The sequence below is a fragment of the Ferdinandcohnia sp. QZ13 genome (assembly GCF_031324165.1).
In the GTDB taxonomy this organism is placed as follows: Bacteria; Bacillota; Bacilli; order Bacillales; family Bacillaceae_L; genus Ferdinandcohnia.
Window position 1 is genome coordinate 403,701 of sequence record NZ_JAVIVW010000001.1, and the last position, 461,373, is coordinate 865,073.

The window sequence follows — 461,373 nt, forward strand, 5'->3', positions numbered from 1 at the left end:
AGTTCATATTTCTTTTTAAGAATCCATGGAGCTTTTTTATGTAAAATATCTTGTAGTTTTTCATGATTTAATCCTTCTGGAGCTACAAGCTGAACCCCATCATTTAAGCAGACCGAAAGTGAAACGTCTTTCTTGTCCTTTTTGTATGCAACAGAGTAATTTATAGTTGTTGTGCCGTATTGAAAGCTATGCAAGGTGTTGTCCTCCTCTGTTGTTAATAATAATTAATATTATAAGTTTTAGATGGTTTGGTCAAACAGATAGAATATTAAAGAAAAGTATTTATAAGTTTTGTTATTTTGTATAAATAAAATAGCCTAAAATATGCACTCTTACATATTTTAGGCTTTCTTAAATAACAGATTTTCTAAGTGATAAAAATACGTGTTTAGTTTTATTAAAAAAGTAATTATATATTGGCATATACTTACCACATCTCATTAAAAAATTCAAAATTAATGGTCACATACTTTGGTCACAATATTGGTCACACACTATAGTAAACTAATGAATATTAGAGGTCATGTAAAAATTAAAAACTTCTTCTAATCATTGATATAAAGCCATTATGGGATACATTAGGAAATTATAGTGAAATTCTTTCTCCACCTTGACAGGGTAGAGGTCACATTAAAGTGATGTAATAGACTTTGGAGTGGGCATGTGAAAAGTCTTAGACAAGATTAACTAATATTATATTTTTCGCGATTTAAGAATACTGATAACAGGGAAGAGGACTCAAAGAAGTCTACATAATTATCATTATGTCTTGTTTAAAATTAATATAATCTACCTTTATATAAATAGATAAAGTGAAGGGGAGAGGGAGTTGTAAACTAATGGTCTAAAACTATGCTTAAAGTCGTGAAGTGAAAGGAACTCGAAAAAGCTATTGCTCGTCGGGTCCCTTATACTTGTTGTTGTTAATAACTTGCGTAAATATACTTTCGACATTACAAATAATTCCTTCTTATTTTATCTCTGTATCTATTAATATTTTTGCTAAATCTTCAAGTGGTGGTACGTACCTTAGTGTTGTAGAAAGTATTTTATGGCCAAGTTGTCGCTGGATTTCAACTATATTCATTCCGCTGGACTGCATCAGGTATCCCGCAGTACGCCTAAGATCGTGTGGGGTCACAGTACGTGATATGCCAGCTTCAATACATAAATCATTAATTTTCTTCCGCAATTGTTTATCTGACAGAGATTTGTTTTTATGGAAGAATAAAGTTGCATTTTCATCACTGGCCCTAGAAACATAATATGGATGTCCAATATAACGTTGCAATTCAGTTGCTAAAGCCTTTGTAATAGCAGTAGATCGCACTTCCCCTTTCTGTTCCTGGTTTAAGATAACCATGCCTGTATTTAAATCGATGTTTTTGTACGGAAGATGCCTAACTTCAGAATTTCTCAAGCCGGTTACAAGCATAAACCAAATCAATACAAAATCATGTCGAAAGAAAGGATCTCTTTTCATGGCAGCATGCAACAAATCAAGGCATTCATCTTTAGACAATGCAGTGTTTTTTATCGGTCGATGATAATAAGGATTTTTGTAATATGCCATTGGATGCGTTTCGATAAGTTCCATTTCATAAAGAAATCTAAAAAAATTTTTTAAGGAACTAATCGCGTTATATAAAACATAATTTGAAGCGTTTTTCTCATGTTTCAGATACTCGACAAATTTATCTATAAAACTTTCTTGAATTGGTCTGTATTTATCAGGGTAGCGCAAACTCCCATGGAATCGATCAAAGTCCAGCTCACCTTCGTAGCCCATTACATGTATGAATTCATCGAACTTTTTGAGTTCTTGAATAACATGATTTTTCGATTTCAATGGACTGTGTTGAAACCAGAATTGAAAATACTTCGAATTCAGTAAGATTCCTTTCACATTATATACCTCCCTTTAAAAAAAGTTATTAGGATTCAGATTTCCTAGTGGATGTTGATTAATAGCATTCACTAGTATGTTGTCAAAAAGTTTCAGATACACATTAGTGGAGCTTATCCATTCATGTCCTAGCAAATCTTTTATAGTATGAATATTTACTCCGGACTGTAACAAAAATAATGCAAATGAATGGCGTAGAGAATGAACTGATAACTGGTAGGTCCTCTTATCATCCTCTGAAATAGTTCTTGCTTCCTTCATAATATTCCCTAACATTTTTTGTACTGTACTATCGTGAAGTGGAGTTATACCTTTATCATCTGAAAAGATGTACCTCTCATTATAATCGTTTAGATTTTGCAAAGGACTGTATCTAAATTTGATATATTTTAGTAAAATTTCCAGTGAAAAAGTAGTTATTTTGCGTTTAACTTTAAACTCTTTACTTCCTTTAGCACAAACTAATAATTCTTGTAACTGAGGTTTTACATCTCCAATTTGAAGCAAACATAGTTCGTTTAAACGTATGCCTGTCCCCAAGAAGACCCATAGGATTGTAAAATTTCGTAGGGGTTCTCGACCTAACCTAGATAAATCGATAATTTCCTCAATTTGCTCTTCTGTAAATGCACGGGGCAGGTGGTTTTTATCAACCTTCACAGAAAGAGTACTTTTTAAAGAATCAATTTTCTGATCAAAAAATTCTGCATACGTTACTTTCAAAAAACTACGTAGAAAGGCACTTTTTTTACTTCTTGTAGCTGGTTTTTTTACAGGATCTAAATATTTTTGTAAAAATAGTGCGGAAGAAGCTTCCTTTAAAGTGGGTTCTTTTCCCAATTTTTTTTTGCTGTATTTCCAATAAAGATCCATCTCGTAGCGATATACATCTTGTGACGATTCTTTAAGACGATTAAAGTCATCACTGTTGAAATAATAAGTAATGGCTTCACTTAGCGTGACGTTCTTTCTCACCTTTTTTTGTTCCGCTTCAGTTAATAATTCCATACGTTTAAGCGCTCTATGAAATTCAATAAATCCGTGTTTCTCCATTAATAATTCTAACTCCTCATCAAGGCAGTCAAAATCCCATTCCTCACTATAGTGAGCCATATCAGTCTTCCTCCATTCCATAGTTAAGTTTGTTTATTTGCTCATTTAACCATGTGTTTTTTTGATTGATATGTGTATACAGACTAACTGTATCCGGTTTTTCCACACGCGCCAATTTCTGTATTGCCTGTGTGAGAATTCCCTTCTTTGCAAGGTTGGTTACAAATAGATGTCGGAATAAATGGAGTCCCCCTGTAAACTTCCAACCAGCGATTAAAGAATATAATTTATAGTTATTTTTAAGAATTTTTAAATTGCTATTAATATTGTTTCCTAGTAGATACTTAGAAGTGACTTGTGATCGTTCTATCGATTGAAGATCTTCATAAAGCTTTCCAACTAGCGGCAACAAATCATAACGATCCCCTTTGCCATGAATACGAACGGTTTTCGTTGCGAAATTAATGTCATCCCAGGATAAACGAGCGACTTCTATGGATCGAAGCCCGAGAGAATACATAAATCGAAAAGCAACTCGCTCTATAGCGGGATGGTCAGAGTACTGATTAATAGTCTTTAAAAAAGTAGAGATTTCCTCGTCTGTGGGGACATCCCTATATTTATAGCGCGGTGCTTTAATAGACTTCAACCTTCTTGCGGGGTTAGGAAATCCATATTTTTGTTGCAAGAATTGAAAAAATTGCCTTAATGCATATAGGCATTCTGCGACGGTTACTTTTGCATATTCACCGAGTCTCTCCTTTTTTAATAGATACGACCGAAACTCGTTAACGTGCATTTGTTTTATTTTTAAAATTGGGATTTCATGTGGTTCAAAGGATTTGAAATCCTGCATATTATTTGACAGCCAAGGAAGGAACATATTCATATGACGAATAAAGTTTCTTTTTGTACCTTCAGTTTTCCCTTCTTTAACCATTTGTTTTAAGAATTCAACCACTCTAGGATGCAATGTACTGTTTTTTTCTTTTTTCTCAGTTTTATTGATAGGGAGAATATTAACCATCAGATTGTTAGGGAGGGCTTGTTTCCCTTTTTTATAGATGGATGTAATCAATTGTTTCTTTTGTATAGTTTGGGGAAAGTTTTCCACCAAAAAATGCATTATTTGTTCATTAAAAAAATCCGAATCACTTACTTGTTCAATAGGTATTTGTTTAAAAATCGCTACTTGTTGTGACAGTTCAAGAACGAGTTTATAATAATTATAGAAGCTCATAGCATCTATTTTTTTCTTGTCTTGAAGGTAGGATTTTAGGAAGGTAGTTGGAATATCGACTAGTACTTTGTTTTTCCATATCCATTCTACAATACCTTTTCTGCCTAAGTTTTTATAAACTGGCGGTGTTTCTTTAGATTGAACTTCAACCAATTCAAGCATATTCTCAACCTTCTTTCGGTTCATTTTTCTAATATCATGTTCGTCATTAAAGGGTGAGAATATACTTTCTTTTTGAAGATTCTTTTCGGCAAAAGAAGCATTCTGCGGAAAAGAATCTTTTGTATCTTCTTCGTTGTTTAGTCCCGTTTCATAAGATTGATTGTTTTTTTCGGATTTTCGATTAGTCATTGTATTAACCTCCTTTATAACTTTGATTACAGCATTTCCTATACTTATTGAGGTTGTTCACGAATACATTTTTTTGTATTAAAATCTAAATAAATTAAGGGAAATTGCTAACTAAAATACAAAAAAACGGAATAAACACAAATAGAAGCCTTGCCACTTAATAGTGAAAGGCCTCTTTATTAATAATTAAGCAATCCGAGAAGTTATGCAAAAACTCCGGATTTTATGCATCATCTTAATAAAGATAGTTAATTCATACAGCGAATACTAGCTATTATGGAGGTACTAGTATTTTGTACAATATATTGGAGTTGTGAGTAGATGATGTAGAGCTCCTATCGCCTAAAATGACGCAGAACGTCAACTTCATGAATGAAACATATATTGTGTTTGATGTTGGAACTACTTTTTTATCGGCGGTTAATGACGTGATTATTAAACTTGATGCTGTTAAGATAGTCGGGGGCAGATAGTTAATAGCTTTGGATCGTTTGGTATCCAAATAAACCATTAACCTCAACTATCACTGAATCAACTGGGGTTCTAGATGAAATTGTTAAATTGTTAAAGATGCTCTTGAGGCTGATGAAGTAATGACGAACTTCGTAGAATGGATGGGGGATGGGGGATGAAGTTTCTACAAAAAAAGGCTGTTTTATGCGGTATTGGAAATAGCATTTCAATCTAAATCACCCCTATATGATTATTTGTATTCTTGAGGTTATGGAACATTACCTTCATTATAGTAAAAATATTTCGGGATGATGTACTAACTATAAAGCGTCCTAATTTAATAATTATTTGCCCAGCTTTATTTTTCAATTAAATAGAAGGGTGGGTTATCGCAAATAAATGCCTTTCTAGATTACAATAATAATATTTGATGGTTTTTAAGGGGTATCTAGTTCTAAGTAATTCCAGCAGGGTAGATAATAAACTCAATAGAGAATTGAGAAAAAGAAAGAACTAAACAAGCTAGAGTTCGCAAATTTCCCGATATGCTATTAACATATTCTTAAACGATATTTTTTAGTAAAATATCCAACTAAAATACATAAATAGAAGCCTTGCCACAAAATGTGTGACAAGACTTCATTACTAATAAATATGTAATTCGAGAAGTTATACGAAAAACCTAAATTTTATGAATCATTTTAATGAAGTTAGTTAATTCATATAGGGAATACTGGCTATCTGGGAGGTACCAATATTTTGTACAATAACGTGGAGTTATTTCTATGTGATGTTTTAATAGTAGTTTTTTGGTCAAAGTTGTGAATGGATAAAAATCCCCTTTCCATAATAACATAGGCTTCTTGTAGGGAATAATAATTTCCGCAAATTCAAAATCGGATGGATCCTTCTCATTTTTAAATATAATTCGGTCACCGTCTTCAATGAAACCACTTTTCAATAAGAATTCCAGTGTATTGTATATTCGAGAAGAGCCGTCAAAAGTTGGATTTCCACTTGATTTATCAGCTTCAAACGATGTATCCAGTTCAAACTCATTGTAGTAGAATTGTTCATTCATTAAAAAGGTTGTGTAAACTGATAATGAGTTAAGATATCTCATTCGCTTACAAAAGTTGGATGCAAGATCAGGAATAGATATCACCTTTTCTTCGAAATTAGAGTTCCAACTGAATAGCATTTCATCATCGTTTTCTGTATTTATGCTGATATTAGGCTGTTTACATGAAAATATTTCTGTTGAGATGTCATCAACAATTGATAAAATTAAACGTGGTTTATTAGCTGATGGAATCATTTTTTTTATAAAAAACCAAGAAGTTATGAAACTATCTTTTATTTTTGATGGTTTATAAGATAAATGTGTTAGTGATTTTTTATAAAATCTAAGCGTACCACGATAAACGATTTCATTATTATAAGTAAACAGTAGGTTGCAAATCCACTCATAATCATTACTTTTTTTTATTTGGTTTTGATTCAAAGAGAATAGGACCCCCCATGTCTCAGACCATCTTTCATGTCGATACAAAATTCTCTTTAATGTGTCCACAATAAGTGCCACATGTGTTTTATCATTATTACTCAACGTAAGACCTTCTGTTTGAACAGAAATATAATTTAATATATCTTCTAAGTCAGTAATGCGGTAGGGGGGTATATTTCGATCTAATTCATTCTTCACGCTTGGCATCACTTCTTTGGTAGTGTCTTCCGTCATTAGTGCCCACACTGGAAGTCCAAAAATATCACTATACTCACGTAACCGCCCATATTTTTGCTTAATTATTTTTCGATTTAAAATTCCGTGATCATTTAACACTATTTTTTTAATATCATTTTGATTAAAAGGTAATTCCCTTATTAGATGATTTACAAGATTTTTATCCCAACTGGTCTTTATTTCTTGTAGATTTTGAGTTTGTTCATTTTTCTGTTTCAAAACATCCTCCTATAAAGTTGCACTTAAATTAAATAGGTATTTCTCACACTTTTTATAACCAAAAAGTGTGAAAAGTCCTATGTATATTTTTAAATCTAAAATAAATATAGCACAGCCAATTAGTACAAGGAAGAGAGTAGTAATACAAAAAATTGTATTTACAACACGAAGATTATTAGTTGTGCTACTTTTTAGGTGGGTGATGGTTGTGAATCAGGAACATTATAAGAATGTAAGAATGGTTTTTCGAATGTGTTTCGCTCTGTGGAAATATATTTATTGGGCTAAAAATCAATACCATAGTTTAAATTTGAAATTACAACATCCTCCTATAAAGTTGCACTAAAACAGGCATTTATCGCACTTTTATTAACCGAAAAGTGTGATAAGTTCTAGGTATATATTTAAAACTAAGATAAATATTGCACAGCCAATTAGTGCTAGGAGAAAGTAGTAATACAAAAAAATGTATTTACAACAGGAAGTTTATTAGTTGTGCTACTTTTAAGGTGGGTGATGATACGTGAATAAAGAACATGACGAGAAGGTAAGAATGAGTTTTAAAATGTGGCTTGCCCAGTGGAATGATATTCCATGGGCTAACAATCAATACCATAGTTTATATTTGAATGTGTTTAGTGTATATAAATTTGCTAACAATTACATAAGTTTAGAAAGTTTTCTAAAAAACCACGGTTGGCAAATAGAGGATTGGGAAGAGGTAGATTATCTGATTCGAGATATTGAACTTACCGACAAGCTACTTAAACGTTTACCTTTTAAAATTAGAAGAAATCTTTTAGCAGCTATCCAACACTATAGTAGATACAAAATAGCCTCATATTTGAATTGTTTTCCAAGCAAACTTACTAACATATTCAACTATAACGAGGAAAGCGATACTAAGGATTTATTTCTTTTGCAATTAGCAAGGTTATTGGATGCTCCTTATTGGTATTTAAGGCTAGATTCTTATGATATGACTACAGATGCATTCGATGAATATAATGATGTTAAAACTATATATTTAAAGGATCTTATTTCGGAAATAAATATCAAACCAAATGATATTAAATTTTTGAAGATTTATATAAACAAGGGGTATTTTATTAGTCAAGGTTATATATATGTTAAAGTAACATCTTATACCAATTTTAAAGTGATTGAAACATTGGGACTCAATTTCGAAAGTGACGAAATATATGACTTTATTAATTATTTTATTCGTGATAAAGTTCAATGCATAATTGTCACACCAGCGATACTTCGCCAACCTAAAAAAAAGGTAATATATGTTTTAAAATCTTGTAACGAAGAAAACTCTGAAGAAATGAATACTTATATTTCTACTATGAAAAAAAGGAAATTCACACGTATCTTAAAGTTAAATAGCGAGAATTTTTAATACAAAAAATTGTATTGTTGAATATGAATTTATTAAATTAGAAAACCTTCTAGCGTAAAAAAATATACCTAGGAGGTTTTTTCTTGTGAAGAGAATTTCTGCTTTTAATACTTACCATTTTGTTAGAGTGCCTCCTATATAAAAAGGAGGGCACTTTCATTATTAAAAGGAGAGATATATGTCAACCAAGTTAATAAAAAGATGGAGGGAAGAGGTATGCAATATGAAGATTTAAAGGATGTATTATCAGTAAAAGATATTGAAGAATTTTTATGTATAGGTAGAGGGCAAGCTTATGAGTTAGTTAATTCTGGTGTGTTTCATACAGTACGAGTTGGAAGCAGAATTCTAATTCCTAAAGGATCTTTCCTCTTATGGTTTGAAGGAAAAAGTAATCTTTAATTAAACGGACATCAAATTTAACTTTTTTAAGTTTAAAGCAACGTTATAAATCTAATACTGAAAATAGTCGAGTTTGGTGTCCAGTCAATTAAGATAGGAGGAAATAGAAAATGACTGGATCCGTACGAAAGGATAAAAAAACAAACAAGTATATGTATGTGATTGAAATCGGTTCGAAAGGAAACAGGAAGCGAAAAGTAGGAAAAAACTTTAAAACTCAAAGAGAAGCTAAAAATGCAATGGCAAATGCAATCGCTGAGCTTCAAAAGAAAGAAATCAAGTTATTGCCTAAAAACGACTTAACTTTAGGTGATTATTTAGATTACTGGCTAAAAACGTATGCAATGCCAAACACATCTCCAAATACCTTTAATACATATGAAAGGATTGTACGGGTTCATCTAAAACCTGAATTAGGCAAAATAAAACTTCAAGAGTTAACCACACGGCAAATTCAGGATTACTATACAGATAAGTTAAGTATAGGAATTGAGAAAGATGGAGTTTTTAGCGGACTTTCTGCTCAAACAGTTAAACATCATCATCGTTTGTTATGTAAAGCATTAAATGATGCTGTAGATTGGGTATTTTTAGAAATAAATGTAGCCAAAAAAGCAAAACCACCAAAGCCTGAAAGGTACAAAATTACAACCTATACAGCAGATGAATTAAAACAACTCTTTGAAACTGCGAAAGCTAGTAAAGCACATTATCCAATCATATTTACAGGAGCTGAAACCGGTGCGCGATTAGGAGAACTAAGAGCATTAACTTGGGATGATATAGACTATTCTAACAAAAGGATTTATATCACAAAGACAGCATACGATGCAAAAAGTGGCGGTGTGAAAATACGGGATCTGACAAAGAATGGTAGGGATAGATATATCACGATGGGAAAAAGTTTACTAGCCTTTCTTGTAGAACACCAGAAAAGTCATGATGAGGCTAAAAAAGGGTTAGGCAATTCTTTCAATCCGTTAAATCTTGTTTTTAACAATCAAAACGGAAATTTCTTTGATCCTCGTGAAGTGTTAAAAACACTTAAGAAAGCCATAAAAAGAGCCAACCTGAAAAATGCTCGGTTCCATGACCTGAGGCATACACACGCCACATTATTGTTACAAAAAAATGTCCATCCAAAGGTTGTAAGTGAACGATTAGGTCATACAAAAATTGGAATTACGTTAGACACCTATAGTCATGTGATTCCATCTTTGCAGGAAAATGCAGTAGAGGTGTTTGATGAATTACTCGAATAAAAATTAAGCTTCGGCACCTTTAAGGCACCTAAATTGTAAAATTAGATTTCTTCCCCAAAAACTATTAAGGGGAAGAAACCCCTTAAAGCGCTGGCAAATATGTATTTGGCGGGACTGTGTGGGAATCGAACCCACCGGAGACGACACGCGCCTCCCTCAGGGTTTTGAAGACCCAGGGGGACACCAGTCACCCAGCCAACCCCATATAGATACAGCTATTTCAACGTTTTAACAGATACCCACAGGGTTTTACACATTAGCCACTAGGTTTTAATTATGAATTATAAATTTTTTTTAATCAAGTAATAAGTGCACCCTAATGTGCTTGAAATTCATAAATAAAAAAACTTAGTACGGTAGGGGGCAGTTACACCTACATTTTGAAACATACTTAGCTACAAACATATCCATCCATTGAAGATAAATAATTACACAGAGAATAGAATTACCTCTGCATCCCTTTACTATAATGATTTAATAATTTCTAAAATAATAAGTTAAATTGATTTTGTGTTTTTTCGGAATATTTCGTACGTTTATTGATTTCTTTGATATAATAGTTGGTAAAATTTAGATATAGGGAGTGAGTTACATGGAAGAATTCAAGCAGCAGATTAGATCGTTAGCGAATAGAATTGAGAGAATAAAAGGAAATATACAAACTGAAGAAGCTACTAAAACATCATTAATAATGCCATTGATTCAAGCTTTAGGTTACGATATTTTTAACCCCGAAGAACTGATTCCGGAATTTGTTGCTGATGTTGGGATAAAAAAAGGTGAAAAAATTGACTATGCTATCATGCAAGGCGAAGAGCCTGTTATTTTGATTGAAGCAAAAAGCATTAATGAACAACTAGCTAAGCACGATTCACAACTTTTTAGATATTTTGGTACCACAAAAGCCAAATTTGCAATTCTTACAAATGGAATTGAATACAAGTTCTTTACGGATTTGGAAGAACAAAATAGGATGGACCAGAAACCATTCTTTGTGATTGATATGTTAGACCTTAAGGATGTTGACATTATTGAACTTGCTAAGTTCCGTAAAGCGGACTTCGATGTAAATAATGTATTGACAACAGCATCGGAACTAAAATATACAGGTGAAATTAAACAGTATCTTACGACTCAATGGGAAGAACCTTCGGATGACTTTATCAGAGTTGTTTTAAACGATATTTATCAGGGTGTGAAAACAAAAAAGGTTATAGATAACTTTAGGGACTTAGTTAAGAAGTCCTTAAATCAATACGTAAATGATAAAGTAAATGATAAACTGCAAAAGGCATTAAACTCATCTACCGAAAATATTGTAAATACTCCACCGATTGTATCCATTGAAGCTCAAGAGGAAAAAGAGGAAACACAGGTAGAGGTGAAAAGAGATGATGAAATACATACAACTGAAGAAGAAATCGAAGGTTATGTCTTAGTTAAGTTAATTCTTAAAGACGAGATTGATCCTTCGAGGGTTTTTTATCGAGATAACAAAAGCTATTTTAATGTTTTGTTAGACAACACAATCAGAAAATGGATATGCAGATTGGGGTTAAACAGTTCAAATAAATATATTCAATTAAACGATGTAAACAGAACAAGTATTAAGATAAATACTATAAATGACATCTTAGACTACAAGAATGAGATTTTGGAAGTTGCTAGACAATTTGACCAAGTTTCGGTTAAATAGCTTCTTAAAAATCAAAGGTGCTACCTAATGCGGTAACACCTTTTTTTATTATTATCCAACCTTTTTCAAATGATAGGAAACACTTGTCTGATTATGCCTATTTTTATTGAAAAGACAAATAAAAAACAACATACTTGAATTCGCCTCATGCTTCTTAGTAAAGTAGAAGATAGATTATACGGAAAAAAGAGAGGAGGGAGAAAGTGGCTGATGTTTATTACACAATCGGTATGGCAGGTCATATTGACCACGGAAAAACAACACTTACAAAAGCACTAACAGGTGTAGACACTGACCGATTAAAAGAAGAAAAAGAACGCCATATCTCGATTGAACCTGGCTACGCACCTCTCAAATTAGAAAACGGAATACATGTATCCATTGTTGATGTACCCGGACACGAACGTTTCATTAGACAAATGATAGCTGGAGTTGCAGGAATTGACCTGGTATTACTCGTTATAGCTGCTGATGAAGGTGTCATGCCACAAACAAAGGAACACCTCCAAATATTGAAATTTTTAGGGATTAAAAAATGTATGGTCGTTGTTTCAAAAATGGACAGAGTGGAAGAGGAATTGCTCGAACTCGCTGCAGAAGAAATAAAAGAATTACTTGAAGAAACAGATTATAAAAATGCTCCAATTCTTTATGTTGATAGTTTATCAGGAAAAGGAATTTCCGAGCTAAAACAGGCCATCCAAAAGGAAATCGCTAAACTTGAACAAAGAGATAGCAACGGCTCGTTCCGTTTACCGATTGATCAAACTTTTACGGTTCAAGGACACGGTACTGTTGTACGAGGGACCGTATTTGAAGGGATTGTGACAAAAGACAGTCCACTGACATTATTGCCTTCAGGTAAAACAATAAAAATTCGCCAAATCCAAGTGCATAACAAAGAGACTGAAAAAGCACAAGCAGGACAACGAGTTGCTCTAAACATTACCGGTACGACTAAGGATGAAATAAAACGCGGTGATGTACTTGTCGATTCAGAAAACTTCCATGTGACAAGGACGATTGATATTTCACTACAGCTTGTTTCGACACTTGCGATCCCACTTAAACAACGCACGCCTGTCAAGCTGCATGTTGGAACGACTGAAGCTTACGGAAAAATAGTCTTTTTTGACCGAAATGAGGTTAAGGATTCTACGGAAGAAATACTTTGCCAGGTTCGGTTAGAAGAAGAAATCGTCGTTCGACGCGGTGATCGATTCATATTACGAAGACCGACCCCAATTGAAACCCTTGGTGGAGGATGGATTATTCAACCACAAGGAGGAAAATATCGTTTCGGTGAAGAAACAATTACTATGCTTAAAAAACAAATAGAAAGCTCGCCTACTGAGATCTTGGATGAATACCTTCGGAAAAATCAACTATTATCTAAATCTCAACTCATCCAGCTTTCCTCATTGCAAGAGGATGAGGTAGACGAAATTGTTTCTAATGCTGTTCATTCTGGAAATTACATCGAAATCACTCAACATGTCTATAGTTTAAAAAGAACGATTTCCAAAATTAATGAAATGATCGTAAATAAATTGTTAGAATATCACGAAGAATTCCCATTACGAATAGGTATGAGTAATGCTGAGCTTATTCAAGTGCTTGGACAAAACAAAAAGGTAATCGAGTACTGTATTAAGGATCAGATAGAAAGCAATGTCATAAAGAAGGAAGATCAATATTTAGCCGTATCTCGTTTTAAACCAAGCCTTCCAAACGGGGAGATGGAAAATATTGTTTCATCACTTATAAATGACGGTATCCAACCTAAGAAATGGGCAGATTATATAAAACAGGGTAGTCTCTCCAATCAAGAGGCAAATGAACTAAAGGTATTTCTACTTAAAACAAATCAAGCACTCACACTCAATGAGGAAACATTGATTTACAAAATCGCTTTTGATAAAGCTGTTAACGAGTTAAAAGCAGGAACCGATGCATCTTTTAGTTTGGCAGAAGCAAAAGAGATTCTATCCCTTTCTCGTAAATATCTCATTCCTTTCTTAGAATTATTGGATCAAAATCAATACACAAAAAGAGATGAAGTGAATCGAGTATGGATAAATAAATAGGATGTTTTCAAGATGTACAAGATATCTATTGAATTTTGCATGCAGTGAAACTATGCACCAAAAGCCGCAAGTCTTGCGGAAAAACTATTAACACATTTTAGACAGAAAATATCAAGCTTAGAGCTTGTCCCTTCATCGGGTGGGGTATTTGAAGTTACCGTGGATGGTGAGAAAGTTTTTTCAAAAAAAGAAATAGGACGATTCCCACTATCAGAAGAAATCATTTCAACGATGGAACAAGCATAAGATGCCTTTTTACGAGGCATCTTTTTTTCACTTATACTGCAATAGTTCAATGGGAATACTATTAGGAAAACTCTTTTTAATAGGTGGAAAACATGAAAATCCTTTGTATTGATGGGGGCGGAATCCGCGGTGTATACGCGGTTACCATTTTACGTGCAATAGAAAAAGTATATAAGAGACCCATTTCAGATATGTTTGATATGATTGCCGGCACTAGTACCGGTGCGATTGTCGCTGCTTCTGCAACTCTTGAACTAGACATGGGGGAAGTTCAAGAAAGCTATATCAAATTTGGTGAAAAAATTTTTACGAAACAATCGAGAGTTGGGTTTCTAAAAAGTTTTTACAGTGATCGGTATTTACGTCGCTATATCCAAGATACATTTGGTGAAACAACCTTATTTGATATTAAGAAACCACTGCTAATCCCAACAGTTGATATTACACACGGCAATCCATTTGTCCATCGATCGAATTATGGGAATGCCGAACAGGACGATCACTCCATAAAGCTTTGGGATGTTGTTCTTTCTTCTTGTTCAGCGCCTGTCTTTTTCCCACCCAACAATATAAATAATCACTATTTAGCCATAGATGGGGGACTGTGGGCTAATAATCCTTCACTCGTTTGTATAACGGAAGCCCAGCATTTTTTTAAAAAGACCATACACGACATACATATTATGTCAATTGGTACTGGTCTGCAAAAAATTGATTTCTCAATTGAAACGCAAAAAGAGTGGGGCGTAACCAAATGGCTCCCATTTCATCTCCCATCAATGAGAATGACACCAAAGTTACTGGACCTTGCCCTACATCTATCATCGGAATCTGTAACCTATCACTGTCAGCATTTACTTGGAGACCACTATTTTCGGATTAATGAAAATCTCGGTCGAGAGGTTCCGTTTGACGCTCCGGAATTTGTTGATTTTTTGATTGAATTAGGGGAGAAATCCTATCAAAAGCATGAGGAAGAAATCGCAGCCTTTTTGAGCAAAGATTTACGACTTGATTGACAGAGAAAAAAATATATGATATTTAAAAAATGGGTGTTAGCACTCCGGAATCAAGAGTGCTAATATGAATAATAGAAGAATTATCGATTTTATTGGAAAGGGGAATTTTCATGGCGAAAAAGCAGTTTAAAGCAGAATCTAAAAGATTATTAGAAATGATGATTAACTCTATTTATTCGCAACGTGAAGTATTTTTACGCGAATTAATTTCAAACGCCAGCGATGCAATTGATAAGATTTATTATAAGGCGTTAACGGATGACAGGTATCAATTTGATAAGGACAGCTATTACATCAAAGTCTTGCCTGATAAAGAAAACAGAACTCTTACCATTTCTGATACTGGTATTGGTATGACAAAGGAAGAACTTGAAACAAACCTTGGAACTATTGCAAAAAGTGGTTCATTAGCTTTTAAAAAGGAAACTGAAATCAAAGATGGACATGATATCATCGGACAATTTGGTGTCGGATTTTATGCCGCTTTTATGGTAGCTGATGTAGTAACCGTTATTAGTAAAGCACTTGGCAGTGAAGAAGCATACAAATGGGAATCCAAAGGTGCAGATGGTTATACCATTGAAACAGTTGAGAAGGATTCAGTAGGAACTGAAATCATCTTAAAAATAAAAGAAAATACAGAAGATGAATCCTATGATGAGTTTTTAGAAGAATACCGCTTAAAATCAATCATTAAAAAGTATTCTGATTTCATTCGCTATCCAATTAAAATGGATATCACAACAAGTAAACTTAAAGAAGGTAGTGAATCTGAATACGAGCAGTTGACAGAAGAACAAGTCATCAACAGCATGGTCCCAATTTGGAGAAAGAACAAAAATGAACTAACTGATGAAGACTATGAAAAATTCTATAATGAAAAGCATTATGGATTTGATAAGCCATTAAAACATATTCATATAAGTGTTGATGGTACAATCCGCTACAATGCCATTTTATATATTCCTGAAAATATTCCATTTGATTACTACTCAAAGGAGTATGAAAAAGGACTAGAGCTATACTCAAACGGCGTTCTAATTATGAACAAATGTGCAGACCTGCTTCCAGATTATTTTAGTTTTGTAAAAGGGTTAGTAGACTCTGAAGATTTATCGCTTAATATTTCACGTGAAATGCTACAACAAGACCGTCAATTAAAGCTGATCGCGAAAAATATCAATAAGAAAATCAAAAGTGAATTACAGAGCATGTTAAAAAATGAACGTGAACAGTACGAAAAGTTCTATGATAGCTTTGGCCGTCAATTAAAATTTGGTGTGTATAGTGATTTTGGAAGCAATAAAGATACCTTACAAGATTTGTTGCTTTTCTATTCTTCCAAAGAGAAAAAGCTAGTTACCTTAGATGAATATGTTTCAAGAATGCCAGAGGATCAAAAATACATTTACTATGCAACTGGTGATTCTGTAGAACGTATCGATAAACTACCACAAACTGAATTAGTTGCGGATAAGGGGTATGAAATCCTATATTTCACTGAGGATATTGATGAGTTTGCCATTAAAATGCTGATGAAATACAAGGAAAAAGAATTCAAATCTGTATCAAGCAGTGATCTAGGCTTCGAGCCAAATGAAAGCGACAAAGCAACGGAAGAAGAACAAAACGAAAATAAAGAACTCTTTGAGTACATGAAAAATGCATTAGCTGGAAAAGTAACCGATGTAAGAATCTCTAAGCGTCTAAAAACACATCCAGTTTGTCTATCTACCGATGGAGAAATCTCGATTGAAATGGAGAAAATTTTGAACGCGATGCCTGACAATCAAAATATTAAGGCTGATAAAGTATTAGAGATTAACGTACATCATGAGGTGTTTCAGTCATTAAAAACTGCGTTTGAACAGGATAAAACAAAACTCGATTTGTACACACATTTATTGTACAACCAAGCACTTCTTATCGAAGGTTTACCAATTCAAGATCCAGTTGAATTTACAAATGACATTTGTAAGATTATGGTTTGATTTTTGAGTGATGTTGGGTAGATTGGTTTCGCACCCTCACTCTGGATTTTTTTAATGGGTGAAGGGACGAATACGCTGTTTTCGTACCATCACTTGGGCTTCGTTCAACATGTGAGGGTACGATTAGGGTGTTTTCGTACCATAACTTAAGCTTTTTCAACCTGTGAGGGTATGATTACACCATTTTCATACCATCACATAGGCTTCATTCGAGTCCTGATGGTACGATTAGTCGAATAACATACCATCACCAAGTTGAGTTTGCACTGCGAAGGTACGATTAGCCTAAAACCAGCCATTTTCGACCTGCAAAATATAGAAAAGCAACAGCCTTCACGAGGCTGTTGCTTTTCTAATTTTACTGATCACTAAATAGAATATTCGCTTCATGTAATGCTTCACAGGCTGCATCAAGTTTTTCAATGGAATCCGCTTCAATCGTATGTAAATGCACGCCATTTGTTAGTAAAGATAGGAGGGAGGCATTTGTTTCAGATAATTTTTCTATAAACCGTTTTACTTCAAATCGATTCTTAATCATTAAAGATCCAGTAATTTCCCCATATACAGGATGCTCGACAATCACATCCCTAACAGTTACACCATGATCGACCAATGTATTAAGCTCATCCGCAGTTTGCTCAGATGTATGTTTCACTGCAATAATTCTTGAAATGGTATCTTGTTTTGGATGTTCCTGTAAATAGATATAACCCTGACTAGTAGCAACAATGGGTTCATTTTTCGCTTTCAATAACGAGATATCCTGAACGATTACCTGGCGGCTCACATTAGCTCGTTTTGAAAGTTCCTCACCAATGATGGGAGTAGGGCTTTCCTTTAACCATTTGATAATCGATTCTCTTCGTTTTTCCCCTAGTAGTTTTTTATCTGCAGTCATTTTTTTCACTCCAATTAAAGCTGTAAGAGCTTTCGCTTACCATTTATTTTATCAGCAAGTACATTCGGATACAATTTTTTGAACCATAAAAAAACAGCCTCATTCAAAAGAATAAGGCTGTTTAATAGGTAATAGGATTAGATTTTCATAACTCCACCAGTACTGGCATTGGTTACCAGTTTAGAATAACGAGCTAGGTATCCTTTTTTCACTTTTGGTTCAAAGCCTTTCCATTCAGCTTTACGTCTTTCGAATTCTTCATCGGAAATTTCTAAAGTGATTGAACGATTATTTAAATCTAGCTCAATCATATCGCCATCTTGAACGAATGCGATAGGTCCGCCTTCAGCAGCTTCCGGTGAGATGTGTCCGATTGAGATACCTCTAGATGCACCAGAGAATCTTCCGTCTGTAATTAAGCCAACTTTTGCACCAAGGCCTCTACCAACGATTTGAGATGTTGGGGCAAGCATTTCTGGCATTCCGGGACCACCTTTTGGACCTTCATAACGGATGACAACAACGTCGCCTTCTTTTACTTTCCCAACGATGATAGCAGATAGTGCATCTTCTTGTGAATCATAGCAAACCGCAGGGCCTCTATGGTATCCACCAACCTCCGGATCAACCGCACCAACCTTAACGACAGCACCCTCAGGAGCTAAGTTACCAAATAGGATAGCCAATCCTCCTGTTTCTGAATGAGGATTCTCAAGTGGACGAATGACGTTGTGATCGGTAATTTCACAGCCTTCTACATTTTCTCTTAACGTCTTACCTGAAACAGTCAAACAATCTCCATTAATTGCACCGGGCTTTTTAAGCAATTCATTAATAATGGCACTAACGCCACCCGCATTATGAACATCTTCAATATGATGGTCAGAGGCAGGAGCAATTTTCGCTAAGTGTGGGACACGAGCTGCGATATCATTAATTCGTTCTAATGAATATTCAATTTCTGCTTCATTTGCTAATGCAAGAGTATGAAGAACTGTGTTCGTAGATCCACCCATTGCCATATCTAATGCAAATGCGTTATCAATTGTATCAACAGTTACGATATCACGTGGCTTAATATCTTTTTCGATTAAATACATTAATTGTTTTGCTGATTTTTTAACAAATTCTTTTCTTTCTTCGGAAACAGCCAGGATTGTACCGTTACCTGGTAGAGCCAGACCAAGTCCTTCAGCTAAACAGTTCATGGAGTTTGCTGTAAACATACCAGAACAAGAACCACATGTAGGACAAGCAAATTGTTCGATTTCTGTTAACCTTGCTTCATCAATTTTACCAGATTGATAGGCACCCACACCTTCAAATACGGAATTCAGGTTAAGTGGATTTCCAGCTGCATCACGACCAGCCTTCATCGGTCCACCACTAACAAAGATAGTAGGGATGTTTAGACGCATGGCAGCCATCATCATACCTGGAGTAATTTTGTCACAGTTTGGGATACATACCATTCCATCAAACCAGTGTGCAGAAACAACTGTTTCAACTGAGTCAGCAATGATTTCACGGCTTGGTAGGGAATACCTCATTCCGATATGACCCATCGCAATTCCATCATCAACACCAATTGTGTTCATTTCAAATGGAACACCACCAGCCTCACGAATGGCTTCCTTAACGATTTTTCCAAACTCTTGTAAATGAACATGCCCAGGAACAATATCAATATACGAATTGACAACTGCTATAAAAGGTTTGTTAAAATCTTCATCTTTAACTCCAGCTGCACGAAGTAAACTTCTATGTGGAGCTCGATCGATTCCTGATTTAATCATATTACTACGTAAATCTGACATAATTACTACCTCCAAATCTTTAAGTCGACAAAATCTAAAAATTTAAATTATTACTCATTGTAACACTATTTTTAAGATAATCAATTAATAAATTTTATAGTTTTTATGAGAATTTTGAAAAATATAGTTTAAAATCTTCATAGATTCTACAAATTTCAACAGTTGACTGATTGATTAAAAGAGTATATTCTTCTATAATATAAATAGTTAGTTTAGGAAACAAATTAATTATTTGATGAAGACACCATCTTTTAAAATTAAATGTTATAATCACTTTAAAAGAAACACAATATAACATTATGATTTGTTTTCTATCTTTATTACATAAGTAGAAAGGTTTGATTTTAAATGTCTAAGCAACAAATAGGTGTAGTTGGTTTAGCAGTAATGGGTAAAAACTTAGCGTTAAATATAGAAAGTAGAGGATACTCTGTTGCAGTTTTTAACCGTTCATATGAAAAAACAGAAGAGTTCCTTCAAAATGAAGCAGTAGGCAAAAACTTTGTTGGTGCAAAGACAATTGAGGAATTTGTTAATTCCCTAGAAAAGCCACGCAAAATCTTATTAATGGTTAAAGCTGGTCCAGCAACTGATGCAACAATCGATTCCTTAAAGCCTTATCTTGAAGAAAATGATATTCTAATTGATGGTGGTAATACATTCTTCCAAGATACAATTCGACGTAACAAAGAATTAGAATCTACTGGCATCCACTTTATCGGAACAGGCGTTTCTGGTGGTGAAGAGGGAGCTTTAAAGGGTCCTTCAATCATGCCTGGTGGACAAAAAGAAGCTTACGAGCTTGTTGAACCAATCTTAACTGCAATCTCTGCAAAAGTTTCAGGTGACCCTTGCTGTACATATATTGGACCAAATGGTGCTGGTCATTACGTAAAAATGGTTCACAATGGTATCGAATATGGCGATATGCAATTAATCTGTGAAGCATATTTCATCCTTAAAAATGTTCTAGGTTTAAGCACGGATGAACTTCATGAAGTATTTGCTGAATGGAATAAAGGTGAACTTGATAGTTACTTAATTGAAATCACTGCAGATATTTTCAAGAAAAAAGACGAAGAGACAGGTAAGCCACTTGTTGATGTAATCCTTGATACTGCAGGTCAAAAAGGAACTGGTAAATGGACTAGTCAAAACGCTCTTGATTTAGGTGTTCCACTACCAATTATTACTGAATCTGTTTTTGCTCGCTTTATCTCAGCAATGAAGGATGAGCGTGTGAAAGCAAGCAAAGTTCTTTCTGGCCCATCAGCAAGCGGATTTGATGGAGACAAGCAAGAACTTATTGAAGCAGTACGTAAAGCTTTATACTTAAGCAAAATTATTTCTTATGCACAAGGTTTCGCACAAATGCGTGTAGCATCTGAAGAATATAATTGGAATTTAAATTACGGCGAAATTGCAATGATTTTCCGTGGCGGATGTATCATTCGTGCACAATTCCTACAAAAAATCAAAGATGCATATGACCGTGATGAGCAATTAGCTAACCTATTATTAGATCCTTACTTTAAGGAAATTGCAGAAGGTTACCAAACATCATTACGTAAGGTTATTTCAGTAGCAGTAGAAAAAGGAATTCCTGTTCCATGTTTCTCTAGTGCAATTGCATACTATGATAGCTACCGTACTGAAACATTACCTGCAAACCTTCTTCAAGCACAACGTGATTACTTTGGTGCGCACACATACCAACGTGTGGACAAAGATGGAGTCTTCCATACAAACTGGATGGAATAAAAACATTGTTGGGGTTTCAACATTGAAACCCCGGCTTTTGTTGTAGATAAATCTCATATTAGATGTAAGGGATTACACCTGCATTATTTTGGCTTCCATTTTTCAGTGCGAAATAAGAGACATCGCTTTCAAAAATGCGTAAACTGTTCTTAGGTATTAGTTTTTATAGAAGGGAGTCTTATCATGGGTATTCTCCAAGAGTTATTAAAGGATATTCCAGTTCCAAAAATGCTCAAAGTCAAACAGCATTTTGATGATTCAAAAGTTGAAAATCTTGTAGAAGAATTAACAAATAAATTACATCGAGAAGAAGTAAAGCAAACCATTAAACCAGGCATGGAAATAGCAATTGCAGTAGGAAGTCGTGGTATTGACGCTTTAGTTGACATTACGAAAACAACTGTTCAATTCATTAAAGACATGGGCGGCAAACCTTTTATCGTACCTAGCATGGGTAGTCATGGTGGTGCCACTGGTGAAGGACAACGTGATGTTTTAAAACATCTTGGAGTAACAGAAGAAAGTGTAGGTTGTGAAATACGCTCTTCTATGGAAGTTATTAAGCTAGGTGAACTACCAAATGGCTTACCAGTTTATATTGATAAATATGCTTCTCAAGCTGACGGAATCGTTGTAATTAATCGAGTAAAACCTCATACAGCTTTCCGTGGCTCTGTAGAAAGTGGCATTCAAAAAATGATCAGTATAGGTCTTGGAAAGCAAAAAGGTGCCGAAGCTTGTCATCAATTAGGCTTTAAATATATGGCCGAAAATGTTCCTGCAATGGCACAAATGATTATGGAAAAAACACCGTTTCTTTTTGGTGTTGCAACCGTAGAAAATGCGTTTGATAGAGTGGCAAGAATTGAAGTTATGCTAACCAATGAAATCATTGAGAAAGAGCCTGAACTTCAAGCACAAGCAAAGCAATTACTTCCAAAGCTTTTCTTTGACCAAATCGATGTTCTTGTCATTGATCAAATTGGTAAAAATATAAGTGGAGACGGAATGGACCCAAATATCACAGGTCGCTACCCAACTCCATATGCACACGGTGGTCCTGAAGTGAACAAAATGGTTGTGCTAAACCTAACGCCAGAAACAGAAGGTAATGCGAATGGTGTTGGTACAGCGGATTTTACAACTCAACGACTAGTAGACAAAATGGACCTTGAATTCACATATGCAAACGGATTGACTTCAACAGTGGTTGCTCCGACAAAAATTGCAACAACACTTCCAAATGATAAAGAAGCAATACAAGCGGCCATTAAAACTTGTAATATCTTAGATTTTACAAAGGTAAAAATGGTACGTATCAAAGATACACTGCATGTGAGTGAAATCGAAGTTTCGGAAGCCTTATTAGATTACATTAAGCAACATCCAAACATTGAACAGGCATCAGACCTTTACGAATTTGACTTCGATGAAAACGGAAACCTATTTTAAAATATTCAGTAGGGGGACAAACCTCGACTGAATTATTACCTTGACTAAATAAGACCTAATTCATAGTAAAAGTGGGGAATAGACATGACTAAATTATTTGACTTAACTGGAAAAACAGCTGTTGCTATTGGTGGAAATAGTGTTCTAGGCTCTTCTATTTGTAAAGGATTCGCCGAACATGGCGCAAAAGTTGCTATTGTTGGACGAAACCTTGAAAAAACAGAAGCTGTTGTAAAAGAAATCGAAGCAGAAGGTGGAATAGCGAAAGCTTTCACAGCGGATGTTCTTTCACGTGAATCACTTGAAAATGCAGCAAAAGAAATCGAAGCATGGTCTGGTGGAATTGACATCCTTCTTAATGCACCAGGTATGAACAGCCCAACTCCATTCTTCGAGCTTGAAATGGATGAGTATGATAAAATCATGGATGTAAACCTTAAAGGTTATGTTGTAGCTACTCAAATTTTCGCAAAGAAAATGATTGATCAAGGACGCAAAGGAAGCATCATCAATATTTCTTCTGTGTCATCAACAACACCACTATCTAAAGTGTTTACATACTCGGTTTCAAAAGCTGGTGTGAACAGCATGACTCAGTTCTTAGCAAGAGAATTTGCACCAAATGGAATTCGTATAAATGCAATTATTCCAGGATTCTTCCCAGCTGAACAAAACCGTAAAATCTTAAGCGAAGAGCGTGTAGCATCCATCATGGGTCACACTCCAATGAATCGTTTCGGTAACCCTGATGAACTAAAAGGAGCAGCTGTATTCTTAGCTTCAGAAAATGCTTCAAGCTTCGTAACTGGTACTTTCATTCGCGTTGATGGCGGATTTGGAAGCATGACCATCTAATAAAGTACTTCTTTAACGCAATATAAATGATATAAATAGAAAGAGAACAATTAAACCGGGAGAGAAGGGGAGAAGACAATGATTGAGGAAAAGTATCAAAAGCTTGTGTCAATTCTCCGCGAGATGGAATCAGTTGTCGTTGCTTTTTCCGGTGGTGTTGACAGTACCTTTTTACTCAAGGTTGCTGTCGACACACTTGGAAAGGACAATGTGTTAGCGGTAACTGCTGATTCAGAAACATATCCTTCAACTGAGCTAAAGGAAGCTCAAGTCCTTGCAAAACAAATTGGGGCTAACCATCGTGTGATTGAAACTTCGGAGTTAGCCATTCCTGGATATACAGAAAATGATCGAAATCGTTGTTATTTCTGTAAGAGCAGTCTTTTTGATCATCTCATTCCAGTTATGGAACGTGAAGGGTATCACAATGTTGTGTATGGTGTCATCGCTGATGATATGAATGAATTCCGTCCCGGTATGAAGGCTGCAAAGGAAAAAGGTATTCGTGGACCATTGCAAGAGGCAAATCTGTTTAAAGACGAAATTAGGGAATTATCCCGTGAATTCGATTTGCCAACTTGGAACAAACCATCATTTGCATGTCTGTCCTCACGGATTGCTTATGGGGAAAAAATCACGATTGAAAAACTAACAAAGGTTGAACGAGCAGAGGCATACCTTAAATCTCTTCAAATTCGTCAGGTTCGTGTTCGTACCCATCAAGAAATTGCAAGGATTGAAGTTGAACCTAACGATATGAAAATAGTCTTAGAACATCATGAAGCCATCACAAAAGAACTAAATTCAATTGGCTATAAATATATAACACTAGATTTAGTAGGATACAAGAGTGGAAGTATGAATAAAGTACTTTCTTAAGGAGAATGCTTTGGAATCTTTCCAAAGCTTTTTCTTTGTTAAGAATAATATGATAACATGAAGTCACAAACTACTTAGTATTAACGATAGAACGTGTAAAGGAAGATGTAGGTATGTCACACGAATATGTCATTGGTCTCGATCTAGGGACAACCAGTGCAAAAGCAGTTATTTTCACCTTAAATGGTAAGGTAGTTGCAGAAGCAGAGGATCTTGTTACCTCTTACTACCCTAAGCAAGGATGGGTTGAACAAGACCCTGATGAAATTGAGCGATCCGCTGTAAAAGCAATCAATATGGCCATTCAACAAGCGAAAGTAAATAAAGAAGATATCATTAGCTTGGGGATTTCAGCTGCCATGCATTCCATCATATGTATGGCGGATAATGGAGAGGCTCTCTCCCAAGCATTAATTTGGGCTGACGGTAGAAGTACAAAACAAGCAAATGAACTTATGGAATCAGATGGTCTTGAAATTTTTTCAAGAACAGGTATGCCGATTCATCCAATGTCACCTTTAGCAAAGCTCATTTGGATGAAGGAAATTGAGTATATTCCTTATACCCAATCAAGCTATTTCTTATCTATTAAAGAATATTTACTTTTAAAATGGTTTAATCAACGAGTAATTGATTATTCAATGGCATCTGCAACTGGTATGTTTAACGGAAAAACATTTCAATGGGATCCTGAAGTACTTTCTAAAGCAGGAATCACAGAGGAAATGCTTTCAAAAATTGTCCCTCCAACTTATCGATTAACCGACATTAACCCAAAAATTGCAGATGAAATGGGCATCTCAAGTGAAATGCCATTTATCATCGGTGCAGCCGATGGTCAGTTTGCAAATTTAGGAATTGGAGCTATTTCTCCAGGCGAAGTGGCTGTAACAGCAGGCACAAGTGGAGCCATCCGCCAATTTACAAAAGGATTCCAATCAAATACAAAGCATGAAACTTTTTGTTATGCTTTTACTGATGAACATTTTATTGTTGGTGGGCCAACTAATAACGGTGGAATAGCCCTTCAATGGTTAAAAGAACTACTTAATTACCAAGAAAGCTTTGATCATTTTACTGCTGAAGCTAAAAAAGTGGGCCCTGGTGCTGAAGGCTTATTTTTCCATCCATATATAAATGGGGAACGTGCTCCATTATGGAACCAACAAGCTCGTGGTAACTTCTTTGGAATGTCTGTTACCCATAAAACTGAGCACTTTGTTCGTGCCGTATTAGAGGGGATTACTTTTAATCTATACCAAATTGGACAAGCGCTAGAAAAACAAGCCGGAGAAACTGAAAAGCTTTATGTGAACGGTGGATTGGCACGTTCACCATTGTGGCTTCAAATGCTTGCTGATGTGTTTGGTAAGGAAGTTTATGTCCCAGAGACTCATCATAGCGCAGCATGGGGTGCAGCTTGGACAGCATTGGTAGGCATCGGCAAAGTGAATTCCTTTGAAGAGATCAAGAACAATATCCCAATGGGAGAGCCCGTTGTACCAAATCAAGAAAACCATGAGAAATACAAGGCTATATACGCAAAATATGAAGCAATTGGAAAAGATATTATCAAACATTTTTAAAAAATTGAGCGTCAGTTTTTACTGACGCTGTGGCTATTCATCGATTCTAAAGTCGATTAAGGTGTGTGAAACATGGTAGAAGAAATTTTAAAGCAAGTAAAACAAGGAACATTAAGTATAGAGGATGCAAAAAAAGAATTAGCAACCTACGAAAATTTAGGATTTGCCAAAATCGATCATCATCGAAAAAACAGACAAGGATTCCCGGAAATTGTTTTTGGTGAGGGCAAGACGAAGGAACAAATTCTATCAATTGTTAATGTAATAAAGGAACGCGGAGACAATGTTCTTGTGACACGAATTTCAATGGAAAAAGCAGACTTTATTTTACAATCGAACTCTGAGTTTGTGTACAATGAAACAGCTCAAATTCTGTATTGGAAAGACGTTACACGAGAAAACAAACAAAGGAACGGCTACATTGCAATTGTGTGTGCCGGTACCTCAGATTTACGGGTCGCTGAAGAAGCAGCTATTACAGCTGAAGTGTTAGGTAGTAACATTCGTCGCTTCTACGATGTCGGGGTGGCTGGCATCCATCGTTTATTAGATAATATAGAAGAAATCCGAAATGCGAATGTTTCAGTAGTTGTCGCAGGCATGGAGGGTGCTTTGCCAAGTGTGGTTGGTGGTCTTGTATCCCATCCAATTATTGCAGTACCAACAAGTATTGGATATGGGGCCAATTTTCAAGGATTATCGGCTTTATTAACGATGCTTAATTCCTGTGCGTCTGGAATCAGTGTAGTGAACATCGACAACGGTTTCGGCGGTGCTTATAATGCGGTCTTAATTGATCAACTCGCACAAAAAGGAGAACTAGATTAAATGAGAACACTATATTTTGATTGTTTTTCAGGAATTAGTGGGGATATGGTAATTGGGGCATTACTTGATGCAGGTGGAGACCCACAAAATCTTGTTGAGGAATTAAAGAAACTTCATTTTGAGGATGAATACGAATTAGCATGGAAAAAGGTCGTAAAAAACGGAATTACATCTACGAAATTTGATGTCATTTTAAAAAATGATAGCAATATGCACACACATCATCATGACCATGAACATACCCACCACCATGAGCATCATCATGATCACGAACATACTCATGACCATGTACATGAACATATACATACACATGAACACAGCCATGATCATCACCACGGTCATGGACACGATCATCACAGCCACGATCATGACCATCATCACCATCATTCACATCGTGCCTATAAAGATATTGTGAAGATGATTGAGGAATCTGAATTGGCTCTTGAAGTAAAAGAAATAGCATTAAAGATTTTTAAGAAAATCGGGGAAGCAGAAGGCCTAATCCATGGACTTCCGTTAGAAAAAGTGCATTTTCATGAAGTAGGTGCCGTTGATTCAATAATTGATATTGTAGGAACAGCCATTTTACTACAACAATTAGAAATCACTACGATTAAATCGTCATCTGTACCAGTTGGAACAGGAAAAATCCATATTGATCATGGAATTTATCCTGTTCCAGCACCTGCGACACTTGAAATTTTAAAAGGGGTACCGATTGAGCAAAGTGATATCCGTTTTGAACTCACGACTCCGACTGGAGCCGGAATTATCTCCGTACTTACAGATGAATTTTGCAGTTTTCCTTCAATGAAGGTAAGGGCCATAGGTTACGGAGCTGGTACAAAAACGTTCAAAGATCGTCCAAATGTCCTCCGTGTTATTATAGGAGAATAAATATTTATTTTGTCCTCACAAAAAGTGGGGACTCTTCTTTTTAAAAACCTTTTATTGACACAGGTTTTATTACGCAGTATAATTATCTTGAATTAAAGATATATTAATTTAAGATATTTTGTATATAGTAATTTAACATCTCTTGGAAAAACTAAAAAACATGTAACTATATTGGAGGCAGAAATGATGAACGGATTAAAAGGAATACACCATGTTACTGCGATCACAAGTAGCGCAGAAAAAAACTATGAATTTTTCACCTATGTACTAGGAATGCGTCTCGTTAAGAAAACAGTAAACCAAGATGATATTCAAACATATCACTTATTTTTCGCAGACGATACAGGTAGTCCAGGTACAGACATGACCTTCTTTGATTTTCCTGGAATCCCGAAAGGTATCCATGGGACAAATGAAATCTCAAAAACATCTTTCCGTGTACCAACCAATGCTGCGATTGATTATTGGGAAAAACGTTTTGACCGACTAAATGTTAAGCATTTTGGTGCGAAAGAACAATTCGGGGTAAAAACATTATCATTCGTTGATTTTGATGATCAACAGTATCAATTAGTTTCTGACGAAAATAACAAAGGTGTTCCTGGAGGAACTCCATGGCAGAAAGGACCTATCCCATTAGAATATGCAATCACTGGCTTAGGACCATTATTTGTACGAACTGCTCATTTTGATTTCTTTAAGGAAATGCTTGAAAAAGTATTACAATTTAAAGAAATTGCAGCGGAAGGCTCTTTTCACTTATTTGAAGTAGGTGAGGGGGGGAATGGAGCTCAGGTTGTCGTCGAAAATAACACTGTTCTCCCACAAGCACAACAAGGCTTTGGAACAGTCCACCACGCCGCATTTCGTGTAGAGGACAAATCAGTCCTTGACGAGTGGGATAAGCATTTACGCGGATTCGGTTTCCAAACGTCTGGATTTGTTGATCGTTTCTTCTTCGGTTCACTTTATTCAAGAGTGGCACCTGGAATTCTATTTGAGTTTGCTACAGATGGTCCTGGGTTTATGGGGGATGAACCATACGAAACACTTGGTGAAAAGCTATCTTTACCACCATTCTTAGAGTCTAAACGTGAAGCCATTGAAAGCTATGTTCGACCAATTGATACCGTTAGAAGTACGAAAGAGTTTGTAAAAGAATAATCTGATTTACAGGATGTCCCATTTTAACATGGGACTTTTTTTATTAGTAAGTAATTGGTTACTCATAATATGAAGCATTTACCAATTGCCTATTGTATATAGGCCAAAAGGCGTAAAACCAACCTTTTTCCACGTTAATTTTTTCCATCATTAATGACCATGGAAGTATTTTATCGAATTCAATCGAAATTTGTCTTATTTCATTGTATAATTATCTGTTGTAAGATATAAAGTTTGGAAAGGATGATGTCCAATGATGGAATGGGCGTTAGTCATATTATTTGGGGTAGCAGCGGTATTGCTTATTTTATCCTATACACTTACGAAAAAAGCAAAAAAGGCCGAACAGCGAGAGCTTGAATTATATTCAGTAAGTTTTATGGAGGAAATAAATAAGCTACAACAGCAAATGAGAAACCTTGAATTAGATAATGAAATACTTGCAAACCAGGCAGGGATTGACACAACTAATAAGGAACAACGTGAGTTACTTCGTGATGCGCTTGATTTATATAAAAGAGGATATTCCGTAACAAGCATTGCGAATGAGAAAGAGTTAAGTGAAATCGAAGTCCAAGGTTTGCTATCTCCTTTTATGAAACAAACAGAAGGGAGAAAAATAGCTAATGACCGCTAAAACATTAACTAGCTTCGCTTCTGGACTTTTACTTGCGGCAGTGGTTTGCGCGGTTGTTTACTTTTTCGGACCGGAACAAGCAACAACTACAAAGGCAGGAGAAAAACCAACTGTTGAAGAACTCAAAAGTCTTCTAACAGACGAAGGTTATGTTGTCCATACTGAAGAAGAATGGAATCAAGCAATTGCTGAAGCGAAGAATCCAGTTGAAAAACCTCAAGAACAGCCTAAAGAGGAAGTAAAAGAAGAGCCAGCAGAAGAACCTAAAGAGGAACCTTCCGAACCAGAGGTCAAGAAAACGGTGATCAATGTCACCGAAGGTATGACCAGCTATGAAGTCGGAAAAGCACTTATTTCAGCTCAAATCATTAGTGGAAATGCTTGGGATTTTGCAAACCTAGTTGAGAAAAAAGGTGTGGCAAAATATTTAAAGCTTGGCACATATGAAATTAACAGTAATATGACAACAGACGAAATCATTTCAACTATTTTTAATAAAAAATAAACCTAGAAAAAGACCAAAACCAGCAAAAAGGGATTTGGTCTTTTTCATTATCTGTGAAACAAATTTGTGAAACAAGAAAAATCGGGCTGTGACATGCACAAAAAGGTAGGCGTTTCTCACAAAATGGAGACATTTGTTATCATTTTGGCGTTGCTTACATATTATAAAATATAAATTAATAATTCATATTAATTTATTTAATGACCTAAAATGACGTTGTTGTGTTTTATAAATATGATTTCTGTCAAGAATGAATGTGTAGTAAATAAGCTAATGGGGTGATACGAAATGTATACCAATAAAGCAATTCAGGTTCTTGACCGTATGCGTTTATCAAATGGTGCTTATACAGCAAGTTTATCAAATGATTACAGCTATGTGTGGATTCGAGATATCGTATATACTGTTCTACCATTTATCAATGAACCGTCCGATAGATATGTAAAGGCATATCATGCATTATTTGATATGTTTAAGGCGTATGAGTGGAAAATTGATATTCATCGGAAAAAGAAACCAATCTATTTGTTTGAATACATCCATTCAAGATACTCTACCGACTTAAAGGAAATGCCAGTCGAATGGGGGCATGCCCAAAATGACGCAATTGGAGCATTTTTATGGGGCGTTGGTGAAGGATACCGCTTAGGACAAAAAGTTATTCGAGATAGAAAGGATATTGAAATCGTCCAAAAGCTTGTTGATTATTTGGAATGCCTTCAATATTGGCAAGCAAAGGATAATGGTATGTGGGAAGAAAATATGGAAGTTCATGCTTCAAGTATAGGTGCTTGCGTAGCTGGACTTAATGCCGTCAAAATCCTTGTAAATGTCAAAGAAGATTTAATCAAAAAGGGAGAAAAGGCCCTCCGAGATCTTTTACCTCGTGAAAGCGAAACAAAGGATACTGATTTAGCATTGCTTTCCCTTGTATTCCCATACCGGATCGTTGACCGCGACCATGCTCTTAAGATTGTTGAAACCGTTTCCTCGAAGTTAGAGCGCACATATGGTGTGATTCGCTATGAAAATGATCAGTATTATAATGAAGGAAGTGAGGCTGAATGGTGCTTCGGTTTTCCTTGGCTGGGCCTTTGCTACCTTGAACTAGGACAATTTCAAAAAGCAAGTGAGTATATAGAAAAAACAAAAAGGATTGTGCCAGATAATTGGGAGGTTCCTGAGCTCTATGTAGGTGGAACCAATAAACCAAATGGAAACACTCCATTAGCATGGTCAGTTGCGATGTCCTATATTTTTCTCACGAAAATGGAGGATCTCGCACAACAAAAAATATCTTAAAAAGCTGCTTAGGCAGCTTTTTTTGTTTGAACCTTTAAATACCGATACAGATAACAACAGAAAGTATTCCAATATAACAAATATACCAAACACCTAACCCTCGTTTATATTATTTCACAATATCAAAATTCTACATAAAAAAGCAAAAATCCCACACATATCAACCATAAATTGTAAACGGTTTCAAAGTTATTTTTAAAAATATTCTCTTTAAAATAATAATTTTCTATCCATTCTATCTTATTTGACAATAAAAAACATTATTCGCTAAAGGAATAAATCTCACACTCCACGAATTAATATAATAAAGTGAGAAAGTAATAACCAACTTCAGTTTTATTATTTTTATACAAAAGTCATAAATTTTTGGTATTACTAACATTCTACTCACATATATCAAAAGGAGGATATGGTAGTGAATTCTACGCTAGAAAATGAGGCTGAACTTTTACCAAGTGAGTTCGATTTGTATTTATTTCACGAAGGAACATTATTAGAAGGCTATAACATGCTTGGTGCACATGTGATGTCCTATAAAGGGATAGACGGTGTACGTTTTTCTGTATGGGCACCCCATGCCAAGGCCGTGTCCGTCGTTGGAGATTTTAATAACTGGGCTGGTAATGCGAATAGCCTTGAATTGATTCCAAACTCTGGTGTATGGATTGGATTTATTCCAGGGTTAAAAGAGGGTGAACTTTATAAATACGAAATCACAAATGCAAACGGCGAAAAGAAACTGAAAGCTGATCCATATGCCTTCTTCTCTGAAGTAAGACCCAATACTGCATCTGTGATAACGAGACTCGACCAATATAAATGGAATGATAAAAAATGGCTAAACAATCGTGACAAAGCAGATTCTTACAATAATCCAATGATGATTTACGAATTACATACGGGTTCTTGGAAAAAGAAAGAAGATGGAAGCTTTTATACATACCGTGAATTAGCGGATGAAGTCATTGATTATGTAGTGGAACATGGTTTTACACATATTGAATTAATGCCGATTATGGAACATCCATTTGACTTATCATGGGGCTATCAAATAACTGGCTTTTATTCCGTAACTAGCAGACATGGTAGTCCTATCGATTTCATGTATTTTGTGGACCAATGCCATCAAAAAGGAATTGGCGTCATACTTGATTGGGTTCCCGTTCATTTCTGCCGTGATGTTCACGGACTTGGAAGATTTGATGGAACTCCCCTTTACGAGCACACCGAATCAAAACGTGCTGACAGACCATTATGGGGGACGTACAGCTTTGATTTTACAAAACCAGAGATTCATAGTTTCTTACTTTCCAATCTTACTTTTTGGATGGATATATACCATATTGATGGCTTTCGAATCGACGCCGTATCATCACTAATTTACCTCAATCACGACAATCCGCAGCAAGAAAAGCTATTCAATCAATTTGGTGGCGAAGAAAATCTGGAAGCAATTGATTTTATTAAAAAGGCAAATGAAGCCATATTTAAACGATATCCGGGGGTATTGATGATTGCCGAAGAGGCAACTGATTATCCTCTTGTAACCGCACCAACCTCTGTAGGTGGATTAGGCTTTAATTATAAATGGAATATGGGATGGGTAAATGATGTTCTTAAATACATGCGACTGCATCCGTCCGACAGACGTTATCACCATAATTTATTAACTTTTTCCTTCTTCTATGCGTTTTCAGAAAACTTTATTTTACCTTTTTCACATGATGATGTTGTTCACGGCAAGAAATCACTTTTAGATAAAATGCCGGGCGATTACTGGCAAAAGTTTGCGAATTTGCGATTGTTATACGGATATTTAATGACCCATCCCGGAAAAAAGCTTCTCTTCATGGGTGGGGAGTTCGGTCAATTTTCCGAGTGGAAGGAACTTGAGGAGCTAGATTGGATGCTTCTAGACTATGATTCCCACGCTAACCTTCAAGCCTATTTTAAAGAATTACAACATTTTTATCGAATGAATTCAAGTCTATGGAGACTTGATCATGAACAAGAGGGCTTCGAATGGATTGACCCTGATAACCATGCACACTCTGTGATTACATTTATGAGGCATGGGAAGCGCAAGGGTGATTACTCGATCATCGTTTGCAACTTCTCTACAGAAGTCTATGAAAATTATCGTATTGGCGTCCCGTCAACAGGGAGTTATATAGAAATGTTTAATAGTGATTCAGTGGAATTTGGAGGTTCTGGTCAGATAAACGCAGCTGCTATAACCGTTGATAAAACGCCAGCACATAATCAGCCATACAGCATGACCATTAAAGTTCCACCATTAGCAATTAGTATCTTTAGAAAAGAGACAAAAAAGAGAAAAAGAGGTGTCGTCAAAAAATGAGATCAAAGAAGTGGATTGCAGTTGTTTTAGCAGGTGGTCAAGGGTCAAGATTGGGGGAATTAACAACAACCCTTGCCAAACCCGCTGTTCCATTTGGTGGAAAATACCGAATTATTGATTTTCCTTTAAGTAATTGTACTCATTCTGGTATTGATACTGTTGGTGTCATTACTCAATATCGCCCACATGTGCTCAATAATTATGTAAGCAATGGGCGTCCTTGGGATTTAGACCGGAACAATGGAGGAGTAACCGTCCTTCCGCCGTATCTTGGAAAGAATGGTGGGGATTGGTATAAAGGAACAGCTAATGCAGTCTACCAAAATATCCATTATATCGAGCAATATGATCCAGAATATGTGCTTATCTTATCTGGTGACCATATTTACAAAATGGATTATAGTAAGATGCTTCGCTTCCACCTTGAAAAAGATGCAGCTGCTACAATTGCTGTCATTGAAGTGCCTTGGGCAGAAGCAAGTCGCTTTGGAATCATGAATACAAACGATGAAAAGAAAATTGTTGAATTTGATGAAAAACCAGCCAATCCAAAAAGCAATCTCGCGTCAATGGGGATTTACTTGTTCAAATGGAAGTTATTAAAACAATATTTAATCGAAGATGAAGGAAATATTCATTCTTCCAACGACTTTGGGAAAGACATCATCCCTAAATTACTTAAAGAGGATAATCAGTTATATGCCTATCAGTTTGATAGCTATTGGAAAGATGTAGGTACAATCGAAAGCCTCTGGGAAGCCCATATGGACTTATTAGATGATGATGCTCCTGGCTTTGATTTACATGATCCTAGTTGGCCATTCTTTACTGGAATCGCAACCCATCCACCACAATATATATCACCGACCGCGGAAATATCCCAGTCATTAATCAACGAAGGTTGTATTGTGCAAGGATCGGTTGACCACTCGGTTCTTTCATACAATGTACTGGTTGGAGAGAATTCGCTTATTCGAGACTCAGTTATCATGCCGAATGTTCAAATTGGCAAAAATGTGACCATTCACAAAGCGATTATCGCTAGTGATTTATGTATTCCAGATGGAGCACATATTGGGTCAGATGTCCCGAACGCAACCATTACATTAGTTGGAGATGAAAGCACAGTTAGACCCTTAACCGTAAGTAAATAAATATCACATGAGGAGCGATTGGGATTGGAACGAGTAATTGGTGTTATTAACTTAGTGAATGATAAACAATATTTAAAAGAGTTAACCCAGCATCGTTGTTTGGCGGCTGTACCATTCGGTGGAAGATACCGACTGATTGATTTTACCATGTCCAATTTTATTAACGCCCAAATCAAGAAGGTTGGCGTATTCACAAAGGATAAATATCGTTCCATTATGGATCATCTCGGAAATGGAAAAGAGTGGGATCTCGATAGAAGAAATGGAGGATTGTTTATTTTACCTCCAATTCACCCGGATAAAAGCATAGTTGGTGATGTCCAGCAATTTTATGATCACCTTGAATTTTTCAAGCGATCCCATGAGGACACCGTGATTTTATCTCCTGGTCATCATGTTTATAAAATTAATTTTAATGATGTCATCAAAAGTCATAGAGAAAGTGGTGCAGACATTACAGTCGTTTATAAGGATTTTGATGGAGAGCCTGTCGATAAACCCATCTATCATAAATGCATTCTGAATGCTGAAGACAACGTGAAAAACCTAGAACTTTATACAACTCCAAAACAGGGAGATCCTGTTTGTACGGAAACCTTTGTTTTTTCAAAGAAAATGTTAATTGAACTTATTACGAAGTGCTATGAAAATGGGGAATACGATTTTATTCGAGATGTGGTTAAAGCGAATTTACAACGTCTTAAAGTAAACAGCTATCATTTTAAAGGTTATATGCCATTTATTCATTCAATTTCAAGCTATTATAAAACGAATATGGAATTCTTAAACCCACAGGTAACTAAGGAATTTTTCTTTGATAATTGGGAGATCTATACGAAAACAAAGCATGAGCCACCTGTTAAATATGCCACCACTTCAAATGTCAGCAATTCGTTAATTGCGAACGGTAGTGATATTGAAGGAACGGTTGAAAATAGTATTATTTTCCGAGGGGTAAAAATTCGTAAAGGTGCCACTGTCAAAAACAGCATTATCATGCAAAAATGCGTCATTGACGAAGGTACCTACCTTGAAAATGTGATAACAGATAAACAAGTGAATGTCACACCTGAAAAGGTAATTATTGGAGAATTTACTCCAACTGTTATAAAAAAAGCGGAGATTATTTAATGGGGGAAGGTCATGAACATATTATTCGCAGCATCAGAGTGTGCTCCATTTATTAAAACAGGCGGACTAGGGGATGTAATAGGGGCTTTACCGAACGCTCTACAACAGGAAGGAATTCATGTAAATGTGATTCTGCCGAAATATGGTGATTTAGCCGATAAATACAAGGAGCAGCTTGTATTAGAACGAATTATTGAGGTGCCATTAGGATGGCGGAAACAATATTGTGGTATTGAAAAATTAGTCCATAATGGCATTAGCTATTATTTTTTAGATAATGAGTATTATTTTAAGCGGTATGGAAGTTATGGCTTTTATGATGATGGAGAGCGTTTTGCATTTTTCTCTAGAGCGGTTTTGGAAGCAATCCCATATATAGATAGAAAGCCAGATATCATTCATTGTCATGATTGGCAAGCAGGACCTATTCCACTCTTGTTAAACGCACATTATTCCAACCATCCTGACTATCGGGGGATTAAAACAGTATTTACCATACACAATTTACGCTATCAAGGAGTTTTTCCAAAATCGGTTTTAGGTGAACTACTTGATGTAAGTGAACGCTACTTCCATATCGATGGTGTTGAGTTTTTTGGGAATGTCAGTTATATGAAGGCTGGATTAGCCTTTGCTGACGCACTTACAACCGTAAGTCCAACCTATGCGAATGAAATTCAAACAACTTATTACGGGGAGCAATTGGATGGCTTTTTACGAAAACGAAACGCTAACTTGCAAGGTATTGTAAATGGGATTGATCATGAAAATTATAATCCCGCTTTTGACAAAGCATTGTTTCACTTTTATGATTCGTATGATGGAAAAATGGAAAATAAACGAGCATTACAGGAGCATCTTGGGCTTCCCGTAAATGAAGAAGTCCCTGTAATCTCCATGATTACTCGTCTTGTTGAACAAAAGGGTATTGATCTTGTTTTGCATGTATTTGAAGAAATCCTTAATCAAAATGTACAGTTTGTTCTACTCGGGACAGGGGAAAGCCATTATGAGGATGCCTTTCGTGAATTAGCATACCGATATCCAACAAAAATATCAGCAAATATCTTTTTTGATGAAGAACTTTCTAGGAAAGTTTATGCAGGTTCCGATTTGTTTTTAATGCCCTCACAATTCGAGCCTTGTGGAATCGGTCAATTGCTCGCCTTTCGCTACGGGACACTGCCACTTGTCAGAGAAACAGGAGGACTTAAGGATACGGTTCAACCATACAATGAATTTACCGGCCAAGGTAATGGCTTTAGCTTCACCAATTACAACGCACATGACATGTTATATACAATCGAGCGCGCAATATGGTTATATCGTTTCCAGCCAAAGAAATGGAAAGAGTTATCAGAAAAGGCATTAAAACTAGATTTTAGTTGGAAAGCATCATCAAAGGAATATATAAAACTGTATGAAGAACTACAATTTGCAATCGTATAAGTTAAAAACGTTAGGGATTATTTACCCTAACGTTTTTTAGCGTTTTCTACTCAATTGAGTAAGTGCAATTCTTCTTAGCGAAGAACTACTAAAATCAGTGGCATTTCTTTTCTTCATTCGTTCACGTAGGGGATTGTCATTCATTATAGGATGCTTGTAATCATCGTTATTTTCCATCAGGGACTCCTCCTTATAGGATTACTGTCCCCGATTAAGGAATTTTTAAATCAACGGATAGTGATGCTCATAACGAGGGTTATAGTAATAGGGCGGTCTGACTCCAATTTGAGGAAGTTCAAAGCTCTGATTTAAATAATGAACTTGAACACGTTCCTTGGATTCATTCATGAGTGAAAATTTCACTTCCGGACTGTAATAATAGCGCATCGATTTAACCTCCTTGATGATTCGTTGTTAGTCTATTCAGGTTTTCTAAGAATTGAGCCCGTCTCTTTTTATCACTGTTCCGCCCGACCTTCATAGACTAAAGCAAATTGAGTTTACAGGAGGTATACCTATGTCTAACTATAGAGAAAATCAACATTACCCCATGCATCCGAATTATGGAAAAATTACAGAGTACAAGGATGTTGCCCTAACTGTACCCGAGCAGCGGCAATATCGTCAGCCGGGTGTTGAAGGACTAATGGTACCACAGCCTATTGTTGAAAATCCACAGTATAAAGGAAGTGGAAAGCTAAAAGGGAAAGTGGCGTTACTTACTGGTGGAGATAGCGGAATTGGCGCAGCTTGCGCAATTGCTTTTGCAAAAGAAGGAGCAGAAGTGGCAATTTCTTATTTAGATGAGCATGAGGATGCGAATCGAACAAAAGCAAGGATTGAGCAGATTGGTCAGCGTTGTTTGCTTTTACCTGGAGACTTGCGAGAAAAGCAAAAATGTGTAGACATTGTTGAAAAAACAGTTCAATTCTTTGGAAAGCTTGACATTCTTGTGAACCATGTTGGCATTCAATTCCAACAACTTAGTCTGCTTGATATTTCGGATGAGCAGTTTGATGATACGTTTAAAGTCAATGTGTATTCCCATTTTTATACAACAAGAGCTGCATTAAAGCATTTAAAAGCGGGAAGCTCGATCGTTAATACAGCTTCTGTTGTGGCCTACTATGGAAATGATCAACTGATTGATTATTCGATGACGAAAGCAGCAAATGTTGGTTTTACTCGAGCACTTGCTAATAATCTTGTGAAAAAGGGGATACGAGTCAACGCTGTTGCACCTGGTCGCGTTTGGACACCACTCATTCCATCGAGTTTCTCTGCAGATCAAGTTACGCTTGCAGGAAATCCAATGGATAGGCAAGGACAGCCTTTTGAGTTAGCTCCAGCCTATGTGTATCTTGCTTCTGATGATTCCCGCTTTGTTACTGGGCAAACGATTCATGTGAATGGAGGGCAAATTACTTCATCCTAAAAAAAGTGATTCTCATCGAATCACTTTTTTGACATTATTTTTCTTTATTTATCGGAACATTTTGCGGACGTTTTGGATGTCCAACTTTGTGTTCATCATCAGGACCTGTTAAAGTATTCCGTTTATCTAATACCTTACCTGTAAATTCAACCGGGTTACGATTTGCCATGTTTTTCACCTCCATCTTTTAGGATGGTTGAAAAACAAAATAACATGACATCTATTTTACTTCTTCAATGTATAATAGTTCTTTATACGTGTAGCTGCTATAGACTCATATAGTGAATTGGTTAAACTGTTTCCACCCTTTGCATCAAGACCAAGTTCCCATATCATCATGCCGCCAAAACCATGATTTAAGGCAAGCTCTGTTTTTCTAGTCATCATTGTTTGGCCATTATAATAATAGGTTGTACCATTCATATTGACGGTATCTTTTACGGCATTTTCAGGGTTGTTTTCAATAATTGCTTCATACGATACTGGCTTGATAGATGAATCAGCGGGTTGCCCATAAAATGGAACACCTAAAACAAGTTTACTCTTAGGGAGTTTGTGGGAATCAAACAACGTTGACCAGTAGTTCACAATACTCTCGGTAAATGGGTAGGGAGATAAATTCTCGGCATGATAACCGCCATCCCATTGGCCATCATAAGCCATAATGTTGACATGGTCGACATATTGAAACATGGCCGGCTCATATTTTACATAACCAAGCTCTGTTAATGTTTGTCCATGAATTTTTGAGTGTACAGCAATTGATAATTCCTTGTTATTTGCATGTAGCTTATCACCTAGAGTTTTAATAAATTGATAAAGATTCTTCGCATCTGCATCAGTACGTGGATGTTCAAAATCAATATCAATTCCATCCAGATTTTCTCGTTCAACTACTCCAATTAACTCATTGACGAGCTTTTCTTGGGAATTAGCATTTGCAAGAGCTTCTGAAAAATAATCATATGATTCGCCGCCATTCATATGGAACCAACCACCAACAGCAAGCATAGCCTTCGTATGATGCTTATGTGCATTTGTTACCATATTTCTTAGATTATCTGCGGCGTGATCGCCTGTAAAGAGGATCTGACCATCCTTTGTTGGATGAACAAAGGAGAAGATGATATGCGTTAATTTCGAATAATCGATTTGATTTGGATCGCGAAAATCCTGGATATACCCGACTAAAACCTTTGTCTGCGTTTTATCTAGTTTAGGCATTTCTTTAGGAACAGGTGTTTTGGAAGATTGCGGTGCATTCTTTGTTATTTTATTTTCAGGTTGACTTTCATTCGATCGTATCGTACCTGTTAAAAATCCACCAATAAATATCACAACCAACAAAATAGGTAGGATGATATATCGTATTTTCAAGATGCTGTCCTCCTGTTGCTTTATCCTTAAAATTGTATCAGACTGTTTATGCTTGTGGATGTGGTAATATCATCCTATATAAAGAAGTTCAAAAAGTCACCAAATGATAAGCTGCGAACCTCGGCGAATTTTGAAATAAAGTAAAAAAATAACCGAGTATATGTGCTTACGTCTACTAGATAACTCAAGGGGTAAATTCCTCAGCACAACGCTGCAAGGAGGTAGATTCTATGCAGTTGCCTCGCTTCGGTCCTCAATCCGCGAGTTCCTTGAACTTCTTGCTTTGCGATTCATCGACTTTTTGAACACATATTATATACATAATATTTTTTGGCAGTCCTATATAAACTAATAACAATACGTCTTGTTGGCAAGGAGCAAATAAATGAGCATTCAACTTGAGCAGTACTATAATCAAGCAGTTGAACGAGCAAAACAGATGATAATCGATGATATCCACCATTATTTAGAACAACTAGAAACAATGCCTACTTATGAACAATATGTACGTGAACGCGGGTCCTTTATCGAACAACTTTGGCTAAATGCTTGGCTAAATACCGCGGTGCAGGCACCTATTTCAGAAAAAAAAGCCTATTTAGAGGAACGAGGTTTTGATGTAGATGGCGTTGCAAAAAAACTGCTAAATAAATTATTTCGAACAGAGATTCGCGATGTCGAGCCTTATGACTTTATCTCCTGGCTTGAGGAAAAATTTGCAAATCAACCGAATGAATGGGAGAAAAAATATCAATCTGCAAGAGAAAATTTTGAATCTCGAATGAAGCAACAACAGGAGAGAGAGAAAAAAAGAAAATTCATTCTTAAGCTCAATTTTTATCTTAACGAGATTTTAAGTGAAAACTACGAGGAACTATACCTAAGAATTCGATATTTACTAGGTAGCCATTTAACCATTGAAATTGATCAAAAAGGAATGGTTTTATCCTCAAAAGATATAACCTTTGCTTCTTATTTATATAAAGAAACAGAACTCGCTCATAACCGTTATTTCTACCAAGAAAACTTGATCGAGCAATACGAAGATCTCATTTTACATCAACTCATGGATTTCGGTCCTAATTGGTTAAAATCTCACTTACCAGAACACTTGTTTAAAGAATGCGAAATGAGCTTCCAAGAACCATTATCTGATGCATTTTTACAGGAAGTGGCATATGAGTACTTCCTAGATGTTCGAGATGATTTATTTGAGGATATATTAGAGGAATATGTCGCTGATCTTGTTAAGTTGATTGATATTCCTTTTGATTTGGACACTCATAAAGAAATATTTGAACGAAATATTACTGAGCGGAAAGAACGAGTTGAAAAGGAAAAAGAGGAGCTTAGACGTCAGAAAGAAGAAGAACAAAGGATGATTGAAAATATTTTCGGACAGGCCTATCATTTATCTCCTGGACGAAATATCCAATATATTCTACATGTTGGAGAAACAAACACGGGTAAGACCTTTCAAGCAATTCAAAGAATGAAGGAAGAAAATAGCGGAATCTATTTAGCCCCATTACGATTATTAGCACTTGAAATCTTTGAGAAATTGAACAATGAAGGTGTACCTTGTAATTTAAAAACAGGTGAGGAAGAAAAGGTTGTAGAAGGTGCCAATCATCTATCAGCAACTGTTGAAATGCTAAGAGAAAAAGACTTTTATGAAATTGTTGTAATTGATGAGGCACAAATGATTTCCGATAAAGACCGTGGCTTCTCGTGGTATAAAGCTATAACAAATGCAAATGCAAAAGAGGTTCATATTATTTGTAGCTTTCATGCAAAATGGATGATCCTTCAGTTGCTTGGAAACTCAAATGTAGAAGTGCACGAATATCATCGGGATATTCCACTAGAAGTAGAAACTCAGCTCTTTCGTTTAAATCAAACACGAAAAGGTGACGCACTTGTTTGCTTTTCAAGAAGAAGAGTGCTTGAAACGGCTTCTGAGTTACAAAGAAATGGACGCCGAGTGAGTATGATCTACGGTAGTATGCCTCCAGAAACGAGGAAAAAGCAAATTGAACGTTTCAATAACGGCGAAACAACTGTGATAGTAGCTACTGATGCAATCGGAATGGGATTAAATTTACCGATTCGACGGATTGTTTTTTTAGAAAATGATAAATTTGATGGAACAAGAAGAAGATTATTAACCTCTCAGGAAGTGAAGCAAATTGCAGGACGAGCAGGGCGAAGAGGAATTTACGATATTGGGAAAGTGGCGTTTACAAGTGATATTAAGACAATGACACGTCTATTAGAGCACGAAGATGAACCACTTAGAGGCTTTGCAATTGCACCAACGAATGCGGTTCTGGAACGTTTCCAAAAATACTCGCGAAAAATGAGAATGTTCTTCTATCTTTGGGATCAATTTAAAAGTCCAGAGGGTACAAAAAAGGCAAGTCTTTACGAAGAACGAATGCTATATGAATTGGTTGAAGACACGATCATTGAGGCAAAGCTTTCATTACCAGACCTTTACGGCTTTTTGCATTTGCCTTTTTCATCAAATGAACCTTCACTAAGAGCACAGTGGAAGAAAACGCTCGAGGCGATTGTCGATGGAACACCCTTACCTGATCCAATTTTAAAAGAATCTGGACTTGAAGAGCTCGAACTCTCTTATAAAGCGGTGGGTCTTCATTTGTTATTCCTTTATAAATTAGGAAAGCACACAGAAACACTTTATTGGGAAAGAGTCCGGGAAGAAATTAGTGATAAAATCCATGAACAATTAAAGTCAGGAATCCAGACAACTAAAAGAGTCTGTAAACGTTGCGGTAAAAACCTTCCAATCGGATTCTCATTTGCTATATGTAATGAATGCTATTTCGAACGACCAAGAAGAAGTGGATAAAACAAACGCATATTTTCAAAAAGTAGCTTAACGGCTACTTTTTTTGTGCCTTTATCCCCATAAAGTCTTGATACCCTTATAGGCAAAATAACCCCCGAAGGCAACTAAAGATAAACCAGATAAAACGGAAATCCAAATGAGAACTATACTATTAAGAAACTTACGAAATACGGTTGTATGTGATGCCACAAAAAGATCCCACAGGGTCAAGCCAAGAAAAATCATAGAGCTATAAATTAACAAATTACTGGTTCCGTTTTCTTGTGCTGTTTTAGCTAAAACAGATCCATAAATTCCGAGCCAAAATAAAATCGATAACGGACTTGTAATTGACATTATAAACCCCGTTAGAAAGCACTTTATTAGAGACTCTTTGTCGCGGTTATATTCAAGTTCAAGTGAATTAGCCCCAAGCATACTTTCTATTCCCGAATAAAGCAGAATAAAACCGCCAAACAACCACAAAAACACTTGTACCGGTGGTATTTCAAGAAAATGAACTAAACCTAGGTATACGATTAACATAAAGATAGCATCTGCAATCATTGAGCCGAAGCCCACCACCCATGCATGCAAAAATCCATTTTTAATTCCTTTATCTAAGCGTGCTGAATTAACCGGACCGATTGGAGCAGCTAGTGTCAAGCCTAAAAGAATATAGCTAAATAAAATCGTTACATTCAAATGCATTCACTCCATCTACAAAGAAATACAACTTGTACATTTTATGAAAAACACTTGAACGTATTACTGTTTGTCCAAAAAAATAAGGATTTGTTCATAAACCAATAGTTCTTATCAATCAACTTGTTCTATCAAAGTGGGTCTTTTTATGTAAAAAAGTAATAAGATTTGTAAAAAAATGAAACCTTTTGGCAATCTTTGCCGTCTTACTATTTAGGGATAAATTTGATATTTTTAATCACATTCAGCTTTGTTAAACAAAAATTTGGTAGATAGAGAGATTCAGAATTTACCCGAAGAAATGAAAACAATAGGGGGAAATATGGTGAAGAAAAAGAAGGTTTTAATTTGGGTCTTGTCGATTGTGGGTATCTTGGCAATCGCGGGTGGAGCAGCTGCCTTCTTGCTTAAAGAGCGAAGCGTTGCATCGGTTGGAAATCAAATGGAAGAAGTGAATGTAACCGTACAAAAAGCAAAAGAGCAAGAATTAATTGAAACAATTCTAGTAACAGGTGAAATCGTGCCTGAAGGCGAGCAGAAGGTTTTCTTAAATCCAGAACATGGGGAAATCAACGAATATAAAGTAGAGGAGAATCAAACTGTAAAAGCTGGTGACCCGCTGTTTGTCTATGATTCTTCAAAGTTAGATACAGAGTTAGCTCGAGCAACGAGAGAAAGAGACTTAATCCAGACAAGAGCAAAAACGGAACAAAACCAAATTGCGGCATTAAATAAACGGATTGAAGGAGCGAGAAAAGCTCTTGCCGCTCAAAAAAATAAACCAAAAACTGAAACTGAAGAAGGCACAGAACCACAAACAGCAGAAGAAGTTCCAGTTGAAGATGTGAACCAACTTACAAGCGAAAAGGTACAAATGGAGCTTCAATATGAAAATACGAAATCAGAAATTACAGCAGCGAGTGAACGAATCACAGAAATTACGAATCAGAAAAAAGAAATGACCGTTGTCAGTAAAATTGACGGCATCATTGTTAAAGTCAATAAAAATGTAGCTGCTACCGAAGCGGGTGCTAATGAGCCTGTTATACATATCATTTCTAATAAACCTTATAAAGTTATTGGGACAATGAGTGAGTTTGATGCAGTTAAAATCCAACAAGGACAAGAAGTCATTGTCCGTCCAAAGGTTTATAAGGATCGCGAATGGAAAGGTGTTGTCGAATCCGTTTCCCATTTTCCAAATGATAATGGCGGTGGAGGAGAAGGTGAGTTTTATGGAATGGGTGGCGGCGGAAATGTCACAATGTACCCTTTCAAGGTGGGAATAACAGACGACACATCTGAACTACGTCAAGGGTTTCACGTTTCTCTTGAGGTACGAATTCCCGGAACTGAAATTCTTCCTGTTATCCCACATACTGCTATTTTAGATGAAGGTGGAGTAGCAGTTGTATATGTGTTAGCCGACGGACTCTTACAAAGACGAGAAGTTCAAACTGGATCAATGAATGATGAATTTATCCAAGTTACAGAAGGTGTTACAAAGGATGAACTTGTTGTTTTAACACCATACGAAGGAATGTACGATGGAATGGAAGTGACCTCCTTTGATGAAGTTGAGTAAGATTACAAAGATATATGGAAATGGTGCACTTGAAGTACCAGTTTTACATGGAATTGATTTAACAATTGAAGATGGGGAATTCATTGCCATTATGGGTCCATCTGGTTCAGGAAAATCCACTTTAATGAATATTATTGGATTTTTAGACTCGCCTACTTCAGGTACGTTTGAATTAAATGAGGAGAAAATTGGTTTGGTCAAGGATAACAAGCTTGCAAAATTACGTAACGAGCATGTCGGTTTCGTTTTTCAGCAATTCTTTCTGCTGCCAAGACATAATGCACTAAAAAATGTCGAATCTCCACTTATATATGCAGGCGTGCCGAAGCGGGAACGTACTGAAAGAGCTAAACAAATGTTGGACAAGGTTGGACTCGGGGACCGGGTCAAACATTTACCGAACCAGCTTTCAGGTGGACAAAAACAAAGGGTGGCGATTGCAAGAGCTCTTGTAAATAATCCTTCGATTGTATTAGCAGACGAACCAACCGGTGCTCTTGACTCTAAAACGAGTGAACAAATCATGGAACTAATGGTTCAACTAAACAAAGAAGGTAGAACCGTCATTATCGTCACACACGAGGAAGAAGTGGCAGCATATGCAAATAGGGTTATCACCTTAAAAGACGGGCTGATAACGGATGATCAGAGGAGAAGTCAATGAGTCTATTGGAAAGCTTCAAAGTAGCATTATCCTCGATATGGAATCATAAGGTTCGGTCAATTTTAACGATGCTCGGGATTATCATTGGCGTAGCCGCTGTTATTATAATTGTAGCAATTGGACAAGGCGCCAAAACGAAAATGACGGAGGAACTATTTAGCCTAGAAAAAAATGCGGTCGATATTTGGTATCAGCCTATGCCTAAAGAGGGAGAAGAGGAATCAGAAATGTTCTGGGTAGAACCTGAATTATCCTCTGAAGATGTTGATACTCTTTCCCAAGTTCCTGGTGTAAAAGCTGTAATCGCGACAAACCAAGGCTGGGGACCCATGACTTACAATGATAAACAGGGTGAAATGGAAATTACCGGGGTTGGACCTGAATTCTTTACAGCTCGTGATATTCAAATTGTCGAGGGTCGACCTATCAATGCTCGTGACAACGATGGAAGAAATCGTGTCGTAATGATTGATACTGTAGCAAGAGAAAAATTCTTTAAAGACAAGGAAGATGTAATCGGTGAAATTGTCGACCTTAATGGGAACCCCTATAAGTTGGTCGGTGTCTATGAATCGCCGATTCCTGAACAATATCGTTACAATGAATCAGGCGAAATGCTCATGCCGCGAGGAGTTATTTCGATGATGTTTGGAAATCGAGAAATCGAGCGCTTAGCTATTATTGCTGATGATCCAGAACGAATATCTGAAATCGGTCGCTCTGCCGCTGATACATTAACAAGAGCAAAAAAGCTCGAAGACGGAATGTACACAGTAAACGATTTCTCACAATATGAACAAGAAGTGGATACTGTTCTTACCATTATGACCTTGGTAATCGGAAGTATTGCAGGCATATCTTTATTAGTAGGTGGAATCGGTGTAATGAACATTATGCTCGTTTCCGTTACTGAAAGAACGAGAGAAATTGGTTTACGAAAAGCACTTGGTGCAACACGTGGACGAATTTTACTCCAGTTTTTAATTGAATCGATGACATTAACCTCATTAGGAGGTCTACTTGGAATTGGACTTGCAGCACTAGGAACCATTATCGTTTCGATTTATTCTCCAATCTCTGCGAGTGTGAGTCCTCTTGTCGTGATTATTGGCGTTGGATTTTCCGCATTCATTGGGATTATTTTTGGTATCTTACCGGCAAACAAAGCTTCAAAGCTTAGTCCAATTGATGCATTACGTTATGAATAAGGCTGGATTTCCAGCCTTTTTTTATTTTAAAATAAAAATGAATATATCTGGTAAACTAAGATTGGATTAAGGTACCCAGAGGAGGATTCATTTGCAGGCTCAACATATTATGAAACGGGATGTAATCACCGTAAAGAATACGGACACGGTCAAAACTGTCGTCGAGAAATTTATACAATACGGTATAAGTGGGCTTCCTGTAATCGATGATAATGACCATATAATCGGATATATAAGTGATGGAGACATCATGCGTTTTATCGGAAAACATAAAGACATTATGATAAACACATTTGACTATATGGCAGTCATTAAGGATCAGGATGAATATGAGGTACGGGCCCAGAAATTACTTGAACTCAACGTTATGGAGGTTGCCAAAACATCCGTTTTAAAGATAGCTTATAGAGAAAAAGTGGAAAATATTGCAGCCATACTTGGAAAAAAGCATATCAAGAAACTGCCTGTTGAAAGAGATGGAAAGTTAGTTGGAATTATTAGCCGTGGTGACGTCATACGAGAATCATTTAGAAGTTTGTTGTAAAATAGGAGACCTCTTCTTTTTTTATTTTTCCTAAAGGAAGTTGCCAAAAAATGTCGAAATTTTATAGATAGACATTCGTAAAGGTGGGAGAAGAATGATTCATCAAAAGTATGAATTGCAACATAACGATGAAAAAGCTGAGCTATACACGTATATCTTAGATAATTCACCAAGTATTGACCCAGACCGGAGAAGGCCAATGATTGTCATCTGCCCCGGTGGCGGCTATGTACATACATCTGACCGTGAAGCAGAACCCGTTGCCATACAAATGCTCAGTAAAGGATTTCACGCAAGTATTCTAAGGTATAGTGTGGAACCAGCTGTTTTTCCAACATCCTTGGGCCAATTAGCAAGTGCAATTGGCTTAATTCGTGACCATGCTGAAAGCTGGAATGTAGATCCCGATAAAATCATTGTTATGGGTTTTTCGGCTGGTGGCCATTTATCAGCAAGTTTAGGCGTTTTCTGGAATCGGGAGTTTCTAACAAAACAACTCACATATTCAAAAGAGCAAATTAAACCAAATGGATTAATTTTAAGCTATCCGGTTATTTCTTCAGGCGCTTATGCACACGAAGGGAGCTTCAAAGCATTATTGGGAGATAAGTTCGAAGATCAACATAGTCGTGACTTTTTATCATTGGAAAACCAAGTATCAAATGAAACTCCACCGACATTTTTATGGCATACGGTTTCAGACACTGCTGTCCCAGTGGAAAACAGTATGCTATTTGCGCAAAGCTTATTAAAACTCAACGTCCCGCTCGAAATGCATATCTATCCTAATGGTGTCCATGGATTATCTCTTGGAACAGAGGAAACACAATCAAACGGACGATCTGATCATATTCAACCAGAGATAGAAAATTGGATTGAGATGGCAGCTAGATGGATAAAGGGATTATAAAAAACTGGCTGGGTTTCCATCCAGTTTTTCTTGTGAATTTTTTCCACCTTCACAAATTGCCTAACAAAATGAAACCATTTGCCTATTAAATCCGTATTACAATAGTAACTGGTACAATACAGTAGAACTATAAACTGATATCATGAGTATATATCGTTGTAAGACTTTAGCTTTATGCAGGAGGGGTTTTAAATGGGAATTATTAAAGCTGCAGTTGGTGCGGTTACAGGAAACTTAGCGGATCAATGGCTTGAGGTAATTGAGCCTCAGGAAATGAGTGATACAACCGTTATGTCGGTTGGTGTAAAAGTTCGCGCTAAAGATCGTCGAAATCAAAACTTTAAAGGGACAGATTCAACAATTACCAATGGTTCAATCATTCACGTGTACCCTAATCAATTTATGATTTTAGTTGATAGTGGAAAAATTATTGATTATACAGCAGAAGAAGGTTATTACCAAGTTGTAAACTCTTCACAACCGTCCTTATTCAATGGTCAATTTGAAGAAGCATTGCACGAAACCTTCAATCGTTTTAAATTTGGCGGTGTGCCATCTACATCGCAAAAAGTGTATTTTATCAATCTTCAAGAAATCAAGGGAATCAAATTCGGTACGCGAAACCCAATCAATTACTTTGATAATTTTTATAATGCGGAACTATTTTTACGTGCACATGGGACTTATTCAATTAAAATTGTTGACCCCATTAAATTTTACATGGAAGCCATTCCACGAAATAAATCAAACGTCGATATCAATGACATAAATAGTCAATACTTATCTGAATATATGAATGCATTACAGACTGCTATCAATAAAATGTCCGCAGATGGCATTCGGATTTCACATGTCACTTCGAAAGGGATGGAGCTTGCAAAATACATGGCAGAAGTCCTTGATGAAGATTGGACCCGAATGCGCGGGATGCAGATTGAATCTGTTGGAATCAACAGTATTACGTACGATCAGGAATCACAAAAGCTCATAAACATGAGAAACCAAGGGGCTATGCTTCAGGACGCATCCGTTCGTGAAGGGTATGTTCAAGGTGCGATTGCAAGAGGTTTGGAAGCCGCTGGATCCAATGAAGGTGGTTCTATGCAAGGTTTTTTAGGCATGGGGATGGGAATGCAAGGTAGTAGCGGTTTTATGGGTACTGCTTCTGAAACCAATCGTCAGCAAATGCAGCAACAGATGCAACGCCAGGAAAGCCAACAGTCGACTAACCCAAATCAATGGAAATGCTCATGTGGGCATACGAATACGGGTAACTTCTGTTCAGAATGTGGTTCACCAAAACAGGAAGCTAAAAAAGACACATGGAAATGCCAATGTGGCCAAGAGAATAACGGGAAGTTTTGTTCAAACTGTGGCAGTAAAAAGCCTGAGGAACTTACATGCAAAAAATGCGGGTTTAAACCGTCTAATCAAAACGCAAAATTCTGTCCAGAATGTGGAACCCGTTTTGAGAATTAATCAACCATATACAAAAAAAGAAGAGGTGATAGTGGTTGGGGGTTGTAGTATATAAATGTATAAACTGTGGCGGACCATTAGCATTTAAAGCAGACACCCAAAACTGGACCTGTGATTATTGCTTAAGTGAATTCACGGAAGAAGATGTCAAGAATTTTATTGATAACGAAAAGGCTAATGAAGAAGCGGATACAAGTGAAGATGCATTACATCAAGCAAAGGAATTGGATCAAGAATTCAACGAGAAAGCAACAGGGTATACATGTAGCAGTTGTGGCGCAGAAATCGTAACCGATGACACCACTGCTGCAACCTTTTGTTATTATTGCCATAATCCAACGATTATCCCTAGGCAGTTAGAAGGAGAATTTCGTCCTGAAAAGGTCATTCCTTTTAAAATTGATCGTAAAAAAGCGGAAGAATTATTTGTAAAATGGTGTAAAGGGAAACCACTACTCCCTAAATTTTTCACTTCAAATTCACAGCTAGAAAAATTATCAGGGATCTATGTACCATTTTGGTTGTTTGATAGTAACACTTCCGGAAAAATCGAAGGTGAAGCTAGAAGAGTCAGAACGTACACTAGAGGAGATACAAGGTATACCGAAACAAAGTATTATAAGGTCATGCGGGAAGGAATAGCAAAATTCCACGATGTACCCGCTGACGGTTCAAAGAAAATGGATGATGAACTGATGACCATTCTTGAACCCTATGATTATAAGGACTTAACCGATTTTTCAATGTCCTATTTGTCTGGTTTCTTTGCAGAAAAGTATGATATGAACCAAAATGACGTTTACGGAAGAATTTCTAGTCTACTTCGTGAAAATTTAGGAACGTTACTCCAAGGGACCATTCATGGGTACAGCTCGGTTTCCATCCATAATACAAATGTAAGGCTATCAGGAGTTAAAGCTAGATACGTATTATTACCAGTTTGGATGTTTACGTATCAATTTAAAGGCAAGACCTATGTCTTTGCGATGAATGGTCAAACCGGAAAAATCGCCGGGAACTTGCCCATTAGTATCGGAAGAGCAAGTAAGTGGTTTGGTATGATCTCAGCAAGTGTTTTTGCAGTCTTGTCGTTAGGAGGGTTATTTTTATGGTAAAGAAAAAAGTTATCATTCTACAATTCTTCCTCCTGATCATGTTAGCTTTTGCAACTGCTACATTTGCTAACTCTGAGTATGTTTTTGACCAAGCGAATTTATTTTCAGAAACAGAGATCGTAGAATTACAGGAACAAGCTAGTAATTTAACCGAACAATTCCAAATGGATATCCGAATTGTCACCACCAATGATAGTGAAGGAAAAACAGCAAGACAATATGCAAGTGATTTTTATGACAGTCATGGATTCGGCTACGGTGAGACGGAGGATGGAATTTTATACTTAATTGATATGGATAATCGTGAAGTGTACATCTTTACAAGAGACCGGATTGTTGATTACTTTCCGGACTATACCGTTGAGGAAATTCTTGACCACGTCTATCCATATCTAACTGAGGATGCATTTGGTGAAAGTGCGAAAACCTTCTTGTCCGATTTAGAAGCAACGATGAACGCTGGGATTCCAGAGGGATCAACCTCCGATAGAGATGGAGGTTACGCACAAACAGATCCATCTTATTCATCTTCTTCAGGTACCTCACAAGGAGAATTAGTTCAAGAGCTCTTAATCTATTTTGCAATTGCAATTGGGGTTGGGGTGATTTCGGTTGGAGTGATGGCAATGTATAACAAAGGACGCTCCACGACAACTGCCAGTACTTATTTAGAGTCCAATTCTTTTAATGTAACGAATAAAATGGACCGACATTACAATACACGAGTAACACAGCAAAAAATTCAGCAGAACACAAATAGTGGGGGAGGCTCTTTTTCCGGCGGCGGTGGTGGCAGATCTGGCGGCGGGGGAAGAGGATTCTAGGAAGCATGAGGAGATATGTCCTCATGTTTTTTTATTTGTCAAAGGGGAGGAATCGTCATTGTTATTTCACGATAACACCCAAATTAGTGAGGGATAATTTATTTCCCAAAGTTATTCAACATATACTTAAGCAAGGGTTATTAAAAGGGCTCAAATTGGGTTTTAGAGCAAAAAATATTTGCGCTTCGTTATTTAGAAAAGGAACCGCAAAGAATTTTTTCTATGACCAATGTAGATTTGCACATTTTTAAACTGTTGATAGGGGATTATGCTGATTTTTATCTGGTTTTATATTTTAATAAAAGGTTATTTTTTATTATTAATTTTCTAAATTTTTATTTATAATAGGTGATATAGACTATACAGTCGATTTTATTTTCGAGATAAATCTCGAAAAGGGGGAGTAATATGTCTGATCAACAAGTATTAAATACTGAACTACAAGAAAAGGTAAGTCAATTTAAAAAATTAGACGAAAAAATTACGCATCTAAATAGCGTATTAGCTCTTGCAGATTGGGATCAAAAAGTAATGGCCCCTAAAAAAGGGCGTTCCTTGTTTGCAAATTCAATTGGTACGCTATCAACCGAGATATTTAAGTTATCGATCTCGAAAGAAATGGGAGAGCTATTAGAGGTATTAACAGCTGAAGATTTATATGAGCAACTGGATGACGTTACCAAAGCAATTGTACGTGAAAGACATAACTTTTATAAACAATCAAAAAGCATTCCAACGGAACTTTACAATGAATATATCGTGTTGACTTCAAACGCGAATGACGCATGGGAGGAAGCTAGAGAAACGAATAATTTTGAAGTCTTTCTACCTTTTCTTGAACGAATAGTCGAAATCAAAAAGCAATTTACTGAGTATTACGGGTATGAAGGGCATCCATACAATGCCTTATTAAATGAATATGAGCCTGGATTAACAGTTGAAAAGCTGGATCCACTTTTTGAGGAATTACGAAGAAGCAGTATCGATTTGTTAAATCGGATCAAATTATCCTCTTCTAAACCAAATGGCGACATTTTCGAAAAACTTTACAACCCAGATGTACAGAAAAAGTTTAATAAATTCCTACTTCCGCTAATTGGATTTGACATGAATGCTGGACGACTTGATGAAACTGTTCATCCATTTGCCCAAACCATTAATACAGGCGATGTCCGAATCACAACTCGTTATTTGGAACATAATGTTCGTTCAGCAATCTTTGGTACAATCCATGAAGCAGGACATGGTATTTATGAGCAAAATATTAATCCTGAATTAGAAGGTACATCAATCTGCAATGGAGCATCATTCGGTATTCATGAATCACAATCAAGATTTTTAGAGAATATGGTTGGTCGTAGTGAAGAATTCTGGAATTTCTTCTATCAAGATCTACAGGATCACTTCCCTGACCAATTAGGAAAACTAGATGTAAAAGATTTTTATCGAGCCATTAATATTGTGGAGCCATCTTATATTCGAGTTGAGGCAGACGAATTAACATACAACCTACATATCATGCTTCGTTACGAAATCGAAAAAGGACTTATCAGTGGAGAAATTGCAGTAAAGGACCTTCCAAAGGTATGGAATGAGAAGATGAATGAGTATTTGGGGATCGTTCCTCCAACTGACACATTAGGTGTGCTTCAAGATGTTCACTGGTCATTTGGTGGTCTAGGATACTTTCCATCCTACTCACTTGGAAATTTATATGCTGCCCAAATTTTGAATACCATCAGGAAGGAGCTCCCTGACTTCTACGGTCATATTGAAAGAGGAGAATTTAGTGCCATTCAATCTTGGCTTAAGGAGAAAATCCACCAATACGGTGGTATTTATACTCCTGATGAATTAATAAAGAAGGTCACTGGTGAAAGCTTGAATGCTACATATCTGGTGAACTATTTAGAAGATAAATATTCGAAGGTTTACCAGCTATAAAAGAAATTACTTTTAAAATTGTAAAAACAGAAAGTAAAACCCCGTTCCTATATTGGGACGGGGTTAGTTGTATTAAATCAGGGTATGCTAACCGAATATAATTTTTTAAGGTGAAATGGTATAATCCTTAATGGAAAATACAGTTAAGGAAGCAGTAGGAGTGAAGAAAACTGAACAACGATAGATTTACAATTAGTCAAATATGTAATCTCCTAGCTATTACACTTACAGGAGTACTATTGTCTGTAGGCTTTCATATACCATTATTTATTGGATTTTTACCTGGATTTATTTTTCTCGTTTCTTTAATATCAAAGAAAGGAACGCCTGTTCGGAAGATGTGGAAAGTATGTAAAAGGGGAGTAAGCAAAACACAAACAGTCATTCTCATTCTATTTCTAGTTAGTTTTATCCTTCCTTCGTGGTACGAAGCAGGTACAGTTAACCTATTAGTTTCGATTGCATTACAAATTATTACACCTGATCATTTCTTTTTGTTCTCCTTTATGGTTGCTATGCTTTTTTCAATGATGTTATTTTGTGGATTTGGACTACTTGTTGATGTTTCCTTAACCGAGAAACTGCATCAGACCGATTTTCGACACATTGCAATGTCTCATTGCTCAAAGGAACAACCAAAGTTGACGCTCTATTTTCTCTAGTTGAAAATAAGTGATATCATCATACTATAAGGAGGGCTATGAGAATGGATACGATAATTTTTGATGTCGATGATACACTATATGATCAAGCACAATCTTTTTATAAAACGGTGAGGAAGCTTTTTCAAGAGCCATTTTCAGACGAAGAAATCGATCAATTATATAAAGCTAGTCGTAAGTATAGCGAGATTTTATTTGACCAGAGTGAAGCAGGTGAAATATCTCAATTTGAATGGCAAACCGGACGAATCATGGCTGCTTGTAAGGATTTTAACATCCCTATAGATACGGAAAAAGCGACTATTTTTCATGAATCGTATGTGACCGAACAAAAACACATTACCTTATTTCCGGAAGTCGAAGAACTACTGAATATACTTTACAAAGAAGGGAATCAGATTGGAATTCTTACAAATGGTGAAGAAAAACATCAAGCAATGAAAATTAAACAGCTCGGCCTTAGTCGGTGGATTCCGGCAGAGATGACGTTTATTTCTGGTACGATTGGTCATGCAAAACCGAAAAGAGAAGTATTTGATTTTATAGAACAGAAACTGGACCTTGACCAAACCAAAACCGTGTATATCGGGGATAATTTTGAAAAAGATATTATCGGAGCAAAACAAGCAGGCTGGCAAGCGATCTGGATGAATCATCGTAAGAAAGATTTACCCACTAACGCTACCTATAAACCAGATAAAGAAGTACATAGTGCCAAGGAGTTATTAGAATTATTTGTGAAAAAGGCTTAGGTCTTTATGGTAGGAATCAGCGATTGTCATCCTGGTTCCTATTTAGGTTTCATTGAAAACTTATTATATGAATTGCATTGAGCGGGTTTTTAAACAAAACGAAAGCATTAGTTTTACAAGAACTGTCATCTAAAAAAGGCTCTTTGATGCGCAGTACAATGAAACTACTATTGATGGTGAAAATATTCACTTTCCAAAAATAGGACATTTAACGACCCAAATAATCAAAATGATAAGATTTTTGGTAACAATATGGATAGGGTTATTGTGACCGTTCAAGATATGAATAGTATCGAATAAGGTTGATGAAATGAAACTGAACAAAATATGACAGCCCTGAAAAGTCCGTCACAGAGCCTTTAAATAAATCTCCTTGTCAGATTCCCTTTATGATAAAATTTAGATAGTTCTAACTATAAGGGGTGGATGGTGTGAGATTTGAAAATCAAGTGGCGCTTATTACCGGGGGGACTTCTGGAATTGGGCTAGCAGTAGCAGAACAATTACTTCATGAGGGGGGAAAAGTTGTCATAGTAGGTCGTAATAGGGAACGCGGAAACTCAGCCCTAGAAAAACTGAAACAGATTAGTCCACATGTTCTTTTTCTATCAGTTGATGTAAGCAAAGGAATAGAAGTAGAACAGATGGTAAAAGAAACAGTGGACACATTTGGAAGAATCGACTTTGCCTTTAATAATGCGGGAAATGCAGAAGGTACGCCCGCATTGACACATGAATTCAGTGAAGAAGACTTTGATCATATGATGGGCTCTACAATCAAAGGAGTTTGGTTGTGTATGAAGTATGAGCTGCAAGCTATGATTGAAAATGGTAGTGGTTCAATCGTTAATACATCATCCCTGGATGCCTTAATTTGTACGGCATACACGACAGCTTATGCAGCTGGGAAAAGTGGAATTCTGGCATTAACCCGCGGAGTAGCCCAAGAATATGGAAATAAAGGAATTCGAGTTAATGCCATTACACCAGGTGCAATCAGGACTCCGATGATGGAACGAAAATTTGAAAACTTGACTGAAGAGCAATCAGAATGGTTAGAAGAAAAGTACAACAGCCTGAATGCCTTAGGAAGAATGGGGACCTCTTCCGAAGCGGCAGATGTGGTAACCTGGTTATTTTCTAAAGAATCTTCCTTTGTAACAGGTCAAAATATCATTGTTGATGGTGGAGTTTCCATCGTGACAAAATAAAGCTGTTGGGACCTAGAACCAAGGATGGTCAATAAGTGAAGTAATTAATAAGCTAATCCGTTTTTCTTTAACGATACTCGCATAAGAAAAGTATATATAAAATCACTTATAGAAAGAGAAGCAGTGGATTCCACATCAGAAACCACACTGCTTTTAACCATATATTAACCTAACGATTATGTGTAGTACTATCTTGGGATACCTGTTACTGCTTATTTGCCTTTTGCCATATTTTTATAGAGTTTACCTTTTATTACGATAGTAGCGTCTATCTTCAAACAACTTAAACGTAACAAGAGAAAGACTGGACACATATAAAAGTCTTCCTAGCAGCATACATTCATATTTTGTGGACTTAGACCAATTGTTAAAGTTACCTTGTTACTTGTATTATAAAACCAACAAGCAAAACTCTCAGAAGTCTAATACAAATTTCTAACTAAACCAACGTCGATTGAAAGACGTTGGTTTTTATGTTTATAAAGATTTGTTCTACTATAATCAACCTGAGCATGTAAAAAACGCGATTATTTTCTTGTGTGAGATACAGAGACATGAGAAAAACTTACGATAGTCATTTCATTCACCTGTAATCATATCCTCATTCGGGACTTTTTGGGCAGGAAAATATAACGATAACAGTCTAAAAATTCAATAAAATGATTATATACGTACTTGTATTAAGGGGCTTACCATTGTTTTGATATATAGACCTTTTTGTGTGAAAGCAGCGTTAAATAGGTTTATATATATTTTCTAGAAAGGAGGATATACGAATTATTATTTTTGCCCATTACTAGGAAAAGGTGGTAAGCGAATTTGAAGAGATTTAAAGTGAATTGCTCTCTGTTTTTAATTTTACTATTAGTTTTCAGTAGCTTTAGTGGAGTAGCCTCAGCTAAAACGGAAGTATCTCCAAAATCACCAGCATCACCTGTTCATTTACAGATTCCAAACCTTGCTTACGATGAAGCAAGCATAACACTTGTTTGGGAAAAGCCGGAGAATTATAAAGACATCGTTGATTTTAACATCTATATGAACAAAAAGAAAATTGGAAGCGCTTTAGAAAATAATAGTGGACCAGCAAAAGCTTATATTGATAATTTTTATAAAAATATTGATAAAGATAATTTCCATGAGAAGATCCTAATCCATAATTTTAAAGTAAATAACCTTAAACCTAATAAAGCCTATGAATTTTATGTAACATCAGTAAATGCTGAAGGGGTTGAATCAGGACCTTCTAATAAAATTGTAGGTAAAACGACAAAAGTACCTGAAGTTTTTAATATTGTAGATTTTGGAGCAACACCTGATGACGGAACAAAAGACACTGAGGCCATACAAGCAGCCATTGACGCCGCTACTCCAGGATCCAAAGTCGTAATTCCAGAAGGAAAATTTATTTCCGGAGAATTGTGGCTTAAATCAGATATGACACTACAAGTGGATGGTTATTTACTCGGATCTCCAGATGCTGAAGACTACAGCATGAATTTCTGGCTGTACGATTATTCAACGGATGAGCGTTCCTATTCACTCATCAATGCCCATACATACGATTATGGAAGTTTAAAAAATATACGTATTGTTGGCAACGGGATCATTGATGGAAATGGGTGGAAATATGATAAGAATCATCCTACCATCGATGAGCTTGGGAACGAATTACCACGTTACGTTGCAGGCAATAACTCAAAAGTAACCGGGAATGTAAAAGTAGAGAACGGGAAGATGAGTCCATTAAATCTCAATTCCGAAAATACATTAGGGATCTTAGCAGCAAATCAATCATATGCGGCACAAGAAATGGGCATGGATGTGAAATCCGCTTATTCGACTCGTTCAAATCTGATTACTGTTCGTGGTGTAGACGGAATGTATTACGAAGGTATCACACAGCTTAATCCAGCAAATCACGGGATTGTAAACCTTCATAGTAAAAACATTGTTATAAATGGAACCATTTCCAAAACATATGATGGTAATAACGCAGATGGATACGAGTTTGGTGACTCTCAAAATATCATGGTATTTAATAACTTTGTGGATACAGGCGATGATGCTATTAATTTCGCATCTGGTATGGGACAAGCAGCATCTAAGAGTGAACCAACAGGAAATGCTTGGATCTTCAATAACTATATTCGTGAGGGACACGGTGGGGTAGTTACCGGTAGTCATACAGGTGGCTGGATCCAGGACTTTTTAATAGAAGATAATATCATGTATAAAACGGATGTTGGTTTACGCAGTAAGACAAATACACCTATGGGTGGTGGAGCTAAAAATATCCTATTTAGAAACAATGCATTAGAGGGTATAGACGGAGATGGCCCATTTGTCTTCACTTCCTCCTATACAGATGCGAATGCTTCAATCTTATACGAGCCTGCAGAGATCATCTCTCAATTCAGAGATATGGAGATCGTTGATACAACGGTTCGTAATCAAGGTGGCAGTAATAAACAAGCGATACTAGTGAATGGTAATAATAGTGCAGGTGAAGTTTATCACGAAAATATTACCTTTAAAAATGTTAAATTTGATAATGTATATTCTGTAAAAATGGATTATGCAAAAGACTTTAAATTTATTAATGTATCTTTCACAAACGTAAAAGATAATGGAGGAAATCCATGGAGAATAACAAATTCGACTGGACTTGTGTTTGAGAATACAACAGCAGCTCCTACTGATGCTACACAAAAACCTGAATGGCCAGAGGATACTTTTATTGATGCCCAATCATCACCAGATGGAAAAAGTGTAACTTTAACATGGGGTGAAGCAACAGATAATGTGGGTGTTACGGGTTATACAATCTATAAAGATGGTGAAAAACTTAGCGAAGACTATACATCTACAAACCTCACAGGTTTTACGGTAGATGGGCTGACTCCGGCCAAGGAATATTCATTTAAAGTGGAAGCTTCTGATGCGACTGGAAACCGAACTTCGAATGGTCCGGAAATCAAGGTTACAACAAGTGGGGAAGCGGACCAAACAGCTCCTGTTTTACCTAAGAACACAAAGATTTCAGAGTCAACTACTAAGATTCCTTCTAGTGATACTTTTAGCGGCAAAGAAGTTAATGTTGTCTATACTGGTTTTACATGGACTTCTATAAACTGGAATGCAGCTAATGACGACACGGGAATCGCTGGTTATAATGTTTATGCAAATGGAGAACTACATGGATTTGCAACATCTACTAAATACACATTAACACGATTACAACCTGGTACAAAATATAATATTGAAGTAGAAGCAGTGGATCTTGCTGGTAATAAGGCACCTTATAATAGTGTACTAGAATTTGAAACGGCTAAACCTTACCCAATTGGGGCTCCGTCTTTTGATGGCGACTTAGAAGCAAAAATAAATACAGATGGTACAAGTGTATCTCTTTCATGGAACGCTGCAAATGCGCTCAATCAAGATGTAATCGGATACCGAGTATATGTGAACAGTCAACCGATCAAACCTGAAGGAGTCACATTCACACCGATAAATTCAGAAATGACAACATCTGATACAAACTATACGGTAACAGGTCTAAAACAAGGAAAACGATACACCTTTAAAGTAGAAGCAGTCGGTCATGCCATCAAATACTCCAAGAGAGAAAGACTTTCAGATGTACTTCCAAACGGTCTCTTTGAGGTTTCAGGATACAGATGGAGTGGATTTGGACCAAGTGTCGATGTTCATTTAATACCTGGCAAGGCAAAAAGTTAACAAGCAAAATCGAATTAATTTTGCTATGATTTATTGGTAATACTTACCCAGCGTCGTTTTGATGCTGGGTATTATGTTTATCAAAGTTTTTATATATAGTTCTCGAGGATTCTGGATTGTGAAATAGGTGTAAGGGGAGGTGACAATAGATAGTTCCTTATAATGAATCTTATCAGACTCAAAGAGCATGAGTTATTAGTACGTTAAGATTGTTTCAAGTTAACATAGTATACGCAAGAGTAAAATAGGGATCATCGAATTGACAGTCTTTTTTTCTCTGATATTATATGGATCGCTTTAACATCAAAATATTAAGATGTTGTACTAACAAGGCAGGTTAAACGTAAGTAGGATTGCAGGAAATTATACACAATAAATAAAAATGTATAAATTAAAAATAAGTGAGGTAATAATACTATTTTTAACATTTTAGCTCTGATTTTAAGTTATTTAATAGGTTCATTCTCATTTGCTTTAGTAATCGGTAAAATATTTTATAAGAAGGATATTCGTTATTACGGTACTGGTAATCTTGGTGCTACTAATTCTATCCGGTACTGTAATAGCTACAGCCCTCAAAAAGGATATACTTGCCTATAAGGAAAGTACGTTCTCTCCGTTCCGCACCCAGCCAGTGATATTTCTCTTCTTTATATCCAGGATCCGAAGCACAACCTGGACACCCAATCCTAACCCATTAAGTACTACAAGCATATTTTTTCGAAGAAGAGCTTGTGCATTTAACCAATAACCTACAATAATGTTAAAAACTTCTGGTCAGGTTAATAAAAAACATACAAAGAGTTAATATTCCATTTACAATTATTTGGTTTAATTGGACCGTAAGCTATTAATCTATTAGGAGGAATTATTTATGATTAATAAGAAACTTGTGAAAAAAGGGGCTACATTAGCACTTGCTTTAGCTATTACTATTCCAGCCGTAACACCGACATTTGCTGCTGCTCAGAATAACAATAAAATAGAATCTGTTAGATTTAATGGTATGGAAGCACCTGCTACTATTGATGATATGGTAAAAACATATACAAATGCAACCGTTGATGTGAAATATATCAATGGAAAAGTAAAAACATTTCCACTGACTTACAACTACCTATTCAAATCAGAAGATAAGGTAGCAACAGTAAAAAACGAAAAAATTCCTGCAGGTACACCAATTGATGTAGATGGAAATCCAATTAAGGATCCTAGTGGCACAAACGGAGAATACTTTGTATCTGACGCTCCAGATTCAAACAGCTTATTAATGCCTATTAACGGTAAACTGTATATGGTTACACACTATGAATATCAAACTATTGATGCTGCTGGTAAATCAGCATACGGTTTAGTTCCAGCTTCCATGTCTTTAACTGAATTGGAACAAGACAAAAAAACAGGTGAACTTAAACCAGTAAATGTACAAAAAATTGATTTTTCAGCTGTAAATGGACTTTGGATTCCATGTAACGGATCATTATCTCCATGGAATACACATTTAGGTTCTGAAGAGTATGAACCAGATGCACGTCTTTTCTTAAACCCAACTTCAAAAGTAAGAAGTCAAGTTGAAACATTCGCTCAATTCTATTTCGGAGATAAAACAAAGGCTAATCCTTATTTCTATGGCTACACTCCTGAAATTACAGTAAGTAAGAATGGTAAAACATCAGTTGTAAAACATTACAGTACAGGACGTTTCTCTCATGAGTTAGCTAAAGTAATGCCTGATAACAAAACTGTTTTTTACGGTGATGATGGCGGCAATACAGGAATGTTTATGTATGTAGCTGACAAGGAAAAAGATTTATCATCAGGCACACTCTATGCAGCGACATTTAAACAAACAGGTACTGAAAACGGTGGTTCAGGAAATTTACAATGGATTAATTTAGGGCATGCAACGGATAAAGAAGTGAAAGATATTATTGATAGCGGCATTACCTTTAATGATATTTTTGAAACTTCAGATGTTCCTAAAGAAGGTTTTACAGCTATTAAAACATACTCAAATGAAGGAAAAGTTGAGTACCTAAAACTTAAACCTGGCAAAGAAAAAGCAGCAGCCTTCCTTGAAACTCGCCGTTACGCTGCCATGCTTGGTGCGACTACAGAATTTAATAAAATGGAAGGTTTAGCACTAAACGAAAAGGATAAAAAAGTATATATTGCAATTTCCGATCAAAGTAAGGCTATGGAAAAAGATTCAACAGGAAAAGATCCTGCAGACCATATTCAGCTACCAAAAATTAAAGCTGGCGTAACCTACCAATTAGACTTGCGAGGCGGCCAAAAAGATAGCAATGGAAATGCTATTAATAGCTCGTATGTAGCACCATCCATGTCTGGATTGGTAGTAGGGGAAGACCTTCCTGCAGCTGACGCATATGGAAACACTGCCAATGTAGATAAAGTAGCTAATCCAGATAACTTAAGTTACTCTGAAGCAATGAGAACACTCTTTATTGGTGAAGATAGTGGTGCTCACACAAATAACTTCGTTTGGGCTTATAATGTTGATACGAAAGAATTAGATCGTATTTTATCTGTTCCAGCTGGGGCGGAAGCAACTGGATTATTTGCTGCTGATGACCGCAATGGATTCTCATATATTTTCAGTAACTTCCAGCATCCTGGTGATGAAGTAGATGGTAAGTCGATTACAGCTGTTAATAAAGAAGAACTACTTAAAGCTATTGACGAACAAATTGGTATTAATAAAACAGGCGGTATTGGTTATATCTCTGGAATACCATCCGTAACAAAAATGCCCAAAAATAAATAAGGTGACTGATTCTTCAACTTCACTTTTTTGGAAAAACAGAAGCTAATTCAGTGTTGAAATTGTATATGAATGAAAAAGACATGCAGCAGACAAAAGATGATAAAAATAAAAATTAAATAAACAAATTCACTTAGAAATAAGTGCCTGTCAACACTCGCTTTTTGTCGAATTCATCGACATTATTCAGTGAGTAGCAGGCACTTTTTTATTAGTTTCCAGAGAAGAAACTGAACATCAAAAAATACACTTAATATTTATATCATTTATTTAACGATAAAATTGAGTTAAGCAGTTAAATATAATCAAATGAAAAAACTGGCGTTTAAAAAATACACTAATTTTTTCATTTTTTAAAGCACATTATTTTTTTCTATTAAATTATTTTAAATAACAACATATACTTGTTAAAGGGGAAGTACTCTAGATTATGTATCAACTTTTGCTTCAACGAATGAGAGGTAGCTAACCAATCTACCTAACTATTTAACTTTTATTCTAGTTAACATAATATCTATTCTCAGAACTTAGTTAAAAATAACCAAAATACAGCAAAACAATGCTATAATTAACTTAATTACAGTTAACTAATCTATTTTTAAAAATCTTAACTCATGGTTACATATATCTAACTATTTAATTGTATTTATACCACGTCTAAATTTTAATTTAAATCAGGAGTTGTTGTACATATGCCTTACGAAAGCAAAATTAGACCGCATAATGCTGATCGTGTAACTAAAAATACAACCATTAGTCGGGATTTGCTCAATCAAATTAAAGAAATTGCAAATAACATGCAAGTTCCGTTTAATCAATTGCTAGCTGAAGGAATTGATTATGTATTAGATACTTATAAGAAACCTAAAGAATTCAAAGCTCCAGTTAGACCTAAGGATCGAATTCAAATGGGTACAACATTTAGTCATGTTCAATATGAATTGCTAAAAGATCGTGCACGAAGACTTCATACTCATACAAATACACTAATCGAAATTGGGATGGAATTTATCATAGATAAATATCGGAATGTGTAATTCCAACCCTCCCTTTGTTTTTCTTTATTTTAGTTTACATAACATAATTATAATAAACTAAAACTCTTTTTGAACGGAATTTAACTTAACTTCCCACGAATATCTATCAATTCTTGCAACAGCTCCTCCATCTCGGAATGATTGATCCTAACTGGCATCTGATCATTTAACGTGATGAAATGCTCCTGTTCCCCACTTTCTACCTTTTTCATTAAATAATCGCAAATCGCCTCAAGCCTTTCCCTACTTATGACAGACTGTGTTTTCATATGCTTAAATTTTGTTAAAACAAATGCATTTTCTTCAATATCTCCACTAATTAGACTGTTCTCTTCCATATCATTTACCTCCTTTTCTACTCTTAAATTGCTCCTCCTCCCTTCTATTTATTACAACTCATAATTGAATCTTTTTTACTTTTCTAGTATGTTTTTAATATCTGATGTCGAAAGGATCGAATACTAGATGACAAAAAAGCTATATTATGAAAATCCATACTTAACAAACTGGACAACGGAAGTTACCAATATGATCAAAAAAGATGATTACTGCCTTATTACTCTTAAGGAAACTGCATTTTATCCTGAAGGCGGCGGACAACCTTCAGATACTGGCTTGATTGGCAACATTAAAGTGTTGGATGTTTATCAGGATGCTGGAGAAGTATACCATAAACTCCCCCATCCCCCAGAAAACAAGGTAGTCGAATGTCAGATTGATTGGGACCTAAGATATGATCATATGCAGCAGCATACAGGGCAGCATTTGCTGTCAGCAATTTGTATCGAAGAATATGATGCGCACACATCAAGCTTCCATTTAGGTAAAGACACAGTATCAATTGATTTGAGTGTACCGGAATTTAGTGAAGATCAGCTATTACATATTGAAAACAAGGTGAATAAAGCTATCTATGAAAACCAGCAAATCAAAACATATTTTGTTACTAAGCAACAAGCTAGTAGCCTTCCGCTTCGAAAAATGCCTGATGTTGAAGGAAATGAAATGCGGATTGTTGAAATTGAAGGATATGATACATCAGCATGTGCGGGTACACATGTCTCTAGAACTGGCGAATTAGGATTAATGAAGCTATTAAAAACGGAAAAAAGTAAAGGAAATACACGAGTTTATTTTATTTTCGGTAGTAGAGCCCTTCATGATTATCAAGCAACGCATTCGGTTTTAACGACCTTAAACAACAAATACAGTACTAATAGTGAGGGTCTCATTGAGAAAATCAGCAAAATCGAAATGGAAAACAAACAATATCAACGAGAAATTGAGGAGTTAAAAGGAAAATTAAATCAATTTTTAGCTCAGGAACTGATTCAAACTCATACCGAGCCCATCATTATTCAGAACTTTGAAGATAAATCGTTAAAAGAACTTCAAGGCATTGCAAAACAGATCAATGAAGCCTCAAATCAATGTGTGATTTTTACTTCTACACTTGAAAATAAGTTGCTTATCTCACACAATGGCTCAGTCCCGGTCCAGTGTGGTCAATTATTCAAACTAGAATTAAAAAATTACCACGGAAAGGGTGGCGGCAACAATACCACTGCCCAAGCAGCTTTTGATAATGAAAGAGACCTAGAAGTATTTAAAACCTTTTTAGAAACAAAAATATTAGAAGCAATATAAGTGAAAAAGCTACCTTTTTAGGTAGCTTTCTTATATTTTATCCGATTTGAAGCTGAGGTTGATTACGCCAGCTTTTGTTAATGAATCGTAAAGGATGACGAGAAGCGGTCCAAGTAATAAACCAACTATCCCTATTATTTTAAATCCTAAATACATGCTGACTAATGCTGCTAAAGCGCTAATTCCAAAACTTTGTGAATATATCTTTGGTTCGATAATTTTTCGAATCACGGTAATGAGTACAAATAGAATTAATAATCCTACTCCAAGTTTGGTGTTGCCGTTAATTAACACAAAAATAGCCCAAGGTACAATAAAGGATCCAGTTCCTAGGATCGGTAGTAAATCGACAAGAACAATGAGCAATGAAAGGATTAAAAGATACTTAACATCTAATATCCAAAGCCCAATATAAGTGATGATAAATGTGACACCACTAAGTACGATTTGCGCTTTTAAAAAGCCGACAAATATCTTTTTCAATTGGGTGGTTACAATTTTAACCTTTTCAATTGTACTCTCCTGCAACATTTCCTTAAGCCTGTTTTTAATTCCTGGTAGATCGTTCATGAAAAGGAAAGCTGCAACTAAATACACAATTAGCTCTAACAAAAGTTGTGGAAGACTTGAAACAAAACCAAACGTACCCTCAGTAATATTCCTCGCTACAACAATCAATAAATCCTTGAAGGAATATAAAGTATTCATAATGGAATCCAAGACTTCCTTTGGTAAATCTTCAAAATAGGTTTCAAATTTTTGAAAGGTTGCAATGATTTGGTTCGTATCAATACTTGAGACATAGAACGGAATATTTTTTACAATCGTAATCAATTGATTAATAATGACATTGACTAATAAATATCCCAAAAATAGTACGAATAACATGAAGACAACAAAGGTTATTGTTACAGAATAGATTCGTTTGATTCGGTAATTTGTGATTAATACATTAACAACTGGCTCCAGTAAAAGAGCCGTTAAAAAGGCTAATATTAATGAAATTGACATTGGTAATAAATACAATAACGCAATTAATGCGATGACAAGGAGGATATTTCTTTTATTAATATATTTTTTAACCATTTTCTCAATATTACCTACTCTCTACCTGATCGATCCGACATCTTATAAAATTATTGTACAGTAAAGTAGAGATATTTAAAATATAAATTTTTTTCGAAATTAAGACTTTGGGTTTGACAAGTTCACATCATCAAAAAACAGCTACCAGTTAGTAGCTGTTTTTCATATGATTATTTTGTTTCGTCATTGGTTTCTTCGTGCGTGACAATCCATGTATCGATCACTTCTCCCGCTTCATCTGAATCAACTACAAACGAACCATTGCTATAGCGATCATTTGGACGTAATGAATTTGGATCGACTGACTCAATTTTACCGTTATGGGTTTTAAGGAAAATTTGATCTAAGTCTGTAATAAAATGTGCTCCTGCAATGCGGTGTGGATGATTCTTTAACTCACGAAGCATGACTAATCCACGTTTTGCACGGGTTGCTTTTTCAAATTCTGTGATTTTCATTTTCTTCACTGCACCACGTTGTGTAACAATCGTTAATTCAGCTGGTGTGGATGGTGGTACAACATATCCAGCGACAACATAATCGTCGTCTTTTAGGTTAATCCCTTTAACGCCTGCAGCTCTTTGTCCTACAACATTTACTTCTTCTTCCCCGAACCATAGTCCATAACCTAGATGTGTAACTAAGAAGACGTCCATATTTCCATTTGTTATGTGAACATTTACAACTTCATCATCATTTTTCAAGTTAACTGCAACAAGTGGTTTTGAATATCTCTGTGCTTTATATAAGGATAGCTCTGATTTTTTAACCATTCCATTTTTCGTGATGAAAAGAAGGTATTCCGGCAGGTCAAAGTTTGTAACCGGGAATGCTTCAATGATAGACTCATCGCGGTCAATACTTATAATATTAGCAACGTGCTGGCCTAGGTCTTTCCATCTAATATCAGGAAGCTCATGTACTGGAACATATAGATAGTTCCCTTTATTTGTAAAGAGTAGTAAGGTGTCCGTTGTATTGATTTCGAATTTCCGCAATAATCGATCCGTATCCTTCATGCCAAAATCAAGACCATTTGATGCGGCATAGGATCGAGGGCTTGTTCGTTTTACATAGCCATCCTGGGTCACTGTTACAATGACATCCTCAGACGGAATCATAACCTCAAGATTAATTTTAATCTCTTCAATCTCATCTTCAATTTTTGAACGGCGATTATCGGCATATGTCTTTTTCACACGTTTTAGATCTGTCTTAATTACTTGTAACAGCTTGCGTTCATTTTGAAGAATTTCAACTAATTCACTAATTTTTTTGTTTAGTTCATCAAATTCATGCTGTAGTGCTGTGATGTCTGTATTTGTTAAACGATATAGTTGCAAAGATACAATCGCTTCTGCCTGAGGTTCTGTAAAATCAAATTTAGCGATTAAGTTGTTTTTAGCGTCCTTTTTATCTTTTGAAGCACGAATTGTTGCAATGACCTCATCTAAAATGGATAAAGCCTTAATAAGTCCTTCTACAACATGTTGACGGTCACGCGCTTTTTCTAACTCATATTGAGAACGATTGGTAATAACCTCTTTTTGATGGTTAATATACGCATCCAAAATTCTCGGTAAACTCATTAATACTGGTCTTCTATCTAAGATTGCAACCATATTAAAGTTATAGGTTATTTGAAGATCAGTATTTTTATAGAGGAAGTGTAACACTCCCTGTGCATCCGCGTCTTTTTTTAGTTCAATGACAATTCTCAAGCCTGTTCGGTCTGTTTCATCTCGGACTTCGCTTATCCCTTCTACTTTTCGGTCTAAACGAATCTCGTCAATCTTTTTAACCATATTCGCTTTATTCACTTCATATGGAATTTCCGTTACGACAATTTGCTGCTTTCCTCCGCGAAGATCCTCGATGTCCGCTTTCCCGCGCACAATGATTTTTCCTTTTCCGGTTTCATAGGCTTTTTTAATTCCTTCAATGCCTTGAATAATACCACCTGTTGGAAAATCAGGGCCCTTGATCACCTGCATAAGCTCATCGACGGTTGAATTTGGATTTTCAATTCTTTTAATGACGCCATCAATGACCTCTCCAAGATTATGTGGAGGAATATCTGTTGCATATCCCGCTGAGATTCCAGTCGAACCATTTACGAGCAAATTAGGAAAACTGGCTGGTAATACAACTGGTTCTTTACTTGTATCATCAAAGTTTGGAATGAATTCAACTGTATTTTTCTCAATATCACGTAAAAGCTCGGAAGCAATACTTGACAGACGAGCTTCGGTATAACGCATTGCTGCTGGTGGGTCACCATCATTACTACCGTTATTTCCGTGCATTTCAACTAAAACATTGCGAACCTTCCAGTCCTGACTCAAACGAACCATCGCATCATATACGGAAGTGTCACCATGTGGATGGTAGTTACCAATTACATTACCAACTGTCTTGGCCGATTTACGGAAACCTTTTTCACTAGTGTTTCCTTCAACATGCATCGCGTATAGAATCCGTCTTTGAACTGGCTTTAGGCCATCCCTTGCATCAGGTAATGCACGATCTTGAATTATATACTTACTGTATCTACCGAAGCGATCACCTATTACCTCCTCAAGAGGCAGATCGCGAAATTTTTCTGCTTGTACCATCTATCTGTTACTCCCCTTCTACGACCGATAAATTTTCATTGTCCAAAATATTCGAATCATCCTCAAGACCAAAGGCAACATTTGATTCAATCCACTTACGACGTGGCTCTACTTTATCGCCCATAAGTGTTGTTACTCTACGCTCGGCTCTTGCTCCATCATCGATTCGGACTCGAATTAGCGTTCTCGTTTCAGGGTTCATGGTTGTATCCCAAAGTTGGTCAGCATTCATTTCTCCTAAACCTTTATAGCGCTGAATGATATAACCTTTTCCTACTTTGCTAATTGCATCCTTTAACTCGTCATCACTCCATGCGTATTCAATGACTTCCTTTTTACCTGTACCTTTGCTCACCTTATAAAGTGGTGGAAGGGCAATATAGACCTTACCCGCTTCAATTAAAGGCTTCATATAACGATAAAAGAACGTTAAGAGCAAGACTTGAATATGTGCCCCATCGGTGTCAGCATCTGTCATAATGACAACTTTGTCATAATTGATGTCCTCAACAGTAAAGTCTGCACCAACTCCACCACCGATTGTATGAATGATCGTATTAATTTCTTCATTTTTAAAAATATCAGCAAGCTTTGCCTTTTCCGTGTTGATAACCTTACCCCTTAATGGAAGAACTGCTTGGAAACGACGATCGCGTCCTTGTTTGGCTGAACCTCCAGCAGAATCACCCTCAACTAAGTAAAGTTCATTTTTTTCAGGGTTTCGGGATTGAGCAGGAGTTAGCTTACCACTTAATAGTGTTTCGGATTTTTTTCGTTTTTTTCCACTTCTAGCTTCTTCTCTTGCTTTTCTTGCAGCCTCTCTTGCCTGGGAAGCTTTAATTGCTTTTTTTACAAGAAGAGTACTCACATCCGGATTTTCCTCAAGGAAATAAGCAAGGTTTTCAGATACAACTGAATCTACGGCTGAACGAGCTTCACTTGTTCCAAGCTTACCTTTTGTTTGACCTTCAAATTGTAAAAGTTCTTCAGGAATACGAACAGACACAATCGCCGTTAACCCTTCACGAATATCAGAGCCATCAAGATTTTTATCTTTCTCTTTTAATTGGCCGATTTTCCGAGCATATTCATTGAAAGCACGAGTTAATGCCGTCTTTGATCCAACTTCATGTGTCCCTCCATCCTTTGTTCTAACATTGTTTACAAAGGATAAGATATTTTCTGAATACCCATCATTAAATTGGAAAGCAAAGTCTACTTCAATTCGGTTCTGAATACCCTCAAAAGATACAACAGGATGTAAAGTATCTTTTTCCTCGTTCAAGTAGTCTACAAACGCTTCTAGACCATTTTCATAATGATAAACTTCCTGAAAATCATTTCGCTCATCAATGATCTCTATTTTTAACCCTTTCAATAAAAAGGCTGATTCTCTCAAGCGTTCACTAAGTATTTCAAAATTAAAAGTAGTTGTACTAAAAATCGTTGGGTCTGGTTTGAAATGAATCGTTGTACCTGATTGATTCGTCTTCCCAATGTTTTCAAGCGTGGTAGCAGGTATTCCACCGTTTTCAAAGCGCTGCTCATATATAAATCCATTACGCTTGATCGTAACAGTTAGCCATTCTGATAATGCATTAACAACAGAAGCTCCAACCCCGTGGAGACCTCCACTTGCTTTGTACCCACCTTGACCAAATTTTCCACCTGCGTGTAATACTGTGAAAATTACTTCCGGTGTTGGCTTACCCATTTTATGCATTCCCGTTGGCATACCACGTCCTTTATCCTGGACACTAATACTATTGTCTTTATGGATTTTAACAATGATGTGATTACCATAACCAGATAGTGCCTCATCCACAGAGTTGTCTACAATTTCATAAACAAGGTGGTGAAGACCTTTGCTATCTGTACTTCCTATATACATACCAGGTCTTTTTCTTACAGCTTCAAGTCCCTCTAGTACCTGAATCGCATCATCATTGTAATCAAATTGTTGCTTTACCAAAAAACATACCCCTTTCATATACAAAACACTTGGGAGTTTACCCAAGCACATAGCTAAAAATTAGCCTCTCTCTATATAAGTAGTACTATTAGAAGTATTTCTTACTTAACAGAACAAATGTTTTGTTTTTTGATGCCCTACCTTTTATTTTATATCTTTATCTAGATTTGGCAAACCGTTTCTCGAAAAAAGGCGAAAATCCTTGTGTAATAACAAGGATTTTTGTCTCGTGATTTGTTATTTTGTCAGCGCATGCTCAACCTTGATACAGCGATCCATGACAACGGTATATCCACGATCCTTTAAGAAATTGTATGCTTCCTCACTCACACAACCAAGCTGTGACCAAAATACATCTGCATCAATTTCAACAAAATCTTTCGCAACATCCATTAAATACTCAGAACGGCGAAAAACATTGACAATATCAATATGTCCTTTAATTTCTTTAAGTGATTTAACAGCTTTTACACCTAGAGTCTCATCAATTGTTGGATTTACAGGAATAATTTCATATCCAGCGTCCTGCATTGCCTTACTCACCATATTGGAAGTTCTTTCAGGGTTATCAGATAAACCTACAACAGCAATCCTTTTACTTTTCTTTAATATCTCACCAAGTTCAGCACGAGTTGGAATTTCCATTGTCATATTTGAATCCCCTTTTTTAAATAGTAGACAATTTGATATCTCTCATAGTATTTCGGTCCCAAGCATAGATATTCCTTCATATATTTTGATTTTTAACCGCTAATGATGGTTTCCTATATGATATTTACCTATTTTTTGTTGAAATTTATAAAAAAAATCATTGTAAAGAAAAATTTCTAGTATAATGAGATTACTTGTACAAGCATGGTATTATAAGAACAGAACAATTTGCCAAAACTAGAAATGGTAATTTTGGTTCAAATTGTACAATGTTGCACACAAGCACTTATCTATATTTTATTAAAGGAGTTATGTGTATGGTAGTAGAACTTATTATTATTCTCCTGGCTTATCTTCTTGGATCAATCCCATCTGGGTTAATCGTTGGGAAGGTTGGCTACGGTATTGATATAAGGGAGCATGGCAGCGGAAATTTAGGTGGGACCAATACATTCCGGACACTTGGTAAAAAAGCCGGGTTAATTGTAACAAGTGCTGATATCTTAAAAGGAACCTTGGCAACTGCACTTCCGTTTCTATTATCGAGTGATTTACATCCGTTATTAGTTGGAATTGTAGCAGTCGTTGGTCATATGTATCCTATTTTCGCAGGATTTAAAGGTGGAAAAGCAGTTGCCACTTCTGGTGGAGTACTTTTAGCTTATAATCCAATTCTGTTCCTAACGACCTTATTATGCTTTTTCATTTTCTTAAAATTGACGAAAATGGTTTCCTTATCTTCTATGCTAGTTGCCCTTTATTGTATCACATTCAGCATTGTGTATAGTATTTTTATTAAAACAGATTATCCTTTAATCATCGTTGTTTCATTACTTGCGGCGTTTGTATTTTATCGTCACCGTGCAAACATTTCTCGGATTAAAAACAAAACAGAACCGAAGATTAAATGGTTATAAGAAAAGTGTTAGGCGCCCAGTCTTAGTCGACATGCATAAAACGAGCACTGACAAACTTCCGAAACGATTAGCTAGGCTAGAAAGTTGATAACGCCTGGAACTGGACAATAAAAATTGACGTGTGAGCCTTTTAGGTCACACGTCTTTCATTTCTTTAGATAATTCGATCAAAAAATTCGAGGATTTTACGGTTTACCTTGATTTCATTTTCCTTCTTCGAAAAACCATGCCCTTCATCCTCCAGTACAAGATATTCGACTTCCCTACCTTTATCTTGCAAAGCCTGTACGATTTTATCAGATTCTGCCTTTACAACACGTGGATCATTAGCCCCTTGGATTACTAACATCGGCTTTACCATGCCATCTAAATGAGTAATCGGTGAATACTCGATTAACTTTTCACGGTCCTTCACAGGATCACCTACCCACTGATTCATGACCGGTTTCCAATGCTCAGGAACGGAATCAATAAAGGAAAAAAGATCACTTGGGCCAAAAATATCAATCACAGCTTTGAAGTATTCAGAATGCTTGCCATGGAGTAGAAGTGCCATATATCCACCATAGCTGCCGCCTAATAGTAGAATTTTGTCACGATCTGCATAGCCATTTTTGATTAACCATTCCAATCCTTCGATATTATCTAGGCGAGGTCCATGCCCCCAGTCACCCTCTACCATTTTCGTAAATTCCAAACCGTAACCGGTTGAACCACGGAAATTCGGTGCAAAAATGCTATAACCACGATTCACTAAAAACTGAAACATCGCTCGAAAAGACTTTCTTTCCGCAGACTGCGGACCACCATGCGGCCATAGAATGACATGCCCATTCGAAACATCCTCATTGGCCTTAAAAAAGAGCGCTTCAACTTCTAGACCATCAAATGATGGATACGTAATCACATTAGGATGAACAAGCTCCTCTTCTTTTACCCCGGGAACCCCATAATTAGTACATGCTGCCCATGTATGGTCATTAGCCGAGCGCTTATAAATATTAAATGGACTTGTAGCAGAACGCCCCAATACATATAGGTTATTGCTTTCTGTCACAACTAATTTTTCAATAACAGATGCCGGAGTCTCCAGCTTCTTCAATTCACCAGATTGGATGTCAAAGGCATATAGAAAATCCTCCACGCCCTTCTCACTCACAATATATATTGTTTGAGATTGCTCATGATATTTTATAGATTTAAAATCCTCCATTTGAAGTGAAACAACCTTTGAAAATTGCTTTGAATTCACATCATATTTGGCCAGATACGAAAAATCATCATCATAATCCGTTAATAAGTAAACCGTTGTTTCAGATGTAAACAATACATCCGAAACAGTATGCTGTTTATCCGTTTCTGGTGTTAAGCGATATTCCTTATCGTCTTTATGTAAAAAGGCTAACGAATATGTATTTGCAAAATGTTTTAAATAGATTTGACTGCTTTCATTCGGACTTAGAGCGGTTAAATAAGTCGCCGCATCAATACCTTCGTTCATAATCCACTCTTCTTCCGTTTCTAAGTCAAAACAATATGAATTCAAACACATTGCATTATCCTTCGTTGAAGTGTAATATAGTTTCTTTCCGTCCTTTGATAGTATTGCTATCATGTGACGATGCCCTTCATATATTCTTACAGGCCTTAACTCCCCACCTTGTGGCTGTAATGCATATAATTGAGTATTTTCATCCCCATCTTTATCAAAGCCCGCAATCAAAAATTGACCATTTTTATCAAAGATAAGCTCTTGACAGCTTTGATCAATGAATGTGAGTGGATAAGGAAATTGATTTGGTAAATCCATTCCCCAAAGATTATATGTCCCACTCAAATTCGTGCTAAATACTAACTGTTTTTCGTTAGGACTAACCGTAAAATTTTGAATACCAAAGGTTCTAAAAAACTGTTCTACATCTGGCTTTTGGAATTTCATTACTGAACACCTACTTCAACATAGTTTGATTTTCTCTTTATTTCATTCGACAGACTTCCAAATTGTCCTTCCTACTTATTTCGACTTAAGAAATACATTGAAGATTATAGACAATATTCGATAAATTTCTAACATTTTTCATAGTTTTGTATTATAGTAGAATTATCATACATTACGGGGTGCAATGTCATATGAGAACAAGTAGAAGGAAACGAAAAAAAATCAATATCACGAAATATCTTATTAGTCTACTTATTTTATTGCTTATTCCATTAGGTGTTTATTTTACACTAAATAATGTTAAAGCTGATTCTGTTACTAAAGACTACATTGCCCATAATCACGATTATAAAAAGACAGAGCCGGAATTTAAGCCATTTACAACTTCAATGACACTTGCAGCAATTGGGGACATTTTAATTCATTCAATTGTTTATGATGATGCGAAGACAAGCAATGGTTATGATTTCAAACCAATGATTGCAAATGTAAAGGGATTACTAGAAAATGCAGACCTTACGATTGCCAATCAGGAAACAATCGTTGGTGGAACTGAAATTGGACTATCGACCTATCCGAGCTTTAATAGCCCTTTTGAGGTTGCTGATGCATTTAAGGATGCTGGTGTCGATATTGTTTCTATCGCAAATAATCATACGCTTGACCGAGGCGAAAAGGCCATTTTAAGTGCAACAAATTATTTAAATAAGATTGGTATGGAATATACAGGAGGTTATCAGAGTCCAGAAGATAAAAGTAAAATACGTGTGTTAAATCGAAATGGAATCAGCATAGCATTCCTATCTTACACCTATGGGACAAATGGCATTCCTGTGCCACAAGGAAAAGACTACCTCGTTAACTTAATTGATATGGAATCCATAAAAAAAGACATCAAAGCAGCCAAAGAAGAAGCTGATGTCGTATCAGTTAGTATGCACTGGGGAAATGAATATCAACTATACCCGAATGATTATCAAAAACAACTAGCTCAACAGCTTGCAGATGAGGGTGTTGATATCATTATTGGTCATCATCCCCACGTATTACAGCCAATGGATTGGTTAACAGGTAAAAATGGTAATCAAACATTTGTTGTCTACTCACTAGGAAATTTCTTATCTGGACAGATGTGGGATTATAAAGATATTGGCGGGGTTTTACAGGTTGAAATTGTCAAAGAGGTAAAATCAAAGGATGAAACCATCATACATGTTCAAAATCCAAAATTCGCACCAACATTTGTGTCAAATAGTCACTATAAAAACTTTAAAGTCGTACCACTCCAAGACGCAAACGATTTTGGGTTAAGCAATGCGTCTAGTAAATATGAAGAAATGACTCATCACATGAATCAATGGCTGGATTCGAAAGAATAGATTAAACATACAAAAGGCATATCCTCCGATATGCCTTCAGAGTAGACAAAGTCAGTTCTGACTTTGTCTACACGTTTTTTTAAGGATATCTTGATGTAATTTCTTTCCCCAGACTGTCTTGAAAACGCTTGTCAGACATGGCGCGCAGCCGATCGAAGATGCGAATAGAAGTTGACTTCATGAGCGGACGAGAGAGGCAAGCAACGAAGTATGCGAGCGTTTGTCAACAGTCTGCAGGCATATCCTTCGATATGCCTTGTTATCTTTATTCCTCTTTCTTTTTAGCATCTTCATATGCCTCATGCCAGTCAGGATAGTGTTTTCTAATCGATATTGGCCGGAATGAGTCTTTTTTTACACAAACATGGGATGAGGTTGCATTCACTGATACCTCTCCATCTGGTCTTTCAATTCGATATCCATAAATAACACGAAGGCCATCATAATGTTCAATCCATGTCTTCACTAGTGCTGTTTCTCCATATCTTAATGGTTTTTTGTAAGAAACCTGCAAATCAATTACAGGAGATAAAATACCATCGTTTTCCATAGCTGCATAACTAAAACCTAAATCCTTAATTAACTGGGTTCTTCCTAGCTCCATCCAAACTAAATAATTTGCATGGTAAACGACACCCATTTGGTCTGTTTCTGCGTAGCGTACTTCGACTTCCTTCTTTGAAATGAGCAATTTGGTCCTCTCCCTACTCTTGTTTTAAAAGTTTTATTAATACAAATATAGTATCATAAATGGAAAAACACTCATAAAAGAAACGAAAACAAAATAGAGTATGCCATCAATCTGGCATACTCTTTCATGTTATTGGTACCCATTTTCACGATCTGCTGCTTCGTCTTTAATCTCTTCTCTCATAGCCGCTATTGATTCTTCACGACGTTCATTCTTCGCTTGAATTCGTTGGCGTTCTTCTGCATTTGAGAACTCCATAGATTCTTGAGCTTCCTCGATGTTTTCGATTGTGTTCTGAACCATGTCTTGTAGTTTTTCTACATTATCACTTCGATCGTCTGGTTTCGGTTTGTTGTGTGTCATGCTTATTCCTCCTATGTAATGTCGTACACCTCTATTTTGCTTCATATATAAAAAATTTATTTCTAAAAGGTAGAGGAATTCTCATGTAAAAAAAGGAATATTTCGCAAAACAAAAGGACGTTGCTATAACGTCCTTTTATCCAGTGAATACGTAATTATTCACCTTTTGTTTGCATAACCTGAGCGTGCTTCCCAGATTTGTCCTGCATCTTTTTACCTTTATTTCCACCAAATCCACGTGGTTGTGTACCAATATGGTTAGGTTTGAATTGTTCATGGTCTTTTTGCGGCATTATTTATTTCCCCTCCTCCTTTTCATTATCACCCGGAAAGGTGATTCTCATGTAAAAAGAAGAGTGGAGATTATATTCAGTAAAGGATTTTGATGGAAATTTACTCAGCTTTTTCTAATCTTTTTTGTTCTAGTCTTGCCTCAATTCGATCCATTGCTTCTTGGTCTTTTAACAATTGTTGTTTGTTTTCTTTGACCAAGTCTGCAAACGATACCTTTCTAACTTTTCTCAATTTTCTCACCTTCCTCTAATTACTATTGTAATAGTAATAATCTCCAAAAACGGATGAAATTATTACAAATTTTCGAAAATTTATTTAAAAATTTTTAAAAGGTCGGTTTTTGTTAAAAAATACGCAAAAAAAGGTTCTAAGTCAAATGTTGGGGTTTTAGGCTACCGCGCTTCGCTTGGTGGCCTCAATAAAAAATGATGGATGGTACCATTCATCATTTTTTATTGAGGAGAATGCCCCCAACTTGGTTAACCAATATGTACCCCTATTCTTTTATACTTGTGTGTTAATAAAATTTTAGCCCTAAAGCGTTCAAACACTCTAAATCCATAAGCATTTCGCTTTAAAACTTTGGTGGAATTATTAATTCCCTCTAGAAATCCATTTGAATATTCATAGGCAAAGCTATTTAATACTTCAACTTGCCAATTTTGTATGGTCTTTATGGCTTTAATCATCTCAGGTATCTTTGAATCCTCAATAAACTTATATAATTCTTCTAATTCTTTTTTAACCAAACTAATCTGGCTTTTTCCATTTACTTTGGCCCGTAAAAACCAAGAACGATAAGCCTCTTTGATTTCATATGCTCTTCTGAGTTCATTAGACATTTCCAAGTATCGCTCTAAATGCCAACGTTCATCCTTAGTTAAGCGCTGGCTATCTTTATGAAATACATGTTTCATACGTTTACACTTTTTTCGGTCGTATCCATGAAACTCATTTTGTATTCGGCGTCTTACTCCATCAAGCCCCCAATAAATGTAACGACAAAAATGAAACCTATCAGCTACAATAACGGGTTTACCCAATGCCTCTTGAACGGCTGCTTTAAAGGAATGATTCATATCCATTATGACTATTTGAACCCCAGATCCATGCTTTCTCAAGTAGTCCTTAATCGTACGTTTATAGCGATTTGGTAAAATATCAATCGGTTCTTTTGTAATCCCATCCGCAATGATTAACTGATATTTCCCTTCCCGGGTATCACCTTTGTATTCATCAATGGCTATAACATTTGGTAGCTCTTCCACAGGACGAATTTCGCTTCGGGATATTTGATCGAATCTACGTATGATGGTTGAAGGAGAACATCCATAGATCTCGGCCGTTTCCTTGAACGTTTTTCCTTTAATCGCTTTTATCGATATTGCTTGATTCCACTCTATTGAAGTACGCTGATAACGCATGACAAAAGGGTTTTTCTCCGAAAAACGTTTTCCACACTCACAGACATAACGTCTACGCTTATAAAAGATTTGAGTTTTTCTTTCAAACCACTTTAAGTGTTGAATTTTTTGTACACGATAGTCATGAACCCTATTCGTTCTTTGATTACATTTGGGGCACCGGTTTACTTTTCGTTCCATTTCAACATACAGTCGCACTACTTCACCGACTTCTTCAACATTGGTTAGGATAGACCCTTTTAATCCAGGAATAATCATGGTAAAATCCATATTGCACGCAACTCCATTCTTTACACTTGTTTCTAGTCAATTCAAGTATAAAAGAATGAAGAGTTTGCGTGTTTTTTTATGCACACAAATTTTTTCTAAACCCCAACAAATATTATAGAGCCAAAAAAAAGAACCAATCTACTATTGGTTCCTTTTGTTACTTTAATTTTTTAACTTTGCTTTCAAGCATTTCTAAGTTCATTTGACCTTTTATAAAATCATTTATCGTCCCATCAGAGTTAATGAAAAACGTTTCTGGTAAACCCAAAACCTTATAATCACTACTGGCTTGGTTTTTAGGATCTACTAAAAGTGGAAATGTGTAACCCTTACCTTCCACAAATTTATGTGCATTTTCTGCCTTGACTTCGGAAGCTGTCATATTGATGGCTAGCACTTCAACATCATTACTTTTATTTTCATAAAATGTTTGAATTTCTGGCATTTCTTCACGACATGGTTTACACCATGAAGCCCAAAAATTTACAACAACCTTTTTCCCTTTTAAATCGGATAAACGAATTGTCTCGTTTTCATCATTTAACAATTGAAGTTCGAAATCAGGTGCTGTATTTCCAATCTCGATCCCGGTTACGCCTCTTCTTTGATCTTGAACAAATTCAAAAACAGCATATCCTACTAGTCCTATTAAAACGAGTGCAATCACTATTTTTTTCACGATTTCAATCCTCCGTAAAATTTCCGCAAATGTCATGTATAATTTCAATTCCCATAATATCTATTTAACCATACAAAAGAATAAAATTAAAAGGCAGTTTTGTGAACTCCACAAAACTGCCCTAGTATTAACAGATATTAACCCTTCATTTTCTCACGAAGAACCATTTGAAGGATACCACCGTGACGGTAGTAATCAATTTCAACTTCACTATCGAAACGAACTAATACTTCAAATTCTTTCTTATTACCTTCTTCGTCAGTAGCCGTAACTTTCACATAGTCACGTGGTTTTACATTTTCGTCGATTTGAACTTCAATTTCTTCTTTACCAGTTAAGCCGAGAGTTTCTGCATTTTCACCTTGTTTGAATTGTAATGGTAATACACCCATTAATACAAGGTTACTACGGTGAATACGCTCGAAGCTTTCAGCAATAACTGTTTTAATGCCAAGTAGGTTTGTACCTTTCGCAGCCCAGTCACGTGATGAACCCATACCGTAATCGTTACCAGCGATAACAGCTAGGCCAGTTCCATCTTGCTTGTATTTCATACATGCATCGTAGATAGACATAACTTCACCAGTTGGCCAGTAAGTAGTCCATCCACCTTCTGTACCAGGAGCGATTTGGTTGCGAATACGGATATTCGCGAAAGTTCCTCTTGTCATGACACGGTCATTACCACGACGTGAACCATAAGAGTTAAAGTCACGAGGTGTTACACCTTTTTCTTGTAGGTATTTACCTGCTGGCGTATCTTTACCAATCGAACCTGCTGGTGAAATGTGGTCAGTCGTTACGGAGTCACCGAATTTACCAACTACACGTAAGCCATTAAGCGGCTGAACTTCACCTGGCTCTTTAGATAACCCTTCAAAGAATGGTGGGTTTTGAATATATGTGGAGTCTTCATCCCACACATAAAGTGCTTCATCCGTACTTTCAATTGCGTTCCAACGCTCGTTATCGTCAAATACACGCTCGTATTCTTTTCTGAATAGCTCAGGTGTAACAGTCTTTTTAACTTCAGCTTTAACCTCTTCTGCAGTTGGCCAAATGTCATTAAAGAATACATCATTGCCGTCTTTATCTTTACCGATAGGTTCTTTTTGAAGATCGATATCAACAGTACCAGCTAATGCATATGCCACTACAAGTGGTGGGGATGCAAGGTAGTTACCTTTCACTAGCGGGTGAATACGTCCTTCAAAGTTACGGTTACCAGAAAGTACAGAAGTAATAACTAGATCATTTTCAGCAACTGCTTTTTCAATTTCTGGTGCTAATGGACCTGAGTTACCGATACAAGTTGTACATCCATAACCAACTGTACTAAAGCCAAGCTTTTCAAGGTATGGTAGTAGACCAGAATCTTCTAAATAACCTGTTACTACCTTAGAACCTGGTGCTAAAGATGTTTTAACATATTTAGGTACTTCTAGGCCTTTATCAACCGCTTTCTTTGCAACAAGACCCGCACCTAACATTACATATGGGTTTGAAGTATTTGTACAGCTTGTGATCGCAGCAATTGCGATATCACCTGTCTTCATTTGTACTTCTTCGCCATCATTGAATTTAACAGTAATCTCCTTATTAATTTCTTCAGGAGTTAAACCGTATCCTTGGTTACCATTCGCAGTTAATGCAGTGTGGTAAGCTTCTTTCATTTTTGAAAGTGGAATTAAATCTTGTGGACGCTTAGGACCAGAAAGATTTGCTTCAATTTCAGATAGATTAACCTCAACCACATCTGTGAAAATTGGATCTACTGCATCAGCTGTATAGAATAAGCCGTTTGCTTTGCAGTATTCTTCTACAACTTTAACTTGCTCTTCTTCACGACCAGTTAAACGAAGATATTCTAATGCTTCCTCGTCAACAGGGAAGAATCCACAAGTTGCACCATATTCTGGAGCCATGTTAGAAATTGTTGCACGGTCAGCAAGTGGAAGTTGAGAAACACCAGGACCGAAGAATTCAACAAATTTACCAACTACGCCTTTTTGACGTAATACTTGAGTTACTTTGAGTGCTAAGTCAGTAGCTGTTGTACCATTTGGTAACGTACCAACTAGTTTAACCCCAATTACTTCTGGTACTGGGAAATAGGATGGCTGTCCAAGCATTCCAGCTTCAGCTTCAATTCCTCCAACACCCCAACCAAGTACACCGATACCGTTAATCATTGTTGTATGAGAATCAGTACCTACAAGGGTATCTGGGAATGCTTCGAACTCACCGTTTTCACCTTCAACTGCATGGACAACGTTCGCTAAATATTCAAGGTTTACTTGGTGAACAATACCTGTTGCAGGTGGTACTGCACGGTAGTTATCAAATGCTTTTTGAGCCCAGCTTAAGAACTTATAACGCTCAGCGTTACGCTCGAATTCTAGCTCCATATTGTATTTTAGTGCATCTAATGTACCTGCTCTGTCAACTTGTACAGAGTGGTCAATAACTAAGTCAACTGGAATTTCAGGGTTGATTTTTTGTGGATCTCCACCCATGTCAGCCATTGCCTTACGTAGTGAAGCTAAATCAACTACAGCAGGTACCCCAGTAAAGTCTTGAAGAATAACACGTGATGGTTTGAATGGCACATCAACCTCTTTTAATTCATCAGTTCCCCATTTTGCTAAGTTTTCAACATGTTCCTTTGTAATTACTCTTCCATCAACTTGACGTAATACAGATTCTAAAAGAACCTTAATGGAATATGGCAATTTTGAAACGTTACCAATTTTAGCATCTTCTAATGCTTGTAAGCTATAATAGTTATACTTTTTGCCGTTTGCTTCGAAAGAAGAACGTGCATTAAATACATCATGCTTTGCCATATGTATACCCCCTTTGTTATAATAATAACGCAATTTTACACAATTGTCGAAATTTAAGAGGAATTTTAAACTCTCCAATTAAATCCCCCGCATAACATATATTAATATAACTATATACATAAGTAAATAACAAGATTGTTATTATACTTTATAAGTTTTACTTATCATCCTGAAGAATAAAATGTTGAAAAAAGTATAAAATAAGGTCGGAGGTGAATAGAATGTCGAAACGTAAAGCAAATCATGTTCGACCTGGAATGAATGATGCAAGCGCACAAGGTGTTGGAGCGGGGTATAATGAAGAATTCGCAAATGAGCCATTAACAGCAGAACAACGTCAAAACAATAAAAAGCGAAAGAAAAATCAATAATTTTTTTATAAATTAAAGCCCGCTAATGCGGGCTTACTTTTTTATTCGTTCACTTCATTCATAATAGATTGTAGATCCTGGTGAAATTGCTGAAGTTGAGATTTTTGGTGCTCTGATGCCACTTCCAACGCATTTTCAATTTGTTGATAGGCTTCATTAACCTCATTTTTCAATCGTTTTAAATGAGTACCATAGTCAGGATCATTGCTAACGATATTTGCATAAACATCCTTCGCTTGTTCTGTTCCTTGCTGTGCAGCTTGGAATGCTTGTTGTTGATTTTTATGATACGGCATTTTTTCAACTCCCTTAAGGTAATTCGTGCAATTATAGCTTACCTTTTTTCCAAAAAATCATTCGGAACACAATCGCATAAAAAAGTGGAAAAATACTATCCTAATACTTAAGGGAGGGATAAAATATGGGTGAAAAAAATACATTCAAGGATATTAGAGCAAATGGTGGACAAAGCACCGGAAGTCAACCACAACCACTGAGTGGTTCGAAAAAAGTAAAAAACCGCAACCATTCAAGACAAAATAATAACCCTGGACACGATATGTAAAGATACATCATGATAAAAAGCCGCACTACTAGCGGCTTTTTATTCTATAAGTGTACAAGCTTTTACAATTTCATTAATTTCCTCTTTTTCAATGGTTCGAAAGTCAAGAACGACTTCGTTATTTTTAATCCGAACAATGATTGGTGTGGAGTGCTGACGTAACTTTACTGCAACATCCTCTGCTGACATTTTAGTATGTGTTAAACAAACTACATGGGTTGGTACCTCAACTCCAGGCATTGTTCCGCCTCCGATAGGCGACCCTTCCTCTTTTAATTGAATGGTAAATTGATTTGTTTGTTCTAATAAACATTTCCTAAAAAGCTGACAGCGTTCCATGATCTTCTCTTTTGTAACAATGATGTCCCTTATTGTTGGAATATCCGAATATCTTCCTTTCAGGTAGGAAAATAAAGTTGCTTCAAGAGCTGCATATGTCATCTTATCAACACGTAAAACCCGAGCAAGTTGATGTTTTTTTAGTTGACTAATTAATTCTTTTTTTCCAACAATAATACCTGCCTGTGGGCCACCAAGAAGCTTATCCCCACTGAATGATACAAGATCAACACCTTGTTGAAGGACTTCTTTTATGACAGGCTCATCCCCAATTCCACGCTGTTTAAAATCGTATAGGACGCCACTTCCAAGATCTTCATAAATAACAAGATTGTCTTTTTCATTTTTCAGTGTGACCAATTCTGAAACCTCAATTGTTTTTGTAAAACCTATTGTCTTAAAATTACTCGTGTGTACCTTAAGAATCATGGCTGTTTCCTCAGTTATCGCATTCTCATAATCTTCTAGATGTGTTTTATTGGTTGTACCGACCTCAACTAGCCTTGCTCCACTTTCCTCCATAATCGCAGATATGCGAAATGAGCCACCTATTTCCACTAATTGTCCTCGCGAAACAATTACCTCTTGGTTTTTAGCTAATGCACGCAAAACAATAAAGACAGCTGCCGCATTATTGTTTACCACCATCGCACTCTCGGCACCTGTTAACTCCTTAAGGAGGGATTCCACAATTGAATGGCGTGAGCCCCGCTTCCCCTCGCTTATGTCATACTCTAAATTGGAATAGCCTTTTGAGATATCTACAACATGTTGAATCGCTTGGTCACTAAGCCTAGCTCGTCCTAAATTCGTATGTAAAACTGTTCCAGTAGCATTGATTGTTTTGGTTAAGTAGTATTTTGTTCTGTTTACTAGCTCATCTTCTCCTTCTTGGAAGATAAATGCCATCATTTCTTCTCTTGATGAAATCTGTTTATCCCACTTTCCATGAACGATATCATTTCGAATCTTGGCGACTACCTCCCGTAGCACGCTCGTCAAATATTCCTTTTCCACTTGATGCAGAGTCTGAAATTGTTCAAAGGATGAATGGGTTTGTAGATCATGTATTGCCGGGAGTAGTTTTACTTTATTTTTCATGCCGATTCCTCCACATAAACTTACATATGTATGTCTATTCTTACATAATTTTAGTTGACATTCCAACAGTTTGTACCTTTTCTACGTTTTCATTATCACGAACAGCCTTCCTCTTGAATACCTTAAATATAGAATGACATGGAGGTTCATAACATGAATAATTTCGATGATTCAAATCCTCTCTCCATAAATGGATTAGAGGACTGGATGAAACAATTCCTCGAAGACCCATACCTTTTAGACGATTATCAATTTCGAATTGATTTGTTTGAAACACAAAATGAATACATTATTGAGGCTGAATTATCAGGATATCAGCCCGAGCAAATCCAGCTACATGTCAAAAACGACTCCATCCTTATCAAGGTGACAGATTACGAAAGACCTCCAAATGATACACTTTTAACCGAAAGAATTGTTACCCTTCCTTTCGAATTAGAAAAAAAGAAAATAGAAGCGCTATTTCGAAATGAAATTCTTGAAATATACATCAAAAAAAATAGCAAACGTAAAAAGAAGAAGAGCAAAATTAAAATAAAAGTCCTGTAAAAAGCTACAGGACTCTTTCTAATTTGGTACTTTTTCAAAATTTATGATCGTTGTTCCTGGAAAATAAAATTGGATAATTTCTACATACTTTTTCCCTTTATCCCCCATAATACTTGCTCCCCATTGACTCATCCCAACTCCATGTCCATACCCTCTCCCCTTCATCACATATTTAGTATCACCAGAATCAAGTGAATCAATATAATAGCTTTTAAAAATGGTACCGCCTATCATTGGTCGAATTCGATTTAAATTCACATCTTCAAGCGTAACATTTCCTAAAAGAACGGTTCCATCAATTAATCTTTGTAAAAATTCAACTTCAATTGATCCTGTCATAGAGCGGTTCGATTGATAGGTTTCTGGATTTATTTCGAATTTGGGAATCGAAAGAATCTTAATATCTCCCGGAAAGCCTTGTCGATTTATAGATCTTTTCATGACACTTGTTATTTCTTTATCCTTTTCCTGGAGTTCATCCCATGCATCCACAGACTCCCAATCGATTTCTTCAAGATTAATTTGCGTTTTTGATAGTGTAAATTCCCAAGGATGAATTGGGTCAAACGGATCTTCTTTGATTGGATAAAATGACCTACTGTCTCCTCCCCATACATTTTTATTATTCTCTGTCATTCCGCCATTACTAGCCGAATAAAAGGCATCAATCAGCTTATTTTTAAATGTAATCACTTGACCCTTTGTAGCCTCAACTGCTTTTGTTGTTCGTACATTCCATGCATATCCACCATACACCTGATAGAAAGTTGTGTCGTCCATTTCTTCTTTTAAATGGGATACGGCATACGTTCTTGCAGCCAGTGCCTGCGCCTTTAGAGCCTCGATATTCCAAGAGGGAAACACCTCTAGTGGAACGACTCCTTTTAAATAATCTTCTAATGGAAGTTGATTAACTGGACGTACAAAACGGTTATTCTCTACTTGAAACTCCATTGCACCTAGGTATGGGCGTTCATCGATATAAACACGATGATCTTCGTTATAGCTGCGAGGGATTAAAACAAAGCTGCTATCTACCTGTTGGTTAATTTCTCCTCCTTTTAGATGAAGATTACCATCTTTTATATATAACCGATAGTTCACTCCTTCTTGCAATGATAAGGTAGGATCCAACGTGAAATATTCTCCCATAAATTTCATCTGAACCTCTTGAACATTCCCTACAAAATTTTCAAGTCGAACACGCACTAGTTCTTCGGTATCACCATGTGATAAATCAAATGTAAAAATAAGTATACACGTAAAAAACAGAATCTTTTTCATATCCGTATCATGCCCATTCACTCAAAAAATATATGATGTTCTATTTTTGATATAATTTTACCTTTTCCTGTTACCAAACTATTGAGGAATAATGTATAATGAACCAATGAGGTGAACAATTTCATGCAGCAATTATCTGGATGGTTTTTATGGTTTATTTTAATATGGGTAATCTTTTTTATTACAATTCTTGCAATTGGCGGCTTTTTTATGTTTCGAAAGTTTTTAAAGAAACTTCCAAAAGAAGATGGAATGTCAGATTTAGATTGGCAGGATTATTACATAGAACAAACGCTTCATATGTGGTCAAGCGAGCAGAAGGCATTATTAGAAGATTTAGTAAAGCCCGTTCCAGAGCTCTTTCGTGATGTAGCTAGACAAAAAATCGCTGGGAAGATAGGCGAACTTGCATTAACCGAAAAAGCAAAACAAATTACACAGGATTTAGTTGTTCGAGGATATATCATAGCCACACCAAAACGTGACCATAAGTTCTTATTAAAAACATTAAAAGAAAAGCAAATAGATGTGACACCATATAATGATCTATTTTAAAAAAACTCGGCATATAAATGCCGAGTTTTTTAAAGCTCTGAAGCAAGTCTTTTATACTTTACATACATTGCAATTCGCCATGGGACAATCATCGAAAATGCTAGAATCCAGAACATCCCACTTAATGCCCCAAAATCAATCGTTGTACTTAATACAGATTTTAAAACAATCCGAACTACTAATAAACCTACTAAAATATAAACAAATGCTTTAGAACGTTTCATATAGATATCATTGTCTCTAATTTCGAACGATGATGTTTTTATTAAAAGGATAGAAAAAAGCATCCCAACGACAACAGCCTCTAAAATTTCAAGTGGTGTGACACGAAACATCGGAACGATAAACATAAGTGCTCCAGTGCTCATAAAAACAGGTGGCAAAATAATTTTTTTCACAGACGCAGGTTTTTGAGAAGATTTTGTTCTTAAAAAGGTTACGAAGATTGCCATCATAATCGCGACAATTGAAGATGCAATAACCAAATAAATCAGTCCTTTTAGTAATCGTAAATTGTTTGGTATAGCCAAATGAAACCCATTTAAGACAACATTCTTAAATGGGTTTACACTTAATTTAACACTCTATTAATGGCTTCTACAACTCTGCTTTCATCGAAAGGTTTTACAATATAATCCTTCGCTCCAGCTGAGATGGCATCCACCACCATTTTTTGCTGTCCCATAGCAGAGCACATGATAATTCGAGCCTTTGGGTCAAATTCTTTAATCATTTTAACAGCTTCAATGCCATTCAGTTCAGGCATTGTAATGTCCATAGTCACAAGATCAGGTTTTGTCTCTTTGTATTTTTCAACAGCTTCAAGACCGTTCTCAGCCTCCGAAACCACTTCATGATCCGCTTTAACTAATATGTCTGTGAGCGTGAGTCTCATAAATTTCGCATCATCAACTACTAAGATTCTAGCCACTTTACTGGTCCTCCTTGAAAACACTTATCTGGTAACTTATTCGACTAAAAACCCGTAAATCCTCCAAAGAGTGCAGTCGCATATGCAATTATTTTTGTCATCCAGTCAAAATACAGTATAACTCCCATAATAATCATTGCATATCCACCAATTTTTACTATCTTTAAACTGTTTCTTCGAATCCATTGTAAGCGACCAATAAAAAATGAAAGGATAAGAAATGGAATTGAGAATCCTAATGAATACATGACCATATAAAGCATTGCAGAATCTGGATTTGTTCCCGCAAGTGCGATAACTGACATTAAAATAGGTCCCATACATGGTGTCCAGCCTGCAGCAAATGCCATTCCGATAAACACGGACCCGACATATCCAGCTGGTCGATGTTTGAATTCAATTTTGCGATCCTTCATTAAAAACTTTGGTTTAATAATACCAAGTACAAAAAGACCAAAGAAAATAATGAAAATCGCTCCAATTTGACGAATTAAGTCTTTATAATCACTAAATATTTGACCAACGAAAGATGTTCCAAAGCCAAGCATCACAAAAATAATCGAAAAACCAACTAAAAAGAAAATTGTATGTAAAATACTTCGTTTTTGCAGCATTGCATTTTCAGATTTTAATTCGCTAACAGATGCTCCTGTTATATACGATAAAAATGCTGGATATAACGGTAAACAACAAGGTGAGATAAAGGATAAAAATCCGGCACCAATAGCAAGGAACACATTAACATCTGCCATTTTAACAACCCCCATAATCAAATGCGCCTTGGCGTATTTGCGCCCGATTTTTAGGCCCAAAGGAAGTGGGTCATAAAGACGTTGCCGCAGGATGTGGCGGTTTTAGTCTCTTAATCTTACTGCTCTAAAAGTTTCCTTTGAAAAATCGTAGCTTCCGCCGGAGGCTTTAACTTTATTCATTCTTTGTTTGAACTCCAATACAAAGTGATTAATCTTTTTGCATCATTATCCCACTTAAGAAAATAGAGACCTCAACTGAATAAAGTTATGTTCATTACCATTCTAGCAAAAATACATTCGTATTCATAATTTTTAATATGAACGTTTTGTGTCATTGCACTATTCGTAAGTTGAATATATTTCCAAAAAAGTTTTATTACCTAATTACCATTATATGTTATACTATAATATAACTTGTCCATAACGAACCTTAAAAACAAAAGAAGGGGTTTTACCTTGTGTCTAAAGAACAACTTCTCCTAAAAATTGAACAAAAGAGAACCGAATTGGTTGAAATTGTCTTGAAGCACGGTTTTACCGCTACGGTCACCATTAAAGTAAGTCAAGATTTAGATCATCTATTAAATCAATATAATACAGGAAGAAAAAAGAAAAGCCTCTCTAATTCATGAGAGGCTTTTTACATGACTGCTTTTTCAACATGATCTACACTACCATTCTGTAGCAAAAACATTTTGTAATATAATCCTTTTAGTGCTAATAACTCCTGATGTGTTCCTCTTTCAACGATTTCCCCTTGATGCAATACTAAAATTAAATTAGCATCTTGAATCGTAGACAAACGATGGGCAATTGCAATTGTCGTTCTTCCCTGTCTCATTTTTTCGAGAGCCTTTTGAATTTCTTCCTCTGTTTCTGTATCGATATTTGCAGTAGCTTCATCAAGCACCAAAATCTTTGGATTATTTACGATTGTTCGTGCAAATGCCAATAGCTGCCTTTGACCACTTGAGAAGGTTGAACCGCGTTCAACAACCTGATAATCATATCCATCTTCTAGTTTTCTAATAAATTGATCAGCTTGAACGAATTTAGCGGCCCCCTCAATATCCTGGTCCGAAATATCCGGATTATTTAAACGAAGATTTTCCCTAATGGTACCAACAAATAAAAATGGATCCTGAAGAACGAGACCTATTTTTTGACGAAGTTCATTATTTTCATAGGATGTAATGAAATTCCCATCTATTAATATATCTCCACGTTCAATCTCATAAAATCTCATTAATAAATTGATAATTGAACTTTTTCCACTTCCCGTATGGCCAACAAGAGCAACCGTTTCTCCTTTTTTTGCCGTAAAGGAGATATTTTTTAATACATCTCGCTTTCCATCATATGAAAAGCTAACATTTTTAAATTCAATTTCACCTTTTACAATCGATGGATTCTCATTTCCAATCGTTTGAGGTGCTAACTCATCATGATCAAGAAGTTCGAATACCCGCTGTGAAGCAACCACTGCTTGCTGCAGGAGCGATAAACGCATCATCATATGGTTAACTGGCTCGAAAAATCGTTCAAGATAATTCACAAACGCATAAAGGACACCTATCTCAATCGGACTCTCCAGCGCAGAGATTCCAAAAAAGCTTAATACCAAAATAATCGTCACGATATAAATAAAATCAACTGCTGGTCTTAGTAGAAGCCCATCAAGCTTTATATTTTTAATTCCCGCTTGATAATGTGCATCATTGATTTCAGCGAATTCACGTCGCAATCGTTTTTCCTGACGGAATACCTGAATGATTGCCATACCTTGAAGGGACTCATTGAGCTTAGCATTCAGTTGGCTGAGTCGTTCCCTCATATCATGGTAATATTTTGAACTGAATTTACGATACGTTTGCATCAACATAAATAAAATCGGTAGTATTACCAAACAAAACAGTGCAAGTTGGACATTTAGATAAAACATTGCTATAAAAACCCCAACTAAAAACACACCATTTTGGACAAACGTGGCAACAACCTCGACAAACATATCCTTGATTGCCTCTGTGTCATTTGTAACCCTTGATACAATACTTCCTCCTGGCGTTTTGTCAAAATATTTCAACCCTAGCTTGTGAACCTTTGAAAATACCTCTATTCTCATTTCACGAATAATTTTCAAAGCGATTTCTTGAAATTTGACAAGTTGAAAATACTGAAGGATCACTTTTGAAAAATGAATAAAAAGGTAAATAGCCCCTAAATATACTAACGGCTTAACGGGAAGATGACGTGGTGTTAAATAGTCATCAATAAAAATTTTTATTAAAATTGGACCAACAATGTCCAAAAGTGTAGCAAATAATAGCAAAGCAAATGCGAAAACAAATTCCTTCGTATGTGATTTTGTGTAAGAAAGGAGCCGAATTAACGTCCGCCTTTGTTCTTTTTTTGTGATTTTGTTCATGCTTTACCCTCCATGCTCAACAAGTGATTCAAGCTGTTGGCGTTGATACATATCACGATACCATCCTTCTTCCCCCATTAACCCCTCATGCGTACCTCGCTGAGCAATTTTGCCATTATCTATGACGAGAATTTGATTTGCATGCTGAATTGCGCTTAAGCGATGTGATGTAATGAAGGTTGTTTTTCCTTCTCGATTTTCTCGTAAGGCACGTAAGATTTCCTCTTCCGTCTTAGCATCAACTGCTGATAAAGAATCATCAAGAATCAAAATTTCTGGGTTCATTAAGAGTGCCCTTGCAATTGAAATCCGTTGCTTTTGTCCCCCTGATAAAGATACACCTCGTTCACCAACAACTGTCTCATATCCATCTACAAACTGTAAAATATCTTCATGAATATTAGCTAGCTTTGCAGCCTCGATAATTTCTGACATGGATGCACCAGGTTTAGCAAACGCAATATTATCAGCAACTGTTGCAGAAAAGAGAAAGTGATCTTGTGGAACATAACCAATTCCCTTACGCAACGCATCTAATGTAAAAGCTTTAATTTCTTTTTCGCCAATCATAATTTCGCCTGTATAGCCTTCTATTTCACGAATGAAAAGTTTTAACAATGTTGTTTTACCAGCACCAGTCTTCCCAACTATTCCGAGTGTATGGCCACGGTTTAGGCTAAAATGAATCTCTTGAAGCGTTTGCTTAGACTCTCCCGAAAAGGAAAATCGGGAAATGGAATACGTAATATCACCAGATAGTGTCATTTCACTAGCATTCTCATAATCTGTAATTTCCATTGGTTCAGCAAGGAGACTTGTGACACGGTCATAGGATGCTCTTCCCCGCTCTACTATATTAAACAGCCAACCAAAAGCGAGCAATGGCCATATAAGCAACCCTAAATAAGTCGTAAAAGTAACCAATTCCCCTAGCGTCATTTCCCCTGAAAGTACATACCTAGAACCAAACACAATAGCAAGGAAGAAGGAAATTCCGACTATCAATGAAATAGTTGGATCATATAGAGCATCAACCTTTGCTACAGAAAGATTTTTTTGAACAACATCATCGGACTGTTTTCGAAAAGATTCGATATCCTCTTCCTCCTGCCCAAATGTCTTAATGACTTTAATGCCACTCACACTTTCCTGGACTTTATCATTTAGGCTTGAGAATGCTTCCTGTGCTTTATGAAAATGTCTATGTAATAGTGTTCCATAATAATTCGTAGATAGAGCCATAAACGGCAATGGAATTAGACAGATTAATGTTAGCTTCCAATTTATTGTTATGGCCATTGTTAATAGAACAAATCCGCCTGTAGCGAGTGAGTCGACTAAAGTTAAAACACCTGAACCAGCCGTTTGCTGTATCGCCTGTAAATCATTTGTCGAATGAGCCATCAAGTCGCCTATTCTTCTCTTCTGGAAAAAGCTTTGTGACATCTTCGTAAAATGCTCATATAAACGATTCCTTAATAACCTTGCTAGTTTTACAGATGAACCAAATATCATGATTCGCCAAAAGAACCGAACGATATAAACGGTACATGCCGTTACCAATAAAATAGCCAGCCATTTAAATAAGATTTCTTTTGTTAGAATTCCTTGTGAAATATAATCAACGATTAAGCCAATTACTTTGGGAGGAACAAGTTCCAGCAAAGCAACTATCAGCAATAAAAAAATACCCGTAATATATGATTTTTTCTCCTGCTTAAAAAACCACATTAAATCCTTAAAGATTTTCATCTAATAATCCTCCGAAAGACGAAATAAGTGCCATAATAGTTTACCAAATTTTTATAATTGTAGGAAGATGGTAACCAAGCTTTTCAAAATGTTTAAGTGAAAAGAATTATATTTATTTAAAATATCTACTATAATTGGGTTTAGATGATAAAGTGAAATATCATTTAGTGAGGGTTTCCTTAATCCCCACTTATACATTTTGCTTTATCTGCATTCTTGAAGTGGGGTCTTACTGCCAATTAATGCGAGATAAATCTGAGGTGATTGATGATGATTAACTACAAGGAGCTTCACCATGTGAGTTTAACGGTAACGAATCTAGAAAAAGCGAAGGATTTTTACAGCAATATTCTTTGTTTACAAGAAATTGAACGTCCAAATTTCGACTTCCCCGGTGCTTGGTATTCGGTTGGGAATCAACAACTCCATTTAATTGTCCTACCTGAATCCCAAACAATTCGAAAGGATAAAAGCTTAAGCAGCCGTGAAGGTCATTTTGCATTAAGAGTGGAAAACTATTATGACACGCTAAATTGGCTCTCCATGCACAATGTAACCGTGCTTGAAAAGCCTGATAGTATCAGTGGTTTTGCGCAAATCTTTTGTGCGGACCCGGATGGGAATTTAATCGAATTAAATGTGGATCAACGGGATTTATAATCATGAATACGTTGAAAGGACCCTTTTATATTCGGGTCCTTTATTCTGGATAGTATTTTAATTATCTGTTCCTGGCTCATAGTAATAAGGATCATTTTTATGATTTTGTAGTTCATTATTGTCTATAAATAATTCTCCATTTTCAGAATAGGTGGCTAACATAATGTTTTCAACATTTTCACCCGCTTTTCCTACCTCATTAATGAGCCAGCTTTGCTTTAATTGTAAATATTTTAAATTATGGTAAATGATTTGACCATCCATTATCAGAGGAATAGGAACATATTCTTTTCTTATCCTTAAATTTAAATCATTGGGCTGAACTGGACGATATTCCGACTTGGGGATCACACTAATACTTCCCGTTTCCTCCATAGTCGCCATGGCAATATATTGCGTATCCGTAAATCCTTTCACCCTTAAATGTGATAAAAATTCATTCATTGGCATTCGCACTTTTTTAAGCCCTTTTCGGTCAATATCCCCATTACGAATTAACACTGTAGGTCTTTCATATAGAATCCATCTTAATTTATTATGTAAGGATAAACGAATTAAAACTTTGTAAAAAACCACAATTATAACTGCATATGTTAAAGCTTTTCCGATGTGGTCATCTTCTACGGGCATACTAATAATATTTGTTAACACAAATATATACAATAAATCGAAAGAATGCATTTGGGATACAGCCTTTTTTCCCGTTATTCTTAACAATAGATATCCTGCTGTAAAAACAATAAATGCACGAAATATTATTTCCAAATCGGTATCTCCCCTAATAATACATTGGTTGTTAAGAGGTATTTTATCCAAAAATAGAAGATACAACTAGTAATTACCTATACAAGGCTAATTACTAGTTAAGACCGTTTTTACTTTTATATCACATTAATCCTTTTCTAATATCCTGTCTTCGAAAATACCCCGACATAACAATTGCTAAAAACACAAAAAGACCACCTTTTTACTGAATCTTTCTCCAGTAAAAACGCGGTCTTTGCGAACTCTAGAAAGTAAAACCAAATGTTTATCAAAATGAACGTTTTAGGTTACACCATTTTAACTATTATCCTTAATTTACCGGTGTCAACAAAAAACCTTTTTTGTAAATGGGTTCTATGATTATTGCTTGTCCATTTGACCGTTCATTGCTTTTAGCATTTGATTGATTTTCTTCTGAGATGGTTTCATACCCATTTGCATCATCATTACTTTTAGCATTTGCTCATTGATTGGTGGATTTTTCTTTAAGTAATTCATCATGTATTTACGTGCAATAAAAAATCCTAATGCAACGCCACCAAGTAAAGCTACCACGATTAGTAAGATAGCTAACCATATTTGCATCATACAAAAACTTCCTCCTTCATGTTGTCTCATTACAGTGTACTAAACCAATAGCAATTATACAATATTTGTTTTATGTTTTCCTAGTCCTTAGACAAACTTTCTTTCCTTTATTGGATTTAACCACCCATATTTATTGGCAGAAAAATCCATTGCTAAAAAACATCGGTCATATTTACGGAGGATTTCAAAAAAAGCCGTTTCTGCCTCAAAGCTTCCAGTTGATTGAAGATGGATGTAATCATTATGTATGGTTAGTTTTGCATAGCTATTAAATTCATTCCATTCTATAGTGTGCATATGACTTTGGCGTTGATAATAGGAATAATGAGCAAGGCTTGATTCAATTTTTTGTTGGATGCGTATTGTTGGAATTGACCTTGTAATGAACTCTATTTGTTTATATAAGATTTGTTTCCGCTCTTGTTTGGATTGGTTATATTCTAAAAACAAATGATAGATTAGTGATTCACGCCCAAAGTAATGAGTGGCAAATTCTTCTTCTATTAAATAGATGTAATACTCTCTCATACTCTTTCCTCCCAATACTATCGATATTGAATAGTATATTCGAAAGAGTCTGTGTTTTTTGTCTGAAACTGGAGTAAGAATCGTCTAGTTTTGTCGAATTTGTTGTTTTATAAGAAAAGGGGTCGGATTCGACCCCTTTCTTACGTTATTGAAGTAATTGCTTCACTCGATTTACAACATTTTCAACTGAGAACCCATATTCTTTCATCACAATTTCACCTGGCGCAGAAGCACCGAATTCGTGGATACCGAGGATTTCTCCCTCATCTCCAGTGTATCTCTCCCACCCAAGAGGTGTTGCCATTTCAATGGCCAATCGTTTTTTTACGTTTTTAGGAATAACGGATTCCTTATACTCAGTTGATTGTGCCTCGAAACGATCCCATGATGGCATACTTACTACGGATACCTCAATATTTTCCTCAGCGAGTTGTTTTTGTGCTTCTACTGCAAGACTTACTTCAGATCCTGTTGCTAAAATTAAAGCTGCCGGTTGTCCAGATTTTGCAGGTGATACTACATATGCGCCTTTTGATACACCTTCATACGCATTTTCAGCTGTTCCTTCTAGAGTAGGTAGGTTTTGCCTTGTTAAAATAAGTGCAGTAGGAACATCTTTTGATTCAATGGCTATTCTCCACGCTGCCGCTGTTTCATTTCCATCAGCTGGTCGTATCACCGATAATTTGGGCATCGCTCTTAATGCTGGTAGTTGTTCAACAGGCTCATGTGTTGGTCCATCTTCACCAACTGCAATGCTGTCATGTGTAAACACATAGGTGACTGGTACTTTCATTAATGCAGCAAGTCTTATCGCTGGACGCAAATAATCAGAAAACACGAAGAATGTTCCACCAAATACTTTTAGTCCGCCATGGAGAGCCATTCCGTTCAAGGCCGCACCCATTGCAAATTCGCGAACTCCAAACCAAATATTGCGCCCACTATAATCATTAGGCATAAAATCAGCAGCATCTTTTATCATTGTTTTATTAGAACCAGCTAAATCAGCAGAACCACCAAAGAATTGTGGCACACTATTTGCGATTGCATTTAATGCCTCACCAGATGACGCACGTGTTGCAAGCTTCTTACCTACTTCATAGACTGGTAACGTCTTTTCCCAACCCTCAGGTAGCCTACAATCTATCGCCATTTCTAGTTGTTTTCCAAGCTCAGTATTGCTTTCTTTATAATTGTTAAACAATTGATTCCATTCTTGCTCACTTTGTTCGCCAGCCTTTTTCACGGTTTCTTCAAAATGTTTATAGACCTCGCTTGGTACATGGAAGTCATTTTCAAATGTCCAATTATATGCTTCTTTTGTTAATTTTAATTCATCAGCACCTAATGGCTCACCATGTGCTTTTGATTTACCAGCACGATTAGGAGAACCATAGCCAATTGTTGTTCGAACCTCGATGAGTGTCGGACGGGTTAACTCTCCCTTTGCTTCCTCAATTGCCTTATCAATCGCATCAACATCATTACCATCTTCCACACGAAGATACTGCCAACCATAGGCCTTATAGCGTTGTTCAATGGATTCAGAAAAAGCCTGATCTAGGTCACCATCTAAAGAAATATCATTTGAATCATATAAAACAATTAAACGACCTAATTTTAAGTGACCTGCTAGTGATGAAGCTTCTCCTGAAACACCCTCCATTAAGTCACCATCTCCACAGATGGCATATGTAAAATGGTTTACAATTTCAAATGTGTCTTTATTGTAAACACCTGCTAAATGACGCTCGGCCATCGCCATCCCAACAGCCATAGCGATACCTTGCCCAAGCGGACCTGTAGTTGCATCAACCCCCGCTGTATGACCATATTCAGGATGCCCCGGTGTTTTGCTTCCCCATTGACGAAATTGCTTTAAGTCATCGATTGTTAAATCATAGCCTGATAAGTGAAGCATACTGTACAATAGTGCCGACCCATGTCCCGCTGAGAGAACAAAGCGGTCACGATTAAACCATTTTGGATTATTCGGATTGTGCTTCATATGTCTGGTCCATAGAGTATATGTCATTGGAGCTGCCCCCATTGGCATCCCTGGGTGACCTGAATTTGCTTTTTCAACAGCATCGATCGAAAGTGTTCGAATCGACGCAATCGACAAGTCAGTAATTGAATTCGTCATAAAACAAACATCCTTTCAAATAATTAATCGGTTCCTATGTAGTATGCACCAAAAGAAAAGAATACATAGAAATCTATGTATTCTTTGTTAATGCAATCTTTTCCGTTTGCTCTCTTTTAATTTTTCTGGAGTTACATCATTTCCCTCTGGGTCTACGACCGTTACCGAATGTAAGGTATTTGTCATTGAATTTCTAAAAACACGTAAATACTCTTGTCTAAGCTCTTGTTGTTCTTCTTTTTCTTTATCCGAAAGACCAACTGACTTTGCTTTTTTTGCAAGAGCATTGATCCGATTAAGTTTATCTTTTGAAAGCATCCGTATTTCTCCTTGTTTCATCTTTTCTAAATCATAGTTCATAGTACTAAATGAAAAGATTTTTTACAAGTATTCCACTTTGCTTAACTTAGCTAGCAGTGATAAAAACCATTCCCATACTTAATAAAACAAATAAGACATAATAGATAAATCCACTTTGTAATTTTTTCAACATGTTCATTTCCACTCCTACAGAATGTTTGTTCGTATTTTATGTTTTTATTATATACCGAACAAATGTTTTGTGTCAACAAAAATTCGAACTTATGTTTGTATAATCAAATAAAACATGCTATACTCTACTTAAGAATTTAGGTTTTTGTCGGACAGACACATGCTTAAAAACCGAACATAATAAAGAGCGAGAATTGAATACATATAAAAAAATATATAAGGGGATGAGTGTAGATGACGACAAAGCTTTCAAAAAGACAGCAGGACATATTGAACTACATTAAACAGGAAGTAAAAGATAAGGGCTACCCACCTTCAGTAAGGGAAATTGGAGAGGCAGTTGGGTTAGCATCGAGTTCAACAGTTCATGGCCATTTGTCCAGACTTGAAAGTAAAGGTTTGATAAGAAGAGACCCAACAAAGCCTCGTGCTATTGAAATATTACAGGCTGATACAAATGATACAATTCCAACTGCAAATGTTGTGAATGTCCCTGTCATTGGTAAGGTTACAGCGGGTCAACCAATCACAGCCATTGAAAATATTGAAGAGTATTTTCCACTACCTGATCGATTTGCTGCGCACGATGATCAAATCTTTATGCTTGAAATTATGGGTGACAGTATGATTGAAGCGGGTATTCTAGATGGAGACTACGTAATTGTTAAACAACAGCATTCAGCAAACAATGGGGATATTGTTGTTGCAATGACAGAAGAAGATGAAGCAACTGTAAAACGCTTCTTTAAAGAAAAAGACCATATTCGACTCCAGCCAGAAAACTCAATGCTCGAACCGATTATTTTAAAAAATGTAACCATTCTCGGAAAAGTTATCGGTGTATACCGTACAATCCATTAAATATGCAAAGGAACATTTCTTCATTGAAATGTTCCTTTTTAATTTTGAATATTTTATTTTCCCCAACGAAGTGCAATGCTTCCCCAACCAAGCCCAGCACCATACCCTGCAAGGATAACTAAATCTCCGTCTTTTATATTTTTATTTTTGACTTCTTCATATAAACCAATGCCTATTGTTGGAGCGGATGAATTTCCATAATGTTGTATCGTTTTAGTATGTACTTTTTCTATAGGAAACCCCAAAGTTTCAATTCCCTTTTCGATGATACGAAGGTTAGATTGATGTGGAATTATAAAATCAACATCAGATATGGCAAGGTTTGAAACTTCAAGAGCTTTATTGACTGCATAAGGAAATTTTTCAACCGCGAATTCAAAAACGGCCCTTCCATCCATGAAAATGGTTTTCTTTTCGGTTAGATGTAGGTATTTTCCACCACTTCCGTCCATTTGCATATTAATGCCGAGAATACCTTTTCCATCAGACACTCTTCCTAGAACAACTGCGGATGCTCCGTCCGCAAAAATCAAAGCAGTTTTTTTATCCATTGGATCAAGCAAAGTGGAACATTTATCCACAGCAACTACCAGCACATTTTGATAAAGTCCTGTTTGAACGAATTGCGCCCCTGTTGATAATGCAGTGATAAAACTTGAACATCCTGAATGGAGATCAAGACCCGCGCAAACTTTAGCTCCAATTTGGTCTTGTACGAGTGCTGCTGTGATGTGTGTATCGTGTGTATTTGTTCCGATAATGACTAAATCAATAATACTTGGATCGATACCAGCATCTTCAATCGCCCTTTTCCCTGCAATTACACACATTTCTGTAAGTGATGTTTCAGTTTTTTCGTATCGTCTTTCCAAAATTCCTGTTTTTCTTACAATTTCTTCTTCTGTGATCCCAAAACGTTGTGCAATTTCCTTATTGGTAATAATTTTTTCTGGAATATTGACTCCAATTCCTAAAATACCTGCATTGTAATTCATTTAATTATCCTCCTAAAACAATGGTATAAAGACAAATGCAAACATATAAGAGATTCTCGTTTATTACCTGTAATACCTTCTTACACTAAAACCTTATTCATCTTAAATTCTATAATCAAATGTATCATCCTCTTCCGTTAGCAATATTACTATTTTCATTTATAAACGGTTGAATGAAAGTGTTCTAAAAAGGGGAAGTTGCTGCTCTACGACGGAGTAACGTGGACTCGATTAAAGGTAGGAATATTTTTGTGCAATTTCTCTAATCCCAACAGGATGAGGTTGATGTATTATTTGGCGACACAAAAAACATAGTACTTCAAAATTTGAGTGAACGGAAACTCATCAATTCAGTTCCTTCCATTTTTCCGCAAAAAAGAACCCTCAACACAATAATGTCAAGGGTTCATTCTTATTAATACATCGTCATATACTGCTCACGTTCCCAAGGGTGTACTTGCGTTCTAAACATATCCCATTCGATCTCTTTAGCTTCGATAAAGTGTTCGAACAAATGTTCACCTAAGGCATTAATTAACACTTCATCCTCTTTTAATTTTTCTAAGGCAATTGCCAAAGTAGATGGTAAATCAACAATTCCTGCTTCATTACGCTCTTCTTTGTTCATAACATAAATATTTCTGTCAACAGGTGCTGGTGGTGTAAGTTTGTTCTTAATACCATCTAAGCCTGCAGCCAGTAATACAGCCATTGCCATATAAGGATTTGCTGCTGGGTCGACTGAACGAACCTCAACACGTGTGCTTAAACCACGTGAAGCAGGGATACGAACAAGCGGACTTCTATTTTGAGCAGACCAAGCCACATAACAAGGGGCTTCATATCCAGGCACTAAACGTTTATAAGAGTTTACAGTTGGGTTTGTAACAGCTGTAAAGTTAGGCGCATGTTTTAAAATACCGGCAATGAAATGTCTAGCATTATCACTTAATTGAAGATCAGCGTTTTGATCGAAAAATGCATTTTCTCCACCTTTAAATAATGAAAGGTTGCAGTGCATTCCGGAACCAGCTACACCAAACAATGGTTTTGGCATAAATGTAGCATGTAAACCGTGTTTGCGGGCAATTGTTTTTACAACAAGTTTAAACGTTTGAATTTCATCACAAGCTGTAAGTGCATCTTCATATTTAAAATCAATTTCATGTTGACCAGGTGCTACCTCATGATGAGAGGCCTCAATTTCAAAGCCCATTTCCTCAAGTTCTAACACGATATCTCGTCGGCAGTTTTCTCCAAGGTCTGTCGGCGCTAAGTCAAAGTATCCACCATTATCATTTAACTCAAGGGTGGGTTCACCTTTTTGATCTAATTTAAATAAGAAAAATTCAGGTTCAGGTCCAAGGTTGAAATTTGTAAATCCTAACTCTTCCATTTCTCTCAAGACTCTCTTTAAATTATTACGAGGATCTCCTTCAAATGGGGTACCATCTGCATTATGAATGTCACAAATTAAACGTGCAACCTTTCCCTTTTCAGCAGTCCATGGGAATACTACCCATGTATTTAGGTCAGGGTAAAGGTACATATCTGATTCTTCGATACGCACAAAGCCTTCGATTGAAGAACCATCAAACATCATTTTATTACTTAATGCTTTTTCTAATTGACTTACAGGAATTTCAACATTTTTAATAGTTCCAAGAATGTCTGTAAATTGTAAACGAATAAATTTTACATTCTCTTCATTTGCTAAACGAAAAATATCATCTTTCGTATATTTGGACATTAAGTTTTCCTCCCCAAACCTTGTTGTAAGTATAGTTTTTTACATGTTCATAATTAATGAAAAAATCTCGACATATCACTATGATGAGGACCGGATTGCTTTTTAAACCTACCTGCTTGAAGCAATTCATTCCTCAATAATTTTCTAAGCTCTGAATTAGATATTTCATGTTTCACAGGCTCGACCGGTTTTTCTTCGACTTCTAATCCGTGGTTTTGAACTGCGAATATTTGTTTAATTCCAGCTAGGTTGACTTTTTGTTCGATCAAGCTTTTGATTTCAAGTAATCGATCAACGTCTTTAAAAGAATATAGTCTTCGATTTGTTTCAGTTCTTGCAGGAGAAATCAGACCATTTTCCTCATAATACCGGATTTGCCGGGCAGATAATTCAGTTAATTGCATGACAATTCCAATCGGAAAGAGTGGCATGGAACGTCGAATTTCGTCACTCATATGGGCTCCTCCTTTGCAATGAATAGTTTGATTTTAATTGATGTTAGATTATCTGTCAAGTTCATGTTAGATAACCTAACATGAACTTTTCTAAAAACAGAGATGGTTTTCTAACAGGTTCAAATTGATCGGTTATAAGATGTGAAATCTCAAATGTTGCGTAAATTTTCTAGTAACATTTCCGAAGTAACTTATTAAAATATGACTGAGGACTTAAAAAATAATTAGACTATAGCAGGTTAACCTATTAAAGACGATCTTGTATGATTATGTTTGTATATAAAGCAATTAAAAACCCACACAATTTTATTGGAGGAAAATTATTTGAATACAATCGTAAACACGATGAATTATAGAAAATCACATCCAAAAAACGCTCAGACTACTCTGAGCGTTTTTGCTTACATTTGTTTATTTATCTACTAATTTTCTCTTTTAAAACAGAACCCGTTGGATCATTCCTCTGTTTTTATGGATATTAGTTGTTTTACTAGTAAACGATTTAAAGCTAAACATATGGCAATTTTCACATGCGAATAAGTAAGGCCACCCTGAACATATGCAACATATGGTGGACGAGTTGGACCGTCAGCTGTTAGTTCTATGCTGGCACCTTGAATAAATGTACCTGCTGCCATGATCACATCGTCCTCGTACCCCGGCATATAACTTGGATATGGAGTTACATGGGAATTAATTGGTGAAGCGAACTGGATAGCCTGACAAAAGGCCACCATCATGTCTTTGTTATTAAATTGAACAGATTGAATTAAATCAGTACGTTCACTATCCCAGCTCGGCTCGGTCTTTAGTCCAATTTTTTCTAAAATAGCAGACGTAAAGACAGCCCCTTTTAATGCTTGTCCTACAATATGTGGAGCTAGGAACAATCCTTGATACATTTCCTGTAAAGTATAAAGAGATGCTCCCGCTTCTGCTCCAATCCCAGGAGATGTCATACGGTATGAGCAAGCTTCAACGAATTCTTTTTTTCCTACTAAATATCCACCGGTTTTTGCTAGTCCTCCACCCGGATTTTTAATAAGTGAGCCGGCAATTAAATCAGCCCCGACATGACAAGGCTCTTCGCGCTCGACAAATTCACCATAGCAATTATCTACAAACACGACCACATCCGGCTTGATTTCCTTCACAAATTCAACCATTTCTTTAATTTCTGCAATTGTAAAAGATGGTCTTGTCGCATATCCTTTTGAACGCTGGATCCCAATCATTTTTGTATTTTCATGTATGGCATTTTTAATCGCAGCAAAATCAGGTCTTCCTTCTGCAGTTAAGTCGACAGTGTTGTAGCCGATATTAAATTCCTTTAATGACCCATTTCCAGAACCACGAATACCAACAATTTCTTCCAAAGTATCATATGGATTCCCTGTAATATAAAGCAATTCATCATTTGGACGTAAAACCCCAAAAAGTGCGATTGAGATAGCATGTGTCCCTGATATAATTTGTTGGCGAACAAGGGCTGCCTCCCCGCCGAAAAGATCAGCGTACACCGCCTCAAGTGTATCTCGGCCGATGTCATCATATCCGTACCCTGTTGACGGAATAAAATGTGAATCACTCACTCGATTGTTTTGAAAGCTTTTAAGTACACGATACTGATTATAATCAATATTTTTTTCTATTTTTTTATGAACTTCTTTAATTTGTTGTTCTGTCTCATCTACTAATTCTGAAATTAGTTTACCATAATCTAATTCTGTAAACATGTTGTGTTCCCCTTTTTATGAATAAAAATCCCTAAGTTGTCCCATTAAAGAATGATTTGAAAAAATAAAACCTGTGCAATCGTATTTTTCGGAATCCTCATTATAACGTAGTTCTTTTAAAATCGTTTCTTGTTTTAAATATGCCAATATTCTACCTTCCGAACTAGGTAGAGACACCTTGTATTCTTCCATATTCTCAATCATGGAATCCTCCACTTTTGTCTTAATCGCCACTAAATCACTTTTATCAAACGCACTAACCAAAGCAGATTTAGATGTTGATGACGGAACAAAATCGGGATGGACTTTATCTTTTTTATTATACAGTGTTAAGACTGGAATTGATTCTACACCTAATTCATCCAAAAGTTTTAATACTGTTTTTTCATGATTAAAATAATCTGGATTTGACGAATCAACTACATGGATAATTAAATCTGCTTCCTTCACTTCCTCTAATGTAGAGCGAAATGCTGCGATAAGTGATGTTGGCAAATCCTGAATAAACCCAACAGTATCCGTTAAAAGGGTTGTTAACCCACATGGTAGAATCATTTTTCGAGTCATTGGATCTAATGTTGCAAACAATAAATTTTCCTCAAATGAATCTGCCTCAGTTAGTCGATTAAATAATGTTGATTTTCCCGCATTTGTATAACCTACCAATGCGATTTGATATGTATTGTTTTTCTTTCTCCGTTCACGATATCGTTCACGGTGCTGCACGATGACCGATAATTGATTTTTAATATCATCAATCCGCTTATGAATATGGCGTCTGTCCGTCTCTAGTTTCGTTTCACCGGGCCCTCTTGTCCCAATTCCTCCACCAAGTCTCGATAATTCAATCCCTTTACCGGTTAATCGAGGAAGGAGGTACTGAAGCTGAGCTAGTTCTACCTGTAACTTACCCTCTTTGGAATTTGCTCTAGAGGCAAAGATATCAAGGATTAGCTGGGTTCGGTCAATTACTCTAGCTTCGAGCTTGGAGGATAAATTCCTAACCTGGCTTGGTGATAATTCGTCATTAAAAATAATGACGTCTGGTTCTAATTCTGCTTCAAGATTAATAAGTTCCTCCACTTTTCCTTTACCAATATATGTTGCTGAATGAACTCGTTCCCGCTTCTGGGTTACAGTCATTAAAACTTGACCCTTAGCTGTTTTCGTTAATGATTGTAATTCTTCAAGGGAATATTGAAACCTATCTTCGTCTTCGGTTTGAGTCTGACACCCTACTAGTATGGCTTTTTCTAATTCTTTCTTTTGTTCGTTTGCCATTCAATTTACCTACTTTCTACAATCAAATGCGCCTTGGCGTATTTGCGACTGACTTTTTCAGGTCCACACGAGGTGGGTCACAAAGACGTTGCCACTGGACGTGGCGTTCTTAGTCTTCATTCACTTTATCAGGTCTTTACTGGCAATTGCCCTCTATAAGGGCTTAATGTCAGTTTTTTGCTGAAAACTACCTTTGAAAAAACCGTGGCATCCGCCTTTTCCTTAAGCTATCATATCAAATTTATTGAAACTACACCAATTCGAAATGAAAAAATCCGCCTAGTTAGTTAGGCGGTAAGTTTATTCCTTGAAAACTAAATCTTGTGTTCTGATTGTTTGAAGTTCCTGTTTACTGTATGAGTCATCGATTAGTAATCTCATCGCTTGTGAGCGTATCGATTTTTCAATCACGTTCCGTACATAGCGGCCATTGCTGAATTTACCAGGAAAAGAATCCATTTTTACAGCTATTAAATGATCACGTAATTTCCTCTCTGCTTCAGGACTGAACATATATTCCCGCTCCACCATCATTTTTGATGCGATTTCCATTAACTGATCCACCGAATAATCCGGAAAATCAATGACTAATGGAAAACGGGAATACAATCCTGGATTTAAAGAGAGAAAGTGGTCCATTTCTTTTGAATACCCAGCTAATATTAAAACAAATTCATGTTGTTTATCTTCCATATGCTTTACAAGTGTATCAATAGCTTCCTTTCCAAAATCCTTCTCCCCACCTCTAGCTAGAGAATAAGCCTCGTCAATAAATAAAATGCCACCAATAGCTTTCTTTACTAAATCTCTTGTCTTTTGTGCAGTATGCCCAATGTATTCTCCAACTAAATCGGCTCTTTCCGCTTCAATCAAATGACCCTTTGAGAGGACATTCATTTGTAGAAATAACTTCCCTAGCAAGCGAGCAACCGTAGTCTTACCTGTTCCAGGATTTCCTTTAAACATCATGTGTAATGCTTGCTTACCTACCTTTAATCCCTGTTCTTCACGTTTTTTGTTAATGTATATCCATGCATATATTTCTTTTACCATTTTTTTCATTTCATCCATACCAACAAGAGTGCTCATTTCTTCCTCTATTTCCACAAGAGCCGCATGCTTCGTTTGGATTTTTGTTAAAACTGCTTCTTTAGAAGTTGAATGCAAGACCTTTAATTTCTTTTTTTCTCCATTTAAAACAACATTTATTTGTCCATTGTTCTTCATTGTAATTGGTTGATCCAAGAGCTCTCACCTCTCATTTTGTAGTACATTATACGCTGCTGGGTTCAATTCGTGACAAAAGCCCAAGGAAAAAACAGAGCGCAAGCACCTTTCCAGCCCTCACAAGCACAAGTCGGTCCGGCTAGAAGATTGTTCTTTATGCTTCATACGGAACGAATTGTGACTTCAAGCTGCTCAAAGCAAAGCTTTTCGCAAGATACTAGCAGATGGCCATTCACGGTGAAAACTGGCTAGGCGCTAGAGCTAGACTATGGGAAGTTAGCCTTTTCCCTTTTTATTTCAACATTTTTTTCACTTTTATGACAAAAGACCCTTGTTTTTTGTCAAAGATTGCGCTTTCCCAGAAAATAATATTCCATAACACTATATGTATATGAGGCACTTTTCAAATCTTGAAGAAAAATTAGACAAGATGAAAAAAAACAACCCTACTTTAAAAATAAGGTTGTTTTTCGTTAGCTATTCAAGCTCAAGCTTAATATTTTTTTGTGGGGCAAAAGTGGAGATCGCATGCTTATAGATAAGCTGTTGCTTTCCTTCTGTTTCTAATAAAACTGTAAAATTATCAAACCCTTTTACTAATCCTCGTAATTGGTATCCATTTAATAAGAATACAGTTACAAATGTCCCATCCTTACGCAGTTGGTTTAAAATCTGATCTTGAATATTAATAGCTTGTTTCATGAACTGTCCTCCTCTAAATCTTCCCGCAATATGCTGGAGCTGTCATTGCCCTTTTTATTTGGACAAAACGAATAATCATATTATAATCTATTCTCCTAAATTCCCAGCTTTCCTGCTATATATTTATAAATTTCATTAAATTTTTCTTCAAACCCATTTTTCCCTGTCATATCAAACCACTTTACATTCATTTTATTTCGAAACCACGTTAATTGACGTTTCGCATATCTCCGGGTATTTTGCTTTAACTCATTAATTGCCTCTTCTAAGGATAATGTGCCATCTAAATAACGATAAAGTTCTTTATAACCAATAGCCTGAATAGATTGGCAATCACGTAAACCTTGAGAATGAAATGTGGAGACTTCTTCAAGCAGCCCTGATTCTATCATCAAGTCAACTCTATCGTTAATTCGGTCATACAATTTGTCTCGGTCCATTGTTAATCCAACAAGGGCAACGTCATATATGAGCTCTTGCTTCTGTTCTTCCATATATTCTGTCATCGTTTTTCCTGTTGTTTTAAAAATTTCCAAAGCACGAATGACTCTTCTGACATTATTAGGATGAATTCGCTCGGCACTTTCTGGGTCAATCTCTTTTAGTTCCTCATAAAGAGAATCCACACCATTTTCATTAGCTTGTTGTTCGAGCGTTTTGCGGTACTCGGGATTTGATGCATCATCTGTAAACTGATAATCATAAATAACAGATTGAATATAAAGCCCAGTCCCGCCAACTATCATCGGTAATTTACCACGACTATGTATGTCTGAAATTAATTTTCTTACCTCGGCTTGAAACTCGGCAACCGAAAAACTTTCATGGGGTTCCTTTATATTAATGAGATGGTGTGGAATCCCCTCCATTTCATCAATTGAAATTTTCGCCGTGCCGATATCCATTCCTTTGTAAATTTGCATGGAATCTCCGCTAATGATTTCGGCATTTAGCTTCTTCGCAAGCTCTATACTTAATTTTGTCTTACCAACAGCGGTTGGACCAATTAGAACGACTAGTTTCTCTTTTTTCGATTCTTCCAATCAATCACTACCTTTACTTCAATTCATACTATTATCGTAACATAGATAATTAGACGAATACTAAATTATTATAACCAAATCAGCAAAGAAAATAACATTTTTTTCTAACCTTAACTAAACTTTATACAACTTTTGACTTATATGGTAAAAACTCGCCAATTCAGCGAGTTTTCAACCCTTATCATCCTATCGTTACATAACACGTTTGAACATCTTCTCCATTTCATAGGTCGAATGGTGTATGATGATTGGTCGACCGTGTGGGCATGTAAATGGATCACTTGTTTTACGAAGAGTTTCGAGTAAAGCAAATATTTCATCGTTCCGTAAGTGATGATTTGCCTTAATCGATGCTTTACAGCTCATCATAATCGCCGCTGCCTCTCTCAATTTCTTAATCTCTATTTTTTTATCATTTAACACTTGCTCAATTATTTCTTCAATAACCTCTTTTTCTTCCCCTTTCGGAAACCATTGTGGGTGTGACCGAACAATGTAACTGTTATGTCCGAATGGTTCTAGGAATATCCCGACTTTTTCCAAGTCCTGCATGTGTGCATTTATATTTATACATTCATCAGTCGAGTACTCAAGAGTAATCGGGATAAGCAATTCCTGTAAATCGGAAATATTTTCGCCAACCTTTTCTCTGAAGTATTCATATTTGATTCGTTCTTGGGCAGCATGCTGGTCAATGATATATAATCCTTTCTCATTTTGAGCTAGGATATAGGTTCCATGCATTTGGCCAATTGGGTACATGACCGGAACACGTTCATCTAGATTTACGGTTACTTCAGAACTTTCGATTTCCGTTTCTTCACTTTTTTCCGTTACAACATTGGTCGCATCCTCATTTTCAGCAATCACTACGTTTTCCATTTCAACCGATTTATTCTCATATGAAGGTTGGGTTACATGTGTTACTGTCTCGACTATCGTTTCTTCTTTCCTAGGAACCTCTTCTACCGTCTCCGTAAATCTAGGGAGAGATGGGTACTGCTCCTGAGGTTCCGTTTTTATAGAATGTTGAAACACAAATTCTTGTTGCTCAGATTTCTGAACTTCTTTCTTCTTAGGATATGCTGCATCTGGGATTAATTGCTTATGTTTAAAAACTTCTTTGATTCCTTCGTCAATTAATTGATTAAGTTCAGATTCTTTACTAATCCGTACTTCTAGTTTTGCTGGATGAACGTTGACATCCACTAATAATGGGTCCATCTTAATATCAAGTAAAACAATTGGAAATCTTCCTATTGGTAAAAGAGTATGATAGCCTTGTTGAATGGCTTTTACAAGCGCATAGTTTCTTATATATCTACCATTAATAATAGTTGAGATATAGTTTCTCGAAGCTCTTGTTACCTCTGGCATAGATACAAAACCTTCGACTGTAAAGTCTAAGGATTCTAGATGGATAGGCACCATTTGCTTTGCAATACTTAAACCATAGATTGCTGCGAGTACCTGCCTCACATCCCCATTACCACTTGTATATAAAAGTCGTTTCCCATTATGAAGTAAACGAAATGAAATTTCCGGATGGGCAAGCGCGATTCGATTTACAGCATCGGTAATATTCCCCAACTCGGTATGAATTGTTTTCACATACTTTAAGCGTGCTGGAGTGTTAAAAAAGAGATTTGAAACTGTAAGATCCGTTCCCTTGCGGCTATTCGTTGCCTTTTTCCATGCAAGCTGTCCGCCTTTAATTAAAATATGAGTACCAGAATTGTCCCCGGTGCTCGTCTTCATTTCCAGCTCAGAAACGGAGGCGATACTCGGGAGCGCCTCTCCTCTAAAGCCCAGCGTACGGATTCGAAATAAATCATTTTCGTCCTTTATTTTACTTGTGGCATGGCGATGAAATGCATTTACGCAATCCTCACTGTCCATCCCGTCTCCATTATCAATAATTCGAATTTTGGAAAGTCCTGCTTCTTCTATTTCAATTTCGATTATTGTGCTATTTGCGTCAATAGCATTCTCGACTAATTCCTTCACAACAGAGGCTGGGCGTTCGACTACCTCCCCTGCTGCTATTTTATTTGAAAGAAGGTCATCTAATTGGATGATTTTCCCCATGCCATCACCTCATTGTTTTAACTTACTTTTATGCTTTTAATTGTTTTTGAATTTCATATAAACGATTGATGGCTTCTAATGGCGTAAGACCTATAATGTCCATCTCTTTAATGGATTTCAAAATATCCTTTTCTTTTGAAGATAGTGACTTTTCTTCTTTTTGATAGCTAGCCTTTGATTCCTCAAAAAACGAAAGCTGCAGATTATCAGAAAGATCACTTGAATCTTCCTTTGTTGCTGCGATTTGCTTTTCACCTTGTTCAAGCTGGTTTAAAATTTCATTTGCACGTTCAATCAAGTTATCTGGAAGCTCCGCAAGCTTAGCGACATGAATCCCATAACTTTTATCTGCAGCTCCTTCTTTAATCTTATGAAGGAAAACAACATTATCATTTTCCTCAATTGCACTTACATGAACATTTACTAAATTTTTAAGTGCTGTTTCCAAATCTGTCAACTCATGATAATGTGTGGAAAATAGAGTATGAGCTCCGATATTTTCATGAATATACTCAATAATTGCCTGAGCTAATGCCATCCCATCATAAGTGGATGTCCCGCGACCAATTTCATCAAACAATAATAAGCTCCTAGATGTTGCATTCACAATCGCATTTTTGGCCTCAAGCATTTCCACCATGAATGTACTTTGACCAGAGATCAAATCATCCGCTGCTCCTATTCTTGTAAACACTTGATCATAGATCGGCAGGGTCGCTTCACTTGCCGGAACAAAACAGCCTATTTGAGCCAAAATCGAAGTAAGGGCAATTTGTCTCATGTACGTACTCTTACCTGACATATTTGGACCTGTGATCAGTAGTAATGAACGCCCCTGTTCCATTACACAATCATTAGGAACATATTCCTGAGCTTGCATTACTTTTTCAACAACAGGATGACGTCCATCTTTAATGATGAGCTTGTCCTCTGAAAAATGAGGCATACAATAGTGGCGCTCCTCGCTAATCGTTGCGAAGCATTGTAGAACATCCAGTTCACTAATGACCTTAGCTAAAGACTGAAGTCTTGGAATATATTCTTTCACTTGTTCACGAATATTGAGGAAAATATCATATTCCAACTGGACAATCTTTTCCTCCGCTTCAAGAATTAATGTTTCTTTTTCTTTAAGCTCAGGGGTAATAAAACGTTCTGCATTTGTTAATGTTTGTTTTCTTTCGTACATACCTTCCGGCAAAAGCTGCAAGTTTGCCTTCGTAACTTCAATATAATAGCCAAATACACGGTTATATCCAATTTTTAAAGACTTGATTCCAGTCTTTTCGCGTTCCTGTTTTTCTAAGGCTGCGATCCATGTTTTTCCATTCCGACTAGCATCACGATATTGGTCAAGAGTGGCGTTGAAACCATCCTTAATAATATCTCCTTCTTTAATCGTCATTGGAGGAGATTCCTTAATAGACCGCTGTAAAAGGTCAGTGAGTGACTCACAAAGATCCATTTGATTTCCTAGATTGTCTGCATATGGATGCTGTAGCTTGGTCACAAGATTATAAATACCTGGTACTTGTTCGAGCGATTTTTTCAACTGTAACAGGTCCCTTGCGTTGACATTCCCATAGGCTACTCGCCCAGCAAGACGTTCTAAATCATAGACTTCCTTTAATAAATCTCTTAATTCTAACCTCTCAAAATATTGATCAATAAAGGTTTGGACCATTTTTAGACGAGCTTCAATCTCGTTTTTATTTAATAGTGGTCGGTCAATCCATTGCTTTAACAGACGTCCCCCCATCGCAGTAACTGTTTGATCTAGAAGCCACAATAAAGAACCTTTCTTCCCTTTACTTCGAATTGTTTCTGTTAATTCTAAGTTACGCTTAGAATAAAGGTCAATTTTCATAAATTGATTTGTATAGTAGACCTGAACCTGCTGTAAATGATCCAGTGATCGTTTTTGTGTTTTCATTAGATAATTTAATAATCTTCCAAATGTAAGGACTAACTTTTCATCATCAAGACGATTGGTTAGTTGTTGCAAATGTTCTGCTACCGCATAATTATCTTCATGTGAAATTGTAACCTGACAACGTTCCATCATCGCTTTTTTATACAATTCCTCAAAATCAGATGGAACAACCACCTCTTTTACACCATTTGCATAAATTTCTCCGATCACATCTTCAAAATCTGAAGACAATAACGATACCCTATTTTCACCAGTTGATAAGTCGGTTAATGCAAATCCAAAACCATCTGAAAAATTGGTTACAGAAGCTAAAAAATTATTCTCTTTATCTAAAAGATTCTTTCCTTCCATCACAGTTCCAGGTGTAATTAATTGAATAACCTCTCGTTTAACGACACCTTTTGCTTGCCTTGGATCTTCCGTTTGCTCACAAATTGCCACTTTATATCCTTGATTCACTAATTGTTCAATATATCCAGCAGCTGAGTGATAAGGAACCCCACACATGGGGATTTTTTCATCCATTCCACCATCTCTAGCCGTTAAGGTTATTTCTAAAATCTGGGATGCATTTATTGCATCTTCAAAAAACATTTCATAAAAATCACCAAGTCGAAAAAATAAAAAGGCATCTTGATAATCTGCCTTTATCGCTAAGTATTGCTTTATCATCGGCGTATATTCTGCCATTTATTAATCCCCCAACAACTATAGTTCTGTTCATATTATAACATAATTTAAAAATGGGATGGGGCAGACTTGTCTTCCATTAAATGAAAAAAAACTAGGAAGTCGTGCCTCCTAGTTTCAATTATTCTTCTAAATCCCCTACTAAGAAGTCAGGATTTAAATCTTCAAATTCTTCGTCATCTACATCCCAATCTTTTATGTCGTCATAGCAACCATCTGGATTTACGTGGACGCATACCTTTGTTTCACCAATCACTTCTGCAAGAAGCTCTCTTTCTACCTCAACAAGAATTTTGTTCCCATTAGGTGAAATTGTGCATTCTAAGCAATTTGGCTGTTGCAACACTTCAACAATCACATCACAGTCATCACCTAAGAAATTCTCATCTCTATACTTGAGTTTGATGGAATCTTTGTATGAAAGTGTTTCTGTAACAACCTCTGTTTTTGTATTGTTACCAAAAGAATACCATGTATTGACATCGAATCTGCCACTTACTTCTACCGTATTCCCTTTTTTCTCCGCTTCATACTGATGGTTAATGATCCAGCATCCTAAAATGTTGGATGGGTGGTGTGGTGGTGAAATTGTATAAGTAGACTGCGAAAACTTACGTCCTTTTCCTACAACAGCTTTTGTAATAATCTCTCTGTATTCAGACATTCGAACATACCCTCCTCAATCAATCTTCAATTCATCCTATGCGGGACATTTGACTAGTGTGATAAAGACTGATTTCTTTTTCAAAACTTTTTGCAGTACCTCGATATCTTACTTGTAAGTACATGAAAAAAAGTTGAATTAACCATTCAAAATAAGTACTAAAAAAACGCAATGTCCTTCTCTTTATAAATCAACCTTACGATTACCGTATAGTTCATTGTATGCGCGTTCGCCCATTTATGTACCTTTTTTTAAAAGCGGTACAAGCAAAAATATAACCTCTGCATAACCAAGCAAAAAAAATAAGGCAAAAGCTTTACGCTTTTGCCTTTTCTCCTTAGTGACAGCCACAGCCACTTTTGTTATTTATTTTTGAACCAGTTTCACCTGCTAATAAGTCTCCGCCAGTAGACGTAATGATTTCATTTGTTACATTGTTTGAAATCGTATGTGCTACAAGCTGTAGAAGATCATTCACTTCAAGTTGTGAGTTTTTGAATTCTTCTACAACTGGGATGCTATCAAGTTCTGCTTGTAAATTATCAATTTTTTCTTCAACTTGCTTTAATGCTTCAGACTTACCGTAGTGCTGGAAATTAACTGCTTGTTTTTGCAAGCTTTTAATTGTTTCTATAATCTCTTGAACCTTTTTGTTCTCGTTGATTTGTGCTTCTGCACGTTTAAAGAAATCAACTTCTTCTGTTTCTGCAATCATTTTTGCAAGCTCTGTTGCACGCTCAACGATTTGCTCTTTTGTGTATTGTGCCATCTTAGTTCACCTCTACCGCTTCTTCGATCATTTCCCCATCTAATGACCAAGTTTTTGCTTGTATAATTTTTACTTTTACAATTTTACCAATTGCTGATTTTGGGCCTTTGAAGTTGACCAATTTATTCTTACTTGTATATCCAGCTAAAACATCCGGATTGTTTTTACTCTCACCTTCAACAAGAACTTCCACAACTTGATCTTGGTATGCAAGATTTTTCTTTGCAGAAATCTCATTTACAAGTGCATTAAGACGCTGAAGTCTTTCCTTCTTCACTTCCATTGAAATGTTATCTTCCATTTTTGCTGCTGGTGTTCCTTCACGTGGTGAATAAATGAAGGTATAGGCAGAATCAAATTCTACTTCTCTATATAAAGAAAGTGTTTCTTCAAATTGTTCATCCGTTTCATTAGGGAAACCAACTATAATATCTGTCGTAAAGGAAGCATTCGGAATTTGTTCCTTCATTTTACGAACTAACTCTAAATAGGATTCTCTAGTATATTTACGAGACATTAGTTTTAATACTTGAGAGCTCCCAGATTGTACAGGTAGGTGGATGTGTTCCATCAGGTTTCCACCTTTAGCAAGTACTTCAATTAAATGATCATCAAAATCACGTGGATGACTTGTCGTGAAACGAATACGTGGGATATCAATCTTACGTAACTCGTCCATTAAGTCCCCTAAACCATATTTGATATCTGTAAAATCCTTACCATAAGCATTTACGTTTTGACCAAGTAAGGTAATTTCTTTATATCCTTGTCTAGCTAAATGTCGTACCTCTTCAATAATATCCTCTGGGCGACGGCTCCGTTCCTTACCACGCGTATAAGGCACGATACAGTAGGTACAGAATTTGTCACAACCATACATAATATTGACCCAACCCTTGATATTTCCTTTACGTACTTTTGGAAGGTTTTCAATAATGTCACCTTCCTTAGACCATACTTCAACAACCATCTCTTTACTGAACATCGCTTCTTTTACAATATGAGGAAGGCGGTGAATATTATGAGTACCAAAAATCATATCAATAAATTGATGTTTTTCAAGAATTTTATTAACCACTGATTCTTCTTGGGACATACATCCACAAACTCCAATTAAAAGATCTGGATTTTCAAGTTTTAATGGTTTAAGGTGTCCGATTTCACCAAATACTTTGTTTTCTGCGTTTTCACGAATCGCACAAGTATTAAGTAAAATAATGTCTGCGTCTTCGGTACTTTCAGTTGGCTCATAGCCCATTTCCATAAAAATACCAGCCATTACTTCCGTATCATGCTCGTTCATTTGGCAACCATACGTACGGATTAAAAAGCGTTTTCCTTTTCCTGCATCTTTCATATCCTCAGGGATTGAAAACTCTTTTAAGTAATTAACTTGTTCTTTACCACGTTTTTTCGCATCTTTTAATGAAGGTGGTTGATAAACGGATTGAAAATACTTACTGTAATCCTTTTCGGATTTTTTGTCCGCAGGTTTTACTTGAGTACTTTCAAGACGTTGTTTTTCGTTCATGTGGTATCTCCTTCCTTTTTACAAAAACGATCTGTTGTAAAGTTTTTAAATTCTTAAACACTACAAACCTACACATTTAACTAGTATAAGGTTTAACAAGTTTTAATACAATAAAACCATAGAAAATGTAGAAATTTGTACATTTTTCATAGCCAAGACATACATGCCTATTTTATCATTCAAAAAACAGTGAGTAAAGGTTAAAACAAAAACCCTACTAAGACAAAAATCCTTAGTAGGGTTAGTGTATTACATAAATTCTGCAACTAGCTTATTGAATTTTTCTTCATCCAGATTCAAATCAGCATGCACAAGTGGGGTTTCATTATATCCATGCACAAGTTCTTGATAGGAAGGCTTTTCTGTATTCTGATAGATAAGCCCTGATACGAGACTATTATGCTTCATCAATGTCTGCATAGCCATAGAACGATCAGATGGATCATATCCTTCTACAACCGCTAGTTTTGTTAGGTTTTCTTTAAACCAATCATATGTGTTCACCTTGTTATACGTAACACATGGGCTAAATACGTTAATTAATGAGAAACCTTTATGCTTAATGCCAGCCTCAATTAGTGCTGTCAAATCTTTAAGGTCCGTAGAGAAACTTTGCGCAACAAAAGTTGCCCCGGCAGTTAACGCCATTTCCATAACGGAAAGCGCAGACTCAATTGAGCCTTGTGGCGTACTCTTTGTTTTAAAGCCCATTTCACTTCTTGGTGAAGTTTGACCTTTTGTTAACCCATAAATTTGGTTATCCATAACAATATATGTGATGTCGATATTACGACGAATCGCATGAATTGTATGGCTCATCCCAATTGCATAACCATCACCGTCTCCACCTGAAGCAATAACGGTTAAATCACGGTTAGCCATTTTTACCCCTTGAGCAATTGGTAGTGAACGTCCATGAATACCGTGCAATCCATAGGCATTGATATATCCCGAAATACGTCCTGAGCATCCAATCCCCGAGATAACAGCTAACTGTTCAGGCTCAAGTCCAACATTTGCGGCCGCACGCTGAATTGCCGCTTGTACGGAGAAGTCACCACATCCTGGACACCAGTTAGGTTTTACATTATTACGAAAGTCTTTAAATGTTGCCATATTAGAACAACTCCTTACACTTTGTGTGAACTTCATGAGGTAGGAACGGATTACCGTCATACTTTAAGAAATTAGTAATCTTGTCCGCATGTCCTACATTCATCTTCATAATGTTTGCGAGCTGACCTGTAGCGTTATTCTCAACTACTAATACTTTCTTAGCTGATTGAACTAAAGGTAACATTTCGTCAGTTGGGAATGGATGAATTAAACGAACCTGAGCATGGTTTACTTTAATACCATCATTCTCAAGGCGAGTCATGGCTTCTTCAATCGCACCTCGAGTTGAGTTAAAACCTACAACTAAAAGGTCTGCCTCTTCATGTTTCACATTTTTATGGACAGGAGTCTTGAATTGAATGTTTTTAACCTTTCTAAGGCGTTTTTCCATTTGATCCTTACGGTTGCTTGCAACCTCGGATGGTTTACCTTGTTCATTATGTTCAACACCCGTTACATGGTGGATTCCATTTTTCACGCCTGGAACTACACGTGGAGATACTCCACTATCTGTCACTTCATACCGCTTAAAATATTCCTTATTCTCTAATTCTGGTAATTCATCATCAAGAATTAGATTTCCGCGTCTGATTTCAATCTGAGAATAATCAAGTGGTTCAACGGTTTGCTTACCAAGAGAAAGTTGTAAGTCTGTTAGAAAAATAACCGGACATTGATATTCCTCAGCAAGGTTAAATGCTTCGATGATGTCGTAAAAAGCTTCCTGTACGGTACTAGGTGCCATTACAATCTTAGGAATTTCTCCGTGCGTACCGTAAATCATTGCCATTAAATCAGATTGTTCCTGCTTTGTTGGCAAACCAGTACTAGGTCCTCCACGTTGTGTATCAATAATAACAAGTGGTGTTTCAGTGATACCTGATAATCCGATTGATTCCATCATTAATGATAAACCTGGTCCAGCAGAAGCAGTAAATGCACGAACACCGGCATAGTTAGAGCCAATTGCCATTGTACACGCTGCAATTTCATCCTCCGTTTGGATCACTGTTCCACCAAATTCAGGTAGTTTGCTAATTAAGTATTCCATAATTTCAGAAGCGGGGGTAATTGGGTATGCAGGCATAAATCTTGCTCCACCAGCTAGAGCACCCAAAGCAATTGCGTCATTACCAATCATGAACATGCGCTGCTTTCCGTCCGCTTTTTCTAGCTTCATTTTTACGTCTTCGCTAAGTTGATCCTGTAGGAATTTAGCACCTGCTTTGATTGCTTCCATATTCTTTTCGACAACCTGCTGACCTTTACGACCAAAGATTTCTTCTACAACATTTAAATACACATTCAAATCGAGGTCTAATAAGGAAGTAGTTGCACCAATAGCAACCATGTTTTTCATAAGGGACGTTCCAAGTTCAGTTGCAATTTGAGTAAAAGGAACAGAAAATAAATGAACATTGGTGTTTTCGGGAATGGTTGGTCCGAATTTAGCATCCGCCAACACAACTCCGCCATCTCGTAACTCATGAAAATTAAAATCAATTGTCTCTTGGTCAAAAGCTACTAAAATATCAAGATCGTCTGAAATTGAACGAACTTGAGTTGTACTTACTCGAATTTTGTTATTCGTGTGACCACCTTTAATACGTGATGAAAAATGGCGATAACCGTATAAATAGTAGCCTAAACGATTTAAAGCTATGGAAAAGATTTCCCCAGTACTTTCGATTCCTTCCCCTTGTTGTCCGCCAACTTTCCATGAAAGTTGATTGATCATGACTTACACCCCTTTGGAATACGTTCTATATAAGATTTTTTTTAGGTTTGAGTGTATAGCACTTTCCAACTCTGCAGTAATAGATTTTTTATGTAATTCTAGTGATTAGATACAGGACCTTTTCCAACAACAAAGTTGGGATTAATTCACCAAAAATGAAGTGCAAAAAGCTGTCCGAATTTATCCTGTTGGATATGTACTAAACGCTTTCATTCTAGACCTATCAACGAAAAAAAGCAACCCTTAGTAAGCAAATTATGAAGAAAAATGTATATTTTTTTATTTTTCAATTAATTTAATTTCATTCAGTTAGAACAAGAGCCACTTTTACACAGGTAGATTCTCTATAAAATTATCATATAAGAATTTTCTCACCTGACTCTCTGTGTAATGTTTTAACAAGTTATTTACAAGAATTTCGTACCCTAGGAAGCACTCAAGTCCAGTGGTTGTTTCTGTTATACCATCAAAATCAGATCCAAATCCAACATGGTTTTCTCCGCCTAATGAACAAATATAGTCAAGATGTTTCAATACATCATTTATAGTTGCAGTGCCCCGATTACTTAAAAATTGCGGGACAAACGTGACTCCAATCATGCCATTCTTTTGTATGAGTGCGCGTATTTGATCGTCTTGAAGATTGCGTCGGTGATTGCAAATTGAGATTGCATTTGAATGAGAAGCAATCGGATAATCCGCTATTTCCATGACATCCCAAAACCCTTTGATCGATAAATGGGATACATCTGTCCAAATGAATGACCTATTATGCTCCTTCACAACCTCTTTACCGAAGCTTGATAGCCCCGCTCCACGAGGTTCTCCTATGCCATCCGCAACAAAATTAGCATAATTCCAAGTTAGCCCAACAGACGACACACCAAGCCTTATTAGCGTTTGAAGTTTTACTATACTTTGATCAATTGCGTCACAGCCTTCTAACGTTAAGAAAGCACCTATCTCATTCTCCTTCAAAGCCAAAATGTCCTCTCTTGTTCGTACCGCTTTTAATAACGGCGAAGGGGCAATTACTCTCTTATAAAAAATTTCTACCATTTCTAACGCTGTTTCAAACCGGCTTTCCGGTCTTACTTCTTCAGGAATATATATCGCAAAGCATTGCACTTTGCTACCTGCTGCTTTTAATTGATTATATGTAATATGTAATTTCGGTGAGTCGGCAAAATCAATGGTAGGGTCCATCCACATTTTATATAAAACATCGGAATGCGCATCAAATATTTTCAAATTAATCAACTCCCTTTTCTTTCTATTTTACACAAAAATACCTGTTTGTCTTATAAGACAAACAGGCTACTATCCGTCACTTGACCACTTTATATAAAAGGACATACATTCATCGTGGTTCAACGATTAATTTTATAGCAGTTCTTTCTTCACCATCAATTTGAATATCTGTAAATGCCGGAATACAAATTAGGTCCACTCCACTCGGTGCCACAAACCCTCTAGCTATCGCTACTGCTTTCACTGCCTGATTTAATGCACCTGCACCAATCGCCTGGATTTCTGCAGCTCCTCTTTCACGCAATACACCTGCAAGAGCTCCAGCTACAGAGTTTGGATTAGATTTTGCTGAAACTTTTAATATTTCCATTTCTACTTTCCTCCTTGTTCTTTACAATGTTTCCCTGAGTGATCGGTAGAACCATACAAACCAACACCAACTGATAAATTACGATCTATCACTATTTTTCTAAGATCATAACACGATCGCAAGACATACCAGTGGCTATCTTTATTCAACCAGGGATTCCCAAGTCCTGTTGAACAACGAATAATGATCCCATAACTACTATATTCACTAGAAACTACCAGTATTCCTGCTTGTTTCTAAGTTTTTTCTAAAAATTCAAAAACTTGTTCGAAACATGAAAAAACCAAGATATTGGAATGAATATCTTGGTTGAAAAGTTCAGTCAAAAAATGGGTGATCGTCATTAATGAGAATTCGCTGAATCCCTTTTGCCTTTCCACTCTTTGGGTCTACATCTATAAGAACACCATTTAATTGGGTTCTTCCTTGAACCACTTCAAATCGTGTAGGTAAAGTCGTTTTAAATTTATGAATAACAGCTTCTTTATCCATACCTAAAATCCCATCGTATGGCCCTGTCATACCAACATCTGTTATAAAGGCAGTGCCTTGTGGTAAAACACGATTGTCCGCTGTTTGGACATGTGTATGTGTTCCAACGACAGCAGTTACCCGTCCATCAAGATACCAGCCCATCGCAATTTTTTCACTTGTAGCTTCCGCATGAAAGTCAACGAAAATGATGGAAGTTCGCTTTTTTGCTTGTCCAATTAATTCATCACATTTTTTAAACGGGTCGTCAATGGCAGGGAGAAATGTCCGCCCTTGCAAATTAATAATTGCAACCTCTTGTCCATTCACTTTACTATACATGATTCCTTGACCAGGTGTTCCTTCGGGGAAATTGGCAGGACGGATCATGTTTTTAGCAGTATCAATAAACTCGAAAATGTCTTTGTTGTCCCATGTATGATTACCTAGAGTGATTGCTTGGGCACCGTTCTCGAGAATTTGGTTGTATATTTTTTTAGTAATCCCTCGTCCCGATGCTGCATTTTCACCATTCACGATGGTAAGTGTAGGATGGAATTTTGCCTTTAGTTTCGGGAGATATTCACGGATCATATCTCTTCCTGGTGAGCCGACAACATCACCAATAAATAAAATCTTCATGTAAAAGCCCCTTTCATAACAAGTGAAGCACAAAAAGCGAAAAATCTCAATGTCAAAGGCCATTTTTTAGAGTATTTGCCAGTTGTAACTTTTCTAATAATTTTGAGCAAAAAAATAAAGTGGTCTAAACGACCACTTTATTTTGCATATTCAACCGCTCTTGTTTCACGAATAACGGTTACCTTGATATGACCCGGATAATCCAACTCTTCTTCGATTCGTTTACGGATATCGCGGGCTAATCGATGGGCATTTAAATCATCGATTGCATCAGGTTTTACGATAATTCGAACTTCACGTCCGGCTTGTATAGCAAAGGATTTTTCAACACCATCATAGGATTCTGAAATCTCCTCTAGCTTTTCAAGGCGGCGGATATAGTTTTCAAGTGTCTCACTTCTAGCACCAGGTCTTGCGGCAGATAAAGCATCAGCTGCTGCAACTAAGACAGCAATGATAGATGTTGGTTCCGTATCACCATGGTGGGAAGCAATACTATTGATAACAATTGGATGCTCTTTATATTTCGTTGCTAATTCTACACCAATTTCAACGTGGCTACCTTCCACTTCATGGTCAATAGCTTTACCGATATCGTGTAATAGTCCAGCACGACGAGCAAGTGTTTCATCTTCACCTAACTCAGCAGCCATTAAACCTGCCAAGAATGATACTTCCATTGAGTGCTTTAAGACATTTTGGCCATAGCTTGTACGATACTTCAAGCGACCTAAAATCTTAATTAAATCAGGATGGAGTCCATGAACACCAACCTCAAAGGTTGTTTGTTCACCCACTTCACGAATATATTCGTCAACTTCACGCCTTGATTTATCAACCATCTCTTCAATACGTGCTGGATGAATACGTCCGTCTTGAACAAGTTTTTCAAGTGCGATTCTCGCTGTTTCACGGCGAATTGGATCAAAGCCAGATAAAATAACTGCCTCTGGAGTATCATCAATAATGAGGTCAATACCCGTTAATGTTTCAAGTGTACGGATGTTTCGTCCTTCTCTACCAATAATACGACCTTTCATCTCATCATTAGGCAAGTTAACTACAGATACTGTAGTTTCTGCGACATGATCAGCGGCACATCTTTGAATAGCTAGCGAAAGTATTTCTTTAGCCTTTTTATCAGATTCTTCCTTTGCACGAATTTCTGCCTCTTTCACCATCATCGCAATATCATGGGAAAGTTCGTTTTCAATACGTTCAAGGATGATTTGCTTTGCTTCTTCACGTGTTAAGCTAGAAATGCGCTCAAGTTCAACTTGTTGCTTGTGTACCATCTCTTCCACTTTGCTTTCCATCTCTTCAATATGCTGTTGTCTTTGAGCGAGAGAATCCTCTTTCTTTTCTAACATGGATTCACGTTTATCTAAGGTTTCATCCTTGCGATCAAGGTTCTCTTCTTTTTGCAATAAACGATTTTCTTGTTTTTGTAGTTCGTTTCTTCGATCACGGACTTCTTTTTCTGCCTCTGTGCGAAGTTTGTGAATTTCATCTTTTGCCTCTAACAGTGCTTCCTTCTTTAATGAATCTGCTTCTCTATTGGCATCTTCAATAATTTGTTCGGCAACACTTTTTGCACCTGCAATTTTTGTTTCGGCAATTGATTTACGAACATAAAAGCCAACAATCGCACCGACGATTAGGCCAGACAAAGTGGAGATGATTATAGAAATGGGATCCATCTTCTTCACCTCCTCTTGCTATGAACTTTTTCTTGCTAGATCAAAATGTCGGCATGTACATTAATCAATTGCGCCCTTGCGTATTTGCATCCAAATTTCTTGAGGTAACTCAAAAAAATTCTGTAAACAATTGCATATATACGCCGGAGCCTTTAACTTTATTAAGCACGATTAAACGTTACTGAATAAAGTTAGATAGATAACATACAGCGCAAAGGCTTTTTAAGCTAATCAGAGTCTTAGGTTACGATCCGAAAGCAGCTTGAACTACTCCGGGTCTGAATAGCAAAAGCTCAAACCGAGTTTTGCTTCTAACGTTTTAATTCTAACAAAATGTAAAATATACATTTTAATTGTAAATGTGTGAATTTTTATTGTCAAGAGCTGTCAAAAATACTGTTTCATGAAAATGGAAATTTTGTGTAGCGGAATTGTCTATATTCGTGTGTCTACGAAGCTAAGAGGTGGTTTCTTTCGCGTTCAAATTTGAGTGAGTGGATGGAGAAATTAAAGAAGAGACACAAATGCTGTGTCTCCATCTTCATTAGTCTTGTAAATCAAACTCTTCCTGTTCCTCATCAGCTGGTGCTACTTTAACACCGTCAAGCCCATAATGATTTCTAATTTGCTGAAGGATTTCATTACGAACATCAGGGTTTTCTTTTAAGAATTGTTTTGCATTTTCGCGTCCCTGACCAACTCTTTCTTCATTATAAGAATACCAAGAGCCACTCTTTTGGACGATATCAAGTTCCGAACCGATATCAATGATTTCGCCCTCAATTGAAATTCCTTCTCCGTACATAATGTCTACTTCAGCTGTTTTAAATGGTGGTGCTACTTTATTCTTAACAACCTTCACTTTTGTTCTATTACCAACAAGTTCGTTGCCTTGTTTTAATTGTTCCGCACGACGAACCTCTAGTCTTACAGAAGAATAGAATTTAAGCGCACGTCCACCTGGGGTTGTTTCTGGGTTTCCGAACATTACCCCAATTTTCTCACGGACCTGGTTAATGAAAATTGCAATTGTATTTGATTTATTGATTGCACCTGAAAGCTTACGTAATGCTTGTGACATTAAGCGGGCTTGTAGACCCATATGGGAATCTCCCATTTCACCTTCAATTTCTGCTTTTGGAACAAGTGCTGCAACAGAGTCAACTACTAAAATATCGACTGCACCACTACGTACTAATGCTTCAGCTATTTCTAATGCTTGTTCACCAGTATCAGGCTGAGATAATAATAGTTCATCAATGTTTACACCTAATTTTTGTGCATATGCTGGATCAAGCGCATGTTCCGCGTCAATAAACGCTGCTTGTCCACCAGTCTTTTGTACTTCAGCAATTGCATGAAGTGCTACAGTTGTTTTACCAGAGCTTTCTGGTCCATATATTTCAATTATCCGTCCTCTTGGATATCCTCCAACACCTAATGCTACGTCTACCGCTAGTGAACCACTAGATATAGTAGAAATTCGACGATCAGTTTGTTCTCCAAGCTTCATGATTGAGCCCTTACCAAACTGTTTCTCTATCTGCTTCAATGCCATTTCTAAGGCCGCTTGACGATCACTCACTAATTTTTCCTCCTTTATTCGTGAAACTACTATTACTATACAATGTTTTGTTCGATTTGCCAAGCAAAAAGTCGAACATTTATTCGCTTATTTTTATTAATAGTTTTTTCCCATAAATCCAATTATTAATGGTTGAAAATTGTATTTTCAAAGTTATAAAGAACATTAAATTTTAATTTTAGTCTTTCAAATAAAATTATAATAATCATAAAAAAACGTAAGCATATGCAACTTACGCCCATTATCTATTTATTTCATCCAATCGGTAAAAGGACTATTTTTTATCTTCTTTCTTCGGTTTTATCGGACCACATATCCCTGTGTTGACATCGCAGACAAATCCTGAGGAACTGTCAATGTCCAAGCTTTTTAATTTTTTCACACCATTTAGTTCTTTCAACGCTCCATAGCCATCTGTTGAAGATGTTGTTGATTTAGTTTGCTTGTCATCTAACATCGATTTTCCTCCTCATTGTTTCATTATGATCATTTTATATGATATTCCCCTTGATTTCTAATAATTGAACTTCGACCGTATTGGCATTATCCCTTGTATAGTCTCTGTAGTTCGGCCAGATCTAACTTTTTCATTTTTAGAACAGCCTTATTAACACGTTCAATTTGTTCTGGAGTGCTATTTTTCATCATCTCATCCATTTCGCGTGGCACAATCTGCCAAGACACTCCATACATATCTTTCAGCCATCCACATTGTTCGGCTTCAGGAACAGCTGACAACTTTCCCCAATAGAAATCAATCTCTTCTTGTGTGTCGCAATATACCATAAATGAAATGGCCTCGTTAAAATTGAATTCATGATCTCCGGCACTATCCATTGCTACAAACCAATGATTTTCTAGTCTAAAATCAGAAAACATAATTGTTCCTTCTTTGTTTGGTTCCATCCCCTTAGGGTAACGGACCAAATTGCCCTGCTTTGAGTTCTTGAATACAGATAAATAAAATTTTAGAGCTTCCTCTGTTTTACCGCATTTATCTCCAGTAAACATGAATGACGGTATAATCGTTGGCCGCTCTTCACCTTCTGGATTTGTAAGGATTAACTGCCAAGACAAGCCATACTTATCTTGAATCCAACCATACCTCTCACTAAATGGATATTTATCAAGTGGCATAAGTACTGCGCCACCTTCAGCTAATTTTTTCCAAACCTCATTCATTTTGTCCCTCGCATCTTTTTCTCTTGAAGGGTCAAAATTTACGAAGAAAGAAATGGATGGATTAAATTTAAAATAAGGACCTGCACTAATTGCCATGAACTTTTGTCCCCACAATTCAAATGAGACTAAATCGGCATCTCCTGATGGCGTATCGTAGAGTGTAGTTACATTCGTAATGCTCGAGTTCGGAAAAACAGAAGTATAAAACTCTGCTGCTTCTTTCGCCTCCTTGTCATACCATAAATGCGGAACGATGTTTTGATTCGTTTTTGTCATTTTATTGCACCCCTTATGTATCGATTTTTAAGCTCTTTTCTAAAAGATTGTTGATTTAGAAAATGCTGGCATTTTCGAGGATCTCATACTATCCGCTGAAATCACTGGAAGAACAATAATTACTATTCCCTTCGCACAATCAAATCCAAAAACAACAATGTTTACGAAAACAGCCATTTTTTATTTTACCCATATCACTTTGATTTTGAGTATTTTGATAAAAACTAAAACATTATTACCTATGTCCATCTATTCGTGCTTGTTTGTATCCATAAAATGCACAGGTACCATTCATACTAGGGTCTTTAACTTCGAATCCACATTTTTGATAGAAACTAAAATTATTTGCTGAAGTGTGAGCAAACCAATCACCATGTGGGAGCTTTTGAACACAAAGCTCTACCAGCTTCTTACCTATTCCCCTTCCACGATAATCCGATAAGACAACTAAATCCATAATTGTAGCTGCCATTATCTTGTCTGAGATGACACGAACCATACCAATCATTTGTTCCTGATCCCAGACTGTATATGCCCATGTTGAGTTTTGAAATATCAACGAAAATTTTTCTTTTTGCCAATTTGGAATATTTTTCACCCCTCCGGCATCTTTAAAAAGGCCCTCGACATTGTCTGCAGGAACACCTTCTGTGCCTTCCCTAATAATGAAACCATTAAAATACTGATACACCTCAAACACCCCCATTTAAAAAATCTAAAATCTTGAACACTATGGTATAAATACTTTCAACTAAATTGAGTATTTTCCTTCTAACTCCATAAAAAAAGACGATCTATCAAGATCGCCTTTGGTAAAAATTTCAGTTTCCTTATTTGTTTAATAATAGGAGCAAATAATAGAACCCATATTTAATGGTTCTAGTTCTGATTCCTTGGCGGGAACCCGCTAATTGTAATGGATATACCTTTGTAGGTTGATCTAAATAGGAAATCCCGATATACACCGTACCTACCGGTTTCCCTTCCGATTCACTTGGTCCCGCTACTCCAGTAAAACTTATCCCTATATCCGAATTTAAGAGCTTCCTCACGTTCTCGGCAAGCTGTAGGGCTGTTGAACGACTTACAGCCCCTTCCGTATCAAGAGTTTCCTTCTTCACCTGTAGCACATGTTCCTTCACTTCATTTGTATAACAAACAACTCCACCCTTCACAACTGCTGAAGAGCCAGCTAGATTCGTTAATTCTTCTGCGAACAAGCCACCTGTTAAACTTTCAGCACTCGCTATCGTTAGCTGAGACGCTTTTAGTTTATTCATAAGTTCATTAACTAACGAAGTCGAGTTATAGCCATATAAGAACTTTCCTACTCTCTTTAAGATTTGTGTCTCTGTATCATTTAATAATCTATTTGCAACGTCAAGAGAACTGTGCTTTGCTGTTAAACGAAGTGTAACTTCACCATCACTCGCCAATGGCGCAATGGTGGGGTTTGTTTGATTATCGATTAAATCTTCAATCTCTGTTTCAAGCTGTGACTCCCCAATACCAAAGAAACGCAATACTCTAGATTCAATTCGTTCAACAACACCTAATGCTTTTAATAAGAATGGTGCACCGTATGAAAGAAACATTGGATTAAGCTCTTTAGGAGGACCTGGGAAAAGCATATATGTGATTTTATCGACTTCTAGTCCCATTCCAGGTGCCATTCCATGATCGTTATGAAGGATTTCAGAGCCCTTAAGGACAAGAGCTTGCTTTTTATTATTCTCAGTCATATGGCGATTTGTTTTCTTAAAGAAATCTTCAATACTACGTAGGGCTGTTTCATCAAATACAAGTTGCGTTCCTAAAACCCTTGCAATCGTTTCTTTTGTTAAATCATCCTTTGTTGGACCCAATCCACCCGTAAAAATAATTAGATCGGAACGTGATTGTGCGATATTAATCACTTCCTCTAAACGTTCGGAATTGTCGCCAACGACTGTATGGAAGTAAACATTGATTCCAAGCTCGGCAAGTTGTTTGGAAAGAAATTGTGCATTGGTATTTGCAATTTGACCCAAAAGGAGTTCAGAGCCTACAGCAATTATTTCAGCATTCATTTAAGAATCTCACCATCCTATTTGGAGTTTGCAAAAACCCCTTTATTTTTCGCGAAGTAATCCCATCCTGAAACAATCGTAAATATAACAGCAACCCAAAGTGCAATCATATCAAAAGGGATTGAAAGAAATTCAAACGGCCAATTATGTAATAATAATGCAGACACAGCTACAACTTGAGCCCACATTTTTATCTTTCCTAGCATTTTCGCAGCAGAAACCTCTCCACCCTCTGCTAATAAGAGACGTAAGCCAGTAACCGCGAACTCTCTACTTATGATTATAACAACCATCCATGCCGGCGCTAAGCCGAACTCGACTAAACTGACCAACGCTGCTGATACTAGAAGCTTGTCTGCAAGTGGATCTAAAAATTTTCCAAGGTTCGTTACTAAATTATGCTTCCTTGCTAAGTGACCATCAATCCAATCTGTACTAGAAGCCACAATAAAAATAATCGCACCGACTAAATGGGCAACGGGTAAAGACATTGAGCCAATCGAAACATCGCCCCATCCAAACGGAACAAACATAATAATTAAAAATAGTGGAATTAGGCAAATCCTTGCCACTGTAATCTTATTTGGTAAATTCAAAATTCATACCTCCAACATATTCTAAAATATCTATAATAGTGATAATACCACTTATACGAAACAAAAAGCCATCATAATGATGACTTTTCGTTTATTCCTCGGTTCCTGGAGTGTACTTTAACGTAATGATTTGACGAACAATTTGTCCGGTATCAAATGGATACGTAAAAGGCTCACCATTGATTTCTACTGTGAGATCCGAAGACCTGCCAACTGTTAAAATCACTTCTGATTGATTTGTTAAATCAACCTCTTTTGTTGTGCCATTTGCAATTGTTTCGTAAATAAATCTTTCATTTTGACGATTTTGAAGCGTTACCCATGATTGACCAGCTTCGGAAGCGGTAACTTTCACTTTAAAAGTATCAGTATTCTTTAACTCATAGGTGGCGGTGCTTGTTTCTTTTGCAATTTCGACTAGCTCCTGAGCTGGAGTTTCTTCCACAGGTTCTTCTTCAGCAGGTGTATTATCTGTTTCACCGGCTACCTGTTCCTCGTCTTTTGGCTCCTCTTTAACAGGAGGTGGCTCATTTGATTCGTCATATTCAGTTTCCTGACTCTCAAGTTTTGTCTCCGGTTCTTGGGCAACATCTTTTTTGGATACAAACCAATAAATCGTCATCGCACCACCAAGAAGGAAGAGTGCTAATATAATGATTGGTACTTTATCTATGACTTTCGAACTTGTCGTAGAAATTTGCTTTCTCGATTGTACTCTAGAAATTTGTTCGGGAATGTCATCGTTATATGTACCTGGAATTTCTGACTTAAATTCCTCAAATAATCCCTCAGGATTTAGCCCAACAGCTTCAGCATATTGTTTAATGAATGCACGGACGTAGAATTTGCCTGGCATTACAGAATAATTTCCTTCTTCAATACCAACCAAATATCTTTTTTGGATTTTCGTTATTTGCTGTAAATCATCCAAACTTAAGCCTTTTTGTTCTCTCGCTTCTTTAAGTCTAGATCCTAATTCAGTCATTTTTTTCACCTACCAACTCTCAGATACCTATTCACATATTTGCGTTCATAATACTAGCATTTTTATCCTTCACAGTAAAGGTTTAACGATAATATTTACATAAAAATTAAAAATCAAAACCTGAAAAATTAGACTCAGAAAACTCTTGGTATTCCATATCATATGTAATTTCTTCTTCAGGTTCATTTCGAAGTTCAATAATGTAATCAAAATCCTTTAATGTATACTCGGTATTACGTACAAATATATCAGGATGCTCTACTAATTTAACCGCAGGAAGTCTCATGATCTCCCTAACTAACTGTAAATGTTTTTCAGTTGCGCGCTTTGTAGATACTATGCCATCGATTATAAAAAGATTATTGACGTTGTACTCATCATGAATTAACTCATTTCGCATTGTTTGCTTTAATAAAGTCGACGATACAAACAACCATTTTTTATGCGCACAAACACTTGCAGCTACAACTGATTCAGTTTTACCCACCCTTGGCATTCCCCGTATTCCTATCAGCTTATGCCCCTCCTGTTTAAAGAGCTCAGCCATGAAATCAACAAGAAGCCCCAATTCATCGCGAGTAAACCGGAATGTTTTTTTATCATCTGCATCCCGCTGTATATATCTCCCATGTCTTACTGCAAGCTTATCACGAAGCTTTGGTTCTCTAAGCTTTGTAACGGTTATCGTATCCATTGTATGTAAGATTGATTCTAGTCTTTCAATTTGTTCACTACTATCACTTAATAAAAGCATTCCTCTTCTACGATCGTCTACACCATTTATTGTGACAATATTTATCGAAAGCATTCCTAATAATGAAGATATATCCCCAAGTAGTCCTGGGCGATTTTTTGCAATTTCATATTCCAAATACCACTCTTTTTTCTCCAAAATTCCCAGCCCCTCGCTTGGTGATTATCATTTTCCAATTGTGAAACTGTGCATCATTTTTATTATAAACTAAACCATTCACATTTTATAGAGGGTAGAAAAATAATGGAAAAACTAAATGAAAAAAGAGAGGAAAGTCCTCTCTCATTTTAAAACACTGACTAACCTATTGAACAAGCTTTACCATTAAGTTGGCAATCGCTTGTTGCTCCTCTTCAGAAGCAACATTCCAAAGGTCACGTAAAACTTTTTCTTGAGCATTTTTCGGCTCTACTTCACTAGCCAGGTAATCACCTAGTTGATGAGCCATATCATTGATCACGTTTTGATCCATTCCTTCAGATTTAGCATGCTGCAAGCGATCACCTAAAAAATTTTTCCAATCCTCGAAATTGTCTAGTACTGACATAAGTGACCCTCCTTATAAGGTAATTACAATGTTAGTTTGTCGAATGTTAAATAATTTATTCGTAAAATAATCAAAGCACAAATAAAGTTAGCAATGCCAACCACCATTGACAGACAACACTTGACCCGTAATATAAGAAGCTTTATTTGAAAGTAGAAATGCAACCGCATTTGCAACCTCAATTGGCTCTCCAATTCTTCCCATCGGAATCTCTTCACTAATGCCTTCGATATCTTCAAGGGTAAATTCCTTAAGCATGTTTGTATCAATCGCGCCGGGTGCAACAGCGTTAACTCTAATTCCACTAAGCGCAACTTCCTTTGCTAAAGCTTTTACAAACGAAATTTGTCCACCCTTTACCATTGAATAAAGTACTTCACAGGAAGCTCCTGTGATTCCCCAAATCGAGGAGATAACGATAATATTTCCACTTTTTTTTGTGATCATGTTTGGAAGCAATGCTTTTGTTAACATATATGGTGTACTCACATGAAGTTGTACCATTTGTTCAACTGTCTTTTCATCAAAATCAGTCATAAGTCCAAACACACCCTTACCGGAATTATGGATAACTGCGTCAATTGGATGTACAATTTGGTTAACTAATTGGTTTACACCGTTCGCAAAGCTTAAATCTGCCTTAATCAGATATGTTTCCACACCTTTAGAAGCTAACTCTTCTGCAATCTTTTTTATAGATTGTTCATTTTCATGGTAGTGGAGGTATAACGAATAGCCCTGACTGGCAATTTCTTTAGCAATGGCACTTCCAATTCCTCCACTCGCCCCTGTCACTAATGCATATTTTTTCATTACTCATTTCCCCTTAAAAAAGCATCCTTCACAAAAGGATGCTTTTTTTACATCAAAATGCGCCTTGGTGTAATTGCGCCCGATTTTTTTAGGCCAACACGAGGTGGGGCACAAAGACGTTGGATGTGGCGTTCTTAGTCTTTGCTCCTACTCCTCGAAAAATTTTCCTTTGAAAAATCGTGGCATCTTCCGGAGGCTTTAATTTTATTTAACCAAGGTTAGTACCCTTCAAATATTATACTCATATTACGATTATCTCACCACTTAAAAAGTTACGAGGCCTTCTTAAATAAAGTTATCTATTTTTTAGGTATTACCTGGCACTCGGTCATTCGAACTTCATCAAAGAATTCATTTACCGTATTTGTTATATCATCTACGGTTAGACTTTCCATAATGGGGACGACATCGAATAAATTCATTTCATTAAATGCATATCTTGTAAATTGATTTGCAATATAATCTGGTGAATTTAAAGAGCGTAAAAACGCACCAATCTTTTTCTTTTTGACACGTTCTAATTCTTCAGAAGTGATTCCTTGGTTTTTACTTGAAAGCATAATATGTCTAATTTTTGATGATAATTCATCAGGGTTAGGTGTATCACCGCCAACGACCGCAAAACCAAACCCTTGTTCTTCCGTATAATCAAAGGTAAACGTCTCATCGATTAAGCCCTCATCATATAATTCCTGATAGTACTTAGAGCTTTTTCCAAACAGCCAATCCAGAATAATCGTTAAAGACAATTCTTGTTTTAGCAATTGATCGCCCTTACGTGACGGATTTAAGGCTTTTACGCCCACCATACATTTTGAGGATTGAACATTCATTTTAAGAACTTTCTTCTTTTCATTTACTTCAATTGGCTCATCTTCAAAATGGCGTTTAATTTCTGGCTGATCCTTGTAATCTTTTTGTGCTTGGTTAGAACGAATTTGGTCCATTATTTTTTCCGGTTCAATAGGACCAACAACAAATAAAACCATATTACTCGGATGATAGAAGGTTTCATAGCATTCATAAAGCATATCTTTTGTTATTTTGGCAATGGAATCAATTGTTCCTGCAATGTCAATTCGTACTGGGTGGTTTTTATACATATTTTCAATGACACCAAAATATAGTCTCCAATCAGGATTGTCATCGTACATTGTAATTTCTTGCCCAATGATTCCCTTTTCTTTTTCTACTGTTTTTTCCGTAAAATAAGGACTTTGAACAAAGTCAATCAACGTCTTTAAATTCAATTCTACATTGGATGTAGATGAAAAAAGATAAGCAGTTCTTGTAAATGATGTAAACGCATTGGCTGATGCACCCTGTTTACTAAAATCTTGGAAAACATCGCCATCCTCTTTTTCAAACAGCTTATGCTCTAAAAAATGTGCAATTCCATCTGGTACATGAACGAAATCATCTTTCCCTAATGGTATAAATTGATTATCCACAGAACCATAATTTGTCGTGAACGTAGCATAGGTTTTGTTAAATCCCTTTTTAGGAAGGATATAGACATTTAGTCCGTTATCAAGTTTTTCATGAAAAAGAACCTCTTGAAGTTGATCAAATGTGATTTTTTCCATTACTTTCCTCCCTCCAATCCAGTAAGGAAGTAGATGGTATCAAGTTCAATTTTTTTTGCCACATTGACTACTTCCTCCTTTGTTACAGCTTCTATTCCAGAAATCCAATCTTCAAGCTTCCTTGGTTTTGGGGAAACAACATTATGATACAGGACCTCTGCAATTCCTCGAGATGTATCAATGGTTTCAAGTAGTTGATTCCGGATTACAGCTTTTGTTTGAGTCATGATCTCATCTGTAAAATCACCATCGATCATCGCTTGCATTTGTTCCTTTATAATGGTTACAGCACGATCATAATTAGAAACATCGATTCCAGACATCACCATTAATAATCCCTTATGACTTTCTACCCTTGATGCTGCATAATAGGCCAAGCTTTCTTTTTCACGTACATTAATAAATAATTTTGAATGCGAAAACCCACCAAATATCCCGTTGAATACCTGAAGAGCATCATAATCAGGATCACTATAGGTTGTATTTGTACGATATCCAATATTTAGCTTACCTTGTTTAACATCCTGTTTTTCAATCACTTCATTGACTTTTACGACCTGTTTTGTTTTCGTTTCTGTTAATGGCCGCTTGTTTCGATCAGTAAATACAAACGTGGATGAAACAACTTCCTTTACCTTTTCTGGTTCGATATTCCCAATAATATATAAGTCAATCTCGTCTTCTTCGATTACTTTTTGATAATAATCGTATAAAGATTGTGCCGAAATAGTATCAATGTCTTCAATTCTTCCATTTACGTGAAGATGATATGGCTCATCTTTACACATTTCTTCAACTAAGCGTAGATTTGAATACCTCATTTTATCATCATTAACGGCTTGAATTCGTTGCTTAAGGCTACGTTTCTCTTTTTCAACGATCGTATTCTTAAAAGCTCCATTTTCAGTAATAGGAGAAAGTACCATCTCCTGTAACAAAGCAATGGCTTTATCAAGAAGTGGTGTTTGATCTTTTAAAAATAATTCATTCGCAATTTCAACGAAAAATGTAATAATGTGATTTTCACCTTTTTTAGCTAAATCCACATATAACGCAGCTCCATATAATTCGTCTAGATAAGAGCGTAAACTTGTTGTTGAGGGATAGCTAGCTGTTTCACTTTGCAGAACGTATGGTAACAATGCTCTCTGTGTTACGTATTCCTCCTGAAGCGGTGCTTTCATTCGTAATACAATCGTATTTGTTTTAAATTTATCTGTTTTAATCGTGTGAAGAGTCAAGCCACTTAATTTATGCTCAGTTTCATTCAGTAAAAACATGTAAACATAGCCTCCTTTTTTCGTCATAACTTAAAACCATATATGGCTATTTTTCAACCAAAACCGTTTAATTAGTCTTAAAATCACTATAACCTCAAATTAGCAATAATTTCAAGTTTTGGCCCATAAATTTCCTAACAACAAATCGCAAGCGCCTGAAATAGAACATCGACTAACTACTGCCACGTCCTGTGGCAAAACGATGTCAGCACTTCCTCGAAAATGCAAGGCATTTTCTTCGTGCGATTATTGCTCTCGAAGTTTTCCTTGTCCTGTGCAAGTCCAACAAGCATAAGTTTATCGCTATCAAAAGGCGCTTTTTGCTTTCCGAAGCAATTGCCTTATGCCCTCGAGGGGCTAGGCGATGGAGCTGGACTAGGATACAACCAATAAAAGTTATTCACAATGATAAATTTTATAATTTCCTAGAACACAAAAAAGGAATGGCATTTTGCCATTCCTTTAAAAATTGATAATTATCGTTTCCCTGAATCAAAAGGTTCACCAGCAGCCTTAGGTGCTTGTGATGATTTAGAGAATATAACCAATGCAATTAAAGTGACCACATAAGGGAAAATCTTCAAGATAATTGGTGGAAAAACTGCAAGCTCAGGGATAACCTGTGAAACGTTGGCAACTGTACTTGCAAAACCAAAGAACAAGGTAGCGCCCAATATTCCCAGTGGCTTCCATTGTCCGAAGATTAATGACGCAAGAGCTAAGAATCCTAAGCCAGAAACGTTTCCAGTAAATTCACCCGCATATGTCACAATAATTAGAGCACCACCTAAACCTGAAAATGCACCTGATAGTATGACTCCTAGGTAGCGTACTCGTTTTACATTAACTCCTGCGGCTTCTGCAGCTTGTGGATATTCACCACAAGAACGTAAACGAAGTCCTATTTTGGTTTTGTATAATACAAATGCACTAATTAACAAAACAACCAAGATAAACCACGTTGTAGGATATGTTTTTGTGAAAAACAAATCCCCGATAACAGGAATTGAAGCTAGTCCAGGAATATCAGTCGGTGTAAAACCACTCGTAATTCGGATATTTCCACTACCTGTAATATTTCTTGCTAAGAATACTGTTAATGCACCGGCTATCATATTAATGGCAGTACCACTAATAATTTGGTTAGCATTTAAGTTAATGCTAGCAAACGCATGTAATAATGAAAAGATGATCCCAACAACGGCCGCTGCTATCAGGCCAAGCCATAGAACTGCATTATGATTTGAAATTGTATCCTGAAGATAATAAATTGTTAGGGCGCCAGCAAATGCACCAAAAATCATTAGCCCGTCTAAACCGATATTGACAACACCACTTCGTTCACTAAATAATCCTCCAAGTGCTGTAATAAGAAGGGGGATTGTAAATACGATTGCATATGGAAAAATCTGTTCAATGATTGACCACATATTACGCTTCCTCCTTTTTTACAGCATTGCTTTTTGAATTATTTCGTCGTTTGATGAATTTATTTATTAAACGTTCAATCAAAATACTTGTTGCAGCAAAATATATAATGATTGCAATGATTGTATTTGCAAGTTCTGGTGGAATTTCTGTCATCGCATTCATAAATCCAGTTCCTGAATAAAGGATTCCAAAGAATACAGCTGCAAAGAATACTCCGATTGGATTGTTAGCTCCTAATAAAGCTACGGCAATTCCATCAAAGCCTTGTGCTGGCAAAATTCCAATTTGCATGCTCGTCGCATTTCCTGTGTACATTGCAACACCAGCAAGACCTGCTAATCCACCAGAAATGAGCATGGATAATACAATATTTGAATTCACTCGCATACCTGCATACTCTGCAGCATCACGGTTAAACCCAACCGCTTTCAATTCAAAACCTAAAGTTGTTTTATTAATGATAAAACCAACTATAATAACCGCAATAATACCTAAGAACAAACCAAGATTGATATAGGAGCCTTGGAACATTTCCGTTAAAAATGGCACACGTAATGTTGCTTCATCCGCTAATTTTCTTGATTCTGTTTCAAGAAACTCACCCTTGAAATATCCAGGAACAACGTAATATACAGTCCAATATGCAACCCAGTTCATCATGATTGTAGAAACAACCTCATGCACATTAAATCTTGCTTTAAGCAATCCTGGAATAAACGCCCAAAGAGCTCCTCCAAGAAAACCGAGTAATATCATAACGAGCAGGAGAATGGGTCTGGACCAGTCAAAAGTTAAACCAACAGCAGTCGCAACTAGACCACCAATTAGCATTTGACCAGAAGCTCCGATATTAAATAAACCTGTACGGAATGCAAAAGCAACCGATAAACCAGTAAAGATTAATGGTGATGCAGTCGCTAATGTATCCCCAATTCTAGGGATGTTTTTTAACCCTCCTTGGAACAAGTAACTATACCCTTCGAAGGGATTGCTTCCAATGAAAAGCATTAAAATTCCACCTGCGATCAGACCTAAAAGCACTGCAATTAATGAAACAATTGTGGTTCTCATACACTTCTCTCCTTACCTACACCAGCCATCATGAGACCTACCTCATTTTCATTTGTTTCAGAGGCATTTACAATCCCAATAAGTTCACCGTTGTTAACTATGGCAATACGATCAGATAGCTGTAATACTTCATCGAGTTCCAGAGAAATTAAAAGTACTGCCTTACCTTTGTCACGGTGCTCGACCAACCGTTTATGAATATATTCTATTGACCCAACATCGAGACCACGAGTTGGTTGAACCGCAACAAGCAAGTCAGGATCTAATTCGAGTTCACGTCCAATAATTGCTTTTTGTTGGTTACCACCGGATAAGGTTCTTGCTATGGAAACTTCCCCTTCTCCTGAACGCACATCAAAATTTTCCAAGATCTTTTTCGCATATTCTTTCATTGCAGAAACTTTTAGTAGGCCGTGCTTTGAAAATGGTGGTTTATTATAAACTTCAAGTACCATATTGGATTGGAGCGTGTAGTCCAATACGAGTCCACGTTTTTGTCTATCTTCAGGAATATGAGCAATCCCCTTATCAATTCTTTTACGAACCGATAGACTTGTGATATCCTCTCCATTTAATAATATTTTACCCGACTCTGCCTTACGAAGACCTGTTATTGCTTCGACTAACTCAGATTGACCATTACCCTCAACGCCTGCAATTCCGAGAATTTCTCCTTTGCGTACGGATATAGAAAAGTTTTTCAAACCTAAAACCTTTCTATTATTTTTTACGGAGAGAGAATCTATTTCTAAAACCACTTCACCTGGTTTACTTTCTTCTTTATCTACATTAAAGGAAACATGTCGACCTACCATCATTTCCGCTAAGTTTGCTTCACTTGTTTCTGCCACATTAACAGTACCAATATATTTGCCGCGACGAATTACCGTACAGCGGTCTGCGACAGCTTTAATTTCCTTTAATTTATGTGTAATGATGATGATTGATTTTCCTTCTTTAATCAAATTACGCATAATTTTCATTAATTCATCTATCTCATTTGGAGTTAATACAGCTGTTGGCTCATCGAATATTAGCACATCAGCTTCACGGAAAAGCATCTTCATAATCTCAACCCGCTGCTGCATTCCAACAGAAATGTCTTCTATTTTAGCATGAGGGTCTACATTTAGTCCGTAATATTTAGACAGTTCTTCAATCCGTTTTGCGGCACTATTAATATCTAGGACAACCCCATTCTTTATTGGTTCGCTACCTAAAATGATATTTTCAGTAACCGTAAAATTATCTACTAGTTTAAAGTGTTGATGCACCATTCCAATTCCAAGACGGTTTGCCACATTAGGGTTGGAGATATGCACTTGTTCCCCATTAACTTTAATCATCCCTTGCTCAGGCTGATACATACCAAATAAAACACCCATAAGCGTGGACTTTCCTGCCCCATTTTCACCAAGCAGGGCATGTATCTCTCCCTTTTTTAAAGTAAGAGTGATATTATCATTTGCTACAATCCCAGGAAATTCCTTCCTAATATTCAGCATTTCTACAACATATTCCATAGTAGCACTCACCTTTTTCTAGACTCATATCCTTTTTTATTAGGAGTCCCCTATCCACATCTAAAAATGTAGAAAGATGTGTTACGTTCACCTTTTTAGGTTATATACAAAAGAGACGGATGAAAACCGTCTCTTTTTAAACTAAACTTACTTGATTAAATCACCTTGTTCACCTGAGACTTTAATTTCACCTGATTTAACCTTTTCAAAGATTTCTTTCACTTGCTTAACTGTTTCCTCGCTTAAGTTAGGGTTTTCATCTGGAATACCTACACCATCATTTTTAACATCATAGGTTAACGTTTCGCCACCAGGGAATTCTCCATTTAACTCTTTTTCAATTAGTTCTTGAGTTGCGTGAGCAAGTTTCTTCATTGCAGAAGTTAAAGTAACTGATTTTTCACCTTCATAAGTTCCTTCAGAATATTGGTCTACGTCAACACCAACCATCCACACTTCTTCTCCTGCTTTGGCACGGTTTTTAGCTTCTGTAAAAGCACCTACACCAACACCACCAGCAGCAGCAAAGATTACGTTTACACCACGATCATACATTTGTGCAGCAATTTGTTGACCAGCAGCTGAGTTATCAAATGATCCTTGATATACTACGTTGTCTGCTTTAATAGTTAAATTTGTTCCTAAGTTTTCATTCGCATATGCTAGACCTTGTTGGAAGCCCCAGTTAAACTTTTGAACAGCTGGAATTTCCATACCACCGATAAATCCTGCTTCTCCTTCTTGTAACTCGAGTGCAGTAGCAACACCAGCCAAGAAACCGGATTCATGTTCAGCAAAAAATATAGCAACAGTGTTGTCAGCGACTGCAGGAACAAAGTCACCCTTATGTGGGTTACCGTCTAAAATAACAAATTTTGCGTCTTCGTATTTAGATTGTGCTTGGAAAATAGCGGTTTCAAATTTGAACCCAGGTGCTACAATAAATTTATAGCCTGCATCGTAAAGGTTACCCATTTCCTTTAGGTATTCTGCTTCAGTAGTACCAGCTGGCTTAAGATATTTTGTTTGAATGCCAAGCTCATCTTCTGCAGCCAAGATTCCTTCCCAAGTACCTTGGTTAAAGGATTTATCGTCAATTGTACCAGCATCAGTAACCATACCTACTTTCAGGTCAGCACCTTTGCCATTTCCTTTACTTGTACCTTCGTCATCTGCGCTTCCACATGCTCCTAGTAATGTTCCAGCTGCAAGTAGAAATGCAAGACCGAAACCAGCTTTCTTTTTAAACATAATTTAACCCCCTAAAAAATTTTTAATAAAACAAAGCCTTACTTTAGAATATTTGTTAGTAACGGACTACTTATTCACCTCCTTAAAAAGTGCATTTTTATCACCTTTATAATACACGCTTTCTAACAACATGGAAGGAAAATTTGTCAGCTCTAAAATAATTTTGTGAAAATAATACAGGTTTATCATTTTCGTCGTAATGCATTTGTTTTAATAACAAAAGGGCTGTTTCCGGATCACAATTTAAAATAGGAGAAATGGTCTCATGGTACCCAATCGGTTCAATATGAGTCACAGCATATGTGATTTTTCTTCCTGCTTTTTTCTCTAATAAATCAAAGATAGATTCTTCATGTGAATAGCTAGAAGGTAAATTCTTACTTAGTATTTTATCAATACAATACACAACAGGCTCGTTGTTTGCGGTACGGACCCGTTCAATCACAGTTATTTCTTCATTTTCTAAACAACTAAATCCTTTAATATCACCGTCAGTTGGTCCCTTCACTGTTTTTGACAAAAAGATGGTACCTGGTGACATTCCAGCTTGAATAATCATATCTGTAATACTACTAATCTGCTCAATTCCGGAATTAAAAAGAGGTTTTGCATTAACAAAGGTCCCAACGCCATGCCTTCTAATAATGACATTCTCTTCTTCAAGAATTCGTAATGCTTCTCTCAATGTTGCTCTGCTAACACCTAATTGCTTTGCTAGGAGAAATTCGGATGGTAGCTTTTCCTTTTCTTTGTAGACTCCGTTATCGATATCAAGTCTAATCTGATCTATCACTTGCAAATACAATGGTCGATTATCTAACTTGATAGTCATCTGCAGTTCCCCCAGTTTTTGTAAAGTCATCAGACCTCTGATGTTAGACCGATATTAATCCGAGATAACTATATCATTTTTTTTGAAAGAAATAAATAACAATTGCCAAATTTGTCGAAAAAAAAAGAAGAGCAATTGCCCTTCTTTGTTCAATATTAACTTTCGAATTAACTTCCAACATCTTCATTTTTGGCTGTAACAAGAACTGCTCTTGGTTTGCTACCCTCATATGGGCCCACAATACCTCTAAGTTCCATTGCATCGATCAGTCTAGCAGCCCTCGTATATCCAATTCTAAACCTTCTTTGAAGCATCGATACTGACGCTGTTTGCATTTCAATTACAAGTTGTACAGCATCGTCATATAATTCATCATCGACTTCCTCAGTTGTCTCAACTGTGTCTGTCGGAATCATCTCTTCTTGATACTGAGCCTTTTGTTGAGATATAACAAAATTAACCACCTCTTCTACCTCATCATCTGATAAGAACGCACCTTGTACGCGAACAGGTTTTGAGGCTCCTACAGGTAAAAATAACATATCTCCTCTTCCTAATAGTTTTTCTGCACCACCCATATCTAGAATGGTTCTAGAATCGGTTGAGGAAGAAACACTAAAGGCAATACGTGAAGGTATATTGGCTTTAATAACCCCTGTGATTACGTCAACTGAAGGTCGTTGAGTTGCTATAATTAAGTGTATTCCGGCAGCACGAGCCATTTGCGCTAAGCGTGTGATAGAATCCTCAACATCTGATGAGGCTACCATCATTAAATCAGCTAACTCATCTACGATCACAATAATGTATGGAAGAGTTGGTTGTTTCGCTTCTTCTTCCATATTGTGACGTCGGATATATTCATTATAGCCCTCAATATTTCGCGTATGGGTATGCGCAAATAACTCATATCTACGTTCCATTTCATTTACTACTTTTTTAAGGGCTTGTGATGCCTTTTTGGGATCTGTCACAACTGGTGCTAGTAAATGTGGGATTCCGTTGTACACATTTAATTCAACCATTTTCGGATCAATCATCATCATTTTCACTTCATGAGGTTTAGCCCTCATAAGTACACTTGTTATAATGCCATTAATACATACACTTTTACCACTACCTGTAGCACCAGCAACTAATAAGTGAGGCATTTTATTAAGTTCAGCAAATTTAGCCTCACCTGAGATATCACGGCCAAGCCCAATTAATAATTTAGAGTCTGAACGCTGAGGTTCAATATCCTCTAGGACCTCTCGCAGTGATACAACTGCAATTTCGGAATTGGGTACCTCTATTCCTACAGCTGATTTACCAGGGATTGGGGCTTCAATTCGAATGTCTTTGGCAGCTAATGCTAGTGCTAAGTCATCACTTAAATTAACAATTTTACTTACTTTTACCCCAACATCAGGGTATACTTCATATTTTGTTACGGCGGGGCCGAGGTGAACCTTTGTCACCTTTGCTTTTACACCAAAGCTATGAAATGTTTTTTCTAGCTTTCTAGCATTTTCATATATATTTTCATGCTCCGCACTTTGATTTGTTTGTTTTGGTGGATGAAGAAGTTCAATTGGTGGCAATTCATAATCTACATTCTCTAGTTCACCTTCTGTAAAGGTAATAGGCATTTTCTCATCATGGTCATCTTCATTTGTATGATGTTTTTGTTCATGTTTGTCGTGATGAGTCTCGTGTTCTTTTGTATATGCCTTATCTGCAAAGTTCGAGATAATCGGCTCGACTGGAATCTCAACAGGTTCATCTTCCACCTGTTCATTTTGTGCAGCATGAACATCTTGTTTTTGAGTCTCTTTTTTCTTCTTTCGTTTTTCTCTTTTTGGCTGATTTTTTCGTTGCTGTGACCAATTTTTAATATCATCTACGAAAGCAATCCATTGATTCTTAAAAAATGTAAAAACAGGACCAAACATTTTCGCAATGGTATCGTGGAGCGATTTACCGGTAACAAGCACACCACCAATTACAATCAAAAAGACGGAAATAATTTTTGTACCCGCTTCATCAAATAGAAAATACGAAGCAGCAAATAGGATGGAACCAATCATACCTCCGCCCAAATCAGTAGTGCTTGTATTGCCATTTACCACTGCCCAAAACATACTCCATGTATTTTTAATAACACTTGGGTCAGTGAGTTTACCCTCATTTGTTTGCAAATTAAATAATGGAATATGACTTAATAAGAGCAATGCGCAAATGATTAAATAGACTCCAATCAATTGCCTAGTTATCATTCTCGGCCATGTACGGTTCCAAATGATATAAAGTGAAACGAGCAAAAGTCCAATTAATCCAAGAATGTCCCAATTGCCAAGGAAAAATCGAAATAAATAGACTAACCCCGTCCCGACTGTTCCAAGTCTAGCTAATCCAATACATGCTAGAGCTAGCAATAATAAGCCTAGCAATTCATATTTAAGTGTTTTTTTCCACTCATCTTTTCGCTTCGACTGTCTACGTTTTCGTTTTGCCATACTACACCTACTCTACCTATCAATAAAGGAAAGCAGCCAAATTATGGCTGCCTATGTAATGAAAATCTACTTAAATTATAGCACAATCAAATGCGCCTTGGCGTATTTGCGCCCAGATTTTTTCGAGCTTGCTCGAAAAGTTTCCTTTGAAAATCTGTGGCATCCGCCGGAGGCTTTAACTTTATTCAGTGGGGGTTACCCCCAGTGAATAAAGTTATACCAATCTGTCTCAAAGTCTTATTTTCTGCCCTGGTGAATATCTTACATCAAGATAATGCTGAGGATCTGTGCTCATTACTCTCTCAATCGTGTATTCGCCGTTTTGGGCTGGACTTACAGCTAAAGAAACTCCATGTAGATCGACATACTTTAAATGATTATTTTCTATATCAGTTTGTGGATAAATTAATTCCTGTGGCATCATCGTGTATAAAATCATTGGATCATCTGCCCACTTTCATCTGAAAGATTTTTCTCTTCAATTAACTCATTTAATTTCTTCAATGCCTGACCAATTCCACCAATCCCATCAATGAGCCCATATTCGACTGCATCGGAACCAATTACATTTGTCCCAATATCTCTTGTTAAATTGCCTTTTGAAAACATCAATTCCTTGAATTTCTCTTCTTTAATGTTTGAATGACTAATTACAAAATTGACAACACGCTCTTGCATTTTATCGAGATATTCAAACGTCTGTGGCACTCCTATAACGAGACCTGTCAGTCTAACCGGATGAATTGTCATTGTCGCCGTTTCGGCAATATAGGAATAATCGCAAGCCACAGCAATTGGCACACCAATTGAATGCCCTCCTCCTAAAACAAGAGAAACAGTCGGCTTAGAGAGTGAGGCTAGCATTTCAGAAATGGCAAGTCCTGCTTCTACATCTCCTCCAACAGTATTTAAAATAACAAGTAAACCTTCGATTTTAGGATTTTGTTCAATGGCAACAATTTGAGGGATAACATGTTCATATTTTGTTGTCTTATTTTGCGGTGGCAGTTGAATATGACCCTCGATTTGACCAACAATTGTAAGGCAATGGATCTTGCTGTCATTTGACAATTGAGGGACATTCGTTTGTCCTAATTGCTGTATCTTATCTACTAATGAGGAACCCTTCGATTCATTTTTATCTTGATCCCCTTGTGGTTGTTCTTCATTTATGAATTGATTATTATTCATTGTAATCTCCTTTCAACCCATTTACCATTTAGTATAAACACATGACCCTATTTCATTCTGTAAATGGTTGAAAGAAAAGGTTATTTTCACAAACTATGTTATTTTTGGATAAGATTGTGCGAAGGAAGTTAGAAATTATTGAGCTTCCTGTGATTTCTGCGGATGGTACGAGATCCTCGAAAATGCCAGCATTTTCTTCGTGCGGTGTGGTTACAAGGAAGCAAACTCAAGGTCCTGCGGGAATAGCGAGCCAAGCGAGACCAATTAATGTTCGAAGCCTAAGAGCGCCACGTCCTGTGGCAACGGCTTCGTGACCTACATCGTGTAGGCCTGAGGAGGCTTGCGGATCGCCCGTGGAAAGCGAGTAACAGGAGCGGAAATCACCCTATGTTTTAAAAGCAACAATCTTTTAGAAATGAGCCAAAGAAAAAAAGTCAATCCAAATGATGATTGACTTTTTCCTATTTTTTATGAGTCTTGAAGTAAATTTGATAATTGAATACGTTCTTGCTCATTTAAAGGAACAAGGGGCAAACGAACCGATCCAACATCCAATCCTTTTATCTGAAGAGCTGTTTTAACAGGCACTGGATTTGGAGCTGTAAATAGTCCCTTCATGATTGGTAATAGCTTTTGATGGTAGTTTGCAGCTACCGTTATATTACCAGATAAAAATGCATTTACCATTTGTTGCATCTCATTGCCAATAACATGGGAAGCAACTGACACGACACCTTTTGCACCGATTGAAAGAGCTGGTAAAGTAATACCATCATCTCCACTATATACAGCAAAATCTTCATCGGTATTTGCTATTATTTCAGTCATAGCCTCTAAGCTTCCGTTCGCTTCTTTTACCGCAACGATATTTGGAATCTTAGATAATTTAATAATCGTTTCAACTGACATATTTATAACCGATCTACCTGGGATATTGTATACCATAACAGGTAAATTTGTACTTTCAGCAATCGTTTTAAAGTGCTGATAAAGACCTTCCTGATTTGGCTTGTTATAATACGGTACGACTAGCATAATAGCGTCAACACCGGCTTCTTGTGCTTTTTTACTTAATTCCATTGATGCATACGTATTATTACTGCCTGTGCCAGCAATGACCGGAACCCGACCGTCAACAATTTTTACAACATGACGGAAAAGCGCCACTTTTTCCTCAGAAGATAATGTGGGAGATTCACCTGTTGTACCTGCTACAACTAGTGATTCTGTACCATTATTTAATAAATAATTAATTAACTGAGTTGTTTTTCCAAAATCGATGTTACCTTTATTATCAAATGGTGTCACCATCGCCGTTGAGATTCTTCCAAAATCAATCATGCTTTTACACCTACTCCCATCAATTATGCCTAGTGTATCAAATAAACAGTTAGGCTTGATCAAAAATTAAAAAACATACCTCTATTGAATAAGAAAGGGACACCTCACAACTGCAAGGCTCCCTACCTCTTCAATTTAATAGTCTACCACTTCTGCTCCAACAGGTCCATCGGATAAATGGAATGCCTTGTGTAAAGCATTAATCGCTTCCTTCATTTCAGTTTCTTTTACAAGAACCCAAATTGTGGACAGGCTATCTGCAGACTGTAGAATTTGGATTCCTTTTTCTGAAAGAGCCGTTACAATACGGGCAGTTACTCCAGGTACACCGGACATACCCGCTCCAACTGTTGCTACCTTCGCACATTTCTCAGTCACTTGGGGCTCATATCCCATTTCCTTTAGTTTATTAACAGCACGGGCTGTCATTGCGCCTGCAACAGTATAAACAACTCCATTAGGCGTAATATTAAAGAAATCTACGCTAATTTTTTCATTTGCCATAGCCTTAAACACTTCTGTTTGAAGATTGTATTGGCCTTTTTTGGCTTGAACCTTTAATTGCGTAACATTTGTTACATGAGCAATACCCGTGATCAATCTTTCTTTGACTTCAACGCCTCTGCGCTTTTCTATTGTTGTTACAAGTGTACCTGGTGCATCACTGTATGTTGAACGCACCCTTATTGGTACCTTTGCTTCCATCGCAATTTCAACAGCACGAGGGTGAATGACTTTCGCACCCTGGTATGCCATATTTACAATTTCGTTGTATGTGACAACAGATAAAGGCTTTGCATCACCAACGATACGTGGATCAGCGGTCATGACACCTTCTACATCAGTAAAAATATCAATCCATTCTGCTTGTAGTGAAACACCAAGAGCCGCTGCAGAAGTATCACTTCCACCTCTACCTAAAGTCGTAATATCGCCTAATTTAGAGATGCCTTGAAAGCCTGTGACTACAACCACGTCATGGTCTTCAAGCGTTTGAAGTAATCTATCACACTTCATTTCGGTAATGCGCGCATTTGTATGATCACTATTTGTACGGAAGCCCGCCTGACCACCGTTTAAGGCAGCCGCAGAGATTCCGGATTGATTTAACATATTTGTAAAAACAACACTTGAAATAATTTCACCACAGGATACTAACATATCCATTTCCCTACTGCTTATTCTGGAGTTTTGATCCCCTACTAAGCTTAACAGTGTATCTGTAGCATATGGATCCCCCATGCGTCCCATAGCAGATACAACAACTACTACTTTATATCCATCTGAAACAGCACTTGCAATATGATTTTTTGCTCTTTCACGAGATTCCTCATCTCGAACTGAGGTTCCGCCAAATTTTTGTACAACGATATTCATGAAACCACCTCATGTTTGGTTGAACGGATTATTTTGCAACTAAACCTAGCTTTAATAGACTGCCCGCAATTTGAACTGAGTTCCATGCAGCACCTTTTAATAGGTTGTCAGATACTACCCACATGTGGAAGCCATTATCTTGGTCTAGGTCTTTTCTAATTCTTCCTACGAATACATCTTTTTTACCAACTGCATGAATTGGCATCGGATATACTTGCTCAGCAGGATTATCCTCTAATACAACACCCGGTGAAGATGCTAATAAATCTTTTACGTCCTGTGCAGAAACCCCATTTTGAGCTGTTTCAAAATAAACAGATTCAGAATGTCCAGTTTCAACCGGTAAACGAACGCAAGTTGCTGCTACAGGTAGTTCTGGTAAATGCATAATCTTCTTCGTTTCGTTAATCATTTTCATTTCTTCAAAAGTAAAGCCATTCTCTTCAAATTTATCAATTTGTGGAATTGCATTAAAGGCGATTTGATAATGTTTTTTGTCCCCTTTTACAGGTAATACCTGTGGAGTAAATTCATTTCCTTCAATGATATCCTTTGTCTGCTCTTTCATTTCTGAGATGGCAGCTACACCAGAACCTGAAACTGCTTGATAAGTTGAAACAATAACCTTTGATAAACCATAGGTTTTACGAATTGGCTCTAAGGCTACAACCATTTGAATGGTTGAACAGTTTGGATTTGCAATAATACCATTATGATTAAGGAGGTCATTTTCGTTAACCTCTGGAACAACAAGGGGCACATTTTCATCCATTCTAAATGCACTTGTGTTATCTACAACAATTGCACCACGTTTAACAGCTTCAGGAGCTAGCTCTTTGGAAACGCCACCACCCGCACTAAATAATGCAATATCAACACCTTCAAATTTTTCTGGTGTTGCGACCTCCACTGTTACTTCTTTACCCTTATACGTAATCTTTTTACCAGCAGAACGCTCTGATGATAATAAAGTTAATTTTGTTAATGGAAAATTCGTTTCTTCAAGTGTTTTGATTATTTGCATTCCTACTGCACCTGTAGCACCTACAACTGCAACATGTAATTCCTTTTCTACTGTCATTTGATATTCCCCTTCCTAGAATTACTAGAACGTCTAATTTACGTTTAATGATTTATATTTTACCACATACAAGTACTAAAGGAGAGAAGAATTTTCATTCTTTCCCCTTTATTATGAATAATTTTATTATTTTTCATCGTCACGGTATCGTTCAACAAGTACGGGCTGTAACTGTTTTCCCTCAATTGCTGCTGCAACTGTATCCCTAAGCATGGTCATACGTGCAACCATCGAATTAGGTTTCTTTGTCGGATCATCCTGCCCATATGGAATAAAATAAATATTTTTTGTTGCCATTAGTCTCATAAGATTAACACCATTTAAACCTAAAGCATCATTCGTTGAAATTCCTAAAACAACGGGACGTTGATTACGTAATGTTGCCTTCGCAGCCATTAAGACAGGAGAATCTGTTAAAGCATTGGCGAATTTACTCATTGAATTCCCTGTAAGCGGTGCAATGACCATGCAATCCAATGGCATTTTAGGACCTAATGGTTCTGCTTTTACGATTGAATCAATAACTTGATTACCTGTCGCTTTTTCAATTCTTTCAATCCACTCTGCGCCTTCTCCAAAACGGGTATTTGTCGATTGAACAGTCCACGATACGACAGGAATTACATCAGCACCCTCATCGACAAGTCTAATAATTTCAGGCATTACAGCATCATACGTACAATGGGATCCCGTAACACCAAATCCGATTCTTTTACCTTTTAATGAAGTCATATTATTCGTTCTCCTCTCTTTGTTGTAATAACTCAAGAAGTAGTTGTGATAAGACATTCGCAACAATTTGCCCAGCAGTCTTTGGAGCGACAATACCTGGTAATCCTGGTGCTAATAATGCTTTTATTCCTCTCTTTTCTGCATATCTAAAATCAGTTCCCCCAGGTTTTGATGCTAAATCAACAATCAACGTATGGGCTGGCATTTTTGAAATAACACTTGCGGTTACGATTAATTTAGGAACGGTATTAATACAAACATCGATATCCTTAACCTCTTCAGCTAGGTTAGAGAGATGAAAAGGTGTTAATCCCATTTCTGTAATTCTTGCAATATGCTCTGTTTTTCTGGCACCTACTTTTACATGTGCTCCTAATGCAGCAAAACTTCTTGCCACACTCATTCCTACCCTTCCTAGTCCAAGTACCGCAACGTTCGAATTATGAATCGTAATATCCGTATGTTGGATAACCATCATAATAGTACCTTCAACAGTAGGAATTGAATTATAGATCGCAACATCATCTCTTTCGAATAAACGCACTAATTTTCGATTAGTTGCATTCGTAATACCATCTAAATATGAGTTGCTTATCCCCGAAAAAACAACACAGTGTTTAGGTGTTTGTGATAGGATTTCTTCTGTTAAGACGACCGTTTCATTTGAAAAAATCGTTTCAACCTCACCTTCACTGTTTGTGCCGGATACTGGCAAAATAATCGCATCTATATCTGTAAAGTCGATTTCGTCTAATCGTTCCTTTGAAGCACCTGTAAATCCATGATCTAATTGATCAAATCCAATTAAAGATAACCTTGCATCTAATTCAATTAGTTTACGAATTACTTCTAACTGTCGTGCATCTCCACCAATGATTGCTACATGCATATCGGTTAACATACGCTTTATCACCTTCTTTTACCTAAAATGAAATCGAATGAAAGTGAGAATTGTTTAATGGCTCACATTAAGATACTTCGACTTCTTCTTTCTCTAATTTTTGAAAGATACCCCTCAAAGGCTTTTGATAAAATCACCATAACTTTATCTACTCCACCATACTATGAGGCATTGTTAAAATAGGTGAATGAACAAGATAAAATTTTCTCAGAATAACATTTTTTCGAAGAATAGAAAAAACCCACGGAATTCCGTGGGTTTAACTTATTCTCTATTCAATTTCCTCTGGATCCTTTTCTTCTGGAATATCAATGATAATCATATCTGTTCCGATTTTACGAATATGTTGCCACGACACACGAACTTCATTGCCTTGTTTTTTGAAACCAAACCATTTTAATGAAGGAATAATAAGCGCCTTAATTTGACCTGTTCTTTCATCAATTTCTAAATCGGTTTGACCTAAAACACCTAGTCTTTCAGCACGTTTGACATCCACAATTTCTTTTCCACTTAATTCGCTTAACCTCAAAAGAGACCACCCCTTCAATGTCCTTTGTACATTCTATGGAGTAGTCCACTTTTTTAGAAGTAAATTCAGTTTGAAAGCTTAATTGGTAAATCATCAGAAGGACTAACTAACGCTAGTGAAAAATCGTCTGTAAATATTTTATTTGCCATTTCATTTACACTATTTTCATTTACAGCATTAATTTCGTCTATAATCTCATCGAGACTTTTATGTTTTTTTAATAATAATTCATTTTTTCCGTTACGGCTCATCCGGCTATTTGTACTTTCAAGGCTAAGCATGAGGCTGCCTTTCATTTGTTCCTTGCTATTCTTTAATTCTTTTTCAGTAATACCCTCTGCTTTCAGCTTGGCCAACGTATCCTGAATCGTTTCAAATAAGAGATTTAATTGATTGCTACCTGTCCCTCCGTAGATTGTTACCATCCCTGTGTCCTTATAAGAAGAGTGGTAGGAGAAAACAGAATAAGCAAGGCCTCTTTGCTCACGAACTTCTTGGAATAATCGACTGCTCATGCTTCCACCAAGAATATTATTTAATACAATCAAGTCATATACATCTTTATCACCGATTTGCAAGCCATTAAAGCCTAAGCAGAGATGGGCTTGTTCGGTTTCTTTTTTACGTGTGATTTTATTTGTATGGAATGATGGCTTTTGTAAGTCTTGATTTGTTTGGTTCCCTGAATAATTCCCAAAATATGCTTCAACCTCAGAAATAAAGGCTTCATCAATATTCCCAGCAATGGATACGACCACTTTATCAGGTGTATACATATCATTCATATATTGACGTAGCTTATCTCCATTAAAGCTTTCCAACGTCTTTTCAGTGCCCAGTATCGGATAACCTAATGGATGGTTCTCATAGCTTGCTTTACTTAATATGTCATGGACGATATCATCGGGTGTATCTTCGTACATTTTGATTTCTTCGAAGACTACATTTTTTTCTTTTTTCAATTCTTCTTCATCAAAAGTTGAATTAAAAAACATATCAGCTAGGACATCTAATGCATATTTTGCATGTTCATCTAACACCTTCGCATAGTAACAAGTATATTCCTTAGATGTGAACGCATTTACCTGTCCACCTATGCTATCAAAAGATTCTGCAATTTCTCTAGCAGACCTTGTTTTCGTTCCTTTGAAAAACATGTGCTCTAGAAAATGTGAAATCCCGTTGTTTTCCGGGTTTTCATAACGTGACCCTGTCCCAATCCAGACACCTATTGCAACTGATCGAACAGTTGGGATGTTTTCTAATACGATTCTTACACCATTTTGACAAGTATATTTTTTGATCAAGGCTGTATTCCTCCTGTTCTAAAACAACGGATTACTTTTTCTTTAGTATTATACGTTCTTCGTTTAATAATGTAGATACATTGTCGATTGCAAGATCTTTTTGTTTAATTGATAGAATTAATCGTTCAAGGCTTTGAGCAGTTGGTGATGTCGGATGCATTAAAACCATGGCTCCAGGATGAATTTTACCCATTACTCTTTGGACCAATACATGTGGTTGCGGACGCTGCCAATCAATTGTATCCACACTCCACATAATTGTTTTCATACCGAGCTCATCAGCAATTGTAACAACTTCATCACGGTAACTTCCACTTGGAGGAGCGAAAAGGGTCGGCTTTTTACCTGTTGCTGCCTCAATCACTTGATTTGTTTTGATTAATTGTTCCCTAACTAGATCGGATGATAACTTTTTCATATCTGGATGTGTATACGAATGATTTCCTACTTCATGACCAGCATCAACAATCATTTTTGCTAAATCCGGATTTTCCTTAACCCATCTACCTTCTAAGAAGAAAGTTGCCTTTACATTATGTTTTTTTAGGGTTTCAAGCATATCAGGAATATATTCATTCCCCCATGCTACATTGATTAAAAACGAAACGATCGGTTTATTCGGATTTCCACGATAAATCGCGGATGCAGGTAAATCCTCTAAATGAACCTTTGGTGAAATCTGCTTATACACGAGCTTGTTCTCATCAAAAGTTCCATTTTTTTTCATCTTTTCATATGAAGCCTGAATATCCACCTCTAGCCCATTTAAGCCAGGAGTTGCTTTCCAAACAGGGTCTATTTTAGCATCTTCAGCTGGAATGCTATACTCAAACGCCCTTTTTTCAATTTCATTTAAAAGCTGATTACCTTTACTTACAGGGATTGCGTCTGCACTCTCTTTCAATCCCTGAACGTAATTATTCGTATATGGATTATGTAGTGAACCAATCGAAATCAATAAAATACATATAAAAACAAAAATTTGTATGTACTGTTTTTTCATAGCTATCCCCCTCTTTACTAGAAAATATGTAAAGGAGGGACAAGGTAGAACTCAAATCATAAATTTAAAGAAACTGTTTAAAAACCTAAAAAGCCCGGTTTACCAGGCTTTAGAATGGAATATTATTGTTGTTGTTCTTCTTTTTCCTTTTGTTCACGTAGAACGGCTTTTCTAGATAGGTTTACACGGCCTTGCTTATCAATTTCTGTTACTTTTACTAGGATTTCATCCCCAATAGAGACAACATCCTCAACTTTTCCAACTCGTTCTTCAGCAAGTTCAGAAATATGAACAAGTCCATCCTTACCACTAAAAATTTCAACAAAAGCACCGAATTTTTCAATACGTTTTACTTTACCAAGGTACATTTGTCCAACTTCTACCTCACGAACGATATCTTCGATGATTTTCTTAGCTTTTTGATTCATCGCTTCGTCGACAGAAGAGATAAAGATTGTTCCATCTTGTTCAATATCGATTTTAACGCCAGTTTCATCAATGATCTTATTGATTTGTTTACCACTTGGTCCAATAACATCACGGATCTTGTCTGGATTAATTGCCATTGTTAAAATCTTAGGTGCATATTTAGATAGCTCAGTTCTAGGTGTTGTTAATGTTGCTAACATAGAATCAAGAATCTGCATACGACCTTTTTTCGCTTGCTGTAATGCTTCTTCAAGAATTTCACGAGAAAGACCTTCGATTTTAATATCCATTTGTAAGGCTGTAACACCTTTTGATGTCCCTGCAACCTTAAAGTCCATATCTCCTAAATGGTCTTCCATTCCTTGAATATCTGTTAGCACGGTATAATGCTCGCCTGATTTAACAAGTCCCATTGCAATACCAGCTACAGGAGCTTTTATCGGAACACCCGCGTCCATCATGGCAAGTGTACTTGCACAAATACTAGCTTGTGAAGTAGAACCATTCGATTCTAACACCTCAGAAACAAGACGGATTGTATATGGAAAATCCTTTTCAGAAGGAACAACTGGCTCTAAGGCACGTTCTCCTAATGCACCATGTCCAATTTCACGACGACCTGGACCTCTCATTGGACCAGTTTCACCTACACTAAATTGTGGGAAATTATAGTGATGCATAAATCGTTTTGTTTCTTCAATTCCTAATCCATCAAGGATTTGAACATCCCCTAATGCACCTAATGTACAGATACTTAATGCCTGGGTTTGTCCACGTGTAAATAAACCTGAACCATGTGTACGAGCTAATACGCCAACTTCTGATGAAAGAGGACGAATTTCATCGATTTGTCTTCCGTCCGGACGGACCTTTTCAACCGTAATTAAGCGTCGAACCTCTTCTTTTACAAGTTTATTTAGAATTTCCTTTACTTGTTTAATGGTAGCTTCTTCAGCTTCTTGTTCCACGTATTCAGAAACAACTGCTGCTTTTACTTCATTAATTGCAGCTTCTCTAGCATGCTTTTCGGGAACTTGTACTGCCTTATTAATGTCCTCTTCTGCTTTCGCTCGAATTTGAGCTTCTAGCTCTGCATCGAGCTCATAAAGAGGAATTTCCATTTTTTCTTTACCGATTTCAGCAACGATCTTTTCTTGGAATGCGATTAAACGCTTGATTTCCTCATGTCCAAACATAATTGCTTCAAGCATCACTTCTTCAGGAACCTCATCAGCACCAGCTTCAACCATGTTAATTGCATCTTTTGTACCAGCAACAACTAAATGGATATCGCTTTTTTCTTGGTCTGCTACTGAAGGGTTAATGATAAATTGATTGTCTACTCGACCAACCGTTACACCTGCAATTGGACCTTCAAATGGAATATCTGAAACAGATAGTGCCAATGATGAACCGAACATTGCAGCCATTTCAGAAGAACAGTCCTGATCTACGCTCATGACGATGCTAATTACTTGTACTTCATTTCTGAATCCATCAGCAAATAAAGGTCGTATTGGACGGTCTATTAAACGACTTGCTAGAATTGCTTTTTCACTTGGTCTACCTTCTCGTTTAATAAATCCTCCAGGGATTTTTCCAACTGCATATAATCGTTCTTCATAGTTTACAGTAAGTGGAAAGAAATCTAATGGTTTTGGCTCTTTTGATGCGGTTGCTGTACTTAAGACAGCTGTTTCTCCATAGCGAACTAATGCGGCTCCGTTAGCTTGCTTCGCTAATTGACCAATTTCTACGGTCAGTTGTCTGCCAGCCCATTCCATGGAAAAAACTTGCTTTCCTTGTTCCATATAATAGTACCCCTCTCTAAATCACATTCAAATGTATATTATGTATTGATAGTATGAACTAATTTATTCGAACATATCAATACTCGTTCAATATGTAAAGTGAAATTTGTTTAAATTTGCTAGAATGGAAAGGAAAAAAATCCCTCCATTTTTAACCTAATAAAAAAGCGGGAATGCTCCCGCTTTTTCGTAGATTATCGACGTAGTCCAAGCTTGTTGATTAATTCACGGTAACGAGTTACGTCTTTATTACGAAGATATGTTAATAAATTACGACGTTTACCAACCATCTTTAATAGACCACGACGTGAATGATGATCTTTCTTGTGTGTACGTAAATGATCATTTAACTTATTGATTTGCTCAGTTAGGACAGCGATTTGAACTTCTGGTGAACCAGTATCATTCTCGTGAGTTTTGTACTCGCTGATAATTTCATTCTTACGCTCTTGTGTGATAGCCATCCTATTCACCTCCTATAATAGTATCCCCGATTACCTAGCAGACGTTGGTGATTCGATCTGCCACGCAATGGTTCTTTTTCATACTTAGATAGAATACATCTTTTTATGGTAAAAAGCAAGTATGTTCGTCTATTTTCTCAAAATACTGCTTTGCTTGTTCCTTATCTCGTCCAATTTGCTTGATTAATTCATCGATGGACGAAAACTTTTTCTCGGAACGGATTCTTTTATGCCATTCAACAATAACATCTTTTTTATAAATGTCTTCATTAAAATCAAACAGATGGACTTCAATCGAAGGTACAGTCTCGTTTTCATGAAAGGTAGGTTTAACACCAAGGTTACAAACACCATTATGCCATGTTGAACCGATCTTTAAACGAACTGCATAGACTCCCATTTTAGGAATAATATAATCCTCACTTGTTTTTACATTTGCTGTTGGAAAGCCAATCGTTCTTCCTCGTTTTTCCCCATCAACTACGATCCCTTTTACTGTATAGAATCTACCTAAAAGCGGTGCAAGTTGGTCCACTTCTCCATTTTGGATCAAACCTCGGATAACAGTCGAACTCACCTTTTCATTCTTAAACGTAAATTTCTCAACAGTAGTTTGAGTAAATCGTCCATTTGCAAGTTCAGGAAGAGCTTCCATCGTTCCTTTTCCAAATCGTCCAAACGTAAAATCAAATCCCGCGACAACATGATTCACATTCAGACCAATGATATATTGATCCACAAATTGTTGTGGTGATAAACTTGCAAACTCAGATGAGAAATTCACAATGTATAAATAATCAATATCCATCTCTTCAAATAACTCTTGTTTATGATGTAATGGCGTTATATATTCAACATTTGTAACATCTTTTTTAAGGACAATTGATGGATGGGGATCGAAGGTCATGACAGAGCACGCAATTCCTTGTGTCTCTGCTTCCTTCTTTGCCGTTTCAACAACCTTTCGATGTCCAAGATGAACACCATCAAAATATCCCAAAGCTAAAACAGTTGGGGGTAAATCTGTTTGATTAAAAGAATGTGGGTGTGTGATATGAATCGTTTTCACTTCTATTTCACCTTTTCTACTTCTAAATCAAATACGTTTAGGCGTATTTGCGTGCGATTTTTAGGCCCACAGGAAGTGGGTCATAAAGACGTTGCCACAGGAAGTGGCGTACTTAGTCTTTGTTCTTACTGCTCGAAAAATTTCCATTTAAAAATTGTGGCATCCGCCGGAGGCATTAACTTTATTCAGACAGGGTTTGGTATCAAATTGGAATTTTTAATTGTATATGAATTCATTCCATCACCCTAATAGAGGTACTCTGCTGAATAAAGTTAGCTATTTTAACTCTTGGTTATTAACTAATACCTTAATAGGTTTTATCAATTGAGTTTTTTCTGGATGTCTTTGATATATTGCTAGGATTTCTCCATTATGTAGGATAGCAATAGGCTCCTCGGATGAAATCTCATTTAACTCTTTTGGTACCGGAAAAACAGACCCATTTTTTACTTTCTCTGCTACTTTATCATTAATTAAAATTTTGCGCAAATGGGAAAGGGCGTCTTCAATTGTTAGAAGATGTTCTCCAATTGTTTCATTCTGAATATGCTGTTCTAATTCTTCTAGTGTCATACATTGATTAAGAGTAAAATCACCAGAAGAGGTCCTTTTTAAATCAGACATATGTGATGGATATCCTAGTTTTTCACCCATTTGTACAGCTAAGGTTCGAACATAAGTGCCCTTACTGCATGTTACACGGAAACGGAAGGAGACAGTTCCTTCCTTTTGAACGATATCACTGAGTAGCTCTAAGTGATGGATGGTTATTTTACGAGAAGGTCTTTCAATTACCAATCCTTGTCTGGCGTACTCATAAAGGCGCTTTCCATTAACTTTAACCGCAGAATACATAGGTGGTGTTTGAATGATTTCACCTGTTAATGAATGAAGTACATCTTGGACTTCATCTTTTGTAATTGGTCGGTCCACTTTTTTTTCTTCGACGATCTCACCAGATGCATCTTCTGTCGTCGTTGAAACCCCTATGGTCGCTTCCCCTTCATAGGTTTTATTTGCCGCTGTGACATATTCAACGATTTTCGTTGCTCTTCCTAGACAAATAGGCAGTACTCCTGAAACATCGGGGTCTAGCGTACCAGTATGACCTACCTTTTTCATTTTTACTAACTTTCGTACTTTAAAAACACAATCATGGGAAGTCATCCCTTTTGGTTTATTGAGAAGTAAAATTCCATCCACTTAGAGCCACACTCCCCTATCCTTTTTTAAAATATACTTTCGTACATTACTATCTAAAATCAACTGAAAAAAAGGGATAGACTTTATAAAAAAGTCTATCCTCTCCCTTATTCTCGGTTTGATTCTTGATTTGATTGCTTATTTATTTCATGAAGGATCGATTCAATTCGATTCCCATAATCAATTGATTCGTCAAATTCAAATAGAATCTCAGGTGTTTTCCGTAAGCGAATACGCTGGCCGATTTCTGACCGGATAAAGCCTTTCGCTTTCGCGAGACCTTTTAACGTATTCTGCCTTTGTTCTTCATCACCTAGAACCGAAATAAAAACTTTCGCTTGCTGTAGGTCTCCAGTAACTTGGACGTCGGTTACTGTAACAAATCCAATTCTAGGATCCTTAATCTTCCGTCCAATGATGTCACTTAATTCCTTTTTCATTTGTTCTCCAACACGATTAGGTCGTAAACTCATCTAGCCTTCACCTCTTATAACCACTCAAAGTCGGTTATTGTTCGATCTAATTCTGGGAAAGAATCAATAAACTTCAGGGCATTGTTTAATTCGAGTTCAGAATGCTTACGACTAGAAGATACAGTGACAATTGCAAGCTTAGTGCGTTGCCATGTATCTTGATAGTCTACCTCCGCAACTGAAACATTAAACTTTTGTTTAAGTCGAGTTATGACACTCTGCAATACTGCTCGTTTTGCTTTTAAAGAGTTTGCATCATAAATGACACATTCGCACTCCACATAGCCGATCAATGACGATCAACTTCTTCCATCACGAATGCTTCAATGATGTCTCCTTCTTTAATATCGTTATATTTCGTAATTGTTATACCACACTCGTAACCTTGCGCAACTTCCTTGGCATCATCCTTGAAGCGTTTCAATGTATCGATTTCACCTTCAAAGATAACAACACCATTACGGATTAGGCGCACTCCACTATCGCGTGTGATTTTACCATCGGTAACATAAGAACCAGCAATTGTACCGATCTTAGATACTTTAAAGGTAGTACGAACTTCTGCTTGACCGATTACTTTCTCTTCAAATTCAGGGTCAAGCATACCCTTCATTGCAGATTCAATTTCTTCGATTGCTTTATAGATAATACGGTGAAGACGGATATCAACTTCCTCTGCTTCAGCAGTGCGCTTTGCATTCACATCTGGTCGTACATTAAATCCGATTACAATCGCATTTGATGCAGATGCGAGGGTAATATCTGATTCATTAATTGCCCCGACACCAGTATGAATAATCTTAACTTTAACACCTTCTACATCAATTTTTTGGAGAGATGCTGCCAAAGCTTCTACAGAACCTTGAACATCGGCTTTAACAATAAGATTGATTTCCTTCATTTCACCTTGTTTAATATGTTCAAATAAATCTTCAAGGCTTACTTTTACTTTATCTCCACGTTGCTCAACTAATTGCTTTTGCGCTCTAGCTTCCCCAACCTGACGTGCTTTCTTCTCATCCTCAAAGACTACAAACTGATCACCAGCTTGTGGCACATCATTTAATCCTGTAACTTCAACTGGAGTTGAAGGTCCTGCTTCCTTAACGCGGCGACCAATATCATTAACCATTGCACGAACACGACCAAATGTGTTTCCAACAACAATTGGGTCACCAATGCGTAATGTTCCGTTTTGAACTAATAGAGTCGCAACTGAACCTCTTCCTTTGTCAAGTTTGGCTTCAATTACTGTACCTGTAGCTCTTCTCTTTGGATTGGCCTTATATTCTTCGACCTCACTAACGAGAAGAATCATTTCAAGCAGGTTGTCGATGCCTTCTCCTGTTAACGCAGAAATTGGTACGAAAATGGTTTCTCCACCCCAAGCCTCTGGAATTAGACCATGCTCTGTTAATTCCTGCATAACACGATCTGGATTTGCTGTCGGCTTATCCATTTTATTCACAGCTACGATGATTGGTACCTCAGCAGCCTTAGCATGGTTAATTGCTTCAACTGTTTGAGGCATTACACCATCATCTGCCGCAACAACTAATACTGTGATATCTGTGATTTGAGCACCTCTTGCACGCATAGTTGTAAACGCAGCATGTCCTGGAGTATCCAAGAAAGTAATTTTCTTACCATTAACAACTACTTGATAGGCACCAATATGTTGCGTAATACCACCAGCTTCGCCAGCTGTTACTTTAGTATTTCGGATTGAATCAAGGGTAGTTGTTTTACCATGGTCAACATGTCCCATGATTGTTACGATAGAAGGTCTTTCGATTAGATCTTCATTATTATCTTCTTCAACATACTGTTCGAATTCTGTAACATCAAAAACAATTTCTTCTTCTACTTCTACACCATAATCGGATGCAATTAATTCGATTGAATCTTTATCAAGGTCTTGGTTAATTGTAGCCATAACACCTAGCATGAAAAGCTTCTTAATAATTTCTGATGGTTCTTTGCCAAGTTTTTTAGCTAATTCTCCAACCGTTAATGAACCAACAAACGTAATTTTTTCAGGCAATTTCTTTTCTGGCTTCGGTTGAACTGGCTGGTGATTGTTAGTTGGACGATGATTGCCTTTTTGTTTGTTTTTATTTCTCTTATTATCCTTTGGTTGAAATGCCTTTTTCTGACCTTGGTTCTCCGTTTTTTTACCATCGCGATTTTTAGGAGGTACAGGCTTTTTCTTCGTTTCTTTTTTATCAACCACTGCTTCACCATTAGCAGGTGATACTGGTTTACTATTATTAGTTTGTTCCTTTGCAGGCTTAACCTGTTCTGACTTCTTTCCAAACGATTGATCTAGTTTTTTCAAAATATCTCCCTCAATTGTTGCCATATGATTTTTAACCTCAATGTCCATCTCTTTAAGCTTTGTAATAACTTCTTTGCTTGAGATATTTTGTTTTTTTGCATATTCGTATACACGCATTCTACTCATATGTTCACCCCCAAATATGTTAATCGAGCAAGTGACTCATCTTTTTTGCAAACCCACTTTCTGTTATCGCGACAACCACTCTGGCATCTTTGCCTATCGCATGACCCAATGTATAACGGTCGCTAACAGTACGAAGTTGAACCTGATAATACGTGCTTTTATCCGTAATTTTCTTTGTAGTGTTTGCTGACGCATCTTCAGATAATAGAACTAATTTTGCGTTTCCATTGCGAATTTCCTTCACAACAAGTTCTTCACCTGAAATGACTTTTCTCGCTCGATTGGCAAGACCCAATAACGACATCCATTCCTTGTTTTCCATCGATAAAGGCTACTCCTTATCTACCAACTGAAGTAATTCTTCATAAATAGAATCATCAATCGTAGCTTTCAGTTGACTTGCAAGAATGTTCTTTTTCTTTGCTAGTAAAATACATTCTTTATCTTTACTGAGGTACGCACCACGTCCCGACTTTTTTCCGGTCAGGTCAATTGTAACTTCGCCTTCTTTGGATCGTACAATTCTTACAAGTTCCTTTTTCGGCTTCATTTCACCACTAGCTATGCATTTACGTAATGGTATTTTTTTATTACCTACCAATTTCTTTCACCTCACTCGATTTCTTCAGATTGCAAATCGAATGCTTCAACCTCTAGTTCATCTTCATCATTTTCTTCAAATAAACCAAAGCCGTCTCTAGGATATATTCCCGCTTGCTCCGCCTCTGTTTGACTCTTAATGTCAATTTTCCATCCTGTTAATTTTGCCGCTAAACGTGCATTTTGCCCACGTTTTCCAATTGCTAATGATAATTGATAGTCAGGAACAATAACAGTTGTTGCTTTTTCTTCTTCATTAACAATGACATCAAGCACTTTTGATGGACTTAAGGCATTCGCCACAAAAACAACTGGATCATCAGACCATTTGACAATGTCTATTTTTTCACCTTTTAATTCATTCACAATTGCTTGAACACGCTGCCCCTTAGGACCAACACATGAGCCAACTGGGTCTACCTCAGAATTATCAGAGTGAACAGATATCTTTGAACGATCACCTGCTTCTCTCGCAACCGATTTAATTTCAACTGTTCCATCATAGATTTCAGGAACTTCAATTTCAAAAAGGCGTTTTAATAATCCAGGATGTGTTCTAGAAACAAAGATTTGTGGTCCTTTTGTAGTTCTTTCAACCTTTGTTATGTAGACTTTAATTCGGTCATGTGGTTTATAATGTTCATTTGGCATTTGTTCATTTACCGGTAGCAATGCTTCGATTTTCCCTAAGCTAACATAGATAAACTTTGAATCTAAACGCTGAACAATTCCCGTCATGATATCTTCTTCACGGTCAATAAACTCGGAATAGATAACTCCTCTTTCTGCTTCACGAACACGTTGAGTTACAACCTGCTTTGCAGTTTGAGCAGCAATTCTACCAAAGTCTTTTGGTGTTACTTCGATTTCCACAACGTCTTCTACTTGGTAATTTGGATTAATAGTTCTAGCTTCTTCTAAGGAAATCTCTAATCGTGGGTCAAACACTTCATCTACTACATCTTTTCTAGCAAACACACGCATTGAACCGTTTGCTAAGTTTAAATCTACTCTTACATTTTGAGCCTGATTAAAATTCCGCTTGTATGCAGAAATAAGTGCTGCCTCAATTGCTTCAATAATTACATCTTTACTAATGCCTTTTTCTTTCTCGAGCAATGTTAAGGCATCTAATAATTCACTACTCATTTGTCTTCTAATCCCCCTTATGAATTCTAACTATTAATGAAAAGTAACAGCAAGTCTTGCATTTGCAATTTTTTCATACGGAATTTCTACAGATTTTTTGCGTGTTTTGACCATAATGTTGATTATAATTATACTTCCATCAAAGGATGCAAGCTCTCCTTCAAAGACCTTTTCGCCATCGATTGGTTCATATGTCTTCACATATACCTGTTTTCCAATTGCCTTTTCGAAGTCGCTCATTTTTTTCAACGGGCGTTCAGCACCTGGACTTGAAACCTCGAGAAAATAGTTATAAGGAATCGGATCAATTTCATCAAGCTTTTCGCTTAACTTTTCACTAACTGTTCCACAATCTTCTATATCAACGCCCTTTTCAGAGTCGATGAAGACCCGAAGAAACCAGTCTTTTCCTTCCTTTACATACTCAACATCTACAAGTTCCATCTGTAATTCAGTTAATATAGGTATCACCAATTCTTCCACTATTTGTGTTACCTTTTTACTCATGTTTTTCCTCCTAAGCTGAAAAGGAATTTTCGTTTTTGTTCTTTAGTATTTCCTAAGTAGTGTAAAAACACCCTGCTATAGTAGCAGGGAGGCAGTTGGAAAATATAGAGAAGTTCCATCTTTAGAGTAAGTTGTTACACAATTTAGCCTCAGCCAAAGAATAAAGAGTGGGAAGCCCCACTCTTTCATCAGTAATTATACATAGCATTTCCATAAAAACTATAACATAATCGCTGTTTATATGCAAATAAATTTAAAAGCGCAAGCGCCTTGCTTAGCCCCGACAAGCACAAGACAGGCCGGCTAGAAGGTTGCCCATTAACCTTCTCGACGGAATGACTTGTGACCTCGAGGGGCTAGGCGCTGGAGCTAGATATCGATAATAACTAGAACAATGATAGTTGATTTTGTTCTGGCATATCTTCTAGGCAACCATGGTTATCAAGGTATTCCATGATTGTCTTCGATACTTTACCACGCTTTTGTAAATCTTCTTTTGATAAAAATTCACCTTGTTCTCTTGCTTTTACAATATTAATAGCAGCGTTGGTACCAAGTCCAGGAATCGAATTGAACGGAGGAATTAAAGCATCCCCGTCGATGATAAATTCTGTTGCACTTGAGCGATACAAATCAATCTTATTAAAGGCAAATCCACGCTCACACATTTCAAGTGCTAACTCAAGAACTGTAAGTAGGTTCTTTTCTTTAGGTGAAGCATCAAGCCCTTTAGCATTGATTTCTTCCATACGCGCACGAATTGTACTGGAACCACGTACCATTGCCTCGACATCGAAATCGTCTGCACGAACAGTGAAGTATGCTGCATAATAGAGTAATGGCAAATGAACCTTAAAATAAGCAATCCTTACTGCCATTAGTACATAAGCGGCAGCATGGGCTTTTGGGAACATATATTTTATTTTCAAACACGAATCGATATACCAATCAGGGACTTCATTTTTCTTCATTTCTTCGATAAATTCATCGGTTAGTCCCTTCCCTTTACGGACTGATTCCATGATTTTAAATGCCATCGAAGGATCTAATCCTTTATAGATAAGATATACCATTATATCGTCACGACAACCAATAACTTCACTAAGCGTACAAATATTGTTTTGGATAAGCTCCTGTGCGTTTCCTAGCCAAACATCTGTACCATGTGATAGACCTGAAATCTGTACGAGTTCGGAGAAAGTAGTCGGCTTTGTATCCTCAAGCATTTGGCGTACAAATCGTGTACCGAATTCCGGAATCCCGAGGGTACCCGTTTTACACATGATCTGCTCTTCGGTTACACCAAGAGATTCTGTCCCACTGAAAATTTTCATGACCTCAGGGTCATCTGTTGGAATCGTTTTTGGGTCAATCCCACTTAAATCCTGGAGCATCCGGATAACTGTCGGATCATCGTGCCCAAGAATATCCAGTTTTAACACATTATCATGGATAGAATGGAAATCGAAATGGGTAGTTCGCCATTCAGAATTAATATCATCGGCAGGAAATTGAATTGGTGAAAAATCATAAATATCCATGTAGTCTGGTACAACGATAATACCACCAGGATGCTGTCCAGTTGTTCGTTTAACACCGGTACAACCCGCAACTAACCGATCTGTTTCGGCACCGCGCATAGTTAAGTTATGATCATTCGCATACCCTTTTACATACCCATAGGCTGTTTTTTCAGCAACGGTACCAATGGTTCCAGCACGATATACATACTCCTCACCAAATAGCACCTTTGTATAGTTATGAGCACGTGGCTGGTATTCACCAGAGAAGTTTAAGTCGATATCCGGTACCTTGTCTCCTTTGAATCCTAAAAACGTTTCGAAAGGAATATCATGACCGTCCTTTTTATAATTAGCCCCGCAATTTGGGCATTCCTTATCTGGTAGGTCAAAACCAGAACCGACTGAACCATCGTTAAAGAACTCTGAATGCTTACAGTCCGGACAAACATAATGTGGAGGTAATGGATTAACCTCTGTAATCTCTGTCATCGTAGCGACTAACGATGAACCAACCGAACCACGAGAACCTACTAGATACCCATCATCCAGTGATTTTTTCACAAGTTTATGGGAAATCAAGTAAATAACTGCGAATCCATGCCCTATGATACTTTTAAGTTCTTTTTCCAATCGCTTTTCTACGATTTCAGGTAATTCTTCACCATAGATACTTCTTGCCATGCTATAGCTCATATCCCTAATTTCATCTTCCGCACCTTCGATTTTAGGCGTATATAGATCATCTTTTATCGGCTTCACTTCACCGATCATGTCTGCGACTTTTTGTGTATTTGTCACGACAATTTCCTTCGCTTTCTCTTTATCAAGAAAAGAGAAACAGTCTAACATTTCGTTCGTTGTTCGGAAATGAACCTCTGGTAGCGAGTGTCGATTTAACGGATTGGCTCCACCCTGAGACCTTACTAAAATTTTTCGGTAGATATGATCCTCTGGGTTAAGATAATGCACATTCCCAGTTGCAACTACCGGTATATTCAGCTTTTCACCAAGGCTGACAATATTCTTTAAAATATCTTTAAGTTCCCGCTCATTTTGAATCAAATCTAATTCTAATAAATGTTTATAGTTTGATGGTGGCTGAACCTCAAGATAATCATAAAATTGAGCAATAGACTCTACTTCCTCAGGTGACTTCTGCATCATGCCTTCAAATACTTCCCCTTTATCACAAGCAGAGCCTACTAAAATACCTTCTCGAAATTTTTGTAACTGTGATCTTGGGATACGAGGTACACGATAATAATAATTTATATGTGATAACGAAACTAATTTAAATAAATTCTTAAGACCTACATCGTTTTGGGCAAGTAATGTCGCATGATATGGTCTCGAACGTTGGTAGGATTTACCTTGACCCATGTAATCATTTAATTGATCATGGTACATAATTTCTTTTTCAGCGGCGTCCTTTAACAATTTTACTGCTAAAAATCCGGTTGCCTCCGCATCATATATCGCACGGTGATGCTGGGTTAATTCAATATCAAACTTTTTACACAATGTATTTAAACGGTGGTTTTTTAAATCCGGATATAAAAATCTAGCAAGCTCTAGTGTGTCAATGACAGGATTGGTTGCTTGCTCAAGACCCGCTTTTTTATAACCTACATTCAGGAACCCCATATCAAAGCTTGCATTATGGGCTACTAATATAGAATCCCCAGTCCATTCCTTGAATTTTACTAAGACTTCACTAACTTCAGGCGCTGAACTCACCATGTCATCTGTGATTCCAGTAAGATCAATTGTCGTTGCACTTAAGCGATGATGTGGGTTAGCAAATGATTCAAATCGATCTATGATTTCACCATTTTTCAATTTAACAGCGGCTAACTCAATAATTGTGTTATAGACCGCAGATAAACCTGTTGTTTCAACGTCAAAAACGACATACGTATCTTCCTCTAAATTACGATGTTGTGAATTATATGCAATTGGGACACCATCATCAACTAAATTAACTTCCACACCATAAATCATCTTAATCCCATTTTTCTTTGCAGCGGAATATGCTTCTGGAAATGATTGAGCACCAGCATGGTCTGTTAATGCAATAGCAGTGTGGCCCCATTTTTTAGCTTGTCCAACTAATTGGCTAATTGAAGTGACAGCATCCATCTGACTCATTGGTGTGTGCAAGTGGAGCTCGACACGTTTTTCTCCTTCAGGAGCAGTGTCTTTTCTTTCATTCAGTGGCTGGATTTCATTAATATCATTAGCAATCATTACTAAGTCTCTAACAAAAGTATCATTCTGAATACTTCCGCGTACTCGAACCCACATACCTTTTTTAATCGATTGCAATAGTTGAACATCTTCTTTATCACGTGAGAATACTTTTACTAAAATCGAATCCGTATAATCGGTAATTTTGAAGGTTAGAAGTGTTCTGCCACTGCGTAACTCCCTTGTCTCTGCAAAGAAGATATAGCCTTGAACCGCAATTCTCCGTTCCTCGTCAAGGATTGAACTAATTTCTTTAAAGTCTTCATCCTCTTTAATTGTATAACCAATCGTAATCGGTCCAGAAACGGCGTTAGCTTGTTCTTTATCCTTTTCTTTCTTCTGCATATCAGCAACGGCTAACAATGCTCTTTCTTGGTCTTCTTGTTGTTTTTTCTCTAAAAATAGTTCATACTCCTTATTCGAAACCTCTACCTCTGTTTCAAGCGTGAACATGGGAAAACCATAGGATTGATAAACATTTCCTATCAATTGACCGTATTTTTTCTTAATCGCAATAGATTCAGTATCATTTCTTGTTTTGATATGAAGTTTAAGACCCTGCTGGGTAGGTAATTGATTATGCAATAACGATAGAATTGGTGGTGCGATTCCATCTAATTCTTGTAAACATAGGGGCCAATAGGCTTGGACCATTTCTTCAGTCACGTGCTGAGACCCGACATGTAAAGAGAAGGTTACAGATGCAATATGGGCGAATTTTGTTTGTAATTGTGCAGAAAAAATTCTCATGACATCAGCAGGTATCACATTTTCAAGTGAAAATATAAAATGCCATGCTTTGTTTTCTTTGTCAATCATCAGTTTTACAATACCTGCATTTTCAAAGTGTGTAACCAATGCATCGTCAGTTAACTCAAGTTGTTGCAGCAATACTTTAAATCGTTCTTTTTGCTGTGGCGATAATTCCATCCTCGTTCCCCCTCTTCAGACAGAATAATGAAGGTACCTCAAATGATCGAGGTACCCTCTTCTTTTCTATTATTTATTTTACTACATATTTCTTAATTGTCTCGATAAGATTTTCAATATTTATTTCCAATGTTTCCCCTGTCTTACGAACCTTTACCTCGACGATGCCTTCACTAGCACGTTTTCCAACAGTGATTCGTAGTGGCAGTCCGATTAAATCTGAATCTGCAAATTTTACACCTGGGCGTTCAATACGATCATCGAATAAAACGTCATAGCCGCTTTCCTGTAGGGCGACATATAAAGATTCAGAGAGAGCTTTTTGTTCTTCATTCTTTATATTTACAGGAATTAAGTGAAGATCATATGGCGCTAAATTTTCAGGCCAGATTAATCCATTTTCATCATTCGATTGCTCTGCAACAGCAGAAAGAGTTCTAGATACACCGATACCATAGCAGCCCATAATCATTGGCTGTGATCTTCCATTTTCATCAAGGAAGGTTGCACCCATCGCTTCACTATAACGTGTACCGAGTTTAAAGATATGGCCAACTTCGATACCTTCTGCAAACACAATCGTACCTTGCCCATCAGGTGATGGATCCCCTTCTTGAATAAATCGAAGGTCAGCAAATTGAATTCCTGCAAAATCACGGTCTGGGTTCACATTTATAAAATGATAATTCTCTTCGTTTGCACCACAAACACCATTAACAACTGATGCCACTGCATGATCCGCAATTACAGTAATTTCTTTCGTTACATTAATTGGTCCTAAAGAACCAACTGTACAGCCCATAATCCGTTCAGTGTTTTCAGTACTTGCTAATTCAACAGTTGTAGCTTCTAACAGGTTTTTCACTTTTATATCATTTACTTCATGGTCACCACGAGCTAACACAAGAACAAATTTTTCGTCCACCTCAAAAAGAAGTGATTTAATACATTTTTCTTTTGAAACGTCAAGGAAAGCAGCCACATCATCAATTGTTTTCTTCCCAATTGTTTCTACTTTTTCTAGCTCTTTTGCTGGCTCATCGCTTTTTGGATATTCCATGACAACTGGTGCCATTTCAATATTTGCCGCAAATGAAGAAGTATCAGAATACGCTATTGTGTCCTCTCCAACTTTCGATAGAACCATGAATTCGTGGGTATCTTTACCACCCATTGCACCAGAGTCTGCAATAACGGCACGGAAGTTAAGTCCACAACGTGCAAAAACATTTGAATAGGCGGTATACATTTTTTCATATACCTCATCTAGGCTTTCTTGATCAGCATGGAATGAATATGCATCCTTCATAATGAATTCTCGACCACGTAGGAGCCCGAAACGAGGTCTTTTTTCATCACGGAATTTTGTTTGAATTTGATAAAGTGTAATCGGCAGTCTTTTATATGATTTAATTTCATCACGAACAAGACTAGTAATGACTTCTTCATGTGTTGGACCTAATACGAAATCACGCTGATGGCGATCATGAAGACGCATGAGTTCCGGACCGTACGAATACCAGCGTCCAGATTCCTGCCAGAGTTCTGCAGCTGTTAAAGCTGGCATAAGGAGTTCAGCAGCACCCGCCCGCTCCATTTCTTCACGGACAATGGTTTCGATTTTTTGTAAAACTCGTCTTGCTAATGGAAGATAACTATAAACTCCACTTGCATTTTGTCTAATAAAACCTGCACGAATTAGAAGCTTGTGACTTTTGATTTCGGCATCAGCAGGTACTTCTCGTAGTGTAGGTATAAGCGTCATACTTTGTTTCATATCTTGCACCTCGTTTTATTGAACTTCAATTTATAAAAAGAATCGTTGAATATCATTCCAGGTAACAACCAACATTAGAAGCATTAGTAAGGCAAATCCAATAAAATGAACCATACCTTCTTTTTGCTTATCAATCGGTTTTCCACGTACAGCTTCCAACGCAAAGAATACTAATCGTCCGCCATCAAGCGCTGGTAGTGGTAAAAGGTTCACAATTCCTAAGTTAATGCTGAGGATAGCAGCCCATTTCATTACATAGAAGATTCCTGATTGAACAACTGTATCGGTCGAAACATATATTCCAACTGGCCCAGATAACATGTCAATCGAAAATTGACCTGTAATAAGCTTTCCTAGGCCGAGTAAAATTTCCTTTGTCCACATAAAGGTTTCCAAGACACCATATTTCAAGGATGGTAAAACGGATTTCTCAACTGGACCATAAACACCTATGACCCCAATTGTTTCATTCTCAAGCTGCTGGGCTTTAGGGGTTATGGAAATTTCATGAAGGCTACCGTTACGTTCGACCACAAAGCCGATTTCTTCTTCGGGATGAGAGCGAATGATATTTACAATATCATTCCAGGTTGATACTTGTTCATTATCAATCTCGCGAACAAGATCACCTTCATGGAGCCCGGCTTGAAGTGCTGCTCCATCTTCAGTTAATTTTCCAAGGATTGGTTTATCAACCGGAGTTCCTTGTAATAAGCCGATTACAATTAAAATAATAAAAGCTAGTACAAAATTCATTGCGGGACCAGCAGCAATTGCCAATGTACGTTGCATTAATGTTTTAGAAGCAAATTGGCGATTATAAGGAGCGATTTGCGTTTCTTGTCCATCCATAACAAAAAAAGCAGTCTCACTAACCTCAAATCTTTTTAGAACCTCATCTTCTCCGTCTTCATATCCGGTAATAAATAAGTGATGCTCTAAGTCGGCTTCCTCAACCTCAATTACCTTTAAATCAGGATATTTATCCTTATTATTTAAAACAATTTTATCGACTTTCCCATCTTTATTTAATAACAACCCAATGTTATGACCTGGTTTAATTTCAACCATTTCCGGGTCTTCGCCAGCCATTCTAACATATCCGCCAATCGGAAGGAGACGAATGGTATAAAGTGTTTCATTTTTTCTAAAGGTAAATACTTTTGGCCCCATCCCAATTGCAAATTCACGACAAAGAATACCTGCTCGCTTAGCTAATACGAGATGTCCCCACTCATGAAAAAATACAAGTGCACCAAATATAATGATAAAGGCTATCACAGTCTCCACATATTTAACCACCTTTTGTTAGATTAAGCCAAAAGCGCTAAGCGTGCCCGCTAATGGGCGAAAAGCACAAGACGAGAGCTGACGGAAGGCACTTTTTGCCTTCAGAAGCTATTGACTTGTGACCTCGAGCCGATGGCGCCTGAAGCTAGACGTAAAGAACTATTTCCTATCTACCAAGTCACGAACAAATACTCGTGTTTGTTGATCAATTTGTTGGATGATATCCAAACTTGGATTTTGGATGGTATCGTGTTTTTCCAATGCTTCTTCTATGATTTCCTCAATTTCTAAGAATGAGATTTTACCATTTAAAAATCCTGACACCGCCTCTTCATTTGCAGCATTTAATACAGTTGGAAGAGTCCCACCTGTTTTACCCGCATGAAAAGCAAATCCAAGGCATCTAAATCTGTCAAAATCCGGTTTTGAAAAATGTAGTTTTCCGATTTCCCAAAGTCGTAATCTCTCCTTAGATGCAGGCATTGGATAACGATCTGGATATGAAAAGGCATATTGAATGGGAACCCTCATATCTGGTGTGCCAAGCTGTGCGATAACACTGCTATCATGAAACTCAACCATGGAATGAATAATGCTTTCTTTATGAAGAAGAACATCAATTTGTTCATATGGAAGGTTAAACAGCCAATGAGCTTCAATCACTTCTAACCCTTTGTTCATCATGGTTGCTGAATCAATTGTAATTTTAGCACCCATTGACCAGTTCGGATGATTAAGTGCATCTTCAATCGTAACATCTTTAAGCTCATCACGAGTTCGATCACGGAAACTACCGCCTGAAGCAGTCAAAATGAGTTTCTCCACATTCTTTTCATTTTCACCCTGTAGGCATTGAAAGATAGCAGAGTGCTCACTATCTACTGGTATTATGTCAACGCCATGTCTCTTTGCGGCATCCATAACAAGGTGCCCTGCAGTAACGAGAGTTTCCTTGTTGGCAAGCGCAATTGTTTTTTTGGCTTCAATTGCTTTTAAAGTTGGTAATAATCCTACGCTCCCAACTACAGCATTGAGTAAGATTGTTGCTTCATCGTATGTTGCAACCTCAATTAAACCTTCATCACCATATACAAACTGAATATCACTAGAAAACTCACTTTTCAATAATTCACATATTTCTTTTGTTTTTACAGAAACAAGTTTCGGTGAAAACTTATGTATAATTTCACGCCCTAAGGTCACATTACCCCCTAAAGACATAGCAACAAGCTTTAACTTTTCCGGATGCTGCTCGATCACATCCAATGTTTGTTGCCCAATGGAGCCCGTAGCCCCTAATAAACTAATTTTCTTCACAAACTCACTCCCAATACAAAACCACTACTGAATAATAGCACTTAAAAAATATAGAATCGGTAGGATGAAAATCATGCTATCAAAACGGTCTAAGATTCCGCCATGACCTGGTAGCAATGTCCCCGAATCTTTCACATTATAATGTCTCTTTAACGCGGATTCTACTAAATCCCCTATTTGTCCAAAAACAGACACAAACAAAGTCACAATTATAAGTGAGAAAAAGGAATCAAATAAATCCGTGATTAAGTTAAATACAAACGCAAAAACGATAGCCGTAACTATTCCGCCTAAAAAGCCCTCAATTGTCTTATTTGGGCTAATTTCTGGCCAGAGTTTCTTGTTACCCAGCTTTCTCCCAACAAAATAAGCCCCAGAATCAGTAGTCCAAATAACAACGAATGCATAAAATATATATGCTAATCCCATCGCTCTTATTTCAATCATATAATAAAAACCAAAACCTATATAGAGTGCTGCAAGGATAACTAGTCCAGCATCGTCAAAATTGAAGCTGTTTTTAGATATTACCGTATACGTTAAGATCAATAAAACGATCAGAAGGACTATTTCGATTTTCGTAAATTGAAGAGTTGTAAATAAATCATTATATTGATTTGGTATTAAAATAACCCATAACAATATGATAGAAATTAAGCCTGGGATAGATGCAATTTTAATTTGCTTCATCCGTAAAAGCTCAAAAATAGCTATAGCACCCATTAAATAAACTAAAATGGTAAACGGGATGCCACCAATAATCACAATCGGTAGAAAGATTGCTGCTGCAATTATTGCGGTAATAATTCTTTGTTTCATCGTATCATTCCTTTTTCAAATGCGATTGGGTCTTATACGCCCCCAAATCGCCGACCTCTCTTTTGATATGCGTGGATGGCCTCTAATAAATGCTGCTCTTTAAAATCAGGCCATAATACATCTGTAAACCAAAATTCAGTATATGCAAGCTGCCAGAGCATAAAATTACTTAATCGTATTTCCCCGCTAGTACGGATTAATAAATCCGGATCTTGTAATCCAGCACTCATTAAATATTGGTCAAATACATCCTCGTCTATTTTTTTATGTAGGTTTCCCTCTTGATAGTCCAAAAGAATGTGATTTACAGCATCTAAAATTTCTGCACGACCACCATAATTAAGTGCGAAGTTTAATACTAAGCCGGTATTGTGCTTCGTATCATTTACAGCTTTATCTACCGCTTTTTGAGTATGCACAGGAATTGCTTCTTTATTCCCCATAATACGAACCTGAACGTTTTCCTCAATCAACTCAGGCAGAAAGGTTCCCAAAAACTCTTGGGGAAGTCTTAATAAATAATTAACCTCATCCTCTGGACGCTTCCAGTTCTCTGTTGAAAACGCGTAAACCGTTAAAGTCTTTACTCCAAGTCTACTGGCAAGCTTGGTCACTCTTTTAACTACTTTCATTCCTTCATGGTGACCAGCAGTTCGGGGCAATGAACGTTTTTTGGCCCATCTCCCGTTACCATCCATTATAATCGCTATGTGATTAGGAATTGACCCTTTTACTATTTCTTCTTCTGAAATAGAAACTGGCTTTTTTTTCGTTTTCTTAAATTTTTCAAACATTCACAAGTCCTCCAACACCCGAATCAAATACGCCTTGGTGTTTTTGCACCCAGACCAGTTTCATTTTACCATTTTTGTATCGGTCAAGGTAACTAATTAGTAGTCAGTATTAACAAAAAAACCCCCTGTAAACGTTAGAGGGTCTTTTTACAATATATTGTACATTGAAATGGATTAGACTTCCATGATTTCTTTTTCTTTTTCTTTTGCAATGGAGTCAATCTTATTAATAGATTCGTCCGTGATTTTTTGAACATCATCGGTTAGGGTGCGTAATTCGTCTTCAGTAATTTCCCCATTTTTCTCAAGCTTTTTCAATTCATCGTTCCCATCACGACGAACGTTACGAACGGCAACTTTAGATTCTTCCGCATATTTCTTAACAACCTTCACCAACTCACGACGTCTTTCCTCTGTTAGTGGTGGGATTGAAATACGAATAATAGAGCCATCATTAGTTGGATTTAAGCCTAGATCAGCCTTTTGAATCGCTTTTTCCATATCCCCTAAAACAGACTTGTCATATGGTTGGATAACAAGCATTCTTGCTTCCGGTACATTGATAGATGCAAGCTGATTTAAAGGCGTTGGTGCACCATAGTAATCAACTGAAACCTTGTCAAGGATTGCTGGGTTCGCTCTACCAGCTCTAACAGTTGCTAGTTCACGAGACAATGCTTGGACTGCTTTAGACATTTTATCTTTCACTTGATTTAATGTGTTATTTGCCATAAAGTTATTTCCCCCTTACAATTGTTCCGATATTTTCTCCTTGTACGGCACGTTTAATATTGCCTTCTTCCATAATTGAAAAAACAATTAACGGAATATCATTGTCCATGCAAAGTGAAGATGCAGTGGAATCCATGACAGCTAATCCTTCTTTTATAACATCGAGATAGGATAATGTGTCATATTTCACAGCTGTTTTATCTTTTGATGGATCTGCATTATAGACACCGTCTACATTGTTTTTAGCCATTAAGATAACCTCTGCTTCGATTTCAGCAGCACGTAGAGCGGCAGTTGTATCTGTTGAGAAGTAAGGATTTCCTGTACCTGCTGCAAAAATAACAACTCGTTTCTTTTCAAGATGACGAATTGCCTTTCTTCTTATGTATGGTTCAGCGACTTGACGCATTTCAATAGATGTTTGGACGCGAGTTTGAATCCCTTGATTCTCTAGGCTATCTTGTAAAGCTAAGGAATTCATTACCGTTGCAAGCATTCCCATATAGTCAGCATTCGCACGGTCCATCCCCATCTCACTGCCAATCTTACCTCTCCAAATATTTCCGCCACCGACAACTACAGCAACTTCGACGCCAAGTTCAGCGACTTCCTTCACTTGTTTTGCTACAGACTGGATTACAGATGGATTTATGCCAAATCCCTGCTCACCCGCTAATGCTTCTCCACTTAATTTTAACACTACACGTTTATATTTGGCACCACTCATCGAATAAAAAACCTCCATCTTTTAAGAAAAGTACAAGGCGCTCAGCCATAGGCAACAAGCATAAGACGCGCGCTGACAGAAGGTGCATTTTACCTTCAGAAGCGATTGGCTTATGACCAGAGAGCCGATGGCGCCTTGTGCTAGACACAAAAAAGTACTAGCACCTTTTAATGGCGCAATACTAAACATTTCAAAAAGAGGGAACACATAACGTGTTCCCTGTTTTCTTTTTACTTCTTCACTTGGCTCATTACTTCTTCAGCAAAGTTATCTTGACGTTTCTCGATTCCTTCACCAACTTCGTAACGAACGAAGCTCTTCACTGTAGCACCTTTAGATTCAACAAACTTACGAACTTTTTGATCTGGGTCTTTAACGAAGCTTTGGTCAAGAAGACAGATATCTTCGAAGAACTTACCAAGACGTCCTTCAACCATTTTCGCTACGATATTTTCTGGTTTACCTTCGTTTAATGCTTGTTGTTTTAACACTTCACGCTCATGTTCAACTTCTTCAGAAGAAACTTGATCGCGTGATACATATTTAGGATTTACAGCTGCTACGTGCATTGCTACATCCTTTGCAACATCAGCGTCTGTTGTACCACCTAAAACAGCTAGAACGCCAATACGTCCACCCATGTGAAGGTAAGCACCAAATACATCACCGTCTTCTTTTGTAGCAACTTCGAAACGACGAAGTGAAAGCTTTTCTCCGATTTTTGCGATTGCTGCATTAATATATTCAGAAACAGTTGAACCGTTGTCCATCTTTTGTTCTAATGCTTCTTCAACATTAGCTGGCTTTTTCGCTAAAAGATGAGCAGCTAATTCTTTTACTAACGTTTGGAAACCTTCGTTTTTTGCAACGAAATCAGTTTCAGAGTTTACTTCTAAAATAACTGCTTCATTACCTGAAACTTCAATAGAAGTTAAACCTTCTGCAGCGATACGGTCACCTTTTTTCGCAGCTTTTGCAATACCTTTTTCACGAAGGTAGTCAATTGCTTTGTCCATATCACCATCAGTTTCTGTAAGAGCCTTTTTACAGTCCATCATACCTGCTCCAGTTTTTTCACGGAGCTCTTTTACCATTTGTGCAGTAACTGCCATTATGTTTTCCTCCTTATTTGCCACTATGTACTTGAACGAATTTAAATTCTTTAGACATTCTGTTTCTATTATGACTTAAAAACGGCAAAAATATATAGTTCTTAAAAAAGGTGATAAAAGGCATAACCCTCTTATCACCTTTCGCTCATTAAGCAGATGTTTCTTCACCTTGTTTAGCTTCTAGGATAGCGTCTGCCATTTTTCCTGTTAAAAGCTTAACCGCGCGAATTGCATCATCGTTTGCAGGGATTACATAATCAATTTCATCTGGATCACAGTTTGTATCAACGATACCTACGATTGGGATGTTTAATTTATGAGCTTCTGCAACCGCAATGCGCTCTTTACGAGGGTCGATGATGAATAAAGCATCTGGTAATTGCTTCATATCTTTAATACCGCCTAAGAACTTTTCAAGACGTTCTAACTCTTTTTTAAGTTGAACAACTTCTTTCTTAGGTAACACATCAAAAGTACCGTCTTCTTGCATTTTTTCAATATCTTTAAGACGTTTGATACGCTTTTGAATTGTTTCGAAGTTTGTTAAAGTACCACCTAACCAACGTTGGTTAACAAAGTACATTCCAGAACGCTCAGCTTCTTCTTTAACAGAATCTTGAGCTTGCTTTTTTGTACCAACAAAAAGCATTGTTCCACCGTTGCCTGCTAATTCCTTAACGAAATTATAAGCTTCTTCAACCTTCTTAACAGTTTTTTGAAGGTCAATGATATAGATTCCGTTACGCTCTGTAAAGATGTAACGCTTCATTTTTGGGTTCCAACGGCGTGTTTGGTGACCGAAGTGAACACCAGCTTCAAGCAATTGCTTCATAGAAATTACTGACATGGATAAATCCTCCTAATGGTTTTTTTTCCTCCGTTCATATCATCTTTAAGCAAAACTGTATTGAACAGCACCAATGCTTAAATCTATGAACGTGTGTGATAACACCAAAAATTAATATAACACAATCAAAATCCGCGGGTCAAGAAAAATTAGTGGTTTTGACGAAATTTGTGTAAAAGTTCAATCTCAGTCTTCCCTTTATTAAGTTTTTTTGCAATCTCTTCATAAGAAAGACCTAGGTTAATAAGATGTTCGATGTCTCTAACAATGTTGTCTTTATTATTATCATCTTTTTCTTGTGTTTCTTGTTTTTTTTCATTTTCTAAAATAGTAACCTGTCCCACGTCCTCCTTATTTGAAAATGAAGGTAGAAGGTCATGAAGGTCATCCGTGGTCAATTCCGGCTCTCTAATATGGATTGATTTCTTATCGTTTTCTTCTGCTTGTTCATGTTTCATATCTTTGATTCTATTTAAAAAAACTTCATTTTCTTCTTTGATTTCCATCACATATGATGTGATCACACTTTCAAATTCCTTGAGTAAGCGTTCCTGTTTCATTTCAACATCTTTTAGTTGCGTTATCTTAAGATATAAAAGAATGATTAAAAAAAAGGCAACTGCAAGTAACGCAAAGCTAAGAATAAATAATATGGTTGTCATTCAGTTCCCTCTATCCTACAATATCAATAAAATTTCCCTTGTATGGATGTTGCTCTTTCTCTTCTTGCTCAGCATGTTTTGTTTTATCTGAAGGCTGTTTTGAAAAAGCGTTTGATGATGCATCCTTATGTATGTGTGCGTTTTCAGATTTGTTGTTTTCGTTGACTTTTGTTCGGTTTCTTTTCTCCATTTTCTCATTTTCTGCAGTGATGTGGTCTTGCATATGCTGTCCACGGTTTATTACTTGTTCCTGGATCTTTCCTGCATCTTGAGTTCTTGGAATCGCAACTTGTAATTCAACTAATTTTAGACTCAATGATGATCACTTCTTCCAATTTTTATTTTTCAGAATAGATGTCTATTGAAATCTCTTTATTAACTAGTTGCGCTTTTACATGGTGAAAGAGTTGGTTTATGATTCTTTTATATTTACCAAATTGGATATAGACATTCGGATACAGATTACCGGTAGCTATTATATATGTAGATTCTTCCTTCTGTTTTGAAGAAAGTTCTGCAAATTCTAATTCAAGTAACGCTAGTTTTTTTGTTAGCTCCGTTTGTGTGAGTTTGTCTCTCTTGAGAAGTAAAACTTCATCCTCTGTTAGATTGGATGTCCTTTTGTATTTTTCCGATAATTTCTGCAGTATTAGTAAAACTTTTTGAAGTTGGGCTTTTGTTGCGTCGATTTCTGTACGAATCCTTTTATCTTCTTCACTATAACGATTAGTTGCTCCAATTTGTATCTCAGTTTTTGTATGTAAAGCGTTTCCGATGTCCTTCGCTGCTACATGATTCCCTGCTGATATTAGACCACCAATGATACTCCCAGTTATGGCATGAACATTTTCTTTCGCAAAACAGACACTATGTAAAATTGAACCTGTTGTTTCGATATTATTCCCTGCATATACCTGACATTGATTCAAATAGGCTGCAATAATATCCCCCTGGGCACGAATGGATGCTTTGGCAAATCCAACTATCCCGCCAGATATAAAAATGGACCCTCCAGCCTCTATTTGTGCGCCTTCAACAATTCCATATATAGAGATGTCACCACCAGCTTTTACGACATAATCGCTAGGTACATCCCCTCTAATGGTCACATTCCCAACGAAGTCAATATTTCCGGTTTTTAGATTTAAATCTCCATCTACTTCAAAAACAGGTAGAACGTTGACCTTTTTATCAGATAGGCTAATTTGTCCGTCTATTGAGGCATAAAGCTTTCCATTTGTCTCCACAATGTTTTTACCAACCATGGGTGGATTTGGTTTTCCATTTGCGGTTGCAATGGAATGTCCTAATACATTTCTTCCTGGAATCCCGGGCTTACTTGGAAAAATGGTTGCAACTAACTGTCCCGCTCTAACGGACGGTATTTGCCTTACATTTCGAAAATTTAATACCTCGTTAGTTTGAATATCGTGTTTGTTTTCGACAATTTCAAGCTTTAAAAAACCATCTTCACCTTTTTTAGGAGCCTCGCCCTCTGCAATTAATAGGGGGAAAAACATGTCATTCATATTCGAAATCATATTCGAAATGACATCTCGTTTTATTCCAAACGAAATCCCATGTTTAGACAGTAAAGAATAGACGTCAGACTCTTCAATTTGAAGAGGTGTAGAATCTCTAATGACATTTACATGTACAGTTAATTTATCCTTGGATACTAATAATTCTAATTCTGACACAATCCTCCCGCCTTTTTGATGATCTATTTTTAATGGATGTGTTTTTGTAAGATATCCCTTAGTTTAAAGAGGGCCTTTGAGTGAATTTGTGATATTCTTGATGTCGATAACCCCATAACTTGTCCAATTTCAGTTAATGTAAGCTCTTCTTTATAAAATAAACTTATAATCAACTGCTCTTTTTCATTTAACTGTTGGATAACATTCATTAATTGGCCTAGTATTTCTTTTTTAACAACATGCTCTTCTGGTGTTAAGGTCCCATAATCCTTTATCGTAAAGGCTGATTTTTCACTACCCTCATCATCATGTTGATGATCGTCCATGGAAAGTACATTTGCAAAGAAGCCTTCATTCATTGTGTGATAAACATCTTCTTCACTCATCTCGACCTCAGCAGCGATTTCTGGAATTGTTACATTCCGCATCAGCTTTTGTTCTAGCTTTTCGATAGCAGCCTCGACCTTTTTTGCTTTTTCTCTTGAACTCCTAGGTAACCAATCTTCCTTTCTGAGCCCATCTAATATGGCTCCTCGAATTCGAAAGGAAGCATATGTATCAAATTTTAAGTCACGAGAAGGATCGAATTTTTCCAGAGCATCATATAACCCAATCATCCCAAGACTTTTTAAATCATCTTTATTCACACTTTTCGGTAGTGTGACTGAAATTCGCTGTACATGGTATGAGACGAGCGGCATGTATTTTCTAACAAGCGCATCCCCTGCATTTGGGTCTCGTGAGTCGGTCCATTTCTGCCAATATTCCCCTTGATCAGTTGATGATAAACTGGACATTCTACTCCTCCTTTTCGTTCATTTTAGAAACTTTATTTTAACCTACTTAAATTTCCTTAATCCCTTTGTTGACTGTGCGGATTTTTAAAATGGTAGTTACTGGATCAAATTCAATCGTTCGACCATTGCTCCCACCAACATCTGATGCAACAAGAGTAATATTTAAGCGCTTTAGCTCTGCCTCCACTGCTTCAATGTTGCGCGGACCAATTCTCATAATATCACTGCCCGTTTGAAATTGAAACATTTGGGCTCCACCAGCAATTTTGGCTTTTAGGCTCTTTTCTCGACCGCCGATTCCAGTAATTTTATAAATTAGCTCCTCAATTGCAGTATCTGCATATTTGGCAATGTTGATGTTTCCAGCTTTTGTCGATGCCGAACTTGGTAACATGATATGGGCTAGTCCTGCTACCTTTTTTGCTTGATCATAAATGACAATACCCACACAGGAACCTAATCCAGAGGTGCGGATTAAGTCAGGTGCAGTAATAACATTCATGTCAGCTATCCCTACTTTAATGACTTGAGAAGAGTCAATCATGAATTTGAACTCCCAAGGCAGTAAAGATTTTTTCGAATGAATCAGGATCTGGCAACAGCAAAAAATGCCCATTTATATTGTTGTTATCCGGATTTTCATTTTCTTTAATTTCTGTTTCAATGACAATCGCAAAATCACTTACCTGAGAAAGTTCCAATAAGCCATAGCCAATAATGGCACCTACCATATCTATCGAAAAACCTGGAACGGACGGATACAAATTCAACCCGGTAAAATCTGATAAAGATGTAAGATACGAGCCTGACAGAATATTTCCAACCTCTTGAAACGCTGATATCCCCATTTCATTTTGGGAGTCACTTGCAAAAGAGAAGTTTTTATCACCGATTACATCCTGAATTAGAGTAGTTGCTTGTGGAAGCTGTAAAATAAAAAACATATTTCCGGTTAAATCCCCTTCGATACGCAGGAAAATACCCGCAACAATATTTTCAGCCCCACCTGCAAACTCCATCATTTCATCAAACGAAACGATCCTGACATTAGGCACTTGCATATCAATTTTTCGATGTAATAGCTTCGACAAAGCAGTAGCAGAGTGTCCTGCCCCAATATTACCAATCTCTTTTAAAATATCTAAATGTGTGGAATTAATACGTTGGAAAAATGACATATCGATTACCCTTCCATCTTTTCCCTTACGATATCTGGATTAAGCACCTTGTCTAGATTTAATAAAATAAGCAGCCTTTTCTCTAGTTTTGCTACTCCTTCTAAGTATTCCACCTCAACACTACCTACAATCTCTGGCGGGGGCTCAATAGTGTCAACTGGAATATCCATTACGTCATTTGCCGTATCAACAATTAATCCAACTTCAACTTCATCCGTCGCAACAATTATAATCCTTGTACTGTCCGTATACTCGGTTTCTGCCATTCCAAAGCGTGTTCTTAAATCAATTATGGGAGTTACAACCCCTCTTAAATTAATTACCCCCTTTACAAAAGGTGCTGTTCTAGGAACACGGGTAATGTGCTGCACCTTTTCAATAGAACGCACCTGGGAAACCGGGATTCCGTATTCCTCATCATGGAGTGAAAATACAATTACTTTTAACACAGCTGCTTGTTCAGTCATGTTTCCTCCTCCTATAACCTACAAAAAATTTATTTAATTAATGCATTACAATCGACTATTAGAGCTACTTGGCCATCACCTAGGATGGTTCCTCCAGAAATCGCAAACACACTTGATAAGTAATTTCCTAGCGACTTCAATACAATCTCTTGTTGGCCAATGAACGAATCAACAATGAGTCCTGCTGATTTATCAGCTTTTTTAACAATGACAACAGAAAGGTACTCATCCTCATCTGTAGTAGCAGGTACTTCAAAGATATCCTTCAAGTTCACTAACGGCACAACCTTGCCTCTAAAATCTATTACTTTTTGATTATGGGCATGAAGAATCTCACTTCTTTTGATAATTGCCGTTTCGATAATAGAAGAAAGTGGTATTGCATATTTTTCATTTTGAACTTCAACGAGCATGACAGATATGATAGATAATGTTAATGGTAACTGAATTGAAAAAACAGATCCTTTTCCCATCGCAGATCGAATCGTAATTGAGCCGCCAAGCGATTCGATTGTATTCTTTACAACATCTAGCCCAACCCCACGACCAGACACATCCGATATTTTTTCAGCAGTTGAAAAACCGGAAGAGAAAATAAAATCAAATACTTGGCTATCGGTTAAGGTCTCTGCTGATTTCGCTGTAATAAGCCCTTTGTTTATCGCTTTTTGAAGGATTTTATCGCGACTAATACCAGCACCATCATCCTCAATTTCAATAAAGACATGATTTCCACTGTGATAGGCACGTAAAATAACAGTGCCTTCTTCTTGTTTTCCTTTTTGTAGCCGGATTTCCGGTGTTTCGATCCCATGATCTAGTGCATTACGTAAAAGATGTACAAGTGGGTCACCGATTTCATCAATTACTGTCCGATCTAATTCCGTTTCCGCGCCAATAATTTGAAGGTCTATTTTTTTATGCAAATCCTTCGCTAATTGGCGTACCATACGTGGGAAACGATTAAAAACTGTTTCAACAGGAACCATTCGCATTGTAAGGATAATGTTTTGTAAATCTCCTGAAATTCTAGACATTCTTTCTACCGTTTCATTTAACTCAGAATGATTTAGGTCACGTGAGATTTGCTCTAAACGCCCTCTATCAATGACTAGTTCTTCAAATAAATTCATAAGAATATCAAGCCGTTCAATATTGACCCTTATAGTCTTATGATTACCACCATGCTTATTACTTGATTTAGCAGGATGTTGGTCTTCTTTTTCAGATTTCGGCTGTTCATCCCGATCAGCTAGAGTAGGGGCAACTTCTGCCTGAGCCTGAATTTGTTCTTGAGCAACAGCCTTCAATGAATCAAGTTGGACATCTAGCACTGTTACTCTATCAATTTCAGATACTTTCATAATACGTTTTTCAATATTTTCGGCTAATTCGGTTGATACTAGGGTTACAGTAAACTCACTTTGAAATTGCTCTTCCTCCAACTGATCTACTGAAGGAATGGATTTAATAATTTCACCGACCTGTTCAAGGACCTCAAAAACCATAAATACACGAGCCGCCTTTAATAAACAATCCTCTCTAAGAACAATTGAGATTTCATAACAATTAAATCCTTGTTCTTTTGATTGTTGGATGACTGTTAATTCAAAATCATCATAGTTAGACTTTACCGCCGCATCTTCGGTTTTTGGATTTACAGTGACAGGAGTTTCATTATCCTTAACTTCTTCTCCACTTTCGATTTTCTTCAATAAAAACACAACATCTGAAACATCCTTTTTTCCGTCGCCTCCGTCAGCAATCGAAAAAATCATTTCTTCCAGATAATCTACTGCTTTGAAAACAATATCTAACAGTGAAGGTGTTACGGTAATTTTCATATTTCGAATGCCATCCAGCACATTTTCCATTTGGTGAGTAAGGCTAGCTAAATCATCATATCCCATTGTCGCTGACATTCCCTTTAATGTATGGGCCGAGCGGAAAATTTCATTGACAATTGAAATATTTTCAGGTTCTTTTTCCAATTCTAATAAATGCTCATTGCAAGCCTGAAGATGCTCTTTACTTTCTTCAATAAAGACTTCTAAATATTGATCCATTTCCATCAAACAACACCCCTTTACTTATGTAAGGCTAATTATGGTATCCGTTATATCCTCTAATTTTTCAACTTTATCGACTAAATGTGTCTCGATTGCCGACTTCGGCATTCCAAAAACAATTGAAGTTTCTTGCGATTCTGCAATGGCAACAGCTTGTCCAGTTTCTTTTAATTTCTTCAGACCATAGGACCCATCTGTTCCCATTCCAGTCATAATAACGGATATCTTTTGAATACCTTTGATTTCACTTATTGATTCAAATAGAACATCAACAGATGGTCTATGTCCATTTCTAATTTCGCTCTCATCAATATTCACAGCTAGTGAAGTACCAATCTTTTTTATTTTCATGTGATGACCACCAGGTGCGATATAAGCTATTCCAGGCTTCAGAACCTCTCCATTCTCAGCTTCTTTAACGGTAATTTCACATAAACTATTAAGTCTAGTAGCTAAGGATTTCGTAAAACCCGCCGGCATATGTTGAACAATAACAATTGGTGCAGGATAATTTTTGGGAAATCTAGGGAGAACCTGCTGTAAGGCTCTTGGTCCCCCAGTAGAAGTACCGATACAAACGATTTTTTTAATACTTCTATTTGAGTCTAGTTCTATTTTACTATATTCTACGTTTCTACTTGTATTATTTTCTTGTATTTTCAATGGCTTTTTTAACAAAGCCATATTTACTCTTCCTGCTTGTAGTACTTTTGTCACAATTTCGTTCTTAATAATATGAAGATCAATGGATATTGGACCTGATGGTTTTTGAATAAAATCGACAGCGCCATTTTGAATCGCTAGTAATGTGTTCTCTGCTCCTTCTTTTGTTGTGCTTGAGAGCATCACAACTGGTCGTGGACTTTCATTCATAATCCGCTGTAAGGCTTCAATTCCATTCATTTCAGGCATCTCAATATCTAAAGTTACAACATCTGGATTGAGTTTTTTAATTTTATCCAATGCATCCAATCCGTTTCTTGCAGTCCCAACAACATGAATCCTTGAATCTTCCTGAAGAAAATGGGTAATGAGTTTCCTCATGAATGCCGAATCGTCTACAATAAGAACATTAATTTTTTCCATTTTAAAGCTCCTATCTACCACGTACGAAAAAACGCTGTAACTTTGATATGAAGGAAGTATCTTGATTCTTTTCTTTACTTTGTTCATTATTTTCATCAAGATATTTTTTGCAAATATCAAGCAAGTTTTTGCTTATTAAAGCTTTTGGTGCATATAGCAAAAATGGTTCTTGGCGACTCACAGCTTTTTGAACTGCTTTATCATCAAGTAAAACTCCTAATAGGTTGACTTCCTTTACTAAAAACTGCAACACTACTTGCTTTAGTCTTTTAAGGGTTTGCATCCCCTCTGACTCATTTTCAGCACGATTAACAATAAGGTACAAAGGAATAAATTGGTCAAACAAACAGATATATTTCATTGCTGAATAAGCATCTGTAATTGCGGTTGGTTCTGAAGTTGTTATCACAAAAATTTCATCCATTGCCAAAAGGAATTTTACATTTTCCTCTGTCATTCCTGCACCCATATCAAAAATAACGTAGTCATAATCATTGAGTATGAATTGCAATTGCTCAATTAAATATTCTGATTTGTCTTCATCAAGCTTAAACATATTCGGCAACCCATTCCCACCTGCAATATAATCAATGCCTTCCGGTCCCTTGATGAGCAATTCTTTCATGGTAAGATTCTTTTCAAATAAATCAACAATTGAATGATGGGCGGTAATCCCCATCAAAATGTCAATATTACCCATTCCGATATCCATGTCAAAAAGCAACACCTTCTTACCAAATCTAGAAAGGGCAATAGAAAAGTTCAGGGAGAGGTTAGATTTTCCAACGCCACCTTTTCCACTGATTACAGCTATTGTCTTCGGTTGTTCTTGTTCATTATTCATAGATGCTAGTTTTTTACGAAGAGCTGTAGCCTGGTCTATCATGATTCATCGACTCCAAGGATAGTATTAGCGATTAAAGAAGGAGATGCAATGTCAATGTCATCGGGTACATTTTGTCCATTCGTTAAATAGGCAACACCAATGCCAGAATTAACTATTAAATTCACCATTGCTCCATAGTTTGCCGTTTCATCCACTTTTGTAAAAATAAATTTAGATATCTTTATTTTGGAAAATTGTTCATAAATCACGTTCATATCCGTTATTTTCGATGTTAAAGAGAGAACTAAAAACGTCTCCATATCATTTGAAAAATGAATTAATTGATTTAAATCATCAATATATTTTTCGTTACGGAAGTTTCTACCTGCTGTATCAATGAAAACAACATCATACTCTTTATAGGCTTCCTTTGCTTTTTTAAAATCCTCAAAAGAATAACAAACTTCAACAGGTGCCCCTAAAATTTTTGCATATGTTTTCAATTGTTCAATGGCTGCAATCCGAAACGTATCGGTTGTAATAAATGCAATTTTCTTTTTATCTTTTAACATACAGTCGGCTGCAATTTTAGCAATGGTTGTCGTTTTTCCAACCCCAGTAGGGCCGACTACATTAATATATTTTTTTTGATAGGTTAAACCACCGTAATCAACGTTCGATATTTTTGAAATGATATATTTTTTTGTCCAATTTTGAACTTCGCCGAATGAAGCATTCTCAGACGCCAGATACCATTTTTCAAGAAGACTAGACATGATTTCTTTTCGAATCGATGGATCAATTTCTTGATGAATTAACAATTGATTCATTTTCTGAAGATGTCCAGTATATGGGCTAATATCAGAGGTTAAGTCCTTCATAGCTGCTTTTAATTCTTGAATTTCTTTTAGAAGATCTGGAGCAGGGCTATGAGTTTCCTTTGCGTCGTATTTAGTAAATGGTTCACGAACAATAGGTTGTTGTGATTCAATTCGTTTGCTGTTAACCGGTACTTTTCGTTCCTTTTCTTTAGGTTGCACCATTTGTTTTCTAGGTGCCTCAGGGTCTACAGCTGCAATTACTTCAAAATTCTTTTTCCGAAAAAGGCCGAAAAAACCTTGTGTTTGAACAGTCTTTGAGTTTAAAATGACCGCTTCACTACCTAATTCTGCACGAATCATTTTCATCGCTTCCGGCATAGAAGGCGCAATATATTTTTTTACCTTCAATCTATATTCACCACCCCAACACTTTGAACTTCCACATTAGCTTCTAGCTCATTATAGGAAAGGACAGGAACCTGTGGAAAATATCGTTCTATTAATTGCCTTACATACATTCTAACTGCAGGAGAACATAATAAAATTGGTGTCTGCTCTTGAATACTAACAGTTTCAATTTGCTTAGCAATCGATTCAATGATTGATTGTGAAACACTTGGGTCAATGGATAAATAATTTCCATGCTCTGTTTGTTGAACACCATCTGCGACGAATTTTTCAACTCTTCCGGATAGAGTTACAACCTTCATTGTCTCTCCTTGTACGATGTATTGGTTTGTAATCTGTCTAGCAAGAGATTGTCTTACATATTCAGTTAATAAATCCGTATCGGTTGTCATCCGGCCAAAATCAGCTAACGTTTCAAAAATAATCGGCAGGTTTCGAATTGAAACATTTTCTTTTAATAATTTTGCCAGTACCTTCTGTACATCTCCAACAGATAGTGGATTTGGTGTTACTTCATCCACTAATATTGGGTATGATTCCTTTAAATGATCAATTAACTGCTTCGTTTCTTGTCTACCGAGTAATTCATGAGCATTTCTTCTGATGACCTCCGTAATATGTGTAGATACAACTGATGGTGGGTCAACTACTGTAAACCCGAGCATTTCAGCTTGGTCCTTCATATCCTCGGAAATCCATTTAGCCGGAAGACCAAATGATGGCTCAATCGTATCAATCCCTTCAATCGAATCATCTTCATAGCCCGGGCTCATCGCCAAGTAATGGTCAAGCAATAGTTCCCCTCTTGCCATTTCACTTCCCTTTATTTTCAAGCGGTACTCATTGGGTTGCAATTGTATATTATCCCTAATTCTAACGACCGGTATTACTAAACCTAACTCGATTGCCAATTGTCTACGGATCATAACAATTCGATCTAAAATATCCCCACCTTGGTTTGTGTCGGCTAAAGGAATTAAGCCATAACCAAACTCAAACTCAATTGGATCTACATTTAACAAATTCACAACACTTTCAGGACTTTTTAAGTCCTCAACCTGTACTTCTTCTTCCGTATCTGGCTCTAGCTGAATCTCTTGATCCTTATTTTTAGAAATCATAAAGCCACCAATCGCTAAAAAGCTTGATATGGATATGGTTAATAAATCATGAATCGGTGTAAACAATCCTAATAGGAAGATGGTACCGGCTGTTACATACAGCATTTTAGGATAAGCAAATAATTGCTTTGTAATATCTGTTCCTAAATTTCCTTCTGATGCAGCACGTGTAACGACAATCCCTGTTGCAGTAGAAATTAATAAGGCTGGAATCTGACTAACGAGTCCATCCCCTATTGTTAATAGTGTAAATTTAGAAAGAGATTCTTGGAAGCCTAACCCATGTTGCGTCATTCCAATGATAAAACCAAATAATAAGTTAATAAGGACAATAATGATACCAGCAATGGCATCCCCTTTTACGAACTTACTCGCTCCGTCCATCGCCCCATAAAAGTCAGCCTCTCTGCTTACCTTATCACGACGTTCTCGGGCTTGGGTTTCAGAAATCATCCCTGCATTTAAATCAGCATCAATACTCATTTGCTTACCTGGCATTGCATCTAAAGTAAAACGTGCAGCCACTTCTGAAACACGTTCTGACCCTTTTGTAATAACAATAAATTGAATAACAACGAGGATTAAGAAAACGACGAATCCAACGACAATATTTCCCCCAACAACGAAGGTACCAAAGGTATGAACAACTCCCCCAGCATCCCCAGTTGAAAGAATCGATCTTGTTGTTGAAACATTTAACCCTAATCGAAATAGGGTTAGAAGAAGTAATAATGATGGAAAGATTGAAAATTGAAGTGGTTCTTGCATATTCATTGAAGTTAAGAGGACCAAGAGTGCAAGAGAAATATTAATGATAATAAGGACACTCAACATCCAAGATGGGAATGGAATAATAAGCATCGCAACTATTAAGATTACACTTAGTAAAACGGATAAATCTCTTGCTTTCATTGTTTTTCTCTCCTTTAAGTCAAAAAGCACAAGTGATGATGAGAAGGTTTAACAACTTTCAAAGGGTTTAAACCTTCTCTTTTAAGCGGTACACATAGGCAAGAATTTCAGCTACCGCTTTAAAATAATCTTCAGGAATCGCATCCCCGATATCTGTCCCTGCGTAAAGAGCCCTTGCAAGTGGTCTGTTTTCAATGGTTGTAATTTCATGTTCTTTAGCAATTTCCTTAATTCGCTGAGCTACAAAATCAACACCCTTAGCAACCACGAACGGTGCATCCATTTTTGCCTCGTCATATTTCAGAGCGACAGCATAATGTGTTGGGTTTGTAATGATAACATCAGCCTTTGGCACTTCCTGCATCATACGGCTCATTGCCATTTCACGCTGTTTTTGCTTTATTTTGGATTTGATTAGTGGATCCCCTTCAGTCTTCTTAAATTCGTCTTTAATATCTTGCTTTGACATCCTTATGTTTTTTTCATAATCAAAGCGTTGATAAAGATAATCTAAAAAAGACAAAAATAAAAGTGCCCCACCAGCAAACAGACCCATTTGGACGGTCAGTTTTGCCAGAACTATGAGTGCAGCCCCGACGTTTTTTTGTGATAAGGACAAGATATCCTCCAAACGAAACCAAAGAATTGAAAAAGTCACGCCACCGACAATGACAATTTTTAAGATAGATTTAATCATTTCAACAAGCGCACGAATCGAATAAATACGTTTAAATCCTTGGATTGGATCAAGCTTATTTAGCTTCATCTGAATGGCTTCTGGTGAAAATAAAAAACCAACCTGCATAAGGTTTGCTGCTATTCCAGCAATCAGCGCTACTACCATGATTGGTGCTAAAATAATCGCAGCTTCCAGAGTTAACTCGATAAAAATTTCTTGTACGCTCTGTTCAGTTGGTGTAATTGATAAATAATAACTAAATGAATGTTTTAAAAACGTCATTATCCGATTGAAAATAAATCCTCCAAAAACAAGGAGCGTAAAAAAGATGGATAGCAATAAGATGGCAGTATTTACATCCGCACTTTTTGCAACTTGTCCTTTTTTCCTTGTTTCTTGACGTTTTTTAGGAGTGGCTTTTTCTGTTTTTTCACCTGCAAAAAATTGTAGGTTTAGACGAACAAAATACATCTAGCTTCCTCCTAAAAGTTCCATTAATCCTCGCATCGTGTACAGCATATTGTCTACTAGTTTTCCGACAAGCATGAAGATCATCGACATCGCGATTAACATGACAACAAAACTAACTCCAATTTTTAATGGCAGTCCCACGACAAAAACATTTAACTGTGGAACGGTTCTTGCGACAATTCCTAAGGCAACATCCACTAAAAACAATGCGCCAACGACTGGCATGGACATTTGAAATGCAATTATAAACATGGTGCTAAAAGCCCTTAAAACAAACTCCACCACATTTTCATTTCCAAAAGGAAGTGTCGCTTGTTCCATTGGAATAAATGAATAGCTATAAAAAATTCCGTCTAATAAAAGATGGTGACCATTAATAGCTAGTAAAAAGAGAAGTGAAAAAGTATATAAGTATTGACCCATTAACGGACTTTGTGCTCCAGTTTGGGGATCGATTACATTGGCAATGGCAAACCCCATCTGAAAATCAATAAAACCTCCTGCAATTTGGATTGCAGCAAAAATCATATAGGCAACTATACCAATTAAAAGTCCGACCATGGCCTCTTTAAAAATCAGCATGATAAAATTACCATCAATTTGAAGAATCGGCTTTTCCATGGATAAGAACATAATCCAAGAAATAAAAAATGCAATGCCGACCCGATGAGTAGCAGGCAGAGTTCGATACGAAAACAACGGCATCGTCACAAAAAAGCTGGTTACTCTAACTAAAACCAGCAAAAACGCAGGAAAATAGGTATAAACCTCTGTCATTTTTTCAACCTACAAATCTCGTCAAATTACTAAAAATATCATGGGTATACGCAAGCATCTTAGAAAGCATCCAAGGTCCAAAGAATACCAAGCCAACAAGTACAGCAATGATTTTTGGAATAAAAGCCAAGGTTTGTTCCTGAATTTGTGTTGTTGCCTGGAACACACTCACAATAAGTCCGACGACAAGTGCAACCAATAATAGTGGGCCACAAATCATCAATGTCGTATATACACCTTTTTCTGCCAATGAAATGACTACTTCAGGATTCAACACGGTTCACCTACTTCTAGAAGGTCTGTAATAAGGATTTAACGATCAAATACCATCCATCCACAAGAACAAATAAGAGTATTTTGAATGGCAAGGAAATCATAACAGGCGGAAGCATCATCATCCCCATTGACATGAGGATACTGGCAACAACCATATCAATCACAAGAAATGGAATGAAAATCATAAATCCGATTTGAAATGCTGTTTTAAGTTCACTTATTGCAAAGGCTGGAACTAAAGCAGTTAAAGGAATATCCTGAATCGTCTCAGGTCTGTCTGCTCCAGAGTAACTTAAAAATAAATCCAAGTCCTTTTGTCGGGTATGTACACTCATAAATTCCTTAAACGGTACAGCAGCCCGAGTATAGGCTTCCTCTAAATTAATTTCTTCATTAAATAAAGGGGTTAATGCTTGTTCATTGACTTCACTAAATGTTGGTGCCATCACAAAAAATGTTAAAAACAAGGCTAGTCCAATTAAAACCTGATTAGGAGGCATTTGCTGTGTACCCAATGATGTCCTAACAAATGAAAGCACAACAATAATTCTTGTAAAGCTCGTCATTAAAATTAAAATACCAGGTCCAATCGAAAGAACAGTTAGAAGGAGAAGCAACCTAACTGATGTCGAAACATTTTCAGGGGCACTAGTATTAAAAAATTCCATAAATTCGTTCATTCTTTGCTAGACTCCTTATTTTCAAGTTGCTCGACAATCTTCTTTCTCCCTTGTTTTAGCTCGGTTAATTGTTTTTGCAGAATCGATGAAAACAGAGCCTGATCCTTGTCCTTTGCTGCTTTTCTTTTTTCAAGAAAACGATTAATAAAATCTTGTGGTTGAATCATGGATTCTAATGACGAATTATGCTGTTCAAGTATTTCATTTATTTCATCTGTATCTTCGATTTCCTTTAGAAGTTGAATGGAATCTCCAACTCCCACAACTAAGATCCGCTCCCCAACCTTAACAATTTGAATCGAGCGGTTCGTTCCAAGACTGGTTCCACCAAGGTTTTCAATGAACTTATGCTGGTTAAACATGCGATTTCTTTTATTTACAAATTTTAACAAAAAATAAATAAGTGCAAGAACAAATAAAGTCGTAAAAATCATTTTTAAAAAATCGCCGATTGTTAGTTCATTGGCAGGTTGCGCATTTTCAATTGGATTTGTTTCCTTTTGTTCAGCTTGATCATTGTTTTGCTCAGTTTGATTACCAATTACGTCATTAACACTTTTATCGATGTGACCTTCTTCAGCTTGTACAGGGAAAGTGACAAGCAAGACATGAAAGAAAATCAGTGCTAATGCAATTATTTTTATGTGTTTCACTTTGTTGCCACTCTCCTGGATTCTTAGCTTAATGTTTTACTGATTGCTTCAATTACTCGGTCTGCTTGAAATGGCTTTACAATAAAATCCTTTGCTCCCGCTTGGATTGCATCAATGACCATCGCCTGTTGTCCCATTGCTGAACACATTATTACCTTTGCATTTGGATTCATTTTTTTGATTTCTTTCAGTGCTGTGATCCCATCCATTTCAGGCATTGTAATGTCCATTGTTACAAGGTCTGGTTGGTGTTCTTTATATTTTTCAACCGCCTGCGCTCCATCTGCTGCCTCTGCAACAACCTCATATCCATTTTTAGTTAGGATATCCTTTATCATCATTCTCATAAATGCTGCATCATCTACAATTAGAATTTTATGTGCCATTTGAATTGCCCCCTACATTAATTCAGTTTTTTAATTCGATCACTTTGGCTAATGATATCGGTAATTCTGACACCAAAGTTTTCTTCAATTACAACTACCTCACCTTGTGCGATGAGTTTTCCATTTACTAAAACATCTACAGGCTCGCCTGCAAGCTTGTCTAACTCAATAATTGAGCCAGTTGATAATTCAAGAATTTCTTTAATAGAACGTTTTGTCCTTCCTAATTCAACTGTAACTTGGAGTGGAATATCTAATAACATATTTAGGTTTCTTGATTCAGCTTCCTGTAAATGAACAGATTCAAACTCTGAAAATACGGCTGGTTGAATCTCAGGATGCTTCGCATGAGTACCACCTAAATGCTGTGGACCACTATTTGTCACTGGTTGATTAAAATCAGGTTGATGATATGGCTGTGTCGGTTGCGACGGTATTTCCATTTGCTGTTCAACATTAGGCAAAGAATAGTTCGATTGCTGGATTGGCATTTCAACATCAACAGGTTGAGTTGATTGCTCCATTGCCGAAGCTGTATTTTCCACCTGAGGGGAAAGAAGTTCTCCAACAAGACCTTTCGCAAATTCAACTGGAACCAACTGCATAATCGTTGAATCAATTAATTCCCCTATTGTTAAACGAAAAGATATTTTCACTAGAATATCATCAGCTGGAAGCTTTTCAGCCCCTTCACCTTGTTTAATGTCAAGAATATCAATACTCGGTGGGGATATATCGATTTTCTTACTGAAAACAGTTGACATAGAGGTTGCGGCAGAACCCATCATTTGGTTCATTGCTTCCTGAACAGCACTCAAATGTAGTTCGCCTAAGCTTTCTGGTGCCGCAAGCCCATTTCCACCAAGCATCAAATCAGCAATGATTGCTGCGTCACTTTGTTTTATTACTAATAAATTTGTCCCTGTAAAACCAGCTGTGTAATCAACATAGATTGCTACATATGGGTGCGGAAACTCATCAGCTAGCTCAGATCTTAGAACAAGCGAGACATTCGGTGTCGTAATTTCAACCTTTTGATTGAGTAATGTGGAAAGCGCAGTTGCTGAACTTCCAAAAGAGATGTTTCCAATCTCCCCAAGCGCATCCTGTTCAATTAAAGATAAAAAATCTTCTACAAGGGGTTTATTCTCATTCGCTACCGGTTCATCGTTGTCTAAGTCAGCGGTACCTCTTAATAGTGCATCAATTTCATCTTGTGATAGCATATTTCCATTATTCATTTTCACGGTCCCCCCCTTTAATCTCCTCTAAGATTTGTACGGCTTGTTTTTTATTTACTTTACCAACCTGTGCATAAAATTTAGGTATACCCTCAACTTTCAACTCAATTGGTTGTTGAATCGTTTTTTCGAGTTGAATAGTATCCCCAACACCCAATAATAAGAATTCCTGAATGGCGATATTAGTAGTCCCTAATTCTGCAACAATTGGTAATTTTGTATCCTTAAGATTGTTTTGAATATAAGTAAGTTCTTCATGATTTCGTTCTTTTTTCGGAGTTGATTGCATCCAATAATGTGCTGATAATTTCGGAATAATTGGTTCAAGGAATACATGAGGAATACAAATATTAATCATTCCACTTGTTTCTCCAATTTGAGTATTCAGTGAGATAACTACCACAGTTTCATTTGGTGATACCATTTGAAGGAACTGTGGATTCACCTCAAATTCAGTTAAAATTGGATCGATTTCAACTAAATTAGCCCAAGCTTCCCTTGCTTGCTCAAAAGCTTTTTCAAACATATTGCTCATGATTTTTGTTTCAATTTCAGTTAAATTTTCGATTTTATTTAAACCTGTTCCTCGTCCCCCAAGCATTCGATCAAGCATGGCATAGGCAATATTTGGATTTACCTCTAAAATAATACGGCCTTCTAAAGGGGGCATTTCAAATACGTTTAAAATCGTCATATTTGGAATTGAACGTATAAATTCCTCATATGGCACTTGGTCGGCTGTCCCCACTGTAATTTGCACATAAGTCCGAAGTTGAGCCGAGAAAAAGGTTGTTAATAATCGTGCAAAGTTTTCATGAATACGGGTGATACTCCGAATTTGATCTTTCGAAAAACGAAGTGCCCTCTTAAAATCGTAAACTTTTACACGGCGTTCACTTTCTTCCCTTTTTAATTCTTCTGGATTCATTTCACCAGTCGAAAGAGCTGAAAGTAATGCATCTATTTCACTTTGGGATAATATTTCTCCAGGCAAGGTTCCACCTCCGCTCATTACATACTTAATTCTAATATTATTGGTTATTGCGGAAGAAAGGATGTCGCATAAACTTTAATAATAGTTCCATCTTGCATTAATTCATTAATTCGATCTTTTAATCTATTTTCAAGATTGACAATTCCTTCTTCACCTTTAAATTCATCAGATGTCATGTTGGAAAGCTCTTTTATAATGATATTGCTTACCTGGAATTGTCGTTTTTCTAATTCCTCTTTTCCCTTTTTACCATCTGTCTGAATGTTAAAGGATATACGAATATAATCATCACTAAGTAATTTAGTTGTGATTTCTGGAATTTCGACGGTCGATTTTAGTACCTGGTCGATTGACGGTTCCTTTTGATTTTCACTTGCAGTCACCTTCGTTAAAATGACAAATGCAGTGGTACCGACTAAAGTTATCGTACTTAAAATGATGACCATTATTATAAGCAGCTTATTTTTCATAGCACCTTTTCCCCCCAAGCATTAACGAAGGCCAAGTACATTTATTTTTTGATAAAATTCAAGAACCTTCACTTGTACATCCTCTTCCGTTTCCTTTACAACAAATTTTTTGCCATTTGTTAATGTAATTGTTGTATCTGGAAAGGATTCAACCTGCTCAATATAAATTGCATTTAATGTGAATTCTTTGTCATTTAATTTTGTCAATGTAATCAAGATTTATCGGGGTTTTAGTAAATTACTAAAACCCCTGCCCCCTTAACGTTTTAAGTTTACGAGTTCTTGTAGGATTTCATCAGATGTTGTGATGATTCGAGTATTTGCTTGGAACCCACGCTGTGCTACGATCATTTCTGTAAATTCCTCCGAAAGGTCAACGTTTGACATTTCAAGTGCACCAGATTCGATTGATCCTAGACCAGATTCTCCCGCGAAGTTAACGAATGGAATACCCGAGTTCGATGATTGTTGGAAGAGATTCCCTCCCACTTTCTCTAAACCACCTGTATTTGGGAATTTCGCTAACACAAGCTGACCTGCCCAACGCAATGTTCCAGCTGCATCTACATAAGTGACCGAACCATCTTTACCGATGCTCATGCTTTTTGCATCAGTTGGGATTTGGATTGGTTTATAACTAATAGCTGGTTCACCAGCAATACCAGCAGGATTATAAAGAGGTGGGGATGCATTGAAATCAAATAACCCTGAATCTACGTCGGTTGGTTCAATTACTCCATTTGGTGAAAAACCTTGAACATACATACCAGCACTTGTTACTAGATAGCCTTCCTGATCCATATAAAAATTACCAGCTCTTGTGTATACTGCGTCTTGCGAAAATCCAGTTGCAGGTGTAGCTGTTGGTGCTACCTGAAAAAAACCATCGCCAGCAATTGCTAAATCTAAAATTCTAGCAGTCGTTTGTGTACTTCCACTGTTGTGGATTGTATCAATAGCTGCTAAAGATGAACCTAAGCCAACCTGTTTCGGGTTTACACCACCGAGCGATTGACCAGGGGCTGTTGCACCGTTGATTGTTTGACTCATGATGTCATTAAAGATGGTTCTACCTTTCTTAAAGCCATACGTATTTACGTTTGCAATATTATTACCAATCACATCTAGTTTGGTTTGAAAGTTTTTCATTCCACTGATTCCTGAGTACATTGAACGTAACATTTCATTTTCCCCTTTCGAATGTAGGTGGCTTCTGTCAGTCCGCACACCTCGGCTTCCTGTTAAGGTCCAGCCTAATTAATCTAAAATAATCGTTCCATTTATGTTCGTAAATATCTGTGAGTTTGCCTCATCTCGATTCATTGCTGTAATGACCGTGTTATTTGGGACATTTACGATTAATGCTGCATTATTTGTAACAACCAATGAATCTCGGATTCCTTTTGTTTTAGCTTCCGTTATTTTCATTTGGATTTCTTTCCATTTTGAATCTTGTATATTAATATTCCTTTCGTCTAACCGCTTTTGGGCATGCTTACTTATAACCAAGCTTGTCTCATTTTCAAGTGTTTCTTTAAATGATATTTTGGGTGGTTCAGTATGCTGCACCTTTTTACGAGTTTGTAAGGATAAAGGATGATTTTGTATTTGATAAATTCGATGGTCCATGTGTTCACCTCCTATTCTTCTTCGTTAGAAGGTTGCTTCACTTTCAAAATTTCATCACTATAAATCTTCGTTCCATCCTTCAACTCTAGCTCAATATAACCGGATTTTTGTGAAACGGATGTGACAATTCCTTGTCCATTTTTAATGATTTCTTTTCCGTCCTCATCTTCCGTTTTAAAGCTGTATTCTACTTCTTTACCAATCATATTGCTGTATTTTAAGAGTTGCTCACCCTGATTGCCATTCACAAATTTTTCTAAAGTACTATTCATATTTGTCATTTGCTCTAATGAAGTAAAGGTCGCCATTTGCGCGATAAAATCTTTATCTTCCATTGGATTCATCGGGTCTTGATTTTGGAGCTGAGTCATTAAAATTTTCAAGAAATCATCTTTACCTAAAATGTCATTACCCGTTTTTCTTTCAGGTTTTAAATTCGATAGATAAAGATTTGAATCAATTTTAGTAGCCACTTCATTCACCACCTATACTTTAAAATTGACAAGTTCATCAAGTAGAACAGATGTAAAAGAGTGATCTTCATTGGTTTCTTGTTGGTCATTCTCTTTTGGTTGTCTTCCTGATTGTTGGCCTTGCTGCTGTTCACTTTCTCTTTGTAAACTTCTTTCAGTTTGATACTGAAGTTGTGTTGAGACCTCAATTTTTTCCACTGAAATATTTTGTGCTAAGAAAGTATGTTTTAGGTTCGTTAGTTGTGATTCAACTAACTCCTTTGCTTGAGTTGTAGAAGCCATAATTCTAGCAATCATTCCTGACTCACTTTGAAGAAGTTCAATTCGTAATGAACCAAGATGTTCAGGATATAAATTGATTAATAGTTTTTGCTGCCCACCACTATTAAAAAAGTTGCTTCGTGCTAGGATGTTTTGAAATTGTTTAATAAATTGTTGCTGATTTGGCATCTGCTTTCCATTTTGTTCTACAAACAATGAAAATTGTTGCACTTTAGATAGTTGATTTGAACCTACATCACTTAATGGTGTTCCCTCTGACGTTGATGTCATAACCTTAGTCATATTGCTTGTCTTTTGCATAAGTTTATCCGTTATAACTGTTTGTGGCGTTTCTATCCCTTTAGGTGTTGAGAAATACCTTGCATGGACTACTTGCAAATATTGATGCTTATTTTGTGATTCTGTTAAAGGCTTATCTGAAAGCTTATTTTCTAGTGTTTGCATCATATCCTTTACAATCTTGTTAAACTTTATATCAGTCGGTTCTTTATCACCTAGCCCATTAGATGATGCTGGTAAGCTCTCGTTAAAAGTCATTTTCAATTGTTTAAGTAATGCGATAAGCCCTTCTTTATTTGTGTTTGAAGGTTCCTCTACATATTGTGCTGTTACTATAAGTAGTCCTATAAGTTCGGCCTTACCGTACCCCTTGTCAGCTTCCAACTTTTTATCACCATTTTGAATATCGGTAATAAATGCTTTTATTTGTTCAATCAAATCAGGTGGAATGGTTAGAAATACATCTTCATAATCTGATAGGTCGATAGACTCCTTCGTAAACGTTTCAAGGTCAGCTAATATATACTGGATTGATTCAGTTGATTCGCCTTCTCCTACTTCATCAGTTAAGCTTTGCGAACCCATTGTATGAGTCTTTCCGTTGGGTTGCTGCTCTTTTACTAATACTTCTAAACTTTCCCGAAAAGACATTTGTGTTGAACCAATTCCTTGTAAAGCTCTATTACCTACTGTTCCGGTTTCGACAGTATTACGAATGGAACTCATTGAGGAATCAAAGTTTGCAACCATGTTCACGTCATTTCACCTCCCTTCAAGTGCTTAAAATACTTTATTGGGTAATCAATTGGGTAAATCTTGCAGCATCTTCAGGTGACATTTTTTCAAAGATAGCAGCAAGTTTTTCAGTATTAATACTAGTAAGGATCTCTCTTGCTTCGTCATCTTTTAAATTCGGAATAATCTTTGCCGCATTTTTGGCAGACATTTGTTCATACATTTTGGTTAAATCATTTAATGATTTGCTTTTCGCTAAACGTTCTTCCTGAAGCCTGACAATCTCATCTGATAGATTTTCGATTTCAATTTCTAATGACTGGATTTCGCCGTCTTTTGTTTCCAATTCACTTTCAAGTTGTGTAATTTTTGATTCCTTAGCCTGAATTTCTGCCTCTAAATCTGAAACCGATACTTCATCCTCTTTTTGGACCTTTGAATCTTCTTCATCATTAAAAAGGGAAGAAATACCTGGAACCTTAGCCGCAAAATCCTTAACAGTTCCAATTGGATTAAATCCAGCAACAGATAATAGAACAAAAATGACAACCACTGTAAAGAAGGATGGAATTAGTACGACAAACAGAAACCATTGGAATTTGCTGTATTCTTTTTCATTGGGCTCCATTTGATCACCTATCTTCCTTTTGAAATGTATTGTTGGATTGAAATTTCATCCATCATTTGGCTTTCCTGCATTTTTATTTGTCCTTCATAAATAGCGAAATCCTTTTCATGCATGACCTCATATTTCTTAACTTCAATATTTTTTTCGGTTAACATTGCTTGCAACTGCTGCATTTTACTTCTAGCTTTAATGACAAGATGTTGGTAATACATAATTGTTTTTTCCAGGGCGGTAATGAAAGACTGCTGATGCCTAATGTTCTGAATAGATAATCCACTTTGTAGCTGCTGTCTTTGATCTTCTTCTAATGTTTCTTTTTTCTTTAATGACTCATATAAAGCTTCTGCCGCTTCTTCAAATTCCTTAACGGAAGATTTATAATCTGCCAGAACTTGATTCTTCTCATTTTCTTTTATCGACATCACTTTTTGAAATTTGAACTTGTAGCTCATTTGATTCATTCACCTTTTTCAGCTAATTGTGCCAATAAGTGTAAACTTTCTTCAAACGTAAATTTCTCATCCGTTTGTTGTTTTATAAACGATATAATCTTTGGATAATACCTAATGGCTTCATCAACTTCTATGGAGGATCCTCTTTTATAGGCACCAATATTAATTAAGTCCTCTGAATTAAGATAAGTTGCCATAATCCCCCTGAGTTTTTCAGCATAAGCCTTATGTTCACTTGTTGTAATTTGGTTCATAACTCGACTGATTGATTTTAAAACATTAATGGCTGGATATTGTCCTTTATTTGCAAGACTTCGATCAAGCACGAAATGTCCATCTAGAATCCCTCGGACCGTATCTGCTATCGGCTCATTCATGTCGTCTCCATCCACTAGAACTGTGTAAAAGGCAGTTATCGAACCTAAATGATTCGTCCCTGTTCTTTCCAACAGTCTCGGGAGTGTTGTAAAAACGCTTGGTGTATAACCTTTTGTTGTCGGTGGCTCACCAATAGCTAAGCCAATTTCGCGGCTCGCCATTGCAACACGAGTGACGGAATCCATCATTAACATGACATCAAGACCCTTGTCTCTGAAATATTCAGCTATTGCTGTCGCAGTCATTGCTGCTTTGATACGAAGTAGCGCTGGTTGATCGGAAGTTGCCACAACTAAAATGGATCTTTTTAGACCTTCCTCACCTAAATCTTTTTCTATAAATTCTCGCACCTCGCGTCCACGTTCCCCGACAAGTGCAATCACATTAATATCCGCGGTCGTATTACGAGCAATCATTCCTAAAAGAGTACTTTTCCCGACACCACTACCTGCGAAAATACCGACACGCTGTCCTTTCCCAACAGTTAACAAGGTGTCTATCATTTTAACTCCAACTTCAATCGGCTCATCAATAGGAGGGCGAGATAGTGGATTTGGAGGATCTTGTTCAGTTGGTACAGAAGATAACCCTCTAGGTAGCCCACTTCCATCCAGCGGATGACCAAGTGGATCTAATACTTTTCCGACTAATCCAGCTCCAACCTTTATATCGAGTGGTTTGCCAGTAGCTTCAACAATGCTACCTGGTGAAATGTCCTTTACATTAGAAAATGGCATCAAGATGACATGTTCCTCACGAAAACCGACTACTTCAGCTTGGATACATCTTTTATGATTTGAGCCAACATATATATAGCACAAATCTCCAATCGAACATTCTGGTCCGCGCGATTCAATCATTAAGCCCACGACTCTTGTTACTTTACCGTACCGTTTATAAGAATCGATTGAATGAATTTCATTTAGAAGCTCGATTGCCTTCACAACCTATTCCTCCAATAACAAAGAAAGTAATTTTTCTTTAATCTCAGAAAGCTGGGTATCAACACTGGCATTAATCTTTCCAAAGGAAGATTCAATTTCACAATCAGCTTCACCTAAATCTTCATTCGGATATATAAATAGATTGGTTTCACGGTTAAGAATAGCGGTCAAATCCTCTTTTTGCTCAATCACAATTGGGTAAAAACGTGGGTGGACTTGAATCGTTATATCTGAATGTTCCTTTACTTCTTTAATGGCCTTTTTTACAAGGTGAGTAAAGTCTTCTGGTTGCTGTGATAGATGAATCCCGATAACCTTTTCTGCTACCTTCATCGAAAGCTTTAAAATAACTTCTTCTGAAGAATCCAGATATTGATTGTAATCATGCTTTGATGCATCAATAATTTTACGAGCTTCGGTTAGTAAATCCGAATATTCTTGATAGCCTTGTTCTCTACCTTCAATCATCCCGGATTGAAAGCCCTCTTCCGATGTCTTACGGTACAATTCTTCTTGCTCTTCTTCCCAATTGCGTTTTTCAACTAATACTTGTTGTCTCACTGAATTGGAATAAGCAATCGCATCTTTGACAATTTTATCAGCCTGTTCTTTCGCATCATCTAGCATTTTTTTGGAAACAATCTGTATATCTTGTTGCTCTAGCTCTATTTGATTGTTTTCAATGGTTTGTAAGACTTTAAGCCCGATGACTCTCTTTGGAATATCCTTAGAGAGAGTCGAATTTGACTTTATAACGTTAGACAATAATATCATCTCCTCCACCACGAGCGATGACTATTTCTCCAGCTTCCTCAAGCCTTCTTATAACCGCTACAATACGTGATTGAGCTTCCTCAACATCACGTAAGCGAACTGGTCCCATATATTCCATTTCCTCTTTAAATGTTTCAACCATCCGTTTGGACATATTTTTAAAGACAATTTCCTTCACTTCTTCACTTGCAACACGAAGTGATAACATGAGGTCCTCATTCTCTATATCCCGAATGACTCGCTGAATGGCTCGGTTATCAAGAGTAACAATGTCTTCAAAGACAAACATTCTCTTTTTGATTTCTTCTGCAAGCTCTGGATCTTGAATCTCAAGCGCATCTAAAATCGTTCTTTCTGTTGAACGATCGACTCCATTTAACACTTCCACAACAGCTTCAATCCCACCGGTTTGGGTATAATCATGTGTTACCGTCGCTGAAAGCTTGCGTTCAAGGATTTGCTCAACCTCATTAATAATTTCAGGTGAAGTACGATCCATTATTGCGATTCTTCTTGCGATATCTGCTTGAACCTCTTGAGGCAGCTCCGATAAAATTTGTGCCGCTTGTCTTGAATCTAAATAAGATAGTATTAAAGCAATCGTCTGTGGATGCTCATTTTGGATAAAGTTCAAAATTTGTCCAGGATCTGCTTTTCTTGCAAAATCAAACGGTTTAACCTGAAGAGAAGACGTTAATCGATTAATAATAACTCCTGCTTGTTCTTCCCCCAGTGCTTTTTCAAGAACTGTCTTTGCATAGCCAATTCCACCTTGGGTAATATAATCCTGGGCAATGGCAATTTGGTGGAACTCTTCCATAATTTGTTCCTTTGTATTTGCTTCGACCTTTCGAACACCAGAAATTTCTAAGGTTAATTTTTCAATTTCTTCCTCTGACAGATGCTTATACACTGAAGCTGAAACATCTGGACCTAGTGAAATAAGGAGAATGGCTGCTTTTTGTTTGCCAGTAAGACCACTATGAATATCTCTTTTTGCCATTTCGCCACCTCCTATTCATCTGCTAACCATGAACGTAATAATTTTGCAAAATCCTCCGGCTTATCCTTCGCAAGCTTCTCCAATTGTTTTTTTCGAACGGTTGCTTCTGATTCTTTTTCCTCATTAACATCAGGAATATGGTCAAAGAATACTGGTTCTGTTTGAGGATCTTCCTCCTCGATAATTGTTTCTTTCTTTTTGCGTAAAAATAAGAATAATAGAATGATAAGTCCAAGTACTAAAAGACCACCTACAATATAAATCCATAAAGGAATTGTTGAAATTACTGGCGTTTCAGTAACTGTAGTTGACTTTCCATTAAATTCTTGAACAGAAACAACAATCTTATCTTGAATTTCTTGTTGTGTTAATTGATTACTCGCGTCCTGATTAATGCTAGTACTCACGATGGTACTTAGTATTTTTTCAATATCATCGACACGTTCTTGTGGCATCGATGCAGGATCCTTAGGGTCTGGCGCTTCAACCATAACCTGAATCCCTAAATCTCTTATTTTATAAGGAGCTTCAACAATATCCTTGGTGATTCGATTCACATCTTTATTAACACGTTCTTCAATGCGTTCGTAATCGCCATTACCAGTTTGTCCACCAGTATTATAAGCCGGGACTTCATTTTCTCCAGTTCCGCTTATTCCACCTACTTGGGCACCATCACCAGTAAAGGTTTCGGTTATTCTTTCAACACTGATATCAATACCTTCCATATTTTCTGGATCAACTGGTGTTACAAGGTTTTCCTGACGGTTTTCTTGTGTAAAATCAATATCTGTTGTAACCGACACGACGATTTTATCTGGTCCCATCATTGTTCCAAGCATTTTTTGGACCTGTCTTTGTAAATCTTTTTCAATTTCACGTTTTAATTCAAGCTGTGATGCCACATTTCCAACAACCGCTAATTTTTCTTCAGTTTCCAAGTCAAAATACTCAAAATTTTGGTTGGTTATGACGATATTATCAGTAGGTAGATTTGGAATACTTTTTGAAACAAGGTGATATAAAGATTTGATCTGTTCTTGTTCAAATCTATACCCAGGTTTCGTGTTTAGAACGATAGAAGCGGATGCCTCTGCCTGGCTATCCTTAACAAAAATCCCATCGTTCGGCATGCTAATCATAACCTTCGCATCATTTATCCCATCGATGCCCTTGATTAGATTAGCTAATTCAGTTTGAGTGGATTCGAGTTTAAGCATATTAAATTCATTATCGGTCATCCCAAAACCCGCATTTTGACCAAAAAATGAATAATCGATATTCCCACTATCTGGTATTCCTTCTGCCGCAAGTTCAACCATTAAGGTTTCTACCACTTCTTCTGGTACCTTAATGGTTGATCCATTATCCGCTATTTCTGATTGAATTCCCCGAGAGTCTAAAGTTGCTTTTATTTGCCCTGTTTCCTGTGGTGTAAGGTTGCTATACAAAGGAACAAGGGTTGATTTTGTTGTAAAAAACACGGTAAGCGAAATAACGAAAATTAAAAGTACAGGCAATCCAATTATTGTGGTCTTTTGAAGACCGGATTGTTTCTTCCAATATTCACTTATCTTCGTTTTATATAAAAGAAGTTTCTCTTTCATTTACATACCCCTATCAAGCTGTATTATTTCGGATTAAACCTGCATCCTCATGATTTCTTGGTATGCTTCTACTACTTTATTTCGAATTTGAAGTGTCGCCTGCAAGGAAACACTCGCTTTCTGAGAAGCAATCATAACTTGGTGCAAATCAACGTTTTCGCCTTTAATCAGCTTTTCGGTCATGATATCCGATGTCTTTTGTGAATCATTCACATTATTGATTGCGTCTTTTAAAAAATGGCTAAATTCCTTCTGAACAGCACTTGCTGTTTTTTGTTGTACCCCGGGCTTCGAAAAAACCTGCGGTGTTGCAATATTTATCTTTTCAATCACAGTTCATCACCTATTTTCCAATTTCTAAAGCCTTCATTAACATTCCTTTTGAGGCATTAAGGACTGTCACATTCGCCTCATACGATCTTGTGGCGCTAATCAAATCGACCATTTCCTTTAGAGGGTCTACATTCGGAAGTGCGACATAGCCATCTTCATTTGCATCAGGATGATCCGGGTTATATACAAGCTGGAATGGAGTGTTATCTTCAACAATTCCTGTCACCTTAACTCCGTTTCCAACTTTCGATTGGTTCATCGCTTTTGATAGATGTGAGGAAAAACTATTTCCTTGTGGCTGCTGAACTACCATTTTTCGTTTATACGGCTGCCACTGACCATCAACAAGTTTTCCCCTTGTTGTATCTACATTTGCCATATTTGAAGAAATAACGTCCATTCTAAGTCGTCCAGCAGTAAGTGCAGAAGCACTTGTATTAAGGCTATGAAAAATCGACACTCTTAGTTCCCTCCTTTAATGACGGTTTTTAAGGTATTGAACTTCCCACTAATTCTTTCGGTTACGGCATTATAGTAAATTTGGTTTTCCGCTAATAGTGCCATTTCTTTATCTATATCAACGTTATTACCGTTATGGTTATACGCTGTATCCATCTTTGTAGCCAGTGGGCTGTTTAGGCGTTTGCTACTAGTAAATTCGAAATGTTTTTCATTCGTACGATTTGCTCTCAACTGACTATTCATTTCATTCGATAGAAGGTTTTTAAAGCTAACGTCCTGTGCTTTGTAATTTGGCGTATCAACATTTGCAATATTATTTGAGATTACCTTCTGTCGTAGAGCTGAATAATCTAATGCTTTTTCTAGTGAATGAATCGTATTAGAAAAAAGTTTCATCTTATCCCCTCACAAAAAATATAGTTGCTTCGAATAAATATAACGTATTGTGTTAACTCTTTATTATTGTAATGAAATTAAATCTATCTGTCTATGAAGCTTGTGATAAAAAGTGATGTTTTTCGACAATATAGGACTTTGTCCCTATGAATCCCACCCTTAATTATAGGATTAAAGTTCTGGATTTTCATTTGTTTTTTTACAAAAAAAGACATGAACTTATTTCCACTACAAAAAATCGACAATTTATGATGGATATGTGATTCGTTTTTTTGAACATTACATCGTTTGTCATTTGATAAAATCATAAAAAAAAACGAAGATGGAGAAATCCATCTTCGTTTTTTGTTCTTAATGTGATTTTAGTTTTTCTAATTCCACTAAGAACTTATCGTTTAATACTTTAATGTAAGTACCTTTCATTCCTAGTGAACGGGATTCAATTACACCAGCACTTTCAAGTTTTCTTAATGCATTAACGATAACTGATCTTGTGATTCCAACGCGGTCTGCAATTTTACTTGCAACTAATAAACCTTCATTGCCGTTTAATTCTTCAAAAATATGCTCAATAGCTTCAAATTCACTATATGATAATGAACTAATCGCCATTTGAACAACTGCTTTACTTCTAGCTTCTTCTTCAATTTCCTCTGCTTTTTCACGAAGGATTTCCATACCAACAACCGTTGCACCATACTCAGCTAAGATTAAATCATCATCTTCAAAACGTTGATCAAGTCTTGAAAGAATAAGTGTACCTAAGCGCTCACCGCCACCGATAATTGGTACAATTGTTGTTAGACCACTTTTAAACAAATCTTTGTTTTCGATTGGGAAAGCTGTATACGCACTTTCAATATCAAGGTTAGATGAAGTTTCGTGAATATTGAATAGGCTCTGTGTGTACTCTTCAGGGAAATGACGATCCTCGATCATTTTCTTCATTCTTTCATTTTCAATCTGTTGATTAATCGCAAATCCTAGAAGCTTTCCACGGCGACTTAATAAGAAAATATTTGCTCCAATTACATCGCGTAGAGTTTCTGACATTTCCTTAAAGTTAACTGGTTTACCTGCTGCATTTTGCAGCATAGCATTAATTTTTCGTGTTCTTTCTAATAATGGCATTTTACTTGTTCCTCCTGATAATCTTACAAAATAAACTGACTTAAATCTTTGTTCTTCACAATCGTACTTAATTTCTCATCCACATATTGTGGTGTAATCGTGATTTTTTCCATCGTAATATCGGGTGCTTCAAACGATAAATCCTCTAAAAGTCTCTCCAAAATCGTATGTAGTCGACGAGCTCCGATATTATCCGTGTCCTGATTCACTTGGAAGGCAACTTCAGCTATCTTACGAATAGCATCGTCAGAAAATTCAAGTTGTATACCTTCTGTTTCTAATAATGCTGAATATTGTTTCAATAGGGCATTATCAGGTTCAACTAAGATTCGATAAAAATCATCGACCGTTAGTTTAGTAAGCTCAACACGAATCGGAAAACGACCCTGTAATTCAGGGATTAAATCCGAAGGCTTTGACATATGGAATGCTCCAGCTGCAATAAATAACATATGATCTGTTTTAACGGATCCATATTTAGTTACAACGGTTGAACCTTCCACAATCGGTAAAATATCTCGTTGAACTCCTTCTCTGGAAACATCTGCCGAAGAAGAATTATGACTTTTACCTGCTACTTTGTCAATCTCATCTATAAAAATAATACCTGATTGTTCAGCACGATTTACAGCTTCTTGAGTAACCTCATCCATATCAATTAACTTTGCTGCTTCCTCATTTGTCAAGACTTTTCGAGCTTCTTTAACCGTTAATTTACGCTTTTTGCGTTTTTTCGGCATTAAACTACTTAGCGCATCCTGCATATTCATTCCCATGCTCTCCATACCGGAGCCTTGAAAAAGATCAAACATAGACGGCTGCTGTTCTTCTACTTCCACTGTAACATAATAATCTTCTAGTTCTCCAAGTGCAAGCTTGTGAGCCATTCGCTTTCTTCTTTCGCTTACACTTTCTTCTTCTGTAGACTTTTCTGTTTCTTGCTCATTAGTATTCCCACCAAATAACATTTCAAGTGGGTTTTTATAAGTTGTTTGCTTTTTTGAACCTGGGACAAGCAATTCGACAATACGTTTATTGGCATTTTCACCAGCTCGTTCAGAAACTTCCGCCATTTTTTCCTCTTTCACTAGGCGAACAGCCGTTTCGATTAAATCACGAACCATTGATTCTACATCTCGACCAACATAACCTACTTCAGTAAACTTAGTAGCCTCAACCTTAACAAACGGAGCTCCTACCAGCTTTGCTAGCCGTCTAGCAATTTCTGTCTTTCCAACACCGGTTGGTCCAATCATCAGTATATTCTTTGGAACGATTTCATCCTTCAGCTTTTCGTTAAGTAAACTGCGGCGGTATCTATTTCTTAATGCCACTGATACGGCTCGTTTAGCTTCGTTTTGGCCAATAATGTATTGATCTAGTTTTTCAACAATCTGTCTTGGGGTTAAATTCGTTTTCAAAGTAATCCCCTCCTTATAGTTCTTCAACTATAATATTTTCATTAGTATACACACAAATCTCACTTGCAATTTCCAATGAAGCTTTTGCTATCTCTCTTGCCGTTAAATGGTCACCTGAGTATTTTTTTAAGGCACGACCTGCAGAAAGAGCGTAGTTTCCGCCAGAACCAATGGCAAGAATTCCATCATCTGGTTCAATCACTTCACCTGTTCCCGAAATGAGAAGCAAATCCTTATCATCCATCACAATTAGCATAGCCTCTAATTTACGAAGAACTTTGTCACTTCTCCATTCTTTTGCAAGTTCAACCGCTGCCCTTTGTAAATTCCCATTAAACTCCTCAAGGCGTCCTTCAAACATTTCAAAAAGGGTAAATGCATCTGCAACAGAACCAGCAAACCCTGCAATTACTCGTCCTTGAAACAGCTTACGTACTTTTCTTGCTGTATGTTTCATTACAACAGCATTACCAAAGGTTACTTGACCATCTCCTGCCATCGCTGATTTACCATTATGTTTGACAGCAAATATTGTTGTTGCATGAAAATTCGACATTTTTTAGAACAACCTCCTTATGCACGTGGATGTGAGGATAGATAAATATTCCGCAAATGATCCTTTGTAACATGTGTGTAAACTTGTGTTGACGACAGATTTTCGTGCCCGAGCAGTTCTTGTACAGACCTCATATCAGCGCCCTCGTTTAAAAGGTGTGTAGCAAATGTATGTCTTAATACGTGTGGACTAATATGTATCGTAGATGAAGTCTTTTTAATCATATTATTTAGGATTAACCGGACTCCCCTCGTTGTTAAAGGTCCACCACGAAAATTAAGGAAAAGACTGTTTGTATGTACTGATGCCTTTTCGAGCAATTCCTTACGACTTTTTTGTATATAGTTTAAAAGTGCTTGTTCGGCATAGCTCCCAAAAGGAACATAGCGTTGTTTATTTCCTTTTCCATGAACAAACACAGTTCCTACAGAAAAATCGAGATCCTGAAGAGTAAGCTTACAGCATTCACTTACACGGATTCCTGTTGCATAAAGCAACTCAAGTAGAGCTTGATCCCGCTGCCCTAAACTTGTAGAAACATCTGAAACCTTGAAAAGTTTTTCCAATTCTTCTTCATATAAAAAATGTGGAAGCTTTTGTTCCCTTTTAGGCAACGAAACCAATGAAAACGGATTTTGAGAAATAAGCTTTTCCCTGAGAAGAAAATTAAAAAAACTGCGCAATGTTGAGATTTTTTTTGCAACAGTACGTCTTGCATATTGTTTCTTGTAGAGCTCTGTAAGATACAGTCGTACATCCGAATATGTCACATCAGATAACTCTGATATGGATTCTTGATTCAGAAATAAGAAAAAATGTTCGATTGATTGCTCATAATGGACAATTGTATATTCTGAATAATTTTTCTCGATTTGTAAATATTCTTTGAACAACTGTAACGATTTGTTCACATTTTCCATTATTTTCACCTCACAAGGGCTACTAAATATTATCACAATTTAGTAGCCCTTGCAAATAAAAACTCTGATTTTTTTACAAAATTCTGAATTGCGCAAGAAATCCCGTCTATTTCCACATACTTTAACAAGGAAAGTGGTGAGTCATAATTATAACCCACCACACAAGTTATTTTTGAGGTTCTTCTTTGTAGTCACACTCAACACACTGTACTTGAATGCCTTTTTTGAGTTTTTTCTCCACTAGCAAGTTCTCGCACTTTGGACATTTCCTCGGTAGTGGTTTATCCCAAGAAAGAAAATCACATTCAGGGTATTGATCGCAGCCATAAAAAATTCGTTTCTTCTTACTTTTTCTTTCGACAATGTTTCCTTTACCACATTTCGGACAAGGAACACCGATTTCTTTAACAATTGGTTTTGTATTACGACAATCAGGGAAATTGGAGCAAGCCATGAACTTTCCATAACGTCCCATCTTATAAACCATGGGATGTCCGCAATTTTCACAATCCACACCTGCAGGTTCATCCTTAATCTCAACTTCCTGCATCTCTGCTTCCGCAATTTCTAATCTTTTTTCAAAATCCTTATAGAAATCATCTATAATTTGAATCCATTCTGTTTTTCCTTCTTCAACTTCATCAAGGTCATTCTCCATTTTTGCAGTAAACTCAACATCCAAAATTTTCGGGAAAAACTCGAGCATTAATTCATCAACGATTTCTCCAAGTTCCGTTGGTACGAATCGTTTGTTATCTAATGACACATATCCTCTCTTTTGAATGGTATCTAGAGTTGGTGCATACGTAGAAGGTCGGCCAATTCCTAATTCTTCAAGGGTCTTAACAAGTCTTGCTTCCGTATAACGTGGAGGTGGCTGAGTAAAATGTTGCTTCGGATCAACATCTTTCGAAAATACCTGGTCTCCTTCCACTAGCTCAGGAAGCATATTTTCTTTTTCTTCAACATTATCATCATTACCCTCAACATATACCTTCATAAAACCAGGGAATTTAACTTTGGAGCCAGTTGCTCGAAAGACAACATCACCATTATTTAGGTCCACACTCATTGTATCCATAATCGCAGATGCCATTTGACTTGCAACAAAACGCTCCCAAATAAGTTTATACAATCTAAATTGGTCTCTGCCTAAATATTGTTTCACACTATTTGGCTCTCTAAAGACAGAGGTCGGTCGAATCCCTTCGTGAGCATCTTGGGTATTCTTTCCGTTTTTCCCTGTTCTTTTTGTATCTGTTAAAAATTGTTTGCCAAATGTTTTTTCAATATATTGTGAACCTTCCTCAATGGCTGTCTCTGAAATTCGTGTTGAATCGGTACGCATATATGTGATTAAACCAACCGTTCCCTCTTTACCAAGGTCAATCCCTTCATATAATTGTTGTGCCAACATCATGGTTTTCTTTGCACGAAAATTCAATTTACGAGCAGCTTCTTGCTGTAAAGAAGAAGTAATAAATGGTGGTGCCGGGTTTCTTTTTCGTTCTTTTTTTGTGACAGAAGCAATTGTAAATGAGTTGCCTTCAATTGTTGAGAGAATATCTTTTACCTCTGCTTCATTTGTTAACTCAAGTTTTTTTCCCTTTACACCGTAAAATTGTCCTTCAAATTGTTCATTTCCTTTTAAAAAGTCAGCTTTAATTGTCCAGTATTCTTCAGGCTCGAAAGCTTGAATCTCTTTTTCTCTATCAATGATAAGTCTGACTGCAACGGATTGTACTCGACCGGCACTTAAGCCCTTTTTTACTTTTTTCCAAAGCAGTGGACTAATATTATAGCCTACTAATCTGTCAAGAACACGTCTTGCTTGCTGTGCATCTACTAAATCCTGATTAATCGGGCGCGGATGCTTAAAAGACTCTTTAATAGCATCTTTCGTAATCTCGTTAAAAACCACTCGACAGTCTGAATGAATATCTAAATCTAATGAATGGGCAAGATGCCATGCAATTGCCTCACCTTCACGATCGGGGTCAGCTGCCAGATAAACTTTTTTTGCCTTTTTTGCGGCCGTTTTTAAATCCTTTAATACTGGACCCTTACCGCGGATTGTTATATATTTCACTTCGAAATGATTTTTTGGATCTACACCCATTTGACTTCTTGGGAGGTCCCTGATATGACCCATTGAAGCCTTTACCTTATATTTTTTTCCCAAATATCTTTCAATTGTTTTTGCTTTTGCTGGTGATTCAACTATGACTAAATAGTCCGACATGTATCGCTTCCTCCTTAGAGGTTAAATTCTGAATTAAAATAAATCCTCCATATTATTAAATATTCATGGACAGTTTGTCAAACTGTTATGATAATTTTTATACATTTTTCATTTATATTTTTATGATAAAGTGTGAATTTCTGATAAAACATCCTCGCTGGTACGCACCAATTTTGCTCCAGACTGAATTAATTTATTCGTTCCAACACATGAAGGTTCTAAAATAGAACCTGGGATGGCAAAAACCTCTCTACCCTGGTTTAGTGCTTGATCTGCTGTGATTAACGAACCACTTCTTTCCTTCGCTTCTACAACTAATGTGCCCTGTGTCAAACCACTAATTATTCGATTCCGCATCGGAAACTGCCATTTTTCTGGCTTTGTGAAAGGGGGATATTCAGATATAAGTATATGATTTTGAGTGATAGTAGTTGCCAACTCTTTGTTTTCAAGGGGATAAATATGTTGAAGGCCACCAGCAATGACCGCAATGGTTTTCCCATTATGAGCGATTGCTAGCCTATGAGCCATTGTATCTATTCCACGCGCCAAACCACTAACCAATACCCAATTCTGCTTAATTAAGGGCACCAACACCTTTTCCATACTTTGCCCGCATGTTATTGTAGGTGTTCGAGAGCCTACTACACTTAATAATTTTTCCCTGTTTAATAGTGCTTTGTCTCCAGCAGTATATAACACCCACGGTGGGTCATAAATTTGTTTGAGAAGACGAGGATATTCTTGATCAAATATGGTAATAATGCCCACACTTTTATTGCTATATTGTTTTAGCATACTTTGGATTGATAAAGAATGCAAATCTTTTAAAAAAATATTGATTTGGATTTTCGTCAATGGAAGGATTTTTTCATAAAATGATGAGGGGTAATTATAGATGGAAGATAGTGTTGGATCATGCTGTAAAATTCGAAAAATAGATTTCCAGCCTATTCCCCGACAATGGTGTAGATGTATTAAATTTTCGCGAGTTTTTTCCATATGGACTCCTTTTTTTCATCAGAAAGAGACAGTTCCTTAAACAGAACTGCCTCATTTCAATATTTTTTTAGTGAGTTTTACACTTTTCGTATAAACCTTTTTCTTTCAGAACGGAAATTAACGTTTCGCCCATTACTGATGGTGTTTCAGCAACCTTAATTCCGCATTCATTCATTGTTTTAATCTTTTCAGCAGCTGTACCCTTACCACCAGAAATAATCGCGCCAGCATGACCCATACGCTTTCCTGGAGGTGCAGTTTGTCCACCGATGAATCCTACAACCGGCTTTGTCATGTTTGCTTTAACCCATTCCGCAGCTTCTTCTTCTGCTGTTCCACCGATCTCACCAATCATGATAACCGCATATGTTTCATCATCTTCGTTAAATGCTTTTAGTACATCGATGAAGTTTGTACCGTTAACAGGATCTCCACCAATACCGACTGCTGTTGTTTGACCAATACCAGCTTGTGTTAATTGGTGTACAGCCTCATATGTTAACGTACCAGAACGTGATACAACACCTACATGACCTTTTTTATGAATATATCCAGGCATGATACCAATTTTACATTCATCAGCAGTGATAACACCAGGGCAGTTAGGACCGACTAAACGAGTCTTCTTCCCTTCCATATAGCGTTTCACTTTTACCATGTCTAATACTGGAATATGCTCTGTAATACAGATTGCCAGATCTAGTTCTGCGTCAACTGCTTCCATAATTGCATCCGCAGCAAATGGAGCAGGAACATAAATGACAGAAGCTGTTGCACCTGTTTGATCTACTGCCTCTTTTACAGTATTGAATACAGGAACACCTTCTACCTCGGTTCCACCTTTACCAGGTGAAGTACCACCAACAATTTTAGTACCATATTCAAGCATTTGTTTTGTATGGAAAAGGGCCGTAGCACCTGTTATCCCTTGAACAATTACTTTTGTATCTTTATTAACAAAAACACTCATGTTTGTCCCCTGCCTTTCTTACCCTACTAGTGATACGATTTTTTGTGCACCGTCAGCCATTGACTCAGCAGCCGTAATGTTTAGACCGGATTCTTGTAAAATCTTTTTACCTAAATCTACATTTGTTCCTTCAAGACGTACTACTAGAGGAATTTCCAAGCCTACTTCTTTAGTTGCAGCTACAACACCTTCTGCAATAACATCACATTTCATAATGCCACCAAAAATGTTTACAAAAATACCTTTTACGTTCTCATCAGATAGAATAATTTTGAATGCTTCAGTTACTTTCTCAGCTGTTGCGCCGCCCCCAACATCAAGGAAGTTCGCAGGATCTCCACCGTAATGTTTAATGATATCCATTGTTGACATCGCAAGTCCCGCACCATTAACCATACAGCCGATGTTTCCATCAAGTGAAATATAGCTTAAATCATATTTGGATGCTTCAATTTCTTTTGCATCCTCTTCGTCTAAGTCACGATATTCTAATACGTCTTTTTGACGGTATAATGCGTTAGAATCGAAGTTTAATTTCGCATCAAGAGCCATTACTTTACCATCGCCAGTCACAACTAGAGGGTTGATTTCAGCAATTGAGCAATCTTTTTCAACGAATGCAGTGTATAAAGCTGTCATGAATTTAACGGCTTGATTCACTAACTCTTTTGGAATGTTAATATTAAATGCAATTCGACGTGCTTGGAATGGCAATAATCCAACAACCGGATCGATTTCTTCTTTGAAAATCTTCTCAGGAGTTTTTTCAGCAACCTCCTCGATTTCTGTTCCACCTTCTTCAGAAGCCATTAAAACAACGCGAGAAGTTGCACGATCAAGTACAAGTCCAATATAGTATTCTTTTTTAATATCGCAGCCTTCTTCAATAAGAAGACGCTTTACTTCTTTACCCTCTGGACCTGTTTGGTGTGTTACAAGAGTTTTACCTAGAATTTCATTAGCATATGTACGAACCTCATCTAGGTTCTTCGCTACTTTAACTCCACCAGCTTTACCACGACCCCCTGCATGAATTTGTGCTTTAACAACACAAACTTGTGTTCCAAGTTCTTTTGCAGCTTCAACAGCCTCATCAACCGTGAATGCAACCTTACCATTAGGAACAGCTACCCCATATTTTCTGAGGATCTCTTTTCCTTGATACTCATGGATATTCATTTCCCATCCTCCATTCTTATGTAAAAAAATCAAAGAATTTTTTGTCAGTCCAAATGTTATTATACATTTTCTTTTTAAAACTTTCTATGACAATTATAATTTTTCAGAAAAATCATATATGCATAGAAAAGTACATCATTTAAATGACTAGGAATGCTCCCAAATCATAATGACGCAAACTAGACAAAAATTAGACTGCGCTTTCATTTTATAACTGAAAATACTACTTGTCTACCATTTCGCATGAATTTGTTCTTTTTTCTGCTTATTATAAAAATACTATATCAAAAAACTATTCATCTTGATTTTCAATACGTTTATCCATTTTATAAATAAAAGCAAAGATTTCCGCGATTACCTGGTACAAATCCTCTGGAATACCCTCATTTAATTTTAGTTCCCCTAATAGTTCTACTAATGCGGTATCCTCTTGGATTGGTATACCATGAGCCTCTGCCATCTCAATTATATTTTGAGCAATGATACCTTTCCCTTTTGCAACAACCTTAGGCTCAGAATCTAGCTTTTTATCATATGACAGAGCAACTGCCTTTAGCTTATTTTCTTCCGGTGTCTTTTTCATATTTTCACATCCACTCTTTCATGAACTTCTTCAAATTTTGTTTTATCAAATTGATTATCTCGTTCAGTTGGATTCACAATTTTAATCGATGAAAGCAAATACCCTTGCTTTTCTAAATTTGTTTGAAGAGTGGGTTTTAGTTCTTCTACTAGCAATCCGATTCCTTCTGTGTCGTTAAAGATGGAAATGGAAAGAATACGGTTCTGAGCTTTAACATCAATGATTACCTCTTTTAAATAATTCAGTTCTAAAGAAAAAAGGAGATGACAAAAATCAGGATCGATTTGCCCATTTTTCTTCCTACCATCCATTCGAATCATAATACTTTGATTAGCTGAGTTTTGAAAGGTAATTTGTTGCTGGAGAAATTGGTTTGATTCATTAGATGTTAATTCAACAGTGTCTGATTGAAGTAAACGGCTTTGATTGACTACATTGTCTACTTTTTCTCCCTCTAATACTGGTAATAACTTAGATAGATGAGTGGTAGTATCTTGTGTCTTTTGTTCGCTCGAATTTGTATTTGATAAAGAGTGAAGCCTTAGAAAAGCTTCACCCTTCATTAATATTTGAAGTAAATGGACAGGTATCATTCTTTTACCTCTATTAAATCTCGTACTGGAGCAAATGAACGACGATGTTCACTTGTAACACCATATTTTTTTAGTGCTTCTAGATGGTGTGCCGTTCCATATCCCATGTGCTTCTCAAATCCGTATTGTGGATACTCATGGCTTAAGCGTACCATCAGGCGATCTCTTGTTACCTTTGCAATGATGGAGCTTGCAGCGATGGATACGCTTTTCGCATCACCTTTTATGATAGATGTTTGCGGGACATCAATTGGTATTTCCATTGCATCGACTAAAAGATGATCAGGCTTTACTGACAAACCAGATATAGCCTTTTTCATTGCCTGCTTAGTAGCTTGATATATATTAACATCATCAATAACATCTGCCGGTATAATCCCGATTCCAACGGAGATGGCACGCTCTGTTATTAATTGATATAATTCTTCTCTTTTTTGTTCAGATAGCTTCTTTGAATCATTTAAGCCAGGTAAATAGGCATCTTCAGGCAAAATAACGGCTGCAGCCACAACTGGTCCTGCTAATGGACCACGACCAACTTCATCAACACCTGCAATATAAGAAATACCTTTTTTATAAAGAGCCTGTTCGTATTGGATCATTTCTTTATAATGTTGCTCTAACACCTTTTCCTCTGCCTTTTTCTTTTTCCAACGTTGCAACAGAACTTGAACACCTTTTCGGCTATCTTGCTCGCAATCTTTTAGAAACACATCCTGTTCATCATATATCGTGGCTAGCTTCTTTTCGATATCTTTGATTGTTAATTGTGACATTCCTTCACCTTCTATTTCTCGAGCTCTATGTAGTTAATATCGTCATTTTCCCCAAAAAATGAAGGCCCGCATTATGCGAACCTTTACGGTCTTTCAAATGTGAGCCTGCCAAGTTTTTCAGTTCGGATTTCTCTTATGATTAATTCAGCTGTTTTATCGTAATCGGTAACTCCACCTGATATTCTAGTACCACGACGCTTTGCAATTTCATCAAATAGCAGTACAATATCGTCCGGAATTTCTTCAAGAGCATAACGTTGCTTTAGATTTTCCGGATAATTCTCCTCTAAAAATCGAAGAGCGTATACTGCAATATCTTGTAAGTTTAAAATTGTATCTTTAATCGCACCAGTTGTGGCGAGTTTCAGACCCACTTCTTGATCCTCAAATTTCGGCCATAAAATACCCGGTGTATCAAGGAGCTCTAGTTCTTTTCCAACCTTGATCCACTGCTGCGCCTTTGTTATACCGGGGCGATCACCGGTTTGTGCAATATTTTTCTTGGCTAACCGATTAATTAAAGTCGACTTTCCTACATTAGGGATTCCGACGATTAACGCACGAATTGCACGTGGTCGAATCCCCTTGGCAGCCATTTTGTCGAATTTTTCTTTTAAAATTTCCCTTGCTTCACTCACGATTTGTTTCATGCCATTTCCCGCTTGTGAATTTATAGCTAAGGCATGTATACCATTTTCTTTAAAGTATTCAATCCATTCCTTTGTTACCTTTGGATCAGCCATGTCAGCTTTGTTTAAAAGGAGTAGTCTCGGCTTATTTTTAATGATTTCATCGATCATAGGATTTCTTGATGATGCTGGGATTCTAGCATCCACAAGTTCGAATACGATGTCGATGAGTGAAAGTTTTTCTGTTACTTGTCTCCTTGCTTTTGCCATGTGGCCTGGAAACCATTGAATTGTCAAAATGCTTCACCAACTTATATGGTTTAATTTATGAATATTTTTTGTTTTGGGGTTATTTTACAATACCAAAGTCAGATAGCGGCCAGTAGATTAGGCTTGTTTCTCCGAGTACTTCGCTTATAGGAACTGGACCTATATGGCGTGAATCTTTACTATAGCGACGATTGTCCCCCATAACAAACAGATGCCCTTCTGGAACTTCTTCAAATACAAACGGGTCTGTAAGTGGACCATCTATTAGATTTTTCTTATAATCCTCTAGATACGGTTCATCATACGGTTTACCATTGATGTAGAGAATATCGTCTTTGTATTCAATTCGATCACCAGGTAATCCAATTATGCGCTTGATGTAATCTTTTTCAACTGTTGCATGGAAAACAACAATGTCAAAGCGTTCCGGTTTACCGACCTTATAGCCAATTTTATTGACGATCATTCGGTCTTGGTGATGAAGAGTTGGCATCATTGATAGCCCGTCCACTACAATCGGTGCAAAGAAAAAATAACGGATTACAGCTGCCAAAATCACAGCTATCGCTAACGCTTTAATCCATTCCCAAAGTTCATTTTTTTGTTTGGCCATCATTGCTCCTCCACCTGTTCTTTTCTCAACTTCTAATTAGAACTTATCTAAATCATTATGTATTATTCTCTTATTATAATAATTACCCACGCAAATGTAAAAGGAGCTTGTTATTTTTATACAAGCTCCTTTCTTTTTTATTATCGAATTTCTTTAATACGTGCTTTTTTACCACGAAGTTCGCGTAAGTAGTATAATTTCGCACGGCGTACTTTACCACGGCGTACTACTTCAAGCTTCGCAATTTTTGGTGTATGCACTGGGAATGTACGTTCAACACCTACTCCGTAAGATACCTTACGAACAGTGAATGTTTCGCTAACTCCACCACCACGACGCTTAATCACAACACCTTCGTATACCTGAATACGCTCACGAGTACCCTCGATAACTTTCACGTGTACACGTACAGTATCTCCAGGACGGAATACAGGAAGGTCAGTTCTTAATTGTTCTTTTGTGATTTCTTCAATAATGTTTTGCATCGTCTTTTCAACTCCTTCCAACAGATGCTCTTACCAATATCCATTCATTGCAGCGGAACATCTTAATAAGACAACGGACAAAAAGTCCTAAGTCACAAAGAGTATATTACCATAATCCTGCTGTTGTTGCAATAGCTACTCTTCATCTATTTTAAATTCTTCGACCCACTTTTCTTGCTTAGGTGATAACTGGTAGTTTTCGAGTAAATCTGGCCTTCTTTTAAAGGTACGGCGAAGTGATTCTTTTTCTCGCCATTCTTCAATATGCATATGATTTCCGGACAATAACACTTCCGGCACACTCATTCCTCTAAAATTTGCTGGTCTAGTATAGTGGGGATGCTCTAATAATCCAGTACTGTGGGAATCTTGTACTGGTGAATCCTCATTTCCCAGCACACCTGGTAAAAGCCTTACGACACTATCTGAGATCACCATTGCAGCAAGCTCGCCACCAGTTAAGACAAAATCTCCAATTGAAATTTCTTCTGTACTTAAATGTTCACGTATTCTTTCATCATAGCCCTCATAATGGCCACAGATAAAAATGAGATGCTCTTCTTTTGCCAGTTCTTCCGCTTTTTGCTGGTTAAATCTTTTACCCTGAGGGCAGAGAAGAATCACTTTCGGCTTAGATTCGTTTTGTTTCGTTAAATCCTCAACCGCATCAAAAATCGGCTGTGGCATTAATACCATTCCAGCCCCGCCACCATATGGATAATCGTCAACTTTTTGATGTTTGTTTTCCGCGTATTCACGGAAATTAACAACTCGGAACGAAACCTTTTCTTTTTCTTGAGCCTTTTTTAAAATAGATTCACCTAGTACACCATTAAACATGTTAGGGAACAAAGTTAAGATATCAATTTTCATGTTAAATTAATCCTTCCATGAGGTGAATGGTAATTCTTTTATCCTCCACATCAATTTCCTTAACAATCTCATCAATATACGGAATTAAAATGTCTTTACCTTTTGCTCCCTTAACAACCCAAACATCGTTTGCACCTGGTGTTAAGATTTCTTTGATTGCACCTAATTCTTCGCCTTCCTCTGTTACAACCATACAGCCAATTATTTCATGAAAGTAGTATTCTCCGTCATCTAATTCCCCTAACTGACTCTCATGAACTTTGACTAGTGCACCCTTAAAACGTTCTACCTCATTTACGTTCTCATAGCCCTCAAAGGTAACTAAATCAAAATTTTTATGAGTTCGGTATGATTGGACTTTAACCTCAATCGGGTCTTTATCTTCCATAAAGATATATAATGTGTTTCCTATCTTGTATCGTTCCTCAGGAAAATCCGTCCTTGAGATAATGCGAACCTCACCTTTGATTCCATGTGTATTCACAATTTTTCCGACGTTATACCATTTATCCATTTCTGTTCACCCCTAACGAATTTCTTCAACTATACCTTCTTTGATTACGATTGTTCGTGCAGATGTTACTTCGTCCCAGTTGTCTCCTACATTTATGTCAATAAGGGATTGGACTTCCTTTTCTTTTATTTCACTACCTAATGGTAGCATATGTATTTGTTCGATTTGAAACTCGAGATGTTTGATTTTTTCCTGTCTGAGGTCAATTTCATTGGTAAAATATCGTTTGATTTTAGCCGTATCGAATTTCTTCTGTTTTTCCATCTTTTTTTGTTCAAATTTAAGCTGGTCACACTCTTTGAGAAGCTGGTCTTTGTTTGTTTGTAAAGAACCAATGAGCTTTGCTTTACTATTTTCTGTTAAAATTTGTTTGACTTCAACTGTCTGGATGATTTTCACACACCACACAACCCTCACCATATAATTCATAGGACTTTGCAAAAGGTGTTGATCATTTATACAGAAAAAAAGGGGAGGTTACCCTCTCCCTTTTCCTCATATCATTCGTTAATTTCTAGATGAATTCGTTTATTATGGCCTGTTCCTGCTGCATAGACAACAGTTCTAATCGCCTTAATGACACGGCCTTGTTTCCCGATTACTTTACCCATATCGTCTTTATTTACACTTAGCAAATAGGTGATATTACGGTTGTCAGAAGTCTCAGTGACTTCGACGTCATCAGGATGATCAACAAGCGGCTGTACAATTGTTTCAATCAACTCTTTCATCTGTGAGTTACCCATTACTTACCGTTTTTTGCGTTATGGAATTTTTCCATAATACCTTGTTTTGAGAACAAGTTACGGACAGTATCAGATGGTTTTGCACCATTTTGTAACCATTTTAATGCTAATTCTTCATCAATTTTAACCTCTGCAGGTTGAACAACTGGATTATAAGTTCCAACTGTTTCGATTTGACGTCCATCACGTGGTGAACGAGAATCAGCTACAACGATACGATAGAAAGGAGATTTTTTTGCTCCGATACGTTTTAAACGAATTTTTACTGCCATTTTAAATAGCACCTCCGAAAATATTTCAACAAGATATAATATTAACTGTTCCACATCTGTTTGTAAAGTGTTTTTTCTTTACATCTGTGAAATGGTTATTATTACTACATTTATTCAAGTAAAAGCATGGCTTTCCTTGAGTTTTCATTTTACATAAAAGGAAACTTAAATCCTTTTTTCTTTCCTTTTGACATGTTTGTCATTTGCTTCATCATCTTTTTCATGTCTTCAAATTGTTTTAATAGACGGTTGACCTCTTGAACAGTTCGACCGCTACCTTTTGCAATTCGCTTTTTACGACTTGAATTGATAATTTCAGGTTGTTCTCTTTCAACTTTTGTCATGGAACGAATGATTGCTTCAACATGGCCAATTTGTTTATCATCAACCTGAACATTCTTAAGACCCTTCATTTTGTTAGCGCCTGGTAGCATACCTAGGATCTCATCAAGAGGACCCATTTTACGCACCTGTGCTAACTGTTCGAGGAAATCATCAAGTGTGAAAGACATTGACTTAAATTTCTGTTCTAGCTCTTTTGCTTTATCCTCATCAACAGAAGCTTGGGCTTTTTCGATGAGTGAAAGAACATCCCCCATCCCTAAAATACGTGAAGCCATACGTTCTGGATGGAATGCTTCTAGCGCATCTAGCTTTTCACCAAGTCCCACAAATTTAATTGGTGTATTTGTAACAGCCTTAACAGATAATGCTGCACCACCACGGGTATCTCCATCAAGCTTTGTTAAAACAACGCCAGTTAAGCCTAATAAATCATTAAAGCTTTGTGCCACATTGACTGCATCCTGTCCCGTCATTGCATCCACAACAAGGAAAATCTCATCAGGCTTAGCCACTTCTTTGACTTGCTTGAGCTCGTCCATCAGTTCTTCATCGATGTGCAAGCGACCGGCTGTATCGATTAATACATAGTCATGATGATCTTCTTTTGCTTTTTCAATTGCCTGCTTTGCAATTTCAACAGGACTAACTTTGTCACCAAGAGAAAAGACCGGCATATTAAGTTGTTTTCCTAAAGTTTGCAATTGATCAATCGCAGCTGGACGATAGATGTCTGCGGCTACAAGAAGTGGTTTACGGTTATGTTTTTTTCGTAATAGATTTGCAAGCTTGCCAGTAGTGGTTGTTTTACCTGCACCTTGTAAACCAACCATCATAATAACAGTTGGCGGTCTTTTGGCAACCGCAATTTTACTTTGCTCGCCACCCATTAATGCAGTAAGTTCCTCCTGAACGACTTTGATAACTTGCTGTCCCGGAGTTAAACTTTTCATTACTTCTTGTCCAACAGCTCTTTCGCTTACACGCTTTACAAAATCCTTGACAACTTTGAAGTTAACGTCTGCTTCAAGTAGGGCAAGACGAACCTCACGCATCATTTCTTTTACATCGGATTCTGATACTTTTCCTTTACCGCGAATTTTCTGAAGTGTTCCTTGCAGTCGGTCGGCTAATCCTTCAAATGCCATTCTTGCCGCCTCCTATTCTAATTTCTCAAGCAACTGTATCACATTTTGAAACTCTACGCTATCATCATATTTTTGTGAAAGTCGTTTTAGCTCAGTAAACAGTTTTCTGCGCTCTTGAAATTTCTGAAATAGTAACAGTTTTTCTTCATACTCTTCAAGCATTGTCTCTGTACGCTTGATATTGTCATAGACCGCTTGACGACTAATCTCATATTCCTCTGCTATTTCACCAAGGGAAAAGTCATCTAAATAATATAAAGACATATAGTTTCGTTGCTTTGGTGTCAACAACGATTGATAGAAATCGAAGAGATAGTTCATTCTCATTGTTTTTTCAATCATAGTATCTCCCCCTTGTTAAGTGAAATACCTTTACAATTAACTAGTTTACCTACTTTACAACGCGTTGTCAAGTTAATTTACTTTACTTAAAAGAGAGCCTGGGCGACAGGCTCTCTTTTAGATGTTTTATTCTTCTGTTTTTTCGACCAAATCTGCAAATAGACCATATACGTAGTTTTGAGCATCGAATTCTTGGAGGTCGTCAACTTTTTCTCCTAATCCAACAAGTTTAACAGGAATGTTGAGTTCATTTCGAATCGCAAGGACAATACCGCCCTTAGCTGTTCCGTCTAACTTAGTTAACACAATACCTGTTACATTTGTAGCAGCAGAGAATGTTTTCGCCTGTGTTAAAGCGTTTTGTCCAGTTGTCGCATCGAGAACAAGCAATACTTCATGGGGAGCACCTGGTAATTCACGTTCGATTACTCGTTTTACCTTTTCAAGCTCTTTCATTAGGTTCACTTTGTTTTGAAGACGTCCTGCTGTATCACAGATTAACACATCTACATTACGAGATTTTGCCGCTTGAACTGCATCATACATAACCGCTGCGGGATCTGAGCCTTCTGATTGTTTGATCACATCTACACCCACTCGATCGCCCCAAACTTCAAGTTGCTGAATCGCACCGGCACGGAATGTATCACCTGCTGCTAATAGGACTGATTTCCCTTCATTTTTCAAGCGATTTGCAATTTTTCCTATAGATGTTGTTTTACCAACACCATTTACACCGACTACTAAAATGACTGTGAGTCCTTCATCCTGAATATTAAGCTTCGGTGATTTTTCTTCACCGCCTTGATAAATTTCGACGAGTTTTTCTGAAATAACACCTTGAACCTCTTTTGTATCCTGAATGTTTCTTTTCTTTACTTCCATTTTCAATTCATCGATTAGTTCCATAACAGTTGAAACACCGACGTCTGCAGCAATTAAAATTTCTTCAAGTTCTTCGAAAAAGTCCTCATCAACTTTACGATAACGGGCAACTAAATCATTCACTCGTTCGGAAAAGGAATTACGAGTTTTGGATAAGCCATCCCTAAATTTTTCAGTAACCGCATCAGTTTGATTTGTAATCTTTTCTTTTAATTTCTTAAAAAAACTCATGTAAATCCCCTTTCAATCTAGTTTTGGGTAACTAATTCTTTCGATTCTTCAAGACGAACTGAAACAAGTTTGGATACGCCTGATTCTTGCATGGTCACACCATATAATACATCTGCTTCTTCCATCGTACCCTTTCGATGGGTGATCACAATAAATTGAGTTTCATTGCTAAATTTCTTTAAATATTGTGCAAATCGGAAGACATTTGCTTCATCAAGCGCTGCTTCAACCTCATCCAGTACACAGAATGGGACAGGACGAACTTTAAGGATTGAAAATAATAACGCAATTGCCGTCAATGCCCTTTCTCCACCCGATAAAAGACCTAGGTTTTGCAATTTTTTCCCTGGTGGTTGAGCGACAATTTCAACCCCTGTATTTAAAAGATCATCGGGGTCTGTTAGTCGAAGGTCGGCTCGTCCACCACCAAAAAGTGCTTGAAAGACAGTTTCAAAATGCGATCGAATACTTGTAAAAGTAGATTCAAATCTCTTTTTCATTTCGTCATCCATTTCGTCTATAACCTGGAACAATGTATCCTTTGCTTCCTGCAAGTCATTTTGCTGTTCAGTTAAGAAAGTATAACGCTCAGAAACTCTGTCATACTCGTCAATTGCGCCAAGGTTTACTGTACCAAGTTCTTCAATTGCAAGCTTTATTAGCTTTACCTTCTTTCTAGCTTCAGAAACTTCAATTTGAAGTGGAAATTGTTCTTTTGCAGCTTCGTAGGTTAATAAATATTCCTCGCGCAGATGGGTTAAACAATTTTCCAATTCAACATCCAAGCGGTTCACCTTCACTTCTTCATCCTGTAAAATATCTACAAGTTGCTTATGTTGACGTCTTGATTCCTTCAATTCACGTTCAAGATCTTCAAGTGTTGTTTGTAGTTTCAGGCGATGATCCCTTTTATTGCTAATCGTTTGAATGGTATTATTTTTATCATTTGATTTTTGCTTTGCAGCTTCTTCGAGTTCTATTTCTCCAGAATTACTTGAGTTCATTTCATTATCAAGAAGCGATAAATCCTCTTTCAAATCAGTTAGTTTAGCAAGTCCTTCATTCATTTCTTCTTCTACGCGATTCATTTTCTCTTGTTGATGTTCAAGCGCTTGTTTTTTTCTTGCTAAAATAACCTTTTGATCTGTAATTTCTGTTTGCACCGTTTCTCGTGATGTCTGTTGGTCAGACTTTTGTGAATTAAGCTGATTGATGGTCTCATTTAATGAGTGAAGTTCTTCTTCTAGGCTAGCTAATTCAGATTTCAGCTCTTCTAGTCGACCAGTCATTCTTTCCTTATCTACTTGATACTGTTGCTTTTCATCATCATACAATTCCAAATGCTCGTTCACATTTTGCTCTTTTAAAGCCACTTCTCGGTATTCACCTTTAATCGTTTGCTCTTTTAAGCGCAATGTTTCACCAGCTTGACGAAGCTTCTCAAGCAGATCTTCTTGTTCTGTGATTTGCTTTTTCTTATCCTTGACTTTTTTTTCAAGATCAGCCGTTTTCGCTTCCATATCAGCAAGCTTTTCTGTAATGCTCTCAAGCTCCCTACCACGGCTGAGTAAAGAATTTGATTTCTGTTTAACAGCTCCCCCTGTCATCGAACCACCCGGATTGACAACATCACCTTCAAGGGTAACCACTCGATACCTGTGTCCTACAAGGGATGCAAGTTCATTCGCACCTTTTAAATCTGTCGTAATCAAAATGGTTCCTAACAGATTTGCGATAATGGAGTGATATCTTTCTTCAAAGGTAACTAATTCAGAAGCTACACCAATAAAAGCAGAATGTCCCTTGATAGCAACAAGCTGTGTTGCCGAAATCGAACGTTCCTTAATCACATTCATTGGTAAAAATGTTGCGCGACCAAAAGAGTTTTTCTTTAAATACTGGATCGCTGTTCTTGCATTTTTTTCGTTATCCACGACAATATGCTGTGTTGCTGCACCTAATGCAATTTCAATGGCGGTTTCATATTCTTTTGGAACATGAATAAGTTCAGCAATTGCGCCTTCAATTCCTTCAAGCTGGTCGTTTCTTGCTTTTAAAACTTCCTTAACACCCTGGAAGAATCCAGAATAATCATCCTGCATTTCTTCTAGCATTTCTTTTCTTGATTTCGTTTGTTGTAGGTATTGATAAGCTTGGTAAAGCATACTCTCTTGCTTCTGATAGTTTTTCTTATTATTTTCTAGCTTAGTCTGTAAGTCTCTAAATGAAACAATTTGATGATTAATTTCTTGCTCAATAACAGAAAGCTTTGTTTGCAGTCGTACCTTTTCATCGAGGATTTCCTTGCGTTCTGTTAAATATTTTTGATTTGATTCATTTAAACGATTTTCTTTCGCTTCTTGCTGTGCTAGCTGTTCCTTAATATAACCCATTTCATTACGATAGGAAGCTTGCTTATTTAACAACTCAAAATAATCACTTTTTAAATTCTCGATTTTTTCTTCGATGTTTTGATCATACGATGCAAGTAAAATTTGTTTATCTTTTAGTTGTTGTTCAAGCTCTTTTACTTCTTCACTAAGCTTTGATAATTCATGTTGCTCTGTTTGTTTTTTCTCGTTCAGGCTCTCTAGCCTATGTGATAACTCAAGAATTGAGTTTTCAAGCTGACCTTTATTTTGTGTCGCATTTTTTTTGCGTTCTTTTAAGACTTCTTTTCGCCCTTCTAATTTTTCTAGTTCCTCACTAGTACGTAGAAGAAGCTGTTGAAGCTCATGAATCGATGAATCTGTCGCCTCAATTCCGGTTCTTAGCTCCTCGATTTTCGCTTCCTTGCTTTGGAGTTTTGTGTTTAATGCTAGTTCCTGCTTTTTATGCTCTTCAACAAGCTTAGATAGCTTCTCCCATTTGTCGTGAAGATCTTCAATTTCAAATACTGTTAAGCCGACTTCAATTTTTTCCAGTTCTTCTTTCTTCTCCAAATAGTCTTTTGCAATGGAAGACTGGATTTGCAATGGTTCAATTTGCGATTCAAGCTCATGAATAATGTCGTTTACTCGATTTAAATTTTCCTGTGTTTCAGCAAGCTTATATTCTGCTTTCTTTTTACGGGTTTTATATTTCAAAACGCCCGCAGCCTCTTCAAATATACTTCTTCGTTCTTCAGCTTTACTGCTTAAAATTTCTTCTACTTTCCCCTGACTGATGATCGAAAAAGCTTCACGACCAAGTCCGGAATCCATAAATAAATCAACGATATCTTTTAGTCGACATGCTTGTTTATTTATAAAAAATTCACTTTCACCAGACCGATAGACGCGGCGTGTCACACTCACTTCATGATAATCGATAGGTAAAAAGTGGTCTTCGTTATCCAATGTTAATGTTACCTCAGCCACATTCAATGCTTTCCGGCTGTCACTTCCCGCGAAAATGATATCTTCCATTTTCGAGCCGCGCAATGATTTTGCAGACTGTTCTCCAAGAACCCAACGGATTCCGTCTGTAATATTACTTTTTCCACTACCATTTGGTCCAACGACAGCCGTTACACCAGGTACAAAATCTACCGCAATTCTTTCAGCAAACGATTTAAATCCTACTATATCTAAACGTTTGAGGAACATAAACTTCCCCCTCAATTCGAAATTCAAGTCCTACATATTTTAACACAAACTAATGTTTTATTGGATTACTTTTTGAAGCAACCTTTAATGGCAATGCTCTTTTCTAAAAGATTGTTGCTATTTCACTGGAGGTGGACGCTTTCCGCAGGCGTTGCTTAAGCCTCCTCAAGGCCTACACGATATAGGGCACGAAGCTGTTGCCACAGGACGTGGCGCTTTTAGGCTACGTTCTACTGTTCGCTCCTGTGAGGTCTCAAGTCTCATGCTTTTTCCACTGGAGTCGCCACTTTCCGCTTAACTCAATATCAATTGTGTAAAAGACAACAAAGATTGCGAAAAACAGCCGATGGCAAAAATATAACCCCACGAAATCGTGGGGTGCACTACCTTATTGTTGTTTGCTTTTCAGCTTTTTCAAAGCAATTTCTGCTGCATGCTGTTCAGCTTCTTTTTTCGATCTACCTGTACCTATTCCAAGTTCCTCACCATTTAGGGATACCCTAGAAATGAATTCACGACTATGGGCTGGTCCTTTTTCTTGGAGCACCTTATATTCGATAATTCCAGTACCATCTCGTTGCACAAGCTCTTGAAGCTGACTCTTATAATCCATCACATGAGAAAAAGCACCCGCATTAATTTTAGGAATCACTGTTTGATCTAAAAACTGGTTTACTACCTCTAAGCCTTTATCAAGGTATAATGCCCCGATAAATGCTTCAAACACATCAGCAAGCAGGGCAGGTCGCTCTCTTCCACCAGTCATTTCCTCACCTTTTCCAAGTAAAACAAGTTCCCCAAATTTTAGCTCATTTGCAAATGTAACTAAAGACGGTTCACAAACAATGGCTGCCCGCATCTTCGTTAATTCACCTTCGCTCATAATTGGAAATTTTTTAAATAAAAACTGGGAAATGGTTAGCTCTAAAACAGCATCTCCTAAAAATTCAAGCCGTTCATTGTCTTCATGCGGCTTTTTTCGATGCTCATTCACATAAGATGAATGTGTAAATGCTTGAATAAGTAGACTTTCATTGTGAAAATGAATCCCTAGTCGCTCCTGAAAAGCTTTAAATTTCGGAGTGAACTTATTGCCTTTGTCTTTATTTATCCGCTTCACCTTACGTAACCTCCAAGGAGAAAGCCCCGTTATATAACGGGACTTTTGCATTTTAAGAATTATAGCTGGCTTTTTATGTAATTAACAGCGTCACCAACTGTAGAAATTTTTTCAGCCTCATCGTCTGAAATTTCCATGTCAAACTCGTCTTCAAGTTCCATAACTAGTTCAACAACGTCTAGTGAATCCGCTCCAAGATCATCTTTAAAAGAAGCCTCTAAAGTAACTGCTGATTCTTCAACACCTAAGCGGTCAACCACGATTTTTGTAATTCTCTCAAAAACATCTGCCATTTCCATTCACCTCCCCTCAAGGTATTATATTTGGTTTTACTAGAAAAGCGCAAGCGCGTTTTATCACGAAAGCCGATTTGATCTTCTGATGTTCAGATATCCTACCAGGTGAATGGTCTTTCTACGTCCAGCTCCAGCGCCTAGCCCCTCGAGGTCACAAGTCGTTCCGCCAAGAAGGTCAAAGTACAACCTTCTGGTCGGCTCGTCTTGTGCTTGTCGGGGCTGTACAAGGCGCTTGCGCTTTTGTTATTACATAACCATTCCGCCGTCAATATGAAGGGTCTGACCTGTCATATAGTTGCTTTGGTCTGATGCTAGGAATAAAACAGCTCCAGAAATATCGGTTGTGTCACCGAATCTTGCAAGAGGAATTAATTTAAGCATTTCGTTTCTTACATCTTCAGGAAGTTTATCCGTCATATCTGTCGTAATGAACCCTGGTGCAACAGCGTTAACGTTAATATTACGACTCGCTAATTCTTTAGCAGCTGTCTTTGTTAAGCCAATCACACCCGCTTTTGCTGCAACATAATTAGCTTGTCCAGGATTACCACTAACCCCTACGATAGAGGCGATATTGATAATTTTACCAGAACGCTGCTTCATCATTTGTCTTGTAACAGCTTTTGTGCAAAGAAACACACCTTTTAGGTTAATGTTAATAACATCGTCCCATTCTTCTTCTTTCATTCTCATTAATAAATTATCTCGTGTAATTCCTGCATTATTAACTAGAATATCAAGACTACCAAATGTTGCAATAACCTCTTTTACCATAGAAGTAACAGAATCTGCATCAGATACATTTGCTTGAATCGCAAATGCTTCTTGTCCTAATGCTTTAATTTCATCGACTACCTCATTCGCTTTTTGCTCACTTCCGGAATAGTTTACCGCAACCTTCGCACCTGCTTTTGCAAGTTCAATTACAATCGTACGGCCGATTCCACGTGAAGCGCCAGTTACCAATGCTACTTTTCCACTTAACATCTTAATTTCCCTCCTTTAACGCACGAATGGTTGATTCAAGTGTTTCTAGATCGCTAATTGCATATGTTGCAACTCTGCGATTTACTTTCTTTATTAATCCAGAGAGAACCTTACCAGGTCCAATTTCGATAAAAGTGTCTACACCTTGTTCAAGCATGTATTGAACTGAATTTTCCCATAATACTGGAGAATACAATTGCTTTACTAGATTTTCTTTAATTTGGTCAGCGGATGTCATTTCCATAGCATTCACATTTGCTACGACAGGAACAGCTGCATCATTAATTTCAATTTGATCTAGTACTGAACGTAGCTTTTCAGCTGCTGGTTCCATTAATGAAGAATGGAAAGGTCCACTAACCTCGAGTGGAATAGCACGTTTCGCACCTTTTTCTTTTGCTAATTCACAAGCCTGCCTCACACCTTCGGCAGCCCCTGAAATCACAATTTGCCCTGGACAGTTGATATTCGCAAGCTGGACTGGATGACCTGCTGCAGAAATTTCATCTGTTACCGCTTGTAGGTCCTCGCTACCCATTCCAAGAATTGCTGCCATTGTTCCTTGTCCTGCAGGAACGGCTTCCTCCATGAACTCACCGCGTTTACGAACCGTACGCACAGCATCTTCAAAGCTTAATGCACCAGAAGCGACCAAAGCCGTGTACTCACCGAGACTATGACCGGCAACATAATGAGGTGTTATACCTGCTTCATTGAATTTTTCTAGAATTGCAATACTTGTTGTTAATAGAGACGGCTGTGCGTTCACTGTTAATGTGAGTGTGTCCTGTGGTCCGTTAAAAATCAGAGAAGACAGCTCCTCATCTAATGCTTTGTCAGCTCTTGTAAAAATCGCATGAACGACTTCTGAAGAATCAGCTAATTCCTTCCCCATTCCTACAACTTGAGATCCTTGTCCTGGAAAAACGAATGCAATTTTACTCATTCTACATTCCCCCTATTCATCTACTTTCGGATTGATATCCTCTAGTGTTTTACGTATTGTTCCTGAAACATCTTTTTCAACCATCTCGTATGTTTGTCTTACTGCACTAAATATACCATTGGCATCTGAAGAACCATGTGCTTTAATTACAGGTGCATTTAAGCCGAATAGTCCTGCCCCACCATATTCTGAGTAATCGAGCGTCTTTTTCAATACCTTTAATTCTGGCATTAAAAGTCCTGCCGCTATTTTACTCTTTAGATTGCTTGTAAAAGCTGTTTTTAGCATTTTAAACATAGAAAGAGCAGTACCCTCAATTGTTTTTAAAGCTACATTTCCTGTAAATCCATCTGTAACAACAACATCTGCTACTCCGTCTAGTAAATCTCTGGCCTCTACATTTCCAACGAAATTGAGATTTGTAGCTTTGATTAATTCAAATGCATGTTTGGTAAGATCATTTCCTTTTTTATCTTCCGTACCGACATTTAATAAACCCACTCGTGGATTCACCACTCCTCGAACCTTTTCCGAGTAGATTGATCCCATGATGGCATATTGAAGCAAGTGCTCAGGCTTGGCATCAACATTTGCGCCTACATCTAACATAAGAAAACCTTTTTTATCTAAAGTAGGGAGTGTAGGAGCTAATGCTGGACGATCAATTCCTTCAATTCTACCAACGATAAAAAGTCCTGCCGTCATGAGAGCGCCCGTATTCCCAGCTGAAATACATGCATCAGCCCGGCCCTCACTAACTTCTTTCGCCATTAACACCATGGATGCATTCTTTTTCCGTCTAACAGCTCGAACCGGTTCATCCGTACCTTCAATTACATCGGTTGTATGTATAATTGTAATCCTATCTTCTTCAGTTATGTATTGACGAATTTTTGCTTCATCACCAATTAGAGTTACTTCAAGGTCTTTAAAATGCTTTAATGCAGTCATTGTACCCTTAACAATTTCTTCTGGGGCATGATCTCCACCCATTGCATCTATCGCAAGTTTCATCTTGTATCATTCCTTTGTTTGCTATTAGGTAGTTGGCTACACGTATTGTTCTCTATTATAAATCAGTTTTTACTTGTTTATTAGAACGATACATTGTAAATTCACCAGAAAATACAAGTTCGTTTCCAACATAGCTATTTACATCTACAATTGTTCTATCTTTTTCCTGAGCACCCTTCACTTTTGCTTTCGCGACGACACGTTCCCCTACTTTTACCTGTCTCGTAAACCGAATGTTAGCTTTAGCAGTAAGCGCAAGTTCATCATTAATTACAGCTACCGCCAGTGAATTTGCTTGGGCAAAGAGATGGTGCCCACGAGCAATTTGGTTTCGTTTAAACACATGCTCATTTGTTACATCAAAGATTGAAATTGCACTTTGGTCTAGTTCAATATCTATAATTTCTCCAATTACTTCTTCAATTGGCAAAGCTTTCACTTCATCATCTAGTTTTTTCTCAGCTACATTTTTGATTCGTTCACGAAGTTCAGGAATCGATAATTCCAATCGGTCCAAACGAATCGTTTGAACACTCACCTTAAATTTTTCAGCTAACTCTTCATCCGTAATAAAAGGATTTATTTCAATCGTTTCTTGAAGCAATCGCTGCCGTTCTTTTTTATTTCTTCTCATTAAAAATACACCGTCCGCACTCTTATGACTAGGTACTAATAGTAAGTATATAATTAAAAAAAGCAGATTGCAAGAAAAAATATCCTTACAATCCACCCCTAAAAACAAATGGTTTAATCCAATTTTTCTCCATCTAAAATACCGGATTGTAACAAATCGTCCCGTAGGTGTTTGTATGAGGAATCCTCCCAAAACGCCTTCGAATTAATTAATTTCGCCGCATCATTTCGCGCCACCTCTAATGTGCGGTAATCATGAACCATATCTGCTACCTTAAATTCAGGAACACCACTTTGTTTCCGACCGAAGAAGTCCCCAGGTCCACGAAGCTCCAAATCTTTTTCTGAAAGAACAAAACCATCATTAGTTTCTGTCATGATCCGCATTCTTTCTTTCCCAACCTCAGATTTTGGATCCGCAAGAAGAATACAATAGGACTGTTCTTTACCTCTTCCGACACGTCCCCGCAATTGGTGTAGCTGCGAAAGACCGAAACGTTCAGCATCATAAATCACCATCAATGTCGCATTTGGAACGTTCACACCTACCTCAACTACTGTTGTGGATACGAGAATTTGAACTTCATTTTCACTAAATTGTCTCATTATATCTTCTTTTTCATCTGCTGCCAATCGACCATGCATTAAGCCAACTTTTGCCTTGTCTTGAAAATGAAAGGAGAGCATCGTATGAACATCTATCGCATTTTGAACATCCAACTTATCAGATTCCTCGATCAGCGGACAAATGACATATGCTTGTCTACCTTTAGCTAACTCTTTTTCAATAAATACCAAAATCCGCTCAAGCATCTCATGCTTCACCCAATACGTTTCAATCTTCTTCCGTCCTGCTGGCATTTCGTCGATTACCGAAACATCCATCTCACCAAATACTGTAATGGCAAGTGTTCTTGGGATTGGGGTTGCAGTCATAAAAAGGACATCGGGATTTTCGCCTTTTTCCCTTAAAATCCTCCGTTGTTCAACACCAAAGCGGTGCTGTTCATCTGTTATGACGAGCCCAAGCTTATGGAAATTGACTTCATCCTGGATAAGCGCATGTGTACCTACTAATATATGAATATCACCTGATTCAAGCTGTTCAAGGATTTCTCTTCTTCGTTTACCTTTAACAGAACTTGTTAACAGTTGAATATTTAACCCGTAATCTGAGAATAGCTCAACAAGTGACTGGGCATGCTGTTCAGCTAAAATTTCCGTTGGCACCATTAATGCTCCCTGATAACCCGAAAGAATGGCAGCATATAAGGAGATGGCTGCTACAACCGTTTTTCCTGAACCAACATCACCTTGAAGTAATCGATTCATTCGATACGGGGAGCGCAGGTCATTCATAATCTCAGTAACAACTCGATTTTGGGCATTTGTTAATGGGAATGGCAACCTATTCATAAAATCTTCTAGTTTATCGGTTTGAAACTCCATAGCTGAACCGGCCGTTTGTTCTCGCTCAAACTTCCTTAATGCTTGCATTTTCAGTTGAAAAAGCAGAAATTCTTCGTACACAAAACGACGTCTCGCTTGTTTTAAATCCTGATGACTAGTTGGATGATGCATAATTTTAATTGCATCCTTCTTTGGTAAAAGCCGATATGTCGTTAATAATTGTTCAGGGAGATTATCCTCAATTTGGTCGCCAAACTGCTCGAGGGCAATCGCAATAAAACGCTTCATTCCTTTTATCGTGATTTTTCCTTTAATTGAATACACAGGCTCTATGCGGTTATCTTTTATCATCGGACCAAAAACAATCTCACTGACAGTTATGGTTTGCCGATGCTGATCCCATTTTCCTGTAATCGTTACAGTATCGTTTAACGAGATTTTGTTTTTATAATACGGGCGATTGAAACAGGTCGCTGTTATTAAATAGCGACCTACTAAGACCCTGAAGGTTAAGCGAGATCGTTTACGATTATAATAGGTTAACAGCGGTTCACTATGAACCTTACCCTCAATCGTAATTTTCTCCTCATGCTTGACCTCGGCAAGGTCTCGCAAACTATAATCTTCAAATCGATATGGAAAGTATAAAAGTAGGTCAAAAATAGTGAAAATGTGCATCTCATTAAGCTGTAAACCTGTCTCTTCACCGATTCCTTTAATTTCAGTGACAGGCTGCTGTAAATGACTATTCACTTTTGTTTAGCGAAATCCCAAAGATCTTTGCCTCAAGTGCACGACCTGTTGGGGTTGCCGCTAGCCCTCCCCGCGCTGTTTCTTTTAACGCCGTCGGCATTGTTTGACCTATTCTATACATTGCATCGATTACTTCATCACATGGGATACGACTTGTAACACCTGCTAATGCCATATCTGCAGCGACCATCGCATTTGCTGCTCCCATTGCATTACGCTTTACACAAGGCACTTCGACAAGCCCAGCAACTGGGTCACAGACAAGTCCAAGCATGTTTTTTAACGTAATTGCCATTGCTTCAGCAGATTGTTGTGGAGTTCCTCCTGCCATTTCAACGATTGCCGCTGCAGCCATTCCAGCAGCAGAACCAACTTCCGCTTGGCATCCACCTGCAGCACCTGAAATCGAAGCGTTGTTTGCAACAACAAATCCAAAAGCCCCAGCAGTAAATAAAAACTGAACCATTTGCTCTTTTGTCGGATTCAATTTATCCTTTACAGCAAATAAAGTCCCTGGCACAACACCAGCAGAACCAGCTGTGGGTGTTGCACAAATCGTTCCCATTGCAGCATTGACTTCGTTTGTTGCAACAGCCTTACTGACAGCATCTAAAACTGTTTTACCAGTTAAGAAGTTTCCTTTTTTTATATAATCTTGTAAGAGAACCGCATCTCCACCAGTTAAACCAGAATGGGATGAAACGCCGGCTAACCCTCTTTCAACAGCTTTTTCCATTACTTCTAAATTACGTTCCATTTGAGCAATGATTTCTTCACGAGTTTTTCCTGTTACTTCAACCTCTTGTTCAATCATCACATCTGCTATTTTCATATTTTTAGTAGTAGCAAGTTCTACTAACTCAGCAACATTACGAAACATATAAAAACCTCCTGTCAGAAAAGTGCAAGGTGCGCAGTTAGGCGACAAGCATAAGACGAGCGCTGACAGAAGGTGCATTTTACCTTCCGAAGCGATTGACTTAAACCCGTGAGCCGTTGGCGCTTGGAGCTAGACATGAATAACGTGTAAACGTTTAATAAATGATGCTTATTCGACAATTTTAGTTACCTTTAAGATATTGGGTAAGGTAGAAAGTTCATCTAAAACATGCTCGTCGATGTTTTGATCCACTTCAATTGTCATAAGAGCTTGCATTCCTTTTTCTTTCCGTGCCACTTCCATATGTCCAATATTGATGGCATGTTTCGCAAGCACATTCGCAACACCAGCAATTGCACCATAACGGTCATTGTGAACAACAAGTATAGCAGGATGATTTCCAGATAAACGAAGCTGAAACCCGTTCAACTCAGTAATTTCAATTTTTCCTCCACCTATAGAAATACCAACAAGCTCCAATTCCCCTTCATCATCACCGATTGAAACTCGTGCGGTATTAGGGTGTTCTGGTATAGCTTCCTCTTCAACGAACTTTATCTGAATACCTGCCTCTTTTGCAATTTCCAATGAGGTTTTAATTCTTTCGTCGAATGTGTCAAAATCAAGCAAACCACCAATGATTGCAACATCTGTTCCGTGACCTTTATAGGTTTCGGCAAATGATCCATAGAAGGAAATGTTCGCCCATTTTGGTTCACGACCAAACAAGCTTCTAGCAACCCTCCCGATACGAGCTGCCCCTGCTGTATGTGAGCTTGAAGGACCAATCATAACCGGACCAATAATATCAAAAACACTTCTAAACTTCATCTACTCTCCCCCTTACATACTTAATCAAATACGCCTCGGCGTATTTGCGCCCAGATTTTTAGGGCCACAGGAAGTGGGTCATAAAGACGTTGCCACAGGAAGTGGCGTACTTAGTCTTTGAACTTACTGCTCGAAAAACTTCCTTTAAAAAATCTGTGGCATCCGCCGGAGGCTTAACAATATACAGTCAGATTTTTATCTGACTGTATATTGTAATATGGAGTAAGGCAAAACTATGTTCCTACATATTACTCTATTTGTCTCTGACTTTTTTATCTACAGGAAATTGTCCCCAGACATTGAAATAGAAGGGATAAATCCCTTCTATTTTGTACTGTCTAGGAAATTATAAAATTTATCATTGCGGATACCTTTAATTGGGTGTATCCAAGTCCAGCTCCAGCGCCTAGCCCCTCAAGGTCATAAGCCAATCGCTTCTGAAGGCAAGAAGCGCCTTCTGCCAGCGCTCGTCTTATGCTTGTCGGGGCTGAACAAGGCGCTTACGCTTTTGTCCCTTTATTCAACTGAGAATATAAATGCGTATAGTGGTTGTTCACCATTATGTGCTTCAACTTCTATGTCCTCATATTCTTCTTCAAGATATTGGACAATTGCATTTACCTCATCCTCTGAAGCGTCCTGACCATAAATAATTGTTACAATTTCATCGTCGTCAGCAGAAATAATCTTTGCTAAAAGGTCTTTTGCAGCTATTAATTTATCCTTGTCGGTAACAACAATTTTTCCATCTGCGATTCCCATGAAATCATCTTTAGCAATGTCGATTCCATCAATATTGGTATCACGTACTGCGTATGTGATTTGACCAGTCTTTACATTGCTTAATGCACTTGACATAGTTTCTTTATTTGCATCTAAATCACCAGATGGGTTAAATGCAAGTAATGCAGACATCCCTTGAGGCACAGTGCGTGAAGGAACAACGATTACATTACCTTCTACGACAGAAGCTGCCTGTTCAGCTGCCATAATGATATTTTTGTTATTCGGCAGAAGGATAAAGTTTTCCGCATGTACTGATTCCATTGCTTTTACAAAATCCTCAGTACTTGGATTCATCGTTTGGCCACCCTCAATTACAACATGTGCACCGATACTCTTAAATAACTCAGTAATTCCCGTACCCATGGCAACAGTGATGATCGCAAATTTCTCTTTTTCTTTCTTACGTTTCTCCTGTACTGGAGCATGTGCTTCGTCTTCATTTAGAATTGCTGTATGCTGCTCGCGCATATTTTCTATCTTCATTTTGATTAAGCTTCCATAACGTTGGCCATATGATAAAACCTCACCAGGCTGCTCGGAATGGATATGTACTTTCACAATATCATCGTCAGAGATTACTAATAATGAATCACCAAGACGACTTAAATCATTTCGGAACTGTTCTTCAGAAAATGGATGTTTGCTCGTTTTTTCCTGTTCAAACTTCACCATAAATTCTGTACAGTAACCAAATACGATATCCTCAGTATTCATATGACTTTGAACACTTTTATGATGTTCTGCATTGACAAGTTCATTCATTGATGGTGCTGCAATTGACATGTTCTCAATTGTTTCACCTTTTAGCTCTGATAGGAATCCTTCGTAAACAAGTACTAATCCTTGCCCACCACTATCAACAACCCCAACTTCCTTCAATACAGGTAATAGATCAGGTGTACGATTTAATGACGCCTTTGCTTCTTTTAACAGTTCGTCCATTACAACAAGGATATCAGACTCGTTATCTGCAACAGCAACCGCACGTTTAGCAGCATCTTTTGCAACTGTTAATATCGTTCCTTCAACAGGCTTCATTACAGCCTTATATGCTGTTTCCACACCCATCTCAAATGCGTGGGCAAATTCAGCAGCATTTAACGTTTCCTTTTGTTCTATAGCCTTTGAAAAGCCTCTGAAAAGCTGAGATAGAATAACCCCAGAGTTACCACGGGCACCCATTAATAATCCTCGTGCTAATGATGCACCGACTTTACCAATATGTGGGGTAACATTATTTTTTACTTCTTTTGCACCAGATGTCATGGAAAGATTCATATTCGTTCCGGTATCACCATCTGGAACAGGGAAAACGTTAAGGGCATCTACCATTTTTGCGTTATTAGATAAATGAGTAGCTCCTAATAACACCATTTTTGCAAAACGTTTTCCATCTAATGTAGTAATTGACACTCAATTTTCCTCCTCTTTATGGGTTCGTTACACGAACTCCTTGCACGTAAATATTAACCGAGCTTACAGCAAGTCCTACTGTTTGGTCTAATGTATATTTCACCTTAGATTGAACATTGTGGGCAACCTCAGAAATTTTCGTGCCATAACTTACAATTATGTACATGTCGATATGCACTTCATCATTTTCTTGACGAACAACAATACCACGGGCAAAATTTTCTTTTCGTAAAAGCTCAGAGATACCATCTTTAATTTGCTTTCTAGAAGCCATTCCGACGATCCCGTAACAATCGATAGCAGCTCCACCAGCAACCGTTGCGATTACATCGTTTGATATATCAATTTGTCCGTACTTTGTTTTTAATTCGATGGACATGAGAGACTCCCCCTTTATAATTGTTCACCTTGGCTACAGTCATTTTACTATAATATCGCATATTTTAAAAGTAATTCATCAGGTTCTTCTTTAGATTCATTATCATTTAGTATATAACTTTTAATAATTTCTATGTCTTGACAAGTATTTTTCCTTTAAACCCTGGTTTTGAAGTATTGCAATATCCCATTAGTTATGATAAATTATATAAGTATTTCTATGAAGAAAGCGATATGTTTGATTGTTGCTGTGCAAGTTAGGAGGGAAATAGAATGGCACGTAAATGTGTAATCACTGGTAGAAAAACTACTACTGGTAATGCTCGTTCCCATGCAATGAACGCTTCAAAACGTAAATGGGGAGCTAACCTACAAAAAGTTCGTATTTTAGTTGATGGTAAACCAAAACGCGTATATGTTTCTGCAAGAGCATTAAAATCTGGTAAAGTAGAACGCGTGTAATAAACGAAATGCGTAAGGGGCCGCTTAACGGCGACAAGCACAAGAAAAGCGCTTCAAAAGGCGCTTTTTGCCTTTTGAAGCGATTGGCTTGTGACCTCAAGCCGTTGGCACCTGAAGCTAGACAATAAGAAACGCATTAGCTCTTACAATATGTAAGAGCTAAAAATATGCACAAAAAAAGCACCTATGGACGGTGCTTTTTTTATCCTTTTTTAAAAGATCCTAACATCGCACGGACGATACCGCCTAAGAACTTTGGTAACTTAATTGTATAAAATTTCATACTTTCCCTCCTCAATGCAATATCCACGTACTTTCTTTGAATTCACACGGTCTACCTTATTATTAATATTCAAATGAAAAAAAATAGTACCATAGTACATATAAATAAAAGCAATTTCATGGAAACCTCTTAAAACATTCTTATGCCTTATAGATGAAAAAAAGTACAATTCAATTGAAGTTTATTACTAAAACATCGTTCTCACTTAGAATCAATGTACAAGCAAGCATAAGAAAAAAGAGCAGAAATTTCTGCTCTTTTTACAAACTACGAATTTTTTCAATTGCTGCCTTCCGATCTTCTTGATTATAAATAGCTGATCCGGCAACCAGTACATTTGCACCAGCATTCACACAAAGTCTTGCCGTTTCTTGATTGACTCCTCCGTCAACTTCGATTTCAACATTCAAATTCTTTTCTTTTACCATCTGTGCAACTTCCTCAATTTTAGGAAGGACAGAATGGATGAATTTTTGCCCACCAAATCCAGGATTCACTGTCATTAACAACACTAAATCAATATCATCAATCACATGCTTAATCGAATCGACTGGAGTGGCTGGGTTTAAAACGACACCAGCCTTTACACCATGAGATTTGATTAGCTGGATGGTACGATGTAGATGTGGACATGCCTCAACATGAACCGTTAAAAAGTCGGCCCCTGCTTTTGCAAAAGCAGGAATATATTGGTCAGGATTTTCAATCATCAAATGAACATCTAATGGCAATTTTGTAATAGGTCTAATCGCTTCTACGATGAGTGGACCGATTGTAATATTTGGAACAAAATGACCATCCATGACATCTACATGAATATAGTCTGCTCCTCCATTTTCAACATCCCTGATCTCTTCTCCAAGCTTTGAAAAATCTGCTGAAAGAATGGATGGTGCAATTTTAATCATGATTAATACCTCGGCTTTCTTTCCTTTATTTCTTCATAAAAACTTGCATAGTGGTCATAACGAAATTGTTCTATACTTCCGTCCTCCACTCTTTGTCTTACAGCACACTTCGGCTCAGAAATATGTGTGCAACCACGAAATTTACAATTTGCACCTGCTTCATATATTTCTGGGAAGCAATATGGAAGTTCTTCTGCTTCAATTGTAAGAAATTCCAACGAACTAAATCCTGGGGTATCTGCTACAAGCCCATTGCCAATTTTAATTAATTCAACATGTCTTGTCGTATGCTTTCCCCTGCCCAATGACATTGAAATTTCATTTGTTTCTAATTCTAAGTCTGGTCGAAGCGAATTTAACAAGGAGGATTTCCCTACTCCGGATTGACCAGCAAATACTGAAATTCGATTTTCCAATAATGGTAACAGCTGGTCAAGCCCTTCTTTTTCCTTCGTCGACGTTAACAAGACATGGTAGCCAATTTCTCGATAGTTTCTTGCATATTCCTTTATTTCTTGAACCGCATCATCCGAAATTAAATCCGTTTTACTAATACAAATAATAGGTTCTATATCGTTTGATTCAACTAAAACAAGAAAGCGATCTAACAACAATGGACTGAAATCGGGTTTAATCGCTGAAAAAACTAAAATAGCTTGATCAACATTTGCAATTGGCGGACGAACCAATTCATTTTTACGTTCCAATACTTCTAGAATATATCCATCCGTATTATTTTCTGCCTGATATAAAACATGGTCGCCTACCAATGGAGTGACTTTATTTTTCCGAAAAACGCCCCTACCACGACATTGAATCAGTTCTCCATTTTCGTCTTGAACATAATAAAAACCGCTTAGTGCTTTAATAATTTTGCCTTCTGGCATAGTTTCACTCCTTGTTTCATTTCATTCGTCACGACATATAAGGTAACTAATATATACACTACCTATTTTCACCTATTCCTCTGGATACTGAATTTCTTCTTTCAGAGAAGGTTCATTGTCAATATACACCAGGTATTCTGCAGTTTCGCCTGGATTAATGACAAAATTAATATCCATTTTTTGTGTTTCCTTGATTTCCATCTGTTTATACACGTCCGTTATTTTATGATCTGCATCCTCAATAAAAATTTTCACCAATTGTGGATTGCCTTCTTCATCAGGTGTGTATTCAATTGTTAAAGTACGTTTCACTGTTACTGGCTTTTTAGGTTCAGGTCCTTTTGACATAATTACTTTGACCTTGTCACCTTTGGTTAACTTAGCCCCTATTTCTGGTGATTGAGAAATCGCTTGGCCTGCTGGTATATCATCTGAAAACTGTTCTTCTTTGTAGTCGATATTGAGCCCCGTTGTCCTTGAATATTCATCAAGTGCATTTGCTGGATATTTTGTTAAATCAGCAAGTTTAATAGTTTCGAGTCCTTTACTTACCGTAAAGGTAACTTCCGTTTCTTCTGGAACAACCTCTTCGCCTTCTTCAATTGACTGTTTAAGGATGGTTCCAGGAGCACTATCATCAAATACATCTTCCTTTTTTACATAAAAATAATTTTCTTTATCTAATTTGGCCTTAACTTCGTCGAAATCTTTACCAATATAGTCCTTAAAGGCCACTTTCTTTTTACCGGTACTTTCATATAAATCAATCTTGGCGCCTTCCTTTACTGAAGCACCTGCTTCAGGGTCTGTGCGGACGATATATCCTTCTTGGATTTCTTGATCACTGATTTCAATTGTGTCCCCAATCGTAAAACCAGCTTCCTTCAATTTGGAAACTGCTCGATCATAATCCATATTTGAAACATTAGGTACCTCAACATCCTTCGGTAAAAATAAAGCCGGAAAAACCGTAACTGCTGCTACACCAGCTCCAATGATAAAGAAAAAGATGATGGCAAGTGTTACTAAAAGCCTATTTTTCTTCTTTTTCTTTGGTTTTGGCTCGTCCTTCTCAGTCTGATTCGTGTTCTTCTGAGAGTCTCTAACCAGAGTTTCAGTTGATAATGGGCTATTATCTTTGATAATCGGTATGGCTTTTGTCACTTCATCATCCATATCTGGTATAACAAATTTTTCTTCGTTTAAACGATTTGGAAAAAGTGCTGTCTGCAAATCCTCTTCCATTTCTTCAGCGGTATCGTAACGATGGAATGGGTCTTTTGCAGTCGCTTTTAAAATAATATTTTCAACACTCTGTGGTATTGTAGCGTTCCATCTTTTTGGTGACGGAGTATCTGTTTGCAAATGCTTGAGTGCAATTGATACTGCAGATTCACCTTCAAATGGAACACGACCTGTTAAGAGCTCAAACATTACAATCCCAAGAGAATAGATGTCAGACTTTCGTGTTGACATGCCACCTCTCGCTTGTTCTGGTGATAAATAATGAACTGAACCTAACACAGAGTTTGTTTGCGTTATAGTTGTTGAACTAAGTGCAACTGCAATTCCAAAATCAGTTACCTTTACTGTCCCGTCATGATCGATTAGGATATTCTGTGGTTTAATATCACGGTGAACAATCTGATTTTGATGTGCATGTGTGATTGCAGACGTGAGCTGCAACATAATGTTAATTGCTTCTTTTGGATGAAGTGGTGCGTTTCGTTGTATGTATTGTTTTAAGGTTTGGCCAGGAACATACTCCATTACGATATAATAAATATCCTCTTCTTCACCCACATCGTAAATACTCACAATATTTGGATGAGCCAAACTTGTAGCCGCATGGGCTTCTCGTCTAAAACGCTTGATAAATTCTTCATCATTTGAAAAATCTAACCGGAGAACTTTAATGGCAACATCTCGTTCGAGAATTACGTCACGTGCAAGATATACATTCGCCATTCCGCCCCCACCAATGACCTCGAGAATTTTATAACGACCACTTAACCGTCTTCCAATAAGCATAGGATTATTCTCCCTCACTTTCAGACGTGTAATCGACGATTACGAGTGTAATATTATCTTCTCCGCCATTGTCATTGGCCAATTGAATAAGTTTTTCACCCTTATTTTCGATAGAATCGTCACTTTCTAGAATGCTTTTTAATTCAACTTCCGAAACCTTGTTAGACAAGCCGTCAGAACATATTAAAAGCATATCGCCTTCTTCTAAAATTAATGTTTTTAAGTCCATTTGGACATTTGCTTCCGTACCTAATGCACGTAAAACCACATTCTTCCGTGGATGATGCTCTGCATCTTCCTTAGAAATATGCCCCGAACGGACAAGTTCATTGACAAGTGAATGATCTTCCGTAATTTGTTGGAACCCATGGCTATTCAGACAATAGCAACGACTATCCCCGATATGAGCTACCGTTGTATAAAGGTCCGTACATATTGCGGCAACAACAGTCGTTCCCATACCCTTGCATTCATCATTTTCTTGAGAATGTGTGAATAGGTTTGAATTTATTTTTAATATATGCTCTTTTAGCCAACTTTCAGCTGAATCAGATGTGGAGAGTTTTTCACTTGCTTCCCAGTAGGACTGGAGCTGTGATGTTGTCATATGACTTGCAACATCACCAGCTAAATGCCCGCCCATACCATCAGCTACGACAGCTAATATTTGTCCATCCTTATTTTGATAAACACCACAGCTATCTTCATTGATTTGCCTTATTTTTCCCCGGTTTGTCAAAAAGAACGACTTCATTTGTTTCACCTCGTCTCCTCTTTACGCTCCTTTGCTCGTAATTGACCACAGGCAGCATCGATATCATGACCTTGTTCACGTCGAATTGTTACATTTACACCATGCTTCTTTAATGTCTTTTCAAATTCAAAGATCTGCTCTTTTGGTGTTCTCACATAATCGCGTTCAGGAACATAATTCACTGGAATTAAGTTAACATGACACTTAATTCCTTTTAATAGCTCCGCAAGTTCTTCAGCATGTTCAACTTGATCGTTTACACCGCCAAACAACCCGTATTCAAAGCTAATTCTTCTCCCTGTCTTGTCAATATAATAGCGTACAGCTTCCATTAGATCTGGCAGTTTATATGCACGATTAATCGGCATTAATCTGCTTCTAATTTCTGTATTAGGTGCATGTAAAGAGATTGCAAAATTTATTTGTAATTTTTCATCTGCAAACTTATAGATTTTCGGGATGATTCCACTTGTTGAAACAGTAATGTGACGTGCCCCAATATTTAGTCCCTTATCATGATTAATAATTTTTAGGAATGAAAGCATTTGATCGTAATTATCAAATGGTTCACCAATTCCCATAATAACGAGATGACTTACCCGTTCACCAAGTTCATCTAATGCTTTTTGAACCTTTACCACTTGGGCAACAATTTCTCCAGCTTCAAGATTCCGCTTTAGTCCTCCTAATGTTGACGCACAGAAGGTACAGCCGATACGGCAACCAACCTGTGTTGTCACACAAATCGAGTTCCCATAGCTATGTCTCATAAGCACTGTTTCAATGGAATAACCATCATGTAGTTCAAATAAAAACTTCATCGTTCCATCAGCTGATGTTTGTTGAATGATCGTTTTAAGTGTTGTAATTGTAAAGTGTTCAGCAAGTTTTTGTCTTAGTGCATTTGATAAGTTAGTCATTTCATCAAAAGTTGTTACCCGCTTCGTGTAGAGCCATTCAAAAATCTGATTTCCTCGAAATTTCTTCTCTCCGTTTTCAATGAGCCAGTTTTCGAGTTCTTCTATTTGAAGAGAATAAATGGATGGTTTCGAATTTGGTAAGTTTTGTTTTTTTCTTCTAGTTGTTTGTACTTCTTCCAATACTTTACACCCGCTTTCTTAATCTTGCAATATAAAATCCATCCGTACCAAAATAATGTGGATAAAGCTGAAGTTGTCCGTTTTTAATATATGGCTTCACTATTTCAGGCAGGTAATTTTCTATTGAATCATCTAACATAAAATCTTCATGTTGTTCAAGGAAGGCTTTAATGACACCTTCATTTTCTTCGTACTCTATTGTACATGTGCTATACACGAGTATACCATCTTTTTTTAATAAAGTTGAAACCTCATTTAAAATGGCTAATTGTATTCTTGCAAGGTTTCCATTGTCTGATTCTGATTTTGAATATTTTATGTCTGGCTTTCTTCTAATAACCCCAAATCCTGAACAAGGGGCATCTACGAGAATTTTATCAAAGCTTTCTGCTTTGAAGTTTTCGCTTGCTTTTCTACTATCAAGGGCTTTTGTCTCCACGTTTTCAAGCCCCAATCGGTTTACTGCTTCATTAATTAATTTAATTTTGTGTTCATGGAGATCTAGCGAAAAAACCTTACCTGTATGTTCCAGCAATTCTGCAATATGTGTTGTTTTACCACCTGGTGCAGCGCAACTGTCAAGAATTTGATCTCCTTTTTCAACACCAAGCGCACGGGCTACAAGCATGGAACTTTCATCCTGGATGGTAATATAGCCTTCCTTAAAAGCTTTTGCATGGGCTAGATTTCCACGAACAGCTTTAATGGCATCTACAGAAACGCTACCCTCTTTTGCTTCAATTCCATCCTCTTTTAACATTTGTATGAGCTCGTCTCGAGTTGTCAATGCTTGATTGACACGTGCAGTTTGTTCTGGAGGAGTACAATTGACCTCACACATTTTTCGAGTTTCTTCCATTCCCATTTGCTTAATCCATCGCCTAACAAGCCATACAGGGTGACTTGTTTCAATTGCGAGACGTTCCACTTCATCTTTTATTTGTTCTAATGATGGTAAGCCCTCGCGTTGGATGGAACGAAGCACTCCATTTACAAGTGAAGCAGTACCTTTATGTCCTCTTTTTTTAGCAATTTCGACCGCTTCAAAAAAGATTGCTCGTTCTGGAACTCGGTCTAAAAAGACCATCTGGTAGAGGGAGAGCCTTAATAGAATCCTCACCCATTGATCAAGCTTTTTATTCTTTTTTAAAAACGGCGCTAAATAAAAATCTAGAGTATCGCGGCGCTGGATCGTACCATAAACAATCTCAGTGAGTAGCCCTACATCTTTCCCTTTTACCTCATGCTTTTTAATCATTTGGTTTAAGAGGATATTGCTATATGCCTGGTTTTTTTCAATTTGTAATAGTATTTCAAGTGCTACATTTCGAACATTAGTTTTCGTCATGGTTGTCTCCTAACTGAGTCCCTACCTGTAAATCTGCCCCCATTAAGAATTGCGCTGCACTCATCTTTTTCTTTCCGGCAGGCTGGAGTTGAGTGATTTTTATAAAAGTAGTATTCCCAGTCGAAACAATAAACCCATCTTTTTCAATTGAAACAACAGTACCGCAGATTTTTGAAGTAGGGGAAGATATCTTTTCACCCCACCAGATTTTCATGACCTCTCCGTTTAATGTGGTATATGCAACAGGCCAAGGGTGGAGCCCACGAATATGGTTATAAATATCCTCTCCATCTTTTGTCCAATCTATCTTTTCCTGTTCGCGTTTAATGTTTGAAGCGAACGTTGCCCTGGCATCATCCTGTTTTATCGGTGTTATTTTATTGTCTAAAAGTAAAGGAATGGTTTCCGATAAAAGCTTTGAACCAGCCACACTTAATTTGTCATGTAATGAACCAACATGGTCCGTTTCTAAAATGGGGATTTCCACTTGTGTTAAGATATCCCCTGCATCAAGCTTTTCAACCATGTACATAATAGTAACACCTGTTTTATTCTTTCCTTGAAGAATGGAATAATGAATTGGTGCTCCCCCTCTTAGCTCAGGTAGTAATGATGCATGTACATTAATACATCCATACTTAGGAGCTTCAAGTAGTTCTTTTGGAAGGATTTGCCCAAATGCCGCGGTTATGATTAAATCAGGCTTATAGCTTAACACTTGTTCTATTTCTTGTTTTTCTCTTATTTTATTAGGTTGTAGGACTGGGATATTATGTTTTAATGCCTCAACTTTAACAGGTGGTGGCGTTAAAACTCTTTTTCTTCCTACTGGTCTATCCGGTTGTGTCACAACAGCTACAACCTCATATCCATCTTCTATTATTTGACGTAAAACAGGTACTGAAAAGTCTGGGGTACCCATAAATACAATACGTTCCATATCATTACCTACCCTTCAATTTCTCCTTCTTCATAAAAACGGTTCACCTTTGAGGTAAATAATATACCATGAAGATGATCGATTTCATGTTGAATCGCACGAGCCAAGAAATCTCTTGCCTCAAATATGTATATTTTTCCTCTTCGGTTTTGCGCTCTGACCTTTACGTAATCATAACGAGTTACTTCCCCAAAAAGGTCCGGAAAACTTAGACAGCCTTCTGGACCTACCTGTTCCCCTTTTTGCTCAAGGATCACGGGATTTATCAATTCAATGAGTCCACTCTCGTCTCCTATATCAACGATCGCGATTTGTTTTGCAATTCCTACTTGTGGAGCGGCTAAGCCAACACCGTCTGCCTCAAGCATTGTATCATACATATCTTTGATTAATTTCGATAATTTCCTGTCAAAGGTTGTTACCTTTTCACATTCAACTTCAAGTATTTCATTTGGATATTTAACAATTGGTAATAAAGACAAGCGATTTCCTCCAACATTCTACTTTTTTACATATCTAGCTCCATGCGCCATCGGCTCACGGGTCTTAGCCAATCACTTCGGAAGGTAAAAAGCACCATCTGTCAGCGCTCGTCTTATGCTTGACTTGCACAGGACAAGGAAGGCTTCGGCAGCATTATCATCGCACGAAGGAAATGCATGGCATTTTCGAGGAAGTGCTGACATCGACGTTCGCCACAGGACGTGGCGCTAGTTAGTCGATGTTCTGCTACCAGAGCGCTTAGCGCTTTTCTATCAGTCTCTCTCTTTTTTCTCAACTTTAAACTACATCATAATATATGGGTTTAAGTCGATTGATAATGTAAGTGAGTTTTGTGCAATTTCTCTTTGATAACGATCCAAAATCCCTTTTAAAAGCTTATTCAAATTGGGCTCATTTTTGTATTTTATCATGCATTGATATCGATATCTATTATTAATACGGGCAATCGGTGATGTCACCGGGCCTAAGATGATGGATTGATTGGATAAAGACTTTCGTAAATAGATTGCAATTTTCTCAGCAACATCCACCGTTTTCGTAAGCTCGGGATGAGTTACTGTGACTAATGCCAAATAGTAAAAGGGTGGATAAGCATGAGCCTTCCTGATCCGCATTTCATTTTGATAGAATCCATCATAATTATGATGACTTGCAAGCTCAATGCTATAATGCTCAGGTGTATAGCTTTGAATCACTACCTCACCAGGTAATTCATGACGTCCCGCTCTTCCGCTAACCTGTGTGAGAAGCTGAAATGTTTTTTCCGAGGAACGAAAATCCGGTAGATTGAGCATCGTATCTGCAGTGAGTACACCAACTAATGTCACATTCGGAAAATCTAATCCCTTTGCAATCATTTGTGTTCCTAATAAAATATCCGCTCTACCTTCACCGAATTCCTTCAATAATTTCTCATGGGCACCCTTTCGACTCGTTGTATCTACGTCCATTCGGATTACCCTTGCTTCAGGTAATACTTTTGCAAGTTCTTCTTCGACCTTCTGCGTACCCGTTCCAAAAAAACGGATATGTTCACTACCACACTCATTACATGTATTAGGCATGAATGTTTCATATCCACAATAATGGCATTTTAAGCGGTGATGTGGTCTGTGATAGGTTAATGAAATATCACAATGTGGGCAATTTGCGACATAGCCACAATCTCTACACATGACAAAAGAGGAGTGCCCACGTTTATTTAAAAATAAAACCGACTGTTCATTTCGTTCAAGTCTTGTTGTTAATTTTTCAAAAAGGGGTGCAGAGAACATTGAACGATTCCCATTACGCAACTCCTCGCGCATATCGACGATTTCAACAGTCGGCAGCGGCCTGTGATTAACACGCTCCCTTAATGTTATAAGTTCATAGACATTTTTTGAAGCACGTGCAAAGGATTCAAGAGTTGGTGTTGCACTGCCTAAAATGACAGGAGCATTATGAAGCTGACCACGAAAAATCGCGACATCTCTCGCATGGTATCTCGGATTATCTTCTTGCTTATAGCTGGACTCATGTTCTTCATCGATGATAATAATCCCGATATTTTCAAACGGTGCAAATATCGCAGACCTTGCTCCAACTACGACACTTACTTCCTTACGATAAATTTTTCGCCACTCATCATATTTCTCGCCAATACCAAGTCCACTGTGCATCACAGCAACTCGAGAACCAAAGCGACCCTTGAATCGACTCACCATCTGCGGGGTAAGGGCGATTTCAGGGACAAGCACAATGGCTTCTTTTCCCTTTTTTAAAACAGCGTCAATAGCCTGCATATACACCTCGGTCTTACCACTTCCGGTAACACCATACATTAAAAATACCTTATGAAGCACATCTTCGATTGAGGCTAGAACCGGTGAAATAGCCTTTTGCTGTTCCGTTGTCAAGGGCATTGGTGTTGTTTGTTCAAAATGCCTGTCCGCATATGGATCTCGGTAAACCTCAACATTTTGTTCAGAGATATACCCTTTCTTTACCATTGTTCGAATTGTGCTATCAGTAACACCAACCTCCTGTAATAGTTCCTTTAAAAAGATTGGCTTATTATTTTTCAGAAAAAACTCAAGTACTTGTTTTTGTTTTTTTGCAGTAGAAGTAAGCTCTTGAACTACAATTTCCGCTTCTTCTATCGAAAGTGACAACTGCACCTGTTTCATCGTTTTCTTGTTGCTGCGATTTTTAACCTTGTAGACAACCTCGAGAAGGCCTTTTTTAATTTCCTTTTGGTAAATATGCAATAAATCATTTTTTTCAGCATCTTCCCAATGAACCTCATCATGTTCTTCAAAAGAAGCTTGAATTTGTGGATCCAATTCCATTCTTCTTGATGGGTCAAGAAGTCTTATTTCCTTCTCATATTTCGCCCGCATGGCGGATGGAAGCATTGCTTGAAGAGCAGATATCGTAAAGCATAGTGTTTTTTCCGTTAACCATTTGCCAATATGAAGAAGCTCTTCATTCAAAGCAGGTGTGAGGTCTAGCAAAGATTGAATTTCCTTCAGCTTACTTACTTCTGCCTCGTTTGATAGACTCATCACAAACCCCTGTACTTTACGTGGACCAAAAGGTACGACGACCCTCATTCCTGGTACAATTACGTCACTCCATTTGTCAGGAACGATATAATCATATGGTTTATCTGTTTGCATGGCAGGAACGTCGACAATAATGCTAGCAATTTTCATTTTATTCGCCATCCATCGTCAGCTTCACTTCACGAAGTAATTCTCTCGCAACATCAAGCTTTGTCATCATCGGCAGTTCTTTTAAGGTTCCATCTTTTTTGTAGATGGTTACTAGATTGGTATCCGAACCGAATCCCGCTCCTTGTGTGGTCACATTATTAGCAACAATCATATCAAGATTTTTCGATACTAGTTTCCGTTTTGCATATTCTTCAATATTGTCTGTCTCCGCTGCAAAGCCGACTAAAAATTGGTGCTCCTTTTGATCACCCAATGTTTTTAAAATATCAGTGGTTCTTTCAAGTTCTAAGACAAGATCCCCAGCCTTCTTTTTCATTTTCCCATCATAGACTTGTTTTGGCCGATAATCTGCAACCGCTGCAGATTTGACGACAATATCACTTTGTTTATAAAAACCCATGACTTGTGTAAACATTTCTTCTGCCGATTCAACAGGAATGACTCTTACATTTGGAGGTGCCGGAAGATTAGTCGGACCAGAAATTAAGGTTACTTCTGCACCCATTTTATTTGCTGCTTCAGCTATTGCATAACCCATTTTTCCAGTTGAACGATTTGTTAAGAAACGAACGGGGTCAAACCTTTCGCGAGTCGGTCCTGCCGTAATTAAGATTTTTTTACCTTGAAGTAACGGTTGCTCCGAAAAATGAGCAGATATGAGTTTGACTATTTTTTCTGGCTCTTCAAGTCGCCCTTTTCCAACATATCCACAGGCTAAATAACCTTCTGATGGTTCAATAAATTGATACCCATCCTTAGCTAAAATTTCGATATTTCGTTTTACTGCAGGATGGTCATACATATGGACATTCATCGCCGGGGCAATCCAAACAGGAGCCGTTGTTGCAAGTAATGTGGTAGTAATCATATTATCTGCGATTCCATTTGCAAGTTTACCGATTGAATTGGCTGTTGCTGGTGCGAGGACTACAAGATCAGCCCAATCAGCAAGATCAATATGAGCAATTACTGCAGAATTTTTTTCATCGAAGGTATCAAAGTACACATCACTTCTAGATAGTGCTTGGAATGTTAGCGGAGTGACAAATTTCATTGCAGATTCACTCATGATCACTTTTACATTTGCCCCAGATTGGGTTAGCTTGCTTGTTAATGCCGCAGCTTTATATACAGCAATCCCGCCACTAACACAAAGCAGTATATTTTTATTGAGCATTTGAATCCCCCTTAATAGAAAAGCTAAAATAATTTTGATGAACATCTACTAAAAGTCGCCATGTCCTGTGGCAATCGTAGACGACAGCACATCATGTGCAAGTCTGACAAGCATAATCCAAATCACGCAGGAAATCCCAGATTTCTGGAGTGATTTGGATTATGACCTAGAGGGGCAAGGCGTTTTAGCTAGACATCAAAACACATTACCTATTTAAAAAAATAACAACCTACAAGAGAGGTTGTTATTTTCGGTTATTCATTAATTGTTGGTGTTGTATCAACAGCCGTCTTCTTATCAGTTGTATAAGAAAGAAGACCTGCATCGATTTCTTCTAGTGCTTTACCAACTGACTTAAAGGATACAGGATTCTGTACCATTCCATCATTTTTTTCTTGCATGACTCTTGCCCTTTTAGCAGCAACAGTCACAAGAGTATATTTAGAATTTAATTTATTTAATAATGAGTCAATAGATGGATTTAACATTAAAAATCAACCTCCAGCATTTTTTTATAGCGTCTTGCCACACGGTCACGACGACAATGCTCAGCAGTAACAATCGCATTAATTCGATCGCAGGCAAGCTCAACCTGATCATTTTCAACCACATAATCATAGGCGTCCATCATTTCAATTTCTTCTTTTGCCACCTTCATTCTGTTAAGAATTAATTCATCAGTTTCAGTACCCCTCGTAACGATTCTGTTTTTTAATTCTTTCAGACTCGGTGGTGCTAAGAATATGAATAAACCTTCTGGAAATGCTTTCCTTACTTGAAGTGCGCCTTGAACTTCAATTTCTAGAAAAACATCCTTCCCTTCTTGTAGGGTGGATTCGACATAATCAATTGGGGTTCCATAATAGTTCCCCACATACTCTGCCCATTCAAGAAGCTTGTTATTTTTAATTAATTCTTCAAATTCCTCTTTCGACTTAAAGAAGTAATCGACACCATCGACTTCACCTTCTCGAGGCTTTCTTGTTGTCGCTGAAATGGAGTATTGAAATTTTGTATCAGGCTGTGAAAAAATGGCTTTTCGAACAGTTCCTTTTCCCACACCAGATGGACCTGATAAAACAATTAGTAAACCTCTTTCTTTCATTCGTCCTTAACCCTACCCTTCGTCTGTTAGCTCTTCTTCTTTTGTTAGTCTTTGTGCAACTGTCTCTGGCTGAACTGCAGATAGTATAATGTGGTCACTGTCCATAATCATGACAGCGCGTGTCCTTCTTCCATATGTAGCATCAATGAGCATTCCTCGATCCCTAGCATCTTGAATAATTCGTTTAATCGGAGCAGATTCAGGACTAACAATAGAAATAATTCTGTTGGCCGAGACAATATTCCCGAATCCGATATTTATTAATTTGATTTGCACTTAATCTCCCCCATTATGTACCCCTCTATTTTTGCCGCGAAAATGGCTTACTAATCAAGCTTATTCTATATTTTGAACTTGCTCTTTTATTTTCTCTAATAAGCTTTTCAAATCCACCACATGTTTTGCAATTAAAGAATCGTTTGCTTTTGAACCAATTGTATTGATTTCCCTGTTCATTTCTTGCACGATAAAATCAAGCTTTCTACCAATAGGCTCATTTGTTTGGACGGTTTCCCTGAACTGACTTATATGACTTTCAAGTCGTGTTAATTCTTCACTGATATCCGCTTTTTCCGCAAATAATGCAACTTCTGTAAGAATTCGATTTTCATCAAATTCATTTCCGATATATTCTTTAATTCTTTTTTCAATACGGTCACGATAATGAGAAACTACTCTTGGTGCATATACTTTGATCGTATGTATGTTCTCTTCGATTTGCCCAAGAAATAAAAAAATATCTTCGATTAACGCCTTACCTTCAACTTCTCTCATTTGTCTCAACTGCAGTGCAGCACTTTCAATTACTTCTAGTATTAGAGTTTCCAGTTCTTGGTTTTCCATTTCTTTTTCTTCAATGGAAAGAATATTTTCATTTGAAAGCAGCTGGCCGGTTGTGATTTGCTCAGTAAGCTGATATTTATCTTGGATTTGCTTCGTTGACGTAACAAGGGCATCTAATAAGTTCCAGTCAATGGAGATTGTTTTCGTAACAAGTCCTTCACCTTCAATTGTAAGAAAGACCTCGACACGCCCTCTTTTCACATGCTCTCCTATTGCTTTTTTTATTTTATCCTCAAGGAACAGTAGTTGTCTAGGTAATCTTACATTGATTTCACAGAATCGATGGTTTACAGATTTCAACTCTGCCTGAACGTAAAATGTATTTGATTCTTTCTTAGCACGGCCAAAACCTGTCATACTTGCAATCATCATACCACATCCAATCCTTCATAACAGGTATTTCATTATATGTACACGTTCATAATAACCCTTTTTATTTTACCATTGTTTTCTAAAATCGAATAGTTTTTAACCAATGAAAAAAGGTAATAGAGTATGAACTCCATTACCTCATGAATTATAACATAGTTTTATATCTAAATTCCAAGTCCTGCTCTATTTTATGAACGAGCTTCGGACCTTTTGCTTGTTAATAACGATCCTGCGAGTAGGAATGTTGGAATTGCAGACATTCCAATTACTAGGAGCCAGTCTCTTGGTTCGATTGCATATGTCTTGAAAACTGGTTGTAGTGGCGGATAGTAAATAACAATTAACATTAAAACAATAGATGAGATAACCGCCCATACTAAATACATATTTTGAAATGGGTTACGATGGAAAATCGAACGCTCACTTCGACAATCAAATACATGGATTAACTGAGCCAAAACAAGTGTTGCAAAAGCGATTGTTTGCGCATACCCTAGATTGTTTGGATCTCTATGATACACCACCATAAAGGCAGCTAGTGTCGCAATACCGATTAAAAAACCACGGCTTATGATTTTCCAACCTAGTCCTCTGGCAAAAACACCTTCTTTTGGATGTCGTGGCCCATGTTTCATTAAATTACCCTCTGGTTGGTCAAGCCCAAGAGCCATCGCTGGTAATCCGTCTGTTACGAGGTTGACCCAAAGGATTTGAATCGGTACGAGTGGCAACGGAAGTGCCATTAGCATTGCAAACAACATCACAAGTATTTCCCCAACATTCGAAGCTAACAAATATCGGATGAACTTTCTAATATTTTCATAGATATTTCTACCTTCCTTAATCGCTGCACGTATTGTTGCGAAGTTATCATCTAGCAATACTAGTGATGAAGCTTCTTTCGCAACATCTGTTCCGGTAATCCCCATCGCAATTCCGATATCAGATGCTTTAATTGCAGGAGCATCATTTACCCCGTCACCCGTCATTGCAACAATATGTCCCCTGCTTTGAAGTGCTTTAACAATTTTTAGTTTATGTTCAGGAGATACCCTTGCATATACATAAACATCATCAACAATGTTCTCTAGCTCCTCAACATCCATTTTCGAAAGAGCATTTCCATCTAACACTTTACCACCTGCTGGTAGAATCCCGAGCTGTGTAGCAATTGCTTTAGCTGTAATAAGATGGTCACCTGTGATCATGATTGTCTTTATACCAGCATCCTTACACTCTTTAACAGCTGCTTTTACTTCTGGACGTGGTGGGTCTATCATTCCTTGTATTCCAATAAAGGTTAAATCATTTTCTGCCTCACGTTCAGATACTACCTGTTGATTAGGTCGTAACGGTTTAAAGCCTACCGCAATTGTACGAAGTGCATTTGAAGCTAGTCCTTCAATCGCATGTTTAATCTTATTCTCGTATTCTCCTGATAATGGTTGTTGTTTATAATCCCAAAGGACCGATTTACTTACACCAAGTAATACGTCTGGTGCACCTTTCGTCACTACAAACTGATTGCCTGAACGATCCTTGACAATGACACTCATCATTTTCCTTGCAGAATCGAAAGGGAACTCTTCAACTATTTCAAATTGGTTTGCTAAAAAATCATTCGAAAGACCAGCCTTAATACCCGCTACAAGAAGAGCACCTTCAGTTGGATCACCATCAACGATTATGTCATCATCTGTTCGCTTTAATGAAGCGTTGTTACATAGTACCCCAAAGGTTAATAATTGTTGAAGCGTTTTATGATCGGAAGGTTTGATTTCGGTTTCTCCTGCAAAAAAATACCCATTTACATCATAGCCTGTACCTGAAACAGTCCACGTTTTCCCGCCAGACCATAAATGTGTAACCGTCATTTTATTTTGTGTCATTGTTCCCGTCTTATCGGAGCATATGACGGATGCACAACCTAATGTTTCAACAGCTGGCAAACGACGGACGATTGCATTCTTCTTAATCATCCGTTGAACACCTAATGAAAGAGCAACCGTAACAATTGCAGGAAGTCCTTCTGGTATTGCAGCAACAGCCAATGAAACTCCCGCTAAGAACATTTCATAGACTTCATGTCCATTTATAACGCCTACAATGACGACTAAAAGAGTTAAAATTAATGCAACTGTTATTAAAATTTTCCCTAATTGCTCTAATCTTCTTTGTAATGGTGTGATCATCGCTTGCGCTGTTTGAAGAAGCTCTGCAATTTGGCCCATTGCGGTATTCATACCTGTCCCAACTACAATTCCGACACCACTACCACGTGTTACCATCGTTCCCATAAAGGCCATATTTTCTTGGTCACCAAGTGAAACGTCATCATTTTCACGAATTGGTTCAACATGCTTTGTAACCGGAACTGATTCCCCTGTTAATGCAGATTCTTCAATTTCTAAGCTTTTTACATTCACTAATCGTATATCTGCACCAATCCGGTCGCCACTAGTGAATTTGATAATATCCCCTACCACAAGTTCTTTAGAAGGAGTTCGAACCCACTCATTATTTCGGAATACATTCACTTGAGGTGCTGAAAGCTCTTTTAACGCTTGAAGCGATTTTTCTGCTTTTCGTTCCTGAAAAAAACCTAAAAACCCATTGATTAAGACAATTGCCATAATGGCGATGGCATCGATGTATTCCCCTAGCAACCCGGACACCAGGGTTGCAGCAAGTAATACAAGAACCATGAAATCCTTAAACTGCGCTAAAAAAAGCAAGAGTGCTGAAGGGCGTTCTGCTTCCTTCAATTCATTATATCCAAATTGCTTTTGTCGCTGTTTCACTTCTTGGTCGGTAAGACCACTGGAAAGGCTTGTATTAACTTTTTTTTCGACTTCTTCTGACATAAGTTCATACCACTTCATCCGTCTTTTACACACCCCTCGCTAAATCTGTATCTATGAAAGCTTATTCAGTCTCGTCCAAAAAAATGCTATACTTTTTCTTAGTTACCGTTTTGCTGGTACAATTGTTGGAGAGATGTAGAAGTTCTGGCTTCTATTGAAATAGAAAAGAGGATATTGATATGACATTCGATGGGATATTCACGAATCAAATCGTAAATGAATTACAACAAACACTTGAAAACGGAAGAATTTCAAAAATTTATCAACCGTATAAGAATGAATTAATTTTTCAGGTTCGTTCAAATGGCAGGAATCATAAGCTATTGCTTTCTGCTCACCCTAGCTACGCCCGCATTCATGTAACAAATGAATTATATGATAATCCACATGAACCACCGATGTTCTGTATGCTGCTTCGCAAACATCTTGAAGGTAGCATCATTGAAAATATCCGTCAGGTAGAAATGGACAGAATTATCATCTTTGATATCAAGGGGCGAAATGAACTTGGTGATGTTTCATTAAAACAACTTATCATTGAAATTATGGGTAGACATAGTAATATCATTCTTGTTGATGCCCAAAAGCAGACCATTTTAGATAGCATCAAGCATGTTTCACCAGCGGTCAATCGACACCGTACTGTGTTACCAGGCTATACATATGTTGCACCTCCGGCACAAGAGAAGACGGATCCTTTTACAGTCGACGAAGAATTATTTTTGAAAAAAATCGACTTTAATGCTGGTAAATTAGAACAGCAAATCGTGAATAAGTTTTCTGGCATTTCGCCGCTATTTGCCAAGGAAGTTGTATTTCGAGCTGGGATCGCCAATCGCAAAACATTGCCTGGACCATTTTTAGCGATGATCGATGCCTTAAAGCAACATCAAATTACTCCACAAATTATTACAAAAGGGCAGAAGGACTTTTTCTATATCCTTCCTCTACATCATATTGGTGGTGAGGCTAAAGAATTCGCTTCAATTAGCGAAATGATTGATCGGTATTATTTCGGGAAAGCCGAACGAGATAGGGTTAAGCAACAAGGAAACGATTTGGAACGCTTTATCGTGAATGAAAAATCGAAAAATGAAAAGAAAATCAAAAAGCTTGAAGCAACCTTAGTGGAATCTGAGAAAGCTGAAAAATACAAACTATATGGTGAGCTATTGACCGCAAATATGTATGCAATATCCCGTGGTGATAAGGAGGCGCAAGTGTTAAATTACTATTCCGACGACAATGAGATGGTCATCATTCCTCTAAATCCACAAAAAACGCCGTCTGAAAATGCACAAAGCTATTTTTCAAAATACCAGAAGGCAAAAAATGCTGTTGCATATGTAGAGCACGAAATAGATAAAGCCAATGAAGAAATTGCTTATTTTGACTCCCTGTTACAACAAATCGAATCTGCTGCACCAAAGGACTTACAGGAAATTCGTGAGGAACTAATGGAGGAAGGCTATCTTAAGAACAAACAACAAAAAGGGCATAAAAAAGTAAAGCCGACCAAACCGTCTATTGAGCATTATCAAGCGAGTGATGGAACCGAAATTCTTGTTGGTAAAAATAATAAACAAAATGATTATTTAACCAATAAATTAGCGGCAAGAGATGATATTTGGCTTCATACGAAAGACATTCCAGGATCGCATGTCATTATAAGAAGTAAGCAACCAACAAACGAAACGATCCTTGAGGCTGCAACCATTGCAGCGTATTTCAGTAAAGCCAAAAACTCATCCTCCGTACCGGTAGATTACACATTGGTTCGTCATGTCAAAAAACCAAATGGTTCAAAGCCAGGTTATGTAATCTATGACAATCAACAAACTGTATATGTAACTCCAGAAGAGGATGTCATATTAAAACTCAGAAAACCCTAGGAACGAAGTGTGTAGACAAAGTCAATACTGACTTTGTCTACACATTTTTTTCAGATATCTAAATGTAATTACTTTCCCCAGACTGTCTTGAAAACGATTGTCAGACAAGGCGCGCAGCCGATCGACGACGCGAATAGAAGTTGCCTTCATGAGCGGACGAGAGAGGCAAGTAACGAAGTATGCGAGCGTTTGTCAACAGTATGAGCCCTAGGAACGAATTCCTAGGGTTCTTATTAGGCTTTACTTGTATTCCATTCAGCTGGATTTTCTCTCCAGCTTTGAAGACTATCAATATCATCTTCAGTTACAACCTTTTTTTCTAAAGCTACTTCGAGTAATGTTGGATAATCAGTTAATGTATGTGCGGATAGTTTTGCTGCTTGTAAACGTTCTGCAGCTGTTGGAAGCTGATAGGAAAATATTGCCACAATACCTACTACTTCACATCCTGCTTCACGAAGGGCTTCAGCTGCTGTAATCGCACTACCACCGGTTGAAATAAGGTCTTCAATCACAACTACTTTCTGCCCCTTCATTACCTTACCCTCAATTTGATTTCCTTTGCCATGTGCTTTCGCTTTGCTGCGAACATAGCACATCGGTAAATGTAACACATCACTTACCCAGGCTGCATGCGGAATTCCTGCTGTTGCTGTGCCAGCTATTACTTCCACATCTGGGTAGTGAGTTTGAATCAATTCAGATAATCCTTTCGCTATTTCTCTACGAACAAGTGGGAATGAAAGGGTCATACGATTGTCGCAATAAATAGGAGATTTCAATCCTGAAGACCACGTAAATGGTTCATTTGGCTGTAAAAATACCGCACCAATATCTAATAAATGTCCAGCTATTTCTTTATTCATACTTATACCCCTTCCCATGCTGCTTTCATTTGTTTATATGCTTGTAATGGGTTATTCGCTCTTGTGATCGAACGACCGACAACAATTGCAGAAGATCCTAATTCTCGTGCCTTTTCAGGTGTAACCACCCGCACTTGATCACCAACTTCATCAGATGCCTGACGAATTCCTGGTGTAACTGTCATAAAATCGTTTCCTAGCTGGTTGTTAATGACTGGAACTTCAAGTGACGAACAGACAACTCCATCTAATCCGCTTCTTTTCGTTAATGTGGCATATTCAACAACTACATCTAGTAGATTACGTTCTATTAGTAATTCTTTTCTCATTACGTCTTCTGTTGTACTTGTAAGTTGAGTGACGGCAATACACTTAGGTCTTGATTGCCCGATGGCTGTTCCAGCTTCAAGTCCTTCTTGAGCTGCTTCCATCATCTTCCGGCCTCCTGAAGCATGCACGTTGACTAGGTCAACACCAAGTCCAGCAAGACGCTTCATGCTTGAATAAACCGTGTTTGGAATATCATGAAGCTTTAAATCTAGGAAGACAGAATGGCCTTGCTCTTTTAAAAAATGAATCACTGGCGGGCCTTCCTGATAATATAATTCCATTCCAACCTTTACGAAAAGCTGTTCCTCTTGAAAGTCTGCTAGAAAATCTTTTGCAACTGATAGACTTGGAAAATCAAGAGCGATTATGAGGGGACGATTCATTATTTCCAGCTCCTTCCCTGACATTCAGATATATGATTAAATCCATATTTATCTAGTAAACTTGGAAGCTCCTCAATGATTGTTGGGCAGACGTATGGGTCAACAAAGTTCGCGGTACCGACTGCAACAGCACTTGCACCAGCATATAAATATTCTAGTACATCTTCAGCTGATTGAACTCCTCCCATTCCAATAATCGGAATAGACACGGCCTGACTAACCTCATGAATCATTCGAATGGCAACAGGTTTGATTGCCGGACCTGATAATCCGCCTGTTTTATTCGCTAAAATCGGATGTCCTGTTTTAAGGTCAATGCGCATTCCGATTAATGTATTGATCATCGTTAAACCATCTGCACCCGCTTCTTCTATCGCTTTTGCCATTTCCACGATGTTTGAAACATTTGGAGATAATTTTACATAAACCGGGACACTGGATGCTTCTTTCACATATCTCGTCAGCTCTGCGGCAACCTCTGGAATCGTCCCGAAGGCGATTCCTCCTGTTTTAACATTCGGACACGAAATATTTAATTCAAGTGCATGAACATTTGGTGCTTTTGAAATTTCTTTTGCTACTTCGACATAGTCTTCAATTTGTGAACCCGCAACATTGGCGATAATTGGTACATCAAACTGCTCAAGCCATGGTAGCTCTTCAGACAAAACCTTCTCAAGCCCTGGATTTTGTAATCCGATTGCATTCAACATTCCTGCACTCGTTTCTGCTACTCGTGGCGTTGCGTTTCCGAATCTTGGTTCAACGGTTGTTGCTTTGATCATAATCGCACCTAGCTCGCTTAAATCATAAAACTTCGAGTATTCTTTTCCGAATCCAAAACAACCAGATGCTGGCATAATGGGATTTTTTAATGATAAACCTGGTAGTTCAACTTGAAGTCTGTTCATAGTACCACCTCTCCAACCTTAAAGACAGGACCATCGCTGCAAACCTTCTTATAGGAAAATCCGTCGGGATCGCTTTGAAGATGACATACACATGCAAAACACGCCCCAATTCCGCAGCCCATTCGTTCTTCTAAAGAGATATATGCGTTTCGTTCTGGATATTTATTTTCAAGTGCCTTAAGCATCGGTGTCGGACCACAGGAATAAAGGGTATCAAATGTGATTCCATACTGATTTATGACATCTGTCACAAACCCTTTAGTCCCGACAGACCCATCGACGGTGGCAATATGAGTTTTTCCTAACTCATTAAATTTTTCTTCATAAAAGATAGCAGCCCTTGATTGAAATCCAAGTACATGGATAACATTTATACCTTTTGCAACTAATTGCTTTGATAATTCATAAAGAGGTGGAACACCAATTCCTCCACCAACAAGCAAAGCGGTCTCACCTTTTCTGACTTCATCTACCGGAAAACCATGTCCAAGGGGACCAAGGACGTCAACCGATTGGTCGATCTTTTTATCAGAAAGGACTCTTGTTCCGAGTCCTTCCTTTCGGTAAATAAGTGTGCATTCTAAAGCTTCATGGTTAATATTTGCAATACTAATGGGTCTTCTTAACAATGGATCAATTCCATCCCTTACCTTTACATGGACAAATTGCCCGGGTTCGCCCATTTCCTGCACTAAATCCCCTGCTAAGATAAGCTCAAAAATATCGTCTGCAATTTGAGTGTGGCTGACAACCTTCATTTGTTCCTTTTTCATCATGAGTGTACCACCTCACACTTTTGCACGTGAGAACCCATTGATTCACTTGAAAATGTCATTGATTCTAGCACTTTCACAATTGCTTTCGCTGTATCTAATGAAGTTAAGCATGCAACTCCATTTTCAACGGTTTCACGGCGAATTCTAAAGCCATCTCTTGCAGGCTGCTTTCCTTTTGTCAATGTGTTAATGACGAATTGTGCTTTTCCTTGTCGGATAACATCAATTAGATTTGGTTTTTCTGAACCAATTTTATTAACAACTGTTACTGGGATATTTGCCTTTTGTATATAGCTAGCAGTACCACTTGTTGCAAGAAGTTGATAGCCAATCGTATGGAATCGTTTCGCGATTTCAAGGGCTTCTTCCTTGTCTTTATCTGCTACAGTTAATAACACAGACCCGTATGTTGGAATTGTGATGCCTGAAGCTACCAATCCTTTATATAAAGCTTTTTCTAGCGTATAATCTTTACCCATTACTTCCCCCGTCGATTTCATTTCAGGACCGAGGGAAATGTCCACATTGCGAAGCTTCGCAAATGAGAAGACTGGAACCTTTACGTACACTCCTTCACTTTCAGGGTGTAATCCTGTTCTGTATCCTAATGAAGGTAAGGAATTTCCGAGAATAACCTTTGTTGCAATATTTGCCATTGGTACACCCGTAATTTTACTTAAAAACGGGACTGTACGGCTGGATCTTGGGTTTACCTCGATTACAAATACTTCTTCGTTATAGACAACAAATTGAATGTTTAATAGCCCGATAATCTTTAAACCTCTTGCAAGTGCGATTGTATGGTCAATGATTTGTTGTCTTACATGCTCTGATAATGTTTGAGGAGGATATACGGCAATTGAGTCGCCAGAGTGGACCCCAGCACGTTCGATATGCTCCATGATTCCCGGAATATAAACTGTTTCCCCATCAGAAATTGCATCTACTTCAATTTCTTTACCCGTTAAATAGCGGTCAATAAGGACCGGATGCTGCGGATTAATCTTCACCGCGTTTTCCATATAGTGAAGGAGCTCTTCTGTTTGATATACGATCTCCATTGCTCTTCCACCTAATACGTATGATGGTCTTACAAGTACTGGGTAGCCGATTGCTTCAGCAATTACCACTGCTTCTTCTACAGATGTTGCGGTTTTTCCTTTTGGCTGTGGAATGCCAAGTGAAATAACCGTTTGTTCAAATTTATCTCTGTTCTCTGCACGGTCTAAGTCTTCCAATGATGTACCTAAAATTTTAACGCCACGTTCTGCTAAAGCACTTGCTAGATTGATAGCTGTTTGACCACCAAACTGGACAACCACTCCTTCAGGTTGTTCAAGGTCAACGATGTGCATGACATCTTCGATTGTAAGTGGCTCAAAATAAAGCTTATCTGAAATACTGAAGTCCGTTGATACTGTTTCAGGGTTGTTGTTAATAATGATTGCTTCATAACCAGCTTGTTTAATTGCCCAGACTGAGTGAACTGTTGCATAATCAAACTCCACACCTTGGCCAATTCGGATAGGTCCAGAACCAAGAACGATGACACTTTTACGTTCCGTAACAATTGACTCATTTTCTTCTGCATACGTTCCGTAGTAATAAGGTGTTGCAGATTCAAATTCAGCTGCACATGTATCTACCATTTTATAAACCGGGAGGATCCCTGCTTGTTTACGGTTTTCATAAATTTCTATTTCTGTTGCATTCCAAAGCTTTGCAATTATTGCATCAGCAAAGCCTCTCTTTTTCGCAAGTTTTAATGTTTCGAGGTCACCAACATTTTGACATAATGTGTCTTCAAGCTTAATAATATTTTCAAACTTTTTCAGGAAGAATAAATCAATTTCACACCATTCATGAATTTGCTGGATCGTGATGCCTCGTCTAATAGCCTCTGCAAGATAGAATAGACGTTCATCTCCTGCTTTGCGAATTCTTTTTTCAATTGTTGCAATATCAGCATTGGTTGCATCTTCAAGTTCTACATGGTATACTCCCGCTTCAAGGGAACGCACGGCTTTCAAAATGGATTCTTCGAAATTTCTTCCAATCGCCATGACTTCACCAGTAGCCTTCATTTGTGTTCCTAGTCTTCGATTCGCAGACTCGAACTTATCAAATGGCCATCGTGGAATCTTTGTAACGATATAATCTAATGCAGGTTCAAAAGATGCATATGTTTTTCCTGTAACTGGGTTAATCATTTCATCAAGTGTTAACCCTACTGCAATTTTTGCCGCAAGCTTCGCAATCGGATAACCAGTAGCTTTCGATGCTAAAGCCGAAGAACGACTTACTCGAGGATTTACCTCAATAATATAGTAATTGAAACTTTTTGGATCAAGGGCTAGTTGTACATTACAGCCCCCTTCAATACCTAATGCACGAATGATTTTTAAAGACGTATTTCGCAAGAGCTGATACTCACGGTCACTTAATGTTTGACTTGGCGCAACAACAATTGAATCACCAGTATGAATACCAACCGGGTCGATGTTTTCCATATTACAAACCACAATTGCAGTATCAGCAGAATCACGCATTACTTCATATTCAATCTCTTTATAGCCAGCAATACTTTTTTCTAAAAGACATTGGGTTACAGGACTATTTTTTAAACCACTTGATACAATTTCAATCAATTCTTCTTCGTTGTTACAAATACCGCCACCAGTACCTCCTAATGTGAAGGCTGGTCTTACAATTACAGGGTAGCCAACTTGTTCAACAAACCCATATGCCTCTTCTAAATTATGAATGATTTCACTATCTGGGACTGGCTCATTAAGCTCATTCATTAAACTACGGAATAAGTCACGATCTTCAGCTTGTTCAATTGCTGATAATGTCGTGCCTAATATTTCTACCCCACATTCTTCTAGTACGCCTGACTTTGAAAGCTCTACAGCCATATTTAAACCCGTTTGCCCTCCGAGTGTTGGCAGGATTGCATCTGGTCTTTCTTTTCGAATAATTTTACTTACAAATTCTACTGTTAATGGCTCTATATAAACCTTATCTGCAATTTCAACATCTGTCATAATGGTTGCAGGGTTTGAGTTGACTAAAATAACCTTATAGCCTTCTTCCCTAAGTGCTAAGCAGGCTTGTGTTCCTGCATAATCAAATTCTGCTGCTTGCCCAATGATGATTGGACCTGAACCGATTACTAATATAGAGTTAATGTCTAAACGTTTTGGCATAGCACTTCGCCCTCTTTCTTGAAGTTTTCAATCATCTGTATAAAGTCGTTAAATAAGCTATTTGCATCCTCTGGTCCTGGCGAAGCCTCAGGGTGATACTGAACCGTAAAAGCTGGATAATCCAAATGGCGCAGACCTTCTACAGTTCCATCATTAAGTGCTAAATGTGTTACTTCAAGTCTAGTAGATGCTAATGATTCTTCTTTTACTGTATACCCATGGTTCTGAGAGGTAATGGCAACCTTGCCCGAAGCCAGGTGCTTAACTGGATGGTTAGAGCCTCTATGTCCAAACTTCATCTTTTCAGTGTCCGCTCCACATGCTAAAGCGAATAATTGATGTCCTAAACAAATCCCAAAGAGTGGAACCTTTCCTAAAACCCCATTAATCATCGTAATTGCTTCAGGTACATCTTTTGGATCCCCAGGTCCGTTACTTAACATGATTCCATCGGGATTTAAGCGAAGAATCTCTTCTGCTGTCACATTATATGGAACTACAATTACATCACAGTCGCGATTGTTTAATTCTCGTAAAATTCCATGCTTCATTCCGAAATCAACTAATACCACTCGCTGTCCTCTACCTGGACTAGGATAAGAGCCCTTTGTTGAAACCTGTTTCACCTGGTCAGTAGGTAATGCTTTATCTTTTAATTGGCTGATCACTTCATTCACATCGACATCCATTCCACAAATAGATCCCTTTAATGTCCCATATTGACGGATGATTCTTGTCAGTTTTCTTGTATCAATTCCTGAAAGACCTGGAATGTTTTTTAATTTAAAATAATCGTCTAGACTAAATTGACTCCTAAAATTTGAAGGGTGGTCACACACTTCATTTACGATAAAACCGTTTATAGCTGGGGTGATGGATTCAAAATCATCCCGATTTATGCCGTAGTTTCCAATCAAGGGATAGGTTAAGGTTACAATTTGTCCACAATAGGATGGGTCAGATAATATTTCTTGATATCCTGTCATGCCAGTGTTGAAAACAACCTCTCCAAATGTGTCTTCACCGCTTCCAAATCCCTCTCCAACCATAATCGTTCCGTCTTCTAATATTAGTTGTCGTTTCATGCTAGCACACTTCCTTTCTGCCAAACAATGCTACCATTTACGAGTGTCATGACTGGCCAACCTTTACATTCCCAGCCAACAAATGGTGTGTTTTTTCCTTTTGATACAAAGTTTTCAGGATTGATTGTTTCTTTTGCATCTAAATCAATAACAGTTAAATCAGCATTTTTCCCAATTTCTAAGCTTCCAAATGGTAGCTTAAATGTGTTTGCTGGTTTGCTAGTTAAAAAGTCTACTAATTGCTTTAAGGTGATTTTATTCGTTTCGACAAAATGTGTATAAAGAAGTGGGAAAGCTGTCTCTAAGCCAACAATGCCAAATGGTGCTAAGGCCATCCCTTGGGCCTTTTCCTCATATGAGTGCGGGGCATGATCGGTTGCGATAAAATCAATGGTTCCATCAAGAAGACCTTCAATAAGTGCTTCCAAATCTTCTTTTCCACGTAATGGAGGATTCATTTTATAATTTGTATCAAGGCTTGGAATGTCGTTTTCACATAACAGTAAGTGATGTGGAGTAACCTCAGCAGTCACATGAATTCCTGCTCGCTTCGCATCTCTAATGACTCGCACAGACTCCTTTGTACTTACGTGACATACATGGTAGTGGCAGCCTGCGGTTTCAGCTAATAAAACATCCCTTGCAATATGTACAGATTCGCACACAGAAGGAATTCCATTAATCCCATGCTTTTTAGAAAATTCACCCTCATGAACAGCCCCTTTATTAATGAGCGTATTTTCTTCACAATGAGCAACAATTGGCATATCTATAGCTGCCGCTTGCTTCATTGCTTCAAGCATCATTCCTGCTGATTGAATTCCAACACCGTCATCTGTAAATGCGAATGCTCCAGCTTCCTTTAATGCTTTCATATCTGTTAACTCTTCACCAAGCTCACGAATGGTGATAGACGCATATGGAAGGACATTAACATGAGCTGTATCTTTAATTCTTTGTTGGAGCCAGTTCATTTGCTTTACTGTATCAGGAACTGGTCTTGTATTTGGCATTGCTGCAATCGTTGTGAACCCACCTTTAGCAGCTGCAAGGCTTCCTGTTTCAATCGTTTCTTTATGTTCCCCACCAGGCTCGCGAAGGTGAACATGGACGTCAACGAGTCCAGCTGATACAAACATTCCTTCTACATCGATAACCTCACAATTGGTTTGATCTAGATCCGAACCAATCGCTTCAATTAACCCATTTCTGATTTTGATATCGGCAGCAATTAACTCACCATGTTCATTTAGAATCTTTGCGTTTTTTAGTAATGTGCTCATATTAAAATTCCTCCTTCAACCTGCTGTAAAACTCTTTTAAGTACGGCCATTCTTACAAATACACCATTTTCCATTTGCTTAAAAATTCTTGACTCTTTCGCTTCGACCAATTCACTTGCCATTTCAACATCACGATTAATTGGAGCTGGATGCATAATGATGCTTCCTTTTTTCAAGTTTTTGCCCCGTTTTAACGTTAAGCCGTATTGTTCGTGATATTCTTCTTTCGTTAAGCCCATGGATGATTGATGACGTTCATGTTGTATCCGCAGAAGCATTACGACATCAGCTTGTTTAAGTCCTTCGTCGAGGTCTACATATTCACCATATGGATTTGTATGATCCTGCCACTCTAATGGAGCTGAAAAATAAACCTTTGCACCAAGTCTTGTTAAAGTTTGCGCATTTGATCTGGCTACCCGACTATGACGGATATCGCCAACAATTAAAACATTTATATCTTTGAATCTAGAAAACTCTTGTTTAATCGTTAGTAAATCGAGGAGAGATTGTGTAGGGTGATGACCACATCCATCACCAGCATTAATGATTGGAATCGTGATACCATTCTTTAATTCGTTGAAATACTCATCTTCTGGATGACGAATCACAACTGCATTTGCACCAATTGATTGAAGTGTTTTTACGGTGTCATAAAGGCTTTCTCCTTTTTGAACACTTGAGGTCATTGCCTCTAAATGCAATACATCAGCACCTAATCTTTTTTCGGCAACTTCAAAACTAAAGCGTGTGCGTGTACTTGGTTCAAAGAAAAGATTAGCTACAAATGTTTGTTGTTCAAGCTTCCATTTGCTCCCTTGGGCAAACAGCTCTGCATCAAAAAGAATACGGTCAATGTCTTCAATGCTTAATTCGGTCATCGTAAGTAAATGATTCATGTTCTCTCCTCCTAATCAAGTCCAATCTCCATAAAAAAACACCCTTACCAATATAAGGTAAGGGTGTATGGAACATGGTTTTGGCTAAAAAAGGGTACAGGAAAACATACCCCTCCTTCGCAAAAACCATACACCCTTAATAACCTCTCTGGGTTATTTTAAAAGGTGTTGCATTTATGCAACAGAGTCATCATCCTCAAGATGAGTCTCATAAATATCTTCATCTTCCTTCACTTTTCCACCAGGAAGAACGATGTTTAGTAAAACACCAATGATTGCAGCCAAGGCCATACCGTGAATTTCAAAACCTACCACTTTGATGAAGGCTCCACCAATTCCGACGACAAGAATGACTGAGGAAATTACTAAGTTTCTGTTTTCACTAAGGTCTACCTTGCTATCTACTAACATTCGTAAACCAGAAGAAGCAATGATTCCGAATAACAGGATAGAAATCCCTCCCATAACCGGAGTTGGAATCGAACTGATTAACGCATTGATTGTTCCACTGAATCCGAAGAAAATCGCGACAACCGCTGCACCACCGATTACATAAACACTGAATACACGAGTGATCGCAAGGACACCAATGTTTTCTCCATAAGTTGTATTTGGAGGACCTCCAAGTAGTGATGCTATCATGGTTGCGACTCCATCTCCCATAATTGAGCGATGTAAACCTGGCTGTTTAATCAAGTCTTTTTGAACTACTTTACTTAATACCATTTGATGTCCGATATGCTCAGATAATGTCACAACCGCTACTGGAACGATTAAGGCTATCATGTCCATTGAAAAATGTGGTGTGTATGAGACAAAAGGGATAATAAAATCTGGCATTTCAATCAATTTTGCTTGTTTTACGGCTGTAAAATCAACTAATCCAATTGCCAGTGCATAGACATATCCACCGATTATTCCGATTAACACCGGAATTAGATTTAAGAAACCTTTAAAGAAGATGGTTGCGATAATCACGATAGCTAATGTAACTAATGCCACTGAAAAATGCTGTAAGCTATATACTCCATTTGCATCATTCATTGCCATTCCTACCGCTGTACCCGCTAGGCTTAATCCGATAACGATAATGACCGGACCAACAACCACAGGTGGTAGAATTCGAACAAGCCATTTATGTCCTGTTGCTTTAATGATGAGTGCTACAACCCCATATACTAAACCTGCTAGTAAACTTGCCATCATTGCAGCGCCTGGACCGTCAGCTGCAATTGCTGTTTGAAGTGGGATGATGAAAGCAAAGGATGATCCTAAGTATGCAGGAACCTGACCCTTTGTAATGAGTAAAAATGCGAGTGTACCTAGTCCACTGGAGATAAGCGCAACCCCAGGACTAATTCCTACTAGATACGGTACAAGAATTGTTGCACCGAACATTGCAAATAAATGTTGCAGGCTAAGTATTGCGAAGAGACCCGCTGATGGTTTTTCTTTTATGCCTAAAACAACCTTTTGGCTATCTTTCATTACCTTATTTCCTCCTCATGTTTAACATACCCAAAACAAAAAAATCTTTGTGTTTTTTACACAAAGAGGTACACATATCCCTTTACAGATTGAGAAGGAATGTTACCCCTTTGTTAGCCTCTCTGGACTACAATTAAAGGGTACTTATTTGTCTAGCTTCAGCGCCTAGAAACTCGAGAAACTTCAACTCCTCCTTCAGAAGCAAAGAACGCTTCTTTTGTCGGAGTCTCCAGTTTTCTCGTTTCTGAACAAGGCGCTTACGCATTTCGTTTTATTTTTTATGAATTGTTACCTGATCTGTTTTATCAATTTCTTCTAGTTCCACCACTATTTTTTCCGAGTTGGACGTTGGAATGTTTTTTCCTACGTAATCAGCTCGAATTGGGAACTCTCGATGACCTCTATCAATTAAAACGGCTAGTTGAATCTGTGCTGGCCGTCCGATATCAATTAGCGCATCTAATGCAGCTCGTACTGTTCTCCCAGTAAATAATACATCATCAACTAGGATGACTTTTTTATTTGTAATATCAACTGGTATATCAGAACCTTTAACAATCGGTTCTCGATCTGCTGTCTTTGTTGTTAAATCATCTCGGTATAACGTGATATCTAATTCACCGATGGCAATCTTTTTGCCTTCAATTTGATCGATTCGACTTGCAATCCGTTTAGCCAAGTAAATTCCTCTAGTCTTGATCCCAACGATTACACAATCCTCGATACCTTTATTTTTTTCAATGATTTCGTGAGCTACTCTTGTTAATGCTCTTCTAATTGCCTGATTGTCTAATACTACAGCTTTTTCAGTATCCGCCATTTGTTACACCTCACTTACATTGATAACTCCCTTATTTAACGAAAAAAGTCCTCCCACCGCTAGTGAGAGGACAAAGAGATTTATACACAGAGATATAGATATCCCAATGTGTAATTTCCGTTTCCTTCTCAGCCTCACGGGACTGATTTTAAAGGGGCTCATTTAATTAAGTTAATTGTAAAGTGCATATCGAATTTTGTCAATCATTTTATGCGACAAAATTTTAATGACGAAGTTTTACAAGAAGCTCTTCAAAATATGCAGGTAGCGGTGCTTCAAATTCAAGATACTCATTCGTCCGAGGATGAACAAAGCCCAACAGTCCTGCATGTAGTGCTTGTCCGTCCAGTTCTAATGTTTTCTTAGGTCCATACTTTGGATCACCCGCTAACGGATATCCAATATATTTCATATGAACACGAATTTGATGGGTCCTTCCTGTTTCAAGCTGACATTCAATGAAGGTAAAATCCTTAAAACGCTCTAAAACATTAAAATGAGTAACGGCAACTTTACTGTTCTCATCTGTAACTGTCATGCTTTGACGGTCCTTTTTATCTCTTCCAATAGGAGCATCTATTGTTCCTTGGTCATGTGGTATTACTCCATGAACAATTGCTTTATATTTACGAGTTACTGTCTTTTCGACTAATTGATTTACTAAAGATTCATGAGCAACATCATTTTTCGCAACCATTAACAGACCTGAAGTGTCCTTATCAATCCGATGGACAATCCCCGGGCGAAGTACTCCATTGATTCCCGATAAATCCTTGCAGTGAGCCATGAGACCATTTACAAGGGTGCCACTGACATGACCTGGCGCAGGATGCACAACCATCCCCTTTGGTTTATTGACAACAAGAACGTCTGCATCTTCATAATAAATATCCAAATTCATCTCTTCAGGAACAACATCAAGTGGTTCTGGATCTGGGATGACAATTTGAATTTTATCACCAAGATTTGCTTTATAATTGGGTTTTGTTTTATTCTCATTAACCGTAATGTTTCCATCCTTAATCCAAGTCTGAACTAGAGTTCTTGACCATTCTGAATTGAAGGCTGAGACAATTTTATCAATTCGGTCATTTTGCTGATGTTCTTCAATCGTTAGTTCGAATTGATTCATTTGATTTCTCCTTTTCTAATTTCCCTTCAAACAATGTTAATAGTAGGATTAAACCAACACCAATAACAAGTGCGGAATCGGCAATATTAAAAATTGGGAAATTATATGTAAAAATGTATGTATCTATAAAGTCGACAACTTCTTTACGAAAGATACGGTCGATAAAATTACCAATTGCACCTCCAAGCATCAATGAAAGCGCAACGCCAAATAAACGCTGGTTTGTTTTGAGACGTTGGATGTACAGAACGAGCATAACAACAACAACTATGGTGATAATATAGAAGAACCACATTTGTCCCTGTAAAATCCCCCACGCTGCACCACGGTTACGATGCGAAGTTATGTACAAAAAGCTTGGAATAATTTCAATGGAATCCCCAAGTTCCATAAAACGGACAATTGTCCATTTTGTAACCTGGTCTAATAAAATTACAAATAAAGCTATTAAATAATAATACACGTAAACGCCCCCATGTTAACAAACTTTCCTTTCTGCATTTTAGCACATGATTGGACGGCTGTACAATTTATTTGAGGGATGAGGCAAGCAGAAGTAGAAGGTGCACCTTCACTTCTGCTCGACTAAATATAGATGATTTTCACGTTGTTGGGGTAGACAATTGTTTCTGTCATATAAATCAGTGAAGGAAAATTCAAAAATGGTACGAGCTGTCGGAAGAATCCGAAGCTTTTCGATTGGAATTTCAGCACCTGTTTCTTCACAGATTCCAAAGCTCCCAATATTCATTTTATTTAATGCTCTTTCCACATCATACAGGTCTTCTTTAATATGATTGATGATAATTTTTTCTTTTTCTGATTGTTGGTTCTGAAAGAGTAATTCTTGACTTACCTCATATTGTGTTGACTGCATCAACCTTGATATTAGTTCCTTCTTCGTTAATTCTAACTCCGCTTTAATCTCTGCATACTGATCGTTCATTGGAACGCCTCCTTATCATGCTTTTGATTAAATGCATAAGAACATTTCTATTTCTATAAGGTAGTAAAGTTAGTGTTACCGATAAAGGTTTGTGTTAAAGCCAACAACTTTTTCCTGTAAGTTGAAAAAATGACGCGTGGAAATTAGTCTTATTTGAATATTTTTGTGACTGTTTCTAACTACATAATACGTTCTTCTTATAAAGAATTGACGGTTGGCAAGCCATTTTTTCAGTTTACAGTTATATTAACGTAATATTTCAGGAAGGTCTTTAGATTGCAAAATAAATGCCATGAACCTTATGATTCATGGCATTTTCCCTAGATTAGTTTTCGTAATTTTCTTTTACAACAGATGCACAGCGTGAGCAAAGTGTTGGGTGATCTTGGTCTTCACCAACAGTTGGTGTTACGACCCAACAGCGATCACATGTTTCACCTTCTGCTACACCTACAACGATTTTTACTTGTTCAAAAACTTGTGCATTTTCCGGCGCATCCTCAAATGTTCCTCCAATTTCAAAGCCTGATACGATGAACAATTGCTTTACGTTTTCTTCAACAGAATCTAATAGAGCTTTTGTTTCGTTATTTGGATATAATGTGATGCTAGCAGCTAACGATTTCCCGATTACTTTTTCATTTCTTGCTGTTTCTAGTGCTTTAAGAACATCATCACGTAGCTCCATGAATGAATCCCATTTTGCTTCTACTTGATCAGCATTTGGAATTTCAACTGAATTAGGCATATCAACCAATTGAACACTTTCCTCTTTAACAGAATCGATATGAGACCATACCTCGTCTGCTGTATGTGGAAGAATTGGTGTTACTAGCTTAGTTAAACTTAATAATGCCTCATATAAAACAGTTTGAATCGAACGACGATCATGCTGATTAGCTGGTTCGATATATAAAATATCCTTCGCGAAATCTAGATAGAAGGAGCTTAACTCAATTGTACAGAAATTATGAACAGAGTGGTAAACACCCGCAAATTCATAATTTTCATAAGATGCTTTTACCTTATCAATTAATTTGTTTAATTTAACAAGGATATAACGATCTACTTCACGTAATTCATTTACTGGAACTGCATCTGTTTCTGGATTAAAGTCACTTAAGTTACCAAGTAAGAATCGGAATGTATTTCTGATTTTACGGTACACCTCAGCAACCTGTTTTAAGATTGCATCAGATACACGAACGTCTGCTTGATAATCAACTGAAGCTACCCAAAGACGTAAAATATCTGCTCCTAGCTGTTTCATAACCTTCTCAGGAACCACAACATTACCGAGTGACTTACTCATCTTACGACCTTCGCCATCTAGTGCAAAACCATGGCTTAGTACGCCTTTATATGGCGCTTTCCCAGTTACCGCTACTGCAGTTGATAATGATGAGTTAAACCAGCCACGATATTGGTCTGAACCTTCTAAATATAGGTCTGCTGGACGTTGTAAGTCGTCTCTTTCTAATAAAACTGCTTGGTGAGAAGAACCAGAATCAAACCATACATCCATAATATCTACTTCTTTTGTAAAATGGCCATTTGGACTTGATTCATGTGTGAATCCTTCAGGCAATAAATCTTTTGCTTCACGTTCAAACCAAACGTTTGACCCATATTCTCTAAATAACTCAGATACATGGTTAATGGTTTCATCTGTGATGATTGGTTCACCATTTTCACCATAAAAAACCGGAATTGGAACACCCCATGCACGTTGACGTGAAATACACCAATCTCCTCTGTCACGAACCATATTATAAAGTCGTGTTTCACCCCATGCTGGAACCCATTTTGTTTCTTTAACAGCTTCCATTAACTCATTTCTAAAATCCTTGATTGACGCAAACCATTGAGCTGTTGCTCTAAAGATGGTTGGTTTCTTAGTTCGCCAATCATGTGGATAGGAGTGAGTGATGAAGGTAAGCTTTAAAAGTGCTCCAACTTCATTTAATTTTTCTGTAATAGGTTTATTAGCCTCATCATAGAATAAGCCTTCAAAGCCTTCTGCTTCTGCTGTCATATATCCTTTTTCATCAACTGGACAAAGAACGCCGATACCGTATTTTTGACCTACAATAAAGTCGTCTTCCCCATGTCCTGGTGCTGTATGAACACAACCCGTACCTGCATCCGTTGTAACGTGTTCACCTAGCATTACTAATGAGTCACGTCCATAGATTGGATGGGCTGCAACAACATGTTCTAATTCGCGACCTTTCAGAGTTTTCACTACTGAAACATCTTCCCAGCCGATTTCTTTTGTTACCGATTCTAAGAGTGCTGATGCAACCACATATTTTTCATTGTTAACAAGTACCACACTATATTCAAGATCAGGGTGTACGCTAATTCCAAGGTTAGCTGGAATTGTCCAAGGTGTTGTTGTCCAGATGATAATTTTTTCGTCACCCTCTAATACACCTTTGCCATCCTTAACAGGGAATGCAACATAGATAGACGGTGAACGCTTATCTTGATATTCAATTTCGGCTTCTGCAAGTGCTGACTCACTTGACGGAGACCAATAAACAGGTTTAAGTCCTTTGTAGATATAGCCTTTTTTAGCCATCTCTCCAAATACTTTGATTTGTTGTGCTTCATATTCTGGTTTTAATGTGATATATGGGTTCTCCCAGTCACCACGTACGCCAAGACGTTTAAATTGCTCTCTTTGCTTATTGATTTGCTCATATGCATATTCCTCACATAGCTTACGGAATTCTGCAACACTCATCGCCTTACGGTTAACCTTTTTATTCTTTGTAAGAGCTGTTTCAATTGGTAGTCCGTGCGTATCCCAACCTGGCACATATGGTGCACAATAGCCATTCATTGATTTAAAACGAACAATCATATCCTTGATAATTTTATTCAAGGCATGCCCCATATGAATATCACCATTGGCATATGGTGGTCCATCATGTAGGACGAATAATGGACGCCCCTTTGTCCGTTCTTGAACCTTTTGATAAATATTCATATTTTCCCATTGTTCTTGAATTTGTGGTTCCCGGTTTGGGAGATTTCCACGCATTGGAAAATCCGTTTTTGGCATTAATAACGTGTCTTTGTATTCCATTTCATTTCCTCCTAAAATTATAAAGCGCAAGCGACTTGATCAGCCCCGACAAGCATAAGAAAAGCTGACGAGAAGGATGTATTTTATCCTTCTTGACAGATTGGCTAATGACCTCGAGGGGCTAGGCGCTGGAGCTAGATTTGAATATGCCCATAAATAAATATTTGCAGCTTGTTACAGTATGCGACTAATGGTTATCATTTAAAACAAGGCTCATTTCTAAAAGATTGTTGCTTTAAAAAATAGGGTGATTGCCGCTCCTGGTACTCGCTTTCCGCGGGCGAAACGCAAGCCTCCTCAGGCCTACACGATGTAGGTCACGAAGCCGTTGCCACAGGACGTGGCGCTCTTAGGCTTCGAACTTTAATTGGTCTCGCTTGGCTCGCTATTCCCGCAGGACATTGAATAGGCTTCCTTGTAACTACACCGCACGAAGAAAATGCGTGCATTTTCAAGGATCTCGTACCATTCGCACAATCATATCCAAAAACAAGAAAGTTTTCGAAAACAGCCAAATACAAAAAGACCTTCTCATCCCAAAAAGGGACGAGAAGGCCTCTCGCGGTACCACCCTTATAGACGAAGATTTCTTATTCGTCCACTCGACATTCGTAACGTGAATGATTCGCGAAATGCTTACTTAGAAATGATGAAAGGACAGCCTTAAACCATTTTTATGTGTTCAGCACCGAACTCCGGGGTGATCTTCATTCTTAACGCTTATATCAGGCTTCCACCATCCCTGACTCGCTTTCAATATTTGATAAGACGATTTAAGAACTACTGTCCCCATCATAGCTGCTATAAATATTTAAGTTTAATTAGTTGTTTTAAAATTATATGCGTATTAAACAGAAGAGTCAAGTATTGAAGTTAGTTTTCTTCTGATTCTGCAAAAACTGGTTCAACATTGTATTCCATGAGATGATCCCAATCATCATTATTAAGCATGTCTAGTTGTGCTTCAATTAACATTTTAAATCTGTTTCTAAATACTTTTGATTGTTTCTTCAATTCTTCGATTTCAATTGATATCTTTCTAGATTTAGCTAAAGATTCATTTATAATACGATCCGCATTTTTCTCTGCTTCTTTAATAATAAGCTTGGCTTCTTTTGAAGCATTGCGTTTCACATCTTCTGCTGTTTCTTGAGCAATTAAAATCGATTTATTTAATGTTTCTTCGATATTTGTAAAATGTCCTAGTTTTTCATTTAGCTCTGAAAGCTTTGATTCAAGTTCTTTTTTCTCACGTATAACCATTTCATAATCTTTAATGACCTGATCGAGAAACTCGTTTACTTCGTCCTCATCATAGCCGCGAAAACCTTTATTAAATTCCTTATTATGAATATCTAATGGCGTTAAAGGCACGAATGCCACCTCCAAAAATTAATAAATTATTAAAATTAGAAATCATTACCTATATGTATGATACTTTACATTTCGACAAAAAAGAAGAAATTCCTGCATTCTTTTCAATTATTTTTGTCTTCCAACAATAATTCTCCATTTTTCCTTTTTCGTTTTCCCTTCAATTGAATGAAGTTTACTTCTTCCAAACCCACGAACAGAAAGAACATCCGTTTCTTTACATTCAAATGAAGTTTGCTCGATTTTTTTCCAATTCACCTTTACAAGTCCATTCTCAATTAAGACTTGAACTTTTTGTCGGGATAAATTCAAAATGGATGACAGTACCACATCTAATCGTAAAGAAGAAACAGTGACGGTTTGCTCTGTCCATTCCTCATTTACCTCAAGTAAATCATTCGACATTATTTCTGAAAGTGAAATGGTTGCTTTTCCAACTGCAGTTAGATTCATTCGAACGTAGTCTCCAATCTCTTTTGCTACTACAATTTGAATCCGCTCACCTTGTGTTAAAATATCACCAAACTTGGCTCGTTTCAGGCCAAGAGACATTAATGAACCGAGTACTTTGCGATGATCGACTGTAACAAATTTAACTGGATACTTCACTTCAAAAAAGGCAAGATTATAATCTTCTTCATTCGGTTCGAAATAAGTTGGATACAATAAGGCACGTTTTCGTTCAAGTCCTTCTTTTCCACCAAAAAAATCAACAAGGATTTCTCCATTTGTTCCAATCACTTGTTTTACAATTTCTTGTTCACGTGGATCAAGAAAATCCGTTAACTTTGGACTATACTGGTTCTCTACAGTCTGCTTCCATTCTAAAACTTGATCAATGAATGCATGCTCTTCTTTTCGAAAATGTTGATATAAATTCATATGTCTATTACCTCAGGTTGAAATAAGAAAGGGACCTAATATATGAGGTCCTTTTTTCTCTTAAAACATGAATTGTAGTGCATCAATTCCTCTACCAGCAAAATTAAGAACTAAGATTGCAACGATTGGAGAAATATCAATCATCCCTAGTGGCGGAATAAATCTGCGGAAAGGTTCTAGATAAGGTTCACAAATTCTTGCTAAAAATTGACCAATTCCTGATTCACGTGCATTTGGAAACCACGACATTAATATATAAATGATAAGTGCATACGAGTAAAGTACGATCACATTACCTATAATTCCGAAAATAATACTCATTTTCGACTACCACCCCTTTTCAGCGTATTCTTCGTTAGATACAATCTCAGAGATATTTCCAGAGACATCAATATTGTCAGGAGTACATAAGAATATATTTGAACCTATGCGTTGAATATCTCCACCGATTGCATATACAGTTCCACTTAAAAAATCAACAATTCGCTTAGCCTGATCATGTTGAACTCGTTGTAGGTTAACAACAACTGCTCGTCTGTTTTTTAAATGATCCGCAATTTCCTGAGCCTCTGCATACACGCGAGGTTCGAATAAAATAACCTTTGATGATTTTTGAACACTTTGCAAGCTTACCACATTTTGCTTTGCAGCAGATCTTGTAGGCTTTGTAGGTTCAACTTCCTCTTCAAAATATTCTTCCTCTTCATAATCATATTCATCTTCTAATGCAAAAAAACTTTTAAATTTTGACTTTATGCTCATTTATAACACCTCTCTTTTTAGAATTCTTTACCAACTAGCGAAGTACCTATTCGAATGAAGGTAGCCCCTTCCTCTATTGCAATATCGTAATCATTAGACATTCCCATAGATAACTCTGTACATGGTGCATATGAGAATCCCTGGGCTTGTACATCGTCTCTTAGCTTTCGTAGTCTTTTGAAGCATTCACGTATGATGTTCTTGTCTTCAATAAATGGAGCCATTGTCATTAATCCAACAATCTCAATCGAAGGGAATTTTTCTAATTCCTTTATGAAAGACTCAAGTTGTTCGGGTGTGATTCCATGTTTGGACTCTTCTCCAGAAACATTTACTTGTACAAAACATTTTATTTTCCCGCTTGCCCGTTTGTGTATTTCCTCAGCTAAAGTAATGCGGTCAAGCGAATGAATGTAGTCCACCTTATCAATAATGTTTTTTACTTTTCTTGTTTGAAGCGAACCAATAAAATGCCAAGTCGGCTCATCTCCAATTTCCTCAAGTTTCTTTATCAGACCATCGTCACGGTTTTCTCCAATATGACGAACTCCTGCCTCTATCGCTTCTTTGGCAGTTTCAACACTCACATATTTGGTAACAGCAATGATCGAAACATCATCAGCAGAACGGTTTGACCGCATGCATGCTTGTTCAATCTTTTCTTGTATGTTTAAAAGATTTTCTTTCACACTCATTTAAAATTTAGTCCTCCTTTAACCCCAAAAAACTCATCATTCTACCCGTTTTCCCGTTATCCCTACGATGCGAAAAGAAAAGCTGTTTCTCACAAGATGTACAATACGAGGAAACTTGTATATTTTCAGGAGGAATTCCTGCTCTTACCATCAATTGATAATTCAGCTCTTTTAGCTCCAATCGATACTGATTATCATCTATTTTTTCATATGGCTTTGAATCTACATGATCTAAATCTTTGACGAAATTCATAACATAATCATCAACGATATAGCAGCATTTACCAATAGAAGGTCCAATGATAGCTTGGATTTCAGTTGGATTGACATCTTCTACGCTCCAAGCCCGAACCATCTCACCTGCAATATCCTGAACAGTTCCCTTCCAGCCCGCATGCGCAATTCCGATCAGTTGTTTTGATGGAGCAAAAAAATAGAGTGGAACACAGTCCGCAAAGCAAAGGGTTAACAGAATATTTTTCTCATCGGTATATAATCCATCAGTATCTTTGATGCCTTCCTCATATGTAAAAACCCCTGCACCGAGATCCTTTTTAGTGACCTTAACAATTTTATTTTTATGTGTTTGTTCAGAGCATACCCAGGATTCTAGCGGAAAATGAAGAATGTCTGCAAGCTTTTTCCGATTTGAGATAACAGAGTCGGATTTATCATGTACATGCAGCCCCAGATTTAAGGATTCAAATTGTTCTTCACTTACTCCTCCATTTTTGGTTGAAGACCCAACAACGAGCTTTTCTGAGTACTTGCTCCAAGCTCGGGCCATTAAAACCTGTTTCGTATCCTCAATAAATGGTTCAAGCTTCATAACAACATCCTTTATACATATTTTCAAACCAATACATAATAGGTTGACAATAGTTTATTTTTTTCGAAAAATGAACCCTTCTCCTGCCTATTTTATCACATCTTAGCAAAAGAAAGGAGAATATGTTAGGAAAAATGTCAAAATTTAGCCGTGTTTATTCAATATTATTTTGTGTTCTAACTAAAATAACATCCTTGCCGACTTTAATTATATTTCTCCAAGGAATTACAACCTCATCATCACGACCAAATAAACCTAATACTTTTCCATAGCCGCCAATAACAATGGCATCGATTTTACCAGTTGTTAGGTTAATATCAATATCCCCAATATTGCCAAGTCTTTTTCCATCAACAACACTTACAACATCCTTTGCCTGAAAATCAGAAATTTTAACCATATCCCCCGCCTCCTTATAGTAACTATATGACTGTCTCAGTGGGTTTTATGTGATAAAAATAGAGAGAGTAGAAGACGTTAGAACCCCAACGTAAAAAAAGACATTCGAATGATACGAATGTCTCAGACTGTTGACAAACGCTCGCATACTTCGTTGCTTGCCTCTCTCGTCCGCTCATGAAGGCAACTTCTATTCGCGTCTTCGATCGGCTGTGCGCCTTGTCTGACAAGCGTTTTCAAGACAGTCTGGGGAAAGTAATTTACATCTAGATATCCTGTAAAAAAACGTGTAGACAAAGTCAATACTGACTTTGTCTATACTCTGAGACATTCGAATGATACGAATGTCTAGTTATTTTATTTCTTTTGGACGATTACTTGTCCACAAAATGGGTTACACCCCATTATTAATTTTGGATATTCTTATTCATTTGTTTAATGGCTGCTTTTTCAAGACGTGAAACTTGGGCTTGAGAGATTCCGATTTCTTCAGCAACCTCCATTTGTGTTTTTCCTTGAAAAAATCGTTTCCGAAGGATTAGTTTCTCACGATCATTTAATCGTCTCATACCTTCTTTTAAAGCAATCTCTTCAATCCAATTTGAATCTCGATTTCGCTCATCACTTAATTGGTCCACCACATAAATAGGATCTCCGCCATCATTATAGATTGGTTCAAATAATGATACAGGGTCTTGAATGGCATCAAGTGCAAAGACGATTTCTTCGTGTGGCACTTCTAGGACCTTTGCGATTTCTTCTGCTGTGGGTTCCCTCGAGGTTTCACTCATTAAACGCTCTCTTACCTGCAATGCCTTATAGGCAATATCCCGCAGTGAGCGCGATACCCTGATAGGATTGTTGTCTCGTAAATAGCGCCGAATTTCACCGATGATCATCGGAACTGCATAGGTGGAGAATTTTACGTTTTGACTGAGGTCAAAATTATCGATTGATTTCATAAGGCCGATACAGCCCACTTGAAATAAATCATCTACAAATTCTCCTCTGTTGTTGAAACGTTGAATGACACTGAGGACAAGTCGTAAATTACCATTTACAAGCTTATCGCGGGCTGACAAATCATTCCCACTTTGCATTTGTCTAAATAATTCCCGCATCTCTTCATTTTTTAATACTGGAAGCTTTGAAGTATCAACACCACAAATTTCTACTTTATTTCGAGTCAATTCTTTCCCTCCTAACAGGAGTTGCTGTACAAAGTTAAGTATCTCCGTTAGAGGGAAAAATATGCATTTTGAATTCACACCTATTTCCAAAACAGGTGGAAAAAAACAGAAACATCAACTACTACAAAGTATAATAAAATTTTTTTACACCATTTTATTAAATTCTTTACGCAGACGTTTTATGATTCGCTTTTCTAATCTTGAAATATAGGACTGGGAAATTCCAAGCATATCTGCAACGTCTTTTTGTGTCTTCTCCTCACCACCAATTAGTCCGAAACGAAGCTCCATAATTTGTTTCTCACGATCATTAAGTTGATGGAGAGCTTTTACTAATAGTTTGCGATCAACGTTTGCTTCCAGATCCTTGGTAATGATGTCTTCCTCTGTTCCTAGAACATCAGATAGTAATAATTCATTGCCATCCCAATCAATATTTAATGGTTCATCGAATGATACCTCGGACCTAATTTTATTATTACGCCGTAAATACATCAAAATTTCGTTTTCAATACATCTTGAAGCATACGTAGCGAGTTTAATTTTCTTTTCAGGATTAAATGTATTCACTGCCTTAATTAAACCAATTGTTCCGATGCTAATTAAATCCTCAATATTAATTCCGGTATTCTCAAATTTTCGAGCAATGTATACCACGAGTCTTAAATTTCTTTCAATTAAGATTGACCTTGCCGCCTTATCACCACTTGGAAGTTTATTTAATAGGACTTCTTCCTCATCCTTGGATAATGGCGGTGGCAATGCTTCACTCCCTCCAATATAATAGATCTCATCCGTTTTTAAGCCTAATTTTATTAAAAGTTTATACCACCAATATGTAAGTTTTAATTTTAATTTAGCCACAGGTAAGTTCTCCCTTCTAATTTGTAAAAAGTGTGAGTATGATATTTATAGGAATCTAATCGTTCTTTTTCCCCATCATGAAGCTGACTTAATGGAGGATGATATAAGCATTTTCGGATGGACAATACAATCATATTCGCCATCTGTGGACAATGTTGTATGGTTAAATGCAACAAGGCCTTTTTTCACGATATTTTCTTCATTTCCATGAAAAATTGTTATTTGGTCTGGTTTAATTGCGAGTAAAAATTGGTGCTCTTGTCCAACGCCCCGATATGGAATAAGCCTTACCCTACTTTCCCATTTATGGGATTCAGTTGAAGTATCATTTGTTAATAACTCGATATTTTTAGACTGTTCGATTAATGATTTAGGAAATAGCTCTTCATATTTCGTCGTATCTAAAATCATAACCGGGCTTTTTGTAATCGGATCAAATAATTGATTTCCACTGTCAACCAAACCTTTTAAGTTCAGGGTAACATCATCTATTTCAAGCTTCACGTCGACTATCTGGTCATAGAAAACTTGTTTCGTTTCGATGTCAGCTATTCTATTTTTAGAAAAATACCATAAGAGAGGAAACCCTATTAATACAAATCCCCAACTAATTGGATTACCAAAACCTCTAGATTGCGTCAGGATTGTACCATCAAATACTTGAACATCAAATTCTAAGAAATAATGGACCCCTATCATTCCACCTCCAATCATGAAAGTAGCAAAATAAAAGGTTAATAGCCCCTGTATAAAATATCGGAATCGTTTATAACCAAAAGCAACTCCTACGATTGCGATTGAAAAGAGTAGTTTTGTAAGAGGATGTGACCCGATTGCCGCAAAAGGAGAAACCACTATCAGGACTACTAAAGATCCGATAAAAGCACCTACTAAGATTCGCCATTTGACAATTTTACGCTTAAGTATTAGCGCTGTTAAAAGTAACAACAAGGCGTCAAAGAAAAAGTTTAATAACCAGATTACATCTAAATAAATGGACAACCTATTTCTCCTTTCACCAATAGTCACTGCTCTTTTTCGAACGCAATTTACGTAAACTAGTTAGCTTAAAAAATAGTATATAGTACATCTTATATGGAGTCTGTCACTTCATGCCGATAATAAAAGAGAAATTTTGAAAGATTAGATCTTATTTTGTCAGTTCGCCTGTGAATGAAGATAGGATGGAATAAAACGAGGGAAAAATAAAAAAAAGCGCAAGCGCCTTAAAATTGGAACATCGACTAACGATAAATTTTAAATAAACTTCTAGACCATAAAAAAGGCATTCGACAATCTTGTTGTCAAATGCCTTTACTTTATATTTAAAGAATCTTGAATGGTCTAGCTCCAGGTGCCATCAGCTCGAGGTCAAAAGCCCATCGCTTCTGAAGGCATAGAGCGCCTTCTGTCAGCGCTGTTCTTTTGCTTGTCGCCGATATACGGAAACATTAAGCTTTTCTTTTTAACCTCTTCTTTTACGGTTACGTAGGAATGTTGGTACATCGATTTCATCTTCAACATGAACTGCGCCACGTGTATTTACTTCTTGTACTGGCTCCTCACGCTTCACTTCTCTTCTTGGTGCAGCCTGAACCTGTGGTTGTGGTTTAGCACCAAAAGATGGACGTGATGGACGCGTTGGGTCTAGTTCAGTCTCTTTAAAGCCTGTAGCAATCACAGTAACAACAATTTCTTCTTTTAAGTTTTCATTAATAACAGATCCAAAAATCATGTTCACTTCTTGATCTGAAGCTGATGCAACAATATCGGCAGCCTCTTGAACTTCATAAAGACTTAAATTGGTTCCACCAGTGATGTTCATAAGGACACCTTGTGCACCATCAATAGATGTTTCAAGTAATGGACTTGAAATCGCCTTTTTAGCTGCTTCTGCAGCACGGTTCTCACCTGTTGCAACACCGATCCCCATAAGTGCAGAACCTTTATTAGACATAATTGTTTTTACGTCAGCAAAGTCTAGGTTGATTAATCCAGGAACAGCGATTAAATCAGAAATACCTTGTACACCCTGACGTAATACATTATCAGCCTCACGGAAAGCCTCAAGCATAGGTGTATTTTTATCCACAATTTCAAGAAGACGATCATTTGGAATGACGATTAAAGTGTCTACTGATTCTTTCATTGCAGAGATTCCACCAGCTGCTTGTGTTTGACGCTTTCTACCTTCGAAGGTGAACGGTCTTGTTACCACACCTACTGTAAGGGCACCTAAATCTTTTGAAATTTGTGCAATCACAGGTGCAGCACCTGTACCTGTTCCACCGCCCATACCAGCTGTTACGAATACCATATCTGCTCCTTTAAGAGCTTCTTCGATTTGTTCTCTGCTTTCTTCTGCAGCTTTTTTACCAACTTCTGGATTTGCTCCAGCGCCTAATCCACGGGTTAATTTCCCACCGATTTGCATTTTTATTTCCGCTTTTGAAAGATTTAAAGCTTGAGCGTCGGTATTAACTGCGATAAACTCCACACCTTGAACACCGTGTTCAATCATTCGGTTAACCGCGTTATTCCCACCGCCACCTACACCTATTACCTTTATTGTAGCTAATTGATCAACATTTGTATCAAACTCTAACATTATAAGATCCTCCTAATTTGCAAATATACTACTCTTGTAACTGTGTGTTATTCAAAGAAGAGACCAAAAAACCTCTTAACCTTATTCCCAATATTTTGTTCTTCTTTTGAGTTTTTAGGATGACTTTTCGCTTGAGGCTGTCTTGACGGTCTTTTCTCCGTATTTTCCACTTTAACCGTCGTACTAATTTTTCTTCCTTGAACTCTTGCTTGTTCATAAGCGAACTGCAATAGACCTACACCTGTTGAATATTGAGGTTCTCTAACTCCAATATAGTCAGGCTTTGCAATTCTAACATTACTACGTAATACAAGTTGAGATAGCTCTAATACTCCAGGCATATTTACTACTCCACCTGTAAGAACAAAGCCACCAGGAAGATCTCCTACACCCATTTTCTTAATTTCCTTTTGAACTAAAAGTAAAATTTCTTCTAATCTTGCTTCGATGATTTCAGAAATTTGTAATTGGGTAAATTGTTCTTGTTGATCACTGCCGATAATTGAAACATTGAATACTTCTTCATCAGAAGCATCATCATAGAAGGCATGTCCATGTTTAATTTTAATTTTCTCTGCATCTTCAGTAGAAGTTCGCAATCCAATTGCTAAATCTTTTGTAATATGGTCTCCACCAACAGGAAGAACACTTGTTGCTTTCAAATAACCATGATTGAAAAGAGCAACGGTCGTAGAACCTCCACCAATATCAACGAGAGCAACACCTAGATTTTTCTCGTCATCAGATAATGAGATTGAACCTGATGCAAGAGGTTGTAAAGAAATTGCTGCGATATCAAGTCCTGCTTTTTCTACACAACGAAGCAGGTTATGTAAGATAGTACGTGAAGTTGTAATAATCGTACCTTCCACTTCAAGTCGAACACCTAACATACCACGTGGATCACTAATTTCATCATATCCATCTACGATAAACTGATTAGGAATCATATCAATAATTTCTCTTTCTGGTGGGAGAGAAATAAATTGTGCGGCATCGATTACACGTAGGACATCTTCATTGCTAATTTCACGATTTTGACGGGATTCAGTAGAAACTGCCACAACACCGTGGGCATCCTGTAACTGTACATTAATTGCAGGAACAGATACGACTACCTGATTAATAGAAATGCCTACCATTCTTTCTGCTTGCTCAACTGCCTTTTTAATAGAATGAACGGTTTCATCTATGTCAACAATTGAACCTTTTTTCAAACCCTCTGATTTAACATTACCCACACCTATTATGTTAAGAGAATCATCAACCATTTCACCGATAATAACCTTAACACTGGATGTACCGATGTCAAGACTAACACATATTTCATTGCTGTTCATTCTGTGGCACCTCCTTTTTTTACATAAACACATTTTACATATGATTTCGAACAACAACTGCTATTTTCATATGAATTTACACATATGAAAAATATTCAACAATCATAGGGATTTTCCCTTTATAAAAAATCAATTTTTTTCTATTTTATCACGAGAAAGGCTCCATTTGGATAAAATTATTCGTCTGATAACCGCAATATTTTGGAATAACCTTACTCCGAATGCAAAAACGGCTACCAAATACAAGTCTACACCAAGATGTACACCTAGAAAAGCTAAACTTGCTGCTAATAAAATATTAAAAAAGAAACCAGAAACAAAGACGGACTGATCATAAATATTTTGCAGGTGTGCACGGATGCCACCGAATAATGTATCAAGTGCCGCTAATACTGCAATTGATAAATAATTTGAATACTCTGCCGGAATCTTAAATTCCGATAACAGTCCGAGAATGATTCCGACTATTAGACCGAAGATTGGGAGCCACATATCTATGTTCCACCTTTATCACTTTTTATCTGGTTCCATATTAGGCTGCATTTCTGTAATCCTAATTGGGTCGTCATACGCAGGTATTGTTACGACTTTACTTGGCTTTGAAATTTTCAAGCGCAAATTATCAATGAAAAACTGACGCTCCGCTTCCGATGCTTTTAACTTGTTGTAAAGTCGTTCTGCATCATCGGCAATGACTTTTATTTCAATTGGCAATGGACTAATTGAATATGAATCGATTTTAGGTCTTCCCTGAATTTCCCGAATCACTGTGGTGGCAATTATTCTGTGACCATCAATTGAAATCGCCTTTGCTTGATAAGAATTTAATTCATTTATCAACCACCTTAACAAGCTAGGGGTGATGGCTGTTGCTTGTTTTCCAACTTCATTGAACGACTGCTCAACAGTTATCGTGATTCCTGGACCTGAAACTTCTGTTAGTCCAGCCTCTTTCTTTAACTCATCAAGGGTATCCTGTAAAATCGTTATTTTACTATCATCACGTTGACTTTCGTATTGCTCTACCTTCGCCTCATATGTATAAATTTTTGTCAAAAGCTCCGTATATAATTCTTGGGATTGTTTTAAATCCTCTCGTAATTCCCATAAATCACGGGTATCACGCACTTCAGGTTCTTTAATGGTTTGAAATTGGACAGCAACCATAAACCCTATTATACACGTAATGACCGTGAAGCTAATGCCTGTTTTTTTGTCCAATAAAACCACCTATTTCGCGTTAATTAATGGATCCATTTCAATTTGTGCCTTGTTCTCGATTTTCACGACAATATTATCCTGTATTAATTGGTCAGTGATTCCTCCATTCATATTTAAGGCAGGCACCAGTACATTTGGGTCACCGATTGCTGAAATTACAAATGGAGCTGGAAAAGGTGCACCATCGACGACAACAACAGGTCCGTTACAGTAAATATAAGAATCATGACTAAGTCGTTTACCATTAACAGAAACAGCTTGGGCACCAGATACATAAAGTTCATTAATAACCTTGAATAAATGACTCTCATGAACTAAATAATTGTTCACATCTTGTCCCGACGGAACGTAAGAGGCATCTTCAAGCGTAACGACAACTCCTGGACCTTTTACACCAATCTCACCTACAACCATTCGGTACTTTTCTACTTCCTCGACGAGATTGAAATAAATCTGTTCCTGTTCTTCTTTTGCGAGCTCTTCTTCTATGGCTTTAATTTGATTTTGCTTTTCGATCAACTTTAATTGAAGTTCATTATTTTTTTCATTTTGTTCGTTCAACTCTGTTCGAATTTTAGCTTCTTCATTCCATTGTTGTTCAGTTACCTGATTAGATTCCAATTGTTCCTTTGTAAATTGGTACGAGAATGAAATCATAAAGCCTAGGACTAAGCAAACAAATGAGAGAATAACGTGCTTACCCTTCACCTTCACCTGTTACCATCTCCTCATCTTCATTGGTGTTCTCGTATTCGTATGGAATAAAAGTTGGTACAACATCTAGCTCAATATAACCATTAAGAGAAGGATCCAATTCACTAATGATCGTTGGATAAGCTGTAATATTTTTCGCAAAATTCCTTACCGTTGCTTTTACCTCATACCCATCAATCATATACAATGTCATCTGTAGAGGATCATATTCTGTGGGGGTATGATGAATTTCAGAAATCAGCTTCGAAATGGACGGTTGAACTTTATTAAGTTCCTTTGCGAGCAAAGTTAAGGCTTCATCCTTCCAGTCAACTAAGATGGGTGCATCCACTGGAATTGCCTTTGAACCGAACTCCTCTGGTTTTTCAATAATTTCACCATTTTCAAGAATTGGATAAAAAGTACTTGACCCACTTATATATCCTACCCTTTTCAATTCGCTAACATTTAACTTAATATGATTTGGTAGTCTTTTTTCAATCGATACTTCCTTAATTTCAGGGTGTTTTTTTATATTTTGGATTACTATATCCTTATCGACTTTCCAAAAGCTCGTCCCAACTTGTAATTTACTTAATTTTAAAATTTGATCGGATGAGATATTTTGGTTGCCTGTAATGTTGATTTCGCCAATTTTACTAAAAGGAGATTGGAAATAAAGTATTCCTGAAAGCAAAAAAAAGAAAAACGTAATATACATAATCAGTCGTCGATTAGCCTTTTGTTTTCTCCTTTGCTTAAGCTTTGGAATCCGGTCTTCTATTGTAACAACCTTTTGCTTCGCCAAATAATATTCACCCCGCTCTATGAAAGCCACTTAAAATACAAACGTATGTATGTTTAATCAGTCATTATTCCAGTTATAAAAAAATGCGTAGAACGAAAGAATAAACGGCATGTATACATGCCGTTTATTCACCAGTACAGTAACACATACATGTTATTGTATTATATCATATTTTCCTAAGAAATGGGTGTAGAAACTGTCTAGATTCGACCAATTATTTCAACTTCCGTTTCCATTCGCACACCATGTAAAGTATAGATTTTCTCTTTTACAAATTCAATTAGGTCTAGAACATCCTGAGCTTTTGCATTACCAGCATTGACAATAAAATTCCCATGCATTTCAGAAATTTTGGCCCCACCGATAGAATGACCTTTCAAGCCTGATTTTTCAACTAATTGTCCAGCATAATTTGGAAGTGGATTACGGAAAATGCTTCCTGCGCATGGAAGATCCCATGGTTGCGTATCTCTTCGATACTCTTTATTTTTCTTCATAACAGCCGAGATTTCTGCTTTATCCCCTTCCGTTAATTGAAATGTAGCTTCAACCACAATCCCTGGTCGCTTTTTTTGAAGTATGGAGGTGCGGTATGAATATTCCATTTCCTCGTTTGATAGCCATTCAAAGGTACCATCATCAAATAATATATGAGCCTTTGTTAAAACTTTAGATACATCAGAACCATGTGCCCCGGCATTCATATAAACAGCTCCGCCGATCGAACCAGGGATCCCGCTTGAAAACTCAAGTCCCGATAATCCTTTTCTTGCAATTTGTACAGCCAGACTTACAATTGAATATCCAGCACCAACAGTAAGTGTGGTACCATCAAGTTCCATATGGTTAAGGCCATTGCCCATTTTAATGACAGCACCCTCAATCCCATTATCAGATACGAGGAGATTTGATCCCCTACCGATTGCTCGCCACTTGATACCATGCTTTTTAATAATTTCAAGCGTCTTTTTTAATGATTCAACACTATCGGGTTCGATGAATAAGTCAGCCGGACCACCTATCTTAATTGTTGTATGCTTTGATAAAGGTTCATTCACTAAAACCTTGCCGACACTTGCCTCTTGAAGTTCCTTTACAATATTGTCCATATTAACCTCCTTTATCAGCATTTCACTTGGAACAAAACATAATGTACTATATGCTCCACGTGTGCTTCATGGTACATTTGCCTATTATAGAAAAGCGTAATGCACCCAAAGCTAGAAACTATCTAGCTACAGAATTTTTACTCGTGAACAAAGACGTCTTTTCTATATTAATTCCTTCATTACATTGTACAACCGTCTTGCGGCATCTGGTATACCTATTTGAGAGGATGCTTTTTTCATTTCCTCTAGTTTGATTTGATTTAAAAGAATTGAGTCAATGTCCTTAATAAGCTGAGGGCCTGTTAAATCCTTTTCAAGTCGTAAAATCGCAGCCCCTTTATCACTTAATGATCTCGCATTTTTCTCTTGGTGGTTGTTTGTCACATATGGACTTGGCACCAAAATACTTGGCAGACCTAGAGCAGTTAACTCAGCCAATGTTGTCGCACCTGCGCGGGCAACAACAAGGTCTACACCCGCTAAAACCTCTGGCATATTGTGAATAAACGGCTTAATGATGACATTGTCAGGATTTCCAACTGCTTCTACCTGATTAATTACATTTTCATAATGAACCTCACCAGTTACATAGAGGAATTGATAATCCTTTTCTTTCACATCAGATAAAGCATGTAAAAAAGCATCATTTAACGGTCTCGCTCCTCTACTTCCTCCCACTAATAAAACGGACTTTTTCGAGCCGTTGAGACCAACAGATTCTCTGCCAGCTTGACCATCCTTGCCAATGACTTCAGAAGCCCGTGGATTTCCTGTCAGAACGACCTTTTCCTTAGGAAAGAAGTCTCCAGCTTCTTCAAAGCATATTGCCACTTTATCAACATAGCGGCTTAAAAATTTATTGGTAAGCCCTGGAATACTATTTTGTTCATGAATAATTGTTGCGATATGTAATTTTGATGCTGCATATACAACGGGGCCACAAACGTAACCGCCTGTACCAATTACCACATCTGGTTTGAAATCCTTGATTATTTTTTTGCTGTCACTTACTCCTTTTAAAAAACGAGCGACCGTTTTAATGTTATCAAAGGACAGCTTTCGTTTAAAACCTGTGATATGAATCGTTTTAAAAGGGATCCCCTCACGAACCACAATTCCACTTTCTAACCCTTTTTCAGTACCGATATATAGAAATTCAGCTGAAGGGTTTAGCTTTTTTATTTCTTTAATTAAGGCAAGTGCAGGATAAATATGACCTCCTGTACCTCCACCACTCACTACAATCTTCAAGGTTCATTTCCTCCCGTTTGGAAGTTTAATTAATCAAATGCGCCTTGGCGTATTTTCGCCCGATTTTTAGGCCCACAGGAAGTGGGTTATAAAGACGTTGCCACAGGAAGTGGCGTTTTTAGTCTTTGATCCTACTGCTCGAAAAAGTTCAATTAAAAAAATCGTGGCATCCGCCGAAGGCATTAACTTAATTCAGTCGAGGTTTGAATCAGACTGAATTAAGTTAAAAGCAGTTTAACCCTGTTCATGTAAACAGGGTTAAACCATTTTATAGTATAACATATATTCATGTGTTTTTGGGTTAATACCTTGAATACCTGCTAATATTTAAAAGGACACCGACTGCCATGAGCATTAAGGTTAAGGATGAACCCCCGTAGCTTAAGAATGGAAGGGTAATTCCAGTTACCGGCATTAGACCTGTTACAACTCCTATATTAATAATAACCTGGATTGCAATCATTCCAATAATTCCAATCCCCAGAAAACTTCCATATAAATCAGGTGCACCTAAAGCAATTCGTACGCCTCTCCATAGTAGAATACTAAATAATATGATGACAAACGAACCACCGATAAAACCCAATTCTTCGGCTAAGATAGCGAAAATAAAGTCAGTTTGTGGTTCTGGTAAATAAAAGAACTTCTGCCTACTTTGTCCTAGACCTAAACCGAATAAACCACCCGGACCAATTGCGTAAAGGGATTGAATAATTTGAAACCCCGTTCCCAACGGATCTTCCCACGGATCTAAAAAGGAGGTAATTCGTTTAATTCGGTATGGGGCTGATAAAATTAAGGCGACAAACCCTACCACACCGATTAGACCCAAACCAACAAAGTGGGAGATTCTTGCTCCTGCCACAAAAATCATGACAATACATGTACCTACCATAACCGTTCCCGTACCTAAATCTGGCTGCAACATTATCATTCCAAATGCTAGAAAAACAAGAGACAGCGAGGGCATTAAACCTTTTTTGAAGGATGTAATTTTCTTTTGATTTTCAGATAGGAATTTGGCCAAAAATGCAATCATCGCTAATTTCATAAATTCTGAAGGCTGGATGGAAAATGCACCGACTCCGATCCAACTTCGTGATCCATTACGTTCCATTCCGATTCCAGGAATTAATACAGCTACCAATAATACAAAACAAATGATGATTAGGACTTTTGCCCACGTCCTCCATGTCCAATAATCTACATTCATAATGAAAAACATTGCAATGACTCCAACACTCGCAAACAGGAGCTGTCTTTTAGCGAAGAAAAATGAATCATCGAATTTATATGTAGCCCATACCGCACTGGCACTGTATACCATGATCAATCCAACTGCTAAAAGTGTAAGAGTAGTAATAATTAAGATAATATCCGGAGTCGTTCTTTGGGTCACAATCAAAACACCTCTACATTCTAGATTCAGAGCAAGGAAAAAGCGCAAGCGCCTTAGAAGTTGAACATCGACTAAAAACCGCCACGTCCTGTGGCGAACGTCGATGTCAGAACCTCCTGTTCAAGCCCGATAAGCATAAGACGAATCACGCAGGAAATCCTGATTTCTGTAGTGATTTGGCTTATGACCTCGAGGGGCTAGGCTGCTTGTGCTAGATTAATCTAGATTGTCCAAGCCCTTACTTAAGCTTATGCACGGCGTTTATAAAAATGTCTCCTCTTTCTTCAAATGTTTTATGTTGATCCCAGCTAGCGCATGCAGGTGATAATAAAATGACATCACCTTCATTTGAAAGAGTATAAGCTTCTTTTACCGCTGCCTCAACATTATCGACCAGTTTTATAATTTCTATTCCAGCAAGCTTCCCAGCTCGTTCAAGCTTTTTCGCAGTTTGACCAAACAGTACCATTGCTTTCACTCGTTCTAGTTCAGGAACAAGGTCATCAAATTCATTACCACGATCAAGTCCTCCAGCTAACAATATAATCGGTTGTTCAAATGCGGAAATTGCCTTTTTCGTTGCTAGGATATTCGTTGCTTTAGAATCATTATAAAATTTGCGATTCTGAATCGTGGTAACATATTGTAGGCGATGCTTAACCCCAGTAAAGGTTGTTAACACTTTGGTAATCGCATTATTTGGTGTATGAACGAGCTTCGCAACCGCAACTGCAGCCAGTATATTTTCAAGATTATGGACGCCCGGTAAAACAATATCCTTAATTTCAATGATTTTTTCCTCATCAAAATAAATACTTTGATTCTTAATATAGGCACCCGTTTGTAATACCCTCGTAGTAGAGAATGGTATTTTCTTACCTTGGCTACCCTCTGCTGCAAATACAACATCCTTGTCATCGACATTGATCACACTGTAATCATCTTCCGTTTGATTTTCAAAGATTCTCGCCTTTGCCTTCACGTATTCTTCCTTCGTTCCATGATAATCAAGATGTGCATCAAATATATTTAATAAAACCGAAATTTTCGGTGCAAAATCTTCAATTCCCATTAACTGAAACGAGGAAAGTTCAGTCACGATCATATTTTCCTTTTTCGACGATTGTGCAACCTCACATGCCACTGTTCCAATGTTTCCAGCGATTAAAGGTGATTTCTCGCCATACTTTAACATTTCAAAAATTAATGTCGTTGTGGTTGTCTTTCCGTTAGAGCCCGTAATACCAATAAACTCTGCAGGAGTAATGTGATAGGCAAGTTCAACCTCCGTAATGACAGGAATTCCTTTTTCTTTTGCCTTTACAAGAAGTGGGTTGCTATAAGGGATTCCCGGATTTTTAACAATAAAGTCAAAATGATCATCCAAAATTTCGATTGGATGACCTCCACATACTACCCTTATGCCCCATTTTTCAAGCTCTTGTGCAGGCTCGTTTTCTTCAAATGGCTTCTGGTCGTTAACTGTAAGGCGGGCGCCAAGATCATAAAGGACCTTAGCTGCAGCAAAGCCGCTTTTGGCAAGACCAAGTATTAAAATATGTTTGTTGGAAAATTTGTTTGCATTTTTCAATTAAATCCACACCTCGATATAAATTCCAAGAATCGCGCACAATAGTCCTACCGTCCAAAAAGTTACAACAACCCGCCATTCGGACCATCCCACTAATTCATAATGGTGATGTAAAGGACTCATTCTAAACACACGTCTGCCCGTTGTTTTAAAAGAGATAACTTGAATAATAACAGACAATGTTTCAATTACAAAAACTCCGCCAATTAAGATTAGCAAGATTTCGAGCTTTAGGGTAATCGCAACTGTTGCAATCGCACCACCAAGTGCAAGTGAACCTGTATCACCCATGAATACTTTAGCTGGGTTTGCATTAAATACAAGGAACCCAAGAACTGCACCGACTACAGCCACACAGAAGATTGCAACATCATATTGCGCTTGATTCCAAGCTAATACCGCAAATGCACCAAACGCAATTGCAGCCGTACCTGAAACTAATCCATCTAATCCATCCGTTAAATTAACAGCATTGGAAAAACCAACTAACCAAAAAATTAACAGGAAGACATATAGAATTCCTAACTCAAACTCAAAATCTGTTCCTGGAATTGAAATCGCAGTTGAAAAATTATTTTGTTTAAAAATAAAATAAAAAATGATAGCAATAGCGATTTGACCAAGTAATTTTTGTAGAGAGGTCAAACCGAGATTCCTCTTTAGTACTACTTTAATAAAATCATCTAAGAAACCTAACACCCCGTATCCCAAAGTTACAAATAATAGTAAATATGTTGTAACCGACAGCTCCCCTAATCGAGTCGATACTAAAATTGTCGTAAGTATAATCGAAACCAAAATAATGATTCCACCCATTGTAGGTGTTCCCGATTTTTTTTGATGGGATTTAGGACCTTCCTCACGAATACTTTGTCCAAATTTTAATCTACGTAAGAAAGGGATAAAAATGGGGGAGAGAATGACGCTTATGATAAATCCTATGGCAATCGAATAAATGACTACTTCTTCGATCATCTTTATCCCCTCCCTTTTTCAAGCATTGCTAATTTTCTAAGATGCATGGTTATTTCGTTTACTGCTTGATCGTTTTGCTTCATACTTTTCAGTTCATTTGTAAATAGTTTAAATTTTGTCATTGTATCATACCCATTTTCTTCGATTTTTTTTAGATAGAATTCCAAGATTTGATTGAGTGCTGGTAGTGGATCTGTTACTACGAATACAGGGAAATGATTGGGAAGAAACAGGGGTAATTTTTCATCCTTTGGCCAAACTGCTGCAACTGCACCATTATAAAGTGCTTGCTTTAAAAATTTATCCCTTTTTTCTTGTTGAATTGAAATATAAAGTCCTCTTTTCGTTACGATAGTGGGGTCAGTAGTCACTTCCTCAAAATCAAAATTCTGATGATTGAACCCATACGCTTCTTCAAAAAGAGTCCACATATCTTGATTGGATAACAATTAATTCAACTCCTTAATTGCACGAGCAGCAACAAGGCGGTCATCAAATGAATGAGTCTTATTCCCAATGATTTGATAGGTTTCATGTCCTTTTCCAGCAATGATTATTATATCATTCTCACCCGCATTTGAAATAGCATAAAAAATTGCTTTTTCACGATCCGGGATAGTGATATAAAATTCTCCCTCTACCCCCGCTTCCATCTCCTTTAAAATTTCGAGAGGATCTTCCGAGCGAGGATTATCAGATGTAAAAATGGGGACATCCGCGAATTTTGTTGCGATTTTGGCCATAAGCGGACGCTTTGATCGGTCTCTATCTCCACCACATCCAATAATTACGTTGATTTTCCCTTTTGCAAACTGTCTAACTGTTCTTAAGACATTTTCTAAGCTATCAGGGGTGTGTGCATAATCGACAATTACAGTAAAATTTTGCCCTTGGTTCACGATTTCAAAACGTCCGGGTACACCTTTTACCTTTTCGATTGCCCTAATTATTGTTGAAATCGGGATCCGAGACACGATACCAGTAGCGATGGCAGCCAAAACGTTATAAACACTAAATTGTCCAATTAAATTCGTCTTCACTTCGTAAGAACCAAACGGTGTAATTAAATCAAATTCTGTCCCAGAGGCGGTCATACGAATGTTAGCAGCCATAATATCAGCCGTCTGATGAATTCCATATGTAACGATTGTTGCTGAAGTGGATCTGGCGTATTCCTCTGAAGCAGTGTCATCATTATTCAAAACCGCAAATTTCGGATTATCTTTATCAAAGCGATTACCTAAACTAGCAAACAACAAACCTTTCACTCTTCGATACTCATCAATTGTTCGATGGTAATCCAAATGATCCTGTGTCAAATTTGAAAACACCGCTATATTAAAATCACATCCGTGTACCCTACCAATATCGAGTGCATGGGAAGAGACCTCCATCACAACCCTCGTTACTTTAGCAGAAACCATTTGATGAAAAAACTTTTGAAGTGTTACTGATTCTGGAGTCGTATTCTTCATTTCAATTGTTTTTTCACCGATTTTTGTGTACATCGTTCCAATGAGACCTGTTTTTTCACCGGCTTCTTTAAAAATCTCTTCAACAATATGGCTTATTGATGTTTTACCGTTTGTCCCGGTAACCCCAATTAATTGGAGTTTATGTGTCGGTTGCTGATAAAACGCATCTGCCATTACAGCCATTGCCCTTCTTGTATCCTTCACTTTGATAACAGGAATCGATACCCCTACATCTTTTTCAGCGATGATAGCAACCGCACCTTTCGCTTCAGCTTCTGATGCAAATACATGGCCATCGAACGTACTACCTTTTACACAAAAGAATAAACTTCCCTTTTCTACCTCCCTCGAGTCCATTTCAAGAGATGTGATAAAAGGATTGTCATTACCTTTTTCCGTAAAATCATGCAGGTTCGCTAATAAGTCCTGTAATCTCATCATGAATTTTACCATTCCCTCTCGAAAAATTTACCCAGGAATTGTATCAGATTAACATAATACGCTAGTCCCCGTGTGTTGTCTAGTACCCTAATTTCCCATAAATAAATGGTTAAAAAGGACACCCTACCAAAAATTTTATTCCTCTATATTAAAGGTATTCCTTTTTATAGAAAAAAGAAGTTTGAAAGGGGGAAAATCCCCCTGAACTACTTAGTTCTTCTTTTTTGAATCTTTTTGGTCTGTCGCTTCCCCAAGATGGATCCGTAATGTTGTTCCTTCTTGCACCCGTTCTCCTGGATTTGGTGCCTGGTCAACAACAACATTTCCTTTTCCACTGATATCCAATTTGATATTCATTAATTGCTGCTGTAATTCCTTTTTCGTTAAACCAATTAGATTTGGAACCTCAAGATATTTTTTATCCGTCCACAATCTGATTTCTTTTTCAATTTGTTTATCTCGCTTTTCAATTCCTAGCAATGGCAGGCTTTCACGCATAATATTTCCAACAATCGGTGCTGCAACGACCCCACCAAATTGAACTGTTCCCTTCGGGTTATCAACGGCAATATAGACGACAATTTGAGGATCATCTGCAGGTGCAAAACCAATAAATGATACAATATGGTTATTTTGAAGGTAGCCGCCACCCTTTTTTGATTTTTGAGCGGTACCGGTCTTTCCACCTACACGATAACCATCCACATAAGCGCCTCCACCTGAACCTTTTGCTACAACACTTTCAAGTGCATATCTTACTTGTTTAGACGTTTCTTCGGAAATGACCTTGCGCTTTGCTATAGGAGAATTACTTTTCACCACTTTTCCTGTAACAGGATTGATCCATTCCTTCGCGACATATGGCTGATATAAGGTTCCACCATTTACCGCTGCAGAAACAGCTGCTACCTGTTGAATCGGCGTTACCGCCACCCCTTGACCAAAGGCCGTTGTTGCTAATTCAACTGGACCTACATTTTCTGGTTTAAAGAGGATTCCAGTACCTTCTCCCTGAAGGTCAATCCCTGTTTTTTGACCAAATCCAAAATCGCGAACATACTTGAACAATGTATCCTTCCCTAATCTTGTTCCTAACTCAACAAAACCAGGGTTACAAGAGTTTTGAACAACCTCTAGGAATGTTTGATGGCCATGTCCGCCGCGTTTCCAACATTTAAGTGTAGCTCCCCCGACCTTGACAAAACCCGGGTCATTAAAATGATCATTATCTAGATTCACTTTTCCTTCTTCTAAGGAAGCAGCTAGAGTTATAATCTTAAAGGTTGAACCAGGCTCGTAGGTGCTCCAAACAGGAAGATTACGGTTGTACACTTCTTGCGGAACATTTCGAAAGTTTGCTGGATCAAAATCAGGTCTTGAAGACATTCCTAAGATTTCACCATTATTAGGATTCATCGCAATCGCAATGATTCCATCTGGATTGTATTGTGCTTCAGCATTATCGAGTTCACGTTCAATAAGAGATTGAATTCTCGTATCAATCGTTAGCTTTAAGTCAAGACCATCCTTAGGAGGTGTATAATCATCAGCGATATCCGGCATTCTTCTTCCTTTTGCATCGGAATAGAATTGCACACTTCCTTTTTCACCCTTTAATTCTTCATCATAGCTTTTCTCAAGCCCTGTTAACCCTTGATTATCAATACCGGCAAAACCTAATACATGCGAAAGATAGCTACCAAACGGATAATGACGTTTCGAATCTTCCGCTATGTATACACCCTTAATTCCCAGCGCGCGAACTTCATTCGCTTTTTCATGAGAAATCTTTCTGCCCTCAGGATTGATATAGACTTTTGATTCATTTTCAGTTATCTTTTTATACGCTTTTTCTTTTGACATATTTAAAACGGCAGCAAGTTTTTCTGCTGCTTCTGCAGGATTCTCAATTTGCCGAGGAACGACTAGTACAGTCGGTGCACTCTGGTTTGTTGCAAGGACGACGTCATTTCGGTCAATGATTTTTCCTCGTTCCGGTTCAAATGGAATATCCCGGCTCCATGAATCCTTTGCCAGTGCAGTTAGCTTATTCCCAACGAAAAATTGAACATATCCAAGTCGAACATCAATAATCAAAAATAATAAAAATCCTATAAATAGTACTAATGAGAGTCTTTTTCGTACTGTTACATTCGAAACACGCATATAGATGTACCTCCTATTAAACTTACAAATCAAGGCTCGTCTAAATATATGCTTGTACAAGAATGAATAGAACGAATGTATCGATATCGAATTGCTTGGTCATAAAAAAAAGGAACTGAAATATCAGTTCCCCAGACTGTTGACAAACGCTCGCATGACTTTAGTTGCTTACCTCTCTCGTGCGCTCATGACGGCAACTTCTATTCGCGTCTTCGATCGGCGGCGTGCCTTGTCTGCCAAGCGTTTTCAAGACAGTCTGTAGATAGTTAGTTATATCTAAATATCCTGTGAAAATTTGAGTAGACAAAGTCAGTACTGACTTTGTCTACTCTCTGAGGAACTGAAAGATCAGTTCCCTTCTTGTTCTTTCTTACTATTTTCGCTTTCTTCAGCTGGTTGTTCAGCTGTTTCCTCTTGTGGTGTGTATGGTCGTTCTAATTTTACGGATAATGAATCACCGTCTTTAATGATAGCCCCAGGTTCTAAGCTTTGTTGGACGACATATCCACTACCACTATGTGAAACTTTTATATTAGTTAAATCAGCAACTCTCATAACATCCCTTATTGACCAATTTGTCATATCTGGCAAGGTCGCTTCCTGATCAGTAAGTAGAAAGACCTGTTCGTTAGGTAGTATTTTTTCACTTTGACTTGGACTTTGGGCGATAATATTCTTACCTTTTCCAATTACAGTTGCTTTAAGCTGTAACTTATCAATTGAAGCTTTAGCCTCTTCAATTGATTTTCCAACATAGGAATCAACTTCAACTTCTTTATCCACATTCACATTATTTTCCGTATTTTGCTCTATTGGTTGTATATTTAGGTATTGTAAGCTATTTTTCATCACATGATTAAATACCATCACAACAGGTTCGTGACCAATGTCTGTATCTTTAAGCTTAGGCTTCTCTACAGCAACATAGACAATTAATTTGGGGTCATCCATCGGTGCCATACCTAGGAATGAGTATAAAAAGTTACCCCTTCCCGATAAATACCCACCTTGTGGACTTGGAATTTGAGCAGTACCTGTTTTCCCAGCAACTTGATAGCCTTCAAGATCATAGGCTTTTCCTGTACCATCTGTTACAACTTGCCGTAATAAATTTAACACTTTTTTAGTCGTTTCTGCTGAAACAGGTTGTCCCACAACTTGAGGTTTGTGATCAACAACCGTTTTATCTGTATCCGGGTCGACGATTTTTTCAACAACATATGGTTTCATCATTTTACCGCCATTAGCGATCGCTGTAGCTGCTTGTATCTGCTGAATTGGAGTAACAGAGGATGCTTGGCCAAATGCGGTTGATACTCTATCAATCTCCCATTTAAAATTGATCGTGTTTTGAACCTCACCTGCTAAATCGATGCCAGTTGGTCGATCAAGTCCAAAACGTCCCAAATACTCCAATAATTTATCCGTTCCTAATTGTTCATTGGCTAACTTCGCAAACGCAACGTTTGAAGATTTAAGGACACCTTCATCATAGGTAATCGTCCCCCAACCTCTCCTATTATGGTCACGGATTGTTTCTCCTCCAGCTGTGTAGCTTCCTGAAGCAAAGGTTGCATTTCCATTATATACTCCTTCTTCAATCGCTGCGGCCAATGTAAAGATTTTCATCGTTGAACCTGGCTCAAACGGGTAGGAAATGGCATCATTCAAGTAGTTTTGGATATTTCGAACATTTGGGTCAAAGCTCGGTCTCGACGACATTGCTAAAATTTCACCCGTTTTTGGGTTTGCGACAACACCAATGATTTTTTCAGGTTCATATTCCTTCATGGTCGTGTTCATGGCGTCCTCTAAAAACGTTTGGATTGTTTGATCAATTGTTAAATAAACATCGCTTCCATTGTCAGGTGCGACAATCTGCTCTTTTGCGTCCGGTAATTTAAAGCCTTTCGTATCACTCTGGAATTTCATGTAGCCATCTTTTTCTTGAAGGTACTTATCAAGACTTTGTTCAATTCCCATCTTTCCGACCGTTTCCGTCTCTTTCGTTTTGGGATCAGTTACCATCTGTGCATAGCCAACAACATGTGAGGCAAAGGTCCCGTTAGGATAGTAGCGTTTTGATTCTCTTCTAAACGCAATACCCGGTAATTCTAAACTTTCAATTTCCTGTTTGAGTGATGTACTAATATCCCGGCCATAAGTCCCGAATTCAACCTGTTTCCTTTCAGGTTTTGTTAATATTTTATACATCTCGTTCTCATCCATGTTCAAGAGAGGTGAAAGCTTACGAGCCGTTTCTTCGGGATCAACAACATGTTGCGGGTCATCTTTATCTACCGTTAAATCTTCATCAAGGATTGCGACAACAGTATAAGAAGAAGTATCCTCAGCAATTGGGTTTCCATTACGGTCATACACCGTTCCTCGATGTGCTTCAATTGTTCTTTGTTTCGTATATTTTTTTTCTGCTAATGCCGCTAAAACAACACCATCAACCTTACCAGTACCTTGGATATACACAAATCTTGCCATCAATGTAAAAAAGAGCAAAGCAAATATTATACTAATAAATGCTGCTCCTCTATTTATATTGTTATTTTTAACCTTCATTTTCATGTTTTAATTCCCTTGAACAACTTTAACATTGTTTTCATTTAAAACAAGGCCAAGTTCTCTCGCTTTTTCCCAAAGACGTTCGTATTCGCTTAATTCCTGGACTTGTACATAAAGGTCATTATTTGTTTTTGTTTGTTGACTGATTGATGCTTCGATTTGTTGGATTTCGATGTTTGTATGATAGATCGATACTTGGTTAGATATGATTTGAATTGCGCAGAACATTACAGCTGCAGAGAATACAATCCCTAATACCTTTTCTCCTAACGTAAATCGAAACTTCTTTCTTATGGTTGGTCGTGTCTTCGGTGACTGATCTGGTTGGTAGCTTTCTGTTTGCCTTACTTTGTATGCTAAATTACCCATCATATCCCTCCTCAAGTACCTATCGTAATATATTGTTTAAAGTCTTTCTGCGATTCTTAACTTCGCAGAACGAGCCCTCTTGTTTGCCTCAATTTCTTCTTCTGTAGGTAATATCGGTTTTCTTGTAATAAGTTTTAACTTTGGCTTGTATTCATCAGGAATAATCGGAATGCCGGGTGGTAGGGGTGGACCTTCGCTTGCCTTTTTAAAGGTAACTTTACAAATTCTGTCCTCTAGTGAGTGAAAAGTAATAACACTCACCCTTCCTCCTGTTGCAAGAAGCTCGATTGACTGATGAATCGCATCTTCAAATACTTTTAACTCATCGTTGACCGCAATTCGAATCGCTTGAAAAATCCTTTTTGCCGGATGCCCGCCAGTTCTTCTTGCTGCGGCCGGGATGCCCTCTTTAATTAATTCCACCAATTCTCCAGTGGTTTCAATTGGTTTCTTCTCACGTGCGGCCTCTATTTTTCTAGCAATTTGTTTTGAAAATTTTTCTTCACCATATTGAAAAAAGATTCTTACCATTTGCTCATATGACCAATGATTTACGATGTCATACGCAGATAATGTTGCATCTTGATCCATTCGCATATCAAGTGGGGCATCGTGGTGATAGCTAAATCCTCTTTCCGGGGTGTCCAATTGTGGGGATGAAACACCTAGGTCAAACAAAATGCCATCAACAGTTGTTACACCTTGTTCATGTAATTTATCAGTTATGTTAGCAAAATTACTTTTGATGATGGTAACAATATCACCATATTTAGCAAGCTTGGCCTTTGCATTTTCGATTGCAACATCATCTTGATCAAATGCATATAGCTTACCTTTGTTTGAAAGCTTTGAAGCTATGTATGAGCTATGTCCTGCTCCACCAAGTGTGCAGTCTACATAGATGCCATCTGGGTCTATCTTTAATCCATTTACAGCCTCTTCTAATAGAACGGTTTTATGTTCGAACATGTTAGCACCTCTTATAATCATCTGTGTAATATCCTTATTATCTTTAACACAATGAATAATTATATATCAAAACCGATCATATTTTCAGCTATATCAGAAAAAGATTCCTCAGAAGCGGCGAAATATTCTTCCCACTTGTCCTTACTCCAAATTTCTATGCGGTTTGATACTCCTAGAACCACACATTCCTTTTCAAGCCCTGCATATGAAAGAAGAGGTGATGCAATATTCACTCTTCCTTGTTTATCAAGTTCACATTCAATGGCTCCAGAAAAGAAAAATCGTGTGAAAGCGCGAGCGTCTTTTTTTGTTAATGGGAGTGTTTTTAATTTTTCTTCAAGTATTTTCCATTCAGATTGTGGGTAACCGAACAAGCACTGATCAAGACCTCTCGTTAAAACAAATGTTTCACCAAGATTATCTCGAAACTTCGCAGGTATAATCATTCGGCCTTTCGTATCAACAGTATGATGGTATTCTCCCATGAACATATCCATTGTCCCCACTTTCTGTATTTATCTTACCACAATCCCCCACTTTCCACCACCAGTTTTTATAAATTTTTACCAAACAAAAAAAATCCCCGGAAATTCCGAGGATTTTCAATACGAACTACATCTTTATCACTTTATGTTTTCCGTTAAATTCAAACGGAAGAGCTAATAAATCTTTGATAAAATCGTCGCCATATTTATTTAAATAGTAAAAAACATTCCATAATCTCTCCTGTGGGGAGCCAAGTGGTAGGAGTGATTTTTCAATTCGGTTAAAACGATTTAATTCAATCTCATTACGTTTTAGGATACTTCGATTAAATGTATTTTTTAGAAAATCAAATTGCGATTGAATATTTTGGGCGTTCTTTAATAAAAGATCTGCCAACCCATGGTCCACTTCTAGCCCCACATTCCTAACCTTTTTATGAATTAGCTCGACTTCTTTCTTTGCTTCTGAAATGATGCCATCTACATCAGCCGTTTGTTTTTCCAGCCATGTTTCTTTCGCTTTTGCAAGCTCCCCTGACAACACCGCTTGAATAGTCAAGCCAATTTCTTCTATATTAGACTCAATTGCTCTTTCTAAAATTGTCATCATTAACCGCGGAAGAACAGGGGGCATCTTAATTTCCATTACTTCAAATACCTTTTTAAGCTCTGCCCAGTATGATACTTCACCAGGTCCAGAAATAAAAGCAAGTGTCGGAAATAAGAACTCCTGCATAACCGGTCTTGTTACTACATTATTGCTTAATAGTTCCGGCTTTTCTATCGCAACCTTAAGCAATTCATCTCCACAAAGGATACATTCATTATTTTTCCCACTAAAAATATCATGCTCCACATTGTACTCAAGCAAAATCCGTTCATCATTTTGCGTATAAAAAAGGTTTGCACTAGATTCATTCATGTCGATTGTTTTAGGGTATTGATAGGCAGACAAAACTTCCTGCTGCATTAACAATGAATCATGAATCTCTCTATTTTTTTCAATCATTTTTTTAAAATAGGGTGATTGAAGTGTTCTAATTTCTTTTGAGCCAGAATCCACAAGAACGAGCCCAGTTTCTCCAAAAAGTTCATTGATAATTTGTATAAAGAAATCAACGTATGTCTTTGAATTTTTCACAAATCCATTCAGGAGTTCTAAAAGACTAATCGTATGATTGGTTTCACCATACGTCTCAAAGACTTCTTCAATCCATTCCATGAAGCCATCCTGTTTAATTTCTATTGAAGATACCATTGTCTTACGGTTGTGATATTGTGGAACTGCTCTTTTTCGAATGCCAGTTTGAAGATTCACATAGAGATGATTGATTTCTGCAAAATCATGATCCTCTCCAGCAATCCAAAATACTGGTATAACAGGTATATTTAATTTTTCCTCTTGTTCTTTTGCAAGCTTAATAATAGAAACGATTTTATGAATGGTATATAACGGTCCAGTCAATACCCCTGCTTGCTGCCCACCAATCACCACAACACTCTGTGTGTCTAATAGCTTGTGTATATTCTCAATCGTATGGGGATGATAATTTAATCGTTTATTAAAAGAAACTAAATGCTCCACAAGTTTCTCACGTTCAAAATGTCTCTTTTCTAACTCTTTTTTTCTCACCTCATACACTAGGGGAGATTGGATATCGTAATCAAAAAATTTCTCTATATCCATTTTATTAGAAAGATAATCGTTTACTAATCGATTTGAAGATGGCAGTGAGAGATCCAAAACCTCCATAAATTCTTGTTCTTCCTTTCATATCCAGTTTATATCTTAGTTGAGTATAGCACGCTTTTTTGAGAAACCAAAAATTACTGCTCATTGTTTCGAAAATTTATGCTGTGACAAAAATTCGTTGAACAAGCCCGATGAGTAGTAATAGAAAATACACAACCGTGGAAGCAAGGAATACGAAACGCCAAGACTTCCTTAAAACTTTCACTGTTTCAATTTCATGGTTTTTCCTCCAAGTCATATAGCCAATAATCAAAATGGTCATAAGGAGGATGAGGAGAATGAGCCAAAGCATGCTTTTTCCAACAATCACAAGTAATAAATAATGCACTGCAATAAGAAAAAATAAGGTCGTTACATCAACCGATAGAAAAAAAGATTTCCGAGTACTTTTTATGATAAATCTACTAATCAAGTAGACTAGGACGAATCCTAGTAGTGGAATTGTAACAAACGTCGCAGCGATTCCTGCAAAAAAGTCGACCATTCCTTATCCCCCTTTAGTTTCAAAACCTTTTATAGAATTATATAGAAATTTTGTTATAACTGCTTCCTTGCTCATCTTTATTGCTTCTTTTAATACGTAGCCTAAAATGGCATCAATTTCTGTTTTTCTTCCTTCTTCAATGTCACGGAGCATGGATGATTTGTTTTGAGCTGTATTTTCACATATCGTTTTTACAAGTTCCCACATTTTTTCATGATTACAAGGTATGACAGAGATGATTTCATCGAATAATACTTTCATTTGGTTATGAAAATAATCATTTTCAAGCAACTCCCCATTTCTAACACCAAAAAGGGCAGTTAATGGGTTGATGACAGCATTTGCAATAAGCTTAGATGTTACAATTTCATACCAATTGTCATAGTATTCAATTGAAAAATCAGGTGTTTTGTCCTCGAGTGCCTCATTTTTCCCTTTAATTACTCCTATTTTCGTCCGACCGACACCTGTGTGGATGACTCTAGTTTCATCTACTTTTAGTGCGCCATGTTCAACAACACCCACAAGAATCGTAGGATTTTTCAGTTTTTCGATGAGGTTAATGTGGCTCATTCCATTTTGAAGGAAGCAGACCGTATGTACCTTCTCTAAGTCAAGAGTGTTTGATAAAACTTCTTCTAATATGTATTGTTTCACCGCAAAGAGAACAATGTCTTCTTCTATTACAGATGCTGAGCTTGTAGCAGCTTGTACTCTATCTGTTTTTGACGTATTTTGTTTATCAATAGTTACACCATTTTTGTTTATTTCGCTTGCCTGGTGTTTGGTTCGTGTATAGATGGTTACATCATGTTGTTCTGCCAAATATCCCGCAAAAAGCAATCCGATGGACCCTCCACCAATAATTCCAATCTTCATTGCCCCAACTCCATAGTTTGTCCTCCCTTTATTTTACCAAAAAGTCCGACAAAATGCCTAGTAGATCTACTACGAAATAAAGGCGAAAACGTAGGAGCATGACAAAACCCCAAAGTTTACTCCTTGGGGTCTTGTACCTATTATTTAAACCGGATAAACAGGGTGTTTTTTGTGTGTGACATTGAGTTCTTTTGTTTCATATACAGCTAAGCGCTGGATGAGAACACTCCTTAGATCAGCCGCTGGGACGATATCATCAATGATTAGCTCAGAAGCTAACTTGTATATATCGATTGCCTCTTTATACTCCTGTTGTTTTTGCTGAACAAAGGCAATACGTTCTTTCGGATCTTCAATTTCATTGATTTTATTTGAATAAACTGCATTTACCGCCGCCTCTGGCCCCATTACCGCAATTTGGGCAGTTGGTAGGGCGACGCAATAATCGGGTTCAAAGGCAGGACCTGCCATTGCATAAAGACCTGCACCATATGCTTTTCTGACAATGACTGAAATCTTCGGTACAGTAGCAGAGCTCATAGCCGCGATTAACTTTGCACCATGTCTAATGATTCCTGCTCTTTCAACCTTTGTACCGATCATAAATCCTGGAACATCTGCCAAAAACACTAGAGGGATATGGAACGCGTCACATAAAGTGATAAATTTTGCTGCTTTGTCTGCTGAATCTACAAACAAGACGCCACCCTTCACCTTAGGCTGATTCGCAATGATTCCCACTGGTCTACCGTCAATACGGGCAAGACCTGTAATAATTTCAGGTGCAAATAGTTTTTTTATCTCATAGAAACTTCCTTCGTCAATGAGGGCATCAATCCCTTCATACATATTAAAAGGGGCATTCTGATTAACCGGAATTATTTCTTGTAGGCTCTTGCCTTCCTTTGGTGGGACTGTTTCTGCAATCACCGGTTTGTTCAAATAATTAGCAGGAAAAAACTTTAAATAATCCCGAGCACTTTGGATTGCTTGCTCTTCATTTTCAGCAAGTACATCTCCACAGCCACTAACGGTACAGTGCATTCTTGCACCACCCATTTCCTCCAACGTAACCTTTTCACCAATGACCTTTTCTGCCATCCGAGGGGATCCCAAATACATAGATGCATTCTTATCAACCATGATGACTATATCGCAAAAGGCTGGTATGTAGGCTCCACCTGCTGCCGATGGGCCGAATAAAATACAGATTTGAGGAATCATACCTGATAATCTTACCTGATTATGAAATATCCTCCCCGCTCCGCGTCGGTTCGGGAACATCTCAAGCTGGTCCGTTATTCGCGCTCCAGCGGAATCTACTAGATATAAGAGGGGTATGCGTAACTTTTCTGCCGTCTCTTGAATCCGAATAATTTTCTCAACTGTACGAGCCCCCCATGACCCCGCCTTTACTGTGGAATCATTCGCCATAACACATACTTTTTGTCCGTTAATGTCTCCAATCGCGGTAACGACACCATCAGCCGGAAGGTCTCCTGCCGTATTGTTCGCATATTTACCATCCTCTTGATAAACTCCATTATCAAAAAGAAGTGCAAGACGATCACGAACAAATAATTTATGTTGTTCTTTCAGCTTTTGATGGTATTTTTCATGACCTCCTGCTTCGATTTCTTTGCTTTTTTCTACAAGCTTTTGGTCTAAATCCTTAGTAGTACGAAGCATGGTTACCCTCCTTCCATTATTCTAGAACAAGTAATACATCATCCTCATTTACAAAATCACCAATATCTACTTTTATGCTAGCAATCTTACCTTTTTGCTCGCTTTCAATCGGAATTTCCATTTTCATTGATTCCAACATGATAACCACTTGACCTTCTGAAATCTTATCACCTTCTGAAACTAATACTTGTAAAACGGTCCCTGCCATGCTAGCTGTGATTTCATTCATCTTGATTCCCCCTAGTGTTTTTTCATCAAAGAAATGTAGTTCGTGTTATATTCTCCTTCGGTATATGATCCTTCATTTAAAATTTCTTGAAATAATGGGATATTTGTCTTTATTCCTTTTATCACAATTTGATTAAAATAATCCTTAGCTATTTGAATCGCTTCGGGACGATTATCTGCTTTAACAATTATTTTGGCAACCATCGGGTCGTAAAATGGTGTAACCGTCGTCCCTGCTGCATAACCACTATCAATTCGGACACCTTTTTGATTTTGAGGCAACGTAAATTCTTCGATTTTGCCTGGGGAAGGGAAAAACTTTATCGGGTCTTCTGCATACACGCGAAATTCGATTGAATGCCCTGATGCCATGATTTCATTCTGAGCCAATGGCAGCCTATCTCCCCTTGCAACAAGCAACTGCCATTTAACTAGATCAAGATTCGTGATTATCTCTGTAACCGCATGTTCAACCTGAAGCCTTGTGTTCATCTCTAAAAAATAGAAATTTTCCTGTTCATCAACAATGAACTCGATTGTTCCGGCATTTGTATAGCCTACGAATTCTGCAGCCTTTTTTGCTGAATGACAGATTTTTTTACGTGTCGCTTCCGAAAGAAAAGGAGATGGTGTTTCTTCAATCACTTTTTGATTGCGACGTTGTATGGAGCAATCTCTTTCAAAAAGATGAACAATTTTTCCGTGATGGTCACCAAAAATTTGCACCTCAATATGTCTTGCATTCGGGATGAATTTTTCAATAAACATTTCATCATTCCCGAAATACGATTTGGCCCTACTTTTTGTTGTTTGAAAAGCTTTTTGTAATTCTTCATCAGAATGACAACACACCATTCCGATTCCGCCTCCACCTCCACTTGCTTTTAACATAACAGGATAACCAAAACCTTTTGCTAACTTTAAGGCTTCTTCTACGGTTTGAATGCCCTTTTCACTCCCTGGGACTACAGGCACACCCGCATCAATCATTGTTTGTCTTGCTTTCACCTTATCCCCCATTAAGGAGATCACCTCGGGTGTTGGACCTATAAAAACAATCCCTTTTTTAGCTACTGCTTTGGCAAAAGTTGCATTCTCCGATAAAAATCCATAACCAGGATGGATTGCATCAACCTGCTCTTTTTCTGCTACTTCAATGATTTTGTCCATTTGAAGATATGATTTCATAACCGGTGGTTCGCCGATTCGATGAGCTACAGTTGCATTTTTTACAAACGGCAATTCTTGATCTGCATCAGAATAGACAGCGACTGTTTCAATCCCCATCTCATGACAAGTTTTCATAATCCTCGCTGCTATTTCACCTCTGTTTGCAATCAACACTTTTTTCAAGCTCATTTCCCCTTTCGCCAAAAATCAAATACGCTTTGGCGTATTTGTGCCTGATTTTTTTCGAGCTTGCTCGAAAAACTTCCTTTGAAAAATCGTGGCATCCGCCGGAGGCTTAACTTTATTCAGGCGGGGTTTGAACACCAACTCAATTGTTTACCCGTATGCTTTCATCCCCTACTTAAAAAATAGAGGACTTCTGCTGAATAAAGTTAAAAGGTGCAATATATAATTTCTACATACATCTACATATTCCTGCACCATATTGAAAACGCTTTCTATATTTTTCTACAGAATTTTTTGTTTTTTTGTTATATAATGAATGTACGATTAAATTAAAACAGTTTTTTATTGTAGAATCGCAAGGGGGATATCAAATGTATACGGCAAAGGTTGAGAAATTATTAGTAAACTATAAAACTCTTGAAGAATTTAAAGCATTTAAGGAATATGGCCTCCAGGAGCTATCCATGCTGGAAGACCTTGAATCAAATATTATTGAAAATGATAGCGTTTCACCTTTTTATGGGATATTCTTTGGCGATAAATTAGTGGCACGTATGAGCCTTTATCGTGTTGATAAAAAATTCAACAAATACTTTGAACCCGCACAGGACTACTTAGAACTGTGGAAGCTTGAAGTTCTTCCTGATTATCAGAAAAAAGGCTTTGGTAAGGCATTAGTGGATTATGCTAAATCCTATAATCTACCGATTAAAACAAATCCACGTGTAAAATCTTCTGAGTTTTGGGAGAAAATGGGTTTTACACCTGCAGCCTATAATATGGAACGTGACCTTGGAGAAAATCCGCTACTTTGGTTTCCGGAAGGTGTACATGAAGTCGACTAACAAATGAGCCTCTGGCTAGATAATAAAAAGAAGAAAACAGCTGAACATCATGTCAGCTGTTTTCTTCTTTATTTTTCTACTCGTTCAAGGTTCCCATTTCTGTCCATTTGAAATTTTACCTTTTTACTTCTTTCATCTTCTTGAAGAACCACCATTTTGCGGGCACGTTCCATAATCTCAATTAATGCTTTATAATCTTCCTCTATTAATTGAATATTATTTTCTAATGTGTTATTTTCTGCCTTCAAGGCTTTCACTTGGTCTTGGAGTTTGCTTATTTGATTGTTCAGGCTCTGATTTTCTTTAACAACGCTTTGAAGCTCTTTTTCTGTTTTTTCGTATTCCTCAAGGAAACGGATGACATCCCTTAGTTGTAGCTCAGGTGATTTGCTAAGTGTAATTTCAGTAGTTTCAGGTTCTGCTTGTTTTTCCTGAAGCTGTTCTCCGTTATTTTGCTTTTTTAATTCTTTACGCTGTTTTTTCGCAAGTTCAATTCCAGATTTATATTGTTTGCGCACATACGAATTCCATCGAAAACCACAGGCAGCTGCAGTACGTGAAAGTGTACGACCTACCTCTTCAAAGGCGCCTAATTGTGTTCCTCCCTCACGGATGTGGCGCAATACTACTTCTGCAAGTAATAAATCCTCATCTTGAGTCCATGCATCTTGACGTGTTGAAGTCATATCTTTCCCTCCTATACTTTTTTACTTATACATATGCATGTAGTAGAAAAGATAGACTACTCTCACTCTAGTAAGAAAATAATTATTCTTTACGCATGATTTTTCGAACGGCCTCAAGATGTTCGTCCGTTACCCACAAGGCTGAACATTCCTCAATTTCTTCAAGCATTCTCTCCTTTAAACCTGTAGCCAACCATTTTCTAATCACTACCTTTTTGTATGCTTTTACAACTTTAGTAGTATGCAAGAATTCATTAGCTATAATTTCTTCACAATTCCTCTTCAGATCGTCGTCTGATAGGACATGTTGAATAAACCCAATCTCTTTTCCGTCTTCAGCAGAATTTATGTCTCCAGTCATAAGAAGGTGATATGCTTTATCAATAGATATTCTTTCTAGTAGGAGCGATGCACCACCCCACCCTGTGGTAATTCCTTGTTTTCCTTGAACAAAACCAAATCTACTTCCACGGGATGCTAGTCTATAATCACAGGCGGTTGCAAGCTCACATCCCCCACCAATTGCTAGTCCATTCAATAGAGCAATCGTCGGTTTGGATAATGTTGCAAGTTTGTATAGGATCATCCCCATTTTACTAAGCATTTTGTATGCTTCTTCAACCGTTTGAAGGTTTTGAAATACCGATAAATCCCCACCTGAACAAAATGCTTTTTGCCCAGCTCCTGTTATGACGAAAACACGATCATCCTCGTTCTTTTCAACCTCTGTAATCGTTTGTAAAAGTCCATCCATTACATCATAATCAATTGCGTTCCATTTCTCGGGTCGATTGATCGTAAACCATACAATCCCCTGTGTATCACGGTTAACTATGTATTTATTCATCATTTTCCCCTTTATCCCTTTTACTCTAATTGTACTGGTATTAAACAGGGACTCGCAACTTAGACAAATTAAAAAGCGTATGAATAACAATGTTATTCATACGCTTTTAACTTGTTAACAAAGATTATTTGCTAACAACTTCTTTTCCTTTGTAAGTACCGCATTCTTTACATACGCGGTGTGCTAATTTCATTTCACCACAGTTTGGGCAAGCCACCATACCTGGCACTTGTAATTTGAAATGTGTACGACGTAATCTTTTTCTTGTCTTAGATGTTCTTCTAAAAGGTACAGCCATTATTCCCACCTCCTTAAAAAAATGAATAGATAAAGATGGATTTTATTCGTCTTCAAAGAATTTTGCTAGTCCTGCCAATCGCGGATCAATCTTGTTCTTTTTGTCATCTTCGCTGATAACTTCCCAATCTTGTCCTGATTGTGGCGCAGCATCTTCTGAGTTCGAATCATCACAAAAAATCTGCATCGGAATTTCAAGTAAAATATTTTCCTTGATAATCGGAAGTAAATCAATTACTTCGCCTCGAATTTGATGAACATCCTCGTCCGACTCTAAGTCATAAACAGATGTATCTTTAAGTAGAAACGTTTCAGTTGTTCGGATCTCGAATGGAAATTTTACATCAACCAATGTTCGAGAACAAGGCAGAATCATTGATCCTGAAATTGTTATATGAAAGCTCGCTTTTGTAGAACTAAGATCAGCACGACCGGTTATTTGCACCGGAGAAATGTCTCGTATCGATTTTTCGAGCTCCATTATGTCCTTTACATCAACAGTTTCATCAATCGTTAGGCCTTTATGAGCCAACTGATTTAATTGATTAATTGTCCATTTCAATTGAAATCACCTCGAAGCGCAACAAAGGTAATTATAGCTTTGCAGATTACATTTGTCAATATTTTTTCTTTACACTATACTTGATGTGTAGATACTTTTCTACTATATCAGCTTTTCCATTAAAGTGAAACTTCAATCAGTGGTTTTTTTGAAATAAAAGACGTGCTAGTAAGACTTTGCAAAAGAACGTCGCGATTTTATATCGCTAATTCCCACCGATTGTTAGTTGAGACCCACATGATGTGGGTCTCAAAGACGTTGCTACAGGTCGTGGCGTTTTTAGTGTTTGTTCATTTAATTGGACTTTTACGGGCAGTTGTCGTCATCTAACTAATTTTTTAATTTATATTAACGTTTAAATGTGGGGGCTTACTGCCCGTTAATGCGGGAAAAAATGATATTTAAAAGTAAGATTTTAATAATAAAGGATGAATAGGTGAAATAATGAAGGCTGTTGGTGTAATTGTTGAATATAATCCTTTCCATAATGGACATAAGTACCATCTTGATGAAACAAAGAGGAAGACAAACCCTGACTGTACAATTGCCGTGATGAGTGGAAATTTTCTACAACGTGGCGAACCTGCCTTAGTATCGAAATGGGCAAGAACGAAAATGGCATTGGAAGCTGGCATCGATATCGTCATTGAATTACCATATGCATTTGCGACTCAAAAAGCAGAAAACTTTGCAAACGGGGCGATATCACTTTTGAGTGCTCTTCATTGTGAAGAAGTTTGCTTCGGTAGTGAAAATGGATCAATCGATGACTTTCAGTCTACTGTTGAATTTATGAAAAGTAATCAACACTCATATGATCACACCGCCCGGCAGTACTTGAAAGAAGGATATAGCTACCCAAAAGCAGCATCCCTTGCTTATTCTTCACTTACCAATCATGATACATATGTTGATTTATCAAAACCAAATAATATTTTGGGCTATCATTACGTTAAAGCCATCCATGACCAAAATAGTTCATTAAAGGCAGAAACCATTATGCGGACATCTGCTGGCTACCATGATGAGACATTTTCACACGAATCAATTGCTAGTGCAACCAGCATTCGCAAAACATTATTTTCTGCTAAAAAAAACATCGAGGAAATTCAAAACTATCTACCCGTGTCCACTTCCAAATGGCTTTCAGCTTATTTCGAGGAGTATCAGCTTTTCCATCGGTGGGAGGATTATTTTACTTTATTAAAATACAAGCTACTGACATCTACACCATCTGAATTGGCAACTATTTATGAGGCTGAAGAAGGAATTGAAAATAGACTACTCACTTATATTTCAGAATCAACTTCCTTCAAAGACTTTATGGAAAAAATTAAAACAAAACGCTATACATGGACTAGATTACAAAGATTATGTGTACATATCTTAACAAATACAACAAAAGAACAACTAAAAAAGATCAATGAAAACCCGGTTGCAACCTATATTCGCTTACTTGGGATGTCCCAAAAAGGACAGAGCTTTTTAAATTATGTCAAGAAGGATGTTGAATTACCCATTCTCTCAAAGGCGACGGGCTTTTCTGATGACCTTTTTACACTCGACCAGAAGGCTGCTCAAACGTATGTAGCTATTTTCCCTGAACCTCTTCGCACCCAACTTCTACGACAAGAATACGCCAAACCACCGATTCGATTTAATGAAGAACAACAAGAATACCTATAAAAAGTAAACAGTCGCACCAATTGGTAGCGACTGTTTTTCATTATTTATTCTTATCAAGATTCTCTAAATAGTGGAGCGCGTCTTCAAATGTATCAACAGGTACAATTTTCATATCACTCTTGATATCCTTCGCCGTCGCTAAGGCTTGGCGATAATCTGAATCTGCTGCCCCATTTTCATTTGGTGCAAAGAAAATATCCACATCAGAATTGTTGGCAGCTACTATTTTTTGACCAATTCCACCGATTGGACCAACTTGTCCATCGATATTAATTGTTCCTGTACCTGCAATCCGCAATCCGTGAGTTAAATCCTTTTCAGTTAATTGATTATAGATTTCAAGGGTAAACATAAGTCCAGCAGAAGGACCTCCAATTTTTTTGGTATTTATTTCAATCTTCGGGTCGGTCACCACTTCAATATCTGTAATTAATTCAATTCCAATTCCAATTTTGTCAGGATTATTTGGAAAAGGTGCAAGTGGAACAGAAACAGTTTTCTCTTCACCATTTCGTTCGACGGAGATTTTAATGATTTCATTTTCTTTTTTTCCGGCTACATACTCCATAAATTCTGTATGTTCTTCGATTTGGTGACCATCCACCTCAAAAATTCGATCACCTGCTTTTAGTTCTTTTTCCGCAGGCATTCCTTCAACGATTCCCATTATGTAAATTCCATTGTTTTTAACCGTTACAGGCTTGTTTGCATGCTGATAAGCAACAGTGATCGCTGATTCCTGTGAGTCCTCCATATAAAAAAGTTGTCGATTGGTATATTCCTCATCACTTTCATTGTCACGTCTTACATGATTAATCGGTAAAATTTCATGATACTTTTGTAACTTCGCCAATCCATAACTAAAAATATTTGCTTGCCCCATGCGAATCGTCGTTAACATGAATTCACCTTCATCTTGATAGCCGTTTTCCACTTCAATAATTGGAGCAAGCTCTGTTGCCATTCCAGGCTTAGTCACGTAATATGGGAGTTGGATAAAGGTGCCTAGAATCGCTAGCACCACCCCAACTGCAAGAGCTTTTAAATAAGCCTTATTTCTCTTTTTCTTCATTCAACAAAGACTCCTTCCACTTTGCGATTGCCGCTTGGATTGCGGGAAGATGTTTTCTTGTTTCTTCTTCCCCAGCTAGGATAATGTCCTCAATATTTGTGAAAGCACGTGCACTATAATGTCCAACATGTGGCCGGATCATAATATCAGAAGAAAATTCTCCATACTTCACAAGCTCCTTTTGCATAATATCAATACTTTGCAAAATCACATCAAAAATTGAAGAAACCTCTTCATTTATTTTAACATGTGAGACGTCAACCGCAATAACTATATCAGCTCCTATATCTTTTGCCACGGAAATAGGAACCCGATCAATTACACCACCATCTACCAGAATTCGACCATCTATCTTTTCAGGTACAAAAATTCCGGGGATAGCAATACTTGCTCGAACTGCATCTGCGACAGGTCCATCTCGAAACACTACTTTTTCACCAGTTAATAAATCAGTTGCAACAATACCAATGGGAATATCTAGTTGCTCAATGTTTTTCCCATGGGTAAAGACACGAATTAATTCCTTTACTCTTTTTCCTGCAATAAACCCCATCTTCGGTACAGTGAAATCCAAATAATACTTCCGCTTAAAAGCAAGTGCAAGCTTATATAGACGATCGATATCTAAACCCGCTCCATAAAAACTTGCGACCAATGCACCCATGCTTGCTCCTGCAATAAGATGGATTGGAATTTTATTTTCTAATAGTACTTTGATTACACCTAAATGGGCGAATCCTCTTGCTCCACCGGACCCAAGTGCCAATCCAATTATAGGCTTGTTCATCAGAATCATCCCCTGAGTTAATTTCATTTAATTTTCCCCGCATTAACTGGCAGTACTGCCCTCACATCACAACTTTTAGGAAACCAATAAAGCAAAGTACAAGTGAGGTCAACTGCCAGTAAAAGCCGGATTGTTCAACTAACATTCAGTAAGGGGTAAATACTCCCCTCACTGAATGAAGTTTCACGTTATATCATTATATGAAAAAAGAATTGAAAACTTGTACATTCTTTTTGGTCTAAACATGCCACCCATCTACGTATATTTAAATAGATGTACAAACCATACGTTTGTTTCTTGCATTTTTTTCACTTATTTTAATGACATTCTAGAAAACAATAGAGGATTGTGAAAATTGTGGGCTCTCTTATTCTATCACTCAGATGATCTCACTATAAAAAGAAGACTTCAGTAGGAGGAGTACCATTGATACGTTCTAGATTTAAAACTGTAACAATTGCAGCAGGAATTTCATTATTAACAATTGCCCTTATTTATTTTCCAAAGGAATCATTGGAGGCTTCTAGGGTTGGTTTGGAAATGTGGTGGAAGATTGTATTTCCTTCCTTACTCCCTTTCTTAATCTTATCAGAGTTATTAATTGGTTTTGGGATTGTTAAATTCATCGGTGTTTTATTTGAACCATTAATGAGACCCCTATTTCGAGTGCCAGGTGTGGGTGGATTTGCATGGGCCATGGGTATGGCTTCAGGATTTCCAGCAGGTGCAAAATTGGCTGCACGACTTAGGCAAGAGAAACAGATTACGAGGATTGAAGCAGAAAGGCTTGTTTCCTTCGCAAATGCTTCAAATCCCCTATTTATATTTGCCGCTATTTCTGTCGGCTTTTTTGAAAATCCACAGTTAGGGATCTTACTTGCAGTCAGCCATTATGTTGGGAATTTTTGTGTAGGTTTAATCATGAGATTCCATGGTAAAAAAGGGGATGAACAAACACCTAAAGATGAAGAAAAGAAAAGTATCATTGTAAAAGCCTTACAGGAGCTTCACCGAACTAGACTAAAGGAAAAAAGACCATTTGGTCAATTATTAGGTGACGCGGTTACTACCTCGATTCATACATTGTTAATGATAGGAGGATTTATTATTCTTTTTTCTGTTTTTAATAAGCTCCTTTCATTGATTAATGTGATTGCATTAGTTGGGGCTGGACTATCCATCCTATTAAAACTCTTTCAGCTACCTTCCGAGCTTAGCATCCCACTTATTTCTGGAATTTTTGAAATAACGACTGGTTCAATGATGACGAGTCAATTGGAACATATTGACTTACTTCCAAAAGTAATTACCGTAAGTTTTATCCTAGGATTTTGTGGACTTTCTGTTCAAGCACAGGTTGCAAGCATTTTAGCAGAAACGGATGTTAGGTTTAAACCCTTTTTTATTGCGCGAATAATGCACGGGTTTATAGCAAGTGTCATCACATTTCTATTATGGAATCCACTTTATGCAAAAAATGCTGGTTCAGAGGAAACACTCGGCGTCTTCTCTCCATTCGTTTCGGAACAAACTACCGATTGGGTCGAAACGTTATGGAACGGGTTATTGACGTACGGGCCACTCTTTACAATTATTTCGTTGCTAGGTTATATTGTTATATACTCAAGCAAAATGAAAAGCCCTCGCATTTAATTTGCAGGGCTTTTGAATTTCTCCTTAAGCGCCAATTCAACTGGCTTTGGTACAAGCTCGGAAATCTCACCATGATATTTGGCAGCTTCCTTTACAATGCTTGAGCTTAAGAACGAATATTGATTATTTGTCATCATAAAAAAAGTTTCAATTTCTTCATTTAAAATACGATTCATTGATGTAATTTGCATTTCATACTCAAAATCTGAAACAGCACGAAGGCCTCGTAAAATTGCATTCGCATTCTTCTGGCTCGCATAGTCCATCAATAGGCCAGAAAAGGACTCAACTTCAATATTATGTAAATCTTTCGTGCTTTCCTGTAAAAGTTGGATTCGTTCTTCTACAGTGAACAATGGCTGTTTTGAAGAATTATTTAATACACACACATACATTTTATCAAACACTTTTGCTCCTCTTTTGATAATATCGAGGTGCCCATTTGTTACTGGATCAAAACTCCCTGGGCAGACGGCAATTCTAGTCATTTTGTTTCCCCTTTCTATTCTTCTTCATGTCTATATATAGATACCCCAATGATTCCATACACTTCATGACGAACTAAACGAAGGTTACCAATGGATGACTCTAACGAAACATCCGATCCATGTTCTGCAACAATATAACCGTGTTTCGTTAACAACTGATGTTTGCTTATTTCTTCGATTAACTCAATTAATTTTTGTTGTTTATATGGTGGGTCTAAAAGGATTAAATCAAATTTGATATCCCTTTTTACAATAGCCTTTAATGCTCGAAACGCTTCGTTTCGATATACTTCTGCATGTTCAACAAGTCGACATGTTTCTAAATTTCCTTTAATCGTTTGAATTGCTTTTTGATCACGGTCAACAAAGATAACCTTATCAATTCCACGGCTTAAAGCCTCAATTCCAAGTCCTCCACTTCCTCCAAATAAATCAAGTCCATTCCCTCCATCAAAATATGGACCGATAATATTAAAGATGGCTTCTTTCACTTTGTCTGTTGTTGGTCTAGTAGACATCCCTGTTACCGCTTTCAAGTGAATACCTTTCTTCGACCCGGATACGACTCTCACTGCTATCACCACTGTCTATGTAAATTGAATAAGATTATCCTACCATAAACGTAAACGTTTGTTAATGAAATACGAAAAATTCTAGGTCTTATGTTTATCAAAAATTTTTCTCGGATAATAAAAATATGTCAGATGATGTATACACAATTTTCAATTGGTCATAATTAGTAATAACAACATCATTCGAGGATGTTGTTGCCAACCGCGGAGAAGACTTACGTTTCCCCATAAGTTCTTCCTCCGGTTTCTCCTCTCCCTTTGCCTTCTTCCATGTGAACGGTAAGAAAACATGGAATGGAAGGACCCTGCAGGTAGACTTGCAGGGTTTTTTTGTTTTTATTTGTTACCTATTCGTGTTAAAGTAGACATGGAAAATATGAATTTAAGGGGAATTTAGGATGATACAACGTTTTATTGAGATTGGTGAAGGATTTTCTGATATTTATGAACTCGTTGAGCTTGTAAGAGGAAATAGACACAGAGTTTCAAAGCTATTTGCATTTCATACAACGATTCAGGATAAACAGGTTAGCTCATTGGCAGCTGCATTTCAACCGACGAATCCTGGGGATTTTCAAGCAATCTATATTTGTAGAGAAGGCATTCCTAATCCAAATATGAAACCAAATCAACGTTACACGCTATTTGCAGAGGTAGCGAAAGAACTTGATTTGCAAATCATCACACTTGATGTAAAGCCTTCTACGATGTTTCATGAAAAAGAGCTCTATTATCAGCATTTAATCGGAATTTTACGAATGAATCGTTACATTCCGCCAATGAAATAAGGAACAAAAGCAGAAGCGCCTTGGGTTGAACGTCCACTAAATACTGCTATGTCCTGTTGTAAACGTAGACGGCAGCACATCCTCGTAAATGCTATGCATTTTCTTCGGGCGATGATTATGCTCTCGAAGTTTTCCTTGTCCAGGGCAAGTCCGACAAGCATAAGAGCGCTGACAGAAGGCGCTTCCTGCCTTTCGAAGCGATTGGCTAGACCAGAGTGGGGCTAGGCGCTGGAGTTGGACTTGTAATCACCCAATAAAGGTTATCCACAATGATAAATTTTATAATTTCCTAGACCACAAAAAAAGCTTATCAAAAGCAAGATGCCTTTGATAAGCTTTTTTATAAACCAATTTTATAGTCGTATTCCTTTGCACGATCTGGTTTTTTATTCTCAAATTCAATCTTTAAAAATGGTTTATAGGACGGCTCTACCTTTTTTACAAAGGCAAGAGCGTTTAATTTTTCTACGATTGAATCCGTATTTTCCATATCGTTATATAGGACTACGTATTTAAGTCGTTTTGATACATAATGAATATTGCCAAATTTACGCAGCATTTTGGAATGTTTGAGCGAATGTAGCCAAACGATAATTCCTTGGCGTTGTCCAATCATCGTGTTTTCTCCTTATTTCAATAGATTACATTAGATTATTAAATAGTGTAGCATAACAAGTTAAAATTTTACAATATGAAATAAAGTAGAAAACTTACCTTTTTCTGAAAATAACATGATCATCAGCTATTCCTTTTGGAATAGCATCACTTACAACCGCAAGCCCCACCACTTCCACAGCCACCACCGCAGCTCGAAATGGAATCAAAATAAGGATTCCCCGTTGGGACTTTAATATACTTTGATACAGCTCCACCTAGTAGCACACTAATTTCATCAAGGACCTTTTGTAAATTATCCTCTGCTGTTTTAAAATTAGCAATAGATTCGTGAAGATCGAGTTTTCTTTTTAGTTCCCTCGTCTCTTTTGAAACGGTTCGAAAATCAGGATGGTATTTCCCAAATCGTTGAACCTCTTCATATTTTTCCTTCATCCTCTGAAAATCAGCAATTAACTTTTGTGCTTCTCGATCTTGTTGTAACATATATATACAGCTTCGGTATTCCTCTGCTAGTTCTGAATGTAGAATCATTGATGAAATTTCTTGAGCCTCGTCAAGAATTTCAATTTTTTCAATTGTAGCAATCAAAATTAACACCTCCACAATCACTATACCACGAATTTTTACGAATCGCATCTCTGTGATAACACATGCTAATAAAAGTTAATGTATTTGAACATGTATCGTATGCTCAAGAGGATATGTAGTTAAGTCATTATGTACAACTTGAATCGCTAAAGTATGTTCTCCTCTAGTCAGTCCTTTAATAATAAAGGCTGCTGTCGATATTTTTTCTACTCTCTTCCCATCAATAATGACATTCAGATGACCCTCTCCATCCCTTTTCTGACCACCACTTTGTTTGAATGTAAAATTCGGAATCAAGCATTCTAGATATACATCATTCCCTCTAACCTGATGTTTGACTTGAAAGGTTCGCTCAATTTCTAACTCACTTGTTTCGCTAAAATAGGTAGGGTGAATATTATCGGCTACAGCTTTTTCATTTATCTGAATCGGCGAGCATAGAAAAGAATAAAGCAAAATATACATGTACATATTCTCCAACTCCTTTTTTCCTAGTTTTTCCTTTTACTATTCAAATATCCTTGAACATTAAAAGAAGGAGCCCTACTAAAGGTGGCTCCTTGCTTAATCACTTTGTCGCATCCCTTGATACATCTGTAGCATAAATGAGGCCATCTCTAAGGACTGGTTTATTTTTTGAACTTTATGTGGAATGGTTTGTTTGAAATAAGCCTTTGCCTCATTTTCCATCACTTGAAAATCTCTTGGATTTCTCGTTAATTTACGGTACCAAACTGGATTTTGACGGACAAACGCGTGTAAATGTTTTTTTGAATTGATGTATTCATATGTGTCTTGTCGCATCCTAAACTCCCTTCTCACCTAATCTTTGCGAAAAGCAAAAGGATGATGATGCTTTTGGGTAGTGTTCAGTTGCTGTTGATTTTCGTTGCCACGAAACTGGTGAATAACGGCTTGAATGGTTGAAATTGCTTCCCCTACATTTGTGATTGTCTCCTGGAGATTATCCATATCTGCATTTTTAATAGTTGAAAAAATTTTACCAATAAAATCGCCTTTTCCACTTTCTTCTTTTTTACTATCTTTATCTTTAAACTTATTCCACTTCTCATCTTCCTCACCGAGTATATACCAGTCTTCGTATACTTCCTGCCATTTAAGTGTTCCTTTTCTCACTTCCTGTACAAGTAAAGGATGTTTTTTGACGAAGGCTTTAAATTCCTGAACGGATGGATGAAGCTTTCTCCCCAATTAAATCACCTCGATATTCATACAATTGCCTACTATAGTTTATCTTTATTAAATTGAATGGTTCGCCCAAATTGCCAAAACGATAGGTAAATTGATAAAATGAGAATAATAAAAATATTATGGATTTGAGGTAATGTTAATGGAAGATCGGATTCTACATAAATTACAAACATTTTTTCTAGAAGCAGATGAAAAAGAAAAACAAGCAATGGAACATGTAATCGATGCGGTGATTCGTAAACAAACAAAGGAAAACGGTTCGTATATCGGCGCTTTATTACAGACAAATCGACGTGTTATTGATGACGAAACCTATGAAGTTATCATTCCAAATACGGAACTTATTCATAATTCATTAAAAATTGTCCATGGTGGAATCACTGCCACTTTACTTGATTCTGCAATGGGCTCAATTGTACATCATGTCATCCCTCAGGAAAAAGCTGCTGTAACAACCGAGATGAAAATAAATTATGTGGCACCAGGGATTGGAAAAGAATTACGCTGTGTTGCAAAAATGATTCATAAAGGAACAAAAATATGTGTGACCGAGGGAAAAGTATACCGCGATGACGGAAGATTAATCGCACATGCAACTGGAAGTTTCTTCATTATTGACAGACCGATAAAAAAATAACGCGATATAAAAAACCAGTAAGCAAAACCATGTCAGGTTCGCTTACTGGTCTTCTTCATCCCAGGCTTGAATAAAGTTTTGAGTGTAGTATTTTTCGTACACCCCTACTCCCAGGTAATTGTATTCTTCGTTTAATAGGGTTTCTCGATGACCTTCGCTATTTAGCCAGCCTTCTACAGCAGCAATTCCGTCCACATATTTTGCTGCAATATTTTCTCCTGCCAATTGATAACTTATCTCTCCATCCGCAAGTCTGTCTGCAAGACCACCTTTTGTTGGGGAAATATGGTCAAAATATTGATTGACTCGCATATCTTTACTATGTAAATACGCAACATCTGCTAATTGTTCGTCGCTTTTTAATGGTTGTATTCCATGTCTTAAACGGATGACATTTGTAATATCAAGGATTTGGGCTTTAGTGCCCTGTTCAATTTCTTGCCACTTTTCCGGGATGACCTCTTTAGCTGAAAGTAATTCTCCTCGGTAGGCTAATTCATAGGGTCGAAGTTTGATTAAAGTTCTCCCGTCTAAAAAACGAATACTTGATATTTTGTCCGTAAATGTATCCACGTATAGTTGAATATAGACATTTCCCATCGCAATTAATGGTCTTGCGTTCAATTCATTATCTGTTAACTCAAACCGATAAGGATTCTTATCAACGTTTAATGAAATTTTAGGCTTAATTAAACCTTTTGAACGGATTTCCTCTACCGGTTGTCCAATTGCAAAGGGTTCAACCAGAACATCATCGCCCGTTCCATATACCGTGACAACTCTCCCATTTTCAATTCCCACCTGGATATAATTTTGAGGATTTGTATTATACACCCACCAGTCATAGTCATAGGAAGAGCGATCAATTCGTTGGGGTTCCCCTAATTTTTCTTTGATCTGCGTACTATCCATTCCAATGAACGAGATCAGGCCATTATATTGGTGAATTTCTTTTTGAAGAGGAATATTTTGTTTGGTTGTGCTCGAATGTTTTAATTTGGTTGCTGTATGTTCAACACCATTCACGAGTTCTGTTCTTCCGTGATTAATAGAAATATAATAAAAGCTAGAGACCAATAGTAAGATGGTTACTGCAATCCTTGCCAATTTCAGACTAACCACTTCCTAACATTAATGGTATTTCTACTATGTATATTTAAATTTTGCTAGAGTTATGCGTTATTGAAAAAAATAAACAGGCACCCAGCTGGTGCCTGTTTTAATGAAGTTGGTTTTGTTCAGAAATATCACTTAAAGCTTCTCCTGCCAAATTATCAGATGTTTCATTCGTCGATAAATCACCTAGTGATAACATTCCAACTAATTGGTCATTTTCTACAACAGGTAAGCGTCTAATTTGATGTTTCGACATCAGCTGGGATGCTTCCTCAAGAGAAGTATCTGGTGTACATGTAATTAAGTCATCACTCATTACATTTGTCACTTTATTTGATCCCGATCTTTTTTCCGCATATCCCCGAACCACTAAATCACGGTCAGTGATCATTCCAATTAATTTTTTATCTTCCAAAATTGGAATCGCACCAACATCTAAATCCTTCATTTTAACGGCTACTTCATAAACATTATCAAGGGGCGTACAATATTCAACATCAGTACTCATTACGTCGCGAACAGAATCCATTGTAACCTCCTATTTCCCAATAAACATTTGTGTCCAATAATGTCGCTTTGAACCACCTTCTGCATACCCAACACCGATATGGGTAACGTCCTTCTTCAGGATATTCGCACGGTGTCCAGGGCTGTTCATCCATGCATTTACCACTTCTTGTGGTGTTCTTTGTCCAGCAGCAATATTTTCTGCAGCCGTACGATATGAAATACCAAAGTTTCGCATCATCGTAAATGGTGAACCATATGTTGGTGAAGTATGTTCAAAATAGTTTCGATCTCTCATATCTACGGATTTATAGCGTGCTACGCGTGACAGTTCCCAATCAGTTTTTAATGCAGGTAAACCATATTTTGCACGTTGTTGATTGGTTAGTGATATAACCTGATTTTCAATACTTTTGACATTATCTATGATTGGAATTGTAACTTTCTGACCTGGATAGATCAGGTTTGGGTTTTTAAACTGCGGGTTTGCAGAAATAATTTCCGACAAACCAACCTGATAACGTACGGCAATTTTCCATAGAGAATCACCTCGTTGTACGGTGTATGTAGTTGTACCTTGTCCATTCGCTATAAATGGATGACTTAAAACAAACAATAAACTCAATACAATAAAAAGTATTTTTTTCAATCTTGTCCCTCCTTTCGATGTTAGTTTGACCAAAACAGAAAAATTTCACCAAAATATTTTTTATTTTTCGTGACATATTAATGTCAAACGTTGCAACTTGTATCTTTTCGTACTATTATTATACTGAGAACATATAAATCGTTGCTTGACGGTTTTTGGAGGGATTTATTATATGAGATTTGAAAAAACGGGGATTGAGAACGTTACAATCGAATTACCAAGATTAACTGACATAATGAGATCACAAGGATTTATTCTCGCAGGTCAGTGGGATTATGAAAGAATTACATACGACCGTAAGTTTGAAATTAAAGGTGATATTTACTATCTTCGCGTTCAAGGTTATGCGGTTGAAGGAATTATCGAAGAAAATGCAACAGATGCTGTCATTAAACTACTTACTCCATTTGTTGGTAAGTACTATTACCCACATGGAGTTGAATATGGTGAAGATGAAAACTTCCCTAATTCACTAGTTGAACAATGCAACCGCATCCTTGCAAAAGTTAAAGAAGAAATCGATGCAGTTGTAAACGCATAAATCAGAAAAGCGTATACACCTTGGGTTGTACGTCTACTAAATACTGCCACGTCCTGTGGCAAACGTAGACGTTAGCACATCCTGTGCAAGTCAGACAATCGCTGGAACCCGACGATGGGCTTTCTCCACCGCAGGAGGAGTTAAGCAACCTCGAGGGTCTAGGTGCTGAAGCTAATCAACAACACAAAAAGGAACAGCCAATGCTGTTCCTTTTTGGTTAGGTTGTCACAAGTACTTTTGAGTTTGTAAGGCCTTCTACTTTAATAGTTAGACTTGAAACACTAATGTCAGTCATACTTTTTATCTCATGTAAGATTGCTTGTTGTAATCGTTCACAGGTCCTTTTAATTTCTAAGCCGTATTCAATGGCAATTTTTACTTCAAGGGCAATCCCTTCCTCTTCTTCAATAACCGTAATCCCGTTTTTATGGAAATTTCGATTAAGGATGCCGGTAACCCCATCCTTAAAGCCAGAAACAATCGTTACCCCTTCTGTTTCCTCAGCACATATGGATGCAATCATTGCCAGCACATCATTCTTAATATAAAGGGAACCATTTTCCAATGATTTACGAACCACCCCAACCACACTCCTTCACATTGTCAAAGTCACAAAGATTACTCCTACCATATGCAAGAAGGACTGAATTGGGCACTCGTCTAGAAAAATTCTTTTACCATAATCGGTTTTATTAAATGACCTTACGAAGCTCCCAAGTTAAAAATCTACCATCCTTCTTCGTACATCTCATCCCAAGCTTTTCAAACAACCGGATGGATTGATAATTACTATCACTACATTCCATTAATACCTTTTTCGCATCGGCTTGAGTAACTAACCAATCAATTAAAGCATCAACTGCTTCATAAGTTAAACTCGTCTTCTGATAATCACGATTCATCGTATAGGTCAATTGTACATTCCCTTTCTTATCAGGTTTGCCATGAAGATAAATATCGCCAATGATCCGTTTATCAGCGTAATTAATGATTAGCCATAATCCCCATCCATAATGACTCTCATCCTTCTCAAGCTTTTCTATATAAAACGGAAGAATACCTGTAATTAATGGAGATGGCCAATTTTGTGGAATCGTTATAGGTGATCGTTTTTCAAGTTCTTTGCGATGAAATACTAACGATTTGGCGATATCCAACGAACATGGAACCAATAATAAGTTTTCTGTAAAGATTTCAATCATCCTTAACACTCCCCTCTAACGAAAATGAAAATGGCTAAGGTGTTAATTATGTGAAACGAATTACAAAATAAAAAGGTGCTCTAGAATATTGTATTCTAGAACACCTTATACATATTACAAACAATCCTATTTGTAGTTCGTTAAAAGCCTAATATTGCTTTTAAAATGGATGTAGTTTCTCCACCCTTATAAAAGACATACAACAAGAAGTATACTGCTACACCCGTTATTGCTGTAAAGAACCAAATGATGCTTGTAATCGGACCAAGCTTACGATGCTTTGCAATTTTATTTTTATAGCCAAGATATAAGGTAACGACTCCAAATATTGCACCAGTGGTTGCTAGAAAGATATGAAAGATTAAGAAAAACGTGTAGTACACTTTCACATCGTCTGGACCACCAAATGATGTATTTCCGATAAAAACCGTTCTTGACATATAAATAATAAAGAAGATCAAAGCAAAAATCGCAGCAGTCGTCATCGCTTTTTTATGTGCTTCAATTTTTTTCTGTTTTATAAAATACCAACCGATGGCAACAGTTACTGCACTTAAAATGATAAAAGTGGTGCTAATCGTAGGCAGAATCGGTAAATTCATGTTTAACCTCTCTCACAGTTTCTCTTTGTTAATTTGTTTGTGGTTTAAGTAATTGCTCATCTAGTAATTTTTCTTCTTCACGTTCTTTACGAACCCATTCAAAGAATACCTTAGCTAGCAGAATCGCATATACGAACTCTTGAATAATCTTCATAATGACACCACCAGTACGTTGGTCTTCAAGCGGTGGCATAAAGTTAAACATCTCTGGACCTGTAAGGTTAATACTAGACAACATAGATTCTGGTACACATAGTGCCAGTGCATTCATCCATGACCCAAAGTCGGTATAGGTTGAATACATGGCTGTATCTGCAAAAATGATGAGCGCACATGCAGGTGTTAATAACATACCATCTGCAAAGATATACCCAACCTTTTTGAGGCCACTCAAAGTGTTCCACTCTTCTAATTTATTGATTAAAGGCCACCACATAAAGAAGGCAGCAATAAAAATAAATACTGTTGTTGCAGCATGTATAAATACACCTGTTTTTACATAGTCAAATACGAGTGGAATATGATACATAGAAAATGAACCGTTAAATAGAACTAAAGCAATTAAAGGTTTTGTAAGAAATTTGAAAATTGGTTTTATTACCTTGAGATTTATAAACTTTCTCCATAACCAATTTGGGACACCTAAAATGAAAAATGTAGGTACAATTAAATAAAGAATTGCCATTTGTGTCATATGAGCGGTCATGGTCATGTGACCTAATAAATCAATCGGACTTCCTTTACATATATAAAGTATGATCATCCCTATGACAAATAATATTTTCGTTTTAAACGATGTAGGTTCAGAATGAGCAAATCGATGTCTCCATGGACCAACAATCATAAAGTATAAAATCGTTATGATTAATAGTGAAGCGAAAAAATAGGGACTCCATAATGCCCGAAAACCAAAGATATCTATAGACATCTCCATCTCACCCCTTTTTGTAATATAGTCAATGTACAGATACTATTAATTATACTCTTAGGGAAATAGCCATGCAAACAAACCAATTATGAACATTTCTTGTCTAAATAAAAAATAATAGAAATTGAAAAAAAGCCGGCTTTTACACCGACTTTTTCTGACACTTACCACCAAATGATTGTCATAAAGCATAGAACTGTTACAGCAGCAATTAATACTCCTGAAAACATGAACATTTTTGGTGCTTCATGTCCTTTATGATTCATGTGCATGAAGTAATACAATTGTAAGATAACCTGAATCACAGCTAGAAGTAGAATAAATGGTACTACAAACCAAGGTGAAAATTGTTCAGATCCAACTGCAATAAAGGCAATGATAGTAAGAAAAATCATGAGAGCAAAAGAAATAACATGATGTTTCATTTCTTCCGCACTTTTTCTTCTACGATAGGCTAAATCAACATTAGTGTTATTCGAATTATTTGCCATGTGTTTATCCCACCATTCCCATTAGATATACAACAGTAAAGATGAACACCCATACTACGTCAATAAAATGCCAGTAAAGGCTAAAGACATAAAACTTAGGTGCATTATATAAATCTAAACCACGGTTACCATTTCGAATCATTAGTGTAAGAGCCCAACATAATCCAAATAGTACGTGAGCACCGTGCGTTCCAACTAATAAATAGAATGCAGATCCAAATGCACTTCCTGTGATAGTGTGTCCTAAATGTACATAATGTTGAAACTCATAGATTTCTAATCCTAAGAAAGAAGCACCAAGGAGAACAGTTAGACCTAACCAAAGTTGCATTTTCTTGAAATTAAAATTCTTCATATGGTACATTGCGTACACGCTAGTTAATGAACTAGTTAACAGGATCATAGTCATTGCAAAAGCAAGTGGTATTTCGAACAAATCCTGTGATGATGGACCTGTACCATTGCTTTTGTTTAATGCTAAGTATGTTGCAAAAAGGGAAGCGAATAATACTGTTTCGCCTCCGAGAAAGAGCCAAAAACCAATAAATTTATTTTTTCCTTCTAGGGTCGCTTTCTCAGGCTCTGCAGGAAATGTTTCAGCTGTTAATTTTTCTTCCACGTGCATTATGCCTCAACCCCTTTCTTGTCATCATCATCCATTAATTCTGCTTTGTGAATGTGGTATCCATGATCATCAATGATTGATCGTAAGAACATGGAACCGAAAGTAATGATTCCTCCAATGATCATCACTGGAACTGACCAACTTACACCATCTGGATGATGCAAGAAACCAAACGCAGCAACAAATAATCCTAAAGAAATCATGAAAGGTAAGAAAGAGCTATTTGGCATATGAATGTCTCCAAGTGGTTCTGCAGGAGTCATTTCTTTTTTGCCTTGCATTTTCTCTACCCAAAACGCATCTAGGCCACGAACTAATGGTAATTGCTTAAAGTTATATTCTGGTGGTGGTGATGAAATTGCCCACTCAAGTGTACGGCCATCACCCCATGCATCTCCAGAAACCTTTTCTCCTTTAATAGATGTAATTACAACGTTATAAAGAAGAACTAGTACCCCTGCAGCCATAAATGCAGCACCGATTGAACTGATTAAATTTCCAAGTTCCCAACCATGGTTTGGTAAGAATGTGAATACACGACGTGGCATTCCCATTAGACCAAGGAAGTGCTGAATAAAGAATGTTAAGTGGAAACCAATTAGGAATAACCAGAATGTAACTTTTCCTAAAGTTTCGTTTAGAATTTTACCAAACATTTTTGGCCACCAGTAATGAGTCGCTGCAAATACCGCTAATACAACCCCACCTACGATAACGTAGTGGAAGTGAGCAACTACGAAATACGTATCGTGATACTGATAGTCTGCTGGAGCAGAACCTAACATAACACCAGTTACCCCACCCATGATGAAAGATGGAATAAATGCAACTGCATATAACATAGGTGTAGTAAATTTCATGGACCCGCCCCACATTGTGAAGAGCCAGTTAAAGATTTTAATACCAGTTGGCACGGCAATTGCCATTGTAGCAACCGCGAAAATGGAGTTCGCAATTGGTCCTAAACCTGTTGTAAACATGTGGTGAGCCCACACCATGAATCCTAAGAAACCAATTAATACAGTTGCGAATACCATTGAAGAGTATCCGAATAGTCTTTTTCTTGAGAATGTAGCAAAGATCTCAGAGAAAATACCGAACGCTGGGAGAATTAAGATGTACACTTCTGGGTGACCGAAAATCCAGAAAAAGTGCTCCCAAATGATTGTGTTTCCGCCCATTGATGGAACGAAGAATGCTGTACCAAAGATACGGTCAAACATCATTAATAATAGCCCCACAGTTAATGGAGGGAATGCAAATAGAATTAATGCTGATGCTACAAACGTAGTCCATGTGAATAATGGCATACGCATATACGTCATACCAGGTGCTCTCATTGTAATGATAGTCGCTAAAAAGTTAATACCACCAATTAAAGTACCAATACCAGAAATTTGAAGACCTAGTACATAGAAATCAATACCATGACCTTCTGAGTGTAATGCAAGAGATGCATAAGAAGTCCAGCCTGCATCAGGTGCACCACCCATAAACCAACTTAAGTTTAAGAATACTCCTCCGAAGAAGAACAACCAGAAACCTAAAGCATTTACAAATGGGAATGCAACGTCACGTGCACCAATTTGAAGTGGCATGACGGCATTCATAAATCCAAGTAATAGCGGCATGGCTGCCAAGAAAATCATGGTTGTACCATGCATCGTTAAAATTTCATTAAAAAAGCCAGCACTTACAAAGTTATTATCAGGTATAGCAAGCTGAATCCTGATAATGAGGGCTTCGATTCCACCAAGTAGGAAGAAAAAGCCACCAGCCATTATATAAAGTTTAGCAATCTTTTTATGGTCAACAGTAGTTAGATAATCCCATAAAACAGCACCAAACCCTTTTTTCTGAGTTAAAGTACTCACAATGTGACCTCCTTATTCCTTAATCTTACTCTTCGATTTTAAGTCCCATTAGATATTCAGCTAAAGCATCCAAGTCTTGGTCAGATAACCCTTTATTGTCATAAGTTCCAGTCATATTGTTACCTGGCTTAATTGATTCAGGATCCTTCAACCAATCCTTTAAATTATCTTTATTAAATTCTAATTTACCAGCGATACTTGAGCGCTCTCCGAAATTAGCTAAGCTTGGTGCAGTCGGACGCTTTTCACCAGGATTGATTGCGTGACATGAAATACAGCCATTAGAAGTGAATAATTCTTCACCGGCTTTTGCAACATCATTTGCTGGTACATGTTCAGCGTCTTTAGCAGCTACCATTTTGTCCATCCACTGATCAAATTCAGCTCGTGGAACTGGCTTTACTTTAAAATCCATTAAAGCATGTGAAGGACCACAAAGTTCAGCACATTTACCATATAGTAAGCCACCTGCTTTTTCAGTACTTGCTGAGTCAAACTCTAACCAGAATTTGTTTACGTTATCTGTGTTCGTGTCCATTTTCCCACCAGCTGCTGGAATCCAGAATGAGTGCTTAACATCTGCAGCTATAAGGTTAAAATAGACTTTTTCATCCATAGGAACAACTAGCTCCTGTGCAGTTACAACACCCTCACCAGGGTACTCAAATTCCCACCAATATAAATTTGCAGTAACATTGACAACAACTGCATCTTTATCTTGTTCCATTGCTTTTACATCAGCTAATTTAAATGTAGCCGATACTGTTGGAATTGCAAGAATCAGAAGCAAAAGAATTGGAATAGTAGTCCAAATGATTTCTAAGGTGTGATTTCCTTCAACTTGCTTTGGTATCTTGTCCTCACCAACTTTTGTGCGTCTAAACTTGACTAAGGCAATAATAAAGATAATTGTAACAACTGCAATTACGATTACCATGATTGATGTTGCGAGAATCATTAAATCGTATTGCATTTTTGCAACTTCCCCTGCCGGAGTTAGTGCAGATACGAATGGTTCCCCACACCCCGCTAACAGCAGCGCCATGAAACTAAACAGTGTAAACAAGCGCACTTTTGGTAGCCATTTTTTCATAGCTTAATCAAACCCCTCTTTCAATAATATTTTGCTACTATCTTTATGAAAAAGATATTAAATCCCCCTACTTGAATAGAAGAATTATGTATATTTTGAAACCCACTTATACTAATGTCACGATAATCATCGTTACAAACATAATCGTTAAATAGTTAAGCGAGTAAACAAACATTTGCTTTGCCCATTTGATATCATCCTTCTTTTTATATCCCCTAAAACCAAGGACTAGCCATCCGATATTTAGGAGAGTAGCGATTGTAACAAATAGAGCTCCCAAAGAAAACATATAGTAAGGAAGTGGCAGCAAGCAAAGAACCCAAATCATGATTTGTCTCTTTGTCATTGCAAACCCATGAACAACTGGCAGCATTGGAATTCCTGCTGCACGGTATTCTTCAACCCGCCTCATTGCTAGTGCTAAAAAGTGAGGGGGTTGCCAGATAAACATTATCAAAAATAAGAGCCACGCAATTGCGTGTAATTCAGGGTCAATCGCTGCCCAGCCAATAAGTGGAGGTACAGCCCCTGATATACTTCCGATTACGGTATTAATTGTATATCTTCGCTTTGACCAAATTGTATATAAATATATATAGGAGAAAACTCCAATTAAACCAATTACAGCAGCCGTAACTGTAGTTAGAAGTAGAAATCCAGTTCCTATTAGTATGAGTATTATTCCCAATCCTAAAACATGTTTCGGATTAATTCTACCAGCTACAGTTGGACGCACTTTAGTACGTTCCATTACGTGATCAATATCTCGATCATAGTAGTTATTCACTGCACAGGAACCCGCTATTACCAGCGCTGAACCTATAAGCGTATACAGCACGATGTCTATTTCCTGCAAGAAGCTTTTTCCTGTAAAAAACAAGGCTAGCCAAACACCAGTAAAGGCAGTTATTAGATTGGAATTTACAATTCCAATTTTAATTATTGCCAGGAAATCCTTATAGGCAGTCGTTACATTTTCCTGTTCACGAATGTCTTCATTTTTTATTTTTTCATCTGTACCAAGTACAGACCTTGTCGTCGTCATCGAGAAGCCTCCTTATAATCTTCATACATACATTTCGATACATGACAATATATCGCTTGCATACAGCAACCTGATCTACCTCATTTTATATATGTTAAAAAGTAAACTTCATTTGGAAATTCTTTTTTTACCAATTTCAGCCTTAAAAAACGCAATCATATAAATAAAGCGTTTTCGGGTTTAGGGGTATGTAAAATGAATAGAATATTTCTCTTAACAAGGTTATTATACTGTAGATATTATAAATTATATTAAAAACTATCCTTTCTGTATATTAAATCACATTTTTTATATTTTTTGTGAACATTTCGTTAAGAATTTATGACTTTTTTGTGACCTTCCCTATACAACAAAACCGCTATATAAATACTATTAGCACTATAATAATAGTGTTAAACCTTTGTTTTAAGGTACTTGTCGAAAATTAATTTTTCCCTCCTATCTATTTCTAGCAAACTCCTTCATAATATTCAACCTTTTTTACTACAATAATAAATTTTTTTCAAATTCATGTGGGTTGTAAACAATTCGTAAATTGTGTAATATCGAGAAGAGCGTTTCTTTGAATTTTATCTATTGTTTAGATAAGATGAATATCGAGAAATATTAACTGGATAATAGAAATAACGTTTTAATATGTAAGAAGGTGATTTTTTGAACCGTTTATTAAAATGGTTATCGGTTCTAACTACGATCGGTATGCTATTTGTGTTAATCGGTGGTGCACTTGTAACAAAAACTGAATCAGGTGCTGGATGTGGAGATTCATGGCCACTTTGTCACGGACAATTGATTCCTGATGAGATAACTTTTGAACTGGTTATTGAACTAAGTCATAGGGTTGTTTCTGGAGTTGTTGGGATTTTAGTTCTAGCACTATCGATCTGGTCTTGGAAGGCAATCGGTCATATTAGAGAAACAAAGTTTTTAGCTTTTATATCATTCTTTTTCTTAGTTTTACAAGGACTGATTGGTGCAGCTGCAGTTATGTGGGGACAATCTGATCTCGTCCTAGCTCTTCATTTCGGAATTTCGCTTATCTCCTTTGCATCAGTTTTGTTATTGACTTTGCTAATTTTTGAAGTGGATAAGAAGTTTGATGCCGATTCTTTAGTAATAGACAAAAGACTACGAACTCAGTTTTACGCAATAACCATTTATAGTTTAGTTGTTGTTTATACAGGCGCATTGGTTCGACATGTTGGGGCTTCCCTAGCTTGCCCTGATTGGCCAGTATGTACATATAATAATATTGGTCTTCCAACTCAAATGCATGAATGGATTCAAATGGGGCACAGACTATTGGCAGGCATATTATTTATATGGGTATTGATGCTTTTTGTTCGTATTTATAAGCATTATAAGCACGAAAAGGTTCTTTATCACGGATGGATGATTGCATTAGGCTTCATTTCGTTGCAAGTTATATCGGGGGCAATTGTTGTTTTATCTGACTTAAATCTTTATATTGCACTTGCACACGCTTTATTTATCGCTTGCCTATTCGGAGTTTTTAGTTACTTTATTTTATTATCATCAAGAAGTAATAAAAATGAAATGGCATTAAAGACAGAAGCGCAAAATTCAAATGAGGAACCAATTAGTTCAAATCGAACAGTCCCAATTCAATAAGAAATAGTAAACCCGAGGGCACTTATCCTCGGGTTATTTTTTGCATAAAAGAGCCCCAAAGTTATAACCTTCGGGGCTCAAAGTAAGTTATTTTGTAAGTTCTAGTAAAAGGTCACCTGTTTGGATCGCTTCACCATTTGCTACGTGAATATCCTTAACTACACCTGTGAATGGGGCTTGAACAGTTGTTTCCATCTTCATTGCTTCTGTAATCATGAGATGGTCCCCTTTATTTACTTTATCGCCTTTTTCTACTAATACTTTAATCACTGTACCTGGCATTGTAGCGCCAATATGGTTTTCGTTATCACGATCTGCTTTTAGCTTCGCAACAACAGTTGATTTAATATTCGTATCCTTAACGATTACTTCACGAGGCTGTCCATTCAATTCAAAATAGACAATTCTTGTACCATCTGGTTGAGCTTGACCAACTGAAACAAGTTTAACAATTAATGTCTTTCCTTGTTCAATCTCTACTTCAATTTCCTCACCAAGTCTCATTCCGTAAAGGAACGTTGGTGTATCTAACATTGAAATGTTACCAAATTGCTCAAACGTTTTCTGGTAGTCCATGAATACCTTTGGATATAACGCATAAGAAACCAAATCTTTATTTGTTACATCACGATTTAGACTGTGAGTTAAAGTATCTTTTACATCACTGAAGTCTACAGACTCTAGTAATTCACCTGGACGAACGGTAATCGGCTCGCGTCCCTTTAAAATAATCCGTTGAAGTTCTTTAGGGAATCCACCATGTGGTTGACCTAAATATCCTTCAAATAACTCCACTACAGAATCAGGGAAATCAAGCGTTTCTCCTCTTTCGTAAATATCATCTTCCGTTAGGTTGTTTTGAACCATGTATAATGCCATGTCACCGACAACTTTTGAAGACGGTGTTACTTTGACTATATCGCCGAACATATCATTTACACGACGATACATTTCTTTAACCTCTTCCCATCTTGTGCCAAGGCCAACTCCCTTAGCCTGCTGCTGAAGATTACTATATTGTCCACCTGGCATTTCATGTTGATAAACTTCAGTATGTGGTGCATTCATACCACTTTCAAAATCTTGATAATATTTGCGTACACCTTCCCAGTATCGTGCAATCTCCTCATATGCTTTTACAGAAAGTTCAGGTTTTCTTTCAGAACCTTCCAATGCATATAATAATGAGTTTGCACTTGGTTGAGATGTTAGACCTGCCATCGAGCTTGCCGCTACGTCAACAATGTCTACACCTGCTTCAATCGCTTTAGCATAAGTGAATAACCCGTTTCCACTTGTATCATGTGTGTGTAAGTGAATTGGAATTGAAACTGTCTCTTTCAATTCTGAAATTAACGCATATGCTGCTTGAGGCTTGAGTAAGCCTGCCATATCCTTGATTCCCAGAATATGAGCACCAGATTGCTCTAGTTCTTTTGCTAGGTCTTTGTAATATTTCAAATCATACTTTGTTCGTGTTGGATCACTAATATCACCTGTATAACAAATGGCCGCTTCAGCTATTTTTCCATTGTTACGAACAGAATCAATCGCTAGTGTCATCCCTTTCACCCAGTTCAGACTGTCAAAGATACGGAATACATCAATTCCAGACTGAGCTGATTCTTTCACAAACTCACGGATCAGATTATCAGGATAGTTTTTATATCCTACTGCATTTGAAGCACGGAGTAGCATTTGGAATAAAATATTTGGAGCTTGTTTTCTTAATGTTTCAAGGCGCTCCCAAGGATCCTCATTTAAGAAACGGTAAGCCACATCAAATGTTGCTCCCCCCCACATCTCCAGTGAGAATAACTCTGGTAATAATCTAGCGGTTGGATCTGCAATTTGTTTAATATCATTTGTTCTAATTCTTGTTGCAAGTAGTGATTGGTGAGCATCACGGAATGTTGTATCAGTAAAGAGAACTTGTTTTTGTTCTTTTACCCAATCAACTACCCCTTCAGGACCATGTTCATCTAAAATTTGTTTTGTACCAGTTGGGACTGGCTCATCATGTCTTACTTTAGGTAAGAATGGTTTATCAAATACTGGCTTTCTTTTCTTTTCAACACCTGGAAAACCGTTGATTGTTACTGTTCCAATATAGGAAAGCATCTTCGTTCCACGGTCTTTTGGTTTAGGAAAAATAAACAATTCAGGTGATGAATCTATGAAAGAAGTATCATATTCACCAGATAAGAAATTTTCGTGCCTTACAACATTTTCTAAAAACGGAATGTTTGTTTTAATTCCGCGGATTCTGAATTCCTTCAAGTTTCTGACCATTTTTGATGCAGCATGTTCAAAGGTTAGCGCTTGTGTAGATAGCTTCACTAATAATGAGTCATAATATGGTGTTATCACTGCGCCTTGGAATCCGTTTCCTGCATCTAGACGAACACCAAATCCGCCACCACTTCGATATGCGCTAATTCTACCTGTATCTGGCATGAAATTATTTAATGGATCCTCTGTTGTTACACGGGATTGAATAGCATACCCATGTGTTTTAATATCTTCCTGTGCTGGGATACCGATTTCATTACTGTGTAATGAATGACCCTCAGCAACCTGGATTTGTGTTTGAACGATATCTATACCTGTAATCATTTCTGTGATAGTATGTTCAACCTGTACACGTGGGTTTACTTCGATAAAATAGAATTCATCATTGGCAACAAGGAATTCAACGGTTCCAGCATTCACATACTGTACATTCTTCATTAATTTTACCGCAGCATCACAAATGTCTTGACGTAATTGTTCAGATAAAGAAACACTTGGCGCTACTTCGACCACTTTTTGATGACGTCGTTGAACAGAGCAATCACGCTCATAGAGATGAACTATATTTCCATGACTATCACCAATAATTTGGACTTCAATATGTTTTGGATTTTCAATTAACTTTTCAATATATACTTCATCACTACCAAATGCAGCCTTAGCTTCTGATTTAGCACGTTCGTACGATTCTTTAATCCCCGCCTTATTACGAACAATACGCATTCCGCGTCCACCACCACCAAGTGATGCTTTGATGATTACAGGATACCCGTATTCTTCGCCAAAACGCACTGCCTCTTCTACGCTTTTTAGTGGCCCATCACTACCAGGAATGACTGGGATACCTGCTTTTTCTGCTTGGTGTCTTGCTTTTACCTTGTCACCAAACATATCAAGATGTCCAGTATTAGGACCGATGAAAATAATATTCTCTTCTTCACATCTTCTAGCAAAATCAATATTCTCAGATAAAAATCCATAACCTGGATGAATGGCATCTACGTCATTTTCTTTTGCAATCTCTATAATTCCTTCAATATCCAAATAGGCATCTATTGGTTTTTTTCCTTCACCAACTAAATAAGCCTCATCCGCTTTATAACGATGATAAGATCCTGCATCTTCCTTGGAATAGACAGCAACTGTACGAATATTTAACTCCGTACATGCCCTGAAAACACGTATCGCGATTTCACCACGATTGGCAACGAGTACCTTCTTGATGCGCTTGTCCATATAAATCCTCCTTCTAAAAAATCATATAATTTAAAAAGTATAATACATTTTATCATCAACATATAGATATTTTTATCTATAAGAGACATAGTTTTTTTGAAAAGAACGAGCCGGTTGACTTTGCGGTTGTTTTTCTTTTGTGAGATACATAGATTGGTAATTTGTAAACATCGAAACATTTATTAGAATTCCCATAGAGGCCATTAATAACAATAGAGATGAACCTCCATAGCTAATAAATGGCAGGGTAACCCCAGTGATTGGAATCAACCCCGTTAATCCTCCTAGATTAATAAAGGTTTGAATGGCGATCATAGAGGAAATACCAATCGCTAGCAAGCTTCCAAAAGGGTCTGTACATTTTCTTGCAATTTGGAATCCTCGCAAAACAATATATGCTAACAATAATAATACAAATAAGACTCCAAATAAACCTAATTCTTCAGCAATTATTGCCATAATGAAATCTGTATGGGCTTCTGGAAGGTAATTAAACTTTTGAATACTTTGTCCTAAGCCTAGGCCTTTCCATCCACCAGCACCTAAAGCTATATAGGAGTTTACTAATTGGTAGCCATTCTTTTCATCTTCAAAAGGATTCATAAATCCTAAAAAACGCCCCATACGTCCCTCAGATAGGATCCCACCTGATAAGATGTATAGTAACGGTGATAAAAGTACCGCTGTAACAAAGCCCAGAAAGATAAGTTTACCAAGGCTTTTAATCCCCATACCTGAACATAAAATGATGGTCAATGCAATTAACCCAATAATAAAGGCTGTTCCAAAGTCGGGTTGTATTGCTACTGTCATACATAAGCCAAGGGTAAAAATGATAGGTGGCATAACTGCTATACCAAATTGGTTAATATACGCCTGTTTCTTCGAATAAACGGCAGCAAGATAGATGATAACACTAAGTTTAGTAAACTCAGAAGGCTGAATTCCCCTTGCCCCTACCATAATCCAACTTTGAGCGTTATTTGCTGTATGACCTACAACAAATACTAATAAAAGCATTGCGACTGAACCTAGAACAATAGTGAGAAGAATCTTTTTAGATGCATATATTTTATAAGGTAAGATCATGGTAACAAAAAATGCAGCTGTACCCGCGAGTAAAGCCACTTTCTGTCTATCAAAGAAAAAGGACGGGTTTTCTCCAAACTTTGGGGCTGAGGCAATGACCATGCTTGCACTATAGACCATAACGAGTCCAAAGGAACATAAAAGAAACACAGCAACTACTAGGGTATAATCATATGATTTTAAAATTTTCTTAAGCATTGGCATCTTCCTCTAAATACAGGATATAATTATTTATTGTACTATATTTTTTCGATTTATATCGTAAAAATCCTGCATTTTTCTTCTAATCTTACAACCTATTAAGGTGTTTAGTATTATAAACAACGTGAAAACCTTTTTATAAAATTACTGTAAAAAAGAAATGCTGTAAACCCTTCTTATAAAAAAACTCAAATTATCCATTTGAACGGATAATTTGAGTTGATTTATCTATAGGTTACCTATTTTCGAGTTGAAGCTTCATGAAGAACGGATAATTCACGCTCAAGTTTTGAGATGAGCTCTTTTCCTTCAAGCCCCTCTATTAATCCTAATCGTACTGCAAAATCTATTTCCCTGGATAATCCGAACATTTGCGTATCAAGTACTTCTTCATAAAGTGGACATTGAGGCATGGTTAAGTTATCCATTTGAACTTTAATAAGTTTTAATATTTTTTCAGCATCTGCTTGTAGTAAAGACAATGCTTTTTCACGATGATTGATCGAAATCTCTGAAGTCAATTTATAACCCCTCCGTTCAGAAGCGATACCTAATCCTATCTATAAATATTAACCTGTATACAATAAAATTGCAAGAATAAATAGATAAGACTATTATTCTTTAAAATCGATTTCATTAACAAATAGCGCTAATTCAGACAATTAATGAGCTTATACTTCCTATTACGTTTCAAAAGCACTATAATATGAATGAAAGGATTGATGCATCGATGAACTCAATTATTTTAATTGAAGGAAAGACAAAGTATAAAATTACACTTGACCCAAGTGTGTGGATTTTTGATGATCGTAGAGTGGATTTACTTACATATTTCGAGTCAGGTCAAATCGTCGAGCAAGATTTAAGCGAATACACAAAATCGGTTTCAAAGCATTGGGATCGAGAAATTCGTGAAGGTGCGATTTACCCTCCTACTTTAAAAACAGAGAAAAAGTTTTTAAAGGAAAAAGTATTAACTGGTACATTTGGAATCCCTTTTTCGGATTTCATTAAAAATGCAGAACCCTTTGAAGATGCTACTACATTAAAAATCGTACAAAATGATCAAGAAACAATTGTTCCACTTAGCGAAGCATATGATGCTGTTCTTGGCTTTTCAAAAGAAGGTAAGCCTTTACGTGAAGACGGACCTGTCCATTTTTATTTTGGAGATGGATCAAATCGTGAAAACCCAATAAAGAATATTACAAGTTTTATCATTGAATAACATGGGAATAGAGCCTGTCACTACCCTCTTTACGGATAGTGACAGGCTTTATTGTCTTTAATGAAGGCTCTTTTTAATAGATAGTTGTTATTAACTTAAAGTTTTTTGAAACTAGAGGTGATTTCTGCTTCTGGCACTCGCTTTCCGCGGGCGATCCGCAAGCCTCCTCGCTCGTGCCTCACTGCGGGGTCTCGCTTAGCTCGCTATTCCCGCAGGAGTCTCGTGCCATACGCTCCAATCACTTGAAGTAACACCAAATGTTTATTAATTAATACTTATTAATCTCTATAATAAAAACAACAATGTTTACGGAATCAGTCTTAAAGGATATCTGCAGCTAATTGTGCAAGACCTGACCGTTCTCCTTTTACTAATCGAATATGGCCTGCGATCTTTTGATCCTTAAATTTCTCTACCACATATGTTAACCCATTATTGTATTCATCTAAATATGGATGGTCGATTTGTTCGGTATCTCCCATAAACACGATTTTACTCTTTTCCCCCACTCTCGTGAGTATCGTTTTAACCTCATGCTTGGTTAAATTTTGCGCCTCATCAATAATAATAAATTGCTCTGGAATGCTTCTCCCTCTGATATAGGTAAGAGCCTCAACCTCAATGGAGCCCATTCCGGCTAAAATAGCATCCAATTCACCGGGCTTTTTCGTATTAAATAAATATTCTAGATTATCAAAGATTGGTTGCATCCACGGCCTTAGTTTTTCCTGTTTTTCTCCAGGTAAGAATCCAATATCTTTTCCTACAGGGACTATTGGGCGCGCGACTAGTAGCTTTTTATACTGCCCTAAATCCTCTGTCTGCATGAGTCCAGCCGCAAGGGCTAATAATGTTTTTCCAGTCCCAGCCTTCCCTATTAGCGTCACCAATGGTATATCCTCTCTTAATAACAACTCAAACGCCATTGTTTGCTGTACATTTCTTGGTTTAATACCCCAAATATGATCCTGTTTAAAATGGAGCTTTTTTACCACTTTACCTGTCTTATCAACTATCCCAATAGCAGATGATGACCCACCTAATGCATCTTTTAAGAGGATAAATTGATTTGGATAAAATGGGTGATTGACTAACTCTGTTACGTGAAGTTCCCCTTTTTCATAAAAGAGATCAAGAAGGTTACGGTTTATATATATTTCGAGAAATCCGGAATATATATGGTCAACCTCAACCACACGATCGCTTAAAAAATCTTCCGATTGTAACCCTAATGCATCAGCCTTTACTCGAACTAATGCATCCTTACTTACTAAAATAACCTGCTTCCCATTTTCTTTTGATTGTTCTTCCAACGAGAGATTTTTGGCAACTGCTAAAATGCGGTTATCATTTGTTTTCTCAACAAAGATCTCTTGAAGTTCATGAAAGGATCTATGATTTAATTCAATCCGCAGGCTTCCACCTGTTTCAAGCAGTATTTTTTCGTGTAATTTCCCTGTTTGCCGTAAATTATCGATAAGCTTTGATACGTGCCTCGCATTTCTACCTATTTCATCCATATAACGTTTTTTTGAGTCAACCTCTTCTAACACTACTGCAGGTATAACTACCTCATTATCTTCAAATGAAAAAATTGCTCTAGGATCTTGCAGTAATACATTTGTGTCTAATACATAAATTTTCCCCAAAATCACGCCTCCTACTCAAGTGGGTTTCAATTTTTGTTTTAGGAGTGAAACAGGTAATCCTTTCGTACGAAAATTTTTTTATATTATATTAGCCAATCCTAATTTTTGTTCGTGTAAGGACGACCATTGATAAAAATATATGTCTGGATGCATAAAGATAGAAGAATAATTAAACAATAAAAAAAGAAAACATATAGAACGATGGGAGGCAAAACGGTGAGATATATTAATATCCTTCTGTTCTCGAGTATACTATTTTTGGTTTCTGGTTGTGGAGGAAATAATAATGCGGGTGAAAACGGAAAAGATGATCGGGTAAAGGTTCAAAATACAGTTGAAAACAATATTGACAGAAAAACAGGGCAAGAAATTGCAAGCCATCTTGTCGAACTTGCAAGTAGTGTCCCTAAGGTGAATGATGCCACAGCCGTTGTACTAGGAAAGTTTGCCGTCGTTGGCATTGATGTAGATTCAAAATTGGAACGTTCAAGGGTACAGACGATAAAATACTCGGTAGCTGAGAGCTTACAGCATGACCCTTACGGAGCAAACGCCATTGTAATTGCTGATGCTGATACTTATGAGCGCTTGAAGCAAATGAGGAAACAAATTGAAGATGGAAGACCTATTACAGGTATTTTAGATGAATTGGCACAAATTGTCGGGAGATTGGTACCAGATGTTCCGAGTGATTTAATCGATAATCAAAACACTGAACCAACGAAGACAAATGATAAGCAACTAAATCCAAAAGAACAACAAAAAATAGATAAAGAGCAGCAAGATCAATCAAACGATAAAATGGGTAATAAATAAGGGATGAAGCGCGTGGAAAACATTTTGTTTTTCTCGCGCTTTTTGTTGGATTTCTGTTGGCATCCGGGGAGTCTTCAGCGGATGAAGGACTTTGTTGGTTAACCTCACTCTGTTTGTTCTTCATTATTTTCTTTAAAAAAAGACAAACTTTGTCAGAAAAGTAAGTAATGTTGTATAATATAGAAAAGCTCTAGGCGCGCTTATCTGCGACTAGCATAATACGAGCGCTTCTGAGGGGTTTTCACCTTCAGAAGCGACTGGCCTAGACCAGAGAGCCGATGGCGCATGGAGCTAGACATGAAAAAACAGATACTAGATAACAATTGAGGGGTTTATAAAAAATGAAAGTAAAATGTGTAATTTGTGATAAAATCGAGGACATTGAGGATGAATCCAGCCTCGCTAAACGACTAAGAAACCGCCCAATCCATACATATATGTGTCAAGAATGCCATGATCGAATTGAAACTAGAACAAACGAAAGAATTGCAACAAATAAATTTAAACTGTATCGCAAAAAGAAAACCGATGACGATTGGTGGTAATAAGAAAAGCACAAGCGCCTCGAACAGCCCCGACAAGCATAAGTGAAGCCGACGAGAAGGATGTATTTTATCCTTATTGAAGGATTGACTAGACCAGAGAGGGGCTAGGCGCTGGAGCTAGACAAAAACAAAAAAGCCGAGCACTCAGACTCGGCTTTTTGTTTTATTCGTAATTCTGATATCTCTCTGGATGTTGACTGATCTGGTTGTGCATGACTTCGATTAACTCTGTTGGAAACCTAGCACTTTTCGCTTCCCCATCGATCGTATAGTTCACAAGATACATCACATCATCTTTTTGAATTTGGATGTCCTTCAATTTAAACTCATTTACCAAAATATCTTCAAATAGATCGAATGTTTCCTTGGCTGCCTTATCATCAGGCCTTGCTTCAGCTACAATTTTAATCGTTAACCAATTATAAATCGCATCCTGTAGGGATTTCATCAGATTACCTCCTTACGCTTCACGATTTTTTGTCTGGTGAAGACGTACTTTATAAATAAGTAATATAGCAGCGGTAATCGCTAATCCTTCCGCAATCGGTAAGAATGCACCTAAAAACGTTAAAATTGTACAGCCAAAGGCAAGACATGCATAAATGACAATATTTTTTAACAATGGCAGTTTTTTCGCAAACCCTAAACGGAACACGATAATCGTTAAGAGTAAAATGACAACATACAATATATTTGACCCGACATTAGGAGTTGTCGAACTATAGATTGTTTTTGCAATCGGCCACATGTGTTCATAGACATCCATTACTATTCATCCCCTCTTTCTGACACTTCCTATCATAAAAGTATCAGAAAGGGACAAGGTTCACAACCCTATTGATTTACTTCAGCAAGTTTTTTTCGTTTTGCTGCTTTTTCACGTTCATTTTTATCTAGAACCTTTTTACGTAAACGGATAGATTCTGGAGTAACCTCACAATACTCGTCATCATTTAAATATTCGAGTGATTCTTCCAATGACATAATACGTGCCTTTTTCATCGTTGTTGTTTGGTCTTTATTGGCTGAACGCATGTTTGTCATTTGTTTGGCTTTCACGATATTAACCGTTAAGTCATTTTCACGAGTATGTTCACCCACGATCATTCCTTCATATACCTCTGTACCAGGCTCAACAAAGATCGTACCACGGTCTGCAACGCCAGTAATTCCGTATTGGGTTGCTTTACCTGTTTCCATCGAAACAAGCACACCTTGTCTACGTCCACCTACTTGTCCTTGGGCCATTGGCTTGTAGCTATCAAAGGTATGATTAAGGATACCAAAACCTCTTGTTAACGTTAAAAATTCTGTTGTGTATCCGATAAGCCCACGTGCAGGGACCATGAAGATAAGTCGGACTTGACCATTACCATTATTAATCATGTCTAACATTTCGCCTTTACGTGCACCAATAGATTCCATGATGGCACCAGTGTGTTCTTCGGGTGCATCTATTTGAACTCGCTCCACTGGTTCACAACGAACTCCATCAATTTCTTTTACAATAACCTCTGGCTTAGAAACCTGAAGCTCGTAGCCTTCACGACGCATATTTTCAATTAATATCGATAAGTGAAGTTCACCACGTCCTGAAACAACCCATGCATCTGGAGAATCTGTATTATCCACTCGTAAACTTACATCGGTATGAAGCTGTTCACGAAGACGTTCTTCAATTTTACGGGCAGTGACATATTTACCTTCGCGTCCAGCGAATGGGCTATTATTTACTAAAAATGTCATTTGTAAAGTCGGCTCATCAATATGAAGAATTGGTAAGGCATCTTGGTGTTCAATTGGACAAACTGTTTCACCAACATTGATATCCTCCATACCCGATACAGCAACAAGATCTCCCGCTTTTGCTTCTTGGATTTCAATCCGTTTTAATCCTGAGAAACCAAAGATTTTTGTCACACGAAATTGTTTTACACTACCATCTAATTTCATCAAAGCAACTTGCTGCCCAACATGCATAGTTCCTCTAAATACTCGTCCAATTCCAATTCTTCCAACATAGTCGTTATAATCAAGTAATGCTACTTGAAATTGTAATGGTTCTTCACTATTATCAATTGGAGCAGGAATGTTTTCGATAATGCATTGGAATAAGGATTCCATGTTTTCATCCTGTTGATGTGGGTCTGTACTAGCTGTTCCATTGATTGCTGAAGCATATACAACCGGAAACTCTAATTGCTCCTCAGAAGCATCTAGTTCGATAAATAAATCGATGACCTCGTCTACAACTTCTTCTGGTCTTGCGAAGTCACGGTCAATTTTGTTTACAACGACGATTGGTGTAAGATTTTGCTCTAATGCTTTTTTCAATACAAAACGAGTTTGTGGCATACAGCCTTCATAAGCATCGACAACTAATAATACACCATCAACCATTTTCATAATACGTTCAACTTCCCCACCGAAGTCAGCATGTCCTGGTGTATCCATAATATTAATGCGGGTACCCTTATAATTAATTGCCGTATTTTTGGCAAGAATGGTAATACCACGTTCACGCTCAATATCATTAGAGTCCATAACGCGTTCATCTACATGCTCATTGGAACGAAATGTTCCTGATTGATGAAGCAGTGTATCTACAAGGGTTGTTTTTCCATGGTCTACGTGTGCGATAATTGCTATATTTCGTAAGTCATTACGTGTTGTCACTATTTCACATCTCCTATTATCAAATTAAGGATTTTAATTACTTTTTACATTTTTTTACTTTCAAAAAGAGTCGCAACTAAAATATTATATACCAAAGTATAGAAATAATACATATTTATCTGTAAAATAAATTATGGAAAGGGGCAAATTACTTTGAAAAACGTGAATATCCCAATGCTTCTCATTGCGATTGCAACAGCTGTTTGTATTATGCTAATTGGTGTATCAATAGCTGAAAAAAGTCTATTAGGTATTATTTTGTCTATTATTGCAGTAATTATTGTTACAGGTTTAGGATTTACGACAAAGAAAAAAATGCGTGAGAACGGCAGACTCTAATTCTGCCTTCTCGCGCTTTTTTATTTCCTCTTTAAAAACTTTGTAAAAATCTCTTTATGTAAATTAGGTCTTGCAACAAAAATACTGTTTTCCTTTAAAAAGTTTAAGGGCTCCCCGTCAAGCGTAGTGATCACACCCCCAACTTCCTGTAAGAGAACAACACCTGCTGCAAAATCCCAAGGTGATAGGCGCATGGTGATGTATACATCAATTCGTCCGGTTACGAGATAGGCTAATTCCAGTGCAGCGGACCCATAAGAACGAGTTCCGCGAACAGCATTGACTATTGGAATTAAAATTTTCGGATCTATTCGTTTATTCTCAGTAACCCATGTAGCATTTATAGCAACAATGGCTTTTTCAAGAGGGACCTCCCCTAGTGGCTCAATTTTTGTAGAGTTAAGATAGGCACCATGACCTCTACGCGCGTGATAAAGTTCATCATGTACGACATCGTATATAAGTCCAATTTGCCCTACCCCGTCTTCGTACACTGCAACAGAAATTGCAAAATTGCGTTGTTGATGAACGAAATTCATTGTGCCATCGATTGGATCAATAATCCATGTGATCCCCTTTAATGACTGAAGTTTGTCTCCAAAACCTTCCTCTCCAAGAATTTTGTGTGTTGGAAAGGTACTATGTATTTTTTTGATAAAAAACTGTTCAGTTTCTTTATCCATATTGGTGACTAAGTCATCAGGATTTGATTTTGTCTCAATCACTAGCTTTGCTTGAAACGAATCTCTTATTCGTTCCCCCGCTTCTCTTATCCAATGTTTGGCATAGTCTTCAATTTCAATCCAATTAATCATTGTAAGTACCTCACTTTTTTATCTCATCGGATAGTATACGCTAAGTATTATACTTTAAAAGCTTACTTCACTTTTTTACTGAAAAGCAAGCAATAAGGATAGCGAACCAACTTTGGTTCGCCTCAGACTGTTGACAAACGCTCTCATACTTCCTTGCTTGCCTCTCTAATTCGTTCATGAAGGCAACTTCTATTGGCGTCTTCGATTGACTGCGCGCCATGACTGACAAGCGTTTTCAAAACAATCTGGGGAAAGTAATTTACATCTAGATATCTGTAAAAAAAGTGTAGACAAAGTCAGTACTGACTTTGTCTACACTCTAAATCAAACCAACTTTGGTTCGCCTTTGTGCCTTTATGCTTCAAGTTTAATTATTTCTTTGCTTAATTTTTGTAGTTTCTTTTTACATTCTGCTTTTTTCACTTCATCATTTTCAATCATCGCATCATAAAGGGTTGCCAATTCATAGTCTACTTCAAGACGTAACACTGCCAAGCGTTTCTCACCGTCTTTTCGCTTTAAATCATTTATCACTTGTTTCAATTTTCGCACCCCTTTCATTTATTTCAAACATTCACTTTCCCTTTTTAACTATTCCACTTATTACAACTATCTTATGAAAAAATCGGAGCATTGTAACAAATATGTGCGTATACCTAGAAGCATACGTTATATTCAAAGCAGACTAGTACAGAAAATCTTATGTTTTTGGTAAAATGACTATAGGACTATCAATAGGAGGATACATAAATGACTTTTACAGGGTTTACAAACGAAGACTTTGATGTGTTTACAATAGATGGACTTGAAAATCGAATGAATGCATTAGTTTCACATGTTCGGCCCAAATTAGAGGATTTAGGGAATTATTTTGCACCTACCCTTTCAAGCCTGACAGGAGACGAAATGTTTGCTCATGTCGCAAAACATGCGAGAAGGACAATCAATCCACCTAAAGATACTTGGGTAGCTTTCGCAAATAATAAACGCGGATATAAAATGTTGCCTCATTTTCAAATCGGATTGTGGAATACCCATCTTTTTGTTTGGTTTGCGGTAATATATGAAGCACCAAATAAATCTGAGTTTGGAAAAATATTAATGGAGCATTCAAAACAAATTAAAGAAAGTGTCCCAAACCATTATTTATGGTCAGTCGATCACACAAAACCAGATACGAATATTCATCATGAGTTAAACGATCAAGAACTTGAATCGATGTTTACACGACTTCAATCAGTCAAAAAGGCTGAAATTCTTTGTGGAATTAACATTTCTCGAGATAAAGTAGTTAACATGAATGGTGAAGAATTAATACAAACAATTGATGAAACTTTCAGAAAGTTACTTCCATTATATCAGCTAGCGCAAAAAAGTTCAAAATAAGTTTTGAAACTGAAAGATTTTTCGACAAGCTAAAAGGATGTCCTATTTATCATAGAACATCCTTTTAATCTACATCTTGATGATTTCCTTAATTTCTTTTGCTTTTTGGATAACACGGTATGCAGAATAACCACTCGTTTCTTCGAATTCCCCGCAAACCTGTTTTTCCTCTAATTTACTTGGCACAATTTCTTTAAACCGCTTATATGCCTGCATTAATCGATCCCTTGAAATTCCCTTTTCATATGCTTTTTCAACACATTCAAAAAAGGAGATGACATCAACTACTTCATCTGTGCTCCAATCAAAGGAAATAGGATATTGATAATCCAATTTGTTCACCTCTATTTGCTCCACCTGTTTCGAATTTGCTCAGCCTCAGTGATCATCCGTTCAAATAGCTCAGCAACTGTTGGTTCGTCTTTTATAAGACCCATCACCTGACCTGCCCAAGCATAGCCACCATCTAACTTTCCATCATAAATATAGTTCATATTAGCTTGACCACTTATGTATTCCTTTAATCCTTCGTATCCGCTGTTTACTTCTTCTAACTGAAGAATCTTTGAGGTCCATTCATTTGAAATCGCTCGACCTGGTGCCCCAAGTGATCGTTTAATCACAACTGTATCATTTTCAGTTCCTTTTATCAATGCGTCTTTATAGCCTTGATGAGCATGTACACATTCCTTTGTGGCAATAAAACGTGTACCCATTTCGATTCCTTCAGCCCCTAAGCTTAATGCTGCCATTAATCCACGTGCATCACCAATGCCCCCGGATGCGATAACTGGAATTGAAACGGCATCTACTACCTGTGGAATAAGAACCATTGTTCCGATATCCTGTCTTCCAAGATGACCTCCGCCCTCTTGACCAACCACCATCACAGCGTCTGCTCCTAGTTCCTCGGCTTTTTGAGCTTGCCTTCTAGCTGCAACAAGAACGAGTTTCTTTGTGTTAACACCTTTTAATTGTTCAAAAATTGGAGCTGGGTTTCCCCCGGTCATTGTAATGACAGGTACTTCTTCCTCAATGGCAACTTCAAGCATGTCAGAAAATGGTCTTCCATGTTGTCCAATTGCATAGTTAACCCCGAATGGATTTTTTGTTAATTCTTTTACTTTTTTAATTTCATTACGCAGTTCTTCTGGTGAATGAAGTGACATTGCTGTAATTTGCCCCAGTCCTCCTGCATTCGAAACAGCTGCTGCAAGCTCAGAATAAGCTAAATAAGCAAGTCCTCCCTGAATGATTGGATATTTAATTCCCAATAAAGTTGATACCCTTGTTTCCCAATTCATTAAACTCCCACCTTTCAAATAAATCATTTCGAGACGATAACCTAAAACTCCTCTTTTTTATTCTGGTTCTTGAATATACAGTAAAGTTTAACAACCCCTAAAATGTTTAATAATCTTCTACCTGTGACACTTTAAAAGAGAGAAATATTTTTATATGCAAACGGTAAAAGAAGTGCTATAATTCTCTTGTTTTATGCAAAAAAGACATTTTAAAACGAGTAAAATTATATAAATAAAGAGGTGTGGTTATCAATTGTCACAAAATGAAACACCATTATTTACTGGTCTTGTTGAACATGCAAAAAAGAATCCAACCCAATTCCATATACCTGGACATAAAAAAGGAGCAGGAATTGACCCTGAATTTCGAAACTTTATCGGTGATAATGCCTTATCCATTGATTTAATTAATATTGGACCTTTAGATGACCTTCATCAGCCTAAAGGTATCATTAAGCAGGCTCAAGACCTTGCTGCTGAAGCGTTTGGGGCGGATCATACATTTTTTTCTGTTCAAGGTACTAGTGGAGCAATCATGACAATGGTCATGGCTGTCTGTGGCCCTGGAGACAAAATCATTGTACCAAGAAACGTCCATAAATCGGTTATGTCTGCCATTGTTTTTTCCGGTGCAGTTCCAATTTTCATCCATCCCGAAATTGACAATAAATTAGGAATTTCTCATGGAATCACAACTGATTCTGTTGAAAAAGCACTTGAACAGCATCCAGATGCAAAAGGTTTGCTCGTAATTAATCCAACATATTTTGGAATAGCTGCAGACTTAAAGAGAATTGTAGATATTGCTCATTCCTATGATGTTCCGGTTCTCGTTGACGAAGCACACGGTGTTCATATTCACTTTCATGAAGGGCTTCCCCTATCAGCCATGCAAGCAGGTGCTGATATGGCAGCCACGAGCGTCCATAAACTTGGTGGGTCTATGACACAAAGCTCTATTTTAAATGTAAAAGAAGGTTTAGTCTCTTCTAACAGAGTACAATCGATTTTAAGTATGCTTACAACAACGTCTACCTCCTATTTATTATTGGCGTCCTTGGATGTCGCTAGGAAGCGTTTAGTAACAGAAGGTCATGACCTTATTGAAAAAACGATACTCTTGGCCAATTATATTCGAGACAAAATCAACGAAATCGAAAAACTATATTGTGTCGGACGAGAAATTTTAGGCTCAAAAGCAACATTTGATTTAGACCCAACAAAATTAATCATTTCTGTAAAAGACCTTGGCATTACAGGATCAGATGCGGAAGTTTGGCTACGTGAAAAATATAATATAGAAGTGGAGATGTCCGACCTCTATAACATCCTATGTATTATAACACCAGGTGATTCCCAAAAAGAGGCCGATCTACTGATTGAGGCACTTGCTAATCTTTCCGATGAAGTATCTCACTTTTTCGAATCAAGAATCGTTCCAGAAGTATTACTTCCAGACATTCCTGTTCTCGCTTTATCGCCAAGAGATGCTTTTTACTCTGAAACAGAAGTGGTACCATTCGAAGAATCTGCAGGACGTGTAATAGCAGAATTCGTGATGGTTTATCCACCAGGTATTCCGATTTTTATCCCTGGAGAAATCATTACTGAGGAGAACTTAACGTATATTCAAACCAATATTGAAGCCGGCCTCCCGGTCCAAGGACCTGAGGATTATGAACTGAAATTCCTCCGTGTCATTAAAGAACACCGAGCGATTCGATAGATTGAAGAAAGCGTAAGGCGCGCAGCCTTAGGCGACACGCATAAGGCTACGCTTACAGAAGTCGTTTCTTGCCTTCCGAAGCGAGTCGCTTAGACCAGAGAGCCGATGGCGCCTGAGATAGACATTGAAAACTAGCTAAAAAATTTATACTTTCTTATCATTCAAAAAAAGAAAGCATGCAAATTCTGCATGCTTTTTTCATATGTTTTTAATAAAGATTAATTTTCTTCGTGATTACAATCACAGTGGTCGCATGTTGAATAAAGTGTTGTAACCTTCTCGTATTCAAAGTGCTCGATTGTCTCGCTGCAAGTTTGACAGATGATTGTACCCATTATTCAAAGCCCCTTTCGAAAAGTAGTTTTTTCTTCATTGAAAACGTTTTATGATATGTTATTTATATAATAGTATGTCACATTTGATTAGTCAATGGTTAATTGTATAACATTATTATTTTTTTATTTGTTTTTATGATTCATATTAAAGATGTATACATTTATCACAAACAATATGAAGTTGTAAGTCTTATCCGTTAAATGCTAGAATAGAAGTGAATTCACATAGAAAAAGAGACAATAACCGAATACTTTCTGGAGTAGGAGTGAACAGTTTGGAAAACGCATACATAAAGCTTGTCCCTAATTCAAACGTACAACATATCTCACTTGATGATGTGAAAGACCTCTTTAGCTATTACATAGAAATCACAGGTAAAACTGGCAAACAGCTTAATTGGGAATACGATAACGCTGCATTCCCTTACCAAATAAAAGAAACCAATCACGAAAAACATTGGTTTTACTTAAATTCAGATCATCAAAAATACAAGGCAATCATAGTCGGTGTGGGTCAAGAAAAAATTGTAGACGAAAATGGTGAGAATACAGATCAAAGCTATATCCAAGTCACCCTTCCTGAAATTTCAACTGCAGGTGACAAAGGAAAAGCAAACGAATTTTGTAAGTTTTTAGCTAAAAAACTTGAGGGTGAATTACATCTATTCAACGGACGGGTTATGTATTTTTACAAACGAAAATAGGAAAAATAAAAATAGACCATATCCTACAGATGTGGTCTATTTTTACGTGAGGAACCAAAACACTTTTTCAAACGAGAAAAAGCAAAAAAATGAGATTGCTGTTATCAGTAAGGATCCTTTTCGCGTCAAACCGATCTTGGTAGCGATTACGAAGGCGATATAGCAAAAAATAATCAATAATACACCTCTAGCAAGCAGGCTATCAGATCCTGACAACCATGTTACCAATGAAAAAGTACTCCAAATTAAAACCTGGATCAACCCAATTACATATACCCTCATTAGAAAACTCTCCTTTTATTTACAATAAAAGAACATAAACTAAGAAAGCAGCTTCTCAAGTGGCTACGTCTTTTTCCAAAAATGGTGTGAGAACAAGCTTGTCTTCTATAAATTTCTGTTTACTATATTAATTAATATGCACAGATAGATGGTAGTATTTTTCATTTTTGTAACAAATCGATTACATCGGAAAGAATTTTTAGAATACATGATAAAATGAATTGGAATGAAAAAATAGGTGTTTTGTATTACTTTTATTAGCTGTAAAGACCTATCCATTTGACTATTTTATGGAAGAGTGATTATAAAAATGAAAGCCTATACTCTAATCATACTTTCTTTTTTTATACTTTCCTCGTGTTCTTCGTACAAGGCACAGCCGCCAATACCGGAAACCGATGAAAAACAAATTATCTTTTTTTCGGATGAGGATAATCTGCGTAATGAAAGCAGCTACTATGATGCTCTACTGGAACTTAAGAATAAATACCCAACAGAAATCGCAAACATGAAAGTTGTTTCTTCTGAAGATAATAGACTTTATACGAAGTATCAAATTGAGACATATCCATCTTTATTAATTGTTCAACAAGATAAAGTCCTTCAAAAAATTGAAGGAAATGTAGACAAAGACGAAATAATCACTCCTCTAGAAAACGTATTATCTTCTTCGGCAAGTTCAAAATAGGAAAGAACATCAGCCTGAAACTAGAATTAGACAGCAAAAAAAATCGCCCCGAAAAGGAGCGATTTTTTTATAATCATTATTTTACAATATGAATTGGAGTACCTAGAGCAACTTCTGCTGCTTCCATTGTAATTTCACCAAGAGTTGGGTGAGCATGAATTGTCATAGCGATATCTTCAGCTGTCATTCCAGCTTCAACAGCTAGACCTAATTCAGAAATAATATCTGATGCACTTTCACCAGCTACTTGTGCACCGATTAGAAGTCCATCTTCTTTACGAGTAATGAGCTTCACAAAACCATCGGTTGCTTCAAGTGCAAGTGCGCGACCGTTTGCTGCATAAGGGAACTTAGCTGCCACGATTTCAATTCCTTCTTCTTTAGCTTGCTGCTCAGTGTAACCAACAGTAGCAAGTTCTGGTTCAGAGAACACAACTGCAGGAATTCCTAAGTAGTCAATTTCAGATGGGTGACCAGCGATTGCTTCCGCAGCAATTTTACCTTCATATGATGCTTTGTGTGCTAATTGAGGTCCTGGAACAATATCACCGATTGCGTAGATATTACTTACGCTTGTACGGCATTGTTTATCAATCTCAATTACGCCTCTTTCATTCATTTTAACACCAGCAAGCTCTAATCCAAGCTCATCAGTATTTGGACGACGTCCAACCATTACGAATACATAATCTGCATCGATTGATTGTTCTTCACCTTTTGTTTCATATTTCACTGTTACGCCATTTTCAGTTTCTTCTACACCTTTAGCTAACGCTTTTGTGATGATTTCTGCACCTTTTTTCTTTAGGTTCTTCTTCACAAGTGTAGTCATTTGCTTTTCAAAACCAAGAAGGATGTCATCTGCTCCTTCTAAGATTGTTACTTGTGATCCAAAGTTTGCATAAGCGCCACCAAGCTCAATACCGATAACACCGCCACCGATAATAACGATTTTTTCTGGTACTTCTTTAAGCCCTAATGCACCTGTTGAATCAAGTACACGTTTTGAATATTTAAAAGATGGTATCTCGATTGGACGAGATCCAGTAGCAATGATTGCGTTTTTGAAATTATAAGTTTGTGCAGAGTTTTCACTCATTACACGTAAAGAGTTTCCATCAACGAAATATGCTTCGCCTTGAACAACATCAACTTTGTTACCTTTAAGTAGTCCTGATACTCCACCAGTTAATTTCTTAACAACACCATCTTTAAATGCTTGAACTTTTGAAAAATCAAGTGTAACATTTTCAGCTTTGATTCCCATTGAATCAGAATGTTTAGCTGTTTCAAAACGGTGCCCTGCAGAGATTAATGCCTTAGATGGGATACATCCAACGTTAAGACATACACCACCAACAGTGCCTTTTTCTACAATGGTAACTTTTTGTCCTAGTTGGGCTGCACGAATAGCTGCAACATACCCACCAGGTCCAGCACCAATGACTATTGTGTCTGTTTCAATCGGGAAATCTCCTACTACCATGTTGAATTACGCCTCCATTAATAATAATTGTGGATCATTTAACAAACGTTTGATTTGGTTGAGTGCGTTTTGTGCAGTAGCACCATCAATCATACGGTGGTCAAAGCTTAATGATAAAGCAAGAACTGGAGCTACAACAATTTCACCATTTTTAACAACCGGCTTCTCAGCAATTCGTCCTACTCCTAAGATCGCAACCTCAGGGTGATTAATAACTGGAGTAAACCATTGTCCACCAGCTGAACCAATATTACTAATAGTACATGAAGCACCCTTCATCTCATCTGGAGCAAGCTTACCATCACGAGCTTTACCTGCTAATTCATTAATTTCATTTGAGATACTGAAGATAGATTTACGATCCGCATCTTTGACAACCGGAACAAGTAGACCTTTTTCTGTATCTGCAGCAATACCAATATTGTAGTAGTGCTTATGAATAATTTCGTTAGTAGCATCATCAAGTGATGTATTTAACGCAGGGAAATCACGTAGCGCTGCTGTTAATGCTTTAACGATATATGGTAGGTATGTTAATTTAATACCCTTTTCAGCTGCAACAGCTTTAAATTTCTTACGGTGTGCAACCAACTCTGTTACATCTACTTCGTCCATTAAAGTTACGTGTGGAGCAGTATGTTTTGAGTTAACCATAGCCTTAGCAATTGCCTTACGGATTCCACTCATCTTTTCACGAGTCTCTGGATATGTGCCCGCAGGAATTGGTTGTTTTGCAGGAGCTTTTTCTGCTTCTTGAGTAGCTGCAGCTGGAGCTTCGGTCGCTGGTGTTTCTGTAGCAACTGGTGCACCGCCAGAAATAAACGCATCAATATCCGACTTCATTATTCTACCATTATCACCGCTTCCTGCAACCTTTTTGATATCCACGCCTTTTTCGCGTGCATATTTACGAACAGAAGGCATTGCGATAATACGACGGTTTTCATCAACATCTGCAGCAGGTGCAGTTGCTTCTGATGGAGTCGCTGCTGGTTGTTCAGCTTGAGCTTCTTCTTTAGGAGCTTCCTCAGTTTCATCACCTTTAAATTGAAGGTCCTCATATCCAGGAGCATCAAATTTAATTAGTGTATCTCCTACAATGGCAACAGTACCTTCTTCCACAAGTACTTCTAGTACTTTACCTTTAACAGGAGAAGGAATTTCTACTACTGCTTTATCATTTTGGACCTCACAAAGTACATCGTCCTCATTTACTTCATCGCCTGGTTTGACAAACCATTTTACGATTTCACCTTCATGGATACCTTCACCGATATCTGGCAACTTAAATTCAAATGCCACGGTTTTCGCCTCCTAAAATAAATAGTTTCATGATTCTCGCCTCTATAAAAGATGTGAGATTTTTGCTGAATAAAGTTAAATATGCCCTGGTGTACGGCTCTACATATGATGTAATCAATCTTATCTCGTACACCAAAGGCTGTTCATACTTAATAAGGAAATATAGTTTCCTTGTATAATTAGAAGTTCAATACTTTCTTAGCTGTTTCCAATACATCCTTGAAGTTTGGTAACCAAACTGACTCTGCTTGTGAGAACGGATATACAGTATCAGGTGCAGCTACACGTAATACTGGTGCTTCTAAGCTTAAAATTGCACGATCATTGATTTCAGCTACTACGTTTGCTGCAATACCAGCTTGCTTTTGAGCCTCTTGAACAACGATTGCGCGTCCTGTTTTTTCAACAGAAGCAATGATTGTAGGAATATCTAATGGGCTAACAGTACGTAGGTCAATAACCTCAGCAGAAATGCCCTCTTTTTCTAATTCAGTTGCAGCTTTTAAGCATTCATGTACCATTGCACCATAAGAAATCATAGTAAGGTCAGTACCTTCACGCTTCACTTCAGCTTTTCCAAGCTCAATTGTGTATTCTTCCTCAGGAACTTCCTGGCGGAATGAACGATAAAGCTTCATGTGCTCTAGGAATACAACAGGGTCATTATCACGAATAGCTGCAATTAGTAGTCCTTTTGCATCGTATGGTGTAGATGGAATAACAACCTTCACACCAGGCTGTTGAGCAATTAGACCTTCTAAGCTATCTGCGTGAAGTTCTGGAGTATGTACCCCTCCACCAAATGGTGAACGAATCGTTACTGGAGCAGTGTAGCGACCACCTGAACGATAACGCATACGAGCTAATTGACCACTAATGGAATCCATTACTTCGTATACAAATCCGAAGAATTGGATTTCTGGTACTGGACGGTAGCCCTGTAAGCTTAAACCAACTGCAAGCCCACCAATACCTGATTCAGCAAGTGGTGTATCAAATACACGATCTTCACCGAATTCAGCTTGTAGGCCTTCAGTAGCACGGAACACGCCGCCGTTAACTCCAACGTCTTCACCGAAAACTAAGACATCTGGGTTATTTTTTAATTCTGTGCGTAACGCATCAGTGATTGCTTGAATCATTGTCATTTGCGCCATGGCTTACTTCGACTCCTTCGCTTTATAGATTTCCATTTGCTCCTCTAAATTTTGAGGAAGCACTTCGAACATATGTGAAATAAGGTCAGTAACCTTTTGCTTTGGTGTTTCGTCAGCTTTTTTGATTGCGTTCTTGATGTCTTCTTTAGCTTCTTCAATGACTTGGTTTTCAATTTCTTCGTTCCAAATTCCTTTACCTTCAAGATACTTACGGAAACGAACGAGTGGATCTTTCTTTTCCCATTCATTGTCAAGCTCTGAAGTACGATATCTTGTTGGGTCATCCCCAGCCATTGTATGTGGACCATAACGATAAGTCATAGTCTCAATTAATGTTGGACCATCACCATTAACTGCGCGCTCACGAGCTTCTTTAACAGCTACATAAACAGCAAGTGGGTCCATTCCATCAACTTGAATTCCAGGAATACCAGCTGCTACAGCTTTTTGAGCTAGTGTATGAGCTGCAGATTGTTTTTCAACTGGAGTAGAAATGGCAAAACGGTTATTTTGAACGATAAATACTGCAGGTGCTTTGAACGCTCCTGCAAAGTTGATTCCTTCATAGAAATCACCTTGTGAAGTACCACCGTCACCAGTATAAGTAATAGCAATTGATTTCTTGCCACGTTTTTTCATACCTAAAGCCACACCAGCACACTGTATGTATTGTGCCCCAATGATGATTTGTGGAGAAATTACATTAACTCCTTCAGGCATTTGGTTCCCATGGAAATGTCCACGTGAGAATAAGAATGCTTGGTATAATGGTAATCCATGCCAAACGATTTGAGGTACATCACGGTAACCTGGTAAAATGAAATCTTCTTTTTCTAAAGCAAATTGAGATGCAAGTTGAGATGCTTCTTGACCAGCAGTAGGTGCATAGAAACCTAAGCGCCCTTGACGGTTTAATGAAATAGAACGTTGATCAAGGATTCGTGTATAGACCATTCTTCTCATTAATTCTTTTAATTGATCATCACTTAAATCAGGAACAGCAGCTTTATTTACCACTTCTCCTTCTTCATTTAAGATCTGGAACATAGGAAAGTTTTCAGCAACCTTATCCAGTTGCCCTTGTAAATCAAAGACATTTGCTTTTACAGCCATCTTCTTCTCGCTTCCTTTCTTACCCTATTTTCTTATTCGAATGCGCCCTCGTGATTTTAAGAAGGTGCTTCAACTTTATTATGGCGAAATAGCCATTTATAAAGTTTGGAATGATACAAAACATACAGCATTAGGTTACCCAAAAATATATCTTTTCAAAGACATTTTTTGTCCCTGTGGACATGGTCTTTAGATGTAATGACTTTCAGTAATGCTCGAAAAGCATATTCTGTTTCCTAAATGAAGCTGTATTAATTATTTTGGTAAAGCAATTAATACAACTGCTCTCTATCCATTTCCAAGTTTACAACAATGAAAGTGAGTCGTCAAATTGTTTGTTTACTGTTTTATTTCTTGTCCACAAAAAGTTTTGTCTTGGAATTCTTATCCATTTTTAAAAACTGTACCAGTACACATTTATCGTCTGTATCATAAAAAATGAAAAATATTAAGTTGTTTTCAACTTAAAAACCTTAAAAACGCCAATAGAAAAGGACTACCAGTATTGGTAGCCCTTTCATTGCGTGTATTATTCTTCCTCTTTAAAAACAACCTCTAGTCCTGCTTTTTTATAAAATGAAACCTTTGCATTGTTGTATTGGTCAGTAAGTTTATTAAACGACTCGTTTGCCGCAACCACTTTTTCATAGGTCTCATTAATGAGATTGATTTGTTGTTCCAGTTCTTCTAATGTTAATTCTTCATTTTGAAACATCTCATATAATTTTTTATCATATCCAATAGCTTCAGTATAAGAAGTATATAATTCCTCATAGCTTTCATAACGCTGATTCATCACTGAAACTAAAGCATCTGCTTCTTCCTTTACACTTTCTTCTTTTATCTCGGAAACAAAGGAATCAATTTTTTGAAACTCCTTCTTAGAAGCTTTGATACTTTCATGTTCATTGTTAATCCTTGTTTCACGTTCAGACACAATACCTAGAGCTTCCTTAGATAATGTAACGATTTGATCAAATTCTTTCATTCCCAATGTTAAAATTTCATCGTAGAGTTCCTTTTCTCTTTTCTCCAATTCGACTAATGGATCTTGTTGTTCTTCAAAGTCCTTTTCAACAGCAACAACTTTTTCTAAGGTCTCATAAATTTGTTCTTCAGGTGATGGTCCATTCATGCATCCAATTAAGAGAAAAATCACACAAAGTAAAACAAATGACAGTTTAAACGTTTTATTTTTCACGATCTGTTCCCCCTTAGCTACTTACAATATACTATATATTAATATGTTTTCATAACATAAATTTTGGGTTTAGGATTTATTTTATTATATTTGGTAGTCCAAAGTTTAGAACAAGGTTGTCCGCTTCTTTTTGTATTTCAAAAACATGAGACCTTTGTTAAACTAAAACTACAAACAGCATCAAGAGCAGGAAGTGATAACATTGATTACAATGGAAAATATAATCCGCGAAGGGCACCCTACATTGCGTCAAATTGCAAAAGAAGTTGCTTTACCTCCATCGCCTGAAGACCGAAAAATATTGGAAGAGCTCCTTGAGTATGTAAAAAACAGCCAAGACCCAGAAATAGCCGAAAAATATGGATTAAGACCTGGAATTGGGCTTGCTGCACCACAGATTAATGTGTCAAAGCGTATGATTGCAGTTCTTTTAAAAGAAGATGATGTGCTTTATAGCTTTGCTTTATTCAATCCTAAGATTATCAGTCATTCTGTTAAAAAGAGCTATCTAACAGCAGGTGAGGGTTGTTTATCTGTTGACCGCGCTGTACCAGGCTATGTTCCTCGTTATGCAAAAATCAAGGTCAAAGGAACTAATTTAGATGGCGAAGAAATCATTGTAGAACTTAAAGGTCTTCCAGCGATTTGTTTTCAGCATGAGATAGATCATTTAAATGGGGTAATGTTTTATGATCATATTAATATGGAGAATCCTTTTACAGAGCCAGAAAACGCCATTCCAATTGAACGTTAAACTTGAAAGTATCGATGTGCACAGCATGTCGATGCTTTTTTGTTGTTTCCAGTATTTTTCCATGATAAACATCCTTTTTTTCCACATACTAAGGACAAACTTAAAACCATCGCATCGTTTTTGAAATGTTTAAAGTCAGTGAAAAAAGGAGATGATAGTCATGCTAAAAAAGTTACGGGAGAAATTAATAAAACAATGGCAGGATTTATTAAAAAGGAAGTCGATTGCGTAATTCATTAAAGTCATTAAAAAGAAAGACGATAGAGCCCTTCGTGTTTCGGAGGGCTCGTTATGTACTACAATTAATATTAATGATATAATACATTTTTAGGTGTACGGTGGATTAATCTTCATTTCCCAATTCGTTTTATCCGAAAATTTATAGTCTTTCCCCTTAGACTACCCCCTCTTTTTACCTATTAGGTATACATTTGATAAGAAATATTTAGGAAAAGTAAGAAAAAACATGAAAATCATGTTATATTTTTATATAATAGAAAAAGTTACTCTAACTTTCGGAAATTAAGGAGAGATTTGGCAATGATTTTTAAAGTTTACTACCAAGAAGATGCTTATGAAGTTCCTGTAAGAGAAAATACAAAAACGATGTTTATTGAAGCAGAATCTCAAGTTGAGGTTCGCCAAAAATTAAAGGAACGGAAAATTAACATTGAATATATTCAACGGGTGGAAGGGGCCTATCTTGAATATGAAAAACTAAATGAAGATTATAAAGTATTGGAGATTTGATGAATGATGAAATTTGTAAAAAACGATCAAACAGCTGTTTTCGCCTTAGGTGGACTTGGGGAAATCGGTAAAAACACTTATGGCGTGCAGTTCCAGGATGAAATTATCCTGATCGATGCTGGAATTAAGTTTCCAGAGGACGAGCTGTTGGGAATCGACTATGTTATTCCTGATTACAGCTATCTTGTAAAGAACGAAGAAAAGATTAAGGGATTATTTATCACACATGGTCATGAAGACCATATCGGTGGTATTCCTTATTTACTTCGTGAAATTAATATACCGATATACGGTGGAAAGCTTGCCTTAGGTTTAATTCGAAACAAGTTAGAAGAGCACGGACTTCTCCGACAGGCAAAGCTAATCGAAATTAAAGAGGATGACATCATAAAGTTCCGTAAAACATCGGTTACTTTTTTCAGAACAACACATAGTATTCCTGACTCCTACGGGATTGTGGTTAAAACTCCTCCTGGACAAATCGTACATACAGGGGATTTCAAGTTTGACTTCACACCTGTCGGAGAGCCTGCAAACCTTCAAAAGATGGCGGAAATAGGTAAGGAAGGGGTTCTTTGTTTACTGTCTGATAGTACAAATGCTGAAATCCCTCATTTCACAATGTCAGAAAGACGTGTAGGCGAAAGTATTCAAGATATCTTTCGTACGGTCGATGGTCGGATTATTTTCGCTACTTTCGCATCCAATATTCATCGTCTTCAACAAGTGGTTGAAGCCGCTGTTAAAAATGATCGAAAAATCGCGGTGTTCGGAAGAAGTATGGAATCGGCAATCACAATTGGTTATGATCTAGGCTATATCCAATGCCCGAAGGACACTTTTGTAGACGCTAACCAAATCAACCGTCTTCCATCGAATAAAGTAGTTATTCTATGTACAGGAAGTCAAGGTGAACCAATGGCAGCTCTCTCAAGAATTGCAAATGGCACTCACCGACAAATTCAAATTAATCCTGGGGATACAGTTGTTTTTTCATCCTCCCCTATTCCTGGAAATACATTGAGTGTTAGTCGAATCATTAATATGCTTTATCGCGCAGGGGCTGATGTGATTCATGGTCCACTTAGCGACATCCATACTTCTGGACACGGAGGGCAGGAAGAGCAAAAATTAATGCTTCGCCTCATGCAACCAAAATACTTTATGCCTATTCACGGTGAATATCGTATGCAAATCATGCATGCAAAATCAGCTGTAGATTGTGGTGTATTTGAAGAAAATTGCTTTATCATGGACAATGGTGAGGTTCTTGCGTTAAGCGAGAATGAAGCGTCTGTAGCTGGTAAAATCCCTTCAGGCAATGTGTATATTGATGGTAGTGGAGTCGGTGATATCGGTAATATCGTATTACGCGACCGCCGCATCCTTTCTGAAGAAGGACTTGTCATTGTTGTGGTAAGTATTAATATGAAAGACTTTAAGATTGCAGCAGGTCCTGATTTAATTTCTCGTGGATTTGTGTATATGCGCGAGTCTGGAGATTTAATTAATGATGCGCAAAGTTTGATATCAAAGCATTTAAATAAAGTGATGGAGCGCCGTACGACACAATGGTCTGAGATTAAGAATGAAATCACAGATACGCTTGCTCCTTTCCTATATGAGAAGACAAAACGCCGTCCAATGATTTTACCAATCATTATGGAAGTGTAATTCGTTTTCATTTACCCTTATATTCAATGTTGATCTCCCACTGAGGTATCCTCAGTGGGTTTTTATATATAAATAAAGTCTCTTGTAGATCTAGGGTGTTTTTGCTTCTGGCACTCGCTTTCCGCGGGCGATCCTCAGGCTTACATGATGTAGGTCACGAAGCCATTGCCACTGGACGTGGCGCCCTTAGGCTTCGAACATTAATTTCTCACTGCGGGGTCTTGGCTTGGCTCGCTATTCCCGCAGGACGTTGAGTTTGATCCTTGAAACTACACCGCACGAAGAAAATGCCTGCATTTTTGAGGATCTCGTGCCATACGCTCCAATCACTATAGGGAGCACCTAAGCGTCTTGGAATACTTATTAATTGCTATATCAAAAACAACAAAGATTCGAAAACAACCTAAAAAAAACGCCTCAAATGAGACGTTTATTCTTCGATTAGGTTTTTTTCGAAACGACTGATATCTGTATCGGCTCCGATAATGATTAAAATATCACCTTTTTGAATTTGTTCGGTTGCTTGAGGCGAAACAATAATATTCTTTCCTCTTTTCATCGCAACAATGGTTACCCCATATTTGGCGCGAACATCTAATTCAATTAATGATTTTCCATCTATTTTCCGCCCTGCAACAATTTCAATAATACTATGCTCATCTGAAAGCTCTAAATAATCTAGTACATTATTTGAGATGATATTGTGAGCAATTCGTTTCCCCATATCACGTTCGGGGTGGACAATTCGATCTGCTCCAATTTTACTTAAGATTTTCTCATGATAATCGTTTTGTGCCTTTACCCAAATTTGTTTAACTCCTAATTCTTTCAAGATAATGGTTGTTAAAATACTAGCCTTCAGGTTATCCCCGATTGCCACAATAACAAGATCAAAATTACGAATCCCAATACTTTTGAGTACAGATTCATCCGTGGAATCCCCTACAACTGCATGCGAGGCAATCGTTGAATATTCATTCACTTTATCTTCATCAATGTCCATGGCCATAACTTCCATGCCTTCATCACTCAATGCACGGCAAATACTACCTCCAAAACGACCTAGGCCAATAACCGCAAATTCTTTTTTATTCACTACTATTCCCCCAACAATTTTAGATACCATTGATTGTAACATAATTAATTACGAATGTGGAAGCACCTTATCCCCCTTCATTCATACGTACGAGACCAAAAAAATGAAAGGACAATATTTATCGTCCTTTCATTTTTTTCCTTATATTGCTTCAAGCATCTTAAATTGTGCCCTTACTAAACCGAAATACTCACCTTGTTGTTTCATAAGTTCATCATGATTTCCTTGTTCAATAATTTCTCCGTGGTCTAATACAAAAATTTTGTCGGCTTCACGAATCGTTGAAAGTCTATGGGCGATGATAATGGCCGTCCGATCCTTTAATAGTTGTTTCAGAGCCTGTTGTATTTTTACCTCAGTTTCTGTATCTATGCTAGCTGTTGCTTCATCTAGAATTAGAATCTTCGGATCTGCTAGAAGTGCGCGAGCAAACGATAATAATTGTCGTTCACCCACAGATAAGATATTTCCTCTCTCCTCGACTTCTGTATCATATCCGTTAATAAGCTTCTCAATAAACTGATTAGCCCCCACTGCTTTTGCAGCTTCTATAACTTCTTCATCGGTGGCATCCGGTCGACCAAAACGAATATTTTCTTTAATTGTACCTGAGAAAATAAATGTATCTTGAAGAACCACACTAATTTGGGAACGAACACTTTGAAGCGATAATTCTTTAATATCGATTCCATCAATTCGAACTACCCCACTTGTTGCATCGTAAAAACGGCTGATTAGATTGGCTATTGTTGTTTTACCTGATCCGGTATGACCTACAAGGGCAACCGTTTGACCCGCTTCCATCGTTAAGGAAATACCTTTTAACGCTTTACGACTATCGTCATATGAAAATTCAACCTTATTAAATTCAACCTTCCCTTTCATATCGGTTAGGTGAATCGCATTCTCTTTTTCACCAACGATTGGCTTTTCATCGATAAATTCAAAAATGCGTTCAGATGAAGCCATCCCTACTAATAGTTGATTATACACTTGACCTAAGCGAGAAATCGGCTCCCAGAACATACCTAGGTAAAAGGCAAAAGAAACGAAAACCCCAACAGTTAATCCATTGTCCTGGATAAGCATCGCGCCAAACCAAATGAGAATCGCTGTCCCAACCGCATTCGTCATTTCAACAAACGGACGGAACATTGCATTCTTTTGGGTGGCAACTCTCCAACTTTCATAGTTTTCGTTATTAATACCATCGAAGAATTCGATATTCTCATTTTCCTGTGTAAATGCTTGTGTAACACGTATCCCCTGAATACTTTCATTCAAATGGGAGTTAAGCATGGATTGTTTAATCCGCACTGTCTGCCATGATCTTCTAATATTTCTTCTTAATTTTGTTGTGATTAAGACCATCAAAGGTAGAATAATCAAGATAGCCAATGTGAGCTTTGGACTTAATCCAAAGAGAATAAAAATAACCCCAAATAACAGAACAAAGTCCATTAATAGATTAATAACCCCATTGGTGAATAATTCTTGAAGAGAATTTACATCATTAAGAATTCGAACTAATATAGAACCCGCTGATCGCTTGTCAAAAAAGCGGTGTGAAAGCCCTTGAACATGTGTAAAAAGATGCTTTCGCAAATCGTAAATAATATTTTGCCCTAGCATATTCGTCCATTTAATTCTATAAATGTTTGCCACATAATTGATCGCATATAACCCGGCAATCACCGCAACTAAGATAATTAATAAATTCGTATCTTTATTTGCAATCGCATGGTCGATCGTATACTTACCAATTAAAATTGGTGCAATTAACCTTACCGCAGTTGTAAGTAATACCATGATAATTGCAAGTGGTAATAAACTCTTAGAATATGGTTTCATATACGCTAGTAATCTAAGCATTTGCTTCCAGTTAAACGGTTTCTCAATGACTGTATCACTTGAATAATGGAAGCGATGTTTTATATCTTGTTTTTCTTCCTGGGACATATCATCTCACCTACCTATCCGACTTGTGACTGAAGGACCACTTTTTGATCCTTATATTGAATTTCATAAATACGTTGATATGGTCCCTCATTTTTCAATAATTCTTCGTGAGTTCCACGTTCCACGATGACACCATTATCTAATACTAAAATTTCATCAGCATGTTTCAGGGAAGAGATACGATGAGCAATGATAAATGTTGTGCGTCCTTTCATAACTCCCTTTAAGTCCTGCTGAATCTTAAATTCCGTTTCCATATCGACTGCACTTGTGGCATCATCAAGAATTAAAATACTTGGGTCAATGCAGATGGATCGAGCAATGGCGATCCGTTGTTTTTGACCTCCTGATAATCCCATACCGCGTTCACCTAACATCGTATCATAACCTTTTGGAAGCTCCATGATGAACTCATGTGCCTGTGCTCGTTTTGCTGCATCAATAATTTCTTCCATGGTTGCATTCGGTTTTCCATAAGCTATATTGGCACGGATAGTTGACGAGAATAAGAACGACTCTTGCATAACAAAACCAATATTACTTCTTAAGGTTTGGATCGAATAATCGGTTATGTTTCTACCATCAAGCAACACTTGACCCTTTACTGGTTCATAAAATCTCGTCATCAGCTGAGTAATACTTGTTTTTCCTGAACCGGTAGCCCCAATTAAGCCAACTACCTTGCCTGGTTCAGCAGTAAATGAAATTGATTCAAGGGCTGCCTCATCATCCTCTGTATATTTTAAGGTAACATCTTTAAATTCAACATGACCCTGTAGTGTTTCTTTCGTGACACAATCGTCTCGGTCAACAATTTTCTCATCAGCCTCAAGAATTTCTAAAAGGCGTTCTCCTGACGCTTTTGCTTGTGAAAACATGTTGATGATAAATCCAAGGTTCATGATTGGATTAAGTAAGTACCATACTAAACTAAAAAAGGCGACAAGTTCACCATGTGAAACTGCACCATCAATAACTAAATATCCTCCATATGAAAGAAGCGCAACGACACAGACATTACCGATAAACTCCATTAATGGGAAGAATTTCGCCCAAATCGTAGAAGTTGCAAGTGATACATCACGATAGCCCTCGTTGGACTGATTAAACTTATTGATTTGAAACTCTTCACGTGATAATGATTTTACTGTATTTATTCCACTAATATTTTCTTGGACATTTGTATTCAGGCGACCAAAGGTTTTTCGAACCTTACGAAAAGCAGGGTGAACACGTTTGTCAAAGCGATAGACAACAATCGCTAAAAATGGCAATGCCATAATTGTCACGAAAGTAAGTGGTACAGAATAGGAAAACATGACTATTAAGCTAAAGACAATTAAAAGAGCAAAACGAAGCAATTCCGCAAATCCAAAGGATAGGAAGAATCGAAACCCTTCTACATCTGCTGTTAAGCGTGACATCAGATCCCCTGTTTTCGCATTGTCATAGTAGCTAAACGATAATCGTTGAAGTTTTTCATATAATGCATTTCTTACCCTATATACAGCAGTTATTCCAAATAAATCACCTAGATATTGATTAAAATACGTAGCTACCCCCTTAATAACCATAATGGCAATGAAACCTAGGGCAAGATATGGTACAAGCTGATAGTTACCCGCTCGAAAAACTTCATCAATTGTTAGCTGAAGCACAATTGGATACACAACTGTAATCCCTGTCACAAAAATCATTGCAAATAATGACCAGAAAAAATACTTACGATACGGCCAATAAAACCCCTTTAATTTCTTAAAGGTCTCCATTAAACTCCCCCCTTGGTGTTTCCAAAAACATGAAGAAAATGTTAAAAAACTACGTAACATATAATATATCGGTTTTCGAAATAAATTACTAGTGCATTATCAAAAATTCTAAATTTTTTCTATAGAGAGATAAAAAACAAGACCAGGTCAAAAAATGACTTGGTCTTGTTTTGCTACCATTATTCTTGGTCTGCCTTCTCTGTTTCCTCTAATACACGATTAACACGTTTCGTTAGCATTTTCATTCCACTTCCACCCGCTTGAAAGTGACGAAGCTTACCTTCTTTATCAAACACATAATAGGCAGGAACATATTGATTTTCAAATTTATCATTTAGTTTAAGATCACTGTCAACAAAAATGGGCTGTGTGATGTTATGTTGTTGGGCTACTTGCTTGATTTCATCTAAATCAAGATCATTTTCTGATCTCGGCATGTGAACTGCCACAACATTTAATTTGTCTTTATATTGATCGCGAAATTCATTGACTTGTGGCATGGCTTCTTTACATAGACCACAGCTGATTGACCAGAAATGAATGAGTGTAGGCTTATCACCAACTAGGTCAGACTTATGAACCTCACCATTAAACCAAGCCTTTGCTCCTTCAAGCTCAGGCATTTGTTCACGTAATTTCATAGTGTTATCCTCCAAACTTATGGAATAAAGGGCCAAACTGTATGTTAGTCCCTGCTAATGATAGCCTTACACATTTAGTGTAGCCTGACCTGGTCTCCAGTTAGCTGGGCAGAGTCCACCTGTTTGAAGGGCTTGGAGAACACGTAAGGTTTCGTCAACGTCACGACCGATATTATTGTGGTTAACGACTGAATACATCATTTCACCTTCTGGGCTGATGATGAATAAACCACGAAGTGCAACACCTTCTTCTTCGATTAGAACGCCATATTCTTTAGAAATAGCGTGGTTTGTGTCAGCAGCTAATGGATAATTGAGATCACCTAACCCATTGTCTTTACGGTCAGTGTGAATCCAAGCTAAGTGTGTGTGAATTGTGTCAGTAGAAGCGCCGATAACAACAGCATCTAAATCATCAAACTCGTCAAAGCGATCAGACATTGCAGTGATTTCTGTTGGACAAACGAAAGTGAAATCCATTGGATAAAAGAACAATACAGTCCATTTGTCATTTTTCATGTTTTCTTCAAGACTTACTTTACCAAATTCTTTGTTTGGCATAACAGCGTCCATTTCAAAACGAGGAGCTTGTTTACCTACCATACGTTCTGCCATATGTAAGACCTCCAACTATTTTATAAGTTAATTGATAACATTTACACTAATATCTTGTATAACCAAATTAGACTTTGATTAAACCATTTGGGTTGAAAGGGCCTACTAACAAAGACTCTGCTATTGATGTAAGCAATATCTTGTCATATTTTCAAAAATGAATACAATCTTAACAACATTTATAAAATGAAGCATAAAAAAAGACTAGGTGGTGTACCTAGTCTCGTTGTCTTCTTCTATATTGTCATTTACGCTTGTCCTAAGCGACTCTCCACTTCTTGACAAACCTCGTCAGCAGATAGGCCATTTGCTTCAATAACCGGCCCTTTCATGACAGTATCAGCTATACCCATCACATTTGAATCTAAACCTGTCAAAACACAGCAGTCGCAGTTTTGTGCATCACTTTCCTGTTTTAACTGAACAACTTCATAGCCTTTTTCTTGAAGAGCTTGTTGAACATTTGTTAAAGAGCCCTCAACACCAATTTTCGCCATTAATCATCCACCTCCTCATATATGTAATTTGTCACAATCATACTGTGATTATTCTACACATATTTGAAGATTGAATTCATGGTGAGGATAAATTTATAAAGAATCCACGTTTTCCTTGATCATTTCCACAAATGCTTGAACCTGCTTAAGTTCAAACGCATAATCATAGCCAACCAGCCATGTATCTCGTTTCATTGGTTCATTGTTTTCATTCATTAACGGGATTTTATAGATGTTTTTCGTTTCCTCATCATTTAATGTGACGGATGGCAAAATGGCATATCCAATTCCATTTAAGGTCATTTGTTTACACGTTTCAATTTGATCAACTACTATTGTTCGGCGTGGTGTAGACTGGAAGGTGCGATGCCACCATTCTTGGATTTCTTGATAATAGGTTGAGTCACTTTTAAATTGTATAAACGGTCGATCGGTTTCCCACACCTGTTCAATTTTTTGGATTTCTTTATCAACCATATACATCGTATCCGTTAATAAATGGTGTTTGGCACCCTTCCAATCAGGTTTACCGCGAATGATTCCAATATGGACAGTATCATCATATAGATTTTTTAAAATCTCACTACTCCAGCCAGTAATTAGTGAGATTTTTGCATGTGGATATTTATTTACATATTTCTTTAAAACCTTTGGAAGCCAATTTTGCCCTATAATGGAAGCACACGCAATTTTTAGCGTCCCATGCACTTCTTGATTTAGCCCTTGCAGCTGCTCCCTTATTTTCTCCTCTTTTTCTACAACCTCTTTTGCAAAATCTATAATCTTTTCTCCCGCAGGTGTAGGCGTTAGCCCTTTCTGGGAGCGAATAAAAATCTTTGTATTCCATGCTTTTTCAATCGTTTGAAGACGTTGAGATAGCGCTGGCTGAGTAACAAATAGGCGCTCTGAAGCCTTTCTCATATTTAATTCAGATGCAAGCACTACTAATAATTGAAATTCGGAAAATTGCACACTTGTTCCTCCCTAACCTACAGGCATAAGTTTTACTTATAGTATAATTTATTTACTATTAAATTTCATTAATAACAAAAAAACCTCCACTTTAATTATGGAGGAATTTGAAACTTTATTTAATTTTAAGTTGTTTATTCAATTGTTTTAAGATTGCGCGACGGGTAAAAATCCCCTCAAATACTAATTCATCATTTTCTACACAAACAAATGGGTTATCAATGACTAGATGAAGGCCTTTTAAAACATTGTCATTAAGGTTCAACCTCGGGATTTCCCTATTCATTACTTCTTCAACCTTCATTTTCTCTAGACGTTCAAATTCAATTCGTTCTAATCCGAGGATTGAGTCTAGGATATGGGTTGAGCTGATTAATCCGTGTAGTTTATATTTTGGGTCTAATACTGGAACGGCGGTATAACCGGTTTTCGTAAGGACTAAAAGTGCGTGTTCTAGGCTGTTTCCAATTTGAACATGGGCAACTTTATCCGCAGGAATAATCATGTCATTAATTGTTGTTTCAAATAAATTTTCACTTTGAAGACCAAACATGTAAGCCTCACAACCTCACATCGTAATTATTTTTCATATGTTCCCAGTTTACTATTATTCATGCTCCCCCTTTATTTTACCATAATTTAATAGGGATAACTTGTATTATTTTGCAACTGGGGTATTATGAAAGGTCGCTTAAAAAGAAAATGGTCCGGCAATGCGCCGAACCGTTACAATGATGATTAGCTAATTAAATCAAAAATTTCAATTGCGATCATATCAATATTATCGAATTGATATGTTTTTGGTTTTTCCCCTGGCTGGTATACTTCAAGTTCAAATGTACTTGTTTTGTTAAAATATTTTACACTGCACTTTCTTTCACCATTCACTTCAAAAAAACGTTGAGGGGGCTCCCCACCATTTGCATTTTCCTGAAGGCTGATAAGGCGAGTAATGATTCCTTGTAACTGTGACATATGTGCCTCTCCTTTCGTATGCGTAAAGCCTGTTTCTTTTAGGATTGAGCAATATCCATTCTTCTATCCACATTTTTCGAACGGAGTAATATTATCAGAATATTGTATTCAATACCTTTACATAACTACTATGTAACAATACAATAAAATTAGCCATGAAACAATAAAAAATTGGGAGGAAAACATGACAAATCTTACGCAACTAAATGAGCGAATATTTTTAATTGATGCACATGATTTGGGAAGGAAAGCTCGAACGGGTTCTTACATAATTAAAGAAGAAAAAATTACAATTGTTGAAACAAGTGCAAGTCCGTCCATCTCTTACATTTTAGAAGGGTTAAAAGAACTCAACATTCATCCAAATGAAGTAGAGTATATTATCGTAACTCATATTCATTTAGATCACGCAGGAGGTGCAGGACTCCTTTTACAACACTGTCCAAATGCAAAAGTGGTTGTTCATCCAAAAGGAGCTAGACATTTAGCTGATCCTAGCCGTTTAATGGCAGGTGCAAAAGCAGTATACGGGGAGGACTTTGATAGGTTATTTCATCCGATTATTCCCATCTCTGAGGAAAATTTAATTGTGAAGGAAGACCGAGCAGAGCTGACAATTGGACCAGATTGTACACTTGTTTTTTATGATTCACCAGGTCATTCTAATCATCATTTCAGCATTTTTGATCCTGTCAGCAACGGCGTTTTTACCGGTGATACAATTGGTGTTTATTATCATGAACTTGTAAAAGATGATATTGAGCTCTTTTTGCCTTCCACCTCACCCAATCAATTCCGACCTGATGCGATGTTAGAATCCGTTGAAAAAATAAAATCGTTGCAAGTTACAACTATTTATTTTGGTCATTTTGGGATGACAACAAATGTGAATGAGGTATATAAACAGATCTCCTTTTGGTTGCCAATCTTTGTTAATGCTGGGAAAGAATCATTTGCTGAACATCCTTTAGCAAGTCCAAGTGAGCATAAAAATATGATCAAGGAACTGATTTTGAAAAAGGTTACATCCTATCTTGATGAACGGAATGTACCAAGGAATCATGACGTATACGAAATAATTGAACTCGACCTTGATATATGTTCGATGGGAATTGTAGATTATCTCTTAAAATAAAATAGAAATCCCACTGGGATTTCTATTTTAAGGGTTTCAAAATATTTCATTAAAGCATCCCGATTGTAACGGGGTGCGATTGTCCATCTCAAGTAAGGAGTAAATCGTTGTTTTAAACGGATTCCAAGTTAAAAATGATGTATCCGTTTTAGCCTTTTCATTTTCCTTAACCGCTTCACTCTTGGTCTCTTTTACAAAAGGGGGCTCATCTTCCATAGCAAGTTTAGAAATCACCCAATTTGAATTTATTTTTTCAAGCGTGATGATTTCATAATGATCTTTATACGAAACTGGTCCTGAATCGGGAGCTTTGAATAATTCATAGACATACATTTTATTTTCTTGCTGATCAAATAGAATTTTTGTTTCGTCTGTATAGGAATAAAACGGAACAAAGTATAAGGCAAAATCGGAGCCATATACAATATACCCCTCTTCTTCCTTCATTAAATTCTCCTCTAAAAAGGTTGCTGCAAAGTCCTTACGAAAATAAGGTGCGAGGATTTGCTCTACCTCATCATATGTACGAAATTCTAGTGTTAGTGAAGATTGTGCTTGAAAGGCTTCTTGTAGAAGTGTGAACACTTGTTCTTTTGGTAAAGGTTGATTAGATGATGCTGTAGCCACTGGAACAGTAACGAGTCCGATTAAACAAATGATGATGAGTAGTAGTACAATTCGCTTGTTCAAAATATCATCCCTTCCTTGCTAGACTGTCTTTGTACAAGTACCATCATTTTAACAATTTCTCTTCATCCTATGGGTATCAATCGTTCGTTAAATAGTTGCATATTTTGACACAATAAACGGTATACAAACAATTCATTCATTAATCCATTGAAAAAAAGAAAGAAATTTGACAAATCTCCATACTAAAAAAAGACCACAAGTCGTGATCTTTTTAATCTTTCGAATCTATTAAAATGGATGCTGATTTAGCCACTGACCGCCATCCATCGTAATGCACTCCCCATTCACATAGGCTGCATGATCGGATAATAAAAAATAGGCGAGTTCTGCGATTTCTTCTGGTGTTCCTAATCGTCCTAATGGCACACTTCCAAGCGTTCGTCTTGCTGCTTCTTCTGATTCCCAAAGTTTTTCCGCTCCACCTGTACGTTCAATCGGGCCAGGTGCAATCGCATTAACACGAATTCCATATTTACTTCCCCATTCAACAGCAAGTGTCCTCGTCATGGATAACACACCAGCTTTTGCTGCTGCTGAATGAATCACTCCGGCACCAGCTCCCCAAGCATATGTAGCGACCATATTAATCATACTGCCCTTGATATTCTTTTCGATCCAATACTTTCCAACCGCGGAGCTGCAATAAAATGTTCCGTTTAATACAATATTGATGACAGCATTCCAACCATTCACCGATAGCTTTTCAGCAGGACAGATAAAATTCCCTGCTGCATTGTTTACGAGATAATCAATTCGTCCAAATGCTTCATCAGTTACCTTAACCATATGCTGGGCATGCTCGGGCTCTCTTACATCCATTTGAACAATAAGAACTTGATCTGGAAAGGTTTCAATTTCTTTTTTCGTCTCTTCCAATTTTTCAAGTGTCCTACCTGTAATAACAACAAAGGCTCCAGCACTTGCAAACCTCTTTGCCATATATTTCCCCATACCACTTGATGCCCCTGTAACAATTACAACTTTCCCCTTCATCCTATCCCCTCCACAAAATGAATGACTATTCATTTTTTATTATACCATTTTAACATGTGTAATACATATTTAAAATTTATTTGAATATGAATATGCTACACTAGTGTCATGACTTCAAATGATTTGATAGATAGGTTGGCGGTTAGGATGTCTAAAAAATATACAAGAAGACAATTTTTAAAAAGAGTGTTAGCTACTACTTCAACAGCTATTATCGCTTCTTCAATCGGGTATGGCTATGCCCGCTATATTGAACCGAAGCAACTCGAAGTTTCAAGGCACATTATTAAGCATCCTACCATTCCGAAGAAATTCGATCATATAAAAATAGTTCAATTCAGTGATACACACGTTGGGCACTATTTTTCTTTAGAGCAACTAAGTAATATCGTAGATAAAATAAATAATCTCAACCCTGACCTTCTGTTTTTTACAGGCGATTTAATGGATGAGCCTAATAAATACGCTGCTACCAACCAGCTTATTTCGATTCTTGAACGTTTAGAAGCACCCCTTGGAAAATTTGCAATTTATGGGAACCATGACCATGGAGGCTATGGATCGGAAATATATAAAGAAATGATGAATCAAACGGGTTTTACCCTTTTAATGAATAGCTCGGAGGAAATTTTCGTAGAGGATTCTAAGATTACAATTGTTGGGCTAGATGATGTCATGTTGGGTCGCCCTAATTTTGAACAAGCTTTTAAAAATGTGGATTCTTCTAGTTTTACCATTCTCCTTGCACATGAGCCAGATATTGCCGAGCGCGCAGAAGAAGTTGGAGCTCATATGCAATTATCAGGTCATAGTCATGGTGGCCAAATCCAAATTCCATTTTTCGGCCCACTGATTACCCCTCCGCTTGGTAGTATCTACGTTGAAGGTGGTCACCGAATTGGACCAACTAATATGTTCCTTTATGTCAATCGAGGGCTTGGGACAACAAGATTACCACTACGTTTTCTTGCTAAACCCGAAATCTCTTTTTTTACATTAGTTGCTACCTAGGAACAAAAGCGCAAGCGCCTTGGGTTGAACGTCTACTAAATACTGCCACGTCCTGTGGCAAACGTAGACGTCAGCACATCCTGTGCAAGTCCGACAAGCATAAGACGAGCGCTGACAGAAGGCGCTTCTTGCCTTCCGAAGCGATTGACTTATGACCTCGAGGGGCTAGGCGCTGGAGCTGGACGTGGATACACCCAATAGAAGTTATCCACAATGATAAATTTTATAAATTCCTAGACCACAAAATGAGGATGTCACTATGACATCCTCTTTTACTATCTCTACTTGTTTTTGAGATAATGTTCAACCATATCATCTTCTGGAATGGGTTTACTAAAGAAATAGCCTTGTACCTTATGACAACCCATAATTTTGAAAAATTCTACCTGTTGTTCTACTTCTACACCCTCTGCAATAACAGAGAGACCCAGGCTTTGTGCTAAGTGAATAATCGTTGTTGTAATCGCAGCATCCTTCTCATCACGTAGCACGTCCCTAACAAAGGATTGGTCAATTTTAAGTGTATCAATCGGAAGTTCTTTAATATAGCTTAAAGAAGAATAACCTGTTCCAAAATCGTCTACCGAAATTCGTACACCAATCTGTTTTAATTTTGCGAGGGTTTGCAACGTTCTCTTCGGGTCCTGCATAGCCCCTTCTGTAAGCTCAAATTCAAGACATCCTGGATAGATTTGATTTTCTTCGATATTTTGTTGAATCATTGTCACTAATTCAGGTTGCTGGAATTGCTTTGGTGACAAATTGATTGAAATCGAAACTGAACCATACCCGATCTCTTTCCATTGCTTTAGTTTTCGACATACCGTCTGAATAACCCATTCTCCAATTGATAAAATAAGACCTGTATCCTCCGCAATTGGAATAAATTCAGCTGGTGACACGAACCCGAGAACCGGATGCTTCCACCGTAAAAGCGCCTCAAAGCTAGTCACTTTATCTGTACTCAGATCCAACTGTGGTTGGTAATAGATTTGAAGTTCATTTTTTTCGATTGCTTTTCTAAGACCTGTCTCCAGCTGCATCAAGTGAGTTGTTTGTTTTTGTAAGTCTAAACTATAAAATTGATAAAGTGACCTCCCTAATTCCTTCGCCCGATACAAGGCCGTATCAGCATTTTTTATGAGGGAGTCGCCATCTCTTCCATCTGTTGGATAGAGACTAATTCCGATGCTAGCGGATATAAAAAACTCCTTTGCTTCTAATCGGAAAGGCTTTTCAAAAGCTCTGTTCACGTTTTGAGCGAATTGTTCAGAAAGTTCTCTGGATGTGTTTGGAAGGATCACAATAAATTCGTCCCCACCTTGGCGAAACACCTTATAGCTTTTTTCGCTAATAGAAGCTAATCGTTTACCCACTTCTTTTAATAGATGATCGCCAGCAACATGCCCCATTGAATCATTAAAAAATTTAAAACGGTCAAGATCAATAAACATTAATGCTAGATTTTGATTTTTCATTTCTGCTTCTTCTACTGCGTCATCTAAGTCCTTTTTTAATGAACTTCGATTTGGCAACCCTGTAAGTGGATCATGATAGGCCATGTACGTTATCATTTCTTTATCGGCAACTCTAGCAGAAATATCACGTGTAACACTTACGATAAATGTAATATCACCATTTTCATCAAATATCGGCGTTAGGATAGATTCTCCATGAACGACTCTCTTGTCAGCTAAAACAACCACATCCTGAAAAGAGACCGGTACTTTATTCTCCATAACAGACTTGTATTGTTCATGCAGATGATCTGCAGTTTCAAATGGTAATACCTCGTGAAGTGTTTTCCCTAGACTGTCACTCGTTAATTTTGCATGCCCCTTGGCTTCTTCATTTAAGAAAACATAGGAAAAGCTGCCGTTGTCCTCTACTTTCATAACGTATATTAAATCCTTGATATGCTTAAGGATAATTTCAAAGATGATTGCTTCGATTTTATCATCAAAACGGCTAAATTGATCATCCTTTAAGATGACATTATTCATTCTGTTCATAATACCATTCCCTATTTTCATGTAATAGTAAATCTTTCTGCATATATCGATAAAAACCTTTATTTTTTATAGAACTATTTTAATATATCAATTGATAACATACTATGTATCGTATACATGTTATTGAATTTGTCAAAATTCACTACTACAAGTATAATAAAAGATAGAAAGGAGAGAAAGTATGAAAAAACAGGTAAATCAAACCCCGCTTGAACCAACTGTGGACAACCTTGCTCGTGCTATCTTTGTTGTGAATCGTCATGCTAAAACGGCAACAAACCCTAAATTTTTATATTTACTTAAGCGCAAAGCCCTAGAAAAGCTTATCTTAGAAGGAAAAGCCAGAAAAGAAGGGCTTCATTTTTCCAGAAACCCGAAAAATAGTCAACAGCAATCTGATGTTTTAATTTCAGCAGGGGATTATTATTTTCACATGCCTCCTACAAAAGAAGACTTCTCACGCCTGCCACACCTTGGAAAGTTGAACCAGACATATCGCAACCCGAAAACTCATCTATCACTTTCTCTAGCTAAAAGCCTTCTGCAGCAATACGTTGGAATCGAAGAAAAAATAGAAAATACTCAATCACCACACAAACGATCCTACCAAAAACCCGTATTCAAAAAATTAGGAGAAAGTTATCGATAAGTCCAATTAAAAAACCAGGTGTATGTACCTGGTTTTTTAATAGAGGTAATTTAAGGTGCGTTGATCGGCTAAATTTGTATCAATCGGGCATTCTTGGGCGTCTCTTCCATATTGCCATACCCATACATTGGCTTTGCATTTCGGTGACACTGGTCTAAAGTTGGGCGCATTTCGTTCCTTCGACACCCCAGGCTCAGGTTCAGCACTCCATAATATGGTTTGTACTGCAACCTGTTTATTTTTTCGAACTGCCTCACAATACGCATTGGAAAAATCGCCTTCGACTGGATCATGGTAAATACCCGGACGATAACCGGTTGGGTAGATAGACTCCACCCACCCGCGAATCCACGCTTCATCTACAGCAAAAAAACGCTCGATATTTGCGAATAGAGCTACATGATTGGGAATACCGAGACGTCTTGCATTAAATACGGCATTTCGGGCAGCGAGCTGTCCTTTTTCATAGCTAGTCGCATCAGAAAAAACATTATAAATCGGCAAAACCTTAATTCCACGATTTCGTAAAAATGAAATTTCTTCTCTTGTTAAGGCGTGTGAAACATTTGGCACTTCGCTCAAATATCTCCCCCAAAATTTCGGGTTTCCAAATTTACTTTTCACACATGTATATAATTCTTCATCGGCTGTTGCCGCCGAATCCACTCCCCATACATATCTTGGCATTTTCACAACTCCTTAGTGCATACAAGATCAAACTCTGAATTTCTTTCTGCATTCCCGCCATCTGTAGTGGAGGATTGCTGCTACCTAAAATTATGCTTTCCATTTATGGATCAGTTGATTGTTTACTCCTCTTGCAAAGACATCAATTCGATTGCGACTCCATGAGACAGAGGATGGTTCGGAGGTTAATGTTCCACCAAGATCTTCCCACTCACTCCAACTACTTCCGTCCCAATTTTTTAAATACAGATGATTATCTGTCCCTTTTACGAAAACATCTAGATTATTAGATTTTCTTGAAGATACAGCAGGACTTGAGGTTAATTGACCACCAAGGTCCTCCCAATTGCTCCAGTTCGACCCATCCCAATACTTATGATAAAGAGCTCGATTCTCTCCTCTAGCAAAGACATCGATTCGATTAGGTCCCCATGATACGGCACCAGGTGCTGACGTTAAGACACCGCCTAAATCCTCCCACTCACTCCATTCCAAACCATCCCAAAATTTATGATAAAGATGGCGATCCGTACCTCTGCCAAATACATCTAGTCGATTTTCTCCCCACGATGCAACCGCAGGCGATGACGAGAGAACTCCTCCTAAATCCTCCCACTCACTCCATGATGAGCCATCCCAGTATTTATGAATTAAATGGTTATTATCACCACGCGCAAAAACGTCTACTCGTCCTGGTCCCCATGACACGGCAGCCGGTGAAGAAGTGAGAGATCCTCCAAGCTCCTCCCAATCTGTCCAGTTTGATCCGTCCCACATCCGGTGGTAGAGGACCCGATTTCTTCCACGTACATAGACATCTAATTGGTTTCTTCCGGGAACCGTAGCCGACGGTCCCGATGTTAGGTAACCTCCAAGGTCCTCCCAATCGCTCCAATTTTTTTCAGGAGTGTAGCCAATATTTTCATAAGTAAGTCGAATAATCGCCTTCATAATCCGTTGAAGAACCTGCTCTGGAATGCGATAGGGGCCCAGCACAACGAAGATCCAATTAGCTTGATTCCGAAAAGCCCGATAGGCCTGATTTACCTTTTGATCTAAAGACCCTGAAAATTGATTTTGAGTCATTAGTGTAAACATGACAAGCTGCATCGCTATATACTGAGACATTCTTCGGTTAACATTAAATTCTGCTAATTCATCATAATGAGGTTTGACATTTTTTCGTACTTCTTTCCACACGTTTTGAAACTCTTCTGTTTGTCTTTTTTGATTTTCCGGTGTGTTTGGATTTATATAATAAGCTTGTTGGTAGCCATTAACGGGATAATTTGGATAATAATATTGTGGAACTGCTCGGTTATACGGATTCATTTGATATCCACCATATGGTTGATTCATAGCAGGTACCTCCCTTTTATAAAAAGTCTTCATATCATACTATGATGTAAATTAGGAAAGTAACCCATTTTTTCTTAATCTCCAACACTTATCAAAACGTTTTCCAATTCAACTAAGTTCTGACATATCTAAATTTTCTAAAAAATCCTTTACTTTTTACCGTTTTCCCTTCATAATAGAAAGACAACTAGATGATGCCATAGTTTCCTAAAATAGCATGGATCTAGTGACGCTTATAGGTAAACCAACGTTTTTTACAAATAAGCGAAAAATTAAAAGGAGTGATTACGTAATGGACCATTTTAACAAAGAGCAAAAAAATGAAGTAGTTGTTATACCTCAAACGCCTGATGAAGAGATGTATGAGAAGGTAGCAGAAATGGTTCTCATCCAATCACAGGCCTCCTTTAAGAAAGAACAGTTGCTTAAACAAATTGACCAATCACTAATTGATCGAGATGAAACTTTATTTATGAAACTTACAAAACAATATAATTTGTTACTGTCCCAACATCATTTTTTACAATAAATAATAGGCTAGTGCGAGATGCACTAGCCATTTCTATTGACAAAAACGGTGCAGCCTTCAGTAGCTACACCGTTTCGTTTATCCGTGGAAGCTTTATTTTAAAGGTTGTGCCTTCGTTTTCTTTACTATCTACGGTAATTTCTCCATTATGGTTTTCAATAATATTATAGCTTACCATTAGGCCAAGGCCTGTTCCTTTTTCTTTCGTTGTATAAAAAGGCTCCCCAATTCTGTCAAGGATGGATTTTGGAATGCCACACCCCTCATCAATAAATAAGATATAGATGGAGTCATTTGTAACCCTTGTACGAATAATGATTGTTCCGCCATTTTCCATCGCATCTATGGAATTCTTAATGAGGTTGATGAAGACTTGCTTAATCTGATTTTCATCACAGGTAATAATCGAATCTTCATTCACAAAATCAATATTGATTTGAATATTTTGCAGAATGGCCTGTGTCTCAAGAAGTGTCACAACGTCACGCAAAATAATCCGGATATCTTTATTCTTGAATTTTATTTCGGACGGCTTTGCCAATAGCAAAAGCTCACTTAAGATTAATTCAATGCGATTTAATTCAGAAAAAATAATATCAAAATAATTCTGTTTCCCTTGGAATTCATCATTAAACAATTGCAAAAATCCTTTGATTGCGGTTAATGGATTCCTTATTTCATGCGCAATTCCCGCAGCAAGCTGTCCGGCTATAGATAGTTTTTCAGATTTAATCATTAATTCCTCTGCTTTTATTCGGTCAGATATATCTCGAATAATGACTTGAACGGCTGCTTCCCCGAAATAAGTTGTTGGTATGCCAATTAGTTCTGTATAAATTTGCTTTCCTTGAAATGTATACCATGATTGTTTACTAAAATTAACTTCCTTCTTTTCGGAATTTACAATACCGATGAATTCTCTGACTTGGTCATGATTATCTGGATGAAGAAAGGTATAAATATTTTTCCCTAACATTTCTGTATAGCTGTTAGCCCCAAACATTTTTACACCTGAGTCATTGATAAACACCCAATTGTTTTGATAAATGACAGCGATGGTATCGATTGAATTTTGAATAATTCGTTGGTAGCGTTCACGGCTTCTATGGATGATATCGTGGAATGACTTTCGTGATGAGATATCGTGCAAAACGATATACTCATAGATTTCATCATGGATATAGATTGGAACTTCCTTCACTTCCACATAAATTTTTTCGCTGTTTTGTTTCTTCCATCTTTGTTCGATTATACCTAAACGAAAGCCACTCTGAAGCTGCTCAATTCGTTTACCCACCACTTCGTGGAATTCTTCGTCTATAAACTGATAAATTGTGTTCCCACTTACCTCATCCGGGTGTTGAATTTCTAATAAGGAAGCTGCTTCCCTGTTAAAATACACGATTTGACCTAATTTTGCAATAATGATTGGAAATGGAGCTTCATCTATTAAAATAGGGGCATCAACTAACCTAGTAATCGGGAAAGTCTTATCCGGAAAAAGCGATGATAACAACGTATTAGGGCTGTTCTCCTCAAGAATGCGGTCATTTGCGGGATCCACTAACACGTTCATTTTTAAAAGAATTTCTTCATATTCGCAAGACGTGGTGTCAAAGATAGGCTCAACAATAGTCTCGAACCAGATAATATCATTATTAGTTTTCAACACTCTTAGTGCACATGCTGATTGTTGTTGTTTATTGAAAAAATAACTTTCAAGCATGAACCGGTCATCTTTATGTATGATATTTTTGATTGAAGTTCCAATTAACATATCTTTTGTGTAGCCTAAAACATCTTCACAGTTGCTAGAAATATAAAGAATTTGACCATTTACAGTCACTGTTAATACGAGATTAACAGATGAAGGTGTTGCCGATACATGTTCCGGAGCACTTTGTGAATTTCCTGTTCTCATCTATTGAACCCCCACCTCTCTATCACTTATTTCGTTGTTATGGTCAATCCTGTATATGAATTTGAAAGTATTCTGTACGTGTATTTTGGTAGGTGTAACCATTTTTTTACTATACTATTACATTAAGTTAGGGGCTATATCATATCCATAGGTAGAAAGACCTGTTTTATTATTATTATAAAGAAAATTCAGCAAAATTCCCAATATTTTTTGGAGTTTGTCAAAATACGAAAATCTAGGTCGTGGAGTGACCTAGATTTTAGATTATTTATTGATGAATGTAGAAAAAAAATTCGACAAGTACATATACTTGTCGAATTTGGTAGGTGAGGAATTAAAGTCCACCTTCGTATTTTCCATCGTTTTTAGACGCTTTTTCTTTTTTTGCTTTTTTCTTGTGCGCTTTGTTTGCTGCTGCACTACCCAACTCTTTCCCGAATTCAGTATCCGTTACAGCCGAATCAAAACCTTTTTTGTTCTTTTGTTCGGGATCATTCTTTTTATTTCGTTTTGCCATAAGAACGTGCACCCCCTTAGAGATTATCATCTTTATTTTCTTCTCTAAGGGTTTTTCTATACAAAAATAGGCAAGTGAGTTAATTGCCAAACGTATATATGTTCATAAGTTATAAAATACGTCTATACGCAGGATTTTGCGGCCAATTCCTAAAAGAATACAGTCAATAAATAAATTTAGATGGCCGATAGCAGAATACTGGGTCTCTGAATCCATCGAACCCTTTATTCCCAAAGCTTAAAGATGGCTTGGGTGCCGCTATTTTCTTCCCCTTTTTCAGCTAGTTCGTCGTACATTTTTTTCGCAAGCTCAAGACCTGGTGTTTCCATTCCCATTGCTTTTGCTTCTTCAAGAGCGATTCCCATGTCTTTAATAAAATGCTTTATGAAGAAACCAGGTTCAAAGTTACCAGCGATCATCCGAGGAGCCAGATTGCTTAGTGACCAACTTCCAGCTGCACCTGTTGAAATGCTTTTTAATACTGTTTCAGGATCAAGTCCAGATTTTTTCGCATATACCATCGCTTCCGCAACACCAATCATATTTGATGCAATCGCAATTTGATTACACATTTTCGTATGTTGGCCGGAACCCGCTTGTCCTTGGTATACGATGTTCTGTCCCACTATTTCTAGAAGTGGCTTGCATGCTTCAAATACATCACGATCGCCACCTACCATAATGGCCAATCTTGCTTCTTTTGCACCGACATCTCCACCGGAGACAGGTGCATCTAAGGAATACATGCCTTTTTGTTTTGCAGCCTCATAAATTTTGATTGCTAAAGAAGGAGTCGAGGTTGTCATATCAATAAAGTGCGTTCCCTCGTTTGCATGTGCCAAAAGCCCGTTTTCACCTAGGTAGACCTCCTCCACATCGTACGGATATCCAACCATTGTAATGACAAGACTTGCTTCTTGAGCCACTTCTGCTACTGACTGTTTCCAAACTGCGCCTTGTTCAACAAGTTCAGCCGCTTTTTCCTTTGTACGTGTATAGACGAGAACTTTATATCCTTTTGAAAGGATATGGCCAGCCATACTTTTTCCCATCACACCTGTTCCAATAAACCCAACTACCGCGTTACTATGTAAGACATTTTTATGTACCATCATATTAACTCCCTCGTTTTTATTTTCATCATACCATATTTTAAAATGTAACAAGACTAAAAAAAAATCTAGGAAAATTGGGGATTTGTACCTTACATCCTCTGTGCATTTTCCATAGGATATAACAAATAGATATATGGAGGTGTTCTAAATGAGTGGTGGAGTAGGATATGGAACAGGTTTTGCTTTGCTTGTCGTATTGTTCATTTTATTGGTTATTGTAGGATCCGCTTATGTAGGATGGTAATTCTTTAAGTAAATTAAAGATTCATTATAAAAAAGAAAGGGAGATGTGTTATGGGATTTGGATATGGATACCCAGGATTTGGTTACGGTGGCTGTGGCTACGGTTATGGTGGCTACGGATTTCGCGGAGGCTTTGCGTTGATTGTTGTACTATTCATCCTTCTAATCATCGTTGGAGCTGCTTGGTGCTAAGATCACCATTACAAATAAGAAAGCCAGCAACTATTGAAGGTTGCTGGCTTTCTTCATGTCATTTCTCGTCAAACATATCCTGAAACTTTTTCATTTCCTTATCAACTTTAGGCTTCATATGATAAGGGTTTTTAGGTTGAACCATGTTTTCGCCTTATCCCTATTTGATTTCCTGCCATATCATCATTGATAATCCCCTCATATCTCCCATCAAAATGTGGGTCACGTGCATGATAATCTCGATCATTGTCTGGCATAGCTTATACCTCCTCATCATTAAATTGGCGTGTTTTATGAAAAATATGTACTTTTTTATGCAACAATAAGAAACAATAAGAACATCGTGAAAGTGAAAAGGAGCGATGACAATGGGTGCAATTGATCGTGAAGGCTATCGATTTGAAACAGAATACAGTGTGATTAGTCAAAAAGGGGCGATCCATGTATATCGGGATGGTGAATTTATCAAGGAATTGACTTTCTCTTTTACAGGAGAACAGCCCGAGCCTAGCTTAATTGAAGAAGTGGTTGATGAGTTTTTTGAAACGAGTCAAAAATGCGAATAGTTTCCCTTCTCATTACACGATTTGTAACGTAAAATGTGTTGTGAGGTGAATAGCATGTTTCAAAAAGAATTGTATGTGTTTGATAAAAATCAACCGAAAAAGTGCGTGATTCGAAATTATCGGGAAACTGATTTTGATGGCTTAATACAAGTTCAACGTGAAAGCTTTCCTCCCCCATTTCCTTCTGAATTATGGTGGAATAAAGAACAATTACATAATCATGTAACCTTATTTCCTGAAGGTGCTCTTTGCGTTGAAATCGATGAAAAAATTTGCGGGTCCATGACTGGATTAATTGTTCAGTTTGATCCTAGTCATCCAAAGCATACATGGGAAGAAATCACGGATCATGGATATATACGAAATCATAGCCCTGGTGGAAACACACTATATATTGTAGATATTTGTGTGAGTCCGGCATACCGAAAATATGGCCTTGGTAAATGGCTTATGCAGTCGATGTATGAGGTGGTTGTTCATTTAAAATTAGAGCGATTATTAGGTGGGGGACGAATTTCCGGGTACTCAAAGCACGCCACAGAAATTAGTGCAGACAAATACATTGACAAGGTCATGACAGGTGAATTACGAGACCCTGTGATAACCTTTCTCCTCCGTTGTGGACGTACGCCGGTCGAGCTAATTGAAAACTATCTCGAAGACGAAGAATCCTGTAATTACGGATTATTAATGGAATGGAAAAATCCCTTTCAAGGAACAAAAACGAAAGCGCCTTGAGTTGAACGTCTACGTTTGCCACGTCCTCGAAGAGATTGGCATGACCAGAGAGGGGCTAGGCGCTGGTGCTGGACTAGGATACACCCATAAAATTTATCCACAATGATAATTATTATAATTTCCTAGACCATAAAAAAAACGAGTCTAAGCTAGACTCGTTTCTTCTTTAGTTCATATAGTTTGCTTTAACAAACTCAACAACTTCTTCAGTTGTGCTCATAGATAGAATCTTTTCTTTATTACTTGCAATTTCAGCTTTTGAGAGCTTTTTAATTTGAGTACGTGCTGGTAAAATGGATGTCGCACTCATACTAAATTCATCTAATCCAAGACCTAAAAGGATTGGGATCGCAATTGTGTCGCCGGCCATTTCTCCACACATTCCTGCCCACTTGCCTTCTTTATGTGCTGCTTCAATAACCATTGAAACAAGGCGCAGGATAGAAGGTGAATATGGCTGATAAAGGTAAGACACACGCTCATTCATTCGGTCTGCAGCCATTGTGTATTGAATTAAATCATTTGTTCCAATACTAAAGAAGTCAACTTCTTTTGCAAACTGATCAGCTAATACTGCAGTGGATGGAATTTCAACCATGATTCCAATTTCAATGGAATCAGAAACAGCAGTTCCACTTGCCACAAGCTTTTCTTTTTCTTCCATTAAAATGGCTTTTGCTTGTCTAAACTCATCAAGTGTAGCGATCATTGGGAACATAATCTTTAGGTTACCAAATGTACTTGCACGAAGTAATGCACGTAGCTGTGTACGGAAAATTTCCTGTTCTTCTAAGCAAAGACGAATCGCTCTGAAGCCAAGAAATGGATTTAGTTCTTTTGGTAAGTTTAAATATGGAAGTTCTTTATCTCCACCAATGTCTAGTGTACGAACGACAACAGGCTTGCCTTCCATTTTTTCGAGAACGGTTTTATACGCATCGAATTGTTCTTCTTCAGTAGGAAGCTGGTCACGCCCCATGTATAAGAATTCTGTACGATAAAGTCCGATTGCTTCTCCACCGTTTTCAAGAACACCCTTCACATCTTCAGGAGTTCCGATGTTAGCAGCAAGTTCAACATGCTCTCCATCACTTGTAACGGTTTTTTCATTTTTTAATTTAGCCCATTCTGCTTTTTGAGCTTCATATTGTTCTTTCTTTTGACGATACTGTGCTAAAACCTCTTCTGAAGGATCAACGATAACATCACCATCAAGCCCGTCGACAATCACCATAACCCCGTTTTGAATAGTTGAAGTAACAGCCTTTGTTCCGACAACAGCTGGAATTTCCATCGATCTTGCCATGATGGCAGAATGAGAGGTACGTCCTCCAATATCAGTTGTGAATCCTTTTACATATTTACGATTTAATTGAGCAGTATCTGAAGGAGTTAAGTCTTCTGCAATAATGATTACTTCTTCAGAAATCATACTAGGATTCGTGATTGAAACTCCTAGCAAATGCGAAAGTACACGTTTTGTGACATCACGAATATCAGCAGCACGTTCTGCCATATATTCATTTTCCATGCCTTCAAACATTGTAATGAACATGCTTGCAACTTCTTGCAACGCAAATTCAGCATTTACACTTTCAGAACTGATTTTATCTTTAATTGGATTAATGAGCTCAGGATCACTTAGTACGAGAAGGTGAGCGGAAAAGATTGCTGCTTTGTCTTCTCCAAGTTCTTCATTTGCCCGATTTTTAATCACTTCTAATTCATCTTTTGATTGATTAACTGCATCCTCAAAGCGCTTTATTTCTGCATCTTTATCACTGATTGTTTGTTTTTCAACTGTCAAATCAGGATGCTCTAAACGAAAGCTTTTTGCAATAGCAATCCCTGCAGAAGCAGCAATACCTTTAATCATAGTAGACATTATTCACCAAGTCCTTCATTCGCCATGATTTCTGTTAGAGTCGCGATTGCTTCTGCTTCGTCAGAACCTTGAGCAACAATTTTCACTTCAGCACCTTGACCAATTCCAAGAGACATAACACCCATAATAGATTTAAGGTTAACAGACTTTCCGTTATATTCTAATTGAATATCTGAATTATATTTACTCGCTCCCTGAACTAATACTGTTGCTGGGCGTGCATGAATTCCTGATTCACTTGTAACTTTAAACGTTTTTTCTGCCATGGATTATTTCCCCTTTTCAATTATTTAAGAATCAAAATGATTACTTGTAGTATTTGTTCGTTTTCGGTAGATATGTAAAGAAAGAGTCGCATACCTGTATTTAAACGCCAAAAATAAAAAGGCATGAGAAAGACAATAAAACACTAGGGAGAGGATGCTGCTCCTTTCCTCAAGTTTTTACTTTTTCTTTACTCATGCCTGATCGTATCAGTAACACGTAAATGCAATGCGTATGTAGAAATGTAGAAGTCGTGACAAACACTTACTTTACAACCTAACCTCTTACACCGAAGAGTATAGCATAGTCAACAAAGTTTTTTCAACAATTTGATTCATAATCCGACAACAATAAAAATTGAGAATCTTTTTCATTTCCAAAATTTATAATAAAATAGACGTTATTTTACAAAACATAAACCTTTAGGATACCAGTCCGTAATGATTATCATGTATAATAAGCAAATATTGTATTTTATTTACAAACTAAAGTTGGAGGTGTTTTCATTGATCAAACTTATTGTGAGTGACTTAGATGGAACACTATTACAGGAAAATAATACAGTTAAATCTGAGGACGCCGATGCCTTAAAACAAGCATTACAAGAAGGACTTCAAATCAGTATTGCGACAGGCAGAATGGATACTGAAATAAAAGAAGTATTAAAATCGATTGGGCAAAATTTTCATCGCATTAGTCAAAATGGTGCTTTTGCATCGACAATTGATGAGAAGTCGATTTTTTCTCGTACTTTTACAACAGAAACAGCTGAAGAGATTTATAAAAGAATATTAGACCCTAAATTCGTTACAATTGTTTGTAGCTACGACACCAATTACACACATGAAAACAATGAGTATGTCGAGGGAGTCCAAAAAAGAATGTTTCATCCAATCATCATTGATCCTGAAATAGGTTCGAAGTTTAACGAAGTCAAACCTTCAAAGATTACATTAATTGGCTTTGAGAATGATATTATCGAGATTCACAAAAAACTTTCGAATGAATTTAAAGACGAGATTGATATATTCATTTCTGAAACACATGTCTTGGACATTATGCCAAAACAAATTAGTAAAGGGAATGCGATCAAAAAACTTCTCGAAGATCTTACTTTAAAACCTGAGGAAATGGCCTGTATTGGAGATTCTTTTAATGATATTCCTATGTTTCGTTTAACTCCTTACAGCTTTGTGATGTCTACAGCACATGATGATGTAAAAAAAGAAGCAAAATACGTGGTTGAAACAGTTGCTGAAGCAGTTGAAATGATCTTGAAAGAAAATAGTAAACAATTCGTTTGATTGACAAGAAGAACCTGAATGTAACGTCAGGTTCTTTTTTGGGCTATTATCGCAAACTTTATTGTTTTTTATTTCGTTGATTTCCGCTTCAGGCAGGCGCTTTCCGGGGGCGTGGCTTGAGCCTCCTCAGGCCTACACGATGTAGGTCACGAAGCCGTTGCCACAGGACGTGGCGCTTTTAGGCTTCGTTCTACTGGTCGCTCCTGCGGGGTCTCAAGTCTCACGCTTTTCCCGCAGGACTTTGAGTTTCTTCCTTAAAATCACCCACGCACAAAGAAAATGCGAATGTATTTTCGAGGAGTCGCCGCCCTACGCTCCAACCAACAAAGTTTGTATTTTATTTTCTAAGAACAACAATCTTTTGGATAAGAACCTTTTATTTTTGCTTTTTTACGTTTTTTATTTTTGCTTTTATTTCCTTCGCCATTTCCTCGCAAGCCGCGTTTTCATTATCGTTCAGTTCTTCATCCCCATATCTTACTCTTTCGTAGAGTTCAACTAGACGAGCATCAAGGAATTGGTTTCGCATTAGCCATTCTGTGACACTTTCATGATGAAAGCGACCCAGGCCGTTCTGAGCCGAAAGGACCTCTAATTCAAGGATAAGCCTTCTAACCTTTGCCTGTGGCGTTTGTTTTCTTGGTCTTCTCCATTTTGCAGTAGGCACCTGAATCCCTTCAGTGACCGTTGCATATTGAAAGACGTCTCGCACAACAACTGCCTCTTTTACAAATCGTTTTCTAGCTAATAAGAAGAGAATCACCGCTAAAATGATAGCCCCTAAAATAGATAGATAAAACCAGATATCAAAATATCCTAGCATTTCTAATAACGGATTTTTATTATCATTATCCTCCCAATTTAAGGAGCCAACACTTTCACCACGTGAGCCTCTAAATGAATCAATGTCTTCAACTGCATTAAAAAGTGGCTTTGAGGCCCAATACAAGCTGGTCCCAATAATCGTTGATACAAAGGACAAGCCCTTCACAAAAACAATTGGAAAAATCACGGCAACACCAATAGCACCTACAAACAGACCACTAAATAATCCGATTACAGACCATGAGTTGTTTTTCGTGGTCATCTCTTTCATGACAAGTGAACTCGTACTTACACTGTTTAAGATTTTACCAATCATGAAGAACACCAATTGAGTCACAAGTAAATACAACACAAGATCACTATAGATATACCCTTGAACTTTTGCCGCAAAATACGTAAGTCCACCAAAAAGCAAGCTACCATTTAAGATAAATGCTTCTGTCAGCTTCGGATTTTTATGAAAATGAACAACCATACGGTAACAAACGATAGCCCCAAGAACTAGACTCTGACTGAAAGACATCCCCATTTCACTGCTAACAAGAGCAAGCAGTGGTACAACTAACATAATAAATACATACGGTGTGTTTGATTTCATCAGTGATAACAAGAACGCAATCACCATAGCTCCAACACCTGTAATAAACAGAAATGGCAGAATAGGTGGCAGCTGCTCCGTGTGAATATATAACAGCATGAATAAAATATAAAGAAGGATGACTTCCATTACATATTGGTAGGATTTCAGTAATGATTGACTAAATCGCATATGAATCCCCCCTCTTTACTGAGGAGGAAGCTTTCTGTAAATAAATCGCGTCCTCATTTTCGATTATTTTAAAACAATCGACACCCTTTCTTGCAAAACTTCGTAAAATCAATTGCTCATTTTCTTCCATTTCTCCTAACACAATCATATAGGGTGATAGTTGCTGTTGTCTTGTAATTTTATTGATCATGTAATGAAATGGAATTGTCACACTATGTTTACTCAGCCTAGCAATCAATTCGAGTGCTTTCGCTAAATGCTCCTTCCCTACTCCAAGAGGCAGATGGATATAGGGTGTTTTTCCAGCTCTCCTTACATTGACAAAAACCTCGAAAGGAATATTTTTTACGGTTGCTGTTTCTAGCAAATACGTTAATCCACTTAAATATTTCTCCAATTTCCGCTCACGTACATTGATAATGATCGTCCATGAAAACTGAGCCGTTTTATCAAATAGTTTTGTTTGCAATTGATTGGTACGCGCACTCGCCTTCCAGTGAACCCTGTTAAAAGGATCGGTTGGTACATAACTCCTCGTTCCAACAATCGCTGTCATGTCTTCAAAAAACGAAGACCGGATAGGGTACTCCCCTTGATTTTTCGGAACAATTTTTTCAATTCCTCCTACGGTTTCAGGTGAAGAATAAATGATCGTTTCAAAGTTAACCGGCTTCAAATAACGAAGATATGCCTCACCAAAGCCAAATAAATGGGGAATTCTTATCTCGAGTTTACGGATTTTCGCAACTCCCCTTTGCTTCCCTTCGAATGGAAGTGTTGTCGTAAAGGCCTGTCTTCCGAAAAGAGTTAGCGGTAAAGTTAGTTCAATCTGTTCCGTTTCTAATACTTTTCTTTCATTCTTAAAACCTACTACATGATCTATCGTCATCCGGATGTGACCATTAAAGATTGGTAATAGACCCTCTTGATTCAATGTAAGAGAAAAATCACTTTCTTCACCTTTAAAGAGTTTGACAGTATCCTTATCAACAGAAATGATTATTTTATTTCCAACATGCCTTAAATAATATTTGTTTAAAAAGACAAATAAAAGAAATAGTACCCCAACAAACACAAGTAAAAAAACCTGGGAAAGGATCCCCACTAAAATAAATGTGGAAGAAAGGAAGATCAAGTAGGACATTTCATTTCCAATTGATATTTGCCGTTGCCAGTTCATTATTTTACAGCTCCAGCTTCTACCGGCACAGAAACGGTTGAAAGCAACTCCTGAACGATCTGGCGATTCGTCTTTTTCAATGATCCCTCCATCGTCAGTACAAGACGGTGTGAAATCACATACGGAGCCATAAACTTAATATCCTCTGGAGTTACAAACATACGCCCTTCTAAATATGCCTTACCCTGAGAAGCTTTCATCAGCGCTAGCGTCCCCCTTGGGCTCACTCCAACTTCGACATCTGCATGCTTTCTAGTGGCATGAACGATTCGTAATAAATAATCCTCAACTTCATCAGAAAGCCTTACTTCACTGACCTCCGTTTGCATAGCTTGAATCTCTTCTTTTGTAAGAACCTCTAAAATGTCCTCAATTGGGTTGTTTTGTCGATACGTTCTCATGATTTGCCTTTCTTCTTCAAAGCTTGGATAGCCAAGATCAATTTGCACAAAAAATCGGTCCATTTGTGCCTCTGGAAGTGGAAAAGTTCCCTGTTGTGATTCAATTGGGTTTTGTGTTGCGATTACGACAAATGGTGAAGGTAGTTTTAATGTTTCACCATCAATCGTCACCTGTCGTTCTTCCATGACCTCTAGCAAACTTGATTGAGTCCTTGGAGTCGCACGGTTAATCTCATCAGCTAACAGGATATTGGTCATAACCGGACCTGGACGAAGCTGGAATTCTTGCTCCTTCGGGTTAAAAAATTGGATACCGGTAATATCACTTGGAAGCACATCTGGAGTGAATTGAATGCGCTTAAAATTTCCACTAATCGATTTTGCAAAACTTTTCGCAAGCATTGTCTTGCCTGTACCTGGAACACTCTCAAGTAAAATATGACCTTTATTAATGAGAGAATTTAGGACTAACTCAATCACGTCATCCTTTCCGATGATAACTTTCCCAATATTCTCTTTGATTTTTAACACATTCTCTTTTACAGACATAAGCGCCCCCCGTATTCACTAAAATATGTAATTCTATGATAATTTAAATTTATCAAAAATGTAGGTATATTCCAACATAATTATTCTGCAATGCTTGGAATTAATTAAATTAAAAAAGAGAGTCATGAACTCCCCTTCTAACAAACGATAAATAAAAACAGACAGATCCACAAAATTGCCTATGGTCTGTCTGTTTCATTTTGGCTTATTTCTAAAAGATTGTTGCTTTTAAAACATAGAGTGATTTCCGCTCCTGGTACTCGCTTTCCGCGGGCGATCCGCAAGCCTCCTCGCTCGTACCTCACTGCGGGGTCTTGCTTGGCTCGCTACTCCCGCAGGAGTCTCGTACCATCCGCTGAAATCACTGGGAGGAAAAATAATTACTAATCCCTTCATAGATTGATATAAAAAACAACAAAGTTTACGAAAACAGCCTTCATTTTAGTTATGCTTTTGTAATCTCAATGATATTTTCTTCAGAGAGATTAATGTTTCCTTGCTTTTTATTCACAATCTTTTCGCCTTCTGCAAGGTTTGTGAATACAATTGGAGTCATAATTGAGGTTGCATTTTCCTTGATATAATCTAAATCAACTTTTAAAAGCTGTTGACCTATTTCGACCTTATCATTTTCACTCACAAATATTTCAAAGCCTTGTCCTTTTAGATTAACTGTATCAATCCCAACATGAATAAGAATTTCACGACCTGAATCAGATAAAATACCAATTGCATGTTTTGTCGGGAACACGTTGATAATTTTCCCATTAACAGGTGAAGCAATCACACCTTCAGACGGAATAATCGCAAAGCCATCACCCATCATTTTGCCAGAAAATACGGCATCAGGTACTTCGGTAATTGGTTTTATTTCACCTTTAATTGGTGAAACAAAATAATCAACACCCTGTTGTTCATTAACCAAACTATCTGGTTTTATTTCCTCAGTCCGGCTTTTTTCTACTTCACGAGGCTTTTTACCGCTCATTACGTCTTGCATTTGACTTTTAATGATTTCAGAGCGTGGGCCAAAGATTGCCTGAATATTATTTCCAACTTCGAGCACACCAGCCGCTCCTAGTTTTTTCAACTCATCCTTATCTACATTTTTAATATCGTTTACGGAAACACGAAGTCGAGTAATACACGCATCTAGATGGGCAATATTTTCTTGTCCGCCCATTGCATGTAGGATGTTAAAAGCGAGATCACCAGCCTTCCCTTGCTTATCCTCTTCACCTTTTGCTACTTCACGTCCAGGTGTCATGAGATTAAATTTACTAATTGCAAAACGGAAGATAAAATAGTAGATAACTGCAAAAACAAGACCTACTAATATCACAATCCACCAAGGCTCTCTACCAGGCAATATACCAAATAAGAAAAAGTCAATCCCTCCACCTGAGAAGGTATAGCCGATATTAACACTCAAAGCCGTCATTAAAACAAAAGATAATCCATCCAGGATTGCGTGGATTAAGAATAAGATTGGTGAAACAAACATAAACGAAAACTCAAGTGGCTCTGTGATACCTGTTAAAAATGATGTTAGGGCACCTGAACCTAATAAACCGGCAACAAGTTTTTTATTTTCTGGACGTGCAGCATGATACATCGCAAGTGCTGCAGCCGGTAAACCAAACATCATAATTGGAAATTCGCCAGCCATAAAGTTACCAGCCGTAATATCTACCCCATCTTTCAATTGTGCAAAGAAGATTGTCATATCTCCCCTAACCACTTGACCAGCTGAGGTTGTATAAGAACCAAATTCGTACCAAAATGGTGCATGGAAAATATGATGTAATCCAAACGGGATTAGCAATCTTTTAATTAATCCAAAGAAAAATACAGCAAAATACGAACCTTCTTCTATTAGCCATAGAGATGCACTATTCATTGCTTCTTGCACTGGTGGCCAAATAATTAATAATAAAAGACCTGCTATAAAAGAAAATGCAGCTGTAGCAATCGGAACAAATCGTTTTCCTGCAAAGAAACCAAGAAATGATGGCATTTCTATATCATGAAAGCGATTGTAGGCAAAAGCAGCAATAAGACCTACAATGATTCCTCCAAATACACCTGTTTGCAATGTTGGAATTCCTAAAACGGAAGCAAACGCGGGATTGTCAGCAAGCATTTCAGGAGTTACTCCCCGCCATGAACTCATTACCTGATTTAGAACTAAATAACCAACTAAAGCGGCAAGTGCTGCTGCACCATCACCAGCTAAGCCAATCGCTACCCCAACCGCAAAGATAAGGGCTAGATTACTAAAGATAATTCCACCTGCATCCTCCATCACTGATGCAGCGAGTTGAATCCAATCAACTCCCAGGAACGGAAGATATTGCAGCATTGTTTCTTGTTGCATAGCATTTCCTATCCCCAGTAATAGACCTGCTGCCGGTAATAGTGCTACAGGTAGCATCAGCGCTTTACCGATCTTTTGCAGGACGCCAAAAACTTTTTTAAACATGTAAAAACCTCCTATGTTTTTTCATTCTCATTAAGAATGTCCAAAAAATAAAAAAAGACATGAGTAAGAATAAACAATCAAATGAAGTAGAACGGATAATATCTCCGAAAAAAGGAAGGTATATCCTGTTTAACTTCATTTAATCATTCTCTTTACTCATGCCTGATCGAATCAGTGACACGTCAAAAACAATGTGCTATTTAATTTTCTTCTGAAGCCTTTGCAGATGCATCGTAATATAGACGGCTTCAGCGTCAAAAACTGGCTTCTTTAAGGTTTGCTGCATTATCTTAATGAGTTTCCATGAGAGATTATAGCATAAGGGATATTCTTCTTTCAAGAGAGTAGTGATTATTTCAGGTTCTTCTACTTTCTCTCCAGCTTTTACCCGTTCAATTGCAAACCTTAAATGCCGTACAAGTCTCATATAATCAATGCTATTTTTATCAATTACGATTTTCAACTGATCTTCTACCGTCTGCACCAATTTTGTCACAAGTTGAGAGTGCTTATTGACTTCCGACAATTCTTTATTGGTTATTGCACTGTGTATGTGGAGGGCTATAAACCCTGCTTCTCCCTCAGGTAAGTGTATATTACTTTCTTCCCTAAATAGATCCATTACTTCTTTGGCTATTCCGTATTCCCTCGGATACAATGCTTGCGTTTCTATTAAAAAAGGATTTCGGATTTCCATCCCCTGTGAGACCCTCGCGACAGTAAACATCAAGTGGTCGGTCAAGGCCACATGGATATGCTCATTCAGCGACGATTCCGTTCTGCTCTTAATTAACTCGATAGCTGAAATAATTACTCTCTGTAAATCATCCTCTAAATATGGTAGTAGCTTAATATAATTTTTTTGTTCTCTTTCATCCTTTAGGACAAACAGCTTTTCCACACTCGCATCATCCAGAACATCATGTTTCTTTCGGTTAAAGCCGATGCCCTTCCCTATGATAACGACCTCCCCATAGTCGGAGTGATCTGCAATAATTACATTATTATTTAGAGCTTTAGATATGATAATATCAGACATCTTAATTCCCCACTTTTTTGCTTTACATACCCTTCATATCCTATCTGAGCGAGCAGTAGAAATCAATCATTTTAGCTTAAGGAGCTCTGTTTACGGATGGCTACTTGGTAATGTAATGATTACTTTTGTTCCCAATCCAACTTTACTTCTAATATTGAATGTTCCTTTATGATCTTGAATAATCTTATTACTCATCGTGAGACCAAGTCCCATTCCTTTTTCTTTTAATGTAAAAAATGGTTCCCCTATTTTTTCAAGTCTTTCTTTTGGAATTCCGACCCCAGTGTCAATGACTTCAATTTTGACTTTATCATTATTCACCCACGTACGGATTCTTATTTTCCCTCCAGTAGGCATGGCATCTATTGAATTTTTGATGACATTGACAAATACCTGTATAAGTTCGTTTTTATCTCCATAAAGAATCGCCTCGGCAACCTGATTTTCAACTCTTACTTCCACATTATGAAGGATTGCTTCGTGTGAGGTTAGCTTGATCAGATAATCAATTATGTCGTTTACTTTAAATTCCTTTAGAATTTTACTTTGTGGCTTGGAAAATACAAGTAACTCACTAACAATTTGATTAATTCTATCAAGCTCAGAAAGGATGATATCTGATATTTGGGAGTTTGACTCGTCTTTTTCCTTTTGCAATTGGACGAAGCCTTTGATTGTTGTAAGAGGATTTCGTATTTCATGAGCAATTCCAGCCGCCAATTCACCGACGACAGAGAGTTTCTCCCTTCTACGGGCAAGTTCTTCCGCAGCCTTCACGTTTGATACATCCCTTCCTATAGTAACAAGACCCGCTCTCTTTCCCACTTCAAATAAAGGGACACGAATGACATCAAAGGTTTTAAGTTCTCCACTAGGAATCATGATGGTTTGCTCATAACGTGTCTCCCTCGCCCTTTCCCAGGTTTCTTCATCTAATTGAATATTTTGAATCAAGTATTCCTTAAAATCTGGATACATCTGCGCAATTTCTATATCCGTTTTATTTTTATACTTTTCCGTTTGGAGGTTATAGAGATCTTTTGCATACCGATTGACACGAATCCACCTACCTTGTCCATCTTTAAAACAGACGAAATCAGGCATTGCATTGATTAGTGTCGTCAGTTCATTTTGCTCTTCCAAAGCCTTAATATAGGCATCATGCTTCTTGATGATCAGATGGATCAAAAGCGTAGTAAAAAAGACGAAAACAAGTCCTTTTCCAATCTGAAAATAGTTCGCGTTGACGGAAGGAAATTTATCCAAGAGATATTCAGAGAATGTAATCCAAAAAAGGCTTGCCAAAAAATAGATGAGCCACAAACGCTTTTTAAAAACTTCTTTAAACATGACAAGCACCCCGTAACCATTTGACAATAAATTTAATTTGTTGTATAGTAATAATTTGCTCCCTTAAAACTTATAACATAATTTTTTATATAAAGAAAGATAAGTTCGTTTTATCTTTTACATTTGAGAAAGACTTATTCACACTGGACCGGCTTCGGAGCCGAAAGGACGAAAGAGAGGTAGGGCTTTCGTTGTTTAAGATTTTCAAATCTACCGCGGCAATAAAATTATGAAAAGTGAATCTCGCCCAAAACAAGAACCAACCGAATCATGCGGTTGGTTCTTTTTCATAGGCTGTTTTCGCAAAAATTATTGCTTTTGACACAAATGATTTCCGCTGCATTTTGAAAATTCTCCCTTGAATTTGCACCGCACGAAGAAAATGCGAATGCATTCTCGAGGAGGCGCCACCTTGCGCTTAAATCAATAGTTTTGTTTTATCCAATAGCAACAATCTTTTAGAAAAGAGCCTTTTCATAAGTTATAGTTTGCACCATGTAGGGTGATTGTTTTTCCCTTTCGAGGTTCAATCCCCATTATATATGGCCGTTCCCCTCTTGGATGATTTTCATTACAAAAATAGACATCGACAGAGTGGAAGTGTACTTTAAAAGCGTGTTGTTCCGTACCAGGCAGAACCGTATCTGAAATAGTCCCTTTTAATACATCGGCCCAAAGCCTTGCAGTTGTTTGGGGTTCCTTCACCGAGTAGCCAACATACGAAATGCCTTTGCTATCCGGAACATACATACCTTTTGAAATAAGGTCTTTTTCTCTGACTGCATCCTCTTCTCCCCACTCAATAAAAAATGGCATTGGATGGGTGTGCTGAATAAACAGCATCGACCATTCAAGCATCGTGCCGTCCGGTCGCTTTCGTGATCCTGGGAACGGCCCGAGAGTTTTAACCCCTTTTTCAGATAGCTGTTTTTGTACCTTTTTTATCGAGGATGTTCGAAATGCAATTTGAGAAAGCCCTTCTCCTAGCTGATAGTCTTTGTAAAGGTGGCTACTAAACGGATGGCTACCCTCCTTTGTAACATCTAAGTTGTTGATTCCAATCCATTCAATATAAGCTACATTTTTAAAATAACATAATGTATTGTAGGTCCCCCAGAAATCATGGTTTCCGCCTTTTACAGGATGAAAACCCAACAATTGAAAAGCTGCCATTGTCTCATGTGGGTCTTTCACATAATGAACAACATGGTCAAAACGAATCTCCAACACATTCACTCCAAACCCGATTTTTATATCATTTTATCAAAAAAAGACCCAATAAAGGGTCTTTTTACAAGAAATCTTATGCACCTAGTGATTGCGTTGGGTTTGAATATGTTTCTTTATCAAGTTCATTTGTTATTCTACTTGTAAGGACACCCGCTGTCATACTGCCGCTAACGTTAAGTGCTGTACGACCCATGTCAATTAAAGGTTCAACAGAAATCAATAAACCGGCTAATGCAACAGGTAAATCGAGAGCTGACAAGACAAGAATGGCAGCAAATGTTGCTCCTCCACCAACACCAGCAACGCCAAATGAGCTAATTGCAACAATTACTACTACTGTTAAAATAAACGATGGGTCCAATGGATTTATACCAACTGTCGGAGCAATCATCACGGCAAGCATCGCTGGATATACACCAGCACAACCGTTTTGACCAATGGATAGCCCAAATGATCCTGCAAAGTTGGCAATACCCTCTGAAACACCTAAATCATTTGTTTGTGCCTTGATATTAAGTGGTAGAGTCCCTGCACTAGAGCGCGATGTAAAGGCAAATGTTAAAACAGGGAATGCCTTTTTCAGATAAGTGATAGGATTTAAACCAGCGAATGTTAGTAACAATAAATGGATTGCAAAGACAATCAATAACGCAACATAAGAAGCGACCACAAATTTTCCAAGCTTATAAATCGCACCATAATCACTAGTAGCTGTTACACGTGTCATAATCGCAAGAACACCATAAGGAGTTAAGCGTAAAATGATCGTTACTACACGCATGATAACTGAGTAAAGCGCATCAATTATTTTCGCAAACAGATCTGCATTTTCTGGATCTTTACGACGAACTCCAAGAAAAGCCATTCCGATAAACGCCGCAAAAATAACAACCGCGATGGTTGAAGTTGGCCGAGCGCCTGTAAAGTCTAGAAATGGATTGGCTGGTAATAAATCGACAATTTGTTCTGGAAACGTCTTATCTTGAATTTCAGCATAGCGCTGGTCGAGCGCTTCTCCTCTTGCTGTTTCAGCATCTCCAGCTTCAATTTGGATAGCTTCTAAATCAAATGCGACGGTTGTACCAATCCCAACAAGTGCTGAAATGGCAGTTGTACCTACTAAAATAGCAAGAATGAGGAAACTAATTTTCCCAATATTATTTGCCAATTTCATTTTCGTAAATGCGGATACGATTGAAATGAATACAAGCGGCATGACAATCATTTGTAAAAATTTAACATAACCATTACCAACGATGTTAAACCAACTAATCGACTCGGAAATAATTTCTGATTCTGCCCCATAGATGAGTTGCAGGATAAGACCAAAAACAATTCCTAAGCCAAGTGCTGCAAATACTCGTTTTGAAAATGAGACATGCTTTTTTTGCATATAAACTAATAATAATAGCAATAAGACCATCAAAACGATATTTACAATACCAAGTAAACTCATATGATTTTCCCCCTTTATATGTCAATGTATTAAAATATAATTCAGTTTATACCAATCCGTCAAGTAAGTAAGATCCAATTTAAAAAAATATTAACAATATCCAAAAGTAAAAGCGTCTAGAAACATTCTAGACGCCCTCATCCATTTATGCCACTTTTATTGCCTTTCCAAACGGTACTTTCGGTACATAATCATCTGGAACGAGCCAAAATACTTCGGCTTTTACATCCAATTCATCGTAGAAATAGCCTGTAACATCCGTTATATAAAACAAGGTATCAATTTTCTCCTGATCTGCCCACTCGAGCACTTCCGTATAGGAGGACTTGCCATGCGTATAATATTTAATAGTAGGATTTTGTATGGCTGTGATGCTTCTAATTTTAAAATCAGCTTGAATAAGCTGGGTTTCTGGAATCATTTCACCAAAAAATTTGACGATATTGTTTATCAAAATGGATCGTACTTGATTGGTTGATGTATCAATGGCTAGTGCAATTTTCTTGTCTTTTCGATCCTTAAGTAAACCCATTAGTGACCTTTGCCATCTCACAATAGCATCACTCCTCATGCTTAATCACCAAAGGAACGTATTTTGTCTAGCTTAAGCGACTAGAAACTCAAGAAATTTCAACTCTCCGTAGGGGGATAAGGCGCCTCATTGTCGGGGTCTCCGACGCACAGGAAGTGCTAGTTCCGACTTTCCCGCAGGATGTAGCGTTCATAGAGCAGCCTTCTCGTTTCTGGGCGAGTCGCTTTCACTTTTCACCCTGGCTACTCTATTTTGTCACGTTTTTTGAACAAATATGAACTGTTCAACTAACAATACTTGGATAGCTTATTTGTATGTTTGTAGGCAAACCTATCAATAATTGGGGGAATGAAAATGAATATTTCGAAGCAGGAATTACTTGAAAAACTATCAGAAAATAATGGAATTGGTTATGTTGAACTTGATGGTCTTCTTCATGAAATTAGACTTGTAAACGGAAATCAAATTGCTTTTACAGGAGCGTGTTGGAAATGGACGCAAACAGAAATGCCTTCCGCTCACGGTGACTACAATGTATTGACCGATGTTCTAATTGAAGAAGATCTCATGATTCCAGGCTTTCCAACACACGATTACTATGAATTTCACGAAACGGTTCATGATTTTTCATAAGCAACTTAGTGGTATGATTTTCCTTAATCATTTATAGTAAATGCAGATAATCAATTTTGAGGAGGCATACATAATGACAAACTTAAAGCCATGGTTTGAAAAAGGCATGAACCAATACAACTATATTAACAACATGCAAGTTCATAAAGAAAATTTACTAAAGGTGTATAATCAGTTTCGTTTAGACGAATCTGATAAAGAACTACTCCAGGCACTTCAGGCAAAAGAATTAAAAGCAATCATTTTGGCAGCTGATTGGTGTGGCGATGCAATGGTAAACCTCCCTATCCTCATGAGAATTGCAGACGAGGCATTACTCGAAACGCGTTATTTAATTCGCGATGAAAATCTGGAGCTAATGGATCAATACTTAACAAACGGAAAGTCTCGTTCGATTCCAATTATTATTTTCGTGAACAAAGACTTTGAAGAGGTTGGTAAATGGGGACCAAGAGCGCCAGAAGCTCAAACGATTGCAGATGAATTAAAGGCACAGGTTCCAGATAAGGAGTCGCCTGAATATGATGCTGCATTTAAGGCGTTTATCAAATCATTTACTGAGCGGATCACAACAGATGAAGCGCTTTGGAATGACATTAAAAATAGTATCATTTCCACTTTGAAAAACGCATAATAGTTTGACCCTAAAACATATACTAAACTTAAGACCGTCCACTACTTCCAACATCGCTTGTTGCGGGACTAACCAGAACGGAAATGTGGGCGGTCTTTTTTGTATGTCTATATAGGAAGAAAGATGTGTATCAGGAATACGAAGGTGAAAATAAAAGCACTTGTATAATGGAATTTCCGCCTAAATCCTGAGGCTCTTTTATGACGTAGATCCCCTGCAAAAATCGTCAACGCTAAACATAGAATAGCTAAAATTCCGCTTATGATCTTAGGACTTGTATATCCCACAATTTCACCGAGTTTGACCAACATAATTCCCCCATGAAAAATGATCACAATTGTTCCAATGACGGCAAGCTTGATATGTGACTTCATCATATAGCGTGACATCTTGGCAAGAGTTATTTTGAGCTTTCGAACCTTTGTCCTCCGGATGACTAGAAAGATAAAATACATATTTACATTCACGAGAAAGAGGATAATTGCAATTTGGGAAAAAGCTTGCCCTAAGGTAACGATTTGAGAGTCATGGGTTCTAAAAATCCATATGTAAATAACTGTGCTAGCAACGAGTAGCGCATTTATGAATATCCAAATGTAATAGGCCATCCTCAACCCGCCCCTTCTATTTTTACCAATTTTACCAGATGGTTATAAAATGTGTAGTGTGGGATATCACTCGGGGTGTTTTGAGTGTTGATTGGGCAGTATTTTGGCAACACCTTCGTTTTTACTGACTTTCCCAAAGGGTTGATAGTTTGGTTTGCGGGTTCGCCTTTTCCTAATTTTATCCACGTGTGGGGATGTTAACTCGATTTGCGGGTTCATCTTTTCCTAGTTTTATCCACGTGCGGGGATGTTAACTCGGTTTGCGGGTTCACTTTTTCCTATTTTTATCCACGTGCGGGGATGTTAACTCGGTTTGCGGGTTCATCTTTTCCTAGTTTTATCCACGTGCAAGGATGATAGCATAGCTTCAAGGAGCTCACTTTCTTCGCTTTTAATCCAAGTACTAGCACAAAATCACAGTTCATGCCCAACACTTCCCCAATAGAGCCCCTATACCATATTCATACTCCTCCAAACATGCTAGAATTAAGGTACGATCATGAAATGGAGGTAAATCAAATGTCTACATGTAACATCGATCACACATTAGAAGATGTGGTCAAAAAACTTCAAAGCCAAGAAACCTTTTTGCCGAAAGAACTTTATCGCAACGCGGTTCAATTTTTAGAAGCAGAACGCACCCAACCTACACTAAACGAATTCTTTCACCTTTTAAAAAAATATGATTTAGCATCTGAGGAAGAACAACAAAAACGCAATCTTGCCATGGAAGAACTTTTCCAAGCATAAAGTAATGCACCACAAATGTGGTGCATTCAGAGTGTAGACAAAGTCAGTACTGACTTTGTTTACACGTTTTTTTACAGGATATCTAGATGTAAATTACTCTCCCCAGACTGTCTTGAAAACGCTTGTCAGACAAGGCGCGCAGCCGATCGAAGACGCGAATAGAAGTTGCCTTCATGAGCGGACGAGAGAGGCAAGCAACGAAGTATGCGAGCGTTTGTCAACAGTCTGGAGGCACCACAAATGTGGTGCCTTTAGTTAACCGCACTTTTTTCCTCCACATATTCCCGAATGGCTGTTAAGAAATCCTCTCCATACCGCTCTAGCTTCGTCTGCGCCACCCCTTTAATTTCAAGAAGTTCTTTCTCGTCTACAGGAGCCACTTCACTCATTTCCCGTAATGTACTATCTGAAAAGACGATATACGGTGGAACCCCATCCCTGGCAGAAATCTCCTTACGTACCTCGCGAAGAATTTCAAATAACGTATTGTCGGTCACAACTTGCTTTTTCTTCACCTGTTCCTTCTTATAAATTTTGACTTCTCCCTTTAGAACAGGTAATGCCTTTGAATCAAGAATGAGCACTGGATATTGAGAGTTGGTCAGTTTGACATATCCTTCTGCAGCCAAAAAGTCGATTAAGGCGACAATTTGCTTTTCTGAATACTGCTTTAATAAACCGTAGGTCGACAAGGAAGTAAAACCAAACTCTTGAATTTTTTTATTCCTTGAACCCTTTAACACCTGCGCAACCAAGGTCTTTCCATAGCGCTCCTTCATCCGTTTGATACATGAGAATACCATGAGCGCCTCAGTTGTCACATCTATTTTTTCACGGTCATCTTTACAATTAAAACAGCGACCACATTCCACGCTTTCCTTCTCCCCGAAATATTCCAGGATGTAGCTTTGCAAGCATTTTTCCGTGTGACAATAGTCAATCATTTGCTGGAGTTTATGATATTCCTGCTCTTTTTTCGCTTCATCCACTGTAGATTGCTCGATTAGGAATTTTTGGAGTTGGATATCCTGTGATGCAAATAAGAGATAACAATCACTCTTTTCACCGTCACGCCCTGCTCGTCCCGCTTCTTGGTAGTAGGCTTCAATATTTTTAGGAAGATTGTAGTGAATCACGTATCTGACGTTACTTTTGTCAATTCCCATACCGAATGCATTTGTCGCAACCATAACATTTACGGTGTCAAAAAGGAAATCTTCTTGTGCTTGTTTTCGCTCTTCATCCGATAGCCCAGCATGATATTTTCCCACTAAAAAGCCTTCTCTTTCTAAAAACGAATGAAGTTCATTAACCTCCCGACGGGTTGCAGCATAAACAATTCCCGATTGATTCTTATTCTCTAGTAAAAAGCTTTTCACAAAATCTCGCTTGTTTTCACCTTTTAAGACATTGAAGGTTAAATTATCTCTCGCAAACCCAGTGATGAATACAGCATAAGGGTCAATCTGAAGTTGGCTGCAAATATCTTCTTTTACCTCAACCGTTGCGGTTGCAGTTAATGCTGCCACAACCGGCTTTGATGGAAGTTCCGCAATCATATAATGAATATTTCGGTAGCTCGGCCTGAAATCATGTCCCCATTGTGAAATACAATGCGCTTCATCAACAGCAATCATAGAAATGGGTATGGAAGATAAAAGAGATCGAAATTGAGAGGATTCGAGTCGTTCAGGAGCAATATAGATTATTTTATAGCGGCCAGCGCGTGCATCCTGCAGTCTTTCCTGAATTTCTTGCATTGAAATACTACTATTAATATAAGTAGCTGATATACCCACACCAAGCAATGTGTCTACTTGGTCCTTCATCAATGAGATTAATGGGGAAATGACAATTGTGATTCCCTCAAAAATCAGAGCTGGGATTTGATAGCATAACGACTTTCCGCCTCCAGTTGGCATAATCGCGAGTGTATCGTTTCCCTGTAAAATATTTTCGATAATGGATTCCTGTCCCGGTCTAAAAGACGGGTAACCAAAATACGACTGTAAAACTTGCTTTGCTTCTTCAATCATATAAAACACCTTTTTAAATTATTTTACTTCATTTGCCAAAAATGTGCGTTTGACGTAGTGTACTACCCCACATGTCCGAGTACCTTCGTGCATACTATACAGTGTGGTGTTAGCTCCTTATTCTTTATCTGTTCGTGTATGGAAGTGAGAAATCACTTCCTCTTTTTTTAGACCACACGATGTGAGTCACAAAGACGTTGCCATTCAAACGTGGCGTTCTTAGTCTTAAATCATTCGTTAAGTTAATTATAAAGGAAGAAGATTAAGGTGGGAAGGGTATCCACCTTGTGGTAATATAAAACTAAAAAATATGTTGAGGATGAAACACGTGAGGAATGCAGATCTACAAGTATCACAGCCATATGAAAAAAAATCTTTCTTATTCGATTATACACTCTCATTTCGAAACAAACTGCCGGGTATCGCTCTTGTTTTTATGATCGGAGTATTAGCTAACTCTTTAGGGAAAGACTTCCCATTAATCGGAGGAGCAGTGATCGCCATTATTATTGGCATCCTAGTTCGAAATTTTTTACGTATTCCGGCAGTCTATACGGAAGGTATCTCTTATACATTAAAGACGTTACTGAAAACAGCCATTGTGTTGCTTGGTTTCGGTCTAAGTTATGCAAGTATTTTTCAGCTTGGATATGAAGCAATCCTTTTAGTCATTATTGCGGTGTTATCTGGTATTCTATTTACTTTTATTTTGGCCAAGCTATTTAAGCTTGGTGGAAATATCCCGATTCTCGTTTCACTTGGAACCGCCATTTGTGGGGCGACCGCGATTGTAACATCAAGTCCGATTGTTCGTGCAAAAGAGGAAGAAACGGCTTATGCGATTAATACAATCTTTGCTTTTAATGTATTGGCAGTATTATTCTACCCGCTGATAGGACATCTTTTTTCGATGCCAGACGATATTTTTGGAATGTGGGCAGGTGTAGCGATTCATGATACTTCGTCAGTAGTCGCTGCGGGGTATAGTTATAGCAGCGCTGCCGGAGATACATCTGTTGTCATTAAATTAATTCGAACACTCATGCTAGTACCTGTGACTCTCATTCTATCAATCATCATTTCAATGAGATCAAAAGGCAGCACAACAAACAAAGTAAAAATGAGCAAGGTATTTCCAACCTTTATCTTATTTTTTGCTGGAGCTGTTGCTATTAATACGATTTTCTCACTACCAACATCACTGACGAGTGTAACAGATGGAGTAGCAAAATTCTTAATCCTTATGGTAATGGCGAGCGTGGGACTTGGTACAGATTTTAAAAAGATTAAATCTGTTGGTTTACGCCCTTTATTTGTTGGGTTAATTTCATCTATCATGATGGGAATTTTAACCCTAACCATCATTCTAGTGCTGTATTAAAAAGAAGTTGGGAACTCATTTCCCAACTTCTTTTCGTTCCTCCAAAATATCACAAATCATTTGAATATGGAAAGATGCCCATGCTCTTTCGCGAAAGTGTAGTATGACAGTAAAAAAAAGGAGAAAGAAATAAATAATGGTGAAGAGAATTAGATAAAGATATCCTCTTCCAAACAAAAATTTTTGTAATTGGTTAGAAAAAAGAAATAAAAACCACGGTATGGCTGTAATTAAAATGGGAATGATGCCTGACCCGTTTTTTTCTTTTAACATGCGATAATAAATGATTTTTAAGGTCTGCGAGTCTATTCCTTCATAAAAGAGTTGGATGGAACGCACTTCCTCCATTTCCTTCAAATGTTTAAAGGTTCGATCTTTGCGCGCGTTCCTTTTTAGCTTTAAATAGATTTTATGTGCATCTCCACGAAACGAAATCAATTGTAACACCTCAGAATATTTAACATTATTTTTAACAATTCCCTGTTTTACGCATAAAAATGCCCCCAATTTTTAGATTTGGGGGCATAATCTTTTATGCTGGAGGATCGATGTCTAGATCATCCTCAATTTCCTTTTCTTGATATTGTGTATCCTTCCGTGCATTGAAACGTTCAGCTTTTTCAACGTACACAGCAATGTTGTAATCAGGGATTCCTGCAAATTTTTCATAGCGACCCTTTGGAAGTAAAAAGTTACCTTCTGGGAAGAACACGCCAAGATTTTTTCTTGCAATATCCGCAAATTTTGCTTTCCCTTGGAAGACACCAAAGCCATTATGAACAACGATCGCTTCTCCTTCTGCAATACGAAGCTCTGCAGCATCTTGAGGATTGATTAACACATCATAACGTCCTGCTCCATTAAACGGATCGACCTCTTTATAAATCATCGAGTTAAATTGCTTTCCACGGCGAGTGGTTAACACGAATTGTTCTTCCTTTTTCCCGAAGTCAGGAATTTCAACTTGAATTAAGTTCCCTCTGCCGTCAGGAGTCGGACACACTCCACCTTCACAAAGCCATGCTCCTCCCCATTGGAACACATCCCCTTTTTTCTTAAGATGTTGGATTCCATTGTAGTTTGGATTGGCAATCGCAATTTCGTCGCGAATTTCCTGTCCACTCTTAAAATCAATTAAATGCGCACTTTCCGGTTTAACTCGCTTGGCGAGATCCACATAAATCTTCCATTCTGCGCGAGCTTCTTTTATCTCATTTTTATTCCCTTCAATTTCAGGTGAAAAATACACCATTCGTTCCGTCGAGGTCGAAGTTCCTCCACCCTCTTGTTCATAACGGGTTTTTGCAGGTAACACAATCACAGCTTCTTTCGCATCCAACAGGGTTGACGTATTTAAAATGATATCTTGATGGACACGAATCTCAAGCTCCGATAACGCTTTTTCAACAAAATCAGGGTCTGGCATAGTTTCTAAGAAGTTTCCGCCGGACATATAATAAAGCTTAACTTTTCGCTCATGATCATCTGGAAGGACAATATTTTCTAATGTAACTCCGACAATATCACCTTGCCATTTTTCAATCTCAAAGCCCCAAACCTTTTCCATTCGCTCAATATTTTTTTCATCAAATTCGCCGCCAGGCAGAACAAATGGATCTGCTCCCATTTCACCTGACCCTTGTACAGAGGAATGACCACGGAACGGCATTAGTCCGTTGTTCTTACGCCCTAGGTGGCCACGAAGAAGGGCAAGGTTTGCTACCTGTGAAATATTATCGGTCGCAAAGGAATGCATCGTCAATCCCATAGCCCATGTATACACCACATTTTTACTATTTGCTAGAAGCTCCGCTAGCTCGATCATTCGTTCCTTCGACACGCCAGATGATTTTACAATCTCATCCCAGTTTTGTTCCTTAACATGTGCTTTTAATTCTTCAAACCCATTTACATGTTCTTTCACGAATTGATGGTTGATTGCAGAACCATGTTGGTTTTCCTCCATTTCAAACCAGTGCTTCATAATTCCGAACATGAAGGCAATATCTCCACCAATGTTAACTTGATAGAAATCATCCGCAAGCTTTGTTCCAAATAAAGCAGATTCCACATTGGATGGGATCCAATATTTATCCATTGCCGGTTCTCTATGTGGATTAATGACGATAATTTTTGTACCGCGTTTTTTCGCTTCGAGCATGTATTTTGTAGAAACAGGTGAACTGTTCGACGCCACACTTCCCCAGAATAATAAAACATCTGCACCTATCCAATCCTGATAGTTGGCAGTTGATGCCCCAACACCTACGGAACGCTTCATCGCCGTTTTACTAGGAGAATGACAAATTCGTGAAGCGTTGTCAATATGGTTCGTACCTAGGAAACGAGCAACTTTAGCAGCTACATAATAGGATTCATTCGTAATCCCACGAGAAGTTAAATAAAAAGCATATTGCTTCGGATTCAACTTTTGCATCTTTTCCGCAATCATATCCATCGCTTCATCCCAGGAGATTTTAGAAAACTGTCTTTCTCCTTTTCTACGAATCATTGGATATGGAATTCTTCCTAATTTTCTAAGTTCAGTGCTATTATATTTACGTAGTTCATCAATATCTGCGTGGAGAATTTCTGAATCAATGGCTGGCATTGTACTTAGACGTAACACATTAAGGCGAGTTGTGCACATATGTGGCCCCTTCAGTGTTTGGTCATAAAGACCAGAAACACCAAGAGCACAACCATCACATACACCCTGTGTTAGAATACGGGTTGCATATCCGAGATTGTCCTTATTTTCCCAAGCGACTTTCATCGTGTCACGAATGTGCTTTGGTTTCACCTTTCCTAAACCAAAGGGAATCGGACTGACCCAGTGCTTTGGTTGTGGCATTTTCGTAGTCTTAATTGGTCCCTGATGCTTTGTTTCTCCCATGATTAATCCCCCTCTTCCTACTCGTTATTACTATGTGTATGGTAAAAGTCAACTTATATTCAAATACTCCTTGGCGTATTTCTGCCCGATTTTTTTAGGACCACACGAGGTGGGTCACAAAGACGTTGTCACAGGAAGTGGCGTTCTTAGTCTTTGATCTTACGCCTCGAAAAACTTCCTTTGAAAATTCGTGGCATCCGCCGGAGGCTTTAATTTTGATTTGCAGAAGTGCTAGCTTCTGCTAATTGAAGTTAACTATAGTTTCGGTCTTCAAACTGCTTATTCCTTTAAAAAGGTTCGAATTATAGAAAAAACCACCGAAACATGATTCTAGGTTGTTAGAAAGATGCAACGGTGGTTAGTCTTTAGCAGGGTCGCTACCAAGTGCCAACACATGATGTTGTGATTTATTTAGTTGAAAACTTTTTCTCTAAATCTTGATCAAATACAAAGACGGACATTCCAAAATCTCGGTCAATATCAATATCTACAAATAAATCAACTAGGTTTGAACCTAAAAATTCTTCCATTTCAATGGGTCTGTTTTTTCGATACATCTCTTTTACCATTTCGGTTCTTGCCGCACGAAGCATTTGTTTTCCTTCATCTGCGGCTGCAATAAACTTTTCAACTGGAGACAGGTTTCCTTCCATTTCACAAATGGCCCAATTTTTACAAAAGGTTGTTGTGATTTTACTCGGTCCTTTTCCCATATGTTTTTTTCGAAAAGACCTTACTAGATTGCTAAACTCGGCTTCGTACTTATTCATTTTTGTTCTACCCTCTTATCAGTAACTTCATTAACCTTAGTTAATCAAGATTACCAATGAATGTCAACTAGCAAGCTCAGCACCTTTTCCAGCTTGTTTTCGTAGTTTCTTAATATCTAAACGGATTAACAGTGATATTGCCAATGCGACCGCAAATAATGCTGTAAATACGGTTAAGCTTTGTGTATAACTTCCAGTGGTGTCACGAATCCAAGATGCAAACAAAGGACCAGCAAGTCCTGCAGCTGCCCAAGCCGTTAAAATGTAACCATGGATGGCTCCAAGCTGTTTTGTTCCAAACAAGTCTCCAATATATGCAGGGATTGCAGCGAATCCTCCGCCGTAACAAGTGTAAATGAGTGCAAGTAAAACCTGGAATAACAACGGATTAGACACATATGGTAGTAACGGGAATGCAATGACTTGGATGACAAAGAATACTGTATATGTATTCGGTCTTCCTAAATAATCAGACACTGATGCCCAACCAATACGCCCAAGTCCGTTAAATGCGCCTAATACCCCAACTAATGCTGCTGCTGCAACTGGAGTTAATCCTACACTCTCCTGTGCTAGTGGCGAAGCTGCAGAGATAATGGCAATTCCACACGTTACGTTGATGAAGAGCATAAGCCATAAATAATAAAATCGTTTTGTTTTTACAGCTTGGTTTGCAGTTAATTGTGATAAGTCTTGCTTTAATTTAGTCGCACCAGATGATACTTTCTCTTTAAATCCAGCTGGCATCCAACCTGCTTGAGGTGGAGCAAGGTATAAAGATGATAGGATCATTATAATAAAGTAAGATATTCCGAGAATATAAAATGTATTTGCTATTCCTACTGATACAATAAGCTTTTGCATGATTGGGCTACTAATTAGGGATGCAAATCCAAAGCCCATAATCGCAAGTCCTGTAGCCATTCCACGTCTATCTGGGAACCATTTTACTAATGTTGATACAGGTGCAATATATCCAACGCCTAGACCAATTCCCCCTAAAGCACCATAGAATAAATATAATAATGGCAGTGATTCTAAGTTGATTGCAAGTCCAGAACCTGTGATTCCGATACCAAAGAAAATCGCAGCAAGAATACCGGATGCACGAGGACCGTATTTTTCAACGAAATGTCCTAGGAAGGCTGCGGATAATCCTAAGAAAAGAATTGCGATACTAAAGGTCATGCTGATGTCGGTTAAATCCCAACCGAATTCTGACTGTAGTGGTTTTGTAAATACACTCCATGCATAAACAGAACCAATTGATAAGTGAATGCCAACTGCCGAGGCTGCAATCAGCCAACGATTTTTTGTCTTTTCCATTTCTTCTCTCCTTTATTTTGAAATATTGATGTTCCTTTTGCAGTATTTCTCTCTAGAACAAAAAAAACCGCCAGCAGCCCTATGCTTGAATAAGCATAAAAAGGATGAAGACGGTTAATTTCCCTAGCAGGATCGCTACTACAAAATTAACAGTAATCGTTTCCAATATTCCACCTTTTGCACTAGAGACAGGTTCGCTATCCTGTGACAAAAGTGTGTCTATATTGTGAACTATTTGTTACGATATTATCAAACCTAGGAAAATATTACAATAGCTTTTTGTTAAATTATTTCGAGTTGCAAGAAAACTTAATAGTTGTTTTACCAAAAAAAGTATGATTATATATTAGTAATTAATCTAGGAAAAGCTTAAACTCAAACTTTGGACCGGAAAGGGAGGTGTAAAGATGGTAGAGTCTATTACCATTCGAAAAGGTATTATAAAATTTGAAGATGGTCAATTAATTGACGAAGAGGATCAAATTGTCACTGAATTCCCTTTGACCATTAACTTGAACCAACAGGAATTTGCGACAATGGTTTGTACCCCTTCTGAGCTAAATGAACTTGTAATTGGCTTCTTGGCTTCAGAAGGTGTCATCCGCTTTAGAGATGAAATTAAGAGTCTTCATATTGACGAAGGTCAAGGCTATGCATATGTGGAAACAACAACCGAAGTGACAACAAGTCAGGAATATTATTCAAAGCGTTTTATCGGTTCCTGCTGTGGAAAAGGCAGACAATTTTACTTTGTGAATGATGCAAAAACGGCTAAAACATCAACTTCAACCATTACCCTTACACCAGAAGAATGCATCAATTTAATGAACGAAATGCAACAAAGCAGTATTGTTTTTAAAGACACAGGTGGTGTGCATAATGCTGCACTTTGTACGCCTAACGAAATGATTGTTAACCGAACCGATATTGGCAGACATAATGCCCTTGATAAAATATACGGATATTGCTTAATCAACAAAATTCCAGTTCGTGATAAGGTCATAGTGTTTAGCGGAAGAATTTCTTCAGAGGTCTTATTAAAAGCCGCAAAAATCGGAGTCGGCATTGTGTTGTCAAAATCTGCACCTACCGATTTAGCAATCAAAATGGCGGAGGAACTCAATATTACGGCTGTTGGCTTTATCCGTGGTGGCAAACTTAATGTGTATTCACATCCAGAACGAATCGTACAAGAGTCTTTTGAAAGCACTTTCTAAAATGAAAGAGATCAGCAGAATTCTTTTCTGCTAATCTCTTTTTTTTGGATCTTGTGGTTTTATCATTGGCTATATTTTTTACGTATGCTGGAACAGTTCTTGTACGTTTTTCATGAATTCCTCGGATTGTTTATTACTCGATCCCTTCATTAAGACCTCGCCAACCTTGGCTAATTTACCAGTCATTTCAAAATCCATTTCATATTCAACTAATGTTTTATCTGGTTCAATAGACGTTAGGTTTGCTATAAGAGTATTTGTAAAGGAGCCCGCAAGTGAAACAGGTTTTCCCTTCATTTCAACCACAATTCTCTCATTTTCAATGGTCTCTTTCAGTTCTCCTACACCCTGAATTTTAATGGGTACAAATTGCACCTTCACTTCAACTAATGTTTCATATTTAGTTGGACTTAATTGCTTAACCTCTTTACAGCCTGGAAAGCATCGGCCCAATTTCAGTGGATCCATAAAAACAGAATAGACCCTTGCTCTGTCTGCATGTACGATAAATTGATTAGCCTTTTTCAAAATCCCACTCCTAACCATTTTTCTAAGATGATGTTACAAGTGTATTAGGGTATTTTGAATGTAGAACTACAAGTTATGGCCAAAATTGCATATCATTATAAGAAATCCTTTTACAAACGCTTATGTATCAAAGTTTCTCACGATAATCGATTTCGAAAATGTATTGGCATATTGCCCTTGCAACCCCGTCCTTTTCGTTTGAGGATGTGATCTTATCGGCAGCTCTCTTCACCTCATCTGATGCATTTTCCATTGCAACACCTAACCCAACGGATGTTAGTAACTGCAAGTCATTAAAACTATCGCCAATAGCCATTACGTTCTCTAATTCGATATCTAACAAACTGCAAACCTTTCGAATACCATATTCCTTTGTGATCCCTTTTGCTGATATCTCAAGATTATTCTCTGCGGACTGAGTAATTTCTAGATGACCCCAACTTTCTAATTCAAGCTTTAGTTCTTTGATTAAAGTTACATTATTATTTAATAAACCAAATTTCATCCATCTATCATTTACATCCTCATCCTGCCAGTCAGGTTTTCTAATGAAGCGGTCTACAGTAAAGCCCCAAAACCAGGAGTCGGTTTGGGTAGCAAGTCGGTGAAGTCTAAAGATGTCTTGAGTCTTTAAATAATGCCTTTCAAATAGGTCAGCAGGTGTTTTCCATATCTCTGCACCATTTAAAAACACCATTGGTGAACTAAGGGATAATTCTTTTCTAAACGCCTCTGCAGTCTGTCGCCCCCTCCCAGTAGCAATGGAAACAATCACCCCATTCTCAACTGCCTGTTTAACCCAGTATTTAGTGGGGAAAGAAATTTCCTTGTTATCATTTAAGGTTGTTCCGTCCAAATCTAACGCTAGTAACCGATATGGCAGCAAGTTTCAAACTCCTTTCGTATACATTCATTTTCTTATGGGAATCGTTTAACAGATTGATTTACATATTCTACTTTTTTCATTTCAAAATTAATATAATATTCTTTTTCCTTTATCAATTCGAGAATGAAATCAAAAGGAATTTCACCATCTCCAAGCGCTAAATGTTCATCCTTCATTCCGTGGTTATCGTTGATGTGAAATCCTTTTATAAATTCCTTTAGGGCTAACAATTCCTCAACAAATTGACCTTTACTGGCTAAGTACGCATGCCCTGTATCAAAGCATAGTCCCACCTTTTCTTTATCAATTCCACTCAGAATAGTTAATAAATCATCACTCGTAGTTCCAATTTCATATTTATAAGGGGGGACATTTTCCAGTAGAAGAAGTGTGTTTTCAGGTATTTCCTTATACTTTTTATTAAAAAAATCCTGAATGTTAGTTAGCCCTTTTTGATGATCTGAGGATCTACCAGGATGACAAAGTAAATAATCACTATGAAAGTATTTGGCTAATTTAATACACTTGTTCCAAATGTCTTCTGTTTCCTCGATAACGATTGGATTACGGGAAGCAGGATTAAACTTATGAATCGGCAAATGAAATTGAACTTTGGCTTGGTGTTTTAATAGTAAATCTAAAAGTTGTTTACATTTTTGTTCATTCCAGGAAAGCAGCTCATATCCGTGGCCTTCACACATAATTTCAATCTTCTTCCACCCTTGCTCAAGAAGGGTGTATATGGCTTTTTCAATTGGCTGATGGTACAAAGCGTATGAAGAAATTATATATTTCATATCTATTCCTCTTTTTGTTTTTTATTTCCCTTTCGACCCTTAACAACCTCCTTTATTCAATGGCCATTCTTTTAGAGATGGTTCTTTTACAAGTATAGTAATTTGCAAACCCTAATAGACTAAAACCACATAAAAGAGGTAGAAATGGAACAAATGTCCAGGTGAAAATAATGATACTTATAAAAAGGAACATGATAATTGAAGTGGCAGGTCGTGTTATTGATAAATAAAACGATTGTTTAATCAATTCCTTATTCGACATATTAAAATCCACTAACAATGGATAAATATATAAAGACATCGATAAAAAAATCAGCGCTAATAACCCAAATAAGGGAAACATGAGATAACGAAAAACCCCCTCTAGATTCCACATAACGAGAAGGTCCACTACCAAAACAAGTCCAATTAGAAATTGAATTACCCCAATAATACTTGCTTTTTTTAATAATTTCTTAAAATGACCATAAAATGCTTTTGTTAAAGACAGCTCATTTCCTTCTGCTAAATCCTTAATGACTCCAAGCATGGCAGAGGTTGAAGCTGGGATTGTGATGATAGGAAGCGAGAATATAAGCCATAATACATTTAAGAAACAAATATTTCCAATTACCTCCATTACTTTAAACAACTTTCCATCATGCGCGAACACTATACCACCTCTTTCTAGATTGGAAGGATTAAAGCTCATATATTACAATATTACGAACCACTTCAAATTCTTAGTAAGGGTAAGTTCGAGTGGTTCGCTTATGATTTGTATTGGGAATGTATGTGGCTCCCCACTTTTGTAGGTTTTCGAAATTACAAAGCTTGTAATATTTGTTTTAGATTATCCACTGACTTCTCTGTTCCTACCTTTGGATCGTCAGTTCCTTCATATTCTACAGAGAGCCATCCCTCGTAATTGACACTTTTTAGCTCATGAATGGCATGATGCAAATCCACTTTTCCTTCCCCTGCGATTGTTCCTAAGAATTTCCCTCCGGATAGTGAGAGAAAAGAATGCCCCTCGTAATCTGTTCCTACATTGACAAAATCCTTAAAATGCACATGTGCAACATATTTTTTTAGTGCCGCTACGGCATGACTAGGCTCTTCATCTACTAAAAGGAAATTTCCTGTATCAAGAGTACTTCTAACATGAGTAGAACCGACAGTTTCAATTAATTCAATAACTTGTTCACTTCTACCAGCGAAATAACCGTGATTTTCAATTGCAAGAATAATCCCTTGTTTTTCCGCATAACTGGCACATTCTTTTAAGCATTCGATAATCCAAGACTTCCCTTGTTCGAAGGAAACGTTTTCTGTTACATCACCACTAAAAATTCGAACGACATTGGTGTTCAAATTTTTTGCAATATCTATCCCGTCGTATACTTTTTGAATTTCCATTTTTCTTTCATCTTCACTGGTTTTCACAAAATTATTTGAAATATCGTAGGCACTTACTATCAGATTTTTTTCTGCCAACAAAAGCTTCACCTTGGGTAATTCTTGCTCCACATCTTTCCAGTACATGTCTAAAAGTTCTACCCCTTCTAGACCAATAGAAGATGCATATTGAATAAAGCCAAACACATCCAGATTTTCATTTACTGTATATTTATGTAAACTATACATACTAACACTGGTTTTCATTATATTCACCTCAACCTTTATTCGTAAATTTGTACCTGCAGCTTATAAAAGAAGATGCAGCAAAAACAACTGCATCTATTGCAAAGAAAAAATTAGTACATTTTATCTAAAACCGCTTTTGCTGTCTGTTCAATAGATTTGAAGGTTTGGTCCTTATCCTTTAAGGCAATCACAGTTGTTAAAATATCGAGTAAATGAAGTTGTGCAATCTTTGAAGCAAATGCACCACCTTGGAGTGGTGACTCCTTGGACGCCGCTAATAAAATAACGTCAGCATACCTTGTAATGGGTGATCGTGCATGATTGGTTAAACAAATGACAAAAGCGTTATTCCCCTTAGCAATTCGAATTGCGTCAACCACATCTTTTGTACTTCCTGAGGTGGATATGCCGAAGACAACATCATCCCTTGTTACGAGGGCAGCATTCATGGCCATGACATGTGAATCAGCAGAATGGATAACGTTATATCCGAAACGCATGAACCTGTGATTTGCGTCCAATGCTGTTATCCCAGATGAACCAATGCCGAAGCAAAACAATCGATTTGCCGAGACAATCGCATTGGCAGCTTTCTCAAGTGTTTGTGTCTGTAATAAGTTAAGCGTATTTTCAAGTGCATGTGTGTTTTGGGTTGTAATTTTTCGAGAAACGACTTCAAGCGTGTCATTCTCTTCAATTTTTCCATGTACATGCTCTTCAGGACTAACAAGGTTTTGTGCAACAGCTAACTTAAACTCCTGATACCCACGAAATCCAAGCTTCCGACAAAATCGAATAACAGTCGTCTCTCCTACTCCAGATTTTTCTGCAAGATCTGTTACTGACGAATAGACAGCTTCTTCCGTGTCTATCATTACGACATCTGCTACTTTTTGTTCGGCCTTTGTTAGTGATTTATAGATACTTGTAATCATTAAAATGGGGTTCGATTTCGTCAACGTATTCAATTCTTACACCTTCTTTTCAGCTTAGTGTCTATTAATCAATTAGGATCCCAATTGGTACATTAAAAGTGAATTTCCGTACCCTTCTTACTAGATTCATATATTCCACATAAAATTTTCATCATCTCAACTCCATCTTCCACAGGACTAATGGTTTCATTTCCAGTACGACAGCATTCAATAAAATAATCGATTTCGGATTGGAACGCTTTCACAAAATCAAATGATAAATTGTCAATTTGAGGATTCAGATTAACAATTGTATCGTGCTTTTCAGAAACGATCAGGAGTTCAGGTTCAATTTCCGCTCCACCCTTGTCTCCAAATAATTTAACAGATATTTCATCCTTCTTCGCATGAAGTGAAAAGCTTACATCAACAAATAATGATGCTCCGTTCTCAAATCGGATGAGAGCATTTGCAAGATCCTCTACTGTATTTTTTGTTGCATCAAAATCTGATGCTTTATAGTAGGATAAGTTTTCAATATTTGATCTATTTCCAAGTTTATGATATGTATTCCCACTAATCGATTTTACTTTTGGCCGCCCCATTAGATACCAGCATATATCAATCATATGAACACCTAAATCAATTAATGGTCCTCCACCGGAACGTTCTATGTCAGAGAACCATCCACCTGGATTACCTAATCTTCGAATACAAGAGGCTTTCGCATAATAGATATCACCTAACTCATCATTCTGAATAAATTTTTGAAGAATCTGTGTGTTGCTTGCGTACCGTCGAACAAATCCAACCTGGAGGAGCTTACCAGTTTCCTTTACAGCTTTTTCAATTGCCAACGCCTCTTCTACCGTTTTACATAATGGCTTTTCTACAAGAACGTTCTTACCAGCTTTAAGTGCGGCAATACTTATTTCAGCATGACTATTGTTCCATGTACATATACTGACTGCGTCAATTTCGGGATGAGCTAAAAGCTCATGGTAATCCGTGTACACATGCTCTGCACCATATGTCTTTGCTTTCTGTTCTGCCCTTTCAATATTGAGATCACAAACTGCAACTATTTTGGCATTATCATTCTTGGCATAAGAACCAAAATGAAGGTCTGAAATACTTCCCGCACCAATAACTCCAATCTTTATCTGTTTCATTGTCGATCCTCCTCAAATTGTAAATGAGTTTACTGTTTATTCCCTTCCTTTTTAACTCCTGCACCCACTCCATACACCCATGGTTGAATGGCCGCGCCTATTATTCCAGCATCATTACCGAGTTGAGTACCTTTTATCTCAACTGGATCAACAAGGGAACGGATCCCCAATTCACCTACTCTCTTTCGAACCTTTTGAATAAACCATTCACCCTCGTGTAATACACCGCCACCAAGGATGATCAGTGTAGGATTAAAGGTATGGATCATGCTAACTATCGCAAATGATAGGGCATTAATAGCTGTGTTCACCACTTTTTCAGCTACTACATTGCCTGCACTCATTAATTCAAATACTAGTCTACTTGTTACTTCTTCTGGATGTTTTTGATAATATAAGAGTTCACTATTCCCTTCGCTTTCAGGATAAGATTTTATTTCTTCCCTCATCATTCTTGCAATTCCCGTTCCTGATGAATAAGTCTCAACACACCCCTGAAATCCACAGTTACATAAAGGGCCATTCATATCAACTGTAATGTGACCTAATTCAGCACCACCGCCCCATGCACCCCGAAGTAAATGACCTCCTGTGATTACACCACCGCCAACACCTGTGCCTAGAGCGAGACATATAAGATTTTCAACATTCCTACCTACACCAAGCTGTTGTTCAGCGAGGGCAAGAACATTTACATCATTTTCTATAAAAATTGGCAAATCTGTTTTCTTTGAAAGAATATCTCTTAATGGAACATCATTCCAATCCTTGATATTTGCTGTTCCGGACAGAACTTTGCCTTTTTCGAAATCGATTTGTCCAGCAGTACCTATTCCTATGCCAACCAGCTTTTTCCCTTCCATTTTCGCTGTCTCTGAAAGTGAAAAAATGATATTTTCGAGTAACTGAATAATCGCATCCTTTGTATCTTGAGGTGTAGAAAATGTTTTCTTAATTAAGACACTACCTTCTCTATTCATAATACCCGCTGCTATCTTTGTACCACCAATATCAATTCCAAGTGAATATTCCATTGTTATTCCACCTCCACCCACAACTATTTAGAAAGCTAATGAAAGAACCTCAAGAATATTGTCACATGAATATGCAGCTGTTAAACCGTCAATTCGTTTACATCGCACACCATCAAAATACCTCTGATCTACTTGGTCTGTGCTTAAAAATTTCATTACTAGTTCGTAAGGTCCATCTAATGTTACAGGCAACACATTTTCTCGATGATCAATTGATTCTTTTATCATTTCTTTTAATTCCCTATATACTAGCTTAGGTGGTTTAACCAATGCTGCATGCCTTCCCAACCCCTCTTTTGTTTCGTAAGTTCGGACGTTAGGAATTTCCTTACTTGCCTCTTCACACGTCTTCTTATCTCCCGTCACGAAAAGGACGGGTACATTATGTAAGCCAAATACCAAGCTATCAATTCCTATCTCACCAATAGGCCTTCCATTGAGATGTATAGATTGCCAACCAATCGATGTCATTGTATGGTCTCTAATTGCAAATTCAGTTCCACCCATTGCGTGATATCCGATTAACATAGCGCCATCAAACGATGAATCCAACCCAGGAAAGCGATTGGATACATTTGTTGCTCCCATACAGTATCTCGCCCCATGATGTAATTCTGAAGCGATAAAATTATACCCTGTACCATGAGCATCCTTCACGTAAATGTCATCAGCACCAGCCTCAATTAGCGCCTCAATCACTACATTTACCTCTGCAGTTAAGAGTTTCCTAGCCTCTTCATAGGCCAGTTCTCCTTTTTTCAACTGTTCAGGTAGTAAAACACCTGCGATTCCCTCCATATCAACACTCACATAGATTTTCATAACGAAGCCTACCTTACAAGTAAACTTCTTTTTGGGTTTTAGAAGATTTGTAGATTGACAGGATTAAGTCAACAGCTTTCCTTGCTTCCTCACCAGGCACCATAGGGTCTCGGTCTTCGATAATTGCTTTAGCCATATCTTCAATAAAATAATAATGGCCAATTGACCTTACGCCTTCAATATTTTCCTGGTCAATTTTTATCTCTTTCGTAATATCTCCTTTTTCCATGGTAATCCACTCTTCGATGCCATTATCGTCAAAGATAATTGTGCCTTTTTCTCCATATAGCTCAATTCGAGTATTCCTCTCAGGAAAAACGGAGGTGGTACCTTCAATAACTCCAAAAGCTCCGTTCTTGCATTCTAGAACAGACACGGCCGTATCCTCGACCTCAATTTTTCTTGATAGAGCAGCCGTTCTTGCAAAAACTTTCGAGACCCCACCTGTTAACCACACAAATAGGTCAATCCCGTGGACACCTTGATTCATTAGAGCCCCTCCACCGTCCATTTCCCATGTACCACGCCAACCTGCACTATCGTAATAGGATTGGTCTCGAAAATATTTTAAGTAAGCATCACAAAGTATCAATTTACCAATCTCATTGTGTAAGATAGCCTCTTTAACTCTTTTAACAATGGCCGTGGCTCTTCGCTGGTACACACAACCTAACTTTACCCCTTGTTCCTTACAAGTCTCTATCATTTCCGTCATCCGTTCAGACCTTATCTCGAGGGGTTTTTCACAAAGAATATGTTTTTTAGCTATAGCTGCATCAATGGCAATTTGACCATGTGTCCCACTAGGTGTACAGATTGAAACGACATCTATATCTTCCATCGCGAGAAGTTCTTTATAATCAGATAAATAGGTAGGGACACTAAAAGTTTCGGCAAACTTCCTTGCTGCCTCTAAACTCAAATCAGAAACTGCAACAAGTTCAGTAAATGGACATGCTTTAATTGCCTCAGCATGTAAAGGGGAAATCACACCACAACCAATGATTCCAAATCTGATTTTTCGAGCCATTTTATCCTCCTGCTATACTTGAGTTTTATACATTTCAAGCTTATTAATATCTACTTCGCACCCGATACCATAGCCTGAAGGTAGTAAGATTGCTCCCATCTCAATATCTCCTTTGTTCTGAATCGGATCATCCGCGAGGAAAAACGGACCATTCAAATCAGAAGGAAGAGTGATTCCTAAATAATTGAACAAGTGTGCACTACTTGTGAGTCCTAAAGACGATTCTGTTAATCCACCGCCTAGTAAACCAAGGTTTGCTTCTTTTGAAATTTCTCCCGCTAATTTTGCACCCGTAATGCCTCCCATTTTGGTGAGTTTAATCACAGCATAATCACATGCTTCTAGACGAATCGCTTGTAACACGTCACTTGGACTCCAAATACTCTCGTCTAAAGCAATTGGTACTGACGTTTTTCTTCTTAATTCTCGATGGCCTAGCAAATCATTTGCTTTTAAGGGCTGTTCAAAAACGTCCACACCGATTCTTTCCATTTTTTTTGCTGCTTTTATTGCTTCGGGTAGAGTATAACCTTGATTAGCGTCCACCCTTAAAAAGAGATTGGGGGCTTCTGCTCTCACTGTTTCCAACACTTCCATATCAAAATCAACGTTGAATCCGATTTTCACATCAACCGCTTTATAACCATTCTCACTTGCATATTTGGCTTTACCAGCAGCCTCCTCAATGTTTCTTGTACTAATAAGATAAGAAAGGTCAATTTTTTCTTTTGACCTACCAAGCAATATTTCAGCCAATGATTTTTTGGAACTTTTCCCCATAAGGTCATAAAGCGCCATATCAACAGCTGCTTTACAAATGGGCTGTCCCTTGGAGATTCCAAAAGAAATTTCCTTGTCAATTATTTCATGTAAAGTAGTGAGGTCATCTCCCCTCTTTCCAATAATTGCAGGTCTTATATATTTCTGAAGGGTTGAAACAACCGTCTCCATCGTTTCATAACTCCATCTATGGCTAGGTCTAGCCTCGCCCCATCCCTCGATACCGTCATCTGATATAATTTTCACATAAACATGTGGTGCACCTTGATTACCGTCCCCTACCGTCCCTCCTGAAATTTGAAAGCTTTGCTTCATTGGCAATAATAGAGGAAAGACTTGGAGGTCCTTAATAATCATTTTTATCACCTCATAATTTCTTTAATTCTGCTTTTTTGATTCCATCAACAAATTTCTTCGTTATTTCCTGTGGTCTCGTAATTGCAGATCCAACAACTATTGAATGGGCACCATTTTCAAAGGCCATAAGTGCCTCATCCGGGGTCGAGATTCTACCCTCAGCAATAATTGGCACGTTACAACTAGAGGTAAGCTCCTTAATAAGCTCAAAATCAGGTCCTTCAATTTTGGGACTATATGGCGTATATCCTGAGAGCGTAGTAGAAACGAGATCACATCCCGCTTCAACTGCAGCAATACCTTCTGCAACAGTAGATACATCAGCCATGATTAGACTAGAACTATGATTTCGTATATACCAAACCAAATCGTTGAAAGTAACCCCGTTGGGACGCTCACGAAACGTTGCATCAAGGGTGATGACATCCGTTTCAGACTCTATTAGCTCCTTAACTTCCTTTAATGTTGGTGTTATAAACACATCGCTTTCCGGATAATCTCTTTTTATGATGCCAATCGTAGGTAACCCCGTCGCTTTTCGAATGGCAATGATATCTTCTTTTCCATTTGCACGTATCGCTACAGCTCCACCCATTTTCGCAGCAACGCCCATTTTAGCCATATACATTGACCCATGTAATGGCTCATCCTCCAAAGCCTGACACGATACGATTAATTGTTTATATATTACGTTCAAAAACTCTTGTTTCTTCATCATTTCCCCCTTTTTTCAACATCGTTCCAATACATTGAAAGAATAATCCACCCTCAAAATACCAAAAAGGTTTATTTCTTCACTCTTATTCAAAAAAATTTACAGTAATCACTTATATAAAGCTTGTTAAATAATTGGATACGATTAGAATTTTTCTTGGGCAAATTCTACCCTTTAACGGCACTGCTATAGGCACCTTTAATAAAGTAATTCTGAAAAGCTACAAAAACAAGTAATATTGGTATGAGGGCGATTATTGCACCAGCAGATACCAATCGAGTATTCGTTACAAAGGCTCCTTTTAAGTCATATAAACCCACTGTTAACGGATATGTGTTTGGATCCTGTAAAACAAGAAGCGGCCATAAGAAATTATTCCAGGAACCTATGAAACTCAAAATGGCTAGAGTCGCAAGCATTGGCTTTACCATTGGAATCATGATATACCACCATATTTGCCAAGGTTTTGCACCATCAATAATGGCAGATTCGTCTATTTCTTTAGGGATGCCCATAAATGCTTGCCTCATCAAAAAGATACCAAATGCCGTAACAGCCCCAGGCAAGATAACACCAGAAAACGAACCGATTAAGTGAAGTTTCTCTAGAATTAAATAGATTGGAATCATTGTGACCTCTCCAGGAATCATCATTGTGGATAAAATCACTAAAAATACAATGTTTTTCCCTTTAAAATTCATACGAGCTAAAGGAAAGGCTGCTAACGAACAGAATAACAATGGCAAAAGAACTCCCCAAAAGGCTAAAATCGTACTATTCCATAAGTAAAGAGGAATGGGAAGTGTATTCCATACTGTAATAAAGTTGTCTAAGGTGATATTTTCAGGAATAAACTGCGGAGGAAATGAAAAAATGGCTTCGTTTTGTCCTTTTAATGCAGTCGATACTGACCATAAAAAAGGAACAACCATAGCAACCATGATGACACTCAAAAAGAAATAGGAGATAATCAGGCGACTAATCTTCCGTTTACTCGGTAGATTCCGAAACTGCCTTTTTGGTTTAATGTCTGGTACTGTATTAGTATTTGTTGGTGTAGGCTGCATATACTACTCTACCTCCTTAAGACTGGTTATCCAATGTCCGTTTATTTAACAAAGTCAAAATGAGTATGATAATAAATAGAATAAAAGAAATCGCACTCGCATATCCCATTTCCAATTGCCTAAACGCTTTTTCAAAAACGATGAACACAACTGTTTTGGATGCACCTATGGGTCCGCCATCCGTCATTGTTAACATTAATGTAAATTCCTTGAACGCAGACATTGTTGATATAACGGCCGTAAAAAATATAATAGGCTTCAACATAGGAAACGTAATGTGAATATGTTTCTTCCAAAACCCTGCCCCATCTAATTCAGCCGCTTCGTACAAATCTGTGGGTACCGATTGTAGTCCTGCTAGATAGAAAAGCATATAGTAACCTAAGCCTTGCCAGATCGTTACAATCGCTAGACTAATCATTACGAATTTCCTACTTGTTAACCAATCAATCGGATTTATTCCAATAAGGCTTAATAAGTAATTGAAAATTCCGTCACTTGCAAATAGCCAATTCCATAAAATTGCTGTAATGACAACAGAAACAAGTGCTGGGAAGTAATACGTTAATCGAAATAGCTTAATGCCAATTAATTGTTGATTAACTAGAATTGCCAGAAAAACGGGTAGAACGACTAATGCAGGTGTAACTAAAATCCAATAATACGCCGTATTTTTTAAGGCATTCCAAAACTCTTCATCTTTAAAAGCTCGAATGAAATTTTCAAGCCCAACCCAATCTACCGTCCCCATGAATACATTATAGTCTGTAAAACTAAGTCCTAACGCTGCCAGCGCTGGAAGTAAGGTAAACGTCGTTAACAATATACCGGTTGGTAAAAGAAACATCCAAGCGTGTCTAGCTTTATACATACAATCACTCCTACCATAGTCACGAATGCTAGTCGGTTTCAACCAGGCTACTCATTTCAGCCTAATTTAGTAATTAGTTATTCCTTAGAAAAGAAGGCATTCACTATGCCTAAGCAATCATGAATGCCATAGATAATTACTATTGTTCTATTAATTAAAGGATGCTAGGTTTTTGATGTATGTTATTTCGTCTTAAGAAGCTCATTAATTTTTGCTTCAGCATCTTCAATCGCTTTCTGTGGATCTTTATCTTCTAATAAGACCTTATGGAATTCTTCGTTGACAGCCTTATTAATTTCTGAAATATTCTCGACAGGAGCAAACATATCCTTTGCAATATCTAGCTGTTTTGCAGCATAAAATTTACCTTTTTCTGCTGGATCATCCGAATTTTCACCTTGAGTAAAGAATTCATCAGCCGCAGCTTCTTTTACTGATGGGAGAATTGCCACAATCTTACTGAATGCTAACTGGCTTTCAGCGTTTGTAACAAATTTAGCAAATTTAACAGCCTCATCAGGAGCCTTCGATTTTGCAGAAACCGCAATGTTCATAATCGAAACATGTCTAAATCCTGACGAACCAACGATGGCTGGTGCCGCATCAGATTTATCATATACTTCTGGAGATAAATCTTTTACCTGACGATAAAGTTGTGGTCCAGTACTCCACCATGCTATTTTCTCTTGTGCATACCACTCGTTTGGTTTCGCTTGAGCTAATAAAATTTCCTTAGGAATTAGCCCCTTATCAAAACGCTCTTTAAACGTTTTAAATACTTCAACTGCCTCAGGCGTATTAATTGCTGCACTTTTTAGGTCATCAGAGACTAAAGAAATACCATTTTGTGGTAAGAACAAATGAATGTCAATTGGTGTATTTCCATATACTCCTAACTTTTCATAAAGAGCCTCTGACATTTCCCAGGCTTCTTCTTCGGTTGCAGGAGGATGGTCAAAACCTGCCTTTTCTAATAATTCCTTATTGTATAAAATACCACCAGTTGATAGATACCAAGGAAGGGCATATGATTTGTCACCTAAATTTCCTGCTTCCCATACACCTTCAAAGAAATCATTTTTTACATCTGCTGCTTTTTCTGTAAGATCTAGAACAGCACCAACAGCTGCAAGTTTCTTAAGATAATCTGTGTTTAAGTTCATAACATCAGCAAGCTGTCCAGAAGCGGCGGCAGTTAACGTCTTTTGTTCAACTGTGTCGTATGGAATATCTTCCCACACCACCGTAACTCCAGGATTTTCTCCTTCGAACTGGTCGATTAAACCGTTTATGTAATCATCAAATGTAGGGCTTAGCGAAATCGTCCAAAACTTAATTTCAACATTCTTTTTCTGATCTTTGTTACCTTCGTCATTTGTCCCTGTACTTTCATTTTTCGAACAGGCAGTTGCAACAAAAAGCATTAAAACGATCAACAACATTGAAAGCCTTTTCAATCTTTTCAATTCGATTTCCCCCTTTTTTAATTGAAGAAGATTTCACATCCTGATGGAACTTTGCTCCTAAATAACATGTTGAAAGTGAAGTTATTCTTCATAATTTATTTTATTGCAAGAAGATTACCATGTCAATACAATTATTTCAATTTTTAGAATTTTAAATCTACACAGAATATGAGTTCTACTTTTATGATTCATTACCTCTCCATAATTTCAAAATCTATAAATTTCCATTAACATATGCAATGGTTTCGTCGATGTGTGAAATGATTCCTGGAGCATCGTGTCCTGAAAATGGGTAAGCAATTATTGATTTCTCTGCAACAATGTGACTGTATACGCCGTAAATGGATTGAGGCGGGCAAATTAAATCCTTGAAGGCTACCGAAACTCTTGTCTTACTCTTAATCTTCGGAGCTAAATTAAGATTGTCAAAATATGAAAGTGTTTCAAATACCTGTTTACTCTTTTCAGGATATCTGTGCATAAAATTTTCGATACTAACGAGAGAACCTTCGAATTTTTGCTGGATAGCAAGTTCGATATTGCACATATTTGGAACATCCGCAACAACTAATGAAGGACGATTGTCTAGTGCTGCAACCGCTAATGAAATTCCTCCCCCTAAGCTTGCACCAAGTAAGCAAATTCGTGATTTATCGATTTCCTCTCTAGTAAAAATAACATCGACCGCACGTTTGCAATCCATATAAAGTTTTCTATAATAATATTCATATTTATCGAGGATTCCTTGAGTTGCCCATGTTCCAGTAGCACCAACGGAATAGTGTGTATCCTCGGCACTTTCTCCATGTCCGCGACAGTCTACTGCTAAAACTGCATATCCCTGAATGATCCATTTCATATAATTTGATATTGAACCTTTATTACCACCGTAACCATGAAATGTAATGATACAGGGTAATTTTTCAGTTTGAATTTTTGGTAAAATATAAAAGGCATGTATAGGCGTTCCTGCAAATCCATTGTATAACAAGCTATAAGCTTCTATCTGACTAATTGGATAATCCATCTTTCTCATTTCAATTTGCAGTGGAGTTTCAGTTGATTCCTTCAAGGTATCTTTCCAAAATTGGTCAAAATCCCTTGCTTTAGTTAGTTTCGGTTTATAATTCTCAAATCCTTTGATTTGTTCTTCATAAAATATCATTTGTTCCCTCGTCCTTATATTTTTTTCTAGCATATTTTTTAGTACTCATTTTCCTCTTGCTGGCTCTTTGAACTTCAAACATGAAGTACTATTCCATCGTAGGCAACCTTAATGCCAGTGGACGCAAAGATTTCCTCTAGGTCCTCATGCATAAGACCTATATTATGAGAAAAATGAGTCGCAATCATTTGACCTTCGTTCGTCATAATCCCTTTTTCAAGAAATACTTTCTGAATGTCCTTTACTGCCTCTATATTAAGATGATTTCTTCGCTCGGGTAGTAATCCATTTGTACAATCCAAAATCGCTACGTCAATCTTTTTCGTGGATAACCATTCCCATGTTTGTTCAGGAAACCACCCTGTGTCATGACCATGAAATATCCTTTTCCCATCCTTCTCTATGTAGAAGAGTAAACATGTTTCTAATGGGTTATGGTCTGCAAGCAAAGGAGTCACCTTTGCTGTACCGACCTGATACGTAGTAAAAGGGTGCATTAAAGTAAATGTAAAATATTGATCAGTGTGCCATAATACTTCTTTAGATTTATAGATAGCTGCGTCATTTCCATAAATATGTAGAGGATATGAAAAATCATGAGCAAATCCTGGTGTTCTCATTCCTAGATCTTTTGGATTAAAATGGTCCATATGTGTATGGGTAAATAACAAATGTTCTATCTTTGAAAGATCGAGATTATGTGTTAAGACATGATGATAGGTGTCTGGTGGAAAATCAATTTTAATCGTATCATCAATAATCGTTGAGGAACGTGTTCTAATGTTCTTTCCCCCTAATTCTCTTGCCTTCTTACAATGCTTGCAATTGCAAAATAGTCCCGGAAATCCTTCTGCCGCTGCTGTCCCTAGAATTTGTATTTTCATACAATGATTATCCTTTCTCTTTAGAAAAGTAAAATTCCCCATGTATCCAATTTAAGTTTTCGTGTTTATTATTAGTTTAAAACGATTACGACACGACAAGGAAGAGCAGGTTAATTAAACCCACTCCTCCTTGTCTATTACGTATCGCTTCGAACCATTTTAAGGAATCCAGGAATATGATGTGGAGCTGTACTAGGCTTTGCAAATTCCTCTTCAACAATTGGCCACCAGTCAAACAATTCTAGATACACTAAATCAAAGATCATAACACCATGTGTCAATTCGATATCCTTGCGAAGCGCCTTACGGAACTGTTCAGGATTATTAATATATTGATTGAGATATAGACTTCCATAAACAAATGTCGATTCATTAATAACATCCATTGCTAACTCAGCAGAACCCTCAACACTATGCTCAGCAATTCTGCCATTTGCAATTGCTTCATCTTTTGTTACATGTTCAAAGTACGTACCTGTCATGATGAAATCGAGTGTTTCAGCATAGCCGGTTTTGTGATAATCCGGTGAAGTCCAGCTGTAATCTGGTTGATAGGTTTTACTTGCCCAGTTTACACCCTCACTATAGTAATCTGAATACCATGCACCTACATACGTACTAAAATATACCTCGTCTTTTATATCATGGATTGTTTTCTCTGCCTTCTTAAAGAAAGACTGGATATTTCCTGCACGCCATTCAATCCATTTTTTGTATAGAGGACCTTCTACCATATTTTGCTGACCGTTCTCAGCGAATTTGATTTCAAAAATATCTTGTGGGAAATTATCAACTTTATGACCAATATACTCTTCAAATTTTTCGCGGCTTAATTCACTAAAGTCAGCGTAAATATTATTGTATCTCGCGCGATCTAGAACAATTCCATCCACATCATAATTCGTAACTAATTCTTCAATGATACCTAATTCATAATTTTGAACATCTTCACGAATCGGGTTTACAAATGTTGAATGCCCTGCTGCTTGTGAAGATGGTACAAGTTTTATTTCGGTTGATGCGACATCAATCTGATCTCCAACCTTCACATTATCAAGTAACCAAGTTCTTGCTGTACCATGACCAGACAATACGTAACCGTTTTCAGGAATTTCTAAGGCAGGTGTTCCAAATGTGTTCCGGTCAGAAACCTGTGTTACAATTCCATCTGTAACTTGAACTTCAGCCCCCCAACGGTTTGCAGGCGAGACATCATACTTATCTGGCGTATACAATACAAGATAATTTGTATTTCTTGTCGTATTTGAACCATCAATTTTTCTTGTTTCTCCGTTTGCAGTTGTAGCTACCCTTGAACCCTCATAAATGACGGATTGCCATTCTGGATTCTCATAGGCTGGCCCTTCTTGGTAAGTAGTGCTTCCTTCTGAGAAAACATTAATAGCCGCATGGACCTTTATCCCGTATTTATGTGCTTCTTCTACTACATTTTGTAATAAATCATAATTCTCGGGGTAACCTTGAAATTTATCAATCTTCTTAGATGTACTTGCATGAGGAGCTAAATTACTATTGTAGGCAACAAAACCTGTTGAATTTTTTATATCTAGAATAATTGTGTCAATATTTGCTTTAGCCGTTTTGGCAACAATCTCTTTCACTTTCTCTTTCGTATTTAGATATTCGATATTTGCTGACAAGTCATACCAGAGAATTCTAGCCTTTTTATCCGGATCTTTTACTATATTTTGTAATACATTCTTCCTAGCAGTATCATTCCCGCCTTTAGCTGAAACCGGAATAGCCAAAAAAGTTAACAATAAGAAAGCAGTAACAACAGCAATTAATTTTTTCATATTTCGCTCCTTTTTACACCTTTTCTTTTCTGTTACCTTTATGTATTTCAACGATGCAAGAATGCCTACCCTCCTTTTTTGAATTATCTAAATAATAGCACATTTATAACGGAAGAAGAATATTTTCTTCATTTTTATAAAGTAAACAGGATAAATTATCTACCGGTTATTAAAACATTACATTTTACAACAAAAACCCCTATGACTTAGGACCTATATTCAGATGATTGATTTGCCCTTCTGTTACACTTAGTTCACCCATTCTAATTGACTGTCTTTATTTTTGATATAATAAGGTTATCGAATTCTTGGGGGTAAATTAACATTGGACAGTACTTCCATAAGAATACGTTAGGGCATTTTACAATAAGAATACAATCAAAAAATCTGACTTTCGTCATTTTGAAAGTTTAGTGTATGAGGTGAAACTTTATGGCTTTTGGCATTAAACGAAAGGAACTTGTAGAATGGAAGAAAAAGGTATCGCAAGGGGAAATTGCGTTTTTGACGCATTATTGGATAGACGACCGTTTTCCTGGAATGACAACCGTCACAAAGGTTGGTTGTGCTGACCTTGAAAAGCTTAAAAGGTGGGGCAACAAATATGGGATTCCTTCAAGGTACATTCATAACCGGACAGGCTTTCCCCATTTTGATTTATTAGGTGAACGACAGATTGAAATTCTAAGAAATGAAAACATGCTACATCAACTACAACGGTTCAAAGGATAAGCCATTTGGACTATTTTCTTTTCAACGAATTTGGATAGAATAAAAAGGGTTATGAAAGGAGGACGTGATTATGCTTAATGAATTTAAAAAATTTGCTTTAAAAGGCAATGTGATTGACCTTGCAGTCGGGGTCATTATTGGTGGAGCATTCGGAAAAATCGTTACATCTCTTGTGAATGATATTATAATGCCGCTTATTGGTTTTTTACTTGGTGGAGTAGACATATCAAAGGCTTCTATCCCCTTTAACGGTGAGGAAATCATGTATGGAGCTTTTCTACAAACAGTTTTGGACTTTTTAATTATTTCTTTTTCTATTTTTCTCTTTATTCGCTTCTTCCAACGCTTTAAAAAAAGAGAAGAAGAGAAACCTTCAGAACCAACGCCAACAAAAGAAGAAAAATTACTTACTGAGATTCGTGATTTGTTAAAAGAACAAAAAGGAATGTCCAAGTCGTAAATGACTTGGACATCCTTTTTTTATACTTCCCAAGGTAAGGCAATGCTAAATTTAGCTGCCATTTTTTCGTTTTCTTTTTTGCGTCTTTTTCGATTTTCCGCCCGTTCTTTTGCAGATTCATGCAGCATCTTTTCTTCCTCGGACTTCGGTATAACTTTTGGGACTGGCTTCGGCTTGCCATTCTCATCTAATGCGACAAATGTTAAAAACGACAATGCGCAAATATGTCGTTCTCCCGTATATAAATCCTCGGCTATCACTTTCACAAAAACTTCCATCGAGGAACGTCCCGTGTATGTGACAAACGCTTCTAAACATACTGAGCTTCCTTCCTGAATCGGGTGAAGGAAATCAACGGAATCAGTTGATGCAGTAACAACTGGAGAGCGTGAATGACGAACCGCTGAAATGGAAGCAACATCATCAATATAAGCCATGAGCTTACCGCCAAACATTGTTCCATGATAATTCGTATCAGGCGGAAATACATTACTTGTCTTCACAACAAAAGATTCCTTGCAATACTTAGCTTCTACCATATGTAAATCCCCCTTATTCTATCTATGTTCTATTCTTCACATATTTTATAATTTCAAACGAACGAGTTTTTCTCCCCATGGCGCTACTCCATTTGGTTGAAAACCAACCCGCAAATATGTTCGTTCGGCCTCAATATTTTCTTGATTATACCCGATGATAATTTCTTTGGCGTCTGGTTTTGCTTTTATATTTTCTACCACTAGTGAAAGAGCTTTAGTGCCGTATCCATTCCCCTGATATTTTTCATCAATCATAATCCGGTATACCCAATAATTGTTGTCATCCTCGTCTAATCCAAACATTGTAAACCCAACCATATCGTCATTTGCATAAATAGCAAAAGCCTCAAAGTTTGGTAAAAACTGCACCTCAGCGATTGAATAGAGATTTGAAGCAATATATCCTTTTTGGGAATTGCTAACCTGTAAATTAATGCATTCTTCCCAATTATCACGTGTAACTTTTTGTAACATCACTGTCAAGTACGTATCCCCCGATACTTTAGTATAAGTTGGCTAAGGCTGCCCCTCCATCATATTATCGTATGTCTTCGCACGACGAATTTCAATCATTTTTTCAAATGAAAAAACGCTAGCCAAATCGCTAACGCTGGTTATGCAGAGAATTTTTTTTCGAGTCCTTCGAATGAATATACACGATCTATGAATAAAGCGTAAATTGAAGCTAATATCTGCTGGAAGAGCATCCCCACCACGACTGGAACAGCGACTTCAGCTGGGAAGAATGTAATGGCAATGACGGCTCCGGCACTAATATTGCGCATGCCCCCCGTGAAAATAAGAGCAATTATGACATCGGAGTCTAATTTCATGAAACGACCTATTCCCCATGCGATTAAATATCCACAAAAGGCAATAAAGAAAACGACCGCTCCGATTAGTATCAATTTCAGGTTTACATTTTTCAAATAGGGTGCGATATCGGCACTATTGATCATCACCACTACTCCAAGGCCAATCTTTGAAAATGGTGCTAGGTTTGGGCTAAGTGTTTTTGTACACTTGCCTCTTGTAACATGGTTAACAAGCATGCCAAGAATTGAAGGCAGCACAACCATGAAAAAGAGCCCCTGCATGATACTTAAAATATCCATCTCAACATTACTTCCTACAAATAATGTTAGACTATACGGCACCACAAAAGGTGAAATCAATGTATCAATTAAAATAATAGAGAGTGTAAGTGCAATATTACCGTGCTTCATCGCAACCCAGATAAAGCTTGAAATCCCAGTTGGAATCACCACTGCTAAAATCAATCCAGTAATTGTAAAGCTGTCACCTGGAAAGGTTAAATGCCCAACAATCCAAGCCCAGGCTGGCATGATTAAGTGTAATGTAAAAAGAGCAATTAAGATTGGAAATGGATGTGTGATTGCACGTTTTAACGAACTAAAACTAGAACTTAAAGCTCCTGAAAACGTGATGAATGCAAAAATCCATGGTACTAAATACGAAAAAGGAGCCAAGTATGCAGTTAATAAGACACCCAAAACTACACTAGTAGGTGTAATGAGTGGCATAAGTTTCTCTAATTTTTTGTTGAGCTTCTGTAACATCATCATTCTCCTAATTTATGAATCTACCACTATAAGTCCATTTTTTAAGTATACTACAATTTTAGCATTTTAGAGGTTGTCTAATAAAGGAAATCAGTAAACTTGGGTATTATGACCAAAAAAAAGCATCATCATAAAGTGACAATGCTTTTCTCTATTCTTAGCTCGGGTCATTTTCGTCATATGAAAGGGTTGTGACCTGTGTGTAATCCCCTTTTTCAATTTCCTTCATTGATGCATCTTCTCTTAATTCCTCTTCTGTGTCCATTCCAACTGCGATTGTTGGCTCTTCCTTCTTTTGGCTTTTTTTCATAGTAACCACTCCTTTCTTTTAGTATTCCCTTTAGTTGGGAATGATACAAAAAACAACCATGTTTTCAGAATAGTATTTTTATGCGATTGGAAGCATTTTTATAAAAATAACCCTCGCATTTTTATGCAATTTGTTATAAAGTAGGATTTGTGACTTTTTAATGAGGTGAAACAACTATGGCAATTCAAAAACAACAAGTGAAATCAGCAATCACTGATTATTTAAAATTTATTATTCCATCCTTAATTGGAATTATTTTATTTATTGTACCCTTTCAATATCAAGATACATTCACAATCCCTGTTGCCATTTTGGCGGGTATTGTTCAAGATTTATTAGGCGATTCAATTCCTTATATCATGACCGGTTTAATCGCGATTACTGGGGTTATTTCGATTTTTACAGTATTCGTCAAACCCGCACTTATTACGAAATCACCGTTTTTATCGGGACTCTTTTATGTGTCTCCAGTATGGATTGTGACAAGAATTTTAGGGATGGTTTTTTCGATTATGACCCTCTTCAAGCTTGGTCCTTCCGCTATTTGGTCGGATGCAACAGGTGGTACTTTGCTATTTGATTTAATCCCTGTTCTATTTTCGGTCTTTTTATTTGCAGGACTGTTTTTACCATTATTGCTTGATTTTGGTTTATTAGAGCTATTTGGTGCATTGCTGACCAAGGTGATGCGTCCCCTTTTCAGATTACCCGGACGTTCATCCGTTGACGCCATCGCTTCTTGGTTAGGAGATGGAACCGTTGGGGTCCTTCTTACAAATAAGCAATATGAAGAAGGCTACTATACAAAAAGGGAAGCAGCCATTATTGGAACGACCTTCTCGGTTGTTTCCATCACGTTTACAGTGGTGATATTAGCTCAAATGGGATTGCAGAATATGTTTGTGCAGTTCTATTTTACAATCCTACTTGCAGGTTTTGTTGCGGCGATTATTACACCAAGAATCCCGCCATTATCAAGAAAACCCGATACGTATTATGAAGGTACAACACAAAAAGCGGACGAAACGATCCCAGGCAATGTAAGTCGTTTCAAGTGGGGAATGGAACAAGCCGTTATCCAAGCGAAAAAAAGCGAAGGCGTTTCGAAAGTAGTAAAGGGTGGAATGCAAAACGTTTTAGATATGTGGATGGGTGTTGTTCCAGTCGTTATGGCAATCGGAACAATCGCACTTCTGATTGCAGAATATACTCCAATCTTCAAATATCTTGGCGCACCATTCGTACCGATTCTAGCCCTACTTCAGGTGCCAGAGGCAGTTGCCGCATCTGAAACAATGGTCATCGGATTTGCCGATATGTTCCTCCCTACCATTATTGGGGCCGATATCGAGAATGATCTTACACGATTTGTAATTGCAGGAGTATCCATTACACAGCTAATCTACATGTCTGAGGTTGGTGGATTATTACTCGGTTCAAAATTACCAGTATCGTTCCTAGACTTAGTCATTATCTTTTTACAGCGGACGCTGATTACTTTACCAATTATTGTTGGAATGGCATATTTGTTTTTTTAAACGTATGACCATAAGATTCCGTTTATCAGCCATAAAAATGAAATAATGACCATTGAGTGCAGTCTAATGCCCATAAAATGAAAATAAAGACCATAAAACACAAGTAGGCCCTACGAATTAAACCTTCGTAGGGCTTTTTACATTAAAAGTATCAGACCTTCACCGGAACTTCTTCCTTCGTAAAGCCTTCTTGGTAAATTCGACTGATGATCGACTCAATTTCAGGCTCTTCTACCGTTAAATCCGTAATATTGTGAGTTTGAGTAATTTGGGAAATCACATCTGACGCAGAATAATCGTCACGATTGAAACGAATCCACTTTCGGTTTCCTTCCTCTTTGCAAATTTCCCCATTCGAAACCTGTAAGTCCAGTCCATTTTCCTCAACATCCACAATTAATGTCCGCATTTTACCATAACGCGATTTAACCGCTGCAATCTCGCCATCATACACCTTTTGACCATGATCAATTAGAACCATTCGTTTACATAGCTTTTCAATGTCTTCCATATCGTGAGTAGTTAAAATTACCGTCACATTTCGAAGCTTATTGATTTCTTGAATAAACCCGCGCATTTTTTCTTTCGCAACGACATCAAGTCCAATCGTTGGCTCATCTAAAAATAAGATATCTGGGTCATGTAGCAGGGATGCTGCAATGTCTGCTCTCATTCGCTGACCTAGTGAAAGCTGTCGAACAGGCGTGTTCAAAAACTCACCTAAGCCTAATATTTCTGAAAAAGTATCCATATTCTCTTTATAGCGCAATTCAGGAACACGGTAAATTTCTTTAAGTAATTCAAAAGATTCAATCGTTGGTAAGTCCCACCATAGCTGTGTCCGCTGTCCAAACACAACACCAATGTTTTTCGCATTTTTCTTCCGATTTTCATACGGGATAATCCCGTTAACACGGATCGAACCACTTGTTGGAACTAGAATACCGGTAAGCATTTTAATCGTCGTTGACTTCCCTGCACCATTTGGTCCAATGTATCCAACCATTTCCCCTTTTTCAATCGAAAATGATATGTCCTTAACCGCTTCTTTCGTTACAAATTGCCGGTTCACCACACTTTTTAAGGCTCCCATGAACCCAGTCTCTCTTTTTGCAATCTTAAATTCTTTTCGTACATTTTCGACCTCTATAATAGCCAAGAAAGGCCCCCCCTTTTTTTACGATCCAGCACTCTTATATCGACTTAAACCAAGCATCCATACTTGATACGCAATGATAAAAAACACGATTCCCACGAGTGGTGTAAGATACCCGATATAGGAAGGAAAATAAGGTGTTTCCTTTTCTAAAATCACTGCTGCCGGGAAATAGTTCACAAACCCAAATGGAACGACAAATGCCGTTACCCATTGGACCACCTTTGGATAAATCGCAAGAGGGTAGTTTGTTAAATTTCGAGCTGGATACATCACAACCCAATAAAAACGCTCTGATTTTGTCGTCCAGAAGGCAATTGCCGAAATAAATACGAGGAGTCCCCCTTGAACCAATATTCCTCCGATAACCGCTCCAAGTAAAAAGAGGATTTTTCCAACTTGCCAATGAATATCAAGCGCAGTACTCACCCAAATAAAGACCAAAATACTAAAAATGAACTGACCCGCTGCCCCTATATCGAACTTCATCGCCATAAAATGAAAGAATGGATTGATGGGGCGAACAAGAAAACGGTCAAAGGTTCCATTCACAATATACGTATCCAAGCTTCTAAAATGGAAAAAGAGAATAATGCAAAATCCCCATGACAATACAGCAAGTGCAAATAAAAAGAGTAACTCATAGAAATTCCATTTTCCTAGTTCTTTAAATTGATAGAGCATGACCCACATAGTTATTGCAGTACCTGTGTAGGCTGCAACCATCCCGACAATGCGCATAATAAATGCAAAGCGATATTGCATCTGGGCACGGACACCTGCTCCGACGAGTCGAAAATACAATTTTATGTAATCGATTATTTTTTTCATCCCTTACCCTCCCTGCACAATCACTTTGTTTGCAGCTTTACTCCAAACAAATCGGAGGATTCCATATGAGACTGCCACCCAAAATAACTGGAGCCCAATTGATAAAAAGACCTCGCTACCCGAAATCTCTTCTATGAAAATAGCATTTGGAATAAAATAGATTCCTTGAAATGGTAAATATGTTGCGAGCGCTTGCAACCAATCTGGGAAAAACCACAACGGTATGACAGATCCAGATAGAAGTGAAACAGAAAAATAAAAGATATCCTCGATTCCCCCTGTTTCAATGAGCCAAAACGTAAATAAGCCGAATGTCAGCTCGATACAGTACCGAATCAGAAAACCTAAAAACCCTGAAATGATAAACACAATCCACGTCTGCCATGAAGTTGGTAAACTTAGATCAACAAAGAAAAACAACAGAATATATAATGGCACCAAAGCGGTCAGCATATAAAATGCAACACTGCCAAAATCGGCAAATAAATAGCGTAACGGCACATCAAAAGGTCTCATTAATTCGAGCGCAATGTCCCCTGTACGAACCTTTTCCTGCAACTCCCACAACGGCGTTCCAGCACCATTCACTGCGGTTAAAAATTGACTGACGACAACATAGGTAAGCATGGCTGTTAAAGAAATTCCACTTGCTTGTTCTTTACCAGCATAGAGTGCATACCAAATGGACATCCACATTAATAGAAAGATAATATTTGAAACCAACCTTGTCCACACATCAAATCGATAGGCGGCTGATCTCATAAAGGCTTTCTTCGTAAAAGCCGTATACATTTTTACCGTATCCATCAAGTCACCTACAAACATTTAGCTAAAAGCAAAGCATATTCGGACACTTTGCTTTTAACAAATTTTCTTTATAGTAGCATAATTGCCTCCCTTTCGACTAGGCTCTTTCTCTCTTTTTCGAGCCCAGTCGTGTAACAGTTTGTTCAATTAAGATGGCGACAATTGTTCCTAGAACGAGTCCATTATTTAAAATCGACGTTAAAATAGGGGGCACATCCTTAAAAGCATCTGAAGGCACGAACATTGATCCAATCCCAACAAATAAAGAGAACACAATAATCAATCGGGAACGACTCTTATTCACCAAGTTTTCAAATGCAGCTAAAGCAGGCAACATGAGATTGGCGAATATAATAAAAACCGTCGCATACCCGATTGGTGCCGGCAATCCTGAAACAAAGTTCATGATTTTAGGAAAAAAACTAATGCCGACTAAAATAAAACTACCGACAATAAAAGGGAGTTTTGTATTAATTTTCGTGGTTGCAATGAAACCTGCAGCACCTGAGATTGGAACGGGTGCAACCGCTGAAAAAATCCCTGCGAACATTTGATTAACCCCTGCCATAAATCCTGCCGGACGATATCTAGTTTTTTCAGTTTTAATCCGTTGGGAGTGTAGCACCTGCTCAACAACTCTTATGCTTGCTATCAAATTTGTTAACAGCAATAGAGTCACAAGGATCGCTGTGGCAATCATTCCACTATCAAAAACTGGATTCCCAAAGACAAATATACGAGGAAATTCCATCAATTTATTCGATGTCACTTTGATTGGCTCAGTAAGACCGAAAATAGCAAAGATGATCCAACCAAGGGCTAAGCTAATAAGAACGGAGTATTGTCTTAATGCCCGAGGTCCCTTTTCTGCAAAAACAAACGTGAAAAGAATAATAAACAGACAAATAACTAAGATTTTGAGATTTACCGTTTTTTCTCCCCGGTAACCCACCCCAAAGATTCCATTTAAAAATGAACCACTTAGTTGAAGTGAAAGTAAAATCAGATAAGTTCCTGTTACAACCGGTGTAAATAGCTTTGAAATTCGATCAATAATTCCAAGTACACTTAAAAGCATAAATAAAATTCCACTAACCAAGATCCCCGCTTCTATCGCTCGGAGTGTATCTTCCCCGGAGCCGTACAAGGTTGGTCCTAGACCTGCATAAATGATAAACACGCCCCACCATAAACCGGCCGGTCCTTCATTAATCGGCAGACGGTGCCCAAAATACACTTGGACTAAGCTTGCTAATCCGAGCACTAGGAAAGTCCGCGAAACAAAGCTTGCCGTATCAGCTGGGTCCATTCCATAAAGAGCCGCTATCGCAATTGGTGCAACAATCGAACTTGCAATGATAAACGCAAGCCATTGTAATGAACTAAAAAACACTTTCAATATTCTCATCCCTATTCATTATGTATGGTCTTTATTTTATCATTTTTTTCAATTTGTGTATGTCTGGTATAATCTAGTATATGCTCTTATTTTTGTTTATGGAGGAAAATATATGATTCGTTTTGGAATAATCGGTACTAATTGGATAACAGATGCATTTTTAGAAGCAACAAAAACAATCGAGGATTTTTCATTAACAGCGGTGTACTCGCGTACGGAGGAACGCGCAAAGGAATTCGCTGAAAAATATCAAGCATCCTATACCTTTACATCGATTGAAGAAATGGCACAATCTGATGTAATTGATGCTGTATATATCGCAAGCCCGACTTCCTTTCACGCCTCTCAAGCCATAATTCTATTAAATCATGGCAAGCATGTTCTTTGTGAGAAACCGATTGCCTCAAATTCGGTGGAACTAAACGAAATGATTCATGCGGCAAAAGGAAATCAAGTGCTCTTAATGGAAGCTTTGAAGTCTGGGTTTCTCCCTTCTTATGCAAGTATTCGCGAGAACTTACATAAAATCGGTCCTGTTCGGCGCTATTTTGCGAGCTATTGTCAGTATTCATCCCGCTATGATGCCTACAAGAAAGGTACGATTTTAAATGCCTTTAAACCTGAGTTTTCAAATGGTTCATTAATGGATATTGGCGTGTACTGTGTGTATCCGATGGTCCAATTATTTGGAAAGCCGGATTCAATCAAAGCAAGTGGTCTAATGCTTGATTCGGGTGTGGATGGCGAAGGTAGTATTCTCGCCCATTACAAGGAGATGGAGGGAATGATGATGTTTTCGAAAATCACGAATTCATACATCCCTTCTGAAATACAAGGTGAAAATGGTAGCATTCTGATTGATAAAATCTCCTCTCCTGAAAAAGTTGAAATCCGGTATCGGGATGGTCGTGTCGAAGATATTTCAATCCTTCCTGAGCAACACACGATGTATTATGAGGCAAAGGAATTTATTGAATTAATTAAAAATGGTTCATTCGAATCAACTGTCAATACATACGAAAACTCAATCGCGGTAATGGAAATTTTGGATGAAGCCCGGAACCAAATGGGGCTAGTGTTTCCTGCAGATCAATAAGGTAAAACGCTTGCGATACAACCCTATCGCAAGCGTAATGTATACCCTATAACTTTTTTAATGCATCTACTATCGGCTCATCCCCACTTACAAGATCAAAAGCCTGATTAAATGTACGTTCCTCCGTTAAGGAACCGACAATCACTTTTGCGACATCTGAACGGGGGATTGTATTTCTCGTTAAATTCTCTCCTACAGCAATCTTCCCAGTGCCTTCCTCATTCAATAAGCCACCAGGTCGAACAATCGTATAGGTTAACTCACTTTGTACGAGAATTCGGTCTGCATAATGTTTTGCGACATAGTACGGACGGATGGCTTCATTCCATTTTTCCCGTTGATTTGCTCCTAGCGCACTAACCATGACAAAGCGTTTTACTCCCGTTTTTTCAGCCGCTTCAATTGTTTTCACAGCCCCATCCAGGTCAATTAATAGCGTTTGATCTGGACCTGTGTGACCGCCAGACCCTGCAGTAAATACAACTGCATCACAGTTCGAAATCGCTTCACTAATTTTATCCACACTATCAGCAATACTTGCTAAAACTGTTTCAACACCTAACTTCTCAAAATAGGCTACTTGCTCTTGTTTACGCACCATTGCCAGTGGTGTATGCTCACTACTTTCCTTTAAAAACTTCACCACTTGTTTTCCAATTTGTCCATTTGCTCCAACTACACAAACCTTCATCCATCTAGCCCCTTTCAGATTGTATTTCTTTTATTATTACAAGTTAAGGAAAAGTTTTCAAACGAATGGGCTTCATCGTTACTTCAAGAATACTTATATTAGCAGCATAAAAAAAGACCACTGAGCCTTAACTCGTGTGGTCCAAAAAACTTACGCATATAGTGATTGAGCTTGCATGCGATACATGTTTGCATAAATACCGCCGTGAGCCAATAATTCATCATGCGTCCCTTGTTCTTTAATGACTCCTCGCTCTAATACAAGAATGCGGTCTGCATTTTTGATAGTTGAAAGACGGTGAGCAATAATAAAAGTTGTTCGCCCTTTCTTAAGAACATCCATCGCGTGTTGAATAATCTCTTCGGTCTCCGTATCAATATTTGAAGTCGCTTCATCCAGTATTAAAATCGCAGGGTCAAACGCTAGTGCACGAGCAAATGAGATTAGCTGACGTTGACCTGATGAAAGTGTACTTCCTTTTTCAATAACCGGTTCATCAATTCCTTTCTCAAGGTTCTTGAGAACTCGTTCTGCACCAACTGCTTGTAATGCTTCCTCTACTTTTCCCCGTGTGATTTTCGGGTCATTCAAGCTTACATTTGAAGCAATGGTACCTGTGAACAAATACGGATCCTGTAATACGATTCCCATATGCTGACGGATAGTTTGTCTTCGCGTTGTTGTGATGTCAATACCATCGATAAATATCTTTCCTTTGGATGGGTCATAAAAACGGAAAAGCAAGTTCATGATTGAACTTTTTCCAGAACCGGTATGACCAACTAAGGCGACCGTTTCACCACGTTTTGCTTCAAACGATAGATTTTTTAATACATATTCATCGTCCTTATAGGCGAAAGTGACATCATCGAATACCACATGACCATCATATCTTGGCATGGTTTCCTCTGATACCTCTTCCCCTTTTAAATCTAATACATCAAATACTCGTTTTCCTGCCACAAGTGAGCGTTCTAATTGGGAAAACTGATTCACAACATTCGTTATTGGATTAAATAACCTTGTTAAATAATCAACAAAGGCGTACAGCGTACCAGCTGAGGCAACCTCACCTACTGATAATGATTGTGTGCCAAAATAAAGAATGAAAACCGTGAACATCATGAGACGCAAAGTATTTACTAAGTTAAATGAAGTAGCAGAATCTAATAATAATAGTTTTCGTCCATATGCATAATGCTCATTATTCATGTCATCAAATTCCTTCGTCATTTGCTTTTCACGACGAAAGGCTTGAATAATTGTCATTCCTTGAATGGACTCATTGATCATCGCATTGATGTCCGCAATTTTTTTTCGGACCACTTTATTATACTGTGATGCATATTTCCGATATAAAATCATCCAAACATAAATGAGCGGAATCATGAGTAATGCAAGCATCGCCATTTTCCAATTGAGTATAAAAAGAGCAATATAAACACCCGCAATGGAAATAAAGCTTGTCGCAAAATTTGAAAGTACCTGCACATATAAATTTCGAACGGCTTCTGTATCATTCGTAACCCGTGCGACAATTTTTCCGGCTGGCCGTTGATCAAAGAATTGAATCGGTAATGTATGAATATGACCAAATACATCCTTACGTAATTTTTGGATAACCCGATTCGCTCCTACCTGTAAATAAATATACATGAAATATCGTAAAATCGCCGTAGCGATGGCTAAAATCAAATATAAGCAAAGTAACCATGCAATTGGCTGAATTTCAATATTTCCAATGACCATATATTCATCGATGATATATTTCGCAATAAATGGGCCTGCTAAATCCGTAAGGACTGCAATCGTTAGGAAAAATAGTCCAATGAAAATAGGTCCCTTGTAATACATCGCATATTTTGTTAAACGTTTACCTGTACTCATGCCTGACCCTCCTCTAGCTGCTGACGGTCAAATTGTTCCTTATACCAACCATTTTGTCTTAGAAGTTCTTCGTGAGTCCCTTGTTCTGTAATTTGACCCTCATCGAGCACGATAATATGATCAGCGTGTTGAACACCAGATAAACGATGTGTCGTAATAATCGTGGTTTTGTCACTTCGCTCATTCTGAATGTTTTCGATGATTCGTGCCTCTGTCTTCGCATCAACCGCTGATAGTGAATCATCCAGGATTAAGATTTCAGGGTCTTTGATAAGCGCACGTGCAATAGAAACGCGTTGCTTTTGTCCTCCAGATAAGGAAACACCTTTTTCTCCTACAAGGGTTTCAAGTCCCCTTGGTAAGTTTTCCAAGTCTTTCTTAAAGTATGCTAAATGAATAGACTTCTCGATTTCTGCATCTGTAGCATCTTCTTTACCAAACAAAATGTTTTCTCGAATCGTACGTGAAAATAACACGTGATCCTGAGGAACATATCCAATCCAATCAAGTATTTGTTCCTTCGTCTGTGATGCGATATCAATTCCGGCAATACTGAGTTGACCTTCCTGTAATGGATATTCGCGTAGTAATTGTCGTAAAAATGTGGTTTTTCCAGCACCTGTTTTCCCAACGATACCTAGTGTTTCTCCTTTTTTTAGGGATAAGGTAATCTTCTGTAGGTTCTTTACCTGACTCGTTGGATATTGGAACATTAAATCATGGAATCCAATATGATTCGGTGTCGAAACAGCAACTGGATCATTTGAATTTTTTACATCTGCCTCATAATTGAGCGTTTCTTGGACACGATCAAGTGAAGCATTCCCTTGTTGCATAACGTTGATCAATTCACCAATTGCAAAAATCGGCCACACGGCAAGACCTAAATACACATTAAATGTAACAAGCTGACCGACTGTCATTTCGCCATTTGCTACAAGAAATGCACCATAACCTAGTGCTACTACATAGCTAATACCCGTACCGACTTTCGTAATCGGGCCAAATAAAGCATTAATCTTCGCTGTATGCATATTTTTCTGGTAAACCTCTTCACTTTTATCAGCGAAGACTTGTTCATCTTTCTTTTCCTGGACGTAGGCGCGAATGACTCTCACACCTGCAACTGATTCTAGGACATTATCATTCAATTCTCCAAATGAATCCTGGGCTTTCATATATCGTTCATGGACAATTTTCCCTAAATATTGAATGAGCACGGCCATAATAGGAACTGGTAGCATTGAAAAGAAGGTTAATTTCCATGAAATCATGAATCCCATTGCAAAAATAATCGTTCCCAAAAACAAGGTGGAATCGATTAACGTCATAATTCCAAAACCCGCTGTTAGTGAAACGGAATTCAAGTCGTTCGTCGCACGTGCCATTAGGTCCCCAGTGCGGTTCTTCTCATAAAAAGTCGGTGTCATTTTTAAAAACTGCAACATGAGCTTTCGACGCATGACTTTTTCAAGATTTAAAGAACCTTCAAACAATCGGTACTGCCAAAAGAAATTTAAGAAATAGCCAGCAACGATAATGACTACGAATATTAAAATATATTGAATCAATACAGTCCTTGTCATTTCACCAGCTGTTAAAACATCGATAATTGAGCCAAGTAAATATGGTGGAATCACTTCTAATACTGTGGCTATCATTAACAAAACAATGGCAATTGTATATTGCAACCAGTATTTTTTAAAAAACCAACTAAGTTTACCTAATACTTCAAACATCTCTCATACCTTCTTTCTCGTTCACAGTTGTTAGCCTTGAGCTACCCACTATCTAGCAACTCCTTGTTGAAAATCAATACTCTTCGCTTTTTCCACATTTTTTCTTCTCCCCTTCATGCGTATTCACTAAAAAACTCCACACAAAAAAGATGCATACCCTAAAAGAGCATGCATCTTTTGTAAAGGTATAGTTGGCGTACCATACCTGTAATTGCATTAGGAATCTACAATTCTACAAATAAAGGTATGGACAATGTATAAAATTGTGGTGTAGTTTACGTGTTTTTGGGTCTCTCATTGTCCTTTCCTCCTTTGTAAAATTTTTATTAGTGTTCTTGAAGATTACCATTTTTTTCATACCATTGTCAACTATCAGATTATTGTTTTTATACTTTTTTAACAAAAAACATCCTTAGCCTAGACATTCCCCTCTAATATGTCATTAAGCGAAGTATGATCTAATAACTCAGCGATTTTATCGCGAATTAATGCCCATAAGGGTTTTAATAAACATCCTACCTCTAACGGACAACTTTCATAAGACGTTATGCTTACACACCCCATGGGTGCAAGTGGTCCTTCTAAGTTTCTAATAACGTCGCCAATGATAATCTCATTTGGACTTCTGCTTAATTTGTAACCTCCATTAACACCTCTTTTACTTTGCACATAGCCATTTCTTTTTAATTGCAGGAGAATCTGTTCTAAGTAATTTACTGGTACAAGTGTTTTCTCCGATATTTCCTCTATATTAATTAAATTTTTACTTTCTACACCAAGATAAATTAAGGCTCGCAACGCATATTCTCCCCTACTCGAAACCTTCATTTGATCTCCCCTTTTCCAAAAATTCAGGCGCCATATTTATTGGGATAAAGTACCCAGCCAAAGAATACTTCATATCTTAGGTTAGAAACTTGATTAGATTAGTCAACAATTCGAAATCTTCTCTATAGTCTATTCAGGATTGTTAGAAAAAGGAGAGATTAATGTGAAAAGGTTAGTTTTACTTGCTTTTATAGGTCTAGCCGCACAGCTAGTAGATGGTTCTTTGGGTATGGCCTATGGAGTAACCTCTACATCATTATTACTGATGTTTGGGATTGCACCAGCTGTTGCATCTGCATCCGTACACATGGCTGAAGTCGTAACAACGGCTGCATCAGGTGTATCACATATAAAATTTGGAAATGTGGATAAACAGGTTGTTTATAAACTAATCATACCTGGCTCTATAGGTGCATTTTTAGGTGCTTGTTTCTTAAGTAGTATACCTGGCGATATTATTAAACCCTATATATCAATTTTCTTATTAATTTTAGGAGTTTTTGTGATTTATAAATTCCTTTTTAAATTTAACTCAAATAGAAAATCCTCAACTAAGAAATGGACAAAAAAGCAATTTGTTCCCCTTGGCTTTATTGCGGGTTTCTTCGATGCAACAGGAGGTGGAGGTTGGGGTCCAATTGCGACACCCGTTTTATTGACTGGTCATAAAATGGAGCCAAGAAAAGTAATCGGCTCAGTTGATACAAGTGAATTTGCTATAGCTGTTTCATCTACACTAGGGTTTCTCTTAACATTGGGCTGGTCGAACATTAATCTCCAATGGGTGCTTGCGTTAATGATAGGCGGAATCATCGCAGCTCCAATTGCAGCATGGTTGGTTAAAATCATTCCTACCAATCTATTAGGTACACTTGTGGGTGGAATTATTATAATAACAAATATCAGAACTCTGTTAGGAGCTTTAGATATTTCTCAGGTGGTAAGCTTATACACGTATATCATCCTTAGCGCTTTTTGGCTTATAGCAGTAGTAAACGTCATTTGGAAACTCAAAAAGAGTGGATATAATAAACAAGTTTTAGATTAAACCACTACACACACAGCCTGATGTTCTTTTATCGAGCCATTCCTATTCACCGAGCATAAAAAGCTACTCCTACCGTGCCTTTTTAGAACAAACAGATAAAAATTAATCAAAACCGACTTTTTTGGAGAGAGGTTTCATACAATTCTTGTAGGGGTGATGAAAATGCCTAGAGTAAAATATACGGACAATGATGTAAATTTAGTGGCAAGGATGATGAGAGCTGAAGCTGAAGCTGAAGGGCGACAAGGAATGCTGATGGTTGGTAACGTCATTGTAAATCGCGCAGTAGCCAGTTGTTTAGACTTTAAAGATCTTAGGTCCATACGGGATGTGATTTTTCATGTACAAGGTGGAAATTATTCATTTGAAGCAGTACAAAAAGGCAACCTGTTTTATAATCCAGCTAGAAATGTTGAAAAAAGGTTAGCTAAGCAAACATTGGACTATTGGAGGGAGCATCCTTCAAAGTATTCTCTTTGGTATTTTAACCCGTATGCACCATGTCCACCGACATGGTACGGTCAACCATTTGCAGGACAATTTAAAAACCATTGCTATTATGAACCAGAGGCTAATACATGCGATAGTGTTTATAGAGGGTAACCCCCACAGTTTGTGGGGGTTTCAGACTGTTGACAAACGCTCGCATACTTCGTTGCTTGCCTCTCTCGTCCGCTCATGAAGGCAACTTCTATTCGCGTCTTCGATCGGCTGTGCGCCTTGTCTGACAAGCGTTTTCAAGACAGTCTGGGGGAGTAATTTATATCTAGATATCCTGTAATAAATCGTGTAGACAAAGTCAGCAATGACTTTGTCTACACTCTGTAACCCCCACAGATTGTGGGGGTTTTCATATTTTCTAAATACTATCCTCTCACTGCCTTTATTAATCGAAAAATATGGGCTTGATGCGGTATTTAATTTTTAAATGTAGATTTTCACAGTAGTCCCCTTCACAAGCATAAAAAAAGACAAGCACTCTGTACTTGTCGATTATGAAAACTTCGCATCAATATTCCGTAAATGTTCAGAGTCTTTTTCCTTCACCAGTAGGCTTACGACAACATAACTAATGAGTGAGAATAAAACAGGAAAAACAACAGAGTGCATACCAAAGGGTTCAGGATTCGTGGTATGGATCAGAATATAGCTACCTACTCCAACGATGATTGAAGAGATGGCTCCATACTTATTCCCCTTTTTCCAATACAAGCCAAGTACTACTGGCCAAATAAACGCAGCCTCAAGCCCACCGAACGCAAACAAATTGAGCCAGATTAACAAATCAGGAGGATTAATCGCCATTAGGAAGACGAGTACGCCAACCAATGCTGTTACACTCATACTCAGTCTTTTCACGACTGGCTCTGATGCATCCGGCTTTATGTAATTTAGATACACATCCTTCACAACGGTAGAGCCGACAATTAATAAAAGCGAGTTAACGGTAGACATGATTGCTGCCATCGGTGCGGAAAGAACAACTCCAGCCAACCACGGGGGTAATACTTCCATTGCTAACAACGGCATAACTGTATCTGGAACCTCTACCCCAGGAATGATCGCTCTTGCAAATACACCAGATAAATGCATCCCAAGCATAATAAAGCCAACCACAATGGTTCCGATAATCATCGCTTGGTGCATTGCTTTTGCATGCCGATATGACATTGCGCGTACAGCAATTTGTGGCAATCCAACAACACCAAATCCTACAAGAATCCAAAAAGAGGATATATATAACGGAGTAAGAGAACGATCATGTCCAAATGGTGAGACAAGATTGGGATTTTGCCCAATAAGCTCTTTTATGATGGCTGGGACACCTCCACCTGCAATAATTGTTCCGATGAGGATGATTAGAGTCCCAATAAACATAATAATACCTTGTATGGTTTCCGTAAGAGCAACAGCACGAAATCCACCAATCGTCACATAAACTAAAATAGATATAGCAAATATAAATAATGAACTCGTATAAGATAAACCTGTCAAGGATTCAATTAATCTCCCACCTCCGACCCATTGGGCAGACATCGAAGCAAACAAAAACACAATAATACTTGCAGATGATAGCAAAACCACCCACTTCGAATGGTAGCGCTCCTTTAAAAAATCAATAAGGGTTACAGCATTGATCTTACGTGCTACAATCGCAAATTTTTTCCCTAAAACTGCAAGAACAAAATACCCCGTTACCACTTGAATCATCGAGAGCAAGACCCAACCAAGCCCGATATTGTAGGCAGCACCAGGGCCACCGATAAAGCTACTCGCACTTCCATACGTAGCAACCATTGTCATCGCAAGGACAAACCCCCCTAACTCACGGCTTCCTAGAAAATAATCTTGAAGAAATCCGGAGCTACTCTTCAAATGCCCTGCTGCATAAATGCCAATCATAAAAATAATGACTAGTAAACCAAGGAAAGGGACTAATACTTCCCAATTCATAACGAGTCCCCTCCCTCTTCTTCGTCAAACGGTACCTCTTCAAAGACCATTTTTACAAGAATAATCACCAATAAAACCACCACAATAAAACCAACAACACAACTGTAAAAAAACCAACTTGGTAAACCAGCGATATATGTATATTCGGAAACCGGCTTTGACCCTAGTCCATACGCAAAGCCATACCACCATAAGAAATTGAAAACCGCTAAACCGATTCCTATTATTGCTTCTTTTTTAGCGACCTTATATCGACGGTCACCTGTATTGTTTTTCTTATCCATACCTACTTCTCCTTATTAAACAATGAATCGTGTTATTATTTACCTATCCTGCCCAAAAATGGCGCCTTCCCATCAAAAAAGCTACCTAAGAAACATCCTTAGGTAGCTTGATTATCATTATTCGGCTGATTCCTCACCATCAATCAAATAATTGTAGTCTGAACGAACAACTGGCTCAAATCCTTGTGGTGTGTAGAATCGTAACAAGTCACCATTTACAACTTTATCAGAAGTAGCTAATTTTTCTTCTACGATTTCCTGAAGCTTTTTCGCAGTGTCTAGCTGGTCATCTGTAATTTCAACACCTGTTGTTGAATTATAAAACTTACCATCGACTGAAGAAATGGTTGGACTTACGAAATCACCATTACGGAATGGAATCACTTGATCATGTTGCTCAGAGAGTAAATCTGTTCCGAATTGTACATAATCCTTTGAATCAATTCCAAGTAAGTGTAAAAGTGTTGGCAGAAGATCAATTTGACCACCATATTGGTGCTGAACCCCACCTTCCATTCCTGGAACACGGATAAATAACGGTACCCGTTGAAGGGAAGCTGTATCAAATGGTGTAATTTCTTCTTTTTCCAAAACCTGCTTCATTGCTTTATTATGGTTTTCAGAAATACCATAATGGTCACCATACATAATGATAATTGAATTATCGTATAAACCTTTTTCTTTTAAATCATTGAAGAATTGCTCTAATGCTTCATCGGCATATCGTGCCGTTTGGAAATATCGATCAACAGAACGATCACCTGTTGTATGAGGTTCAATCGTTGCATCTTCATCATCGATTCGATATGGATAGTGATGCGTTACTGTAATAAATTTTGTATAAAATGGCTGTGGTAATGTTTCTAATAAATCTGCTGATTGCTCATAAAATGGTTTATCCATTAATCCATATTCAGCAAGGTCTTCAGGATTCATTTGATAAAAACTTGAATCAAAGAAGTGATTATAGCCAAATGATTTATAAATTTCATTCCGGTTCCAGAAACTACCTGAGTTACCGTGGAATACAGCAGATGTATAACCTTCTTGTCCAAGGATTGCTGGAGCAGCTTGATACGTGTTCAAGCCTTTCGTTGTAAACGCAGATCCCTGTGGTAAACCATATAATGAGTTTTCAAGAATAAACTCTGCATCAGCCGTTTTACCTTGTGCGGTCTGATGGAAGAAATTATCAAAATAAAGGGTATTCCCTTCATTCACTAATGAATTTAAGAAAGGTGTTACTTCTTCCCCATGCAGCTTATAATTGATTAAGAAGTTTTGCATGGACTCAAGGTGAAGATAAATCACGTTCATGCCTTTACCAGCTCCAAAAGACTCCGGATTTGGTTCAGCATAATTTGCTTTTGTATAGTTAATCACTTCAATGCTATCATTACTATCTGCTAATGCTCTTTGCGTAGAAGCTTTTGTACTTTGAACAGCATCGTAAATCGTGTAGTTATACATACCTAAATATTTCACAATATAATGGCGGTCAAATCCACGTGTTAATAGCTGTGGACGATCAGCCTCTGCAAGTGTAAGGTTAACAGCTGAAATCAAAATCGCAAACGCAAATAATGCAGCTACTTTTAACCCTCTCACACTTGTTTTCGTTTCAATCTTGACAACTTTAAATACAACAAGTCCTAGAAGTACGATAAAGTCAACAAAGAATAAGAAATCATACGGTTTTAAAAGTGAAACAACACTTCCGCTCACATCACCAAAGTTTTGTGTTTGGAACAATGTTGGCAATGTAATAAAATCACTAAAGAAACGGTAATATAAAATATTCGCGTATAAAAGGAAAGACATTAAAAAATAGATAATAAGTAGTCGTCTATATCTCTTTTTCTCTTTTCCTAAAAATGCAAGACCTAAAAAGAATAAAGCTGATCCAAGTGGATTCAAAATCAATAAAAAAGTTTGTAATGAATTATCAATATTTAAGTTAAATTCGGTTGATTGTGAAATAAATGTTTTTATCCAAAGTAATAACACTGCTACTAAATAGAAGCCAAAAAAGCCAGTGAAGATATTTTGACCACGTTTTAGAAAATTCTCTTTCATGATTGCACCTACCTTCAATCTAAACAAAAATTATTTCAATAACTAAAATCGTAAAAACTATTTTACCAAGCAAATATGAACAAATTATTAACAAATGTAATTAAATTTACATTAGGAATACATTCACTTACTTTACTACGTTTCGTCAAAAAGTCAATAGCTCTGAAAAACCCCGAAATTTTCTTGCAACTTATGTATTCCCTTACACACTAGCCTGTACACCGTATTTACAAACTTTTATAAAATACGTTACATTCTTCTGATTTATGACCAATTTTTCTTTACAAAAGGAAGCAAAATAAAAGACGAAACAATTGCTTTCAATTATACTACTATAAAAGGAATTACTTTAAATGGAAAGGGCTATTCGAACTATGTTTATTCTAGCGATTCTCCTATTTCTCTTGCTTTATAGTAGTATGAGCTTTTATATTGGGTATATGGGATGGGTGTGGCTCAAACATTCCTTTTCTTTTCGACATAAAAAGACATATACCTTAGTCATTTTGGCTTTATCCTTAACCATTTTTGTTGGTTATTCGACATCATCAGCCGTTCTACAGACGATTGGGTATTATTGGCTCATCCTAACAGGATTTGGACTTATCCTCCTACCATTTGCCACCCTTATCTTCTTTCTATTAAAAAAGAAAGTCATTCGCACTATCGGTTTCAGTGTGCTAACGGTGTACATCCTAATCTTTAGCTTCGGAACTTTCTATGCATGGAGTCCTGTTGTTCAGACGTACCATCTTTCGATCGACAAAAATGTCGATCGGGATCGTTTAAAGATATTAATGGCTTCTGATTTTCACCTTGGGAGCATTGTTGGTAAAAACCATCTCGAAAAATTTGTCCATTTAGTAGAAGAAACTCGTCCAGATATTGTGTTGATCCCTGGGGATCTTATCGATGATCACATTGAGCCATTTTTAAAAGAAAACATGGGTGACATGATGCAAAAAATCAATGCACCACTTGGTGTCTATGCCACACTGGGAAATCATGACTACTACGGGCGGGATAACGAAAAAATTGTCGAAGAAATGGAGAAGCTCGGGATTGAGGTATTAACCGATGAAGTGACGATGATTGAAAATGAAATCTATATAATAGGAAGAAATGATGATACAAATAAAAATCGTGTCGAAATAGCGAAGCTAGTTTCAACACTTGATTCATCAAAACCGATGATTATGCTTGATCATCAGCCGAATGAATTAGATGCTGCACAGGCAAACGGAATCGATTTGATTTTGTCAGGACATACCCATCGCGGACAAGTTTTTCCTGGTAATCTAATTACCAACTTGCTTTATGAGAATGATTACGGATTATTGAAAAAAGGAGATTTAAATTCCATTGTATCTTCCGGGTTTGGAACTTGGGGACCACCCCTTAGACTTGGAACAAGGTCAGAGGTTGTTATTATTAATGTAGACTTTAAATAAAAAAGCATTACCTTTATGTACAAAGGTAATGCTTTTCTCCTTAATTAATAGAAGTTGTCGTATTTTCTTTCCCTTTTGAAATCAGTTGATCAAGCGCAAATGCCTTTGAACCAGTGATAGCAAGCATCACAGCCATCGCAAGAAATGCTAAATCTAATTCATAACCTGCCATCTGTCCATTACCTAAAAAGCCTATTGCAAGTTTCACTTTTATAATTGCCCCAACCATCACAATCGCAAATAAGATAGACACGATTCTACTAAATAATCCAAGAACTAACATAATTCCACCAACAAGCTCAATACCTGCTACTCCATATGCTAAAACCCCTGGTAGTCCAATGCTGTCGAACCAGCCAACCGTGTTTTCAATTCCGTCTTGGAACTTCACAAGTCCATGAACAAAAAATGTAATACCTAAAACAACTCTTATAATTAAACTACCTAATTCAAATTTATTTTGCATCTCTATTTCCTCCATTTTTCAATTCGTTCGTGATCCATTCGATGAAATCACGATAATTTTGTAGTGAAACGGTGTGCCCTTCTGGATAAGAATGAAAGCTCACATTCGCTCCCTGCTTTTCAAAAAACTCCTTACTCTCCACTCCCCATTGATACGGCAACACAGGGTCTTGTTGTCCATGTGAAATAAAGATTGAAAGGTTTTCGACAGATTGGATTTCATATTCCTCTTTTACAAAACCAGGAATATACCCGCTTAATGCAACAATACCCTTAATTCTGTCTCCTAATGAAAGCCCTAAAGTCATCGAAACGATGGCTCCCTGGCTAAATCCTAATAAATAGACGTTTTCTTGATCAATTGGGTAATTTTGCGAAGCATAATCAAGAAATTGTGTGAGTCGACCAATGCTCTGGTCGAATACTTTTCTGTGCGGCTTCCCATAACCTTCAATTGTAAAAAAGGCATAGCCTGGTGGCTGTGGTAATGGTCCACGAATACTAAAAATATAAAATAGTTCCTCTAATCCTTTTGTTAACGTGAGGAGATCTTGTTCATTGCTCCCCATTCCATGCATTAAAAACAAAGCAGGATATTTTTTATCAGGATCAAGTGTGGAAGGATTGCGTAGCTCATAAACAAAAGGTGAATTCAATTCGATCATCCCTTCTTCATTATATTTACTTAAAGTATCCCCACAGCAAAGTATTTGTATAGAAATAAAATATTCGTATAAAGAAACTAATGGGCAAAAAAAGAAAAACCCTCGGGTTTGTTTCTTTATATGAATATTTGTTGTTTATAAGATAACAATACCTGTAGTAGATTGTCAACACTTTTTTTGCTAATATAAAATTAAGTTTCCTACTAGAAAACATGTGAGGTACAAATTATGGATATTGGTACTAAAATTCGTGCAATACGCAATCGAAAAAAAATAACCATCGCCCAAATGTGTGAAGGCACGGGTCTTTCAAAGGGTTTTATCAGCAATGTTGAAAATAACAATACCTCTCCATCGATTAACACATTAAAAACAATTTCTGATTTTCTAGAGGTTCCTCTTCCCTACTTATTATTAGAAAAGAAAGAACACATGCGGGTCGTTCGTAAGGATGCTCGTATAAAAACATCCTTTAATCATTTACAGGTGGAACATCTCACATCCAAGGGCGGCTTGCGCATGATGATTGTCGAATGTCCACCTGGTGCTTCCATGGGAGAACCGAATGCACATGAAGGGGAAGAATGCCATTTAGTCTTAAAAGGAAAAATCCTCGCTGAACAAGGGGAAGATTCCGTAATCGTTGAAGAGGGAGATTCCTTTAGCTGGAATGCCAGTGTTCCCCATTTTGTAAAGAATATTGGTGAAACCACTGCAGTGATTTTGATCTCTGTCTACTCCGATTCGGAATTGAATGATATTTTTTAGATTTGTTAAAAGCTTGCGAAAAATCGCAGGCTTTTTTTCTTGGTTATCATTTGTTCGGCTAAAAATAAGAAAAAAACTTTGACATCGTTTTAAAAATCATGTACATTATCTAATGTACGAACATTATTAAATAACAAAGAAAATAATATTCGGTTTTAGGAGTGTTTTTAATGGAAAATGTATTTGATTACGAAGATATTCAATTAATCCCAGCAAAATGTATTGTAAACAGTCGTTCTGAGTGTGACACAACAGTTGAATTTGGTGGCCACACCTTTAAACTTCCGGTTGTTCCTGCTAACATGCAGACCATTATAGATGAGAAAATCGCATTATTTTTAGCTGAAAATGGTTATTTCTATATTATGCACCGTTTTAACCCAGAAAAACGTGTTGATTTTATTAAAGACATGCAATCTCGTGGTTTAATTGCCTCAATTAGTGTTGGCGTTAAACCTGAGGAATACACATTTGTCGAACAGCTTGCTGAAGAAAACCTTGTACCAGAATTCATCACAATTGATATTGCTCATGGTCATTCAAACTCGGTAATTGCAATGATAA

442 protein-coding genes, 1 tRNA gene, 2 pseudogenes and 1 other annotated feature (2 of these 446 running past the window's edge) are annotated in these 461,373 nt (G+C 37.3%); of the genes and pseudogenes, 94 read left to right on the forward strand and 351 right to left on the reverse strand.

From position 1 onward, the window contains the following. The 5 genes from RGU12_RS01995 to RGU12_RS02015 form a co-directional block, all read right to left on the reverse strand. Positions 1–194 carry the 5' portion of a M48 family metallopeptidase gene (locus RGU12_RS01995; RefSeq protein WP_309534575.1) on the reverse strand. It extends 535 nt beyond the left edge of the window, so the window shows 194 of its 729 coding nt (coding positions 1–194); it begins with the start codon at positions 192–194; the stop codon falls past the left edge of the window. Positions 195–970: 776 nt separating this feature from the next. Beyond that, positions 971–1,906 carry a tyrosine-type recombinase/integrase gene (locus RGU12_RS02000; RefSeq protein ID WP_309534576.1) on the reverse strand — a complete coding sequence of 312 codons (936 nt, stop codon included), beginning with the start codon at positions 1,904–1,906 and terminating at the stop codon, positions 971–973. Positions 1,907–1,921: 15 nt separating this feature from the next. After that, positions 1,922–3,019, reverse strand: coding sequence for a tyrosine-type recombinase/integrase (locus tag RGU12_RS02005; protein ID WP_309534577.1), 1,098 nt, complete (start codon positions 3,017–3,019; stop codon positions 1,922–1,924). Between the two features lies 1 nt (position 3,020). Beyond that, positions 3,021–4,550 (reverse strand): tyrosine-type recombinase/integrase, encoded by a 1,530-nt coding sequence (locus RGU12_RS02010; RefSeq protein ID WP_309534578.1) that lies wholly within the window; start codon positions 4,548–4,550, stop codon positions 3,021–3,023. Between the two features lie 1,135 nt (positions 4,551–5,685). Beyond that, complete coding sequence (locus RGU12_RS02015) at positions 5,686–6,966, reverse strand: hypothetical protein (RefSeq protein WP_309534579.1); 1,281 nt, start codon at positions 6,964–6,966, stop codon at positions 5,686–5,688. A gap of 523 nt (positions 6,967–7,489) precedes the next feature. Between RGU12_RS02015 and RGU12_RS02020 the strand changes: the two genes are divergently transcribed. The 3 genes from RGU12_RS02020 to RGU12_RS02030 all read left to right on the forward strand — a co-directional run bounded on the left by RGU12_RS02020 (position 7,490) and on the right by RGU12_RS02030 (position 10,035). Beyond that, positions 7,490–8,371: a hypothetical protein gene (locus RGU12_RS02020; RefSeq protein WP_309534580.1), complete on the forward strand. Its 882-nt coding sequence runs from the start codon at positions 7,490–7,492 to the stop codon at positions 8,369–8,371. 216 nt (positions 8,372–8,587) lie between these two features. Beyond that, the gene (locus RGU12_RS02025; RefSeq protein ID WP_309534581.1) at positions 8,588–8,773 is read left to right on the forward strand and encodes a helix-turn-helix domain-containing protein; all 186 of its coding nucleotides are present in this window, start codon (positions 8,588–8,590) and stop codon (positions 8,771–8,773) included. A gap of 110 nt (positions 8,774–8,883) precedes the next feature. Continuing rightward, complete coding sequence (locus tag RGU12_RS02030; protein ID WP_309534582.1) at positions 8,884–10,035, forward strand: site-specific integrase; 1,152 nt, start codon at positions 8,884–8,886, stop codon at positions 10,033–10,035. 106 nt (positions 10,036–10,141) lie between these two features. Here RGU12_RS02030 and RGU12_RS02035 read toward each other — a convergent pair. After that, positions 10,142–10,238, reverse strand: a tRNA-Sec gene (locus RGU12_RS02035). 389 nt (positions 10,239–10,627) lie between these two features. Here RGU12_RS02035 and RGU12_RS02040 point away from each other — a divergent pair. From RGU12_RS02040 to htpG, 5 genes are all read left to right on the forward strand, one after another. Continuing rightward, positions 10,628–11,731 carry a type I restriction endonuclease gene (locus RGU12_RS02040; RefSeq protein WP_309534583.1) on the forward strand — a complete coding sequence of 368 codons (1,104 nt, stop codon included), beginning with the start codon at positions 10,628–10,630 and terminating at the stop codon, positions 11,729–11,731. Positions 11,732–11,934: 203 nt separating this feature from the next. After that, on the forward strand, positions 11,935–13,818 hold the full coding sequence (selB, locus tag RGU12_RS02045; protein WP_309534584.1) for a selenocysteine-specific translation elongation factor: 1,884 nt from the start codon (positions 11,935–11,937) through the stop codon (positions 13,816–13,818). Between the two features lie 12 nt (positions 13,819–13,830). Then, a complete protein-coding gene (locus tag RGU12_RS02050; protein ID WP_309534585.1) occupies positions 13,831–14,064 on the forward strand; it encodes a SelT/SelW/SelH family (seleno)protein in 234 nt (77 codons plus the stop codon). A 92-nt stretch (positions 14,065–14,156) separates the two neighbouring features. Beyond that, on the forward strand, positions 14,157–15,083 hold the full coding sequence (locus tag RGU12_RS02055; RefSeq protein ID WP_309534586.1) for a CBASS cGAMP-activated phospholipase: 927 nt from the start codon (positions 14,157–14,159) through the stop codon (positions 15,081–15,083). A gap of 110 nt (positions 15,084–15,193) precedes the next feature. After that, positions 15,194–17,074, forward strand: a complete 1,881-nt coding sequence (gene htpG / locus RGU12_RS02060) for a molecular chaperone HtpG (protein WP_309534587.1) — start codon at positions 15,194–15,196, stop codon at positions 17,072–17,074. A gap of 358 nt (positions 17,075–17,432) precedes the next feature. On the opposite strand, the gene RGU12_RS02065 is transcribed toward htpG, so the two are convergent. Together RGU12_RS02065 and ilvD are read right to left on the reverse strand one after the other, a co-directional pair. Further along, positions 17,433–17,975 (reverse strand): transcription repressor NadR, encoded by a 543-nt coding sequence (locus RGU12_RS02065; RefSeq protein WP_309534588.1) that lies wholly within the window; start codon positions 17,973–17,975, stop codon positions 17,433–17,435. Between the two features lie 137 nt (positions 17,976–18,112). Further along, entirely contained in the window at positions 18,113–19,792 is a 1,680-nt protein-coding gene (gene ilvD / locus RGU12_RS02070; RefSeq protein WP_309534589.1) for a dihydroxy-acid dehydratase, read from the reverse strand. Between the two features lie 348 nt (positions 19,793–20,140). On the opposite strand from ilvD, the gene gnd reads away from it, so the two are divergent. The 15 genes from gnd to glgA all read left to right on the forward strand — a co-directional run bounded on the left by gnd (position 20,141) and on the right by glgA (position 37,751). Then, positions 20,141–21,553: an NADP-dependent phosphogluconate dehydrogenase gene (gnd, locus tag RGU12_RS02075; RefSeq protein WP_309534590.1), complete on the forward strand. Its 1,413-nt coding sequence runs from the start codon at positions 20,141–20,143 to the stop codon at positions 21,551–21,553. A 183-nt stretch (positions 21,554–21,736) separates the two neighbouring features. Continuing rightward, complete coding sequence (locus RGU12_RS02080) at positions 21,737–23,005, forward strand: nickel pincer cofactor-dependent isomerase, group 22 (protein ID WP_309534591.1); 1,269 nt, start codon at positions 21,737–21,739, stop codon at positions 23,003–23,005. An 84-nt stretch (positions 23,006–23,089) separates the two neighbouring features. Then, positions 23,090–23,860 (forward strand): SDR family oxidoreductase, encoded by a 771-nt coding sequence (locus tag RGU12_RS02085; RefSeq protein WP_309534592.1) that lies wholly within the window; start codon positions 23,090–23,092, stop codon positions 23,858–23,860. A 78-nt stretch (positions 23,861–23,938) separates the two neighbouring features. Beyond that, positions 23,939–24,739, forward strand: coding sequence for an ATP-dependent sacrificial sulfur transferase LarE (gene larE, locus RGU12_RS02090; protein WP_116350424.1), 801 nt, complete (start codon positions 23,939–23,941; stop codon positions 24,737–24,739). A gap of 113 nt (positions 24,740–24,852) precedes the next feature. After that, positions 24,853–26,325 (forward strand): gluconokinase, encoded by a 1,473-nt coding sequence (locus RGU12_RS02095; RefSeq protein ID WP_309534593.1) that lies wholly within the window; start codon positions 24,853–24,855, stop codon positions 26,323–26,325. 72 nt (positions 26,326–26,397) lie between these two features. Then, entirely contained in the window at positions 26,398–27,153 is a 756-nt protein-coding gene (larB, locus tag RGU12_RS02100; RefSeq protein WP_309534594.1) for a nickel pincer cofactor biosynthesis protein LarB, read from the forward strand. Further along, entirely contained in the window at positions 27,154–28,050 is an 897-nt protein-coding gene (gene larC / locus RGU12_RS02105; protein WP_309534595.1) for a nickel pincer cofactor biosynthesis protein LarC, read from the forward strand. It begins immediately after the preceding gene. Positions 28,051–28,236: 186 nt separating this feature from the next. Next, entirely contained in the window at positions 28,237–29,214 is a 978-nt protein-coding gene (locus RGU12_RS02110; protein WP_309534596.1) for a ring-cleaving dioxygenase, read from the forward strand. Positions 29,215–29,467: 253 nt separating this feature from the next. Next, positions 29,468–29,851, forward strand: coding sequence for a hypothetical protein (locus RGU12_RS02115; RefSeq protein WP_309534597.1), 384 nt, complete (start codon positions 29,468–29,470; stop codon positions 29,849–29,851). Continuing rightward, positions 29,841–30,356 carry a hypothetical protein gene (locus RGU12_RS02120; RefSeq protein ID WP_309534598.1) on the forward strand — a complete coding sequence of 172 codons (516 nt, stop codon included), beginning with the start codon at positions 29,841–29,843 and terminating at the stop codon, positions 30,354–30,356. The genes RGU12_RS02115 and RGU12_RS02120 overlap by 11 nt, the downstream gene beginning before the upstream one ends. Before the next feature lie 288 nt (positions 30,357–30,644). Then, positions 30,645–31,658 (forward strand): glycoside hydrolase family 15 protein, encoded by a 1,014-nt coding sequence (locus RGU12_RS02125; RefSeq protein ID WP_309534599.1) that lies wholly within the window; start codon positions 30,645–30,647, stop codon positions 31,656–31,658. Between the two features lie 415 nt (positions 31,659–32,073). Beyond that, positions 32,074–34,017, forward strand: coding sequence for a 1,4-alpha-glucan branching protein GlgB (gene glgB / locus RGU12_RS02130; RefSeq protein WP_396232297.1), 1,944 nt, complete (start codon positions 32,074–32,076; stop codon positions 34,015–34,017). Then, positions 34,014–35,171, forward strand: a complete 1,158-nt coding sequence (locus RGU12_RS02135; protein WP_309534601.1) for a glucose-1-phosphate adenylyltransferase — start codon at positions 34,014–34,016, stop codon at positions 35,169–35,171. Before glgB ends, RGU12_RS02135 begins: the two co-directional genes overlap by 4 nt. A 24-nt stretch (positions 35,172–35,195) precedes the next feature. Beyond that, complete coding sequence (gene glgD, locus RGU12_RS02140) at positions 35,196–36,302, forward strand: glucose-1-phosphate adenylyltransferase subunit GlgD (protein WP_309534602.1); 1,107 nt, start codon at positions 35,196–35,198, stop codon at positions 36,300–36,302. A gap of 12 nt (positions 36,303–36,314) precedes the next feature. Next, complete coding sequence (gene glgA / locus RGU12_RS02145) at positions 36,315–37,751, forward strand: glycogen synthase GlgA (RefSeq protein WP_309534603.1); 1,437 nt, start codon at positions 36,315–36,317, stop codon at positions 37,749–37,751. Between the two features lie 36 nt (positions 37,752–37,787). Here the strand turns inward: glgA and RGU12_RS02150 are convergent, their stop codons facing one another. Both RGU12_RS02150 and RGU12_RS02155 read right to left on the reverse strand, forming a co-directional pair. Continuing rightward, positions 37,788–37,928 (reverse strand): hypothetical protein, encoded by a 141-nt coding sequence (locus tag RGU12_RS02150; protein WP_309534604.1) that lies wholly within the window; start codon positions 37,926–37,928, stop codon positions 37,788–37,790. A gap of 45 nt (positions 37,929–37,973) precedes the next feature. Then, positions 37,974–38,138, reverse strand: coding sequence for a hypothetical protein (locus RGU12_RS02155; protein ID WP_309534605.1), 165 nt, complete (start codon positions 38,136–38,138; stop codon positions 37,974–37,976). Positions 38,139–38,268: 130 nt separating this feature from the next. Here RGU12_RS02155 and RGU12_RS02160 point away from each other — a divergent pair, with 130 nt between their 5' ends. Beyond that, positions 38,269–39,186 carry an SDR family oxidoreductase gene (locus tag RGU12_RS02160; RefSeq protein WP_309534606.1) on the forward strand — a complete coding sequence of 306 codons (918 nt, stop codon included), beginning with the start codon at positions 38,269–38,271 and terminating at the stop codon, positions 39,184–39,186. 34 nt (positions 39,187–39,220) lie between these two features. Here RGU12_RS02160 and RGU12_RS02165 read toward each other — a convergent pair whose 3' ends face one another. Further along, positions 39,221–39,355, reverse strand: coding sequence for a hypothetical protein (locus RGU12_RS02165; protein ID WP_309534607.1), 135 nt, complete (start codon positions 39,353–39,355; stop codon positions 39,221–39,223). Between the two features lie 56 nt (positions 39,356–39,411). Continuing rightward, positions 39,412–40,563 carry a glycosyl hydrolase family 18 protein gene (locus RGU12_RS02170; protein WP_309534608.1) on the reverse strand — a complete coding sequence of 384 codons (1,152 nt, stop codon included), beginning with the start codon at positions 40,561–40,563 and terminating at the stop codon, positions 39,412–39,414. A 385-nt stretch (positions 40,564–40,948) separates the two neighbouring features. Between RGU12_RS02170 and RGU12_RS02175 the strand changes: the two genes are divergently transcribed. Continuing rightward, positions 40,949–43,438, forward strand: coding sequence for a DEAD/DEAH box helicase (locus RGU12_RS02175; RefSeq protein ID WP_309534609.1), 2,490 nt, complete (start codon positions 40,949–40,951; stop codon positions 43,436–43,438). Between the two features lie 51 nt (positions 43,439–43,489). On the opposite strand, the gene RGU12_RS02180 is transcribed toward RGU12_RS02175, so the two are convergent. Next, positions 43,490–44,122, reverse strand: coding sequence for a LysE family transporter (locus RGU12_RS02180; RefSeq protein WP_309534610.1), 633 nt, complete (start codon positions 44,120–44,122; stop codon positions 43,490–43,492). Between the two features lie 322 nt (positions 44,123–44,444). Here RGU12_RS02180 and RGU12_RS02185 point away from each other — a divergent pair, with 322 nt between their 5' ends. The 16 genes and pseudogenes from RGU12_RS02185 to RGU12_RS02260 all read left to right on the forward strand — a co-directional run bounded on the left by RGU12_RS02185 (position 44,445) and on the right by RGU12_RS02260 (position 64,586). After that, on the forward strand, positions 44,445–45,707 hold the full coding sequence (locus RGU12_RS02185) for an efflux RND transporter periplasmic adaptor subunit (protein WP_309534611.1): 1,263 nt from the start codon (positions 44,445–44,447) through the stop codon (positions 45,705–45,707). Next, positions 45,691–46,371 carry an ABC transporter ATP-binding protein gene (locus RGU12_RS02190; protein ID WP_309534612.1) on the forward strand — a complete coding sequence of 227 codons (681 nt, stop codon included), beginning with the start codon at positions 45,691–45,693 and terminating at the stop codon, positions 46,369–46,371. The genes RGU12_RS02185 and RGU12_RS02190 overlap by 17 nt, the downstream gene beginning before the upstream one ends. After that, positions 46,368–47,579: an ABC transporter permease gene (locus RGU12_RS02195; RefSeq protein WP_309534613.1), complete on the forward strand. Its 1,212-nt coding sequence runs from the start codon at positions 46,368–46,370 to the stop codon at positions 47,577–47,579. The genes RGU12_RS02190 and RGU12_RS02195 overlap by 4 nt, the downstream gene beginning before the upstream one ends. A gap of 91 nt (positions 47,580–47,670) precedes the next feature. Further along, the gene (locus RGU12_RS02200; protein WP_309534614.1) at positions 47,671–48,123 is read left to right on the forward strand and encodes a CBS domain-containing protein; all 453 of its coding nucleotides are present in this window, start codon (positions 47,671–47,673) and stop codon (positions 48,121–48,123) included. Between the two features lie 94 nt (positions 48,124–48,217). After that, positions 48,218–49,033 (forward strand): alpha/beta hydrolase, encoded by an 816-nt coding sequence (locus RGU12_RS02205; RefSeq protein WP_309534615.1) that lies wholly within the window; start codon positions 48,218–48,220, stop codon positions 49,031–49,033. A gap of 192 nt (positions 49,034–49,225) precedes the next feature. Next, on the forward strand, positions 49,226–50,512 hold the full coding sequence (locus tag RGU12_RS02210; RefSeq protein ID WP_309534616.1) for an SPFH domain-containing protein: 1,287 nt from the start codon (positions 49,226–49,228) through the stop codon (positions 50,510–50,512). A gap of 35 nt (positions 50,513–50,547) precedes the next feature. Next, positions 50,548–51,627, forward strand: a complete 1,080-nt coding sequence (locus tag RGU12_RS02215; RefSeq protein WP_309534617.1) for a TFIIB-type zinc ribbon-containing protein — start codon at positions 50,548–50,550, stop codon at positions 51,625–51,627. Continuing rightward, positions 51,621–52,451, forward strand: coding sequence for a TPM domain-containing protein (locus RGU12_RS02220; RefSeq protein ID WP_309534618.1), 831 nt, complete (start codon positions 51,621–51,623; stop codon positions 52,449–52,451). Before RGU12_RS02215 ends, RGU12_RS02220 begins: the two co-directional genes overlap by 7 nt. A gap of 408 nt (positions 52,452–52,859) precedes the next feature. Continuing rightward, positions 52,860–54,395 carry a carboxypeptidase M32 gene (locus RGU12_RS02225; protein ID WP_309534619.1) on the forward strand — a complete coding sequence of 512 codons (1,536 nt, stop codon included), beginning with the start codon at positions 52,860–52,862 and terminating at the stop codon, positions 54,393–54,395. 239 nt (positions 54,396–54,634) lie between these two features. Further along, positions 54,635–55,057 carry a Na+/H+ antiporter NhaC family protein gene (locus RGU12_RS02230; protein ID WP_309534620.1) on the forward strand — a complete coding sequence of 141 codons (423 nt, stop codon included), beginning with the start codon at positions 54,635–54,637 and terminating at the stop codon, positions 55,055–55,057. Between the two features lie 44 nt (positions 55,058–55,101). After that, positions 55,102–55,809 carry an HAD family hydrolase gene (locus tag RGU12_RS02235; protein ID WP_309534621.1) on the forward strand — a complete coding sequence of 236 codons (708 nt, stop codon included), beginning with the start codon at positions 55,102–55,104 and terminating at the stop codon, positions 55,807–55,809. Between the two features lie 431 nt (positions 55,810–56,240). After that, the gene (locus tag RGU12_RS02240; protein WP_309534622.1) at positions 56,241–57,020 is read left to right on the forward strand and encodes an SDR family NAD(P)-dependent oxidoreductase; all 780 of its coding nucleotides are present in this window, start codon (positions 56,241–56,243) and stop codon (positions 57,018–57,020) included. A gap of 819 nt (positions 57,021–57,839) precedes the next feature. Next, positions 57,840–60,764 carry a fibronectin type III domain-containing protein gene (locus tag RGU12_RS02245; RefSeq protein WP_309534623.1) on the forward strand — a complete coding sequence of 975 codons (2,925 nt, stop codon included), beginning with the start codon at positions 57,840–57,842 and terminating at the stop codon, positions 60,762–60,764. A gap of 417 nt (positions 60,765–61,181) precedes the next feature. Further along, positions 61,182–61,319, forward strand: a pseudogene (locus RGU12_RS02250) (glycerol-3-phosphate acyltransferase); the annotation flags it as partial. 319 nt (positions 61,320–61,638) lie between these two features. Then, positions 61,639–63,552: a PhoX family protein gene (locus RGU12_RS02255; protein WP_309534624.1), complete on the forward strand. Its 1,914-nt coding sequence runs from the start codon at positions 61,639–61,641 to the stop codon at positions 63,550–63,552. A gap of 689 nt (positions 63,553–64,241) precedes the next feature. Next, positions 64,242–64,586 (forward strand): hypothetical protein, encoded by a 345-nt coding sequence (locus RGU12_RS02260; RefSeq protein ID WP_309534625.1) that lies wholly within the window; start codon positions 64,242–64,244, stop codon positions 64,584–64,586. 80 nt (positions 64,587–64,666) lie between these two features. On the opposite strand, the gene RGU12_RS02265 is transcribed toward RGU12_RS02260, so the two are convergent. Beyond that, positions 64,667–64,924, reverse strand: a complete 258-nt coding sequence (locus tag RGU12_RS02265; protein ID WP_309534626.1) for a hypothetical protein — start codon at positions 64,922–64,924, stop codon at positions 64,667–64,669. 127 nt (positions 64,925–65,051) lie between these two features. On the opposite strand from RGU12_RS02265, the gene RGU12_RS02270 reads away from it, so the two are divergent. Continuing rightward, a complete protein-coding gene (locus tag RGU12_RS02270) occupies positions 65,052–66,233 on the forward strand; it encodes an alanyl-tRNA editing protein (protein ID WP_309534627.1) in 1,182 nt (393 codons plus the stop codon). Positions 66,234–66,263: 30 nt separating this feature from the next. On the opposite strand, the gene ytvI is transcribed toward RGU12_RS02270, so the two are convergent. The 4 genes from ytvI to RGU12_RS02290 form a co-directional block, all read right to left on the reverse strand. After that, positions 66,264–67,319, reverse strand: coding sequence for a sporulation integral membrane protein YtvI (gene ytvI / locus RGU12_RS02275; protein WP_309534628.1), 1,056 nt, complete (start codon positions 67,317–67,319; stop codon positions 66,264–66,266). A gap of 170 nt (positions 67,320–67,489) precedes the next feature. Further along, complete coding sequence (gene parC, locus RGU12_RS02280; protein ID WP_309534629.1) at positions 67,490–69,934, reverse strand: DNA topoisomerase IV subunit A; 2,445 nt, start codon at positions 69,932–69,934, stop codon at positions 67,490–67,492. Between the two features lie 7 nt (positions 69,935–69,941). Then, positions 69,942–71,906, reverse strand: coding sequence for a DNA topoisomerase IV subunit B (gene parE / locus RGU12_RS02285; RefSeq protein WP_309534630.1), 1,965 nt, complete (start codon positions 71,904–71,906; stop codon positions 69,942–69,944). Between the two features lie 237 nt (positions 71,907–72,143). Beyond that, positions 72,144–72,557, reverse strand: a complete 414-nt coding sequence (locus RGU12_RS02290) for a CoA-binding protein (RefSeq protein WP_116350472.1) — start codon at positions 72,555–72,557, stop codon at positions 72,144–72,146. Between the two features lie 317 nt (positions 72,558–72,874). Between RGU12_RS02290 and plsY the strand changes: the two genes are divergently transcribed. Continuing rightward, positions 72,875–73,474 (forward strand): glycerol-3-phosphate 1-O-acyltransferase PlsY, encoded by a 600-nt coding sequence (gene plsY / locus RGU12_RS02295; protein WP_309534631.1) that lies wholly within the window; start codon positions 72,875–72,877, stop codon positions 73,472–73,474. Between the two features lie 154 nt (positions 73,475–73,628). Here plsY and RGU12_RS02300 read toward each other — a convergent pair whose 3' ends face one another. Continuing rightward, positions 73,629–75,413, reverse strand: a complete 1,785-nt coding sequence (locus tag RGU12_RS02300; RefSeq protein WP_309534632.1) for a S9 family peptidase — start codon at positions 75,411–75,413, stop codon at positions 73,629–73,631. 191 nt (positions 75,414–75,604) lie between these two features. Here RGU12_RS02300 and RGU12_RS02305 point away from each other — a divergent pair, with 191 nt between their 5' ends. After that, positions 75,605–76,792: a CapA family protein gene (locus RGU12_RS02305; RefSeq protein ID WP_309534633.1), complete on the forward strand. Its 1,188-nt coding sequence runs from the start codon at positions 75,605–75,607 to the stop codon at positions 76,790–76,792. A gap of 265 nt (positions 76,793–77,057) precedes the next feature. Here RGU12_RS02305 and RGU12_RS02310 read toward each other — a convergent pair whose 3' ends face one another. The 7 genes from RGU12_RS02310 to acnA all read right to left on the reverse strand — a co-directional run bounded on the left by RGU12_RS02310 (position 77,058) and on the right by acnA (position 83,359). Next, positions 77,058–77,483 carry an acyl-CoA thioesterase gene (locus tag RGU12_RS02310; protein ID WP_309534634.1) on the reverse strand — a complete coding sequence of 142 codons (426 nt, stop codon included), beginning with the start codon at positions 77,481–77,483 and terminating at the stop codon, positions 77,058–77,060. Positions 77,484–77,612: 129 nt separating this feature from the next. Further along, positions 77,613–77,846 (reverse strand): small acid-soluble spore protein Tlp, encoded by a 234-nt coding sequence (gene tlp / locus RGU12_RS02315; RefSeq protein WP_223254357.1) that lies wholly within the window; start codon positions 77,844–77,846, stop codon positions 77,613–77,615. Between the two features lie 155 nt (positions 77,847–78,001). Then, positions 78,002–78,139 (reverse strand): acid-soluble spore protein N, encoded by a 138-nt coding sequence (locus RGU12_RS02320; protein WP_116350478.1) that lies wholly within the window; start codon positions 78,137–78,139, stop codon positions 78,002–78,004. 100 nt (positions 78,140–78,239) lie between these two features. After that, the gene (locus RGU12_RS02325) at positions 78,240–78,371 is read right to left on the reverse strand and encodes an FbpB family small basic protein (protein ID WP_116350479.1); all 132 of its coding nucleotides are present in this window, start codon (positions 78,369–78,371) and stop codon (positions 78,240–78,242) included. Positions 78,372–78,619: 248 nt separating this feature from the next. Beyond that, positions 78,620–79,834, reverse strand: coding sequence for an ISL3 family transposase (locus RGU12_RS02330; RefSeq protein WP_309534635.1), 1,215 nt, complete (start codon positions 79,832–79,834; stop codon positions 78,620–78,622). Positions 79,835–79,991: 157 nt separating this feature from the next. Continuing rightward, a complete protein-coding gene (locus tag RGU12_RS02335) occupies positions 79,992–80,513 on the reverse strand; it encodes a TlpA family protein disulfide reductase (protein WP_309534636.1) in 522 nt (173 codons plus the stop codon). Between the two features lie 137 nt (positions 80,514–80,650). Further along, positions 80,651–83,359, reverse strand: coding sequence for an aconitate hydratase AcnA (gene acnA, locus RGU12_RS02340; RefSeq protein WP_309534637.1), 2,709 nt, complete (start codon positions 83,357–83,359; stop codon positions 80,651–80,653). Between the two features lie 221 nt (positions 83,360–83,580). Here acnA and sspO point away from each other — a divergent pair, with 221 nt between their 5' ends. Next, the gene (gene sspO / locus RGU12_RS02345; RefSeq protein ID WP_057999856.1) at positions 83,581–83,730 is read left to right on the forward strand and encodes a small acid-soluble spore protein SspO; all 150 of its coding nucleotides are present in this window, start codon (positions 83,581–83,583) and stop codon (positions 83,728–83,730) included. Positions 83,731–83,771: 41 nt separating this feature from the next. Here sspO and RGU12_RS02350 read toward each other — a convergent pair whose 3' ends face one another. Then, the gene (locus RGU12_RS02350) at positions 83,772–84,026 is read right to left on the reverse strand and encodes a hypothetical protein (RefSeq protein WP_309534638.1); all 255 of its coding nucleotides are present in this window, start codon (positions 84,024–84,026) and stop codon (positions 83,772–83,774) included. A gap of 125 nt (positions 84,027–84,151) precedes the next feature. Here RGU12_RS02350 and RGU12_RS02355 point away from each other — a divergent pair, with 125 nt between their 5' ends. After that, positions 84,152–84,295: a small acid-soluble spore protein P gene (locus tag RGU12_RS02355; RefSeq protein WP_116350483.1), complete on the forward strand. Its 144-nt coding sequence runs from the start codon at positions 84,152–84,154 to the stop codon at positions 84,293–84,295. A gap of 39 nt (positions 84,296–84,334) precedes the next feature. Here RGU12_RS02355 and selA read toward each other — a convergent pair whose 3' ends face one another. After that, positions 84,335–85,735, reverse strand: a complete 1,401-nt coding sequence (selA, locus tag RGU12_RS02360) for an L-seryl-tRNA(Sec) selenium transferase (RefSeq protein ID WP_309534639.1) — start codon at positions 85,733–85,735, stop codon at positions 84,335–84,337. A gap of 153 nt (positions 85,736–85,888) precedes the next feature. Here selA and RGU12_RS02365 point away from each other — a divergent pair, with 153 nt between their 5' ends. Continuing rightward, entirely contained in the window at positions 85,889–86,284 is a 396-nt protein-coding gene (locus tag RGU12_RS02365; RefSeq protein WP_309534640.1) for an Hsp20/alpha crystallin family protein, read from the forward strand. 18 nt (positions 86,285–86,302) lie between these two features. On the opposite strand, the gene RGU12_RS02370 is transcribed toward RGU12_RS02365, so the two are convergent. Further along, positions 86,303–87,568 (reverse strand): SpoIID/LytB domain-containing protein, encoded by a 1,266-nt coding sequence (locus tag RGU12_RS02370; RefSeq protein WP_309534641.1) that lies wholly within the window; start codon positions 87,566–87,568, stop codon positions 86,303–86,305. A 123-nt stretch (positions 87,569–87,691) separates the two neighbouring features. On the opposite strand from RGU12_RS02370, the gene RGU12_RS02375 reads away from it, so the two are divergent. Then, a complete protein-coding gene (locus tag RGU12_RS02375) occupies positions 87,692–88,123 on the forward strand; it encodes a DUF2621 domain-containing protein (RefSeq protein WP_309534642.1) in 432 nt (143 codons plus the stop codon). Between the two features lie 29 nt (positions 88,124–88,152). Here RGU12_RS02375 and RGU12_RS02380 read toward each other — a convergent pair whose 3' ends face one another. The 3 genes from RGU12_RS02380 to RGU12_RS02390 form a co-directional block, all read right to left on the reverse strand. Then, positions 88,153–88,614, reverse strand: coding sequence for a CcdC family protein (locus tag RGU12_RS02380; RefSeq protein ID WP_309536256.1), 462 nt, complete (start codon positions 88,612–88,614; stop codon positions 88,153–88,155). Positions 88,615–88,694: 80 nt separating this feature from the next. Further along, a complete protein-coding gene (locus RGU12_RS02385; RefSeq protein WP_309534643.1) occupies positions 88,695–89,054 on the reverse strand; it encodes a response regulator in 360 nt (119 codons plus the stop codon). 44 nt (positions 89,055–89,098) lie between these two features. Beyond that, positions 89,099–89,806 (reverse strand): cytochrome c biogenesis CcdA family protein, encoded by a 708-nt coding sequence (locus RGU12_RS02390; RefSeq protein WP_309534644.1) that lies wholly within the window; start codon positions 89,804–89,806, stop codon positions 89,099–89,101. A 458-nt stretch (positions 89,807–90,264) separates the two neighbouring features. Between RGU12_RS02390 and RGU12_RS02395 the strand changes: the two genes are divergently transcribed. Continuing rightward, complete coding sequence (locus RGU12_RS02395) at positions 90,265–90,438, forward strand: Spo0E family sporulation regulatory protein-aspartic acid phosphatase (protein ID WP_309534645.1); 174 nt, start codon at positions 90,265–90,267, stop codon at positions 90,436–90,438. A gap of 8 nt (positions 90,439–90,446) precedes the next feature. On the opposite strand, the gene RGU12_RS02400 is transcribed toward RGU12_RS02395, so the two are convergent. Both RGU12_RS02400 and RGU12_RS02405 read right to left on the reverse strand, forming a co-directional pair. Then, positions 90,447–92,231 (reverse strand): ABC transporter ATP-binding protein, encoded by a 1,785-nt coding sequence (locus tag RGU12_RS02400; protein ID WP_309534646.1) that lies wholly within the window; start codon positions 92,229–92,231, stop codon positions 90,447–90,449. 3 nt (positions 92,232–92,234) lie between these two features. After that, a complete protein-coding gene (locus tag RGU12_RS02405; RefSeq protein WP_309534647.1) occupies positions 92,235–93,983 on the reverse strand; it encodes an ABC transporter transmembrane domain-containing protein in 1,749 nt (582 codons plus the stop codon). Positions 93,984–94,253: 270 nt separating this feature from the next. Between RGU12_RS02405 and RGU12_RS02410 the strand changes: the two genes are divergently transcribed. Then, positions 94,254–94,643 (forward strand): VOC family protein, encoded by a 390-nt coding sequence (locus tag RGU12_RS02410; RefSeq protein WP_116350492.1) that lies wholly within the window; start codon positions 94,254–94,256, stop codon positions 94,641–94,643. 57 nt (positions 94,644–94,700) lie between these two features. Here the strand turns inward: RGU12_RS02410 and RGU12_RS02415 are convergent, their stop codons facing one another. From RGU12_RS02415 to RGU12_RS02435, 5 genes are all read right to left on the reverse strand, one after another. Beyond that, positions 94,701–95,408: a DUF421 domain-containing protein gene (locus RGU12_RS02415; protein ID WP_309534648.1), complete on the reverse strand. Its 708-nt coding sequence runs from the start codon at positions 95,406–95,408 to the stop codon at positions 94,701–94,703. Positions 95,409–95,768: 360 nt separating this feature from the next. Beyond that, positions 95,769–95,993: a YneF family protein gene (locus tag RGU12_RS02420; RefSeq protein ID WP_116350854.1), complete on the reverse strand. Its 225-nt coding sequence runs from the start codon at positions 95,991–95,993 to the stop codon at positions 95,769–95,771. Positions 95,994–96,083: 90 nt separating this feature from the next. Beyond that, the gene (gene sirA / locus RGU12_RS02425) at positions 96,084–96,524 is read right to left on the reverse strand and encodes a sporulation inhibitor of replication protein SirA (RefSeq protein WP_309534649.1); all 441 of its coding nucleotides are present in this window, start codon (positions 96,522–96,524) and stop codon (positions 96,084–96,086) included. Positions 96,525–96,669: 145 nt separating this feature from the next. Continuing rightward, positions 96,670–98,673 carry a transketolase gene (gene tkt / locus RGU12_RS02430; protein WP_309534650.1) on the reverse strand — a complete coding sequence of 668 codons (2,004 nt, stop codon included), beginning with the start codon at positions 98,671–98,673 and terminating at the stop codon, positions 96,670–96,672. Positions 98,674–98,760: 87 nt separating this feature from the next. Further along, complete coding sequence (locus tag RGU12_RS02435; protein ID WP_309534651.1) at positions 98,761–98,991, reverse strand: DUF896 domain-containing protein; 231 nt, start codon at positions 98,989–98,991, stop codon at positions 98,761–98,763. A 408-nt stretch (positions 98,992–99,399) separates the two neighbouring features. Here RGU12_RS02435 and lexA point away from each other — a divergent pair, with 408 nt between their 5' ends. Beyond that, on the forward strand, positions 99,400–100,026 hold the full coding sequence (gene lexA / locus RGU12_RS02440; RefSeq protein WP_309534652.1) for a transcriptional repressor LexA: 627 nt from the start codon (positions 99,400–99,402) through the stop codon (positions 100,024–100,026). Positions 100,027–100,079: 53 nt separating this feature from the next. On the opposite strand, the gene RGU12_RS02445 is transcribed toward lexA, so the two are convergent. The 137 genes from RGU12_RS02445 to RGU12_RS03125 all read right to left on the reverse strand — a co-directional run bounded on the left by RGU12_RS02445 (position 100,080) and on the right by RGU12_RS03125 (position 241,013). Then, positions 100,080–101,021, reverse strand: a complete 942-nt coding sequence (locus tag RGU12_RS02445) for a 3-oxoacyl-ACP synthase III family protein (protein WP_309534653.1) — start codon at positions 101,019–101,021, stop codon at positions 100,080–100,082. A 415-nt stretch (positions 101,022–101,436) separates the two neighbouring features. After that, on the reverse strand, positions 101,437–102,771 hold the full coding sequence (gene glnA, locus RGU12_RS02450; protein WP_309534654.1) for a type I glutamate--ammonia ligase: 1,335 nt from the start codon (positions 102,769–102,771) through the stop codon (positions 101,437–101,439). A gap of 53 nt (positions 102,772–102,824) precedes the next feature. Continuing rightward, positions 102,825–103,226 carry a MerR family transcriptional regulator gene (locus RGU12_RS02455; protein WP_309534655.1) on the reverse strand — a complete coding sequence of 134 codons (402 nt, stop codon included), beginning with the start codon at positions 103,224–103,226 and terminating at the stop codon, positions 102,825–102,827. 455 nt (positions 103,227–103,681) lie between these two features. Beyond that, positions 103,682–104,962 carry a methionine gamma-lyase family protein gene (locus RGU12_RS02460; RefSeq protein WP_309534656.1) on the reverse strand — a complete coding sequence of 427 codons (1,281 nt, stop codon included), beginning with the start codon at positions 104,960–104,962 and terminating at the stop codon, positions 103,682–103,684. 15 nt (positions 104,963–104,977) lie between these two features. Then, the gene (gene hflX / locus RGU12_RS02465; RefSeq protein ID WP_309534657.1) at positions 104,978–106,243 is read right to left on the reverse strand and encodes a GTPase HflX; all 1,266 of its coding nucleotides are present in this window, start codon (positions 106,241–106,243) and stop codon (positions 104,978–104,980) included. A 300-nt stretch (positions 106,244–106,543) separates the two neighbouring features. Next, the gene (spoVK, locus tag RGU12_RS02470; protein ID WP_116350855.1) at positions 106,544–107,470 is read right to left on the reverse strand and encodes a stage V sporulation protein K; all 927 of its coding nucleotides are present in this window, start codon (positions 107,468–107,470) and stop codon (positions 106,544–106,546) included. 477 nt (positions 107,471–107,947) lie between these two features. Beyond that, on the reverse strand, positions 107,948–108,172 hold the full coding sequence (gene hfq / locus RGU12_RS02475; RefSeq protein WP_010282243.1) for an RNA chaperone Hfq: 225 nt from the start codon (positions 108,170–108,172) through the stop codon (positions 107,948–107,950). 95 nt (positions 108,173–108,267) lie between these two features. Then, positions 108,268–109,215, reverse strand: a complete 948-nt coding sequence (gene miaA, locus RGU12_RS02480; RefSeq protein ID WP_309534658.1) for a tRNA (adenosine(37)-N6)-dimethylallyltransferase MiaA — start codon at positions 109,213–109,215, stop codon at positions 108,268–108,270. Positions 109,216–109,407: 192 nt separating this feature from the next. Then, positions 109,408–111,303 (reverse strand): DNA mismatch repair endonuclease MutL, encoded by a 1,896-nt coding sequence (mutL, locus tag RGU12_RS02485; RefSeq protein ID WP_309534659.1) that lies wholly within the window; start codon positions 111,301–111,303, stop codon positions 109,408–109,410. 28 nt (positions 111,304–111,331) lie between these two features. Next, positions 111,332–113,926 carry a DNA mismatch repair protein MutS gene (gene mutS, locus RGU12_RS02490; RefSeq protein ID WP_309534660.1) on the reverse strand — a complete coding sequence of 865 codons (2,595 nt, stop codon included), beginning with the start codon at positions 113,924–113,926 and terminating at the stop codon, positions 111,332–111,334. A 121-nt stretch (positions 113,927–114,047) separates the two neighbouring features. After that, complete coding sequence (locus RGU12_RS02495) at positions 114,048–114,590, reverse strand: outer spore coat protein CotE (RefSeq protein WP_116350506.1); 543 nt, start codon at positions 114,588–114,590, stop codon at positions 114,048–114,050. 337 nt (positions 114,591–114,927) lie between these two features. After that, on the reverse strand, positions 114,928–115,359 hold the full coding sequence (gene ricA, locus RGU12_RS02500) for a regulatory iron-sulfur-containing complex subunit RicA (RefSeq protein WP_309534661.1): 432 nt from the start codon (positions 115,357–115,359) through the stop codon (positions 114,928–114,930). Between the two features lies 1 nt (position 115,360). Next, the gene (gene miaB, locus RGU12_RS02505) at positions 115,361–116,890 is read right to left on the reverse strand and encodes a tRNA (N6-isopentenyl adenosine(37)-C2)-methylthiotransferase MiaB (protein ID WP_309534662.1); all 1,530 of its coding nucleotides are present in this window, start codon (positions 116,888–116,890) and stop codon (positions 115,361–115,363) included. A gap of 249 nt (positions 116,891–117,139) precedes the next feature. Beyond that, on the reverse strand, positions 117,140–118,006 hold the full coding sequence (locus RGU12_RS02510) for a 2-oxoacid:ferredoxin oxidoreductase subunit beta (RefSeq protein ID WP_309534663.1): 867 nt from the start codon (positions 118,004–118,006) through the stop codon (positions 117,140–117,142). 1 nt (position 118,007) lies between these two features. Further along, positions 118,008–119,744 carry a 2-oxoacid:acceptor oxidoreductase subunit alpha gene (locus tag RGU12_RS02515; protein ID WP_309534664.1) on the reverse strand — a complete coding sequence of 579 codons (1,737 nt, stop codon included), beginning with the start codon at positions 119,742–119,744 and terminating at the stop codon, positions 118,008–118,010. Between the two features lie 327 nt (positions 119,745–120,071). Beyond that, entirely contained in the window at positions 120,072–120,995 is a 924-nt protein-coding gene (locus RGU12_RS02520; RefSeq protein ID WP_309534665.1) for a dipeptidase, read from the reverse strand. Positions 120,996–121,104: 109 nt separating this feature from the next. Further along, a complete protein-coding gene (spoVS, locus tag RGU12_RS02525) occupies positions 121,105–121,365 on the reverse strand; it encodes a stage V sporulation protein SpoVS (RefSeq protein ID WP_003181955.1) in 261 nt (86 codons plus the stop codon). Between the two features lie 318 nt (positions 121,366–121,683). Continuing rightward, on the reverse strand, positions 121,684–122,478 hold the full coding sequence (gene ymdB / locus RGU12_RS02530) for a 2',3'-cyclic-nucleotide 2'-phosphodiesterase (RefSeq protein WP_309534666.1): 795 nt from the start codon (positions 122,476–122,478) through the stop codon (positions 121,684–121,686). A 137-nt stretch (positions 122,479–122,615) separates the two neighbouring features. After that, positions 122,616–124,178 carry a ribonuclease Y gene (gene rny, locus RGU12_RS02535; RefSeq protein ID WP_309534667.1) on the reverse strand — a complete coding sequence of 521 codons (1,563 nt, stop codon included), beginning with the start codon at positions 124,176–124,178 and terminating at the stop codon, positions 122,616–122,618. Positions 124,179–124,722: 544 nt separating this feature from the next. Further along, positions 124,723–125,763, reverse strand: coding sequence for a recombinase RecA (gene recA, locus RGU12_RS02540; RefSeq protein ID WP_099355307.1), 1,041 nt, complete (start codon positions 125,761–125,763; stop codon positions 124,723–124,725). A gap of 274 nt (positions 125,764–126,037) precedes the next feature. Beyond that, positions 126,038–126,220, reverse strand: a complete 183-nt coding sequence (locus tag RGU12_RS02545) for a hypothetical protein (RefSeq protein WP_309534668.1) — start codon at positions 126,218–126,220, stop codon at positions 126,038–126,040. A gap of 86 nt (positions 126,221–126,306) precedes the next feature. Continuing rightward, positions 126,307–127,221 (reverse strand): VOC family protein, encoded by a 915-nt coding sequence (locus tag RGU12_RS02550; RefSeq protein WP_309534669.1) that lies wholly within the window; start codon positions 127,219–127,221, stop codon positions 126,307–126,309. 235 nt (positions 127,222–127,456) lie between these two features. After that, entirely contained in the window at positions 127,457–127,912 is a 456-nt protein-coding gene (locus RGU12_RS02555) for a GNAT family N-acetyltransferase (protein WP_309534670.1), read from the reverse strand. Between the two features lie 139 nt (positions 127,913–128,051). Next, on the reverse strand, positions 128,052–129,290 hold the full coding sequence (locus RGU12_RS02560; RefSeq protein WP_309534671.1) for a competence/damage-inducible protein A: 1,239 nt from the start codon (positions 129,288–129,290) through the stop codon (positions 128,052–128,054). Positions 129,291–129,307: 17 nt separating this feature from the next. Continuing rightward, entirely contained in the window at positions 129,308–129,886 is a 579-nt protein-coding gene (gene pgsA, locus RGU12_RS02565; protein WP_309534672.1) for a CDP-diacylglycerol--glycerol-3-phosphate 3-phosphatidyltransferase, read from the reverse strand. 91 nt (positions 129,887–129,977) lie between these two features. After that, positions 129,978–130,871, reverse strand: coding sequence for a RodZ domain-containing protein (locus RGU12_RS02570; RefSeq protein WP_309534673.1), 894 nt, complete (start codon positions 130,869–130,871; stop codon positions 129,978–129,980). A 106-nt stretch (positions 130,872–130,977) separates the two neighbouring features. Continuing rightward, positions 130,978–131,763 carry a YmfK family protein gene (locus tag RGU12_RS02575; protein WP_116350856.1) on the reverse strand — a complete coding sequence of 262 codons (786 nt, stop codon included), beginning with the start codon at positions 131,761–131,763 and terminating at the stop codon, positions 130,978–130,980. 166 nt (positions 131,764–131,929) lie between these two features. Further along, entirely contained in the window at positions 131,930–132,172 is a 243-nt protein-coding gene (locus RGU12_RS02580) for a DUF3243 domain-containing protein (RefSeq protein WP_309534674.1), read from the reverse strand. Between the two features lie 87 nt (positions 132,173–132,259). Beyond that, complete coding sequence (ymfI, locus tag RGU12_RS02585; RefSeq protein WP_309534675.1) at positions 132,260–132,985, reverse strand: elongation factor P 5-aminopentanone reductase; 726 nt, start codon at positions 132,983–132,985, stop codon at positions 132,260–132,262. 299 nt (positions 132,986–133,284) lie between these two features. Continuing rightward, on the reverse strand, positions 133,285–134,571 hold the full coding sequence (gene yfmH, locus RGU12_RS02590; protein WP_309534676.1) for an EF-P 5-aminopentanol modification-associated protein YfmH: 1,287 nt from the start codon (positions 134,569–134,571) through the stop codon (positions 133,285–133,287). Next, a complete protein-coding gene (yfmF, locus tag RGU12_RS02595) occupies positions 134,571–135,851 on the reverse strand; it encodes an EF-P 5-aminopentanol modification-associated protein YfmF (protein ID WP_309534677.1) in 1,281 nt (426 codons plus the stop codon). The genes yfmH and yfmF overlap by 1 nt, the downstream gene beginning before the upstream one ends. Before the next feature lie 476 nt (positions 135,852–136,327). After that, positions 136,328–137,281, reverse strand: a complete 954-nt coding sequence (locus RGU12_RS02600; RefSeq protein WP_116350523.1) for an ABC transporter permease — start codon at positions 137,279–137,281, stop codon at positions 136,328–136,330. A 1-nt stretch (position 137,282) separates the two neighbouring features. Beyond that, the gene (locus RGU12_RS02605) at positions 137,283–138,353 is read right to left on the reverse strand and encodes an ABC transporter permease (protein WP_309534678.1); all 1,071 of its coding nucleotides are present in this window, start codon (positions 138,351–138,353) and stop codon (positions 137,283–137,285) included. Next, positions 138,350–139,876: an ABC transporter ATP-binding protein gene (locus RGU12_RS02610; protein ID WP_309534679.1), complete on the reverse strand. Its 1,527-nt coding sequence runs from the start codon at positions 139,874–139,876 to the stop codon at positions 138,350–138,352. Before RGU12_RS02610 ends, RGU12_RS02605 begins: the two co-directional genes overlap by 4 nt. Positions 139,877–140,023: 147 nt before the next feature. After that, a complete protein-coding gene (locus RGU12_RS02615) occupies positions 140,024–141,127 on the reverse strand; it encodes a BMP family lipoprotein (RefSeq protein ID WP_309534680.1) in 1,104 nt (367 codons plus the stop codon). A 106-nt stretch (positions 141,128–141,233) separates the two neighbouring features. Next, a complete protein-coding gene (locus tag RGU12_RS02620) occupies positions 141,234–141,959 on the reverse strand; it encodes a GntR family transcriptional regulator (RefSeq protein WP_136378396.1) in 726 nt (241 codons plus the stop codon). 167 nt (positions 141,960–142,126) lie between these two features. Further along, positions 142,127–144,457, reverse strand: a complete 2,331-nt coding sequence (locus RGU12_RS02625; RefSeq protein WP_309534681.1) for a DNA translocase FtsK — start codon at positions 144,455–144,457, stop codon at positions 142,127–142,129. A gap of 229 nt (positions 144,458–144,686) precedes the next feature. Continuing rightward, complete coding sequence (locus RGU12_RS02630; protein ID WP_309534682.1) at positions 144,687–144,896, reverse strand: YlzJ-like family protein; 210 nt, start codon at positions 144,894–144,896, stop codon at positions 144,687–144,689. Continuing rightward, entirely contained in the window at positions 144,893–145,648 is a 756-nt protein-coding gene (locus tag RGU12_RS02635) for a ClpP family protease (protein WP_309534683.1), read from the reverse strand. The genes RGU12_RS02630 and RGU12_RS02635 overlap by 4 nt, the downstream gene beginning before the upstream one ends. Positions 145,649–146,116: 468 nt before the next feature. After that, a complete protein-coding gene (dapA, locus tag RGU12_RS02640; RefSeq protein ID WP_309534684.1) occupies positions 146,117–146,989 on the reverse strand; it encodes a 4-hydroxy-tetrahydrodipicolinate synthase in 873 nt (290 codons plus the stop codon). Between the two features lie 135 nt (positions 146,990–147,124). Further along, positions 147,125–148,366, reverse strand: coding sequence for an aspartate kinase (gene dapG / locus RGU12_RS02645; RefSeq protein WP_309534685.1), 1,242 nt, complete (start codon positions 148,364–148,366; stop codon positions 147,125–147,127). A 28-nt stretch (positions 148,367–148,394) separates the two neighbouring features. Next, complete coding sequence (gene asd / locus RGU12_RS02650) at positions 148,395–149,447, reverse strand: aspartate-semialdehyde dehydrogenase (protein WP_309534686.1); 1,053 nt, start codon at positions 149,445–149,447, stop codon at positions 148,395–148,397. A 126-nt stretch (positions 149,448–149,573) separates the two neighbouring features. Further along, complete coding sequence (dpaB, locus tag RGU12_RS02655) at positions 149,574–150,179, reverse strand: dipicolinate synthase subunit B (protein WP_309534687.1); 606 nt, start codon at positions 150,177–150,179, stop codon at positions 149,574–149,576. 1 nt (position 150,180) lies between these two features. Continuing rightward, complete coding sequence (gene dpaA / locus RGU12_RS02660) at positions 150,181–151,080, reverse strand: dipicolinic acid synthetase subunit A (RefSeq protein WP_309534688.1); 900 nt, start codon at positions 151,078–151,080, stop codon at positions 150,181–150,183. Between the two features lie 271 nt (positions 151,081–151,351). Then, the gene (locus RGU12_RS02665; protein WP_309534689.1) at positions 151,352–151,612 is read right to left on the reverse strand and encodes a YlmC/YmxH family sporulation protein; all 261 of its coding nucleotides are present in this window, start codon (positions 151,610–151,612) and stop codon (positions 151,352–151,354) included. Positions 151,613–151,677: 65 nt separating this feature from the next. Next, positions 151,678–152,919 (reverse strand): M16 family metallopeptidase, encoded by a 1,242-nt coding sequence (locus RGU12_RS02670; protein ID WP_309534690.1) that lies wholly within the window; start codon positions 152,917–152,919, stop codon positions 151,678–151,680. 31 nt (positions 152,920–152,950) lie between these two features. Further along, positions 152,951–153,922 carry a polysaccharide deacetylase family protein gene (locus RGU12_RS02675; RefSeq protein ID WP_309534691.1) on the reverse strand — a complete coding sequence of 324 codons (972 nt, stop codon included), beginning with the start codon at positions 153,920–153,922 and terminating at the stop codon, positions 152,951–152,953. Between the two features lie 122 nt (positions 153,923–154,044). Further along, a complete protein-coding gene (gene pnp / locus RGU12_RS02680) occupies positions 154,045–156,162 on the reverse strand; it encodes a polyribonucleotide nucleotidyltransferase (RefSeq protein WP_309534692.1) in 2,118 nt (705 codons plus the stop codon). A gap of 194 nt (positions 156,163–156,356) precedes the next feature. Further along, positions 156,357–156,626, reverse strand: a complete 270-nt coding sequence (gene rpsO, locus RGU12_RS02685) for a 30S ribosomal protein S15 (protein ID WP_010282323.1) — start codon at positions 156,624–156,626, stop codon at positions 156,357–156,359. Positions 156,627–156,729: 103 nt separating this feature from the next. Next, positions 156,730–157,695: a bifunctional riboflavin kinase/FAD synthetase gene (gene ribF / locus RGU12_RS02690; protein ID WP_309534693.1), complete on the reverse strand. Its 966-nt coding sequence runs from the start codon at positions 157,693–157,695 to the stop codon at positions 156,730–156,732. Between the two features lie 276 nt (positions 157,696–157,971). Further along, entirely contained in the window at positions 157,972–158,898 is a 927-nt protein-coding gene (gene truB, locus RGU12_RS02695; protein ID WP_309534694.1) for a tRNA pseudouridine(55) synthase TruB, read from the reverse strand. A gap of 107 nt (positions 158,899–159,005) precedes the next feature. Then, positions 159,006–159,371, reverse strand: coding sequence for a 30S ribosome-binding factor RbfA (gene rbfA, locus RGU12_RS02700; protein WP_116350542.1), 366 nt, complete (start codon positions 159,369–159,371; stop codon positions 159,006–159,008). A gap of 14 nt (positions 159,372–159,385) precedes the next feature. Continuing rightward, positions 159,386–159,664, reverse strand: coding sequence for a DUF503 domain-containing protein (locus RGU12_RS02705; protein ID WP_116350543.1), 279 nt, complete (start codon positions 159,662–159,664; stop codon positions 159,386–159,388). Continuing rightward, the gene (gene infB, locus RGU12_RS02710) at positions 159,661–161,835 is read right to left on the reverse strand and encodes a translation initiation factor IF-2 (protein ID WP_309534695.1); all 2,175 of its coding nucleotides are present in this window, start codon (positions 161,833–161,835) and stop codon (positions 159,661–159,663) included. Before infB ends, RGU12_RS02705 begins: the two co-directional genes overlap by 4 nt. 19 nt (positions 161,836–161,854) lie before the next feature. Further along, on the reverse strand, positions 161,855–162,157 hold the full coding sequence (locus RGU12_RS02715) for a YlxQ family RNA-binding protein (RefSeq protein WP_116350545.1): 303 nt from the start codon (positions 162,155–162,157) through the stop codon (positions 161,855–161,857). 9 nt (positions 162,158–162,166) lie between these two features. After that, a complete protein-coding gene (gene rnpM / locus RGU12_RS02720; RefSeq protein WP_116350546.1) occupies positions 162,167–162,436 on the reverse strand; it encodes an RNase P modulator RnpM in 270 nt (89 codons plus the stop codon). A gap of 11 nt (positions 162,437–162,447) precedes the next feature. Beyond that, positions 162,448–163,584 (reverse strand): transcription termination factor NusA, encoded by a 1,137-nt coding sequence (gene nusA, locus RGU12_RS02725; protein ID WP_309534696.1) that lies wholly within the window; start codon positions 163,582–163,584, stop codon positions 162,448–162,450. Between the two features lie 33 nt (positions 163,585–163,617). After that, complete coding sequence (gene rimP / locus RGU12_RS02730; protein WP_309534697.1) at positions 163,618–164,091, reverse strand: ribosome maturation factor RimP; 474 nt, start codon at positions 164,089–164,091, stop codon at positions 163,618–163,620. Between the two features lie 386 nt (positions 164,092–164,477). Next, a complete protein-coding gene (locus RGU12_RS02735; RefSeq protein WP_309534698.1) occupies positions 164,478–168,791 on the reverse strand; it encodes a PolC-type DNA polymerase III in 4,314 nt (1,437 codons plus the stop codon). A gap of 73 nt (positions 168,792–168,864) precedes the next feature. After that, complete coding sequence (locus RGU12_RS02740; RefSeq protein ID WP_309534699.1) at positions 168,865–170,568, reverse strand: proline--tRNA ligase; 1,704 nt, start codon at positions 170,566–170,568, stop codon at positions 168,865–168,867. A 30-nt stretch (positions 170,569–170,598) separates the two neighbouring features. Beyond that, the gene (gene rseP / locus RGU12_RS02745) at positions 170,599–171,858 is read right to left on the reverse strand and encodes an RIP metalloprotease RseP (RefSeq protein ID WP_309534700.1); all 1,260 of its coding nucleotides are present in this window, start codon (positions 171,856–171,858) and stop codon (positions 170,599–170,601) included. Between the two features lie 159 nt (positions 171,859–172,017). Further along, entirely contained in the window at positions 172,018–173,175 is a 1,158-nt protein-coding gene (locus RGU12_RS02750; protein ID WP_309534701.1) for a 1-deoxy-D-xylulose-5-phosphate reductoisomerase, read from the reverse strand. A 24-nt stretch (positions 173,176–173,199) separates the two neighbouring features. Further along, the gene (locus RGU12_RS02755; RefSeq protein ID WP_309534702.1) at positions 173,200–173,994 is read right to left on the reverse strand and encodes a phosphatidate cytidylyltransferase; all 795 of its coding nucleotides are present in this window, start codon (positions 173,992–173,994) and stop codon (positions 173,200–173,202) included. A gap of 32 nt (positions 173,995–174,026) precedes the next feature. Continuing rightward, on the reverse strand, positions 174,027–174,788 hold the full coding sequence (uppS, locus tag RGU12_RS02760; RefSeq protein WP_309534703.1) for an undecaprenyl pyrophosphate synthase: 762 nt from the start codon (positions 174,786–174,788) through the stop codon (positions 174,027–174,029). Positions 174,789–174,962: 174 nt separating this feature from the next. Beyond that, positions 174,963–175,520: a ribosome recycling factor gene (gene frr, locus RGU12_RS02765; RefSeq protein WP_309534704.1), complete on the reverse strand. Its 558-nt coding sequence runs from the start codon at positions 175,518–175,520 to the stop codon at positions 174,963–174,965. A 4-nt stretch (positions 175,521–175,524) separates the two neighbouring features. After that, complete coding sequence (gene pyrH, locus RGU12_RS02770) at positions 175,525–176,247, reverse strand: UMP kinase (protein WP_116350556.1); 723 nt, start codon at positions 176,245–176,247, stop codon at positions 175,525–175,527. Between the two features lie 230 nt (positions 176,248–176,477). Continuing rightward, a complete protein-coding gene (gene tsf / locus RGU12_RS02775; protein WP_309534705.1) occupies positions 176,478–177,359 on the reverse strand; it encodes a translation elongation factor Ts in 882 nt (293 codons plus the stop codon). A gap of 148 nt (positions 177,360–177,507) precedes the next feature. Then, positions 177,508–178,206 carry a 30S ribosomal protein S2 gene (gene rpsB / locus RGU12_RS02780; RefSeq protein WP_010282364.1) on the reverse strand — a complete coding sequence of 233 codons (699 nt, stop codon included), beginning with the start codon at positions 178,204–178,206 and terminating at the stop codon, positions 177,508–177,510. A 149-nt stretch (positions 178,207–178,355) separates the two neighbouring features. Continuing rightward, positions 178,356–178,868, reverse strand: a complete 513-nt coding sequence (locus RGU12_RS02785) for a hypothetical protein (protein WP_309534706.1) — start codon at positions 178,866–178,868, stop codon at positions 178,356–178,358. A 10-nt stretch (positions 178,869–178,878) separates the two neighbouring features. After that, positions 178,879–179,184 (reverse strand): hypothetical protein, encoded by a 306-nt coding sequence (locus RGU12_RS02790; protein WP_309534707.1) that lies wholly within the window; start codon positions 179,182–179,184, stop codon positions 178,879–178,881. A gap of 22 nt (positions 179,185–179,206) precedes the next feature. Further along, entirely contained in the window at positions 179,207–180,568 is a 1,362-nt protein-coding gene (locus tag RGU12_RS02795; protein WP_309534708.1) for a flagellar assembly protein A, read from the reverse strand. A gap of 29 nt (positions 180,569–180,597) precedes the next feature. After that, a complete protein-coding gene (locus RGU12_RS02800; protein ID WP_309534709.1) occupies positions 180,598–181,365 on the reverse strand; it encodes a FliA/WhiG family RNA polymerase sigma factor in 768 nt (255 codons plus the stop codon). A 46-nt stretch (positions 181,366–181,411) separates the two neighbouring features. Continuing rightward, a complete protein-coding gene (locus tag RGU12_RS02805) occupies positions 181,412–181,909 on the reverse strand; it encodes a chemotaxis protein CheD (RefSeq protein ID WP_309534710.1) in 498 nt (165 codons plus the stop codon). Continuing rightward, positions 181,902–182,543, reverse strand: a complete 642-nt coding sequence (locus RGU12_RS02810; RefSeq protein ID WP_309534711.1) for a chemotaxis protein CheC — start codon at positions 182,541–182,543, stop codon at positions 181,902–181,904. The genes RGU12_RS02805 and RGU12_RS02810 overlap by 8 nt, the downstream gene beginning before the upstream one ends. Before the next feature lie 5 nt (positions 182,544–182,548). Then, entirely contained in the window at positions 182,549–183,010 is a 462-nt protein-coding gene (locus RGU12_RS02815; RefSeq protein ID WP_309534712.1) for a chemotaxis protein CheW, read from the reverse strand. A gap of 29 nt (positions 183,011–183,039) precedes the next feature. Continuing rightward, the gene (locus RGU12_RS02820) at positions 183,040–185,082 is read right to left on the reverse strand and encodes a chemotaxis protein CheW (RefSeq protein ID WP_309534713.1); all 2,043 of its coding nucleotides are present in this window, start codon (positions 185,080–185,082) and stop codon (positions 183,040–183,042) included. 18 nt (positions 185,083–185,100) lie between these two features. After that, on the reverse strand, positions 185,101–186,165 hold the full coding sequence (locus RGU12_RS02825) for a protein-glutamate methylesterase/protein-glutamine glutaminase (protein WP_309534714.1): 1,065 nt from the start codon (positions 186,163–186,165) through the stop codon (positions 185,101–185,103). Between the two features lie 10 nt (positions 186,166–186,175). After that, positions 186,176–187,051, reverse strand: a complete 876-nt coding sequence (locus RGU12_RS02830) for a MinD/ParA family protein (protein ID WP_309534715.1) — start codon at positions 187,049–187,051, stop codon at positions 186,176–186,178. Next, positions 187,048–188,220 carry a flagellar biosynthesis GTPase FlhF gene (gene flhF, locus RGU12_RS02835; RefSeq protein ID WP_309534716.1) on the reverse strand — a complete coding sequence of 391 codons (1,173 nt, stop codon included), beginning with the start codon at positions 188,218–188,220 and terminating at the stop codon, positions 187,048–187,050. The genes RGU12_RS02830 and flhF overlap by 4 nt, the downstream gene beginning before the upstream one ends. Further along, complete coding sequence (gene flhA, locus RGU12_RS02840) at positions 188,217–190,253, reverse strand: flagellar biosynthesis protein FlhA (protein WP_309534717.1); 2,037 nt, start codon at positions 190,251–190,253, stop codon at positions 188,217–188,219. The genes flhF and flhA overlap by 4 nt, the downstream gene beginning before the upstream one ends. A gap of 67 nt (positions 190,254–190,320) precedes the next feature. Next, positions 190,321–191,403: a flagellar biosynthesis protein FlhB gene (gene flhB / locus RGU12_RS02845; RefSeq protein ID WP_309534718.1), complete on the reverse strand. Its 1,083-nt coding sequence runs from the start codon at positions 191,401–191,403 to the stop codon at positions 190,321–190,323. Beyond that, positions 191,404–192,180, reverse strand: a complete 777-nt coding sequence (gene fliR / locus RGU12_RS02850) for a flagellar biosynthetic protein FliR (protein WP_309534719.1) — start codon at positions 192,178–192,180, stop codon at positions 191,404–191,406. A gap of 4 nt (positions 192,181–192,184) precedes the next feature. Continuing rightward, the gene (fliQ, locus tag RGU12_RS02855) at positions 192,185–192,454 is read right to left on the reverse strand and encodes a flagellar biosynthesis protein FliQ (RefSeq protein WP_116350572.1); all 270 of its coding nucleotides are present in this window, start codon (positions 192,452–192,454) and stop codon (positions 192,185–192,187) included. A gap of 16 nt (positions 192,455–192,470) precedes the next feature. Beyond that, a complete protein-coding gene (fliP, locus tag RGU12_RS02860; RefSeq protein ID WP_309534720.1) occupies positions 192,471–193,136 on the reverse strand; it encodes a flagellar type III secretion system pore protein FliP in 666 nt (221 codons plus the stop codon). After that, positions 193,133–193,789 (reverse strand): flagellar biosynthetic protein FliO, encoded by a 657-nt coding sequence (fliO, locus tag RGU12_RS02865; protein ID WP_309534721.1) that lies wholly within the window; start codon positions 193,787–193,789, stop codon positions 193,133–193,135. The genes fliP and fliO overlap by 4 nt, the downstream gene beginning before the upstream one ends. Positions 193,790–193,812: 23 nt before the next feature. Further along, on the reverse strand, positions 193,813–194,175 hold the full coding sequence (cheY, locus tag RGU12_RS02870) for a chemotaxis protein CheY (RefSeq protein ID WP_116350575.1): 363 nt from the start codon (positions 194,173–194,175) through the stop codon (positions 193,813–193,815). A gap of 17 nt (positions 194,176–194,192) precedes the next feature. Next, positions 194,193–195,416 carry a flagellar motor switch phosphatase FliY gene (gene fliY, locus RGU12_RS02875; RefSeq protein WP_309534722.1) on the reverse strand — a complete coding sequence of 408 codons (1,224 nt, stop codon included), beginning with the start codon at positions 195,414–195,416 and terminating at the stop codon, positions 194,193–194,195. Next, positions 195,409–196,410 carry a flagellar motor switch protein FliM gene (gene fliM / locus RGU12_RS02880; protein WP_309534723.1) on the reverse strand — a complete coding sequence of 334 codons (1,002 nt, stop codon included), beginning with the start codon at positions 196,408–196,410 and terminating at the stop codon, positions 195,409–195,411. The genes fliY and fliM overlap by 8 nt, the downstream gene beginning before the upstream one ends. A gap of 44 nt (positions 196,411–196,454) precedes the next feature. After that, positions 196,455–196,880, reverse strand: coding sequence for a flagellar basal body-associated protein FliL (gene fliL / locus RGU12_RS02885; RefSeq protein ID WP_309534724.1), 426 nt, complete (start codon positions 196,878–196,880; stop codon positions 196,455–196,457). Between the two features lie 21 nt (positions 196,881–196,901). Then, positions 196,902–197,096, reverse strand: a complete 195-nt coding sequence (locus RGU12_RS02890) for a flagellar FlbD family protein (RefSeq protein ID WP_116350579.1) — start codon at positions 197,094–197,096, stop codon at positions 196,902–196,904. 42 nt (positions 197,097–197,138) lie between these two features. After that, entirely contained in the window at positions 197,139–198,062 is a 924-nt protein-coding gene (gene flgG / locus RGU12_RS02895) for a flagellar basal body rod protein FlgG (RefSeq protein WP_309534725.1), read from the reverse strand. Positions 198,063–198,137: 75 nt separating this feature from the next. Beyond that, on the reverse strand, positions 198,138–198,509 hold the full coding sequence (locus RGU12_RS02900) for a TIGR02530 family flagellar biosynthesis protein (protein WP_309534726.1): 372 nt from the start codon (positions 198,507–198,509) through the stop codon (positions 198,138–198,140). A gap of 11 nt (positions 198,510–198,520) precedes the next feature. Continuing rightward, positions 198,521–198,982 (reverse strand): flagellar hook assembly protein FlgD, encoded by a 462-nt coding sequence (flgD, locus tag RGU12_RS02905; protein WP_309534727.1) that lies wholly within the window; start codon positions 198,980–198,982, stop codon positions 198,521–198,523. A 12-nt stretch (positions 198,983–198,994) separates the two neighbouring features. Beyond that, positions 198,995–200,293: a flagellar hook-length control protein FliK gene (locus RGU12_RS02910; protein ID WP_309536257.1), complete on the reverse strand. Its 1,299-nt coding sequence runs from the start codon at positions 200,291–200,293 to the stop codon at positions 198,995–198,997. 40 nt (positions 200,294–200,333) lie between these two features. Further along, positions 200,334–200,906, reverse strand: a complete 573-nt coding sequence (locus RGU12_RS02915; RefSeq protein ID WP_309534728.1) for a MotE family protein — start codon at positions 200,904–200,906, stop codon at positions 200,334–200,336. 8 nt (positions 200,907–200,914) lie between these two features. Beyond that, entirely contained in the window at positions 200,915–201,358 is a 444-nt protein-coding gene (fliJ, locus tag RGU12_RS02920) for a flagellar export protein FliJ (RefSeq protein WP_309534729.1), read from the reverse strand. 5 nt (positions 201,359–201,363) lie between these two features. Further along, complete coding sequence (fliI, locus tag RGU12_RS02925; RefSeq protein ID WP_309534730.1) at positions 201,364–202,680, reverse strand: flagellar protein export ATPase FliI; 1,317 nt, start codon at positions 202,678–202,680, stop codon at positions 201,364–201,366. A 3-nt stretch (positions 202,681–202,683) separates the two neighbouring features. Then, the gene (gene fliH / locus RGU12_RS02930) at positions 202,684–203,445 is read right to left on the reverse strand and encodes a flagellar assembly protein FliH (protein WP_309534731.1); all 762 of its coding nucleotides are present in this window, start codon (positions 203,443–203,445) and stop codon (positions 202,684–202,686) included. Then, positions 203,438–204,457 (reverse strand): flagellar motor switch protein FliG, encoded by a 1,020-nt coding sequence (gene fliG, locus RGU12_RS02935; RefSeq protein ID WP_309534732.1) that lies wholly within the window; start codon positions 204,455–204,457, stop codon positions 203,438–203,440. Before fliG ends, fliH begins: the two co-directional genes overlap by 8 nt. 11 nt (positions 204,458–204,468) lie before the next feature. Continuing rightward, complete coding sequence (gene fliF, locus RGU12_RS02940; RefSeq protein ID WP_309534733.1) at positions 204,469–206,064, reverse strand: flagellar basal-body MS-ring/collar protein FliF; 1,596 nt, start codon at positions 206,062–206,064, stop codon at positions 204,469–204,471. 33 nt (positions 206,065–206,097) lie between these two features. Next, positions 206,098–206,379, reverse strand: coding sequence for a flagellar hook-basal body complex protein FliE (gene fliE / locus RGU12_RS02945; protein ID WP_309536258.1), 282 nt, complete (start codon positions 206,377–206,379; stop codon positions 206,098–206,100). 28 nt (positions 206,380–206,407) lie between these two features. Then, a complete protein-coding gene (flgC, locus tag RGU12_RS02950) occupies positions 206,408–206,851 on the reverse strand; it encodes a flagellar basal body rod protein FlgC (protein WP_396232334.1) in 444 nt (147 codons plus the stop codon). Positions 206,852–206,859: 8 nt separating this feature from the next. Continuing rightward, positions 206,860–207,255 (reverse strand): flagellar basal body rod protein FlgB, encoded by a 396-nt coding sequence (gene flgB, locus RGU12_RS02955; RefSeq protein WP_309534735.1) that lies wholly within the window; start codon positions 207,253–207,255, stop codon positions 206,860–206,862. Positions 207,256–207,606: 351 nt separating this feature from the next. Beyond that, positions 207,607–208,386: a GTP-sensing pleiotropic transcriptional regulator CodY gene (gene codY / locus RGU12_RS02960; RefSeq protein WP_309534736.1), complete on the reverse strand. Its 780-nt coding sequence runs from the start codon at positions 208,384–208,386 to the stop codon at positions 207,607–207,609. A 23-nt stretch (positions 208,387–208,409) separates the two neighbouring features. Beyond that, positions 208,410–209,807, reverse strand: coding sequence for an ATP-dependent protease ATPase subunit HslU (gene hslU, locus RGU12_RS02965; protein ID WP_309534737.1), 1,398 nt, complete (start codon positions 209,805–209,807; stop codon positions 208,410–208,412). A 13-nt stretch (positions 209,808–209,820) separates the two neighbouring features. Next, positions 209,821–210,363, reverse strand: coding sequence for an ATP-dependent protease subunit HslV (gene hslV, locus RGU12_RS02970; RefSeq protein WP_309534738.1), 543 nt, complete (start codon positions 210,361–210,363; stop codon positions 209,821–209,823). Positions 210,364–210,380: 17 nt separating this feature from the next. Then, positions 210,381–211,283, reverse strand: a complete 903-nt coding sequence (gene xerC / locus RGU12_RS02975; protein WP_309534739.1) for a tyrosine recombinase XerC — start codon at positions 211,281–211,283, stop codon at positions 210,381–210,383. A 166-nt stretch (positions 211,284–211,449) separates the two neighbouring features. Continuing rightward, positions 211,450–213,525, reverse strand: a complete 2,076-nt coding sequence (gene topA, locus RGU12_RS02980; RefSeq protein ID WP_309534740.1) for a type I DNA topoisomerase — start codon at positions 213,523–213,525, stop codon at positions 211,450–211,452. A gap of 120 nt (positions 213,526–213,645) precedes the next feature. Continuing rightward, the gene (gene dprA / locus RGU12_RS02985) at positions 213,646–214,527 is read right to left on the reverse strand and encodes a DNA-processing protein DprA (RefSeq protein WP_309534741.1); all 882 of its coding nucleotides are present in this window, start codon (positions 214,525–214,527) and stop codon (positions 213,646–213,648) included. A 67-nt stretch (positions 214,528–214,594) separates the two neighbouring features. Further along, positions 214,595–215,497, reverse strand: coding sequence for a succinate--CoA ligase subunit alpha (sucD, locus tag RGU12_RS02990; RefSeq protein WP_116350597.1), 903 nt, complete (start codon positions 215,495–215,497; stop codon positions 214,595–214,597). Between the two features lie 18 nt (positions 215,498–215,515). Beyond that, on the reverse strand, positions 215,516–216,676 hold the full coding sequence (gene sucC, locus RGU12_RS02995; RefSeq protein WP_309534742.1) for an ADP-forming succinate--CoA ligase subunit beta: 1,161 nt from the start codon (positions 216,674–216,676) through the stop codon (positions 215,516–215,518). Positions 216,677–216,968: 292 nt separating this feature from the next. Then, complete coding sequence (locus RGU12_RS03000) at positions 216,969–217,259, reverse strand: EscU/YscU/HrcU family type III secretion system export apparatus switch protein (RefSeq protein ID WP_309534743.1); 291 nt, start codon at positions 217,257–217,259, stop codon at positions 216,969–216,971. Then, positions 217,256–217,852: a hypothetical protein gene (locus RGU12_RS03005; protein ID WP_309534744.1), complete on the reverse strand. Its 597-nt coding sequence runs from the start codon at positions 217,850–217,852 to the stop codon at positions 217,256–217,258. Before RGU12_RS03005 ends, RGU12_RS03000 begins: the two co-directional genes overlap by 4 nt. Further along, positions 217,849–218,628 (reverse strand): ribonuclease HII, encoded by a 780-nt coding sequence (gene rnhB, locus RGU12_RS03010; RefSeq protein ID WP_309534745.1) that lies wholly within the window; start codon positions 218,626–218,628, stop codon positions 217,849–217,851. The genes RGU12_RS03005 and rnhB overlap by 4 nt, the downstream gene beginning before the upstream one ends. An 83-nt stretch (positions 218,629–218,711) precedes the next feature. Next, positions 218,712–219,554, reverse strand: a complete 843-nt coding sequence (gene ylqF, locus RGU12_RS03015; protein ID WP_309534746.1) for a ribosome biogenesis GTPase YlqF — start codon at positions 219,552–219,554, stop codon at positions 218,712–218,714. Between the two features lie 52 nt (positions 219,555–219,606). Continuing rightward, entirely contained in the window at positions 219,607–220,140 is a 534-nt protein-coding gene (lepB, locus tag RGU12_RS03020) for a signal peptidase I (protein ID WP_309536259.1), read from the reverse strand. Positions 220,141–220,280: 140 nt separating this feature from the next. Beyond that, on the reverse strand, positions 220,281–220,625 hold the full coding sequence (rplS, locus tag RGU12_RS03025) for a 50S ribosomal protein L19 (protein WP_057996892.1): 345 nt from the start codon (positions 220,623–220,625) through the stop codon (positions 220,281–220,283). A gap of 135 nt (positions 220,626–220,760) precedes the next feature. Beyond that, positions 220,761–221,498: a tRNA (guanosine(37)-N1)-methyltransferase TrmD gene (gene trmD / locus RGU12_RS03030; RefSeq protein ID WP_309534747.1), complete on the reverse strand. Its 738-nt coding sequence runs from the start codon at positions 221,496–221,498 to the stop codon at positions 220,761–220,763. 1 nt (position 221,499) lies between these two features. Continuing rightward, positions 221,500–222,012 carry a ribosome maturation factor RimM gene (gene rimM, locus RGU12_RS03035; RefSeq protein ID WP_309534748.1) on the reverse strand — a complete coding sequence of 171 codons (513 nt, stop codon included), beginning with the start codon at positions 222,010–222,012 and terminating at the stop codon, positions 221,500–221,502. A gap of 12 nt (positions 222,013–222,024) precedes the next feature. Further along, a complete protein-coding gene (locus RGU12_RS03040; RefSeq protein WP_309534749.1) occupies positions 222,025–222,411 on the reverse strand; it encodes a YlqD family protein in 387 nt (128 codons plus the stop codon). A gap of 101 nt (positions 222,412–222,512) precedes the next feature. After that, complete coding sequence (locus tag RGU12_RS03045) at positions 222,513–222,743, reverse strand: KH domain-containing protein (RefSeq protein WP_309534750.1); 231 nt, start codon at positions 222,741–222,743, stop codon at positions 222,513–222,515. A gap of 14 nt (positions 222,744–222,757) precedes the next feature. Then, complete coding sequence (rpsP, locus tag RGU12_RS03050; protein WP_309534751.1) at positions 222,758–223,030, reverse strand: 30S ribosomal protein S16; 273 nt, start codon at positions 223,028–223,030, stop codon at positions 222,758–222,760. Positions 223,031–223,179: 149 nt separating this feature from the next. Further along, on the reverse strand, positions 223,180–224,520 hold the full coding sequence (ffh, locus tag RGU12_RS03055) for a signal recognition particle protein (protein ID WP_309534752.1): 1,341 nt from the start codon (positions 224,518–224,520) through the stop codon (positions 223,180–223,182). Between the two features lie 12 nt (positions 224,521–224,532). After that, positions 224,533–224,862 carry a putative DNA-binding protein gene (locus RGU12_RS03060; protein WP_309534753.1) on the reverse strand — a complete coding sequence of 110 codons (330 nt, stop codon included), beginning with the start codon at positions 224,860–224,862 and terminating at the stop codon, positions 224,533–224,535. A gap of 126 nt (positions 224,863–224,988) precedes the next feature. Beyond that, positions 224,989–225,978 (reverse strand): signal recognition particle-docking protein FtsY, encoded by a 990-nt coding sequence (ftsY, locus tag RGU12_RS03065; protein ID WP_309534754.1) that lies wholly within the window; start codon positions 225,976–225,978, stop codon positions 224,989–224,991. Positions 225,979–225,995: 17 nt separating this feature from the next. Continuing rightward, positions 225,996–229,565: a chromosome segregation protein SMC gene (gene smc / locus RGU12_RS03070; RefSeq protein ID WP_309534755.1), complete on the reverse strand. Its 3,570-nt coding sequence runs from the start codon at positions 229,563–229,565 to the stop codon at positions 225,996–225,998. Positions 229,566–229,953: 388 nt separating this feature from the next. Continuing rightward, complete coding sequence (rnc, locus tag RGU12_RS03075; protein WP_309534756.1) at positions 229,954–230,685, reverse strand: ribonuclease III; 732 nt, start codon at positions 230,683–230,685, stop codon at positions 229,954–229,956. 59 nt (positions 230,686–230,744) lie between these two features. Further along, a complete protein-coding gene (locus RGU12_RS03080; RefSeq protein WP_010282514.1) occupies positions 230,745–230,978 on the reverse strand; it encodes an acyl carrier protein in 234 nt (77 codons plus the stop codon). Positions 230,979–231,227: 249 nt separating this feature from the next. Further along, positions 231,228–231,968, reverse strand: a complete 741-nt coding sequence (gene fabG, locus RGU12_RS03085) for a 3-oxoacyl-[acyl-carrier-protein] reductase (RefSeq protein ID WP_309534757.1) — start codon at positions 231,966–231,968, stop codon at positions 231,228–231,230. A 1-nt stretch (position 231,969) separates the two neighbouring features. Further along, positions 231,970–232,914, reverse strand: coding sequence for an ACP S-malonyltransferase (gene fabD / locus RGU12_RS03090; protein WP_309534758.1), 945 nt, complete (start codon positions 232,912–232,914; stop codon positions 231,970–231,972). A gap of 12 nt (positions 232,915–232,926) precedes the next feature. Next, positions 232,927–233,928 carry a phosphate acyltransferase PlsX gene (gene plsX / locus RGU12_RS03095; RefSeq protein WP_116350615.1) on the reverse strand — a complete coding sequence of 334 codons (1,002 nt, stop codon included), beginning with the start codon at positions 233,926–233,928 and terminating at the stop codon, positions 232,927–232,929. 55 nt (positions 233,929–233,983) lie between these two features. Beyond that, positions 233,984–234,562, reverse strand: coding sequence for a transcription factor FapR (gene fapR, locus RGU12_RS03100; protein ID WP_309534759.1), 579 nt, complete (start codon positions 234,560–234,562; stop codon positions 233,984–233,986). Between the two features lie 113 nt (positions 234,563–234,675). Further along, on the reverse strand, positions 234,676–236,724 hold the full coding sequence (gene recG / locus RGU12_RS03105) for an ATP-dependent DNA helicase RecG (protein ID WP_309534760.1): 2,049 nt from the start codon (positions 236,722–236,724) through the stop codon (positions 234,676–234,678). After that, a complete protein-coding gene (sdaAA, locus tag RGU12_RS03110) occupies positions 236,717–237,604 on the reverse strand; it encodes an L-serine ammonia-lyase, iron-sulfur-dependent, subunit alpha (RefSeq protein WP_116350618.1) in 888 nt (295 codons plus the stop codon). The genes recG and sdaAA overlap by 8 nt, the downstream gene beginning before the upstream one ends. A gap of 168 nt (positions 237,605–237,772) precedes the next feature. Further along, positions 237,773–238,435 carry an L-serine ammonia-lyase, iron-sulfur-dependent subunit beta gene (gene sdaAB / locus RGU12_RS03115; protein WP_309534761.1) on the reverse strand — a complete coding sequence of 221 codons (663 nt, stop codon included), beginning with the start codon at positions 238,433–238,435 and terminating at the stop codon, positions 237,773–237,775. 516 nt (positions 238,436–238,951) lie between these two features. Further along, positions 238,952–240,634 carry a DAK2 domain-containing protein gene (locus tag RGU12_RS03120; RefSeq protein WP_309534762.1) on the reverse strand — a complete coding sequence of 561 codons (1,683 nt, stop codon included), beginning with the start codon at positions 240,632–240,634 and terminating at the stop codon, positions 238,952–238,954. A 16-nt stretch (positions 240,635–240,650) separates the two neighbouring features. Further along, on the reverse strand, positions 240,651–241,013 hold the full coding sequence (locus tag RGU12_RS03125) for an Asp23/Gls24 family envelope stress response protein (protein WP_116350621.1): 363 nt from the start codon (positions 241,011–241,013) through the stop codon (positions 240,651–240,653). 272 nt (positions 241,014–241,285) lie between these two features. Between RGU12_RS03125 and rpmB the strand changes: the two genes are divergently transcribed. Next, complete coding sequence (gene rpmB, locus RGU12_RS03130; protein ID WP_010282529.1) at positions 241,286–241,474, forward strand: 50S ribosomal protein L28; 189 nt, start codon at positions 241,286–241,288, stop codon at positions 241,472–241,474. 202 nt (positions 241,475–241,676) lie between these two features. Here rpmB and spoVM read toward each other — a convergent pair whose 3' ends face one another. From spoVM to RGU12_RS03210, 16 genes are all read right to left on the reverse strand, one after another. Further along, complete coding sequence (spoVM, locus tag RGU12_RS03135) at positions 241,677–241,757, reverse strand: stage V sporulation protein SpoVM (RefSeq protein WP_010282530.1); 81 nt, start codon at positions 241,755–241,757, stop codon at positions 241,677–241,679. A gap of 260 nt (positions 241,758–242,017) precedes the next feature. Then, on the reverse strand, positions 242,018–242,665 hold the full coding sequence (gene rpe / locus RGU12_RS03140) for a ribulose-phosphate 3-epimerase (RefSeq protein ID WP_309534763.1): 648 nt from the start codon (positions 242,663–242,665) through the stop codon (positions 242,018–242,020). Positions 242,666–242,667: 2 nt separating this feature from the next. Continuing rightward, positions 242,668–243,552, reverse strand: coding sequence for a ribosome small subunit-dependent GTPase A (rsgA, locus tag RGU12_RS03145; protein ID WP_309534764.1), 885 nt, complete (start codon positions 243,550–243,552; stop codon positions 242,668–242,670). A gap of 72 nt (positions 243,553–243,624) precedes the next feature. Continuing rightward, a complete protein-coding gene (pknB, locus tag RGU12_RS03150; RefSeq protein ID WP_309534765.1) occupies positions 243,625–245,583 on the reverse strand; it encodes a Stk1 family PASTA domain-containing Ser/Thr kinase in 1,959 nt (652 codons plus the stop codon). A 4-nt stretch (positions 245,584–245,587) separates the two neighbouring features. Continuing rightward, on the reverse strand, positions 245,588–246,337 hold the full coding sequence (locus RGU12_RS03155; RefSeq protein WP_309536260.1) for a Stp1/IreP family PP2C-type Ser/Thr phosphatase: 750 nt from the start codon (positions 246,335–246,337) through the stop codon (positions 245,588–245,590). 5 nt (positions 246,338–246,342) lie between these two features. Next, positions 246,343–247,437: a dual-specificity RNA methyltransferase RlmN gene (gene rlmN / locus RGU12_RS03160; protein WP_309534766.1), complete on the reverse strand. Its 1,095-nt coding sequence runs from the start codon at positions 247,435–247,437 to the stop codon at positions 246,343–246,345. 4 nt (positions 247,438–247,441) lie between these two features. After that, positions 247,442–248,785: a 16S rRNA (cytosine(967)-C(5))-methyltransferase RsmB gene (gene rsmB, locus RGU12_RS03165; RefSeq protein ID WP_309534767.1), complete on the reverse strand. Its 1,344-nt coding sequence runs from the start codon at positions 248,783–248,785 to the stop codon at positions 247,442–247,444. Next, positions 248,772–249,725 carry a methionyl-tRNA formyltransferase gene (gene fmt, locus RGU12_RS03170; protein WP_309534768.1) on the reverse strand — a complete coding sequence of 318 codons (954 nt, stop codon included), beginning with the start codon at positions 249,723–249,725 and terminating at the stop codon, positions 248,772–248,774. The genes rsmB and fmt overlap by 14 nt, the downstream gene beginning before the upstream one ends. Positions 249,726–249,733: 8 nt before the next feature. Then, a complete protein-coding gene (gene def, locus RGU12_RS03175) occupies positions 249,734–250,207 on the reverse strand; it encodes a peptide deformylase (protein WP_116350628.1) in 474 nt (157 codons plus the stop codon). 303 nt (positions 250,208–250,510) lie between these two features. Beyond that, positions 250,511–252,925: a primosomal protein N' gene (priA, locus tag RGU12_RS03180; RefSeq protein ID WP_309534769.1), complete on the reverse strand. Its 2,415-nt coding sequence runs from the start codon at positions 252,923–252,925 to the stop codon at positions 250,511–250,513. Position 252,926: 1 nt separating this feature from the next. Beyond that, a complete protein-coding gene (gene coaBC / locus RGU12_RS03185; RefSeq protein ID WP_309534770.1) occupies positions 252,927–254,123 on the reverse strand; it encodes a bifunctional phosphopantothenoylcysteine decarboxylase/phosphopantothenate--cysteine ligase CoaBC in 1,197 nt (398 codons plus the stop codon). A 254-nt stretch (positions 254,124–254,377) separates the two neighbouring features. Next, on the reverse strand, positions 254,378–254,611 hold the full coding sequence (gene rpoZ, locus RGU12_RS03190) for a DNA-directed RNA polymerase subunit omega (RefSeq protein WP_309534771.1): 234 nt from the start codon (positions 254,609–254,611) through the stop codon (positions 254,378–254,380). Beyond that, positions 254,611–255,228 (reverse strand): guanylate kinase, encoded by a 618-nt coding sequence (gmk, locus tag RGU12_RS03195; protein ID WP_309534772.1) that lies wholly within the window; start codon positions 255,226–255,228, stop codon positions 254,611–254,613. Before gmk ends, rpoZ begins: the two co-directional genes overlap by 1 nt. A 12-nt stretch (positions 255,229–255,240) precedes the next feature. After that, positions 255,241–255,504 (reverse strand): extracellular matrix/biofilm regulator RemA, encoded by a 264-nt coding sequence (gene remA / locus RGU12_RS03200; RefSeq protein WP_309534773.1) that lies wholly within the window; start codon positions 255,502–255,504, stop codon positions 255,241–255,243. Positions 255,505–255,564: 60 nt separating this feature from the next. Continuing rightward, a complete protein-coding gene (locus RGU12_RS03205; protein ID WP_309534774.1) occupies positions 255,565–256,440 on the reverse strand; it encodes a YicC/YloC family endoribonuclease in 876 nt (291 codons plus the stop codon). 191 nt (positions 256,441–256,631) lie between these two features. After that, a complete protein-coding gene (locus RGU12_RS03210) occupies positions 256,632–259,325 on the reverse strand; it encodes a calcium-translocating P-type ATPase, SERCA-type (RefSeq protein ID WP_309534775.1) in 2,694 nt (897 codons plus the stop codon). A gap of 161 nt (positions 259,326–259,486) precedes the next feature. Between RGU12_RS03210 and RGU12_RS03215 the strand changes: the two genes are divergently transcribed. Beyond that, a complete protein-coding gene (locus RGU12_RS03215) occupies positions 259,487–261,199 on the forward strand; it encodes an Rqc2 family fibronectin-binding protein (RefSeq protein ID WP_309534776.1) in 1,713 nt (570 codons plus the stop codon). Between the two features lie 233 nt (positions 261,200–261,432). On the opposite strand, the gene pyrE is transcribed toward RGU12_RS03215, so the two are convergent. The 48 genes from pyrE to RGU12_RS03455 form a co-directional block, all read right to left on the reverse strand. Beyond that, positions 261,433–262,065, reverse strand: a complete 633-nt coding sequence (gene pyrE, locus RGU12_RS03220; protein ID WP_309534777.1) for an orotate phosphoribosyltransferase — start codon at positions 262,063–262,065, stop codon at positions 261,433–261,435. Between the two features lie 2 nt (positions 262,066–262,067). Then, the gene (gene pyrF, locus RGU12_RS03225; RefSeq protein ID WP_309534778.1) at positions 262,068–262,778 is read right to left on the reverse strand and encodes an orotidine-5'-phosphate decarboxylase; all 711 of its coding nucleotides are present in this window, start codon (positions 262,776–262,778) and stop codon (positions 262,068–262,070) included. Next, positions 262,778–263,689, reverse strand: coding sequence for a dihydroorotate dehydrogenase (locus RGU12_RS03230; RefSeq protein ID WP_309534779.1), 912 nt, complete (start codon positions 263,687–263,689; stop codon positions 262,778–262,780). The genes pyrF and RGU12_RS03230 overlap by 1 nt, the downstream gene beginning before the upstream one ends. Continuing rightward, on the reverse strand, positions 263,686–264,465 hold the full coding sequence (locus RGU12_RS03235; protein WP_309534780.1) for a dihydroorotate dehydrogenase electron transfer subunit: 780 nt from the start codon (positions 264,463–264,465) through the stop codon (positions 263,686–263,688). Before RGU12_RS03235 ends, RGU12_RS03230 begins: the two co-directional genes overlap by 4 nt. Next, positions 264,462–267,674: a carbamoyl-phosphate synthase large subunit gene (carB, locus tag RGU12_RS03240; RefSeq protein WP_309534781.1), complete on the reverse strand. Its 3,213-nt coding sequence runs from the start codon at positions 267,672–267,674 to the stop codon at positions 264,462–264,464. The genes RGU12_RS03235 and carB overlap by 4 nt, the downstream gene beginning before the upstream one ends. Continuing rightward, complete coding sequence (locus RGU12_RS03245) at positions 267,659–268,759, reverse strand: carbamoyl phosphate synthase small subunit (RefSeq protein WP_309534782.1); 1,101 nt, start codon at positions 268,757–268,759, stop codon at positions 267,659–267,661. Before RGU12_RS03245 ends, carB begins: the two co-directional genes overlap by 16 nt. Continuing rightward, positions 268,756–270,042 (reverse strand): dihydroorotase, encoded by a 1,287-nt coding sequence (gene pyrC, locus RGU12_RS03250; RefSeq protein ID WP_309534783.1) that lies wholly within the window; start codon positions 270,040–270,042, stop codon positions 268,756–268,758. Before pyrC ends, RGU12_RS03245 begins: the two co-directional genes overlap by 4 nt. Continuing rightward, on the reverse strand, positions 270,039–270,941 hold the full coding sequence (locus RGU12_RS03255) for an aspartate carbamoyltransferase catalytic subunit (protein ID WP_309534784.1): 903 nt from the start codon (positions 270,939–270,941) through the stop codon (positions 270,039–270,041). Before RGU12_RS03255 ends, pyrC begins: the two co-directional genes overlap by 4 nt. Positions 270,942–271,115: 174 nt before the next feature. After that, a complete protein-coding gene (locus RGU12_RS03260) occupies positions 271,116–272,429 on the reverse strand; it encodes a solute carrier family 23 protein (protein WP_309534785.1) in 1,314 nt (437 codons plus the stop codon). A 271-nt stretch (positions 272,430–272,700) separates the two neighbouring features. Continuing rightward, complete coding sequence (pyrR, locus tag RGU12_RS03265) at positions 272,701–273,249, reverse strand: bifunctional pyr operon transcriptional regulator/uracil phosphoribosyltransferase PyrR (RefSeq protein WP_309534786.1); 549 nt, start codon at positions 273,247–273,249, stop codon at positions 272,701–272,703. 223 nt (positions 273,250–273,472) lie between these two features. Further along, positions 273,473–274,381, reverse strand: a complete 909-nt coding sequence (locus RGU12_RS03270; protein WP_309534787.1) for an RluA family pseudouridine synthase — start codon at positions 274,379–274,381, stop codon at positions 273,473–273,475. Then, positions 274,356–274,844 (reverse strand): signal peptidase II, encoded by a 489-nt coding sequence (gene lspA, locus RGU12_RS03275; RefSeq protein WP_309534788.1) that lies wholly within the window; start codon positions 274,842–274,844, stop codon positions 274,356–274,358. The genes RGU12_RS03270 and lspA overlap by 26 nt, the downstream gene beginning before the upstream one ends. Before the next feature lie 108 nt (positions 274,845–274,952). Further along, positions 274,953–275,327: a TraR/DksA C4-type zinc finger protein gene (locus tag RGU12_RS03280; RefSeq protein ID WP_309534789.1), complete on the reverse strand. Its 375-nt coding sequence runs from the start codon at positions 275,325–275,327 to the stop codon at positions 274,953–274,955. Positions 275,328–275,652: 325 nt separating this feature from the next. Then, complete coding sequence (gene ileS, locus RGU12_RS03285; protein ID WP_309534790.1) at positions 275,653–278,421, reverse strand: isoleucine--tRNA ligase; 2,769 nt, start codon at positions 278,419–278,421, stop codon at positions 275,653–275,655. A gap of 539 nt (positions 278,422–278,960) precedes the next feature. After that, positions 278,961–279,226, reverse strand: a binding site (T-box leader). Positions 279,227–279,294: 68 nt separating this feature from the next. Beyond that, positions 279,295–279,795 carry a DivIVA domain-containing protein gene (locus RGU12_RS03290; RefSeq protein ID WP_309534791.1) on the reverse strand — a complete coding sequence of 167 codons (501 nt, stop codon included), beginning with the start codon at positions 279,793–279,795 and terminating at the stop codon, positions 279,295–279,297. A 108-nt stretch (positions 279,796–279,903) separates the two neighbouring features. Continuing rightward, positions 279,904–280,677 carry a YlmH family RNA-binding protein gene (locus RGU12_RS03295; RefSeq protein WP_309534792.1) on the reverse strand — a complete coding sequence of 258 codons (774 nt, stop codon included), beginning with the start codon at positions 280,675–280,677 and terminating at the stop codon, positions 279,904–279,906. A 60-nt stretch (positions 280,678–280,737) separates the two neighbouring features. Beyond that, positions 280,738–280,998, reverse strand: coding sequence for a YggT family protein (locus tag RGU12_RS03300; protein WP_116350653.1), 261 nt, complete (start codon positions 280,996–280,998; stop codon positions 280,738–280,740). A gap of 6 nt (positions 280,999–281,004) precedes the next feature. Beyond that, a complete protein-coding gene (locus RGU12_RS03305) occupies positions 281,005–281,439 on the reverse strand; it encodes a cell division protein SepF (protein WP_309534793.1) in 435 nt (144 codons plus the stop codon). A gap of 17 nt (positions 281,440–281,456) precedes the next feature. Beyond that, entirely contained in the window at positions 281,457–282,134 is a 678-nt protein-coding gene (locus tag RGU12_RS03310) for a YggS family pyridoxal phosphate-dependent enzyme (RefSeq protein ID WP_309534794.1), read from the reverse strand. Between the two features lie 7 nt (positions 282,135–282,141). Beyond that, positions 282,142–282,963 (reverse strand): peptidoglycan editing factor PgeF, encoded by an 822-nt coding sequence (gene pgeF, locus RGU12_RS03315; protein WP_309534795.1) that lies wholly within the window; start codon positions 282,961–282,963, stop codon positions 282,142–282,144. Between the two features lie 154 nt (positions 282,964–283,117). After that, complete coding sequence (locus RGU12_RS03320) at positions 283,118–283,363, reverse strand: YlmC/YmxH family sporulation protein (protein ID WP_309534796.1); 246 nt, start codon at positions 283,361–283,363, stop codon at positions 283,118–283,120. 406 nt (positions 283,364–283,769) lie between these two features. Next, a complete protein-coding gene (sigG, locus tag RGU12_RS03325; RefSeq protein WP_116350658.1) occupies positions 283,770–284,552 on the reverse strand; it encodes an RNA polymerase sporulation sigma factor SigG in 783 nt (260 codons plus the stop codon). A gap of 144 nt (positions 284,553–284,696) precedes the next feature. After that, the gene (sigE, locus tag RGU12_RS03330) at positions 284,697–285,416 is read right to left on the reverse strand and encodes an RNA polymerase sporulation sigma factor SigE (protein WP_057996837.1); all 720 of its coding nucleotides are present in this window, start codon (positions 285,414–285,416) and stop codon (positions 284,697–284,699) included. Between the two features lie 75 nt (positions 285,417–285,491). Beyond that, positions 285,492–286,418: a sigma-E processing peptidase SpoIIGA gene (spoIIGA, locus tag RGU12_RS03335; protein ID WP_309534797.1), complete on the reverse strand. Its 927-nt coding sequence runs from the start codon at positions 286,416–286,418 to the stop codon at positions 285,492–285,494. Positions 286,419–286,881: 463 nt separating this feature from the next. After that, a complete protein-coding gene (gene ftsZ, locus RGU12_RS03340) occupies positions 286,882–288,024 on the reverse strand; it encodes a cell division protein FtsZ (RefSeq protein WP_116350661.1) in 1,143 nt (380 codons plus the stop codon). Positions 288,025–288,071: 47 nt separating this feature from the next. Next, the gene (ftsA, locus tag RGU12_RS03345; RefSeq protein WP_309534798.1) at positions 288,072–289,364 is read right to left on the reverse strand and encodes a cell division protein FtsA; all 1,293 of its coding nucleotides are present in this window, start codon (positions 289,362–289,364) and stop codon (positions 288,072–288,074) included. 129 nt (positions 289,365–289,493) lie between these two features. After that, positions 289,494–289,856, reverse strand: coding sequence for a small basic family protein (locus tag RGU12_RS03350; RefSeq protein WP_010282644.1), 363 nt, complete (start codon positions 289,854–289,856; stop codon positions 289,494–289,496). A gap of 18 nt (positions 289,857–289,874) precedes the next feature. Next, entirely contained in the window at positions 289,875–290,585 is a 711-nt protein-coding gene (locus RGU12_RS03355; RefSeq protein WP_309534799.1) for a DUF881 domain-containing protein, read from the reverse strand. A 9-nt stretch (positions 290,586–290,594) separates the two neighbouring features. Continuing rightward, complete coding sequence (locus tag RGU12_RS03360) at positions 290,595–291,299, reverse strand: DUF881 domain-containing protein (protein ID WP_309534800.1); 705 nt, start codon at positions 291,297–291,299, stop codon at positions 290,595–290,597. Then, entirely contained in the window at positions 291,283–292,086 is an 804-nt protein-coding gene (locus RGU12_RS03365; protein ID WP_309534801.1) for a cell division protein FtsQ/DivIB, read from the reverse strand. The genes RGU12_RS03360 and RGU12_RS03365 overlap by 17 nt, the downstream gene beginning before the upstream one ends. Positions 292,087–292,286: 200 nt before the next feature. After that, positions 292,287–293,195: a UDP-N-acetylmuramate dehydrogenase gene (murB, locus tag RGU12_RS03370; RefSeq protein ID WP_309534802.1), complete on the reverse strand. Its 909-nt coding sequence runs from the start codon at positions 293,193–293,195 to the stop codon at positions 292,287–292,289. 162 nt (positions 293,196–293,357) lie between these two features. Continuing rightward, positions 293,358–294,446, reverse strand: coding sequence for an undecaprenyldiphospho-muramoylpentapeptide beta-N-acetylglucosaminyltransferase (murG, locus tag RGU12_RS03375; protein ID WP_309534803.1), 1,089 nt, complete (start codon positions 294,444–294,446; stop codon positions 293,358–293,360). Positions 294,447–294,747: 301 nt separating this feature from the next. Further along, the gene (gene spoVE / locus RGU12_RS03380) at positions 294,748–295,848 is read right to left on the reverse strand and encodes a stage V sporulation protein E (protein ID WP_309536261.1); all 1,101 of its coding nucleotides are present in this window, start codon (positions 295,846–295,848) and stop codon (positions 294,748–294,750) included. 235 nt (positions 295,849–296,083) lie between these two features. Further along, a complete protein-coding gene (gene murD / locus RGU12_RS03385; protein ID WP_309534804.1) occupies positions 296,084–297,436 on the reverse strand; it encodes a UDP-N-acetylmuramoyl-L-alanine--D-glutamate ligase in 1,353 nt (450 codons plus the stop codon). Next, entirely contained in the window at positions 297,437–298,411 is a 975-nt protein-coding gene (gene mraY / locus RGU12_RS03390) for a phospho-N-acetylmuramoyl-pentapeptide-transferase (protein WP_309534805.1), read from the reverse strand. A 2-nt stretch (positions 298,412–298,413) separates the two neighbouring features. Further along, a complete protein-coding gene (locus tag RGU12_RS03395; RefSeq protein WP_309534806.1) occupies positions 298,414–298,860 on the reverse strand; it encodes a hypothetical protein in 447 nt (148 codons plus the stop codon). Next, complete coding sequence (locus RGU12_RS03400) at positions 298,861–300,324, reverse strand: UDP-N-acetylmuramoyl-L-alanyl-D-glutamate--2,6-diaminopimelate ligase (RefSeq protein ID WP_309536262.1); 1,464 nt, start codon at positions 300,322–300,324, stop codon at positions 298,861–298,863. It abuts the gene before it with no gap. 213 nt (positions 300,325–300,537) lie between these two features. After that, a complete protein-coding gene (locus tag RGU12_RS03405) occupies positions 300,538–302,493 on the reverse strand; it encodes a stage V sporulation protein D (RefSeq protein ID WP_309534807.1) in 1,956 nt (651 codons plus the stop codon). A 348-nt stretch (positions 302,494–302,841) separates the two neighbouring features. Continuing rightward, positions 302,842–305,073: a penicillin-binding protein gene (locus RGU12_RS03410; protein ID WP_309534808.1), complete on the reverse strand. Its 2,232-nt coding sequence runs from the start codon at positions 305,071–305,073 to the stop codon at positions 302,842–302,844. Between the two features lie 3 nt (positions 305,074–305,076). Continuing rightward, the gene (gene ftsL, locus RGU12_RS03415; protein WP_309534809.1) at positions 305,077–305,439 is read right to left on the reverse strand and encodes a cell division protein FtsL; all 363 of its coding nucleotides are present in this window, start codon (positions 305,437–305,439) and stop codon (positions 305,077–305,079) included. A 36-nt stretch (positions 305,440–305,475) separates the two neighbouring features. Further along, a complete protein-coding gene (gene rsmH, locus RGU12_RS03420) occupies positions 305,476–306,408 on the reverse strand; it encodes a 16S rRNA (cytosine(1402)-N(4))-methyltransferase RsmH (RefSeq protein WP_309534810.1) in 933 nt (310 codons plus the stop codon). Positions 306,409–306,467: 59 nt separating this feature from the next. After that, positions 306,468–306,899, reverse strand: a complete 432-nt coding sequence (mraZ, locus tag RGU12_RS03425) for a division/cell wall cluster transcriptional repressor MraZ (RefSeq protein WP_116350674.1) — start codon at positions 306,897–306,899, stop codon at positions 306,468–306,470. 121 nt (positions 306,900–307,020) lie between these two features. Further along, a complete protein-coding gene (gene bshC / locus RGU12_RS03430) occupies positions 307,021–308,646 on the reverse strand; it encodes a bacillithiol biosynthesis cysteine-adding enzyme BshC (RefSeq protein ID WP_309534811.1) in 1,626 nt (541 codons plus the stop codon). A 97-nt stretch (positions 308,647–308,743) separates the two neighbouring features. After that, the gene (locus RGU12_RS03435) at positions 308,744–309,130 is read right to left on the reverse strand and encodes a DUF3397 domain-containing protein (RefSeq protein ID WP_309534812.1); all 387 of its coding nucleotides are present in this window, start codon (positions 309,128–309,130) and stop codon (positions 308,744–308,746) included. A 3-nt stretch (positions 309,131–309,133) separates the two neighbouring features. Then, a complete protein-coding gene (locus RGU12_RS03440; RefSeq protein ID WP_309534813.1) occupies positions 309,134–310,009 on the reverse strand; it encodes a 2-dehydropantoate 2-reductase in 876 nt (291 codons plus the stop codon). A 144-nt stretch (positions 310,010–310,153) separates the two neighbouring features. Further along, on the reverse strand, positions 310,154–311,698 hold the full coding sequence (locus RGU12_RS03445) for an acyl-CoA carboxylase subunit beta (RefSeq protein WP_309534814.1): 1,545 nt from the start codon (positions 311,696–311,698) through the stop codon (positions 310,154–310,156). 16 nt (positions 311,699–311,714) lie between these two features. Beyond that, positions 311,715–311,927, reverse strand: coding sequence for a biotin/lipoyl-binding carrier protein (locus RGU12_RS03450; protein WP_309534815.1), 213 nt, complete (start codon positions 311,925–311,927; stop codon positions 311,715–311,717). Between the two features lie 11 nt (positions 311,928–311,938). After that, positions 311,939–313,279, reverse strand: coding sequence for an acetyl-CoA carboxylase biotin carboxylase subunit (locus tag RGU12_RS03455; protein ID WP_309534816.1), 1,341 nt, complete (start codon positions 313,277–313,279; stop codon positions 311,939–311,941). Positions 313,280–313,653: 374 nt separating this feature from the next. Here RGU12_RS03455 and RGU12_RS03460 point away from each other — a divergent pair, with 374 nt between their 5' ends. After that, complete coding sequence (locus RGU12_RS03460; protein WP_309534817.1) at positions 313,654–314,127, forward strand: N-acetyltransferase; 474 nt, start codon at positions 313,654–313,656, stop codon at positions 314,125–314,127. A 68-nt stretch (positions 314,128–314,195) separates the two neighbouring features. On the opposite strand, the gene gerR is transcribed toward RGU12_RS03460, so the two are convergent. The 4 genes from gerR to RGU12_RS03480 form a co-directional block, all read right to left on the reverse strand. Then, entirely contained in the window at positions 314,196–314,813 is a 618-nt protein-coding gene (gerR, locus tag RGU12_RS03465) for a sporulation-specific transcriptional regulator GerR (protein WP_309534818.1), read from the reverse strand. An 82-nt stretch (positions 314,814–314,895) separates the two neighbouring features. Continuing rightward, entirely contained in the window at positions 314,896–315,660 is a 765-nt protein-coding gene (locus RGU12_RS03470) for an enoyl-CoA hydratase/isomerase family protein (RefSeq protein ID WP_309534819.1), read from the reverse strand. A gap of 124 nt (positions 315,661–315,784) precedes the next feature. After that, positions 315,785–315,958 (reverse strand): 50S ribosomal protein L32, encoded by a 174-nt coding sequence (gene rpmF / locus RGU12_RS03475; RefSeq protein WP_116350684.1) that lies wholly within the window; start codon positions 315,956–315,958, stop codon positions 315,785–315,787. A gap of 42 nt (positions 315,959–316,000) precedes the next feature. Beyond that, positions 316,001–316,519 carry a YceD family protein gene (locus tag RGU12_RS03480; RefSeq protein WP_116350685.1) on the reverse strand — a complete coding sequence of 173 codons (519 nt, stop codon included), beginning with the start codon at positions 316,517–316,519 and terminating at the stop codon, positions 316,001–316,003. A gap of 444 nt (positions 316,520–316,963) precedes the next feature. Here RGU12_RS03480 and RGU12_RS03485 point away from each other — a divergent pair, with 444 nt between their 5' ends. Then, the gene (locus RGU12_RS03485) at positions 316,964–318,205 is read left to right on the forward strand and encodes a nucleotidyltransferase (protein ID WP_309534820.1); all 1,242 of its coding nucleotides are present in this window, start codon (positions 316,964–316,966) and stop codon (positions 318,203–318,205) included. A 40-nt stretch (positions 318,206–318,245) separates the two neighbouring features. On the opposite strand, the gene RGU12_RS03490 is transcribed toward RGU12_RS03485, so the two are convergent. Together RGU12_RS03490 and RGU12_RS03495 are read right to left on the reverse strand one after the other, a co-directional pair. After that, the gene (locus tag RGU12_RS03490) at positions 318,246–319,277 is read right to left on the reverse strand and encodes a SepM family pheromone-processing serine protease (RefSeq protein ID WP_309534821.1); all 1,032 of its coding nucleotides are present in this window, start codon (positions 319,275–319,277) and stop codon (positions 318,246–318,248) included. Continuing rightward, entirely contained in the window at positions 319,258–320,064 is an 807-nt protein-coding gene (locus RGU12_RS03495) for a patatin-like phospholipase family protein (RefSeq protein WP_309534822.1), read from the reverse strand. Before RGU12_RS03495 ends, RGU12_RS03490 begins: the two co-directional genes overlap by 20 nt. A 426-nt stretch (positions 320,065–320,490) precedes the next feature. Between RGU12_RS03495 and spoVV the strand changes: the two genes are divergently transcribed. Next, positions 320,491–321,717: a dipicolinic acid transporter SpoVV gene (gene spoVV, locus RGU12_RS03500; RefSeq protein WP_309534823.1), complete on the forward strand. Its 1,227-nt coding sequence runs from the start codon at positions 320,491–320,493 to the stop codon at positions 321,715–321,717. Here the strand turns inward: spoVV and coaD are convergent. Both coaD and rsmD read right to left on the reverse strand, forming a co-directional pair. Beyond that, positions 321,714–322,205: a pantetheine-phosphate adenylyltransferase gene (gene coaD / locus RGU12_RS03505; RefSeq protein ID WP_116350690.1), complete on the reverse strand. Its 492-nt coding sequence runs from the start codon at positions 322,203–322,205 to the stop codon at positions 321,714–321,716. The two genes, spoVV and coaD, sit on opposite strands and share 4 nt — an antisense overlap. A gap of 14 nt (positions 322,206–322,219) precedes the next feature. Beyond that, a complete protein-coding gene (gene rsmD / locus RGU12_RS03510) occupies positions 322,220–322,777 on the reverse strand; it encodes a 16S rRNA (guanine(966)-N(2))-methyltransferase RsmD (RefSeq protein ID WP_309534824.1) in 558 nt (185 codons plus the stop codon). A 398-nt stretch (positions 322,778–323,175) separates the two neighbouring features. Here rsmD and RGU12_RS03515 point away from each other — a divergent pair, with 398 nt between their 5' ends. Next, positions 323,176–323,565: a DUF7147 family protein gene (locus RGU12_RS03515; protein ID WP_309534825.1), complete on the forward strand. Its 390-nt coding sequence runs from the start codon at positions 323,176–323,178 to the stop codon at positions 323,563–323,565. A gap of 340 nt (positions 323,566–323,905) precedes the next feature. Here the strand turns inward: RGU12_RS03515 and RGU12_RS03520 are convergent, their stop codons facing one another. From RGU12_RS03520 to RGU12_RS03540, 5 genes are all read right to left on the reverse strand, one after another. Beyond that, positions 323,906–324,181: a YlbG family protein gene (locus RGU12_RS03520; RefSeq protein ID WP_116350693.1), complete on the reverse strand. Its 276-nt coding sequence runs from the start codon at positions 324,179–324,181 to the stop codon at positions 323,906–323,908. A gap of 146 nt (positions 324,182–324,327) precedes the next feature. After that, positions 324,328–324,771: a YlbF/YmcA family competence regulator gene (locus RGU12_RS03525; RefSeq protein ID WP_309534826.1), complete on the reverse strand. Its 444-nt coding sequence runs from the start codon at positions 324,769–324,771 to the stop codon at positions 324,328–324,330. 75 nt (positions 324,772–324,846) lie between these two features. Next, the gene (locus RGU12_RS03530) at positions 324,847–325,242 is read right to left on the reverse strand and encodes a hypothetical protein (protein WP_309534827.1); all 396 of its coding nucleotides are present in this window, start codon (positions 325,240–325,242) and stop codon (positions 324,847–324,849) included. Positions 325,243–325,335: 93 nt separating this feature from the next. Then, positions 325,336–325,575 carry a YlbE-like family protein gene (locus RGU12_RS03535; protein WP_309534828.1) on the reverse strand — a complete coding sequence of 80 codons (240 nt, stop codon included), beginning with the start codon at positions 325,573–325,575 and terminating at the stop codon, positions 325,336–325,338. An 18-nt stretch (positions 325,576–325,593) separates the two neighbouring features. After that, positions 325,594–325,983, reverse strand: coding sequence for a YlbD family protein (locus RGU12_RS03540; protein ID WP_309534829.1), 390 nt, complete (start codon positions 325,981–325,983; stop codon positions 325,594–325,596). Between the two features lie 139 nt (positions 325,984–326,122). Between RGU12_RS03540 and RGU12_RS03545 the strand changes: the two genes are divergently transcribed. Beyond that, positions 326,123–326,620: a PaaI family thioesterase gene (locus RGU12_RS03545; protein WP_309534830.1), complete on the forward strand. Its 498-nt coding sequence runs from the start codon at positions 326,123–326,125 to the stop codon at positions 326,618–326,620. 42 nt (positions 326,621–326,662) lie between these two features. On the opposite strand, the gene RGU12_RS03550 is transcribed toward RGU12_RS03545, so the two are convergent. From RGU12_RS03550 to safA, 3 genes are all read right to left on the reverse strand, one after another. Beyond that, positions 326,663–327,727 (reverse strand): CAP domain-containing protein, encoded by a 1,065-nt coding sequence (locus RGU12_RS03550; RefSeq protein ID WP_309534831.1) that lies wholly within the window; start codon positions 327,725–327,727, stop codon positions 326,663–326,665. Between the two features lie 112 nt (positions 327,728–327,839). Beyond that, positions 327,840–328,265 carry a CBS domain-containing protein gene (locus tag RGU12_RS03555; protein WP_309534832.1) on the reverse strand — a complete coding sequence of 142 codons (426 nt, stop codon included), beginning with the start codon at positions 328,263–328,265 and terminating at the stop codon, positions 327,840–327,842. A gap of 9 nt (positions 328,266–328,274) precedes the next feature. Further along, positions 328,275–328,892: a SafA/ExsA family spore coat assembly protein gene (gene safA / locus RGU12_RS03560; RefSeq protein WP_396232298.1), complete on the reverse strand. Its 618-nt coding sequence runs from the start codon at positions 328,890–328,892 to the stop codon at positions 328,275–328,277. A gap of 172 nt (positions 328,893–329,064) precedes the next feature. Between safA and RGU12_RS03565 the strand changes: the two genes are divergently transcribed. Further along, complete coding sequence (locus RGU12_RS03565; RefSeq protein ID WP_309534833.1) at positions 329,065–329,433, forward strand: YugN family protein; 369 nt, start codon at positions 329,065–329,067, stop codon at positions 329,431–329,433. Positions 329,434–329,650: 217 nt separating this feature from the next. On the opposite strand, the gene RGU12_RS03570 is transcribed toward RGU12_RS03565, so the two are convergent. From RGU12_RS03570 to cyoE, 9 genes are all read right to left on the reverse strand, one after another. After that, positions 329,651–330,013: an Asp23/Gls24 family envelope stress response protein gene (locus RGU12_RS03570; protein WP_116350702.1), complete on the reverse strand. Its 363-nt coding sequence runs from the start codon at positions 330,011–330,013 to the stop codon at positions 329,651–329,653. A gap of 112 nt (positions 330,014–330,125) precedes the next feature. Then, entirely contained in the window at positions 330,126–330,635 is a 510-nt protein-coding gene (locus RGU12_RS03575; RefSeq protein WP_309534834.1) for a GNAT family N-acetyltransferase, read from the reverse strand. A gap of 140 nt (positions 330,636–330,775) precedes the next feature. After that, positions 330,776–331,237, reverse strand: coding sequence for a DUF420 domain-containing protein (locus RGU12_RS03580; RefSeq protein ID WP_309534835.1), 462 nt, complete (start codon positions 331,235–331,237; stop codon positions 330,776–330,778). 28 nt (positions 331,238–331,265) lie between these two features. Beyond that, positions 331,266–332,171: a cytochrome c oxidase assembly factor CtaG gene (gene ctaG, locus RGU12_RS03585; protein WP_309534836.1), complete on the reverse strand. Its 906-nt coding sequence runs from the start codon at positions 332,169–332,171 to the stop codon at positions 331,266–331,268. Positions 332,172–332,329: 158 nt separating this feature from the next. Then, entirely contained in the window at positions 332,330–332,656 is a 327-nt protein-coding gene (gene ctaF / locus RGU12_RS03590) for a cytochrome c oxidase subunit IVB (RefSeq protein WP_116350706.1), read from the reverse strand. Between the two features lie 4 nt (positions 332,657–332,660). Next, entirely contained in the window at positions 332,661–333,281 is a 621-nt protein-coding gene (locus RGU12_RS03595) for a cytochrome (ubi)quinol oxidase subunit III (protein WP_116350707.1), read from the reverse strand. Beyond that, a complete protein-coding gene (gene ctaD / locus RGU12_RS03600) occupies positions 333,281–335,155 on the reverse strand; it encodes a cytochrome c oxidase subunit I (protein WP_309534837.1) in 1,875 nt (624 codons plus the stop codon). The genes RGU12_RS03595 and ctaD overlap by 1 nt, the downstream gene beginning before the upstream one ends. A 25-nt stretch (positions 335,156–335,180) precedes the next feature. Next, positions 335,181–336,248: a cytochrome c oxidase subunit II gene (gene coxB / locus RGU12_RS03605; RefSeq protein ID WP_309534838.1), complete on the reverse strand. Its 1,068-nt coding sequence runs from the start codon at positions 336,246–336,248 to the stop codon at positions 335,181–335,183. Between the two features lie 106 nt (positions 336,249–336,354). Continuing rightward, complete coding sequence (gene cyoE / locus RGU12_RS03610) at positions 336,355–337,293, reverse strand: heme o synthase (RefSeq protein ID WP_309534839.1); 939 nt, start codon at positions 337,291–337,293, stop codon at positions 336,355–336,357. Positions 337,294–337,947: 654 nt separating this feature from the next. Between cyoE and RGU12_RS03615 the strand changes: the two genes are divergently transcribed. After that, complete coding sequence (locus RGU12_RS03615) at positions 337,948–338,925, forward strand: COX15/CtaA family protein (protein ID WP_309534840.1); 978 nt, start codon at positions 337,948–337,950, stop codon at positions 338,923–338,925. A gap of 87 nt (positions 338,926–339,012) precedes the next feature. Here RGU12_RS03615 and pyc read toward each other — a convergent pair whose 3' ends face one another. The 3 genes from pyc to RGU12_RS03630 all read right to left on the reverse strand — a co-directional run bounded on the left by pyc (position 339,013) and on the right by RGU12_RS03630 (position 344,264). Then, complete coding sequence (gene pyc / locus RGU12_RS03620; RefSeq protein ID WP_309534841.1) at positions 339,013–342,453, reverse strand: pyruvate carboxylase; 3,441 nt, start codon at positions 342,451–342,453, stop codon at positions 339,013–339,015. A 72-nt stretch (positions 342,454–342,525) separates the two neighbouring features. Beyond that, a complete protein-coding gene (locus RGU12_RS03625; protein ID WP_309534842.1) occupies positions 342,526–343,740 on the reverse strand; it encodes an FtsW/RodA/SpoVE family cell cycle protein in 1,215 nt (404 codons plus the stop codon). Positions 343,741–343,982: 242 nt separating this feature from the next. Further along, positions 343,983–344,264, reverse strand: a complete 282-nt coding sequence (locus RGU12_RS03630) for an Fpa/YlaN family protein (RefSeq protein ID WP_116350714.1) — start codon at positions 344,262–344,264, stop codon at positions 343,983–343,985. A 209-nt stretch (positions 344,265–344,473) separates the two neighbouring features. Here RGU12_RS03630 and RGU12_RS03635 point away from each other — a divergent pair, with 209 nt between their 5' ends. Then, the gene (locus RGU12_RS03635) at positions 344,474–344,971 is read left to right on the forward strand and encodes a peptidyl-prolyl cis-trans isomerase (protein WP_309534843.1); all 498 of its coding nucleotides are present in this window, start codon (positions 344,474–344,476) and stop codon (positions 344,969–344,971) included. Positions 344,972–345,291: 320 nt separating this feature from the next. On the opposite strand, the gene RGU12_RS03640 is transcribed toward RGU12_RS03635, so the two are convergent. After that, a complete protein-coding gene (locus RGU12_RS03640) occupies positions 345,292–346,620 on the reverse strand; it encodes a PhoH family protein (RefSeq protein ID WP_309534844.1) in 1,329 nt (442 codons plus the stop codon). Positions 346,621–346,821: 201 nt separating this feature from the next. On the opposite strand from RGU12_RS03640, the gene RGU12_RS03645 reads away from it, so the two are divergent. Together RGU12_RS03645 and RGU12_RS03650 are read left to right on the forward strand one after the other, a co-directional pair. After that, positions 346,822–347,436: a YhcN/YlaJ family sporulation lipoprotein gene (locus tag RGU12_RS03645; RefSeq protein WP_396232299.1), complete on the forward strand. Its 615-nt coding sequence runs from the start codon at positions 346,822–346,824 to the stop codon at positions 347,434–347,436. Between the two features lie 341 nt (positions 347,437–347,777). Then, positions 347,778–347,981 carry a YlaI family protein gene (locus RGU12_RS03650; RefSeq protein ID WP_309534846.1) on the forward strand — a complete coding sequence of 68 codons (204 nt, stop codon included), beginning with the start codon at positions 347,778–347,780 and terminating at the stop codon, positions 347,979–347,981. Positions 347,982–348,144: 163 nt separating this feature from the next. Here RGU12_RS03650 and RGU12_RS03655 read toward each other — a convergent pair whose 3' ends face one another. The 3 genes from RGU12_RS03655 to typA all read right to left on the reverse strand — a co-directional run bounded on the left by RGU12_RS03655 (position 348,145) and on the right by typA (position 350,657). Further along, a complete protein-coding gene (locus RGU12_RS03655; RefSeq protein ID WP_309534847.1) occupies positions 348,145–348,429 on the reverse strand; it encodes a hypothetical protein in 285 nt (94 codons plus the stop codon). Positions 348,430–348,441: 12 nt separating this feature from the next. Beyond that, positions 348,442–348,747: a YlaH-like family protein gene (locus tag RGU12_RS03660; RefSeq protein WP_116350720.1), complete on the reverse strand. Its 306-nt coding sequence runs from the start codon at positions 348,745–348,747 to the stop codon at positions 348,442–348,444. Positions 348,748–348,815: 68 nt separating this feature from the next. Beyond that, positions 348,816–350,657 carry a translational GTPase TypA gene (gene typA / locus RGU12_RS03665; protein ID WP_309534848.1) on the reverse strand — a complete coding sequence of 614 codons (1,842 nt, stop codon included), beginning with the start codon at positions 350,655–350,657 and terminating at the stop codon, positions 348,816–348,818. Positions 350,658–350,810: 153 nt separating this feature from the next. On the opposite strand from typA, the gene RGU12_RS03670 reads away from it, so the two are divergent. After that, positions 350,811–350,996, forward strand: coding sequence for a YlaF family protein (locus RGU12_RS03670; RefSeq protein WP_116350722.1), 186 nt, complete (start codon positions 350,811–350,813; stop codon positions 350,994–350,996). A gap of 20 nt (positions 350,997–351,016) precedes the next feature. Here RGU12_RS03670 and RGU12_RS03675 read toward each other — a convergent pair whose 3' ends face one another. Then, positions 351,017–351,811 (reverse strand): inositol monophosphatase family protein, encoded by a 795-nt coding sequence (locus tag RGU12_RS03675; RefSeq protein ID WP_309534849.1) that lies wholly within the window; start codon positions 351,809–351,811, stop codon positions 351,017–351,019. Between the two features lie 354 nt (positions 351,812–352,165). After that, the gene (locus RGU12_RS03680) at positions 352,166–352,354 is read right to left on the reverse strand and encodes a YkzI domain-containing protein (protein WP_309534850.1); all 189 of its coding nucleotides are present in this window, start codon (positions 352,352–352,354) and stop codon (positions 352,166–352,168) included. Between the two features lie 207 nt (positions 352,355–352,561). Here RGU12_RS03680 and RGU12_RS03685 point away from each other — a divergent pair, with 207 nt between their 5' ends. Continuing rightward, entirely contained in the window at positions 352,562–353,197 is a 636-nt protein-coding gene (locus RGU12_RS03685; RefSeq protein WP_309534851.1) for a YktB family protein, read from the forward strand. A 69-nt stretch (positions 353,198–353,266) separates the two neighbouring features. Here the strand turns inward: RGU12_RS03685 and RGU12_RS03690 are convergent, their stop codons facing one another. Then, positions 353,267–353,530, reverse strand: coding sequence for a UPF0223 family protein (locus tag RGU12_RS03690; protein WP_309536264.1), 264 nt, complete (start codon positions 353,528–353,530; stop codon positions 353,267–353,269). Positions 353,531–353,541: 11 nt separating this feature from the next. After that, positions 353,542–354,501, reverse strand: coding sequence for an NAD(P)H-dependent flavin oxidoreductase (locus tag RGU12_RS03695; protein WP_309534852.1), 960 nt, complete (start codon positions 354,499–354,501; stop codon positions 353,542–353,544). A gap of 253 nt (positions 354,502–354,754) precedes the next feature. On the opposite strand from RGU12_RS03695, the gene RGU12_RS03700 reads away from it, so the two are divergent. Then, the gene (locus RGU12_RS03700) at positions 354,755–356,227 is read left to right on the forward strand and encodes an aminotransferase class I/II-fold pyridoxal phosphate-dependent enzyme (protein ID WP_309534853.1); all 1,473 of its coding nucleotides are present in this window, start codon (positions 354,755–354,757) and stop codon (positions 356,225–356,227) included. 218 nt (positions 356,228–356,445) lie between these two features. On the opposite strand, the gene RGU12_RS03705 is transcribed toward RGU12_RS03700, so the two are convergent. Further along, positions 356,446–356,562, reverse strand: a complete 117-nt coding sequence (locus RGU12_RS03705) for a GapA-binding peptide SR1P (RefSeq protein ID WP_116350728.1) — start codon at positions 356,560–356,562, stop codon at positions 356,446–356,448. A 275-nt stretch (positions 356,563–356,837) separates the two neighbouring features. Here RGU12_RS03705 and RGU12_RS03710 point away from each other — a divergent pair, with 275 nt between their 5' ends. Together RGU12_RS03710 and RGU12_RS03715 are read left to right on the forward strand one after the other, a co-directional pair. Next, positions 356,838–357,266: a DUF1885 family protein gene (locus RGU12_RS03710; protein WP_309534854.1), complete on the forward strand. Its 429-nt coding sequence runs from the start codon at positions 356,838–356,840 to the stop codon at positions 357,264–357,266. A 592-nt stretch (positions 357,267–357,858) separates the two neighbouring features. Further along, positions 357,859–358,236 carry a thioredoxin domain-containing protein gene (locus RGU12_RS03715; RefSeq protein WP_309534855.1) on the forward strand — a complete coding sequence of 126 codons (378 nt, stop codon included), beginning with the start codon at positions 357,859–357,861 and terminating at the stop codon, positions 358,234–358,236. A gap of 76 nt (positions 358,237–358,312) precedes the next feature. Here the strand turns inward: RGU12_RS03715 and lpdA are convergent, their stop codons facing one another. The 5 genes from lpdA to RGU12_RS03740 all read right to left on the reverse strand — a co-directional run bounded on the left by lpdA (position 358,313) and on the right by RGU12_RS03740 (position 364,495). Further along, positions 358,313–359,722, reverse strand: coding sequence for a dihydrolipoyl dehydrogenase (gene lpdA, locus RGU12_RS03720; RefSeq protein ID WP_116350732.1), 1,410 nt, complete (start codon positions 359,720–359,722; stop codon positions 358,313–358,315). A 6-nt stretch (positions 359,723–359,728) separates the two neighbouring features. Then, entirely contained in the window at positions 359,729–361,024 is a 1,296-nt protein-coding gene (locus tag RGU12_RS03725; RefSeq protein WP_309534856.1) for a dihydrolipoamide acetyltransferase family protein, read from the reverse strand. 179 nt (positions 361,025–361,203) lie between these two features. Continuing rightward, on the reverse strand, positions 361,204–362,181 hold the full coding sequence (locus tag RGU12_RS03730) for an alpha-ketoacid dehydrogenase subunit beta (RefSeq protein WP_116350734.1): 978 nt from the start codon (positions 362,179–362,181) through the stop codon (positions 361,204–361,206). A 3-nt stretch (positions 362,182–362,184) separates the two neighbouring features. After that, the gene (pdhA, locus tag RGU12_RS03735) at positions 362,185–363,294 is read right to left on the reverse strand and encodes a pyruvate dehydrogenase (acetyl-transferring) E1 component subunit alpha (protein WP_116350735.1); all 1,110 of its coding nucleotides are present in this window, start codon (positions 363,292–363,294) and stop codon (positions 362,185–362,187) included. 529 nt (positions 363,295–363,823) lie between these two features. Continuing rightward, the gene (locus tag RGU12_RS03740) at positions 363,824–364,495 is read right to left on the reverse strand and encodes a YkyA family protein (protein ID WP_309534857.1); all 672 of its coding nucleotides are present in this window, start codon (positions 364,493–364,495) and stop codon (positions 363,824–363,826) included. 202 nt (positions 364,496–364,697) lie between these two features. Between RGU12_RS03740 and def (RGU12_RS03745) the strand changes: the two genes are divergently transcribed. The 3 genes from def (RGU12_RS03745) to rnjA all read left to right on the forward strand — a co-directional run bounded on the left by def (RGU12_RS03745) (position 364,698) and on the right by rnjA (position 367,673). Beyond that, positions 364,698–365,249 (forward strand): peptide deformylase, encoded by a 552-nt coding sequence (gene def, locus RGU12_RS03745; protein ID WP_309534858.1) that lies wholly within the window; start codon positions 364,698–364,700, stop codon positions 365,247–365,249. Positions 365,250–365,789: 540 nt separating this feature from the next. After that, positions 365,790–365,999 (forward strand): DNA-dependent RNA polymerase subunit epsilon, encoded by a 210-nt coding sequence (locus RGU12_RS03750; protein WP_116350738.1) that lies wholly within the window; start codon positions 365,790–365,792, stop codon positions 365,997–365,999. Positions 366,000–366,005: 6 nt separating this feature from the next. Beyond that, the gene (gene rnjA, locus RGU12_RS03755) at positions 366,006–367,673 is read left to right on the forward strand and encodes a ribonuclease J1 (RefSeq protein ID WP_309536265.1); all 1,668 of its coding nucleotides are present in this window, start codon (positions 366,006–366,008) and stop codon (positions 367,671–367,673) included. Positions 367,674–368,103: 430 nt separating this feature from the next. Here the strand turns inward: rnjA and RGU12_RS03760 are convergent, their stop codons facing one another. The 9 genes from RGU12_RS03760 to RGU12_RS03800 all read right to left on the reverse strand — a co-directional run bounded on the left by RGU12_RS03760 (position 368,104) and on the right by RGU12_RS03800 (position 376,197). Beyond that, positions 368,104–368,769: a potassium channel family protein gene (locus tag RGU12_RS03760; protein ID WP_309534859.1), complete on the reverse strand. Its 666-nt coding sequence runs from the start codon at positions 368,767–368,769 to the stop codon at positions 368,104–368,106. A 141-nt stretch (positions 368,770–368,910) separates the two neighbouring features. Continuing rightward, positions 368,911–370,728, reverse strand: a complete 1,818-nt coding sequence (locus tag RGU12_RS03765) for an ABC transporter ATP-binding protein (protein WP_309534860.1) — start codon at positions 370,726–370,728, stop codon at positions 368,911–368,913. A 14-nt stretch (positions 370,729–370,742) separates the two neighbouring features. Further along, complete coding sequence (locus tag RGU12_RS03770; protein ID WP_309534861.1) at positions 370,743–372,497, reverse strand: ABC transporter ATP-binding protein; 1,755 nt, start codon at positions 372,495–372,497, stop codon at positions 370,743–370,745. 179 nt (positions 372,498–372,676) lie between these two features. Further along, positions 372,677–373,138 carry a TlpA disulfide reductase family protein gene (locus RGU12_RS03775; RefSeq protein WP_309534862.1) on the reverse strand — a complete coding sequence of 154 codons (462 nt, stop codon included), beginning with the start codon at positions 373,136–373,138 and terminating at the stop codon, positions 372,677–372,679. Between the two features lie 66 nt (positions 373,139–373,204). After that, positions 373,205–373,753, reverse strand: a complete 549-nt coding sequence (locus tag RGU12_RS03780; RefSeq protein ID WP_309534863.1) for a peroxiredoxin — start codon at positions 373,751–373,753, stop codon at positions 373,205–373,207. Between the two features lie 248 nt (positions 373,754–374,001). Next, positions 374,002–374,250: a YkuS family protein gene (locus RGU12_RS03785; protein ID WP_309534864.1), complete on the reverse strand. Its 249-nt coding sequence runs from the start codon at positions 374,248–374,250 to the stop codon at positions 374,002–374,004. A 93-nt stretch (positions 374,251–374,343) separates the two neighbouring features. Then, complete coding sequence (gene ccpC / locus RGU12_RS03790; RefSeq protein ID WP_116350745.1) at positions 374,344–375,222, reverse strand: transcriptional regulator CcpC; 879 nt, start codon at positions 375,220–375,222, stop codon at positions 374,344–374,346. A 115-nt stretch (positions 375,223–375,337) separates the two neighbouring features. Next, positions 375,338–375,775, reverse strand: coding sequence for a cyclic-di-AMP-binding protein CbpB (cbpB, locus tag RGU12_RS03795; RefSeq protein ID WP_116350746.1), 438 nt, complete (start codon positions 375,773–375,775; stop codon positions 375,338–375,340). A gap of 185 nt (positions 375,776–375,960) precedes the next feature. Continuing rightward, a complete protein-coding gene (locus tag RGU12_RS03800; RefSeq protein WP_116350747.1) occupies positions 375,961–376,197 on the reverse strand; it encodes a YkuJ family protein in 237 nt (78 codons plus the stop codon). Between the two features lie 184 nt (positions 376,198–376,381). Between RGU12_RS03800 and RGU12_RS03805 the strand changes: the two genes are divergently transcribed. Beyond that, positions 376,382–377,332, forward strand: a complete 951-nt coding sequence (locus RGU12_RS03805) for an MBL fold metallo-hydrolase (RefSeq protein WP_309534865.1) — start codon at positions 376,382–376,384, stop codon at positions 377,330–377,332. Positions 377,333–377,368: 36 nt separating this feature from the next. Here the strand turns inward: RGU12_RS03805 and RGU12_RS03810 are convergent, their stop codons facing one another. Together RGU12_RS03810 and fadH are read right to left on the reverse strand one after the other, a co-directional pair. Then, the gene (locus RGU12_RS03810) at positions 377,369–378,022 is read right to left on the reverse strand and encodes a DUF3993 domain-containing protein (protein WP_309534866.1); all 654 of its coding nucleotides are present in this window, start codon (positions 378,020–378,022) and stop codon (positions 377,369–377,371) included. 228 nt (positions 378,023–378,250) lie between these two features. Next, positions 378,251–379,015, reverse strand: coding sequence for a 2,4-dienoyl-CoA reductase (gene fadH, locus RGU12_RS03815; RefSeq protein WP_309534867.1), 765 nt, complete (start codon positions 379,013–379,015; stop codon positions 378,251–378,253). 147 nt (positions 379,016–379,162) lie between these two features. Between fadH and RGU12_RS03820 the strand changes: the two genes are divergently transcribed. Beyond that, on the forward strand, positions 379,163–380,026 hold the full coding sequence (locus RGU12_RS03820; RefSeq protein ID WP_309534868.1) for a metallophosphoesterase: 864 nt from the start codon (positions 379,163–379,165) through the stop codon (positions 380,024–380,026). A 281-nt stretch (positions 380,027–380,307) separates the two neighbouring features. On the opposite strand, the gene RGU12_RS03825 is transcribed toward RGU12_RS03820, so the two are convergent. After that, positions 380,308–382,038, reverse strand: coding sequence for a sensor domain-containing protein (locus RGU12_RS03825; protein ID WP_309534869.1), 1,731 nt, complete (start codon positions 382,036–382,038; stop codon positions 380,308–380,310). 181 nt (positions 382,039–382,219) lie between these two features. Here RGU12_RS03825 and RGU12_RS03830 point away from each other — a divergent pair, with 181 nt between their 5' ends. Then, the gene (locus RGU12_RS03830) at positions 382,220–382,687 is read left to right on the forward strand and encodes a YkyB family protein (RefSeq protein ID WP_309534870.1); all 468 of its coding nucleotides are present in this window, start codon (positions 382,220–382,222) and stop codon (positions 382,685–382,687) included. A 36-nt stretch (positions 382,688–382,723) separates the two neighbouring features. Here RGU12_RS03830 and RGU12_RS03835 read toward each other — a convergent pair whose 3' ends face one another. Beyond that, positions 382,724–383,374, reverse strand: a complete 651-nt coding sequence (locus tag RGU12_RS03835; RefSeq protein WP_309534871.1) for a glycoside hydrolase domain-containing protein — start codon at positions 383,372–383,374, stop codon at positions 382,724–382,726. A gap of 90 nt (positions 383,375–383,464) precedes the next feature. Continuing rightward, on the reverse strand, positions 383,465–384,733 hold the full coding sequence (locus RGU12_RS03840) for a PLL family lectin (RefSeq protein WP_309534872.1): 1,269 nt from the start codon (positions 384,731–384,733) through the stop codon (positions 383,465–383,467). 292 nt (positions 384,734–385,025) lie between these two features. On the opposite strand from RGU12_RS03840, the gene RGU12_RS03845 reads away from it, so the two are divergent. Further along, positions 385,026–385,262 (forward strand): IDEAL domain-containing protein, encoded by a 237-nt coding sequence (locus tag RGU12_RS03845; RefSeq protein ID WP_309534873.1) that lies wholly within the window; start codon positions 385,026–385,028, stop codon positions 385,260–385,262. A 64-nt stretch (positions 385,263–385,326) separates the two neighbouring features. Here the strand turns inward: RGU12_RS03845 and RGU12_RS03850 are convergent, their stop codons facing one another. From RGU12_RS03850 to RGU12_RS03860, 3 genes are all read right to left on the reverse strand, one after another. Then, positions 385,327–387,183, reverse strand: a complete 1,857-nt coding sequence (locus RGU12_RS03850; RefSeq protein WP_309534874.1) for a PAS domain S-box protein — start codon at positions 387,181–387,183, stop codon at positions 385,327–385,329. Positions 387,184–387,517: 334 nt separating this feature from the next. After that, positions 387,518–387,700 carry a hypothetical protein gene (locus RGU12_RS03855; protein ID WP_136380113.1) on the reverse strand — a complete coding sequence of 61 codons (183 nt, stop codon included), beginning with the start codon at positions 387,698–387,700 and terminating at the stop codon, positions 387,518–387,520. A gap of 224 nt (positions 387,701–387,924) precedes the next feature. Continuing rightward, positions 387,925–388,812, reverse strand: a complete 888-nt coding sequence (locus tag RGU12_RS03860) for an NAD(P)-dependent oxidoreductase (protein WP_309534875.1) — start codon at positions 388,810–388,812, stop codon at positions 387,925–387,927. Between the two features lie 151 nt (positions 388,813–388,963). Between RGU12_RS03860 and RGU12_RS03865 the strand changes: the two genes are divergently transcribed. Continuing rightward, positions 388,964–389,059 carry a YjcZ family sporulation protein gene (locus RGU12_RS03865; RefSeq protein WP_116350760.1) on the forward strand — a complete coding sequence of 32 codons (96 nt, stop codon included), beginning with the start codon at positions 388,964–388,966 and terminating at the stop codon, positions 389,057–389,059. 107 nt (positions 389,060–389,166) lie between these two features. Next, positions 389,167–389,250, forward strand: a pseudogene (locus tag RGU12_RS23750) (YjcZ family sporulation protein); the annotation flags it as partial. 131 nt (positions 389,251–389,381) lie between these two features. Here RGU12_RS23750 and RGU12_RS03875 read toward each other — a convergent pair. Next, positions 389,382–389,507, reverse strand: coding sequence for a hypothetical protein (locus tag RGU12_RS03875; protein ID WP_309534876.1), 126 nt, complete (start codon positions 389,505–389,507; stop codon positions 389,382–389,384). A gap of 111 nt (positions 389,508–389,618) precedes the next feature. Between RGU12_RS03875 and RGU12_RS03880 the strand changes: the two genes are divergently transcribed. Then, positions 389,619–389,816, forward strand: coding sequence for a DUF5370 family protein (locus tag RGU12_RS03880; protein ID WP_309534877.1), 198 nt, complete (start codon positions 389,619–389,621; stop codon positions 389,814–389,816). A gap of 54 nt (positions 389,817–389,870) precedes the next feature. Continuing rightward, positions 389,871–390,554 (forward strand): GNAT family N-acetyltransferase, encoded by a 684-nt coding sequence (locus tag RGU12_RS03885; protein ID WP_309534878.1) that lies wholly within the window; start codon positions 389,871–389,873, stop codon positions 390,552–390,554. Positions 390,555–390,720: 166 nt separating this feature from the next. On the opposite strand, the gene ptsP is transcribed toward RGU12_RS03885, so the two are convergent. Then, positions 390,721–392,439, reverse strand: a complete 1,719-nt coding sequence (ptsP, locus tag RGU12_RS03890; RefSeq protein ID WP_309534879.1) for a phosphoenolpyruvate--protein phosphotransferase — start codon at positions 392,437–392,439, stop codon at positions 390,721–390,723. Continuing rightward, positions 392,439–392,705 carry a phosphocarrier protein HPr gene (locus tag RGU12_RS03895; protein WP_116350766.1) on the reverse strand — a complete coding sequence of 89 codons (267 nt, stop codon included), beginning with the start codon at positions 392,703–392,705 and terminating at the stop codon, positions 392,439–392,441. Before RGU12_RS03895 ends, ptsP begins: the two co-directional genes overlap by 1 nt. A gap of 504 nt (positions 392,706–393,209) precedes the next feature. Here RGU12_RS03895 and RGU12_RS03900 point away from each other — a divergent pair. After that, positions 393,210–394,007 (forward strand): HAD family hydrolase, encoded by a 798-nt coding sequence (locus RGU12_RS03900; RefSeq protein WP_309534880.1) that lies wholly within the window; start codon positions 393,210–393,212, stop codon positions 394,005–394,007. Positions 394,008–394,383: 376 nt separating this feature from the next. On the opposite strand, the gene RGU12_RS03905 is transcribed toward RGU12_RS03900, so the two are convergent. The 9 genes from RGU12_RS03905 to RGU12_RS03945 all read right to left on the reverse strand — a co-directional run bounded on the left by RGU12_RS03905 (position 394,384) and on the right by RGU12_RS03945 (position 405,841). Continuing rightward, positions 394,384–395,601: a hypothetical protein gene (locus tag RGU12_RS03905; protein WP_309534881.1), complete on the reverse strand. Its 1,218-nt coding sequence runs from the start codon at positions 395,599–395,601 to the stop codon at positions 394,384–394,386. Further along, positions 395,591–396,781 carry a DUF58 domain-containing protein gene (locus RGU12_RS03910; protein WP_309534882.1) on the reverse strand — a complete coding sequence of 397 codons (1,191 nt, stop codon included), beginning with the start codon at positions 396,779–396,781 and terminating at the stop codon, positions 395,591–395,593. Before RGU12_RS03910 ends, RGU12_RS03905 begins: the two co-directional genes overlap by 11 nt. Next, positions 396,781–397,731: an AAA family ATPase gene (locus RGU12_RS03915; RefSeq protein ID WP_309534883.1), complete on the reverse strand. Its 951-nt coding sequence runs from the start codon at positions 397,729–397,731 to the stop codon at positions 396,781–396,783. Before RGU12_RS03915 ends, RGU12_RS03910 begins: the two co-directional genes overlap by 1 nt. A 445-nt stretch (positions 397,732–398,176) precedes the next feature. Further along, on the reverse strand, positions 398,177–400,213 hold the full coding sequence (ptsG, locus tag RGU12_RS03920; RefSeq protein ID WP_309534884.1) for a glucose-specific PTS transporter subunit IIBC: 2,037 nt from the start codon (positions 400,211–400,213) through the stop codon (positions 398,177–398,179). Between the two features lie 196 nt (positions 400,214–400,409). Further along, complete coding sequence (gene glcT / locus RGU12_RS03925; protein ID WP_309534885.1) at positions 400,410–401,252, reverse strand: glucose PTS transporter transcription antiterminator GlcT; 843 nt, start codon at positions 401,250–401,252, stop codon at positions 400,410–400,412. A 90-nt stretch (positions 401,253–401,342) separates the two neighbouring features. Beyond that, positions 401,343–402,602, reverse strand: a complete 1,260-nt coding sequence (locus RGU12_RS03930; protein WP_309534886.1) for an ATP-binding protein — start codon at positions 402,600–402,602, stop codon at positions 401,343–401,345. Positions 402,603–403,076: 474 nt separating this feature from the next. Then, positions 403,077–403,829 (reverse strand): VOC family protein, encoded by a 753-nt coding sequence (locus RGU12_RS03935; protein WP_309534887.1) that lies wholly within the window; start codon positions 403,827–403,829, stop codon positions 403,077–403,079. 76 nt (positions 403,830–403,905) lie between these two features. Continuing rightward, positions 403,906–405,288 carry an L-cystine transporter gene (locus RGU12_RS03940; RefSeq protein ID WP_309534888.1) on the reverse strand — a complete coding sequence of 461 codons (1,383 nt, stop codon included), beginning with the start codon at positions 405,286–405,288 and terminating at the stop codon, positions 403,906–403,908. Positions 405,289–405,433: 145 nt separating this feature from the next. Next, entirely contained in the window at positions 405,434–405,841 is a 408-nt protein-coding gene (locus RGU12_RS03945) for a VWA-like domain-containing protein (RefSeq protein ID WP_116350777.1), read from the reverse strand. Positions 405,842–406,174: 333 nt separating this feature from the next. Here RGU12_RS03945 and RGU12_RS03950 point away from each other — a divergent pair, with 333 nt between their 5' ends. The 3 genes from RGU12_RS03950 to RGU12_RS03960 all read left to right on the forward strand — a co-directional run bounded on the left by RGU12_RS03950 (position 406,175) and on the right by RGU12_RS03960 (position 408,445). Next, positions 406,175–406,453: a hypothetical protein gene (locus tag RGU12_RS03950; RefSeq protein WP_309534889.1), complete on the forward strand. Its 279-nt coding sequence runs from the start codon at positions 406,175–406,177 to the stop codon at positions 406,451–406,453. Positions 406,454–406,526: 73 nt separating this feature from the next. Then, positions 406,527–407,087, forward strand: a complete 561-nt coding sequence (locus RGU12_RS03955; protein ID WP_309534890.1) for a thioredoxin family protein — start codon at positions 406,527–406,529, stop codon at positions 407,085–407,087. A gap of 1,127 nt (positions 407,088–408,214) precedes the next feature. Next, the gene (locus RGU12_RS03960) at positions 408,215–408,445 is read left to right on the forward strand and encodes a hypothetical protein (RefSeq protein WP_309534891.1); all 231 of its coding nucleotides are present in this window, start codon (positions 408,215–408,217) and stop codon (positions 408,443–408,445) included. A 251-nt stretch (positions 408,446–408,696) separates the two neighbouring features. Here the strand turns inward: RGU12_RS03960 and recQ are convergent, their stop codons facing one another. Then, positions 408,697–410,481: a DNA helicase RecQ gene (gene recQ / locus RGU12_RS03965; RefSeq protein WP_309534892.1), complete on the reverse strand. Its 1,785-nt coding sequence runs from the start codon at positions 410,479–410,481 to the stop codon at positions 408,697–408,699. Positions 410,482–410,809: 328 nt separating this feature from the next. Here recQ and RGU12_RS03970 point away from each other — a divergent pair, with 328 nt between their 5' ends. Further along, positions 410,810–411,862: a YeiH family protein gene (locus tag RGU12_RS03970; RefSeq protein WP_309534893.1), complete on the forward strand. Its 1,053-nt coding sequence runs from the start codon at positions 410,810–410,812 to the stop codon at positions 411,860–411,862. Positions 411,863–411,877: 15 nt separating this feature from the next. Here the strand turns inward: RGU12_RS03970 and RGU12_RS03975 are convergent, their stop codons facing one another. From RGU12_RS03975 to RGU12_RS03990, 4 genes are all read right to left on the reverse strand, one after another. Next, positions 411,878–412,300 carry a hypothetical protein gene (locus tag RGU12_RS03975; RefSeq protein WP_309534894.1) on the reverse strand — a complete coding sequence of 141 codons (423 nt, stop codon included), beginning with the start codon at positions 412,298–412,300 and terminating at the stop codon, positions 411,878–411,880. Between the two features lie 94 nt (positions 412,301–412,394). Then, positions 412,395–414,758: an FdhF/YdeP family oxidoreductase gene (locus tag RGU12_RS03980; protein ID WP_309534895.1), complete on the reverse strand. Its 2,364-nt coding sequence runs from the start codon at positions 414,756–414,758 to the stop codon at positions 412,395–412,397. 407 nt (positions 414,759–415,165) lie between these two features. Continuing rightward, positions 415,166–415,528 (reverse strand): Na-translocating system protein MpsC family protein, encoded by a 363-nt coding sequence (locus RGU12_RS03985; protein ID WP_309534896.1) that lies wholly within the window; start codon positions 415,526–415,528, stop codon positions 415,166–415,168. Positions 415,529–415,591: 63 nt separating this feature from the next. Continuing rightward, positions 415,592–416,854 (reverse strand): L-lactate MFS transporter, encoded by a 1,263-nt coding sequence (locus RGU12_RS03990; RefSeq protein ID WP_309534897.1) that lies wholly within the window; start codon positions 416,852–416,854, stop codon positions 415,592–415,594. Between the two features lie 407 nt (positions 416,855–417,261). On the opposite strand from RGU12_RS03990, the gene fdhD reads away from it, so the two are divergent. Next, positions 417,262–418,071: a formate dehydrogenase accessory sulfurtransferase FdhD gene (gene fdhD / locus RGU12_RS03995; protein WP_309534898.1), complete on the forward strand. Its 810-nt coding sequence runs from the start codon at positions 417,262–417,264 to the stop codon at positions 418,069–418,071. Between the two features lie 78 nt (positions 418,072–418,149). Here the strand turns inward: fdhD and RGU12_RS04000 are convergent, their stop codons facing one another. From RGU12_RS04000 to RGU12_RS04085, 18 genes are all read right to left on the reverse strand, one after another. After that, on the reverse strand, positions 418,150–418,599 hold the full coding sequence (locus RGU12_RS04000) for an SRPBCC family protein (RefSeq protein ID WP_309534899.1): 450 nt from the start codon (positions 418,597–418,599) through the stop codon (positions 418,150–418,152). Positions 418,600–418,726: 127 nt separating this feature from the next. Next, entirely contained in the window at positions 418,727–419,485 is a 759-nt protein-coding gene (locus tag RGU12_RS04005; protein ID WP_309534900.1) for a Cof-type HAD-IIB family hydrolase, read from the reverse strand. A gap of 32 nt (positions 419,486–419,517) precedes the next feature. Continuing rightward, the gene (locus RGU12_RS04010) at positions 419,518–420,282 is read right to left on the reverse strand and encodes a sugar phosphate isomerase/epimerase family protein (RefSeq protein WP_309534901.1); all 765 of its coding nucleotides are present in this window, start codon (positions 420,280–420,282) and stop codon (positions 419,518–419,520) included. A gap of 52 nt (positions 420,283–420,334) precedes the next feature. Further along, on the reverse strand, positions 420,335–420,934 hold the full coding sequence (locus tag RGU12_RS04015; RefSeq protein WP_309534902.1) for a YesL family protein: 600 nt from the start codon (positions 420,932–420,934) through the stop codon (positions 420,335–420,337). 152 nt (positions 420,935–421,086) lie between these two features. Then, positions 421,087–421,926 carry a sugar phosphate isomerase/epimerase family protein gene (locus RGU12_RS04020; protein WP_309534903.1) on the reverse strand — a complete coding sequence of 280 codons (840 nt, stop codon included), beginning with the start codon at positions 421,924–421,926 and terminating at the stop codon, positions 421,087–421,089. A 92-nt stretch (positions 421,927–422,018) separates the two neighbouring features. Beyond that, entirely contained in the window at positions 422,019–422,843 is an 825-nt protein-coding gene (locus RGU12_RS04025) for a MurR/RpiR family transcriptional regulator (protein ID WP_309536266.1), read from the reverse strand. 92 nt (positions 422,844–422,935) lie between these two features. Next, entirely contained in the window at positions 422,936–423,994 is a 1,059-nt protein-coding gene (locus tag RGU12_RS04030) for a Gfo/Idh/MocA family protein (protein WP_309534904.1), read from the reverse strand. A gap of 29 nt (positions 423,995–424,023) precedes the next feature. Beyond that, positions 424,024–425,028: an ROK family protein gene (locus RGU12_RS04035; protein WP_309534905.1), complete on the reverse strand. Its 1,005-nt coding sequence runs from the start codon at positions 425,026–425,028 to the stop codon at positions 424,024–424,026. Positions 425,029–425,055: 27 nt separating this feature from the next. Further along, the gene (locus RGU12_RS04040) at positions 425,056–425,850 is read right to left on the reverse strand and encodes a M55 family metallopeptidase (RefSeq protein WP_309534906.1); all 795 of its coding nucleotides are present in this window, start codon (positions 425,848–425,850) and stop codon (positions 425,056–425,058) included. A 13-nt stretch (positions 425,851–425,863) separates the two neighbouring features. Then, a complete protein-coding gene (locus RGU12_RS04045) occupies positions 425,864–426,880 on the reverse strand; it encodes a Gfo/Idh/MocA family protein (protein WP_309534907.1) in 1,017 nt (338 codons plus the stop codon). A gap of 12 nt (positions 426,881–426,892) precedes the next feature. Next, positions 426,893–428,017 (reverse strand): mandelate racemase/muconate lactonizing enzyme family protein, encoded by a 1,125-nt coding sequence (locus tag RGU12_RS04050; RefSeq protein WP_309534908.1) that lies wholly within the window; start codon positions 428,015–428,017, stop codon positions 426,893–426,895. 10 nt (positions 428,018–428,027) lie between these two features. After that, on the reverse strand, positions 428,028–428,732 hold the full coding sequence (locus RGU12_RS04055) for an N-acetylmannosamine-6-phosphate 2-epimerase (protein WP_309534909.1): 705 nt from the start codon (positions 428,730–428,732) through the stop codon (positions 428,028–428,030). 167 nt (positions 428,733–428,899) lie between these two features. Then, positions 428,900–429,799, reverse strand: coding sequence for a carbohydrate ABC transporter permease (locus RGU12_RS04060; protein WP_309534910.1), 900 nt, complete (start codon positions 429,797–429,799; stop codon positions 428,900–428,902). A 16-nt stretch (positions 429,800–429,815) separates the two neighbouring features. Next, positions 429,816–430,670 (reverse strand): carbohydrate ABC transporter permease, encoded by an 855-nt coding sequence (locus RGU12_RS04065; RefSeq protein WP_309534911.1) that lies wholly within the window; start codon positions 430,668–430,670, stop codon positions 429,816–429,818. A 182-nt stretch (positions 430,671–430,852) separates the two neighbouring features. Continuing rightward, positions 430,853–432,136 (reverse strand): ABC transporter substrate-binding protein, encoded by a 1,284-nt coding sequence (locus tag RGU12_RS04070; protein ID WP_309534912.1) that lies wholly within the window; start codon positions 432,134–432,136, stop codon positions 430,853–430,855. 214 nt (positions 432,137–432,350) lie between these two features. Next, the gene (locus RGU12_RS04075) at positions 432,351–433,301 is read right to left on the reverse strand and encodes an acetylxylan esterase (protein WP_309534913.1); all 951 of its coding nucleotides are present in this window, start codon (positions 433,299–433,301) and stop codon (positions 432,351–432,353) included. 74 nt (positions 433,302–433,375) lie between these two features. Next, on the reverse strand, positions 433,376–434,185 hold the full coding sequence (locus RGU12_RS04080; RefSeq protein WP_309534914.1) for an MBL fold metallo-hydrolase: 810 nt from the start codon (positions 434,183–434,185) through the stop codon (positions 433,376–433,378). A 137-nt stretch (positions 434,186–434,322) separates the two neighbouring features. Beyond that, a complete protein-coding gene (locus RGU12_RS04085; protein ID WP_309534915.1) occupies positions 434,323–436,002 on the reverse strand; it encodes an alpha amylase family protein in 1,680 nt (559 codons plus the stop codon). 432 nt (positions 436,003–436,434) lie between these two features. Here RGU12_RS04085 and RGU12_RS04090 point away from each other — a divergent pair, with 432 nt between their 5' ends. Together RGU12_RS04090 and mscL are read left to right on the forward strand one after the other, a co-directional pair. Next, positions 436,435–436,734, forward strand: coding sequence for a hypothetical protein (locus tag RGU12_RS04090; RefSeq protein WP_309534916.1), 300 nt, complete (start codon positions 436,435–436,437; stop codon positions 436,732–436,734). Positions 436,735–436,804: 70 nt separating this feature from the next. Beyond that, positions 436,805–437,194: a large conductance mechanosensitive channel protein MscL gene (gene mscL, locus RGU12_RS04095; RefSeq protein WP_309534917.1), complete on the forward strand. Its 390-nt coding sequence runs from the start codon at positions 436,805–436,807 to the stop codon at positions 437,192–437,194. A 20-nt stretch (positions 437,195–437,214) separates the two neighbouring features. Here mscL and RGU12_RS04100 read toward each other — a convergent pair whose 3' ends face one another. The 4 genes from RGU12_RS04100 to RGU12_RS04115 all read right to left on the reverse strand — a co-directional run bounded on the left by RGU12_RS04100 (position 437,215) and on the right by RGU12_RS04115 (position 439,626). Continuing rightward, positions 437,215–437,733: an acyl-CoA thioesterase gene (locus RGU12_RS04100; RefSeq protein WP_116350808.1), complete on the reverse strand. Its 519-nt coding sequence runs from the start codon at positions 437,731–437,733 to the stop codon at positions 437,215–437,217. A 45-nt stretch (positions 437,734–437,778) separates the two neighbouring features. Beyond that, complete coding sequence (locus tag RGU12_RS04105; RefSeq protein ID WP_309536267.1) at positions 437,779–438,207, reverse strand: GNAT family N-acetyltransferase; 429 nt, start codon at positions 438,205–438,207, stop codon at positions 437,779–437,781. 140 nt (positions 438,208–438,347) lie between these two features. Further along, complete coding sequence (locus RGU12_RS04110) at positions 438,348–439,313, reverse strand: bile acid:sodium symporter family protein (protein WP_309534918.1); 966 nt, start codon at positions 439,311–439,313, stop codon at positions 438,348–438,350. A gap of 160 nt (positions 439,314–439,473) precedes the next feature. Further along, positions 439,474–439,626 carry a hypothetical protein gene (locus RGU12_RS04115; protein WP_309534919.1) on the reverse strand — a complete coding sequence of 51 codons (153 nt, stop codon included), beginning with the start codon at positions 439,624–439,626 and terminating at the stop codon, positions 439,474–439,476. Between the two features lie 176 nt (positions 439,627–439,802). Here RGU12_RS04115 and RGU12_RS04120 point away from each other — a divergent pair, with 176 nt between their 5' ends. After that, entirely contained in the window at positions 439,803–441,164 is a 1,362-nt protein-coding gene (locus tag RGU12_RS04120; RefSeq protein WP_309534920.1) for a YjiH family protein, read from the forward strand. A gap of 151 nt (positions 441,165–441,315) precedes the next feature. Here RGU12_RS04120 and RGU12_RS04125 read toward each other — a convergent pair whose 3' ends face one another. The 4 genes from RGU12_RS04125 to RGU12_RS04140 all read right to left on the reverse strand — a co-directional run bounded on the left by RGU12_RS04125 (position 441,316) and on the right by RGU12_RS04140 (position 445,351). After that, complete coding sequence (locus RGU12_RS04125) at positions 441,316–442,323, reverse strand: ABC transporter ATP-binding protein (protein ID WP_309534921.1); 1,008 nt, start codon at positions 442,321–442,323, stop codon at positions 441,316–441,318. An 18-nt stretch (positions 442,324–442,341) separates the two neighbouring features. Continuing rightward, positions 442,342–443,151, reverse strand: coding sequence for an ABC transporter permease (locus RGU12_RS04130; protein WP_309534922.1), 810 nt, complete (start codon positions 443,149–443,151; stop codon positions 442,342–442,344). 3 nt (positions 443,152–443,154) lie between these two features. Next, a complete protein-coding gene (locus tag RGU12_RS04135) occupies positions 443,155–443,958 on the reverse strand; it encodes an ABC transporter permease (RefSeq protein ID WP_309534923.1) in 804 nt (267 codons plus the stop codon). A 97-nt stretch (positions 443,959–444,055) separates the two neighbouring features. Beyond that, the gene (locus RGU12_RS04140) at positions 444,056–445,351 is read right to left on the reverse strand and encodes a purine/pyrimidine permease (protein ID WP_309536268.1); all 1,296 of its coding nucleotides are present in this window, start codon (positions 445,349–445,351) and stop codon (positions 444,056–444,058) included. 118 nt (positions 445,352–445,469) lie between these two features. Here RGU12_RS04140 and RGU12_RS04145 point away from each other — a divergent pair, with 118 nt between their 5' ends. After that, positions 445,470–446,453 (forward strand): Gfo/Idh/MocA family protein, encoded by a 984-nt coding sequence (locus RGU12_RS04145; protein WP_309534924.1) that lies wholly within the window; start codon positions 445,470–445,472, stop codon positions 446,451–446,453. Between the two features lie 46 nt (positions 446,454–446,499). Here the strand turns inward: RGU12_RS04145 and RGU12_RS04150 are convergent, their stop codons facing one another. The 4 genes from RGU12_RS04150 to RGU12_RS04165 form a co-directional block, all read right to left on the reverse strand. Continuing rightward, complete coding sequence (locus RGU12_RS04150; RefSeq protein ID WP_309534925.1) at positions 446,500–447,144, reverse strand: SDR family oxidoreductase; 645 nt, start codon at positions 447,142–447,144, stop codon at positions 446,500–446,502. Between the two features lie 150 nt (positions 447,145–447,294). Further along, positions 447,295–449,031 (reverse strand): ABC transporter ATP-binding protein, encoded by a 1,737-nt coding sequence (locus RGU12_RS04155; protein WP_309534926.1) that lies wholly within the window; start codon positions 449,029–449,031, stop codon positions 447,295–447,297. Beyond that, complete coding sequence (locus RGU12_RS04160) at positions 449,028–450,770, reverse strand: ABC transporter ATP-binding protein (protein WP_309534927.1); 1,743 nt, start codon at positions 450,768–450,770, stop codon at positions 449,028–449,030. Before RGU12_RS04160 ends, RGU12_RS04155 begins: the two co-directional genes overlap by 4 nt. Positions 450,771–451,187: 417 nt before the next feature. Next, positions 451,188–451,598: an RrF2 family transcriptional regulator gene (locus RGU12_RS04165; protein WP_309534928.1), complete on the reverse strand. Its 411-nt coding sequence runs from the start codon at positions 451,596–451,598 to the stop codon at positions 451,188–451,190. A 163-nt stretch (positions 451,599–451,761) separates the two neighbouring features. Between RGU12_RS04165 and RGU12_RS04170 the strand changes: the two genes are divergently transcribed. Both RGU12_RS04170 and RGU12_RS04175 read left to right on the forward strand, forming a co-directional pair. Continuing rightward, positions 451,762–452,646 carry a sulfite exporter TauE/SafE family protein gene (locus RGU12_RS04170; RefSeq protein ID WP_309534929.1) on the forward strand — a complete coding sequence of 295 codons (885 nt, stop codon included), beginning with the start codon at positions 451,762–451,764 and terminating at the stop codon, positions 452,644–452,646. A gap of 162 nt (positions 452,647–452,808) precedes the next feature. Then, a complete protein-coding gene (locus RGU12_RS04175) occupies positions 452,809–453,249 on the forward strand; it encodes a cell wall hydrolase (protein ID WP_309534930.1) in 441 nt (146 codons plus the stop codon). 390 nt (positions 453,250–453,639) lie between these two features. Here RGU12_RS04175 and panF read toward each other — a convergent pair whose 3' ends face one another. The 3 genes from panF to ltaS form a co-directional block, all read right to left on the reverse strand. Beyond that, the gene (gene panF / locus RGU12_RS04180) at positions 453,640–455,100 is read right to left on the reverse strand and encodes a sodium/pantothenate symporter (protein ID WP_309534931.1); all 1,461 of its coding nucleotides are present in this window, start codon (positions 455,098–455,100) and stop codon (positions 453,640–453,642) included. Continuing rightward, positions 455,097–455,384 (reverse strand): YhdT family protein, encoded by a 288-nt coding sequence (locus tag RGU12_RS04185; RefSeq protein WP_309534932.1) that lies wholly within the window; start codon positions 455,382–455,384, stop codon positions 455,097–455,099. The genes panF and RGU12_RS04185 overlap by 4 nt, the downstream gene beginning before the upstream one ends. A gap of 117 nt (positions 455,385–455,501) precedes the next feature. Further along, complete coding sequence (gene ltaS, locus RGU12_RS04190) at positions 455,502–457,460, reverse strand: lipoteichoic acid synthase (protein WP_309534933.1); 1,959 nt, start codon at positions 457,458–457,460, stop codon at positions 455,502–455,504. A 353-nt stretch (positions 457,461–457,813) separates the two neighbouring features. On the opposite strand from ltaS, the gene RGU12_RS04195 reads away from it, so the two are divergent. Then, positions 457,814–458,911 (forward strand): metallophosphoesterase, encoded by a 1,098-nt coding sequence (locus RGU12_RS04195; RefSeq protein ID WP_309534934.1) that lies wholly within the window; start codon positions 457,814–457,816, stop codon positions 458,909–458,911. Positions 458,912–458,951: 40 nt separating this feature from the next. On the opposite strand, the gene RGU12_RS04200 is transcribed toward RGU12_RS04195, so the two are convergent. Further along, entirely contained in the window at positions 458,952–459,377 is a 426-nt protein-coding gene (locus tag RGU12_RS04200; protein WP_309534935.1) for a DoxX family protein, read from the reverse strand. Beyond that, positions 459,367–460,041: an alpha/beta hydrolase gene (locus RGU12_RS04205; protein ID WP_309534936.1), complete on the reverse strand. Its 675-nt coding sequence runs from the start codon at positions 460,039–460,041 to the stop codon at positions 459,367–459,369. The genes RGU12_RS04200 and RGU12_RS04205 overlap by 11 nt, the downstream gene beginning before the upstream one ends. Before the next feature lie 228 nt (positions 460,042–460,269). Here RGU12_RS04205 and RGU12_RS04210 point away from each other — a divergent pair, with 228 nt between their 5' ends. Beyond that, positions 460,270–460,809 carry a helix-turn-helix domain-containing protein gene (locus RGU12_RS04210; RefSeq protein WP_309534937.1) on the forward strand — a complete coding sequence of 180 codons (540 nt, stop codon included), beginning with the start codon at positions 460,270–460,272 and terminating at the stop codon, positions 460,807–460,809. Positions 460,810–460,979: 170 nt separating this feature from the next. Next, a protein-coding gene (guaC, locus tag RGU12_RS04215; RefSeq protein ID WP_309534938.1) for a GMP reductase crosses the window boundary here: on the forward strand, positions 460,980–461,373 show its start. Its footprint extends 590 nt past the window's final position; only the first 394 of its 984 coding nucleotides appear in the window; its start codon is at positions 460,980–460,982; the stop codon falls past the right edge of the window.

Coding starts and splice junctions, on each gene's coding strand:
- sdaAB (WP_309534761.1), bottom strand. CDS start 238,435: ATGAAGTTTAGAAGTGTTTTTGATATTATTGGTCCGGTTATGATTGGT.
- RGU12_RS02150 (WP_309534604.1), bottom strand. CDS start 37,928: ATGGAAAATAACGATGATTACAAGCATCCTATAATGAATGACAATCCC.
- RGU12_RS04090 (WP_309534916.1), top strand. CDS start 436,435: ATGGCTTTTGGCATTAAACGAAAGGAACTTGTAGAATGGAAGAAAAAG.
- fliG (WP_309534732.1), bottom strand. CDS start 204,457: ATGGCAAAAAGAGATATTCATAGTGGTCTTACTGGCAAACAAAAAGCA.
- topA (WP_309534740.1), bottom strand. CDS start 213,525: ATGTCGGACTATTTAGTCATAGTTGAATCACCAGCAAAAGCAAAAACA.
- RGU12_RS04105 (WP_309536267.1), bottom strand. CDS start 438,207: ATGTTACAAAAAGTTACACGTGATAATTGGGAAGAATGCATTAATTTA.
- RGU12_RS04045 (WP_309534907.1), bottom strand. CDS start 426,880: ATGGCTCGAAAAATCAGATTTGGAATCATTGGTTGTGGTGTGATTTCC.
- RGU12_RS02375 (WP_309534642.1), top strand. CDS start 87,692: ATGCAGCAATTATCTGGATGGTTTTTATGGTTTATTTTAATATGGGTA.
- glgA (WP_309534603.1), top strand. CDS start 36,315: ATGAACATATTATTCGCAGCATCAGAGTGTGCTCCATTTATTAAAACA.
- ftsL (WP_309534809.1), bottom strand. CDS start 305,439: ATGGGTAATTTAGCATACAAAGTAAGGCAAACAGAAAGCTACCAACCA.
- sirA (WP_309534649.1), bottom strand. CDS start 96,524: ATGAGAGAGTATTACATCTATTTAATAGAAGAAGAATTTGCCACTCAT.
- ftsA (WP_309534798.1), bottom strand. CDS start 289,364: ATGAACAGCAATGAAATATGTGTTAGTCTTGACATCGGTACATCCAGT.
- RGU12_RS03245 (WP_309534782.1), bottom strand. CDS start 268,759: ATGAAACGACAACTAATATTAGAAGACGGAACGATTATGGTTGGAGAG.
- priA (WP_309534769.1), bottom strand. CDS start 252,925: ATGAAAATTGCTAGCATTATTGTCGACGTTCCTGCCATGCAAACAGAT.
- rpmF (WP_116350684.1), bottom strand. CDS start 315,958: ATGGCTGTACCTTTTAGAAGAACATCTAAGACAAGAAAAAGATTACGT.
- nusA (WP_309534696.1), bottom strand. CDS start 163,584: ATGAGTAGTGAATTATTAGATGCCTTAACATTGCTCGAGAAAGAAAAA.
- mutS (WP_309534660.1), bottom strand. CDS start 113,926: ATGGCAGAATATACGCCGATGATAAAGCAATACTTAGCGATAAAGGCA.
- mutL (WP_309534659.1), bottom strand. CDS start 111,303: ATGGGGAAAATCATCCAATTAGATGACCTTCTTTCAAATAAAATAGCA.
- RGU12_RS03555 (WP_309534832.1), bottom strand. CDS start 328,265: ATGGATTCTGTTCGCGACGTAATGAGTACTGATGTTGAATATTGTACG.
- RGU12_RS03280 (WP_309534789.1), bottom strand. CDS start 275,327: ATGAACGATCAGTATGCAGAGATTAAAGCGGAGTTAGAATTAACGAAG.
- RGU12_RS04020 (WP_309534903.1), bottom strand. CDS start 421,926: ATGAAAACCAGTGTTAGTATGTATAGTTTACATAAATATACAGTAAAT.
- RGU12_RS03305 (WP_309534793.1), bottom strand. CDS start 281,439: ATGAGCATAAAGTCAAAATTTAAAAGTTTTTTTGCATTAGAAGATGAA.
- rplS (WP_057996892.1), bottom strand. CDS start 220,625: ATGCAAAACATTATTGAAGAAATCACAAAAGAACAATTAAGAACTGAC.
- htpG (WP_309534587.1), top strand. CDS start 15,194: ATGGCGAAAAAGCAGTTTAAAGCAGAATCTAAAAGATTATTAGAAATG.
- RGU12_RS03850 (WP_309534874.1), bottom strand. CDS start 387,183: ATGAGAACAGGAAATTCACAAAGTGCTCCGGAACATGTATCGGCAACA.
- RGU12_RS04060 (WP_309534910.1), bottom strand. CDS start 429,799: ATGCAGCCTACACCAACAAATACTAATACAGTACCAGACATTAAACCA.
- flhA (WP_309534717.1), bottom strand. CDS start 190,253: ATGAAAGCAAGAGATTTATCCGTTTTACTAAGTGTAATCTTAATAGTT.
- fdhD (WP_309534898.1), top strand. CDS start 417,262: ATGGTAGAGTCTATTACCATTCGAAAAGGTATTATAAAATTTGAAGAT.
- RGU12_RS02055 (WP_309534586.1), top strand. CDS start 14,157: ATGAAAATCCTTTGTATTGATGGGGGCGGAATCCGCGGTGTATACGCG.
- RGU12_RS02365 (WP_309534640.1), top strand. CDS start 85,889: ATGAATAATTTCGATGATTCAAATCCTCTCTCCATAAATGGATTAGAG.
- RGU12_RS03125 (WP_116350621.1), bottom strand. CDS start 241,013: ATGTCCATCGAATTAAAAACAAAGTACGGACAAATTGATATATCAAAC.
- frr (WP_309534704.1), bottom strand. CDS start 175,520: ATGGCAAATAACACATTAAATCAAGTGAAAGATAAAATGTCTAAAGCA.
- RGU12_RS02620 (WP_136378396.1), bottom strand. CDS start 141,959: ATGACTATCAAGTTAGATAATCGACCATTGTATTTGCAAGTGATAGAT.
- RGU12_RS02820 (WP_309534713.1), bottom strand. CDS start 185,082: ATGGAAATGGATCAATATTTAGAAGTCTTTATTGAAGAAAGTAAAGAG.
- RGU12_RS04160 (WP_309534927.1), bottom strand. CDS start 450,770: ATGTTTGAAGTATTAGGTAAACTTAGTTGGTTTTTTAAAAAATACTGG.
- RGU12_RS03270 (WP_309534787.1), bottom strand. CDS start 274,381: ATGAATCAATTCGAACTAACGATTGAAGAACATCAGCAAAATGACCGA.
- RGU12_RS02560 (WP_309534671.1), bottom strand. CDS start 129,290: ATGAATGCTGAAATAATTGCTGTAGGCTCTGAACTCCTTTTGGGTCAA.
- RGU12_RS02125 (WP_309534599.1), top strand. CDS start 30,645: ATGTATACCAATAAAGCAATTCAGGTTCTTGACCGTATGCGTTTATCA.
- rnhB (WP_309534745.1), bottom strand. CDS start 218,628: ATGTCACAATTAACAATCAAAGATATCGAAAAGAAGCTAGCCACGATA.
- RGU12_RS02255 (WP_309534624.1), top strand. CDS start 61,639: ATGATTAATAAGAAACTTGTGAAAAAAGGGGCTACATTAGCACTTGCT.
- dpaB (WP_309534687.1), bottom strand. CDS start 150,179: ATGACTTCATTAAAAGGTAAAAGAATCGGATTTGGTGTTACGGGATCC.
- rsgA (WP_309534764.1), bottom strand. CDS start 243,552: ATGCCAGAAGGCAAAATTATTAAAGCACTAAGCGGTTTTTATTATGTT.
- rimP (WP_309534697.1), bottom strand. CDS start 164,091: ATGAGTAAAAAGGTAACACAAATAGTGGAAGAATTGGTGATACCTATA.
- spoVS (WP_003181955.1), bottom strand. CDS start 121,365: ATGGAAATATTAAAAGTTTCAGCAAAATCTAATCCAAACTCTGTAGCT.
- carB (WP_309534781.1), bottom strand. CDS start 267,674: ATGCCAAAACGTTTAGACATTAACTCTATATTAGTAATCGGTTCAGGT.
- rbfA (WP_116350542.1), bottom strand. CDS start 159,371: ATGAGTTTACGACCTAATCGTGTTGGAGAACAAATGAAAAAGGAATTA.
- RGU12_RS03860 (WP_309534875.1), bottom strand. CDS start 388,812: ATGGTACATAAAAATGTCTTACATAGTAACGCGGTAGTTGGGTTTATT.
- RGU12_RS02370 (WP_309534641.1), bottom strand. CDS start 87,568: ATGAAAAAGATTCTGTTTTTTACGTGTATACTTATTTTTACATTTGAT.
- RGU12_RS04085 (WP_309534915.1), bottom strand. CDS start 436,002: ATGAAAAAATTAATTGCTGTTGTTACTGCTTTCTTATTGTTAACTTTT.
- RGU12_RS02825 (WP_309534714.1), bottom strand. CDS start 186,165: ATGGAAAAAATTAATGTTCTTATTGTAGACGATTCGGCATTCATGAGG.
- RGU12_RS03565 (WP_309534833.1), top strand. CDS start 329,065: ATGAGATTTGAAAAAACGGGGATTGAGAACGTTACAATCGAATTACCA.
- RGU12_RS03985 (WP_309534896.1), bottom strand. CDS start 415,528: ATGAATAAGTACGAAGCCGAGTTTAGCAATCTAGTAAGGTCTTTTCGA.
- RGU12_RS03910 (WP_309534882.1), bottom strand. CDS start 396,781: ATGAACTGGCAACGGCAAATATCAATTGGAAATGAAATGTCCTACTTG.
- RGU12_RS04175 (WP_309534930.1), top strand. CDS start 452,809: ATGCCTAGAGTAAAATATACGGACAATGATGTAAATTTAGTGGCAAGG.
- larB (WP_309534594.1), top strand. CDS start 26,398: ATGGTAGAAGAAATTTTAAAGCAAGTAAAACAAGGAACATTAAGTATA.
- RGU12_RS02785 (WP_309534706.1), bottom strand. CDS start 178,868: ATGACAACCATATTATTTATTCTTAGCTTTGCGTTACTTGCAGTTGCC.
- RGU12_RS04075 (WP_309534913.1), bottom strand. CDS start 433,301: ATGATATTTTATGAAGAACAAATCAAAGGATTTGAGAATTATAAACCG.
- RGU12_RS03235 (WP_309534780.1), bottom strand. CDS start 264,465: ATGATGAAAAAGGAACAAATGAAGGTTGTCAGCCACACTCAAATTGCA.
- RGU12_RS02290 (WP_116350472.1), bottom strand. CDS start 72,557: ATGACAATGGAAATTCCAACTCGTGCTGAACTTGGTGAGATATTAAAG.
- RGU12_RS03660 (WP_116350720.1), bottom strand. CDS start 348,747: ATGGATGTCTATGAACACATGTGGCCGATTGCAAAAACAATCTATAGT.
- RGU12_RS02350 (WP_309534638.1), bottom strand. CDS start 84,026: ATGCCGTATCATAAAAATCAACAACAAGCATTCCAAGCTGCACAGCAA.
- RGU12_RS03515 (WP_309534825.1), top strand. CDS start 323,176: ATGATACAACGTTTTATTGAGATTGGTGAAGGATTTTCTGATATTTAT.
- fliY (WP_309534722.1), bottom strand. CDS start 195,416: ATGAATAATGGAAATATGCTATCACAAGATGAAATTGATGCACTATTA.
- RGU12_RS02120 (WP_309534598.1), top strand. CDS start 29,841: ATGACCGCTAAAACATTAACTAGCTTCGCTTCTGGACTTTTACTTGCG.
- RGU12_RS04115 (WP_309534919.1), bottom strand. CDS start 439,626: ATGAAAAAAAGCCAAAAGAAGGAAGAGCCAACAATCGCAGTTGGAATG.
- selA (WP_309534639.1), bottom strand. CDS start 85,735: ATGAAAAATAAAGTAAAACTACTCCCGGCAATACATGATCTACAAACC.
- RGU12_RS04065 (WP_309534911.1), bottom strand. CDS start 430,670: ATGTATAAAGCTAGACACGCTTGGATGTTTCTTTTACCAACCGGTATA.
- RGU12_RS03990 (WP_309534897.1), bottom strand. CDS start 416,854: ATGGAAAAGACAAAAAATCGTTGGCTGATTGCAGCCTCGGCAGTTGGC.
- hslV (WP_309534738.1), bottom strand. CDS start 210,363: ATGTCGAATTTTCATGCAACAACAATATTTGCTGTCAAACATAATGGT.
- RGU12_RS03785 (WP_309534864.1), bottom strand. CDS start 374,250: ATGGCGAAAATTGGTGTTGAGGGCTCTTTAACAAATGTTCAACAAGCT.
- RGU12_RS03705 (WP_116350728.1), bottom strand. CDS start 356,562: ATGGGTACAATCATCTGTCAAACTTGCAGCGAGACAATCGAGCACTTT.
- smc (WP_309534755.1), bottom strand. CDS start 229,565: ATGTTCCTCAAACGTTTAGATATAGTAGGATTTAAATCGTTTGCTGAA.
- RGU12_RS02195 (WP_309534613.1), top strand. CDS start 46,368: ATGAGTCTATTGGAAAGCTTCAAAGTAGCATTATCCTCGATATGGAAT.
- RGU12_RS03295 (WP_309534792.1), bottom strand. CDS start 280,677: ATGAATTTATATCAACATTTTCGAAAAGAAGAGCATGCATTCATTGAT.
- tsf (WP_309534705.1), bottom strand. CDS start 177,359: ATGGCAGTTACTGCACAAATGGTAAAAGAGCTCCGTGAAAAAACTGGA.
- RGU12_RS02830 (WP_309534715.1), bottom strand. CDS start 187,051: ATGATAGACCAGGCTACAGCTCTTCGTAAAAAACTAGCATCTATGAAT.
- RGU12_RS03080 (WP_010282514.1), bottom strand. CDS start 230,978: ATGGCAGATGTTTTTGAGAGAATTACAAAAATCGTGGTTGACCGCTTA.
- RGU12_RS02355 (WP_116350483.1), top strand. CDS start 84,152: ATGGGTGAAAAAAATACATTCAAGGATATTAGAGCAAATGGTGGACAA.
- ilvD (WP_309534589.1), bottom strand. CDS start 19,792: ATGTCAGATTTACGTAGTAATATGATTAAATCAGGAATCGATCGAGCT.
- RGU12_RS02715 (WP_116350545.1), bottom strand. CDS start 162,157: ATGGAAAACAAGGAATGGATGTCGTTATTGGGTCTTGCCAATCGAGCG.
- RGU12_RS02405 (WP_309534647.1), bottom strand. CDS start 93,983: ATGAAAATCTTTAAGGATTTAATGTGGTTTTTTAAGCAGGAGAAAAAA.
- RGU12_RS02410 (WP_116350492.1), top strand. CDS start 94,254: ATGATTAACTACAAGGAGCTTCACCATGTGAGTTTAACGGTAACGAAT.
- rnjA (WP_309536265.1), top strand. CDS start 366,006: ATGAAATTTGTAAAAAACGATCAAACAGCTGTTTTCGCCTTAGGTGGA.
- RGU12_RS03825 (WP_309534869.1), bottom strand. CDS start 382,038: ATGAACAGAATGAATAATGTCATCTTAAAGGATGATCAATTTAGCCGT.
- miaB (WP_309534662.1), bottom strand. CDS start 116,890: ATGAACGAAAAACAACGTCTTGAAAGTACTCAAGTAAAACCTGCGGAC.
- RGU12_RS02455 (WP_309534655.1), bottom strand. CDS start 103,226: ATGAGTGACGAAATTCGACGTTCCATGCCACTCTTTCCGATTGGAATT.
- RGU12_RS04100 (WP_116350808.1), bottom strand. CDS start 437,733: ATGGTAGAAGCTAAGTATTGCAAGGAATCTTTTGTTGTGAAGACAAGT.
- yfmH (WP_309534676.1), bottom strand. CDS start 134,571: ATGGAAAAAATCACATTTGATCAACTTCAAGAGGTTCTTTTTCATGAA.
- RGU12_RS03915 (WP_309534883.1), bottom strand. CDS start 397,731: ATGTCTGTAAAAGAGAATGTGTTAAAAATCAAAGAGAATATTGGGAAA.
- RGU12_RS03905 (WP_309534881.1), bottom strand. CDS start 395,601: ATGCGATTTAGTCAATCATTACTGAAATCCTACCAATATGTAATGGAA.
- RGU12_RS02915 (WP_309534728.1), bottom strand. CDS start 200,906: ATGGAGCCCAATGAAAAAGAATACAGCAAATTCCAATGGTTTCTGTTT.
- gmk (WP_309534772.1), bottom strand. CDS start 255,228: ATGAAAGAAAGAGGTTTACTAATTGTTTTATCAGGTCCATCTGGTGTG.
- RGU12_RS03715 (WP_309534855.1), top strand. CDS start 357,859: ATGAAAGCCTATACTCTAATCATACTTTCTTTTTTTATACTTTCCTCG.
- RGU12_RS04135 (WP_309534923.1), bottom strand. CDS start 443,958: ATGGATACGGTAAAAATGTATACGGCTTTTACGAAGAAAGCCTTTATG.
- RGU12_RS02625 (WP_309534681.1), bottom strand. CDS start 144,457: ATGGCAAAACGAAAACGTAGACAGTCGAAGCGAAAAGATGAGTGGAAA.
- RGU12_RS03820 (WP_309534868.1), top strand. CDS start 379,163: ATGTCTAAAAAATATACAAGAAGACAATTTTTAAAAAGAGTGTTAGCT.
- spoVK (WP_116350855.1), bottom strand. CDS start 107,470: ATGAAGAACAATGGACAAATAAATGTTGTTTTAAATGGAGAAAAAAAG.
- RGU12_RS02610 (WP_309534679.1), bottom strand. CDS start 139,876: ATGGAATATGTTGTAGAAATGCTGAATATTAGGAAGGAATTTCCTGGG.
- RGU12_RS02085 (WP_309534592.1), top strand. CDS start 23,090: ATGACTAAATTATTTGACTTAACTGGAAAAACAGCTGTTGCTATTGGT.
- RGU12_RS02805 (WP_309534710.1), bottom strand. CDS start 181,909: ATGATTGACTCTTCTCAAGTCATTAAAGTAGGGATAGCTGACATGAAT.
- RGU12_RS03530 (WP_309534827.1), bottom strand. CDS start 325,242: ATGTACATGTATATTTTGCTTTATTCTTTTCTATGCTCGCCGATTCAG.
- RGU12_RS03535 (WP_309534828.1), bottom strand. CDS start 325,575: ATGCGACAAGACACATATGAATACATCAATTCAAAAAAACATTTACAC.
- sucC (WP_309534742.1), bottom strand. CDS start 216,676: ATGAATATCCATGAGTATCAAGGAAAAGAGATCCTCAGAAAATATGGG.
- RGU12_RS02030 (WP_309534582.1), top strand. CDS start 8,884: ATGACTGGATCCGTACGAAAGGATAAAAAAACAAACAAGTATATGTAT.
- RGU12_RS02155 (WP_309534605.1), bottom strand. CDS start 38,138: ATGCGCTATTATTACAGTCCGGAAGTGAAATTTTCACTCATGAATGAA.
- RGU12_RS02025 (WP_309534581.1), top strand. CDS start 8,588: ATGCAATATGAAGATTTAAAGGATGTATTATCAGTAAAAGATATTGAA.
- RGU12_RS03625 (WP_309534842.1), bottom strand. CDS start 343,740: ATGCTTAAGAAAATTTTAAAATCATATGATTATACCCTAGTAGTTGCT.
- RGU12_RS02460 (WP_309534656.1), bottom strand. CDS start 104,962: ATGTTTACAGAATTAGATTATGGTAAACTAATTTCAGAATTAGTAGAT.
- RGU12_RS04080 (WP_309534914.1), bottom strand. CDS start 434,185: ATGAAAATACAAATTCTAGGGACAGCAGCGGCAGAAGGATTTCCGGGA.
- RGU12_RS02225 (WP_309534619.1), top strand. CDS start 52,860: ATGTCTGATCAACAAGTATTAAATACTGAACTACAAGAAAAGGTAAGT.
- RGU12_RS04055 (WP_309534909.1), bottom strand. CDS start 428,732: ATGAAGAAACAAGAGTTTTTGAACGTAATATATAAACAATTAATCGTA.
- RGU12_RS04210 (WP_309534937.1), top strand. CDS start 460,270: ATGGATATTGGTACTAAAATTCGTGCAATACGCAATCGAAAAAAAATA.
- RGU12_RS02910 (WP_309536257.1), bottom strand. CDS start 200,293: ATGGTTGCAAACTTTGATTCCTCAATGAGTTCCATTCGTAATACTGTC.
- RGU12_RS03955 (WP_309534890.1), top strand. CDS start 406,527: ATGACAAACTTAAAGCCATGGTTTGAAAAAGGCATGAACCAATACAAC.
- pdhA (WP_116350735.1), bottom strand. CDS start 363,294: ATGGCTGTAAAAGCAAATGTCTTTGATTTACAAGGGCAACTGGATAAG.
- codY (WP_309534736.1), bottom strand. CDS start 208,386: ATGCCATTATTAGAAAGAACACGAAAAATTAATGCTATGCTGCAAAAT.
- tkt (WP_309534650.1), bottom strand. CDS start 98,673: ATGACGAATTCAATTACTGACTTGTCGATTGCGTCGATTCGAACACTT.
- RGU12_RS03320 (WP_309534796.1), bottom strand. CDS start 283,363: ATGGTTAAAATTTCTGATTTTCAGGCAAAGGATGTTGTAAGTGTTGTT.
- fabD (WP_309534758.1), bottom strand. CDS start 232,914: ATGAGTAAAATTGCATTCGTTTTTCCAGGACAAGGATCTCAAGTTGTA.
- RGU12_RS03255 (WP_309534784.1), bottom strand. CDS start 270,941: ATGAATCATTTACTTACGATGACCGAATTAAGCATTGAAGACATTGAC.
- RGU12_RS02135 (WP_309534601.1), top strand. CDS start 34,014: ATGAGATCAAAGAAGTGGATTGCAGTTGTTTTAGCAGGTGGTCAAGGG.
- bshC (WP_309534811.1), bottom strand. CDS start 308,646: ATGGAGGTTTTGGATCTCTCACTGCCATCTTCAAATCGATTAGTAAAC.
- infB (WP_309534695.1), bottom strand. CDS start 161,835: ATGAGTAGAATGCGTGTATACGAATATGCAAAAAAACAAAATATCTCA.
- RGU12_RS04165 (WP_309534928.1), bottom strand. CDS start 451,598: ATGAAGGTTTCGAGTAGGGGAGAATATGCGTTGCGAGCCTTAATTTAT.
- rimM (WP_309534748.1), bottom strand. CDS start 222,012: ATGGATAAATGGTATAACGTCGGAAAAATTGTGAATACACATGGAATC.
- RGU12_RS04050 (WP_309534908.1), bottom strand. CDS start 428,017: ATGATTATTAAGGACCTCCAAGTCTTTCCTCTATTATTGCCAATGAAG.
- rpe (WP_309534763.1), bottom strand. CDS start 242,665: ATGATTAAAATTGCACCATCCATTCTTTCAGCAGATTTTTCAAAGCTT.
- RGU12_RS02165 (WP_309534607.1), bottom strand. CDS start 39,355: ATGGCAAATCGTAACCCGGTTGAATTTACAGGTAAGGTATTAGATAAA.
- RGU12_RS03155 (WP_309536260.1), bottom strand. CDS start 246,337: ATGAAGTCGTTCTTTTTGACAAACCGGGGAAAAATAAGGCAAATCAAT.
- RGU12_RS03635 (WP_309534843.1), top strand. CDS start 344,474: ATGAACTCAATTATTTTAATTGAAGGAAAGACAAAGTATAAAATTACA.
- RGU12_RS02010 (WP_309534578.1), bottom strand. CDS start 4,550: ATGACTAATCGAAAATCCGAAAAAAACAATCAATCTTATGAAACGGGA.
- rpmB (WP_010282529.1), top strand. CDS start 241,286: ATGGCACGTAAATGTGTAATCACTGGTAGAAAAACTACTACTGGTAAT.
- sucD (WP_116350597.1), bottom strand. CDS start 215,497: ATGAGTGTTTTTGTTAATAAAGATACAAAAGTAATTGTTCAAGGGATA.
- RGU12_RS02210 (WP_309534616.1), top strand. CDS start 49,226: ATGGGAATTATTAAAGCTGCAGTTGGTGCGGTTACAGGAAACTTAGCG.
- lpdA (WP_116350732.1), bottom strand. CDS start 359,722: ATGGTAGTAGGAGATTTCCCGATTGAAACAGACACAATAGTCATTGGT.
- dapG (WP_309534685.1), bottom strand. CDS start 148,366: ATGAATATCGTTGTACAAAAATTTGGCGGAACCTCAGTTCGAGATGAG.
- mraZ (WP_116350674.1), bottom strand. CDS start 306,899: ATGTTCATGGGAGAATACCATCATACTGTTGATACGAAAGGCCGAATG.
- RGU12_RS02235 (WP_309534621.1), top strand. CDS start 55,102: ATGGATACGATAATTTTTGATGTCGATGATACACTATATGATCAAGCA.
- RGU12_RS03765 (WP_309534860.1), bottom strand. CDS start 370,728: ATGTCCCAGGAAGAAAAACAAGATATAAAACATCGCTTCCATTATTCA.
- ptsP (WP_309534879.1), bottom strand. CDS start 392,439: ATGTCTACTATGATTAAAGGTATTGCTGCTTCTGCAGGGATTGCTATT.
- coxB (WP_309534838.1), bottom strand. CDS start 336,248: ATGAAAAAATGGCTACCAAAAGTGCGCTTGTTTACACTGTTTAGTTTC.
- RGU12_RS02185 (WP_309534611.1), top strand. CDS start 44,445: ATGGTGAAGAAAAAGAAGGTTTTAATTTGGGTCTTGTCGATTGTGGGT.
- ricA (WP_309534661.1), bottom strand. CDS start 115,359: ATGGCACAATACACAAAAGAGCAAATCGTTGAGCGTGCAACAGAGCTT.
- fliR (WP_309534719.1), bottom strand. CDS start 192,180: ATGACAGAGGTTTATACCTATTTTCCTGCGTTTTTGCTGGTTTTAGTT.
- mraY (WP_309534805.1), bottom strand. CDS start 298,411: ATGATCGAAGAAGTAGTCATTTATTCGATTGCCATAGGATTTATCATA.
- RGU12_RS03210 (WP_309534775.1), bottom strand. CDS start 259,325: ATGAAGTGGTATGAACTTATGTCAGAAGAAGTCGAAAAAAAAGTTAAT.
- RGU12_RS02675 (WP_309534691.1), bottom strand. CDS start 153,922: ATGAAAAAACAGTACATACAAATTTTTGTTTTTATATGTATTTTATTG.
- RGU12_RS04120 (WP_309534920.1), top strand. CDS start 439,803: ATGGCAATTCAAAAACAACAAGTGAAATCAGCAATCACTGATTATTTA.
- plsX (WP_116350615.1), bottom strand. CDS start 233,928: ATGAAACTTGCGATAGATGCAATGGGTGGAGATCATGCCCCAGAAGAA.
- RGU12_RS03485 (WP_309534820.1), top strand. CDS start 316,964: ATGAAGGCTGTTGGTGTAATTGTTGAATATAATCCTTTCCATAATGGA.
- asd (WP_309534686.1), bottom strand. CDS start 149,447: ATGACAGTAGAAAAGGAATTACATGTTGCAGTTGTAGGTGCTACAGGT.
- RGU12_RS04130 (WP_309534922.1), bottom strand. CDS start 443,151: ATGAAAAAAATAATCGATTACATAAAATTGTATTTTCGACTCGTCGGA.
- RGU12_RS03215 (WP_309534776.1), top strand. CDS start 259,487: ATGACATTCGATGGGATATTCACGAATCAAATCGTAAATGAATTACAA.
- RGU12_RS02800 (WP_309534709.1), bottom strand. CDS start 181,365: ATGTCCAGTTTATCATCAACTGATCAAGGGGAATATTGGCAGAAATGG.
- RGU12_RS02205 (WP_309534615.1), top strand. CDS start 48,218: ATGATTCATCAAAAGTATGAATTGCAACATAACGATGAAAAAGCTGAG.
- RGU12_RS03445 (WP_309534814.1), bottom strand. CDS start 311,698: ATGCTTCGTACTACTAAGGATTTAGACCAAAAGCTTGTAGAAAAAAGC.
- trmD (WP_309534747.1), bottom strand. CDS start 221,498: ATGAAAATTGATATCTTAACTTTGTTCCCTAACATGTTTAATGGTGTA.
- RGU12_RS02635 (WP_309534683.1), bottom strand. CDS start 145,648: ATGAATAATAATCAATTCATAAATGAAGAACAACCACAAGGGGATCAA.
- RGU12_RS03845 (WP_309534873.1), top strand. CDS start 385,026: ATGGACCATTTTAACAAAGAGCAAAAAAATGAAGTAGTTGTTATACCT.
- RGU12_RS03800 (WP_116350747.1), bottom strand. CDS start 376,197: ATGTCACAGTTACAAGGAATCATTACTCGCCTTATCAGCCTTCAGGAA.
- RGU12_RS03520 (WP_116350693.1), bottom strand. CDS start 324,181: ATGATTGGACAACGCCAAGGAATTATCGTTTGGCTACATTCGCTCAAA.
- RGU12_RS03410 (WP_309534808.1), bottom strand. CDS start 305,073: ATGAAAATGAAGGTTAAAAATAACAATATAAATAGAGGAGCAGCATTT.
- glcT (WP_309534885.1), bottom strand. CDS start 401,252: ATGTCTGATATTATCATATCTAAAGCTCTAAATAATAATGTAATTATT.
- sdaAA (WP_116350618.1), bottom strand. CDS start 237,604: ATGTTTCGTAATGTTGCTGAGTTAGTAGAACTTGCTACTACTAAAAAT.
- RGU12_RS02265 (WP_309534626.1), bottom strand. CDS start 64,924: ATGGAAGAGAACAGTCTAATTAGTGGAGATATTGAAGAAAATGCATTT.
- ymfI (WP_309534675.1), bottom strand. CDS start 132,985: ATGAAAAAATATGCATTAGTGACAGGGGCGAGTGGAGGAATTGGAAGT.
- RGU12_RS03835 (WP_309534871.1), bottom strand. CDS start 383,374: ATGCCAAGATATGTATGGGGAGTGGATTCGGCGGCAACAGCCGATGAA.
- RGU12_RS04185 (WP_309534932.1), bottom strand. CDS start 455,384: ATGGATAAGAAAAACAATACAGGTGACCGTCGATATAAGGTCGCTAAA.
- RGU12_RS03545 (WP_309534830.1), top strand. CDS start 326,123: ATGGAAGATCGGATTCTACATAAATTACAAACATTTTTTCTAGAAGCA.
- RGU12_RS03450 (WP_309534815.1), bottom strand. CDS start 311,927: ATGAATGAAATCACAGCTAGCATGGCAGGGACCGTTTTACAAGTATTA.
- RGU12_RS02740 (WP_309534699.1), bottom strand. CDS start 170,568: ATGAAACAAAGTATGACGCTTATACCTACACTACGAGAAGTACCTGCT.
- RGU12_RS03855 (WP_136380113.1), bottom strand. CDS start 387,700: ATGGCAAAACGAAATAAAAAGAATGATCCCGAACAAAAGAACAAAAAA.
- ytvI (WP_309534628.1), bottom strand. CDS start 67,319: ATGGTTAAAAAATATATTAATAAAAGAAATATCCTCCTTGTCATCGCA.
- flgG (WP_309534725.1), bottom strand. CDS start 198,062: ATGTTACGTTCAATGTACTCAGGAATCAGTGGAATGAAAAACTTTCAA.
- RGU12_RS03650 (WP_309534846.1), top strand. CDS start 347,778: ATGAAAGTAAAATGTGTAATTTGTGATAAAATCGAGGACATTGAGGAT.
- rpsO (WP_010282323.1), bottom strand. CDS start 156,626: ATGGCTATCACACAAGAGCGTAAGAATGAAATTATCAGCGAGTACAAA.
- RGU12_RS02755 (WP_309534702.1), bottom strand. CDS start 173,994: ATGAAACAAAGAATTATTACCGCAATAATTGCAGCAGCAATCTTTCTA.
- ptsG (WP_309534884.1), bottom strand. CDS start 400,213: ATGTTTAAAAAAGTTTTTGGCGTCCTGCAAAAGATCGGTAAAGCGCTG.
- flhB (WP_309534718.1), bottom strand. CDS start 191,403: ATGTATTTTGTTCGTCTAAACCTACAATTTTTTGCAGGTGAAAAAACA.
- RGU12_RS03885 (WP_309534878.1), top strand. CDS start 389,871: ATGTTTCAAAAAGAATTGTATGTGTTTGATAAAAATCAACCGAAAAAG.
- mscL (WP_309534917.1), top strand. CDS start 436,805: ATGCTTAATGAATTTAAAAAATTTGCTTTAAAAGGCAATGTGATTGAC.
- RGU12_RS03780 (WP_309534863.1), bottom strand. CDS start 373,753: ATGGCAGAACGTATGGTAGGTAAACAAGCTCCTCGTTTTGAAATGGAC.
- RGU12_RS02115 (WP_309534597.1), top strand. CDS start 29,468: ATGATGGAATGGGCGTTAGTCATATTATTTGGGGTAGCAGCGGTATTG.
- tlp (WP_223254357.1), bottom strand. CDS start 77,846: ATGACACACAACAAACCGAAACCAGACGATCGAAGTGATAATGTAGAA.
- rsmB (WP_309534767.1), bottom strand. CDS start 248,785: ATGACGAAAACTAATGTTCGAAATGTAGCACTTGAAATACTATTACAA.
- recQ (WP_309534892.1), bottom strand. CDS start 410,481: ATGATTGAAGAAGCAAAGCAAGTTTTACAGTCGTATTTTGGTTACCCG.
- RGU12_RS03895 (WP_116350766.1), bottom strand. CDS start 392,705: ATGGCAGAAAAAACGTTTAAAGTTACAAGTGAATCAGGAATTCATGCA.
- RGU12_RS02160 (WP_309534606.1), top strand. CDS start 38,269: ATGTCTAACTATAGAGAAAATCAACATTACCCCATGCATCCGAATTAT.
- rpsP (WP_309534751.1), bottom strand. CDS start 223,030: ATGGCAGTAAAAATTCGTTTAAAACGTATCGGAGCAAAAAAATCTCCT.
- RGU12_RS04155 (WP_309534926.1), bottom strand. CDS start 449,031: ATGAGTACAGGTAAACGTTTAACAAAATATGCGATGTATTACAAGGGA.
- RGU12_RS03045 (WP_309534750.1), bottom strand. CDS start 222,743: ATGAAAGAGTTGATTGAAACAATTGTACAGCCGCTTGTTGATCATCCT.
- fapR (WP_309534759.1), bottom strand. CDS start 234,562: ATGAGAAGAAATAAAAAAGAACGGCAGCGATTGCTTCAAGAAACGATT.
- pgeF (WP_309534795.1), bottom strand. CDS start 282,963: ATGAAGCTTGAACCATTTATTGAGGATACGAAACAGGTTTTAATGGCC.
- RGU12_RS02305 (WP_309534633.1), top strand. CDS start 75,605: ATGAGAACAAGTAGAAGGAAACGAAAAAAAATCAATATCACGAAATAT.
- RGU12_RS03840 (WP_309534872.1), bottom strand. CDS start 384,733: ATGAATCAACCATATGGTGGATATCAAATGAATCCGTATAACCGAGCA.
- RGU12_RS02815 (WP_309534712.1), bottom strand. CDS start 183,010: ATGACTGAACAAGCAGCTGTGTTAAAAGTAATTGTATTTTCACTCCAT.
- RGU12_RS04010 (WP_309534901.1), bottom strand. CDS start 420,282: ATGAAATATATAATTTCTTCATACGCTTTGTACCATCAGCCAATTGAA.
- RGU12_RS03685 (WP_309534851.1), top strand. CDS start 352,562: ATGACTTTTACAGGGTTTACAAACGAAGACTTTGATGTGTTTACAATA.
- RGU12_RS03260 (WP_309534785.1), bottom strand. CDS start 272,429: ATGAAAGATAGCCAAAAGGTTGTTTTAGGCATAAAAGAAAAACCATCA.
- RGU12_RS02510 (WP_309534663.1), bottom strand. CDS start 118,006: ATGGCAACATTTAAAGACTTTCGTAATAATGTAAAACCTAACTGGTGT.
- RGU12_RS03595 (WP_116350707.1), bottom strand. CDS start 333,281: ATGCACGTGGAAGAAAAATTAACAGCTGAAACATTTCCTGCAGAGCCT.
- fabG (WP_309534757.1), bottom strand. CDS start 231,968: ATGTTAAGTGGAAAAGTAGCATTGGTAACTGGCGCTTCACGTGGAATC.
- dpaA (WP_309534688.1), bottom strand. CDS start 151,080: ATGTTAACCGATATGCATGTAGCAATCATTGGTGGAGATGCACGACAG.
- RGU12_RS03230 (WP_309534779.1), bottom strand. CDS start 263,689: ATGAACAGACTTCAAGTTGAACTACCAGGTTTATCATTAAAAAATCCC.
- RGU12_RS02580 (WP_309534674.1), bottom strand. CDS start 132,172: ATGTCAGTACTAGACAATTTCGAGGATTGGAAAAATTTTTTAGGTGAT.
- xerC (WP_309534739.1), bottom strand. CDS start 211,283: ATGGAAAATGTGAACAAATCGTTACAGTTGTTCAAAGAATATTTACAA.
- RGU12_RS03400 (WP_309536262.1), bottom strand. CDS start 300,324: ATGAGATTACAGGACTTATTAGCGAACCTGCATGATTTTACGGAAAAA.
- RGU12_RS04110 (WP_309534918.1), bottom strand. CDS start 439,313: ATGTTACAGAAGCTCAACAAAAAATTAGAGAAACTTATGCCACTCATT.
- RGU12_RS03060 (WP_309534753.1), bottom strand. CDS start 224,862: ATGATTGAAAAAACAATGAGAATGAACTATCTCTTCGATTTCTATCAA.
- RGU12_RS03770 (WP_309534861.1), bottom strand. CDS start 372,497: ATGGAGACCTTTAAGAAATTAAAGGGGTTTTATTGGCCGTATCGTAAG.
- RGU12_RS03405 (WP_309534807.1), bottom strand. CDS start 302,493: ATGCGTGTTTCGAATGTAACAGTACGAAAAAGACTCTCATTAGTACTA.
- larE (WP_116350424.1), top strand. CDS start 23,939: ATGATTGAGGAAAAGTATCAAAAGCTTGTGTCAATTCTCCGCGAGATG.
- lexA (WP_309534652.1), top strand. CDS start 99,400: ATGACGACAAAGCTTTCAAAAAGACAGCAGGACATATTGAACTACATT.
- rpoZ (WP_309534771.1), bottom strand. CDS start 254,611: ATGTTAAATCCATCTATTGACTCATTATTAAATAAATTAAATTCTAAA.
- RGU12_RS02175 (WP_309534609.1), top strand. CDS start 40,949: ATGAGCATTCAACTTGAGCAGTACTATAATCAAGCAGTTGAACGAGCA.
- gerR (WP_309534818.1), bottom strand. CDS start 314,813: ATGACTTCAACACGTCAAGATGCATGGACTCAAGATGAGGATTTATTA.
- cyoE (WP_309534839.1), bottom strand. CDS start 337,293: ATGACGACGACAAGGTCTGTACTTGGTACAGATGAAAAAATAAAAAAT.
- pyc (WP_309534841.1), bottom strand. CDS start 342,453: ATGGACAAGCGCATCAAGAAGGTACTCGTTGCCAATCGTGGTGAAATC.
- RGU12_RS02110 (WP_309534596.1), top strand. CDS start 28,237: ATGAACGGATTAAAAGGAATACACCATGTTACTGCGATCACAAGTAGC.
- RGU12_RS02400 (WP_309534646.1), bottom strand. CDS start 92,231: ATGAACAAAATCACAAAAAAAGAACAAAGGCGGACGTTAATTCGGCTC.
- RGU12_RS03830 (WP_309534870.1), top strand. CDS start 382,220: ATGAAAAAACAGGTAAATCAAACCCCGCTTGAACCAACTGTGGACAAC.
- RGU12_RS04205 (WP_309534936.1), bottom strand. CDS start 460,041: ATGATCGAATTGAATTCACCTTTTGTTTATGAGCTACGCAATCCTTCC.
- RGU12_RS03655 (WP_309534847.1), bottom strand. CDS start 348,429: ATGAAATCCCTACAGGATGCGATTTATAATTGGTTAACGATTAAAATT.
- fliJ (WP_309534729.1), bottom strand. CDS start 201,358: ATGAGCTACAAGTTCAAATTTCAAAAAGTGATGTCGATAAAAGAAAAT.
- hflX (WP_309534657.1), bottom strand. CDS start 106,243: ATGGCAAACGAACAAAAGAAAGAATTAGAAAAAGCCATACTAGTAGGG.
- RGU12_RS02390 (WP_309534644.1), bottom strand. CDS start 89,806: ATGGCAGATGTTAATGTGTTCCTTGCTATTGGTGCCGGATTTTTATCC.
- RGU12_RS03460 (WP_309534817.1), top strand. CDS start 313,654: ATGTATACGGCAAAGGTTGAGAAATTATTAGTAAACTATAAAACTCTT.
- pyrC (WP_309534783.1), bottom strand. CDS start 270,042: ATGAGCACATTACTAAAAAACGCAAAGATTCTAAATGAACATGGTGAG.
- glnA (WP_309534654.1), bottom strand. CDS start 102,771: ATGTCCAAATATACGAAAGATGATATTTTTCGTTTAGCAAATGAAGAG.
- fliL (WP_309534724.1), bottom strand. CDS start 196,880: ATGAAAAATAAGCTGCTTATAATAATGGTCATCATTTTAAGTACGATA.
- RGU12_RS03775 (WP_309534862.1), bottom strand. CDS start 373,138: ATGAAATTACGTGAACAAATGCCTGAGCTTGAAGGAGCAAAGGCTTGG.
- rpsB (WP_010282364.1), bottom strand. CDS start 178,206: ATGTCAGTAATTTCTATGAAGCAATTGCTTGAAGCTGGTGTTCACTTC.
- lepB (WP_309536259.1), bottom strand. CDS start 220,140: ATGGCCAAACAAAAAAATGAACTTTGGGAATGGATTAAAGCGTTAGCG.
- pyrE (WP_309534777.1), bottom strand. CDS start 262,065: ATGAATAAAGAAATAGCTGGACATTTATTAGATATTGGTGCGGTATTT.
- RGU12_RS03645 (WP_396232299.1), top strand. CDS start 346,822: ATGGGAGGCAAAACGGTGAGATATATTAATATCCTTCTGTTCTCGAGT.
- RGU12_RS03490 (WP_309534821.1), bottom strand. CDS start 319,277: ATGAAGAAAAAGAGAAATAAGGCTTATTTAAAAGCTCTTGCAGTTGGG.
- fmt (WP_309534768.1), bottom strand. CDS start 249,725: ATGGAACGTATTGTATTTATGGGTACCCCAGACTTTTCAGTACCTGTT.
- fliF (WP_309534733.1), bottom strand. CDS start 206,064: ATGAAAGAGAAACTTCTTTTATATAAAACGAAGATAAGTGAATATTGG.
- uppS (WP_309534703.1), bottom strand. CDS start 174,788: ATGTTTGAAAAATTTAAGAAAACGAAAAAAAAGCCAGTTTCTATTTCA.
- RGU12_RS03675 (WP_309534849.1), bottom strand. CDS start 351,811: ATGATTAATTGGATTGAAATTGAAGACTATGCCAAACATTGGATAAGA.
- yfmF (WP_309534677.1), bottom strand. CDS start 135,851: ATGTTTTTACTGAATGAAACTGAGCATAAATTAAGTGGCTTGACTCTT.
- RGU12_RS03000 (WP_309534743.1), bottom strand. CDS start 217,259: ATGAAAAAGACACCGGAAGAAAATAAGCTAAAGGCAGTTGCTCTGTCA.
- RGU12_RS03875 (WP_309534876.1), bottom strand. CDS start 389,507: ATGCCAGACAATGATCGAGATTATCATGCACGTGACCCACATTTTGAT.
- ftsY (WP_309534754.1), bottom strand. CDS start 225,978: ATGAGTTTTTTTAAGAAATTAAAAGAAAAGATTACAAATCAAACTGAT.
- flgB (WP_309534735.1), bottom strand. CDS start 207,255: ATGAAACTTTTTTCTAATACGATTCATTCACTAGAAAAAGCATTAGAT.
- RGU12_RS03750 (WP_116350738.1), top strand. CDS start 365,790: ATGATTTTTAAAGTTTACTACCAAGAAGATGCTTATGAAGTTCCTGTA.
- RGU12_RS03805 (WP_309534865.1), top strand. CDS start 376,382: ATGACAAATCTTACGCAACTAAATGAGCGAATATTTTTAATTGATGCA.
- dapA (WP_309534684.1), bottom strand. CDS start 146,989: ATGATTGATTTTGGAAGAATCTCAACGGCGATGGTGACACCATTTGAT.
- RGU12_RS03350 (WP_010282644.1), bottom strand. CDS start 289,856: ATGTGGCTCCCAATCTTCGGTCTAATAGTCGGAATCATTCTCGGACTG.
- rsmH (WP_309534810.1), bottom strand. CDS start 306,408: ATGTTCGAACATAAAACCGTTCTATTAGAAGAGGCTGTAAATGGATTA.
- RGU12_RS02300 (WP_309534632.1), bottom strand. CDS start 75,413: ATGAAATTCCAAAAGCCAGATGTAGAACAGTTTTTTAGAACCTTTGGT.
- RGU12_RS03440 (WP_309534813.1), bottom strand. CDS start 310,009: ATGAAGATTGGAATTATTGGTGGAGGGTCCATCGGATTGCTTTTTGCG.
- pyrF (WP_309534778.1), bottom strand. CDS start 262,778: ATGAATCGTCCCCTCATAATCGCTCTTGATTTTCCAAGTCTATCAGTT.
- ymdB (WP_309534666.1), bottom strand. CDS start 122,478: ATGAAGATTTTATTTATTGGTGATGTTGTCGGCTCACCAGGAAGAGAT.
- RGU12_RS02600 (WP_116350523.1), bottom strand. CDS start 137,281: ATGTGGTCAATCATTGAACAGATTTTTCCATATGCAATCGTATTTACA.
- RGU12_RS03865 (WP_116350760.1), top strand. CDS start 388,964: ATGAGTGGTGGAGTAGGATATGGAACAGGTTTTGCTTTGCTTGTCGTA.
- RGU12_RS02330 (WP_309534635.1), bottom strand. CDS start 79,834: ATGGATTTTACCATGATTATTCCTGGATTAAAAGGGTCTATCCTAACC.
- hfq (WP_010282243.1), bottom strand. CDS start 108,172: ATGAAACAAGCTATTAATATTCAAGATCAGATTTTAAACCAACTGCGT.
- RGU12_RS02900 (WP_309534726.1), bottom strand. CDS start 198,509: ATGGACCATCGAATTTATCAAATACAAAATCATCCTTTATCCTTACAA.
- RGU12_RS03005 (WP_309534744.1), bottom strand. CDS start 217,852: ATGATACCTGTCCATTTACTTCAAATATTAATGAAGGGTGAAGCTTTT.
- dprA (WP_309534741.1), bottom strand. CDS start 214,527: ATGGAAAAAACTCGCGAAAATTTAATACATCTACACCATTGTCGGGGA.
- spoVM (WP_010282530.1), bottom strand. CDS start 241,757: ATGAAATTTTATACAATTAAGTTACCAAAGTTCTTAGGCGGTATCGTC.
- RGU12_RS02810 (WP_309534711.1), bottom strand. CDS start 182,543: ATGTCATTTTTCCAACGTATTAATTCCACACATTTAGATATTTTAAAA.
- cbpB (WP_116350746.1), bottom strand. CDS start 375,775: ATGTTTGGTCTTCAAAGTGAAAATTTATTTGAAACAACAATTAATGAC.
- acnA (WP_309534637.1), bottom strand. CDS start 83,359: ATGGCAAAGCATGATGTATTTAATGCACGTTCTTCTTTCGAAGCAAAC.
- RGU12_RS02065 (WP_309534588.1), bottom strand. CDS start 17,975: ATGACTGCAGATAAAAAACTACTAGGGGAAAAACGAAGAGAATCGATT.
- parC (WP_309534629.1), bottom strand. CDS start 69,934: ATGGTACAAGCAGAAAAATTTCGCGATCTGCCTCTTGAGGAGGTAATA.
- rny (WP_309534667.1), bottom strand. CDS start 124,178: ATGGATCCCATTTCTATAATCATCTCCACTTTGTCTGGCCTAATCGTC.
- RGU12_RS03575 (WP_309534834.1), bottom strand. CDS start 330,635: ATGATTGAAATCTTTACAGAAAACTTATTATTGGTTCCATGTTCGTTG.
- RGU12_RS03580 (WP_309534835.1), bottom strand. CDS start 331,237: ATGAATTTACCGATTCTGCCTACGATTAGCACCACTTTTATCATTTTA.
- RGU12_RS02435 (WP_309534651.1), bottom strand. CDS start 98,991: ATGCTTTCAAAAGATAAACTTAATCGGATCAATGCTCTTGCAAAAAAA.
- RGU12_RS02630 (WP_309534682.1), bottom strand. CDS start 144,896: ATGATTTTATACACGATGATGCCACAGGAATTAATTTATCCACAAACT.
- RGU12_RS03950 (WP_309534889.1), top strand. CDS start 406,175: ATGAATATTTCGAAGCAGGAATTACTTGAAAAACTATCAGAAAATAAT.
- RGU12_RS04145 (WP_309534924.1), top strand. CDS start 445,470: ATGATTCGTTTTGGAATAATCGGTACTAATTGGATAACAGATGCATTT.
- RGU12_RS03695 (WP_309534852.1), bottom strand. CDS start 354,501: ATGAATTGGGAAACAAGGGTATCAACTTTATTGGGAATTAAATATCCA.
- RGU12_RS04025 (WP_309536266.1), bottom strand. CDS start 422,843: ATGATTACAAGTATCTATAAATCACTAACAAAGGCCGAACAAAAAGTA.
- RGU12_RS03940 (WP_309534888.1), bottom strand. CDS start 405,288: ATGAGTTTACTTGGTATTGTAAATATCGTTTTGATGGTCTTATTGCTA.
- ileS (WP_309534790.1), bottom strand. CDS start 278,421: ATGGAATACAAAGACACGTTATTAATGCCAAAAACGGATTTTCCAATG.
- RGU12_RS02515 (WP_309534664.1), bottom strand. CDS start 119,744: ATGATCAATCAACTTTCATGGAAAGTTGGCGGACAACAAGGGGAAGGA.
- RGU12_RS02220 (WP_309534618.1), top strand. CDS start 51,621: ATGGTAAAGAAAAAAGTTATCATTCTACAATTCTTCCTCCTGATCATG.
- RGU12_RS03435 (WP_309534812.1), bottom strand. CDS start 309,130: ATGGTCGACTTTTTTGCAGGAATCGCTGCGACGTTTGTTACAATTCCA.
- ctaF (WP_116350706.1), bottom strand. CDS start 332,656: ATGGCAAATAATTCGAATAACACTAATGTTGATTTAGCCTATCGTAGA.
- RGU12_RS02005 (WP_309534577.1), bottom strand. CDS start 3,019: ATGGCTCACTATAGTGAGGAATGGGATTTTGACTGCCTTGATGAGGAG.
- RGU12_RS02605 (WP_309534678.1), bottom strand. CDS start 138,353: ATGAGAACCACAATTGTTTCATTAATTGCAGTGCTTTTAGGTCTGATC.
- RGU12_RS03980 (WP_309534895.1), bottom strand. CDS start 414,758: ATGGGAGAAACAAAGCATCAGGGACCAATTAAGACTACGAAAATGCCA.
- coaD (WP_116350690.1), bottom strand. CDS start 322,205: ATGACTAGAATTGCCGTCTGCCCAGGGAGTTTTGATCCAGTAACAAAT.
- RGU12_RS02260 (WP_309534625.1), top strand. CDS start 64,242: ATGCCTTACGAAAGCAAAATTAGACCGCATAATGCTGATCGTGTAACT.
- ffh (WP_309534752.1), bottom strand. CDS start 224,520: ATGGCATTTGAAGGATTAGCCGACCGACTGCAAGGAACACTTCAGAAA.
- RGU12_RS02080 (WP_309534591.1), top strand. CDS start 21,737: ATGGGTATTCTCCAAGAGTTATTAAAGGATATTCCAGTTCCAAAAATG.
- murB (WP_309534802.1), bottom strand. CDS start 293,195: ATGGACAATATTGTAAAGGAACTTCAAGAGGCAAGTGTCGGCAAGGTT.
- ltaS (WP_309534933.1), bottom strand. CDS start 457,460: ATGAAAGAGAATTTTCTAAAACGTGGTCAAAATATCTTCACTGGCTTT.
- RGU12_RS04030 (WP_309534904.1), bottom strand. CDS start 423,994: ATGAAACAGATAAAGATTGGAGTTATTGGTGCGGGAAGTATTTCAGAC.
- RGU12_RS04040 (WP_309534906.1), bottom strand. CDS start 425,850: ATGAAAATCTATGTGAGTGTTGATATGGAGGGAATCGCAGGTGTTTTA.
- pnp (WP_309534692.1), bottom strand. CDS start 156,162: ATGGAACAAGGAAAGCAAGTTTTTTCCATGGAATGGGCTGGCAGACAA.
- RGU12_RS02550 (WP_309534669.1), bottom strand. CDS start 127,221: ATGACAAAAACGAATCAAAACATCGTTCCGCATTTATGGTATGACAAG.
- RGU12_RS03730 (WP_116350734.1), bottom strand. CDS start 362,181: ATGGCGCAAATGACAATGATTCAAGCAATCACTGATGCGTTACGCACA.
- fliP (WP_309534720.1), bottom strand. CDS start 193,136: ATGAACGAATTTATGGAATTTTTTAATACTAGTGCCCCTGAAAATGTT.
- fadH (WP_309534867.1), bottom strand. CDS start 379,015: ATGAAGGGGAAAGTTGTAATTGTTACAGGGGCATCAAGTGGTATGGGG.
- sspO (WP_057999856.1), top strand. CDS start 83,581: ATGTCGAAACGTAAAGCAAATCATGTTCGACCTGGAATGAATGATGCA.
- RGU12_RS02570 (WP_309534673.1), bottom strand. CDS start 130,871: ATGACTGAATTAGGATCTAGACTTAAAGAAGCGAGAGAACAAAAAGGC.
- RGU12_RS02545 (WP_309534668.1), bottom strand. CDS start 126,220: ATGTTAGATGACAAGCAAACTAAATCAACAACATCTTCAACAGATGGC.
- RGU12_RS02495 (WP_116350506.1), bottom strand. CDS start 114,590: ATGTCTGAATACAGAGAGATTATTACAAAAGCTGTTGTAGGAAAAGGA.
- RGU12_RS02040 (WP_309534583.1), top strand. CDS start 10,628: ATGGAAGAATTCAAGCAGCAGATTAGATCGTTAGCGAATAGAATTGAG.
- ftsZ (WP_116350661.1), bottom strand. CDS start 288,024: ATGTTAGAGTTTGATACAAATGTTGATCAATTAGCTACAATAAAGGTA.
- RGU12_RS03205 (WP_309534774.1), bottom strand. CDS start 256,440: ATGATTGCAAGTATGACAGGTTTTGGCCGTGCTAAGAAAGAATCAAAT.
- RGU12_RS03880 (WP_309534877.1), top strand. CDS start 389,619: ATGGGTGCAATTGATCGTGAAGGCTATCGATTTGAAACAGAATACAGT.
- pknB (WP_309534765.1), bottom strand. CDS start 245,583: ATGCTTATTGGAAGACGGTTAAGTGGTCGTTATAAAATTCTCGAGGTC.
- panF (WP_309534931.1), bottom strand. CDS start 455,100: ATGAATTGGGAAGTATTAGTCCCTTTCCTTGGTTTACTAGTCATTATT.
- RGU12_RS03310 (WP_309534794.1), bottom strand. CDS start 282,134: ATGAGTGTGAAAGAAAATCTTTTAAACATACAAGAAAAGATTGAACAA.
- larC (WP_309534595.1), top strand. CDS start 27,154: ATGAGAACACTATATTTTGATTGTTTTTCAGGAATTAGTGGGGATATG.
- RGU12_RS03960 (WP_309534891.1), top strand. CDS start 408,215: ATGTCTACATGTAACATCGATCACACATTAGAAGATGTGGTCAAAAAA.
- RGU12_RS04200 (WP_309534935.1), bottom strand. CDS start 459,377: ATGCAAAATAAATTTGAATTAGGTAGTTTAATTATAAGAGTTGTTTTA.
- RGU12_RS04035 (WP_309534905.1), bottom strand. CDS start 425,028: ATGGAATATTCACTTGGAATTGATATTGGTGGTACAAAGATAGCAGCG.
- RGU12_RS04150 (WP_309534925.1), bottom strand. CDS start 447,144: ATGAAGGTTTGTGTAGTTGGAGCAAATGGACAAATTGGAAAACAAGTG.
- gnd (WP_309534590.1), top strand. CDS start 20,141: ATGTCTAAGCAACAAATAGGTGTAGTTGGTTTAGCAGTAATGGGTAAA.
- pyrR (WP_309534786.1), bottom strand. CDS start 273,249: ATGGCGGATACTGAAAAAGCTGTAGTATTAGACAATCAGGCAATTAGA.
- RGU12_RS03300 (WP_116350653.1), bottom strand. CDS start 280,998: ATGAGTATTATTTTCGGAATTATAGGTAATGTGATCGTACTTTACTCG.
- RGU12_RS03470 (WP_309534819.1), bottom strand. CDS start 315,660: ATGAATAAATACATAGTTAACCGTGATACACAGGGGATTGTATGGTTT.
- RGU12_RS02095 (WP_309534593.1), top strand. CDS start 24,853: ATGTCACACGAATATGTCATTGGTCTCGATCTAGGGACAACCAGTGCA.
- RGU12_RS02735 (WP_309534698.1), bottom strand. CDS start 168,791: ATGGAATTATCGCCACAGCAAAAAGAACGATTTAAAGTATTGCTGCAA.
- cheY (WP_116350575.1), bottom strand. CDS start 194,175: ATGGCACATAAAATTCTAATTGTAGATGATGCAGCATTTATGAGAATG.
- pyrH (WP_116350556.1), bottom strand. CDS start 176,247: ATGAGTGGTGCCAAATATAAACGTGTAGTGTTAAAATTAAGTGGAGAA.
- RGU12_RS02320 (WP_116350478.1), bottom strand. CDS start 78,139: ATGCCGCAAAAAGACCATGAACAATTCAAACCTAACCATATTGGTACA.
- RGU12_RS02615 (WP_309534680.1), bottom strand. CDS start 141,127: ATGTTTAAAAAGAAAGCTGGTTTCGGTCTTGCATTTCTACTTGCAGCT.
- RGU12_RS03495 (WP_309534822.1), bottom strand. CDS start 320,064: ATGAACAAGCCTATAATTGGATTGGCACTTGGGTCCGGTGGAGCAAGA.
- coaBC (WP_309534770.1), bottom strand. CDS start 254,123: ATGCTCAATAAAAATATACTGCTTTGTGTTAGTGGCGGGATTGCTGTA.
- ctaG (WP_309534836.1), bottom strand. CDS start 332,171: ATGGAGATGTCTATAGATATCTTTGGTTTTCGGGCATTATGGAGTCCC.
- RGU12_RS02270 (WP_309534627.1), top strand. CDS start 65,052: ATGACAAAAAAGCTATATTATGAAAATCCATACTTAACAAACTGGACA.
- RGU12_RS02420 (WP_116350854.1), bottom strand. CDS start 95,993: ATGCAAATATGGTTAGCTATCTTACTAATCGTGGTAGCTTTACTTGGT.
- plsY (WP_309534631.1), top strand. CDS start 72,875: ATGGTAGTAGAACTTATTATTATTCTCCTGGCTTATCTTCTTGGATCA.
- RGU12_RS03930 (WP_309534886.1), bottom strand. CDS start 402,602: ATGTTTAAAGAAGTTTTTAAAAAGCGTTTGTGGCTCATCTATTTTTTG.
- RGU12_RS04195 (WP_309534934.1), top strand. CDS start 457,814: ATGGAAAGGGCTATTCGAACTATGTTTATTCTAGCGATTCTCCTATTT.
- RGU12_RS02445 (WP_309534653.1), bottom strand. CDS start 101,021: ATGAATTACAATGCAGGTATTTTAGGAATTGGAGTCAATATTCCAGAA.